This is a genomic window from Ruminiclostridium herbifermentans, from assembly GCF_005473905.2.
Lineage (GTDB): Bacteria > Bacillota > Clostridia > Acetivibrionales > DSM-1351 > Ruminiclostridium > Ruminiclostridium herbifermentans.
This window is the reverse complement of sequence record NZ_CP061336.1, coordinates 3,907,026-4,368,398: the sequence shown is the minus strand read 5'-3', so window position 1 is coordinate 4,368,398 and position 461,373 is coordinate 3,907,026. Positions and strand designations below refer to the sequence as shown.

The 461,373-nt window shown below is 35.9% G+C and carries 373 protein-coding genes, 18 pseudogenes, 3 riboswitches and 1 other annotated feature (2 of these 395 running past the window's edge); of the genes and pseudogenes, 319 read left to right on the top strand and 72 right to left on the bottom strand.

The genetic code is table 11. The features are described 5' to 3' along the window. The 22 genes from EHE19_RS17695 to argS form a co-directional block, all read left to right on the top strand. Positions 1-731 carry the end of a non-reducing end alpha-L-arabinofuranosidase family hydrolase gene (locus tag EHE19_RS17695; protein WP_137697422.1) on the top strand. The gene continues 904 nt to the left of window position 1, outside the view, so 731 of the gene's 1,635 nt are visible here — the last part of the coding sequence; its start codon lies beyond the left edge, outside the window; its stop codon occupies positions 729-731. 510 nt (positions 732-1,241) lie between these two features. Then, positions 1,242-4,745: a glycosyl hydrolase family 95 catalytic domain-containing protein gene (locus EHE19_RS17690; protein WP_137697421.1), complete on the top strand. Its 3,504-nt coding sequence runs from the start codon at positions 1,242-1,244 to the stop codon at positions 4,743-4,745. 252 nt (positions 4,746-4,997) lie between these two features. Next, on the top strand, positions 4,998-6,497 hold the full coding sequence (locus tag EHE19_RS17685) for a carbohydrate-binding protein (protein ID WP_425314295.1): 1,500 nt from the start codon (positions 4,998-5,000) through the stop codon (positions 6,495-6,497). A 43-nt stretch (positions 6,498-6,540) separates the two neighbouring features. Next, positions 6,541-8,772 carry a sialate O-acetylesterase gene (locus EHE19_RS17680; RefSeq protein WP_137697420.1) on the top strand — a complete coding sequence of 744 codons (2,232 nt, stop codon included), beginning with the start codon at positions 6,541-6,543 and terminating at the stop codon, positions 8,770-8,772. A 414-nt stretch (positions 8,773-9,186) separates the two neighbouring features. Further along, positions 9,187-10,698 (top strand): carbohydrate-binding protein, encoded by a 1,512-nt coding sequence (locus EHE19_RS17675; protein ID WP_244648278.1) that lies wholly within the window; start codon positions 9,187-9,189, stop codon positions 10,696-10,698. A 44-nt stretch (positions 10,699-10,742) separates the two neighbouring features. Then, on the top strand, positions 10,743-10,922 hold the full coding sequence (locus EHE19_RS17670) for a hypothetical protein (RefSeq protein WP_244648277.1): 180 nt from the start codon (positions 10,743-10,745) through the stop codon (positions 10,920-10,922). Between the two features lie 146 nt (positions 10,923-11,068). Continuing rightward, the gene (locus tag EHE19_RS17665; RefSeq protein WP_137697419.1) at positions 11,069-14,695 is read left to right on the top strand and encodes a glycosyl hydrolase 115 family protein; all 3,627 of its coding nucleotides are present in this window, start codon (positions 11,069-11,071) and stop codon (positions 14,693-14,695) included. A gap of 246 nt (positions 14,696-14,941) precedes the next feature. Next, positions 14,942-15,844, top strand: coding sequence for a hypothetical protein (locus EHE19_RS17660; RefSeq protein WP_137697418.1), 903 nt, complete (start codon positions 14,942-14,944; stop codon positions 15,842-15,844). A gap of 307 nt (positions 15,845-16,151) precedes the next feature. Continuing rightward, complete coding sequence (locus EHE19_RS17655; protein ID WP_137697417.1) at positions 16,152-17,285, top strand: thioredoxin domain-containing protein; 1,134 nt, start codon at positions 16,152-16,154, stop codon at positions 17,283-17,285. A gap of 24 nt (positions 17,286-17,309) precedes the next feature. After that, positions 17,310-17,615, top strand: a complete 306-nt coding sequence (locus tag EHE19_RS17650; RefSeq protein WP_137697416.1) for a hypothetical protein — start codon at positions 17,310-17,312, stop codon at positions 17,613-17,615. 167 nt (positions 17,616-17,782) lie between these two features. After that, complete coding sequence (locus tag EHE19_RS17645) at positions 17,783-20,131, top strand: S-layer homology domain-containing protein (RefSeq protein ID WP_244648276.1); 2,349 nt, start codon at positions 17,783-17,785, stop codon at positions 20,129-20,131. Between the two features lie 32 nt (positions 20,132-20,163). Continuing rightward, positions 20,164-31,029, top strand: coding sequence for a BslA/BslB family hydrophobin (locus EHE19_RS17640; protein ID WP_137697415.1), 10,866 nt, complete (start codon positions 20,164-20,166; stop codon positions 31,027-31,029). 274 nt (positions 31,030-31,303) lie between these two features. After that, entirely contained in the window at positions 31,304-36,250 is a 4,947-nt protein-coding gene (locus EHE19_RS17635; protein WP_137697414.1) for an S-layer homology domain-containing protein, read from the top strand. A gap of 200 nt (positions 36,251-36,450) precedes the next feature. Next, positions 36,451-40,425, top strand: coding sequence for a fibronectin type III domain-containing protein (locus EHE19_RS17630; protein ID WP_137697413.1), 3,975 nt, complete (start codon positions 36,451-36,453; stop codon positions 40,423-40,425). 18 nt (positions 40,426-40,443) lie between these two features. Then, positions 40,444-41,298 carry an S-layer homology domain-containing protein gene (locus EHE19_RS17625; protein ID WP_137697412.1) on the top strand — a complete coding sequence of 285 codons (855 nt, stop codon included), beginning with the start codon at positions 40,444-40,446 and terminating at the stop codon, positions 41,296-41,298. A 435-nt stretch (positions 41,299-41,733) separates the two neighbouring features. After that, the gene (locus EHE19_RS17620; RefSeq protein WP_137697411.1) at positions 41,734-42,492 is read left to right on the top strand and encodes a YwmB family TATA-box binding protein; all 759 of its coding nucleotides are present in this window, start codon (positions 41,734-41,736) and stop codon (positions 42,490-42,492) included. 35 nt (positions 42,493-42,527) lie between these two features. Then, complete coding sequence (gene murA / locus EHE19_RS17615) at positions 42,528-43,793, top strand: UDP-N-acetylglucosamine 1-carboxyvinyltransferase (RefSeq protein WP_137697410.1); 1,266 nt, start codon at positions 42,528-42,530, stop codon at positions 43,791-43,793. A gap of 966 nt (positions 43,794-44,759) precedes the next feature. Next, positions 44,760-45,758 (top strand): stage II sporulation protein D, encoded by a 999-nt coding sequence (gene spoIID / locus EHE19_RS17610; protein ID WP_137697409.1) that lies wholly within the window; start codon positions 44,760-44,762, stop codon positions 45,756-45,758. 169 nt (positions 45,759-45,927) lie between these two features. Next, positions 45,928-46,782, top strand: a complete 855-nt coding sequence (locus EHE19_RS17605; protein ID WP_137697408.1) for a M23 family metallopeptidase — start codon at positions 45,928-45,930, stop codon at positions 46,780-46,782. A gap of 428 nt (positions 46,783-47,210) precedes the next feature. Continuing rightward, the gene (locus tag EHE19_RS17600; RefSeq protein WP_137697407.1) at positions 47,211-48,332 is read left to right on the top strand and encodes a D-alanine--D-alanine ligase; all 1,122 of its coding nucleotides are present in this window, start codon (positions 47,211-47,213) and stop codon (positions 48,330-48,332) included. 262 nt (positions 48,333-48,594) lie between these two features. Continuing rightward, the gene (locus EHE19_RS17595; RefSeq protein ID WP_137697406.1) at positions 48,595-49,062 is read left to right on the top strand and encodes a YwiB family protein; all 468 of its coding nucleotides are present in this window, start codon (positions 48,595-48,597) and stop codon (positions 49,060-49,062) included. Continuing rightward, complete coding sequence (gene argS / locus EHE19_RS17590; protein ID WP_137697405.1) at positions 49,025-50,722, top strand: arginine--tRNA ligase; 1,698 nt, start codon at positions 49,025-49,027, stop codon at positions 50,720-50,722. Before EHE19_RS17595 ends, argS begins: the two co-directional genes overlap by 38 nt. 86 nt (positions 50,723-50,808) lie before the next feature. Here the strand turns inward: argS and EHE19_RS17585 are convergent, their stop codons facing one another. From EHE19_RS17585 to EHE19_RS17575, 3 genes are all read right to left on the bottom strand, one after another. Beyond that, positions 50,809-52,503 (bottom strand): methyl-accepting chemotaxis protein, encoded by a 1,695-nt coding sequence (locus EHE19_RS17585; protein ID WP_137697404.1) that lies wholly within the window; start codon positions 52,501-52,503, stop codon positions 50,809-50,811. Positions 52,504-52,925: 422 nt separating this feature from the next. Continuing rightward, on the bottom strand, positions 52,926-54,644 hold the full coding sequence (locus tag EHE19_RS17580; RefSeq protein ID WP_137697403.1) for a glycosyl hydrolase family 28-related protein: 1,719 nt from the start codon (positions 54,642-54,644) through the stop codon (positions 52,926-52,928). A gap of 789 nt (positions 54,645-55,433) precedes the next feature. Then, entirely contained in the window at positions 55,434-56,168 is a 735-nt protein-coding gene (locus EHE19_RS17575; RefSeq protein WP_137697402.1) for an NAD-dependent protein deacylase, read from the bottom strand. A 1,008-nt stretch (positions 56,169-57,176) separates the two neighbouring features. Between EHE19_RS17575 and EHE19_RS17570 the strand changes: the two genes are divergently transcribed. From EHE19_RS17570 to tuf, 63 genes are all read left to right on the top strand, one after another. After that, positions 57,177-60,236, top strand: coding sequence for an S-layer homology domain-containing protein (locus tag EHE19_RS17570; RefSeq protein WP_137697401.1), 3,060 nt, complete (start codon positions 57,177-57,179; stop codon positions 60,234-60,236). 43 nt (positions 60,237-60,279) lie between these two features. Continuing rightward, a complete protein-coding gene (locus EHE19_RS17565; protein ID WP_137697400.1) occupies positions 60,280-61,872 on the top strand; it encodes an S-layer homology domain-containing protein in 1,593 nt (530 codons plus the stop codon). 161 nt (positions 61,873-62,033) lie between these two features. Next, on the top strand, positions 62,034-63,527 hold the full coding sequence (locus EHE19_RS17560; protein WP_137697399.1) for a S41 family peptidase: 1,494 nt from the start codon (positions 62,034-62,036) through the stop codon (positions 63,525-63,527). A 752-nt stretch (positions 63,528-64,279) separates the two neighbouring features. After that, positions 64,280-64,801: an antiterminator LoaP gene (loaP, locus tag EHE19_RS17555; RefSeq protein WP_137697398.1), complete on the top strand. Its 522-nt coding sequence runs from the start codon at positions 64,280-64,282 to the stop codon at positions 64,799-64,801. 508 nt (positions 64,802-65,309) lie between these two features. After that, complete coding sequence (locus EHE19_RS17550) at positions 65,310-65,984, top strand: YveK family protein (RefSeq protein ID WP_137697397.1); 675 nt, start codon at positions 65,310-65,312, stop codon at positions 65,982-65,984. A 12-nt stretch (positions 65,985-65,996) separates the two neighbouring features. Continuing rightward, positions 65,997-66,731, top strand: coding sequence for a CpsD/CapB family tyrosine-protein kinase (locus EHE19_RS17545; RefSeq protein WP_137697396.1), 735 nt, complete (start codon positions 65,997-65,999; stop codon positions 66,729-66,731). Between the two features lie 28 nt (positions 66,732-66,759). Further along, on the top strand, positions 66,760-68,103 hold the full coding sequence (locus EHE19_RS17540) for a UDP-glucose dehydrogenase family protein (RefSeq protein ID WP_137697395.1): 1,344 nt from the start codon (positions 66,760-66,762) through the stop codon (positions 68,101-68,103). 78 nt (positions 68,104-68,181) lie between these two features. Continuing rightward, positions 68,182-69,771, top strand: coding sequence for a glycoside hydrolase family protein (locus EHE19_RS17535; RefSeq protein WP_137697394.1), 1,590 nt, complete (start codon positions 68,182-68,184; stop codon positions 69,769-69,771). A 17-nt stretch (positions 69,772-69,788) separates the two neighbouring features. Next, positions 69,789-70,817: an acyltransferase family protein gene (locus tag EHE19_RS17530; RefSeq protein WP_137697393.1), complete on the top strand. Its 1,029-nt coding sequence runs from the start codon at positions 69,789-69,791 to the stop codon at positions 70,815-70,817. Then, positions 70,801-72,177 (top strand): O-antigen ligase family protein, encoded by a 1,377-nt coding sequence (locus EHE19_RS17525; protein ID WP_137697392.1) that lies wholly within the window; start codon positions 70,801-70,803, stop codon positions 72,175-72,177. The genes EHE19_RS17530 and EHE19_RS17525 overlap by 17 nt, the downstream gene beginning before the upstream one ends. A gap of 51 nt (positions 72,178-72,228) precedes the next feature. Further along, a complete protein-coding gene (locus EHE19_RS17520) occupies positions 72,229-73,245 on the top strand; it encodes an NAD-dependent epimerase (RefSeq protein ID WP_137697391.1) in 1,017 nt (338 codons plus the stop codon). Further along, entirely contained in the window at positions 73,239-74,534 is a 1,296-nt protein-coding gene (locus tag EHE19_RS17515; protein WP_137697390.1) for an oligosaccharide flippase family protein, read from the top strand. The genes EHE19_RS17520 and EHE19_RS17515 overlap by 7 nt, the downstream gene beginning before the upstream one ends. Positions 74,535-74,553: 19 nt before the next feature. After that, positions 74,554-75,741 carry a polysaccharide pyruvyl transferase family protein gene (locus EHE19_RS17510; RefSeq protein WP_137697389.1) on the top strand — a complete coding sequence of 396 codons (1,188 nt, stop codon included), beginning with the start codon at positions 74,554-74,556 and terminating at the stop codon, positions 75,739-75,741. Between the two features lie 74 nt (positions 75,742-75,815). Continuing rightward, positions 75,816-77,057: a glycosyltransferase family 4 protein gene (locus EHE19_RS17505; protein ID WP_137697388.1), complete on the top strand. Its 1,242-nt coding sequence runs from the start codon at positions 75,816-75,818 to the stop codon at positions 77,055-77,057. 750 nt (positions 77,058-77,807) lie between these two features. After that, a complete protein-coding gene (locus EHE19_RS17500; RefSeq protein WP_137697387.1) occupies positions 77,808-79,976 on the top strand; it encodes a hypothetical protein in 2,169 nt (722 codons plus the stop codon). A 77-nt stretch (positions 79,977-80,053) separates the two neighbouring features. Next, positions 80,054-81,103: a radical SAM protein gene (locus EHE19_RS17495; RefSeq protein ID WP_137697386.1), complete on the top strand. Its 1,050-nt coding sequence runs from the start codon at positions 80,054-80,056 to the stop codon at positions 81,101-81,103. Next, a complete protein-coding gene (locus tag EHE19_RS17490) occupies positions 81,063-82,235 on the top strand; it encodes a glycosyltransferase family 4 protein (RefSeq protein ID WP_137697385.1) in 1,173 nt (390 codons plus the stop codon). The genes EHE19_RS17495 and EHE19_RS17490 overlap by 41 nt, the downstream gene beginning before the upstream one ends. Continuing rightward, complete coding sequence (locus tag EHE19_RS17485) at positions 82,207-83,451, top strand: nucleotidyltransferase domain-containing protein (protein ID WP_137697384.1); 1,245 nt, start codon at positions 82,207-82,209, stop codon at positions 83,449-83,451. Before EHE19_RS17490 ends, EHE19_RS17485 begins: the two co-directional genes overlap by 29 nt. Positions 83,452-83,543: 92 nt before the next feature. Continuing rightward, positions 83,544-83,810: a PqqD family protein gene (locus tag EHE19_RS17480; RefSeq protein ID WP_137697383.1), complete on the top strand. Its 267-nt coding sequence runs from the start codon at positions 83,544-83,546 to the stop codon at positions 83,808-83,810. A gap of 461 nt (positions 83,811-84,271) precedes the next feature. Further along, a complete protein-coding gene (locus EHE19_RS17475; RefSeq protein WP_171003553.1) occupies positions 84,272-85,414 on the top strand; it encodes a radical SAM protein in 1,143 nt (380 codons plus the stop codon). A gap of 99 nt (positions 85,415-85,513) precedes the next feature. Next, complete coding sequence (locus tag EHE19_RS17470; RefSeq protein WP_171003552.1) at positions 85,514-85,660, top strand: hypothetical protein; 147 nt, start codon at positions 85,514-85,516, stop codon at positions 85,658-85,660. A 37-nt stretch (positions 85,661-85,697) separates the two neighbouring features. Continuing rightward, positions 85,698-85,829, top strand: coding sequence for a hypothetical protein (locus EHE19_RS20010; RefSeq protein ID WP_280513953.1), 132 nt, complete (start codon positions 85,698-85,700; stop codon positions 85,827-85,829). 471 nt (positions 85,830-86,300) lie between these two features. After that, positions 86,301-87,182, top strand: a complete 882-nt coding sequence (locus EHE19_RS17465) for a hypothetical protein (RefSeq protein ID WP_137697381.1) — start codon at positions 86,301-86,303, stop codon at positions 87,180-87,182. Beyond that, complete coding sequence (locus EHE19_RS17460) at positions 87,170-87,652, top strand: S24/S26 family peptidase (protein WP_137697380.1); 483 nt, start codon at positions 87,170-87,172, stop codon at positions 87,650-87,652. Before EHE19_RS17465 ends, EHE19_RS17460 begins: the two co-directional genes overlap by 13 nt. A gap of 49 nt (positions 87,653-87,701) precedes the next feature. Then, the gene (locus EHE19_RS17455; protein WP_137697379.1) at positions 87,702-89,429 is read left to right on the top strand and encodes an ABC transporter ATP-binding protein; all 1,728 of its coding nucleotides are present in this window, start codon (positions 87,702-87,704) and stop codon (positions 89,427-89,429) included. Positions 89,430-89,595: 166 nt separating this feature from the next. After that, positions 89,596-90,345 (top strand): tyrosine-protein phosphatase, encoded by a 750-nt coding sequence (locus EHE19_RS17450; RefSeq protein ID WP_137697378.1) that lies wholly within the window; start codon positions 89,596-89,598, stop codon positions 90,343-90,345. After that, positions 90,342-91,010, top strand: a complete 669-nt coding sequence (locus EHE19_RS17445; RefSeq protein ID WP_137697377.1) for a sugar transferase — start codon at positions 90,342-90,344, stop codon at positions 91,008-91,010. Before EHE19_RS17450 ends, EHE19_RS17445 begins: the two co-directional genes overlap by 4 nt. Before the next feature lie 513 nt (positions 91,011-91,523). After that, entirely contained in the window at positions 91,524-92,996 is a 1,473-nt protein-coding gene (locus EHE19_RS17440; RefSeq protein WP_137697376.1) for a GumC domain-containing protein, read from the top strand. Between the two features lie 237 nt (positions 92,997-93,233). Further along, entirely contained in the window at positions 93,234-94,367 is a 1,134-nt protein-coding gene (locus tag EHE19_RS17435) for a glycosyltransferase family 1 protein (RefSeq protein WP_244648275.1), read from the top strand. A 13-nt stretch (positions 94,368-94,380) separates the two neighbouring features. Beyond that, on the top strand, positions 94,381-95,352 hold the full coding sequence (locus EHE19_RS17430) for a glycosyltransferase family 2 protein (protein ID WP_137697375.1): 972 nt from the start codon (positions 94,381-94,383) through the stop codon (positions 95,350-95,352). Between the two features lie 21 nt (positions 95,353-95,373). Continuing rightward, positions 95,374-96,462 carry an EpsG family protein gene (locus tag EHE19_RS17425; RefSeq protein ID WP_137697374.1) on the top strand — a complete coding sequence of 363 codons (1,089 nt, stop codon included), beginning with the start codon at positions 95,374-95,376 and terminating at the stop codon, positions 96,460-96,462. Positions 96,463-96,822: 360 nt separating this feature from the next. After that, complete coding sequence (locus EHE19_RS17420) at positions 96,823-97,554, top strand: glycosyltransferase family 32 protein (protein ID WP_137697373.1); 732 nt, start codon at positions 96,823-96,825, stop codon at positions 97,552-97,554. A gap of 108 nt (positions 97,555-97,662) precedes the next feature. Further along, on the top strand, positions 97,663-99,981 hold the full coding sequence (locus tag EHE19_RS17415; RefSeq protein ID WP_137697372.1) for a polysaccharide pyruvyl transferase family protein: 2,319 nt from the start codon (positions 97,663-97,665) through the stop codon (positions 99,979-99,981). A 314-nt stretch (positions 99,982-100,295) separates the two neighbouring features. Next, positions 100,296-101,714: a lipopolysaccharide biosynthesis protein gene (locus EHE19_RS17410; protein ID WP_137697371.1), complete on the top strand. Its 1,419-nt coding sequence runs from the start codon at positions 100,296-100,298 to the stop codon at positions 101,712-101,714. Between the two features lie 199 nt (positions 101,715-101,913). After that, positions 101,914-103,269, top strand: a complete 1,356-nt coding sequence (locus EHE19_RS17405) for an undecaprenyl-phosphate glucose phosphotransferase (RefSeq protein ID WP_244648403.1) — start codon at positions 101,914-101,916, stop codon at positions 103,267-103,269. 140 nt (positions 103,270-103,409) lie between these two features. Next, positions 103,410-103,913, top strand: coding sequence for a VanZ family protein (locus EHE19_RS17400; RefSeq protein WP_137697369.1), 504 nt, complete (start codon positions 103,410-103,412; stop codon positions 103,911-103,913). Between the two features lie 333 nt (positions 103,914-104,246). Continuing rightward, entirely contained in the window at positions 104,247-105,854 is a 1,608-nt protein-coding gene (locus EHE19_RS17395; protein ID WP_137697368.1) for a CTP synthase, read from the top strand. 347 nt (positions 105,855-106,201) lie between these two features. Continuing rightward, positions 106,202-106,918 carry a stage II sporulation protein R gene (gene spoIIR, locus EHE19_RS17390; RefSeq protein WP_137697367.1) on the top strand — a complete coding sequence of 239 codons (717 nt, stop codon included), beginning with the start codon at positions 106,202-106,204 and terminating at the stop codon, positions 106,916-106,918. 829 nt (positions 106,919-107,747) lie between these two features. Then, positions 107,748-108,440 (top strand): MgtC/SapB family protein, encoded by a 693-nt coding sequence (locus EHE19_RS17385; RefSeq protein ID WP_137697366.1) that lies wholly within the window; start codon positions 107,748-107,750, stop codon positions 108,438-108,440. 190 nt (positions 108,441-108,630) lie between these two features. Further along, positions 108,631-111,357 carry a cation-translocating P-type ATPase gene (locus EHE19_RS17380; RefSeq protein WP_137697365.1) on the top strand — a complete coding sequence of 909 codons (2,727 nt, stop codon included), beginning with the start codon at positions 108,631-108,633 and terminating at the stop codon, positions 111,355-111,357. A 786-nt stretch (positions 111,358-112,143) separates the two neighbouring features. Then, the gene (locus EHE19_RS17375) at positions 112,144-113,091 is read left to right on the top strand and encodes an ABC transporter ATP-binding protein (protein ID WP_137697364.1); all 948 of its coding nucleotides are present in this window, start codon (positions 112,144-112,146) and stop codon (positions 113,089-113,091) included. Between the two features lie 2 nt (positions 113,092-113,093). After that, positions 113,094-113,801 (top strand): ABC transporter permease, encoded by a 708-nt coding sequence (locus tag EHE19_RS17370; RefSeq protein WP_137697363.1) that lies wholly within the window; start codon positions 113,094-113,096, stop codon positions 113,799-113,801. Positions 113,802-113,807: 6 nt separating this feature from the next. Then, entirely contained in the window at positions 113,808-115,220 is a 1,413-nt protein-coding gene (locus tag EHE19_RS17365; RefSeq protein ID WP_244648274.1) for a GldG family protein, read from the top strand. 3 nt (positions 115,221-115,223) lie between these two features. After that, positions 115,224-116,615 (top strand): DUF4340 domain-containing protein, encoded by a 1,392-nt coding sequence (locus tag EHE19_RS17360; protein ID WP_137697362.1) that lies wholly within the window; start codon positions 115,224-115,226, stop codon positions 116,613-116,615. Between the two features lie 149 nt (positions 116,616-116,764). Beyond that, positions 116,765-117,823, top strand: a complete 1,059-nt coding sequence (locus EHE19_RS17355; RefSeq protein ID WP_137697361.1) for a YkvI family membrane protein — start codon at positions 116,765-116,767, stop codon at positions 117,821-117,823. Between the two features lie 83 nt (positions 117,824-117,906). Continuing rightward, the gene (locus EHE19_RS17350) at positions 117,907-119,103 is read left to right on the top strand and encodes a DUF5711 family protein (RefSeq protein ID WP_137697360.1); all 1,197 of its coding nucleotides are present in this window, start codon (positions 117,907-117,909) and stop codon (positions 119,101-119,103) included. Positions 119,104-119,119: 16 nt separating this feature from the next. Continuing rightward, on the top strand, positions 119,120-119,845 hold the full coding sequence (locus tag EHE19_RS17345; RefSeq protein WP_137697359.1) for a CvpA family protein: 726 nt from the start codon (positions 119,120-119,122) through the stop codon (positions 119,843-119,845). 462 nt (positions 119,846-120,307) lie between these two features. Continuing rightward, positions 120,308-121,966 carry a dihydroxy-acid dehydratase gene (ilvD, locus tag EHE19_RS17340; protein ID WP_137697358.1) on the top strand — a complete coding sequence of 553 codons (1,659 nt, stop codon included), beginning with the start codon at positions 120,308-120,310 and terminating at the stop codon, positions 121,964-121,966. 436 nt (positions 121,967-122,402) lie between these two features. Further along, positions 122,403-124,082: a biosynthetic-type acetolactate synthase large subunit gene (ilvB, locus tag EHE19_RS17335; RefSeq protein WP_137697357.1), complete on the top strand. Its 1,680-nt coding sequence runs from the start codon at positions 122,403-122,405 to the stop codon at positions 124,080-124,082. 626 nt (positions 124,083-124,708) lie between these two features. Continuing rightward, entirely contained in the window at positions 124,709-124,858 is a 150-nt protein-coding gene (gene rpmG, locus EHE19_RS17330) for a 50S ribosomal protein L33 (protein WP_137697356.1), read from the top strand. Positions 124,859-124,963: 105 nt separating this feature from the next. After that, the gene (secE, locus tag EHE19_RS17325; protein WP_137697355.1) at positions 124,964-125,194 is read left to right on the top strand and encodes a preprotein translocase subunit SecE; all 231 of its coding nucleotides are present in this window, start codon (positions 124,964-124,966) and stop codon (positions 125,192-125,194) included. A gap of 70 nt (positions 125,195-125,264) precedes the next feature. Then, positions 125,265-125,786: a transcription termination/antitermination protein NusG gene (gene nusG / locus EHE19_RS17320; RefSeq protein ID WP_171003551.1), complete on the top strand. Its 522-nt coding sequence runs from the start codon at positions 125,265-125,267 to the stop codon at positions 125,784-125,786. 92 nt (positions 125,787-125,878) lie between these two features. Then, positions 125,879-126,307 carry a 50S ribosomal protein L11 gene (gene rplK / locus EHE19_RS17315; protein WP_137697353.1) on the top strand — a complete coding sequence of 143 codons (429 nt, stop codon included), beginning with the start codon at positions 125,879-125,881 and terminating at the stop codon, positions 126,305-126,307. A 107-nt stretch (positions 126,308-126,414) separates the two neighbouring features. Continuing rightward, positions 126,415-127,110: a 50S ribosomal protein L1 gene (rplA, locus tag EHE19_RS17310; protein WP_137697352.1), complete on the top strand. Its 696-nt coding sequence runs from the start codon at positions 126,415-126,417 to the stop codon at positions 127,108-127,110. An 81-nt stretch (positions 127,111-127,191) separates the two neighbouring features. Further along, positions 127,192-127,344 (top strand) — a sequence feature (ribosomal protein L10 leader region). Between the two features lie 23 nt (positions 127,345-127,367). Continuing rightward, positions 127,368-127,901 carry a 50S ribosomal protein L10 gene (rplJ, locus tag EHE19_RS17305; RefSeq protein WP_137697351.1) on the top strand — a complete coding sequence of 178 codons (534 nt, stop codon included), beginning with the start codon at positions 127,368-127,370 and terminating at the stop codon, positions 127,899-127,901. A 54-nt stretch (positions 127,902-127,955) separates the two neighbouring features. Then, a complete protein-coding gene (gene rplL / locus EHE19_RS17300; protein WP_137697350.1) occupies positions 127,956-128,339 on the top strand; it encodes a 50S ribosomal protein L7/L12 in 384 nt (127 codons plus the stop codon). 914 nt (positions 128,340-129,253) lie between these two features. Further along, positions 129,254-132,997, top strand: a complete 3,744-nt coding sequence (gene rpoB, locus EHE19_RS17295) for a DNA-directed RNA polymerase subunit beta (RefSeq protein ID WP_137697349.1) — start codon at positions 129,254-129,256, stop codon at positions 132,995-132,997. Positions 132,998-133,012: 15 nt separating this feature from the next. Beyond that, a complete protein-coding gene (gene rpoC, locus EHE19_RS17290; protein ID WP_137697348.1) occupies positions 133,013-136,510 on the top strand; it encodes a DNA-directed RNA polymerase subunit beta' in 3,498 nt (1,165 codons plus the stop codon). A 338-nt stretch (positions 136,511-136,848) separates the two neighbouring features. Then, the gene (locus EHE19_RS17285) at positions 136,849-137,091 is read left to right on the top strand and encodes a ribosomal L7Ae/L30e/S12e/Gadd45 family protein (protein WP_137697347.1); all 243 of its coding nucleotides are present in this window, start codon (positions 136,849-136,851) and stop codon (positions 137,089-137,091) included. Positions 137,092-137,193: 102 nt separating this feature from the next. Beyond that, the gene (rpsL, locus tag EHE19_RS17280) at positions 137,194-137,622 is read left to right on the top strand and encodes a 30S ribosomal protein S12 (protein WP_137697346.1); all 429 of its coding nucleotides are present in this window, start codon (positions 137,194-137,196) and stop codon (positions 137,620-137,622) included. 221 nt (positions 137,623-137,843) lie between these two features. Next, positions 137,844-138,314: a 30S ribosomal protein S7 gene (gene rpsG / locus EHE19_RS17275; protein WP_137697345.1), complete on the top strand. Its 471-nt coding sequence runs from the start codon at positions 137,844-137,846 to the stop codon at positions 138,312-138,314. 126 nt (positions 138,315-138,440) lie between these two features. Continuing rightward, positions 138,441-140,522 carry an elongation factor G gene (fusA, locus tag EHE19_RS17270; RefSeq protein WP_137697344.1) on the top strand — a complete coding sequence of 694 codons (2,082 nt, stop codon included), beginning with the start codon at positions 138,441-138,443 and terminating at the stop codon, positions 140,520-140,522. Positions 140,523-140,641: 119 nt separating this feature from the next. Further along, positions 140,642-141,844: an elongation factor Tu gene (gene tuf, locus EHE19_RS17265; protein WP_137697343.1), complete on the top strand. Its 1,203-nt coding sequence runs from the start codon at positions 140,642-140,644 to the stop codon at positions 141,842-141,844. A gap of 277 nt (positions 141,845-142,121) precedes the next feature. Here the strand turns inward: tuf and EHE19_RS17260 are convergent, their stop codons facing one another. Further along, positions 142,122-144,302 (bottom strand): methyl-accepting chemotaxis protein, encoded by a 2,181-nt coding sequence (locus EHE19_RS17260; RefSeq protein WP_137697342.1) that lies wholly within the window; start codon positions 144,300-144,302, stop codon positions 142,122-142,124. A 463-nt stretch (positions 144,303-144,765) separates the two neighbouring features. On the opposite strand from EHE19_RS17260, the gene EHE19_RS17255 reads away from it, so the two are divergent. From EHE19_RS17255 to proB, 11 genes and pseudogenes are all read left to right on the top strand, one after another. Beyond that, positions 144,766-145,953 (top strand): flavodoxin domain-containing protein, encoded by a 1,188-nt coding sequence (locus EHE19_RS17255; RefSeq protein WP_137697341.1) that lies wholly within the window; start codon positions 144,766-144,768, stop codon positions 145,951-145,953. Positions 145,954-146,481: 528 nt separating this feature from the next. Continuing rightward, positions 146,482-146,730 carry a dockerin type I repeat-containing protein gene (locus EHE19_RS19875; protein WP_244648273.1) on the top strand — a complete coding sequence of 83 codons (249 nt, stop codon included), beginning with the start codon at positions 146,482-146,484 and terminating at the stop codon, positions 146,728-146,730. Between the two features lie 12 nt (positions 146,731-146,742). Beyond that, positions 146,743-147,396, top strand: a complete 654-nt coding sequence (locus tag EHE19_RS17250) for an SGNH/GDSL hydrolase family protein (protein ID WP_244648272.1) — start codon at positions 146,743-146,745, stop codon at positions 147,394-147,396. A gap of 484 nt (positions 147,397-147,880) precedes the next feature. After that, positions 147,881-148,573, top strand: coding sequence for an iron-sulfur cluster assembly scaffold protein (locus EHE19_RS17245; protein ID WP_137697340.1), 693 nt, complete (start codon positions 147,881-147,883; stop codon positions 148,571-148,573). Positions 148,574-148,592: 19 nt separating this feature from the next. Next, positions 148,593-149,591: a GGGtGRT protein gene (locus EHE19_RS17240; RefSeq protein ID WP_137697339.1), complete on the top strand. Its 999-nt coding sequence runs from the start codon at positions 148,593-148,595 to the stop codon at positions 149,589-149,591. Positions 149,592-150,546: 955 nt separating this feature from the next. After that, a pseudogene (locus tag EHE19_RS17235) lies at positions 150,547-151,517 on the top strand (DMT family transporter). Next, the gene (locus tag EHE19_RS17230) at positions 151,504-152,541 is read left to right on the top strand and encodes a GntR family transcriptional regulator (protein ID WP_137697338.1); all 1,038 of its coding nucleotides are present in this window, start codon (positions 151,504-151,506) and stop codon (positions 152,539-152,541) included. Before EHE19_RS17235 ends, EHE19_RS17230 begins: the two are co-directional and overlap by 14 nt. A 426-nt stretch (positions 152,542-152,967) precedes the next feature. Continuing rightward, on the top strand, positions 152,968-154,587 hold the full coding sequence (locus tag EHE19_RS17225) for a xylulokinase (protein WP_137697337.1): 1,620 nt from the start codon (positions 152,968-152,970) through the stop codon (positions 154,585-154,587). An 18-nt stretch (positions 154,588-154,605) separates the two neighbouring features. After that, complete coding sequence (gene araA, locus EHE19_RS17220) at positions 154,606-156,081, top strand: L-arabinose isomerase (RefSeq protein WP_137697336.1); 1,476 nt, start codon at positions 154,606-154,608, stop codon at positions 156,079-156,081. Positions 156,082-156,190: 109 nt separating this feature from the next. Next, entirely contained in the window at positions 156,191-156,889 is a 699-nt protein-coding gene (gene araD, locus EHE19_RS17215; protein WP_137697335.1) for an L-ribulose-5-phosphate 4-epimerase, read from the top strand. Positions 156,890-157,129: 240 nt separating this feature from the next. Further along, positions 157,130-157,975, top strand: a complete 846-nt coding sequence (gene proB, locus EHE19_RS17210; RefSeq protein WP_137697334.1) for a glutamate 5-kinase — start codon at positions 157,130-157,132, stop codon at positions 157,973-157,975. An 89-nt stretch (positions 157,976-158,064) separates the two neighbouring features. Here the strand turns inward: proB and EHE19_RS17205 are convergent, their stop codons facing one another. From EHE19_RS17205 to EHE19_RS17190, 4 genes are all read right to left on the bottom strand, one after another. Then, positions 158,065-160,554 (bottom strand): transglycosylase domain-containing protein, encoded by a 2,490-nt coding sequence (locus EHE19_RS17205; RefSeq protein WP_137697333.1) that lies wholly within the window; start codon positions 160,552-160,554, stop codon positions 158,065-158,067. A gap of 547 nt (positions 160,555-161,101) precedes the next feature. Then, positions 161,102-161,533 carry a bactofilin family protein gene (locus tag EHE19_RS17200; RefSeq protein WP_137697332.1) on the bottom strand — a complete coding sequence of 144 codons (432 nt, stop codon included), beginning with the start codon at positions 161,531-161,533 and terminating at the stop codon, positions 161,102-161,104. A 77-nt stretch (positions 161,534-161,610) separates the two neighbouring features. After that, positions 161,611-162,561 (bottom strand): peptidoglycan DD-metalloendopeptidase family protein, encoded by a 951-nt coding sequence (locus EHE19_RS17195; RefSeq protein WP_137697331.1) that lies wholly within the window; start codon positions 162,559-162,561, stop codon positions 161,611-161,613. 746 nt (positions 162,562-163,307) lie between these two features. Further along, positions 163,308-163,667, bottom strand: a complete 360-nt coding sequence (locus tag EHE19_RS17190) for a phage holin family protein (protein WP_137697330.1) — start codon at positions 163,665-163,667, stop codon at positions 163,308-163,310. Between the two features lie 809 nt (positions 163,668-164,476). Here EHE19_RS17190 and EHE19_RS17185 point away from each other — a divergent pair. Next, positions 164,477-164,686, top strand: a complete 210-nt coding sequence (locus tag EHE19_RS17185) for a ferritin family protein (protein WP_137697329.1) — start codon at positions 164,477-164,479, stop codon at positions 164,684-164,686. Positions 164,687-165,165: 479 nt separating this feature from the next. Here EHE19_RS17185 and EHE19_RS17180 read toward each other — a convergent pair whose 3' ends face one another. Continuing rightward, positions 165,166-167,511, bottom strand: coding sequence for a beta-propeller domain-containing protein (locus EHE19_RS17180; protein WP_137697328.1), 2,346 nt, complete (start codon positions 167,509-167,511; stop codon positions 165,166-165,168). A gap of 483 nt (positions 167,512-167,994) precedes the next feature. Here EHE19_RS17180 and EHE19_RS20195 point away from each other — a divergent pair. The 4 genes and pseudogenes from EHE19_RS20195 to rlmD all read left to right on the top strand — a co-directional run. After that, positions 167,995-168,221 (top strand): annotated as a pseudogene (locus EHE19_RS20195) (helix-turn-helix domain-containing protein); the annotation flags it as partial. After that, positions 168,213-168,377, top strand: a pseudogene (locus EHE19_RS20190) (IS30-like element ISCth2 family transposase); the annotation flags it as partial. The pseudogenes EHE19_RS20195 and EHE19_RS20190, both read left to right, overlap by 9 nt. 290 nt (positions 168,378-168,667) lie before the next feature. Then, positions 168,668-169,294, top strand: a complete 627-nt coding sequence (locus EHE19_RS17170) for a flavodoxin family protein (RefSeq protein WP_137697327.1) — start codon at positions 168,668-168,670, stop codon at positions 169,292-169,294. Positions 169,295-170,775: 1,481 nt separating this feature from the next. Next, positions 170,776-172,152 (top strand): 23S rRNA (uracil(1939)-C(5))-methyltransferase RlmD, encoded by a 1,377-nt coding sequence (gene rlmD / locus EHE19_RS17165; RefSeq protein WP_137699293.1) that lies wholly within the window; start codon positions 170,776-170,778, stop codon positions 172,150-172,152. 549 nt (positions 172,153-172,701) lie between these two features. Here rlmD and tnpC read toward each other — a convergent pair. The 3 genes from tnpC to tnpA (EHE19_RS17150) all read right to left on the bottom strand — a co-directional run bounded on the left by tnpC (position 172,702) and on the right by tnpA (EHE19_RS17150) (position 175,108). Then, complete coding sequence (gene tnpC, locus EHE19_RS17160) at positions 172,702-174,354, bottom strand: IS66 family transposase (RefSeq protein ID WP_244648271.1); 1,653 nt, start codon at positions 174,352-174,354, stop codon at positions 172,702-172,704. A 68-nt stretch (positions 174,355-174,422) separates the two neighbouring features. Next, positions 174,423-174,779 (bottom strand): IS66 family insertion sequence element accessory protein TnpB, encoded by a 357-nt coding sequence (gene tnpB / locus EHE19_RS17155; RefSeq protein WP_137699174.1) that lies wholly within the window; start codon positions 174,777-174,779, stop codon positions 174,423-174,425. Next, positions 174,773-175,108 carry an IS66 family insertion sequence element accessory protein TnpA gene (gene tnpA / locus EHE19_RS17150; RefSeq protein WP_137699173.1) on the bottom strand — a complete coding sequence of 112 codons (336 nt, stop codon included), beginning with the start codon at positions 175,106-175,108 and terminating at the stop codon, positions 174,773-174,775. Before tnpA (EHE19_RS17150) ends, tnpB begins: the two co-directional genes overlap by 7 nt. Before the next feature lie 1,118 nt (positions 175,109-176,226). Here tnpA (EHE19_RS17150) and EHE19_RS17145 point away from each other — a divergent pair. From EHE19_RS17145 to avs2, 3 genes are all read left to right on the top strand, one after another. Continuing rightward, on the top strand, positions 176,227-178,830 hold the full coding sequence (locus tag EHE19_RS17145; RefSeq protein ID WP_137699172.1) for a DEAD/DEAH box helicase family protein: 2,604 nt from the start codon (positions 176,227-176,229) through the stop codon (positions 178,828-178,830). A 110-nt stretch (positions 178,831-178,940) separates the two neighbouring features. Beyond that, positions 178,941-180,542 carry a 5'-methylthioadenosine/S-adenosylhomocysteine nucleosidase family protein gene (locus EHE19_RS17140; RefSeq protein ID WP_137699171.1) on the top strand — a complete coding sequence of 534 codons (1,602 nt, stop codon included), beginning with the start codon at positions 178,941-178,943 and terminating at the stop codon, positions 180,540-180,542. 41 nt (positions 180,543-180,583) lie between these two features. After that, complete coding sequence (gene avs2, locus EHE19_RS17135; RefSeq protein ID WP_137699170.1) at positions 180,584-184,891, top strand: AVAST type 2 anti-phage system protein Avs2; 4,308 nt, start codon at positions 180,584-180,586, stop codon at positions 184,889-184,891. A 901-nt stretch (positions 184,892-185,792) separates the two neighbouring features. On the opposite strand, the gene EHE19_RS17130 is transcribed toward avs2, so the two are convergent. From EHE19_RS17130 to EHE19_RS17120, 3 genes are all read right to left on the bottom strand, one after another. Beyond that, on the bottom strand, positions 185,793-186,179 hold the full coding sequence (locus EHE19_RS17130) for a VOC family protein (RefSeq protein WP_137699169.1): 387 nt from the start codon (positions 186,177-186,179) through the stop codon (positions 185,793-185,795). A gap of 101 nt (positions 186,180-186,280) precedes the next feature. After that, positions 186,281-186,655: a hypothetical protein gene (locus tag EHE19_RS17125; RefSeq protein ID WP_137699168.1), complete on the bottom strand. Its 375-nt coding sequence runs from the start codon at positions 186,653-186,655 to the stop codon at positions 186,281-186,283. Between the two features lie 30 nt (positions 186,656-186,685). Then, entirely contained in the window at positions 186,686-187,546 is an 861-nt protein-coding gene (locus tag EHE19_RS17120; protein WP_137699167.1) for a DUF6076 domain-containing protein, read from the bottom strand. Positions 187,547-187,733: 187 nt separating this feature from the next. Here EHE19_RS17120 and EHE19_RS17115 point away from each other — a divergent pair, with 187 nt between their 5' ends. The 11 genes from EHE19_RS17115 (at position 187,734) to EHE19_RS17065 (ending at position 199,117) form a co-directional block, all read left to right on the top strand. After that, on the top strand, positions 187,734-187,910 hold the full coding sequence (locus tag EHE19_RS17115) for a hypothetical protein (RefSeq protein ID WP_171003667.1): 177 nt from the start codon (positions 187,734-187,736) through the stop codon (positions 187,908-187,910). Between the two features lie 160 nt (positions 187,911-188,070). Beyond that, on the top strand, positions 188,071-188,283 hold the full coding sequence (locus EHE19_RS17110) for a hypothetical protein (RefSeq protein ID WP_137699166.1): 213 nt from the start codon (positions 188,071-188,073) through the stop codon (positions 188,281-188,283). Between the two features lie 57 nt (positions 188,284-188,340). Further along, a complete protein-coding gene (locus EHE19_RS17105; RefSeq protein WP_137699165.1) occupies positions 188,341-191,058 on the top strand; it encodes a DUF927 domain-containing protein in 2,718 nt (905 codons plus the stop codon). Positions 191,059-191,156: 98 nt separating this feature from the next. Continuing rightward, a complete protein-coding gene (locus tag EHE19_RS17100; RefSeq protein WP_137699164.1) occupies positions 191,157-191,687 on the top strand; it encodes a sterile alpha motif-like domain-containing protein in 531 nt (176 codons plus the stop codon). Positions 191,688-191,840: 153 nt separating this feature from the next. Then, positions 191,841-193,031 carry a phage major capsid protein gene (locus EHE19_RS17095; protein WP_137699163.1) on the top strand — a complete coding sequence of 397 codons (1,191 nt, stop codon included), beginning with the start codon at positions 191,841-191,843 and terminating at the stop codon, positions 193,029-193,031. A gap of 177 nt (positions 193,032-193,208) precedes the next feature. Then, the gene (locus tag EHE19_RS17090) at positions 193,209-194,114 is read left to right on the top strand and encodes a virulence-related protein (RefSeq protein WP_171003666.1); all 906 of its coding nucleotides are present in this window, start codon (positions 193,209-193,211) and stop codon (positions 194,112-194,114) included. 143 nt (positions 194,115-194,257) lie between these two features. Next, positions 194,258-195,163, top strand: coding sequence for an amidoligase family protein (locus EHE19_RS17085; RefSeq protein WP_137699161.1), 906 nt, complete (start codon positions 194,258-194,260; stop codon positions 195,161-195,163). Between the two features lie 74 nt (positions 195,164-195,237). Next, positions 195,238-195,765 carry a gamma-glutamylcyclotransferase family protein gene (locus EHE19_RS17080; RefSeq protein WP_137699160.1) on the top strand — a complete coding sequence of 176 codons (528 nt, stop codon included), beginning with the start codon at positions 195,238-195,240 and terminating at the stop codon, positions 195,763-195,765. Between the two features lie 294 nt (positions 195,766-196,059). After that, positions 196,060-196,383 carry a hypothetical protein gene (locus EHE19_RS17075; protein WP_137699159.1) on the top strand — a complete coding sequence of 108 codons (324 nt, stop codon included), beginning with the start codon at positions 196,060-196,062 and terminating at the stop codon, positions 196,381-196,383. 171 nt (positions 196,384-196,554) lie between these two features. Then, complete coding sequence (locus EHE19_RS17070) at positions 196,555-197,769, top strand: recombinase family protein (RefSeq protein ID WP_190530392.1); 1,215 nt, start codon at positions 196,555-196,557, stop codon at positions 197,767-197,769. Next, complete coding sequence (locus EHE19_RS17065) at positions 197,705-199,117, top strand: recombinase family protein (protein WP_190530390.1); 1,413 nt, start codon at positions 197,705-197,707, stop codon at positions 199,115-199,117. The genes EHE19_RS17070 and EHE19_RS17065 overlap by 65 nt, the downstream gene beginning before the upstream one ends. Positions 199,118-199,464: 347 nt before the next feature. On the opposite strand, the gene EHE19_RS17060 is transcribed toward EHE19_RS17065, so the two are convergent. Further along, positions 199,465-200,022 (bottom strand): VanZ family protein, encoded by a 558-nt coding sequence (locus EHE19_RS17060; protein ID WP_137699257.1) that lies wholly within the window; start codon positions 200,020-200,022, stop codon positions 199,465-199,467. Positions 200,023-200,247: 225 nt separating this feature from the next. Between EHE19_RS17060 and EHE19_RS17055 the strand changes: the two genes are divergently transcribed. The 4 genes from EHE19_RS17055 (at position 200,248) to tnpA (EHE19_RS17040) (ending at position 202,746) form a co-directional block, all read left to right on the top strand. Beyond that, positions 200,248-200,406: a hypothetical protein gene (locus EHE19_RS17055; protein ID WP_190530388.1), complete on the top strand. Its 159-nt coding sequence runs from the start codon at positions 200,248-200,250 to the stop codon at positions 200,404-200,406. 68 nt (positions 200,407-200,474) lie between these two features. Then, a complete protein-coding gene (locus tag EHE19_RS17050; RefSeq protein WP_171003673.1) occupies positions 200,475-201,098 on the top strand; it encodes a matrixin family metalloprotease in 624 nt (207 codons plus the stop codon). Positions 201,099-201,114: 16 nt separating this feature from the next. Then, the gene (locus EHE19_RS17045) at positions 201,115-201,987 is read left to right on the top strand and encodes a hypothetical protein (protein ID WP_137699255.1); all 873 of its coding nucleotides are present in this window, start codon (positions 201,115-201,117) and stop codon (positions 201,985-201,987) included. Positions 201,988-202,290: 303 nt separating this feature from the next. Next, complete coding sequence (gene tnpA, locus EHE19_RS17040) at positions 202,291-202,746, top strand: IS200/IS605 family transposase (protein ID WP_137699254.1); 456 nt, start codon at positions 202,291-202,293, stop codon at positions 202,744-202,746. A gap of 270 nt (positions 202,747-203,016) precedes the next feature. Here tnpA (EHE19_RS17040) and EHE19_RS17035 read toward each other — a convergent pair whose 3' ends face one another. From EHE19_RS17035 to EHE19_RS17020, 3 genes and pseudogenes are all read right to left on the bottom strand, one after another. After that, positions 203,017-203,256 (bottom strand): hypothetical protein, encoded by a 240-nt coding sequence (locus EHE19_RS17035; protein ID WP_137699253.1) that lies wholly within the window; start codon positions 203,254-203,256, stop codon positions 203,017-203,019. Between the two features lie 25 nt (positions 203,257-203,281). Next, positions 203,282-204,418, bottom strand: a pseudogene (locus EHE19_RS17025) (IS91 family transposase). A 239-nt stretch (positions 204,419-204,657) separates the two neighbouring features. Then, positions 204,658-204,831: pseudogene (locus tag EHE19_RS17020) on the bottom strand (DDE-type integrase/transposase/recombinase); the annotation flags it as partial. Between the two features lie 226 nt (positions 204,832-205,057). Between EHE19_RS17020 and EHE19_RS17015 the strand changes: the two are divergent. The 5 genes from EHE19_RS17015 (at position 205,058) to EHE19_RS16995 (ending at position 210,765) form a co-directional block, all read left to right on the top strand. Beyond that, a complete protein-coding gene (locus EHE19_RS17015; protein WP_137699251.1) occupies positions 205,058-205,330 on the top strand; it encodes a hypothetical protein in 273 nt (90 codons plus the stop codon). A 606-nt stretch (positions 205,331-205,936) separates the two neighbouring features. Next, the gene (locus tag EHE19_RS17010) at positions 205,937-208,078 is read left to right on the top strand and encodes a hypothetical protein (RefSeq protein WP_137699250.1); all 2,142 of its coding nucleotides are present in this window, start codon (positions 205,937-205,939) and stop codon (positions 208,076-208,078) included. Between the two features lie 318 nt (positions 208,079-208,396). Continuing rightward, positions 208,397-208,924 (top strand): hypothetical protein, encoded by a 528-nt coding sequence (locus EHE19_RS17005; protein ID WP_137699249.1) that lies wholly within the window; start codon positions 208,397-208,399, stop codon positions 208,922-208,924. 1 nt (position 208,925) lies between these two features. Beyond that, positions 208,926-209,525 carry a DUF1281 family ferredoxin-like fold protein gene (locus EHE19_RS17000; RefSeq protein WP_137699248.1) on the top strand — a complete coding sequence of 200 codons (600 nt, stop codon included), beginning with the start codon at positions 208,926-208,928 and terminating at the stop codon, positions 209,523-209,525. Positions 209,526-209,829: 304 nt separating this feature from the next. Then, the gene (locus tag EHE19_RS16995; RefSeq protein ID WP_137699247.1) at positions 209,830-210,765 is read left to right on the top strand and encodes a DNA adenine methylase; all 936 of its coding nucleotides are present in this window, start codon (positions 209,830-209,832) and stop codon (positions 210,763-210,765) included. A gap of 51 nt (positions 210,766-210,816) precedes the next feature. On the opposite strand, the gene istB (EHE19_RS16990) is transcribed toward EHE19_RS16995, so the two are convergent. Both istB (EHE19_RS16990) and istA (EHE19_RS16985) read right to left on the bottom strand, forming a co-directional pair. Continuing rightward, positions 210,817-211,569 carry an IS21-like element helper ATPase IstB gene (gene istB, locus EHE19_RS16990; RefSeq protein ID WP_190530271.1) on the bottom strand — a complete coding sequence of 251 codons (753 nt, stop codon included), beginning with the start codon at positions 211,567-211,569 and terminating at the stop codon, positions 210,817-210,819. Further along, positions 211,562-212,854, bottom strand: coding sequence for an IS21 family transposase (gene istA, locus EHE19_RS16985; RefSeq protein WP_190530273.1), 1,293 nt, complete (start codon positions 212,852-212,854; stop codon positions 211,562-211,564). The genes istB (EHE19_RS16990) and istA (EHE19_RS16985) overlap by 8 nt, the downstream gene beginning before the upstream one ends. Positions 212,855-212,978: 124 nt before the next feature. On the opposite strand from istA (EHE19_RS16985), the gene EHE19_RS16980 reads away from it, so the two are divergent. From EHE19_RS16980 to EHE19_RS16930, 11 genes are all read left to right on the top strand, one after another. Continuing rightward, positions 212,979-214,193, top strand: coding sequence for a recombinase family protein (locus EHE19_RS16980; protein WP_244648270.1), 1,215 nt, complete (start codon positions 212,979-212,981; stop codon positions 214,191-214,193). Beyond that, a complete protein-coding gene (locus tag EHE19_RS16975) occupies positions 214,129-215,538 on the top strand; it encodes a recombinase family protein (RefSeq protein ID WP_244648269.1) in 1,410 nt (469 codons plus the stop codon). Before EHE19_RS16980 ends, EHE19_RS16975 begins: the two co-directional genes overlap by 65 nt. Positions 215,539-215,684: 146 nt before the next feature. After that, positions 215,685-216,125, top strand: coding sequence for a hypothetical protein (locus EHE19_RS16970; RefSeq protein WP_137698971.1), 441 nt, complete (start codon positions 215,685-215,687; stop codon positions 216,123-216,125). A gap of 97 nt (positions 216,126-216,222) precedes the next feature. Continuing rightward, complete coding sequence (locus EHE19_RS16965) at positions 216,223-217,836, top strand: recombinase family protein (RefSeq protein ID WP_137698972.1); 1,614 nt, start codon at positions 216,223-216,225, stop codon at positions 217,834-217,836. Then, on the top strand, positions 217,826-218,770 hold the full coding sequence (locus EHE19_RS16960) for a recombinase family protein (protein ID WP_171003647.1): 945 nt from the start codon (positions 217,826-217,828) through the stop codon (positions 218,768-218,770). The genes EHE19_RS16965 and EHE19_RS16960 overlap by 11 nt, the downstream gene beginning before the upstream one ends. Positions 218,771-219,117: 347 nt before the next feature. Further along, positions 219,118-219,813: a hypothetical protein gene (locus tag EHE19_RS16955; protein WP_137698974.1), complete on the top strand. Its 696-nt coding sequence runs from the start codon at positions 219,118-219,120 to the stop codon at positions 219,811-219,813. Positions 219,814-220,099: 286 nt separating this feature from the next. Beyond that, positions 220,100-221,314: a hypothetical protein gene (locus EHE19_RS16950; protein ID WP_137698975.1), complete on the top strand. Its 1,215-nt coding sequence runs from the start codon at positions 220,100-220,102 to the stop codon at positions 221,312-221,314. Positions 221,315-221,918: 604 nt separating this feature from the next. Next, positions 221,919-223,241: an ATP-binding protein gene (locus EHE19_RS16945; RefSeq protein ID WP_137698976.1), complete on the top strand. Its 1,323-nt coding sequence runs from the start codon at positions 221,919-221,921 to the stop codon at positions 223,239-223,241. Between the two features lie 193 nt (positions 223,242-223,434). Further along, entirely contained in the window at positions 223,435-224,343 is a 909-nt protein-coding gene (locus EHE19_RS16940; protein WP_137698977.1) for an LAPAL motif-containing putative phage structural protein, read from the top strand. 91 nt (positions 224,344-224,434) lie between these two features. Then, complete coding sequence (locus EHE19_RS16935; protein WP_137698978.1) at positions 224,435-227,119, top strand: DUF4116 domain-containing protein; 2,685 nt, start codon at positions 224,435-224,437, stop codon at positions 227,117-227,119. A 360-nt stretch (positions 227,120-227,479) separates the two neighbouring features. Further along, positions 227,480-228,517 carry a DUF3800 domain-containing protein gene (locus EHE19_RS16930; RefSeq protein ID WP_137698979.1) on the top strand — a complete coding sequence of 346 codons (1,038 nt, stop codon included), beginning with the start codon at positions 227,480-227,482 and terminating at the stop codon, positions 228,515-228,517. 287 nt (positions 228,518-228,804) lie between these two features. Here the strand turns inward: EHE19_RS16930 and EHE19_RS20185 are convergent. Continuing rightward, positions 228,805-229,026 (bottom strand): annotated as a pseudogene (locus EHE19_RS20185) (DDE-type integrase/transposase/recombinase); the annotation flags it as partial. 432 nt (positions 229,027-229,458) lie between these two features. Between EHE19_RS20185 and EHE19_RS16920 the strand changes: the two are divergent. After that, the gene (locus tag EHE19_RS16920) at positions 229,459-230,436 is read left to right on the top strand and encodes a DUF2971 domain-containing protein (protein ID WP_137698980.1); all 978 of its coding nucleotides are present in this window, start codon (positions 229,459-229,461) and stop codon (positions 230,434-230,436) included. Between the two features lie 376 nt (positions 230,437-230,812). Here the strand turns inward: EHE19_RS16920 and EHE19_RS16915 are convergent. Continuing rightward, positions 230,813-230,968, bottom strand: a pseudogene (locus EHE19_RS16915) (IS6 family transposase); the annotation flags it as partial. A gap of 329 nt (positions 230,969-231,297) precedes the next feature. After that, positions 231,298-231,873 carry a helix-turn-helix domain-containing protein gene (locus EHE19_RS16910; protein WP_137698981.1) on the bottom strand — a complete coding sequence of 192 codons (576 nt, stop codon included), beginning with the start codon at positions 231,871-231,873 and terminating at the stop codon, positions 231,298-231,300. 134 nt (positions 231,874-232,007) lie between these two features. Between EHE19_RS16910 and EHE19_RS16905 the strand changes: the two genes are divergently transcribed. After that, positions 232,008-232,220: a hypothetical protein gene (locus tag EHE19_RS16905; protein WP_137698982.1), complete on the top strand. Its 213-nt coding sequence runs from the start codon at positions 232,008-232,010 to the stop codon at positions 232,218-232,220. Between the two features lie 178 nt (positions 232,221-232,398). On the opposite strand, the pseudogene EHE19_RS16900 reads toward EHE19_RS16905, so the two are convergent. Beyond that, positions 232,399-232,485: pseudogene (locus EHE19_RS16900) on the bottom strand (IS6 family transposase); the annotation flags it as partial. 329 nt (positions 232,486-232,814) lie between these two features. Here EHE19_RS16900 and EHE19_RS16895 point away from each other — a divergent pair. The 18 genes from EHE19_RS16895 to EHE19_RS16800 all read left to right on the top strand — a co-directional run bounded on the left by EHE19_RS16895 (position 232,815) and on the right by EHE19_RS16800 (position 253,934). After that, positions 232,815-233,282 (top strand): DUF6548 family protein, encoded by a 468-nt coding sequence (locus tag EHE19_RS16895; RefSeq protein ID WP_137698983.1) that lies wholly within the window; start codon positions 232,815-232,817, stop codon positions 233,280-233,282. A gap of 49 nt (positions 233,283-233,331) precedes the next feature. Beyond that, a complete protein-coding gene (locus EHE19_RS16890; protein ID WP_137698984.1) occupies positions 233,332-233,988 on the top strand; it encodes an SMI1/KNR4 family protein in 657 nt (218 codons plus the stop codon). A gap of 283 nt (positions 233,989-234,271) precedes the next feature. Next, the gene (locus EHE19_RS16885) at positions 234,272-235,336 is read left to right on the top strand and encodes a recombinase family protein (protein WP_342343329.1); all 1,065 of its coding nucleotides are present in this window, start codon (positions 234,272-234,274) and stop codon (positions 235,334-235,336) included. Positions 235,337-235,485: 149 nt separating this feature from the next. Beyond that, positions 235,486-235,878, top strand: coding sequence for a resolvase (locus tag EHE19_RS16880; protein WP_137698985.1), 393 nt, complete (start codon positions 235,486-235,488; stop codon positions 235,876-235,878). An 801-nt stretch (positions 235,879-236,679) separates the two neighbouring features. Further along, positions 236,680-238,122, top strand: a complete 1,443-nt coding sequence (locus EHE19_RS16875) for a hypothetical protein (RefSeq protein ID WP_137698986.1) — start codon at positions 236,680-236,682, stop codon at positions 238,120-238,122. Positions 238,123-238,346: 224 nt separating this feature from the next. Then, positions 238,347-238,913: a hypothetical protein gene (locus tag EHE19_RS16870; RefSeq protein WP_137698987.1), complete on the top strand. Its 567-nt coding sequence runs from the start codon at positions 238,347-238,349 to the stop codon at positions 238,911-238,913. A 213-nt stretch (positions 238,914-239,126) separates the two neighbouring features. After that, positions 239,127-240,131, top strand: coding sequence for a caspase family protein (locus EHE19_RS16865; protein WP_137698988.1), 1,005 nt, complete (start codon positions 239,127-239,129; stop codon positions 240,129-240,131). Between the two features lie 731 nt (positions 240,132-240,862). Continuing rightward, positions 240,863-241,039 carry a hypothetical protein gene (locus EHE19_RS16855; protein ID WP_171003648.1) on the top strand — a complete coding sequence of 59 codons (177 nt, stop codon included), beginning with the start codon at positions 240,863-240,865 and terminating at the stop codon, positions 241,037-241,039. Between the two features lie 165 nt (positions 241,040-241,204). Then, a complete protein-coding gene (locus EHE19_RS16850; protein WP_137698989.1) occupies positions 241,205-241,675 on the top strand; it encodes a pyridoxamine 5'-phosphate oxidase family protein in 471 nt (156 codons plus the stop codon). Between the two features lie 457 nt (positions 241,676-242,132). After that, positions 242,133-242,876 (top strand): restriction endonuclease, encoded by a 744-nt coding sequence (locus EHE19_RS16845; protein WP_137698990.1) that lies wholly within the window; start codon positions 242,133-242,135, stop codon positions 242,874-242,876. Between the two features lie 156 nt (positions 242,877-243,032). Further along, positions 243,033-243,227: a hypothetical protein gene (locus tag EHE19_RS16840; protein ID WP_137698991.1), complete on the top strand. Its 195-nt coding sequence runs from the start codon at positions 243,033-243,035 to the stop codon at positions 243,225-243,227. A 203-nt stretch (positions 243,228-243,430) separates the two neighbouring features. Further along, positions 243,431-243,877, top strand: a complete 447-nt coding sequence (locus EHE19_RS16835; protein ID WP_137698992.1) for a hypothetical protein — start codon at positions 243,431-243,433, stop codon at positions 243,875-243,877. A 571-nt stretch (positions 243,878-244,448) separates the two neighbouring features. Next, positions 244,449-248,282, top strand: a complete 3,834-nt coding sequence (locus EHE19_RS16830) for an NACHT domain-containing protein (RefSeq protein ID WP_137698993.1) — start codon at positions 244,449-244,451, stop codon at positions 248,280-248,282. A gap of 883 nt (positions 248,283-249,165) precedes the next feature. Beyond that, positions 249,166-250,023, top strand: a complete 858-nt coding sequence (locus EHE19_RS16825) for a hypothetical protein (protein WP_137698994.1) — start codon at positions 249,166-249,168, stop codon at positions 250,021-250,023. A 49-nt stretch (positions 250,024-250,072) separates the two neighbouring features. Further along, complete coding sequence (locus EHE19_RS16820; protein ID WP_137698995.1) at positions 250,073-250,627, top strand: TIR domain-containing protein; 555 nt, start codon at positions 250,073-250,075, stop codon at positions 250,625-250,627. Between the two features lie 142 nt (positions 250,628-250,769). Continuing rightward, complete coding sequence (locus EHE19_RS16815) at positions 250,770-251,609, top strand: macro domain-containing protein (protein ID WP_137698996.1); 840 nt, start codon at positions 250,770-250,772, stop codon at positions 251,607-251,609. A 2-nt stretch (positions 251,610-251,611) separates the two neighbouring features. Then, positions 251,612-252,127: a TIR domain-containing protein gene (locus tag EHE19_RS16810; RefSeq protein WP_137698997.1), complete on the top strand. Its 516-nt coding sequence runs from the start codon at positions 251,612-251,614 to the stop codon at positions 252,125-252,127. Between the two features lie 535 nt (positions 252,128-252,662). Then, the gene (locus EHE19_RS16800) at positions 252,663-253,934 is read left to right on the top strand and encodes a hypothetical protein (protein WP_137698998.1); all 1,272 of its coding nucleotides are present in this window, start codon (positions 252,663-252,665) and stop codon (positions 253,932-253,934) included. Positions 253,935-253,989: 55 nt separating this feature from the next. Here EHE19_RS16800 and EHE19_RS16795 read toward each other — a convergent pair. The 7 genes and pseudogenes from EHE19_RS16795 to EHE19_RS16765 all read right to left on the bottom strand — a co-directional run. Further along, positions 253,990-255,560 (bottom strand): annotated as a pseudogene (locus EHE19_RS16795) (recombinase family protein). Beyond that, positions 255,550-255,978 (bottom strand): serine integrase family protein, encoded by a 429-nt coding sequence (locus EHE19_RS16790; RefSeq protein WP_137698999.1) that lies wholly within the window; start codon positions 255,976-255,978, stop codon positions 255,550-255,552. The pseudogene EHE19_RS16795 and the gene EHE19_RS16790 overlap by 11 nt, the downstream one beginning before the upstream one ends. Next, positions 255,979-257,541 carry a recombinase family protein gene (locus EHE19_RS16785; protein ID WP_137699000.1) on the bottom strand — a complete coding sequence of 521 codons (1,563 nt, stop codon included), beginning with the start codon at positions 257,539-257,541 and terminating at the stop codon, positions 255,979-255,981. A gap of 51 nt (positions 257,542-257,592) precedes the next feature. Further along, positions 257,593-257,811 carry an SHOCT domain-containing protein gene (locus EHE19_RS16780; RefSeq protein WP_137699001.1) on the bottom strand — a complete coding sequence of 73 codons (219 nt, stop codon included), beginning with the start codon at positions 257,809-257,811 and terminating at the stop codon, positions 257,593-257,595. 133 nt (positions 257,812-257,944) lie between these two features. After that, on the bottom strand, positions 257,945-258,658 hold the full coding sequence (locus EHE19_RS16775) for an N-acetylmuramoyl-L-alanine amidase (protein WP_137699002.1): 714 nt from the start codon (positions 258,656-258,658) through the stop codon (positions 257,945-257,947). Continuing rightward, entirely contained in the window at positions 258,655-259,068 is a 414-nt protein-coding gene (locus tag EHE19_RS16770; RefSeq protein WP_137699003.1) for a phage holin family protein, read from the bottom strand. The genes EHE19_RS16775 and EHE19_RS16770 overlap by 4 nt, the downstream gene beginning before the upstream one ends. An 80-nt stretch (positions 259,069-259,148) precedes the next feature. After that, positions 259,149-260,636 (bottom strand): annotated as a pseudogene (locus tag EHE19_RS16765) (glycosyl hydrolase family 18 protein); the annotation flags it as partial. Between the two features lie 89 nt (positions 260,637-260,725). Here EHE19_RS16765 and istA (EHE19_RS16760) point away from each other — a divergent pair. Both istA (EHE19_RS16760) and istB (EHE19_RS16755) read left to right on the top strand, forming a co-directional pair. Next, positions 260,726-262,018: an IS21 family transposase gene (istA, locus tag EHE19_RS16760; protein WP_190530366.1), complete on the top strand. Its 1,293-nt coding sequence runs from the start codon at positions 260,726-260,728 to the stop codon at positions 262,016-262,018. Continuing rightward, positions 262,011-262,763, top strand: coding sequence for an IS21-like element helper ATPase IstB (gene istB, locus EHE19_RS16755; RefSeq protein WP_190530324.1), 753 nt, complete (start codon positions 262,011-262,013; stop codon positions 262,761-262,763). Before istA (EHE19_RS16760) ends, istB (EHE19_RS16755) begins: the two co-directional genes overlap by 8 nt. A 52-nt stretch (positions 262,764-262,815) precedes the next feature. On the opposite strand, the pseudogene EHE19_RS16750 reads toward istB (EHE19_RS16755), so the two are convergent. From EHE19_RS16750 to istA (EHE19_RS16655), 19 genes and pseudogenes are all read right to left on the bottom strand, one after another. Beyond that, positions 262,816-263,805 (bottom strand): annotated as a pseudogene (locus EHE19_RS16750) (glycosyl hydrolase family 18 protein); the annotation flags it as partial. Next, entirely contained in the window at positions 263,802-264,371 is a 570-nt protein-coding gene (locus tag EHE19_RS16745) for a hypothetical protein (protein WP_483313992.1), read from the bottom strand. The pseudogene EHE19_RS16750 and the gene EHE19_RS16745, both read right to left, overlap by 4 nt. A 67-nt stretch (positions 264,372-264,438) precedes the next feature. After that, positions 264,439-265,155, bottom strand: a complete 717-nt coding sequence (locus tag EHE19_RS16740) for an MBL fold metallo-hydrolase (protein ID WP_137699225.1) — start codon at positions 265,153-265,155, stop codon at positions 264,439-264,441. A gap of 17 nt (positions 265,156-265,172) precedes the next feature. Next, positions 265,173-265,625, bottom strand: a complete 453-nt coding sequence (locus tag EHE19_RS16735; protein WP_137699226.1) for a hypothetical protein — start codon at positions 265,623-265,625, stop codon at positions 265,173-265,175. 321 nt (positions 265,626-265,946) lie between these two features. Next, positions 265,947-268,463 (bottom strand): phage tail spike protein, encoded by a 2,517-nt coding sequence (locus tag EHE19_RS16725; protein WP_137699228.1) that lies wholly within the window; start codon positions 268,461-268,463, stop codon positions 265,947-265,949. 4 nt (positions 268,464-268,467) lie between these two features. Next, a complete protein-coding gene (locus EHE19_RS16720) occupies positions 268,468-269,241 on the bottom strand; it encodes a distal tail protein Dit (RefSeq protein ID WP_137699229.1) in 774 nt (257 codons plus the stop codon). A gap of 12 nt (positions 269,242-269,253) precedes the next feature. Beyond that, complete coding sequence (locus tag EHE19_RS16715) at positions 269,254-271,722, bottom strand: phage tail protein (RefSeq protein WP_137699230.1); 2,469 nt, start codon at positions 271,720-271,722, stop codon at positions 269,254-269,256. 213 nt (positions 271,723-271,935) lie between these two features. Further along, a complete protein-coding gene (locus tag EHE19_RS16710) occupies positions 271,936-272,322 on the bottom strand; it encodes a hypothetical protein (protein WP_137699231.1) in 387 nt (128 codons plus the stop codon). Positions 272,323-272,325: 3 nt separating this feature from the next. Further along, complete coding sequence (locus tag EHE19_RS16705) at positions 272,326-272,925, bottom strand: major tail protein (protein WP_092639229.1); 600 nt, start codon at positions 272,923-272,925, stop codon at positions 272,326-272,328. Between the two features lies 1 nt (position 272,926). After that, entirely contained in the window at positions 272,927-273,271 is a 345-nt protein-coding gene (locus tag EHE19_RS16700) for a hypothetical protein (protein WP_137699232.1), read from the bottom strand. Next, complete coding sequence (locus EHE19_RS16695) at positions 273,268-273,699, bottom strand: HK97-gp10 family putative phage morphogenesis protein (protein WP_137699233.1); 432 nt, start codon at positions 273,697-273,699, stop codon at positions 273,268-273,270. Before EHE19_RS16695 ends, EHE19_RS16700 begins: the two co-directional genes overlap by 4 nt. Next, positions 273,692-274,018, bottom strand: a complete 327-nt coding sequence (locus EHE19_RS16690; protein ID WP_137699234.1) for a head-tail adaptor protein — start codon at positions 274,016-274,018, stop codon at positions 273,692-273,694. Before EHE19_RS16690 ends, EHE19_RS16695 begins: the two co-directional genes overlap by 8 nt. Positions 274,019-274,020: 2 nt before the next feature. Further along, positions 274,021-274,329: a head-tail connector protein gene (locus tag EHE19_RS16685; protein WP_137699235.1), complete on the bottom strand. Its 309-nt coding sequence runs from the start codon at positions 274,327-274,329 to the stop codon at positions 274,021-274,023. Between the two features lie 18 nt (positions 274,330-274,347). Further along, a complete protein-coding gene (locus tag EHE19_RS20180) occupies positions 274,348-274,971 on the bottom strand; it encodes a hypothetical protein (protein WP_425314294.1) in 624 nt (207 codons plus the stop codon). A gap of 12 nt (positions 274,972-274,983) precedes the next feature. Then, positions 274,984-276,192 carry a phage major capsid protein gene (locus EHE19_RS16675; protein ID WP_137699236.1) on the bottom strand — a complete coding sequence of 403 codons (1,209 nt, stop codon included), beginning with the start codon at positions 276,190-276,192 and terminating at the stop codon, positions 274,984-274,986. A 20-nt stretch (positions 276,193-276,212) separates the two neighbouring features. Next, positions 276,213-276,854: a head maturation protease, ClpP-related gene (locus EHE19_RS16670; protein ID WP_244648402.1), complete on the bottom strand. Its 642-nt coding sequence runs from the start codon at positions 276,852-276,854 to the stop codon at positions 276,213-276,215. Further along, positions 276,802-277,438, bottom strand: a pseudogene (locus EHE19_RS16665) (phage portal protein); the annotation flags it as partial. The gene EHE19_RS16670 and the pseudogene EHE19_RS16665, both read right to left, overlap by 53 nt. A 53-nt stretch (positions 277,439-277,491) precedes the next feature. Beyond that, on the bottom strand, positions 277,492-278,244 hold the full coding sequence (gene istB, locus EHE19_RS16660; RefSeq protein WP_190530271.1) for an IS21-like element helper ATPase IstB: 753 nt from the start codon (positions 278,242-278,244) through the stop codon (positions 277,492-277,494). Further along, complete coding sequence (gene istA, locus EHE19_RS16655) at positions 278,237-279,529, bottom strand: IS21 family transposase (RefSeq protein WP_190530273.1); 1,293 nt, start codon at positions 279,527-279,529, stop codon at positions 278,237-278,239. Before istA (EHE19_RS16655) ends, istB (EHE19_RS16660) begins: the two co-directional genes overlap by 8 nt. Before the next feature lie 208 nt (positions 279,530-279,737). Here istA (EHE19_RS16655) and EHE19_RS16650 point away from each other — a divergent pair, with 208 nt between their 5' ends. From EHE19_RS16650 to EHE19_RS16400, 51 genes and pseudogenes are all read left to right on the top strand, one after another. Next, positions 279,738-280,169 carry a DUF1492 domain-containing protein gene (locus EHE19_RS16650; protein ID WP_137699277.1) on the top strand — a complete coding sequence of 144 codons (432 nt, stop codon included), beginning with the start codon at positions 279,738-279,740 and terminating at the stop codon, positions 280,167-280,169. 104 nt (positions 280,170-280,273) lie between these two features. Then, on the top strand, positions 280,274-280,636 hold the full coding sequence (locus tag EHE19_RS16645; RefSeq protein ID WP_137699278.1) for an HNH endonuclease: 363 nt from the start codon (positions 280,274-280,276) through the stop codon (positions 280,634-280,636). 121 nt (positions 280,637-280,757) lie between these two features. Next, positions 280,758-281,309 carry a P27 family phage terminase small subunit gene (locus tag EHE19_RS16640; RefSeq protein ID WP_137699286.1) on the top strand — a complete coding sequence of 184 codons (552 nt, stop codon included), beginning with the start codon at positions 280,758-280,760 and terminating at the stop codon, positions 281,307-281,309. Between the two features lies 1 nt (position 281,310). After that, the gene (metK, locus tag EHE19_RS16635; RefSeq protein WP_137699279.1) at positions 281,311-282,474 is read left to right on the top strand and encodes a methionine adenosyltransferase; all 1,164 of its coding nucleotides are present in this window, start codon (positions 281,311-281,313) and stop codon (positions 282,472-282,474) included. Next, positions 282,464-283,708: a site-specific DNA-methyltransferase gene (locus EHE19_RS16630; protein WP_137699280.1), complete on the top strand. Its 1,245-nt coding sequence runs from the start codon at positions 282,464-282,466 to the stop codon at positions 283,706-283,708. Before metK ends, EHE19_RS16630 begins: the two co-directional genes overlap by 11 nt. A gap of 150 nt (positions 283,709-283,858) precedes the next feature. Beyond that, entirely contained in the window at positions 283,859-284,614 is a 756-nt protein-coding gene (locus EHE19_RS16625; RefSeq protein WP_137699281.1) for a virulence protein, read from the top strand. Continuing rightward, the gene (locus tag EHE19_RS16620) at positions 284,607-284,843 is read left to right on the top strand and encodes a DUF4314 domain-containing protein (RefSeq protein ID WP_137699282.1); all 237 of its coding nucleotides are present in this window, start codon (positions 284,607-284,609) and stop codon (positions 284,841-284,843) included. The genes EHE19_RS16625 and EHE19_RS16620 overlap by 8 nt, the downstream gene beginning before the upstream one ends. Next, positions 284,836-285,012: a DUF5049 domain-containing protein gene (locus tag EHE19_RS16615; RefSeq protein WP_137699283.1), complete on the top strand. Its 177-nt coding sequence runs from the start codon at positions 284,836-284,838 to the stop codon at positions 285,010-285,012. Before EHE19_RS16620 ends, EHE19_RS16615 begins: the two co-directional genes overlap by 8 nt. Before the next feature lie 115 nt (positions 285,013-285,127). Continuing rightward, positions 285,128-286,729 carry a terminase large subunit gene (locus EHE19_RS16610; protein WP_137699284.1) on the top strand — a complete coding sequence of 534 codons (1,602 nt, stop codon included), beginning with the start codon at positions 285,128-285,130 and terminating at the stop codon, positions 286,727-286,729. A 16-nt stretch (positions 286,730-286,745) separates the two neighbouring features. Continuing rightward, a pseudogene (locus tag EHE19_RS16605) lies at positions 286,746-287,495 on the top strand (phage portal protein); the annotation flags it as partial. A 72-nt stretch (positions 287,496-287,567) separates the two neighbouring features. Further along, the gene (gene istA, locus EHE19_RS16600) at positions 287,568-288,860 is read left to right on the top strand and encodes an IS21 family transposase (RefSeq protein WP_190530273.1); all 1,293 of its coding nucleotides are present in this window, start codon (positions 287,568-287,570) and stop codon (positions 288,858-288,860) included. Then, positions 288,853-289,605 (top strand): IS21-like element helper ATPase IstB, encoded by a 753-nt coding sequence (gene istB / locus EHE19_RS16595; RefSeq protein ID WP_190530271.1) that lies wholly within the window; start codon positions 288,853-288,855, stop codon positions 289,603-289,605. The genes istA (EHE19_RS16600) and istB (EHE19_RS16595) overlap by 8 nt, the downstream gene beginning before the upstream one ends. Before the next feature lie 183 nt (positions 289,606-289,788). After that, positions 289,789-291,003 (top strand): recombinase family protein, encoded by a 1,215-nt coding sequence (locus EHE19_RS16590; RefSeq protein ID WP_190530378.1) that lies wholly within the window; start codon positions 289,789-289,791, stop codon positions 291,001-291,003. Continuing rightward, positions 290,939-292,351 carry a recombinase family protein gene (locus EHE19_RS16585; RefSeq protein WP_190530376.1) on the top strand — a complete coding sequence of 471 codons (1,413 nt, stop codon included), beginning with the start codon at positions 290,939-290,941 and terminating at the stop codon, positions 292,349-292,351. The genes EHE19_RS16590 and EHE19_RS16585 overlap by 65 nt, the downstream gene beginning before the upstream one ends. A gap of 545 nt (positions 292,352-292,896) precedes the next feature. Then, positions 292,897-293,886, top strand: a complete 990-nt coding sequence (locus EHE19_RS16580) for a polyprenyl synthetase family protein (protein WP_137699157.1) — start codon at positions 292,897-292,899, stop codon at positions 293,884-293,886. Next, on the top strand, positions 293,883-295,505 hold the full coding sequence (locus EHE19_RS16575) for an SPL family radical SAM protein (RefSeq protein ID WP_137699156.1): 1,623 nt from the start codon (positions 293,883-293,885) through the stop codon (positions 295,503-295,505). Before EHE19_RS16580 ends, EHE19_RS16575 begins: the two co-directional genes overlap by 4 nt. Positions 295,506-295,507: 2 nt before the next feature. After that, complete coding sequence (locus EHE19_RS16570) at positions 295,508-296,128, top strand: class I SAM-dependent methyltransferase (protein WP_137699155.1); 621 nt, start codon at positions 295,508-295,510, stop codon at positions 296,126-296,128. Then, the gene (locus tag EHE19_RS16565) at positions 296,121-297,338 is read left to right on the top strand and encodes a hypothetical protein (RefSeq protein ID WP_137699154.1); all 1,218 of its coding nucleotides are present in this window, start codon (positions 296,121-296,123) and stop codon (positions 297,336-297,338) included. The genes EHE19_RS16570 and EHE19_RS16565 overlap by 8 nt, the downstream gene beginning before the upstream one ends. Further along, a complete protein-coding gene (locus EHE19_RS16560; RefSeq protein ID WP_137699153.1) occupies positions 297,335-298,558 on the top strand; it encodes a U32 family peptidase in 1,224 nt (407 codons plus the stop codon). Before EHE19_RS16565 ends, EHE19_RS16560 begins: the two co-directional genes overlap by 4 nt. Before the next feature lie 7 nt (positions 298,559-298,565). Then, on the top strand, positions 298,566-299,936 hold the full coding sequence (locus EHE19_RS16555) for a B12-binding domain-containing radical SAM protein (RefSeq protein ID WP_137699152.1): 1,371 nt from the start codon (positions 298,566-298,568) through the stop codon (positions 299,934-299,936). Between the two features lie 8 nt (positions 299,937-299,944). Next, on the top strand, positions 299,945-301,153 hold the full coding sequence (locus EHE19_RS16550) for a radical SAM protein (protein WP_171003665.1): 1,209 nt from the start codon (positions 299,945-299,947) through the stop codon (positions 301,151-301,153). A 23-nt stretch (positions 301,154-301,176) separates the two neighbouring features. After that, on the top strand, positions 301,177-302,112 hold the full coding sequence (locus tag EHE19_RS16545) for a UbiA family prenyltransferase (RefSeq protein ID WP_171003664.1): 936 nt from the start codon (positions 301,177-301,179) through the stop codon (positions 302,110-302,112). Beyond that, positions 302,109-303,398 (top strand): B12-binding domain-containing radical SAM protein, encoded by a 1,290-nt coding sequence (locus EHE19_RS16540; RefSeq protein WP_171003663.1) that lies wholly within the window; start codon positions 302,109-302,111, stop codon positions 303,396-303,398. Before EHE19_RS16545 ends, EHE19_RS16540 begins: the two co-directional genes overlap by 4 nt. After that, positions 303,373-306,906, top strand: coding sequence for an ABC transporter permease (locus EHE19_RS16535; RefSeq protein WP_137699148.1), 3,534 nt, complete (start codon positions 303,373-303,375; stop codon positions 306,904-306,906). Before EHE19_RS16540 ends, EHE19_RS16535 begins: the two co-directional genes overlap by 26 nt. 9 nt (positions 306,907-306,915) lie before the next feature. Next, positions 306,916-307,608, top strand: coding sequence for an ABC transporter ATP-binding protein (locus tag EHE19_RS16530; protein ID WP_137699147.1), 693 nt, complete (start codon positions 306,916-306,918; stop codon positions 307,606-307,608). After that, positions 307,589-308,599, top strand: coding sequence for a peptidase U32 family protein (locus EHE19_RS16525; RefSeq protein WP_137699146.1), 1,011 nt, complete (start codon positions 307,589-307,591; stop codon positions 308,597-308,599). Before EHE19_RS16530 ends, EHE19_RS16525 begins: the two co-directional genes overlap by 20 nt. Next, complete coding sequence (locus EHE19_RS16520; protein ID WP_137699145.1) at positions 308,574-309,410, top strand: hypothetical protein; 837 nt, start codon at positions 308,574-308,576, stop codon at positions 309,408-309,410. The genes EHE19_RS16525 and EHE19_RS16520 overlap by 26 nt, the downstream gene beginning before the upstream one ends. Before the next feature lie 16 nt (positions 309,411-309,426). After that, complete coding sequence (locus EHE19_RS16515; RefSeq protein ID WP_137699144.1) at positions 309,427-310,656, top strand: methyltransferase domain-containing protein; 1,230 nt, start codon at positions 309,427-309,429, stop codon at positions 310,654-310,656. Positions 310,657-310,676: 20 nt separating this feature from the next. Next, complete coding sequence (locus tag EHE19_RS16510; RefSeq protein ID WP_137699143.1) at positions 310,677-311,636, top strand: hypothetical protein; 960 nt, start codon at positions 310,677-310,679, stop codon at positions 311,634-311,636. Between the two features lie 37 nt (positions 311,637-311,673). Beyond that, positions 311,674-312,465 (top strand): acyl-CoA dehydratase activase, encoded by a 792-nt coding sequence (locus EHE19_RS16505; RefSeq protein ID WP_137699142.1) that lies wholly within the window; start codon positions 311,674-311,676, stop codon positions 312,463-312,465. 2 nt (positions 312,466-312,467) lie between these two features. Continuing rightward, the gene (locus EHE19_RS16500) at positions 312,468-313,472 is read left to right on the top strand and encodes a 2-hydroxyacyl-CoA dehydratase family protein (RefSeq protein ID WP_137699141.1); all 1,005 of its coding nucleotides are present in this window, start codon (positions 312,468-312,470) and stop codon (positions 313,470-313,472) included. A gap of 20 nt (positions 313,473-313,492) precedes the next feature. Next, complete coding sequence (locus tag EHE19_RS16495) at positions 313,493-314,650, top strand: 2-hydroxyacyl-CoA dehydratase subunit D (protein WP_137699140.1); 1,158 nt, start codon at positions 313,493-313,495, stop codon at positions 314,648-314,650. A gap of 10 nt (positions 314,651-314,660) precedes the next feature. After that, positions 314,661-316,622, top strand: coding sequence for a non-ribosomal peptide synthetase (locus tag EHE19_RS16490; RefSeq protein WP_171003662.1), 1,962 nt, complete (start codon positions 314,661-314,663; stop codon positions 316,620-316,622). A 988-nt stretch (positions 316,623-317,610) separates the two neighbouring features. Then, positions 317,611-318,903, top strand: a complete 1,293-nt coding sequence (gene istA / locus EHE19_RS16485; RefSeq protein ID WP_190530273.1) for an IS21 family transposase — start codon at positions 317,611-317,613, stop codon at positions 318,901-318,903. Further along, positions 318,896-319,648 carry an IS21-like element helper ATPase IstB gene (gene istB, locus EHE19_RS16480; RefSeq protein ID WP_190530271.1) on the top strand — a complete coding sequence of 251 codons (753 nt, stop codon included), beginning with the start codon at positions 318,896-318,898 and terminating at the stop codon, positions 319,646-319,648. The genes istA (EHE19_RS16485) and istB (EHE19_RS16480) overlap by 8 nt, the downstream gene beginning before the upstream one ends. A gap of 183 nt (positions 319,649-319,831) precedes the next feature. After that, positions 319,832-321,046 (top strand): recombinase family protein, encoded by a 1,215-nt coding sequence (locus EHE19_RS16475; RefSeq protein ID WP_190530374.1) that lies wholly within the window; start codon positions 319,832-319,834, stop codon positions 321,044-321,046. After that, entirely contained in the window at positions 320,982-322,385 is a 1,404-nt protein-coding gene (locus EHE19_RS16470) for a recombinase family protein (protein ID WP_190530372.1), read from the top strand. Before EHE19_RS16475 ends, EHE19_RS16470 begins: the two co-directional genes overlap by 65 nt. A 381-nt stretch (positions 322,386-322,766) precedes the next feature. Continuing rightward, the gene (locus tag EHE19_RS16465) at positions 322,767-323,102 is read left to right on the top strand and encodes a hypothetical protein (protein ID WP_137699192.1); all 336 of its coding nucleotides are present in this window, start codon (positions 322,767-322,769) and stop codon (positions 323,100-323,102) included. A 424-nt stretch (positions 323,103-323,526) separates the two neighbouring features. Beyond that, complete coding sequence (locus EHE19_RS16460) at positions 323,527-324,549, top strand: hypothetical protein (protein WP_137699191.1); 1,023 nt, start codon at positions 323,527-323,529, stop codon at positions 324,547-324,549. Then, on the top strand, positions 324,546-325,643 hold the full coding sequence (locus EHE19_RS16455) for a hypothetical protein (RefSeq protein ID WP_137699190.1): 1,098 nt from the start codon (positions 324,546-324,548) through the stop codon (positions 325,641-325,643). The genes EHE19_RS16460 and EHE19_RS16455 overlap by 4 nt, the downstream gene beginning before the upstream one ends. A gap of 5 nt (positions 325,644-325,648) precedes the next feature. Continuing rightward, the gene (locus tag EHE19_RS16450) at positions 325,649-326,323 is read left to right on the top strand and encodes an ABC transporter ATP-binding protein (protein ID WP_137699189.1); all 675 of its coding nucleotides are present in this window, start codon (positions 325,649-325,651) and stop codon (positions 326,321-326,323) included. 103 nt (positions 326,324-326,426) lie between these two features. Then, positions 326,427-327,884, top strand: a complete 1,458-nt coding sequence (ccpM, locus tag EHE19_RS16445) for a Cys-rich peptide radical SAM maturase CcpM (RefSeq protein WP_205314716.1) — start codon at positions 326,427-326,429, stop codon at positions 327,882-327,884. A 12-nt stretch (positions 327,885-327,896) separates the two neighbouring features. Next, positions 327,897-328,958, top strand: coding sequence for a TIGR04066 family peptide maturation system protein (locus EHE19_RS16440; protein ID WP_137699187.1), 1,062 nt, complete (start codon positions 327,897-327,899; stop codon positions 328,956-328,958). A 25-nt stretch (positions 328,959-328,983) separates the two neighbouring features. Next, entirely contained in the window at positions 328,984-329,223 is a 240-nt protein-coding gene (locus EHE19_RS16435) for a hypothetical protein (protein WP_137699186.1), read from the top strand. 56 nt (positions 329,224-329,279) lie between these two features. Next, positions 329,280-329,462 carry a hypothetical protein gene (locus tag EHE19_RS16430; RefSeq protein WP_137699185.1) on the top strand — a complete coding sequence of 61 codons (183 nt, stop codon included), beginning with the start codon at positions 329,280-329,282 and terminating at the stop codon, positions 329,460-329,462. A gap of 93 nt (positions 329,463-329,555) precedes the next feature. Then, a complete protein-coding gene (locus EHE19_RS16425) occupies positions 329,556-331,406 on the top strand; it encodes an FtsX-like permease family protein (RefSeq protein ID WP_171003669.1) in 1,851 nt (616 codons plus the stop codon). A gap of 32 nt (positions 331,407-331,438) precedes the next feature. Further along, positions 331,439-332,557, top strand: coding sequence for a S8 family serine peptidase (locus EHE19_RS16420; protein WP_137699183.1), 1,119 nt, complete (start codon positions 331,439-331,441; stop codon positions 332,555-332,557). A 56-nt stretch (positions 332,558-332,613) separates the two neighbouring features. Then, positions 332,614-334,263 (top strand): ABC transporter ATP-binding protein, encoded by a 1,650-nt coding sequence (locus EHE19_RS16415; protein WP_137699182.1) that lies wholly within the window; start codon positions 332,614-332,616, stop codon positions 334,261-334,263. 50 nt (positions 334,264-334,313) lie between these two features. Beyond that, positions 334,314-335,534, top strand: coding sequence for an ABC transporter permease (locus tag EHE19_RS16410; RefSeq protein ID WP_137699181.1), 1,221 nt, complete (start codon positions 334,314-334,316; stop codon positions 335,532-335,534). A 126-nt stretch (positions 335,535-335,660) separates the two neighbouring features. Beyond that, complete coding sequence (locus tag EHE19_RS16405; RefSeq protein WP_137699180.1) at positions 335,661-336,365, top strand: ABC transporter ATP-binding protein; 705 nt, start codon at positions 335,661-335,663, stop codon at positions 336,363-336,365. Positions 336,366-337,089: 724 nt separating this feature from the next. Beyond that, positions 337,090-338,340 carry a DNA cytosine methyltransferase gene (locus EHE19_RS16400; RefSeq protein ID WP_015926229.1) on the top strand — a complete coding sequence of 417 codons (1,251 nt, stop codon included), beginning with the start codon at positions 337,090-337,092 and terminating at the stop codon, positions 338,338-338,340. A gap of 54 nt (positions 338,341-338,394) precedes the next feature. Here EHE19_RS16400 and EHE19_RS16395 read toward each other — a convergent pair whose 3' ends face one another. Together EHE19_RS16395 and EHE19_RS16390 are read right to left on the bottom strand one after the other, a co-directional pair. After that, on the bottom strand, positions 338,395-339,594 hold the full coding sequence (locus tag EHE19_RS16395; RefSeq protein WP_137699179.1) for an MspI family type II restriction endonuclease: 1,200 nt from the start codon (positions 339,592-339,594) through the stop codon (positions 338,395-338,397). Between the two features lie 56 nt (positions 339,595-339,650). Then, positions 339,651-339,854: a helix-turn-helix domain-containing protein gene (locus EHE19_RS16390; protein WP_012103012.1), complete on the bottom strand. Its 204-nt coding sequence runs from the start codon at positions 339,852-339,854 to the stop codon at positions 339,651-339,653. Positions 339,855-340,055: 201 nt separating this feature from the next. Between EHE19_RS16390 and EHE19_RS19860 the strand changes: the two genes are divergently transcribed. From EHE19_RS19860 to EHE19_RS16370, 5 genes and pseudogenes are all read left to right on the top strand, one after another. Continuing rightward, a complete protein-coding gene (locus tag EHE19_RS19860; protein ID WP_244648268.1) occupies positions 340,056-341,222 on the top strand; it encodes an ImmA/IrrE family metallo-endopeptidase in 1,167 nt (388 codons plus the stop codon). A gap of 69 nt (positions 341,223-341,291) precedes the next feature. Continuing rightward, entirely contained in the window at positions 341,292-341,924 is a 633-nt protein-coding gene (locus tag EHE19_RS19855; RefSeq protein ID WP_244648267.1) for a helix-turn-helix domain-containing protein, read from the top strand. Positions 341,925-342,396: 472 nt separating this feature from the next. Then, the gene (locus EHE19_RS16380) at positions 342,397-342,930 is read left to right on the top strand and encodes an ECF-type sigma factor (protein WP_244648266.1); all 534 of its coding nucleotides are present in this window, start codon (positions 342,397-342,399) and stop codon (positions 342,928-342,930) included. Between the two features lie 240 nt (positions 342,931-343,170). Continuing rightward, on the top strand, positions 343,171-343,494 hold the full coding sequence (locus tag EHE19_RS16375; RefSeq protein WP_137699177.1) for an rRNA biogenesis protein rrp5: 324 nt from the start codon (positions 343,171-343,173) through the stop codon (positions 343,492-343,494). Next, a pseudogene (locus EHE19_RS16370) lies at positions 343,487-344,413 on the top strand (DUF2800 domain-containing protein); the annotation flags it as partial. The gene EHE19_RS16375 and the pseudogene EHE19_RS16370, both read left to right, overlap by 8 nt. A gap of 52 nt (positions 344,414-344,465) precedes the next feature. Here the strand turns inward: EHE19_RS16370 and istB (EHE19_RS16365) are convergent. Both istB (EHE19_RS16365) and istA (EHE19_RS16360) read right to left on the bottom strand, forming a co-directional pair. Next, on the bottom strand, positions 344,466-345,218 hold the full coding sequence (gene istB, locus EHE19_RS16365; protein WP_190530324.1) for an IS21-like element helper ATPase IstB: 753 nt from the start codon (positions 345,216-345,218) through the stop codon (positions 344,466-344,468). Continuing rightward, the gene (istA, locus tag EHE19_RS16360) at positions 345,211-346,503 is read right to left on the bottom strand and encodes an IS21 family transposase (RefSeq protein ID WP_190530366.1); all 1,293 of its coding nucleotides are present in this window, start codon (positions 346,501-346,503) and stop codon (positions 345,211-345,213) included. The genes istB (EHE19_RS16365) and istA (EHE19_RS16360) overlap by 8 nt, the downstream gene beginning before the upstream one ends. Positions 346,504-346,614: 111 nt before the next feature. Here istA (EHE19_RS16360) and EHE19_RS16355 point away from each other — a divergent pair, with 111 nt between their 5' ends. From EHE19_RS16355 to EHE19_RS16280, 17 genes and pseudogenes are all read left to right on the top strand, one after another. Next, on the top strand, positions 346,615-346,965 hold the full coding sequence (locus EHE19_RS16355; protein WP_190530364.1) for a hypothetical protein: 351 nt from the start codon (positions 346,615-346,617) through the stop codon (positions 346,963-346,965). Then, the gene (locus EHE19_RS16350; protein ID WP_137699202.1) at positions 346,962-347,969 is read left to right on the top strand and encodes a recombinase family protein; all 1,008 of its coding nucleotides are present in this window, start codon (positions 346,962-346,964) and stop codon (positions 347,967-347,969) included. The genes EHE19_RS16355 and EHE19_RS16350 overlap by 4 nt, the downstream gene beginning before the upstream one ends. Further along, positions 347,875-349,539 (top strand): recombinase family protein, encoded by a 1,665-nt coding sequence (locus EHE19_RS16345; RefSeq protein ID WP_342343350.1) that lies wholly within the window; start codon positions 347,875-347,877, stop codon positions 349,537-349,539. The genes EHE19_RS16350 and EHE19_RS16345 overlap by 95 nt, the downstream gene beginning before the upstream one ends. A gap of 231 nt (positions 349,540-349,770) precedes the next feature. Next, positions 349,771-350,082: a resolvase gene (locus EHE19_RS16340; RefSeq protein WP_244648265.1), complete on the top strand. Its 312-nt coding sequence runs from the start codon at positions 349,771-349,773 to the stop codon at positions 350,080-350,082. A gap of 1,074 nt (positions 350,083-351,156) precedes the next feature. Further along, complete coding sequence (locus EHE19_RS16335) at positions 351,157-352,425, top strand: B12-binding domain-containing radical SAM protein (protein WP_137699200.1); 1,269 nt, start codon at positions 351,157-351,159, stop codon at positions 352,423-352,425. 71 nt (positions 352,426-352,496) lie between these two features. Beyond that, positions 352,497-352,625 (top strand): hypothetical protein, encoded by a 129-nt coding sequence (locus EHE19_RS20005; protein ID WP_280513952.1) that lies wholly within the window; start codon positions 352,497-352,499, stop codon positions 352,623-352,625. A 294-nt stretch (positions 352,626-352,919) separates the two neighbouring features. Further along, positions 352,920-354,368 carry a radical SAM/SPASM domain-containing protein gene (locus tag EHE19_RS16330; protein WP_137699199.1) on the top strand — a complete coding sequence of 483 codons (1,449 nt, stop codon included), beginning with the start codon at positions 352,920-352,922 and terminating at the stop codon, positions 354,366-354,368. A 40-nt stretch (positions 354,369-354,408) separates the two neighbouring features. Next, positions 354,409-355,650 (top strand): S8 family peptidase, encoded by a 1,242-nt coding sequence (locus EHE19_RS16325; RefSeq protein ID WP_137699198.1) that lies wholly within the window; start codon positions 354,409-354,411, stop codon positions 355,648-355,650. A 167-nt stretch (positions 355,651-355,817) separates the two neighbouring features. After that, positions 355,818-356,678: pseudogene (locus EHE19_RS16320) on the top strand (ABC transporter ATP-binding protein); the annotation flags it as partial. Continuing rightward, positions 356,671-357,396, top strand: a complete 726-nt coding sequence (locus tag EHE19_RS16315; protein ID WP_137699196.1) for an ABC-2 transporter permease — start codon at positions 356,671-356,673, stop codon at positions 357,394-357,396. The pseudogene EHE19_RS16320 and the gene EHE19_RS16315, both read left to right, overlap by 8 nt. A 12-nt stretch (positions 357,397-357,408) precedes the next feature. Continuing rightward, positions 357,409-358,116 carry a hypothetical protein gene (locus EHE19_RS16310; RefSeq protein ID WP_137699195.1) on the top strand — a complete coding sequence of 236 codons (708 nt, stop codon included), beginning with the start codon at positions 357,409-357,411 and terminating at the stop codon, positions 358,114-358,116. A gap of 84 nt (positions 358,117-358,200) precedes the next feature. Next, entirely contained in the window at positions 358,201-359,865 is a 1,665-nt protein-coding gene (locus tag EHE19_RS16305) for an ABC transporter ATP-binding protein (RefSeq protein ID WP_137699194.1), read from the top strand. A 477-nt stretch (positions 359,866-360,342) separates the two neighbouring features. After that, positions 360,343-360,525 carry a hypothetical protein gene (locus tag EHE19_RS19630; RefSeq protein WP_103080928.1) on the top strand — a complete coding sequence of 61 codons (183 nt, stop codon included), beginning with the start codon at positions 360,343-360,345 and terminating at the stop codon, positions 360,523-360,525. Positions 360,526-360,831: 306 nt separating this feature from the next. Then, positions 360,832-362,391, top strand: a complete 1,560-nt coding sequence (locus EHE19_RS16300; RefSeq protein WP_244648264.1) for an ATP-binding protein — start codon at positions 360,832-360,834, stop codon at positions 362,389-362,391. A gap of 423 nt (positions 362,392-362,814) precedes the next feature. Then, complete coding sequence (locus EHE19_RS16290) at positions 362,815-365,298, top strand: HD domain-containing protein (protein ID WP_103080930.1); 2,484 nt, start codon at positions 362,815-362,817, stop codon at positions 365,296-365,298. Positions 365,299-365,446: 148 nt separating this feature from the next. Then, positions 365,447-366,271, top strand: a complete 825-nt coding sequence (locus EHE19_RS16285; RefSeq protein WP_103080931.1) for a ParA family protein — start codon at positions 365,447-365,449, stop codon at positions 366,269-366,271. Next, positions 366,222-366,860 (top strand): annotated as a pseudogene (locus tag EHE19_RS16280) (ParB/RepB/Spo0J family partition protein); the annotation flags it as partial. The gene EHE19_RS16285 and the pseudogene EHE19_RS16280, both read left to right, overlap by 50 nt. Before the next feature lie 50 nt (positions 366,861-366,910). Here EHE19_RS16280 and istB (EHE19_RS16275) read toward each other — a convergent pair. Next, positions 366,911-367,663, bottom strand: coding sequence for an IS21-like element helper ATPase IstB (istB, locus tag EHE19_RS16275; RefSeq protein ID WP_190530324.1), 753 nt, complete (start codon positions 367,661-367,663; stop codon positions 366,911-366,913). Beyond that, positions 367,656-368,948: an IS21 family transposase gene (gene istA, locus EHE19_RS16270; RefSeq protein WP_190530322.1), complete on the bottom strand. Its 1,293-nt coding sequence runs from the start codon at positions 368,946-368,948 to the stop codon at positions 367,656-367,658. Before istA (EHE19_RS16270) ends, istB (EHE19_RS16275) begins: the two co-directional genes overlap by 8 nt. A 179-nt stretch (positions 368,949-369,127) precedes the next feature. Between istA (EHE19_RS16270) and EHE19_RS16265 the strand changes: the two genes are divergently transcribed. From EHE19_RS16265 to EHE19_RS15915, 69 genes and pseudogenes are all read left to right on the top strand, one after another. Further along, a complete protein-coding gene (locus EHE19_RS16265; protein ID WP_244648263.1) occupies positions 369,128-369,343 on the top strand; it encodes a hypothetical protein in 216 nt (71 codons plus the stop codon). Positions 369,344-369,414: 71 nt separating this feature from the next. Next, positions 369,415-369,588, top strand: coding sequence for a hypothetical protein (locus tag EHE19_RS16260; RefSeq protein ID WP_170045781.1), 174 nt, complete (start codon positions 369,415-369,417; stop codon positions 369,586-369,588). A 175-nt stretch (positions 369,589-369,763) separates the two neighbouring features. Beyond that, a complete protein-coding gene (locus tag EHE19_RS16255; RefSeq protein WP_161496465.1) occupies positions 369,764-369,925 on the top strand; it encodes a hypothetical protein in 162 nt (53 codons plus the stop codon). 42 nt (positions 369,926-369,967) lie between these two features. Continuing rightward, on the top strand, positions 369,968-370,678 hold the full coding sequence (cpaB, locus tag EHE19_RS16250; protein ID WP_137699239.1) for a Flp pilus assembly protein CpaB: 711 nt from the start codon (positions 369,968-369,970) through the stop codon (positions 370,676-370,678). Continuing rightward, positions 370,668-371,405, top strand: coding sequence for a CpaE/TadZ family protein (locus EHE19_RS16245; protein ID WP_137699240.1), 738 nt, complete (start codon positions 370,668-370,670; stop codon positions 371,403-371,405). Before cpaB ends, EHE19_RS16245 begins: the two co-directional genes overlap by 11 nt. Then, entirely contained in the window at positions 371,402-372,787 is a 1,386-nt protein-coding gene (locus EHE19_RS16240; protein WP_137699241.1) for an ATPase, T2SS/T4P/T4SS family, read from the top strand. The genes EHE19_RS16245 and EHE19_RS16240 overlap by 4 nt, the downstream gene beginning before the upstream one ends. After that, on the top strand, positions 372,787-373,701 hold the full coding sequence (locus EHE19_RS16235; protein WP_137699242.1) for a hypothetical protein: 915 nt from the start codon (positions 372,787-372,789) through the stop codon (positions 373,699-373,701). Before EHE19_RS16240 ends, EHE19_RS16235 begins: the two co-directional genes overlap by 1 nt. Before the next feature lie 12 nt (positions 373,702-373,713). Further along, positions 373,714-374,619: a hypothetical protein gene (locus EHE19_RS19845; RefSeq protein WP_244648262.1), complete on the top strand. Its 906-nt coding sequence runs from the start codon at positions 373,714-373,716 to the stop codon at positions 374,617-374,619. Between the two features lies 1 nt (position 374,620). Continuing rightward, a complete protein-coding gene (locus tag EHE19_RS16225; RefSeq protein ID WP_244648261.1) occupies positions 374,621-374,923 on the top strand; it encodes a hypothetical protein in 303 nt (100 codons plus the stop codon). A 99-nt stretch (positions 374,924-375,022) separates the two neighbouring features. After that, positions 375,023-375,232 carry a hypothetical protein gene (locus EHE19_RS16220; protein WP_103080938.1) on the top strand — a complete coding sequence of 70 codons (210 nt, stop codon included), beginning with the start codon at positions 375,023-375,025 and terminating at the stop codon, positions 375,230-375,232. Positions 375,233-375,319: 87 nt separating this feature from the next. Beyond that, positions 375,320-375,529: a hypothetical protein gene (locus EHE19_RS16215; protein ID WP_069194759.1), complete on the top strand. Its 210-nt coding sequence runs from the start codon at positions 375,320-375,322 to the stop codon at positions 375,527-375,529. 46 nt (positions 375,530-375,575) lie between these two features. After that, positions 375,576-376,058, top strand: coding sequence for a DUF4320 family protein (locus EHE19_RS16210; RefSeq protein ID WP_103080939.1), 483 nt, complete (start codon positions 375,576-375,578; stop codon positions 376,056-376,058). Between the two features lie 23 nt (positions 376,059-376,081). Continuing rightward, a complete protein-coding gene (locus EHE19_RS16205; RefSeq protein WP_242973870.1) occupies positions 376,082-376,564 on the top strand; it encodes a hypothetical protein in 483 nt (160 codons plus the stop codon). Beyond that, positions 376,564-379,812, top strand: a complete 3,249-nt coding sequence (locus EHE19_RS16200; RefSeq protein WP_171003671.1) for a DUF8195 domain-containing protein — start codon at positions 376,564-376,566, stop codon at positions 379,810-379,812. The genes EHE19_RS16205 and EHE19_RS16200 overlap by 1 nt, the downstream gene beginning before the upstream one ends. Then, positions 379,790-380,224, top strand: coding sequence for a prepilin peptidase (locus EHE19_RS16195; protein ID WP_342343328.1), 435 nt, complete (start codon positions 379,790-379,792; stop codon positions 380,222-380,224). Before EHE19_RS16200 ends, EHE19_RS16195 begins: the two co-directional genes overlap by 23 nt. A 203-nt stretch (positions 380,225-380,427) precedes the next feature. After that, entirely contained in the window at positions 380,428-381,033 is a 606-nt protein-coding gene (locus tag EHE19_RS16190) for a hypothetical protein (protein ID WP_137699243.1), read from the top strand. 12 nt (positions 381,034-381,045) lie between these two features. Then, positions 381,046-381,342, top strand: coding sequence for a hypothetical protein (locus EHE19_RS16185; RefSeq protein WP_103080943.1), 297 nt, complete (start codon positions 381,046-381,048; stop codon positions 381,340-381,342). Between the two features lie 13 nt (positions 381,343-381,355). Further along, positions 381,356-383,500: a hypothetical protein gene (locus EHE19_RS20175; RefSeq protein WP_425314293.1), complete on the top strand. Its 2,145-nt coding sequence runs from the start codon at positions 381,356-381,358 to the stop codon at positions 383,498-383,500. A gap of 82 nt (positions 383,501-383,582) precedes the next feature. Then, the gene (istA, locus tag EHE19_RS16170) at positions 383,583-384,875 is read left to right on the top strand and encodes an IS21 family transposase (protein WP_190530273.1); all 1,293 of its coding nucleotides are present in this window, start codon (positions 383,583-383,585) and stop codon (positions 384,873-384,875) included. After that, positions 384,868-385,620, top strand: a complete 753-nt coding sequence (gene istB, locus EHE19_RS16165) for an IS21-like element helper ATPase IstB (protein WP_190530271.1) — start codon at positions 384,868-384,870, stop codon at positions 385,618-385,620. The genes istA (EHE19_RS16170) and istB (EHE19_RS16165) overlap by 8 nt, the downstream gene beginning before the upstream one ends. A 264-nt stretch (positions 385,621-385,884) precedes the next feature. Beyond that, on the top strand, positions 385,885-386,292 hold the full coding sequence (locus tag EHE19_RS16155) for a DUF6075 family protein (protein WP_137698970.1): 408 nt from the start codon (positions 385,885-385,887) through the stop codon (positions 386,290-386,292). Between the two features lie 47 nt (positions 386,293-386,339). Beyond that, positions 386,340-387,986: a hypothetical protein gene (locus EHE19_RS16150; protein ID WP_137698969.1), complete on the top strand. Its 1,647-nt coding sequence runs from the start codon at positions 386,340-386,342 to the stop codon at positions 387,984-387,986. A 100-nt stretch (positions 387,987-388,086) separates the two neighbouring features. Further along, on the top strand, positions 388,087-388,323 hold the full coding sequence (locus tag EHE19_RS16145) for a hypothetical protein (RefSeq protein WP_137698968.1): 237 nt from the start codon (positions 388,087-388,089) through the stop codon (positions 388,321-388,323). 1 nt (position 388,324) lies between these two features. Then, positions 388,325-389,029, top strand: coding sequence for a JAB domain-containing protein (locus tag EHE19_RS16140; RefSeq protein ID WP_024832156.1), 705 nt, complete (start codon positions 388,325-388,327; stop codon positions 389,027-389,029). A 350-nt stretch (positions 389,030-389,379) separates the two neighbouring features. Continuing rightward, a riboswitch (cobalamin riboswitch) is annotated at positions 389,380-389,577 on the top strand. Positions 389,578-389,707: 130 nt separating this feature from the next. After that, complete coding sequence (locus EHE19_RS16135; RefSeq protein ID WP_024832155.1) at positions 389,708-390,448, top strand: energy-coupling factor ABC transporter permease; 741 nt, start codon at positions 389,708-389,710, stop codon at positions 390,446-390,448. A 2-nt stretch (positions 390,449-390,450) separates the two neighbouring features. After that, positions 390,451-390,777: an energy-coupling factor ABC transporter substrate-binding protein gene (locus tag EHE19_RS16130; protein WP_014256596.1), complete on the top strand. Its 327-nt coding sequence runs from the start codon at positions 390,451-390,453 to the stop codon at positions 390,775-390,777. After that, positions 390,774-391,550, top strand: coding sequence for a cobalt ECF transporter T component CbiQ (gene cbiQ / locus EHE19_RS16125; protein ID WP_024832153.1), 777 nt, complete (start codon positions 390,774-390,776; stop codon positions 391,548-391,550). The genes EHE19_RS16130 and cbiQ overlap by 4 nt, the downstream gene beginning before the upstream one ends. A gap of 12 nt (positions 391,551-391,562) precedes the next feature. Continuing rightward, positions 391,563-392,417: an ATP-binding cassette domain-containing protein gene (locus EHE19_RS16120; RefSeq protein WP_014256594.1), complete on the top strand. Its 855-nt coding sequence runs from the start codon at positions 391,563-391,565 to the stop codon at positions 392,415-392,417. A 152-nt stretch (positions 392,418-392,569) separates the two neighbouring features. Next, entirely contained in the window at positions 392,570-393,703 is a 1,134-nt protein-coding gene (gene cbiD / locus EHE19_RS16115) for a cobalt-precorrin-5B (C(1))-methyltransferase CbiD (protein WP_014256593.1), read from the top strand. Further along, on the top strand, positions 393,700-394,380 hold the full coding sequence (cobI, locus tag EHE19_RS16110; protein ID WP_014256592.1) for a precorrin-2 C(20)-methyltransferase: 681 nt from the start codon (positions 393,700-393,702) through the stop codon (positions 394,378-394,380). Before cbiD ends, cobI begins: the two co-directional genes overlap by 4 nt. A gap of 2 nt (positions 394,381-394,382) precedes the next feature. Continuing rightward, complete coding sequence (gene cobM / locus EHE19_RS16105) at positions 394,383-395,141, top strand: precorrin-4 C(11)-methyltransferase (protein WP_014256591.1); 759 nt, start codon at positions 394,383-394,385, stop codon at positions 395,139-395,141. Continuing rightward, entirely contained in the window at positions 395,138-396,175 is a 1,038-nt protein-coding gene (locus EHE19_RS16100) for a cobalt-precorrin 5A hydrolase (RefSeq protein ID WP_024832151.1), read from the top strand. The genes cobM and EHE19_RS16100 overlap by 4 nt, the downstream gene beginning before the upstream one ends. Next, positions 396,172-397,176: a glutamyl-tRNA reductase gene (gene hemA / locus EHE19_RS16095; protein WP_137698967.1), complete on the top strand. Its 1,005-nt coding sequence runs from the start codon at positions 396,172-396,174 to the stop codon at positions 397,174-397,176. Before EHE19_RS16100 ends, hemA begins: the two co-directional genes overlap by 4 nt. A gap of 26 nt (positions 397,177-397,202) precedes the next feature. After that, on the top strand, positions 397,203-397,928 hold the full coding sequence (gene cobJ / locus EHE19_RS16090; protein ID WP_014256588.1) for a precorrin-3B C(17)-methyltransferase: 726 nt from the start codon (positions 397,203-397,205) through the stop codon (positions 397,926-397,928). A 29-nt stretch (positions 397,929-397,957) separates the two neighbouring features. Next, positions 397,958-399,187 carry a precorrin-6A reductase gene (cobK, locus tag EHE19_RS16085; protein ID WP_024832149.1) on the top strand — a complete coding sequence of 410 codons (1,230 nt, stop codon included), beginning with the start codon at positions 397,958-397,960 and terminating at the stop codon, positions 399,185-399,187. Beyond that, positions 399,184-400,056, top strand: a complete 873-nt coding sequence (gene hemC / locus EHE19_RS16080; protein ID WP_137698966.1) for a hydroxymethylbilane synthase — start codon at positions 399,184-399,186, stop codon at positions 400,054-400,056. The genes cobK and hemC overlap by 4 nt, the downstream gene beginning before the upstream one ends. 4 nt (positions 400,057-400,060) lie before the next feature. Next, complete coding sequence (gene cobA, locus EHE19_RS16075; protein WP_137698965.1) at positions 400,061-401,590, top strand: uroporphyrinogen-III C-methyltransferase; 1,530 nt, start codon at positions 400,061-400,063, stop codon at positions 401,588-401,590. Beyond that, entirely contained in the window at positions 401,556-402,536 is a 981-nt protein-coding gene (hemB, locus tag EHE19_RS16070; RefSeq protein ID WP_014256584.1) for a porphobilinogen synthase, read from the top strand. The genes cobA and hemB overlap by 35 nt, the downstream gene beginning before the upstream one ends. After that, positions 402,533-403,831: a glutamate-1-semialdehyde 2,1-aminomutase gene (hemL, locus tag EHE19_RS16065; protein ID WP_014256583.1), complete on the top strand. Its 1,299-nt coding sequence runs from the start codon at positions 402,533-402,535 to the stop codon at positions 403,829-403,831. Before hemB ends, hemL begins: the two co-directional genes overlap by 4 nt. After that, positions 403,828-404,190 carry a sirohydrochlorin chelatase gene (locus tag EHE19_RS16060; RefSeq protein WP_137698964.1) on the top strand — a complete coding sequence of 121 codons (363 nt, stop codon included), beginning with the start codon at positions 403,828-403,830 and terminating at the stop codon, positions 404,188-404,190. The genes hemL and EHE19_RS16060 overlap by 4 nt, the downstream gene beginning before the upstream one ends. Then, positions 404,187-405,386 carry a bifunctional cobalt-precorrin-7 (C(5))-methyltransferase/cobalt-precorrin-6B (C(15))-methyltransferase gene (locus tag EHE19_RS16055; protein WP_024832145.1) on the top strand — a complete coding sequence of 400 codons (1,200 nt, stop codon included), beginning with the start codon at positions 404,187-404,189 and terminating at the stop codon, positions 405,384-405,386. Before EHE19_RS16060 ends, EHE19_RS16055 begins: the two co-directional genes overlap by 4 nt. Then, on the top strand, positions 405,376-406,719 hold the full coding sequence (locus EHE19_RS16050) for a cobyrinic acid a,c-diamide synthase CobB (protein WP_137698963.1): 1,344 nt from the start codon (positions 405,376-405,378) through the stop codon (positions 406,717-406,719). Before EHE19_RS16055 ends, EHE19_RS16050 begins: the two co-directional genes overlap by 11 nt. Beyond that, positions 406,716-407,669: an adenosylcobinamide-phosphate synthase CbiB gene (cbiB, locus tag EHE19_RS16045; RefSeq protein ID WP_014256579.1), complete on the top strand. Its 954-nt coding sequence runs from the start codon at positions 406,716-406,718 to the stop codon at positions 407,667-407,669. Before EHE19_RS16050 ends, cbiB begins: the two co-directional genes overlap by 4 nt. After that, positions 407,657-408,721, top strand: a complete 1,065-nt coding sequence (cobD, locus tag EHE19_RS16040; RefSeq protein WP_137698962.1) for a threonine-phosphate decarboxylase CobD — start codon at positions 407,657-407,659, stop codon at positions 408,719-408,721. Before cbiB ends, cobD begins: the two co-directional genes overlap by 13 nt. Further along, positions 408,714-410,216: a cobyric acid synthase gene (locus EHE19_RS16035; protein ID WP_024832141.1), complete on the top strand. Its 1,503-nt coding sequence runs from the start codon at positions 408,714-408,716 to the stop codon at positions 410,214-410,216. Before cobD ends, EHE19_RS16035 begins: the two co-directional genes overlap by 8 nt. Then, entirely contained in the window at positions 410,213-410,737 is a 525-nt protein-coding gene (locus tag EHE19_RS16030; RefSeq protein WP_014256576.1) for a cob(I)yrinic acid a,c-diamide adenosyltransferase, read from the top strand. Before EHE19_RS16035 ends, EHE19_RS16030 begins: the two co-directional genes overlap by 4 nt. After that, complete coding sequence (locus EHE19_RS16025) at positions 410,737-411,366, top strand: precorrin-8X methylmutase (protein ID WP_014256575.1); 630 nt, start codon at positions 410,737-410,739, stop codon at positions 411,364-411,366. Before EHE19_RS16030 ends, EHE19_RS16025 begins: the two co-directional genes overlap by 1 nt. A 265-nt stretch (positions 411,367-411,631) precedes the next feature. Beyond that, positions 411,632-412,648: an ABC transporter substrate-binding protein gene (locus EHE19_RS16020; RefSeq protein ID WP_137698961.1), complete on the top strand. Its 1,017-nt coding sequence runs from the start codon at positions 411,632-411,634 to the stop codon at positions 412,646-412,648. Between the two features lie 37 nt (positions 412,649-412,685). Then, the gene (locus tag EHE19_RS16015; protein WP_014256573.1) at positions 412,686-413,690 is read left to right on the top strand and encodes a FecCD family ABC transporter permease; all 1,005 of its coding nucleotides are present in this window, start codon (positions 412,686-412,688) and stop codon (positions 413,688-413,690) included. Further along, on the top strand, positions 413,687-414,442 hold the full coding sequence (locus EHE19_RS16010; RefSeq protein ID WP_027622061.1) for an ABC transporter ATP-binding protein: 756 nt from the start codon (positions 413,687-413,689) through the stop codon (positions 414,440-414,442). The genes EHE19_RS16015 and EHE19_RS16010 overlap by 4 nt, the downstream gene beginning before the upstream one ends. A 44-nt stretch (positions 414,443-414,486) precedes the next feature. Further along, positions 414,487-415,356 carry an amidohydrolase family protein gene (locus EHE19_RS16005; protein WP_014256572.1) on the top strand — a complete coding sequence of 290 codons (870 nt, stop codon included), beginning with the start codon at positions 414,487-414,489 and terminating at the stop codon, positions 415,354-415,356. A gap of 62 nt (positions 415,357-415,418) precedes the next feature. Beyond that, positions 415,419-415,838: pseudogene (locus tag EHE19_RS16000) on the top strand (DUF3842 family protein). 1 nt (position 415,839) lies between these two features. Next, positions 415,840-416,028: a CooT family nickel-binding protein gene (locus EHE19_RS15995; protein WP_014256570.1), complete on the top strand. Its 189-nt coding sequence runs from the start codon at positions 415,840-415,842 to the stop codon at positions 416,026-416,028. Between the two features lie 369 nt (positions 416,029-416,397). After that, positions 416,398-416,484, top strand: a riboswitch (cyclic di-GMP riboswitch). Between the two features lie 153 nt (positions 416,485-416,637). Beyond that, positions 416,638-417,384: a LytR/AlgR family response regulator transcription factor gene (locus EHE19_RS15990; protein ID WP_244648259.1), complete on the top strand. Its 747-nt coding sequence runs from the start codon at positions 416,638-416,640 to the stop codon at positions 417,382-417,384. A gap of 12 nt (positions 417,385-417,396) precedes the next feature. Then, positions 417,397-418,755 (top strand): sensor histidine kinase, encoded by a 1,359-nt coding sequence (locus EHE19_RS15985; protein ID WP_137698959.1) that lies wholly within the window; start codon positions 417,397-417,399, stop codon positions 418,753-418,755. Positions 418,756-419,171: 416 nt separating this feature from the next. Next, entirely contained in the window at positions 419,172-419,450 is a 279-nt protein-coding gene (locus EHE19_RS15980; RefSeq protein ID WP_137698958.1) for a DUF5320 domain-containing protein, read from the top strand. A gap of 65 nt (positions 419,451-419,515) precedes the next feature. After that, positions 419,516-419,890: a DUF134 domain-containing protein gene (locus EHE19_RS15975; protein WP_137698957.1), complete on the top strand. Its 375-nt coding sequence runs from the start codon at positions 419,516-419,518 to the stop codon at positions 419,888-419,890. Beyond that, on the top strand, positions 419,890-420,270 hold the full coding sequence (locus EHE19_RS15970) for an iron-sulfur cluster assembly scaffold protein (RefSeq protein WP_483314008.1): 381 nt from the start codon (positions 419,890-419,892) through the stop codon (positions 420,268-420,270). The genes EHE19_RS15975 and EHE19_RS15970 overlap by 1 nt, the downstream gene beginning before the upstream one ends. Further along, on the top strand, positions 420,267-420,803 hold the full coding sequence (locus EHE19_RS15965; RefSeq protein WP_137698955.1) for an ECF transporter S component: 537 nt from the start codon (positions 420,267-420,269) through the stop codon (positions 420,801-420,803). The genes EHE19_RS15970 and EHE19_RS15965 overlap by 4 nt, the downstream gene beginning before the upstream one ends. A gap of 1 nt (position 420,804) precedes the next feature. Continuing rightward, the gene (locus tag EHE19_RS15960) at positions 420,805-421,974 is read left to right on the top strand and encodes a uridine kinase family protein (protein WP_137698954.1); all 1,170 of its coding nucleotides are present in this window, start codon (positions 420,805-420,807) and stop codon (positions 421,972-421,974) included. Continuing rightward, positions 421,949-422,317, top strand: coding sequence for a NifB/NifX family molybdenum-iron cluster-binding protein (locus tag EHE19_RS15955; protein WP_014256562.1), 369 nt, complete (start codon positions 421,949-421,951; stop codon positions 422,315-422,317). Before EHE19_RS15960 ends, EHE19_RS15955 begins: the two co-directional genes overlap by 26 nt. A gap of 1 nt (position 422,318) precedes the next feature. Further along, a complete protein-coding gene (locus EHE19_RS15950; protein WP_137698953.1) occupies positions 422,319-423,179 on the top strand; it encodes a nucleotide-binding protein in 861 nt (286 codons plus the stop codon). Then, entirely contained in the window at positions 423,157-424,041 is an 885-nt protein-coding gene (locus EHE19_RS15945; protein WP_137698952.1) for an ATP-binding protein, read from the top strand. The genes EHE19_RS15950 and EHE19_RS15945 overlap by 23 nt, the downstream gene beginning before the upstream one ends. Then, positions 424,038-424,862 (top strand): MBL fold metallo-hydrolase, encoded by an 825-nt coding sequence (locus EHE19_RS15940; protein WP_137698951.1) that lies wholly within the window; start codon positions 424,038-424,040, stop codon positions 424,860-424,862. The genes EHE19_RS15945 and EHE19_RS15940 overlap by 4 nt, the downstream gene beginning before the upstream one ends. A gap of 18 nt (positions 424,863-424,880) precedes the next feature. Beyond that, positions 424,881-425,729 carry an Mrp/NBP35 family ATP-binding protein gene (locus EHE19_RS15935; RefSeq protein ID WP_137698950.1) on the top strand — a complete coding sequence of 283 codons (849 nt, stop codon included), beginning with the start codon at positions 424,881-424,883 and terminating at the stop codon, positions 425,727-425,729. After that, a pseudogene (locus EHE19_RS15930) lies at positions 425,726-426,142 on the top strand (C-GCAxxG-C-C family protein); the annotation flags it as partial. The gene EHE19_RS15935 and the pseudogene EHE19_RS15930, both read left to right, overlap by 4 nt. Before the next feature lie 48 nt (positions 426,143-426,190). Then, the gene (locus EHE19_RS15925) at positions 426,191-426,550 is read left to right on the top strand and encodes a NifB/NifX family molybdenum-iron cluster-binding protein (protein WP_027622891.1); all 360 of its coding nucleotides are present in this window, start codon (positions 426,191-426,193) and stop codon (positions 426,548-426,550) included. Positions 426,551-426,635: 85 nt separating this feature from the next. Next, a complete protein-coding gene (locus tag EHE19_RS15920) occupies positions 426,636-427,601 on the top strand; it encodes an ABC transporter ATP-binding protein (RefSeq protein ID WP_137698949.1) in 966 nt (321 codons plus the stop codon). Between the two features lies 1 nt (position 427,602). Further along, positions 427,603-428,337: an ABC transporter permease gene (locus tag EHE19_RS15915; RefSeq protein WP_014256555.1), complete on the top strand. Its 735-nt coding sequence runs from the start codon at positions 427,603-427,605 to the stop codon at positions 428,335-428,337. Positions 428,338-428,788: 451 nt separating this feature from the next. Here the strand turns inward: EHE19_RS15915 and EHE19_RS15910 are convergent, their stop codons facing one another. From EHE19_RS15910 to EHE19_RS15900, 3 genes are read right to left on the bottom strand one after another with little or no spacing between them, the layout of a single operon-like run. After that, entirely contained in the window at positions 428,789-429,325 is a 537-nt protein-coding gene (locus EHE19_RS15910; protein ID WP_137698948.1) for a hypothetical protein, read from the bottom strand. Between the two features lie 10 nt (positions 429,326-429,335). Continuing rightward, positions 429,336-429,899, bottom strand: a complete 564-nt coding sequence (locus EHE19_RS15905; protein ID WP_014256553.1) for a chromate transporter — start codon at positions 429,897-429,899, stop codon at positions 429,336-429,338. After that, positions 429,896-430,477: a chromate transporter gene (locus EHE19_RS15900; RefSeq protein ID WP_027622055.1), complete on the bottom strand. Its 582-nt coding sequence runs from the start codon at positions 430,475-430,477 to the stop codon at positions 429,896-429,898. The genes EHE19_RS15905 and EHE19_RS15900 overlap by 4 nt, the downstream gene beginning before the upstream one ends. A gap of 103 nt (positions 430,478-430,580) precedes the next feature. On the opposite strand from EHE19_RS15900, the gene EHE19_RS15895 reads away from it, so the two are divergent. Continuing rightward, a complete protein-coding gene (locus tag EHE19_RS15895; protein ID WP_137698947.1) occupies positions 430,581-431,447 on the top strand; it encodes a LysR family transcriptional regulator in 867 nt (288 codons plus the stop codon). Between the two features lie 42 nt (positions 431,448-431,489). On the opposite strand, the gene lgt is transcribed toward EHE19_RS15895, so the two are convergent. Continuing rightward, positions 431,490-432,296 carry a prolipoprotein diacylglyceryl transferase gene (gene lgt, locus EHE19_RS15890; RefSeq protein WP_137698946.1) on the bottom strand — a complete coding sequence of 269 codons (807 nt, stop codon included), beginning with the start codon at positions 432,294-432,296 and terminating at the stop codon, positions 431,490-431,492. Positions 432,297-432,878: 582 nt separating this feature from the next. Between lgt and EHE19_RS15885 the strand changes: the two genes are divergently transcribed. Together EHE19_RS15885 and EHE19_RS20000 are read left to right on the top strand one after the other, a co-directional pair. Then, the gene (locus EHE19_RS15885) at positions 432,879-433,520 is read left to right on the top strand and encodes an accessory gene regulator ArgB-like protein (RefSeq protein ID WP_137698945.1); all 642 of its coding nucleotides are present in this window, start codon (positions 432,879-432,881) and stop codon (positions 433,518-433,520) included. After that, positions 433,514-433,648: a cyclic lactone autoinducer peptide gene (locus tag EHE19_RS20000; protein ID WP_083225165.1), complete on the top strand. Its 135-nt coding sequence runs from the start codon at positions 433,514-433,516 to the stop codon at positions 433,646-433,648. The genes EHE19_RS15885 and EHE19_RS20000 overlap by 7 nt, the downstream gene beginning before the upstream one ends. A gap of 98 nt (positions 433,649-433,746) precedes the next feature. Continuing rightward, positions 433,747-433,836: riboswitch (cyclic di-GMP riboswitch) on the top strand. 191 nt (positions 433,837-434,027) lie between these two features. Here EHE19_RS20000 and EHE19_RS15875 read toward each other — a convergent pair. Further along, positions 434,028-434,351, bottom strand: coding sequence for a helix-turn-helix domain-containing protein (locus EHE19_RS15875; RefSeq protein ID WP_244648401.1), 324 nt, complete (start codon positions 434,349-434,351; stop codon positions 434,028-434,030). A 162-nt stretch (positions 434,352-434,513) separates the two neighbouring features. On the opposite strand from EHE19_RS15875, the gene istA (EHE19_RS15870) reads away from it, so the two are divergent. From istA (EHE19_RS15870) to EHE19_RS15850, 5 genes are all read left to right on the top strand, one after another. After that, on the top strand, positions 434,514-435,806 hold the full coding sequence (gene istA / locus EHE19_RS15870) for an IS21 family transposase (protein ID WP_190530273.1): 1,293 nt from the start codon (positions 434,514-434,516) through the stop codon (positions 435,804-435,806). Then, positions 435,799-436,551 (top strand): IS21-like element helper ATPase IstB, encoded by a 753-nt coding sequence (gene istB, locus EHE19_RS15865; protein WP_190530271.1) that lies wholly within the window; start codon positions 435,799-435,801, stop codon positions 436,549-436,551. Before istA (EHE19_RS15870) ends, istB (EHE19_RS15865) begins: the two co-directional genes overlap by 8 nt. A gap of 543 nt (positions 436,552-437,094) precedes the next feature. Then, on the top strand, positions 437,095-437,517 hold the full coding sequence (locus EHE19_RS15860) for a sigma factor-like helix-turn-helix DNA-binding protein (protein WP_137699137.1): 423 nt from the start codon (positions 437,095-437,097) through the stop codon (positions 437,515-437,517). 544 nt (positions 437,518-438,061) lie between these two features. Further along, positions 438,062-438,208, top strand: coding sequence for an SHOCT domain-containing protein (locus EHE19_RS15855; RefSeq protein ID WP_014256545.1), 147 nt, complete (start codon positions 438,062-438,064; stop codon positions 438,206-438,208). Positions 438,209-438,283: 75 nt separating this feature from the next. Beyond that, complete coding sequence (locus EHE19_RS15850; protein WP_137699136.1) at positions 438,284-439,990, top strand: recombinase family protein; 1,707 nt, start codon at positions 438,284-438,286, stop codon at positions 439,988-439,990. 244 nt (positions 439,991-440,234) lie between these two features. Here EHE19_RS15850 and EHE19_RS15845 read toward each other — a convergent pair whose 3' ends face one another. Genes EHE19_RS15845 through EHE19_RS15800 form a run of 10 tightly spaced genes read right to left on the bottom strand, consistent with a single transcriptional unit; the run spans position 440,235 to position 451,864 of the window. After that, a complete protein-coding gene (locus tag EHE19_RS15845; RefSeq protein WP_137699135.1) occupies positions 440,235-441,134 on the bottom strand; it encodes a GIY-YIG nuclease family protein in 900 nt (299 codons plus the stop codon). 27 nt (positions 441,135-441,161) lie between these two features. Further along, positions 441,162-444,134 carry a type I restriction endonuclease subunit R gene (locus tag EHE19_RS15840; RefSeq protein WP_137699134.1) on the bottom strand — a complete coding sequence of 991 codons (2,973 nt, stop codon included), beginning with the start codon at positions 444,132-444,134 and terminating at the stop codon, positions 441,162-441,164. A gap of 20 nt (positions 444,135-444,154) precedes the next feature. Then, on the bottom strand, positions 444,155-444,940 hold the full coding sequence (locus EHE19_RS15835; protein ID WP_198963675.1) for a hypothetical protein: 786 nt from the start codon (positions 444,938-444,940) through the stop codon (positions 444,155-444,157). Then, positions 444,927-445,421 (bottom strand): TFIIB-type zinc ribbon-containing protein, encoded by a 495-nt coding sequence (locus EHE19_RS15830; RefSeq protein WP_244648258.1) that lies wholly within the window; start codon positions 445,419-445,421, stop codon positions 444,927-444,929. The genes EHE19_RS15835 and EHE19_RS15830 overlap by 14 nt, the downstream gene beginning before the upstream one ends. Next, positions 445,390-446,772, bottom strand: a complete 1,383-nt coding sequence (locus EHE19_RS15825; protein WP_137699132.1) for a restriction endonuclease subunit S — start codon at positions 446,770-446,772, stop codon at positions 445,390-445,392. Before EHE19_RS15825 ends, EHE19_RS15830 begins: the two co-directional genes overlap by 32 nt. A gap of 4 nt (positions 446,773-446,776) precedes the next feature. After that, complete coding sequence (locus EHE19_RS15820; protein WP_425314292.1) at positions 446,777-448,648, bottom strand: type I restriction-modification system subunit M; 1,872 nt, start codon at positions 448,646-448,648, stop codon at positions 446,777-446,779. Next, entirely contained in the window at positions 448,645-448,857 is a 213-nt protein-coding gene (locus EHE19_RS15815; protein ID WP_058085662.1) for a helix-turn-helix domain-containing protein, read from the bottom strand. The genes EHE19_RS15820 and EHE19_RS15815 overlap by 4 nt, the downstream gene beginning before the upstream one ends. Next, positions 448,857-450,509, bottom strand: a complete 1,653-nt coding sequence (locus EHE19_RS15810) for a DUF2326 domain-containing protein (protein ID WP_058085661.1) — start codon at positions 450,507-450,509, stop codon at positions 448,857-448,859. The genes EHE19_RS15815 and EHE19_RS15810 overlap by 1 nt, the downstream gene beginning before the upstream one ends. Further along, the gene (locus EHE19_RS15805) at positions 450,499-450,726 is read right to left on the bottom strand and encodes an ABC-three component system middle component 7 (RefSeq protein WP_058085660.1); all 228 of its coding nucleotides are present in this window, start codon (positions 450,724-450,726) and stop codon (positions 450,499-450,501) included. Before EHE19_RS15805 ends, EHE19_RS15810 begins: the two co-directional genes overlap by 11 nt. Then, positions 450,710-451,864: an ABC-three component system protein gene (locus EHE19_RS15800; RefSeq protein ID WP_058085659.1), complete on the bottom strand. Its 1,155-nt coding sequence runs from the start codon at positions 451,862-451,864 to the stop codon at positions 450,710-450,712. The genes EHE19_RS15805 and EHE19_RS15800 overlap by 17 nt, the downstream gene beginning before the upstream one ends. A gap of 250 nt (positions 451,865-452,114) precedes the next feature. Here EHE19_RS15800 and EHE19_RS15795 point away from each other — a divergent pair, with 250 nt between their 5' ends. From EHE19_RS15795 to EHE19_RS15740, 12 genes are all read left to right on the top strand, one after another. Further along, positions 452,115-452,264, top strand: coding sequence for a hypothetical protein (locus EHE19_RS15795; protein WP_165475739.1), 150 nt, complete (start codon positions 452,115-452,117; stop codon positions 452,262-452,264). A gap of 70 nt (positions 452,265-452,334) precedes the next feature. Then, positions 452,335-452,928, top strand: a complete 594-nt coding sequence (locus tag EHE19_RS15790) for an RNA polymerase sigma factor (protein ID WP_231307032.1) — start codon at positions 452,335-452,337, stop codon at positions 452,926-452,928. A 117-nt stretch (positions 452,929-453,045) separates the two neighbouring features. Further along, a complete protein-coding gene (locus EHE19_RS15785; protein ID WP_137699131.1) occupies positions 453,046-453,255 on the top strand; it encodes a hypothetical protein in 210 nt (69 codons plus the stop codon). After that, positions 453,248-453,565 (top strand): rRNA biogenesis protein rrp5, encoded by a 318-nt coding sequence (locus EHE19_RS15780; protein WP_137699130.1) that lies wholly within the window; start codon positions 453,248-453,250, stop codon positions 453,563-453,565. Before EHE19_RS15785 ends, EHE19_RS15780 begins: the two co-directional genes overlap by 8 nt. Further along, positions 453,562-454,689, top strand: a complete 1,128-nt coding sequence (locus EHE19_RS15775) for a DUF2800 domain-containing protein (protein ID WP_137699129.1) — start codon at positions 453,562-453,564, stop codon at positions 454,687-454,689. The genes EHE19_RS15780 and EHE19_RS15775 overlap by 4 nt, the downstream gene beginning before the upstream one ends. 5 nt (positions 454,690-454,694) lie before the next feature. Then, a complete protein-coding gene (locus EHE19_RS15770; protein WP_137699128.1) occupies positions 454,695-455,255 on the top strand; it encodes a DUF2815 family protein in 561 nt (186 codons plus the stop codon). Continuing rightward, entirely contained in the window at positions 455,252-457,186 is a 1,935-nt protein-coding gene (locus EHE19_RS15765; RefSeq protein WP_137699127.1) for a DNA polymerase, read from the top strand. Before EHE19_RS15770 ends, EHE19_RS15765 begins: the two co-directional genes overlap by 4 nt. Before the next feature lie 47 nt (positions 457,187-457,233). Beyond that, entirely contained in the window at positions 457,234-458,064 is an 831-nt protein-coding gene (locus EHE19_RS15760) for a phage antirepressor (protein WP_244648257.1), read from the top strand. 3 nt (positions 458,065-458,067) lie between these two features. Then, positions 458,068-458,487: a DUF7768 domain-containing protein gene (locus EHE19_RS15755; protein WP_009052904.1), complete on the top strand. Its 420-nt coding sequence runs from the start codon at positions 458,068-458,070 to the stop codon at positions 458,485-458,487. Beyond that, a complete protein-coding gene (locus EHE19_RS15750; RefSeq protein ID WP_137699126.1) occupies positions 458,484-460,829 on the top strand; it encodes a virulence-associated E family protein in 2,346 nt (781 codons plus the stop codon). Before EHE19_RS15755 ends, EHE19_RS15750 begins: the two co-directional genes overlap by 4 nt. Before the next feature lie 257 nt (positions 460,830-461,086). Beyond that, the gene (locus EHE19_RS15745) at positions 461,087-461,368 is read left to right on the top strand and encodes a VRR-NUC domain-containing protein (protein ID WP_009052903.1); all 282 of its coding nucleotides are present in this window, start codon (positions 461,087-461,089) and stop codon (positions 461,366-461,368) included. Continuing rightward, a protein-coding gene (locus EHE19_RS15740) for a DEAD/DEAH box helicase (protein WP_137699125.1) crosses the window boundary here: on the top strand, positions 461,349-461,373 show its start. The gene runs 1,325 nt beyond the window's last position; the window shows 25 of its 1,350 coding nt (coding positions 1-25); the start codon lies at positions 461,349-461,351; its stop codon lies beyond the right edge, outside the window. The genes EHE19_RS15745 and EHE19_RS15740 overlap by 20 nt, the downstream gene beginning before the upstream one ends.

Here is a 461,373-nt window from a genome sequence, read left to right as displayed (position 1 = left end):
TCCAGGGTACTACAAATATGAATGCTGAGTACCAGAAAATTATATGGGATTTAGGTCTTATCAGAAATTATAATGGTACTGGCCCAGATTCAAATGTTAATGATGATCCTATTGAAATTACTCCAAAATCAGCATTTGAAAGGATAGAGGCAGAAAAATATGATGATCAATCAGGAGTTGAGATTGAGGACAATCCTGATGGAACTGGTAGGAATATCGGGTATATCCAAAACGGAGATTATACAGTTTACAAAAAAGTTGATTTTGGCAGCGGTGCTTCAAGTTTCCAAGCAAGTGCAGGAAGTAATTCAGTTGGTGGAAATATAGAGATTCGTCTGGATAGTTTGAATGGAAAATTAATAGGAACATGTGCTGTTCCAAATACAGGCGGATGGAAAGCATGGACAAATGTATCCTGTAATGTTAGCGAAGTTACAGGAGAGCATGACGTATATCTGAAATTTACAGGCGGCAGCGATTATTTGTTAAATTTGGACTGGTTCAAATTTGATGCAAAAGCAATTTCCGAAGGTAAATTAGGCGATGTCAATGGTGATAATTCCATAGATTCATTAGACTTAATGCTTATAAAGAAGCATCTGCTTGGTGATGCACTTGAAAATACTGCATTGGCTGATTTAGATGGCAGCGGTGCTGTAGATGCAATTGATTTTGCATTAATGAAACAGTATTTACTAGGTGTAATATCTGAGTTCCCCGGAAAAGCATAAATAATCAGCCTTCGAATATAGAAATCTATTGATGCGATAGAATTATTAATGGTTTGTTGCCAAAATAATTGCATGAATCAGTAATGATTCATGCAATTATTGTATACCCAACTTTCAGATGAAAAGCTAAGGTATTATCAAGATTAACAATGACCTATTGTGCAGCAAGCTAATTAACTTCTCATTTTTACTTCTCATTTGATGATGCTGCTACACTTTATATTACTTGTCTTTAAGAGGTGCATTCAATTTCGAAGTTTTAGTAAAAAAATCTAAAATATTGAAAGAAAAAAATGGGATTTTAGAGCGGGGATAGCTGTTTTTTGGTATAATATAACTAAAATGAGAACAGCATATGTAGTTAGAAAATTATAGGGAGCTCTGGAATCCTATTTTATTCCTGAGTAATATGTTTTTAATATATGAATTGATATATAGTCGAGTATGAATTTACAGGGGAATAAAAATTTATTATCTTGATGGTTAATAATCAAGAAAGGAAGGCTACATATGAGAGTTGTTAAAAGGGTATTAAAAAAGGTTGGTGTATTAACCTTAGTAGGGGCGATGTTGTTGAACAGTAATTTTTATTTAAACAATTCTAAGATTGCTTCTGCTGCAGACCAGAATGCAGCAGCTGGGTATACGGACAATGACCTGATACTATGGTACAACAGTATGTCTGGTACGAATTTCTCGGGTAATGCCTATGATAACAACGAGTCCTTTTATAAGGCGCTGCCATTAGGAAATGGCCGTATAGGTGCAATGGTATATGGAAATTATCCTGATGAGAGGATTGATTTAAACGAGGCTACCTTTTGGAGCAGCGGACCAAGCAACAATAATAAAGCAGGAGCTGCAAATTCTTTAAAAACAGCTCAAGATCAACTATTCGCTGGAAACTATAAGGCTGGAACTGCAACTGTTTTGAGTATGATTGGCGGTGGACAGGCAAGATATCAGTCTGTGGGTAACTTAAAGCTTGCATTCGGACACAGCTCAGTATCAAATTATTCAAGGCAGTTGGACATGAATGCAGGAGTTGTTTCAAGTGATTATACATATAATGGCAAGAATTATCATCGTGAAACCTTTGTAAGCTATCCGGATCAGGTAATGGTAACAAGAATTACTTGTAATTCAGCTGGTTCAGTATCCTTTACAGCTAGTTATGAATGTTCGCTTACTGGTCAATATACATTATCTACTTCCGGTTCGGATACATTAGTAATGAATGGACATGCTGATTCCGACAACGGTGTTTCCTATGCGGTATGGTTTTCAACACGTTCGAAAATTATAAATACAAATGGTTCTGTATCGGCTAACAATAACCAAATAACCGTAAAAAATGCCGATTCAGTAGTTATTCTAACTTCTGTACGTACAAATTTCGTAGATTACAAAACATGTAACGGAGATGAAAAGGGAAAAGCAACTGCTGATATCACAAAGGCTTCTTCTAAAGATTATACTACACTTTATAACAACCATGTTGCAGACTATCAGAATTTATTCCATAGGGTGGATGTAGACCTAGGCGGTGATGGCAGTCAGAACAGTAAACCTATGCCACAGCGTATAGCTGAATTTGGCAGTAATAATGACCCCAAATTGGCCAAAGTGCTTTTCCAATACGGGCGATACTTAATGATTAGTGCTTCCCGTGACTCTCAGCCAATGAATTTGCAGGGTATATGGAATAAATTCCGTAACCCGGCATGGGGATGTAAGATGACTACTAATATCAACTACCAGATGAACTACTGGCCGGCCCTAACTACCAATTTGGCTGAATGTTTTGAGCCATTTGTAGAAAAGGCAAAGGCACTTCAGGCTCCTGGTAATGAAACTGCACGTGTTCACTATAATATATCAAATGGATGGGTATTACATCATAATACCGACTTATGGAACAGAACAGCACCTATTGACGGTGAATGGGGATTCTGGCCAACAGGTGGCGCATGGATTTCCAACATGCTTTATGATGCATATAATTTTAACCAAGATATTGAATATTTAAAGGAAATATATCCAGTAATCAAAGGCTCAGCTGATTTCCTGCAGACGCTGATGAAGCCAAAAACTATTAATGGACAAGAATATCAGGTGATTTGTCCTAGTACATCTCCTGAACTTACACCACCTAGCACAAGTGGTGGACAGGGTGCGTGGAACAGCTACGGAGTAACTATGGACAACGGTATAAGCCGTGAACTTTTCAAGGATGTAATTATGGCTTCTGAGATATTGAATGTTGATGAAAGTTTTAGAAATAATCTTCAAGCAAAGCTTTCAAAAATCAAGCCTGATACAATCGGCAGCTGGGGACAGCTTCAGGAATGGGCTTATGACTGGGATAGTCCAAATGAGAAAAACAGACATATTTCTCATTTGTATAACCTATTCCCAGGATTTGAAATAAGTAAACGAAATACGCCTACCATTGCTAATGCAGCTATAAAATCTCTTAATGCAAGAGGCGATGACGGAACTGGCTGGTCTGAAGCATGGAAACTGAACTGCTGGGCAAGACTGGAAGATGGTGCACATGCCTACAATTTAGTTAAACTACTGATTACGCCTGTAAACAAGGGCGGACGATTATATGATAACTTATGGGATGCTCATCCGCCGTTCCAAATAGATGGAAACTTTGGATTTACTTCAGGAGTAGCAGAAATGTTGCTGCAGAGTCATAATAACGAGATTCAGCTTTTACCAGCATTACCTAGCCAATGGTCTACAGGTCATGCAAATGGACTTTGTGCCCGTGGTAACTTTACTATTACTCAAATGAACTGGAGTAACGGTTCTTTAAAGAATGTAGTTATAAAGTCAAACTCTGGTAACGTATGTAATGTACGTTATGGAAATAAAACTATAAGCTTTCCAACCAAAGCAGGAGAGAGCTATCAGCTAAATGGAGCTTTACAGCTTATGGCTACTAATCCTACCATGGTGAATGTTGCATTAAATAAGACTGCTACTGCTTCTGGCAGTGAAATTGGTGAAGATGCATCATATGCAGTTGATGGTTCTACTACTACTAAATGGTGCCATGTAAACGGTATGAGCGGTGAGTGGCTAAAGGTTGACCTTGGCGATACATATGATATCAGCCGTTGGGTTGTGAAGCATGCAGGAGTAGCTGAAGCAATTAAATACAATACCAGAGATTTTAAACTGCAAAAGAGTATGGATGGGAATGTTTGGACTGATGTTGATGTAGTCTGTGGAAATGTTCAAAACATAACAGACAGAAATGTTCCTACATTTAGTGCGCGATATGTACGTCTATATGTCAATACTGCCACTCAGGATAATTCTGGTGGTGCTAGGATTTATGAGTTTGAACTCTGGAGCGATGTAGGAGAAGCTACGCCTCCTGGACCAATATCAGCTTTCTCAAAAATAGAAGCTGAAGATTATTACGAACAATCAGGAACTCAGACTGAAGCAAATAATGATGGTAATGGGCAGAATATTGGCTATATAGAAAACGGAGATTATCTAGTATTCACTGATATAGATTTTGGCAGTGGCGCTGTAAGCTTTGAGGCTAGTGCAGCTAGTGCAACCAACGGCGGAAACATAGAACTTCGTTTGGACAGCCTTGCAGGAACATTAATAGGGACCTGCGCTGTTTCAGGTACTGGGGGATGGAAGAATTGGACTACTGTGACTTGCGATGTCAGCGATGTGACAGGAAAACATGACTTATATCTAAAATTCACCGGAGGAAGCGGATACCTTATGAATTTGGACTGGTTTAAATTTGTACCTAAACCAGGTCATGTAGGTAAATTAGGAGATATAAATGCTGATGAATCAATTGATGCAATAGATTTAATGTTGATAAAGAAGCACCTGCTTGGTGAGACAATTGAAAATGTTGAATTGGCTGATTTAGATGGCAGCGGTACTGTAGATGCAATTGATTTTGCGCTGATGAAGCAGTATTTACTTGGAATTATTACTGCATTTCCTGGTGATAGTGTGAAATAAAATCTATGAAATAAGAACTAATTGAGAGAAAACATTAGAATTAATTTGGCGTGGGGAAATATCAATTTATCATTAAGAAACTATGAGGTTTAAAATGTTGGGGGAAAGTTATTCATAAAAGAATTATTTCCCAGAAACTAGCTGATATGTTTTGACAACGTGTATGCTAGTAATATCAAATTATGTTAGAAAAGTTTGTCAATGAAAATTGACATGCAAAAAATAAAAAATAAAAAGAGAGGGGAAAAAGTAATGAAACTAAGAAGTTTAGTGAAAGGAACAATTAAGAAAGTGATGCCAGCATTATTAGGTCTCGCTTTACTTGCTGCAGTAGCACCTGTATATGAGGCAGAAGCAGCAGGACTACCAGCTACGCCGCCGTCAGGATATGACCAAGTAAAGAATGTTCCACATGGTCAGGTTAGTTACATTAACTATCAATCCAAGGCGACAAATAGTACTAGGAGGGCTAGAATTTACCTTCCACCAGGATATTCAACAAACAATAAATACAGTGTAATGTATTTATTGCACGGTATCGGTGGAAATGAAGATGAGTGGTACCAAAACGGAGCACCTCATGTAATCCTTGATAATTTAATTGCTGAGGGCAAAATTCAACCATTTATATGTGTATTGCCAAATGGAAATGCGACAGGAAATGGTGTTTCAGATGGTTGGTCAAACTTTACAAGAGATTTGATTGATTCTCTTGTACCATATATCGAAGCAAACTATTCAGTTTATACTGATGCTGAACATAGGACAGTGTGTGGTCTCTCAATGGGTGGAGGACAATCCTTCAACATTGGATTGACAAATTTGGATATATTCCCATACGTTGGAGCATTTTCAGCAGCACCTAACACTATGCAAACTAATCAGTTATTCCCTAATAATGGGGCAGCAGCTAAGCAGAAATTGAAATTCTTATTCATTTCATGTGGTACAAATGATAACCTTATAGGTAATGGTGACAGAGTAGCTAGTTTCTGCGATTCTCAAGGTATTCCTTATACATATTACCGTATTCAGGGCGGAGGACATGATTGGGATGTATGGAAGAAGAGTTTGTGGAATTATGCACAGATGGTATGTGAAAAAGGATTTACAAATTATGGTCCAATAACACCTCCAGATCCTATATCAGCATTTGATAAAATAGAAGCTGAGAAATATAGTTCACAATCAGGAGTTGAAATTGAAGCTAATCCTGAAGGAGACGGTTATAATATAGGTTATATCCAAAACGGAGATTATACAGTTTACAAGAGAGTTGATTTCGGCAGTGGAGCTTCAAAGTTCTACGCTAGAGCAGGAAGTGATTCAAATGGGGGAAATATAGAAATTCGTTTGGATAGCTTGACAGGAACATTAATAGGAACTTGTGTTGTTCCTAATACTGGCGGATGGAAAGCATGGACTGAGGTATCCTGTGATGTAAGCGGAGTTACTGGAGAGCATGATGTATATCTGAAGTTTACAGGAACAAGTGATTACCTACTTAATTTGGATTGGTTTAAATTTAGTAAAGGTTCCACAATAGTAGGTAAATTAGGTGATATAAATTCTGATAATTCAATAGATTCATTAGATTTAATGCTAATTAAAAAGCAGCTTTTAGGAATAGAAGATATTCAAAACAAGACATTAGCAGATTTAGATGCAAGTGGTGAAATTGATGCAATTGATTTCGCACTTATGAAACAATATCTGCTTGGAATGATAGATGTTTTCCCTGGGGCAAAATAAATAGAATGACAATTATTATGTAAAAGAGAAAGGGGAAAGAGAAATGAAACTAAGAAGTTTAGTGAAAGGAACAATTAAGAAAGTAATGCCAGCATTATTAGGTTTTGCATTACTGACAACAACAACACCTGTAAGTCAGGTTGAGGCGGCAGGACTTCCAGCTACGCCACCTTCAGGATATGACCAAGTTAAGAACGTTCCACATGGTCAAGTTAGCTATATTAACTATCAATCTAAGGCGACAAACAGTACTAGAAGGGCTAGAATTTACCTTCCACCAGGATATTCAACAAACAATAAATACAGTGTAATGTATCTATTGCACGGTATTGGTGGTAATGAAGATGAATGGTACCAAAACGGAGCACCTAATGTAATTCTTGATAACTTAATTGCTGAGGGTAAAATTCAACCATTTATATGTGTATTGCCAAATGGAAATGCAACAGGAAATGGTGTATCAGATGGTTGGTCAAACTTCACAAGAGATTTGATTGATTCTCTAGTTCCATATGTTGAAGCAAACTATTCAGTATATACTGACGCTGAACATAGGACAGTGTGTGGTCTCTCAATGGGTGGAGGACAATCCTTCAACATTGGATTGACAAATTTGGATACATTCCCATACGTTGGAGCATTTTCGGCAGCACCTAACACTATGCAAACTAACCAGTTATTCCCTAACAATGGGGCGGCAGCTAAGCAGAAATTGAAATTCTTATTCATTTCATGTGGTACAAATGATAACCTTATAGGTAATGGTGATAGAGTAGCTAGTTTCTGCGATTCTCAAGGTATTCCTTATACATATTACCGCATTCAGGGCGGAGGACATGATTGGGATGTATGGAAGAAGAGTTTGTGGAATTATGCACAGATGGTATGTGAAAAAGGATTCACAAATTATGGTCCAGTTACACCTCCTGAACCAATTTCAGCATTTGAAAAAATAGAAGCAGAGAAATATAGTTCACAATCAGGAGTTGAGATTGAAGCTAATCCCGAAGGAGACGGTCAGAATATAGGTTATATCCAAAACGGAGATTATACAGTTTACAAAAATGTTGATTTCGGCAGTGGTGCTACAAAATTCATAGCAAGAGCTGGAAGTGACTCAAATGGCGGAAATATAGAAATTCGTTTGGATAGTCTGACAGGAACATTAATAGGAACTTGTGTTGTTCCTAATACTGGCGGATGGAAAACATGGACTGAGGTATCCTGTGATGTAAGCGGAGTTACTGGAGAGCATGACTTATATCTGAAGTTTACAGGAACAAGTGATTACCTGCTTAATTTGGATTGGTTTAAATTTACTAAAGGTTCTACAGTAGCAGGTAAATTAGGTGATATAAATTCTGATAATTCAATCGATGCAATAGACCTAATGCTAATTAAAAAGCAGCTTTTAGGAATAGAAGATATTGAGGACAAGGCATTGGCTGATTTAGATGCAAGTGGTGCAATTGACGCAATTGATTTTGCACTTATGAAACAATATTTACTTGGAATGATAACTGCTTTCCCTGGAGAAAGTGTACAGCCACCACCACCTCCTCCACAAGAAAAGAAGTTTCATTGCTTCCTACTGTTAGGTCAATCAAATATGGCAGGATACGCTAAGGCAGAAGCATCTGATAAAGTGGAAGACCCACGCGTGCTTGTTTTAGGTTATGATAATAATCCTGCATTAGGTAGAGTAACAGATCAGTGGGATGTTGCATGTCCACCTCTTCATCCAGCTTGGCTTGATGCGGTAGGTCCTGGAGACTGGTTTGGTAAGACTATGATACAAAAAGTACCTGAAGGAGACACTATAGGATTAATACCATGTGCCATTAGTGGTGAAAAGATAGAGACATTTATGAAAAATGGTGGCTCAAAGTACAACTGGATTGTTAACCGTGCTAAGATTGCACAGCAAAGTGGCGGAATTATTGAAGGAATAATTTTCCATCAAGGTGAATCAAATAGTGGCGATTCAAGTTGGCCTGGAAAAGTTAAAACATTGGTTGAAGACCTAAGAAAAGATCTAAACTTAGGAAACGTTCCATTTATAGCTGGAGAACTGCTTTATAGCGGTCCATGTGCAGGTCACAATACATTGGTTAATCAGTTGCCTAATTTAATCACAAACTGTTCAGTAGTTTCTGCAAATGGTCTAGTTGTAGATCCTTCTGATACACAATACCGTTTACACTTTAGCCATGATTCAACAGTTACTCTCGGTAAGAGATATGCTGAAAAAATGATTCAAATGCTTGGCTGGTAAGATTGGCTAATAAGATTAAATGGTAAGATTAAATAGTAAAAAATGAGTATTGCTTAGATAATCTCATTGAAATGTAACAATACTAGGGTAAGTCTTTGTGCTAATGTTTACCATAAGATATGCTTATACCCCAGTTAAGTATCGTAATATTTAACTGGGGTATAAAGCAAACTTTTACCTTTAACATATGAATAGCAAAACCTTAAAATACAATATATGGAAGGTTAAGTGATTAAGATAGGGAGATTGACATTAAAAAAGATTAAGTCTTTTTTTTTACCTCAGATAATACATACTGGGCATTATTTTGAAATTGCCCAATTCAAATTAAGGTAGACAGCTAAGCGAATTATGATAATAAGTAAACTCTTTTTTAGATTCATTAAAATAAATAAGTGAAAAGGAGATGAGCAAATGGGGATAAAAGTTTTATTAAATAAAATGGATAAAAAAATAATACCTGCATTTTTAAGTTTTGCCTTATTATGTGCAATGCCAGTGGGTCAGGTTAAAGCAGAGACACTTCCGGTTCTGCCACCATCAGGATTTGACCAAGTCCAGAGCAATGTTCAACGTGGTCAGGTCAGCACTTTTACATATTTCTCAAAAGCAACAAACAGCAATAGAAATGCAAGAATATATCTCCCACCAGGATATTCAACAAATAATAAATACAGCGTTTTGTATTTGTTACATGGTTATGGAGGAAACGAGAATGACTGGTATAGCGGTGGAGGCTCAGCTAATGTAATTTTAGATAATCTTCTTGCTCAAGATAAAATCAAGCCATTTATTGTTGTAATACCTAATGCAAATGCAACAGGAGCAGGAATATCAGATGGATATTTAAATTTCAAAGCTGATTTGCTTAACAGCCTAATACCCTATGTTGAATCAAAATATTCTGTTTACACAGACAGAGAACACAGAGCTATTGCAGGATTATCTTTGGGTGGTGCACAATCAATAAATTTTGGACTAACTAATTTAGATGTATTTGGATATGTAGGAGGATTCTCACCAGGAGGACCTGCTTCAATAACTAATACTAATTTTTTCCCAGATCCTTCAACAACTAAGAGGTTAAATAAGCTTTTATTTATTTGTATTGGAACAAATGATAGTATGGGATTTAGTGAAAGTGTAGTTAATTCTTGTAAACAATATGGTATTCCGCACACATATTTCCTTATCCCTGGAAGAGGTCACGACTGGACAGTATGGAAACCAAGCTTATGGAATTTTGCACAAATGGCGTGTGCTAGTGGATTTACAGATTACGGTCCAGTTACACCTCCAGAACCTATATCAGCATTTGAAAAAATAGAAGCAGAGAAATATACTTTCCAATCAGGAGTTGAGATTGAAGCTAATCCTGAAGGAGACGGTCAGAATATAGGTTATATCCAAAACGGAGACTATACAGTTTACCAAAAAGTTGATTTCGGCAGTGGTGCTGCAAAATTCATAGCAAGAGCTGGAAGTGATTCAAATGGCGGAAATATAGAAATTCGTTTGGATAGTCTGACAGGAACACTAATAGGAACTTGTGCCGTACCTAATACAGGCGGATGGAAAGCATGGACTGAAGTATCCTGTGATGTCAGCAAAGTTACTGGAGAGCATGATTTATATCTGAAATTTACAGGAAGCGAAAGTTACTTATTAAACTTAGATTGGTTCCAGTTTGTAAAGGAAGCTGAATCTTCAACTATTGTCGGTGATCTAAATGGCGATAAGAGTATTGATGCAACAGACTATGCTCTATTGAAAATGTATCTTCTTGGCTCAATAGATAAATTCCCAGTAGAAGATGGTATTAAAGCCGCAGATTTAAATGGTGACGGTACTATCGATGCGTTGGATTTTGCAACATTTAAACAGTATCTATTAGGAAGTATTACAGAGTTGCCTTATGCAAAATAAAATAGAGAAGGCAGTATAAAAACAGAAAAGTAATTGATTTTAGATTGAATTTACCATCCGATTATACTAGAGAGAATCTTGATGATAACTGGATGGTAAATTCAACACATGATGCTAATAGATATTTGGGGGCTGCTCTTAAGCATTTCACAAGTGGTATAAAGGCTTTAGCAGATTATGCGCATGCTAGGGGCTTTAAGCTTAATATATATGTAGGATGCTGAACTATGGATATGTAAAATTGTATTATTTGGTATTATAGCTACTTTTCCTAAACGAAAAAAATAATACCTATACATACAATCATTCTAAAATATTCTAGTGATAACAATACTAATATGATTTGTGATTAAGAGAGGAAGAGGAATACATGAATATGTTCAAAAATATGTTCAAAAAAATAGCAGTTTTTATGTTAATAATTTCTTTATTAACAATGTCATTTGGAAGTGCTACTATAGTTGCAGCTGAGTCAAAAGATGTACAGCTTGTGTATGGCGGAAAGGCTGCTGATATATATATAGATTCCAAAGGAACGGATTATGATGGCTTGAGTCTTGTTGCAAAATCCTTTGCAAATGATGTGAGTTTGGTTACCGGAATTACACCGTCAATTGTTACAGATAAAACAAAGCTGAAAGGTACGGCAGTGATAGCTGGATCTGTGGGAAACAATGATATTATTGATTCTCTTGTTAGCGCGGGCAAACTTGATGTATCTTCAATTAAAGGAAAGTGGGAGACATACAAGATACAAGTAGTTGATAATCCAGTTGCAGAAGTTAGCAAGGCTATTGTAGTAGCAGGAAGTGATAAGAGAGGTACGATTTATGGAGTATATCATATATCAGAGTTAATAGGTGTGAGTCCATGGGTTTACTGGGGAGATGTTATTCCAGCAAAAAAGACTGATTTGACTTTTTCAGCAAGTGAACTTAACTTCACTTCTAAGGAGCCGTCTGTTAAGTACAGAGGGGTATTCCTAAATGATGAGGCTCCTTCTCTGACATCCTGGTGTGCAAATAGTTTTAATGGTCTTAACGAAGATTTTTACGATAAAATATTTGAAGTTATCTTAAGATTAAAAGGAAATTATTTGTGGCCGGCAATGTGGGGTAATTGCTTCAGTATGGAAGGAAAAACCGATAAGCTGGCAAATGCAAAACATGCCGATGCATATGGTATCGTAATGGGAACTTCACACCATGAGCCTATGTGCCGTGCGGGAGCAGAATGGCAGAAAGTTTATTCTCAGTATGGGTCAAGCAATAAGTGGGATTGGACTACAAACAAAGCTGCAATAACGAAATTCTGGAGAGATGGAATTAAGAGAAATGGAGAGTTTGAAAATGTTATTACAATTGGTATGCGAGGAGAAAACGATACAGCTCTCATTCCTAACGGAACCATGCAGCAGAATGTTGATACATTAAAGGATGTTATTACAGTTCAAAAACAAATATTAAAAGAGTTCGGTCTTGAAAATGTTCCAAAAGTTCTCGTAGTGTATAAGGAAGTATTGGATTATTGGTATGGCAATAGCAGTGTTTCTGGGCTTAAGGACTGGAGCGGTTTGAGTGATGTAACAGTTATGCTTGCCGAAGACAATAACGGAAACGTACGTACTCTTCCAGAGGAAAACGAAAGGAATCGTGCTGCAGGATGGGGAATGTACTACCACTTTGATTATCATGGCGGGCCTAAATCCTATGAGTGGGTAAATACTGTTCCTCTTGAAAAGACATGGGAACAGATGTCAATGGCTTATGATTACGGTTGCAGAAATATATGGATTGTTAACGTAGGTGACTTTAAACCTATGGAACTTCCTATATCATATTTCTTGGACTTGGCTTATGACTTTGAGAAATATGGAACAAATGGTATCAATAAGACAGAGGAATATACAAGAAACTGGGTAAGGCAGCAATTTGGCAGTTTCTCAACTACAGAAACCATTAATACTATAGCTGATGTACTATCAGCTTATACTAGATTAAACCAGATTAATAAGCCAGAGGGAACTACTGCCTCCACATTCAGTATTTCAAGCTACAATGAGGCGTTAAGAGAATTGGCAAAAGCAAATAATATAATAGCTAATGCCCAAAAATGTTATGACCTGATGCCGACTCCTTACAAGGACGCATATTACCAGCTTGTATACTATCCAGCTGTAGCATCGGCAAATGTGAGAAGAATGTGGATTTATACAGCATTAAATAAAAAGTATAATGGCTTTAGTACAAAAAGTGTCCTTGCCAATCACTATGCTACATTGACAGAACAAGCAATCCAGCTTGATAAGGATTTGCAGAATTTTTACAACAATACTATGTCAAAAGGCAAGTGGAAAGGTATGATGAGTTCACCACATGTAGGTTATAGATCATGGGATTCAAATGGCTGGGCATATCCGACTGTTTCCAGAATGACTCCTGCAAGCGGCAGCTCAAAGATGATAGTAGATGTTGAGGGAAGCACTACTGGATATACTTCAGGAACTGCAAGTCTTCAAGCTTTTACAAATATTGGCGATGAAAGCTATGGTATTACAATAAGCAACGGAGGAGATAAGAGCTTTAATTACAATATAACTACAGATGCAGCATGGATTAAGCTGGATAATACACAGGGAACTGTTTCAATAGGTAAAACTATAGGTGTTTCAGTAGATTGGAGCAAAGTTTCATCTTCCTCTAGCGGAGTTATCACTATTACAGGTGCAGGCCAAACCGTTAAAGTAAATGTAAGGGCAGAAGTAATTAACACAAGTGGGCTATCCGAAAAAACATTTGTTGAAACCCATAACGTAATATCAATAGAAGCAGAGCATACATCTAATCGTGTTGCAAAATCAGGGCAGGAGTGGAAAACCATTGATAATTACGGGCGTACATTGTCTTCTGTTAAAGCGTATCCAGACGACATTTCCCATACAAGCTACACCACTGCACCTTATTTGGAATATAAAATATACAACAATAGCAGTGCAAATTATACATTAACAACATATTCAGCACCATCTAATAATTTATCTAAAAACAGCAGACTAAAATTTGCGGTATCCATTGACGGTGCAAATCCAATTGTAGTTGATACATTACCACAAGGATTCCAGGCAGGTGTAAATTCAAATGGGCCTTGGACCAACGATGTCTCAAGAAATGCCCATATAACAACAACTACAGTTAATTTGACAAAAGGTACACATACCATGCGTATCTATGGTCTGGATGCAGGCTTGGTATTACAAAAGTTTGTGTTGTCCAATGGAGCACTTGCGAGTTCTTATTATGGTCCTGAAGAAAGCTACTATGTTGGAAAGATTGGTTCCACTCATCCATTTGTTAAGGATGCGGATGCTGATAAGATAAGTGATACAAATAAAGATGCTTTTTCGAAGATTCGCGCTGAAAATTTTGACAGCCAATCTGGAATACGGACTGAAAACTGTTATGAAGGCGGGCAGAGCGTTGGATATGTTGAGAATGGAGATTATGTAGTCTATAAGAACGTTGATTTTGGTGAAGGGGCGGAAAGTTTCCTAGCTAGAGCATCTAGTGCCACTAACGGAGGTAAAATCGAAATCAGGCTTGATAGTATAAGCGGTCCTTTGATAGGAACCTGCTCAGTTGGAAGTACGGGCGGCTGGCAGTATTGTGAGGACTTTGAGTGCAAAGTTTCCGAAGTTAGCGGAAAGCATGATTTATACCTGAAATTTACTGGAGATAGTGGATATTTATTAAATCTAAACTGGTTTACATTTACAAAGAACAGTGAACCTGTAATTTTAGGTGATATAAACTCTGATGCATCAATAGATGCAATAGATTTAATGCTCATAAAGAAGCACCTTTTGGGGGTGGAAGAAATTGAAAATAAGAAACTGGCAGATTTGGATGCCAGTGGAGATATTGATGCAATTGACTTTGCGCTGATGAAACAGTACTTACTTGGTATTATTACTACTTTTCCTGGACAAGGTGCAAAATAGTAAGTTATACCTAGATAGGTAATGTGGCCAAAAGCTAAATGTAAGAATTTGTTTCCAGCCATGCAGTTCTATATATTGAGTATTGCATGGCTGGAATTTGTTTAGTCTGCATTAATCTTTCAATACTAAGATAAGATGGATTCAATTACTAATTTATGCTATAATTATTTTAATGACAAGATTATACAAATAACATTATAAAGAGAAAATTTTCTGCAATTGAATTTACATAGGTGGTGGTTGAGAATGAAGAAATATGTTTTTCCTGTAGTGATTGCTATAATTGTTTTGATAGTAATTTCTACAGTTTGCTTTTTTTATCTAAACAATAGGTACAATAATCTGGAACTTTTATCGGAGGAAATAATACCTTCTAGAATTAAATTATATAATGCTTCGGGTGAAGTAAGTAGTATAAGTGATATAAAGAGTAACCATAAAGTTGTGTTTTACCTTGAGAGTATGAATGAAGATTGTATACACAGACTGGATTGTATATCCAAAATGATTGATTTACTCAGCTTTGAAGGCATGAGTTATATGTTGATTTGGGAAGACCAGATACCTTTGAAACAGATTAATGAAGCAGGTATTGATGAAAGTTATAACTATTCACTGAATGGTAAAGCTTCATTGAGTGAATGGAAGCCTACTGCTTTTCTTACAGATGATAACAACAAAATTATAATGGTTACAGGCTTCAGTTATGTAACAATGATAAATGAAGTTATTAAGATGAGCAATAAAAATGATTTGTCTGCTAAGGCTGTAGATAAGATATTAAAGAATGCATTACAGTCCGAAATGTCTATTCTTGAGAATAATAAAAAAACTTTGATGATGTTTATGTCATCAGGTTGCAGGTCCTGCAAAGAAACTGAAGAGATAATAAAAAATAATACCGAATTATTGCATGAAAAGATGAATGTGGTTACAGTACGGCCAGATTTTGATATAAGACAGGACTTCGACAAGTATTTTGAAGTTGATCCAGAACAGTTATATTTTTATATATTTGTAAATTCTCAAGGAATAGAGGAGTCCAATCGAAAATACCCAATATTTTATATAGTAAATAGCGACTATTCTGTTGAAAAGCTGTTTACAGACGCCAATGAATTAGTTAAATATGTATCTGAATTAAAGTGAGGCTAGAAAATAATTCACTGCTAAAAGTTGTGAATATAGCTATGGTATTTTGAAGGTGAAATTACATTTTGCCTTATTGAAATGCTAATTGAAATGCTAATTGAAACGCTAATAATGTAATGAAATATTTCTACAATCGAAAAAATTTATTTTGAATCTAGGTATTATAATGAGGCTAGAAAATGCCCCTACTGCTATAAGTGGGCGGTACGGTTTTGATTTTCAGGTGGGTGAGAATATCTTCTGCCTCGTTTATGGATTTGAAGGTAGGTTGGCGAAATAATTAATTTTGGATGGGGATAATTTAATGAAAAGGTTTTTATTTTTCCTTTTAATATTTCTTTTTGTAACATGGACAAATATTTGCAGTGTTTGGGCAGAAAGTGATAATAAAGTTGTAGTATACTTTTACAGCCCTACCTGCGCTTCATGTGACAGTGTATCGGATTTCCTTGAAGATTTAAGTGAGACTCATAAAAACTTTGAAATAAAGAGATATGATATATCTAATTTGAAAAATAAAAGCCTAATGGACAAATATAGTGAGGCTTACGGGGTTTCTGCTGAAGACGAGGGAATTGTTCCTATTGTTTTCATTGGTGATATGTATTTTTCAGATGTTGAATTATTACGAAATAATTTTGAAAAGGAAATAATTAAACCTGGAGTCAAGACCCTTGAGATTGATAGTTCTGATGAAAACCACGAAAAAGATATAATAAGATTTGAAGGCTTTAAGACTGCAAGCGTCTTTTTAGCAGGACTTGTTAATGGAATAAATCCTTGCTCTATGTCTATGTTGCTTTTTTTTCTTTCACTTTTGACAGTAAAAAAAGCACGAATATTAAAAATAGCATTATCGTTTATTTCAGGTAAATTTTTAGCTTTTTTTTTGCTGGGTACTATACTTTTTAAGTTTTTGTCATTGTTTAATTTTAGTTTATTGAGTATTTTAACTAAGATATTGCTTGCAGTGGTGCTGCTGTTTTTGATTGTTATGAGCATTCAGGATTATTTTGCAGCAAAAGCAGAACGATATGATAAGATATTTTTACAGCTTCCTGTGAGGTTAAGAAAGTTCAATCATAATATTATAAAAAAAGCAACAGATTTTTCAAATGTAAAGTTAACATTGGTTATAAGCTTTTTTCTTGGAATTATACTTTCTTTTGGAGAATTTCTATGTACTGGGCAAATATACCTTGCAACAATAATTACAATATTTCAAACTAATTCGGTATTAAGTGCTCGGGCGTTACTCTACCTTATAATATACAATTTAGGCGTAATTTTACCGCTTATGGCGCTGTCACTAATAATTTATAAGGGTAAGGAGATGTTTGAGGTTTCGGAGGCCATTAGGGAACGACTTCATATCATAAAGTTGATTAATGCAATAATATTTCTTGTGTTCGGTATTATTATATTTTTATTTTTTTAATTGGGATATGGGGGTATAGATGATATGCATCCTAAAAAAATAACTTTTCTTGATACAAATGGGGGGATTAAGCTAGAATGTAAATTTAACTCACTGCCATTAAGAGATGAGAAAATAATTGAAAAAAGCGTAGAACTGTTTAATGACCATGAGCCATGTATTATTCATAAATCCTTTGCAATGAAGAAGTTATTGTTTGAAATTGATGAGTATTTTAGCAAAGTTCTTCCCAGTGGCAAGGGACAAATAATATGGGAGAATGTTCCCCAAAATATTAGAGAACTATTGTGCATAAATGATGATGTAATAAAAATCCAACTAGATTTGTAACATAAGAATATTTATAGAACCTACCTATTATAGAGTAGCTTATAGTGTAGCCCGCAATAATGACTCTATAAATATAACAATAACATTACAAATTCATTACCAGCTTAAATTAACGAAGTTATTTGCCGATATTTAAACTATATAGTATATATCGGAGGTAAACAACTTTGAAGATAAATAATATAACTAATAAGAAAAAACTACATAACTATATTTCACAGCTTGCATTTACTCTAGCAATAGCTGTTTTTATGCAAATTTTTATGGTTTCTGGCATAGCAAGTGCCGCCGATACATCAGATTTATCAGTAATAATATATAGTACTACGTCAATATCCCTCAACTGGGATGACAATTTAACCGGAGAAAAGTATTATGTAGTTGAAAGGAAAATTGATTCCGGTTCATTTCATACATTAAGTTCACCACCTCCAAACAGCAAGTCTGTATTTGACTCTACTGTATCGCCTGGGCATACATATACCTATAGAGTATGGGTAAGAAATTCAGAGGATAAATATTATCTTTATACTCCAGAATTGGCATTTAGAACAGATGAAATAGCAAAACCAAATTCTCTTACTGTAACACCTATATCCTACAATCAGATTGATATAACCTGGGGATATGCTGACAATAAAGCCTATAATACAATTATTGAAAGAAGAACGGAAAATTCGAATGATTGGACTAAACTGGCCACTATTGGAATAGGGCAAAATACTTATAGTGATAAATCTATTTCATCAGGTGTAAAGTATTATTATAGAGTTAGAGCTTGCTCAAATACTACTGAGAATATAAAATCTCCAGCTTTTCCTGAGGAAGGTAAAACAGTATATTCTTTTTTATACAAGCCTACTGAGTTTGAAGGCTTAGCCCTTTCGGGATATCGTATAAAACTTAGCTGGAAGGATAACTCATCAGAAACTGCATTTATTATTGAAAGGAAGTCTCCAAAAACAGGAACATTTAAAGAAATTGCGGTAATTCCACAAAACGATACTTCTTATATAGATACTGATTCTGAATTAGAAGCAGATGTTACATATCAATATAGAATAAGGGCTGTTTCGGGTACCACAAGTTCTGAATACTCCGACATAATTAGTGTAACTAATACATATTTGAAAGCACCAGGAACGCTTTCCTCTTCGTGCACAGACGGCAAAAACATACAATTAGCATGGGATGATTTGACAGATAATGAAACAGGTTTTGAAATATGGCGTAAAACGGGTTCAAATCCTGTTTGGGAGTTATATGAAACAATGGGTAGAAATGCTACCTCTTTTGTAGATCAGAACATATCACTGGAAGACACATTTACATATAAAGTCAGAGCAAAGATTAACGACAACAATGTATACTCAGCTTTTACAAATGAAACAACAGTTTGGTCTACTACTATTTCAGCACCAGCAGATTTAACTTATGAAGTTGTTGGTAAAACTGAAATAAAGCTGACATGGAAGGATACAAGTATGTCAGAAGCAGGGTACAGAGTTGAAAGGAAGCAGGGTTTATCTGGAGAATGGTATACTATTGCTTATTTAGGCGCAGATACTATTTCATACAATGATAAATGGATTAATAATACTGACGTTTATTTTTATAGAATTAAAGTATATGACAGATCAAATTCCATTAATTACAGTAATGAAATAACGGTTTCCTTAAAAACACCAGAAGCTCCGACAAATTTACAGGCTATCCCAATTTCATCAAGTGAGATAAAACTTACTTGGGAGGATAATTCTTTTAATGAAACAGGTTTCTTAATTGAAGCAATGCAGTTTTCTTCATTTAGAGAAGTTGGAAGAGTTAGTGCAAACACAACTACTTTTATACATCAGAATTTAGTGGCGGGTAAATCAATTACTTATCGTGTAAGTGCTCTTAGTGGTTCTAACCAAAGCAGTACATCAAAAGAGGTTGTGGCTGCTACAAAAGAAAAGATTACATATTCTGATGTGTCAAATATTAAATGGGCTGTGACAGCTATAGAAAATTTGGCTAGCAGAGGTGTGTTTGATACTAAAGCCAATACAAAATTTTATCCATCACAGAATATAACCATAGGAGAATTTTGTTCTATGATTATAAGAAGTATGGATTTGGATATGGTATCAGCAGGCAGATATGCAGATGTCACAGCAAAGCATAAGTACTATAAGGAAATAATGGCAGCAGCTAAGCTTGGAATTATATCACCTGACAATAACAACAAATTGTATCCTGACAAGGCAATTACCAGAGAACAGGCAGGGATAATGCTTTTAATGGCAATGAAAGCAAAAGGAACTCCATTACCTGATGAGGATGGGGGATTATTAAAGCAATTTGCTGATTATAGGTCAATATCTAAAACTACAGCTGATAAAATAGCTGATGTATGTGGAGCAGGTATTTTATCTGGACGAATTGTTAACGGACAAACTTATTTACAACTTAGTGGTATGGTAACTAGAGCGGAAGCTTCGGTTATGGTATATAAAGCTATAAACCTGTATTGATATTGCTTAAATTTGAAGTGGGGGAGAGATTAATGAGAAAATTATTAAGACTCATTGCGACTATGCTGGTAATAGCAATTATGCTATTAACTCCTTTTTCTACTCTGACAGTAATGGGAGCAAGCGGTGTATCTGCAGAAGATAGTGCGCTATTAAAAAAGTGGAGTCAATTAGGATTGATAGAAAAGGGAGTAAGTACTAATGAACTGTACAAGCCTATACAAAAGATTGACTTTATAGGTTTTGTCAATAAGGTGCTTAAACCAACAAAGCAGGCAGATATAAACTTTATTGATGTTCCTAAGAGTTCATGGTATGGAAAAGAAATAGCTAAGGCTGTGGCTGCTGGTTATGTGGTTCACAAGGAGAAAAACAATTTCTATCCATTTTCAAATATTACAAGGGTTGAAGCTTCTGTTATGGTAGCTAAGGTGTTCGGATTAGAACTTAATGACCAAAAGCTGCTGAAAAAGATTACAGATGCCGAAAAGCTTGATGAAGAACAATTGCAGTATTTTGGTGCTGTTGTCGAAAAAGGATATTTATCAGAGATATCTAGTGGAAGATACGCGCCTTTAGGTGTTTTAAAGCTTATTGATGCTATGAAAATGCTTGACAAGTGTATTGGTCTTGTCGTTACACAATCAGGTACAGTAAATAAAAATGTTACAGGAAATATGTTGATTAATACAAATCCAGTAACATTAAAGGGTATGGAGATTTCAGGCGACCTAATTATCGGTGAAGGTGTTGCCGATGGAAACGTTAGCTTAGAAAATGTAACTGTAAAAGGTAAGATGGTAATTAGAGGCGGCGGGCCAAACAGTGTTATTATTAAAAGTTCTGCAATAGCAGGTGATGTAATTGTAGAAAAATATGCTGGAAATGTACGCGTTGTTGCTCAGGGAACTACAACTATTGAAAATACATATTTAAGATCTGGCGGACAGCTTTTAGAATCAAATTTAACTACTGGTAAAGGTTTTGTTAATGTTTTTGCAGAACAAGCTGTAGCTGTGAATCAGATAGCAAACCTTGAAGGTTCTTTTGACAGTATTCAAATGACCAAAAGTAATATAAATGTAAGATTAGCAGGAAAGGCAGATAAGGTTAACATTCTAGAAAATACAATTTCAGGCTTTACACTTGTAAGTGGAAGCGCTGAAACAATTACCACTAAAGCTAGTAAAGGTACAATAAAACTTCTAAGTGGTACAGTTAATAATTTAAAAATAGAACAAAATGCAACAGGCAATAGAATTGATTTAGATGGAGTAGCAAAAGTCAATAAACTAGATATTGCTGAAACTACTGTTGTTAATTTTACAAAAGGTAACGTAGAAACTCTTATTATAGAGCCAACAGCAGAAGAGTCATATATAGATTTGAAAGGTAATGCCTATATTAAGAACATTATTGCTAATGCGGCATCTACTATAACAGGTAAAGGTATTATTGATAATTTGTATGTTTATGCTGATGGTGTTAAGGTTGAGATAACACCTAGCAGCGTATATATTGCTAATGGGGTAGTTTCCGATGTTAATGGAACAATCATTGATCCTACTAAGCCTAATATTGCTTTCAGTGTGCCAGAACAAGTAAGCATACAAGTAGGAGGTACAGCTAATATAGCCCCAAGCAGTACAAGCCCAAGCGGAACAAAGCTTACATATATATCCTCTGATAACAATATAGCAACTGTCAGTGACAGTGGTGTTATCACAGCAGTAAGTATAGGTACAACAAAGGTATATGTTACAGGACAGTATACACATTATAATCCAAAAACTGCGACAGTTAATGTAACAGTTACATCTGATAATGTTACTGTACCAGGTACTCTTGAAATAAATCCAGAAAGCGGAGAAGCAGGAACCAAGGCAGACTTTGAACTTACATATACAGCAGGTGACAATATGTCTAACGGAACAGTTGTTATCAAGCTGCCTAATGGATTCTCAGCGTATGTAAGTGATACTGTAAGTATAAATGGTGGATCTGAAATAAATCTCTTATCATCTCAGATACCGAATTTACAAACTCTGTCATTTACTAACTTGAACCTTACAAAGGGAGATAAGATTATTGTTTACATGAGAAATAGAGTGGTTCCAGCTGGCGGACATTACGAGTTTACAACTGTTACAGACGCCGATGCTACAGGACCGAAGATGCCAATTTCAGGACAGGAAAATGCTACATTTATCTCAGATAGTCTGAGAGTCCTGATTGAAAATACAAATTACTCAACTCCTGAATATGGTTCACAAGGTGGTACTACAAGGATAACTAAGTTGTCATTTGCAGGATTTACTGGAGCAACTAAGTGGTTGATAAAAGTACAAGATAATGCATTTACAGTACCAAGCTTTGAGGATGTATTACCAGCAGATGAGTACATCGAATACACTGCAGGACAGGATATCAGTGTTATTGCAGGACAACACTTAATGCTTGCAGCAGTTGATGATTCAAATGAGGTTAAGGCATACAAGGATATAACAATAACAAGTGCTATGATTACACCATATAGTGCTGAAAATCTCGTACTTGGAACTAATTACAGCACTCCAACGAGTGGAATAAGGGCAAAAACAGTTAGAATAACTGATTTAGACTTATCTAATATTGCAGGTGCTACGAAGTGGATGTATAGAGTTCAGGATACAGCCACATCAAATGCATATGTAGATTCCAAGTTTGAGGACGCAATGGAATATACAGCAGGTGATGACATCATGGTAACTGCTAATCAGCACATTCTACTTGCTGCAGTTGATAACAGCGGAAATGTGAAAGCTTATACTGACATTAAGGTTACAGCTAATATGATAAGTCTACCAGCTGGCAGCCTAGAACAAGATAGCAATTTCTCAGCGCCAGAATTTGGTGATACTGTTGGAACTGTAGAAATTAAGATTTTAGATAAGGCTGATACACCTGATTTTGCTGGAATTAATAAGTGGATGTATGTGGTTCTTGGAAATCAAGCAGTTATACCTGCTAAGGGTGTTTCTACAACTGATTTTGAAAGATATACAGAGGGTAAGACATTTGTTGAATATACTGCTAAAGATGATATTACTGTTTCAGCAGGAAACCATCTATTGCTTGTAGGTGTGCAGGCAGATGGTACATCAAATAAGATTTTAGCATATGTTGATTTGACAATAGAGGCTAGTCAGATACGTCAAGCAGATGCTATAGAGATACCTGATATTAACTTTGCTCCACCTGTGATGGGCTCAAAAGCAGGAACTACGATGTTCCCTGATTTGAACTTTAATACTTCAGCTAGCGGAACAACTATTCCGACAGATGCAGTTAAGTTTATGATAAAGGTTCAAGATGAAGCTTTAACAGCTCCATTACAAATTAATAGCATATTATCAGGAGCAATCAACTGTGTAATAAATCAAGATATAGCGATAAATGCTGGACAACACATAATATTACTTGCAACAGATGCAAGCGGCAGGATTAAGGCATACAAGGATATAGTCGTAAGTCAGGCACAGATTAGACCATCCGATGCGTTGAAGCTGTTAACTCCTAACGACTATTCCCTGCCTCAAGCAGGAACGGCAGTAGGTACTACAAAGATTGTATTATCTGCAAATGGTATTCCTGGGTTTGTTAAATGGATTTATGTAGTAGGAGATTCAGCCTTTGCTATTCCATACAAAGGAATGGTTATACCAGGTACAGACTATGTATCAGGCGGAAATATAAATGTATCTGTAGGACAGCATATCTTAATATTAGCTGTTGATGGTGATGGTAAGATATTGGCATATACAGATGAATTAATAAGTGCTGCACAGATTAAACAGCCACAAGCTGGAACACTTAAGTCTAGCAGTGAGGTTGGGGCTGGTGAGAGCTACAACTACTCAGAGCCAGAACCTGGACAGACTGGTGGTACAACTAGAATAACTACCTTGAATACTCTAGGTATTCAGGGGGCAACAAAATGGCTTTACAAGGTTGTTGACAGCACTGCAGTAGTTGATGTGCCAGATTATAACAGCGTTATATCTGGATTGCTTCCTTATATAGTAGGCGACAGTATAACTATTTCAGATGGACAACGACTAATTCTATATGTAGCAGATAATGCCAGCAGAATTAAAGCCTATAAGGATATACCTATTTCTTTAGCGCAGATAAGAACGCCTTCTGCAGCAATACTGGCAGCTAATACAAACTACTCAAATCCTGCGCCAGGAACTGCTGAAGGAATGACAATGATATCTTCCTTGTCATTCGCAGGACTTACAGGTGTAGATGGCAGCTGGAGCTTTATGTATGTTGTTGGTGATAAAATGTTCAATGCACCAGCTAAAGATTCAGATGCAAGCAGCATAAGTGGTGTTGCTCCATTGACAACTACTACTCAGATTTTAGCGAAACCAGGTCAGTACATTCTGTTGCTTGCTGTAGATGGCAGTGGGAATATAAAGGCATATGCAAACATATATGTTTATGCATCAGCAATTCGTCCATTTAATGCAGATGTTATTCCTTCTACCAGTTACAATCTGACTAAGGGTAAATCGGAAGGCACAACAAGTTTTGATAAGCTTGATTTGATAGGTATAATAGATGCCAAAAATTGGATGATAAAAGTGCAAGAAGGACCTTTTGAAGTTCCAGCTAAGGATGTTGCACTTTCTGGATCCACAATGTACACTCTCAACAGTGATATAAACATAAAGACAGGCTGGCATATATTGCTGCTGGCAACAGATACGTTGAATAGAGTAAAGGCATATGCAGACATAACAGTTACAAAGGATAAGATTCAGTCACCATATGCAAACTTATTAACAGAAAACACTAACTATACAATTCCTGAACCAGGTAGTGCTGCTGGAACTACAACTCTGATGTTAAGTGACACCGGTATTGAAAAAGCAGCAGGTGAAACTGTAGTCTGGAAGTATAAGGTAGGTACTCAAGCTTTAAGTATTCCATTGCTAGAACAGGATTCTTCAAGTTTAGCAGAATGGACAACTTATGCAAGCGGTGGAGACATCCCAGTTAGTGCAGGAAATTACTTGCTGATAGTTGCTACAATTAACGATAAAATAATGGCTTATAAGTTGTTTACATTGTCTGCTACACAGATTAAGCCTGTAGATGCACCACTGCTTAATAGCAGCAACTATTCTGGACCTACTCCAGGTAGTAAGCCAGGGACTACAAAGCTTAGTGATTTAAAACTAATCGGAGTAGCAGGTGCAACCAAATGGCAAATCAAGGTGGTAGATACAGCAACTACACAAACATTAGATAGCGTATTTACTACACCCATTAACTATACAAGCGGCGATGATATAGCAGTAAAAGCAAATCAATATGTAGTTTTAGCTGCTGTAGATGCAAACGGAAAGGTAAAGGCATATAAAAATATATTAATTACATCGGGAGACATCAATCCTCCTTTGGCAAATAAGCTAGTATCAGGGCTTAATTATACGACACCTAAATATGGAACTGTTACTGGTACAACCTCTATATATGTATCTCCAGAGGGAATTAATGGCTGTGATGACTTTGTTGTAAAGGTTTCTAATACTGCGACTGATATAATTGATGGTCAAAGTATTACTGTAGTTACTGGAACTGGAAGCACATACAGTGATTATAGAATATACACATCAGGTACTGATATAGCTGTAAGTGCAGGCCAGTATGTAACGCTGATTGCTATTGATACTGATAACGGCGATAAGGCATTAGCATATGAAAATATTAAGATATCAGAAGCTAATATAAGGCCAGGAAATGCAGTATTGCTCCAAAATCCGCAGAACTATACTACATTGCAGCCAGGGTCTGGCGTAGGTACTACGAAGTTTACAGATCTGACCTTTGTAGGTGTGGCAGGTGCAACTAAATGGATAGTTAAGGTGACAGACAATAATATAGCAGTCCCAATGATTAATTCATCAGTTGAGGGAGCATTAGGTTATGATGCTAATAAGGATATTTCAGTAAAAGAGGGACAATATGTTACTCTCTATGCAGTTGATGATACAGGAAGAATTAAAGGATATGTTTGTTTACCAGTGTTAGCTAATAATGTAAGAGGAGTTGCTCCACTGTTAATTTTGGATACAAACTATTCTCTACCTGAACCAGGCTCACAACTGAATAAAACAAAAATATCTGCATTAAGCTTGCCAGCAGGTGCAACTTCTTGGAAGTATTCAGTTCAAGACAGCTCACCGACTACTATTTTAAAAGATCAAGTTCTATCAGGATATTTGCCTTATTCACAGGGTGATGATATTCAGGCAACTGAAGGACAGCATTTAGTACTTATTGCAGTTGACAACAATGGCGGTGTTAAGGCGTATGCAGATATATTACTTACAGCAAGCAATTTAAGAAATGTTGAAATAACATTAGCAGGTACAGCTGTTACTCTTCCAACAGGAGAAGAAAACATTGTAGCTGGAGGAAGAACTATAATAATCAAGCTTGCTTATGGAGTATGGCAGGATGATGTACTTTCAAATACTACTAAGAGAAATGCTTTGTTTGACAGTTTTGCAGCATCGGGAACTGAACAGGCTCAATGGGGTAAGGTTTTAACTATTCTCAAAAATGAGGGTACAGCTGCAGCGGTTATGAATGCAGCTAAAGATACTATTACTATTACCTTAAGTGAAGCTACCTCTTATAACATAACGGATACACAGTTTATTTCACTTACTATTAAGCCGGAAGCAGGGTTGATTAAAGGTGCTACTAAAGCAGTGACATCACTAAACAATATCAAAATTGCTGCTGATGTTATTGCACAAATCAGCGGAACAGCTGTTCCAAGCTTAGGTGAAGGCGATATAGTTGCAGGCAATAAAGAAATTATCATCATGCTTACAAATGGAAAATTTGCACTTGATGTAGCTTCTGATGCAGATAAGAGAAATGCTATATTTGACGGCTTGACAACCTCAAGTAGTGATCCAACTATGTGGAATAAAGTTATTACTGCATTAAAGGCTGCTGGAGAGGCTGCAATAATTAGAAATTCCAGCAGTAAGATAACAATAAAATTACCTGCTGTTGCTGGTTACGACATCACTATGAATGAAATAATAAGTATTGTTGTTCCATACAAGACTGCAGGAGGCGATGAAATATTAGTTGATGCAATTAAGGATGCAGCAGTAGCTTCAAAAATAACTATAGCATCAAACTCAACAGCTGTTTTATCGGGTACACTGATTACAACTCCTGTGTCTGAAGTTGATATTTTGACAGGTGGTAAAACGCTTACAATAATATTATCAGATGGACAATGGGTAACAGATATTAAGACAAATGAATCAAAACGAAATGCATTATTCTCAGGGCTTGCAGCATCAACAGATACAACATCTTGGGCTAAGGTTGTTGCAGCGCTGAAAGCAGCTGGACAGACAGCAATTGAAAGAACAGATAACTATACTGTAACAATTACGTTACCAGCAGTTGCGGGATATAATATAGCAGCTAATCAATATGTTACTATGACTATTCCAGCTGCTTGTATGATAGGTGGTATAGCAAACTTAACTCTAAGTGATACAATATCTATAGGAGTTGTTGCAACAGCTACATTGTCAGGTACAGCAATAGCATCAACTTTTGATGAAACGGCTGTAAGAGCTGGCGGTAAGACCATAATAATTACTCTAAATGGTGCAACCTGGGCAAACGACATAAACGACCCAGCTGTGAAGAATGCACTGTTTGATGGGTTTACAGCGGATGTAGAAGCCAGTGAATGGGCTAAGGTAGTTGCAATACTAAAGGGCAGCAGTATAGCTAAAACTTCTGCAACTGTAATAACTATAACTATGCCTGCAGTACCTGACTACGATATATCTTCGTTAAAGCAGATTATAAGTGTTAAGATACCTACGGCAGCTGTAATTGGAACAATATTTGATGTTCAATCTACGAATACTATGACTATCAACTATACAGCACCTACAGCTGCAAAAGTGGTTGAAGTACGTGGAGCATCAAATGGCTACAAGTTAGGAGATGTTATTCAGATTAAAGTTATATTTGACACTGCAGTAGATGTTACGGGAACTCCTACATTGACTCTTGAAACAGGAGCTATTGATGGAACTGCTTACTATAAGAGCGGTTCTGGAACGAAAGAACTATTATTTGAATACACAGTAAAAGCTGGTGATATTAATAAGGACCTTGATTATGTTGCTACAAATTCCCTCACGGTATTAGGTGCTTCAATTGTAAATAGTGGCACTAATGTAAACGCTGTTACTACATTACCTAAGCCTGGGGCATCAAGTATAGGTTCATTAAGCTATACATCAAACATATTAGTTGATGCAGTTCCACCTAAGTTAGCTACAGGCTATCCTAAAGCAGGGACAAAAACAGAGCAGACAGCTAATGTAATTGTGAAGTTTGATAAGGTTTCAAACGTATATTATGTAACAGTACTAGATGATATCACCAATTCTGTTCCAACTGCAGAGCAGGTAATGAATGGACTAGATGCAGCAGGAACAGCTGTAGCAACAGGTATGCTGGGAATAGCTAATGTAACTGAAAATATTGAAGGAACACTTACTATAACTAATTTATCAGCGTATACAGACTACACAGTATATATGGTTGCAGTTGATAGCTTAGGTAATATAGGAGCAGTAACGGCATTTAACTTTAAGACAGCCGATACAACAGCACCTGTGTTTATTACAGGATATCCGCAGCAAGAACTTCCAACATCAGATAACTTGATTAGCATACTAATCAAGGCAAATGAGGATGGAAATGCATATTTGATAGCATTGCCAGCTGGGTCTACGCAACCTACAAGTGCGCAGGTAAAGGCATTTAGGAATGCAAACGATGTGACAGTAGCTGCTAACCTAAGAGCAACAGCAGCTATTACTAAGGATATTGAAGCAAAACTAACAATAACAGGATTAACGGTTTCAACACATTATGATATATATGTTGTATGTGTGGATGCTTCAGGAAATATTATTAATACACCAGCTATGGTTGCGGCTGAAACTTCAAAGCTTAATATGGATAACGTAGTTGTGGATCTTGCACAGAGTGCTATATTAAATACTACAACACAGATGGAATACAGCTTTGACTCAATTATATGGAAGCCATGTACAGCAACAAAAACTAGTATTACATATGATGATAATGCCCAGATGATTGCAGTTTATATGAGAGAAGCTGCAAATACATCAAATATGAGAACACCTATTATATTAACAAGGGCAGATGACAGCATTATTAATACTTCATTAATAGACTATGATATTGCTGCTGGTAAGATTATAAATAATTCAACTATTGACATGCAGTATAGGATTAATGGTAGTCCATGGAATAAGATTAATGCTTCTTCTACAGTGACGAATGTAGTATTTGAACAGGGTAATTTGGACGTAAGAATTGCAGCCACTTCACCTACTGCTACTACTGATTCAGAACTGCCATCGGCTCCAAAGACAGTTGTTAACATACCAGTGCCGATGCCAGCACCGGGACTTATATACAATGATACTACTAATACAATCAGTGGTTTGTTAATTACTCATGAATATAGTATCAATGGCGGTCCATGGATAAATGGTCTTGTTGAGGGCGATTTTGCAGGAACTAAAAAGGTTCTCATTAGAGAAAAGGCTACAAAACTAAAGCTTGCAAGTGCAGCACAGGTAATTCAATTTACAGCATGTGCACTAAAAGTAGTTGCTTCACCTGCAGCAGCTGATGATACTCTTAATAAGAATTTTGTAACAATAGAATTTGAAGAAAATACAAATAAACCAGCATTGTCAGTAGCATATTTGAAGGATAATTTCCAAGTAGGCACATGGGATGCTAGTGGTAATAGGCTTACAACAAGCGATTGGGGTTCAGATATTGATTCTGTTAGTTGGAATACAGCAGGAAATATAATTACTATTATCTACAATTCCATGGCAGATTCAACTCTGAAGATTGGTGATGAGGTGAGACTATTATCAACAGCAGGAATAAAGAATGCTGCTAATACTTCGGCAAATTATACTTCAACAGGAAAATTGACAGGCAGCTTCCATACAGTACCTGTAATAGAAAGCATTAAAGCAGTAAATACAAATAATGACATTGGATTCTCTAATGGTGAGCGATTGGTAATAACCTTTGATCAGCCTACAAATAGTCCAGCGATAACTGCTGCTGATATTGCAAACTACCTAATACTTACTGATTCCACTGGAAAGATTGCTAAGTCTTGGGGATCAAATATATTAGTAGAGTGGATTGACTATTCTGATCCTGTTAACACTGATGCTGACCCTACGAATAATGTAGCAAGTGACAGAGTACTAACTATAACCTTTAATGATATAACTCAGACAGGAGTTACAGTTGGAGATAAAATTGCCGTTAGTCCTACATGGGGCTTGACTGATGCTGATGGTACTACTGATGTTTGTAACTCAAGTGCAATTATTGGCGGAAGCTTCACATCAGTGCCAAAAGTAATAAGTGTTGTTATGGCAAATGGAGGCACGGCAAGTAAGGTTGATGCAGGGGATACAATAAAGATTACTTTTGACCAGGCTACAAATGCTCCTGAAATATTGGCAAGTAATCTTATTAAGAACTTTACCCTTGTTGCCTCAGATGGAAAGACAGTTCACAGTTGGGGAGTACAGCCTGCAGCGAATATTACCTGGAGCGCTGACAAAAAGACATTAACAATCAAACTAACAAATATGACTGGTATTACTGTAAAGACTGGTGATAAGATTACAATACTGGCAGCAGCAGGTATTAAGTCTGCAGATGGTGGAACAGCTTCATGTGAAGTAAGTGGTATTACAATTACAGGAAGCTATTAAGAAAAACTTGCATTGATTAATGTGAGAAGTACTGCGATTAAGAACTAATAATTGAATAAGTAAAATATAAAAAATGCCCAATTTCACTTTGTGAGGTTGGGTATTTTTTATCCTACTTTCTTTACGATTTCTTTACAACTTTCCCGCAACTGTAAGTAAATAATGTTATAATGACGATATAAAATTAGCATAAAAATTGTTTCTTTAATATTTTATATGCGAAGGTTTTTGTCAACAAAATTGACTTTAGTAATTATACAATCGGGGGTATTTTATGAAGACTAAATTAAGACTAATATCTGCAGTTTTGATTTTAAGTATGATTTTCCCAATTTTTACGGGAATAATTCAGCCAGTATTTGCGGCTGATGTTGCGATAAAGGTTTACATAGATAGCTATAGCAAAAGTACAGGAGTTGTAAATATTCATTGGGATGCAGTTCCAAATGTGACTAGCGGTACTATTGAATATCATGTTCCAAGTGCTGTGGGTTATGATACTATCTCACTGCCTATTGATATAACCAAAAATTCGGCTTCAATACCTGGAATGCAAGCTGATATTATATATGACTTTAAAGTTTCACTGGTTAACAGCAGTGCACAAACATTTGTTGGAAGGTTGTATTTTTTACCTCAAGTTTCATTTTATGCTGAGCAGGTTGAGCAGCAGGCTGTAACAATACCTGGTGGTGGTGTAGAAACAGGTGATTATCCATCAATCAAGCTAAAATGGAATATTCCTCGAGTTTTTAATAATGCGACAAATACTATTCAATACGCTAACGAAAGTGCAGTGCTTTCACAAATAGATGGAAGTATTAGATATTTGAATTTCAGTGTAAACATTACAGGAGAATCATCGCTAGCAAATGTAATTTTGTCCATGGGTGATAACGGTTTATATACAGCTACTGTCTCAGGTGAAACACAAAATACAGTTTACTCTGATGTAAAATGGGATAGTTCCACTGGTCAGTGTTCATTTTATTTATTAGGTGTTAAAGATAAATTAACTATTATTCCTTCAAGAGATGACATCCTTATAAATGCAGTAAATCCGCAAACAGGATTGTCTACACTGCCACAGGCTATTGCTGTAGCAGGAGATAATCAATATGTTTTAGCTCATCAGGAAATACTTCCTGGTACAATTTATAAAATGAGCATGAACACATTATTTGTTGATAGTGATAAGAATTATGTAGGAGCTGTTGCGGACGGTTTGGCTGAAAATCCACTTTTAGGCTCCACAGACTATACATATACTCCAATAAGATTTCAATTGACTAAAGATACTTTTGACACCGTGTATGTACGTATATATCGTATTAATCAGGGTGGCGTTAATATGCCTAAACTTTATTATGAGGTTCAGACAAGCAATGTACCATCATCACAGGATACTAGCTGGACTAGAAGAAAAAAGCTGGATGACTCCTATTTTGATGGAGAATATGCAATAACAGGTATAGATGGTATCAACTCAAAAAACACTATTTATTACAGAGTAGTTGTAAAGTCTGACAGTGTTGCAGATAGAATACAATCTTTAAATCTAGCATATAAAATGCAGGATGATACTGCAAGACCTCCTGTACCAAAGAATATAAGAGTAATAGGTGTGGATTTGGCTATGCCAACTGCTGCCAGCGGTATTACTGATAATTCTTCTGATGTTACAATATCATGGGACAAACCAAGCAATTGGGATCAAATAAAGGGAAATCTTGCAAATGATATATATTTTCACTTCATGTTAAATATAGATGCGGAAGACCTTAATATAGTACCAACACCGTACTTGGAGGCTAACGGGAAAAACTATGGTATGTTTCCTGTTAAGTATAGACTGGTGAAATATATAAGTGCTAATTCACCTAATATCGATGATTCAGGAGACAAGTTGGTATATAAATTTAAAGGATTTGATCTGTTTAAAGGAGAAGATGAGAATGGTAATCCAATAACTATTCCAAATAATGAAAACTATCCTACATATTTTCTTCCAAACAAAACATATTATTTGCAAATGTATACAACAAAGGCTGTCAATAGAGGGGCTGCTTACGATAGCACTATAATGTCCGAGAAATCTTTAGTAACCAGCTTTACAACACTTACAACATCAGGCAGAGATGTTCCTATTCCAAGTACTCTTGAATGGGTTAATACTACTGTAAAACCTAGCAGTGTTACTGACCCTGCAGAAGCGACAGTGCAAATTAGATTTAACGACTTAGATATAGATTGGAGTAATTATACTACTAAGCATAGTGATAATGATGAAGTTATTTATGACTTATACATGAGTTACAGAACAGATCCAAGTTCATTTAAATTGATTGGAACAACCGATACAACAAGTGTTTTAGAGGATGTTGCCTTTACAAAGCAAAAATTAGGCAGTACAACTTGGGTATATGCTACAATCAATAAGTTTACTGCAAGTAATAGTGTTGCTTCCTTTGGATATTCATTAGCACCTAATACTACATATTATTTTATGGTAAAAGTAAGGCTAAAAATGGTAAATGAGCAGGAGGAAAGACAGTCAATACAAACAGTATTGCTGCCTATTACTACTCCTAGAGCAGGAGAACTTAAACCAGATGATACTGCTGAAAGACCATTGGCTCCAACAGATTTTTCTATTGCAACAGATGTTGATGGCAATCCAATGATTACTGGGCAAACTGTAACATTTGAGTGGACTGTTAATGAGAATGCAGCGCAATACAATCTTATAGCAACTTCAAAGAAAGTAGAGGCTGATACCTCAGACACTGATAGCAGTATTTTACTTGATTCCATATATCAAAGTTTTATTAAATCATTTGGAAACAAGGATAATAATATAGATAATAATGAATCAAAATTAACATTAAATCCTAATGTTGATCCTTTGCCAGCAAATTTTGAATATAACAGTGTAACAAAAAAATGCAGATATACTATAGACACATGGCTATATCCAAACAAAATTTATTACTTTACTATTAGAGCTGAAATTGTAAGTGCTTCAGGTACAAAAAGTAGTGTATGGGTATCAATTCCAGTAACTACATCACTAATTGAAAGCCCTTCAAATCTGCAAGTTGTAAACGACTGTGAATTAGCTTTCTATTGGTTTGATACTACTCCTGGAATGACAACTGACAATTATTCCATACTGCTGAAGAAATCCAATGAAAGCAATTATATCACACTTCCTAAGGCAGACTATAAAATAGTTAAGGACGAAAGTGTGTATTATGGTAGATTGTTTGAACTTAAGCCAGATACAACCTATGATATAAAGATCATAAGAATGACTAACAATGAAAACATTAGTAATCTCAGACTAAAAACAAGAAATGACTATTATGAAATAGACTTAAAATGGCAAGGCAATGCAATAGACGCATACTCTGGCTATGAGATTGCCATTAAAACTGCTGATGACAGCAATTATGCTGTATTGGATAACGATGTTGATTTAGAGAAGTATGTTGATATATCAACACATACTTATCCATATTATATTGAAAAACAGAACAGCCAGTTAAATACTAACTACTATACATATAATGCAAGAATAAAACTAGTTCCCACTATATTACCTGATGGGTCTGTGGAGCATTTACCTTTAAAACCTAATACAAGGTATTATATAAAGGTCAGAGCAGTTAAAACTGATTCCTCAAACTTATCAGCAGTTACACCTTCAAAATATGTGGGGCCTGTGGAGACTAGAACAGAGTTTAATCAAGATGACTATGACAAGGAAGATAAAAATACAAATGTAACTGCTAAATTCCTAGATTTGATTGAAAAGCTTGAACAGGAGCCTTACTGGGAAATTGGCTCCGGTAATGGAGTAACAAATAAAATATATGTTAGAGATGATAAAGTCAAGGACTTACTTGAACAGGCGGGTAGATTTACTTGTACAATAGATATATCTAATAGTCCAAGCTATATATATAAGGATGAGATTTATTTAGCAAAGGATATTCTAGATGCTATTAAGAGCAATGATAAAAGTGTGATAATTAAATGTAAGGATGTTGAATACACAATACGACCAGGTACCTTTGATACTGATAATATGAAGGAGTTTAAGAGTGCACTAGAGGGTGATGAAAAGACTAAAAGTGATGATGCTAAAGATGTATTCTTAAAACTCAATAATACTCAGAGCACAAGTGCTCAGCCAAGTATACCTGCAAATACTGCAATTGCATCGAAAATGAATGTCTTGTCTGCTCAGGCTGTTGCAAGCACAATGACAAATGATGCGATAAATGAACTAATCAAGAATCAACTGTATAATGATAAGACAGGGCTTGTTCAAAAAAAGGTGGATATCATAAAGAATCCAAATAATACCAAGACTCAAGGAAACGTTAAAGATTCAGAAGTTATGGAATATTTGAATAAACTCTATGATGAAGTAAAGAGTGAATTGTCATATTACTTAGAAGATACATTAGAAGGTGTGGGTTACAAAGAGGGTGTGCTTACTAAGACTTATAATATTTCAAAATTCAGTTCGCCATTAGGTGTAAGGATGCCTTATAAATCTGAATCAATTACAAATCCATATGTAGTGTATGGTAATTCTGCAAGCTGGCAGAAGCTGACACAGAATTTAAAACACGATGGTGGTTACTTAAGCTACTTTGTAAATAGCCCAGGAAAATATGTGGTTCTTTCTTTAAAGGATGTTTCGGCTACTGTTTCAAATGATAGTGCTGCTAAGCCTTATATAGCAAAGCTTGCAGCAAATTATGACTTGGCTGCTGTGTTCCCAGGAATAGAAACTTCCTTTAATTCAGAATTAAAAATAACTGTTAAAGAGAGTATTTTGTTGTATGAATTAATTGTAGAAACAACAGTTGATAAGCAAACTGATATTAAGACTAAAGCGAAAACATATGGAATTGATAAATTGATAAACATCACAAATGTTAATAGAAATATTACAAGGCAAGAGGCTGCTGCTATTATAATTAAGCTGTATTGTCTCAGGACAGGTGCCGATTACAATAAGCTAAAAGCTTCGTATAATAAAGCAATTAAGGATGACAAGGATATAGCTGAAAGATATGCAATTCCGGTTTATTTGAGTTTAAAAATGGGGTTGATGACTCTCGATTCCAGCAGCAGATTTTATCCTGCACAAGAAATTAACAGGGGACAGTTTGCAACAGTACTTCAGAAGATGCTGGAATTATAACGAGTCAAAAAAGTATCTCACTTCTGAAAGAGATTGCTACTACTTTGGTTTTTTGGGAAGTGAGAGATAACCTGACTCGTTGAAATACCTCTGATGTAATGAAATACGAATAAGTGGTAGATACTGCTTAGATATTTAAGCAGTGAGGGTATAACACTACTCGTTGAAATATGTAATCTACTTTAAGGAGAGTATGCATAATGAAAACAAACAGAATACTAGCAACAATAATGTTAGTAATATTTTTTATAACAACATATGGTACAAATTTAGCTTTAGGGGCTGAGCTTCCAGATCAACCTGCACCTAGTGGACTAGCTATTACTGCTTTGTATCCAAATGTTGAAAAGCCTATTGGCTATAGTTCTTCTGATGGAGGTGCGTCGGGCTTTTATGCTGATATTGGCTGGGCAGGGATTGATAATCCCCAAGGGATAACTGTTACAGGTAAGTATGTAAACATATATCTGCAAGAGTCACCAAAGGGCTATAGGTCCGCAAGGCCAGTATTCTTAAAGGAAAAGGATTTGCCTGCAGGTACAACCCCCATAAGAATGAGAAACTTAAATTCAGGTACAGTTTATACTGCAAATGCTAAAGCATATTATACATATATAGATGCACTTACTGATAATACAATGAAGTCTCCTGAGTCGGCTAGTTCAAATACCGTCAAATTTTTAACTGATATCAATGTACAATGTGAAACCACTGGTACCAACAAATTCAAAATAACATGGGATGATGTTTGGAATGATGGTAAGCGAATTAATTATAAGCTATATGTATCAGAAAATGCTGATTTTACAAATACTTTGCCAATACATATAACTAAGAATGAAATTGGACTAAATGGACCAGTTTTTGTAAATGAGTCAGAAGGAAAGCTAACATATGAACATAAAGTAAATGATGCAGGAAGAGTTTATTATGTAAAAATAGTACCTGATCTTACTGATTCAGAAATAATAAGAACACAAGACCCTACAACTGTTTTAGTTAGTACATATATTTTAGCAAAAACAACAAAGATGGCTATAACTGATGCTGGAGTTATATGGAAGTTAGATTGGAGCCCTGTTGTAACAGGTATCTCCACTTCAGATGTTAAGGTATCTTATCAGATTGACAAATTTATAGGAAATGTTCCTATACCTATGCTTATAGAAGAAAGTACATCAACCTTTATTACAGTGCCGCTAGGTGAAGAAGTAAGCTATTACTTAATAAGAGCAACTGTAACTAAAGATGGACATAATTTGTATCCTGACAGTGTTAGTATTGTATCTGATAAAATAACTCTTCAGGATGAAAAGGTGTCATCAACACCAGCCATGCCTGAGATAGTATCTGAATTCGTGGATTCGGCTGGTAATGTAATAATTTCATATGCGGACATTCTTAATGTAGATAATACAGTTAAAATAAAAGGTGAACTTGGTACAAATACAGCTACAGTGCTTTGGAGAGTACCCAAAAAAGCAGATGGAACTATTGATATGGATGTTTTGTACGATATTTGGTTAATAGAAGATCCTAACACAATAGATGAGCCAAAAACAGATACACTCATTCAGTCATCCTTTACACCAGGAGAAACAAATTATGTAATGGATGCTGCTGATAATAATAAAGTTATTGGTTATAAGTATAAGCTTGAAGGACTAACTGCAAATCACACTTACTATTTCAAAATAGTGGCAAAGAAATATTTTGCTGAAAAGATTGACGATGTTATTCAGAATGTAGAACATGCATCAGCTCCAGCATTGAAGGTTATTATTACTTTGCCGGGCGGAGCAATTGACACTCCTTTGATTCCATCAAATCCTCCTCTTCAAATAAGGAAGAAGATTGATGGAGTTAGCGACATGATTACAGATAAAAGTGTAACTATTCAATTAAAAAATAGATGGTATGAAATTTTTGATACGGTTACAGGGGAGTGGTCATATGATGATCAGAAGTCAAGAGCCGATAAAACATCATTAAATGATACACCTCCGTATAATCCAGTGACAACACCACCTGATAATATAACATACAGAAAGGTGTCCTATGGTGATGGAGTTACATTATCTGTAGGCTGTCAGGAATATTATGAGGGTATAGATATTACAACAATTGACAACTATGCACTTGAAGGTGTTTCAACAGCCCCAAATGATGAAAGGGAGGATGCAACCTTAAATGCTCCTGATAATATTCCTTCCGATACTGTTCCACCAATATACTCCAAGCACAATATAGTAATACCTGTAAATGATTTGAAACCAAATACAACATATATTCTATGGGTAAGAGCCGTAAGAGATGGAGAGCCAGATTTGATTTCAGATACTTCAAATCCTATAATATTTACTACATTGCCATCTCCAACACAGATAGTTGAAAAGCCAATAGTACCTAACTTTAACTATACGTATGCTTCTGATACATACATAGATTTAGGATGGGAATTGGTGGATGGAAACACTTATTATATCAAATATGGAACGGTGGACAACCCTGAAAAAGCTGGTCCTGTAATTACAGTCACTACAGAACAAATAAAAAATTCAGGTGTTGATTATATACGAATTCCTGGACTAAAACCAGATACATTATATTATTTTTGGATTCAGGCAGAAGCCTTCAGCCAAGATATGACAGAAAGCAAGAAGTCAGAGTGGAGTGATTCGCTTCCAGTAAAAACTTTAAAGGATATTCCTCCTACTACACCAAGGGGATTTGGAACAAGTGATAAAACTAAAAATAGTATTACCTTTGAATGGATACAGGAGGATAACCTTGAATACATTCTGGAGGTTGCAAGTGGAATAGACTATAATGATGTGAAGCAATACAAAGTTGGAGCAGTATCTGAGTACAAGGTAGATGGACTAAAATCCAATTTCAGATATTTTGCTAGATTATATGCATATGACCCTGCTAAAGACTTAATATCTCAGCCAACTCAGAGCATAAGTGTTAGAACCTTAAGAAGCAGTGATGATTATGATTCTGACCAGGATGTGGATAATGTTATAGGTGGTGAATTTATTGATAAGGCACCAAAGGTTGTTGGCGGAACATGGACTGTAAAGATAGTAGGAGTTAATGCCGACAGACTCATTCAGGTTATGAATACTGACAACAAGCTCGATTACATTGTAGATGTATCAGAGCCGCCTTCAAAAGCAGACTATATTGCTATTTATGTGTCAAAAAAGGTATTTGATAAGCTTGAACAGTTAAAGGAGAATATTTCATTTAAAACATCAACAGTAACCTATGACTTAAAAGCAGGGATACTAGCAAATGTTATTACTGAGAATACGCTGTCAGAGCAGGTTTATATATTCAATATAACATTGCAGCCTAGTAAGCCAGCATCAAAGGCAAATGAATTACTTCTCAAAAAACAATTAGCAAAAATGGAAGTTACACTTGATACTGGCAATGGTATCATTGAAATATCGGAGTTTAACACACCGTTAGTGGTGAATTATCCATATACTATTATGAATGATTATGTAGAAGGAAAGACAGCAGGATATGTGTTTAATCCAAAGATACAGAACTGGGAGAAACAGACTTCCTGGAATAAATATGATCCTGACAATCAATCTGGAGTAATTAGTTTTAATTCTAAGACATCAGGAATATTTGCAGTAGCTGATAAGACCACTAGCATTTTTGATGACATATACGGTCATGAATATGAATCTTCTATAATAAACGTAGCTTATCTTCACAAGCTAAAAAGTGTTTCAGGCAGAATGTTTGAGCCTGATGAAGAAGCAACTTTGGGTGATGCAGTAAAATTGATTTTTGACACTTTGGAATACCAGTATGGCAGTGAATATATGGAATCGGCTGTTAAGGCTGGTTTTATAAAGGGAGGCAAATATGCAGGAACAGTATGCTCAAGACAAGAGGCTGCAGCAATGGTAACTGTTCTATATGAAATAAAGACTGGTGAAAAGGTTAAGGCTGAGGATGATATAACTTCAAGCTATAGTGACTACAACAAAATTGACAAGAATTTGTTGGATAAGGTTACTTTTGCAGTTGAAAATGGTTTTATACCAAATTCCTCATCAAGTAAGCTAAATCCAACAGGTGCAGTAACAAGAGGAGAACTCATGTACATGATAGAAAAAGCATTGGCGCTTGCTGGTGAAATTGAGTAGAACCAAATGGAGGAACCAATGAAAAAGCATTCAAAAAAATACATTACAATTTTAATAATATCACTGCTGCTTTCAGCTTTTTCAAGTCAAGGTGTTTTGGCAAATGGTGTGAGAGTAACAACTGAGCATATTAACGCTAAATACAAAATTACTCTCACCAGCCAAGAAAAGGGCAAAGGAGTTAAAATAATTGCATTTAGTCCTTCTAATGGCAAAACTATAAATGTTACATATGCCTTTGACAGTAAAGCAGCTGCTTCGGCTTCATTTGATATTAACGAAGCAATGGTTATTGCTCCCTTTAGAGTTATAACTACAAATACAGATGATTTAAACTATAGACCCTTCACGGACATACTAAACACAGAGGCTGACAGTTATATACGTCATCTGCATGATATAGGAGTGACTAATGGATTCTCAGATGGAACCTTCAAACCGCAAAATACTTTAACAAGAGCAGAAGCAGCGGTAATGCTAGCCACAGCTCTAAATTTAAAGTTGGATAGCAATGCAGATTTGAGCAAAAAATTTAAAGATGCTGATAAACATTGGGCTAAAAACTACATTGCTGCTGTAAGCGAGAAGGGCATAATGAGCGGATTTGATGATAAAACCTTTAGACCAAACAATAAAATAACTGTTGCAGAGGTTTGCACAATAATAAGTAAGTCATTTAAATTCAAAACAACATCAAAGGGTGTATACACGAAACTCAAGAAAAATCAGTGGTATTCAGCATATGTCCAAAATATTTTTAATTTGCAAATTTTAACACCAGAGGACAGCATATATAAAAACTTTAATGAGACCAGCAATATTTCAAGAGGCAATTTTGCAATAATGCTCAGCAGGGCGCTTTCAACATATTGAAAATTATAAAAAATGTTTAAACAACTAAATAACTCGGCTTTCCATTAATAAGTTTATAAACATACAATAAACTAGGAAATTGAGGAAATAAAAAAACAACTTCAGATTACACGAGGTTGTTTTTTTATTAAAATTATTTAAATTTTCAGTTAAAAATGAGTAATTTTGATGATTTATATTATCAATTTTTGGATTTTTTGGCGTGTAATCTTGATATACCGCATTTAGCTAAGTTATTAACTTTTTTTATCAATTTTATCATGTATACTACGTTTTTAATAAGGTAATAATCATAGTATCAGCTAAAAAAAGTTTTTAACATAATTAATTTTGGAGTTTCAAAATTTTTATCAATGCGGAGATAGCTTTAAAAAAATAGCCTACCTCCTCGAAGTTTAAACAATAATTATATGCCTGAGTGGCGTGGAGGGTAGTATGAAAAAAATAAACTTTATTCTTATTTTTATTGGACTTATACTTGTTTCTGTTATTGCTGGAACTATATATTACATAGGAATACAAAAAGAAACAAATGAACAAGATGTATCAATTATAGATGTATTTAACTCATCTGGTGCAAAGATGATTGTAAATGAAATGTATTTTTTTTCTAGAGCAACTGATGACTATAAAGATTTAGATGCTTTATCAAAAGTATGTGAAGATGTATTTAATGCCATAGAAATTAAGAATTTTTCAACCAATTCAACTAGTACGGACAATTTGCTGAAAAAAGAGATATTAGGCTCTACTAAAGATGGGGTAAAAGTATCAGCTATGGCAAGTATTGTAGGGAATAATTCCGATGCAGGAGATAAATATATAACTATAGATGCAACTGGAACAGAAAAAGTAAATGCTTTATTTCTTAGGGAAAAAGTAGAAGATATATTTAATAAGCATGGATTAGATGTAACAGTAAATTCATGTATAACCGGAACTTACGATGGAAATGTTGAGGATACTCAGCTAGAAAAGATTTGTAGAAATATATTAAATGAAAGTGATGCGGAAAAGGTAGATAGTAAAAGATTTGAAAATGTAATTAGTGTTTCGGCTTTTTCACCAGTAATGAAAGATAAGTTAAGCATTAACGGAAAAAATGTAAACTTGAGTATAGCTATCAGATATAACAAACAGGAAGACAAAACCTATTTGTGGGTGGCTACGCCTATAGTGAATACTGAGTATTAAAGCAATAAAAATCTAAAATGAAAGGAAGAGCTCATTTGGCTAAATATATTATCAGCGAAGGTGTGCCTTTAAAGGGTAGAATTAAAGTAGATGGAGCAAAGAATTCAGTTCTTCCAATAATAGCGGCATCTCTGTTAGGAGAAACAAAAAGTATTATTGAAGAGGTACCAGATTTAAATGATGTAAAAATAATGTGTGATTTAATAAAATCACTAGGAGCTGAGGTTGAACCTCTAGGAAAAAAATCTATTGCATTTCATCTTAGAGATATAACTAATTCAACAGCTCCATATGAGCTCGTAAATAAGTTAAGAGCTTCATTTCTTGTAATGGGTCCGATGCTAGCTAAAACAGGTTTTGTAAGAGTTGCTTTACCTGGAGGATGTGCTATAGGCTCAAGACCAGTTGATTTACATTTAAAAGGTTTTACAGCACTTGGAGCAGAAATTACTCAAGGACATGGTTATGTAGAGGCTCGGAAAACTACAAAAAAGCTTATTGGAAATAAGATATATTTAGACTTTCCAAGTGTCGGGGCAACTGAAAATATTATGATGGCTGCTGTTTTAGCGGAAGGCCAGACTAGTATTGAGAATGCTGCTATTGAGCCGGAAATTGTTGATTTAGCAAGCTATTTAAATGAGATGGGAGCATGTATTAGAGGTGCAGGCACAGATACAATTCGAATCGAGGGTGTTGAAAAACTATATGGATGCACTCATACTGTAATTCCTGATAGAATAGAAGCAGGAACATATATGGCCGCTGCTACTATTACACATGGAGAAGTAATAATTGATAATGTTGTACCTGATCACTTGAAGCCAATAATTGCTAAACTCAAAGAAATAGGTGCTGAGATTGAAGAGGACACATCATCTGTATCTGTAAAAGGGAATTGTGATTTAAAAGCAATAGATCTTAAAACACTTCCTTACCCAGGCTTTCCTACAGACATGCAGGCGCAAATGACGGCATTACTTAGTTGCACTTCAGGCACTAGTATTGTAACAGAAACAATTTTTGAAAACAGATTTATGCACGTTAGTGAATTGAAAAGAATGGGTGCTAATATTAAGATTGATGGCAGAACGGCTGTAATAGAAGGTAAGAAATATTTGACAGGAGCAAGTGTAAAAGCAACAGACTTGCGTGCAGGAGCAGCACTTGTTCTAGCTGGATTAGCTGCTGAAGGTGCAACAGAGATTAGTGAAATTCAACATATTGACAGAGGCTATTGTGCGCTGGACGTGAAACTAAGATCTTTAGGAGCTAAGATTGAAAGAGTGGAAGATAATTAATAAACCAGCAATATTTAAACAAACAGTATTAACTCATAAAAAAACTCCCTAATGAATATACATTAAAAAAGATATTTGTTAGGGGGTTTTTTAATATTCAGAGTGATTGTAATATTAATAAATTAGTTCAACTTTCCCACCACAAAAATCTATCGGTGTTTAAGCTTACCAATGGCTTATTGACGAAATAATTGCTTGAATTAGTAATGGTTTATCTTCAGTATTTTAGCCGCCCATCAATATTCACCATCCATGGTTCATTGAGTGTGACGGCAAAAATACATAGAGCTTGCTGAATAATTAAACATAAATGAATACCACCTTTTATAGTTCATTAATTTCAAATACTCTTATTAATACAGCAAGCTTTACTCACCAACTAATTCATGCAATTATTTCTAATCCAACTTTCCATTGATAAGTTTAACACCTACGATTTTTCAATTGAGGAAGTTGAATAAATTAACTGAAACTCGGCATTAAAAAATATATTTGAGTTTGAATTATATAAATAATTCATGCCGTTATTCTGATCTACTTCCTAATGAAAGGTCGTCGAGTCAAACATTTGGTTTAATAATGGCTTATTGTGCAAGTAAACTTATCTTATGAAATTTTTACTTTTCATTTGATAATGCTGTCACACCTAATAATATTAATATTTAAGCAATATGTTTAACTTCGACGTTTGAATTATTAACTCAAACTTTGTTTACTCTCAGTTTTTTGGGGCTGCACAACGAATAGAGTCTTCATAATTTGAATTTTCAATCGTGAAAGTTGAGTAAATAATATTTTTCTATTCTAAATTCCACAAAAGAATTTTCATAAAATATTTAAAAATTAATTATGAAATACAAAAACTCCCGAAAAGTTAATGGCTATTGACAAGAAAATTTCTTGATAACCATTAAAGAAATTATTTCGTCTGTAAAGTTTTATTTGAATAACAAAAGGGAGGCTGGAATGAAGAAACTTATCGGCTATGTTTTTTTGATGCTCATAATTGTTGTAGTTATACCTTTAGTTATAGTAAAAAATATTGATGTGGTAACAGCTCCAGAGGAAACTATCATTGAAAAGGAAGGCATTACAATTAATGTATACATGAATGATCAAAAGAAAGTAGTTGCAATGAAACTAGAGGAGTATTTGATAGGAGTATTAGCAGCTGAAATGCCAGCATCATTTGAAATAGAAGCTTTGAAGGCGCAAGCAATTGCTGCTAGAACTTACGCTTTAGGACGAGCAACGAGGCTTTATGGCTCAAATATAGATAAAGCCCATAACGGAGCGGATGTGTGCATCGACCCAGGACATTGTCAGGCATGGATTAGTAAAAACACTGCAATGGATAGGTGGGGATTTCTTGCTTCCTTCAGATATTGGAATAAAATTTGTAAGGCTGTAAGTGATACTCAAGGAAAGGTTTTGGAATATAACAATGTACTTATAAATCCATTATTTCATTCAAATAGTGGTGGACACACTGAAAATGTAGAAGATGTATGGGCGGGTACTGCAGAACCCTATCTAAGAGGAGTAGAAAGCATTGGTGAGGATACATTCAAAGAATATAAAAGTGAGGTTATATTAGAACCGCAGCAAATGATTAAGATACTGAAAGAATATAGCCCTAAAATAGAATTAAATCAGGAAGATATATTGTCAAATATAAAAATACATAAATACTCTTCAGGGAATAGAGTAATCGATATGGAAATTGGAAATATTAATATGAAAGGTACAGAATTTAGAAAATTATTTCAGTTAAAATCAACAAATATGAAATTTGCTCAGCTACCAGATGGTAAGATTTCGATAACAACAATTGGTTATGGTCATGGAGTTGGTATGAGCCAATGTGGTGCTAATTATCTTGCTAAGAGTGGAACTAGCTGTGAAGATATTTTAAAACACTATTATAAAGGAGTTGAAATAAACGATTTTACTATGCTGGAGTAGATTAGTTATTAATTTATTTAATTTTTAACTCAAAACAGCATGAGACAAATGAATAAAACCAAATATATTTAGACTTAAAATTTAGAAAAAAGATAAAACAATTCCACCTTCATTATGTATATTGTTGGTATTAAAGGAAACAATATTTAATGGAGGTGGAATATATATTATGAAGAAACTTATTCCAGACGAAAAAAATTGGAAAAACAAACTGACTAAATTCTTTAATAATAAAGGATTCTATATAGTTTTAGCAGTTTGTATATTAATTGTGGCAGCAACGGCAATATATGTAGCAACGCAGAATATGAACTCACCTGATACCAGTCTGAATGACCCCGCACAGCTCATTCCTGGTGAAGCAAATTTAGAAGATGAATCAGGAGAACAGGCAAAAGCTGTTGCTGGTAGTGTTAGTAATACTGATATAGCAAATCAGTCGACAGTTGCAGAGCAATCAACACCTGCAAACGCAACTGCAAGTGCTCCTGAAAAGGATAATGAAAAAGCTAATGACAAAGCAAATGAGGAGACATCTCCAAAGGCTAAAAGTGACAATGCCGCTGTAAAGTCTACTCTAAAATTTGACAGACCTGTTGATGGTGCTATAATGAAAGACTTTACTAGGGATGTAACCACTTTTTCTGAATCTAAAACTTTAGGCGACATAAGGGCACATAAAGGACTTGATTTCAAGGTTGAAAAGCTTACAAAAGTAAGAGCAGTCGCAGATGGGACAATAAGTCTAGTAGAGGATAATGCAAATGGTATTACTGTTGAAATATCCCACGGGACAGATGGCTTGGTTACTAAGTATGCTGGTCTATCGAGGCAAGGCCTAGAGGACATATGCTGTGGCTTAAAGGTTAAAGCTAATGAAATAATTGGACTTGTGGGAGATCCTATTCAGAGTGAATGTGAGGATGGTGCGCATCTCCATTTTGAAGTTTTGAAGAATGGTAAATCAGTTGACCCTGTACCATACTTAAGATCAACCTCAGAAAAAACTGATAAAGAGAAATAATACAAATAAATTAACTCAACTTAGTGGTTTTTAAAGATTTGTAAAGCGGTGATATTAAGCTGGGAAGGTAAGGAATAACTGTTTGTTTAATGTAATAGAATTATGGTAAGAAAATGACAGAGTGATGTTATGAATACATGTTGAAACTTGATTTTGAATCATGTAAGATGGCAAAAAGTATCTTATCAATACTGCAAGTGATTTTGTGTAAATGCTTAATATTACTGCTTTACAATTTAAAATTTGAAAGTGGAAGTTGATAAAATTAATTAAGACATATTACAAGAATACCAGGGAATTTAGTTTACTAAATACTCTGGTATTCTTGTATAATTAGTACTTAAATAGTAAAATGTAAAATATAATTTAATGGATATTTAAATTTTTCAAAATTTTGTGCCTATAATGGACGTGGAGGTTGTTATACAATGTCAAAAAAAAGAGTGGCTGTTATATTTGGAGGTCAATCATCTGAGCATGAAGTATCTAGGGTATCAGCTCAGTCAGTTATAGAAAATATAGATAAGCAAAAGTATGATGTTGTTATGATTGGAATTACAAAGGAAGGACAGTGGCTTACATATGAAGGTGAAACAGATAAAATTGGCAGTGGAGAGTGGCAGGCAATTGCTCAACAAAAGCTTTTAGCACAAAAAGAAATGTCAACATCTTCATCTACGTTGGAAATTGTTCCGAATAATTCTGCTAAAAAAATAATTTGTGACAATAATAACAAAATAGACGTTGTTTTTCCGGTATTACATGGTTGCAATGGAGAAGATGGCACTATACAAGGACTTTTCGAACTTGCACAGATTCCATATGTTGGCTGTGGAGTGTTAGGATCTGCGTTGGGAATGGATAAAGCATATACAAAGATAATGTTTGAGAAGGAAGGTTTGCCTCAGGGAGACTATCTTGTATTTAGCAGAAAGCAGATATACAATGAGCAAGAGGATGTAGTTCGAAAGGTAGAAGAAAGACTTACCTATCCTTGTTTCGTAAAACCCTCTAATGCTGGCTCATCTGTTGGTGTAAATAAAGCTGGAAACAGAGAAGAACTGATAAATGCACTTATTATTGCAGCAAAGAATGATAGAAGAGTTCTTGTAGAAGAATTTATTGATGGCAGAGAAATTGAGTGTGCAGTATTAGGAAATGATAACCCAATTGCCTCTACAGTAGGAGAGGTTGTGCCGTGTAAGGAATTTTATGATTATGAAGCAAAATATCAAGCAGGTGATAGTTCCAAAGTAACGATACCTGCTGAAAATCTTGATTCAGAAACAGTTGAGAAAATCAGAGAGTATGCTGTTAGAGCATTTAAGTGCCTTGATTGTGCTGGCTTATCAAGAGTTGACTTTTTCGTACATAAAAAGACAGGACAGATTTATATAAATGAAATTAATACTCTGCCTGGATTTACAAAGATTAGTATGTATCCAAAGCTATGGGAGAAAAGTGGTATATCTTATCCTGAATTAATAGATAAGCTTATAGAATTAGCTTTTGAAAGGTTTAATGACTGTGAAAGAGAGTTTACTAATTAACTTAATTCTCCACATAAAAAAGTCTATTTATGATCAAGCTTAACAATGGTTGTTGTTATAAAATTGTTATATAATAAACAATATTTTTAAGAGATTATTTTATTTGATAAGTCACCGAATACATACTGTCTTGTAAGGAAATCTGAGTATAAAATTATACTAATGTAATAGCTTTTTTAAAAATATATTTAAAAAATTGGTATCAAATGTTATTATATTACTGATTCAAGATATAAAATACGAAGATTACAGGAGGAACCCTATGAGTAAAGATGTTATAATCAACGTGAAGGGTACTCAGATTGACACAAGCAGTGATACTAATACTCTTGAACTTATAACAGAGGGGAAGTACTATCAAAAAGGGAATAATTACTATATAACCTATAAAGAGAGTGAAGTGACAGGTATGCTTGGAACTACTACTACTTTAAAGGTTGGTGACGGTGTTGTTACACTGATGAGATTTGGGAAAGTTAATTCACAATTTGTTTTCCAAAAGGGACAAAAGCATGTATCTTCTTATGAAACAGAGTATGGGATTTTTACTATAGGTGTTTATGCTGAAAATGTGGATATAGATATTAATGATGTAGGTGGAGAAATAAGTGTTGGATATCAGATTGAAATTGATAATCAATGCGCTGGAAAAAATAATTTTTATATGCAAATAAGAGAGGCAGGATTGGCAAATGAAAAACATATCAGAGGAAATTCGCCAACAAATTAAAACTGTTGTGCGTAGTGCTATTAACCAAGCTATAAAAAGTGAGGAATTACCCTCATTAGAAATTAAGGATATCTTAATAGAGGTTCCAAGAGAAAAGGGACATGGTGATTTTTCAACAAATATTGCAATGCAAATAACTAAACTTGCAAAAAAAGCGCCTAGGCAAATAGCAGAAACAATAATTAAAAACATGGATTTAAAAGATACTTATATTGAGAAAGTGGATTGTGCTGGACCAGGGTTTATTAATTTTACATTAAAAACTAAGTATTTATACGATACATTAGAAATTATTGCTGAAGAAAAAGAGGATTATGGACACATAAATATAGGAAATGGCAAAAAAGTAATGGTTGAATATGTAAGTGCCAATCCAACAGGTCCCCTTCATATGGGTAATGCCAGAGGAGGAGCTCTAGGTGACTGTATTGCAAGCGTACTTGCTGCCGCTGGATATGATGTTACAAGAGAGTATCTAATAAATGATGCAGGTAATCAAATAGAAAAATTCGGAAAATCTCTTGAAGCTAGATATATTCAGTTAATTAAAGGTGAGGATGCTATCGAATTCCCTGAGGACGGATATCAAGGTGAAGACATTACTGAGCACATGAGGGAATTTATTAAAGTTAATGGGGATAAGTATATAGATGTTGATTCCGAGGAAAGGAAGAAGGTATTTGTTGAATATGCTCTGCCTAGAAACTTAGAGGCAATTAAAGAAGGTCTTGAAAGTTATGGAGTTAAGTTTGATGTATGGTTTTCGGAACAGACTTTGCATAAGAGCAATGAAGTAGCTGAGACGTTGCAGCTTCTTAAGGACAGAGGCTGTACAGTAGAACATGATGGGGCATTGTGGCTTAAAGGCTCTGTAATTGGAAGTGACAAGGATGAGGTTTTAGTTAGAAATAATGGAGTACCTACGTACTTTGCAGCAGATATTGCTTATCACAGAAACAAGTTTGAAACTAGAGGCTTTGATTGGGTAATAAACCTATGGGGAGCAGATCACCATGGACATGTGGCACGAATGAAGGCATCAATGGCTGCTCTTGGTATTAATCCGGACAAGCTTGATGTAGTGTTATTCCAATTGGTACGTTTATATAGAAATGGTGAAGTTGCAAGAATGTCAAAGAGAACAGGAAAGTCAATTTCATTGATGGATTTGGTTGAAGAAGTAGGTCGAGATGCAGTAAGATTTTTCTTTAATGCAAAAGCGTCAGGAAGCCATTTGGACTTTGACCTTGATTTGGCAGCAAAGCAATCCAGTGAAAATCCTGTTTTCTATGTGCAATATGCTCATGCGAGAATTTGCAGTATGCTCAAACTCATAGCTAGTGAGGGAGTAACTGTTCCAGATATAAAAGATGTAAATCTTGAACTGCTCAAGGAAGAAGAGGAACGTGAATTAATTAAAAAGCTATCTGAGTATCCAGATGAGGTTAGAATATCAGCTGAAACTCTTGAACCAAGCAGATTGACAAGATATGTACAGGATGTGGCTTCTTGCTTCCACAGCTTCTATAATGCATGTACAGTTAGAGGCAAGGATGAGAGTCTAATGAAGGCTAGACTTATATTGGTTGACTCTACAAGAACAGTAATTAAAAATGTATTGGATTTATTGAGCATTAGTGCTCCTGAGAGAATGGAATAAAAGTTATTTATATAAAAACTCAAACATCACATGAAGTTAATTTGTGCGATGTTTGAGTTTTTAATGGCATTTTACTGATTTTTATTCTATATTTTAAATTTCAAAACATAATTTTTAAGATTGTCTGAAGACTTCTTTGAGTTCTCAGATAGCCTGAGAACCTCAGAACTTTCATTAATTATATCTGAAGCACGTGTCGCTATGTTTGATGCACCTTCAGCACTTTCGTTTGCTGAAATAGTAACTTCATTTATTGCCTTTACCATATTACTTATTGATAATAAGAGTTCCTCAGAAGTATAACGGAAATCCATAACTAAATTATCTATTCTCACTGCATCGTTACTATATTGCTCACTTGAATCAACCTGACTATTATAGTCATTGATTACTGTGTCTTCAATAAAGGCTAATATCTTTTGTGAACATGATACTAGGTTTTCAACTGCATCAAATACATTTTTGGTAACTCCTTGTATTTCACTGACTGTTTTCTTTGAATCTTCAGCCAGCTTTCTTATTTCGTCAGCAACTACAGCAAAGCCTCTGCCAGATTCTCCAGCACGTGACGCTTCAATAGCTGCGTTTAACGCTAATAGGTTGGTTTGTGAAGTGAGTAGCATAATAGCATCTGACAGATGATTAATTTGTTCAATAGATTTTGCCTGCTCAATAGCCGTTGTCAGTTCTAGATTAGTTGTCCTATAAATATTATAAGCATGGTCTTTTGATTCTTTAGCTGCTGTTTTTAATGTTATTGCTCGTGTACTAATATCCTTAGCGGCAAAAGAGGTTTCTTGTGCCTTTTTAGCGATATTTTCTACTGCTGCTTCAATTTCTGTTGAGGTTGCATTCATCTCTTGCATGGTTGATGCTGTTTGCTGCATACAGGCGGATAGCTGCTCTGTAGTAGCAGAGACATCTTCAATATTTCCATTCAAAGATGAAATGCTTTTGTTGGTCTGTTCTAAGGAATTATCAATATTAGTTGACTCTTTGATAATAGTCATAATAATATTTCTGATAGATTCCTGTACAGTATTTGTGGCTCTGGAAATTTGTCCTATCTCGCTTGTTTGTTTTTGAGCATCTTCAGAAATTTTACTACTAAAATCACCCTCTGAAAACTTATTTAAATGGGTATTTATTTCGATTATAAACTTTGACAGTCTACTACCAATAAGGTAGGCAATTAGTGCACCAATAATCAGTCCTACAAATATTACAAAACTAATTGTAACTACAATTCCCAGGATTTGATTGTCAACAGTAGTTTTTTCAATGCCAGAAAACCACATGCCTACTATTTCACCATTATCATTTTTTAGTGGGGTGTAAAATGTAAAAGCCTTTTTATCGGCTACTAATGCTTCACCATGATAGTCTTTGCCTTCCTTAAGTACAGTATTAATAACTGCATCGGATGCTTTTGTTCCTACTGCTCTCGTTCCATCACTCAACAGAACACTTGTTGAAACACGAGTATCCATCATAAATATTGTAGCTAAATATCCACTACTTTCAGTTATGGAATCAACTAATTCTGTAGAATCATTGATCTTTTGATTCCCTTTATAGAGAATATTGTCCTTGATATTCCATTCCCCAGGTACATTTCTATCGAAAAGTGCAAGAGAAAGTTCTGCATTGGATTGTATACTTTTTTGAAAATTTTTTGTAATAGCACTTGGTACTTTAATGTAGACAACGAGGGAAATAGCAAGTGCAAAAAGAAGCAAAATAGAGGTGTAAGATAAAACTAGCTTTAACTTGATTTTCATATAGTCCTCCTTTATGATGTGGCGTTTAATGTACAAATATGTTAAAATTATCTAATTATTTACATAGATTACATTAATATTATATAATATTACAAATAATACGTAAATTAACAAATTAGTAAGTTTTAAAAAATTTAAATACATGTATATTATCGGAATTTTATATGAATAGTTAATAACACAAATATTAGCAGACCTAAATGATGTGAACTAAAATGTTATAAATTAATCTGCTTATTAGTTGCTGAACGATAGTAACATTATGGTTATAATTTGCTTATTTGTTGAAGCGATAGGAGAGAATGAAAAATGCATAGAAATAAAAAACTCAACTTTTCCAGATATAAGTTTAGCACCAATAAGTGTAATTCTGAAAAATTGAGTTATTAATTTTAGTTGATAAATATAAAAACCAGTTCAAGCTATAAATTGACCTGCTGCCATTTATTTGCACCATTGCCTAAGGCTATCTTCTTCCAGCCTGTAACAGGAGATTCTGTAGAATCCCAGCATATATGTCCCACAGGTAAAGCATCTTGAATTTCGTTATCAATAATTCTCCCTGGATAGAAGGTATCAAACCCAAAATCATCTATTCTGTTACCTTGTGATAACGCTAGTATTACACGTCCATCTAGATATCTTCCATTACCAAATTTCATATTATTAAGCAAGGTTATTGTGCCTATAGAGAAATAAAAAGCAACTGAACTCGGATGGGTAGTGTTTATTATATTATCTGTGATAATATCTTTAGATGGTGCAGTTGCTATTTGAATTCCTATTGCTGAAGGATCATCAGGAAGATAGATTTTATTATTTTGGATGGTATAAGTACCTACTTTATTAATTAATATTCCTCTTAAGCAATTTTTGATAATATTATTGCTCAAAAAGGATGAATTTCTAATTGCTGAACCGCCTGAGTATGTATTTCCGTATAAATTATTATTAAATACATTTTTACAATCTGCAATATTTGCTTGGGAATATAGTCCGTTTACTTCATTTCCTTCTACGTCCCACATTTTATAAATGCCAAATTTAAACGGTTTTTCTCCAGTATTAGAAATAAGATTATTACATACCTTTATGTTTTCTGCAATTCCTAAATCATTTCCTAATATACCAACTGCAAGGGAATTGGTTATTTCTGTTTTAAACTTAATAATATTTGAAGATATTAATATGTTTTTAATTATATCTGTGTTTGAAACTGTACCACCTATAGTAATTACACCAGCTTCAATTTCTTCTATTTCGAAAATATTATTGCTAACAATAACATCTTCAACTCCTGCACCCTCTATTCCTGTGTTATAGGTCCTTCCAAATATGGCAAGCACCTTAGACTGAGCGGCAGTCGTACTTTTTAAGGTGAAAAATTTATTATTAGTTATATTTACTGATTTGACAATGCCATCTCTTCCGTATAGCCCCAAGGTTTCATCGCCGCTATTAATAATAAAATCATTATTATTAATGTTTATATTATAGGTTTTGTTAATTTCATTAGGCTTATCGGTAAGATTACAAATCCAAACACCACCGCCCTTATCAGTGCCAGTTAGATTAGTAAATGTGTTATTTTGAAGTGTCAGATTATAATTGCAGGAAAATACATATAATGCAAGGGAATCTACAGTTCCTGACATATCAAATTGGCATCCTTCAATAAATACACCATTTGTATTGGAGAGAAAAATTATTACTTTTAAATCAGCATTTGTAGTGGACTTGGCAAAAATTAAATCACGTATAGCAAAACTATCTGCTGTAGCTTGGTTATACGTGCGTTGATTATGTTCATTCCACATAGCTGGATGATAAACTTTATTTGGATTATTTGGTTTTGTACCAACGAAGGTATCGTCAAATATTAATTGACTGCTACCCTTGATGCCTAAAAGATTTACTTTATTTCTAAGTATAATATTGTTTTTTACCAAATAAGTTCCATTGGGAAAAAATACTGTGCCTCCGCCAATAGAAGCTGTATGATCTATAGCGTTTTGAATGGAGGTAGAATCATCTATAATTCCGTTGCCAACTGCACCGAATTCTTTAACATTAGTAATTTTATCAGCGGACCTTATTCTATCAGATGAATGAAATGCCTTGGAAAATAAATTAATAGGCACTAATTACTCCTCCTTTATTGAGTTTTATTTGCCTGGAATTACTTCAATCCTTATAGATTAAATATTATTTAACTCAACATTTCATTGATAAACTCTCACACCTCCAATTCAACTGTGAAAGTTGAGTCGCGTAAATTTAAAACCTAATATAGAATACAGGCTATTACATCCTATGTGCTTTTTGATAAATTCGTGCAAAAAATATACAATGAATATGCTATGTTTCCAAATTAAAAATTTGTTTAGGATATAAATTTTGGATATAAATTTCGCATATACTTTGTATGCTGGGATTAAAATAGTCTCGTAGTTTGCTGTAAAAATAATACCTGATTGCTTTTTTGCCAGCAAAAGAGCATATTTTCAATAAATTAAGTTTTGATTGGGCAGCAAAAGATGATATTTAAAATGAGTAAAGTATTGATTGGCAGCTAAAGACTAGGAAAGAGGCCTTTACTGATTAGAATTGATATAATAGATAAACTATAGTAGAATTTTATGTAAATAAAACTATATGGATGGTGCTTTGAATGAAAACTGATATTACACAAGAACAGTGGACAAAAATAAAGGAGCAAGGCAAATTTAAATATTTATTGTTTCATTGGATAATAACGGTCTCTATACCATTGGGGATTTTTATCCCAATATTGAGAGTTCTGATAAATGGGAATTTTACATATAGACAGTTTATATCAAATATCATAGTTAGTATTACGTTATTTTGTGCTGTTTCAATTGTCTTTGGATTGAGAAAATGGAAGAAATATAGCAAAATGTTTAATTGATTTACAGCATATTAACAGCAGTACTTAAAACCTTTCCAATAGAATCGTGAATTACTAAATCAGCTTTTGAGTCATATTGGGTAGTGCTTTTGTTTATTAAAATAAGATTTTCGCCTCCAAAATAATTTATAAGTCCAGCTGCAGGATAAACTACTAATGATGTTCCTCCAACTATAAGGACATCAGCGTTTTTAATAGCATTTACTGCGCCATTTACAATATTATCGTCCAGTGGTTCTTCATATAATACAACATCAGGCTTAATTATGCCTCCACAATGGGAACATAGAGGAACTATATCATCAGAATTAATAATAGCATCTAAATCATAAAAAGCATGGCAGCCAATGCAATAGTTCCTATGCACAGAACCATGTAGTTCAAAAACATTTTTACTTCCTCCAAGCTGATGCAAACCATCAATATTCTGAGTTATAACGGCTTTTAATTTACTCATGCTCTCAAGCCTAGCTAATGCAATATGACCAGCATTGGGTTTTGCATCCTTAAAAATCATTTTCTCTTTATAAAATCTATAAAAATCATTGGTATGAGAGACAAAAAAACTGTGTGAAAGCATTGTTTCGGCTGGATACTCGTAACCAGTGGAGGTTTTATAAAGTCCATTCTGTGAACGAAAATCAGCAATACCAGATTCTGTGCTCATTCCAGCGCCACCGAAAAATACAATGTTATCACTGGATTCTAAGACTTTGGACAATTTCTCAACACTCATGAAAAACATCTCCTTGATTAATTTTAATTAGTTAGCTTTATTATTTTTCTAACTCAAAAATCTGTTGATGTTCAAGCTTATCAATGGTTTGTTGCCAAAACAAATCGAAAGTATAGTTTACTTACATGGTGCGATTTCGAGTCTCAAAAAACGCAAGCTTTTTTCACGCAACTAATTCATGCAAATATTTCTAATCCAACTTTCCATTGATAAGTTTAATACCTGCGATTTTTAAATGGGAAAGTTAAATTAATTACTAGACAACAAGCCATTGGTAAACTTGAGCAAGGCTCAACTTATAATAATTATCACATACTTTTTATGGAAATAAAAGGAGTGGGGGTGTTCTGCTTAAGACTTTGATTTTGATAAGTTAATTGTAATATAATAAGAGAAATATATAATTTAAGTAATTTAATAAATGCTGTAGAAAAAAGAGGGCTAATTTTTCTTTACAATGAAAGATGAAGTTTTATGTGTAGAACATATTAATTAATATAAAAATTTATTGAAGATAGAATATCATAATTTCGAACATAGGCTATATAAACATTTCCAGTATTTGTATCTATTAAGCATATACATATTACTATAGAAATAGTATATAATTTGTAACATAGTAGAAGACTTTTATAGAAAATAATTGATATTTTTCAAATGTTATATATTAAATAAGCGCAATTTATACAAAATCTAGACAGATAGGAGTTTAAGATATAAAAATTGACTCGAAAACGAATATACTATAAAACTTCTCATTTTGTAATGAAACTTTAACACAAAAATCTATAAAATAAGCCGATAATATAAACAAGAAAAGTATAACGAGGCAAGTACATATCCCCAGCTTCTATAAGCAGTGGGAACCGCTTTGATTTTAAAATGTTTTGAAATCTCCAGCCTCGCTTACGCGCCGCTGATACTAATAAAATTTTCTATAGTCAAAAAATTTTATTTTAAAGCTTGGTGCGATAAAAAATTACTATATTAATAATAGGGGCTAAATATATGACTTTTTTAAAATTTTTCAAACAAAAAATTAAATATTCAGACCAAAATATAAGCAACAAAAAAAATTCTCAAAGGCTGTCAAAAACTATTGCAGTAGTGCTCAGTTCAGTACTGATTTTTCAGACAGGTTTAGTGAGTGCTGCTGTAGCAGATGAACAGGTATCAAATGCTTATAATGCTTCAAAAAATGGTCAAGCAGTTATTAGTAATTTGAAATATACAGATATCAGCAAAGCTGGCTATGACCTTAAGGATGCTATATACCAAAATGGTGCTCTTGGAATATTCCCATCATTAGGGAGCACGGTATTTAACCCTAATGGCTCTATTTCAAAGGAAATGGCACTTTATCTGGTGTATATGGCAGCAAACAGAGCTCAGGATATTACAACACAAGGACAGACACTAAATGATTCCAGACCTGCTGCACAGAAAAAGACCAGCCTTCAGTCAGTTCTATATGATGGAAGTCTCCAGTTAGCAGCAAATGAGGGATTGATTAGCTTACAAGATTTGGCCGATGCAATGCAAACAGATCAGACAAGCTTGGAGGCTTCAGCTTTTAAAAGAAGCTCAGCTGTAACGAGACAGGAGTTTGCTACATGGCTTGCAAAGGCGCTGATGCTGTTACCTGTATATAACCAACAGGAATTGTTCAACAGCTTTGCAGACTGGAAAAGTGCAAAGGCAGAAAATGTACCCTACATAGAAGCTATACTTGAAAATAATATTATGAGTGGCGACGGCAGAGGAAACTTTAATCCAAATCAGGCCGTTACACGGTCACAGGTTGCTAGAATCTTAAAGAACGCTGAGCATGTGATTTTACCACTTCGCAATATGGAAAAGAGAACAGCAACAATTGAAGAAAAACGTTCAACAAAAGATACCTCAAAGGGATATCAAATAGATTATAATACATACTATGTCCGTAATTCAGACGGACTTCTTGATACAATAACAGTAGAAGCTCAGTATCAAAAACCTACAACAACCTCAAATGAACTTACGGGAAGTGCCCAGGTTTCCTCCCGTACAGAAATACCAGTGTACAAAAACGGAAATATTACTAATTCTAATAGCTTGGCAGTAGGAGACAGAATTGAATATATTGCTGGCATTGAGGACATGACAGTGCAGTATGCACGTGTGCTTTCCAGCAACAAGGAGATTGGCTATAAGGCAGCTATTGTAAACAGTGTAAATAGTAATGGCAGAACAATTAATATTACACCTCTTAAGCAAGAAATTGAATATCCAAACCAAGATGTTGCAGATCCAAAACCACAGACATATGCTGATGGAAGCATTGTATATGAAAATAAATCATACTCAAACGGTGTCATAAATGCGCTGACTAAGGCAAAGGTTGAGGTTTCAGACATAAAACCCGGAAGCATTGTTATTATAGGTTTAAAGCAGGATATGATAGTTGAAATAACTCCTATAACTGTTAAAAAGGAACGTGAGCAGGGCTTGGTCGCAGGAATAGTCGAGGAAAATAATCCTCAGCTTGGATACATAACACTTTACAATGAAGATGGAACTGGTAAGACTCCATTAGAGACATCTACACTTAGAACCTTTAATTATGCTGATCCAAATGCTGTAGAGGTCTTTAAGAATCATGTGCCAGCAGAATTAAGTGATATTGAGCCGGGAGATACGGTGTTCATTAGGATAGATGATAGCGGTGCTATTTCTTCCATCAGTGGAGTCCCTAACTACTCAATATACTATGGAAAGATAATAAACAAGAAGATTAACACAATTACAGTTGAAACAGAAAAGGGAAAACAGCTGATTTATAGTACAAACGGTGTAAATGTAATTAAGGAAGGAAAGCTTACAAAGCTAAGCCAATTACAAAATGGTGATAAGGTAAAGCTTATAGTTAACGTTGCTCCAAATGTTACTGTGCTAAAAGAAATAGTAATTGAAGGCGGGGACAAGCTGGTAGCAAATGTCTATAAGGGAACATTTGAAGGCTATGATGATTTATCAGACAAAATTGTGCTTAGTAATCCATGGACTCTCTATAAGGGTCAATGGATAAAGAACACAACAGATCCTTTTATGACAATAAATGTAGGCAGCAATTTTAAGGCTTATTTCGACGGAAGTGAAAGAACTATTTCAACATTAAATACATATTTGAATGGAAATACAGTCTATGTAGTCAGCGAAAAGGATTACGGCAATGGCGAAAATGGTGTTGCAGCAAGCTTTATTGATAATTCAGACAAAGAAGTTGCATACAATGACAAGGTATATAATACTACAAGTTCCAATAGTTTTACACTTGAAAAATCCTTAGATAATATTGCTATAAATAATGGAACAATTGTTGTTAAGAATGGCAGGCTGGTACAGGGTGGCAGTGTGGCACCTAATGACTATGCATATGTTATGGCTAACAGGGACGCTGAAACAGGAAAGCTAATAGCTGGAATTGTTTCAATAGAGGACAGACCAGGAGCTGAGGCTATCCAATTATATAGAGGAAGAATTCGCAGTATTAATGAGTACAAGAGTGTCACTTTACAATCCTATGCAAGGCTTGAAGGTACAAACTGGAACTATGCAAATACTCCAATAACCTTTAATTTATCGGCAGACACTAGAATTACTGATACAGATGGTATAATAGGGCAGGGTGACTTTAGCATCTATAATGATGATGGCACTTTCTATGATAGAACTATATACATATTAAGTGATGGTGTAAACGCAGTTGAAATAAGCACTGCACCTTACGGTAATTTCAATATAACAGGTGTTGTGGCAAGCATGTCAGGAGAGACAATAGGTGAGGATGGAAGTATTCTTAAACAAGCTGATGCAATAGCATTACGTAATTGTAAATATTATGACGCAACCAAGCATTTATGGGTTGAAATGAAGGACAGTAATTTCAAGCTTTTGACAAATTCTTTAATAATAAAGAATAATAAGAGAATAAATCCTTCTGAAATTAAAAAAGGTGATAAAATACGAGTCCTAAAGAAAGATAATACCACAACTGGAGATGCGTATATAGTTATAGTTGAAGAATAGAAAGATTGTAGTAAAAAATCATATAAAGTGGGGGTTGACTATTTTGCAAAATTTATTAAAACGAATTAAGGTAAAAAAATACATATGCTTAGGTTTAGCAGTTACAATGCTATTATCTCTGACTGCACCGGATATGACATTTGCAAAGCAAGGAGATAGCGGATATGACGGCGGTATATCATCGGGGGAAGTGCCCACTGCAACTACTTCCACTACTACCTCCAGCAAAGTTGAGTATGATTATCAGGAACCATGTTTTTTGAGCGGTGTGCCTATAATCCTTAGCGGAACTGTGACAATATCAAAGAAGCTTAAAGATGATACAAAGACTAATACCCAGACATTAACTTCAACGTATACATATTCTTTAGCTAATGGAGATAATAAGCTAACTCGTACACTTGTATATGTTACAACAATTACACCGAAGTCAAATGGTCAGAAGACAGAATCAACTACATTGTCCAAAGCCACAGAAACAGTGACTTTAGGCGGTGATAGATACATAATATCAGGTACAAATGACTATGTGCTGTCTAAATCCAATCTTATTGATATGAAGCCTGCAGTCAATTATTATAATGGCACACTGAGAAGCAAGAAAACATATCATATTGGAAATGCAAGAAGTACAGATACTGTTGTTGTAGAGACATCTGGAAATTATTCTGGCTATGACGAATACTGGAGCTCAGCTGAGGCGCAAAAACTAGAACAGACTATTTCCTATCGTAAGCCGGGAAAGACAGTTGGAAGTATTGGCAAGGTAAGCATAGATATATCCACTACAACCAAAAAAGAACTGAAGTATGATGAAAGTATTGCTGAACAAACAAGTGTTGAGGGTGGTTATATACAAACACAAAAAAATGAGAATATTTTGAAATATACTGCAAAATTAAGTGAACTTGATAAAAATAAGGTTCCTACTACTAAGGTTAACACTTATACAAACAGCTTAAAGCTTGAGAGTTTTCCAACACAAATAAGCTTAATTTCTCCAAACTTAAAACAAATAAGCGGACATCCTTCAGAAGAAAGTATTTCTCTTATGTTTGGATTAGAGGCATTTAAGGAGAATGAAGCAGCAAGCTTTGATCCACAGGAATACATGAGCAGAGCTGAGTTTATAGATGCTTTTATAAATGTTGCAAAGGAAGTTCCTGTTGACCCAGTATTTGTTACTAAAAAGAAAACAACAACAAATAAAAAGAATGTAGAAGTTAAATCCTTATTTACAGATGTATCCACAAACCATACTTTTTTCCAGGCTATAAATGAAGCTGCAGAAAGAGGAATAGTTTATGGTAATGGAAAAAGCCAATTTAGACCTAGCGATTTAATAACTATGCAAGAAGCGGTTACAATGATGATAAATTCGTTGGGGCTAAATGGCCTAGCTCCAAATCCTGCACCAGTAACAAGCTTTACTGATAATGACAGTATTTCATCATTTGCTAGACCCTCAATGTATGTTGCAGAGAGACTAGGTTTGATTGAAGAGGACTCCAAGGGTTATATTTATCCAAAGTCTAAGGTAACAAAGGCAAAAGCTGCGGAAATGATGAAGGCATATATAGAGTATATGAACAATGACATTAGAAGTGAATATATGGACAAGATATTGAGCTATTAAATTATATAAAATTATTGGGGCTTGAAGGCAAAGAGCAAGTATTGTAGCCGACACAGCCCCATTTAGTTTCTAGTTATTTGCTTTAATAGAATATGGGGAGGTGACTGTCCATTCTATTTCTTGTATATTGTTAATATATAAAAGGTTTATGGACAAATATTATGATAAACTTAAAAAAAATTACAGCATTAGCGCTGTCTATAGCAATGGCCTTTACAGTGGTTAGTTCTGCTGCATTTGCTGTTGAAATACTGCCTCAGAAACAAGAAACGAGATATAACGATGATTATTTAGAAAGTGTCAGGAAACTGATAAAGCAGAAATATAGTGGTAGCATAACTGATGAGGATTTAAATAAACCAACTGTCGAGGAGATTTTTGACACTTTAGATAATTATTCAATCTTTTATAGTCAGAGGGAATTTGATGAGTTTATGAATTCTCTTGGCGGTGAAGTTCATGGCGTGGGAATATCCGTCGAACAAATTGGCGATTATGTGACCGTTATCAATGTAATTGAAAAATCTCCAGCACAGAAAGCTGGAATTCTAAATGGAGATAAAATAGCTAAGGTAGATGGAATATCTGTAGTTAAATCAAAGCTTGATGATGTTGTTGCTAGAATTACAGGTGAAGTTGATACAAAAGTAAAGCTTAGTATATTGCGACAGAATGTAAGCGGAGAGATTACATTTGAACTAAAAAGAGCAAAGCTTGATATTCCAAGTGTCAGTTATGAAATAAGAGGGGATATTGGATATATCTTGCTAGATATGTTTTCTGCAAATGCCTATAGTGGAATCAAAGAAGCTCTTAGTTATTTTGATAGTAAAAAAGTGACAAAAGTTGTGTTGGATTTGAGAAATAATCCTGGTGGACTTTTAGATCAGGCCGTTGCAGTTGGGAAACTTTTTGTACCAAAAGGTTTGATTACAAAGCTGGATTATAAGGACGATAAGCTTAAAGATGAGGAATTCTATTCAGATTTGAAAACTATTAAATACAAGCTTGCTATTTTAGTAAATGAAAAGTCTGCAAGTGCTTCAGAAATATTGACAGGAGCAATTAAAGATACCAATGCAGGAGTTATTCTTGGAAACAAGACTTATGGAAAGGCTAAAGTACAGAGTGTTGTACCAATTTTAACACCTGAAGCCTTTGAAAGGTTAAATAAAGGAAGCGCCGAAAAAACAGTAGACGCATTTGCTTTTCCATATGCACTAGATAGTGACCTGCTAGGCTGGGCTAAAATGACTATGGGTATGTATTACACGCCAAAGGGCGAATGTATTGACCAAAAGGGCATTGAACCGCATATTTATGTTAAGGAAGGCAGTATAAGTGCAGATAATATTAGGGTAAATGAAATAAAGCCCCTTAATGTAGCAATTAAGCCCGTGCTTAATACAAAATGTAACGATGTATTTAGTGCAGAGTGCATTTTAAAGCTTTTGAAATATGATGTGGATAATCCCGATAATATTCTAGATAAAAAGACAGTTGTAGCTATTACAAAGTTCCAAATAGATAATAAGGTTTATGGATATGGAGTATTGGACTATTGTACACAGAACCTTTTAAATGAAAAGCTGGATAAATTAAAGGAAACGCAGGATGCTGTTTATGTAAAAGCAGTTGAGGTATTAAAAAATTAAAAAGTCACCATTTTACATAGCTCTTGGATGTGGGAGAACATCAAGGCTGTGCTGTCGAAAATAGAAGTAAATAATTCAAAGAGTAAAAGACAATATATTTTAATTGTTTTTTGCTCTTTTTTGTTTTTTGAAAAATTGGTTGTGAAATTAATAACAGAATTTATATTTAATTATTATGGATTATAATTCAAATAAATTGCATAGACATTTCTAAGTATTTGAATTAGATATTGAATCACATAAGTTAATCAAAGGCAGGATTAATGCATGTTTGGTGTCTTTAAAAAGTTCACTTTTACGAGCTTGTTCTAAATTTTGAAAGTGCATCTCTAATTTATATTTCCATTAAAAGGTTTTTTAATTTTGTAATTTATTAATTTCTTTATATCAAATAGTTACAGCTAACTACTGAATTTATAATAAATTTTTATATCTTTAAAAATATAAATGTTGAAGAATTTTATTATTGTGTGGGAAATGGCGAAAGCATTAAATTTACAAATGAAAGATTCGGTGTATAATTTCAAATTGCAAGCGATTTTCCAGTGTCTAACCGTAAGTGCTTTTGAAAACATAGGTAGAGTATGTTGCCAAAGAGGAGGTATACGTCTACAAAGCAGAGGTTTTTCACTGTTAATTACGCAATGCTATTTATACAATGATTTTTACACAAAAGATGAGAAGGTGGTTAATAGGCTTTACAAAGCAAAATCTTAATAAAAATAAAAATTTAACCACCGTTGGGGTTAAAAATGGATACAAAAGATGAAAGAAAATGGTATGCAGTATTTGTTACCACGGGTGAAGAGGACAAGGTTAAGGAAAGAATTCACTTTAGAATGTATGATGAGTTAAAGGCACTTGTACCAAAGAGAAGAATGAGAGAAAGAAAAGAAGGTAAGTGGCAAGAGAGGATTAGACCTCTTTTTCCAGGATATGTTCTGCTAAATGGTCAAATAAATAACAGAACATATAACTTAATTAGCGACATTCCAGGTGTAATCAGGCTTCTCAAGGATACTAACGGGCCACAAGAAATTCATGAAAACGAAATATGGGTTTTACTCAGATTAATGGCTGAAAATGAAGTCATTGGATCCTCAAAGCTGTATGTTCAGGATGAAAAAATTAAGGTTATAGAAGGACCGCTTATGGGTTTAGAGGGTTACATAAAAGCAGTGAATAAGAGAAAAGGAAGAGTAAAAGTATTTCTAAGTCTTATGGGAGAACCACGAATAGTGGAACTATGTATAACAATGGTTCAGCCAGCATAATATTTCTAATGCTTAGTTTAACTGTTTCGGCGTTAAGCAAGCAGACGAATGTCATATAGGGTTTAAATCTTAGACTATGGGATTAAGAAGATATTAAATTAATCATACAGGATAAATTTAAATAGGATTTAAACCAGTCAGAGAATTGGAATAAGCATTTTATTCCAAATGGTGAAGCTTTGCCTTTTTACAGAAAAATATTGCAAAAAGCAATATTCACAAAGCCTTTTGGCGCGGGAATCCTATCAAAAGTTTTTCTAAAAGCTTTAGAAAACAAGAATTGGTTTATTTAACTTCAAAAGTTGAATAATTAATATCTAAACTTCGCAGCTATATATAATATAAAATGTCTGTTTTACGATGTGGATTTTAACTCGAGAGTGGAGCATTTAAGCACCTGCTAAACTTTCAAGTTATTTTTCTAAGAAAACATTGACTATTCTGCTGCACAAATAGAGTTCTATGTGCAAAAACTTGAGTTAATAAAAAGAGTAAAGGAGAAATATAAATGGAAATACGTAGATTTTTAAATTCTGTACAGAGAATGTTTTGGTTAATTATATTATTTGGAGTAATTGGAGCAGGTATTCCTGCATATTTAAATATTGTTAAAGCCACTCCAATGTATAAAGCAGAAACAACTATATATGCAATGAGTAAAAATAGTACGGCTGATGGCGGAAAAGGACTTAATTATCAAGATGTTTCTATAAGCAGGCAGTTGGTTTTTGATTACCAATATGTTTTAACTAGCCAAAAGGTTATTTCTTTAGCAAACAAGCTGCTTGAAGAATATAAATTATCACAGGAACAATTGATAAGTATGATAAATATAACGCCCAAAGATGAATCAAGTGTTATTGCAATAAGTGCTGTTTCAAATGATGCTAAAAAATCTGCCGATGTTTCAAATGCAGTAACTGAAGCATTTATTTCTCAATTAAGTGAAATGACAAACAGCAATATTATTGGTGTTCTTAATGAAGCTGAAATTCCCAAAGCACCAATTGATAATGGGGCAACTAAGAAAACAATAATGGGCTTCTTTGTAGCTGAAATAATTGCCTTTTTCATTATTTACATTAGAGAACTATTTGACATGAAACTTAGGTATATTGATGATATTGAAGACGTACTAAAAATAAAAGTGATAGGAGCAATTCCTAAATACAGTATTAGATAGAGGAGGTTTGCAATGGCAAACATAAGATTTCATTCATGCTTACAAGAAAATCAGGCAGTACGAGATGCATATTCAATGCTATCAGGAAATATTCATTTGGGAAAAGAAAATAAAGATTCGAAGAGCATTGTTATTACAAGCTCTGAGCCTAAAGCGGGAAAGACTTCAATAGCAGTAAACCTTGCAATAACATTAGCTATTTGGGGAAAAAAAACTATACTGGTTGATGCAGACATGAGAAAAGAAACTACTTACGTGTCAATACCAAAATGGGTAAGTAATTTAGGACTGGCTCAATATCTAAGCGGTCATGCTGAGTATGAGGAAATAATATGCTATACAAACATAGAAGGGTTTAAGTATTTGCCCAATGGAGGTGTTGCGCTAAACCCAATTGGAAATTTATGCTCAGAAAGGTTTAATACTCTGCTTGAAAGGCTAAAGGAAGAATTTGAATACATAATATTTGATTCTCCTTCCCTTGATACAATATCTGATGCAGTTATAATTTCTACAAAGGTGGATTCTGCTATCTTGGTTGCAAAAATAGGAAAATCAAATCTTAAGGCAATTAAGAGATCAAAAGAAAAATTGGAAAAGGTAAATGCAAATATATTAGGTGTTGTAATAAATGATGTTAGTAAAAAGCATTATAAGCAATATTTGAGTTCATATAAATATTTGTATAATGCTAGATGCAAAAATGAAAAGAATGAAAAGCCTAGTAAAAATGCTGTATTGGCGTAATGAATTTATACATCAAGGAGGAGCTGTAATGAAAATAACTATAACTGGAACTGGATACGTAGGTATAGTCACGGGAGTTTGTTTAGCTGAGATAGGACATACAGTGACTTGCTATGACATTGACAAAACCAGAATAAAGAAGCTGCAAGACCGTATAATGCCAATATTTGAGCCTGGGCTAGAAGAAATGGTCATTAATAACAGTGAAAGGCTTAGCTTCATCAGTGATTATAAAGAGGCTTACCGTGACAGTGAGGTAGTATTTATTTGTGTAGGAACTCCAGAAAAAAAGGATGGTTCAGCTAACTTAAAATATGTTTATGATGCTGTTCAGCAAGTTGTTGAATGTGTAAAAAGTGATTGCACAATAGTTATTAAATCTACTGTGCCTGTTGGAACAGGTGATAATTTAGACAGGGTTATTAATCAAAAAAATGATACAAAGCGTTTTGAAATTGTAAATAATCCTGAATTTTTATCACAGGGAACAGCAATTAACGATACAATGAATGCTTCTCGTATAGTTTTGGGAGTCAATTCAGCAAAAGCAGAAAGGATTCTTAGAAATGTATATGATGGGTTTAGGCAAAAATACGTAGTTACAGACAGAAGAAGTGCTGAAATGATTAAGTACGCTTCAAATGATTTTTTAGCCCTAAAAATTTCCTATATTAATGAGATTGCAAACCTATGTGATTTTATTGGTGCAAATGTTGAGGATGTGGCATTAGGAATGGGGTATGACCCTAGAATAGGAAACCGATTTTTAAAAGCAGGTATTGGATATGGCGGCTCATGTTTCCCAAAGGACACTAAGGCATTACACTGGTTGGCAAATTTTAATGATTGTGAGCTTAAAACAATAAAAGCTGCTATTGATGTAAATGAGAATCAGAAGATAAAGCTAATTAAAAAAGCTAGAAAATATTATGACAGCTTTCGTGGGTTAACAGTTGCAATATTAGGGTTAACCTTTAAACCAGGAACTGATGATCTTCGAGAGGCGCCTTCCCTTCAAAACATTCCTATTCTTTTAGAGGATGGAGCAAGAGTTAAAGTATTTGATCCAATAGGAATGGATAATTTTAAGAAAATATATCCTTCTGAAATTGAATACTGCAACTGTATTGAAGAAACCCTTGAAGATGCAGATATTTGCTTTATTCTTACTGAATGGCCTGAAATAGTCACTATGGATGTATCAAAATTTCCATTTTATATGAGAAATCCTATTGTGCTTGATGGCAGAAATTGTTTTAGCCTAGAAGCAGTTGAAGGTAAGAATTTTATTTATGAATCAATTGGCAGAAGAGTAGTTGGCCAAAGTACACAAATTAAAGAAAGTATATTGAAAAGTGAGAAGGCTGGCTAAAGTTAAGTACTATCCGTTGCTGATGATATGGGACGAAGGCTTTTTTACTGTTATTGACTATAGCAATCTCAGGAAGGAATGTACTATAAAATGCACCACAAGTTAAATACGAAAAGAACTGCTTTGGTTGTACCCATCTTTATGCTTTTAGTGGCCTTGTTAATTTTAACAAAATTTATTCAGGTATCTACTAATATAAATAGTAACGAAATAGGTAATGCAAATTTTTATAATCCTAAAGACCAAAAATATTATTCTGATAAGAATTTCAAGTATGAAGCAAATGACAATACTGAATACATAATTAAAAAGTTTAGTGAGGATGGTAAAGTATATATTCCAAAGGGAAATTATCTTTGTAAAAGCCCAATACGTATCAAGGGCAAAAATGTAGTATTGTATGGACCTGAAGGAGCATGCAAAATTATATTTGATAGCAGAGCTGATAAATTCATTGAAAAAGGAAAACAAAAGTCCTACATAATAAATGATGGCTACAGCCTTAGCTTTAATAATGAATCGGCTCAAAATATAAGCATAAACGGCATTGAGTTTGAAGTAAAGCAAAGTGAAAATACCCCTTATAACTATTTATTAACACTTGCTAATGTAAAAGGGGGCGTAATTCAAAATTGCAAATTTATTTCTGATAAAAGCAGCGAAAATATGGTGACTTTAGTTAATTTGCTAAGCTGCTGCAAGAATATTAAAATAGTCGATTGTTCCTTCAAAAACATGACAGGTGCAAGTACAGGCGGCTGTATTTGGGTCAGAAACCTTACCACAAAACAAAAATTAAAAGAGAATGTAACAGAAAACATATCAATTGCCAGATGCAGATTTGTCCAAAACTCAGGAGATGAAATTGTTGCTGTATATTCAAGTGTAGGACATGTTAGGAAAGTATCTGTTAAAGACTCAGTATTTGAGGATTATTCAGATATAAATGCTAAAGTTTTGTCAGCTTTTCCAAGCGATAATAAGGATGATGGCACAGTCGAAGAAGTGCAATTTGACAATAACAGGATTTACTCAGAAAGAGTTAAATATTTTATTATTACTGTAGGCGGACCTAATAGAAGTAATAGAGTTTCTAATGTTTCCATTTCTAATAATGAAATCACAGTAGGTGAGAATTCAGATAATAAATGTATTTTAATATATGTCAATGATATTAATACCAATAGTAGTGACATAAAGGTATATAACAACACTATTTTGGTAGATAGCCTTGTAAACTCTACTGGAATTTATAATGCTAGCTTTTCAACAAATAATAAGATAATTGGAAAGCTGGGAAGGGGAATTGTATTTGGGAAATGCTATGAAAATATTATCGATGGGGCTTTAAGAGGAATAGTTTCTTCTGAAATAGCTAATCAGAATGAAATATATGATAGCAAGATAGGCATATCCTGCAAGGATCAAAAAAGCATAATTAGTGATAATAAAATAATATTAGCCCAAGAGAACGGCTTATGCGGAATTGAAATACAAAAAAGTCAGGAAAATGTTGATATAGTCTGTTCGGATAATGAAATAATAACAAAAACTGAAGAACAAAATGGATTTATAATTCACAGTGGAAATGTCAGATTAATTGATAATTTAATATCCGGACCAGGAAAGGACATATACAAAAGTGATGAAGCAGTAATATTAAAATAGCGTTTTGGGAGGAAGTAATGCAGCACAACGAAGATTTAGACTTTCTAAAAGGAATAGGAATAGTTCTAGTTGTTTTAGGACATTGCTTTACAACAGCACTTGAGACAAAATATTATTCCATTAGGATTCTAAAGGATTTTATTTATACTTTTCATATGCCATTGTTTTTTATTGTATCCGGTTACCTTCAAGGCTTGAGACCGTACAGCATTAATAAACTCAAAAATTTTAGTACTCATCAAATAAGGAAATTATTTTTGCCGTATATAGCTTGGTCAATTGTTTTATACATATTTTATTACTTTTTAAACAGTATTAACATAATCACAATACAAGAGAATATAAGACTCAATCCAATTTATTTGATTTATGACATACTTGCATATAATATCCGAACTGGAAATGTATTATGGTTTGTTTATATTTTATGTATCATTTCAATTGTATCATATATATTTCATAATTTAATTACCAAAAAAGGCTTCAATATAGCTTTTCTAGTAGCTGTGCTTTTTTTGGGAGTTATAGCAAATATATATTTACGAGATGAGTTGTTTGTATTAAAAAGATTTTTAGTTATGTGGATTTATTATGAAGTTGGCGTTTATATAGGAATATTTATAAAGGATATAAATATTAAGGCCAATACAACAGTTAATATAATTTTAATGGCGTTATATCCATTTATATTTATTTTTTATTTAAAAAGCAACAGCATATTTACATATGGACTGAAGGTGATTTGTGCGTTACTGGCAGTATTTATTCTATATAACTTATCAAAATATAACAATTGCCGGACATATAGGATTTTCAACTACTTAGGTAAAAGAACCTCTTATATATATTATTTACATAATCCATATATTGTTTTAGTAACGGTTACTGGGCTAAACCAATTTACTAAACTAAATATAGCAGCTGCAATAGCTATTGCATTTATACTTGGGATAATAATACCTTTGATTATAGGCAATTTGATATTATCGCGAATCAAAATGACAAAATTTATTCTATTAGGAGAACGATATGAAAAGCAATATTAGTTTTAACAACATTATTTTAATAGTAATATTTCTCTCTCCATTTTCGAATATATTGGTATACAAAACTAATATAGCCGATTTCAGGCTGATTCAAGTACTTTGGCTAATGGTGTTTTGCGTATTTATGATAAAGAAAGCTGAAAATAAAGAACTGCTTATTTCATCGCCAAATAGGTTAAGCTTGAATAAAGGCTCAAAGCTGACTTTTATATTATACATATTTGCAATTAGTATTTCGGGATTATTATCTGTCAATACAAACAGATCTATAAAAGAACTGATACAGTATATATATTTGTTCATATTGATGTATTCAATATATTGTAAAGCTAAAGACCATGATTTTATGAATAAAATAATAAATAGCATTATTTGTTCTAATGTGTTTCTTGTTACTATATGTGTTGTAAGTTATATAACAGGTAAGGTTATTATTCCATCTTTTACTATTTTATCGAATGGAATGATATATGTTAACAATAATTTATTCAGCACAAACACCCTAATGGAATCAGGGAAAGAGATAGTCAGACTAAATGGAATATTAGGTCTTAATGCAACACTTATTGCAAATCTAATACTAATACAATCTTTATTGGTTAATTATATGATAAGACAAGTGACTGGCAATAAGAGAGTATTGTTATGTTTATTGCTGGTAGCTAATTTATTTACAATGATAGTTACATACTCAAGAGCAGGTCTATTGATATTTATTACTTTGCATTTGATATCTGCAATGAGTAAGAATCATATTAGAAATGTTGCGATTCTGGCAGCGGCAGTTTTTGTAGGCTATATGTTTTTGAGTATGTTCCCAGAAGTAAAAGAGAGAATATTGGAAACCTTTAATACTGAGGAACGTTCTTCAAAATATCATTTTGCAATCTGGCTAATTGCTATAAAGACAGGGTTTAACAACATAATAACGGGAATTGGACTGGGTAATATGGCCTTTAGCTATGATGATTTTTGGTATGAATTTAGCAGGTTTGGTATTGAAAAAATAAATAGTGTAAATGTCCATAATTTTATACTTCAAATATGGGCTGAACAAGGGGCAATAGGTTTAATTGTAAACAGCATTTTATATTTCAGTCCTATTTTACTCTATATAAAATTTAAACTCTTATATAAGCAAAAAATTAATAGAACAATATACGAATTTATTTTTCTTTCATATATATCAACATTAATTTATAACCTAACAAATAATAATTTTTATATTGAAGCCTTTTGGATTTTGGCTGGTGTAGTTTATGCAATAAAGGACTTCCATCTGAGAACAGAAAAAATTGATGTTGTTGAAACTGACCTCTCGTTAGCTTATGGGAAAAAAGCCTTAATCCAGCAAAAATAGAACCATTAATCTTAATAGATTAAATTAAAACAACATAAATGGGGGATTTATATGAAAAAAGTGCTTGTTACAGGAAGCTCAGGTTTTATTGGAATGCATCTGTCAAAAAGACTGCTATCAGAAGGATACAAAGTTGTGGGAATAGACAATCTTAATGACTACTATTCTGTTAATTTAAAGAGGTATAGGACAGAATTGCTAAAATCCAATTACAATTATTCGATGAATATATGCAATTTAGAAGACTATAGTGCCATAGAAAAGGTTTTTAAGGCCAACCAGTTTGAATGTGTTATAAATCTTGCGGCTCAAGCAGGGGTAAGATACAGCATTGAGAATCCAAGAGCATATATAGATTCTAACATTGTAGGTTTTCTGAATATATTGGAATGCTGCAGGCACTATGAAATTCCACATTTAATATATGCGTCGTCAAGTTCTGTATATGGGGCTAATGAGAAAGTACCTTTCAGCATTCATGACAATGTTGATCATCCAATGAGCCTATATGCAGCAACTAAGAAGTCAAATGAACTGATGGCTCATGCATATTCAAGTCTTTATAATCTGCCAGTTACAGGACTTCGCTTTTTTACAGTATACGGACCTTATGGCAGACCTGATATGGCATATTTTTTGTTTGCCAAAGCTATAAAGAGCGGGAAACCAATTAAGATATTCAATTATGGAAAGATGCAGAGGGATTTCACATATATTGATGATATAGTTGAAGGGATTGTCAGACTTATCAAAAAGGAACCTCCAAAGCCTAATGACAGTTGGAATAGGCAAACTGCAGACCCTGCTTCAAGCTATGCTCCTTACAGACTATTCAATATCGGGAATAATAGGCCTGTTGAACTGGAATATATGATTTCTCTTATGGAAAAATACATGGATAAAGAGGCACAACGAGAATATCTGCCTATGCAGCAAGGAGATGTACCTATTACATATGCTGATGTAGATGATTTAATGGATTACATAGGCTTTAAACCAAAGGTATCTATAGAAGATGGGCTTCAAAGCTTTGTTGAATGGTTTAAGGAGTATGAGAAAATATGCTAAAAAATATGCTGAAAAATATATTGAAGAATCAGTATTTTTACTCTGTTTCAAGTAAAGTTATAATAGCAGCCTTAGGTGTACTGAATATGGTATTTATAAATAGGCTCTTAGGACCTACTTTAAGAGGAGAATACGCATATATACTGAATATAGTAAATCTAGTTATGATGTTTTTGAATTTGGGAATATACCAATCATATCCTTTTTTTAAAAGAAAGGATATTCCGCTAATACAAACTAAGTATATAAATAACGTATTTTTTCAGTTAATAGTATACCTAATAGTATCCTTTGTGCTTTGTATTTTGTTTAAGGAGAAGCAGCAGCTTATTATCATATTTACTCTAATTCCTTTTATGGTTATAAATAAACAGGTTAATTTCATTGTAATGGTGGAAGATATAAATTTAAGAAACAGAATAAATATCTATATAGAACTAGTTTATTCTTTGGGCTTATTTATTGTCTTCTGCACAGGCTGGCAAAATATTTATATGATTTTAAGCTTAATTTATTTAAAATCAGCACTGCAAGTTATCTTTGTTCTCATTCTATTCAACATAAAAATTAATCTGAGATTAATTGACCTAAAGCTACTTGGACAATCAATAGGTGTTGGCTTTTTTTCAATGCTTTCACTTTTAATGATTACATTAAATTATAAAGTTGATATATTGATTTTAAAACTATTTACTGACTATAAGCAGATTGGATTGTATAGCGTAGGGGCGGTGCTGGCTGAACAGGGGTGGCTAATATCCGATGCATTTAAGGAGGTTCTGTTTTCAAAGAATGCCAGAAATGATGATATAGAGGATATTTGCATGTGCATAAAAATAAATGTTGTCTTGACTGTATTAATGTTTATTGGAATTGCTCTGTTTGGAAAACCAATGCTGTTAATATTATTCGGTAAAGAGTTTGTGGAGGCATATTCAGTTACAATTGTATTGTTTTCTGGAATATTAGGAATGGTTCTGTTTAAGATGGTTTATCCATTGTTTATTGCAACAGGCAGACAAAAAATTAGTTTAGCAGTGCTATCTGCATCAACCATAACAAATGTAATTTTCAACTTTATTTTAGTTCCCCATTTCGGAATACTAGGCTCAGCAGCTTCGTCTGTTATTTCATACAATACATGTGGCTTACTGTTTATGGGCATTTTCTGCAAGAAGTATAATTTGAATTTAATAGACACAATTCTACCTTCTATACAGGATTTAAGATATGTGAAACAAAAAACCTTGACCAAATTTAGAAAGAATCAGCAAGAATATAACTATTAGATAAGGTGGTATACACATTATGACTAAAGTAGGTATACTAACATTTCACAGAAGTATAAACTATGGGTCTTTTCTGCAAAGCTATAGCTTGGCAAATGCCCTAAAAAGCAGTACTGATTTTGATGTGGAAATAATAGATTACAATATGACGAATGTAGAACTATATAGTCTCTTGAGTTGCTTTTCCTATAATATTTCACAGACTTATAAGAATGTATGCAGATATTTTAAGTTCAAGAGATTATTATATAAAAGCCTTCCTATAAGTAAAGACAGAATAATTACCAACAGACTTAATATAATAGAACAGCAGCTAAGAGACAAATATGATGTAATAGTTGTTGGCAGTGATGAGGTATGGAAAATTAACAAGCTAAGGGGTTTTCCAAATATATATTGGCTCAGCGAGAAGCTGAAGTGCATCAAGGTAAGCTATGCTGCATCAGCAAATAGAACTCGCTTTGACAGATTGAGTAATGAACAGAAGAAGTATATAAAAGACTCCTTAAACCAATTTGCATATATAGGTGTTAGGGATGAAAACACCCTAAAACAGCTGAAAAATATTGATGCAAAGCTTTTAATAAGAAGAAATTGTGATCCAGCCTTCCTTTTTGAAATTGAGAATGCAAAAGGTGTTGAAGCTAAACTTGGTCAAAAGCTTAGCAAAAAATATAAGCTTGATTTGGCCAAGCCCATTATTGCAGTAATGTGTACCGATGAATGGGTCTGTAAAAATATATATGAAAAATACAGCAAGGACTATCAAATAGTATCTCTATATACAAATACAAAATACTGTAATGCATATTTATATGACTTAGACCCCTTTGAATGGGCCCATGTGTTTAGGTTTATTAGTCTAAGTGTAACAAATTTTTTTCACTGTACTGTGTTTTCGATTATTAATAAGACTCCTTTTATTTCAATCGATGTTGAAGAAGTATCGGTATTGTATGAAAGTAAAATTAAGGATTTACTCAAAAGAGCCGATTTGATGGAGAATTATTTTAATCTTAAGCATCCATCTTTCCAATGGGATAAAGTTTTTGAGCAAATTGAACACAATATTAATTCTAATGACACCTCTAAGATGGAAGAGTTTGTTTCAAGTGAAAAGAAATATTTTAATGAGTTTGTTAAGGAATTAAGAAATTTGTCCAATAAAAGCCTTATAGAATTGGAGACTAAAGTTGAAAAAAATTAAAGATATAAAAGGGGGGTACTGAGCCCACGACATTTCTGTGATTATTATCTTTTGAGAAATGCTGGGTGTTTTATATGAGTAAAATATTGTTGGTAAATTATAGGTATTTTGTTTCGGGCGGGCCAGAAAAATACATGTTTAACATTAAAAATGTATTTGAACAAAAAGGCCACAAGGTCATTCCTTTTTCTGTTAAGAATAATAAAAATGTTGAAACAGAATATAAGAAGTATTTTGTCAAGCCTATAGGCGGAGAAAATGTAGTCTATTTTAATGAGTATAAAAAGACTCCTCAAACAGTTTTAACAATGCTCAGCAGAAGCTTTTATTCCCCAGAGGTTAAAAGAGCATTAGAATATGAGATTGACATGGAGAAGCCCGATACTGTATATATTCTGCACCATGTTAACAAATTGTCACCAAGCGTAATAAGAGCAGCTAAAAATTCAGGAAAAAAAGTGGTGGTCAGGCTTTCAGACTTCTTTTTAATGTGTCCTAGATTTGATTTTTTACGAAATGGTGATATATGTGAGAATTGTCTGAAAGGCTCCTTAATTAGTGCGGTACAACACAATTGTGTTCAGAATTCAAAGGCTGCTTCGCTAATTAGAGTTATGTCTATGAAATTTCACAGGCTAATCAAAATATATGATTTAGTTGACTATTTTGTAACTCCTTCTTCATTTTTACGATCAAAACTAATTGAATTTGGCTTTGATGAAAAAAAGGTAATTCATATTCCAACTTTTATAGATTCTTCAAAAATTGAAGCTAAATACACCCATGATAACTACATTTTATATCTGGGACGGCTAAATAAAGAAAAGGGTGTTGAGTATGCTATAAAAGCAATGAAATATGTTGATGACAGAACACTGGTTTTAAAGGTGGCAGGCCAAGCCAGTGATGGTGAGTTAGAAAATATTAAAAAAATAATAGTAACAAATAATTTACATAATGTTAAGCTGTTAGGCTTCAAGACAGGAGAAGAACTGGAAACTCTGATAAACAATGCAAAATTCATTGTAGTTCCGTCAATTTGGTACGATAATATGCCAAATGTTTTGCTGGAAGCATTCGCCCATGGAAAGCCTGCTATTGCATCAAACTTTGGCAGTTTGCCGGAGGTAGTAGAGGATGGGGTGAATGGGTTGTTATTCGAACCAAAAAATGAGTTAGACTTGGCTCAAAAAATTGATTTGCTTAATTCAAATAATCAATTAATACAGGAATATGGCAGAAATGCAAGGAGCAAGGCTGAAAAATATTATAATAGTGAATTGCATTATGAAAAATTAAGCAGAATTCTACTCTAAGAATTGCGAAAATAAGTATCACACCTTCAAATAAACTGCTTGAATAGTACTCCCGTGCAGTATATATCTATTGCTTGCTCACGAAATTGATGCTGAAATAATTACGGTGAAGAACAAGCACTTCCGCCGACCGTATTACACAAAGGCATCCTGTCTCGATGTAATACTCACAGCTACATCCTGTAGCAGTGTCGACTACACTACTTGCTCTTCACCTACTATTTCTAGCATCAATATCTAACCGAGCGTCGCAACTAGATATATACTACACTCGCGTACTATTCTTGCATTAAGATATCGGTAACAAGCTAGTGTTGTTTTGCAGCTTAAAAATGCGAAGTTAGCATTTGTGCATACATGGTGCTCTTCGCATCGCAAAAAACTGCAAGCAGTTTTTTGTGAATGTAGCAATATGTTGAAAGAACTTTGTGTATTTTCAGCCAGAACGACTAAAAATGGCTTTTGATAATATGTTTAAAATGGAGGTCAACATGAGAAAAATGCGAAGCCAGCATTTAGTGCATACATGGTGCTCTTCGCATAGAAAAAGCTGCAAGCAGCTTTTTGTGGTATTGAGTAATCAAGTAATTACTATACACTTTTCAAATAATATTGTGCATAGCTGGTGGTACTAGCGGAAGGGGAGGCTAATGCGAAGCTAGCATATAGTGCATACATGATGCACTTCGCATCGTTCAGCCACAAAGAGTGAAAGTGGCTGTTGATAATATGTTTAGAATGGAGGTCAACATGAGAAGAAAAATAATATGCATATGTCTTACAGTTTTTATTTTGTGCAATTTATGTTCGGGTTCTAGCATAATTGCTAAAGAGGAATTACTTATTGAAAATTCCGCTTGCGTAACATTGAACAATAATTGCAGAGTGTTTCAAACAAATATTTCTAAGAGCGGGAATTGCAGGCTTGAAATAAGAAATAACAAAAAGCCTGTTACAATAACGTCCTGTGGCAAAAACATATATAACGGCAGCTATCAAAATGGCTATATTCGAAGTGATACTAAAGAAGAACTTAAAAGTACAAACAGTAAAAAATATAAAACTACTAAGTGGATACGGGTATATCCTGGTCAGACACTTACAATTAGCGGAAGTGGCGTTAATAGAAATGTATGGCAGTTTAAAAGCGCTGATAGTAAGAATTACAGCATTAAAAATTCACCAACAGTAAAAATTCCATATGGAGTAGCATGGGCAAGAGTTTTCTTTGGGGTTGAAGCAAGCGGTAATGTTCAAATTGAATATGGAGATATTGCTACATCCTATGAAAAGTATACAGAAAGTAAAATAAGTATTCCTGTAATAAAGGATGCCATAGGATTAGCTCAGGACTCTAGCCTAAATTGGTATATATTAGACACTAAAAAGAACTATAAAAGTATTGGAACACTAAAGAGTTATAATGGATTAACCACTTTTACAGTATCGGGTGATGATATTGGAAATGTAAAAATTTATTACCCCAAGAAAGTAGCGACTAAAGAGGATGGCGTATATGGTGTTAGGTGGAGTCTTACAGAGTTAAATGAGAAATGTGAGCGATTGGGAGCTTCTGTAGGGCTTACCGCAGCAGCAGTGGAAGGCAATCTGCCAGTTGCCAATGACTTTGATTATATTTATCCATGGTCTGAAATAAAGCTGTGTAATATTGATTCTAAAGAAAAAATTACATATCAGGGTGAAAAGGGATTTGCATATGATGGCTCCAATGGAAATGTATTTGTTGAACTGCCAAAATGGTACGTAAAAAGATATCAAGATGCGACCCATGAATATTTGTATATTTCAAAAACTCAGAAGGAAGGCTTTGAAGTGGAGCCGGCATTTCTAGAGGGAGATCAAGTTTTAGACAAGATATATATTGCAGCATATGATGGTTTTGTGACAGAGGATAACAAGCTGGTGAGTTGGTCAGGAAAATATCCTACAACCAATTTAAATCTAACCACCTACCGTGACTATGCAAGAAATAACGGAAGCATGAGATATGGAGTGCTTGATATAAGATGCATATTTGCACTGCAGCATTTATATCTTGTTGAGTTTGCTAATAAAAACAGCAGCAAAACAATAGGTATGGGATTACAAAAAATGCAGTATCCCTTTATTAAGTATGCTGCAATTTCTGAAAAGAACAGCAATAGGATTATATTAGCTAAAAATGCTAGCTTTAAGGTTGGTCAGTCCTGCTCAATTTCAGAAAAGGGTAATTACTATATGGATCATAGAACAATAACAGCTATTGAAAGCTATGATGATAAAAATATAGCAATTTACTTTTCGGGTGAGCCTTATGATGTCAATGCTTCAACTACATATATTTACAATACACCAATGGCAAGCGGTATGTGTGATACAATGGCGTCACCAAGCGGCTATGCACTAGGTGCTCTTAATGGAAATGGCCATACAAGTGTGAGATATAGGTTCGTTGAAAACCCATGGGGGAATATTTGGAACATAATAGATGGAGTGTTTGTGAAAAGTTTTGTTCCATATGTTTGTTACGATATGACAAAGTATGTGAGTGCAGGTTCAGAGGATTATTTGCCTTTAAACTATACTGTGCCTGAGCAAATGGAAAATGAGAATAGAGAAAGTTATGTTAACCAAATGATAAAAAATCTTGGATATGATGAAAGATATCCGTCAATAGCATTTCCAGTTGAAATTTCAAACGGAGCTAACAAAGACAACAGCTTTGCAGACTCCTGGTATTGTATAAATTCATCAAAACCAAGAGATATCAGGTGGAAGGGTGCATGGGATTTAGGAACAGGTATAGCCGATAGAGCAGGTTTATTTATGCTGAGAGCATGGTTTGATATTGATCATACTTATTGGCATGATGGCGCGAGACTCATGTACAAACCAATTAAATTAGACTCTAGCAAATAAAATAAATAATTAGGAGATAGCAGAACAAATGCTTAACCTAGAACAAAACAAATGATAAATAGAAAGGGAGAATCAACATGAGAAGAACATTATATGGCTCTATTATTATTACATACCGTTGTAATGCTAGATGTAATATGTGTGATTGTTTTAGAGATCCCAGCAAGCCCGATGAAGAGATGTCTTTGGACTTAATAAAAAAGCTTCCTAAGATGGCATTCACTAATATAACTGGTGGTGAGCCTTTTATCCGTAAAGATATAAACGAGATTGTCAGAGAACTTTACAAAAAGACAAACCGAATTGTAATCTCTACGAACGGTTACTTCACAGATAGGATATTAGCTTTGTGCGAAGAATTTCCGCAGGTTGGTATAAGGATTAGCATTGAGGGGCTGCAGGAGGCAAATGATAAAATAAGAGGAATTCCTGATGGCTTCAATAGAGGCTACACTACATTGAGAAAGCTGGTAGCAGCCGGCCATAAGGATGTGGGTTTCGGCTGTACCGTTCAAGAAATGAATGCTGATGATTTAATTCCTCTTTACAAACTGGCTGATGAATTAAATATGGAATTTGCCACTGCTACACTGCATAATTCCTTCTATTTCAGAAAAACAAATAATAAAATTAATGATAAGCTTAAAGTCTCAAGGGCATTTGAAGAATTGATAAATCAGCTTCTCAAGTCTAAATCTCCAAAGAAATGGTTCAGAGCATATTTCAATCATGGATTAATTAACTATTTATACGGCAATAAACGCTACTTGCCATGTGAAATGGGCAGCAATGGTTTTTTTGTTGATCCATTTGGACATGTTTTGCCTTGCAATGGCAGTACTACTAAAATGTCTATGGGAAATTTAAATGAGAAAAGTTGGGACGAAATATGGAATTCCAAAAAGGCTGACGAGGTTAGAAAAAAAGTAAAGTCATGTAAAAAGAATTGTTGGATGATAGGCAGTGCAGCACCTGCAATGAAACAAAGAATATGGATTCCAGCATTTTGGGTTATAAAGCATAAACTAAAGGGAGGCTACAGCCTATGTGAAAATAAATTCATAGACATGAAGGAGTATACAAAATATGAAAATAGCGATGATAGGGCAGAAAGGTATTCCGTCTAGAGCTGGTGGAATAGAAATCCATGTTGAAGAAATCTCAAAAAGGCTTGTTTATCTAGGCTATGAAGTGGAAGTGTACTGCAGAAGGGGCTACTGTGATAAGGAGTTCTCTGACAATAAGTATCAAGGAATTACTGTTAAATATACACCCTATATTAAATCAAAACATTTGGATTCTATAACGCATACTTTTACTTCCACAATTAGAGCACTCTTTTCCAACTGTGATATATTTCATTATCATGCATTAGGCCCTTCCACAATGGCTTTTATTCCAAGGTTATTTGGTAAAAAGGTTGTTTGTACCGTGCATGGACTTGATTGGCAGCGCGGTAAATGGGGTAAATTTGCATCGAAATATTTGAAGTTTGGAGAGTATGCTACAGCAAAATTTTCACATAAAACAATTAATGTTTCTAAAAACCTAGTTAAATACTATAGGGAGAAATACAATCTGGAAACCAGCTATATTCCTAACGGAGTTGAAAGACCTGACTTAGTGAAGCCCTTAATAATAAAGGAAAAATATAATTTAGGAAAAGACGACTACATATTATTTTTGGCAAGGCTTGTACCTGAAAAGGGAATACATTACCTAATTGATGCCTTTAATAGAATTAAGACAGAAAAAAAGTTGGTAATAGCAGGAGGAGCAAGTCATAGCGAGGGATATGAAAGTGAATTAAGGAAAATGGCAAAAGAAAATAAGAATATTATTTTCACTGGATTTGTAAAGGAACTTGAATTAGCGGAGCTATATAGCAACGCTTATTTTTATGTTCTTCCTTCTGATATAGAGGGCTTACCCATAAGCCTGCTAGAAGCAATGAGTTACGGAAATTGCTGCCTAGTTAGTGATATAGCAGAAAACACAGATGTTATTGGAAGCATCGGCTACAGCTTTAAGAAAGCAAATGTTGATGACCTGGAGAAAAAACTCAACATGTTACTTGAAAATAAAAGCAAGGTTTTAAAAGTAAGAGACCTTGCTGCTCAATACATCCTTAATAAGTACAATTGGGATCAGATTTCTATTAATACAAAACACATATATATGGAAATTATGGGCACAAAGAAAAAAATAACAGATAAGTGGAGGTTGGGAAATGACGGCAAAAGACACACTATTAATTGAGATACTTTGTGCTGCAATTTACAATAGAGAATTTCAAATAGATAAATGTAAGGCAGCTGCTGTTAATTGGGATGAAATCTATAAAGAAGCCCGCGCCCATCAAGTTCATACCTTGGTATTTCCAATTATAAAAGACATAGATTCAAAAGTAGGGCTTGATGAAAAGTTGATGGCTGTATGGAATATATCTGTAATGTCCTGTGGAATTCAGATGATTTGCGGTGAAGTATGGCTTGGAGAGGTTATTGAAACACTAGATGCTCTGGGAATTGAAACCATTGTGCTTAAAGGAATGGCAATAAATAAGTGCTATCCAAAGCCAGAACTGAGAACTATGGGAGATGCAGATATTCTAGTACACGAAGAGGATATAGAAAAAGCTACTGAAGTATTAGAAAATCTAGGATATGTTTCATCCAAAGACAAGAAAACTAAGCATATTGAGTTTTTCAAGAAAAACGCTATATCAATTGAATTGCACAGATTGTTAATAGATTATGACTTTATGCAGAACAAAGAAAGCTTTCATGATGAAATATGGGAGAATACTACATCCATAAATTTAGGTTCTATAAAAGCAAATATTTTGTCATGGGAAATGCAGATTTTACATATATGTATTCATATGGCTTCACATATATCTTATGGAGGAATAGGACTTAGGCAATTATGTGATTTGGTTATGGTGGTTGAAAGAAAAAGAAATGAAATTAATTGGAATATTGTACAAGAAAGGTCAATAAAATATGGCATTGACAATTTTATATGTGCAATATTTATGGTTTGTAATCGGTTATTTAATATGGAAATTCCTGCAGAATTGATATTTAGAAACGCAGACGAAGAAAAATTAGATAGGCTAATAAATGATATTCTTGCTGGGGGAAATTTAGGCAATAACGATATTCATAGAACTTCTGCAAATGTACTTATTACCAATTCAAATAATGCAGAAGAGTTGAATTACAAAAATAAACTTTCTAGGGCTAGACGAATTCTCTTTCCTAATCGAAATATTTTGGCTAAGAGAAAAAAGTATCTATATGTTCGAAAGAGTCCAATATTCTTACCTTTTGCATGGATTCATAGAATTGTATATGGATTTAAAAGAAAAGATTTTAACTTTAATGATAAGAAAGCCATTTTTAATGATAAAGAACTAAATATAATGGCAAAAGAGAGGAATAATCTCTTGGAATGGTTAGGGTTGAGATAAAAGGTTTAAGGCTTTTATTAACGGGTTTAGATGGAGGAAGAAATAGTCATTAATTTATTAAAAAATCATATATTTTGTGGAGGATTATTATTATGCAGATTAAAAGTGGATTTATGCTTAGAGAAATAGCAGGGCAGTCAGTAGTAGTTCCTTTAGGGGCAAGAGTTGTTGAGTTTAATGGGATTATGACTCTGAGTGAGAGCGGAGCACTGTTGTGGAGAGAACTTGAAAAGAATTCATCTGTAGATGAAATGGTTGAGGTGCTGATTTCGGAGTATGACATAGACAGAGAGACTGCTAGACGTGATGTGGAGAAGTTTATAAAGAGCATGGTGGAAACCAGTATTATTGAGCAATGACAAGCTCGAAAACAAAGCTTGTGCAAAATGTGAAGCTAGCATTTAGTGCATACATGTTGCACTTCGCATATCAAAAAGCTGCAAGCAGTTATTTGTGGGTATAGCAATAGTTTCTTCAAGCATGGTGCATTTTCGAGTTACAAAGGTTCTGTTGAAAGTAATGTTTTCTGTATATCGATGACTTGTTTAAAGAATAGTACGCGAGTGTAGTATATATCTAGTTGCGACGCTCGGTTAGAAATTGATGCTAGAAATAGTAGATGAAGAACAAGTATTATAGCCGACACAGCGGAAGTAACGTGCTGTGAGTATTACATCGAGACAGGATGTTAAGTGTAATACGGTCGGCGGAAATACTTGTTCTGAATCGTAACTATTTCAGAATCAATTTGGTGAGCAAGCAATAGATATATACTGCACGGGAGTACTATTTATGCGGTTTTAATAGAATGGAGGTCATTATGAGTCTCAATTGGAAAGAGTTTAATAAAAGGTTGGCAGCAAATGCCCTAGAGAATGGGATACCTATATCAGGCGCATTTGAACTTACCTCACGATGTAATTTTAAATGCAAGATGTGTTACGTGGCATGTCCTGCAAATGATATAAATGCAATATCAATGGAACGCTCGGCAGATGAGTGGATTGAAATGGGAAAGCAAGCGCGGGACGCGGGGCTTTTGTATCTGATTTTAACAGGTGGAGAGGTTTTCATAAGACCTGATTTTCAGAAGATTTATGAAGCATTGTGCAATATGGGGCTTAATTTGACTATTTACACAAATGCAAGCTTAATAACCCCAGAAAAGGCTCGATGGATTGGTTCCATGCCGCCATCTAAACTGAGTGTAACAGTTTATGGTGCATCTCCTGAAACATATGAGAGAATCACAGGCAGTGCTGATGGTTTTAATAGAACCATACAGGCATTAGATAATCTAAAGGCTCAAAATATAAACCTTGAAATTAAAACAACAGTAGTAGAGGGCAATTATAGAGATTATGAGCAGATATATAAAATTGCACATACATATTGTGACAACTTAGGTATTGTTAATTATATTTCACCGAGAAGAGAGGGCTGTGGCTCTGATCCGATGGGAAACAGGCTTTCCTCAATTGATATTGTGAATTATGAAAGATATATAACTGAATATGGTGAAAAAATGAGGCAGAAAGATAAAAATGTAGAATTAAAAATTGGTCAGGATGAAATGGAACAAAATAATTTATTCTCTGACAAGGTTAATAAAATGCTGGAGGAGTCAGCATTTAAATGCCAAGCTGGTAAAACGGGTTTTTGGATAACATGGGATGGTAGATTACTGCCTTGTGGACTGCTGAATGAACCTGTTGCTAAGCCCTTTGAAATAGGGTTTGTTAATGCATGGCAGCAGGTAAGAGAAGGTTGTATGAGGGTTCCAAAATGTCAAGAATGCATGGAATGTGATGTTCGAAGTGAATGTATGGTTTGTCCAGGAAGACTGATGACAGAAACAGGCTGCTTTACAAAACCTGCAAGCTATCTTTGCGAGTCGGCAAGATATAGAGCATCCTTAAAGAAGCAGAGAGTTCAAGCAGAACCTGTGAAAATAGCTACATGAGGATGATTTTTGACAAAATTGTGTTGTGCTACGGGTCGAACAGCGGCATAGCTGCTGATAAAATAAAAAAATTTATTAATTTACCGGAGGTGAAAAGAAGTGAAAAAATACGTTGTTCCAAAGATGGAATTAGTTAATTTAAGAGTTGAGGAAAGGATGGCAGGAAGCATATGTAATGGTGCTTGCGTCGAGGATGTTGTATACAATGACGTAACATACTATGCTTTTGCAGGCCAAGCAAATTAATTTGAACAAAAGTACAATACTAAGAGAGGTGAAAAAAATGAGAACATATGTAAAACCTGAAGTGAAAGTTATTAATTTGAGAGTTGAAGAAAGAATTTCAGGCAGTTGTATAGTAGTAGGCTCTTGCCCTGGAGATAATGGGGAATTGTTGGTTACAAATGTTATCTAGTAAATAGTTTTTTACAAACTTAAATTGAAACTTAATTAGATTGAAACTTAATTTGATTGAACTTAAATCGAAGCTTAATCCCAAAATGAGTTCATTACTACATTTGTTTGATTTATAAGAGATTGGAGAATTTTGTTGTATATCGGTACCATTTTATTTACAGATAGTAATGGAACTTAGTATTAATAATGGGGCTGCTATACTGTTATATTACTTACGATAGTTCAGGATATTAACCTGTATGTGATACTGTGGGGTATTGTACTTTATAGCTGCTCCATATAATACTACTTATGATTGAAATATACCACATTAATTTATTAAATGTGTATCAATTCAAGCATATTTTATAAGGTGTTTTAGAGAATGCCTGAAAGCTTGTCTTGAGAAACATAAGTGAAAATAGATTCCTGCTAAGCTTATAGCTATAGCAAACAAAGTTTTAATGATATTAACATGAGGAGTGATAAAATGTTTGCTTATAATGTAGCAGGCACAAATATACATGTTGAAACGTGTAACAATTATTTAACTAATAGGATGAAGGCTTTTGAATGCAATGAGAGTGAGAAGCCTGATATTTTAGTTGAAATTGCTCAATGCTCGCATATTGCAAAACCTGAAGGACGCTTATTGATTTCAGAAAGTATAAAGTGGCTTAGAAAAGAAGATAAAAACGGTGGATTTCATATATATAGTACAGATAAGGAAGAAAAGCAAGTTTTATCCCACATAGAAACAAATAAAGAGTGGAGCAGTGCAAATATAAGATTTTTAAGGCACGATATAGATGATAAGAAATCTGAATTAATAAAAATATGGCCTGATGTACATACCTTTATGCTTATGGGAATAATATTCAGAAACAATCTTTTACATAAAGGCGGAATAGTTATGCATGCATCATCCATAGCTTGGAATGGTAAAGGCTTACTGTTTACTGCTCCTTCAGGAACTGGCAAGTCGACTCATGTAGGGCTTTGGGAGAAATATTTAGGGGATGCGGTAAAGGTTGTTAATGATGATACTCCAGCAATTAGATTTGTAAATAATGAGCTGATGTTGTGCGGTACACCTTGGAGCGGCTCTTCCGATAAATTCGAAAATATTGAAGTGCCTTTAATGGCAATAGTTGTACTAGAGCAAGCACCACAGAATAGTATCAGAAGGCTTGAAATTTTTGAGGCACTTCCGAAGGTAATGCCAAGGTGCTTTTTGCCTTATTTTGATGAAGAATTGATGAGGAAGGCATATGATGTACTTGAAAATATAATAAACAGAATACCTATTTATCTTTTGAAGTGCAGACCTGATAAAGAGGCAATGGAGTTGGTATATGAATGTGTGAAGTAAAGAAGATAAAGTCTGCCGAAATGTTTCCTGTAATTAAAGAAATTTTAGATGGTGGAGGCAGAGCATGGATAACTGTGACAGGTATGAGCATGTATCCTTTTCTGCGTGAGGATGAGGACTCTGTTGAACTTTCATCTGCAAGCATTGATACAATTAAAAGGGGAGATATTGTTTTAATTAAAAGGGTTACTGGTGAATACATATTACACAGAGTTCTGAGAACAGAAAAAGATAGTTTTTATATTATAGGTGATGCGCAACAGTGGGTGGAAGGGCCTCTAGCACCAGAACAGCTTGTTGCGGTAGTGACGGCTGTAAAGAGGAATAAGCACCAATTCACCTGTCAGAGCAAATTTTGGGTATTACTTGTTAAAATATGGATTAATGTAATTCCGTTAAGGCATTTATTTCTTAAAGGAATAAGATTTTTTGCAAAAGCAAAAAAAGTAATTATACATGCTCAGGCATAGTAATTATCTAAAAGAAATACCAATGCAAAAAAACATTGCAGGAGGAAATATGAAAATCGCAATGGAGTTTAAAAGGGCATATGAATACATCAAATGGATTTTAGGCAATGCCAAAGGATTTAGAAAAAGTATAGCCTTTATAATTATACTTGATGCTGCTACTGCTCTAGTAGGTGTGGCAGTGGCAATCCTTTCAAAAAATCTTATTGATTGTGCTGTTGATGGTACTATTGGTAAAGCAGTAGTTTTCGCAAGTATGTTTGGAACTCTTGTATTTGCTAATTTAGGAATAAAAGCCTTTTCATCAGTTTTATCAGTAAAGACATATGAATTGATGTCAAATAGCATCAGAAAGCGGATTTTTTCCCGTATCAGCATTTCAGAATGGCTATATGTAACTAAGTATCACAGCGGTGATGTTCTGACAAGACTTACTAGTGATGTGGGCAATGTGACAACGGGTGTTGTTAATACATTACCTAGCATTATCCATTTATGTGTTCAGCTGACTGCGGCATTTGGAACACTTTTGTACTATGAGCCTATGCTGGCAGTTTTAGCCTTTATATTAGGCCCTTTTACTGTTTTGCTGAGCAGAATATGGGGGAGAAAGCTAAAGCAATTAAATGTAAAGGTTCAGGAATCAGAAAGTGCTTACAGAGCATTTATTCAAGAGTCCATAGAGAATATGCTTATTGTTAAAACCTTTCAGCTTGAAAAAAGAAATATTGATATAATATCAGACCTTCATGGTACTAGACTAAAATGGGTTATGAAGAAAAATGTTACCAGTGTAGTGGCTAGTACTACTTTGGGATTAGGCTATTGGATAGGGTATTTACTAGCATTTTGCTGGGGTACGTTAAAGCTGAGCAGGGGAACTACATCATTTGGTACACTTACTGCGTTTTTACAGCTTGTTTCTCAGGTACAGGGACCCTTTATTGGGTTAGCAAGCACTATACCTCAATTAATTTCTGCCATTGCTTCATCAGAAAGACTGATGGAACTAGAAGCTTTGCCAGTTGAACAATTTTCAAAGGAACTGCCTGCAGAAGCAGTGACAGGTATAAGCTTTAAGGATATATATTTTTCTTACGAGGATAAAAAGCCAATCCTAGAAAATTTGACGGTAAATATTAAACCAGGTGAAGTTGTGGGTATCATTGGTTCATCAGGTGAAGGCAAAACAACTTTAATAAGGCTCCTATTAGCATTGGTAAAACCTGATGAAGGCATTGTGTCATTTGTTTCTAAAGAGGGTAAAGAATTTTTGGCTTCGGCAGAAACCAGAGATTGGATATCATACGTGCCTCAAGGAAATACTCTTTTTAGCGGAACAATAGAAGAAAATATCAGAGCAGGATATTCAGCGGCATCAATGGAAGAAATCCAAGCTGCTGCAAGGGCAGCATGTGCTATGGATTTTATAGATGAATTGGCTGACGGAATGAAGTCTAAAGTTGGTGAACGAGGAGTTGGGCTTTCAGAGGGGCAAGCACAGAGAATATCAATTGCAAGAGCCTTGCTAAGGAAATCACCCATACTTATTTTGGATGAGGCAACTTCATCTTTGGATATAGCTTCAGAAATGCATGTCTTAAAAAGCATACATGAACTTAAGCCAGCGAGGACATGTATTGTAATTACCCATAGACCAACAGCTCTTAAGATATGCTCACGTGTTTTGAAATTAGAGAATGGAAGACTTATTGAAAAAATTCTTGATGATGCTGAGTATGATGAAATATATCATGGAAGCAGTGAGAGTGCATAATTATTTAAGTACATTATATTCTTAGAAATTTAATCCTGTATTGAATATTTAGTTTAAGCTAAATTTCTAAACTATATACTATTTTGCTTTTAAAATAAATAAACATATAAGTAACATTTTTAAAATAATTTTAAATTGAAATACTTAGTGGAAGGATATGATAGTTATGATAGATATACATAGTCATATTATATATGGGGTAGATGATGGCCCTTCCAATATAACACAATCCCTTAATATGATTAAGGAGGCTGAGAGACTTGGAATAGGGGTGATTGTTGCATCTCCCCATTATCAGGAATCAGTTTATGATGCAGAACGTGTAGAGGAAAACTATCAGGAATTACTATATCGGGCAAGTGATTATAATGTAAAAATAAATATGGGGTACGAGGTTTTTGCAAACCCAGTTAATCAATCATTGATTAAAAATCGCAGAAAACTTAGTTTAAGTAAATCAGGAATTATATTGTTTGAATTTCCATATAATGCTACACCCCAGAATTGTATTGAGATGGTTTGCAAATTCAGATTACAAAAAATCATACCTGTTATAGCCCACATAGAAAGAAATAGGGTATTTATGAACAAGTTTGAGTACTTTGTGGCATTTATAAAGGCAGGATGTTATATACAGCTTGATTGTGCAAGCATAGTTGGAATATATGGTTCTAAAATAAAAGAATTTTCAAAAAAACTGCTGCAGATGAAGTTTGTAGATGTGGTTGCCTCGAATGCACATTGTGCAGATGATTATGCCAATTGGTATGCTCAAGCATTTAAAAATGTTTCAAACTGGATAGGAAAGGAAGAGGCTAGCGTACTTTTCCATGACAATGCTAAAAATATTATTGAAAGTGGAAATAGTGATGATTTAGCTTATAGGAATATTTTGAGATGGGAGAGGCTGGTATGAAGGACATAGAATATACTGCTGATTACGTAGTTGGGCAGAGAGCAATGTATGGAAATGTATCCTTATTATATTTGTTTGGTAAAAGAGTTTTTGATATAATAGCTTCTCTAACGGCCATTATAATTTTGCTGCCATTATTTTTGGTGGTAATTATTCTTATAAAAATAGACTCACCTGGAGGGGTATTCTTTAGTCAGAAGAGAAATGGCTTTAGAGGCAAATGCTTTAATATGTATAAGTTTAGGTCTATGGTTATTGATGCAGAGGATAAGTTTAAGGAACTTGAAGATAAAAATGAAGTAAGCGGAAACATGTTTAAAATCAAAAATGACCCGAGGATTACAAGAGTTGGCAAAATCCTAAGAAAAACCAGTATTGACGAATTACCTCAACTATTTAATGTTATAAAAGGTGACATGAGTATTGTCGGGCCAAGACCTCCTATAGGAAGAGAGGTACAAAAATATGATAGCTGGCATAATTTGAGGTTGTCTGTGAAGCCTGGTATTACTGGATTATGGCAGGTAAGCGGCAGAAATGACATAGGATTTGAAGACATGTGCAGACTTGATCTTAAATACATACGTGAAAGAGGATTCTTATATGATTTAAAAATAATTATAAAAACAATCCCAGTTATTTTTGGAGACAGCAGGGCGTTTTGAAGGTATTATTAGAGTATAGTAAATTATATAACATAAATATTGTTAAGTGGAAATTATGTAAACTATTTACAATATTATTTCTGAGTATAAAGAATTAACCTAAGAATAAATTACTAAATTAAAGAAGGGTACAAATATAGTGAAAGAACTATAAGTAGTTCTGTTGCTATATTTGTACCCTTTTTTTTTGTGAATTAAGATATCCAAAAATACAAAAAAACATCAAATATACCATAATATAATTGAAGTTTACATTATTTTATGATAAAGTTACTAGTGTTTTAATATATATTATTAGCTTGTTAGTCCACCACCGTTTCCATATTACTTTATTATGTTGAGAATCAGTGAAACTACAGATAAGGATAAAATTCACTATGGATAAAATTTACATGTTTTAATATTAGTTTGGATTATTCTTTTTGATAAAGAAATTTTAATCCATATTATGTAAATTTTATTATGAAATATATTAGTACCACTAGTGATAATAGGTATATGAGGTGAAATTATATGGAAGTTTTAAATAAAGAAAAGGTCGAGATAGTTCTAAGCCACGATAAAATTGGTAATAGAGGTATAGATATAAGTCTGAGAGATATTATTGACATACTGATAAAGGCAAAATGGATTACAGCTATATCTGTTATTGCAGGAATATTATTAGCCTTTGCAGTTGGTATGTACATGCAATATATGCAACCATATAAGGGTTCTGTTAATATGATTGTGACGTTTAATTTTAATGGTATAGAAAAAGGCCTTGACCCATATGGAAATGACTTTGATATCAGCAAGGTAAAATCCCCTGCTGTATTAAGCAAGGTAGTAGAGAATCTTAACTTATCAAACCATGGCATTTCTGAGGATAACATTAGAACAAATTTTAAAATTATACCTATTATTCCAGGAAACATAACCGAGAAAATTAAGTCTCTCCAAGAATCAAAGGCTCAGAACATAGGAGATGGACAAGACTATACATATTATCCAAATACATATTTATTTACTTTATATCTTCCTAGATCATTTTCTATAAGTTCTTATGAGGCAAGAGAAATACTTGATGAGATTTTTAAGCAATACAAGAAGTATTTTTTTATTAGTTATTATAGTGGTCCATTATTGACAGAAGAGATAGGGCCTATTGACTACAGTATATATGATTATCCGCAGCAGATAGAAATTCTCCAAAATCAAATTACTACATTAAAGAATTATCTGAAAATAAAAAATAGTGAGATAGGAGCAAATGGCTTCAGATCAAAAAAATATGGGTTTACATTTAGCGATATTATAGAATCAATTACAGTATTGGAAAAGGTTGATTTACAAAAGATAGGAGCTTCTATTGATTCATATAATCTTACAAAAGATAAGGAAGCCCTTATAAAACTATATGAATATAGGATACAAGAAAGTGAACTGACTTCAAAGAAAAAAAATGATGAAGCAAATATATACGCAAACTCTATTAATAAATACCAAAAAGATAAAAATATCCTTGTAATACCTAGTAGTGGAACAATGTCGGATATTAATTCTGTAGAAAAAAATCAGACTAGTAAATATTATGATGATTTAATAGAAAAATATATTTTGGCGGAAACACAAGCCAAAGAAGCTGTTAATAATGCTGATTATTACAGAAAGCAGATAAATAAGCTAAACCGTGATACTGTGAAGATATCCCAAAAGAAAGAAGCTGAAAAAGAAGTAAAATCAATGCTTGATGAGGTCAGAACAAAGTTTAGAGAATATATTGAAATTTCTAGTGAAACAGTTCAAGAGTTCTATAATTCAGAATTGTTTAAAAGAGCCATGACAATACTCTCACCTGCAGAGTATTCTAGTACAAAATCAAGTTTGAAATTATATTTAGCAATAGGAGCACTAGCAGGCTTGATTTTTGGATTGCTTTTTGCATTCTTAAAGGAATATATGAAAAGGTCAGAAAAGAAGAACGATGATATAGTATTAGAATAACGGGATTTTTTAAAAAATTAACATAGACATTAATAGTCCTTTCAAGCTGAAAGAAATGGCATATAAAAAGACAATTACTAAGACAACTAGGTCCATGACAGCATTTTAAGAGTTCAAAGATACTGGCATGGACAAATTTTTATTATTTTGTATTTAAAGAATGTGGTATCACATTTTTAAATAGCCACCAACTGTGGCGAACGTGACGCAGTCCGCAAATTATTTAGGAGTGATACGTTGACATTGAAAAAATATATAAAAAATGATGAACCAATTAGAATAGTGCAGATAGTTGGAAAGATGAACAATGGTGGGGTGGAGACGGTAGTTATGAACTATTACCGTAATATAGACAGAAGCAAAGTTCAATTTGATTTCATCATTGACGCAGATTCAAAGCATCCTCCTGTTGAAGAGATAGAACAGTTAGGAGGCAGAGCATATATTGTTGCACCCTATAAAAATATGATGAAGTATATATTTCAAATATATAGAGTAGTAAAAAATAACAACTATAAAATTGTACATTCTCATTTAAATACTATGAGCGTTTTTCCGCTTTTAGCTGCTTTTTTGGCAGGGGCTAGTATTAGGATAGCCCATAATCACAGTACTGCAGTTAAGGGGGAACCCAAAACACTATTAAAGAATTTGCTAAAGCCATTTGCTAAAATTTTCGCAACACATTATTTTACGTGTTCAGAGCATGCTGGAAGATGGCTGTTTGGTGATGAGTGCTTTGAAAAAGGAATTGTAAAAGTAGTAAATAATGCAATAGATTTAGATAAATTTAAGTTTAATGAAAGTACGAGAACCATAATTAGAGCAGAGTTAGGCATTGAGGATAAATTTGTTATAGGACATGTGGGCAGAGTAGTTTATCCTAAGAATCATGATTTTATAATTGATATATTTGAGCAAATTTATCTGAGGAATAAGAACGCAAGACTGCTGTTAGTTGGAGAAGGAAATTTAAAAGAAAATATATTAAAAAAAATAAAAACTCTTAAGCTTGAAAATGCAATTGTATTTTTGGGAGTAATAGATGATGTGGCACCAATATATCAAGCAATGGATGCATTTGTTTTGCCTTCCTTGTATGAGGGTTTTGGTATGGTTGGAATTGAAGCGCAGGCAGCAGGAATTAAGCTGTTCTGTTCAGAAGCTGTGCCTGAAGAGATTAAGGTTAGTGACTTGGTTGAATTTATTTCTCTTGAAAAGCCAGCTGCATACTGGGCACAAAGAATTCTAAAACACATTGATATTGAGTATGAAAGACTTAAATACAATGAGCAGGTAGGAAGAGCAGGATATAATATTCAGACAGAAGCAGAAAAGCTATTGAACTACTATTATACTATTTTATTATAAGGTGATTAATTTAATGGAACCATTGATAAGTATTATAGTGCCAATATTTAATGTTGAAAGATACATACACAAATGCATAAATAGTATTGTTAATCAAACTTATAAAAATCTGGAAATTATCTTAGTGAATGATGGCTCTGAAGATAATTGCGGTACTATTTGTGATGAATATGCTGAAATAGACAGCAGAATTAAAGTCATTCATAAGGAAAACGGCGGACTTTCTGATGCTAGAAATGTTGCTATAGATATAATAACAGGGGATTATGTTACTTTTATAGACAGTGATGATTTCGTAGAAGCTGATTATGTGGAGTATTTAGTAAAGCTTATTCAAAAATATTCTGCTGATGTATCTATATGTAATATAAATAAAACCTTTGAAGATAAATATAAGAAAGAAGACAGTATTGAAGATATTCAATACATATACACCCAGCAAGAAGCTATTATGCAAATGTTGTACCAAAAATTATTTGATGTATCTGCATGTGCAAAATTATATAAAACAGAGTTGTTTAATAGTATAAGATATCCTAAGGGCAAGTATTATGAAGATCTTGCAACTACTTATTTAGTATTTGATAAATGTACTAAAATTGTTTATGGCAGCTTGCAAAAATACAATTATATAGTAAGGGAGAACAGCATTTCTACTTCTCAATTTTCAATAAAAAGAATGGAATTAATTGATATAGCGGAGGAAATGCTGAATTTCATATCAGCTAAGTACCCTAATATAAAGAAAGCAGCAATTTCAAAATTTATAAGTAGCAATTTTCAAGTTTTCTTGCAGACACCAAATGAGAAAAGTTTGTTTGCAGAGGAAAAAAGAAGAATAATTAATAATATAAAAAAATATAGAAAAACTGTTTTGTTTGATGGTAAAAGCAGAAGCAAAAATAGATTTGCAGTGATTCTTTCCTATGGTGGAATGCCATTGCTTAGGCTTGTATGGAACAGGTTCTGCACTGGAAGAATGTAGTGGAAATTAAGGGGATAAAAAATGCTGGTATACATAATTGCAACATTGCTGTCTATTTTATTTGCACACTTAATTATAAGAACTGAGTATTTTAACATTTCGGATTTAGCCTTTAGTGTACAATATCAAAAAAATATACGGAATACTTTTTATATGATTCTTTCCTTTTTGCCATTGTTTGTTGTTGGGGCTATAAGATGGGATGTAGGTACTGATTTTGAAAAAGTATATGAGTACGGTTTTAACTTAATAATAGCTGATGGTGAGCAGCCCCGGTGGGAATTAGGATTTACTTATTTGATAAAGCTAATAGCTTTATTTACTGATGAATGCCAGTGGATGTTTGCTGGTACTGCATTTGTCTTTTGCTTCTTTGTGTATAAGGCTATATTTAATAGCAGCAAAAATGTATGTCAAAGTATTTTTTTGCTATTGATTACTACATTATATTTTTTCTCTCTAAATGGCATTAGACAAGGTATTGCAGTGGCTATTTTTCTTTATTCAATTAAATACATTAAAGATAAAAAACTTTTTAAATATATTTTGGTAATTTTATTTGCTGCTAGCTTTCACACCATAGCATTAATTTTTTTACCTTTGTACTTTATTTGTAATATAAAAATATCTCCTAAGATAGGAGTTATCGTTATTGTTGTTTCGGCTATTAGTACGCCTTTTGTGGGAAGTCTATTCAAATTTATTATGTCGCAGACAAGATATGTAACATATTTCGGCAGCGTGTATGATGTACCAGATACGCCGTATGTCCATATTTTAATAAATACAGTAATTACAACTATTGGTTATTTGTGTTATAGTAAGAATTCAGAGAATTTTAGTTATAGAATATACATGAACATACAATTGGTTGCATCAGTTTTTACTATTTTTTCTGGGTCAATTTTGATAGCTGAAAGAATAATTTTATGCTTTGAGGCAGCTCAAATATTGTTTATTCCAGAGATTTTATATTCTGAGGACAATGCTATTATAAAAACTATTATCATGGCTACAGTGTATGCAATGTTTATTTTTATATTTTTTTATGGAACGGTTAAGCTGGGGTGGTATACTGTTTTGCCGTATAGGACATTTTTGAGTAGATAACAGCTCGAAATCAAAGTTTATGCAAACATGGTGCGATTTCGAGCCATAAAAACCACATATGGTTTTACCAAAAAAGGTGTATAAAGAAGTACAAGCAGCTCGAAATCAAAGTTTATGCAAACATGGTGCGATTTTGAGCCATAAAAACCACATATGGTTTTTACCCAAAAAGGCGTATGAAGCAGTACAAACAGCTCGAAAACTTCAGTTAAAATGCTGAGAATGAACAATTGCTAGTTCCTAGAAACCTTACTAATTTAAGCAATTATTTCGGCAACAAACCATTGATAAGTTTGAACACCGATAGAATTTTTAAGTGGGAAAGTGGAGTTCATAAGAAAACTAGATGTGGAGGTTTAGATGTCAAATATACCTAAAGTTATTCATTATTGTTGGTTTGGAGGGAATCCAATACCTAGAGGTGTAGAAAAGTGCATATATAGCTGGAAGAAGTATTGCCCTTCATACAAAATTGTTGAATGGAATGAAAAGAATTTTGATTATACATGTAATCAATATGTATATGAAGCTTATCAAGCTAAAAAATGGGCTTTTGTATCGGACTATGTACGGCTTTATGCAATGAAGGAGCAGGGCGGAATATATATGGATACCGATGTAGAATTGCTTAAAAGCTTAGACCCATTGCTAGAACATAATGCATTCTCGGGATTTGAAGATAAAGAGTCCATACAAACAGCTATTATGGGTGCTGCTTTAAATAATAGTTGGATAAATATGCTGTTAAAAAGCTATGAAAACAGGCACTTTATACAAGCAGATGGCAGCTTTGATTTAACTACAAATGTTTCTATTATTACAAAATTAACTAAAGAGTTTTATAACATTGAACTGGATAATTCAATGCAAATAACCTCTGATGGTACGGCATTTTATCATAATGAGTATTTTTCACCTAAAAATTTTGAGACTGGGATAACGACAATTACTCAGAACACCTATTGTATTCATCATTTTGATGCATCATGGCTCACTAGGGGAAAAAAAATAAAGCATTTTTGTACAAGCAAGCTAAAGATGCTTTTTGGAGAAGAAAGGGTAAATGAGTTAAAGGCTTTTTTGAAAAAATAAATGCAGAAGCTTTTTTACATTTTGTGTTTTAATCATTGAGAGTAGTTAAATTAGAAGGATTTGAATTAACAGGATTCAAATTAATAGAAGTTAAATTAAAGGATTAAAATGAGTTTAAATAAAATTGCTTTAATGACTTGGTTTCATTACAATAATTTTGGCACTGTATTACAAGTGTACGCACTGAGCGAAACTTTAAAGAGAATGGGGTTTGACCCAAGTGTTATTAATTATATACCTATTGATAAGCGTATTTGGACAATAAAGGATATGCTTAAAAATCCTATGCTTTTTCTTAATAAGGTTATTCATACAGTTAATAGAGCGGTGAAATCCTATGGTGATGTTGATACTGAAAGAAGTAAATTATTTGATTCTTTTCGTAAAGAGAATATTAAATTTACACATAGCTGTGACACTGCTTCAAAACTCCATGCGTTAAATAACCAGTTTGACACATTTATTTGCGGAAGTGACCAGATATGGACTCCTACTGCTTATAATTCTAAATATTTTTTAGATTTTGTAAATAATGATTGGAAAAAAGTTTCATATGCTCCCAGTATGGGTGTGTCATCAATTAATGATGATGATATAAAAGAGAATATGAGAAAGCAGCTTAAGAGTTTTAAATACATATCAGTACGTGAAAAAGAAGGAAGGGAAATAATTCGTAGTTTAACGGGACAAGATGCGAAGGTGGTACTTGATCCAACCCTACTGCTCAGCAAGAAAGACTGGAAAGAAATTAAGGATTCAAAGTTTGACCTAAAGCTAATCAATAAACCCTATTTGCTTTGTTATTTTTTAGGAAGTGCTAAAAAGCCTTGGAAAAGTGTGGAGAGAATTGCTGAAAAATTGGGATTAGAAATAGTGGTAATACCTGTCCATCCTAAAGATTATAAGAGAAGTTTTAAGGTTCTAAATGGAGTAGGCCCTCTAGAATTTTTGGATTTGTTTGAAAATGCCCATTTTGTTTGTACAGACTCTTTTCATGGAACGGTTTTTTCTATAATTAACGAGAAGCCATTTGTAGTATATAAGAGATTTTCAGATAAGAATAAAACTTCTCAGAATTCTAGAATATACAATATTCTTAGTCTATTTGGACTAGAGAGCAAACTATATTGCGGGAATGATAAAGTCTCTGTGCAAAATGCAATGAATATAAACTATGAAGCTGTTAACAAATTACTTGAGGAAAAGCGTGAATGTTCAAAAAGGTTTCTAAGTAACTCTATAAAGAACAGTATAAATTCTGATACTGTTTCCAACATAAAAATAACTAATACTTGTTGTGGTTGTGGGGTTTGCAAGGCTGTTTGTCCACAATCTGCAATTTCTATAGCAGTTAACAATAATGGTTTCTTGCAGGCTAATATAAATGAAGATAAATGTAATAGATGCAGGAAATGCGTAACTGTATGCCCTTTTAACGGAAAGAACGCTGCTCCTATAGGTAAGGATAAGGATAAATTATTTATGGGGCGTTCAAAATATAATTTTACATTAAACAGTTCTTCATCAGGAGGAGTGGCTCATGAACTGGCAAGGTATTGCTGTAAAAGTGGATATGACGTTATAGGCTGTGTTTATGATAAAGAAAATAAGATAGCAAAGCACACATGTGTTCTGGCAGGCCATGTAGCTAAAATTAATACTTTTCAGGGCTCAAAGTATATACAGAGCCATTTTGAAAGTAGCATAAATCAAATATTAAATTCAAAAAAAGCAATCATTTTTGGCACTCCCTGTCAAGTTGCCGGAATTGATAACTTATTAAGAAATAAAGGGACAAGGGATAATTATGTCCTCGTTGACCTTATTTGTCATGGAGTACCATCTGATATTTTATGGAAGAAATATCTTGATGAACTAAGTTTGCAATACAATTTTGGAAAAACGCCGGACGTTGAATTCAGATATAAACCAAAGGGTTGGCAAAAACGTCATATAAAAATTTCTGACGGAGATAAAGCATATATCAAAGAAGAATCAAAGGACTTGTTTTTTAGATTTTTTAAAATTGGGAATTGCCTTGCAGATTGCTGCTATGAGTGTAATTTTAGGACATCTAGCTGTTCGGATATTAGACTTGGGGATTATTGGGGGAAGAAATATAGAAATGACAAGAAGGGAGCTTCTATGGTGTTGTCATTAACTCAAAAGGGTGAAATTTTATTAAATAGTTTACATAACTACAACAAGGCAGAACTAATACAAAACCGGCTCAGTGATTATTGGACTATACAGATGCCAAAGAATGCTAATAAGCCAATTTTTTATGAACGGCTGCTTTCTGATTTAAAAAATGACAAAGCTTCATTAAAGGTGCTTGCAAAAAAATATTGCAGGCAGTATGAGCAAGCTAAAAAATTACACAAAATAGCTGGAAAATTTAAAAAAAATCAATTAAAAAATAGTTAACGAAAATAACGAACAAAACATTTAATGAAAAAAGTTAAAAAACTGTTAGGCAAGAGGACATATATACCGAAAACTGAAATGATGTCTGCACTAACACACTACTATAGTGGATATTGGATGTGGAAATGAGGTTAAAATTCTGAACTCTAGAATTTTAGTTCTGGCAATTACTAGTGCTTGCTATTATGGTCAATAAATCAATGGTTATTCTATACTATGATAGATTCTGTAAGAAGTTTGAGTAAGAAATTTCAAAGGAGGTGCTTAGTCCATGTCATTTTACAATTTTGTAGAATGTAAATGTGGATATAGCTATGAGTAGTGTGAATAGAATGGTAAAAACAACAGCTATATATTTTGTAGGCAATTTTGCATCAAAGCTATTAACATTTATTCTGCTTCCAATATATGCAGCTTATTTAAGCACTGATTCATTTGGAACGGTAGATTTAATAATAAGTACGCTACCCTTGATTGCGCCTGTTTTCACGCTGCAATCAACAGAGAGCGTTTTTAGATTTATATGTGGTGAAGAAAATGAGCAAAAGATTAAAGTAAGCATTACTAATGCATTGGCAATTATTAACTTTGGAATGATAGTATTTTCAGTTTTATATATACCTATAATAACCATCAATAAGTATAGTAATTCTATTTTATTGTACTTATATTTTATATTAACCTATATCGGCATTTTTTCACAGCAAGTAGCAAGAGGTATTAAAAAAAATAAGGAATATGCCATAGCAGGAGTACTAACAACTATAATTCAAGCAGTATTAAATATTATATTAATAGTTAGCTTTAAAATGCAGGCAGAGTCATTATTGATTTCTGCTAGTGCAGCTTCGTTTGTGATTACAATTTATCTTGTTTATAAATCAAATATGTGGGAATATATTGATTTTAAGTTTATAAACAGGTTGGAAATAATAAGTCAGCTAAAATATGGTATTCCTCTGATTCCTAATCAAATATGCTGGTGGGCTAATAGTGCATTTTGCAAATATGTGCTTGTATATTTTTGGGGTTCAGGTGATAATGGCGTCTTTGCTTTTGCAAGCAAGTTTCCAAACTTTATAATGGCAGTAAATTCAATATTTCTGCTTGCCTTTGTGGAAAATCTTATAATAGAGTATAAGTCCCCTGAATGTAATGAATTTTTTTCAAAATGGTTTAAGCTTTTCTGCATTTCTCAAATATTACTAGTTGCAATGCTCTTACCTGTAACAAAAATATATAATATTTTAACTATTTCATCAACTTACAGTACAGCAGCTTTGTATATTCCTATATTATATGTAAGTTCACTATTTAGTTCATTTTCTGCAATGCTTGGAAGCATATACACAGCTTCTATGAAAACAGTATATGCCTTTTCAACTACGCTGGTATCTGCATGCACAAATGTTATTTTTGGACTATTACTTATCCCCCAATTTGGGATTTTAGGTGTATGTGTGGCGAATGTGATTTCGTCAGTAGTTTTTCTGTTGGTTAGGGTTATGACAATAAGAAAAATAATGATAATTAAATATAATTTGATGGAAATATATCCAACAATAATAATATTGATATGCACATTGGTTTGGTATTACTTATGTAGCTTATATCTTCAAATGGTACCAATTATATTAATTACAGCATTCGTATTTATTAAATATAAAAATGAATTAAACTTAGTGTTGGATTTGCGTAGACAAAAGATGAAAAATTCAAATTACAGAAAATAATTAACTAATTATGTAAAATATTCGTATGTATTTTAGAAATTAACATGATTAGCAATTGTATTTTTTGCAATATAATTGTATACTTTGTAAGTATAATAAGAAATACATAATTTTATATCAAATTGATTATTTTTTGTAGGGCAGGTGCTAAAATTTGAATAATAATAGGTTTAAATTTTTTGTTAAATCTATTTTATTAATGGATGGTTTGCTAACAGCTTGTTCTTTTTATATAGCATATTACATAAGAAATATCTTTTTTGGAAGTTTATATGGACACTTATCTCCCTTTACTAGATACACTTGGATAGTATTAATGGCAGCAATTATAATTCCGATAGTTATGACAGTTTTTAAATCATATGAGAAAATGTTAGAAGATAAATATAGATTGTTAATTACCAGAATTATATTGTCTATATTTACTAGCGTAATAGGTATATCGGCAATTTTGTTTCTATCGGGTGATAAGTCTCTAAGTAGATTGTTTTTGGGGATATTTGGATGTACAGAAGTAATTGTAATTCTATTAGAGAGGACAGTATTAAGAGTTCTGATTTACTTCTATGCAAAAAACAGTGTACATAAAAGAAATATATTGATAATTGGATGCGATAAGGTTGGTAAGTTATATTACGAAAGAATCAAGGAGCAAAAACATTTAGACATTAATATTATAGGATTTTTAGCTTTAAATGAGTTGCAAAAAGCTGCAGATGACAATAAGAACATTATTGGCACAATAGATGAATTGGGAACCATAGCAAAACAACATAATGTTATGGAAGTTATTGTTGCTCTTTCTGCTACAGAGTATGGACATTTAAAAGATGTAATTTCATTGTGTGATAGAGAAGGGCTAAGGGTTAGTATTTTGCCTGCTTATTATGAATTGCTCAAGGTAAATATGAGGGTTGAGAATATGCTCGGCATTCCCATTATAAATGTACGGGATGTTCCGCTGGATTCTGTAGGAAATAGAGTGTTAAAAAGAACATTTGATATTATTGTTTCACTTTTGGCAATAATACTATTATCGCCTGTGTATATTATAGTTGGATTAGGGGTAAAGCTTACATCACCGGGGCCAATACTTTTTAAACAGGAGAGAGTTGGTGCTGGGAATAAGCCATTTATGATGTTAAAGTTTCGTTCTATGTGTGTTCAGAAGGAAGAGGAAGAGAAGACAAAGTGGACTACGCCTAATGATGCCAGAGTTACTAGATTTGGTGCATTCATTAGAAGAACAAGCTTAGATGAATTGCCTCAGTTTTTTAACGTATTAAAGGGTGACATGAGTATAATAGGACCAAGACCTGAAAGGCCTTATTGGGTAGAAAAGTTCAAGGAAGAAGTTCCAGAATACATGCTCAGACACTATATAAAGACTGGAATTACAGGTTGGGCACAGGTTAATGGTCTTCGTGGTGATACTTCCATAGAAGAAAGAATTAATTGTGATAATTTTTATATTCGTAACTGGAGCATATGGATGGATATAAAAATAGTATTTATGACAATAATGGAAACACTCATAAAGAAAAATGCATATTAGCTATTAGTAAAAAAGGCATGTTATTATTACAGAGCCTTTTTTATCTGCTAATCAGATAAGCCAAATTAACCGAAATAAATTATAATGTGTTACATATTGTTTTTTCAAAGGCGAATGAGTAACAAAAGGTGGATATTTTTATGAAAAGAAAGATGCTAATCATAATATTAATTATTTTTGCAGTAGCATGGTTAGGCGTTATATTTTTTATGTCATCCCAAACTGCTGCGGAGTCTGACCAAATTAGTAAAAGGGTAACTAAAGCTGCTGTTATTATTGGCGAAAAAGCAGGCGTCATAGAGTACGGTGCCAGTAATTCAGAGGAGATATTGAAGGAGTACAATATTAGTGTGCGGAAATTTGCTCATGTGGCAATGTATTTTTTGCTAGCATCTTTAATTTTTATAGCATTGTGGCAGCTTAGGGTAAAAAAGCTGTTATCGGTAATAATTAGTTTCCTAATATGTATTTATATAGCACTTGTAGACGAAATTAACCAGATGAATTTTGCTGGAAGAAATTCGGGTGTAATAAGTGAAGGGATTAATGATATTTATAAAGATTTTGTTGGAATTATAACGGCTATACTTATATTATTTATAATCAGGATAATTAATGAGATTAGAAGCAAAAAAGTACAATAAACTTTCCTATTTCACAATAAAGATATTGACCTTTGCAATATCAAAATATAAAATATTAAAAGTATGAGTTAAACAGAAATATTACCATATAATAATTTTAATAACGAGGCGAGAAAATGTACACCACTTATATAAGTGGAAGGGTACCGCTAGAACTTTAAGGCAGAAAGAATTTATTCTGCCTCGTTGAAACGCCGTTGATGCTAATGAAATATTTCTGATGTGGAATTTTTGATAATTTTTGATATGGAAAAATTTTATTTTGAATCTAGGCGTTATAATACATTTCTATATATTATATTCAAGAAGGAAAATGTCGAGAGGAGCATAACAATGTCAGTAAAGTATATCTTCGTAACTGGTGGTGTGGTTTCCGGATTAGGAAAAGGAATTACAGCAGCATCATTAGGAAGGCTTTTAAAAGCAAGAGGAGTACATGTAACTATTCAAAAATTTGATCCATATATAAATGTAGATCCGGGCACTATGAGTCCTTACCAGCATGGAGAGGTTTATGTAACAGAAGATGGAGCAGAAACAGATCTGGATTTAGGACATTACGAAAGGTTTATTGATGAGAACCTTAGTAAGAATAGTAATATCACAACAGGTAAAGTTTATTGGTCCATTATAAATAAAGAGAGAAAAGGTGATTTTCTTGGAGGAACTGTTCAGGTAATTCCTCATATCACTAATGAAATTAAAGACAGAGTATATAGAGTTGGAAAGTCAGAGAGAACTGACGTTGTTATAACAGAAATAGGAGGAACTGTTGGTGACATAGAAAGTCTTCCGTTTCTTGAAGCTATCAGGCAAGTATCTACAGATGTCGGAAGAGAAAATGTTATGTATATTCATGTAACGCTTGTTCCATATCTTGGAAAGTCTGAAGAGCTTAAAACAAAGCCTACACAGCACAGTGTTAAGGAACTTAGAAGTATAGGGATACAACCTGATGTTATAGTTTGCAGAACAGAGAAATTTATATCTCAGGATATGAAGGACAAGATTAGTTTATTCTGTAATGTACCTGAGGGCGCAGTTGTTCAAAACCTTGACGCAGAGGTTCTTTATGAAGTTCCATTGATGCTTGAAAAAGAAGGCCTTGCAAAAATAGTTTGTAAAAGATTAGGTTTAGAGTGTAAAGAACCTGATCTAACAGAATGGGAAGAAATGGTGAGAAGGCAAAAAAATCCAAAGAGTTCTGTAACCATTGCTTTGGTTGGTAAATATGTTGAGTTGCATGATGCATATTTGAGTGTTGCAGAGTCCTTACGCCATGGTGGAATCGGAAATGATGTTGAGGTTGACATCAAATGGGTAAACTCTGAAGAAGTTGAGAATGCTGATATTGGGGAATATTTGAAGGATGTTGATGGAATAATTGTGCCAGGCGGTTTTGGAGATAGAGGAATTGAAGGTAAGATTTCTGCCATTACATATGCCAGAGAGAATAAAATTCCATTCTTCGGAATTTGTCTTGGCATGCAAATGGCCGTAGTTGAGTTCGCAAGAAATGTTGCAGGGCTCCATGATGCAAACAGTTCAGAGTTTGGGGAAACTCCATATCCAGTAATTGATTTAATGCCGGATCAGCGTGACATTGACGAGATGGGCGGTACAATGAGATTGGGTGTTTATCCTTGTAAGCTTAATGAAGATACAAAGATTTATCAAATTTATAATGATGAACTAATATATGAAAGACACAGACACAGGTATGAGTTTAACAATGAGTATCGTGAGATTCTTTCTAATAGTGGCATGGTTTTATCAGGTCTTTCTCCAAGTGGAAAACTTGTTGAAACTATTGAACTAAAAGATCATCCTTGGTTTATTGGCGTTCAGTTCCATCCAGAATTTAAATCAAGGCCAAATAAGCCACATCCTTTGTTTAGGGATTTTATCAGAGCTGCTTATGATAAAAAACAGAATGCATAGATTTTTATTAAAAATTTAATAAACTTATTTAACTTTTCATTTGATAGTTTGAACATCTACAACTCTTATTTGAGAAAGTTGTGTAGTTAAATATAAACAAGACGAGCGGGAATTACTGCTCGTTTTATTTTTTGGAAATTTTCAGAATTAATTCATAACTTGTATAATTGCTAGAACTTTTGACAATAATTATTCATGAAACCTTTTTTGTTAATATTTTTATCTGTCTGAACAATATTGAGGGCTTAGCCTAACGAGCAATGTGGTTATTTAAAATAGAACTCTACATTTAATTACAGATAATAATAAATAAGTACAGAACAGTGGGGAAATTGGAGGGGAATTTCATGAGTAAGGTGGTATTATTTTTAAAATCAAATCAATTAAGCAAGAAAATAGAAAATATAGTAAAATTGGCTGTCATAGTATTAATTTTGTCGGTACTTGCTGCATGGATTGTATCTAATATTTATGCAGAAGATGTGAATGCGGGACTTTCGCAGAATCTTATAAGACTTCATGTAATAGCTAATAGTGATTCAGATGCAGACCAAGCTTTAAAGCTACAAGTCCGTGATGCCATAATTGAATATATGAAGGGAAAATTGGCTAATTCAAAGGACATTGATGAAACTAAAACTATTATTAACAATAATTTAAGAAATATAGAAAAAATATCACAGGAAGTAATTGCAAAGAATAATTTCTCCTATAGTGTAAATGCAGCAATGGGAAATTATGATTTTCCTACTAAGGTATATGGAGATATATCCTTACCAGCTGGCAGGTATGAAGCCCTTAGGGTTGTTATAGGTGAAGGGGCTGGAGCTAATTGGTGGTGTGTACTTTTTCCGCCTTTGTGCTTTATTGATGCAACTCATGGTACAATACCTGACTCAGTAAAGAATGACTTAAAAAGTTCTCTTTCTCCTGAGGAGTTTAGGCTTATCACTACTGCAGAGAATGATGATGACATACCTATAAAAATTAGATTTAAGGTTGTTGAATTACTGCAGGGTTCAAAAATAAAAGTTACAGGTGCTATTAATAGAATGTTCAGATAGGATACAAAAATAGGTTTTAAAGGGAGTAACTTAAACTTTGCAAATAAAAATATTTTGATGCGTTATGATTATAAATGCTATGTTGTTCAGCAAATCAAATTATATAATTAATTGAATAAAATTTTATATTGCTGCTACAACTGATATATTATGCTTTAAGCAGTATTATTCTACTTCTAAGTTTGAGTAAGAAAAAACATTTGCATATATTAAAAAAATAAGCCCTTATAGGGCTAACTCAAGCCACCCGTTTTCGGGTGGTCTTGACTATTTAAGGGGTTGTTGCAAAAAACATTTTATGAATGCTGATGTCTTATTGCAAAAAATAGTACGCGAGTGTAATATGTATCTAATTGCGAAGCTTGGTTAGAAATTGACGCTAGAAATAGTAGGTGAAGAACAAGTATTGTAGCCGACACAGCTACATGACGTAGCTGTGAGTATTAACCCGAGACAGGATGCCTTGTTAATACGGTCGGCGGAAGTGCTTGCTCTTCACCGTATTTATTTCAGCGTCAATTTTATGAGTGAGCAATAGATATATATTGCACGGGAGTACTATTTAAGGAAATACTGCTGATTATGTTATTATTGTTTTGTAAAAACCTCTTTGCCATACTCATAGCACTTTTTGGTTAGAGTTGGTATAATAGGGTAAAATATAAGTACTGATTTACTGGTGCTATCATACAAATTTATATAAGAGGTTTACTTCTAAGATAACTGAATTGTAATGGTGTAAGCTTTAGTAATTAGCCTGCATACTCAGTTTTAACGAATTAGAATAACCAGTTAAATTATACATAAAAATAGACTTGGAGGTGCTAAAATGTGGCTAGTCAATGCATTTATCGGTCAGGCAGAATTCTATTTATCAATTATTATAAGGCTTCTTGAAGCTTGCCTCCTTGGGGGAATTATCGGATTTGAGAGAGAACACCTGCATAGGCCGGCAGGTTTTCGAACACATATACTTGTATGTGTAGGGTCTGCGTTAGTAATGATTACCTCCGAGTTTATTTTTAATAAATTTTCAGCTAATGTAAATGCAGATCCTGCAAGGCTAGGTGCTCAAGTTATCAGTGGAATAGGATTTTTAGGTGCAGGCACTATAATTAAAGAAGGTATAAATGTAAAAGGACTGACAACTGCTGCTAGTCTTTGGGCTGTTTCATGTGTAGGAATAGCAGTAGGCATTGGCTTTTACTCGGGAGCCTTTATTGCAACCATTATAATTTTTCTGACTTTGGTGGTAATCAGAAAGGTTCAAATGAGAAGGACTTCTAAAAAAAATATCAGATTATGTATTCATACTTTGATAAAAAGAGGAGAAGTACGAGAACTTTCCCAGCTTATTGAAGAACTTGGAGTGACAGTAACAGACACTGAATTCGTAAGCAGTGAGAGAGATGGAGAAATGATTTTACGATACAAAATTCAAATACCTAATGACATTCCTACGGTAGAGGTGATTGAGGCAGTTCTGTGTCATAATACAGTGAGACGTGTATATGAAGAGTAAAAAAAATAAAGTTTTCGAGGAATGTTTATTATTTTCATATTCTAAAGTTCAATAGAATAAAAACAGAGAATAAAAATTAAACAATAATCTTGTACTATTTCGGTGTTTTGATGAATAGAAATATTTTTAGAATACACGAAAGGTAAAAATCTTTTTAGACTCCTAATATAAGATTTTTATAGGTGACAAGATGAGCGTAGCAGAATCTAGATTAAACTTTGCAAATTCAAAAAACTTACTAACTGAAGGGCTTACTGACAATGAAGCAAAGAAAAAGCTTCAGAAGTATGGCTTTAATATTATATCCGAAAGAAAAAAAATATCTCCGCTTAAAATTCTCTTTCAGCAATTTACAGATGTAATGATTATTATTCTCATAATAGCAACTATTATATCTGGATTTATGGGTGATATGACAGAGGCAATCACAATAATAGCAATAGTAATAGTAAATGCTGTTTTGGGATTTGCTCAAGAATTTAAAACAGAGAGAACAATGGAGGCATTAAAATCCTTGGCAGCACCATCTGCAAAGGTTATCAGAAATGAACAGCAGGTTAATATTCCGGCAGAAGAAATCGTTCCGGGGGATGTTCTTGTAATTGAGACTGGAGACAGAATTGCCGCAGATGCTGCAATTCTTGAATGTAATAGTTTATACGTTGATGAATCACTTCTTACGGGGGAATCTGTTCCCGTAGAAAAGCATGCACTAAAAATAAAAGATTCTTTAATTAATTCCTATGATAAGAAATCCTCTGTATACATGGGCACAGTTGTAACAGGTGGAAGAGCTAAGGCGGTAGTTTATGCAACAGGGATGAAGACTGAAATGGGGAATATCGCTGATATGATTCAAAACATAGAAGATGATGAAACCCCACTTCAAAAAAGGCTATCCCATCTGGGAAAATATATTGCAATTGGATGCTTAGCAATTTGTACTATTGTTTCTATAACAGGAATTTTAAGAGGTGAGCAGCTTTTAACCATGCTTTTAGCAGGGATTAGCTTAGCTGTAGCGGCTATTCCAGAAGGGTTACCTGCCATAGTTACCATTGCTCTTGCGTTAGGTGTACAGAGAATGCTAAAGAGAAATGCATTAATTCGTAAGCTTCCTGCAGTTGAAACACTAGGCTGTGCAAGTATTATATGTTCTGACAAAACAGGAACATTGACAGAAAACAAGATGACAGTCAGGAAAATATATGCAGCTGGATGTGAACTAGATGTAACTGGCAGCGGTTATAGCACTGAGGGCAGCTTTATGGCTGGCAAAAAGCAAACTGATCCACTTAGAATGGAAGGTATAAAGCTGGCTCTTGAAATTGGGGCTTTGTGCAATAATTCTGTCTGTACCACTGAAAACAATAATAATATGGCAGTTGGAAAGCTAAAAGCCTTATTTTCTAAACAATCAAATCTGAAAATAACAGGAGACCCAACTGAAGCTGCGTTGACTATTGCTGCTATGAAGGCAGGAATTACTCGAAGCCGCTTAAATAGCAGTTATCACAGAATAGATGAGTTGCCTTTTGATGCTGACAGAAAGTGTATGTCGGTAGTTTGTAAAAATTCTAGTGGCGAAATATTTGTATTTACAAAGGGTGCTCCTGATATGATTATTGATAAATGTAACAGAGTCATGTCTTCAAGAGGAATTACTAAGCTAGACGATATAGCAAAGAGAAGTATTACGAGAATAAATGATACAATGGCAAGTAACGCACTCAGAGTAATGGGCTTGGCTTATAAAAAGCTAGAGACAGGTACATACAGAGCAGAAGCTAAAAATTTAGAAAAGGACCTTATTTTTGTCGGATTAATGGGAATGATTGATCCGCCTAGAAGAGAAGCTGTAGTAGCAGTACAAAAATGTAAATTGGCTGGAATAAAGCCGATAATGATTACAGGAGACCATAAGCTTACAGCTGCTGCCATTGCAAAAGAATTAAATATTTACTGTGATGGAGATGAAGTCTTGACAGGAGCAGACCTGGATAAGATGACTGATGGACAGCTTGCAAAAGTAGCTAAAACGGTTTCGGTTTATGCAAGAGTATCGCCGAAGCATAAGCTTATGATTGTTAGAGTGCTTAAGTCTCTAGGTCATATTGTAGCAATGACAGGTGACGGAGTAAATGATGCACCTGCAGTAAAAGAGGCTGACATAGGTGTTTCAATGGGCGTAACCGGTACTGATGTTACAAAAGAAGCTTCGTCAATGGTGCTTTTAGACGATAATTTTGCTACTTTAGTAGCAGCCGTTGAAGAAGGACGTGTAATATATAATAATATTCGAAAGTTTATTAGATATATGCTTGCTTGTAATCTTGGAGAAGTGCTGACAATGTTTTTAGGCATATTGTTGATGTTACCAATACCTCTATTGCCAATTCAAATCCTTTGGGTTAATCTTGCCACAGATGGATTGCCTGCAATTGCTTTGGGATTAGATCCTCCAGAAAAGGATATTATGATGCAAAGACCAAGAGGGGCAAATGACAATATTTTTTCTCATGGTTTATTGAGATTGATAGTTACAAGGGGAATATTTATTGGACTAAGCACATTAGGTGTATTTATGAGTATTTTCTACATCTTAGGCGATGTAGAAACAGCACGAACCAGTGCCTTTATGACCTTGGTTATAACCCAGCTAATACATGTATTTGAGTGTAAGTCGGAAACAAGAAATATATTTGAAAATTCTTTATTTAATAATATACCATTAGTGTTAGCGGTTTTGTGTTCAATAATTATGGTATTGGCGGTTGTTTATGTTCCAGTGTTACAAGGAATTTTTGATACTGTGGCATTAGGAATAAGTGAGTGGTTTATAATTATTGGTGTTTCACTGATAGTTCCTATTCTATCAAGTATGTTTAAAAGAAATAGGAGGGGTTTGGATCAATAGAGGGTATCGCTTTGAAATATAATCAACAGTAAACTGCTTAAATAGTACGACGTAGCAATATATATTGTTTGCTCACGAAATTGACGCTGAAATAATTGCGGTGAAGAACAGCACTTCCGCCGACCGTATTGAACAAAGGCATCCTGTCTCGGATCAATACTCACAGTTACTTCCTGTAACTGTGTCAGCTACAATACTTGTTCTTCACCTATTATTTCTAGCATCAATTTCTAACCGAGCTTCGCAATTAGATATATATTACACTCGCGTACTATTTCTTTCATTAAGATACCGATATACAGAAAATGTTGTTTTGCACCAGAACCTTCAGCAAAAAACTTGGAATTTGCTTAGCAACTATAAATAATACATGAATACTGATTTTGTGGTTTAATCAATACAAAAATTTATATATTCCGTATGCAAGCCTTTTTCATACAACTAATTCATTTAACTATTTCTAACCCAACTTTCCATTGAAAAGTTTTGACACATATAGACTCAGTTAATTATATTATTAGGCCCAATGGCTACTAGAAGGTACAGTTTGAACAGAAGCGTTTGCATACACTTGAAAACACAGTAAAAAGAATATATAATCAATTAATGGCTAAACTATAACTTGAATGTTAAATTAGCCATTTTTCATTTAATTAAACATTTTTTCATATAAAATTTTACATTCCGTTCATAGTTTATTAAAAATAATTGTGGATAATATGTAAGTGTATCAGTAGAAGAAATGTTTTTTGAAAATATGTACGTAACAATTTAGGGGGGAATATAATGATCGAGATTCAGAATTTGACCAAAAGTTACGGTCAGATAAAGGCTGTAGACGATATAAGTTTTACAGTTGAAAAAGGTGAAGTGCTTGGCTTTCTTGGTCCTAATGGTGCTGGAAAATCAACTACTATGAATATCATTACTGGCTTCATTCCTTCTACCGAGGGTACGGTAAAAGTATGTGGGTATGATATTATGGAAAGTCCAGAAGAAGTAAAAAAGAGAATTGGATACCTGCCAGAATTACCGCCATTATATATGGATATGACTGTTATTGAGTATCTTAACTTTGTGGCTGAATTGAAACTTGTTAGTAAGAAACAGAAAAATAGTCAAATTTCAGACGTTATGGAGCTTGTCAAATTAGGTGATGTACGTGGAAGATTAATAAAAAATCTGTCAAAAGGTTACAAGCAGAGAGTTGGACTAGCTCAGTCCCTTCTAGGTGCGCCAGAGGTTTTAATTCTAGATGAACCTACTGTTGGATTGGACCCTATGCAAATAATTGAAATTCGTAAATTAATCAAGGCACTTGGCAAGCAGCATACTATAATACTCAGTTCTCATATTTTGCCTGAAGTAAGTGCTGTTTGTGAACGAGTTGTAATTATTAATAAAGGTAAGATCGCTGCAATTGACACTCCTGAAAATCTTTCAAAGGGAATGGGAACAGTAAGTAAAATATCAGTATCAATTGCTGGACCAAAGAGTTCAATAGTGAGCAGTATTGAAGAAATTTATGGAATTAAATATGTAGAACCTCATATTCAAAAAGATAATGATGTTATTGAATATATTATAGAATCTGATAAAGAGACGGATATTAGACGACCTCTATTTTTTGCTATGGCAAAAGCTGGATATCCTATAATTGAATTAAAATCCTTGGATCTTTCACTTGAAGAGATATTCTTACAATTAACCACGCAAGAAAAGGAGGTTATATAATTATGTTAGCCGTGTTTAAAAAGGAGTTTAGGGCTTACTTTACTTCGCCAATAGCGTATGTAATGATTAGCTTGTTTTTGCTATTATCATCAATTGTATTTTATATCAATTTAGCTTCGCCTACTGCGGAGTATAATTACTTAAATCTATCTTATATGTCACTTTTTTTAATACTTATAATTCCTATATTGACAATGAAAATACTTGCAGATGAAAGAAAAAGTGGTACTGAAGTGCTCTTAAGAACATCACCAACTAGTTTAACAAAGATTATTATTGGAAAGTACTTAGCTGCTTTTTCTGTTTTTATGGTTATGACTGTAATAACATTTGTTTATCCTGTATTACTTAAAATATTTGGAAACCCTGACATACCTGAAATAGTTGGTGGATACGTAGGTTATATACTTCTTGGAGCTTCATTTATAGCTTTTGGTTTGTTTTCATCATCTTTAACTGAAAGTCAGATTGTGGCTGCAATAATCAGTGTAGTGGGTCTTTTGATTATGTGGCTGCTGCAAGGAATAGCTCCTAATCTTGGTGGAATTTGGGCAGATATTCTAAACTGGTTCTCATTGTATTCTAGAACAGAAGATTTATTTGCAGGAATACTTTCACTTAAGGCAATAGTATATTATTTAAGTTTTTCAGCAGTATTTGTATTCTTAGCAATTAGAGTAATAGAAAAAAGAAGATGGAGCAAGGGGTGATAAAAAGTGGGGAAATTTAAAATTAACAAGAAATCTCTTAAGTATGGTTCAAATTCCATATTATTAGTAGTTATCGTTTTAGCTTTGGCTGTAATAATTAACCTGCTTGTTGGTTTAGGTGATTTTAGATGGGATTTGACTTCATCAAATTTATATAGTCTTAGCGAAGATAGCAAAAAAATATTAAATGCAGTTAAAAAAGAAGTAACAATTTATGGTTTGTTTGATGATGGACATATACCAGCTGGATCACAATACAAAGAATTAATTAATCTTTTAGATGAATACAAAGATTACGGAATAAAGGTTACTTATGTTGATCCTGATAAGGATCCTGGAACACTTACATTTCTTGACAAGGATAAAACAAAAGGTATTGCAAAGGGAGATTTTGTTGTAAAGAGCGGCAACAAGGTTAAAAGACTTATTGCAAGTGAACTTTATGGCGAAAATTCAATGTACGGCAGAGTTTACAAAGCTGAACCTCTTATAACAGGTGCTATCAAGTTTGTAACTGCAGATTCTACTCCTATTGCTTATTTTGTTGAAGGACATAGTGAATATTCTCTTACATCAAATTTAACACAGCTACGAGCAGATATTGAAAACAATAATTTTGAGGCTAAATCACTTTCACTTATGACTGTAGAAAAAATCCCAGATGATTGTAAATTGCTAATATTTGCATCACCAAAGGTGGATTTATCTGAATCTGAAAAAATTGTATTGAAAACATATTTAGAAGCTGGTGGTAGGGCAGTTTTCCTATTTGACCCTATTGAATCAGATAAAAAGATGACTAATTTTGAAGAAATTCTCGCCACATACAATGTTGCTTTGAATTATGACAAGGTAAGAGATACTACTAATTGCTTACCAGGAGATGAATATTCACTTATAGCAGCATTAACATCAAATAAAATCAACTCTAGCTTCAATTCTTATGGTGAATTCCAGGTGCTTATGCCTGATTCAAGAAGCTTAAGTGTATTACAAGTAGCTAAGGAATGGCTTACTACTACATCTTTGATTACAACTAGTTATGATGCAGAATCAGTTAAAATTACAGATCAGGATGCTATCGAAAAAGGTCCTTTTCCTTTAGCTATTGCGTCTGAAATATCTGGTGGTAGTAAGATTTTAGTTTTTGGTAATGGAACATTTTTGACAGATGCTGCTTTAATGAGCCGATATGCGTCGTATTTTTCAAATGGTAAAGTATACTTTACAAGTACATTAGTTAACTGGTTGTCAGACAAAACAGATGAAACAACAATATCACCAAAAATTGTTTCAACAAAAAGCTTGTCAACTACTAAGAGCCAGGCAAAGATTATTTCCATTATATTAATTGGTGTTGTTCCAGTTATTATTTTGGTAATTGGATTGGTTGTTTGGACTAGAAGGAGGCACTTATAAAATATGAAGTTATATAGGAATGCTGTTATACTTATTGTAATTTTAGGACTACTGATTGGAGCATACTTTTATATCAGTAGCAGACAAACAGCCAATTCAGATCCATTAGATGAAAGCATCATTGATGATACAATCTATGTAATGAAATCTGAAAGAGAACAGATTACATCAATAACTTTTAATAATGATAATGGTACTTTTACAATAACAAAGAAGGATGATAAATGGTCAATAGACCCTTCATATGATTTTGAAGTAGATAATTTAAATGCAGATGGTGCTGTTACAGATATGTCTTCTATTGTTGCTAATAAGGTCATAGAAGAAAATGTTACTGACTTATCCAAGTATGGATTGGACAAGCCTATAACAGTAAAGGTTGGACTTTCTGATGGAAGTTCAAAAGAACTTCTGGTTGGTTCATATACTCTTACAGAGGATGGCAGATACTGCAAAATGAGCGGGGAGTCAAAAGTTTATTTGGTTGGTACGTACTATACCAGTAAATTTGAACCTACTTACGGGTATTTTGTGAAGAAAGATATACTACCTGTTGATGCTACGACACTAAAAACTTTCTCATATGAGAAAAATGGACAAGTGCAGTATGCAGTTGATATTGTTTCAGAAACTGAAATGAATATTGTAGAGCCAATTAAGGAAGTAGCAGATACTTCTGATGTATCTAAAATGCTGCAAGCAGTTACTCAACTAACTATAAACGATGTTGTTGATAATAATCCTACTGACCTTAACAAATATGGATTAGATAAACCTGCATATGTGCTTAAATTTGGAGATGCTACTACAACAAAAAATATTCTGTTTGGTAATTATGTTGAAAAGGGTACTATTAGATATGCAAAATATGCAGAAAAGAATAGCATTTTTACTATTGATACTTCTCCATTGACATTCCTTGATACTAAGCTGGAGGATATTATATATTCCTTTATATATTTGCCTAATATAAAGGATGTAAATAAGGTTGAACTGCTTATTGATGGTAAAAAACTAGTATGTGATATAACTACTGGGGAAGATTCTTCAGATGACAAGTTTAAGGTAAATGGAACTGATGCAAATATGAAGAACGAAAAAGGAGATTCCTTGTTCAGAAATATGTATCAGGGTATGATTGGTATTACAATGCAAAAATATGAAGTTGATGCAAAACCATCGGGTACACCTGAAATTTCCATTAAATATCACATGAAAGATTCAAAAATAGTTACAGTAGATTTGATTTCAAAGGATAGTAACTACTATTATGCAGTTAAAGATGGTGTTTATACAAATAAAGTTGTTCAAAAGTCAAGGCTAAATGAAAAAGATGGACTTAGAACAACCTATAATGAATTAATGGAAGCTTTAAAGGAGTCTGAAAAGCAATAAAGCGGTCGTTTGTTTGGTGATTTATTAAAGACTCGTCAAAACTAAATAATATGTAATGTGATAAGCAACTCTCACATAGAATTATATTAAGGGACAACTAAGTAATTGTTGTACCAGTACTAAAAAATCTATGTTGGGAGTTGCTTTTTTTGATAAAGGGAGAAATAAGTAATATATTTAAGGTTGCTTTTCTTTATATGGCAACAGTAATAGGTGCTGGTTTTGCATCAGGTCAGGAAATAATTCAGTTTTTTTCAAAGTACTATAATGGTGGTTTTTACGGCGCATTATTGACAGGAGTTCTATTTTCAATTATTGGATATGCAATTTTAGATAGGGTTTATTCAGAGAGGATTAAATCTTATGATGAGTTTTTATTTCCCATGATGGGATACTTCTTAGGAAGAATTATGGAATTTATAGTAATGCTGTTTATGTCATGCGTATTGAGTGTTATGGTAGCTGGACTTGGAAGTATATTAATGGAACTAACAGGGATAGAATATAGATATTGTGTTGTAATAAGTGCTATTGTGTGTTTGCTGGCTATTATGACAAATATAAAAGGGATAGTGGCTGTCAGTTCCTTTCTTTCACCCTTTTTAGTTGTAGGTATTTTATTCGTAGGAATTTACATGATAGTAACTAAGGACACATCTGTGTTTAGCCTTTCAAATAAGGTGGTTAGAGTGACTAACAATTGGGTATTTTCATCCCTTCTGTATGTCAGCTACAACACAATTTTATCAACTGTAATGCTAACTAGTGTATTACCCTACCTGAAGACAAAGAGGGTCAGCACATGGGGTGGAATACTTGGTGGAGGTATGCTTTGCTTGACAGTACTGATTTTAAACTTTGCATTGTACTTTTTCTATCCTAAATCAATTACTTCTGAAATGCCAGTATTGAGTATACTACAAAATAATAATCAATTATTGGGAAATATTTATAGTGTTATTTTAATATTGGCAATGTATACATCTGCTATTACATCAGGATATTGCTTATCTGAACGTATTGCAGCAAAAATGAATATAAATTACAGGATTGTTGCAGTAGTAATGTGTGCTCTTGTAATACCAATGTCATCTATGGGGTTCTCAAGCTTGATAGCAACTCTTTATCCGGTATTTGGCTACTTAGGTTTGTTTCTGGTTTTTGTAATTTTACTGCAGTTTATAAAATGTAAGCTAACTAAAGCTTAGGCTATATTAAATGGCTGACATGGACATAATTATCTGCATATGCTAAAATTTTAATACACAAATGAAAAATGAGGTGTATCAAGATGGATTCAGATTCAAATCCTAAAGCTTCTAATATAGAAAAACCAAGTATAGAAAAATCAAGTTCCTTTTTTGGTGTAATAGTGTCACTGCTGCTCATCTTTGCAATAACTCTTGTAGCAGTTGCTGTTTACCTAAAAAGTGCGGGCTATGATTTTTCTTCGTTTAAAATCAAAGATGCCATTACCTTTATAAAAAATAACAAGGCTAAAAGCATAGTTGCCTCAGAAATATCATTTTCTCAAGATGGAAGTGTTGATTGCAAACTATATAAAAATTATATAATAGTGTTATCAAAAGATGGAATTAAATGGTATAACACAAACGGTAAATTAATTCAAGAAAATGCATTTACCCTTACAAAACCTGTTATAAGATGCTCCGATAAATACATGGCTGTGGCTGATGTTTCAGGCAGGGATATTTATTTTTACAAAGATAAAACACTTTTGTGGTCAAAGAAGATGGATAATCAAATAATAAATGCAAATGTAAGTGATGATGGTTGTTGTACAGTTGTCACTCAATCTACAGAGTATAAATCTACAGTTCAAGTTTTTGATATAAATGGTGTGGATAAATACACAAAACTATGTGCAGAGGATATTGTTATTGATGCAAAGTCTATCCATAAAGGTCAAAATGTATTAATTAATAAGGTTGATACAAATGGAGTAAAGGCAGGTTCCATATTAGAATTTAACGATATATACGAGGAGAAACCATTTGCAACTATTGCTGTTACAGACAGTATACTTCCAATATTAATTTCTAGTGGCGAAAATGAAATAGCTGTGGGGCAAAATCTTATTTTATTTATGGACAAGCAAGGTAAAGAGGTTTGGAGAAAGAGTGCTGATTCATTATATTGTATTGCTCCAAATAGCAAAAAATATATAATAATTGCAGGAAATTTTAATAATGCTTCAGGAATAACAAAGCAGAAAATTTTGGTTCTAAATAGAAATGGTGAGGAAGTCTATAGTTTTGACCAACCAGAAAATATTGCTGGAATTCATATATATGGTGACAGAATAGCATTAAGAACTAAAAAAAGTGTTTACTTGTATACATTAGATGGAAAGAAGCTTGGCCAGTACTCATCTAAAAATGAGATAAAAGATGCTTATCTTGTTGGAAATAAAGATGCCATTGTTATATCAGGGGGAGTTATTTCATTTGTAAATATTGCAGTATAATTAGAAAGGGCTTAGTATGAATTGGACAGATATTGCTGTTTTTGCTATAATAGCCGCATTTATGGTTTATGGCTTGAAAAACGGGTTTTTATATTCTGTATTTAGACTGATATCGTATGTAATGTCAGTTATTTTTGCTATTAAATTTTATCCTATAATATCTAATATTCTTCAAAAAACAGTTTTATATGAAAATATTAAAAAAGCTGTGATAGATGGTATTACAAAACGTCAGATGGGCAATTCTACTGTACCTAATGAAGACTCTGCGCAAGCAATAATTGATGGTCTAAAGCTTCCTGGTTTTATAAAGGACTCAATTAATGAAAAGGTCTTAGGGCAGGACATTTTTGGATTTCAAAAAATAATAGATGCTATTGGTTCAGAAATAGCTATGTTAGTAGTAAATATTTTAAGTGTTATATTGATTTATCTAATAATAAGATTTGCTTTAATTTTTATAAGAGTAATAATAAAAACCATATCAAAGTTGCCTGTGTTTAAACAGCTTGATAAAACTGGAGGAATTGTTTTAGGTGCAATTGAAGGAATTCTTGTGGTATATGTATTATGTGCCGTTCTTATTCTATTCAGTGCTTTTCCAAAATTTGAACCAACGATTGAAAGTATAGAAGATTCTAAATTCGCTAATTACTTCTATCAGAATAATTTTATTGTAAGTTGGATTTCTCCCGAGGAAGAACTTAATTTATCAAGTCCAGATGTGGCAAAAAGCAATTAATTACCTTAATGTTTTTTATTTAGAACATATCTTCTTTTGAACGTTTTTTATCCATTTCCCCTTTATTTGTAGACATAATTTTAAGTAAATAGTACAATATTCTTACATGCTGGGAGTACATCCCAGCTGTTACTTTATAAAGATTTCTGTAATAATTCACAATATTATAGGGACCTATAATGCAGTAGCTTGCATATATGGAATTCTTATAGTTTTATAGATTACAAAATATTATTAATTCAACTTTCCTAGTTGAAATGCAGGTATTCAGCTTATCAAATGAAAAGTTAATTGGTTTAATTAAATTAAGTTGGTTTTATTGACAACTGCCATTAGCAAATTTAGGCGTGGATGGGTTTTTCATTCGAAAGTTAAGTTATTAATATTAGTATTATTAACAATAAAAATAAGCGAAGTAATGTTATATTATTTGAGTTTGATTTTGCTCAAGGAGGTAGTTATATGAAAAGTGATATCGTAAAAAAAGGCATTGAAAAGGCTCCACATAGATCACTATTTAAAGCAATGGGATATACAGACGAGGAACTTGAAAGACCTCTTATTGGTATTGCTAATGCAAAAAATGAGATAATTCCTGGACATATACACTTAGACAAAATTACTGAAGCTGTTAAAGCAGGTATAAGGATGGCCGGAGGAACGCCAATTGAGTTTGGAGCCATAGGTGTATGCGACGGAATAGCAATGGGGCATGTGGGAATGAAGTATTCATTAGCTACAAGAGAGCTTATTGCTGATTCCTGTGAAGCTATGGGAAGAGCTCACAGCTTTGATGGTATGGTGTTTATCCCTAACTGTGACAAAATAGTTCCCGGAATGCTTATGGCAGCGGCTAGAATTAATGTGCCAGCGATAGTTATTAGCGGCGGCCCAATGCTTTCGCTAAATAGAGATGGAAAACAGCTGGATTTAAATAGCGTTTTTGAAGCTGTAGGCGCATTTAAAGCAGGGAAAATTACTGAAGATGAGGTATGTGACTTAGAAAACAATGCTTGTCCAGGCTGTGGTTCTTGTTCTGGAATGTTTACTGCTAATTCTATGAATTGCCTTACAGAAGTGCTTGGAATGGGATTGACGGGTAATGGTACTATACCTGCTGTTTATGCTGAAAGAATTAGATTGGCAAAGCAAGCGGGTATGAAGATAATGGAACTGGTTGAAAAAGATATTAAGCCGTCAGACATATTGACAATAGAAGCATTTGAAAATGCACTAACAGTGGATATGGCTCTAGGGTGTTCAACAAACTCTGTATTGCATCTGCCTGCAATTGCAAATGAAGCAGGTATACAAATAGATTTAGATATTATAAATAAAATTAGTTCAAGAACACCAAATTTATGTAAACTCGCTCCTGCTGGAAGCTATCATATTCAGGACTTATATGCAGCAGGTGGAGTACAGGCTGTTATGAAGGAACTTTCATCCAAGGGATTATTGCATACAGACTTAATAACAGCTACTGGTAAGACAGTAAAGGAAAATATTCAAAATGCTAAAGTAAAAGACTACAATGTTATAAGAAGCGTTGACAACCCACATAGCGTTACAGGAGGCATAGCTGTACTCAAAGGAAATATTGCTCCGGATGGGGCAGTAGTTAAGAGATCTGCTGTAGCAGATTCTATGTTAGTACACAAAGGTCCTGCAAGAGTATTTGATAGTGAAGATGATGCTATTAAAGCTATATACAATGGAGAGATAGTAAAGGGCGATGTTGTTATAATTCGCTATGAGGGGCCAAAGGGAGGACCTGGCATGCGTGAGATGCTTGGGCCAACTTCTGCAATAGCAGGTATGGGACTGGATTGTGATGTGGCGCTTATTACAGATGGAAGATTTTCTGGGGCGTCAAGAGGTGCTTCAATAGGTCATGTATCTCCAGAAGCAATGGAAGGCGGGCCTATAGCATTTATAAAAGAAGGAGACATTGTAGATATTAATATTCCAGCAGGTACTTTAAATATTGAAGTCTCAGAAGAAGAATTAAGTAAACGAAAAGCAAGCTGGATAGCACCTGAGCCAAAGATAAAATCGGGCTATCTAGGAAGATATGCAAGAATGGTTACATCTGCAAGTACAGGAGCAGTATTGAAGTAATTCGAGTAATTTAAGTTACACTGCAATAATTGAGGATAGTGGGAAGTAACAACTAATATTATGACCTTTTGCTTTTTGCTATTTTAAATCGAGGTAAGAAAGTGTCCCCTACTTCAATAAGTTGAGGATACTACTTTGGTTTTCAGGTGTTGAGAATATTATTGTATCAATTAAACACAACTGAAATTAAAAAAGACTGAAATTAAAGAAGCTTTTCTGAAATTGAAAATTTCTATTTGAAATTGGGGGTATAACGAGGCAAGAAAAATGCTTCCCACTTCTATAAGTGAATGGGTAAGGAATTGAGTATTAGATAATAAGAATATCTTTGCCTCATTGAAACACCGCTGAATTTAATGAAGTTTTTTTAGCTTTTTATATTCTAAAAATTTCATTATGATTCAGGTGTTAAAAAATAAAGGGAGATGATGGGCCTATGATGTTATCAGGTGCTGATGTTATTATAGAATGTTTAAAAGAGCAAGGTGTTGATATAGTATTTGGCTATCCAGGGGGGCAGGCCTTAATTATATATGATGCTTTGTATAAGGCGAGAAATGAGATTACTCATATACTTACATCTCATGAACAAGGTGCATCACATGCAGCAGATGGATATGCACGAGCAACTGGCAAGGTTGGCGTTTGTATTGCAACTTCTGGCCCAGGAGCAACTAACTTAGTTACTGGAATTGCTACAGCATATATGGATTCTGTACCTATGGTTGCAATAACAGGGCAAGTTCCAACCAACTTACTAGGAAAGGACTCCTTCCAGGAAGTTGATATCACTGGGATAACCATGCCAATTACTAAACATAATTTCATTGTTAAGGATGTTACTCAACTGGCAGATACTATGCGCAAAGCATTTGCTATAGCAAGAGAAGGCAGACCTGGTCCGGTTTTAGTTGATGTATGTAAAGATGTTACTGCTGCAATGGTTGAATATACGCCTAAAAAGCCTGAAAAAACCGATTACGTTTCAAATAAATATCATGATATAAGCAATTCTGCAATTGAAGAAGCAATAAATGCAATTAATAATGCTGAAAGACCTGTTATTTTGTCTGGGGCAGGTGTAGGTATTGCTTCAGCAGAGGAATACGTACGCTCTATAGCAGAAATGGCTGATATTCCAGTTAGCACATCGTTAATGGGAATGGGGACATTTCCAGGAACGCATCAACTGTTCATGGGAATGGTTGGGATGCATGGAACAAAGACATCAAACTATGCATTTCATAATTCTGACTTAGTTATTGCTATAGGAAATAGATTTAGTGATCGAATTGTCAGTAAGGTTAGTAGTTTTGCACAAAAAGCAAAAATAATGCATATTGACATTGATGGTGCAGAAATAGGAAAAAACTTAAATGTAGATTATCCGCTCGTAGGAGATGTAAAGAAAATACTAAAAGCAATACAGGCGGGAATTATCAAAAAGAAAAATCCTGAATGGATAAATAGAATTAACAAATGGAAGGAAGAATATCCATTAAGATATACTTACTCAAAAGATATTATTCGTCCCCAATACATTGTAGAGAGGATATATGAATTAACAAAAGGAGAAGCACTTATTACTACTGAGGTTGGTCAACATCAGATGTGGGCAGCGCAATATTATAAGTATAGCAGATTTAGGCAATTTATATCTTCTGGCGGGCTTGGAACAATGGGTTATGGATTGGGAGCATGTATAGGTGCTCAATTGGCAAGACCCGATAAAAAGGTTATAAATATAGCAGGTGATGGCAGTTTTAGAATGAACTTAAATGAACTTGCTACCGCTGTTGAGTATAAACTACCTATTATAATAGCACTGTTTAATAATAGAGCACTAGGAATGGTTAGACAATGGCAGGAACTGTTTTTTGACAGCAGGTTTAGTCAGACTTCTATTGATAGGGGAACTGATTTCGCTGCATTAGCAAATGCTTTTGGTGCAAAGGGAATAAATGTAACATCCCCAGAACAAGTGGATAGTGCTATTATTTCTGCACTAGCAGAGACTAATACACCTGTATTGTTAAATTTTGCAATTGATAAGGATGACAAGGTATCACCAATAGTGCCGCCTGGTGCTGCTTTATGCGATGTGGTAGATTGCTAAGCAAGAATGTGCTGATGCAATATTGGGGGTTTAAAACAAGAAAAAATAAAGCATTAAACTGTTTAAATAGCACTCCCGTGCATTTAATATGGCTCATTCTAGATATTGATGCTGAAATAATTATGGTGCTAAGCAGGCATTTCCGATGACCGCATTACCAAGGCATATTGTCTTGATGTAATACTCACAGCTGCTTATTTCAGCTGTGCCGGTTACAATACTTGTTCCTCACCTGCTATTTCTAGCATCAATTTCTGACTGAGCTTATAAATTAGATATATACTGGTACTTAGTACTATTTTTTGCACTAAGATAACGGTGTATAGAGAATTTCTTTGCAAAAGAAAATCATGACAGTGTCTCTTGCCAAAATCAGTGAAAACTGAATAGGTTTTAAATTGAAGAATAGTATTACGTTTTTCTGAGAATAATTATTCTTTGAAACTAGCTTTATAAGAGAAGTATGTCTGAATTTATTATGTAATGTTTTGTTAAATTATTTCTTGACTTCTGATGGTATACATGTTATATTTATTATTGCTCGTGTGTAAGTCTTTTTTTTATGTCTAAAAAATTTATCAGGCTTACATAGGTAAATAGAAATGCAGCACTTGGAGGTGTTATAAATGAGAGTTAAGATTACGCTCGCATGTTCTGATTGTAAACAGAGAAATTATTCTAATTTAAAGAATAAGAAAAATGACCCAGATAGACTAGAAATGAAGAAGTACTGTAAATTCTGCCACAAGCATACTGTACACAAGGAAACAAAATAATTTTAAAAAAATTTTTGTGGAAATGTTTAGCATTGTGTATTGTGTCAACAATATTGTATGATAGCCAAATGATATTTAAAATATTATTATCGGGATGTGATTAAAATGGCTGAAAACGAGACAAAAAAAGTATCTTGGTTCAAAAAAACTGGACAAGGTATAGTAAAGTTATTCAAAGAGGTTAAGGTTGAATTAAAGAAAGTAATTTGGCCTAATAGAACTCAGCTAATAAACAATACTGGAACAGTGCTTCTATTTTGCTTCATTATAGGATGCATAATATGGGTTTCTGATCTAGCTTTTTTGCAATTATCTAAAATTGTATTTACAAAATAAATACAAAATAATGTAGTAATAGAACTAAAGGAAGGACATGGGGCTTGAAGTTGGGGGGCCTGATTTTGGTATGTCTGAAGAAGAGAGCAAGTGGTATGTAGTTCATACCTATTCGGGGTATGAAAATAAAGTAAAAGCAAATCTTGAGAAAATAGTTGAAAATAGGAATATGCAGGATTATATCATCGACATTGTTGTTCCTATGGAAGAACAGATTGAGATAAAAGACGGCAAAAAGAAGGCGACACTTAAAAAAGTGTTCCCTGGTTATGTGCTTGTCAAAATGATTATGTCAGATGAGTCTTGGTATATTGTCAGAAACACAAGAGGTGTCACAGGCTTTGTTGGACCTGGATCAAAACCGGTGCCTTTGTCAGATGAGGAAGTTAAGGCAATGGGTGTTGAAGAGTTTGCTCCAGAGGTTGATTATGAAGTTTATGATAACGTCAGGGTTATTTCTGGACCTTTGGAAAACTTTATCGGGATTGTTGAAGAAATCAATCTTGAAAAGAGAAAGGTTAGAGTTTCAGTTTCAATGTTTGGGAGAGAGACTCCTGTTGAGCTTGAACTTGTTCAGATTCAAAAGATTTAGGCCACAAGGCAGATAGAGTATCAATAACTGATATTTTATCTTTTTAATAAATTATTTTTAGTAATATAGTAAGAAATTGGGAGGTGGAAATAATGGCTAAGAAAATAGTTGGTTATGTTAAATTACAGGTTCCTGCAGGAAAAGCAACTCCAGCTCCACCAGTTGGACCAGCTTTAGGACCACATAGCGTAAATATTATGGGATTTTGTAAGGAATTCAATGAAAGAACTTCAAAAGAGGAACCTGGAACAATTATCCCAGTTGTAATGACTATCTATGCTGACAGATCCTTCTCATTTATCACAAAGACTCCTCCGGCAGCTGTTCTTCTAAAGAAAGCATGTAAAATTGAAAGCGGCTCTGGTAAGCCTAATAGGGATAAGGTTGCAAAGATAACAAGAGAAGAAGTACGTAAGATAGCTGAAAAGAAAATGGCTGATTTAAATGCAGCAAGTATTGAAGCAGCTACTAGCATGATTGCTGGTACAGCTCGCAGCATGGGAATTGTAGTAATTGACTAGTATTATTTGGAAAGTGTAAGATTCGCATACAGATGTGATGCGACGTTGAGTATGTGGGAGGAAACATAAGTTTCCGAAAATAATTAACCACTTAAGGAGTGTGACGTATGTTTAGAGGAAAGAAATATCAAGAGAGTGCTAAACTCGTTGATAGACAAAAGCTTCATGAGCCATTAGAAGCTCTTGAACTAGCTCAAAAAACTTCAAAAGCAAAGTTTGATGAGACTATCGAAGTTCATATAAGACTTGGTGTTGACTCCAGACATGCAGACCAACAGGTTAGAGGTGCAGTAGTGCTTCCTCACGGAACTGGTAAAACAGTTAGAGTGTTGGTATTTGCAAAGGGAGATAAAGCAAAAGAAGCTGAACAAGCTGGTGCTGATTATGTTGGTGCTGAAGAATTAGTAACCAAGATTCAGAATGAAAATTGGTTTGACTATGATGTTGTTGTTGCGACCCCAGATATGATGGGTGTTGTTGGTAGACTTGGTAAAGTATTAGGTCCTAAAGGACTCATGCCAAACCCAAAAGCAGGTACTGTATCAATGGATGTAGCTAAAGCTATAGCTGATATCAAAGCCGGTAAGATCGAATACAGACTTGATAAGACAAATATTATTCACTGTCCAATAGGAAAAGCTTCATTTAGTAAAGAGAAGCTATTGGATAACTTCCGTACATTGCTTGGAGCAGTTGTAAAAGCTAAACCTGCTGCTGCAAAAGGTCAATATTTGAAAAGTATTGTAGTAACTTCAACAATGGGACCTGGAATAAAAGTTAACCCTGTTAAGGTTACTGAATAATATATATTGAAATAGATTGTAGTAACTTAAAGATAGAAATTTTTACTTTACAATTTTATTGTTTAGTATTATTATATTCTATGTCAATTAAATAGTATGCCATAGACAGTAGGTGCACAGTATATCATATACTGATGCGTAATTTGATGATAATCACCCTACCGAGGTTGAATTAATAACGGTTAATCACCCTTTGTATGTCTATGTGCATGCAAAGGGTTTAATTTTTGCATTGAATTGAAAAGGAGGTGGATGTTTTGCCTAGTAATAAGATACTTGAACAGAAGAAGGAAATCGTTAGAGAGTTATCAGAGAAAGTAAAATCTGCACAATCGTTTATATTAGCTGATTATAGAGGATTAACTGTTGAGCAGGATACTGAAATGAGAAATGCTTTAAGGGCTGCCGGAGTTGAATACAGGGTAGTTAAAAATAGATTAACTAGTCTAGCAATGAAGGAAAATGGCTATGAGGAATTGGATAGCTTTTTAGAAGGACCAACGTCTATAGCTATGAGTACAAATGACGTTGTTGCGCCTGCTAAGGTTTTATCCGAATTTGCCAAGAAGTTTGAAGCACTCGAACTTAAAGTTGGTGTGGTTGAAGGTAAGGTTATTGATCTTAATGGTATTAAGGCACTTGCTGAATTGCCATCACGTGAGGTTCTTATCGCGAAGGTATTGGGAGGCTTCAATGCTCCTATATCTGGTTTCGCAAACGTATTAAATGCAAACTTAAGAGGTTTGGTTGTAGCATTAAATGCTATAGCTGAGCAGAAAGCAAACGCATAAGTAAATTAAAAGAATAAACTATTAAAATTAAAAAATATTTGGAGGTATTATACAATGGCTAGTGAAAAAGTTACAAAATTAATTGAGGATGTAAAGAATTTAACAGTATTAGAATTATCAGAATTAGTAAAGGCTCTTGAAGAAGAATTTGGAGTATCAGCAGCAGCTCCTGTAGCAGTTGCAGCAGCACCAGCAGCAGGTGGAGCAGCACCAGCAGCAGAAGAAAAGACTGAATTCAATGTAGTATTGAAGGATGCTGGAGCAGAAAAGATTAAGGTTATCAAAGTTGTTAGAGAAGTAACTGGTCTTGGCTTAAAAGAAGCTAAAGAACTCGTTGACGGAGCACCAAGCACTATTAAAGAAAATGTATCAAAGGACGAAGCTACTTCAATTGAAGCTAAGTTCAAGGAAGTTGGAGCAACAATTGAAATTAAATAATATCTAGAATAGATATAAAAAATATGACCCTATAAATGGGAGGAGATTTTCTAACAAAGGCGGAGGAAAGCATAATACTTGTTTTATTGTCAACTCTGACAGAAATTTGTTGGGGAAAACAGCCTCTTTAAAAGAGTGTTATATTATTGCTTATAAAAACAAAAGAGGCTACTCACAATCTTAGAGTAGTCTCTTTTATTAAGAGTAAAAGACAAAGTTATATGTAAGTTAAATATAAAATCAATTTAGAACATAAATAAAACTAAATTAATTAGTTTTTTCAAATGTTCAATATCAAAGTAAATGCTTACAATGTTGATGCTTTAGCTAGACAAATTACTTGCAGAATATTTGATATTATTTTTGAAATTTATTATACATAATATTAATTGATTTTATTACATAATATTAATTGATTTTATTACATATATGAATATTAGAGTATATTGATACAGAAGTCTTGAAAGAAAATAGCATATATGCTATAAATTTTTTTTATTTAATACATTTAATACATTTAGGTTAATTTATTTTTAGAATCAAGATACAAAACTAATGTTTAATATCCTAGTAAAATACAGGCATAAAAATACAATTAAAATTGTCAATAATAAATATAATATTATTGACAACCAATATGAACTATGATATCATTATAAACTGCATTAAAATTCTGTTGTCACGTCCAAAAATGGGAAATTAATTTGATTTGCTTACATAAATTATAGCATATGCGAATAATCAAGACAATAATTGTTAATAATATTTTAATGTGTCTGTATATAGCATTATTATATGTTTTTTTACGAAATATATACTTGGTTTGATTTACAATTTTACATAATACAATTCTAATTATGTGAGATTTTTAAATATTCCTAATAAAAGTCATAAGTTTATGAGGTGATATAAATATGGTACAACCCGTAAAATTGGGTAGAAACACAAGAATGAGTTTTTCTAAAATACGAGACGTACTAGAAATGCCAAACCTGATAGAAGTTCAGAAGAATTCATATCAATGGTTTTTGGATGATGGTCTAAGAGAGGTTTTCAGAGATATTTCTCCTATAACAGATTATACTGGAAACTTAATTTTGGATTTTGTAGATTACTCTCTTGATGATGAACCAAAGTATAGTGTCGAAGAGTGCAAGGAGAGAGACACTACATACTCTGCACCCTTAAAAGCAAAAGTTAGATTAATTAACAAGGAATCAGGAGAAGTTAAGGAGCAGGAAATCTTTATGGGAGATTTTCCTCTTATGACAGACACTGGTACCTTTATAATTAATGGTGCTGAGCGTGTAATTGTAAGTCAGCTTGTAAGATCCCCAGGTATTTACTATTCAATGAAGTTTGATAAAATTGGTAAGAAGTTATATTCTAATACTGTTATCCCAAATAGAGGAGCATGGTTAGAATATGAGACTGATTCTAATGATATCTTATCTGTAAGGATTGATAGAACTAGAAAGTTACCTCTAACAGTGTTATTAAGAGCTTTAGGTTATGGAACCGATTATGAAATAACACAATTATTAGGTGAAGATGAAAGAATTTTAGCTACTATTCAAAAAGATAATGCTAAAACTCATGAAGAAGGATTAATTGAAATATATAAGAGATTAAGACCAGGCGAACCGCCAACTGTTGACAGTGCAAAAAATCTTATCAATAGTCTATTTTTTGATGCGAAAAGATATGATCTTGCAAAGTTTGGTAGATTTAAATTTAATAAAAAATTAGCATTATCAAATCTAATCAACGGACAGGTTGCGGCTGAAAATATTATTTCACCTGAAACTGGCGAGGTTTTAGTAGCTGAAGGTGAGTTAATAGATAGAAAGAAAGCTGAAGAGGTTCAGAATTCAGGAGTTAATATTGTATATTTATTAATTGATGGCAAATCAATTAAGGTAATTGGAAATAATACTGTTGATATTCGTGAGTTTATTGATTTTGATGTTTCTGACATAGGAATTACCGAAAAAGTTCAATATACAGTATTAAAAGAAATACTTGAAAGCAATCTTGAAAAAGAACAGCTTAAAAAAGCACTTAAAGAAAGAATAAATGATTTGATTCCAAAACATATCACTACTTATGACATAATTTCTTCAATTAATTATATTATTAACCTTGATTATGGAATAGGTACTGTTGATGATATTGACCACTTAGGGAACAGAAGATTGCGTTCTGTAGGTGAGTTGCTGCAGAACCAATTCAGAATAGGCTTATCAAGAATGGAAAGAGTTGTAAGGGAAAGGATGACTATACAGGATATTGATGTAGTTACTCCACAAGCCCTTATTAATATAAGACCAGTTGCTGCAGCTATTAAGGAGTTTTTTGGAAGCAGCCAGTTGTCACAATTCATGGATCAGACTAATCCTCTAGCTGAGTTAACTCACAAGAGAAGACTTAGTGCGTTAGGACCTGGTGGTTTGAGTAGAGAAAGAGCGGGCTTTGAAGTTCGTGACGTTCACCATTCCCATTATGGTCGTATGTGTCCAATTGAGACTCCTGAAGGACCGAATATAGGTTTGATAGGTTCCTTGAGTACCTATGCCAGAGTCAACGAATATGGTTTTATTGAATCACCTTATAGAGTAGTTGATAAAGAAAAGGGTATAGTTACAGATGAAATAGTATACTTGACAGCGGATGTAGAAGATCCATTTATTGTAGCTCAAGCTACTGAGCCTTTAGATGAAAATGGAAGGTTTATTTCAAAGAAGATTGTAGCAAGATTTATGGACCAGATTTTGGAGGTTGAAAATACAAAGGTTGATTATATGGATGTATCTCCAAAACAAATGGTATCAGTAGCTACTGCTATGATTCCGTTCCTTGAAAATGATGATGCTAACCGTGCTCTTATGGGTTCGAACATGCAGCGTCAGGCTGTTCCGCTTATAAAAGCAGATTCTCCTATTGTTGGTACAGGTATTGAGTATAAAGCAGCAAGAGATTCTGGTGTATGTATCATTGCAAAGAACTCCGGAGTGGTAGACAAAGTATCTGCAAATGAAATAATTATAAAAACTGATACTGGTAAAAAAGATGTTTATAAGCTTCTCAAATATATGCGTTCTAACCAAGGTACTTGCTTAAATCAAAGACCTATTGTTAGAAAAGGTGAAATAGTTGAGAAGGGAGATATTATTGCAGACGGACCATCTACCGATAATGGTGAAATTGCATTAGGAAGAAATATCCTTATTGGGTTTATGACTTGGGAAGGTTATAACTACGAGGATGCGATTCTTATAAATGAAAAACTTGTTAGAGAAGATGTTTATACTTCAATCCATATAGAGGAATACGAGGCAGAAGCTAGAGACACTAAGCTTGGACCTGAGGAAATAACAAGAGATATTCCAAATGTTGGAGAAGAAGCACTTAAGGATCTTGACGATAGAGGAATAATTAGAATAGGTGCAGAAGTTCGTTCTGGAGATATTCTTGTGGGTAAGGTTACTCCTAAGGGTGAGACAGAACTTACTGCTGAAGAAAGATTACTAAGAGCTATCTTTGGTGAAAAAGCTAGAGAGGTTCGTGATACTTCACTTAGAGTTCCTCATGGTGAATCAGGTATTATTGTTGATGTTAAGGTGTTCACTAGAGAAAATGGAGATGAACTACCACCAGGAGTAAATCAACTTGTTAGAGCATATATCGCTCAAAAGAGAAAGATCTCTGTTGGAGATAAAATGGCTGGTAGACATGGTAATAAGGGTGTTATTTCCAGAATACTTCCTGAAGAGGATATGCCATTCTTACCTGATGGTACTCCTTTAGAGATAGTACTAAATCCACTAGGCGTTCCTTCACGTATGAATATTGGACAGGTGCTGGAAGTGCATTTAGGATTTGCCGCAAAGGCATTGGGCTGGAAGATTGCCACTCCAGTTTTTGATGGTGCAACTGAGGAAGACATTAGAAATACATTAATACAAGCAGGAAAAGACCCTGATGGTAAGACCATTCTTTATGATGGAAGAACTGGTATGCCATTTGATAATAGAGTTACAGTTGGGTATATGTATTACTTGAAACTTGCCCATCTTGTTGATGATAAGATTCATGCTAGATCTACTGGTCCATATTCATTAGTAACTCAGCAGCCTTTAGGAGGTAAAGCTCAGTTTGGTGGACAGAGATTTGGAGAAATGGAAGTTTGGGCTTTGGAGGCATATGGAGCTTCATATACACTGCAAGAAATTCTGACAGTAAAATCAGATGATGTTGTTGGTAGAGTTAAGACATATGAGTCTATTGTAAAAGGTGAAAACATACCTGAACCTGGAATTCCTGAATCATTTAAGGTTCTTATTAAAGAACTTCAGAGTTTGGCGCTTGATGTTAAGGTTTACTCAGAAGAGGAAGGCGAAATTACGATTAAAGAGTATGTTGATGATGATATTGAAGAGTTGAATGTTAACATTGAGGGAAGAGAAGATGAAGCGGCTTTGACAAATGATTTTGATGATGAGCTGAAAGATGATATTCTTATTGATGATGATTTAGATATTGATGATATAGATGATATTGGAAGCATCAGTACAGGAGACAATCTTGAAGAAGAACTCACAGATGAATTGTTTGCTGACGAAGATCTTGATGATGATTTCGACGATGAGGATTTTTAGGGAGGGAGATAAGCTATGTTTGAACTAAACAATTTTGATTCTATAAAAATAGGATTGGCTTCTCCGGAAAAGATTAGAGAATGGTCAAAAGGCGAAGTAAAAAAGCCCGAAACAATAAATTATAGAACATTAAAACCAGAAAGAGATGGTTTGTTCTGCGAAAGAATTTTTGGACCTCAAAAGGATTGGGAGTGCCATTGCGGTAAATATAAAAGAATCAGATATAAAGGTATTGTTTGTGATAGATGTGGGGTTGAGGTTACTCGTTCAAAGGTAAGAAGAGAGAGAATGGGTCATATAGAACTTGCTGCACCAGTTTCTCATATTTGGTATTTTAAAGGAATACCAAGCAGAATGGGCTTGCTTTTGGATATGTCACCTAGATCTCTAGAAAAGATTTTGTATTTTGCATCCTATGTTGTAATTGATCCTGGTCAGACACCACTATCTAAAAAGCAAGTATTAACAGAAAAAGAATATAGAGATAGTGTTGAGAAATTTGGACTCAGTTTTAGAGCTAGTATGGGTGCTGAAGCTATAAAAGAACTTCTTTTGGAGATTGATTTAGAAGCACTTTCAAAGGAATTGAGAAGTGATTTAGCTGATTCAACAGGTCAAAAGAGAATCAGAGCTGTAAAAAGGCTAGAGGTTGTAGAAGCTTTCAGACTTTCAGGAAATCGTCCTGAATGGATGATTCTTGATGTTGTTCCTGTCATTCCTCCTGAATTAAGACCTATGGTACAGCTTGATGGAGGAAGATTTGCAACATCAGATTTAAATGACCTGTATAGAAGGGTTATTAATAGAAATAACAGATTAAAAAGACTCCTAGATTTAGGAGCGCCTGATATCATAGTCAGAAATGAGAAGCGTATGCTTCAAGAGGCTGTTGATGCTTTGATTGATAATGGCAGAAGAGGACGTCCAGTAACAGGACCTGGTAACAGACCTCTTAAATCATTATCTGATATGCTTAAGGGTAAGCAGGGACGTTTCCGCCAGAACTTATTGGGTAAGCGTGTTGACTACTCTGGACGTTCTGTTATCGTTGTTGGCCCTGACCTAAAGATTTTCCAGTGTGGTTTGCCTAAGGAAATGGCACTTGAATTATTTAAACCATTTGTTATGAAAAAGTTAGTTAACGATGGTTTAGCACACAATATCAAGAGTGCAAAGAGAATGGTTGAAAGAGTTAGAAATGAAGTCTGGGACGTATTGGAAGATGTTATAAAAGACCATCCAGTATTGCTGAACCGTGCCCCAACACTTCACAGGCTTGGTATACAAGCATTTGAACCTGTTTTAGTTGAAGGTAGAGCATTAAAACTGCATCCTTTAGTATGTTCGGCATATAATGCTGACTTCGATGGTGACCAGATGGCTGTTCACGTGCCTCTATCAGCAGAAGCACAATCAGAGGCAAGATTCTTGATGCTTTCAGCAAATAACTTGCTTGCACCAAAGGATGGTAAGCCAATTACTGTTCCTACGCAGGATATGGTTTTAGGTAGCTATTATTTGACAATTGAAAAGCCTGGCGAACCAGGAGAAGGTAAAGTATTCTGTGCCATGGATGAAGTTCTTATGGCTTATGATGCAGGTGAATTAGGACTCCATGCTCAGATAAAGGTTAGAGTTGAAAAAGAGATAAACGGAGTTAAGCAGAAGAAATTAATCACATGTACTGCTGGAAGACTTATATTTAATGAAGCAATCCCTCAGGATTTAGGATTTGTTGATAGAACTGATATAAATAAAGCTTTTGACCTAGAGGTTGACTTTATCGTTGGTAAGAAAGAACTTGGTAAGATAATTGATAAATGTATAAGAGTTCATGGAACTACAACAACTGCAATTATTCTTGATAGAATAAAGGCATTGGGCTTCAAATATTCAACAAAAGGTGCTATTACTATCAGTGTATCTGATATGGTTGTACCTGCGGTTAAGAAGCAGTATCTAGAAGAGACAGAAGCAACAATTGACAATATAGTTAAACAGTTCAAGAGAGGACTTATATCAGATGATGAACGCTACAATTCTGTTATAGCTACTTGGACAGAAACAGGTGAAAACATCACTAGAGCTCTTATAGATAACTTGGATAGATTTAATCCTGTGTTCATGATGTCACAGTCTGGAGCGAGAGGTAATATCAATCAGATTAAGCAGCTTGCTGGTATGAGAGGTTTGATGGCTGATACATCTGGTAAGACAATAGAAATACCTATTAAATCAAACTTCCGTGAAGGACTTAATGTATTGGAATTCTTTATTTCTACTCACGGAGCTAGAAAAGGTTTGGCTGATACAGCGCTTAGAACTGCTGACTCTGGTTACTTGACAAGACGTTTGGTTGACGTAAGTCAGGATGTTATTGTAAGAGAGTTGGATTGTGGTACTAATAAAGGTATTGAGATATCCGATGTTAAGAGTGGAAGCGAAGTAATAGAACCATTGGCTGAGAGACTCATAGGAAGATATACTATTGAAGATGTTTATGACCCTAATACAAACGAATTGATTGTAACTAAAGATGAGGCTATTACTGAACGTATTGCTGATAGAATTATTAAAGCTGGATATAAGAAAATGAAGATCCGTTCAGTACTTACATGTGAATCTAAAGTTGGTGTTTGTGCTAAATGCTATGGTGCAAATCTTGCAACAGGTGAGGCTGTTAATGTGGGTGAAGCAGTTGGTATTATTGCTGCACAGTCAATCGGTGAACCTGGTACACAGTTGACAATGAGAACCTTCCACACTGGTGGTGTTGCCGGTGATGATATTACACAAGGTTTGCCTCGTGTAGAGGAGTTGTTTGAGGCAAGAAAGCCAAAGGGATTAGCTATAATTACTGAAATATCTGGTAAAGTTAAATTATCTGATACTAAGAAAAAGAGAGAAGTAATTGTAACTGCTGAAGATGGAGAAACTAAGTCATACTTGATACCATATGGTTCAAGAATTAAAGTATATGACGATGACATTGTTGAAGCTGGTGATGAGTTGACAGAGGGTTCAGTAAATCCTCATGACATTCTTAAGATTAAGGGCCTCAGAGGAGTTCAGGCATACTTATTGCAAGAGGTTCAAAGAGTTTATAGAATGCAGGGTGTTGACATCAATGACAAGCACATCGAAGTTATAGTAAGGCAAATGATGAGAAAGGTTAAGATTGAAGATGCAGGTGATACAAGCCTATTGCCAGGCGGTTTAGTGGATATGCTAGAGTTTGATAGTGAGAATGAAAAGGCTATCCAAGCTGGCTTAAGACCTGCTACTGGAGAACGCACTTTGTTAGGTATAACAAAGGCTTCACTTGCTACAGATTCATTCTTGTCTGCCGCTTCATTCCAGGAGACAACAAGGGTTCTAACTGAAGCAGCAATTAAGGGTAAGGTTGATCCTTTGGTTGGATTAAAAGAAAATGTTATTATTGGTAAACTTATTCCTGCAGGTACTGGTATGAGCAGATACAAAGATATTAGTATTAGTCAGGTTATTGAATAATTTTAGGATCAAATATATAAATATTTATGAAACGACCATAGCAATATGGTCGTTTTATGAATATTAGAGTTTATACATATAAAACATCTCTAATATGCTTACTATGAGAATTATGAGAATAATGTAAAATGATTTAAACACTCAGTATGCTTGACAAAAGCTGTAATTGAGTGATAAAATAATTCAGTGCGCAGAATTTATGTTTTTTTTGTGTGCATATTTTCATGTATAATTTCAAATTAATAATGAAATATCTTTGTTATTTTAACTGGAGATTAGCAGCTCTAGTTTTATTAAATAACAGAGTATGTAGTAAATTTTAAATTGGAGGAAGCAAATTGTTGGATGATCTTAAACACTATAAGAAAGTAGTTGGTGTAAAACAGTCAACAAAGGCAATAGAAAATGGCATTGTAGCCAAAGTTTTTATTGCTAAGGATTGCGAACAAAGAGTAGTAAGAGGTATTATTGAACTCTGTGAAAAACAGTCCTTACCTATAACATATGTTGACTCCATGAAACAGTTAGGAAAGGCATGTGGTATTGAGGTTGAAGCTGCTGTTGCATGTATTCTGAAATAAACCACATAATATGATTAATTGCTATATTTATTTATTTCGATACAGGATGTATTGGAGTAAGTACTATATATATAATATTTACCTTTGGAAGGAGGTGTACTAATGCCAACATTTAATCAGCTGGTTAGAAAGGGCAGAGAGGTTATTGAAAAGAAATCAACTGCTCCAGCTCTCCAGAAAGGATTTAACTCAAAGAAGAAAAAGGTAACAGATATTAGCAGCCCTCAAAAGAGAGGTGTTTGTACTGTTGTAAAGACTTCAACACCAAAGAAACCAAACTCAGCGTTACGTAAAGTAGCAAGGGTTCGTCTCACAAATGGATTTGAAGTAACTGCATATATTCCTGGAATAGGTCATAACCTACAGGAGCATAGCGTTGTTCTTATCAGAGGTGGAAGAGTTAAAGACCTGCCTGGTGTAAGGTACCATATAGTTAGAGGTACTCTTGACACTGCCGGAGTTGCCAAGAGAATGCAAGGCCGTTCAAAATACGGTGCAAAGCGTCCAAAGGCAGGTGCAGGAAGTAAGTAAAAACACAGCGTGCTGACAATTTAAAATGTTAGGTGCTTAGTACGTGATTATATATATTTTGTAAAAGTGAAGATAGGTTTTAAGATTAGTTTTATAGTCTGTTAACACTAGAAAGGTATATTTATGTACTTGCGCTGACGACGGTTTAAACCACGAGTACCTGTGATACGTTGAGTGGGGATTACCCATGAATAATGTTATCATAAAAGGAGGGAAGTAAAGTGCCAAGAAAAGGTCATATTTCAAAAAGAGACGTTTTGCCAGATCCTATGTATGGAAGCAAAATAGTAACAAAGCTAATAAACAATGTTATGTATGATGGTAAGAAAGGTATATCACAGAAGATATGCTATGATGCTTTTGAAATAGTAAAGCAAAAGACTGGTAGAGATCCTCTGGAAGTATTTGAAGAGGCAATGGCAAACATTATGCCAGTACTTGAAGTTAAAGCTAGAAGAGTTGGTGGAGCAACATATCAAGTTCCAATGGAAGTTAGACCAGATAGAAGACAAGCTTTAGGATTAAGATGGCTTGTTGGTTACGCTCGTAAAAGAGGAGAGCGTACTATGAAGGAAAGACTTGCTGGTGAAATGTTAGATGCTATCAACAGTACTGGTGGAGCTTTCAAGAAGAAAGAAGATACACACAAGATGGCTGAAGCTAACAGAGCATTCGCTCACTATCGTTGGTAAACGATGGTTTTTGATAGATTGTAAGATAGAACTTCCTATATTTAATAGGATTTTCTAATATTTTTTAAATATAAAATTAGATAAATTGATTATATATCAATTGGACTATCGTGAAAGGAGGGTACTATGCCCAGGCAATTTGACTTACAACACACAAGAAACATTGGTATAATGGCTCATATTGATGCTGGTAAAACAACAACTACTGAGCGTATACTGTTTTATACAGGTAGGACTCATAAAATCGGCGAAACTCATGAAGGTTCGGCTACTATGGACTGGATGGAGCAGGAGCAGGAGAGAGGTATAACAATTACTTCTGCTGCTACTACTGCACAGTGGAAAGGTAACAGAATAAATATTATTGATACGCCGGGGCACGTTGACTTCACTGTAGAGGTTGAAAGATCTCTTCGTGTGCTCGATGGTTCAGTAACAGTTTTCTGTGCTAAAGGTGGAGTTGAACCCCAGTCTGAAACAGTTTGGAGACAGGCTGATAAGTATGGAGTTCCACGTATGGCATATGTAAATAAAATGGATATTATGGGAGCTGACTTTTACAATGTACTTTCTATGATGAAAGAAAGATTACAGTGTAATGCAGTACCAATACAATTACCAATTGGAAGTGAAGATACATTTACAGGAATGGTAGATTTAGTTACTATGACTGCAGTTGTATTCAAGGATGATTTAGGGAAAGTAGTTGAAGAACAACCTATTCCTGAAGACATGAAGGATATTGTAAAAAAATATCGTGATTTATTATTAGAATCAGTTGCTGAACAAGATGAAGAAATAATGATGAAATACCTTGAGGGTGAGGAAATCACTGTTGAGGAAATAAAGAAGTGCATCAGAATTGCAACTATAAAATTAAAGATGGTTCCTGTAGTTTGTGGTTCTTCATACAGGAATAAGGGTGTACAGCAAATGCTAGATGCAGTTGTTGATTTTATGCCATCACCTGTTGATATTCCAGCTATTAAGGGTATATCAATAGATGGCGAGACTGAAATGGAAAGAGAAGCTGATGATAATGCTCCATTCTCAGCACTTGCATTTAAGATTATGACTGACCCATATGTTGGTAAGCTCTGCTTCTTCAGAGTATATTCTGGAACACTAAATTCAGGTTCTTATGTTCTTAATTCAACAAAGAATAAGAGAGAAAGAATCGGTAGAATTCTTCAAATGCATGCAAATCATAGAGAAGAAATAGATATTGTTTATTCAGGAGATATTGCTGCTGCTGTTGGATTAAAAGATACAACAACAGGTGATACTTTATGTGAAGAAAACAATCCTGTTATTCTTGAATCTATGGAATTCCCAGAGCCTGTTATAGAGGTTGCTATTGAACCTAAGACAAAGGCAGACCAAGAAAAAATGGGTATTGCGTTGCAGAAGCTAGCGGAAGAGGATCCAACATTTAAAGTTCATACCGATGCAGAGACAGGACAAACTATTATCGGAGGTATGGGTGAACTTCACTTGGATATTATCGTTGATAGAATGAGAAGAGAATTCAAGGTTGAAGCAAATGTTGGTAATCCACAGGTTTCATATAAAGAAACTATTCGCAAAGCTGTTAAATCTGAAATGAAGTATGCTAGACAGTCTGGTGGTAAAGGTCAATACGGTCATTGTGTTATCGAAATTGAACCAAGAGAACCAGGTTCTGGTTACGAATTTGTTAATAAGATTGTTGGTGGTGCTATTCCTAAGGAATACATTCCTGCAATTGACGCTGGTATACAAGAGGCTATGAAAGCTGGTGTACTTGGTGGATATAATGTAGTTGATATTAAAATAACTCTTGTTGATGGTTCATATCATGAAGTTGACTCTTCTGAAATGGCGTTTAAGATTGCTGGTTCAATGGCATTTAAGGATGGATGTAAAAAAGCAAATCCTGTTCTCCTAGAACCAATAATGAAGGTTGATGTTAGCGTTCCTGAAGAATATATGGGAGACGTTATGGGTGGAATCAACGCAAGAAGAGGACGTATTGAAGGTATGGAAGCACGTAATGGTGTGCAGAATATTAGAGCATTAGTACCACTATCTGAAATGTTTGGATATGCTACGTCACTTCGTTCTTCAACACAAGGTAGAGGTAATTTCTCAATGGAGACTAGTCACTTTGAAGAAGTTCCTAAGAGCATTCAAGAGAAGGTTCTAGCTGGTAGAAGTACTAATGAGTAAAACTCATCTTTGAGTGAGTAAGTGTTAATTGCAGGAGCAAAAGCTCTTGTTTAAGGACAAAATATAAACAAAATCTACTAAATAGCGCAATGCGCTTTAATGAAAGGATGGATTTTAAAATGGGTAAGGCTAAATTTGAAAGATCAAAACCACACGTTAATATTGGAACAATTGGTCACGTTGACCATGGTAAGACTTCTTTAACTGCTGCTATAACTAAAGTATTAGGAATGTTGGGAAGAGCTGAAGTAAAAGATTACGGCTCAATTGACTCAGCTCCAGAAGAAAGAGAAAGAGGTATCACAATCAATACTGCTCACGTTGAGTATGAAACTGAAACTAGACACTACGCTCACGTTGACTGCCCAGGCCATGCCGACTATGTTAAGAACATGATCACTGGTGCTGCTCAGATGGACGGTGCTATATTAGTTGTTTCTGCTGCTGATGGTCCAATGCCTCAGACTAGAGAACACATTCTTCTATCAGGACAGGTTGGTGTTCCTTATATAGTAGTATTCTTAAACAAATGCGATATGGTTGATGATGAAGAACTTATCGAATTAGTTGAAATGGAAGTTAGAGAATTATTAAGTTCATACGACTTCCCAGGTGATGATACTCCAATAATAAGAGGATCAGCTCTTGTAGCATTAGAATCAAATTCAACAGATCCTCACGCTCCAGAATATGCTCCAATCTTGAAGCTTATGGATGAAGTTGACAAATATATCCCAACTCCAGAGAGAGCAGTTGACAAGCCATTCTTAATGCCTGTCGAGGACGTATTCTCAATCACAGGTCGTGGTACTGTTGCTACTGGTAGAGTTGAAAGTGGTGTTGTTAAGGTTGGAGATGAAGTTGAAATCGTTGGTTTGATGGACGAATCAAGAAAAACAGTTGTAACTGGTGTTGAAATGTTTAGAAAGCTTCTTGATCAAGCACAAGCTGGTGATAACATCGGTGCTCTATTAAGAGGTATTCAGAGAAATGAAATCGAAAGAGGACAGGTTCTTGCTAAGGTTGGATCAATCAAACCTCACACATACTATGAAGGACAGGTTTACGTTTTAACTCAAGCAGAAGGTGGAAGACATAAGCCATTCTTCAATGGTTACAGACCACAGTTCTATTTCAGAACTACTGACGTTACAGGTGTTATCGAGATTCCAGAAGGAACTGAAATGGTTATGCCTGGTGACCACATCACTATGAAGGTTAAGTTAATCACTCCTATCGCTATGGCTGAAGGACTTAAGTTCGCTATTCGTGAAGGTGGAAGAACAGTTGGTGCTGGTAACGTTTCAAAGATTATTGAATAATAATTAATGAAATATAATAAAAGGGAATCGATGAAAATCGGTTCCTTTTTGTATGCGTGCCGAATGAATAATTGGATGCAGTAATAATTCTATGTCAATAGATATGGTATAGACAGTAAACTGAATTTCTCGTTCTATGTCAATAGTTGGGGTAGAGCAGTAAACTGAAATAAGCTAATAAAGCTAAGCATAAAGAGGAGGGAAGGCCTTTAATATGCTTAGCTTTATTAGTAATTAGGTTAGTTTAGATAGTTTAGTTATTTATTTCAGAGAAGAGTTATATCTTAAATATTGATATAGCTTTTTCTAAATCATCAGACATTGCTTGTAAAGTGTTAGCATACTCGGCTAATTCTTTAGAAGCATTCATCTGAGTAAGTGTACTTTCAAATATTTCGCCGCTTGTAACAGCCGACTGTTCAGCAACAGCTGATATGCTTTGCATAGATTCAAGAACATTTTCTTTTGAATTCATTATGCTTGATACAGACTGTGACATTCTATCCATACTTTCAATAATTTTATCCATTGATGTAAATATAGTCTTAAAGGTATGATCTGCTTCATTAACGGTCTGTAATTGCTCTTGAATTAGTAAGCTAGAACTTGTTGCTTCTGCCACAGCTTGCTCAGTTTTCAACTGAGCCTTAGATATAATTTCACTGATATTTACTGAAGCTGATTTTGAATGATCAGCAAGTTTCTTAACCTCAGATGCAACGATTGCAAAACCTTTACCAGCTTCGCCTGCTCTTGCAGCTTCAATAGAAGCATTTAAAGAAAGTAAATTTGTTTGTTCAGATATACCAACTATAACTTTTACAATTTTTTGAATTTCTTTCATACTAGAACTTAATTCAGTAATGTTCTTAACTATTCTATCTGAAGCAGAATTAGTTTGATGTGATTTAATATTTAGAGCATTAACTACCTCAGAAGCACCTTCACTTAATGCTTTGGTATGTCCTACAACTTCGGCTACTTCTTTCATATTGTCGCCCACAACATTAATTTCATTAGATAGTATACTCATTGTTTCAACGCCATCGTTAATATCATTAGCTTGCTCATTTGCACCTTCAGCGATTTGCTTGATTGTAATAGAAACCTGCTGAGAAAGATTATTACTTTCGCTTGATGAAATTGCAATCTTATTTGAAAAGTCGAGAATCTTCTGAGCAGATTGTTTAACTTTCTCAACTAGAGCATTTATATTAATCAGCATGGAGTTGAAGTTCCTGCTAATATCTGATAATTCATCATTACCATTATCTGTAATAGAAATTGTTAAGTCACCATCTTTTGCCTTTTTCATATAATGTACGAGATTAACAGATGGTATTGATATACTCTTTGAAATTAACAATGATATTAAAACAGCAATTAATATGCATATAATACCAAATATGATTATGTTAGTTCTTAAATCATCAGCTGTACTATTTAAATAATAAAATGGAATAACTGAAACTATATACCAGCCGTTTATTTTTAGTGAAGAAAATGTTATTAAACAGTTTTCTTCATTACATATGGACTCAAAATTACCAGTTGAAGTATTTAACTCAGTAATCTTCTTAGCAATAGCTTTTGATATATCGTTTGATTCAAATACTGGGAAATTAGCACTTCTCGAAGAAATAACTACTCCATCTTTAGCTACAATAAATATATCAAAAGGTTCGCCAGTAACTTTATCTACACCTATATCTAAGTCCTTATAGCTGCCAGTAAATAAACTCTCATCAGGTATTTGAGTTATAACTCCTAAGTAATCACCAGTTATAATAGAAAATATAGATTTACTTAAACCAACTACTTTTTGGCCATTTGAAGAGTACTGAACCCACTTAGTAGTTTTTTCATCATGAGTTGAATCTAAAATTTCTTTATTATGTTCTAGAATGGATGAATTACCTAATATAGTCTCATAATCTTTTGTAGCATACAAACCGAATGTTTTAATAGCATCATTATTAGAAATACTTGACTGAAAGGCATCAATTATTTTTTGCTTTTCATCGAAACGAACATCTTCATTACCATTTGCATATAATTCCAAAGAACCCTGTAAGGAATTATTAATAGCGAGATCAGAAGCAAAATCCTCAAAATTTTTAATGTTGTTTGCAAGAATAGTACTAGTTTGATTTAAAACTTGTTGAGAATAGCTTTTTACATTATCATTAATTGCCGTAGATGATTTATTATATGTATATACTGATGTAAATACCAATAAAAGAAGAATTATAAGGACAAATGACAAAATAAGCCTTGTTTGAATTCTAATTTTTCTTAAGAAACTGTACAAGGGAGAAGTAGTTGCTTTATTGGTTTTAGCAGTATTTAATTTATTTCTTTTGAATAATCCACTAACATTTTTTATTTTTATGGCTTTTGACGATTTTTTTCTAAATGGCTTTTTAATAATCGATATGATACTTTGTATAAATTTCATGATAATTCCTCCCTCCTAATAAACCCTGTAAAAATGGGTACAACACAAATCTACATATAAGCTAATATGAGCAAAACACAATTTAAATATATCCATTACTATGTTAATTGAAGTAAAGTATCTATTGATTGATTAATTAAGCATAAATCTCAGATGTAAAGACAATAAAATACATACTTGTATTTTTGAAGGAATACCTTTAAATTATACTTTAAACAATATTAATATTCTTCATTCTAAAGCTAATTCCTCTATATATATTTAAATTACGCATAAATGTCTCACAAAAGACAATAAAATACACATTCGAATATATAAATTGAATTTAAATGGTTATAATAATGTTTTGTGTGGTAAAATAATACTAGATATAAATAATACTTGGATGTTTATTATACAATAAAAGGGGTATAAAAAAAAGTACTAATTTACTTAATATGCTGATTGAGAGGATGGTAATTTTATGCTAGAGATTAAAAAAAATATATACTGGTGTGGCATTAGGGATTGGGGACTTGGAGTTTTCCATGGACATGAGCTTTCAACACATAGAGCTTCTTCTTATAACTCATATTTGATTAAGGATAAAAAGACTGTTCTTGTTGATACAGTATGGGATCCATATAAAGAGAAGTTTATTGAAGATTTAGAAAGAAATGTTGGACTAACAAATATAGATGCTATTGTAATTAATCACGTTGAACCTGATCATGGCGGCAGCTTAGGGCTAATTATGGAAAAAATACCAAATACCCCTATGTATTGTACTAAGAATGGTGCTGAAATAATAAAAAGATATTTCGGTAAGGAATGGAATTTTAACATTGTAAAAACTGGTGATGTATTAGATTTGGGAGAATACAAGCTGAATTTTGTTGATATGCAGATGATTCATTGGCCTGATAGCATGTTGGAATATGTTGATGGTGCAAAGCTTTTGCTATCAAATGATGCGTTTGGACAGCATTATTGTGGTAAAAGTATTTTTAATGATGAGAATGACCAGTGTGAAATAAGTCAAGAAGCAATTAAATATTATGCAAATATATTAGGGCCTTTTAAACCTCTAATTACAAAGAAAATAGAACAAATATTGGCAATGAATTTAGATGTAGATATGATTGCTCCAAGTCATGGTATTATATGGAGGACAAATCCTGCACAAATAATTGAAAATTATCTTGAGTGGTCTAAACCAGATTATAACGAAGGATATGCAGTAATTATCTACGATACAATGTACCATGCAACAAGGGATATGGCTGAAGCCATTGCAAAGGGATTAGAGGAAGGTGGAGTTAAATACAAATTATTTAATGCTGCTACAAAGGATAGAAGTGATTTGAATGTAGAGATATTCAAATCAAATGCAGTTATTCTTGGTAGTTGTACTGTTAATAATTCTGTTTTAAGAGCAACAGCTTCCTTGCTTGATGAGATAAAGGGCTTAAAGGTTAAAAATAAGCTGGCATTTGCTTTTGGAGCTTATGGATGGAGTGGTGAGGCTCATAAAATAATTAGCCAGAAGCTTAGTGAAGCAGGGTTGACATTATGTGGAGAACCTATTGGTGTTAGATATAAGGCGTCTCCTGAAGAAATTGAAAAATGTATTGAGGCAGGAAGAAATATTGCTAAACAACTAAAGGCTTAATATAAAGCAAATACAAATTGTTTTTCGATAATATACTAAAACACAAACAAGCCTTTGGTATTATTAATGAATCTAATTTTCATTCGAAAGTTGGATTAACGTATTTTTCTTTGTACGAAATTAAATATGCTAAAAAAATAAGAGACTTTATCAGTGTGATGAAGTCTCTTTATTTATGGGTCATTGATTATTTCTACCACATCTGATATTAATAGGTTTTGAGCAGAATATATTGCTGCAATACTAAGTAACATAGGGTTATTTGAAAATTATTTGTTGTATTTTAAAAGTACTGATATAATTTTACTAGTAGACTTACAAATAATGGATGATTAATAATAAATACTAAACGATATATGAAGGATATTTAAAAAAGTATTAAGCTTATCTTTTGTGTAAATGTTAATAATTGAAAGTAAAAAAATAATTATAGAAGGGAGGTTAATCATACACAAAAGATAGATTAATATACTTATTGGTAATATTGAAAAGGGGGATAAAAAGATATTTGGAAAAAAGGCTTTGGTAATGTTTTTGGTATTATGTATTTGCTTAAGTGTATGTTCTATATGTAATTTAGGTAATCAAGCTATTGCGGCATCACAAATTGGACTTATTGGGGATTTAAATGGAGATGGTGCCATTGATGCACTTGATTATTCCTTAACAAAGCAACTTCTTCTAGGTTTAATTACTGATTTACCTGTAGAGGATGATTTGTATGCTGCTGATGTTGATGGTGATGGAAGTGTAACTGCATTGGACTTATCATTATAAAAGCAGTATTTATTGGGTCTCATAACAAAATTTCCTAAACATACTATTCCTAAAACAGTTACTCCTAGCGCTATTATGCCTTTAGGAGATTCAATAACGGATGGCTTTAATGTAGCTGGCGGTTATCGAATTAAATTATGGAATACTATTGAAAGTAATGGGCAGAAAGTTGATTTTGTAGGCTCAATGTCAAATGGACCAGCAGAACTTCCAGACAAGAATCATGAAGGACATTCAGGATGGCGTATTGATCAGATTGATGCAAAAATCAATGAATGGATGACTACATATAAGCCTGAGATTGTTTTGTTACATATCGGTACAAATGATATAGCTCAAAGTTATAGTGTAGCAAGTGCTCCTGACAGACTAAGCGCATTAATAGATAAAATATGTGCAAAGCTGCCTGCTAATGGTAAAGTATATGTTTCATCAATCATTCCATTAGCCATGGGAAATATGAATTCTCAAGTAGTAAACTATAACAATAAGATACATGGTATTGTTAAATCAAAGGCAGATGCAGGAAAACCTGTTTATTTCGTTGAGATGTATAGTAAAATTACTACTAGCGATTTAGCTGACGGTGTTCATTGCAATAGAACTGGTTATGAGAAAATGGCTGATGTTTGGTATGAAGCAATCAAAAATGATTTGCCTAAATAAGCTTTTAACTAGGTATAATTAAGTATAATATTGTAACTAAAAAGTTTTCACTGTGAAATAAAATTTCGGCTATAATTAACTTTAAGTAAAGATAGTATATTTTTTAACAAAATACTTCTTACAATAAAATAATTATGATATAATAAATGCTGGTATTTTAAGATGCTTTATCTTCAAATATCAGCTTTTGTTTATACTAAAGTCAATTTTGAATAGAGTTTTGATTTAACTAGGAAGCAAACTTTGCGCTAATATAGTTCGCTTCTAGCTACAAGACTCCATAGGTGTAGGATTATGGTACAGTTGTTAGCTTGAATACCATCTCGCACTACAGTATATGCATACTATTGGAAATTGACGTTTGGGTATAACATTAGTACATAATTGTGAATTCTCAGCTTATCGGTAGTTTGCTTTACTCATGTTTTGCTGATATCTGCTAGGCTGAATAAATTTAAAATAGCTATTGAAGGAGGAAGTTAAAATGAATTACTCACATGAAGTTGAAAATATGTGTGTTGTAAAAAAAGGTCCAAATCATGGTCCTGCTCCAATACCTGAAGAAGGTAAATGGGTTAAAGTTAAAGAAGTTAAAGATATTTCTGGTTTGTCACATGGTGTGGGCTGGTGTGCACCACAGCAGGGAACTTGTAAGCTAACTCTAAATGTTAAAAATGGTATTATAGAGGAATCTTTAGTTGAGACAATAGGATGCTCAGGTATGACTCACTCAGCTGCTATGGCTGCTGAAATATTACCAGGCAAGACTTTACTTGAAGCTTTAAATACAGACTTAGTTTGTGATGCTATTAACGTTGCTATGAGAGAGATATTCCTCCAGATAGTATACGGAAGAACACAGTCTGCTTTTTCAGAAGATGGTCTTGTAATAGGTGCTGGACTTGAAGACTTAGGTAAAGGATTACGTTCACAGGTTGGAACAATGTTCTCAACTAAGGCAAAGGGTGTTAGATATCTAGAAATGGCTGAAGGTTATGTTCTCAGTATCGGACTTGATGCAGATGGTGAAGTTATTGGATATAAGTTTGTACACCTTGGAAAGATGATGGAAGCTATTAAAAAGGGTGTTGATCCAAAAGAAGCTTACGAAAAGAATATCGGTACATATGGAAGATATGCTGACGCAGTAAAAACAATAGATCCAAGAGAAGAATAATAAGAGAGAGGTGATACTAGTGGTTAATTTCGAAGGTTATGGAAGAAGAATTGATACAATAAATAAGTGTTTAGCTGAATACGGCTTTAGCAGCTTAGAGGAAGTTAAAGAACTATGTACATCAAAGGGTATAGATGTTGAAGGTATTGTTAAAGGAGTACAACCAATAGCATTTGAAAATGCAGTATGGGCTTATACATTAGGATGCGGTATTGCACTTAAGAAGGGAATAAAAACTGCAGCAGAAGCAGCAGAAGCTATAGGACTTGGCTTACAAGCTTTCTGTATTCCTGGATCAGTTGCTGATTCAAGAAAAGTTGGTATAGGACATGGAAATCTTGCAGCAATGTTATTAAGAGAAGAAACTAAATGTTTCGCTTTCCTTGCAGGACATGAATCATTTGCTGCTGCTGAAGGTGCTATAGGTATAGCAAGAACAGCTAACAAGGTTAGAAAAGAACCTTTAAAGGTTATATTAAACGGACTTGGTAAAGATGCTGCATTAATTATTTCAAGAATTAATGGCTTTACATATGTTGAAACTGATTATGATTTTGCAACTGACACTTTAAAGATTGTTAGATCAAAAGCATACTCAGACGGAGAAAAGTCTAAAGTTAAATGCTATGGAGCTAATGATGTTCTTGAAGGCGTTGCAATAATGAAGCAAGAAAGTGTTGACGTTTCTATCACAGGTAACTCAACTAACCCAACAAGATTCCAGCACTTAGTTGCAGGTACATATAAGAAATGGGCTATTGAAAATGGTAAGAAATACTTCTCTGTTGCTTCTGGTGGAGGAACAGGAAGAACATTGCATCCAGATAATGTTGCTGCTGGTCCTGCTTCATACGGTTTAACAGATTCAATGGGTAGAATGCACGGAGATGCTCAGTTCGCTGGTTCATCTTCAGTTCCTGCTCACGTTGAAATGATGGGTCTTATCGGAGCTGGTAACAACCCAATGGTAGGTATGACAGTTGCCATTGCAGTTGCTATTGAAGAAAATTCAAAGTAAGAGAGTTCTGAGGATTTTTATAATACTAATTCAACCTTCCGGCAAAAAATGAACACTTTCAATTTTAGCTGGGAAAATTGAATAAAAATTTAATTTAGGGGGATTTCTCAAGTCGCGAGTCGGTTGAGAAGTCCTCTTTTATTATCTAGAGGACTTGTGCAAGACTCATAACAAATAAAGATTAATCAAAAAAATTGTAAATAAAGTATAATTTGATTGTTCTATCTTGAAAATATTTTTATGAATGAGTTTTGGTGAGATTAATTATTTATTTTGATTATAACATCTTGGTTAAATCTTGGTTAAATCTTGGTTAGCGGAAGTGTGTTTATGAGAAGAGTAAAGCAGTGTAGTCAATAAAATAGACATTATTATGTATTGAATATTCGAAGAGATCGGCATATAAGTGGTTACTTACAAAAAATATATAACACACGTTATTTGATGGTTTTTGATAAAGACGTGTGTTATTTTTTACACTTTTCCCTTGAAAGATTTTTTTACTTATCATAGTTAACTTAATAGTGTATTTGATAAAAATAATGAAAAATTATGATGCTATAAAGTAGATTCTGCATTATACTATTAAATATAAATATTTAGGGAAGAAGACTACTATTATATGAGGACTGAAAGTAAATGTAATCCATTAAAATGTTTGAATTGCATTTTAGCAAATATGATTGTACTGAAATAGTAAATACTTTTTAGTGAGAATAGCATACTCAATATTCAAAATATAAAAAAGTGTAACTTTGTTTATACTATATATACTGATAGATAAGGTGTATGGTAGTAATCCTAAAATTATATTAAAAAAAACAGGCTGAAATATAAGAGAAACATATTTGAGTTTCTAGATGTTAATAGCACTTTAGAAACTTTTTTATAGAGAGTGTACTTTAGGATATTAATTATTATAATTTTATTAAAAGACTATTTAAAGGTAAAAAATATGTTAAAAACAAGTAAAAATAAAAGCTATTTTACAAATAGAAAAGTTATTATATTATTAGCAATATTTTGCTGCTTTCTGTGGGGGAGTGCGTTTCCGGCTGTAAAAAGCGGTTACATACTTTTTAATATTCCTCAGAATGATATACCCTCTAAAATGCTGTTTGCTGGTTATAGGTTCTTTTTAGCGGGAGTTATTGTACTTATTATATCTAAATGTTTTGGAAGGAAACTGTTTGAATTAAACAAAAATAATGTAGGACAGCTAGTACTTTTGGGAATAACTCAAACATCTTTTCAGATATATTTTTCTACATTGGATTGGCGTATACAACAGGTGTAAAAGGAGCTATCATTAGTTCAACATCTACTTTTTTTAGCATAATAATTGCCCATTTTCTTTATAAGAATGATAGGTTAAGTAAAATCAAAATCCTTGGATGTCTATTAGGGTTTATAGGTGTTATAATTGTAAATATTGATACAAGCATATTAGATTTTAAATTTTCCCTTAAGGGTGAGGGATTTTTACTAATTTCGGCATTTATAGCATCAGCTGCTGCTATTTATGGAAAAAGAATCACACAAATTCTTGACTCAATGGTTGTAACAGGCTATCAACTTGCAATTGGAGGAGTGGTATTAATACTGATAGGAGTTTTAAATCATGGTGCAGTTTTAGAGTTTAATGTAAAATCTGCATTGCTGCTTCTTTATTTAGCTATTCTTTCTTCAATTGCTTTTTTGCTTTGGACAATTTTATTAAAATATAACAAGGTAGGGGAAATAACAATATTTAGTTTTTTCATACCAGTATTCGGGTCCATTTTATCAGCTGTTTTCCTTAATGAGAATATTTTGAAGCTTAAAAATATTTTTGCTTTAATACTTGTTAGTTTAGGCGTTTGGATGATTAATGCTAAAACAAATAGCAGACATAATTTGAAAGGTGAAATAAATGAGCAATCATAAATATACCGAGCTTGCGAATAAGCTTCGTGAAGCAATAAAAACAGGCGTTTACATTGAGGGTCAGAAGCTGCCAAGTGAAAATCAATTGGCTATAAAAACAGGCTACAGCAGGCAAACAGTACGTCAGGCAATAAGTGTCCTGGAAAAAGAAGGGCTCACAAGCCGGATACAAGGAAGCGGCACATATGTTAAAGGTGTGAGACTACACAGAGAGCCTACTCATAATATCGCTGTTGTGACAACATATATTGGAGAATATATTTTTCCTGCAATTTTAAAAGGCATTGATCAGGTGCTTGCGGAAAATGGATATACTTCTATGCTTTCTGCCACTCGTAATCGTGTAGACAATGAACGTAAAGTGCTGATGGATTTACTCAATAAACCAATAGATGGTTTGATTGTAGAAGGCACTAAGACTGCTTTGCCAAATCCTAATATTGACTTATATGAACAGTTTGGGAGACTTGGAATTCCAGTAGTATTTATAAATGGCTATTACCCAAAGCTAAAAAATATCATATATGTAGTTGCTGATGACAGATGTGGCGGAAAAATGGCATGTGAAATTCTTTTGAAAAAAGGTCATAAGCGTATTGCAGGAATATTTAAAAGCGATGATATTCAGGGACACCGCCGATATGCAGGATATGCTGAGGCATTATTTAAAGCAGAACTGTCGGTAGATGATGATAATGTTATGTGGTATACTACTGAAAATCGGGATAGCATTATTGCAGGTACTATTTTGCAAGTTCTTTCGGGTTGCACAGCAGTTGTGTGCTATAATGACGAGGTGGCATATCAAGTTTTAAAAGAACTTCAGCAACAAAAATCTGAAATTATACAGTCTATTGAAATAGTTAGCTTTGATAACAGCATAATAGCAAAGTTTTCATCAACACCATATATATCATTGTCGAATCCTAAAGAAAAAATTGGGTACCTTGCTGCATCTAAAATGATTAATATTCTGAAAAATGAAAAGGAAAGGTCTGTAGTACTGCCTTGGAGTATAGAATAATATATAATAAATAAAAAAAATTTTGTAATTGTTTTGCGAAATATATAATAATTTTTGAGAAATTTCTTCTTGTACCGCATATATTAATGCGGTATTATATTAGAGTAAGTTGTACGTACAACTTACTCTAATATAAGTAATTATTTAAATTAACAATAGAATAATAGTTGGAAAATAAAGTTTATGTCAACATGATATATTTTGGATTTTGTAAATTACAAGTGATTATAACTTATGACATTCTTTGAGAATAGCAAATATAGTGAACATGGTAAGTGAAAACTATAGGTTGCTTTAACTATTTAGTTATTGAAGAATAAAGAATTAAGTTAAAGATTTAAGTAATACTGTTTGCATTGTAAAAGCATAGGCTTTACATATATTGTTAACCATAATTTTGTGTCCAATTTGGGCGTGGAGGTAAACATGAAAGCAGAACTAAAATTGGTTAGAGACGAAGTTATTCAAAAAATTAAAGACGGAAAAACAGTTTTAGGTATTGAATTGGGGTCTACACGTATAAAGGCAGTATTAACGGATGACAAACATGTACCTATAGCTTCTGGTAGCTATGAATGGGAAAATCATTTAGAGGATAATATTTGGACATATCGTCTAGATGATGTATGGACAGGTATTCAAAAAAGTTATCAAAGGTTGGCTGAAGAAGTAAAGGAAAAGTATGATGCACCGCTAGAACAACTTAGTGCCATTGGTTTTTCAGCTATGATGCACGGTTATCTGCCATTTGATAAAGACGGAAACCAATTAGTACCGTTCCGCACCTGGCGTAATACCATTACTGAAAAGGCTGCTGAGGAATTAACAAAACGCTTTAGATTTAATATCCCGCAGCGTTGGAGTATTGCACATCTTTATCAAGCAATACTTAATGAAGAGAAACATGTAAAGGATATTCATTTTTTAACAACTCTTGCTGGTTACGTGCATTGGAAATTAACTGGTCAAAAGGTGCTTGGTGTTGGAGATGCATCAGGTATGTTCCCAATTGACAGTAGTACCTGCAATTACAATGAAAAAATGCTTCAGCAGTTTGACGAACTTGTTGGTAGTAAAAATTTGTCGTTAAGTATTAGAGATATTTTACCAAAGGTACTGATGGCAGGTGAATTTGCTGGATCTCTGACAGAAGAGGGGGCAAAGCTTTTGGATGTAACTGGACAATTGAAGCCAGGTATTCCTTTGTGCCCACCAGAGGGTGACGCTGGAACGGGGATGACAGCTACAAATAGTGTGGCTGAACATACAGGAAATGTGTCTGCTGGAACTTCTATTTTTGCTATGATTGTGTTGGAAAAAGAGTTATCACAGGTTTATCCTGAAATTGATATTGTAACTACACCAAGCGGCAAAACGGTGGCTATGGTTCATTGCAATAACTGTACTTCAGATCTTGATGCTTGGATAGGGCTTCTATCGGAATTTGCCACTGTTTTAGGAAGTGATATAAGTAAGCCGCTTCTATATGATACTTTGTACGGTAAAGCACTTGAAGGTGATGCAGATTGTGGACAACTACTGGCTTATAATTATTTGTCTGGAGAGCCTATTACAAATATGAAGGAAGGGCGTCCATTATTTGTACGTGTACCGGATAGCAAATTTACGCTTGCCAATTTTATGCGTGTTCATTTGTATTCAACACTTGCTACATTAAAGTTGGGGATGGATATGCTATTTGAAAAGGAGCATGTCTACCTTGAACAGCTTATGGGACATGGCGGTTTGTTTAAAACAAAAGAAGTAGGACAAAAGCTGATGGCAGATGCCATTAATGTTCCTGTTGCAGTGCTGGATACAGCAGGCGAGGGCGGTGCATGGGGTATTGCACTGTTAGCAGCTTATATGAAATATAAAGAACAGGATGAAAAGCTGGAAGATTATTTGGCAAAGAGGGTATTTGCAGATAAATCAGGTAGTTGCATAAAGCCCGATGCCAAAAATGTTCAGGACTTTAATTTATTTATGAAACGCTATTCTGAAGGGCTTACAGTTGAGAGAGCTGCTGTTGCTTCAATAAAATAAAAAAAGGAGTGTATCAATATGGCAATGAAAGATTATGAATTTTGGTTTGTGGTAGGCAGTCAGTTTTTGTATGGAAACGAAGTTTTGGATACAGTGGCTTCTCGTGCTGCCGAAATGGCTGAGAAAATGAATGCTTCTGGAATTTTACCCTGCAAAATCGTGTATAAGATTACGGCTAAAACTCCTGAAGAAATATATAGTGTAGTAAAGGATGCTAATTATCAGGATCAATGTGCTGGTGTAATTGTGTGGATGCATACCTTTAGTCCATCTAAAATGTGGATTAATGGTTTAAAGGAACTTCAAAAGCCTTATTGTCATTTTGCTACTCAGTACAATAGGGAAATTCCAAATGAAGAAATAGATATGGATTTTATGAATCTTAATCAGGCAGCGCATGGTGACAGAGAGCATGGCTTTATTAGTGCACGTCTTCGCATGAAACGCAAGGTTATTGCTGGTTATTGGCAAGATGCTGATGTACTTGAAAGACTAGGAGATTGGATGCGAGCAGCCATAGGTGTTGCATTCAGCAAGACACTAAAGGTTATGAGATTCGGCGATAACATGCGTAATGTAGCTGTTACTGAGGGTGACAAGGTTGAAGTGCAGACAAAGCTTGGGTGGCAGGTTAATACTTGGCCTGTTGGTACGCTAGTAGAGTACATAAATAATGTTACAGACCAAGAAGTAGATGAGTTAATGGCTGAATATACAGAAAAATATGAGATTAATACTGACAAACTCAGTAGTATTCGCTATCAGGCGAAAGAGGAAATTGCTATTAAAAAGCTTTTGGATAGAGAAGGCTGTAAAGCATTCAGCAATACATTTGAGGACTTGTATGGTATGGAGCAGCTTCCAGGTCTAGCTAGTCAGCGATTAATGGAACAAGGATATGGATATGGCGGTGAAGGTGACTGGAAAGTAGCTGCAATGACTGCCATAGTAAAAGCAATGGCTGAAGGGAAAACTGGCGGAACTACTTTTATGGAAGACTATACATATGACTTGACAAAGGGTAATGAATACAGCTTGGGAGCACATATGCTAGAGGTTTGCCCAACTATTTCAGCAGGTAAACCCAAAATTGAAGTGCACCCACTTGGTATTGGAGGTAAAGCTGATCCTGCTCGACTTGTCTTTGAAGGAAAAGCTGGAAAAGCTATTGTAATAAGTCTTATAGATATGGGTGGCAGATTGCGCCTAATTTGTCAAGATATTGAGTGCGTGAAGCCTATATATGAAATGCCAAATCTGCCAGTTGCTCGTGTAATGTGGCGTGCTTTGCCAAACCTGCTTGTTGGAGCTGAGGCATGGATTGTTGCAGGAGGTGCTCACCATACAGTGCTGACATATGATGTAACTGCAGAGCAGATGAGAGATTGGGCACGTATGATGGACATTGAGTTTGTACATATTACAAAAGATACTGATATTGAAAAACTAGAACAAGAACTATTTCTTGCTGATCTTGCTTGGAAGTTGAAATAGAAGAGTTAAATTCAAACCCAAACTATGATGTGATATTATGGGTTTTAGCTGCTGGCAATTGGCATTTAATATTTTTATTATCAAATCCAATGGCAAGGAGGGGAAATTTTTGCTAGAAACATTAAAAGAAGAAGTTCTAGAAGCTAACTTATTATTGCCGAAACATGGGCTTGTTACTTTCACATGGGGAAATGTATCGGGTATTGATCGACAAAAGGGGCTGGTTGTTATAAAGCCTTCAGGTGTAGAATACTCCGATATGAAAGCCCAAGACATGGTTGTTATAGATTTGGCTACAGGCAAGCAGGTTGAAGGGTCTATGAAGCCTTCGTCAGACACAGCTACACATTTGGTGCTGTATCGTGCATTTCCTAATATAGGTGGTATTGTACATACACATAGCAGATGGGCTACAGTGTATGCACAGGCAGGTATGGGAATTCCTGCACTAGGAACAACACATGGAGATTATTTCTATGGTGAGATTCCATGCACACGGAAGATGACGGTGGAGGAAATAAATGGAGAGCCTGGGCACTATGAACTTGAAACAGGTAATGTTATTTTAGAAACATTTAAGGATAAAAGTGCTGATGATATTCCAGCTGTTGTTGTGCACAGCCATGGTCCATTTACTTGGGGTAAGAATGCGAAAAACGCAGTCCACAATGCTGTAGTGCTTGAGGAAATAGCATTTATGGCATGGCATAACCAAATGATGAACCCGCATATTAAGCCAATGCAGCAAGAATTACTAGACAAGCATTATCTGCGTAAGCATGGTTCAAATGCATATTACGGACAGTAGAAATAAGATTGTTACTATTTAGTATAAAAATATTAATGGCAATTTTTACTTGTCAATGCATAAAGATATTCAATTATATATAGAAAAAATGTATAAATAAGTATATAATATTTTTTATTGTATACTTATTTTTTACATATTTTTTAGGATGAATGTAATAACTTTTGAGTATATAAAAATTAACCCGATGTATGAAGATTATAATTAGCATATAGTACATTGCTTTAAATGGAGGTTAAAATGGACTTTGAAAGAGAACATTTAAAAGATTCACAGAGAATAGTCATTAAGGTAGGGACGTCAACATTAACTTACGATACAGGCAAAATAAACTTTACCCGTATAGATAAGTTGGCTAGAATAATTTCGGATTTATCAAATCAGGGTAAAGAAGTTATACTTGTTACATCTGGTGCTATTGGTGTAGGCGTAGATAAGTTAAAATTGCCCGAAAGGCCCAAAACAATACGTGAAAAGCAGGCCGTTGCTGCTGTTGGACAATGTGAACTTATGCATATGTACAGCAAATTCTTTTCTGAATATGGGCATATTGTCGCACAGATATTGCTGACTAGAGATATAATGAGTGATGACCATTGCCGTGAGAATGTAGTAAATACATTTGAAACATTGCTAAAGAAGGGTATAATACCTATCGTAAATGAAAATGATTCTGTATCTATAGTTGAATTGAAGGCAGGTCAAAAAGATACTTTCAGTGAGAATGACACTTTGTCAGCTCTTGTTTCTAAGCTTATAGCTGCAGATTTATTAATTATATTATCTGATATCGATGGCTTTTTTGACTCGGATCCAAGGAAAAATCCTGATTCCAAAATGCTTTCTATTATTAAAGAAATTACTCCCGATATCGAACTTTGTGCAGAAGGTGCTGGTACAAAGAGAGGAACAGGAGGAATGGTCACAAAGCTTAAGGCAGCAAAAATTGCTACAAGATCAGGAGTAAATGTAGTCTTAACAAATGGAAGTAATCCCGAAGTTATTATGGATATAATTAATGGCGAGAATCTAGGTACAATTTTTGTTGGAAAAGCTAAGAAAGAAGACGTAAAAGTTAAGAAATAAAGCGTAAAATAAAAGTGCGCAGAGAATGTTAGATTTTATTCTTTCACTCTCTGTGCACTTTTTATTTCATTACTGTAATATTCAATGATTTATGGAATAACATCTAAGTCCTCATTCAGAAAAAAAGGAGTATCTAGAATTGGGCCCTGACCAAATTGCGGAAGTGGAGCATTAGGTCCTTTTGTAGAGTTAGATGGAGGCCCTATAATACTAGATGAACTGTGTATAGTACAGTACTCACCTTGAGGGAGTTCATATATCCAATCCTTAATCTTTGACACTAAAGATGGGTCTTTAGGAAGGTAAGGAACTGGTCTTTGAATAAATACTCTTTCTTGTACTGCCGAAGCAGGACAATGTTCGTTTGCTAACAATGGTCTGCCGTATATGTCTTTGCTAGTAGTATCCACTCTTGCTAACACATGGACATCACAGGTATCTTTGGGTTCTGTACCTTTTACAAAATACTCAGTTCTGATTGCATTTCCTCTAGGATCATGGCTGCAATGCTCACCTGGTAATTTACCTGAATATATGCAGACAGATTTCTTTACAAGTCCCTCAGGTTGCTGGAAGTCTTTAACCTCTAAGTCAGCATGTATCCTATTCATTACTTTATTCCATAATAGAAGGGATTGATTATACTCAGAACTTTTTAATGACTTTGGGTTATTGTATCCATACCATGTAGCACCTACATAATATGGAGAGTATCCAACAAACCATTTGTCGTAATTATCGTTAGTTGTACCTGTTTTTCCTGCTGTTGGTATAACTTTTCCGGCTGAGTTTTTAACAGTTCCTAGACCGCCTGTAGCAGCTGTACCAGATGTTACAACATCTCTCATCATATTAGTCATAAGGAAGGCTGTCGTTTCTTTATATACAATGTTCTTTTTCTGTTCTTTAGTTTTATCAAGTATTATATTGCCACTTTCGTCAGTAACCTTTGTGTATGCTATTGGTTCAAAATATACACCGTTGTTAACAAAGGGAACATATGCAGAAGCCATAATTAATGGATTAACACCCTCATTAAGACCACCAAGAGCCATAGAAACATATTTTTCTTTAGATCTATCAATATTTACCTTCTTTAGGTATTCAACTGATTTTTCAGCACCTAAATAATCCATAAAAACTTTTGCTGCTACAACATTTATGGAACTTCTAATACCACTTCTTATTGTAGAAAGACCTCTAAAGCTAGATTCGGAGTTTTTAGGATATGGTGTAGTTGGGTTCTGCGGGTCAAGATAAATTGGGACATCATCTACAACAGTTGCAGGTGTTATTAAGCCCAAGTCTATCGACGGACCATAAACAGCTATTGGCTTAAAGCTTGAACCGGGCTGTCTTTTCATTGAGGTAGCTCTGTTAAGAGTGAAATTACCCTTTTTATATCCATATGCCCCATACATACCACGAATATATCCTGTATTAGGATCTAAGACAAGCATTGCACCTTGAGCCTGCATATCAGGATTACTTATCTTTTTGTTTACAGGAAAATTTTCTATATTCGTAAACTCTTCATTCATTATTTTTTGAATTTTAGAGTCCTGGGTTGTATATATTTTCAAGCCGCTATTGTAAATCTTTATATTAGCAGCATCACTAGAAATATTGTACTTTTCCATTAAGTCCTTTTGAACCTGAGTCAGAACATAGTCAACAAAATAACTCTGAACATTATTAACAGAAACATTCTCATCTGTTTTGTTTTCGTAAATTTTCAGTTCTTCAGCAATAGCCTCATCATACTCATTTTGAGTAATTTTACCTTGATCCAGCATTGCTCGTAAAATAATCTCTTGACGTTCTTTGTTTCTTTTTTTATTATTTTCACCCAAAGTAGGATCATAATATCCAGGAGATTTTGTTACACCAGCAATACTTGCACATTCAGCAAGTGACAAGTCCTTTACATCCTTATTAAAGAACTTTTTTGCTGCAGCTTGTACACCATAGCAGCCTGAACCTGTAGTAATACGGTTCATGTAATTATCAAGAATTTGATCCTTTGAGAGATTTCTTTCAAGCTGAATAGCTTGCCAAGCTTCCTGGACTTTTCTTTTTATTGTAGTATCTTCGTTGCCAGTAATATTTTTAACTAATTGTTGAGTGATGGTACTACCGCCAAAGGAAGCATCTCCTAAATTAATAATATAACTAATAGCCGCTTTTATAAATCTTTTGCTGTCAACGCCTCCATGATTATAAAAGTTCTTATCTTCAATTGCGATAAATGCATTTCTCAAATTATCTGGAATTTCTGAATGAACTACTACAACTCTGTTCTCACTGCCTTTAATCTGAGCTATTTCAGCACCTTCTGAATCATATATAAAAGAAGTAAGTTTAGTTAATTCAAGTTGATTTGGTGTAATTGCATCAGCGCTTTTTAAATAACCAAGACAAGCACCTGCTAATATACCAGCAAAAGTGCAGCCAATTGATATAAAGATAACAACTACTGTTTTCAAAACAGCGAGAGCAAATTGTGAATACACGCTTTTTTTCTTTGTTTTCTTTTTTTGCTCACTTTTGCCTGAAGCAGTATTTCCGTTAGATTTCATACTTAACCTCCATAAACCAAAATCACAAAATATATGTTGAGTATCTCCTTTAGCGAATTAGTGAATTTAGGAAATAAATAAATATTTGTCTAAGACATTATATCACAAATATTTGTCACGTGTATAATTTTTACTAAAAGTCAATTAGGGAGCATGTTTCTTAATGTTTATTGTTGGATGTACATAGAGTTATACAGTAAATAAGTTATTGTTAATGTACGGCTTTAACAGCTAGATGTAACAGGTTTTTTATTAGGTATATTTACATTTTGACAACAGAGGTTAAATATTCATTAAATATTCATTAAATATTCATAGGGAAGTAAATATTTCTCTATTTCCCGAAGAGGTATAATTTGCACTGTTATCATATATGCTTTGAGGTTCGTTACTATAATTTTTCAAAAAAATACTCCATTTCATTTACATTTGATATGGAGCATTTCAATATAGCTATTAATATAAATTTCTAACTTAAACTTCGCAGTTGGATATACTGCTTTAATCCTAAAAATATAATGTATGATAGCATTATCAAATAAAATAATTACATTTCTGTTTGTCCTTCGTCAATAACAGAACTTTTCTTATAATCCTTCTTTTTACCCATTAATAGTGATTTTGAAGTTTGGGTTTCAAGCATTTTACAATTTCCCTCAAATATACTGCCTTCGTCACAAATAAAGGATTTTACTTGGATATCTCCCAACAATTTTGCGGTAGATAAAAGTTTAAGCAATCCTGAAGAAGATACATCTCCATCAATGCTTCCTGCAACATGTATATTTGATGCTGTGACATTACCTTTAATACTAGCAGCTTCACCTATAAAAAGGTCACCTTGAACAGAAATATTTCCTGTTATTTTTCCGTCTATTCTGATAATTCCTTTAGAATTAATATCTCCTATTAATTCTGTATTTGAACCAATTAAGGTATCAAAGGTTGCTTTTTCAAAATCCGTCTGTCTATTAAACAATGTCTTTCCTCCCTTGAAGTATATTAAATTATTTAATATTAATCATAACTAACAAAATATTTATATAAAATTATTATTTATTTAGATGAAGTAAAATCAAGATACTCAGTTGGATCAACAGGAGTATTATTAATTCTAATTTCAAAATGCAGGTGAGGTCCTGTGCTTAAGCCTGTACTACCAACTAAGGCTATTTTTTGGCCTTTTTTTATAGTATCACCTTTTTTTACTAGCAATTTTGAAGAGTGGGCATATAATGTACGATATCCATTTCCATGATCTATTATAACATGGTTACCATATCCACTTGAATATCCTGAGAATTCTACGATACCTGCAGCAGATGCCAATATTGGATCACCAGTAGAAGAGTCTATATCAACACCGTCATGTTCTTTATTTACTTTTTTAATGGGGTGGTTCCTCATTCCAAATGGAGAACTTATTTTTCCTGAAGCAGGAATCAATGTAGGAATAGCGTTAACTACCTTTTCAAGTTTTTCTTTTGAATTTTTAAGTTCATTAATCAACTGTTCATCTGAATTAAAATCTTTATTTAATTGCTCTACAATACCATTTAGTTCAATTAAGTCTAAGCCAGCTTGGCCCGTGACTTTGCTTTTGTCAGCAGAACCCCTATTAGACTTAGAGATATAATCATCAGCTATTTGCTTATACATGGCAGTAAACTCATTAATTTTTTGTTTATTAGCTGCTTCATTTGATTGCAGGGTTTTTATTTGATTATTGCTAGCTGCCAACAGCTTATTTTGCTCAATGAGTGAAAGGGATAAGGTCTCTATCTGCTGCTGTAAGTCTTTTTTGCTCAATTCCTTAGCTTGTACACTGCTCTGTGAAAAATTAATCATATATACTGAAAATGAAATCGAAAGAACTAAAAGCAATGTAGCTAACAGTTTTGCAAATGGTGCCTTAATTGAATACTTTTTAACACTATCATTACTATTTGGTATTATAACTATTGAGTAGGTCTTATTGAGTTTTTTGATAATACTTGAAAGATTCATTAGCATATACCACCGTTCTTATTTACAGTTTTGATTATATTAGTATACAAAGTTATGCTGTTTATCTCTACCTTTTATGGAAATAAATCCATTGTATTTTAACCAACAGTTTGGGATTTTATGAATTATACATATATAAGTTTTAATTAGAAATTTATATCCCAAACCAAAACATAAGCTTTAAGTCAATAACAATTAAGAAACTATTTGGTATTATAGAAAAAATAAGAAAAATATTATAATAAAAAATTTCAATAAAAATACCACTTTCTTTATAACATTATTGAAATAATGTTGCAATACTTTTATAAAATTTAAAATTTTAATTTTCTTTATTTTATAAATATTCTAGCTATAATCAAACTAAAATAATGATTTTCAGTGGCGTGGCATAAAATATTGAAGATTAGCTTCTGAATAATTATCATGTAAAATTAAAATTATAAAAAAAATAATTGGAAAATAAAGGTTTAATTACATATATATGTGGAATAATTATAGTAACGGCAAACTGATTCAATTAATACACTGAGATTCGTCCCTTTACAAGGGACATTTTTTTTTGATATTTTATAGAAAATAAAAAATGAATCATTGGTATATAGAAATTATTTTTAACTTATATTTATTTTTTAATAACAAAGGAGCCATTACAAAACTAATTTAGTTTTGCAATAACTCCTTCCTAGACTAAATAAAATTAATACTTTTAATTAATATTTCTGTTAATGGTTCCTTAAAGCAAATTACATTGCTCTTCCAGGAATAATTGCATCTACGATACCATAAACTACAGCACCGATTAAAGCGCCAAGTAGAGTTATATTGTATCCTGGGACAAAAAACTTAATAGCGTATATAATAACCGCAGCTAGTAAAAAGCCAGAAATTCCTCTTCCAAATGGAGCAGCATTAATTCCTGAAATCATATTAACTAGCAAATCTAAAACAGCAAGAACAACTGCGGCGATTGCTAGTGAAACCCATGATGAAATTGAAAAGCCAGGCGTAAAATATGCTGTTATGGCTAAAACGACTGCTCCAACAACTAAACGCAATATAAATTGCACAACACTAGATCGTTCCTTATGCTCAACTTTTTCCATAGTAAATTATCCTTTCTTCTTAGAGATATTATAACTACAGTATATTTTTTCTCCTTATGTATAATAATATTCTGATAAGTTTTGGAAGACTTAATAATTTGAAAGTTTAGCTAGTGATTACATGGTGCATGTTCGAGTCTCAAAATCACAGGCATTATTTTCTAATGTATGTGATATTTACTTATATGATTTTTTTGAGTTTATCAAAAGTTTTAAGTACTTTTCTATGATTTTTCTATATTCATTTTCCATGGCTTATAGTGTGCTAAAACTGACATTGTGTCCAACTAATTCATTCAATTATTTCACTCTAATCCAACTTTCCATTGATAAGTTTAACACCTACGATTTATTAAACTGGGAAAGTTGAATTAAAGATATGTTTTGAGTTCATTAAAAGCATTTAGATACTTTTCCATTTTTATTGTGTACATGGAATATAGTAAGTTAAAACTGACATTGTGTCGGTTATTCAGTAAAATCACTTTAAGTACTGTATTAAACTTATTTTAATTGCAATGTAAAAATTTATTATGCAATTTTATCTTTTCAGAAATTAGATATATATATGCATTAGTACAATGAAAAGTGCAAACAATATAGTTATAAAGGTCATAAAAATTTAGACATAAAAATTAAGAAAGGAGAGAACTACGTAAAATTTTTAAAAAGTCAATTAACACTAAAAATATTAATATTGTCATTATACTTTGTATTTAAATATGGTTAGTATAAGAATTTTTTTACTAACTTATGCCGTCAAAAACTTGAACTTTATTGACTTTATAAATTTGCGTAGCGATATTATTATGAATGAGAATGAAATAGAAATTACAACTTATGATAGGCTGCTTAGAGCGTGGGAAAATTCAATGGAACTAGTTAGAGATTATGAAATGTATTCTAAAAGGGTAGAAGATGAAAAGGTTAAGAATGTATTTAAGGAATTTGCTGAAGATGAAGGAATGCATGCATCTAAGCTGCGAAATATGATTTTGGACTATAAAAAACGAGTTTAGATAAGGTATACAAATTTTGGTGAGTTGTATTCTGATTACTAATATGTCATTATTCTAAAAATATCAGGTCGAATTTAAGAATGGTTTACTGCCAAGGTAATTGCATGAAATAGTACTAAGTAGTATTATATATCTAATTGCCTAGCTCGTTTAGAAATTGATGCTAGAAATAGTAGGTGAAGAACAAGTATTGCAGCCGACACAGCGGAAGTAAAGTAACTGTGAGTATTAACCCGAGACAGGATGCCTTGGTAATACGGTCTGCTGAAGTGCTTGTTCTGCACCGCAACTATTTTAGCGTCAATTTTGTGAGCGAGTAATAGATATATATTACTACGTTGTACTGTTTAAGCAGTTTACTGTTAATAAATATTTCTTGTTTTACAGCACCCTTTAGTAGATATACTTGCTCGACTAATTCTTAAAATTATTTCTGGATATTAGGCAAGGCAAAATAATATAATCAAAGCTTTTAGCATTTACTTTAGCATAAGTGTATCAATTTTTTCTAATGTTTTATAATCATATGAAGAAACAATTCCATCCTGAATATAATAGATCTTGTCACCAATATATAAGTTTCGACGGCCATTTGGTATATAATTTCCATAGACTTCAGGCTGAATGTACTCCAAAATACCTTTTAAATTAATATTGTTGTTATCTAAATTAATAACCGCAGCGCCTTGGCTCCAATTGTTTGAAGTATCTGTAATATATACATCAAATACTACATTATTGTTAGTTTTATCAAACATGACAGCTTTATGATTATATAAGGCTTCGGAATAGCTGCCAGAGTCGCCAAGCACGTAGTTTGATATTTCCGTAGGCTTACCCATATCTGATACATCAAATAAGGATAGCTTTAAACCTCCTTGTCTTGTACCTACTACAATTTCCTTGCCTGTGGAATCTTTTTTGTATATTTCATAGGTATCCTGACCAATTCCCAGAATCAGGTTGTCTCCAACTGGGTGCAAATAATTGCTGAAGCCTGGTATTTTTAGTTCTCCTGTTACTTTAGGACTTTTCGGGTCAGATAAATCAAAAACAAACAGAGGATCAATTGTTCTATAGGTTACGATATATCCCTTATCTCCCATAAAACGTACAGAATATATCTGCTCACCTTTTGCTAAGCCTGTTACTGAGCCGCAAATATTAAGAGAATTATCCAGTATAAATAGGTTGTTCTCACTATTCCAGGTTGTAGCTATTCTGAAATATCCGTTGTGCTCGTCCATAGAAAATTGATTTAATACATAACCATTTACATTACCTGAGCCAGCATACCCTATTTTCATTCCATCTATATTAAATTTGGTAATTGTTGAGTTACCATTATAGTTATTACCTACTAAATAAATGGATGAAGTATTCATATACATAATATGTCCGGAGGCTGTAATGGCTTCAACCTGAGTTTTCTCATTGTTACTTATATTAATGGCAGATATAACTAAATAACCATATGATTTTTCATCAGGTAATAGCATTATGTCGCTAATGGATAAAGCTTCGTGCTTATCGCTTACAACTGTATCTCTCATATAAGGCAATATTATATCGTTATATATACGAGAGTTTGTTACAAGGTACACTATATCACTATTTTTTCGGCTGGATTGATAGCTGCCTTCCATTTCATGACCTTTAATAAATTTTGGATTTTGATGGTCAGAAGTATCGTAAACATCAACAAAACTGTAGTTTTTATATCTATAAGGAATATATAGCTTGGCATCAGGAGCAATATCTGTAGTTGCTATAAATTCATTTTCAATAGCAGGACTTGCTTTAGTTTTTTGTTCTGGTATAGTACTATTTTGAGTTTCATACCTGTTGCCAATTAACACAAGACGGTTTTCATCAATGTATATTTCAGCTACTGTTTTATTTTGCGGCAGTTTAATAATTGCTGATTCTTTTAAGGTTCCATTACTGTCAGTACTGACAATACGGACTGCATTGTTTCCAGCAATATAGATATACTTTCCATCTGTTTTAACAATATCAGCCTCGTCAATGCCTTGTACCTGTGTATTTGTAGTAGAATAATCAGATGAAGAATTTGCGGTATCCGATAGAGGTGAATTGCTAACAGATGCATCTGCAGCAGCTTTTGAAACCTCTAATTCCGCAGCTTCAGAAAAGGCTATAAATATATTGTCTAGCCTAATGTCAGACTGAGACATGACGGCTTTTATTTGATCAAGAGAGGTTGCTTTAACGGCAGCTCCTATTTTTTGCTTAATACTGTCTGCAAGTTTTTTATTTTCTTTTAGATTAATTTCAGTATTACCTATAGCAATTATTTTGTTATAGTATGAAACCTTACGACCTAATATGTCTTCACATATTACTTTTAGAGGTACCATTGTACGCTGGTTTAAGATAGAAGTTTTTGTATCTAGCAAAACTTCATTTTCTGATGATTTATCTTTAATAATATATTTTTTTTCTCCTATTGGAAATATGTATTGCTTGCCGTTATAATTTATTATTGCTTTTCTTTGTTCTGCGTTGTAGCTGACATCGGCTTTAAAATATTCTGACAGTGCACGTAATGGGACTAATGTACGATTGTCAATAACTGTGGCTGCTACGTCGAGATTTTCAGGGTCCAATGGTGATATTTTATCCTGTGAAAGTATGAGTGGACTCCCTACATAAAGATAGATATCACTGCTTTCATAACTTTCTGCAGCTGGGTTATCTTGATTTGGTAAAGATAATGTGTGACCTGATGAAGGAGACATAATGCTAAATAAAATTGAGAGGGTTAGAGCTAAAATGCTGCTAGATTTAAGTTTTTTTTTCATTCTAAGTTCATCCTTTCTATGTTTTTATTAACTTGACGAGTTACGCTAATTATCTAATAAAATTATAGTACTAGTTAAATTATACTTTTATTAAACTTACCTAAAGGTTATATATATACTGTAAATTAGTGTGTTTAGCTGTAGTAAACACTCACAAATATTGCATTTTATTGACTTGTTTATGATGTAAAAAAATCATTTGTAACAATTAATTACTGACTTTACTTAACATTATAATAGTTATTAATTATATTTCTTCATTAATATTATGTATACTATTAATCCTAGCAAATATATTGAATTTTGTAGTTAATACAATACGTGTATTATCTTAGACGATAATAGCTTTAATTTGTTCCGTTTAATTATAAATTTGCTGATACTTTTCATAATGATAAATATTGTGTATTCTTAATATATAATCTTAATATTAATTAGAAAGTTGTAAAATTAAATGCCGTAAGACAATAGAATAGAAAACTCATGGTGTTCCATTGTAAAATGTTTAACGACCAAGAAAAACATAAGCAAAGGAGCATCATGAGTTATATATGGATAATAGCTCAGAATTACGAAAGAATAAACACCTAAATGAAAAAGAAAGATACGCTATAGAACTATACCTTAAAGAAAAGTATTCAGTAATTGAAATATCAAAGCGATTAGGTAGGCATATAAGAACTATTGAAAGAGAAATAGCCAGAGGTACAAACGAGAATATTAATAAGCTAATAAGAAGATTTATACCGAAAGGAACAGATATAGCAAAAGTGAGTAAAGCCAAGATAAAAAACATAGAAAGATGGATTAACGAATACCCGAGGAGAATGTTTGGTTTTAAGTCTGCAAAGGAAATGGCTACATAAATATTAAATGTTATATATTTAGAAGTACTATAAATAACAATGGAATTACCAAAATTTTTAACGGCATTTAATATTGCAATTTATATCTTAATAATTGAGGGATAGTATTGACAAATCACTATATTTTTAATAAATTCTGTAGAATATAAATAATTTTCGTACATAATAATTCTATTGGTGCGGTAGACTTATCAATGGTTTGTTACCAAAATAATTGTAATAATTAGTATTTGATAGAACTAATAAGGGGTTAAATTAATTTTATTTAGATAGAAAAGGAGTGTAGGATTATGAAGGTTATTGCTATTAATGGAAGTCCGCGTAAAAACGGAAATACCAGCTACGCGCTGAAGGTTATGACAGATGAGTTGGAGCAGCAGGGAATTGAGGTTGAAACTATTCAAGTAGGACATCTTGATATTCATGGCTGCATAGGCTGTGGGTACTGCCACACTTCAGAAGAGAATCAATGCGTTTTCAAAGACGACATTGTTAACGAGACTGCGAAGAAAATGCGTGAAGCTGATGGATTTATATTGTCTTCTCCAACCTATTATGCAGGAATAGCGGGAACTATGAAAGCATTTCTGGACAGAGTGTTTTTTACAAGTTCGAGTTATTTTAAATACAAGGTAGCAACATCTATTTCAGTAGTAAGACGTGCAGGTGGTGTAGATGCAGTACATCAGCTAAATAACTATCTCAATTTAGCACAAACAGTCATTCCACCTTCTCAATACTGGACAATAGCATATGGAAGGGAAGAAGGAGAGGTTCTTCAGGATGAGGAAGGAATTCAAACTCTTCGCAAAAATGCTAGGGCTATGGCGTGGCTGCTTAAGACAATAGAACTAGGCAAGGATAAAATTCCTTACCCAGTAGAAGAAAAACGTGCCATGACTAATTTTATAAGATAATAAGTTGATTTTGTAAGCAGTTGAGTTTGTATAACTGGTAGTATAAGGGAATATAAGTCGATCGCTATATGCTGAATAAGATGAAAATGTTCTAACTATATAGATATTGTTTTCAGGCTTATAGCGATAATGACTTTATAATTAATTAATATTAAATTGTTTTTGTGGCTAACTGGAAATGACCTAATAAAACTAAAAATTAACTGTTAATGGTTATCTAAAAATTGCCAGTAGATATAAATATTAAATGAATAAAAATAGCATTACAGAATAATTAATGTAGTCATGCATAATGATGGCTATATTTATAAAAATGAATGAAGATTGCATCACAAACCATTTTATTCAGTTAGGCATAATGGTGAATATAATTATTAAATGAATATAAACTGCATTACAAGTTAATTAATGCAGTCGCGCATAATGATGTCTATATTTATAAAATGAATGAAGATTGCATTACAAGCTATTTTTTCAGTTAGGCATAATGGTGGATATAATTATTGAATGAATATAAACTGCATTACAAGTTAATTAATGCAGTCGTGCATAATGATGGCTATATTTATAAAATGAATGAAGATTGCATTACAAGCTATTTTATTCAGTTAGGCATAATGGTGAATATAATTATTAAATGAATATAAACTGCATTACAAGTTAATTAATGCAGTCGCTCATAATGATGGCTATATATATAAAAATGAATAAAGATTGTATTACAAGCTATTTTTTCAGTTAGGCATAATGGTGGATATAATTATTGAATGAATATAAACTGCATTACAAGTTAATTAATGCAGTCGCGCATAATGATGGCTATATTTATAAAATGAATGAAGATTGCATTACAAGCTATTTTATTCAGTTAGGCATAATGGTGAATATAATTATTAAATGAATGAAGATTGCATTACAAGCTATTTTATTCAGTTAGGCATAATGGTGAATATAATTATTAAATGAATATAAACTGCATTACAAGTTAATTAATGCAGTCGCTCATAATGATGGCTATTTATATAAAATGAATAAAGATTGTATTACAAGCTATTTTATTCAGTTAGGCATAATGGTGGATATAATTATTAAATGAATATAAACTGCATTACAAGTTAATTAATGCAGTCGCGCATAATGATGGCTATATTTATAAAAATGAATGAAGATTGCATTACAAGCTATTTTATTCAGTTAGGCATAATGGTGAATATAATTATTAAATGAATATAAACTGCATTACAAGTTAATTAATGCAGTCGCGCATAATGATGGCTATATTTATAAAATGAATGAAGATTGCATTACAAGCTATTTTTTCAGTTAGGCATAATGGTGGATATGGTTAATAAATATAAATGCTTAAATAACTATATGATGGATAAGGATTTATAGATAATAAAAATAATACAGGGGGAACAAGTCCATGCAGGTGAAAATACTAGATAAATTAACCTGATAATATACATGGATTAATTATAATGAAGCAATTATCTCAAAAAACACTATCAAAGAATAAAATATATACAATTGAAATAACAGGACTCACTCATGAAGGCCAAGGAGTAGGCAAGCTTGACGGGTTTGTTGTGTTTGTGAATGGCACTCTTATCGGTGAAATAGTTGATATAAAAATTATAAAGCAGACAAAGAGTTATGCAGTGGGGAGTGTTGTAAGGATTCAAAAGTCTTCTGATAAGAGGATTGAGCCTTTTTGTCCAGCTTTTGACAAGTGCGGTGGATGCTCAATTCAGCATATGTCCTATGATGCACAGCTAGAATTCAAGACAGATAATGTTCGTCAGAATCTTAGGAGAATTGGCGGACTTGATAATGTACAAGTAAACAATACTATTGGAATGGAACACCCCTTTCAATATAGAAATAAGGTTCAGTATCCTGTTGGAACCTGTGGTTCTGACGTAGTAGTAGGATTTTACGAAAAGGGTTCTCATAATATTGTTGAAAGTAAGGAGTGCAATATTCAGCCACCAGAAAGTAATGAAATCAGAGATATTGTTCGTGATTTCTTCAAAACAAATGGAATTACTATTTATAATGAAAAGACGGGCAAGGGTTTTTTACGCCATGTTATGGTCAGAAAGGGCTTTAAAACTAATGAACTAATGGTTGTACTGGTGGTAAACGGCAAGAAAGTGCCTAAAGCAGACCAATTGGTGAAGCTTTTGTGTGATAGATATGAAAACATTAAGAGTATTATGGTTAATGTAAATACTAGAAACACAAATATCATTTTGGGTGATAAGAATACCTGTATTTACGGACAGGGTTATATTTCAGACTATATTGGAAAATACAAGTTTAATATTTCACCTCTGTCCTTCTTTCAAGTCAATCCTGTTCAAACAGAGGTTCTGTACAATAAGGCATTAGAATATGCAGGACTTACAGGCAATGAAACTGTCTTTGATCTTTATTGCGGTATTGGTACCATTTCGCTATTCCTTTCTGAGAAAGCGAAAAAAGTCATTGGGGTAGAAGTTGTACCCGATGCAATTGCCGATGCTAAAAGAAATGCCCAATTAAACGGCATAGAGAATGTTGAATTCTTGGTGGGTGAGGCAGAAACTGTAATCCCCAAGCTGTATGAAGAGGGTGCTAGGGCTGATGTGGTTGTGGTTGACCCACCAAGAAAGGGTTGTGAAGAGAGTCTGCTGAAGACACTTGTTGACATGCAACCCCAGCGCATCGTATACGTAAGCTGTAACCCATCCACGCTGGCACGAGACGTGAAGTTTTTGCATGAGAATGGATTTGAAGTAAAGCACGTGCAGCCAGTGGACATGTTCCCGTGGAGTGGGCACGTTGAGTCAGTCGTGCTGATAGAACGGAAGTAGCTTGATATCAAAGGTTCGGGGCTATATGCCCCTTTTTTGTTGTGTGTTTTATGTTTCCGTGGACACACTTTTTTGATGATTTTTGGCGTAGGGGGGTCGTATAAATACGCAAATAGGAAAGGGATTTTGCGTATTTGTTTATTGAAAACAGTGAAAACGACTCTTCGCCCTCACTACACAAGTACCCATACTTTGATACAAAGTATGGGTACTTGTGTTTATGTCTGAAAACGTGGAGAGTGCTTACTACAAGGGAATTCGGGGGGGTGGATATTCTTGACTATCAATTAATGTGAGAAAAATCGTAAGCGTCAAAAATCTTCCACCTTGCCAAACGAAAATTAAAGCATTTTTAAGAAAACAAGATATTTCACTTTTAAAAATTTCATAAAAAATTTGACCTTTTTAACAAATGCTAATTTAACGTAATCATTGAAAATGGTCTTAAATGGCTCTTGACTCATAAATATAGCCAACAAAATGATTGTTTTGTGTAATTTGGCTATATAGATTAAAATCCCCATCCAATTTTGTTGGATAGGGATAGGTCTATTTTTTATTTAATTTACAGCCTTCGGGTATATGCTCTGACCATGGTAGTAGCCTATCAATCTCGTCAAGGCTGTTGGTATCAATATTTGGTAAGGCTTCAAGTAAGTATTTTAGATATTCGAAGGGCTTAAGGTTATTCTCCTTGGCGGTCTCAATTATACTGAAAATTACTGCACTTGCAGTAGCTCCGTTCTGTGTATTGCAAAATAAGAAGTTTTTACGTAACACTGCAAAACTTTTCATACTCCGTTCGCTGTTGTTATTGTCTATATATAATCTGCCATCTTTAAGATACCCAGCTAGGTTATCCATATGATTAATACAGTAGTTAATGGCCTGTCCAATAGTGCTTTTAGGGGTTACTCTTGGACGCTGGTATTTGAGCCACTCGTAGAACTTATCTAGTATAGGCTTACTTTTCTCAAGTCGCTTTTCATATCTTTCTTCTGGACTTACATTATGCAATACTTTTTCAATTTTATAGAGTTCCTCAAAAAATTTTAGACCTTCCTTGGCTACGCAATTTTTATCAGCGGCTTCTTTTGGCAATGACTTTAAAGCCTCATCAAACTTACGACGGGCATGAGCATTACAAAATATATTAATAACTCCATCAAGTCCATCATATGATTGATATGCATCAGTACAAAGGTACCCTTTAAAGTCACCTAAAAATCTTTTAGCATGCTTCCTTGCTCTGGTGGTCTGATACTCAAGCAATGCCATTGGTGGACCGTCTCTACCAGTGCGGTATAACCACATATATGAAGTGGTCTCAGCTGCTCGTCCAGGCTCATTAAGTACCTGAACAGTTGTTTCGTCAGCACAAATTATATCGTACTCTAATAGCTTTTGCCTCATACGGTCATATACTATTGTGAGCCATCTGTTTGATGCTGAAATCAGCCAATTCGCCATAGTCTGCCTTGAAATATCCACATCAAGCTGCTTCCAACTCTGCTCTTGACGATTTAACGGGATACCATACATATATTTTTGAACCATAGTATATGCAATAGTATCTGCTGATGCAATGCTACCTGGGAGAGCTCTTTTTGGCATAGATGCAGTAACTACATTTGTTTTAATGCCTGTTTTTTCACAGTTACGGCAGCTGTAAACATACCTTACATGCTCAACAACTGATACCTGTGGAGGGATTATCTTTAATTCTTTTGTTATCTCTTTACTCATTTCGTGCAGAGCTTCACCACAGGTATTACATACTCGTTCATCTTCAGACAGCTTGTATTCAATAGTCTCACAAGGAAGTTCCTTTAGCATTTCCTCTTTATGCCCCTTTTGCTTCTTTTTACGAGTATATGAAATATCTTCGATAGTTGGCTCTGGAGGCTGAGGTTTAACATCGCTTAATGCTTCAGCTTCATTAAAAAGCGTCATTTGTTCTGAACGAGCAGTCTTTTCACTGGAGCTCCCATAAAGCCTATGCTGGTTAAGACGAAAATGCTCTTCAAACCAGTTAAGCTTAGTAGTTAATTCTGCGTTCTTATTTTCAAGATTTGTATTCTTGTTTTCGAGATTTGCATTTTGATTTTCAAGGTTTGTATTCTTATTTTCAAGGGCTACAATTTTCTCTTGTAAAGCCTGTATTTGTTGTATTTCAGTTAATTTATTATTTGTATTTTCCATAGCATTATTATATCAAATTTTAATGCTTTGCTCAATAAAAATGTAACAAAAAAACTACTTGAAAACCTCTAAATTACTGCCTTTGCAGATACTATTTTATGTGCACTTTTTTGCTCTATTGATAATCCGTCTAAAAGCCAGTTTAATTGTCTAGAATTAATGGACAGTGTTGTCCCGTTGTTTGTGTTAGGCCATTGAAATTTACCTCTCTCTAGTCTGCGATAGTATAGCCAGAATCCATTATGCTCCCACCTAAGAATTTTAAGCTTGTCACGATTTCTATTGCAGAACACAAATAGACAAGACGAGAAGGGGTCAAGTGAAAAGCATAATTGAACCATTGCTGCTAAACCATCTATTGATTTGCGCATATCTGTACTACCACAGGCTAGGAAAATGTTATTACCGGGGATTGTGTTCAACATATTGACCTTAATGTATCAACAACTTGAACTAAGAGACTTGAATTAAAACCATCTTGCACTTCTATTGTAGCGCATCCAATTTTAATGTTCAATGTACTTGGTGAATTCACTCCAAATTCCTGTGGCGTTTGTGATTTTAGTGCAACCCATTCTTGAATAGTCTCCTGATTTAGCAACCCATTATGTTTTAATTTTCTGACCCAACTGCTAAGCTGTTTTGCATCTAAATCATTTTTTCTACTAAATTCAGCCTGTGTTAATTTGCTATTATTAAATTCGTTTACAATAGAGATCCACTTACTTCTTCGTGTATCCTGTTTTGTATTCATAAGTTCAATCTACCTCCATAAAATTCTATGAGTAGATTATCTCATGAAGTTATAGGTATTTAAATGTGGGTGGGATTTGACGGTTACTTTGATACAAAGTATGGGTACTTGTGTTTATGTCTGAAAACGTGGAGAGTGCTTACTACAAGGGAATTCGGGGGGGTGGATATTCTTGACTATCAATTAATGTGAGAAAAATCTGTGTAAAAAAGTATATTTATTTTCAATGGGGCATACAGAAACTGGGTTCAGTGCCTGTGCAAGGGTGTGTATTTTATGTTAACTCGGTGTGCCGTTTGGCGTAAAAGAAAAAGAGTGCTGAGTCAGTTGGTTTAATAGAACGTAAGCACATAGAGCAATAGTATTAGTGGATTTGATGATATTAAAGTGTGTTTATGGACGGAACTTATAAATTTCCAGTTCGTGAAGCAAATTAGCTTAACATGGTTTTAAGTGCATATCACCTTTGACATTTAAACTTAATGCCTGGATTTTCTTATAAAAACAATAATTTAACATGGTTTATAAAAAAATATATAAATACAAAATTATACAAAAATATATGGAGGAAAATGGAATGATTTATCGAATATACATTAATGACAGAAATATTAGGAGTCGTTGAATATATAATAAAATCTAAGGATTAATAGAGATTTGATATATAAGAATAGCTTACCGTAGGTAATAGTATGGGCATAAATAGTGAGGTTGAAGAACTGAGAAAAGTGTATAAGAAACATTGCTAAAAAACACCTTAAGCCGGCTATGATTCAAATAATGAACAATCATATAAGTAAGTATGAATATTGGGATGCTGTAGCTTTTATTAAAGACTAATCTTTATTATCAGATTTTCAATTACAGGAAGAGATATATTGGGAGATTAAAGAATACGTTAATGTTAATATAGATGATAAACTTAACAATTATAAAGGCCTTGCAAATATAAATTTTAAATTGCTGTTAACTATGATTTACTTATAAAAGAATATATAAATAATCCCAAATTTATTCCACAAGTCGCCTAACAGATAACAAATATATAAAACTATATAATAAATATTTAATTTAGGAATGTAGACTTCTAACATTTAGATTAATATGGGGTGAACAACATGAGTGAGTTTAAAATAAGAAAACGAGAAACTGCCAATTTTAATACACCGCAGGAAATGTATGATGATTATAAAAATAGAAAGATAGAGGGTATTCATGATTATCAATCAAAAATGATAGATTTATATTTGGGAGTTTACCAAACTGAAAAAGATATAGCAATTGAGCTCCCAACAGGAACAGGGAAAACATTGGTAGGATTGCTAATTGGGGAGTTTAGAAGACGAAAATTCAAGGAAAAAGTAGTCTATCTTTGCCCCACAAAGCAATTAGTTAACCAGACTGTTGAATATTCAAAAAAAGTTTATGGGATAAAGGCAGTTGGATTTACAGGTAGCGCAAAGAATTACAATCCTAATGATAAGTTAATGTATCAAACTGCTCAAAGCATTGCTATTACAAATTATAGTAGCTTATTTAATACAAACTCATTTTTTGGCGATGCAGACATACTAATTTTTGATGATGCTCATTCAGGAGAGAGTTACATATCTTCAAATTGGACTGTTTTAGTAAACCGTTTTGAAAATGAAGATTTATATTATTGTCTTGCAGAAAGTATCCAGCCCTTAATTGAAGACTCAACATATTCTAGATTGTTGGCAAGTGATGCAACACTAGACGATATGACATGGTTTGACAAAATTCCAAATATTAAATTAGTCAATAATCATTCTCTTATTAAAAAACCAATTGATGAGTATTTAAAAGCAAATGATAAAAATAAGTTGAAGTATCCTTGGTTTAATATTAAGAATAATTTACATGCATGTAATGTTTTTTTAAGTTGGAAAGAGATTGTCATTAGAACTTATATACCACCGACTATGAGCTATGCACCATTTATCAATGCAAAACAGCGTATTTACATGTCTGCTACGCTTGGAAAAAGTGGGGAGTTAGAAAGGGCGTTTGGAGTACCAAGTATTAAGAAATTACCAATGGTAAAAGATTGGGAAAACAAAACTATTGGTAGAAAATTCTTCATGTTTCCTTTTGCTTCATTTAAGGAAGAACAAACTGGGGAGATTATTAAAAAAGTAACTGAACTAACTCCTAGGGTATTAATGATTGTAAATGATAATGATACCCAGGAGGATATGAAAAGTTTCCTTGAAGAGAATACAAATGTAGAAGTTTTTACTGGAAAAGATATTGAAGAGTCAAAGGAAGCGTTTATAAAGAGTAACAATGGTTTTACAATTCTAGCAAATCGTTTTGATGGTATTGATTTTCCTAACGAAGAGTGTAGGATGTTAATTTTATTTGATCTACCTAATGCAACTCATATACAGGAAAAATTTTTGATATCAAGAATGGCTGCTATGACACTATTTGAAGAAAGAATTAAGACTAGGATTGTGCAAGCCCTTGGAAGATGTACAAGAAGTCATACGGATTATGCAGCGGTTTGCATTTTTGGTGATGATTTAATGAATTCATTACTTTCACCCAATAAGCTAGTTCAATTTAATGCAGAATTACAAGCTGAACTCGTTTTTGGACAAGAGAATTCAACAGAAAAAAGTAGTATTGATGAATATTTGAAGTTACTAAACATCTTCTTAAACGATAGGGATAAATGGGAAGATGCAGAGGAATATATTTTAGAAATTAGAGATGAAAAAATTGAAGCAAGTGTTGATATAAATAATACATCGTATGCTTCATTAATGAGCTCATCGAAAAATGAAGTTTTAGCACAGTATTCAATTTGGAAAGAAGATTATCATGAAGCTTTAAAGCATATAGACACTATCATTTATAAATTGAACGATGAGGCATTAAAAGGTTATAGAGGATTTTGGTCATATATTGGAGGATTCTGCGCTTATTCTATATATAAAAATGGCGATAGTACATATGAATCAGTATATAAAGATTATTTAAATAAAGCTGCTAATACAACAATTTCTGTGAATTGGTTTAACAAGATAAAAACGGAAGAAGACTCAAAAAAAGAATCTACAAATGGGATGGAGTATGTTATTGAGAACATAGAAAAAATGTTACTTGTATCAAAGAAAAAAGGAATGAACAAATTTTTCGAGGAACTAGATAGTGTGCTTAAATTACTTGAGAGTGAAGATGGGGAAGAGTTTGAAAGAGGACATGAATTATTAGGAAAATGGTTAGGGTATAGTACATTTAATCCTAAAGGCGATGCGGAGCCTGATCCTATATGGATTATTCATGCAAAGTTATGTATAGTATCTGAAGATAAGATTTATGAGAAAGATGACAAGGCCATTCCGGTCAAACATGTTAAACAAGCAATGGGGCATCTTAATTGGGTAAATGAAAATGTTAAAAAGCTTTCTCTCTTAACTAATCCAAAAGTTATTACCGTATTTGTTTCAAATAGTACAAAAATTGAGCCATCTGCTTCGATACATGGCAAGGATATATATTATATTTCGAGAGATCAGTTGTTAAAATGGGCACAGGATAGTTTTAATGTACTTAAAGAGATTAGACGTAGTTTTGATTCAGTGGGAGATGTATTATGGAGAGAAAAAGCAATAAAAGCTTTTGCAAATAAAAAAATTACTCCACGTGACTTTGTACATTTAATTACATCGAAAAAATTATCGGATATTTAGTTTTTCAGGATAGTAGTGATTTATATTAGTATAATTGTTTGGATGATATTTGTATAGAATACCAAATTTCATTTGACTATACTTTATTAAAATTGAGAGGAAAGAATTACATGTACATTAATACCGCAATTATTGAAAAACTTGAATACAATGGAACGCTAAAAAGCGTTGAACTTAAAACTTCACAGAAAATTGGAGACTTAGTAGTAGCTTTTGCTGATGAGTATGAAGAGCCACGTAGCGGACCATTCCATTTTAGAAATGTAAAATATGAAAGAGAATATAATAAAAAAATGGAGGAAGCAAAATCAAGAAGGCTTGGTGCAGGCTTTTTTAGAAAAGACGGAGATGAATATGTCTTTAGAACACAGTGGCAAGGCATACCTACTAAGAGACAAGAACTATCATATTATGCATTAATGTTGCCTGAATATGCTATACCGACGTTAATTAGTATATCTGATCCCTTATCAAATGATATTCAATATAGACGTTCTATTAAAAGAGATGATTCGAATAATTGCTTTATTGTCTACATAGAATGTACATCTAAAATAGGTGTGTTTAATTTTAATCTTGAATGTGAATTTACTATTGATCAAAAAAGGTTTTACAATTACGAATATTATGATGAAAAGACCGAAAAGCATTACGGATACTTTGATTTGCCCGAAAGTTACAATAAATCTATTATTATTAAGGATTTATCTTCAACTAACAAGAGAATTGGTAATTATAAAACTACAGATTTAATGGGGGAAGAACTAGTGAACAGTAAAATTGAGTATATTTCTTCAAATGAGCTTAATGACATAAAGGATAGTGTGAAAATTGTTATCATGACTGCCACAGACATTGAAAAAGAAGTAGTATTTAATTATTTGAAACCACTTCCAGAGTGTCAATCATTGAAAGTTAATACCAGTAAGCAAACATATACAATAGGTACTTTTGGAGAATACCCTATTGTTCACGTTCAGACAAATATGGGATCAACCTCACCAGATGGAGCAATACTAACAACAAAAGACGTGTTGGACTATTGGAAACCAAAAGTTCTAATTATGCCAGGAATTGCTTTTGGTAAAGATAGTAACAAACAAAAGATAGGTGATGTTTTGATATCTGAATATATTATACAATATGATAGTTCGAAAATAATAAAAGGTCATGAAATCCCTAGGGGTGCAATTGTAAGGAGTGGACTAACACTTTTTGATCGCTTTAGAAATTGTGTAGGGTGGGAGTATAAATTAGAGGATGGATCAAAAGCCGAAAAGCGTACAGGCAAAATGCTTTCGGGATCAAAACTAGTTGATGATAAAGTATTCAAGAAACATTTGCTTAAACTTTTTCCTGAAGCAATAGGTGGTGAGATGGAAGGGTCAGGTATATATGCCGCATCTTTTCACGAGAGCTTCGATCAATGGATTCTTGTAAAAGGTATTTGTGATTGGGCTGAGAATAAAGAATCAGAAGATAAAGATAGGAATCAGAGAATTGCAGCTGAAGCAGCAGTTTCTCTATGCCTTAGTGTAATGTCAAATCCATATGCTTTTGAGTATTTAGAAGTGAAGCAAACTAAAGATATGACCTTAAAAAAAGTAAAAAAAGCAAACAATAAATCTTCCCATAATAAGAATACAACCATTATTAATGGTCCAATTTACGGACCTATAAATACTGGAAGTGGGGACTTGTATAATAAATAGAATTTATAATTTGCTTATTGTTACGAGTGGGGTGAGTTTTTATGACGGAAAAAAAAGAAGACATAATTAATAAAACAGAGTTTAATGGTACAGTTAATGGCCCGATTAATACTAGTAGCGCACCGCAAATTAATAATTTTTATAATTATGAGTTAAAGAGTTTTGATATGGATTGGGCAAAAAAAAACATAGACACAGCTCTTGTGGAAGCAGGTTCAAGGTATGCTCCCCAATATGAAGGTGTTGAGGATCTTAATATCAAAGTGCCTATTGCAGAGTTATTTGATGGCATAGGGCTAACTCGCAAATTTTGGGATGAGTTTAAGAAAATCTATGGAGATCTAAGAAGAGAGTACTATAATAATATAGGTAAAATTAATAGCTTTTTTAATAATACATATAGTGATTCAAATAAAGCATTAGAAAATATAGCGTCTGATTTGGGCTTTGAGAAGGAATTTTTCTTTGATTATTTTAATGAAAAGATTAGTTTTAGAGATAGCATAAAAAGCCTAAGGACATATAATATAGATTCGTTTTATAAAAAGGAAGCAGAATTATGTGGCATATGGATTAAACTGAATTTAAGTAATTATATAAAGAGAATACTTGATTTCCTTAATTATATAATATATAAAGACTTAAGAGAAAATACACTTAAAAAAGTTTCTGATTTAATTTCTGATATTGATTATACAATGGGATGTTTATTAGAGGTATATAGTTCAGACTTGAAACAAATTGATTATGAAATAAGACAGTTAAGAAAGAAATTAAGTACAGTGGATAACTTTATAGTATCGCCAAAAGTAAGATTAGCACTTAGACCCTATATGGTGTTGGTAGGGGATGCATTAGTTGGTAAAACACATTTGCTATGTGATATTGCTAAGGAAAGATTACATGACAATCTGCCAACAGTTATAATATTGGGACAGCATCTTATTGGAAATGAACCGCCTTGGAATCAAATAATTAAAGAACTAGGTTTAAATTGTAGCCAAGAGGAATTTATTAAAGAACTAGACTCTTGGGCTGGAAGATCATCATCAAGATTAATAATCATGATCGATGCATTAAATGAAGGAAATGGAAAAGCGATTTGGTATGAAAAGTTAGCAGGATTTTTAGAGAATCTGAAAGAATATCCTAATATAGGTTTAGTTGTAAGCGTTAGAACATCTGAACTTAATGACACTATTCGTCATGATATAATTGAAAATTATTTTATCCAGATTACACACCCAGGATTTCTAGGTGTCGAATATCAAGCACTTTTAACTTATTGTAAAGCATTTGGTCTCTCTATGCCTAAGATACCTGTAATTAGCCCTTCTTTTTTGAATCCCGGGTTTTTATATATTCTTTGTAAAGGTCTAAAAAATAAGAAGCAAAGAAATATACCAATGGGGTCAAAAGGTTTAATTTTTGTTTTTGAAAATTTTATTGATTCGGTACATGAAAGAATCCATGTGAGAAATTATTTAAATTATGATAAGTATACTAATTTAGTCAATAGTTCTCTAAACGCTATTGCGAAAAAAATGATTGAAAATGATACTACTTGGATTAAATATGAAGAAGCAAAAACAATTGTTAATGCTTTTTTGCCTGGACGTGATCACGAAAAAAGTTTGTTTAATGCTTTAATATCTGAAGGGTTAATAAATCGAGATAGATATATGGTAGATGATAAAGAAATATATGGAATTAGATTTTCATACCAAAAATTTGAAAATTATTTATTCTCAAGATACTTGCTTGATACTCATTTGGACAAACAAAATCTACAAAAATCATTCTCTCAAGAAGAAAAGTTAGGATCTATTTTAACAAATAGAAAATATTGGTCAAATAATTTATTAATTATTGAAGCATTATTCATAATGATTCCTGAAAAAGTAAATGTAGAAGTCTTTGACTTGCTACCTGAATTAAGTGAGTATGAAATAATGTGTGAAAAATTTATTGATAGTTTGCTGTGGCGTAATGCAAATACAATAAGCAAAAATACGTTAAAATATATTAATGAAAACATTGTACATCAAGATAGATTAATGAAAAGATTTCTTAACGTTTTGCTCACACTAGCATCTGATATTGATCATCCTTATAACGCAGACTTTCTGCATAATAATTTAATAAAACGTAGTCTTGCAGAGAGAGATGCATTTTGGACAACATTTATTCATTATGAGTATGGAAAAAAGGATTCAATAGACCGTTTAATTGATTGGGCTTGGACACTTGAAGATAAGGGTAATATTGATGATAAGGCTATGGAATTATGTGCAACAGCGATATCGTGGTTCTTATCCTCAAGTAATAGATTCTTACGAGATAGAGCGACGAAAGCATTGGTAGCTCTTTTATCTTATAGAATAAACGTAATTAGTGAGTTGATTTATAAGTTTTTGAATGTAAATGATCCCTATATTTTGGAAAGATTACTTGCCGTTGCATATGGCTGTGTACTTAGGAGTACTGACAATAAAAATATAAAGATACTTGCATTAAATATTTATGAATGGATATTTAAAAATGGAAAACCTCCAATTAATATCTTTCTAAGAGATTACGCAAGAGGAGTAATTGAATTTGCTGTTTATAAGGGCTTACAGTTAAATATTGATTTTGAAAAAATTGTTCCACCATATAATAGTAAATGGGTATCGCATATTCCTTCTAAAAAAGAGCTTCAAGAATATGAAAACTGGGATGATACATTGTCTGAAGAAAAAAAGCAAATTAGATATCTATATCACTCAATCATGGGTCAATCAGACTTCGCAAGATATGTTATAGGAACTAATTCGGGTACTTTTGATTGGACTTCTAGAAGACTTAATAGGAGAAAAATAGCAACTACAGAAGAAAGATATGAAAAGTATATAAACTCACTAACTAAAAAACAAAAAGATGCATGGGATGTATATATTAAATCGAGAAATGTATGGGATGTATATAAATCAAGAATTATAATTAATATATATTCTGGTAATGAAGAATCAAAGCAGCTTAGTGCAGAGGAAGTAGATACAACTCAAATTGATAGAATGAAAAAGGATGCTGAAAAGGCCTTTTTAGATACTATTAAGGAAAATAAAACTCAAATATTTTTTAAACATATATTACCTTATCTGAATAATCCCAAGGGTACTGAATCTAATAAGGATAGATTTGATATATCTTTAGTTCAAAGGTACATTTTTAAAAGGGTTCTAGAATTAGGTTGGAAGGCAGAATTATTTGGAGATTTTGATAACAGAGTTAGTAGGTATTCTTCTAGGGGAAGAGAGGCCAATAAACCAGAACGGATAGGGAAAAAGTACCAATGGATTGCGTATCACGAAATTTTAGCACTTATAGCAGATAATTTTGAATTTTTAGGGGATAAATGGAATGATAAAGTAGAGAAATATGAAGGAACGTGGCAACTCAATTATGTTAGAGATATAGATCCATCTTGTGTTTTATTGAAAACTAATGAATCTACCGCTAATAAGGATACTTGGTGGCTTCAATATCAATACAATAGTTGGAATTTAGAGATAAATAATTTAGAGTGGTTAAAAAAGTCTTCGGATTTACCGACGCTCGATACCTTTTTTGATGTTGAAGATCCTAATGATTTATCTAGGTGGTTGGTTCTTGAAGGCTTTTATAAATGGATAGAGGATATTCCATCAGATGAGGATACATATGAAAATTCGCGTCGAGAGCTATGGTATATGCTAAAAAGTTATATTGTAAAGAAAGAGGATGCTGATAAAGTATATAATTGGGCAATGCAACAAAACTTTGCGGGGCGTTGGATGCCAGAATCTCATGAACAGTCAGGAATATTTTTAGGTGAATATTTTTGGTCACAAGCGTTTCAATACCATAATGTGCCTTATTATATGAATGAAGGATGGACAAGGGGGAAGGGTGATAAGATACCTGCAGAGGTACTGGTAACAACGGATAAGTACCTTAAAGAAAGTAACACTTTTGACTGCTCAGTTGATGAGGGGATAAGGATAACGCTTCCGTGTAATTGGATTGTTGAGAACATGAATCTAGTATGGACAGGCAAAGAAGGCTGCTATTCTGATAAAAAGGGTAATTTGGTAGTAACTGACCCTTCTATTTATACTAAAGGACCGGGTGTATTGCTTATAAAAAAAGATTTGTTTTTAAACTTTTTAGAGAGAAATGGTTATGAAGTTATTTGGACTGTACTCGGTGAAAAAAATATGATAGGAGGTCAACGAGATGAGAGGGAAGGGAGTTTGGAAATAAGTGGAGTATACAGAATATTAGATGATAAGGTTACTGGTAAAACAACTACACTATTTTCAAAGTAATCAAAAATACAACTGCTCAAAATTGAGCAAGAATACTAATAAATTGAAGCAAAACAGACATAAAAAATTATTTTTAAAATAATAAGCAAAAAGCCACAGCCCCTTACACACCAGAGGTTCTGGCTTTTTTGCACCCATAAACTCTTTCAACCTTTACGCAAAAAATAAAAACTGTGTAGCCCTTGTCAAACAAGGGCTATAATGCCTTTTTAGGAATTTTAGAACTACCCCCCTTATCAAATTCTGCGAAATTTCGTGTGAAGCTGGGCAACGGTCATCAGAGAGCTGATTGTAGAGATTTTACCTCCCCTAGGGGGTATAAACTGAAAAATGAGAAGCAGAAATATTTTATCATTACCAGTAAATCAGTTTTTTTATACTTTGTGTATATGTTTTTTTGGTAATGAGGAATAAATTCTTTTAACCACTAACTGATTCAAGGACTAAAATCTAAAAATAAAAATATTTTTTAAGATTATACTGGTAACAGTGGTAATGAAACGGTAATGAAAAAATAAATCAATATATATGTCAAAGTATTGATAATACTATATTATATCTATATAAGTATATATATCATTACCAGTATTACCATAGTTACCATACATATATATACTATATATAAACTACCTTATATATAAAGGTATAAGGGTATACTTATATATATAGTAATGGTGTGTATGTAAAAAAAACGGTAATACTGGTAATGGCCTAAGATAAAAACACTAGAATCCTCTCTGGAATTGGCTTTCAGACAGGGGAGCATCTTCAACGATATTACCACATGTTTCTAACTTCACTAAACACACTGAAAGTTCAATTTCTAGCTTTTAGTAATATCTAAGCTAGGTTGAGTTTGATACTTATATTGACTGTCTTCATATTATGCTCATTTTGTTCGTTAAATAGAAACCCACCAACACACACCATATTTGTCAATAACGGTTGCACAACACTTACTCCATGGGAGTTCATGGATGGGATTAATGATAATCCCACCATTGCTCAAAATATTAAAGGCATTATAAACAGCTTCCTCGCTTCCCATCTCAAAAACATTAAAAGTCATTGTTTCCCATTTCATTTTATGAACTATGCTTATGTCACAGGGATTTGCTGCTTCAGCTAATGCTAAAAAGCCTTCGCCATTTACGGATAATTCACAGTGTTCATAGGCAGTTTCGGTATCATTTTTTATTTCCAATGTAATTTCTGCACCAAAAGCCTTGCAATACAGCTCGGCAGCTTCAAAACTATTTTGCACATAAACTTGAGTATAATTTTTCATGTCTGGCCTCCTCATTATATAAATACTCTGAATATCAGAACCTAGTTTAGCGTTTCAAAAGATTATTATATCAGACTTTAAGCACGTTCAGTAAAAACAGTTTACTCTACGCCGTAGGGTTCTAACCCCATCTCCTCCCAAGTAATTCCGTAGGGAGCACCGCCAGATGTGTAGCCAGCAATATAATAAAAAGTTTTATTTGAATCGTGAAACTGTTCTTCAAGTTTCTTAAGCTTTTTAGAAGTGGCTTTTTGCTCCTTCAGTTTTCTTGTGTTTTCTTCGGCTTGCTTCAGCTGTGAGATATATGTGTCTGAAATCTCAATGCCTAGAAGCTTGAGTTCATTTGCTGCACATATCAAAGACACACCATATTTCTTACGGTAGCCTTGTACAATATTTTTACCTGTGTATGTTGGAATCCAGTGCATAGCAGATTGCAGCCTTGAATCCTTCTTCATGGTTTTTCTTGATGACATTCTTGTCTCTCCTCATAAAATATCAGAATCCTATTGTCTTTTATTACTCTCATTTAGCCACTGTATAAATTCTTCCGAGGTTCTTTGACCATTTTTAATATCAGTTTTCCAACGGGCAACATCAGCTTTCCAAGTTTCAAAGTTTTCTTTATAAAATGCAATATCAGGATTCCGTATAACACGCATTTGCTTCGCCTGATATATTTTTCGCCTAAGCTTTTCAGCATCATCCATTTTCAATTTATTCTCAAAGGTTCGCTGAGAGCCATCCTCTTTACAGGTCTTGTATGGATTGTGGGGACTGAGTCTGTCACAGTATATTGCATCGGAACGCAGAAGAGGAACAAAATATTTATTGCAGTTATTACATTTTTTAATTACAAGGTCTTGCCTCAAAATATGATATAAAGAAGCCACACAAACGTCCTCGATGCTGTTACAGGTATAAACACTTGTGATGGCGTTTTTGCTTTTGTCAGATTTGGCGAAGCCTCTAATAGCTGCCTCCAAAGGCGATAGATTTTCCGTTGTCACTAGATCCTCAACTGGTGTTTCTGTATCTATGTAGAATTGCAGATAATGCTCTGGAATTGAAAGCCCTTGCATATGGAGAAAGAAAAGAAAGTTGTCCAAGGTATAAAGAGATGTATCCTTTATGCACAGTTCAAGGAATTCTCGCATCTTAGCATAAAAATAAGAATCCTGCGTTATCCGATCTAGCATATCGTCAACTAATCTAATGTAAATGTGTTCAGATTTTTTAAGCTCTTCTTTTATAGAAAAGAAATCAGCAAAGGACATCCCTAGAGAATAGACTTCGTTTATACCTTTATAAGGATTACTAATTCTCTCTGTAAGCTTGATATCATCGAACTCTATTGTAAATGCCATAAAAATACCGCCTTTTTGCGTAATGTTATCAATCAATGATGAAACAACGATGCTCTGTAATGTTATCAAAAATGAGCAAATGTTATCAATGATAAGTAAACTGTATTGACTGATAACATTGTTATCAATTATAATTAGTACATAGTAATTATATAACTGGAAAAACATATTAGCAAGGAGGAAAACAATGAAAAACAAAGATTTGAGAGATGCATTCAGGATAGAAAACGTTAAGCAGTGGGAGGTAGCTGAGGCAATTGGTATTTCAGAAATGACTTTTGTAAAATGGCTAAGAAAAGAATTACCAGAAGAAAAGAAAGCACTTGTTAGAGAAGCCATCAAAAAAGTCATAGAGAGCAGATAGTCATAAATTTTTAAAACCTACAACTAAATAGCAGGACGTTAAGGTGAACGGCAAAATACGTGAAACCCAATCAGTAGAATTCTGGTGAAGCCGATGCAATATTATTTGAAGAAATTAATGTTACTTTATTTGAAGAAATTAAACGGAGGAGTTGAAGCACATGTCAGGAAACGCAAGCAGAAAGCATAAGCAATATATGTTAATGCTAAAACGCAGAAAGCTATTTGGAAATATCTCACCAAGAGATGAATTCGGAAAATTAGATCTCGTCCTCTATGGTGCATCACAGGGAAGAATCATAACAAGCAAAAGCACGTATGACCAAGGCAGGATGATTGTAAAAACTAAGAAAAGAAATTTGAAAGCAGTTTAAATAGAAGACATATTTGTTTAAAGATAAAAGGATTTTTTATAGAAAGGGTGTGAGAAATTGAATCAACGAGCGGAACTTGCAGTGAGCTACGGTAAAAAGAATTTTAGAGTTGTACCATTGCATGGCATTAACCAAAAGGGCTATTGTACTTGCAGCAGAGGAGTTAAATGTACCAATAGTGGCAAGCACCCTATACTTTCTAGATGGGAAGCTAAAGCAACAACAAATGAAGATAAAATATTAACCGAGTTTAATAACTATCCTTATGCTAATATCGGATTTGCAACAGGAAACGGGATATTTGCTTTGGACATTGATAAACGTCATGGCGGATATGAAAGCTTAAAAGAACATGGAGAACTAAAGGAAACTGTAAGTGCAAAAACTGGAGGTGGAGGAAGCCATCATTATTACAAGATTCCAGAAGGTATTAAGATACCAAATAAAGTAGCAATATTACCTGGAGTAGATATCCGCTCAGATGGTGGATTAGTTGTTGCACCGGGAAGCATACATATAAGCGGGGCACAGTATGAATGGATGCCGGGTTGCTCTCCTTTTGAAATGGAAATAGCCGAGCCTGATGGTTGGCTTATTGATTTAATTATCAATGAAAACAAGACTAAAGGAACAGCTAATGAAATACAAGAAAGTATAGAAGAAGGTTCAAGAAATGTTGTTATGACTAGCATTGCAGGTACGCTAAGAAGAAGGGGATTAAGCTTTGAAGCAATATTGGCTGCACTAAGTGTTGAAAATGAAAACCGCTGTAATCCTCCGCTCGAATACCAAGAACTTCAAAATATAGCCAAAAGCATAAGCAGATATAAGCCGGAAGATCCGATTACAGTGGATACTTGGAATGAGGAAGGTAAGAAAAGCCTACATAATACAATATTAGAGCTTGATGATTATTCAAAGGTTTATGAAACGGAAATATTATCCCAGCTTACTCTTGCAAAGAAAAACGACCCAGTTACATATGCCGCTATTAAAGCAAAGTTAAAGGGCAAGGTTAACTTAAATGACCTTGAAAGAGCCATTAAGCATCAGGACAAAGCAATGAAAAACAATAATACAGAGTTTGGACAAGCTCTTGAGCTAGATGGTCTTGAATTAGAAGGGATTGAGTTACATAATTATGTAGTTCCAAAGGGTTGGCAGATAAGCCAAGTGAATGGAATAACACATCATATATATAACGGAGATGGAAGTGAGCGTGAAGTTACGGTAAGCTTTGTCCCAATAATTATCAGCAGACGCTTTCGTAATTTGGACACAGGCTTTGAAAAGGTGGAGCTTTCTTTTAACCGTGATGGAAAATGGAAAAAAGTATTATCACCCCGTTCGGTAGTATTTAACCGAAACAGCATATTAAGGCTTGCCGATAATGGATTTCCCGTTACCTCAAATAATGCAGGGGACTTGATTGCTTATCTGGCAGATTTTGAGCAGGCTAATGATACAAACATCCCAGTTGTTAATTCAGTTTCTAGATTGGGCTGGATAAGAAGCGGAGAATTCTTTCCAATCAGTAAGAATGAAAACTTGGAGTTTGAAACAGATAGCAAGGAAGCATCAGCTATTATGACCGGATTAACAGCTTCAGGAGATGAAAATAAATGGCTTAGTGTTGCTAGGGTAGCAAGAAAAAATTCTATTGCTAGGTTTTTGATTGCAGCCAGCTTTGCATCTGTACTTTTAGAACCACTTCGAAAGCGTGTGTTTTTCATTCATTTATGGCATAACAGCAGAAGTGGTAAAACTGCTACACTAAAACTTGCTATAGCAGCGTGGGGCAATCCTCATACATTAATTGGTTCATTCAATAGTACAATTGTTGGACTGGAAAGAAGAGCAGCAGCTCTTAGAAATCTGCCCTTTGCAATTGATGAATTGCAGGTGCTAAACACTAAGAAAATGACAGCAGACAGCATTATCTATATGCTATCTCAGGGGCAGGGAAGAACCAGAGGTAGCAGAGATGGAGGCTTGCAGGACACACTGAATTGGAGAAATATTATTCTTACCACTGGAGAAGAAGCAATGCTTGGAAGCAGTATGCAGGATGGAGCAAACTCCAGAACTCTTGAACTATATGCAAAGCCTGTAGAAGATATTGTGTTGGCATCAAAAATGCATGAGGTTTCAGAACAGAATTATGGACATGCAGGGAAGGTATTTATTGAAAGGCTATGTGGAGAATTAAGCCTAAAGCCATCATATCTCAATGAAATATATGAATTAATAAAAGGCAAGCTTAAAGAAAAGCATCTGGAAAGTATTCACCTTGATGAGGTTGCAGTAGTTTGCCTTGGCGACTTTCTATCCTCTATGTATGTATTTGGTGAAGATGAAGCTACTGCGATGAATGATGCTATAGAAGCTGCACTTTTCGTACTTGAAAACAATCGTCAGCTTACGCAAGCAGATAATATTGAAAGGGCATGGGAGATGTTTTCAGGATGGCTGATTGCCAATAGTACGAGATTTGGTATTGATGCTCCGACACCACAATATGGTAGGCTTGATGAAAAGGGAAACTATTTGGTTATTCCGTCTTATGCTCATAAAGCATTGGAGGATGCAGGATTCTCACCCAAGAAGGTATTCCGAGGGTTTGCAGAGAGAGGATATATAGAAAGCCAAGTTGACTCAGATGGTGTGAAACGATTCCAGCTTGGAAGAAACATCATGGGAAAGACATGTCGGGTATATGTGGTTAAAGTACCAGAGCACAACGACGAAACTATCGAGCCGTTATTATTCAAATAAACATTCTATATAAGAAAGAACAACAATCATATACATAAATTTTAGTGAAAAATAAGTATCAGAAATTATAAAAAAATAAATAACGAGGAGAGAACAAAATGAATACATATAGAAATATTATAGACATTGATACAGAAGACTTAAATCATCCAAATTGTTATAAAAATATGGGACTTCAAGAAAAACAAAACCTTGATGAATGGATTAAGTCAAAATTTGAACCTTCAAAAAGAATCTATCGGAACAGAAGCAGCTATGGTTTAAAGCATGACTTTGATAGAGACACTGGTATTTACGTGACTAATGGAGAATTTAAAGGTGCTATGCTTGCAGCAGGTTTTGCTCCTGCAAATGAAAAAGAGCTAAACTGGCATTTTAAGATAAAAGAGAAGGAGCCAGATAGTTTCTATGGATGGTGTATCAAGCGATATAAACACAGAGATTCTCCACTTGGAGATTTAGCAAGAGACATGGAGGATGATCGCAGATTTCCAAAAGCATCAACTGATAAAAAAGAGATAGAAGCATATATGATAGATAGACATGGATGCTATGGAGCATTAAAAGCATTTGAGAAAGCTTGGAGGTATTATGAGAATTTTAAAATTACAGATGGCAAATCGATATAAACCATTAAAAATGAAAACTAAACTAAAGTAGTATAGTTTAAATCCATTAGGACTTCAAATATGAGGTTCTTTTTTAATCCTCATTATAAGGATAACAACCAAAAAAGTAATAAACGGTATAGCCGTTTAAATAAAAAAAGTGGAGGAATTTATATGAATCAAATTATGGAATTACGTGAAAAACGCAACAAAGCATGGGAAGCAGCAAAGGGATTTCTCGACAGTAAGCAGAGTGAAGATGGAATAGTATCAGCAGAGGACACTGCAACCTATGAGAAGATGGAGATGGAAGTAGTGAGTCTTGGAAATGAAATTAAGAGACTTGAGCGACAGTGTAAACTAGATGCGGAACTGTCAAAGCCAACTAGTAATTATGCGTTCAACAAGCCTAATCAAACACATGCAAGGCAAAACAGAGCATCAGATAACTACAAAAAAGCCTTCTGGAATATGATGCGAGGAAAGCTGAACAGTGAGGTTCAAAACACACTTACAATAGGAACAGATACGCAGGGTGGCTATCTTGTACCCGATGAGTTCGAAAACACATTGCTTCAGGCATTGGAGGAAGAAAATGTATTCAGACGTATTGCAAGTGTTATTAAGACATCAAGCGGAGATATGAGAATACCTATGATAGCTGCACATGGCACAGCTTCTTGGGCAGATGAGGGTGCTGCCATCACAGAATCAGATGAAGCGTTTAGTAAAATATATATCGGTGCTCACAAGCTTGCGACTATGTTAAAGGTAAGTGAGGAGTTACTAGGCGATTCTGGATTTGATATACCAAAATATATTGCAGGAGAGTTTGCAAGAAGAATTGGTAAGGCGGAAGAAGCTGCTTTTATATCTGGTGATGGAAACTCTAAGCCAAGCGGAATTCTCATCGAAACAGGTGGTGCGGAGATTGGTGTGACAGCAGCAAGTGCGACAACAATCACAGCGGATGAGATTATAGACTTATACTATAGTTTAAGATTACCCTACCGAAAAAATGCAGTATTCATAATGAATGATGCAACCGTAAAGGCAATCAGAAAGCTCAAGGATGGAAGCGGTGAATATATTTGGCATCCATCACTGGCGGCAGGTCAGCCAGATACAATTTTAGGTAGACCTGTAGAAACAACTGAATTCATGCCACAAATTGCTTCCGCCTCAAAGGTTATTGCCTTTGGAGATTTCAGCTATTATTGGGTGGCGGATAGGCAGGCAAAAAGCTTCCAAAGATTAAATGAGCTATTTGCAAGAAATGGGCAGGTTGGGTTCAAGGCATTTGAGCGTGTAGATGGAAAACTAATGTTACCTGAAGCAATTAAAGTGCTTAAAATGAAACAGTAAACCTAAGACGCTTACATATGTTAACTATAAAAGGCTCCTTGTAGAAATAAGCCATCTACAGGGAGCTATATTTTTTCTATAACGATAGCCTTTGCCTAAAGGGTAAATTAACTTGACTTCTATTAAATGTAGAGACATATATGTAATAACAAAAAAACGATATTACAGGAGGTCACTATGGACAGAAAGCAGATAATTAAAGCCTTGGAAGAACACGCAGGAGTAAAGGCAAAATATATGGGAGTTCCAAGCTTTGCATATCAAATATTAATAGAAGGAAGGTTCTACATAATTGATAGACTTGGAAAGATTACATTAGATGATGTAGAGGTTCAGCTTGATGCACTGATTAATGGAACAAATGAAGAAAAAGAAGTAGTAGTACAAGAGCTATCACAAGTACAAGCACGAGAGCAAGCACAAGAGCAAGCACCAGAGCAAGCACAAGGACAAGCACAAAAGCAAGCACAAGAGAAAGTGCAAGAACTAGCACAAAAACGAGCGCAGGATAACGAAGCCCTTGACTTTGAAATCACAATTCCGTTGAATGGGCATACGGGTGCAACTCTAAGAAATATGCTTAACATGCTTTACAGCAAACAACCTGTTATAAAGAAGGCATTTGAAATTGAAGCTGATATTTTACAAGCTGATTTTATTGCGGACTTAAACAAAGCCAGCATACAGACAATTGATGAATTCAAGAATGAAATAGCCGAAAAACAGCAATCTGGTTTCAATGGAATTGAATTTGATTTTACTAACAATACTATAACCTTCAAGTTTTTTAGACATCTACAGGAGCCAGATAGACTTGAAGCATATACACATTTTGCTTCACTTCTCAGCCAAAGTGCAAGGAGCTTAAAACATGCATCACCGAAGCCTACAACTACAGATAATTTCAAATTTACGATGAGAGTTTGGTTAATTAGGCTTGGCTTTGTAGGAAATCAATACAAAAGGGCAAGAAAACTGCTTCTTCAAAATTTGGAGGGTAATTCGGCATATAGAAAATTAGAAAGATTATCAGAAAATAATGAAGTGATGATTATAAATGCAGAACCAAACGATATAAAGTAACTAAAAACTGCTGTAAAATGCACAAAAAACCGCTGTGTTATTTGTTGATAATATGCTCTTAATTAACTGGATATAAGGCTCTTTCAGAGCTAATATATACACTAACAAAAGGAAAATATTTACTTTAAAAGGAGCAAACTACGATGAAAACACAGAGATTCGGAATTGAAATTGAAATAACAGGGATAACAAGGGCAAAGGCGGCTCAGATTGCAGTAGAATTTTTCGGAGTGGGAGCAAGGCTTGAACACAAAGGTGGCACTTACGATGAGTACAGAGTTATAACACAAGACGGCAGGAGTTGGAAATTTGTAAGCGATGCGAGCATTCTGCCTCACAAAAAAGAATACGGTCGGATTGTTACAGCGGATCGGGATTACAGCGTGGAGCTAGTAAGCCCGATTTTAACCTACGAGGACATTGAAACACTTCAAGAGCTGGTAAGACAGCTAAGACACGCAGGAGCACTTAGCGACAGCAAATACCAATGCGGAATACACATTCACGTAGATGCAAAAAAACACACGCCGCTAAGCTTGAAAAACCTAATCAACCTCATGGCAAGCAAGGAGGATTTACTATATAAAAGCTTAGAGATAGACCCTGCAAGATTAAGGTACTGCAAAAAGGTAAACGAAAACCTAATAACAACGATAAACAAGAAAAAGCCTAAGACCTTGGAAGCTTTGGCAGACATTTGGTACTCAGGTTTTGGTCAGGAAAACAGAAGCAGACATTATCACAATAGCAGATACCATGGGCTTAACCTTCACAGCGTTTTTGATAAGGGAACGGTTGAATTCAGACTTTTTAACGGGACAACCCATGCAGGAAAGATTAAGGCATACATACAGTTCTGCCTTGCGGTAAGCCATCAGGCAATCAGCCAAAAGTCTGCAAGTGCAAGAAGAACCTATACCGATAACGAAAAGTACACCTTCCGCTGCTGGATGCTTAGGCTTGGACTTATCGGTGAGGAGTTTGAAACCTGCAGGCATCACTTCCTTGCAAGTCTTAGCGGGAACTCGGCTTGGCGTAATGCCGCATGAAGGTAAGCATTGGCTTGTGGGGGCGGACAAGGCTCTCACAGCCCCAATCAAAAACGAAGAGGAGCACTTATACTATGAAAAATGAAACTAAAATATATGGGGCTTATGGTTCAAACATGAACCTTAATCAAATGAGCCATAGATGTCCTAATGCCAAGGTTATAGGAATAGGAAAATTAAGAAGCTACAGATTGACCTTCAGAGGTATAAACAATGGTGTTGCAAATATTGAAAAAAGACAGGGAAGCACTGTCCCCATAGTTTTGTGGGAGATAACTTCGGAATGCGAGAAAGCACTTGATTTATTTGAAGCCTATCCGAAGCTTTATGTTAAAGAAGAAGTCGAAGTTACAACAAAGGATGGTACTATTAAAGCAATGGTATATGTAATGTCAAAACAATATGAACAGCTATCGGCAGAGCCATCAAGCCATTACATAAATACAATATGGCAGGGGTATCTGGACAACAAGTTACCGTTAATAAAATTGAGAGAGGCGATTGCTGAAAACAGAAATGAAACTGACACTTTGAGGTTTAAAAATAATAAATATTATGCAATGCCTTATCTTTTATCAGATATAAATAAAAAATGTAAATAGTTATAAAGAATTCTTTATAACTTGTAAGACAGGATTTTCAGAGTTAATATGTATAACATCTAAGGAAATTTAATAAGGACGCCATGTCTTCAGGGTGTTCGAGCACCCTAAAGACAATGCAGGTAATCTAGGTACCTACACCGACAGCATATGCTGCCACAGCGACTCTGTGTATATTATATCTTTTTGTACTTACATTTACAATAATACAACAGGTGCAGTGTGGGGTTATATCAATCCTGCAGTGCACCTTTTTAAGTTTCTTTCAAATAAATTTTGAGAGGAGTATACATTATGTGCGAACAATCCGAAAAAAGCTTTAAGGATGCCTTCAACAATTTTATTGGCACAAGGGCATCCGAGGATTTGGCTGAGTTGTACTTAAGTAATAATAAATATATCCAGTTGGGCTTGGATATAGAATCATGCAGTGAAGAAATTCTATCTGTTGTTCCAAAAGAGAAGCAGAAGGAGCTTGGCAGGTTACTAGACAAATATATCGGTATCAATGGTCTTATGGGAGCTTTGGTAAATGAAATTCTTTACACGCAAGGCTTAAAGGATGGGATAAAGCTTGGGTGTATCCTTGAAATAAGCAAAGGGGCATTTAAGCTATGAGTAACAGGACAGTAAAAGAATAATAAGTAAAATATATAACATAAGAGGTTTGGGCGAATGTGTCCAGCCTCTTTTTATGTTGGATGTTTCTTGAAGCTAATTCTATTAACTTGACTTTATTCCCTAGAAGAGTGATGTATAGTACTAAATTGATAGAAGGGAGCAAATTAAGTGCGTGTAATAAAAATAGAGCCTGCTGCAAAAGCTGAACAACAGAAAAAGAGGGTCTGTGCTTATGCGAGGGTATCCACCGATGGCTACAAGCAGGGTGAATCCTTGGAAAACCAAGTAACCTACTATAATAACTTAATCTCATCAAATACTGAGTACGAATTTGTAGGAATATTTGCAGACAAAGGAATAACTGGAACAAAAGATGATAGACCTGAGTTTCAACGAATGCTAAAGCTTTGTAGAGAAGGAAAAATAGACTTAATCATAACAAAATCCATATCAAGGTTTGCAAGAAATACAGTGGTAGTACTAAAATATGTAAGGGAATTAAAAGAAATAGGTGTTGAGGTAAAATTTGAAAAAGAAAATATATCGACATTATCTGGGGACTGTGAGCTGATGCTTACCGTCCTCTCTTCATTTGCGGAGGAAGAAAGCAGAAGTGTAAGTGAAAATATAAAGTGGAGGTATCACAAAAAGTTCGAAAAAGGTGAACTGGTTATAAACGCTAATAGGTTTCTTGGATACGATAAGGACGAATATGGAGATTTAATAATAAACCCTAAAGAGGCTGAGATTGTAAAAAGAATATATGGAGAGTACTTAGAAGGTAATGGGATATTTAAAATAGTAAAAATGCTTAATTCAGAGGGTATTCCAACAGTTACAGGCTCAAAATGGAATGAAGCAACTGTTAGGACTATTCTAAGAAATGAAAAGTATAAAGGGGATGTAATGCTTCAAAAAACCTATACTCCAAGCTACTTAACTAAGCTAAGGAAAATAAACAGAGGTCAGGTTGATAGCTATTACATAGAAGATAACCATTCACCAATAGTTACAAAGGAAGCATGGGAGAGAGTGCAGCTTGAAATGCAAAAACGTGCTGAAGCAAAAGGAAACTCAATAGGCTCAATAAAATGCCTTAACCGCTATCCACTGTCAGGAATTCTTTTCTGCAGTAAGTGCGGTTCACCATTGAGACGTAGAACATGGAACAGTAAACACTCCTGTAAAAAGATAGTATGGCAATGCAGTAACTATGTTAAAAATGGTAAAGATGCCTGTGAAGGAACAGTAATTGATGATGAGATTATAGGCAGTCTTAATATAACGGAACCAACGATTGTGAAGGAGGAAATCCAAAATGGCAAGAAGCATTACAGTTATTCCAGCAAGGGCAAACAGAACAAATACGGCACAGAATGCTGAACCGCAAAAAAAGAGAATGGCGGCTTACTGCCGTGTATCAACAGACCAATTAGAACAGCTATCAAGCTATGAGGCACAGGTACAATATTATACTACATATATATGTAATCATCCTGACTATAAATTCGCGGGGATATTTGCCGACGAAGGCATCACAGGAACTAGCACAAAAAAGCGTGAGCAGTTTAATAAAATGATAGAGGACTGCAAGGCAGGTAAAATTGATGTAATAATAACCAAGTCTATATCAAGGTTTGCGAGGAACACTTTAGATTGTTTAAACTATGTTAGAATGCTGAAGGAACTTGGCATAGAGGTAATATTTGAAAAAGAGAATTTACGGACTTTGGATTCTAAGGGTGAAATTTTATTGACTGTTTTGTCTTCATTGGCGCAGGAAGAATCAAATTCCTTGAGTCAATCGAGCACATGGGGCATCAGAAGGCGGTTTGAACAGGGTAAAGTTATAGTCAATCATACAAAATTTATGGGGTATGACAAAGACGAAAATGGCAATCTCATTATAAATGAAAATCAGGCAAAAGTGGTAAGAAGAATATATGCAGATTATCTTAATGGTAAAGGCACTAACAGAATCGCACACGAGCTTGAAAATGAAGATGTTCAAAACTGGAATGGAAAAGTAAAATGGTATGAGGGCAGTATCAGGAAAATGTTAAGCAACGAGAAATATAAGGGAGATGCTTTGCTTCAAAAGACATATACCACTGATTTCCTCACAAAGAAAAGAGTTGAGAATGACGGAGCAGTTCCGCAATATTATGTGGAGGAAAGCCATCCTGCAATTATTGACAAGGATACATGGGAAGCAGTACAGCTTGAAATGGAGAGAAGAAAAGCCTTTGCAGAAAAATATAACATTAAAAAGCTGGACTATGTTACTAATGATAACCCGTTTGCAGGCAGAGTTATCTGTGACTGCTGTGGCAGTACTTTTGGAAGAAAGGTGTGGAACTCAACAGATGAAAGATTAAAAAGAACTATCTGGCAGTGTAACAACAAATACAAGGTTAAAGGAAAAATAGGGTGTGGGAATAGGCATATTAATGAAGAGGTTTTATATCAGGCATTTGTTAATGCTTTTAATGCAATTGTGGAGAATAAGGATTACTTTATGAAAAAGTGGAAGGAGCACTTACAAAGTGATAACCCACTTCAAAAGTATAGAGCAAAGCAGTTTATAAATATTATAAAAGACGCAGAGTCATTAGAAAAATTTGATATAGAATTGTATTTTAGCATAATCGAAAAGTTGACAGTGTTTGAGGAAGAAAAGATAATTGTTACTTTGCTTGACGGTACTGAGATTGAATGTGAAATTGATTAAAGTATAATGAGACCACTAAAAAAGTGTCAATATAATGTACTACTATAGGTAAAAGCAATTTTTTATAATGCTTGAGATATTCTTCCAATTCTATTCAACTCATTTTATTCTTTACTACATGCTCTTGTACTCACTGTCATAATTAAAATCTCCTACTAACAATTGATGTATTGTCCAGAGGAGATTTTACAAAAATATTATTCAGTTCTGTCAAGTCAAGATATTTTCTAACAGATAACAGATTCAAACTAAAAAGAACTAAAGATTCATTGACATTATGGCTGGATATATGTTTTTTATGTGTATTTACATCAATCAACCCTAAGTATCTAGTGTGTTTTTAGATACTATAATATTTTCTTTAATCTCGTATTACCATGTTTTATAGTTTTATCTATGAAAAGTAATATAAAACATGACATTTCATAACCAATAAATGAACCAATAGTGTTCATAATGACATCATCTATCTGTACATACCTACCAGTAAATGATTGCAAGAATTCAATAATAATTGAAAAAATCATCCCTAATAATAGTCCATAGAACCATTTTTCTCTAAGTTTTTTAATAGCTAATGCAGCTGAAAACCCAAAAGGAATAAATAATATCAGGTTTAGCACTGTTGCTCTTGTCAATCCTTCTTCAAATAAATTAAAGCTAAAGTTAACATTACCAGCAAATATTGAAGTAACACCAAAGTTTCCAAAAATAATACCAGTAATTTTTAAAATTATAACTATAATTAAAATAAAACAGTATTCAAATATAGTATTTAATATTTCAATTTTAAATCTTTTTTGAAGTAAAACCTTAATAAAAAAATAAACAATAAAACCAACTATTACCATAGAAATAATTTTTAATAAAGTAGATAGTTGTATTTGATAATCCATTATAATCATTATAGCTATGTTCCTCTCTCTCTCTCTCTCTGTTCTCATGCGGCTTTAGCTAGGGGGTTATTACTAGATTCTGTGACATTTAGCAACCTATTTTCCATAATTATACTGTATATGCTATCACAGAAATAATTTTTGCACCAGAACCAACTTTTAGTACTTAAAATTTGGTGCATATTTCAATAATACTTTGCTAATTGGAGAGAAATCAAATCGAAAAATCGAAAAATGTACAACGTTCAATATCTTGAATTAAAACAAGATATTATGAAAAACAGAATGATTCGTTCCAAATGTGAGGTGTCGAATTTTTCTATTGATACAAGCTGCTATGATTATCTAGAAATAGATAATAAAGTAGAAAGTGGTGTCCCAGCTTTAGATTGACAATCGATTTCTCATTATGATACTATATTAGAGGAATTTAACAAATCATACGATTTATGGAGGTTTTTATGAAAGGTAAAAAAAGTATTATAGCTTCACTTATTTTGGCAATTAGTATAATTATAGGTACAACTGCTTACGCTGCAAATTTGGGTACTTTATCATACTGGTATTCCAATGGCTCCGATATAGCACGATGGTCATCTCCACCAACTACTTGGTCTCTCGACTCTAATGGTTTTGAATCATCGGATTTTCTTCACTATGTTAATCACGCAAGAGGACAGTGGAGAGATGCAGGGATATCAATAAATAGTACTACGGATTATAATGAATCAAACTTTACAATACGTGGAGGTACTTATGATATTATGCATAATTACGAACCATCTGTTACTACAACAATCACAGGAACATCGCTTTTAAGTCTTTATGAAGAAGGAACGTGGACTTATGGGTCGAATAGTAAAAGAGGGTTAACGGTTGATAATGTACGATGTTATATTATATATCAACCGGGCGGTACTAGTCCTACTGAAGCCAAATACGAAAAGACGGTAACACATGAAATGGGACATGGTTTAGGTTGGTGTAATCATTCAACGTCAAGTTCAGATGTAATGTACGGATCTTCTTCGAGTGTTAATACATTAACATCAAGAGATAAAAACCATTTAACACAAATTTATTAATGGAGGGATTAAATCTATGAATTTTACAAAAAGAAAATCTTTTACTATTATTCTAGTACTATGTATACTTTTTGTTGGAAGTTTACTATTGTATAATTTTAACTTTAAATCCGTAACTACCAATAAGTCAGATAATAAATCAATTGTAATCAGTAATACAGAAAATAGTGTTCAGTTTAATAGTGCTAATGACCTAATTAAATATGCAGATAATGTTATTGTTGGGTCAATTGTTGAAGATAATGAATTTAGCAAAACGACAAGGGAATACACCTTTTTAGTGGAAGAAGAATTAAAAGGCTCTGCTAATTCTTCAAAAATAAAGGTTTATGAAACTAATAATACACTAAATTTAGGTAAAAAATACATACTTTTTCTAGAATCAAGTGAAAGTACGTACTTTCCAGAAACGTCTTATACGTCACTAGATAAAGATGCTATAATTGAAGTTGATGGACAAAAATTGGTTTGTAAAAAAAATGAACTACTTGAGGATTATAAAAGCACAAATGATTTTGTACAAAAAGTGAAGACTTCGCCAAGTTTAAGGTTTATAAGAGAAAAATCAAAAGATATAGATACATTATCCACAAAAGAGGATGTTGATGTTTTTACTAAATCAGATTGTGTTTATCATATTATACCTACAACGATAACATATGAAAACAAATATATTAAATCTGTAAAAGTTGAAATTCTTAAATCCTACAAGGGAGAATTTAATGAGAATTGGGAAATAATACTCCCTTCCGATATTGAGATTGGGAATGAATATATCGTCTTTCTAAAGAAAGAAGGTAATACTTTGACTCAAACTACAAAAAACAAGAGTGTCATACGTAAAAATGATACTAATTGGAGTGATTTCATAAATAAATACGAAAAGTAAGTAATTTTAAGTTATTGACTATAGATATATTTACTATTTGAATTAAAATCCTTAGGTATAATTTCCAATTGCATTAAGTTAAGAGGGAATCAAGAAGCTACTACATAATGTAGTAGCTTCTTTTTCATTTATGGGCTTTAGACTGTTGAGCATAAGGTGAGTTTCTCGGTAGAGAAATGAGCCATGCGAAACAATCAACCACCCGCTATGCGGGTGCGCGACAGAAGTTATACAAAAAAATCACCTTTCCGTTAAAATAGAGTTGTTCAAGCTACTATATTAACGAGAGGAAAGGTGATTTAAATGGCAAATAAAGAAAATAGTTTAGCACATACCAAATGGATGTGTAAGTATCACATAGTATTCACTCCAAAGTATAGACGAAAAGTAATATATAATCAATACAAACAAAGCATACGAGAAATATTGATACGATTATGCAAGTACAAGGGAGTAGAAATACTTGAAGGGCATCTAATGCCAGATCATATACACATGTTAGTGAGTATACCACCAAAGCTAGCAGTTTCGACGTTTATGGGATATCTTAAGGGAAAAAGTGCATTGATGATATTCGATAAGCATGCAAACTTAAAGTATAAGTTTGGAAATAGGCATTTTTGGGCAGAGGGCTTTTATGTGAGTACAGTAGGGCTTAATGAAGCAACTATTAGAAAGTACATCAAAGAGCAGGAAAAGCACGATATTATGGTGGATAAACTAAGCGTAAAAGAATATGAAGACCCCTTCAAGGGGTAGCAAGTAGTACGTTTGTCCCTTCAGGGGCGGCAAAGGTGGCAAGGGCATTAGTAGCTTGAACGAAGTGAAAGCCAGCGTCTTTAGGCGCTGGCCGGTAACAAGCCCTTATAGGGCTAACACAAGCCACCCGTTTTACGGGTGGTCATGACTTTTTTTTATTAGGAAATTGCTACTTTTTGAATTAAAAAGTTAATGTAGAATTTTAATTGAGAAAATGTTTGATGGTATACTAAAATAAGCCTTCACTCGAATGAGATAGAGGAGAAAGAATTAGTCTTTATTAAATTGGTATTTAATACCCCTTATGCCAGTATAGGAAACTGGAGTCATTGTTCCATCACATTTTTGACAAAAGGGTTGAGGTGGAACGGATTCTTTTAAACCATTAAAAATATTATCTTCCTCTAATTGTTCTACAATAAACCGAGGAACCCATAAGGTATATTTGCACTTTGTGCAAATGAATTCTACTAAATCATCTTTTTTTGAAAAACCTTCAAGGATATTCATAAAAACACCGCCTAAAATATTTGTTTTAAGGAAAGTGATGTTCTAAAAGTTTCATTTCGTTGTTGCAACATGGACAATTGAGAGGATTGTGATTAAAATCCGAAATAATAGATAACTGCCAACGATTCATCATTTGTTGAATCTTCAACTGTTGCTTATTGAACATCATAATCATTTTACCATGAGACTTATGCTTTTTGGAATATATACCGTAATATCGAATCATTCTGAATTCAGTATCTGGGATATGAATAATTAATTTTTTGATGAAATCGAAAGCAGAAACAGTTTCTTCAACTCTTTAGTTATCCTCATGGCGTTGGTAATAAAAAGTTATATTTTCACCATCATAATTTATAATTCTGGATTGAGCCATAACAGGGCGACCAGTATAGCGGACAACATATTGAATACCTTTTTTAATATTGGGACTTTTATTTGGTTTCGCGCGTACATAGAAGCCACTTTGGGTTTTTGAGTAAATTTTGTTTTTCAGGAGTCTGAAATTATCTTTACCAAGAGCATCTTCAAGCAAACTGAGCAATATAGTCTGAAAACGTTTTCTTAAAGCAGTATAGTCAAGGTGGCGAACCTGTCTGAATATTTCAATATTACCGAGACCTCCTTCAGAGCACAAGGCATGAATATGGGGATTCCATTTCATATCTCTGCCAAAGGTATGAAGAACGCATATAATGCCATGTTTAAAGTCTTGAGATTTATTTAAATCATGGAAGTAAGATAAAATAGTCTGACTTGCGGCAGCAAAAAGAAGATTTAAAAGAGTCCTATCTTTACGAAAAAAGACTCTTAATTCTTCTGGGATTGTGAAAACAAGATGTCGATGCCTACAGTTAATACATTTAGCGGCAATAGCAGTAGAACGTGCTTTAGCGTATTTAATTCCACAGGAATTACAAAAACGGGATTTACAAGTATGGAAAACTTTCTTTAGTGTTAAACAATTCTCACAGAAGAAAGTAGTAAAACCCAAGGCTGGTGTCTGGCATTTTAAGACTTTATTCACGTTATGATAGACTGCTTGGCGGATGGTTAAGTGAGCATGAGCAATCAAAAAGGGTTGCCAGTGATCAGCAAAAATTTGCTTGATTGTATATTTAGGTTTTGTTTTAAGGTTTTTAATCTCTTTATTTTCTAACATATCTAAATTATATCAAAAAACGCAGTTAATTTCGACCGAAGGGAGATGTGGCGAAGCCACTTTGTTCTAATTCGCTGTGGATGTAGGTTCTGTTGCAAATTTTACTTAAACAGGAATATTTTTTTTGTAATATACGAAATGACTTTTATTTCACAATTATTTTATGAAATACCAAAAAGCTGGTTAATCAATATACTTCATAAGTCAATTACAGTTAAAATTAGACCTACAATTTAACCTCAAATAATTGACTTTGTTATATTTGATGTGCCAGCTTGCCCTTTATGTATCATGTGAAGGGTTTCAACTCCAGCAATAATCGAACAGGCGGAGCTGAAATTCTTAAAACCAAGCATAGAGTTGGTGACTCGCTTGATGTGCCTGTGATCCTGTTCGATTATGTTGTTTAGATATTAACAGTTCGATGCTCTACTTTACAGGATAAATTACCACAATATTGTTATTCAATAATAGCAACTTCTATGGCGGTATATTTATAGATTTGATTTCATAAAGCATTTACTCCTTACCAATAATAGGATATGATTTTAACATAGGTGTTGTAGAAGAGTCAAAAGTTTTTGCAACAGAACCCAAATCAGAATTTGTAGAACTTAGTGAAAAAATCAGGAGGACAATATGTATACTTTAGAGCAAACACGAAAAATCAAGATAATAATAATTGTCTTTATAGTTATATTTTTTATACTTGCTGTGTGGGGATATTTAAGGGGTGGTCATGAACTTATTAGTTATGGATTTATGAACGAGCCGCTAGCTTCAATCGTAATGGTTGCATCATTTTTCAGCTCGATAATTCTAATTTTAGTTGGCTTGGCGATAAATGCTCTACAAAAAGATATTGAAATAGAGCTAAAGATAATAGACAATCAATTTTTAAACAAAAAATAAGTAAGTTTATAAATTCCAATTTCTAAGTGATGCTAAAAGACTTAATGACCTCTTTTCCTTTATTTTACAAGAGTTTGAGTCTGGTAGGTGCTCCATTCCGACCCCCGGGGTCGTTTTACCATAAGATTTTGCGTATTTCTATCATTTCGCTGCCTCAACACACGTTGAGTGCATAGTTCAGATAAAACGCGCCGAAACCCGCATGGGATAAGGCTTTGGGGGGATTTAGAAAGACAGTTTTTAAGAGGTAAAAACGATGATAAAAACTCGGTTATTTTTAAGAATAAGCGGGTTTTTATTTTTATAAGATAAACAACCAGAAAAGCATTAATTGCCTGACTGGATTTTCTTTGATAAATATGGGGGTATAGCTCGCCAGGAAAAGCGCAAATGGCATTCTGAAAAATTAGTCAAATAAAAGTCTTTCAACAAGTTTTCCAGAATTTATGATATAATTATGTCTATTAGGGGAAGCTTGATAACTATTTTAATTATGGAACTATAAAAAATGTAGAAGATTCTAATGTAATTGTAATGTGAAGTTCATTTGCACGAACTAAATCCCGATATATATACCTGCTTAAGAAGGTTTAATTAAAGGAGAGGATGAGTCTGCTGAAAAATTTACCTAAAAGCTTTTTGGTCCGGATAATTTTGACTAATGGTGACCATGCTCATATTCGAACTTACTTTGGTATTAAAGATGAGACATCAATCGAAGATCGGCTAAAATCTTTTTCTAAAGTGAAACTTATTGAGTATATTGATAATGTAGGAGGATCTTTGAAAAGTAATGCAGAGGCCGGGATAGAGCTTTTTCCGCTTAAATCTGCTCCTACTCTATATATTATAAATGTTACATCAAATATAAATTATTCTTCCATACAACAAATATCCAACACATTAGCGGATAGAGGGCGAAGCGAAGCACTATTTTTTGAGAATGATCGTGTTATAAGATGTGTTTACCTGAGAAGGGAGTTAAGTCGTATTAGCTTATCTCCCACTGTCTATGAACTTGTAATAGGTTATGAAAAAAGAATAGAAACAACAGAATGGGATCCGGAAAGCTCTGATTATGGAGAAACAAAACTTGTATATAGTTTGGAGAATGCATTATTATGGTTCTCAGAGGAAAAAAAGCGTTATGCAATAGCTGCATGCAGTGATTTCTCAGCAGTTGCTCCAATTATTAAATATCTAAGCAGCAAGTTTCAGATAGATGCTAGCCTTCCGGATTTAACTGAGGATATGTTGTTTAATATTGCTGAAGGTGGACAAATAAAAAATGCTACCTTTTCAAATGCATTAGGGCACCGAGATAATCTTATTGATGCTTGTACAATAACTATTTACGATGAGGACTTATCAAACAGACAAATATACCAAGAAATGAGAGGACAAGAAAACCGAGAGCAAAGAGCAGGATTTTATTCTAGTCATCCTGATTTGTTGAGAGCAGGAATTGGAATTACTCGTAGATATGGAAGAGTCTGGACACCGGCTCATTTGAACAGGGATGAATTACTGAAGCTTTCATTGGGAATTGTGTCAAAGCTAGATAGGCAACTTGAAATTGCATCTAGAGATCATTTGAAAGATTTTATTGTATATTACTCAAACTCACCTGTAATTATTGGCTCAACTTCATTGGTAGGACAAGCAAGGTCTGTTTTCGATTCCATTATATACTATGTTATTTCTGCTGGAAGATCAAATCAAAAAAGAGTTCGAGTTCCTGATGATATTTTAAAGGACTTAATTATTTATAGAGATAAGTTAAAATTAGGAACATCCATAATGTACGAGTGTGAAAACTGTGGGACAAGAAATATTAAATGTAGTAACTGTAATAAAAACATAGATGTATCGGTTGAAAATAACGAAATTGTTTTTAAGTGCCCTGATTGTAACTTCGAATTGGATGCAGAAGCGCATATATGTGAGTGTGGTAATCACTGTCCTGTATTTGACCCCATTTCACAAATTCTATTTTATCCTCAGGTTGAGCTATTAGAGTCAATTGATAAATATATCTCAAATTTGCATCCATCAGTAGAAAACCCAAAACTGTTTGTTATTGTTGGGCATGAGGTTCGTATTCTAAACACTCGTACTAATGACAGAGCGAGAAGAGTCTCATTGGAAGAATTAAGTTTTTGGCGTACAAGAGCTCATTTACATACCTACAACCCGCTATCACAAAATAGATTAATAAGAATTTTGGGCCGTTTACGAGAAAAATGCCCAATTAACAACTATCACCCAAACGGGCAGGAGTGCGAAAGATGTCTGCAGAGTTTGCCCACTACAAGGCAGTTAGAGGAAGGAAATGTTTGCTTGCTAAGGGCATTTGGAATTCCTATAGATATAGATTTTGATGGTATACATCATGGTCATGAAGTCGCTGACATTGTATATACAGATCAAATTAATGGAAGGAATGTGAGAATCGGCATCCATGCAAAGAGTAAAGCTAATAGTTACCCAAGAAATGGTCTTGGAAGATCTGAGAATAAAATTAAGGGACTATATGCACAGCTTTATTATACTTTATATCAAATATCACATGGACAACAACAATTTGATATTTTAGGCATCAGTATTCCTAACAGAATATCTGCTGATGTACTTAATTCAATGGAATCAATACTCTTAAGATTCGGTGTTTCTTTTATAGCTATAGATCGTGACTGCTGGGTTAAAATAATAGGGCTTGTTAAAGAGAAACTTCAGTTTAATAACTAAAGGAATATTCGTGAAAACGATACTCAAGAGGTAACATAAGGTAAGGTAAAACTAGTTTTAGAAATTTTCATAATAAATCTTAAGGGGCAAGGAATATAGCAAATTATTATAGTGGCGGGTGTCAAAAAGCGAATGAAATAAATCTGATCGGGTATTCATAGGTTGTCTGATAGCGTAGCTTCATTATATATATACAGCTTAAACCAAATAAGGAATCTCCTATTAGCAAATTAGCGGTGGCATTTTAGAAATAAGATGCTGCCGCTTTTTTTATGCCCTTTTTAGGGCGAAAAATCACAAACGATTGGAGGAAATCAAATGTCAAACATCAAGCAAACCCTTAAGTTTTTCAGTCCCCTGTCGATTATAGCGTACTCTTCTCATGAATACGGCGGATGCGGTGCGGATGATCTGCCTGAAGTATTGTCTCCATCGGAGGCGGTGTATTACATGGATGAAATACTTGCCGCTATCAAAAAAGAAAAGCTGCCCAGCGAAGGTGACCGTGGCCTGATGGTATATTTCTACGACGACCAGGCGCTGTCTGAAAAAATCTACAGCCTCCACCCGACAGTTGAAGAATGGAACGGTAAGCTGTGGGGCGTAATGGTAGCAGAGGCTTATGGCGAGCTGACCGAAGCGGAAACAGCCAAGCTGCTTGACTTTGCCGTTGGTCAAATGTCTGATGGCTGGGGCGAGGGGTTTGAGCAGCGTCCCATTAAAACATGTGACGGTGAAATCTTCGTCAGTTTCTGGAACAGTGAGGACTTTTTTATCAAGCCGGAACAGGAGCTGAAGCAGGGAGCTGAACAAAACTTCAACGAACAGACGATGGGAGGAATGTAACATGCCCAATCATATCACAAACATACTTACCGCATATGGTGATAAGGAAAAAGTCAGGGCAATGTTTGAAGCCATTAAAAATGATGAGATTGGAACGGGAAGCATTGACTTCAATAAAATTACACCGATGCCGGAACACATCTACAGGGGGGATCTGGGCAGAGAGGAAATAGAAAAGTACGGCGCTGAAAACTGCTGGTATGACTGGAGCATAAAAAACTGGGGAACGAAATGGAACAGCTATGGCTATGACGAACATACCGCAGAAAATTTTGATGGCAGCACGGTAAAATTTTTAACCGCATGGAGCAGCGTTAGCGATCTAATGAAAAAGCTGTCCTCTATGTTTCCCGATATCCGTTTTGACTACAAATGGGCGGACGAGGACTTTGGGCATAACACCGGCAAGGCAGAGTATAAAAACGGCAAAACCTTAAGCTGTTATATACCGGCGGGTGGTTCTGCCGAAGCCCTCGAAATGGCGGCAAGCATACTTGATATAGATCTTGCCGAAGCAGGATATATCTACAATGAAAGCACCGGCGAATATGAATATACGGAAGATGAGCCGGATGAAATTCCTAAGATTGGCGGTGTGTAGAAATGCATGCCACTATTTTTTTATGAAAGGCAAACGAGCATGAGGCGCTACCTTACGAGGCAGCGTCTTTTTTTGTTGCCGGAAAGGAGCTGAACTATGAACACAGACACGAAAACACAGGAGAAAAAAACCGGCAGCGATCCTGCGCCACCAAGAAAAATTCACACCGTACCCTTGCCAAAAGACACCGAGCGCTGCAAAGGCTGTCCCTATCCTGGTGTCGGCTTTATCTGCTGGAGTACAGACGGGAGCTGTATGCGGACCGATATGGACAGGATCAGCAGGCCAAGGAGGTGATGACTGATTGAACAGCATTATCAGCTGGGTCGGCGGCAAAAAGGCCCTGCGCGAACTTATTTATCAGCGGATGCCCAAAGATTATGGAAGATACATTGAGGTCTTTGGTGGCGGCGGTTGGGTACTCTTCGGCAGGAAACCGGATGCAAGCATGGAGGTCTATAATGACTACAACGCCGACCTTGCCAACCTGTTCCGCTGCGTCAAGGAGCGTCCTCTTGCCCTGCTTAAGGAGTTGAACTTCCTGCCCATAAACGGCAGGGACGAATTCAACGTCCTCAAAAAATATCTTGAAAAGGAGGAATTCACCAATGAATACTTAAACGAGGAACTGGAACTGGCGGAGAACTGCCTGTCCCCGCCGCAGTTTGAGGAAATCAAAGCGATTCTCATTGAAAACGCGACCATGTCGGACGTAAAACGCGCCGCCGCCTTCTTCAAGCTGATCCGCTACAGCTACGGCAGCGGCTGCACCTCATATAGCTGCCAGCCCTTTGATATCCGGAAAACCTTTCACCTAATATGGTCGGGAAGCCGCAGGCTTAAGGATACGGTCATCGAGAATAAAGACTTTGAGGCGTTGATCCTTCAATACGACAGGGACAACGCCTTTTTTTATTGCGACCCGCCGTACTACCAGACCGAGGGACATTACGAGGTGGAATTTAAAAAGGAGGATCATGTGCGACTGCGGGATACGCTGAAACAATGTAAGGGCAAATGGCTGGTATCATATAACGACTGCGAATATATCCGAGAGCTGTATAAGGGCTACTACATCGAAGCCGTTACCCGCATTAATAACCTCGCCCAGCGATATGAGGGAGGCTGTGAATACCCGGAGGTGCTCATTTCCAACTACGACACCGCGGAGCGGCTGCGGAATGCCCCAATGCAAATAGGGCTGTTTGATTTGGCAGACGGCTTTTACAACACGGAATAGTATAAACTGTCAAGGAAAAATGTATAAAAAGTATTAAATAATTATGTACAACTATTCTCCTTGCTTCATATGATCCTTTAATCTGTATGACTTTCCAGATATAGATATTACATGTGCATGGTGCAATACCCTGTCAAGTATTGCATTGGCTACAACTGCGTCATAGAATACACCATCCCATTCGTTGAAATTCATGTTTGTTGTAAGAATGGTACTTTTTCTCTCATATCTCATATCTATAAGCTGAAAAAACATATTAGAATCTTCTTTATCAATGGGTAAGTAGCCAAGTTCATCAATGATAAGTAGTCTGTAATGGCAGAAGTGTCTGAGTCTTACATCAAGTCTGTTTTCCAGTTTTGCTTTCTTTAGTTGCTGCAATAAATCATGACATTTGATAAAATATGTGCTAGTACGTTTCTTTGCTGCAGCTATTCCTATTGATGTTGCCAGATGAGTCTTTCCAACACCACTTGGACCAAGAAATACTATATTCTCATTTCTTTCAAGAAAACCAAGCGTGCAAAGTTCTTGTATTTCTTGCTGATTTACTGACGGCTGAAAATTGAAATCATAATCTTTCAATTCCTTTACAAAAGGAAATGCTGCTGCTTTAATCATAGATCTAGATGCTTTGGCCTCCTTAAAATCAACTTCGTAATTACTAAGTCTCAGTAGTCCTTCTGTAAACGAAAGATTGTTGGATGTCACAAAATTAGATATTTCATCAAGATGAATTACCATTTGCCCAAGACCAAGAATTTCCATGTTCCGGCATAGCTGGTTGTATGTACTGTTATTCATAACTATATACTTCTCCTATAACCTGTAAGTTTTCTTTTGCCCGCTCATTTATATTTTCTTCCTTAAATGCATGCGATTTTCTTGCTATAGCAGTATAGTGTTCTGTAAAATAATTTAGTTTCTTTTTACTAAGGGTATGGATAGTTATTAATTCCATGTTATAATAAACATGTATGTAACCATCATACACTTGTAAAGTAAGAGTTTTTCCAATGTATTCTGGTGGTACAGAATACTGGCATTCATTATGGTTGAACATGCTGGATGAATTTACTTTTACTTTATGTGGAGTTATTTGATAAGGCTTTCTTATGGTATCGGCTGGTAAGCTTCCTAAGAAAGCTTTTTCCTTGTTGAAATACATTAATGGAATACGACCTGTACCTTGATTTACCTGCATGTTTACTCTGTTATTTATTCGTGTGACCAACTCATTAAGTTCCTTGTAATCAAGTTTTCCATTGTAGGCTCTTATCTCATCAAGTAGTTTCATTGGTGCTTCTACTTTGGCTTTTGTTCTTGGTCTTCCTGCAATACAAGGGTGCACCTTAAAACCATAATCATCCGCAAACTGCTTAAATTTTATATTTATTTTCCCTTCTGTATACTCTGTTCTTGGCTCATCCATAACTGTTTTCATATTATCGGTGACAATCTCACTTGGAACACCTCCAAACGTGTTAAACGCATCATCAAGGAATGAAAATAATATGTCCTGTGTTTTTGATAGAGATACCCTGTATACTCTAAAACGTGAGTATGACAGCAATAATACAAATATGTTTACTTCTATTATTTCACCTGTTGAAAGAGTAAATCGTATAGACTCTTTCCAGTCTAGTTGTGCTTGTTGACCCATTCCTGTTTCATAACGTATGGTTACGTTATTTGCGTTTGAAGGTCTGCTTTTTTTGAAATATGAGTCTAGTTCAGGATATTTTCTTAGATAGTAGCAGAAATTCACATAAGACCCTTCATAAGAATGATTGTCTACTAGGTATTGCCATAAAACTCTTCTGTAATAAAATATCTGCTGGCTGTTATCAGATAGAAGCTCTGCAATAATGTCATAGTAAGCAGTGATACAATTCACGCATTCTCTGGATTTGGCCTTATGAAAGCCATTAATGTATTTATCAACTGTACGCCTATCGACATCAAGTTCCCTTGCGATCTGGCTTTTATTAACTTTCAATGTTGTATCCTCCATAAATGGTTTTAACTTATAAAGATCCTTGACAGTTTGAATATTTAAATCTGTTATGATACTACTTTTGATAATCATTAGGGTACCTCCTTTTGTACCCTGTAATCATACCATTTGTACATTTTTATTTAATATTATTTGTACATTATTAATTATAACTTTATACATTTTCATTATACATATATTAAAAGGGGCAAAAACAATGCGTGTAAGTATAATACAGCCGACAGTCAAGGCTGAAAAAAGAAAAAAACGAGTTTGTGCTTATGCAAGGGTATCCACCGATGGTTACAAGCAGGGTGAATCATTGGAAAATCAAGTAACCTACTATGAAAAGATAATCTCGTCAAATCCCGAATATGAATTTGCAGGAATATTTGCAGACAGAGGAATAACCGGAACAAAAGATGATAGACCCGAGTTTCAACGAATGCTAAAGTTATGTAGAGAAGGGAAAATAGACTTAATCATAACAAAATCAATATCAAGGTTTGCAAGAAATAGTGCGGTAATACTGAAATATGTAAGAGAATTAAAAGATATAGGTATTGAGGTAAGATTTGAAAAAGAAAATATATCAACATTATCCGGGGACAGTGAGCTGATGCTTACTGTCCTCTCTTCATTTGCAGAGGAAGAAAGCAGAAGTGTCAGTGAGAACATAAAGTGGCGGTATCACAAAAAGTTCGAAAAAGGTGAACTAGTTATAAACGCTAATAGGTTTCTTGGATACGATAAGGACGAATATGGAGATTTAATAATAAATTCTAAAGAGGCTGAGATTGTAAAAAGAATATATAAAGAGTACTTAAAAGGTAACGGAATATTTAAAATAGTAAAAATGCTTAATTCAGAAGGGATTCCAACAGTTACTGGCTCAAAATGGAATGAAGCAACGGTTAGGACTATTCTTAGAAATGAAAAGTATAAAGGGGATGTAATGCTTCAAAAAACCTATACTCCAAGCTACCTAACTAAACTAAGGAAGATAAACAGAGGTCAGGTTGACAGCTATTACATAGAAGATAACCATTCACCAATAGTTACAAAGGAGGCATGGGATAAGGTACAGCTTGAGATGCAGAAACGTGCCGAGTTAAAAGGAAACACCAAAGGCTCAATAAAATGTCTTAACCGCTATCCACTGTCAGGGATGCTTTTCTGCAGCAAGTGCGGTTCTCCATTGAGACGTAGAACATGGAACAGTAAATATTCCTGCAAAAAGATAGTTTGGCAATGCAGCAGCTATGTTAAAAATGGTAAAGATGCCTGCGAAGGAACAGTGATTGATGATGAGATTATCAGTAGGCTAAATATAACTGAATCAACGGTTGTGAAGGAGGAAATACAAAATGGCAAGAAGCATTACAGTTATACCAGCAAGGGCAAACAGAACGGATATGGCACAGAATGCTGAACCACGGAAGAAGAGAATGGCGGCTTACTGCCGTGTATCAACAGACCAATTAGAACAGCTATCAAGCTATGAGGCGCAGGTACAATATTATACTACATATATATGTAACCACCCTGACTATAAATTCGCGGGGATTTATGCCGACGAGGGTATCACAGGGACTAGCACAAAAAAGCGTGAGCAGTTTAACAGAATGATTAACGACTGCAAAGCGGGAAAAATTGATGTGATAATAACCAAATCTATATCAAGATTCGCACGCAACACTTTAGATTGCTTGAACTATGTTAGAATGCTGAAGGAACTTGGAATAGAGGTAATATTTGAGAAGGAGAACATACGTACTTTAGATTCAAAGGGTGAGGTGCTGTTAAGCATACTTTCCAGCCTTGCACAGGAGGAAAGTTTTTCTATAAGTAAAAACAGCACATGGGGCATCAGAAGGCGGTTTGAGCAGGGTAAGGTCATAGTCAATCATACCAAATTTATGGGGTATGACAAAGACGAAAATGGAAACCTTGTAATAAACGAAAAACAAGCAAAAGTAGTTAGAAAAATATTTACCGATTACCTTGGCGGAAAAGGCCCGAACGGGATAGCGCAGGAGCTTGAAAAGGATGGAGCACTGAACTGGAATGGGAAAGCAAAATGGTATGAGGGCAGTATCAGGAAAATGCTGAGTAACGAGAAGTATAAAGGCGAAGCACTACTTCAAAAAACGTATACAACTGATTTTCTCACCAAGAAAAGAGTTGAGAATAACGGAGCAGTTCCGCAATATTATGTGGAAGAAAGCCATCCTGCAATTGTTGATAAGGATACATGGGAGGCAGTTCAATTTGAAATGAAACGGCGGAAGATATTTGCAAAAAAGCATGGACTTCAAAAGTATGACTATACTAATAACAACAACCCGTTTGCAGGAAAAGTTATATGTGGCTACTGCGACAGTACATTTGGCAGGAAGGTGTGGAATTCAAATGATGAAAGATTAAAAAGAACTATCTGGCAGTGTAACAATAAATACAAGGTTAAAGGGAAAATAGGGTGCGGGAACAGGCATATTGATGATGGGATCTTATATGAGGCATTTGTTTATGCATTTAATGACATTGTCAAAAATATAGATTACTATATGACAAAATGGCAAAAGCAGATTTACAGCAAGGACATTTTGGAGAGAGTTACGGCTACAAGATTTATTGAGATTTTTAAAGAAGCTCAGACTTCAGAACGGTTTGATGCTGGATTGTATTTTAAACTAGTGGAGAAGGTTATTATTTATGAGGATGGAGTGAGTATGGGGTTATTGGATGGGACGGAGGTACGATATGGAATCGTTTAAAAAATAGTGTGTAGATATCGTTCTTTCCTTCTTTTATTAACACTGTTAATTACATACCAATGTTGTTAAATTTAAAATATTATGGTATTATCTAAAAGATAAATATTTGTAAAGATTTGGCTTATACAATTTGGAGGTATATTACTGTGAAGAAAAAATTATTATGGGTTATAATACCAATAGTTTTGATTATAGGTATTATTATTACATATTTTGAGGTTCAGTATCCAAGGACGACTTTTGAAAAACTATTGGGGACTGAAGAGTATAATATCACGAAGGTTTTAGTAAAAAGTCCTGTTACTGGTGCAAGAGTTGAAACGGAAAACAAAGAGAAGATTATGGAACTCATTAATTTGTTTAATAATAGAACCTATAGAAAAGAATTTAAACAAAGGCTTGGAGTTGGATATATTTATGCTAGTGATTTTTTTTCAGGAGATAAAATTGTTTTGTCAGTAATTGGAACTGGCAATAGTGTACATATTTATAATGAAACAAGGACTATAGATTCTTATTATAATGTGAGCAAAGAAATAACTGTTAATTCGTTTGATAACTGGGTTAAAAAGCGCCTTAAAAAATGAGAGAATATTTAATTACCAAAGCATCATTAAATATCATACTTGAATTAACAAAATTAGTACGGTAACATGTCACTACCAAAAATTAGGGGGGATCGTAGTGAAAAAGATTACCGTTATTGAACCCAATCTTAGTGAACAAAATCAGGAGGCTTTGGGAAAAATACGTGTTTGTGCATATTGTAGGGTAAGCTCAATGCACATGGAACAACAAAATTCATTTGAATCGCAGGTCAGCTATTATACCAAATTTATTAACAACAACCCAGAGTGGGAGTTTATAGGCATATATGCGGATTATGGGATTACCGGAACAAAAAAAGAAAAAAGACCTGAATTTATGAGACTTATTTCTGACTGTGAAAACAGGTTGGTAGATATGGTTATAACCAAGTCCATTTCTCGTTTTGCCAGAAATACTGCTGACTGCTTGGAAACTGTGAGAAAATTAAAGACATTAGGTGTTTGTGTATATTTTGAAAAAGAAAATATTAATAGTATGTCACAAGAGAGTGAATTAATTCTATCAATTTTAAGTTCATTGGCGCAATCTGAATCCTCCGAATTATCAGCTAATATCCGCTGGGCCAATCAGAAAAGGTACAAGCAGGGTAAATACCAAATATCATGCCGAAAGTTTATTGGATATGATTTTGATAAGGATAAAGGCCTTGTCATTAATAAAGCAGAAGCTGAAATAGTTAAAAGAATATTTTCAGAATATCTTGGAGGTAAAGGAACTAACAATATCGCAAAAGGGTTAAATAAAGACAATATAAAAACTGTTACAGGAATAAAGTGGTGCGGGTCTGGTATTAGCAGAATGCTGAAAAATGAAAAATACATGGGTGATGTTCTGCTGCAAAAGACTATTACTGCAGATAGCATTACTTTCTCTAGAAAAAGAAATAAAGGTGAACTGCCACAGTACTATATAAAGAATGATCATGAACCTATAATATCAAGAGAAGACTTCAAACGGGTTCAAGAGTTAAATGAAAAAAGGAAGAAAGAAAAAGGTGTAGATGAAAATGTAATCAAAAGGATGGGCAATCGATATCCTTTAAGCGGAAAGATAATCTGCGGAAATTGTGGTAAAACCTTTAAAAGGTCGATATTGAATTCAAACAAAAAGTATCGTGGTGTAGCATATAAATGCCAATCCAATATATATGAACAAACAGGACAATGCTATGCAAGTGCTGTTAGAGAAAAAAGAGTATACGAAGCTTTTGTAAAGCTTTATAACAAGCTGTATTCAAATTGGAAAACACTACTTACACCATATATGATGCATTTAAAATCACTTGTACTGCTTAGGGTGGATCAGGCAGAAATTCAAAAAATAAATAATCAAATAAATGAGCTGATAAGAGAGAAACATAGGTATTACTGTCCACCGGAAGCAGAGTATTTAAAGCCTGTTCTTTTAAGCCAAAAGATAAACTCGTTCAATGCAGAAATGAAAGAATTAGAGACAAAAAAACAGGCTTTAGCAGTATCGCTTATTGAAAAAGATATTTCATTATCAGAAACGGAGAAATTTATAGCATTTAATAAAAAGCAGCAAGGCTTGCTGGATGAGTTTGATGAAGATTGTTTTAGTATGCTGGTTGATAAAATTATAGCAAAGCCAAACAACTGCATACGCTTTTGCTTGAAAAATGGAATGGAGCTTGATGAATACATTGGAGGTGATGATAATGCTGTGTAGGAGATTTCCATTCGGATATACAAAGGGAGATGACGGACTGCCGGAAATTGATGCCGAAAAGGGAGCCTATGTTAAGAAAATATTTGAAATGGCTATGGAAGGAGTATCTCAAAATAGCATTGCTGAAATCTTGAAAAAAGAAGGTATCAGGTCACCACTGAATAAGGTTAATTGGCCGAAAGGCACAGTTGGCTCTATTTTAGAGAATAAGAAATATATTGGAGATGAGAACTTTCCCGCTATAGTATCAAAAGAAATGTTTGAGAAAGTGGGTCAAATTTGTAATGAACGAAAAAGGTATTATAATGCTTTAAATAAATATAACAATAAGAGCAATGCACAGTATCCCTTCAGTGGAAAAATCATATGCGGATTATGCGGGAGTACATTCATAAGAGCAGGGAGAAACATGAAATGTACACCGAAGAGATATGTATGGGTATGCCACAGATATGTTGAAAACGGTAGAGTTAATTGCAGTAGTGGCAAAATGGATGAATTAACTGCGGAAACCAAGTTTGTAGAAGCGCTGTGGGAAGTAAAAAAACATTTCGATAAGTACGTGGGAAATCTAGAGAATCCTTTCAAATTAGCAACAAATCAAACTATCTCGCAATTAGATACAAAAATTCAGAAATTGATTAATCAGCTCGAGAGCTTACCCAAAGACCAATCCGATTCAATGATAATTGAAGAAAATATCCGAAAGCTTCTAAAGCAAAGAACTGAGGAAGTATGGAAAATTGCAGGTATTGATGACTTTGAACATAAGAACACAAAATTAAAAAATGAGCTGATGAAACTAAAAAAGAAGCCGCAGGAATTTGATGGTGAAATATTCAGAAAAGTAATAGACCACGTAACGTTTTTGAGTAAAGACAGAATAGTGTTTCATTTTATAAATGGGATAGAGATTGAAAAGGATATGAAATGATGTTTGCTTTATAGTAGAGATGTTGAATTTAGAATTTGATAGATTTAATATACAGAAGATTAACCGGTTGGGGTATTGTTTTTGCCCTGACCGGTATTTTTTTGTGATTTTATTCTGCATTAATGATTATATTAATTGAAAAATAGAAATTCTAAGAAAAATCAAAAAGGAAAAGTTATAACTATGTTACCATTTGCAGGAAAATAAATATATATGTAGAATAATTTCTTATAAGTAATAATAATGGGAATGCGGTAAGAGGTTATTATATAAAGGTATTAAAGATATTTGATTTTGGTATTATGTGATAACTTAAGTTTAAATGCAATATTTGGAAAGGGTAGACTATGGATAAACCTTGGATAGATGGGCCTAAGGAATTACTTATGCATGCGGCAGAACATTTAAATAATAATGGCGACTTCGACAGACGAATAGCATTAATCTCGATAGATAATGCTGTTGAGTTAACTATTAAAACTTATTTATCTCTTCCTAAAAGGATAAGGAAAACGGAGGGGCCTAGCAGAAAAGAATTACAAGAAGCAGAGAACTCATTTCCAACATACTTAGATTTACTTGAAAAGTATGATGCAAAAAAAGTATCTGATATTAATATAGATGATATTGAATGGTATCATAGGCTAAGAAATCAATTGTACCATGCTGGTAATGGTATGACAATTGAAGTGTCAAAAGTCGAGGCTTATTTTGAAATAGCTCGAGGATTATTTGATAGCATATTTAACGTAAATATACTAAATGATTTTAAATTCGCATATACGACCAATATTGGCAAATTCATGGAAATATGGACTGGATTTGAGAAAAAATTAAGGTCAAGGTTGCCACCTAAAGGTGAGAAGTACGCTTACTACTGGAAACGAGATTTTCTAGCAAGCATTGATTCCAGATTAGTACCTGTTTTTAATGAAGTTATGGATTTTAGAGATAATGTTGTGCATGGTCAACTAGAGGCAACTACAAAAGATTATAAAGAAATAATTGATAAAATAGAATACATCAATAGCGCCTTATATTAAGGTCGAATACAATAAAAAATATACTTTCTATGGATAGACTGAGTATTATTAATATTGTGCTATTTTTAGGCTAATAATGAAATTTGATGTGCAAATTCCAAATTAATATTTAACTTAGTGAGTTAAGTATGAATCAATCAGTCTATGTCGGAGTAGAGGATGATTTTCATAGACTATTTGAAGTTGAAGATAGGGATGTTAATTATACAGAAGAATAGATTAGTAGATGCACGCGAAGAGATGGGATGTTGAATAAGTCATAAGGACAAGTAGGTGAAAATATAAAATGGCTTCTGTTATGCAAATCTGGCCAGATGATTACCAAAGTTTATGGGATATTAAATATCATGATTATGTTATAGAAGTTAAATGGAGTAAGATTCCATTTGAAGATTACAAAAGGCTAGCACAGGAATATGCTCAGTGTGGACATTTGATATTTGAAAATGTAATTGAAAGCGGCCATAACAACGTAAAATCAGATATGTGGTTTTTTTGTGGCATATTTCTATTGCGGCAAAGCATGGAACTTGGGCTAAAAGCATTGATTTGTAGAGTATGCAATAGGAAGAATGAAATTCAGAAAAATTTCAAAGATTGTTGTCATGATTTATGGAAGCTTTTTTTGCGTTATAGCGAGAAAGGCGAGAACTATATTTCATCTGATGAAAAGCAATGGTTGATACATTACTTGGCATCAATTGAAGAGGTTGATGAAAAGTCCGACATGTTTAGATTTCCTTTTGAAGATGCGTTTTTAGCACAATATAGAGACAAATTTCTAAATAACATATCAGTGGCAAATAACATGGAGCAAGCTTATCACTTAATTAAAAAATGTATTAATTGTGGGACATATGATCATGATTTCCAGTTTGAAGCCGAATGGTCGCCTGAATTTTTAATTTTAGCAAGTCATGGTATTGGTAATTGCTATTTGTGTGAACCAGTTTCAGATCATGGATTTCATACTAAAATTACGGGCTATATTCAAGCAGCAGACTTTATTTTTTCCAATTGTGAAAAAAATCACTTGGGAGAAAGGCTCTATCCACTAATTTTTCTGCTTAGGAACGCAATAGAATTATGTTTAAAGAGACTTTTTTATGCTAGTGTAGATAATGGTGTCACCAGGCATGTTTTTTTATCAAAACGAAGAAGCCATTTACTCAAAAAGGATTTATGGAAAAATGTGCGCCCAATGATACAACATTATGCTTCCGAAAGTGATGCGGATTTGAAGATTATAGATATTGTTGAGGATCAGATTTTAGAATTGGATGCCCTTGACAAAAATGGAGATTGTTTTAGATACCCCACTACATATAGCTTAGAATATCGTTGCAACGACAGAGAATTTGATGTAAAAAATGTATACGAATATATGAGCGCTGTAATTAATTTTTTAGAAGGCTGTGATTCAATGTTAGATGTAATTTCTGACTTTGAATCAGAAATGCGTTCATATTATAGTGATTGTTACGATTATTATGATTATTAAATCCCCAAAAAGCATCCTTATGCAAAAATAATTTCTGTGATAGATACAGTATAATTATGAAAAATAGGCTGCTAAATGTAACGGAATCTATTAGGTGGAAGCACCTTGAACCATAAATAATATTGTTGTGTGTTCGTTGGTTTAAAATATTGACTTAGTTATAGAATGTTTGTTGAAATGATGAAAACGGAAACATGGTTAAAAAAGCCGAACTGACCAAGTTCCTGAAAAAGACACCAATGTATGTATCTATTGCAGAAGGAGACCGACCGTAACAGCACCGGCAATGAGTGCCCTAGAAGGCATGATTTTTAAGTACTTATTTATAGATAATAACACATATCTAACAGTATTCAGTTCCCATATTTCATATTCCAATTAGGCTAGCACATAATTAGGAGGACTTACCTGCGAAGTATAGCTGACATACATCGCATGACTAAATAAAGGTGTAATAGTTTTCGAAGTGAACCAGAGAACCAGAGAGTACTGATGTCCTGAAAAAATACCTACATCCATATGAAGGATTATAGAAACATTTGTAGAATTTTACATATATAAGTTGCCAGGAGCAAGATATAAAACGACTACCATAGGTGTAAAAATGAATTTATGTGATGAAAGAACTGTTATAGTTGATCTGATTGAAAATTATGAAGAAGGAGATTATCTAGACTTTAAACGAGAGCCTTATGCCGGTGATAGTTTGATTGATTTCTTGAAAGATGTAGTAGCCTTTGCCAATGCCGATTGCACAAGAGACAGATATATTATCTTTGGGGTCGAGGATAAGACAAAAAAGAAGATAGGTATAAACCCAAATGCTTTACTAGACTCTGCCAGTTATCAGAAACTGTTATCAGAAAAGGTAGAACCTGAAATAGCTATTGAAATTGGTAGTATCGAATACCAGGAGTTAATATTCGGATTTATTAAGATACCGGCTTCAAATAAAGACAGACCCTATATATTTAAGGAAGAATATCAGAAAAAAGGTAAAAAAATAGATAAAGGGTTACTACTTATTAGAAGAGGCAGCTATAATACTACGATGAACAGGAGTGACCTTGATAAAATATACTCCGGTGGTAAATTTGAAGTTTCCTTTTACGGGGGTCTTTTATTTGTGGCACCTATACAAATCGAAAACCAGTCTAAAATAGATAATGAGCTTACACTCGGTCAAATTCATGTTCTGGTAAGAAATTTTACTGAGAGACCTGTAACAATTGATTGGGGAATACTAGAAATACTCGATTCACAGGGTAACCTCATATGTGATAATAGGGTAATGGGTATAGGGAGTTATCAAGGTGCTGATTTATGTGCCTATTTTAATCTGAACGATGAAAAGATACTACCATTGTTAACTGATTTCAATTCTACTCATTGTATAATTTTGAACCTTGATGATGATGGAACTGCGGATGATAACTATACACTAAAATTAACTCTTAAAGATTTGAGTGGAAATACTCATACAGCAATGCTTGAAAATTGCTTCATTAAGGCAAGGGGACCAGTATTACATAAAATACAACGAAAATATATTAATATGCGTTCGTACTTAAAGGTTAACTTTAAAGCGTTATTGAAAGCTATTAATCATAAAGACTATATGGTTATCGAAAAGATCATGCAATCATCTGATGTTGACTTTAAACTTGTGAAGGCTGATCATATTGCGAATAAAGAGGCCTTTCCTGAAACTCACTATATATATGAGTTAGTAAAGCTAGCAGTTGAAAAGAATGATGAAAAACTTCTTAACTACTTTAAGAAAATTGGTCTAGATGAAAGAATTATCCAAAAGGCTCAAGGGGTGGTACTTGATAATAAGCTTCCTAACAAAGACTTTAAGTATTGGGATGATATTCTCAAAAAGGAATATGAAGAGTTTATTGAAAGCAGAAGGTTTGATGAATAAAGCCAAATATACTCTATATGCCTATTAGGCTAATAACTGACAGCTCAAGTAAAGGAATGCTTTAGCGATAATGAGCAGTTCAAGCTATTAGTAAATACTAAAAATTATTATGCCTGAACAGCTTGTGCTATATAAAAAATCTACCCGTTGGTGCGCACAGTAGGCAGTCAAAGAAAGGTACTTGGTGAAATCTATGAATAATAAAGCAAATGAGACTGACACTTTTAATCTTCGTATAGATGGTGAATATCAAATTCAAGCTGAACTGTTGTCAAATATTCTATATGATATATCAAAATTGACTGAAATCATTGCAGATGAAGAAGGATCTAGAAATGGATATAAACTAAATGTAACTGCTTTTGAAAAAGGTAGTTTTGAAATAGTATTTAATCTGCAAAATATAATAAGCGGAATAGGTGTTTCAGCAAATATAATCACTTGTCTTGTTGGCGTATTTGAATTGAAAAAACACTTAAAAGGGAAAAAGCCAAGACGAATTTCTGAATTTGATGATAATACAATAAAAGTAGAAAACAATTATGGAAATACTATCATTGTTCCAAAATCAAGTGGGGTTGTAATTAATAATTACATGGCCGATTATCATGTTTCTAACATGTCTAATAATATAAAAATACATGATCAACAAGGTGGATTTATTATATCATCAAATGATGAATCATTAAGCTGTTCTTCCGAAGATGTTGAAGATTTATCAGTTAAGATTTTTAATACTGGAAATACAATAGATGAAGATAACTTATCTGAATGTAAAATTAGAGAATTACCAAAAAGAGAAATAAGAAAATTAGAATCGGCACAGCCTTACATTAACGTGTTTAATGCAGAGCTTATAATTAAAAAGCCCGATATTTTGGGAGATACTGCTTGGGAATTTTTATTAGGCAATAAAAATATCAAAGCAAAAATTCTTGATGAAGAATGGCTATCCAGATTTCGTGAGAATGCTTTTGTTTTAAAACCTGGCTGTTATATTTCTGCTTCTGTCCAAGCCTCATATAAAAAAGACTTCTATGGAAATCCAACTGGCAGAGCAACATATAAGGTAATTAAAGTCTATGGAAATATAAAAAACTAGAATAGAAAAACTACTCTTCTGCTCCAATATGAAAGCGGCTCACATTAAATTTTAGGAACAGGAGCAAGTGCGTGATTGGAGTGAGTATTAGATGAATATTACTATGGAAAAACTGAAAAAAGATGGCCTTCTATTGAAACAGATACCTAAAGATAAACAAACACCAAAAAAGTGTAAAGAGGCTATCAGTCAAAATCCCAAGGCATTGCAATATGCGTCCAGAAAATGTATTGATGCAGAAATTTGTTTGACTGCGGTTGAGAAGGATGCAAATGCATTTCGATATGTTCCAAAACAGTTTGTTACCAAGGAAATGTGTTTGCTGGCTGTTCAGTCTAATGCAGATTTACTTAATAAAGTTCCTTCTGAATTGTTAACGCTGGATATATGTTTACTTGCAGTAACAAATAAACTAGATACTTTGGCATATGTTCCTCAAGAAATAAGGTACGAGATATTGAATGAAGAAACCCCATCAGAACTTCTTGAGAGTATAGTTGAACATAATATTGACTGGCTAACTTATATGCCTGCATGCAAAAATGGTATAGATATTTGTATGGCATATATTAAGAAAGACTTCTCTGTCTCTAAGTACATGCCTGTAGCAATAAAGAAGAATCAAAAGATTTTAGATTATCAGAAATCTCAAGGGAAAATAAGTCTTCTTAGTAAATCGTACAATTCGGAAACTGGTTTATTTATAGCAAAAATAAAGGTGATTTATGAAAGAATACCATCCTTTTTGTGTGATAGCAGAATAAGAGAGTATTCGTATACTGTAATGGCGGAGTTTCAGAACTTTGATGAATTTTACAATTTTGTAGATGGCAATCTATGTGATGCTGAATTACGTACATGTAAATTCGAAGGCATCGACCTAAAGAAATACAACATAGAAGGAGCAGTTATTCATCAAGACGTTTTGGCAGAACAAGGACTGTTTGATGGAATATATTTTGAAGGACTGAAGAAAAGAATAGAGTTCACGGACTTATCTGAAGTGGAGAAAAACGAAATCTGTCTTCTGACTGGATTCAATTATCCAAAGCCTGTTGATGAGGATGGATATGGAAGATTTGATAACAACTACATACCATTTTTCTATGTGAGTGATATTCATCTGTGCCATAGAGTTTTACATAAGTTTAAACTAAGAGCATCAAAGGAAGAAGTTAAATGGTATGTTAAGTCTTTGGCGAAAAAAATGCTGGCATCGGTGGGAACATTTCCTAATGACAGTTACTTACTAATTGCTGGAGATACTGCTTCGGATTTTGAATTAGCAAAAATATTTTATGAGGAATTGGTGGGATTATGGAATCCCCAAAAGATTGTAGTCATACATGGAAATCATGAACTTTGGGATCCATGGGATGAAATTGAAAATAACATTCAGGTTTATCGTGAATACTTTAAAGGCTTGGGAATCACATTCCTCCATAATGACTTGCTTTTGATAAAAAATCGACATCGGCATTCTATACTTAGTGAAGATGAAATCCATGATCTTAAAATAGGACAATTAAGGAAACAGGCAAAGAAGTGTTCTGCAGCAATACTTGGAGGTATTGGATTTAGCGCTTTAAATAGTAAATATAATGCTATAAATATGCGTTATGGAAAGACTTTTGAAGAATCAACATCTGCGGAAGAGGCACTGGAAAAAGATATTTTTGAAACTCGTAGATTTGATAATATATACCGTAAATTGCTTCAGGCGCTTCCGGAAAATAAAGTTATAGTTCTTACACATATGCAGAAGTGGGACTGGAATGGAGACTCATATAATCCGAATTGGATTTACGTAAACGGGCATAACCACCGTAATTACTTTGATATTAGCGGTAATAAGGTGGTTTATGCAGACAATCAAATTGGTTATAAAACAGAAACAGTAGGACTAAAATACTTCTATATTAATAATGAATATGACATATTTGCATATTTTAAAGATGGCATTCATCCAATTATAAAGAGTCAATATATGGATTTTAATATGGGTAAGCTGGTGCAGATGTCTTTTGGAAAAGAAGATGGACAGATTTACATGATAAAGAAGAATGGAAAGTACATGTTCTTTATCCATTGCTTATATTCCAAGCAGTCCAAAAATAAATGTCTTTATCTTTTGGATGGAGGTAAACTGCGCAAATTGTCACGAGATAGACCAGAGGATTTACAATATTATTATGATACTCTTGATATCTATATAGAAAATGTTCATCAACTGCTAGACAAATACACAGGTGGGCAGAAAAAAATTTCAGAGTTTGTAAAAAGACTTGGAGGATCTGGAAAGATTCATGGTTGTATAGTAGATGTAGATAAACCTGGAAATTTTGAAGCATATTCTTATTGCCACTTGTTTGTTAATCCAACAGATGGAAAGGTTACACCTTACTTTGCTTATGATGTGGCATCTAGAAGAGTTTACAAGGATTTCAAGGCTTTATTAGAATCAGAGGAATCTTGTAAATTGTTGCAAGGTAATTATACAAGACTTGAAAAGGAAAAGAACTTAAATATGCCTGCATTAGAGTACTCTAGTCAGTCGGAAGAATGGGGAGATGAAAGTTCAATGTATGACGAAGGTAGCTATCTGTATAAGATTTCAAGAATAATTAAAAGCCTACAGTATGTTGCTGAAAAAAGCATTGTTCGAATATGGAATGAGGAACTACTAAATTATGATTTTGTCAATCGTATCAAAGAGGCAAACAGAATTGAGGACATGATTGACAATTCATTCATTGTAGAAATTGGCGGTGAGTAAACATTGATATGTTCCACGGACTGGCATTTTTGAAAAACTACCTTAAAATCAATTACAACAGACAAGTATGGGGCTATAGATTCAGATGCGTTCTGACTTTTATTTCTGATTCAAGTGCTTCCACTTAAATAGATTCTGTGACATTTTGTAACCTCTTTCCTCTATATGCTATCACAGAATTTATTTTTGCACCAGAACCGATTTTGAAAGTGCTCACAAATATCAGAAACGTAAAACGTAAAATTTGATATTGTAGCTGAATATTCTAAGCATATTTTGGTATTAAATTAGACAACATATTGAGTTATGATTTATTTATCATATATTTAATTATCAATTTTTGGAAGTGGGTGATATTAATTGCTACTTATTTTAGATGAGAGCGGTAGAACTGGTACTCAAAAATATGATCTCTGTTGGAATTTTTCAAAGCAACCTTATTTTTTATTATGCGGAGTTTTAATCCCCGAAAATAAAGTAGAAGTAATTGAAAATAAAATAAACGAACTACATGCACGTTATAAAATACAGGGTGAGTTCAAATCGACAAAAGAAACTGTTAAAAAGAACATTAATGAATTAACAGAAGAATTTTGGAATATTATTTACTCAAATGAATGCAAAATGCTAATTGAGGTTGTCAATAAAAAATTTTGTATTGCAATGCACATTGTTAATTACTGCATTATTCCTTATTATGACTTCCCTGAAGAACAGTATTATTCTTATGATGCAGGAGTATTACGAAGAAGCTTTGCAAATTATATATATGATAAAATTAGCGATAATCTTTTTGGCGATTTTGTTGAAATGTTTGATAGTGATAAAAAAGATTTAGATAAACTTAAAAGTCTTTGTTGCAGGTTAATTGATGAAGCTGACAATACAGATATTAAAGAGTATGTTGAAGATACTCTTGACTCAGTTAATAACTATAGTGAGTTGGGATTATCACTAAGACACCTTTTCCCTTTGGTAGACTATTACAAAAGTGGAGAATCTGCTGTTGCAGTATGTCCACATATTGATTCTTTTAATAACATATTATCTAGAACGGAGTCGATTAGTTTATCAAATGTAATTCACGACAAAATCAATGAATTAAGTGTAGCATTACAACAAGCAGCTGTACAACAAAATAGAGAAATCGAATTTGGAGACTCAAAAAAGGATGCATTGTTGCAACTTGCTGATTTTTGGGCTGGAACCACACGGGAAGCTGTAGAAAAAGTATTGTTAAATGGTGAAACAGGAAATAATATAATTTATGATATTATCCAGCATGATTTAAATTTCGTAAGTAGCTTTAATGAACAGGTAAAATTATTTCCAAATAATGATATGTTGTTATTATGGAAGAATTACTATGAAGATCTTTTCTTTTGTCGCAATTCCTAAAAAGGGTTTTGTTGCAAATAATACTTGAACAGGAATGATTTTTGTAATAGACGAGATGACTTTTATTTCACTAATACTTTATGCAATACCAAAAAGCTGGTTAATCAATATAACTTCATCTGTTATATTTGCCCTTTATGTATCATGTGAAGGATTTCAACTCCAGCAATAATTGAACAGGCAGAGTTGAAGTTTTAAAACCAAGCATAGAGTTGGTGACTTGCTTGATGTGCCTGTGATCCTGCTCGATTATAATGTCTAGGTGTTTGACCATGAGATGCTCTGCTTTACAAGATATTACCACAATATTGTTCTTCAATAATAGCAAATTTTGTGGCAGCATATTTATCAGTTGTGATAAATCTTGGGATGGAGTTATTAGGAGAGGAAAGAGCTCTTTTTAGAAACTTTTTGGTCGATTTTTTATCACAGTTCATAGACAACCAAAAATCTATAGTATTTCTAGAGGAGTCCACAGCACGATAAAGATACATATATTTACCACGGTTTTTTAAATAAGTTTAATCTAGATGCCATGAATCATTGCTAGATTTCAGGTGCCTTATAATATTTTTACTCATAATAGGCGAATATTGAGAACCCAGCGATAGATGGTGGAAGGATGTATACTTAGACCTCGTTCTTGCATTATTCAGATAAATCTCGAAATTAGAGACTGTATATTTCAAATACCAACGAACACAAAAAATAATGATGCTCGATTGTAGTGTTTCCATCTAAATAGATTTGATTTCATAAGGCATTTACTCCTTACCAATAATAGGATATGGTTTTAACATAGGTGTTGCAGAAGATTCAAAAGTTTTTGCAATAGAACCCTTAAGGGTGTAGAATAGTGTATAATCATATTTATGAAATATATTATAGAAAGAAAAGATATAGAATGAATTTTCTTATGATTCGTTCTATAAGGTAAAGCTATGATAAATTCTCTGTCAAAAAAAGTTATTCAACAAATAGAACAAGAGGTACAATTAGAAACTAATAATGAAGAGATCCATAATGTATATCATTTCACTAGCGTGAGTGCATTGCATTCAATTATTGAAAATAATAGTATTAGACTAACTGATTGTACATTTATGAATGATAGATATGAGTACATTGAATGTTTAAAAATGGTGATATCAACTGCAAAAGAAATGTTAAAAGAGCGAGAACCTAATACGAAATATAATGAAATTCTTATAGAAATGCAAGAATATTACAACGAACGAGTAAAAGAATATATTTCAAATCTTAATGATGGTTGGTATCGTTCATTTTATATTTTATCGATGAGTACCATAAGTGACTCTATACCAATGTGGAATTATTATTCAAATAGTTCGGGAATATGCATTGAATTCGACAAAGCAGAATTATATGATATGTTTAGTAAGAAAGTAGACCTAAGTAACAATCCTAAGGCAATGCGTGAAGTTAATATTCGGCAATTCAGATGTCTATATGATGAATCATCGAAAAAAAAGCTAATAAGAAAGATGATAGAAATATCGTTACCTGAAATTGCTGAGAGCTATAGTGTTGATGAACAGAAGAAACGGTCTGGCTTATATGTCTATTTTTCAAATACAATTCGTAATTTTTCACATATTTTTAAAAGAGCTGAATTTATTTACGAGAACGAGTATCGATTTGTAATTGATTTCTGTAAGAATACTAATCCAAAAGAAAAATTAGAACATATTGATAAAGGTTTCTATTCCACACCGGATACTATTAGATCATGCATAACAGTTAAATTTGATAAAAATTTACCTATAAGAGCTATTTACATTTCTCCTACTAATATAAATGAAACGGTGGTAAGAGGTATTAAACTGTTATTAGAATATTATGGTTATGATGATATTAAAATCGAAAAAAAGCAGATGAGTTTGCGAGCGAACTATTAGAATTAAGTATTTAGTTTACATAGTTGGATAGCTTTAGTCAACGAATTTACGTTCAAAAAACAAAATTCATTGGATATACCGGCAAAGCAAGGATATACTATGGCTGGTTCTGTTGCAAATAACGTTGGGAACTGAGTGGATTTTTGTAATAAGGCAAAATGACTTTTATTTCACTAATATTTTATGCAATACCAAAAAGCTGGTTAATCAATATAACTTCATCTGTTTTATTTGATGTGCCAGCTTGTCCTTTATATATCATGTGAAGGGTGGCAATAATAGAACAGGCGGAGCTGAAATGCGATGCTCTACTTTACAAGATAAGTTACCAAAATATTGTTCTTCAAATTACTCAGAATAGGCGAATACTGAAGAACCAAGCGATAGATGGTGTAAGGATGTCACTTAGGCCTCTTTCTTGCATTATTTCAGCTAAATCTCGAAATGAGAGACTGTATTTCAAATACCAACGAACACACAAAATAATGATGCTCGATTCGTAGTGTTTCCATTTAAATAGATTTGATTTTATAAAGCATTTACTCCTTACAAATAATAGGATATGATTTTGACATAGGTGTTGTAGAAGAGTCAAAAATTTTGCAACAGAACCCTTTTTTACGCGATACAATGGCTCCGCTGATAACACAAGAAACTAATAGTTATAAACTACTCAGAAGAGATATTTTTGGCATATAGCACCGAGGCACCCTACGTTTGATTTTGTAGAGTGCCTTGCTCATTTTCGGACATTATTCATCCACATCCATAATCAATCCGGACTTGAATTCCACGATGCCATTCGTTGTGGAAATGCGTATAAGATCAGTTTATAATGACAGAGGCATTTTGCCTATTGGATTATAATTCAAGTAAATTGAATAATTTTTTATATGTTTCACTGGACAATACATCACAAGACATTTCATACAAATCTTCATTGGATAAAAATACATCATCCGGTTTGGCGTGTGGCGAAAAATATTTAATAATAACCATTTGGATGACTAAATCGATTTCCATTTCGAAACCGTGCTGAGTTGCCTCAGAAAGTGAGTTGAATTGTTCATAAGAAACGCCATGCAGTATAAGCAATTCTTGAAAATGGTGGGAAAGATTTATTTTTTGTGCAACTTTTTTATAGGGATGGTTTTCGGTTTTGCAGTACTCAGAGTTCTTTTTCATACTGGGTAAAACATTCAAGCCTTGTCCTGTAAGCCAATAAGGGTTGACATTTAGCTGTTCACCAATCTTGTCGAGAATTTCTGGATTGATATATCCATCATGACGAGCACGACTGATTGTTCTTCTTGTTACGCCAATATAATAGTCTTTTTTGTCATCCGTAAGTTTGTTGATGCTTAGTTTTCTTTTTTTCAACGCCTCGTCTAAAATATTACAGTCAATAGGTACCTTTTCTATTTTTTTGCGACCCATAATTATCTCCTTTTAGTTGGGACATATATTGATTATTTGTCAACTATTAAATTTTAAAAATACTGCTATAATACATAGTATAAAGTGTTGTTTTAGAAAAATAAAGATGAGACATAAATATAAGGAGATTTTTTATGGATTGCGAAAAGAAGCTACACGAGAGGGAAGAGATGACAATAGCAGATACTTGGGCGATAGGTTTTTCGAAGGATGAAACAGTGGGGTTGCTTAAAATGATCATTCCTGCAGCAACTGTCTTGTTGATTGCTGCTGGTGCGTATAAGAATAACTATACGGCATCAGGGAAGTTTTTTGGATTAGAGTTCAATCTATGTCCACATAAATGACTCACAGGAACTATAGAAAATCTAACCTATTTATATATCAAAAATATAAAACAATGGTCATAGTTATTTTATGCAATACCAAAAAGCTGGTTAATCAATATAACTCATCTGTTATATTTGATGTGCCAGCTCGCCCTTTATGTATCGTGTGAAGGGTTTCAACTCCAGCAATAATCTAACAGGCGGAGCTGAAATTCTTAAAACCAAGCATAGAATTGGTGACTCGTTTGATGTGCCTGTGATCCTGTTCGATTATATTGTTTAGAGGTATTTGACCATGCGATGCTTTACTTTACAAGATAAATTACCACAATATTGTTCTTCTATAATAGCAACTTCTGTGGCGGTATATTTATAGATTTGATTTCATAAAGCATTTACTCATTACCAATAATAGGATATGATTTTAACATAGGTGTTGTAGAAGAGTCAAAAGTTTTTGCAACAGAACAAGATACAATAGTGGAAACAATTCAAGGCACATTGAGACGTGATTAGAACGTAGGAGATTAATCATTTTAAAATATGTTTATTAAGTTTCAATTTGGTGCCGAGTTTATCTTGTAAATACAAATTTTTTTAGGGAGGATGGATATGTCATTTTTTCAGCAGTATAAAAGACTTGACAATCTTTGCAAAGATTTGTTTCACAGCGACAAAGGAATTTCTACATATATAGAAAACATGGAAAAGTGTGGCTATAATGCATGGAGAATTGTCGGGTTTGATACGGATTTGCAGATGCTAAAGAGATACCGCCATATTAGAAACTTAATTGCACATGAAGATGATGCGAATGAATCAGATTATTGTGATAAATCGGATGAAGAATGGATTATTTATTTTCATGAGCGAATTATTCGTTGCGATGATCCACTAGCGTTGTATCGAAAAACCATTTATGCCCCAGCCGAAATCTCAAAAGCGGAAAAAGAGACCAATAAGCCTTCAACCCCAATTCCAATATATAAAGATAACCCTAATTCGTCGATAATTCCTCATGCCGTTGCTTTCGGATTTCTGATTGCAATTGTTGTGCTTTTTTGTATGTTTACCAAATGATGTAAGTGGAGGAACGCTCCCTTAAATTAATCACTTGGAGGATTTGAAAATGGAACAAGATAGAATTGTTGAGCTAATTAAAAATGCTGGAACTGATGCTTTCTTTGTCGGTGGTGCGAATGATGACCAAGTTGTTGAAATAGAAAAACAACTTAATATTCAACTGCCTAATAGCTATAAGTGGTTTTTGAAAAATTATGGTCATGGCAGTCTTAGTGGAGTTTTTATAATAGGCGTTGGTAAAGATAAATCACTGGTTTGTGTGAAAGAGACTGAAAGAAGAAGGGATTTAGGCTTGCCTAATAAATTTTTGGTAATCGAAAACTGTGATGAGTGGCAGTTCTGTCTTGATACTGGAAATATGAAAGATGGCGAATGCCCTATAGTGGAATGGGAAAAAGGAGTAACAGGAAAAAGGATATTTCAAAATTTCTACAAGTATATTATACAAAGATTTAGTGAATCGTTAGAAAATATGGGGAGATTCGATTTTTTAAAAGAATATATATTTGAGGACCCAAAGGACAAGGATATATGGAATAACAAAAATGTATTTTTTCGATTAAACCATAATGATATTCATGACTATGAAAGTAAGCTGGGGAGAAAATTTCCTCGTGAGCTTAAAGACTTCTTTGTAGAGGTTGGATATGGTTTTCTAAGATGTGATGTTAATGATTACATAAATAGAATTGACCTCAAGTAATTGACTTTAATAAACATAGCAAAATTAGTTTCAGCCATGTTTCTAAAATCCAGTTTCTATGCGGCTTTGGAGAGGGGGTCGTTTCCGACCCCCTAAAGCGACCCCCTTTTTAAATCAGAATAATTTCGCGTATTTCTATCATTTCCCTGCCTCAACACAGGAGGAAAGCAGGAACATCAGTGAAAATACACGCTGGGGATTAACAAGACGGTTTGAAAACGGAATCATATCCGTCAATCATACAAAATTTTTAGGGTATACCAAAGACAAAGATGGAAACCTTGTGATAGTGCCGGAAGAAGCTGTTATAGTGAAACGGATTTTTAGAGAATATCTGGAGGGCAAAAGCATAATTCAGATAGCCAAGGGACTAGAAGCAGACAGAATCAAAACAGTAACAGGGCTGGAGCACTGGCATCCTGGAACAATCGATGGAATGCTCTCCAATGAAAAATTCTGCGGAGATGCCTGTATGCAAAAAACCTACACTATAGATTTTCTGACAAAGAAGAAAGTAAAAAATGAAGGATATGCTCCGCAATACTATATTGAAGATAACCATGAGGCAATTATACCGAAGGAGTTATTCCATCAAGTACAGGTGGAGAAAGCAAGGCGGGCAAGCCTTAATAAAGCTGCAGTAACTAGAAAATCAAATAAAGCGAAAAAAGAAAAGAGCAAATACAGCTCCAAATATGTACTAACCGAACTTCTGGTGTGTGCAGAATGCGGTCATGCTTACCGCAGGCAGACCTGGTCAAAATATGGACAAAAAACAGCGGTATGGCGATGCGAGGATAGGCTGAAAAGCGGAACAAGCTCCAAATGCAAAAACTCCCCAACCTTGAAGGAAGAGCAACTCCACGATGCAATAATGAAAGCCATCAACAAAGTAGTAGAAAACAACGGAGACTTTATCAAAACATTTCGTGAGAATGTTATCCGGGTAATAGGAAACTACAGCACCGGGGGAATTACAACCGAATATGATGCCCAAATCGAGGAACTGCAAAAGCAGATGCTGAAGCTCATCGAAGACAATGCAAAACAAGGAGCTGTAAGCGATGATTTTGACAATGCCTACAAACACATATCAGATCAGATAAACGAACTAAAAAAGGCAAAAATACAGCATGTACAAGCACAGAAAAAGGCAGAGAACTACCAACAAAGAGTAGAGGCACTGGACAAAGCCATAACCACGGTAAACCCACAAGTGCGAGACTTCGACCAAGAGCTTGTGAAAAGGCTGATTAACTCAATCAGAGTCTCCAAAGGAATGAAAATAGAAATACAGTTTCACTCTGGGATTGTTATGACGGAGGAAGTGGAGTGCTATGAGGATTAAAACGGAAGGCGCAATACGTAATTTTAGTAGGAATAACCATTACCGTAACTGCCAGTACAGCAGCTGCGGTTTTTCTATGTTTAGCAACAACACTTTGTGATAGCAGCAACTGTTTTAATATCATTATAAATAGGAAGTGGAGAAAGAAGATGACAACAGAAGAATTATATGAATTACAGGAAGATGGAAATCTAGGATATGCCTGTGTATATAAAAAAGGCGATAATGGAATGCATACTGATTATATGTTTCCAATGACTGCAGAGAACATTGCAAACTTTATTGGAAATAATGCTTATACTGCAGATAAGATTATCATGACAGATATGTGTGACAGGCTGATTTGTGAATCTATATATGGTGGGTTTATAATGACCTGTCCGAATCAGAAACTGTGCAGAGACATTATTCCTCACTTAGCACCCATACAGCAGGGAGAGAAAGAACCAAAGGACTTCCCCATTGCAACCAAAGAGGAAATGGAGGCATTATGGCATTCAGAAGAAGAGGCAGTAATGCAGGCTGAATTTAGGATGTTGTAATTTGTAAACTTACTCTTATTTAAGCCTCTTATTTAAGGGTATTGTTAATTCTATTCAATTGAGGTACAACTTATGGCTTTAATGATGAATAATGAAAATTATGAGTGTTCAAGAAAAACAAAAGTTTTACTTTTTGTAAAATGGAATAGAATATTTCGCTGCGATAGATTGCAACTTGGAACCTTTTCTAAATTCTATTAAAATGGATAGTATATGGTGTTCCGCTTGAAAAGACACCAACAGAATAGCAGGGATGCAAGAAATAGTAGAACCACGCGGAGCTATTACCGAATTACGCTATGAGTGTGAAATTAATTAAAGTATATAAGTAAATGAAAAAGAGATAACTTGAAGTAGCATTATTTCACTTTGAGTTGCCCTTTTTCTAAGCAAAAACATTTATAAATATTAGTAAAAATAGCTCAAAAAGTAAGTGAACGGGTACTATTACCTATAGATGGATATAGTTTTAACGTATTATAAGAAGTGAAAAATTATCTGCAGCAGAACAAAAGCAAACTCTACGTCTTAAACTTATAGGGGAAGGAGAAATTGGTGAATATAATCAAAATAAAACTAGATTAGTGAAAATATGTAAATAAATGAAAAAACATTTGGGTTGACTAAAAAATTTACTATTGTTATCATAAATGTAATTTGCATGCAAACAATATCAAAATAAGTAAAATATAATTCTATTATAGTAAACTTTCTGAACTGGAATTACTATATAGTAAGAACCAAGGGTGCATTCTAGATAGTACCATAAATTATATATTACATAAAACTATGGAGGTTTATATGAAAAAAATTAGTATGCTAGTTATGATTGCAATTTTAGCATCTACGTTATTAGCAACTTCTTCAATACCAGCATTGGCTGAAGATGTTGAGTTTAGCACGGTTCAGGATAATAGCGATATCAGCCAAACAATTACAGAAAAAGGTATAGCTCTTTCTGTCGAAGACTTTAACAAGGCAATGACTGGTCCAGAATCTGAAAGACAGCCAAAGGAAAGTTGTAGCAGTTATAAGACTGTAGATTTACAAATCAAGAATCTAAATTTAAATGGTAGTACGATTTCTTTTGATGCAAATGCAAAATATTCAGGTGAAAAGAGTGATATTTCAGCATCTGGTAGTCTTTATGCAGGTTTTAAAGCCCAAAATGGTATGAACAGTATTGTTGGAAATCTTGAAGATTTAACTGGAAACTTTAAAATATTACTTTTTGAAATATTTAATGATAGTTCAAAAGATAATCTATTAGTAAAAAATGAAATAAATGAAAAGCCTCATTTGAAAATGTATCTATTAGATTCTAATAAAGATATTCTTTTTTTTGAAATAGAGCTTCCTAAGGTATTAGAACAACTAAATGCTAATGCATTTTCTGAAGGGGATTCTAAAAATGATTTATATTGGTTTACAGAGCTTGCTAAGCCTACAGAAATAAAAAATATTTCTACAGACAAAGAGATAATGCAAAAGCTTGGAATACCAACAACTAAAAAAAGAGCACTAGGTGGTTATTCAACTTGGGCAAATCCAACTACATACTATAAAGCTTTCTATGTAGGAAATGATTATACGCAGTGTTATTCACTACCATATCTTGAGTATAAGCATGTTAATGTAGCTTCACAAGATTCAACATGGACAGCTGCTTTTAAGGTTGCAGAGCATACACAGGTTGGTAATTATACTTATTATGGAAATAATGTTTTTTCTTATAGAAATCTTCAAATTAACTTTGGATGTGGAGACAAGTCAACCTTTGTTCGCACTTTCCAAGAAGGAAGAATGTATGATTATACTTCGTATATAAAAGGAATTAAAAGCTTATATGATACAATAACTGCATCGTTAGGTAAAAAAGTAGTATCAACTTTACCGTATGGTTCGACTTTGAATACGATACTTGGCTATTTTAATACGTTAACATCTCAATCAGGAGAAGTTACACTCGGAGGTGGGGCAGTATCTCTATCCGATAGAAAAACTGTTGCCGTTGGTCAGAAATTAGCTAAATATGAGTTTGAAGAGTGTACAGATCATGGTGGACAAATCCTCAACGGAGATTATTATATTTATCAAGCTCTCCTTCAGTACGAAAGTACTTCTGGTACATCGGTGAGTACAGTAGGTGCTCTTCAGTTAAAATTTGACGTGTACGACAAGTCTGTACCTTCGACAACATCAGTTTCACAGAATTTCCAACTCAATTATACAGCAATTCCTTAGTTCTGATAGCACAGAGTAGAATATAGTTTTCTGCTCTGTGCTATTATTTATAATAATAGAAATATATCAAAATATAGTAATTTTAAAATCACATAATATATTAGGTCTAAATCTGCTTGATAGTAATTGTTAATGAATTGTAACTTGAATAACATTAGCTATTATAGTAAAATATATACAATAAATTGCATTCAAAATGTTTGAGGATATGGGGGATATTAACAATGGTAAAACTCAGCAGCAAAAAATCGACTATTATTTGTGTAGTAATGGCTATATTTCTTTTAATATCAATAATAAATAGTGTTTATTTAAATATGCAGAACCAAAAATTAAAAAAAGAAGATGTACGACAAATGTACGCTGAATGGTATGAAGTACGTCGCCTGTCTGAGGTTGTAGATAAATACATTAATAGCGGTGGTAATGATGGAAAGAAATATGCATTATTTGTAAATCATATATGTTATCATTTTGGTTCAGCAGTAAGTGTAAGTGAATTAAAGGTTAATATGCATAATTTGCTGACTTTATCATATGATCCTCTGTTTTCTAATTTAGCAAATGTAGAAGAAACTTTAAATAGAGAAAAAGCGACAGAGTTATTGAAAAGTATGAATAGCGACTTATTAACTATAAGCAAAAATATTATGGAAATAAATGAAGAGGAAAAAGAAGAGCTTCTAGACCGATCATCATCAAAGTATAATGACGTGAATGCTAGAGTAAAGGATTTATCTAATAAATATAATAAGTTAGTTGATGATTACTTCAGAACTTATACAAAATAAAATAAGTTTATTATATTAATCATTAGTTGGTTTAAGTATTAAGTAAAATAAAACAAATTTTATAAGAGATTTATAAATATCGTTGTATACTTGTGCAACTATGAAAAAGTAATAAGAAGAGATAGTATGTGCGCTGTGCTGTATTGTTTACATAATTACTAAGTTAATTAATGCTTGAATTGCTAATGAATAAAAATTGTTTCGGAGGTAAAAATGAAAATAAAGTCACGGCTTGCACTTTTACTATGCGGTATGATGCAAATAATTTTATTTTTTTCTTTAACAGTAAATATATTTGCAGAAGAATCAATTTGCCCTATAAAAGGTGAGGCTCTTTTAATAGGCTTAACGAGTATTGACCCAATGGAATATGGAACTGATGGCACAGATGGATGCTGGGGGTGCGAAAATGATGTGGATTTGATGAATAATATTCTTTCATCAAATGGCTTTAATGTCTCACAACTCTTAACTCAAAGCGCAACTCATGATAATATTTTGAGTCGTATCAATCAAATTAAAGGCACTCTTTATGCGGGAGATACGTTTGTAATCTATTTTTCAGGACATGGTGAACAAGTAGCTGACAGCAATGGTGATGAAACAGATGGTCTAGATGAAACGCTAGTTGCATATGATAAGGAAATTATAGATGATGAATTAGATACGATATGGAGAACTTTCCCTATTGGGGTGAAAATAGTTATGATTAGTGACAGTTGTCATTCGGGTACGGCATATAAATCTACAATGAATCAACGTGCATTAGTTGATACAAGTACGATGGATGCTTCCTTGATACATATCAGTGGTTGCCGAGATAATCAGTTTTCAAATGGTGATTGGGATAATGGAATATTTACAAAAGCACTTGGAGACGTATGGGATAACGGCAGTTTTAATGGAAACTATCAAACTTTATGTGAACAAATAAATTCAAGAATAAATGATTCTGAACAAATATCAGAGTATCATGAATATGGTAATGTTCTTGATAATTATAGATGTGAAAAACCATTTACTATTAATAAGACTCCAGTTCAAGTCTCATCATTCAATGATTTAAAAGAAGGCGATCAAATTCTTTTTAAATGTCTAGGCGATATTTCTGGAAATAGATGGCTTGATGGGCGTACTGCTGATTCTACAGTAGGTCTATCTTCGCAAACAGGAGGAAAATACACTGGCTCACATTGGAGCATTTATAAATTCCAATAAATAATAAAAATTTTATTCAACAATTTATAAAAGAACTGAACACTTTTTCTATCAATATGCATAAGCCAAATATAAAGCAACCAATTATAAACTTATCCTCTACTTGAAGCTAATATTCAACTGGAGGATTTTTATATAACTAACTTTTAATCTGCCTATTCTATAAATCCATAAAAGAATTAAAACTAATAACTTTTGGTTCTGGTGCAAAATGAATTCTGTGATCTTATAACAGTAAAATTTTGAGAAAGAGGAAACTAAATTGTCACAGAATCTATACAAGTGGAAGCACTTTTTCTGGTGATGAGGATATTGATTCTGATGTATTTGCACCAGAACCTAAGACATTAAGTATAAATATTAATAAATTAAAAGAGAGCATTAAGTATGAAAAATTTTTATTTCATTATTCTTTTAATCTCCATTTACATTATGACTATAGTTAGTGGGTGCTATAGTGATTCACGTCAGGACAGGGAAGCTAAAAATAGTGGTCAAGTTAGTGAAAAGGTTAATGAAGATATGAGAAGAAATATGATGATGACTTAAAGATTATTGAAAAGTGTGGAGCAACTTATTATTCAGAATATGCATTTGGGGTAAATGGAAACAGAGCTAAAGGTAAAATTGGAGGATACTATGGTGCGTTTGAAATTTGGAATTTAAATGTAAAAGAGGATGGGAAAATTACCATAAACAACAATTGCAAATTCAATGGAGGAAAATTTAAGGTGGTTCTAGTTACTCTTGATAAAAAGTTAGAAAAATTATTTGAGTATTCTGAAAGTGGTGAAGCTCAGAAAGAGGTTATTACAATATATGTAAACAGAGGTGAAAACAAAATAATAAAGGTTGGTTATGATGCAGATGTAGACATTGATATTTCGCTTGATGCTGATAGACTGTAGGACAATGCTTTTGTAACCGTCAAATAGTTTTGCATTTTGAAATTTTACTAAGGTATTAATTTGTAATATAGCATCTAAAGGATAGATACTTGCCATGTAATAATTAAACCCATATAATTAGATAATGTTTAGTGATAATTTTATTTTTATGGGTGAAGGACTAATATGAAACTTAATTTAGATACTATTATTGGGATATTAGAAAAAGAAAAAATTCTATATTTGGCAACAACAAATAATCAATTTCCGGATAATTCTGCTGTATGTTTTGCATATGATCAAAATTTGCATCTTTATTTTGGAAGTTATTCGGATACTTTAAAGTGCATTAACATTAAAAAAAATCCTTATGTAGCAATATGTGTTGGAACTTTACAAATTCAGGGGCTTGTTAGAATGATTCAATATGGCAGTGAAGAATATAAAAATAAAAGAGAATTTTATGATAAGCGTTTTCCTAAGTATAAATCAGTATTTGAAAAGATTTGTAATGAATTATATGAAATAAGCCCTCTTGTAATTTGGAACTATAACACATCTTTAGGGGAGATGAATAGGGATGAACTAGTATTTGATGAAGAATATTATCAAGCAATATCACCATATAAATTTCATAAATATAATGAGAGATCATAAGCTAAGCTAAAATATCACTAGTTTCTAATGAAATTGTACCGAATAAAGCCTTCAATACAAACTTGGTTTTTGAAGGTTTTATTGCTTACAATTTAATTAGGATTGTACAGCATAATGCTAGTGCCAAATTACCATATAAACGATAGTGGTAGGCAGTAAGGGGTGAATCTTCACGACATCATTTTTGTATACTCAAGGCGACGTTAAGGTGGTAACACAGCATATGAAGGAGTGAAACGACTGAAGAAGATGGTGTACCACCCATGCAAGGCTTGCCCAAGATGAGGAGTAAAGCGAGTTAGATTAGTCGCAAGCTACTGCTTGAAACTATAATTCTGATGACGAAATGTGGTTCGGAGGGCAATGAATCTTTTATATTAGAGTAACTCAGGCTCCTTATGGAGGTCACACAGTGAAACATTTTTTAAAGCTAGTTTTATGTAATGGAGGTTGATTTATGAGTGACAAGGGTAAAGAATTTGAAGAACTTGTCCATTATGTATACGCAAGTCTACTAAAGATGGAAGAGAGAAATGCAATTATAAGTAAAAATGTAATAATTAGAGGAAATGATAATACAAATAATGAATTTGATGTTTATTATGAATTTAAAAAAGTAGGCATACCACATAGAGTGGCTATTGAATGCAAAAACCATAGCCGTCCTATAGAGAGGATGTATATTCACAATTTCGCAGGAAAGCTTGAGTCTGTAGCTCCCATGCAGGGAGTAATGATTTCAGTATCGGGTTATCAGGAAGGAGCTTATGAGATTGCTAAAAAGAAGGGTATAATCCTTTTAGAAGAAAAGGATTTGCCACGCTTTAATGAAATTTTAGCTGAGCAATTTAAATTTGTATTTCTGCCTGATGAGAATGCTTCTGGAGAACCTTTCTGGACACTTATGGAAATAGAAAATGGTGAGAACAATGGAAACTATGTGTGTATGCCTTCAAACGCTGAATATGATTTTATCATCCCATTATTTATTAGTAAAAAAGTTGCAGAAACTTTTAAACAGAAATACTATGGCAACAGAGAATGTGCTGTTAGAGGCATAAGGAGAGAACAGCTTTTCGGGCTTGTTGAATTTACAAAAATCCACAATATCATATTTTGGCTTGTATTATCACAACCTGAAGAAGATGGATTCGATTATTTTATCTTGACTACTGAAAAACTAAGGAAGAATTACCTATAGTGAAACAAAGGACAAGTGTAGGTTAAATATATATTTCGACGGAAAATATCTTGAATAAACTAGGGTATTTAGATAATCAGCTTTTCCTAATGAATGAAGACAATAGAGATTCATGTGATTGAAATTACTAAATGGTTAAAAATGAGTAAGTAGTGAATGCATATACTTGTTTTGAGATTTTATATTAGCCTAAATCAGGCTCCTTATGGAAGTCATACAGTGACGGCTAAGGGTGTTATAAGATATTCTACGGTAAACAGGTACAATACTACATTAAACTATGACTTTGCATGGATAGATGATCATTGGGCTGTAACTTCTGGCCACATATTTGAGTATTACATATGGTAATGATACTTGGTATACAACTGCTATAAAAGTTAATAAATAAAAATTATAACACTTTGAATTAACTAGAGAATACAATTGAGATATTCTAGTGAGTTCAACTATGAATTCTTGATTTTTGTAACTACTCAAATTATTTAATAGAAATTACATTAGAGATTGTAATATAGTAATATATTTATTTTAGATAGATATCGGAGGGGACTATGAAATCAAAAATTAAAATTCTACCAATGATATTGGCTATAGTTTGTATTTGCAGTTCATGTGGTAATGGCAAAAATAACATACAAATTACAAATGGTAGTGCTTTTTTAATTGAACAAAATACATTTAAATTGTATCTTACAATTGCAAATAAAGCAGAACAAACCTCAGAGCTGTTTAAAGTTAAAATAAAAATAAATAATCCAATATTATCGACTGCACTTGGATTTTATGAAAAGGACTTAACAGAATCTGATAGATCTAAATCTCCATTTGTGGTTGAATCATATAAAGAAATTACTATAGATCAATCTTTTCCTTTAAATCAGGACATTGATGATTCTTTAATAGGTGATAATGTTGATAATAGTGATAATATTCCTTCAGTTCAAGTAGAGATTATTGCTGATGATTTTACTAATACTTTTCCGTTAGATAAGTTTTAACCTAAATAAAGTATGTGTTGAAATTAATAAGTAGAAATTAGCATTGGCTAACACGAGTTATTTGTTTTAGAAATAAGACAACCCCGTCTATAGGGGTAAAACATAATAATATGGTTTGGGTTGCTTTTGCATATACAAAGACAACAGGGATCCATAATATTGTTGGTGATGACGTAAATAAATTCGAATAAACAAACTCTTGTTGTTCTTGATGTGGCTGTTAATGTTAATAGAGAGTACACAGATGAAGACCTTTAATGTTTTTTTAAGAATACAAATATACTTAATAGTGTTAAAACGGGTACTAGGAAAGTAACCATAGTTATGAAGTATTAGTTAAAGCAACTTTCTAAAGTATGTTAACAATATTTTAAGCAAACATAAGTATCACATTTTAATGTATAAAGGATAACAATTATAGACTTATTCAATATAATATAATACTTTATAATTTTGCTTTTAAATATGAGAGAAACGTTTGGAATTTCCATCATTCAAAAGGGATATTAGACGTACAAGTATTTAATATGAATTTTATTACATAGAACAAAATAAGTGAAGAGGTATGTAAATGATATACAACTGGCAAAGGAAGTGGAAATTAATTGGAAATGAAGATAAATTAGAAGAATCATTTCATAATATAAACAAATATAGATGTTTAATACTACTCGGTGAACCAGGTAGTGGTAAATCTACGGAATTGGAAAAAATGTATAATGATTCTAATTTATCAATTTTTGTTGATTTAAGAGGTGTAAATTCTTCAGCAGATCTTAAGGTTAAAATTCTAGTTGATAACAAAGATTTAGACAGCCTAAGTGAATTTTATATCTATTTAGATGCTTTTGATGAAGCAGTTTTAAATTATAAAGATATTGGAGATTCGTTACTAAAATTACTAAAAAACTTTGGCGTGAACCTAAAAAAAGTCTTTCTTAGAATAACATGCCGTACAGGGATATGGCTAGATTATCTTGAAGATGAGTTTTCAAAATTGTGGTGTAAAGATGAAGTGAAAAAATATATGCTTTGCGCACTTTCAGATGATGATATTAAGAACTCACTTGATGCAGAAAAAATTGAGTACGAAAAGTTTTATGAAGAAGCGATTAACAAAAATGTATATTCTCTTATGAAAATACCGGTAACAATGAAGTTCTTAATTGATGAATATAAAGTCGATCAAAGTTTCTCTAATTCAAAGAAAAATTTGTATGAAAACGGATGTATAAAACTTATCGAGGAGCCAAATAAAAGTAAACGTCAAAAACTTGAGCTTGTTGATGAATATGATTTTAATGATAGATTTTATACTGCAAAAGTAATTGCAGCATTAACTATTTTATGTGGTACAAAATATATTAGTCATAATATGGTCAAAGGCTATGAAAATTTAATTTCTAGTGAAATAAGTGATTTATTTTCAATTTATAAGAAAAACATTAATTCTGTCTTGAAGACGGCGATATTTAAATCTGGAAATTATGGCTATGAATGGACTCATCTTTCTTATGCAGAGTTCTTGGCTGCTAACTTCATTAATGAATCATTTGATTTTGAAAAGATAATTGCACTTATTAAACACAATTATTCCGAAGAGAAAAAAACGATACCTCAATTACATGCATTAGTCGGTTGGTTAATCTCGATTAACGATAAGGTGTTTGACTGGGTTTTTAATAATGATTTTGACATTATACTTTTGGGCGAATTATCTTCAATTGATAATAAAAAGAAAGCTAATATAGTAGAAAGATTTATTACTTCTGATAATAATTGTGGTACTAGATATTTCAAGTATTCTATTATTGAACAATTACAATGTGAGGAGACAGAAAAAGTAATAAAGAGATTCCTTTTGGGCGGTTATTACACATCTACATATAAAAATTACAAGGTAATCCAGTTCTCTCAAACACTTAAAATTAAGTATTCATTTGATGAGTTGCTTATGGGGATGGCTCATGGAGATAATAATATTTCAAGCTATTTTTGTAATAAGTATTTAGAATATGGCAACGATGAACTACTAACTAGATTAGCAAATATTTTGAATGATAGGATTCAAAAGGAAAGAAAACTGAACCTTATGCCAAGCCTTAGATTTAAGATATATGAAATGTTATATCCAAAATATATTTCATTACAAGAAAAGTTAGACTTAATGTGTAAACTGCTTGACGAAGATAATTTTTATTTTGAATCAACGTTTAAAGAATCGGCATCAAAGTATAGCAAAGACGAGATTCATGAAGCAATAGAATACTGCGAGAAAGTTGAGTTAAGTCCAAAATCAAAAAGAACCGAAGCTGTCGTGTGTCATATTATATTTACAGCCTTGTTATTCAATAATGATATTCAAGAGCAAATAAAAGTATTAATAATTAAGTATTTAGAATGTTATAAGAGCTTCATTTGTTTACCAGAAGATAGTCAAGTACGCAGAAGACTATTGAAATTTATAATTGAATTAAAATATGATTTTAAGAAGGTTGAATTAAATGATTTATATAGTAATATCCTAAAAGAAGATGATATTGATTGGATACGCGACCAATCTGAAAAAGGAGAATCATATTATGACGAAATAAGTACAATATATCAAAAAAAGTATAGTAAGGAAGAAAATGTCATTAAATTAATTGAAAATCCTGTAAAGTTAAAAGAAATTATTAAGGAATCTCAAAATGATAAGAACTACAACGTATGGATGAATTTTATTAAACTTGTTTTTATTGATGAAGTCGATATTTTTGAAAAATTACTTTCATGCTGGGAAGATGATTATATTACAGAAAGAATAGAAAAACTATTAGGAAATGAAGACATAATGTCGGATATTATTACCCTATCTGTTGATTATTTAGAAAACTATAATGTGTTGTCAAGCTATAAAAGACACAATATATCGTTGGAATATGATGTATCACTGATTTGCTACTATATTTTGAGTGTTTCCAAGTCAGATTCTAAAATAGTTGATCTGATTAAGGTTTATCGGAAATGGATGTGTGCAATTCTATTTGAGAATAAATTTACAAATATACATAAAGAACTATTTTGTAAATTTATCACGATTGATAAAAAGTACGTACTAAACTGGTTATTTAAGCAAGAAATATTAGATAGTGAAGATTTTGATGTAAAATATTCACTTATACTTATTATCAGAAATTGCTTAGATGAGTTTATTGAGAATGAAATATTAAAAAATTTCAACAAATATAAGAGCAATGAGTTTTTGTGCTATGTTCTTCTTGTGAACTTACTAATAAATAATAGCAAGAAGGCAAAGGCGTTTGTTGAAGAGTATATATTAAAGTTCGATAACAGCTTGAATTCATATGATACCGAGTATAAGTCGGTTGTTGCAGCTTATATTTTTGGCCAAATGAATTTTGATTGGAAATTGGTTTGGAAAAAAATACCTAATAATGAAATCAAGTATGATATCCTGTTGTATATCGCTCAGAAAGCTTCTAGCCATGGGTTTTATGATAGTAATAATATTAATAATTTTACAAATAATAATTTGATTTCAGAAAATCAATATGCAAAGTTCTATATTTGGATCGATGTAAACGCAAATAAAACAAGTAAGAGAGATCCATTAAATTCGTATATTAACCGAATAAAAGAATCAATCTTGTATAATTTGAAGAAAAGAAATTCTAAAGAGTCAAGAGAAGCAATTAAATATATATGGAAAAGTTGTTACAATGAATATATAGTTCAAGATTTGTGGAAAGAAATTGAGTACGAATACTTAAAGGAACGATGGATTCCATTAAAAATTAACGAGATTAGTGCAATGTATCACAACAAGCAAAAGACACTAATTAGGAATGGAGCTGACTTGTTAAATGAAATTACAAATTCATTAGAACGATTCAACAAGCGTATGAATGGGAGTAAATCAATAAAGCATCTGTTATGGAATGAGTCTAATTCTACTTTTACACATAAAAATGAACATGCTTTATCAAATTTGATTGCGTTTCATCTTGAGTATGACTTGAAAGAGACAGGTGTATTTGTTGACAGAGAAGTAGAAATAAGACCCAAACAGGGAACGGATGGAAGTGAAAAACCTGACATCGTTGTACAGATGAAATCAGGTTTAAATATTCACAAAAATGTAATCATATATATTGAAGTGAAAGGTTCGTGGCATGCAGAAGTTTCTACTTCAATGGAATCACAACTAATTAACAAGTACATGAAAAATAAATCTAAATATGGTATTTATGTAGTTGGGTGGTATGGAGAGAAAGCATCATCGATTAAAAACAATGAGTATTCTGAAATAGTGGATGAATTTAAGTCACAGGCAAAAGAATTAACTGACAAGTATAAAGTTATGGTTAATACTTCGGTAATAGATGTCTCCATTAATACTTAATTCGTTGGCAAATAATTATCCTTGCACTAAGAGTAATGGGATTGATGTTGACTAGATTTGATAAATAGATTATAAAGAGGGAGACCTGCTATGAAAAATTTAAAAATGTAAAAATTATTCGTTTGCGTAGAGTGCAATGTTGGTTTTTGATGGCTCAGACCCGTACTGATTTTCGGTCGGGTCTTGGATGAATTCTAGTTATGAAATGAGTTTATAGAAATCAAAGAAAATTAAATCCGGATTAATTATGGAAAAAGACTTTATCAAGACAATTGAATAATTGTTCAGAATAAAGCTCTCAAACCACAACATGTTTGAAAGTTTTATTGCGCACAATTTTTACTTACTGGTAAAGTTGTAGCAGCACTTCAAAGTGCCTGACAGAAATGATATACTTCTAATCATAAAGAGCGGAGGTTAAGATTCGAAAAAGCGGATCATTATAACCTGTTTTTAGAGAAAAATACCCCTCCGCCAAGGAACAAATAGGTCTTCACGACATCATTTTTGTCTACTCAAGGCACGTTGAGAGTGTCGTATTGATTACAAAGCTGTAAGTGTTTATTTAAGCGGATTTCAGGAATTATAACCAAGTTGTCTACTCGACCTAAAGGACTAGAGTACGTACACGGAAACATGTCGAAGGGGTATTTTTGGGGTGAAATTTGAGCTCAAAAATTAGCAGGGTTGAGTTGACAGATTATATAACGGATTTTTTTTCATAGGGGTTGAGAAGACAGGATGGATGTAAAGGAAAGAACAAATTGGTCCATTTTGTTTGAAATCATTTCCATTTTTTTATATAATAGATTTGAATAAATGGACAATAGACAAGATTCTACTAGAGTATTAATAGGAAATATGTGGTTAGTGAGGTTAAGATATGAAATTCAAAGGAAAGATAATTTCTTATTTAAAAAATAATTGGTGGTACTTGATCCTTCTATCACTAAGTACTATATATATAACATATTACAGAGATGATATTTATCAACTAGAAAAACTTAATGCGAAAAATCTAATTTTCATTGTTTGGCTTGTTCTATTATTATTCCCTTTGTTTTCTGAAATGGAGTTGTTTGGATTAAGGCTAAAAAGAGAAATAGATAAAGCAAAAGCCGAAGTTAAAGAAAATCTAAATGATCTTCGTATGCAAATTATGGAATTAAGAATTTCTTATTCAAATGCTAATACAATAAATTTTGGAAGTGATTTTCTTCCTAATGAGCATAAACTCAAAAAATTGATTGAAGAGTTTATAACCAAATCAAATTCCAAATCTGATAATTATGGTGAAACTAGCACTATATCTGATATTGAAGAATCAAAAGGTGTGCCGAGTGACATTGATTTTGAAGTTACTGAGGAATCTATCTACTTATTCAAAGTTAGATTAATGCTTGAAAAAATATTGGCTGATTTATGTGAAAAAACAAATTATAACAGTAATAAATCAATACATGAAATGGTGAGACATCTCTATCGTTGTGAATTAATAAATTGTAAAATAGTAGATTTAATAAATCAAATTATAAAAATCGCAAACAGAGGTGTCCATGGTGAAATAGTGAGTAGCGAGTATATTGACTTTATAAAGAAAGTATTACCAGAACTTCAAAAGCAGCTTAATGAAGCCAATACACAACTACATTACTGTAATTGCCCAAGGTGTAAGTATTCCGGTTATTCTCGTTTCGAGAATGTTTGTCCTAAATGCGGTTTTACAAGTGATGAATTTTAATTTGAATATAAATAAAGCTTTTGGCGCGGAATAAGGAGGAAAATTGATAATGGCAAACAGAACTGGGACATATATCGCTTTTGATGGATTAGGTGAAACCGACCCTACCAAGTCTGACTTCAGATACTATGCTACTATTCAGGCCTGGTGTGCAAACAGTAACATTGAATTTAACATCACGAATAGCCACGAAAAAACATATGCTGTCCGTGACTCAAGTTTAAAAGCCACACTATATGCTCGAATTCAGGAAAGACTAAGGGCATCAAAAAATATGCTTGTTATTCTCACAGAGGATACGCGTTATACTGGAAGCGTGCTTTCTTACGAAATCGAGCAAGCAATTGATAACTACAAAATTCCACTGATAATAGCATATCCTGGATATTCAGCAATACTTAATGTTGACGCTTTAAATGATCTATGGCCAAAGGCTCTCGCCGATCGAATAAATAAATCTGGGACGGAAGCGATACATATTGCTTTCAAAAAGGATTGTATTTTGGACGCAATTACGCAGTTTCATGTCAATGGAAAACATTTAAGCAACGGTAAAAATTATTACAGCAAAGATGCTTATATACAATGGGGTTTAATAAAGTGAGGAGTAAAAATGATATATAGTGATAAAAAACATATTTTTGAAACAAAACTGTTTCTCAATACATCAGAATTTAACTTTAAAGTCGATACTATGTATAGAGAGATTAAAAAGATGAGGCTGTTGAAAAAGGGGTGTTAATGTTATGAGAGGAATAAGGCAAATAATATCAATGCTTCCCAAAATCCTGACAGACAGCCTCAAACTCGCATTTACGATACTTGGTGGAATAGGAATTGTTGTAGGTTTCACATCGTTCTCGCTCGACTGTATAGGCAAACTGCCTGCCCAGATTGGAGCAGTTACACTTGTGTATGTTGTACTTGTTATTGGAACGATATATATAAAGCGTAAACTTACAAAAAATCAGGTAACGTTAAATATTCGTGGTATGAAGGTTATTGTAAAAGAGGGAGATATATTCTCTGCTAATGGCTGGAAGCTTATCCCATTTAATGAGTACTTTGATACTCAGGTTGACGATATAATTATTGCACATAATTCTCTTAACGGGAAATACATAGACTCTCTTTCCGATGATGAAAAGGAAGCGCTTAAACTAGCTATTGCTACTGATAACAGAAGTCCTTTGAAGAGATATGAGTCAGCCGATGGTGCAAAGACAAGATATGAGCTGGGTACAATCAAGGTTTTTCAAGATGTTATGATGTTGGCTTTAACACATTTTAATGAGCAAAACGAGGCACATACAAACCGTGCTGAATATGAAAATACTCTTCGAAAGATGTGGAAAGAAATTAATCGCACATATCAAGGCAAACCAATAAATATTCCGCTTATCGGCGGTGGACTTACTCGACTCGACGATATGACTGACAAGCCAAATGAGCAACTGCTTAGATGTATTCTTTGTACTCTTCGGACGAGTAACGTCACTTTTGATGAAAATGTTCAAATATCTATAATTCTTACGAAAAAGGCGTTAGAAACAATAAATCTTTATGAACTGAAAGGAGAAAAATAATCATGGCTTACAGAACAAAGACGTATATTGCGGCAGACTGGGACGGAGATAAAAATGCTGTTGATAAACTATGTGAATGGAATGATGGTGAGAAATGGAGTTTATCATTTACTGATGCTCATGATCTCACTCAGGCACGGGATGATAGTTTGAACTGTAGCATCAAGGCATCCCTTGCAATAAGAATGGATGCTTCTAAAACATTTGTCTTGATTGTTGGGAGTAACACCAAAAGCCGAAGATCAGGTGAATGCACATATTGTTCGAACTTCGACAACGGTAAGTGCAAAACAGGGCATACAGTAAGTAATGATAGTTTCATCGAATATGAGTGCAAAAAGGCGGTTCGAGATAGAGAAAATATCAAAATTGTAATCCTATATAATGCGGCAACTGTTGATAAAAGCAAGTGCCCAGATATCATTAAAGCTTATGGTACGCACGCTCCAATGCAGAAAATGAAAGACGGCAAGCATTATTGGGATTATCAATCTGTCAAGAATGCAATGGGGTTATAGTGCAGACAGTGGTAACTCAAAATTACCAGTGAATTGATCCTAACAACGGATTAAAGAAGAATAGTACCGTAGACATGTTCCCGCGAACGGCGATTTTTCAAAAATTGCTGAAAAACGAATTGACATGTTCCCACGTACAGATGGTTTTTAAAACGGCCCGTAGACATCAATTCCATAAACTCGACCCACGTTGAGAGTTGCGTATTGATAACAAGGGATGAAAAGTGGTGTCGCTGAAAAGGCTGTAGATATGGGATTTATAGATTTTAAGTGCAAAAATATGGACTTGAAAATAAGCACATTTTTCAGTTCTGGGAAACAAGTCCAAGAGATCAATTTTGAGTGTGATAGAATAGAATAGATGTCGGTGCTTGCTGACAGAACAGAATAGATGTCAGGGGTTAATGACAGAACAGAATAGATGTTTTTCAAAAAATGCAGGGTTGTGAGAGCAGGTTGGATGTTGACTAAAGGATAGCGAAAATTCGCGAAATTTACAACCTCTTATATAGACAGAGGATAGGAGGATTTCCTTATGGAATATGTTGTTATTGGTATCATTGTTGTTATTGCCGTTGTTCTTGGTGGTGTATTATGGTGGAAGGGCATGAAAAACAAAAAACTACTTGAAGCAAACGTAATCCTAAAGCAAGAATCAAAATTGAATAGTTCTAAACTAAGTGAAGATGATATGAATCGCTTAATGATTCAGCTTGAACAATTGCCGTTAGAAGCCATATCTGATGAAAGAAACCTCATGGAAATTACGGATAGTAAGATTCTAGCTCGTGTTAACAATCTTGTTCCAGCGTTGTTTCAAGGAGGAAATGCCGCGGCGAACGCTGTTCAAGCCAGTGGCAAAGTGTTGTATCAAGCCGTTATACCAGCCGGAGCCAAGCTCGCTAAATCTCAAGATATGGCTGGAGCAGTTCGTGGTATTTACCATGGTGCTGAAGGCGTAAGTGGCCATGCTAATCTTGTGGCTGTAAATAATACTGCGAATGTTGCAGCTAATGCAGCAGCTGCTGCAATGGGTGTTGCATCAATGGTCGTGGGTCAGTATTATATGACACAAATCAACGCTGAGCTTAGTGAGATTAGTGAAGGTATTACAAAAATTTCAGATTTCCAAGATAATGAATATAAGAGTAAGGTGTTTGCTTTGGTAGCACAAATTCAAAAAGCAGCAAAATTCCAAGTGAATATTCTGGATAATGATGAACTTAGAATAAGCGAGATTGCTAATCTGAATAACTGGGAGCAAGAATGTATTCAGTTATTAGGACAGGCTAACCTTACAATAGCAGGTTTTTCAAAGAAAAATGATCTAGATTATGACGAATATGAGAAGGAACTCGGGGAAGCTCAGAATTGGTTCATATATCAAAAGACTTTGATGGAAGTTATGTCCAAAATAGCAGAGTTGAAACATACATTACATCTTGGAGCGGTGTCCAGAGAACAGTGCGGCGCCTTGCTTCCTATATATTCAAAACAGGTGCAGGATGCATTGAATCAATTATGCTCATGGCATCAAGTCCAGGTTGAGAAGTTCAAAATAAATGTAGAGGAGAGTAACAGAAAGCGAACGGGATTTGATAGCTTTATTCACACGATTCCGGGTTGGATAAATGAAAAAAATAGATACCGTTCCGTTTCGGAGAACACAGTGAAAAAGATAGTTGATCAGACCAATAGATATGATATTCCCCAAAAAACAGATATGATAGATCTATTCCAAGAGGATGTTAAGATCATTGCTAAAGAAGGTAAGATATATTACCTTCCACAAGAAGCAGCTCAATAAACAAAATATGCCCTGACAGCCACAAAGGTCGACAGTGCATATTTTCTTTTCTGACCTATTCTTCCACATCCACCGTTAAATCGGACTTAAATTCCACGGTAAATTTATCCTCGTAAATGGTTACTTTTTCAATCAGCCGCCGGACCAGCTGCTCATCATATTTAGTGATAGTTGCGGGCTGTTCCTGGAGGAAGGTGCTCATATCGGCTATACGCTTCTTGAGTTCATCCCTGTTTGCGTTTTCAACCATCAAGCTTCGTTTCTGGTCACGCAGGCGGTGAATCTCTTCACCAACTTTCTCATAATCAGCATTGGAACTGGCCAGTTTAAGAAGTTCTGTTTGTAGCTCTTCCAGCTTATTATCTATGTCAGCTAAGGTCTGGTCGTTTTCTTTGGTTAAGACGGTGGCGATGTTATTCCGGAGCGTGGAGAGGAAAGTATCCTTACCGCTCAGCGTATTGTTTATGGCGGTTACCAGCACTTCCTCTATGGTGCTTTCTAATACCGTCCGAGCATCGCAGAATAAGCCAGTGTTTTCCAGTCTGCTGACGCACCGCCAGACGATAGACTTTTTGCCTCGGTTATTCCAATGCACCCTGCGAAAAACCTCGCCGCAGTTGCCGCAAATGACTATCTGAGCGAAGACGTGGTTGCTGCTGAAGGTTCTGGTCTTTCCGTTCGGACTTGTGTGTACAATACGGCGGCGGATAAGCTCTTCCTGCACCTGCATGAAAATTTCACGCGGGATAATGGGCTCATGGTTATTTTCTACATAGTATTGAGGAACAATGCCGTTGTTCTTAACGCGTTTCTTTGTAAGAAAGTCAACGGTATAAGTTTTCTGCAAAAGAGCATCCCCAATATATTTTTCGTTTCGCAGGATGTGGTTTATATTGCTGGTATGCCATCTTTCATTGCCTGCTCCGTTTAAAATTCCATCAGCTTCTAATCCACGGGCTATCTTTAGCATACTAGCGCCTTCAAGGTATTCTCGGTAGATGCGTTTTCAATTTCAGCTTCCTCGGGAACAATCACTAGATGTTTGTTTTCATCCTTGGTATAACCGAGAAACCGGGCGCAGTTGATTTGGATTTCACCCTGTTGGTAACGATACTGCAGACCCAGTTTCACATTCTGACTTAAGGACTGACTTTCTTGCTGTGCAAGTGAGGCCATAATTGTTAGCAGAACTTCACCCTTGGAATCCATGGTATTAATGTTTTCTTTCTCAAAGAAGACGGGAATGTTTTTTTCCTTTAGCTGACGGATGTATTTCAAGCAATCCAACGTGTTTCGGGCAAAACGGCTGATGGACTTTGTAATGATCATATCGATATTACCGGCCATACACTCGTCAATCATGCGGTTGAATTCTTCACGTTTCTTAGTATTGGTACCGGAGATACCGTCATCCGCAAAAATGCCTGCAAATTCCCAATCTGGGTGATTACTTATGTAGGTCGTATAATGTTCAATCTGTGTTTCATAACTGGTAGACTGCTCGTCACTATCTGTAGAAACTCGACAGTAAGCTGCTACACGGAGCTTTGGCTTTTCTTCACCTTTTTTCTTTCTACCCATTAAGTTTCGTGCTGGAATTACGGTTACATTCTTATTAACTTCCATCCTTTTGTACCTCCATTTCTATCAAACTGTAGACGTATTCGGCCTGCTGAAAAGGATCATCAAATTGCTGCACGACTTCGTTTATATAGAATTCGGTGGGGAAGACAATCTCTGCTTTTTCTTTTGGTTTACGAATGCGGCCAAGCTTCTCAGCCCGCCTGGTGCGTTCCTCCTCTGCGGCAGCAAAGGTCTCATTATCGATAATCACAGGATAATATTCATTACCGAGATAACAGGTGTTTCTAAGCATCCTGCCAATACCAGAATGATAGGATTTAATGCCAGCTTTTTTTGCAGCGTTTACTAACGAATCGCCAGAAAGATAATACTGAAACAGTTTTTTTACTTTCTCAGCAGCTTCACTATCAATTATGGCTTTTCCATTTTCAATTCGATAGCCAAATGGCGTGTGGCTCATTTATCTCACCAGCCTTTCCCTTAATGTAATGCCACATTTTAGTTTAAATCCGATTTCTGTTCGGGAATATACGATAATCCGTTCTACAAAGCACTTAAAAATCTCACTGTTAAAACTGTCCAACATATTTGCCTTTGTAGTAAAATGCAGGAGTTCATTGACTTCATTTAGGTGCTGTGTATCACAGTTCAAAAAGAGGGATAAAGATTCTTTTTGACGACGCAGTCGTTCAGCCTCCTGTAACAGTTCATTATTGCTCTTATTGTAAACGGCAGGCTCCAGGTAGCCTTTTGTCATAAGACCTACCAGTACCTTCCGTTGTTCTGCGTTTTCTTCGAGCTTTTTATCAAGGTCATTCAATTTTGATATGTTGTCTTCGGAGCTGATACTGCGAAGGCCCATCAGTAGAGGCTTCAAGACAATTTGATGGCCGAAGATGAGCTTATTCATCATAGTAACAAATGCATGCTCAAAACTGGATTCGGGAATGTACTTCATTGAGCACTTCTTGGTGTCCGTAATATGATTGCCACAGCACCATGCGATATTATGTTTGCCGGTAGAGTGAATACGGCGCTTGAATTTTCCGCCGCAATTCTCGCAAATGATTATGCCTGAAAACGGATATCGATTCTGATACTTACCCTGATACTTTTCCACGCCTTTTTCTTTGCCTCGTTGTTCAATGATATCTTGTGCGGCATTAAACTCTTCATGGCTGATAATTGCATCATGATGATTTTTAATGAGATACTGGTCTTTTTCACCGTAATTGTAGTGGCGATTGAAGTGCATATCGGTGTAGGTCTTTTGAAAAATAGCATCGCCTGTGTATTTTTCATTACCGACTATTCCACGAATTGTTGTCGCCGTCCAACGGCCACCTTTCTTGGATGGAACGTCGCGGCGATTTAGCTCATCCGCAATTTTTCCGGTACCTTTTCCGGATAAAATTTCAGAGAAGATAAAACGCACTATTTCCGCCTGTGGTTCGTTTATAACCAGTTTTCCATCAGCTGTATCGTAGCCATATGGTGGATAGGAAATCTTGAAGGTCCCATTTTGAAACCTGCGCTTAACTGACCATTTGCTGTTTTCCGCAATGGATACCGACTCACTCTCAGCCAGTCCACTCAGGATTGACAGCATGAGTTCGCTTTCCATTGACCCAGTGTTGATATTTTCTTTCTCGAAGTAAATAAAAACACCGAGGTCAAGTAGCTTCCTGACTAGTTCCAAGCAGTCTGTTGTGTTTCGTGCAAAACGACTTATCGATTTTGTAACGATGAAGTCGATTTTCTTGTTCTCGCAATCGGCAATCATGCGAAGTAGCTCTGGCCGCTTTTCTTTTTTTGTACCGGTGATACCCTCGTCGTAGTAAAGACCGGCGAACTCCCACTCAGGATTTGCTTTAATGTAGGTTTCATAATGCTTTATTTGGGTGTCTAGACTTTCGAGTTGTTTATCGCTGTCTGTAGACACGCGGCAGTAAGCCGCAACTCGTAGCTTGGACTTCTCAGTTACATCAGCTGTGTTTTGACCTATTTTCGTAACCTTTTTCAAATTCTCACCTCCTTGGTCAGTGTGACATATTACCTCTAAAGCTCAGTTATATCAATGCTTTTCGGGCATAATCTGTGCCAGCGCAGGAGAGAAAGATTTTCGATTTAATAAGGTTATCTTGTTGAATTCCGACAAGGAAATAAGTCCAGATTGAAGCATGGAATCGAGCATCCGCTGTGCTCGTATATAATCAACTTCGCGCTGCAATTGCTCTTGTGTAACAGGCTTCTTTTCATATTTAATTTCTGGTATTGAGCCAATAGCAGTCATGTATTTGTCCTCCAGTCTGAGAACTCTTGTCCTCACTACCCACTGGAAAAAATGAAGCCCTTCGTACAAAAAAGAGCAAAAAAATAATGCCTACCAGAGAAATATTCTCCAGTAGGCATCATTACGTATATGTTTACTCGCTGTACTTGACGAAGGCATCCGTAAAGCCAGCAGCTTTAAGCTTGGTAAGCATAGCATCTGCGTTTGCCTTAACGGAGTACGCACCTACCTGCACACGGTAGTATTTTTTCGGAGCAGTCGGTGTGACGGGAGCGGGCGTTACTGCTGCTGCAAGCCCAGCCTTAACATCAGCACGGAAAGTATCCATGCTCTTGCCGTGCTTTGGGAACCAATTTTTAGGATCGCCATGATTTGAAGCGATACCTTTCTGATACCCCTCGTAATGTCCGATTATATCTTTCTCTGTCAGCCCATACTGTTTGCAAAGGTAGACGCAAAGTTCCAAGGCTTCCTTGTGTACGGCAGAAAAATACGAGGCATCGGTCAACCCGTCCTCGCAGATTTCAAAGCCGATGTGTGTATCGTTAGCAGAACCTCCGGCATGCCAGCCTCGGTGGTTCCAGGGCAGAGTCTGATAGGTTGCGATACTGCCATCTGCTAGTTTGCCAATAAAGGCATGTACACAGACCTGCCGCCCATCCGGCTTATCCTGATTCCAATGGTTGTTATATTGGTTCTTGCCCAACAGGCCGTCATCTGGACCAACATAGCGCTTGAGGTTTGGATTATTTGCCCCTGTTGAATGCACCATGATGCCCTTAGGAGTGATAGTTCGGCCCGCTTTGTAGCAAGCATTGTTGGTCAAAATGAGTTTATGAAGGTTCATTTCGTTTCGCCGTCCTTTCCATGAAGCTGTGCCAGCACATCTTTTAACTTTTCAGGCACAGGTAACCCAATAGCCGTGGCATTCTCAACAAAAGAAATACCCTCGTTAGCAATGTAGAAGAAGATAATCGCTGTACGAAGCGGTGCTCCCGTGCCGCCGAGCAGGTAAGTGTCAATGAGATGACCAATACCGACCACAAGGAATATCGCTACCTTCTTGGCGATACCCTGTGCTCCGATTCGGCTGGAAAGTTTCTTTTCCACAATTGCACGAAGCACACCAGTGATGTAGTCGACAACCACAAAGGTGATGAGTGCATAAAGGAAACCGTCCAATCCGCCTAAATACCAGCCAAGGGTTCCTCCAATGGCTGTAAACACAACCTGAATCCAATTCCAAATCTCTTTCATATTCGTTTTCCTCCTGTTTAATTGCATAAAAAACACCTGCTAAAATAAGCAGGCGCAAATGCCGATATGAATGGTCATTTTTAACTCTGTTTCGGGAGTGCCTCCCACAGCCGTAAGTCTTCCTGACCGAGTGACCATAAGGCAAACCCACGCAAACCCCATCGGTATGCCGCTTCATTTGCCCAGTAGACGATCGAATCTACATCTTGGTAGTAGACGATACCAAAACCATCCCCATCGCCGAGGAATATCCTCGAGCACCAGACGTTGATATCGCGCGGTGTGAATTTTGCAGTATAGTCAGCGTTGCAGGGAATGTATAGCATCGCTGAATGTACGAAGTCGTAGTCCATCGAGATATCCTCACTTCGGGTAGAGGATTCCTCCACGTCTGAAGACAGCGTGAATACCTCGAATTCACTGTCCCATGTCACGTTACTCCGGGCGATCCTGCCGTAAGTTTCGGTAGTACAGTTTGGCATCGTCACATCAAAGGCTTCATACGGTTCGTAAGTCCAGGCATCGCCTAAACGCAGAAGTTCACACTTGATTTCATTGTCCGACCGAATGCCACAATAACCGCTTGTCGGTGATACCGTTGCCGTGAAGCGGAGGGTGTTGCTGTTGCCGGAATAGACCCTCACGCGGTTGCCGCGTTTCCTCATTTCGATGAGATACATATTGGGGTTTGTTCGGATGTCGGAGGCGGGTGTTTTAGAGTAAGCTGAACCATAACTGCCGAGCAAAACAGATCCTTGATAGAGTTCCACTTGCTGCGTGTCAATGTTGATACAACAGAGGATGTTGCCAATAAACACCCCAGCACGCCCGCTTCCGTTATGAGGGAAAGCAAGCCGAGCTCGAAGATGAACATCAGAGAAACTGTCATATCTCCAGGCAAGCTGGCCACTACCTTCCAGCTGTGAGTAAACCCTGCCGGTTGCATATTCATCGCTTCGCCAGACTGCCCAATTGCCTGAAAGCGTAGTCCAGTAAGTGCTTTGCAGTGTGATGGGGTCCCGGAAGTCCTCATACCACACTAAAGCCGAGTCGGGTTTTCTTCGAAGAATCTCGGTGGTCAGCTTGAAGCCTTTGTCCGGAACAGCCATACTCCCGTTCACGTCCTTGAAACTGCGCGGTGAGAGTTCAAAGGTAGCTGAACCCGCTGAGGGCCGTTCTGAAAACGATGAGCAAAGACGAAAGCCATATAATTGTGCGCCAATCACACCTCCGTCAACGGTGATGGTGTGTTCTCCTGCCGACAAGCTGTGCCCTTTGGCAAGAGCCACCCAGAAGGTGCTTCTCCAATATGGCCACCATAGGCGGCTTTCGTAAAATCCGACCGAGGAACCGTCAAGTGAAATGTTGATACCGTTCTTATCCCAATACGGAAAGCAGATACGGACGGCAACATCATAAACTCCCGATTGCGGAACGGTAAAATCGTAGGTCGCTGTACCTGTTTCTGATGAGAGCGTAATCATTCCGTTGCCAATAACCACACCCTCTGTATAACTATCCGGCACACCGTCCCGGTCAATATAGATTGTGCCAAACTCTGCCTTTTGTGTATAAAGTTATAATTAATAATGTACAAATAATATTAAATAAAAATGTACAAATGGTATGATTACAGGGTACAAAAGGAGGTACCCTAATGATTATCAAAAGTAGTATCATAACAGATTTAAATATTCAAACTGTCAAGGATCTTTATAAGTTAAAACCATTTATGGAGGACACAACATTGAAGGTTAATAAAAGCCAGATCGCAAGGGAACTTGATGTCGATAGGCGTACAGTTGATAAATACATTAATGGCTTTCATAAGGCCAAATCCAGAGAATGCGTGAATTGTATCACTGCTTACTATGACATTATCGCAGAGCTTCTATCTGATAACAGCCAGCAGATATTTTATTACAGAAGAGTTTTATGGCAATACCTAGTAGACAATCATTCTTATGAAGGGTCTTATGTGAATTTCTGCTACTATCTAAGAAAATATCCTGAACTAGACTCATATTTCAAAAAAAGCAGACCTTCAAACGCAAATAACGTAACCATACGTTATGAAACAGGAATGGGTCAACAAGCACAACTAGACTGGAAAGAGTCTATACGATTTACTCTTTCAACAGGTGAAATAATAGAAGTAAACATATTTGTATTATTGCTGTCATACTCACGTTTTAGAGTATACAGGGTATCTCTATCAAAAACACAGGACATATTATTTTCATTCCTTGATGATGCGTTTAACACGTTTGGAGGTGTTCCAAGTGAGATTGTCACCGATAATATGAAAACAGTTATGGATGAGCCAAGAACAGAGTATACAGAAGGGAAAATAAATATAAAATTTAAGCAGTTTGCGGATGATTATGGTTTTAAGGTGCACCCTTGTATTGCAGGAAGACCAAGAACAAAAGCCAAAGTAGAAGCACCAATGAAACTACTTGATGAGATAAGAGCCTACAATGGAAAACTTGATTACAAGGAACTTAATGAGTTGGTCACACGAATAAATAACAGAGTAAACATGCAGGTAAATCAAGGTACAGGTCGTATTCCATTAATGTATTTCAACAAGGAAAAAGCTTTCTTAGGAAGCTTACCAGCCGATACCATAAGAAAGCCTTATCAAATAACTCCACATAAAGTAAAAGTAAATTCATCCAGCATGTTCAACCATAATGAATGCCAGTATTCTGTACCACCAGAATACATTGGAAAAACTCTTACTTTACAAGTGTATGATGGTTACATACATGTTTATTATAACATAGAATTAATAACTATCCATACCCTTAGTAAAAAGAAACTTAATTACCTTAATGAACACTATACTGCTATAGCAAGAAAATCGCATGCATTTAAGGAAGAAAATATAAATGAGCGGGCAAAAGAAAACTTACAGGTTATAGGAGAAGTATACAGTTATGAATAACAGTACATACAAACAGTTATGCAGGAATATGGAGATTCTTGGCCTTGGGCAAATGGTAATTCATCTTGATGAAATATCTAATTTTGTGACATCCAACAATCTTTCGTTTACAGAAGGACTACTGAGACTTAGTAATTACGAAGTTGATTTTAAGGAGGCCAAAGCATCTAGATCTATGATTAAAGCAGCAGCATTTCCTTTTGTAAAGGAATTGAAAGATTATGATTTCAATTTTCAGCCGTCAGTAAATCAGCAAGAAATACAAGAACTTTGCACGCTTGGTTTTCTTGAAAGAAATGAGAATATAGTATTTCTTGGTCCAAGTGGTGTTGGAAAGACTCATCTGGCAACATCAATAGGAATAGCTGCAGCAAAGAAACGTACTAGCACATATTTTATCAAATGTCATGATTTATTGCAGCAACTAAAGAAAGCAAAACTGGAAAACAGACTTGATGTAAGACTCAGACACTTCTGCCATTACAGACTACTTATCATTGATGAACTTGGCTACTTACCCATTGATAAAGAAGATTCTAATATGTTTTTTCAGCTTATAGATATGAGATATGAGAGAAAAAGTACCATTCTTACAACAAACATGAATTTCAACGAATGGGATGGTGTATTCTATGACGCAGTTGTAGCCAATGCAATACTTGACAGGGTATTGCACCATGCACATGTAATATCTATATCTGGAAAGTCATACAGATTAAAGGATCATATGAAGCAAGGAGAATAGTTGTACATAATTATTTAATACTTTTTATACATTTTTCCTTGACAGTTTATACCTTTTGTGTTTTCCCGTAGCAAGTTAAGTATCGTCGGCGGTTGTAGGTTTCCCCGATGATAGGGGCTTCTCGGCTGGTTGCATCGCCACCCTCAGCATAATCGTATACCTGAGGGAGCATATACGGTACCTGATCGTAATCGTCCCAGTAGGCAAGCCACGGTATCATCGGCTGCGGAGGAGCATTACCCGTGAAGTTATACCCGCCTTCCGCCCATATTTTAGCGGCATAGTAGGTAAGCGACACGCCACGATATGTCTTGCCGAGGTCGGCAGGGTTTGCATATATCTGCCACTCCCAACCGTAACCAGGCAAACCCATATAGATCTTTTGCGGTTTCATTACTCTGGCGGCATAATCATACACGCCGACAAGCCAGTCCCGTGGAGAGACAGGACCCGGCGCACTGCCAGCCCAAGCCATACCGTAGGACATAATCGCCGCCGTGTCACAGTACGCATCGAGATCAGCATAGACACACCAGTTCTCACCGCCGACAGAGCCTTGGACGCCAGTCATACCGGGCAAACAGATATTGACCAGTTTTGCGGGATTGTACGCTTTGACGGTTTGGTATATATCGCGAAAGAGGATATTTGCTGCGTCCTTGTTCTCATACCCACCGCCGCGCTCCAAGTCGATATCCACACCAGCGCACCACGGGTATTTCTGCATGATCCGCACTAACTCAGATAGAAACTTAGTCTTTGCACCATTTTCGTTATTCCGCAGAGCGGTGAATATAGAAGCTGTTCCGTGATTCATCACGGTAAGAAACCAACGCACTTTGGGCCATTTGTTGATGTATGGCATCATGCTGGATATCGGTGTACCTGTTTCGGTTATCGTTCCTGATATGTCCACCTCAAAGGTGAAAATGCCGACGGCTTCAAAACGGTCTCCGTAATTATTCAAGGCTTGGTGCATTCGGGTGTTGCCCATGAACGACCATACCATGCATTTCTTTCCCCTAAGATAATACCTGCTCATAAGCGCGGATCTCCTTCCATCATTTCTTTAAACTCAAAATATACCCTTGCAGATTTTCCTTTTTTAAGTTGGACTTGATGCTTATCGTCATGAACGGCTGTATACTGGTAAAATCCATTTTTCGGTGTGACATTGCCATTTTTAAGGCATCTACGCCGTGAAGCTAGCAAGGCAAATTCATCACCTGCGTTTGCTGAAGATAAAAATACAGCCTCGTGAGAACCTGCTCCCTGCGACAGCTTGATACTGCCCGCCTTCATTGCTTGATTAGGATAGATGTAACAATCAAGTCCTGTGGTAGTTCCACCGCTTGTATGCAAAACCAAGGTATCGCCAGATCGAACCACGGCATTGAAATATTTAGGTGGGTTCTCGACATTCTTTAGCATGGTGGTTGTGTGAGGTGTGTAGCCAGTAAGTCGAGAGCCTTCTTGTAGCTGAAGGTCAGTGAAATAAATATCACCAGTACAATCAGAAATGAGCGGACGGATGGTAACACTGACCACACGCATATCCTCACGGGTCTTTATGCTTTCGCTGAAGCGGATGAAGTTATTAATCTGCACTGGCATCACCTCCTAAAAGTGGGCAGAAAAAAAGACCACCGAAGTGATCTTTTGAGTAGCAGAAATATTATTCTATTGGAATCAGCTTGCGCTTATCCATAAAATGTCGATACTTTTGTAGTTTGCTCGGAGAAAACGGATTTCCATGTGATGGATAGATCTTCTTGGGGTTTAATGCAATCATTTTATCCCACGACTGCCCAAATTGCGTCACATCATCAATCCAAATGGTATGATAACCGAGACTAATTACAGCATTCATCGCCGCATCACCACAGAATAGTATATTGTTGCTTTTGTCATATAGTCCAATTGAATCGGCTGTATGGCCCGGCAGAAAAACTATTTTTAACGGAAGCCCCAACGACTCAAAGAATTGTTCTTCTTCACTATTTATAAGTATTGCCTTATCTCCAAGTTGAACGGAAGGGAAATTAAATTCTTTCTTTGCCTTCCCAAATGTAGAAGCGGCTAATCTATTGCTGTATCCTGCACCTGGTAATATCTTATTTTCGCCCGCTTCTAACACAGGGATGCCGACAGGATTGAGAATTACTTTTGCATCACATTCATTAAGAAGGCTACGAAGGAATCCGGCATGATCATCGTGTGCATGGGTTAGAAAAATATATTTCAATTCGGAAAGAGGTGCTATTTTTTGAAACTTCTTTATAAAGGCGAGTTGCCCTTCCGGATACCCTGTATCAATGGCAATAAATCCACAAGAGGTTTCTAATATGTAGTTCCGTAGAATGAAGTTTCCTATCTCGTAAATTTTTGTCATGCAAATCACCTCCACACTCAGTTATTTTTTCTCAAAATTTTTAGCCACTTTTTCTGCCGATGTCGATAGAACATCTTTGCCCAAGCTACGACAAATATCGTTTTCCAACCAGCGTCAATTTCTACCTCGTCAGTATATTTTACTGAACTCTTTGATGTTTCTTCCATCGTTATACGATGATTCCATACAGGAACAGTTTTATTGCTTTCGGTTGTATATATAGTGAGGGCATCTTTATCGAATACCATTATGTTGATGGTATGTATACCAAGCGAGAGAAATCCAAATAGCTTAAATCTAAATTTGAAAATCTTTCCTTCCTTCCATGTCATATCGCCATTCCCGAGTGGCGAAAATGTGGCATAGGGGTATGCTATATATTGTAGCGTTTTTACGTGTTGTATCTTGTCCCATATTTCATCTGCAGTAGAAGGAAACACTGAACCAATGCATATTGTTTTTGTACGCATTTTTTCACCACCTATCGTTTTTTTTCTTGTGAAACAGTATTCGTAAAATATTATTTTACCATACACTTATGAACAATTCCACCGAAACCACTTAAATTTCATCTAATTTTCACCCATCCAACACCCACTGAATCTCACAAACATGACCAACCCAGCCAGTAGCCACACTTCCTGCTTGCAACATGATATCCGTAAAATACACTTCACCAGCACAATCCGTAATGCAGAGCCGAATGGTGATGGCGCGAAGTTTGCCGTAACCTTTCGGCGAGGCATCCCTTGCGATATGTTGAAAATATGCCAAATCTCATCACCATCCTCTCAAAATAAATCAATAAATCTTGTTTCTGTAGTGCCATCCTCATATTCAAACACAACTTCAATACCAACATGCCCATTTGTTCCTTTTTTCAAGTTCTCCGAGCCAATCTGTGCTGAAATCGTGTAACTTCGCCTAGATGCAGGATAGACTGTCTGTGCAATGCTCTTTGTTCCTGATACTCCTGTTGCCTTAAAAGATGCAGTACCGCTTACACCATTTTCCACATCTACCTCAAAGCCTGAGTTCTGCCAATACGCAAAGCCATTGTCGGCACGAGAATTACGAAGATGATTGAACGGCACCATGTCCTTAACTTCCTGCTGAACTACAGAGGACTGGTCAAGCTGATCAGCAACCACATCGGTGGAAGAATCACCAAGTTCACGAAGTTTTGATGATAATTCAAGCACCGTTTTCCATGGTTCTTGCAGATTGTATTGCCTGCGGATGACACGGGTTTTAATCGTCATATCCAAATCTCTATCATCCACAGTTACAATATCGCCAAGCGCCCACTGCTCATGCTCATAGCCTGTTAATACAGATAAATCCATCGCTGAAAGCACATAGGACACACGAGGTTTTGCGTACTCCGCAAGGCGCATCTTGGCAAACTCCAGCATCTGATAGGGATTGGTGAAGTTGGAGCAGTCCAAAGTCGATACCCGCACCTCGCTTGAAAAGCTGAAGTCCTCCACGTAGTCCTTGCCACCATTGATTGCAGCGAACGTCATGCCGTCCTTACCGATAGCATAGAGCCTCGTGACAAGGGACCGGGTATCAACTACACGCTTAATCCCAGTCAGGTTTTTACGGTAGGCAAAGAGCGCTCCGCTATCTGTTCCGCTGAATGTCAGTAAATCCACCCGTCTGTCCCTGCTGTGGAATACCAAATCGCCGCCATGGATGTTCTGTACCATTCGTAGTATGGAGAGTGCATTTTTTTCTTGGCAGGTCCATGTTCTCAGTGTGGTTACAGTTACTGTACCGACTTCCCAGTCTGTACCCGCAAGTGCAAATGCCATCGGAACAGCGGGCAGGTCAGCATTGAATTCAACTGGTTGTTTCTCTGCAGAAAAGGTTAGGTCATAGAATGCCGCTTCCGCATAGACCGTTGTGAGTATGCTGTTGCCATCCAAGCCTTTTTCATCCGTCATTGTCCTAATACGATAAACATCCTCAGCAATCTGTACCTGTTTCTCGTTGTCGAGCATTATGCGCTTCGGGTCACTGTAAGGCAACTTGAATTCCAAGGTGTCCGCTCCGTTGATCTCGCCCGTAACTATGATGTCATAAGCATTCTCCAGAACCGTTTCCCACGCTCCGTTCTCATCCAAAATAACAGGGCGAGCAAACCCCAGTTTCTCATACGGAGATTTGGGGATATCATGAAGTGTTATATCGAGCAGCTTTGGTGTAACCGTTGTATCGCTGGTGGTGAGCGTTACCCTGTAGCGGATATATGAACGATTTGGTGAGGTCAGTTCGCCGTTTGTACCAACTGTCTGCCATGCCGACCAGTTCTGCAGATCATCTGAGGTTGATGTTTCTATCAGTGAAATGGACGTGACACCTGCGGTGTATTCGCTTGTTGCCGATACCCGACCGCTCCCGGCAAAGCTGCATTCGGTGGCAATAGTCGTCAGCTGGCCGCTTTCGGGGTAGAGATTACCAATTCCCTTACGTAGGGTGACAACCCCCGGCTCAGTTAACGCATCCACGTCACCCGAAGTGTCTCCTCCATTTGCGAGCATTGCTTGACGGAAGTAGTGAATCAAGTCATCAATAGTCAAGTTGCTGTCTGTTTCAAAGAACCACTCGTCCAAGCCACCTGCGTAGTAATACTGGTTTGCGTGCATTCCCATAACGATATCCGCTATACAGGATGAATTCAATGTACCAGTAAATGTTCGCAAAGGGGCTGTCCAAACTTCACCGTCAGCACGGTTACACAGAACTATCTGAGATGTTTTTTCCGTCACGTTTATGATTGCAGAGAGAAAATACCAACCACCATTGACCATGTTGAATCCAGGTGTTTCGGTTTGGTCAAGGATAAGCGTTCCTGCTGAATTATAGAGCATCATTCGCGGCCGCCCTTGATAGAGGGAGATATAAAAAATAGGCTGACCGGGTCCTTGCCTTGTATTGAAAAGCGGAATGTAGTTCTGCCCGACAGAATAGATGGTCGGATTTAACCAACCGCCGACGGCAATTTTCTCACCGAGATCAGAAAAGAACGTACCGTCGTTGGTGGCGACAAGGTGCGTTTTTTCTGTGGTCGGATTGTTGATGTTCATTCGGAAATACCGCCCAAATCTGCCGTTTGGTAAAGAAGCGGTTGTGCCGCTCCAACCGGAGACAGTAAAATGCCGTCCGTTGGCGGAAGAGTCTGCAAGGCGAGTATTACTATCCGGCGTGGATTCGTTGAAACGCCAGAGTGCTGATGTTTTTTCGGTTGCAGGAATCTCGCCCGTAAAGTCTGTTTGAGAAGTCAATATGGATTTTACCGCCATGTCCTCACCTCCAACGGCTCTTCGCCTGTATTTGCAGTTCTGTAAATGTCGCACCGATTGCCGTAATGGTTATGATGTTCGTTCCTTTGCGGAGAATTGGAAAATTCAACTCTTGAAGCAGAGGCAGACCATTACGGAGCGTTTCGCCAGTTCTGTCTACCACCTTGGCAGTAACTAATCCGCTGTCGATGACGAGGGTTTCTCCGGCAGCCAAAGGCCCGACAACACGAAGTTCTTCGTCATTTGTTTTCAACGACACATAGGTTGATGCCCCTGACGGAATGATGCCTTTCAAAAGGTAGACAGGCAATGAGTCTGTATTGCCTTTACTCCTCGTGACTGTATTTGCACCTTCCTGTGTTAGCGTAAAACTCTCGTCCGTCAAAGCGTAGGCATGTGGGTCGGGACAGACGAAGTTCAAATCAAATGCACCTGCCGAGCGAATAAGCCGTTCACAGTTCACGGCATCCTGCAGTCTCGCTGTGAAATAGCGATCGGGTACATCGTCAAACACAAGTTGTTTCAGCCCTTTTTTGGGATCTAACCACTCGGCAAGGCCGTCTAACACTCCAACCAGAGAAGCGAGATTGTGCATTGGAGCAATATTACAGCTCACAGTTATGACCCGCTCTGCGCTATCACTGCCAAAGTCTGCCACACCTGGCTTGCCGGGTATGGAAACAAAGGAATTACGCAAGGGTGGCGAAGCCTGCCAAGAGGTCAGACGAGCCTTGACGTTCATGCTTTGTGATGAAATTCCGTTGAAAATAAAGCCCATGCCAACACCTCCTTATGCCGGGCTAAACCGTCCCTGCGCCCGCGAGCCGGTCTGCATCAGGTTATAAAGTTCCTGTGATATTCTGCGGATGTCATCCTCACTACGAACAATCATCTGCTGTATGTTGATGAGCGAAGGCATACCTGATACCGCCAAGCCGCCATGACTTCCTGTCACATCGCCCATATTTATACCAGGCGTATCAAAAGAGGTGGGGATAGCGTTCTGCATATCTTCTGCGACTTCATCCATTGCCTGTTCGAAGCCCACACCGATACCTTGACCCATGTTCTCGCCAAGTCCGGCAAATAAGGTAGATGGAGAATGGATACCGAAGAAGTTTTTGATGCCGTCGACGATCCCTCCGAAGAAGCCGGAGATTTTACCCCAAATCCAATCGGCGACATTTGAAATACCCTGCCACAGACCCTTGATTAGGTCGCTGCCGACTTGCACGATTTTACCGATGTTACCGGTGAATCCTTTCACGATGGCGGTAATAATCTGGGGTATAGCTTTTACGATTTCCACGATGATGGTTGGCAGGTTCTTTATCAAGGACACGAAAAGCTGGATACCCGCCGCCACAAGCTGCGGAATACTCCCGATAATTGCCGTAATAAGGGACGATATGATTTGTGGTATCGCCGCCACGATAGCTGTAATAATCTGTGGTAGATTTTGAACCAACGATACTAACAGCTGAATCCCTGCATCAATAAGCTGTGGGATAGAGCCGAGGATCGCAGAAATCAATCCCTCTATGATTTGTGGGATTGCCGCCACAATTGCCGTGACGATTTCAGGCAAGGCATCTACTAAAGACACGAGAAGTTGAATTCCAGCATCAATAATTTGCGGAATAGCCCCAATGATAAAATCTACAATGCCGAGGATAATTGCTGGCAGAGCAGCGATCAATTGAGGTAGTGCATCCAGGATGCCCTGTGCTAATCCGAGAATCAGTTGAAGGGCGGCATCAAGTATCATAGGCAGGCTTTCAATTAAGCCTTGAACGATTGTGATCACAGCGTTCACTGCCGCCGGTATCAACTGTGGAAGTGCATCGGCGATGCCTGTAACGAGAGTGGCCACTAATTGAACCGCTGCATCAATAAGTAATGGAAGGTTATCAATCAGCGCACCTACAATGGTCATAACGGCATCCACGGCGGCGGGGATGAGTTCGGGCAAAAGCGTCAAAATCGTTGTCAGCACCTGTGTGAAAAGATCGACTACCGTAGAGAGCAGAGTCGGAAGCAAATCACCGATTGCCTGTAGTATCCCGTCGAGGGCAGGCGGCAATGCCCTTACTATATTCTCAATAACTGGAACAATGTTTTTCACGACGTTCTGGAACGCTTCGACCACATTACCAATCAAAAGTCCGACATCAGCATTGGCATTACCCAAACCTGCCATCAAGTTTCCTATAGCTGATTGCATCCCCGCCATAGAGCCAGCTATTGTTTCCGTGGCTTCCAAAGCAGTCGTTCCTGTGATTCCCATTTCGGTCTGAATGACATGGATCGCTTCCGTCAAATCGGAAAATGAAGAGAGGTCGTATTTAATGCCGGATATTTTTTCGGCATCAGCCAAGAGTCGCTCCATTTCAGATTTTGTGCCGCCATATCCCAGCTTCAGATTGTCGAGCATCGTATAGTTTTGCTTGGCAAAACCCTGATAGGCCGTCTGAATAGCTGACAGATCCGTCCCCATTTTATTGGCATTATCGGCCATATCAGTAATCGCCATGTCCGCAACCTGCGCCGCTTTTGCAGTATCACCGCCGAGGGACTGGATAAGACTTGCCGAAAAGCCCGTGACAGTTTCCATATATTCGTTGGCGGACATACCGGCGGTCTTGAAAGCATTTTCAGCATACTTCTGAACAGACTGTGACGCTTCACCAAAGAGTGTATCAACACCGCCGACCAGTTGTTCGTAGTCCGCATAGGCGGATATGACTTCTTTGCCAAGTTTAATGGCAGCGGCTCCGGCAGCCACAGCCACAGCGCCCATTGCTACACCAATACCTTTGAGGATGCCGCCCAGTTTCTCGAACTTTCCACCAGACTTTTCGGCGATGTCACCAGCGTCCTCAAGTTCCTCACCAAGGTCGTCGGCTTCTTCCGCGGATTCTTCTAATTCACGCTCCATGTTGTTAAGTTCTGCGTTGGCATTATTGAGGGCAATCTGCCAGTTTTGAGTGCGGCGATCATTTTCACCAAAGCTTTCGGATGCATTTCGAAGAGCGGCTTCAAGGGTGGAGATTTTCTCCTTCTGGGCATCGATTGCTTTATTAAGGACTTCGTTACGGGCAGCAGTAGCCGCTATGGATTTGTCCTGTTTGTCGAATTCGCTCGTTACCAATTTCATTTCGCTACCGAGCACTTTGAATGACTGGTTTATATCACGCAATGCGTTTTTAAATTCCTTTTCGCCCTCGACGCCTATTTTTAACCCAAAATTGTCAGCCACTTAAAACACCTCCCTCCGTAAAAAATCAGATGCCATCAGGGACGACATCTTCGATAAACAGTTCGCGCTTTGGCTTGACCATTCCAAGGAACTGGCGATGGCATTCCCATAGATCCAGCAATTGTCCAATTGGGGTAAGCCACGTTTCCTCTTCGGAGCGATTCAGATGAACCGTACCGTAATATAAAAGTCGGGTAAACAACTCATCGTCGCTTACCCGACCTCGGCGTTTTTTGACTCACTATCCTCGCTTTCGATGTTACGAGCCGTTCCTTTAAACATCGCCTCAGTAATTGCCGACTTATATACCGCCAGTTCAAGTGGCGAGGTGAGCAATTCCACTTCTTCCTCGGTCAGCAACTCTTTTCGTTTTTCCTTGTTGCGTAGGTTGTGAATGAGGATGGACTGGTTGGCAAGGAGTGTAATCAGCCAAATAATCTCATCCAGAGCCATCTCGAAGTTTTCTGCCCTCATTAACTTTTCTCCCAAGTTGTCCAGCCCGCCGTATCGTTTGGCGATTTCCTTTGTGGCGCGAGTGGACAAAATCAGCTCATATTCTTTGTCGCCGATTTTGATGACAGCGCTTCGTTCGTTATCCATGCATCAAACCTCCAAATCTGTTTCAAATTCAGGTTCGTATACTTCCGTATACCAATCACTGGTCACAACCGGCAGCACATCCACATCATCTTCGTTAACTTCCGCTTTCCATGGATGACGACCATTACCGTCCGGTTTATTACGACGGGAAACAGTACCTTCGATACTTGGTGTTGAAAAGGTGATACTATCACCCTTGGTGGCAAGATTGGTGGACGGAATGCCGAACTTGACGCGGTAAAGCCAGAAGTAGCGATACTTACCATTCGCTTTTTTTGCTCGAAATCCAATAGCGACAGGCTCGCCACCATCCTCTGAAGCAGAGATAAGAACACCGTTTTCATCTGTGGTCGCTCCCGTCAGTTTTGCGGCGACGGTTTTACCAATGTCGTCCACACCAAGGGTCAGTTTGCCGTTCTTGAATTCCTTGATAATTTCGGCGGCACCGTCGTCCGCCCAAAGTGTCGCTTCCGCAAGTTCGATTGATAGTTCAGCTGAGATTGCCTTTGCCAGCATTACCGGAGCGCCGTAGGTTTCGTAACCCGTTGTAGGTGCTTCGGTGATTGGTGCGTAGTAGAGTTTATCAAGCCCAATTGTAGCCATGTTAAAGTTCCTCCGTTTCGTATTCTTTCGCCACATCGATGGCGTAGTGGTGATAGCCGGTGTCATCCTCGTGTCCGATATACCGGCGGTCGGTAATAACAAAATCAGCCTGGAGGAGCATCCTCACAAGCTGATTTTTTCTTTGTAAATAGTTGTTTTTACTGAACAGCGAGATTCTGACTTCGCTTACATCCGCCAGCGGCTTATTATCTCCGTAAACGGCAAAGGTGTCAGTAAGCGGGGTCAGTACCAGGTATTCATCAGGAGGTACTCCGCTGAAGACGCCTGTTTCGACAGGGATATTTGCGGCTTCAAACAGTGTGTTCAGTTCAGATAATATGCTCATAGCTTCTCAATCTCACTTTCCAGCTTATTGGTCATAGCCTCGATGCAAGCACCTTTTGATCTGTTTTTGGCAGGTTTCAGAAAAGGCTTCGGAGGCTGGCCATGCTTTCCGTACTCGAGGATGTTGGCAAGTTTGGCATTGCTGCCGCCGTCAGAGCGCGGCTCTGCAAATCCTATTTTCACGTTGAAATTACCATCTCTGTCCTGCTTTGCCGGAGATACACCAAGCGCAGATTCAAGTTCTCCGGTGGAGCGGCTTTCAACCTTTGTGTTTTTACCGATTACAGAGGAAAGATTGCTTTTTACCTTGTCGTATACGACTTCGGCACCGGCTTCAAGAACCTTCGGTATGATCTCATCGGTTTTTTCTGCCAACCTTGACACTTTGAGCAGGAATTCCTCCGGCATCTTGAAATTGACCTTAGCCATCAACGTTCACCGCCAATACTTCAAGATACATTCCACGGCCCTTTACATTTTCAACCGAGTATATGTTGTAGCGTTTGCCTTCGCAGACGATAACATGGCGGTTGTGAAGAGCAAGTCCTGGAATCGTGCGGAGACGGAACAAGGCATTCACTTCATCTGACTGCGCCATGTTACGCCATTTTTCCGTAGAGTTTTTCTGCTCAAAATACGCCCTGACTGACGCAAGAACAGTATCGCCGTGAATAACAAAACCGTCAGCATCCTTCGTGGGTTCGGTTGAGATAATATCGATGAAGGTTTTCATTTTTCCAAAACTCATACTCACACCTTCCAATCCCGGTCAAGTTTAAGAAGAAGGTTGACCGTATTCCATACCTGCTGTCCAGCCTGCACATTGTCGGCAAAAAAGCCACCGGTGCTGCCGTCCCGGCTCTCATAAAAATGGGACGACAGCATAATGACAGCCTGCTCTGTGGTAGGCGGCATAGGATGGTTCTTGTAGAATTTCTCCGGAAGGTGCTGATAGCTTTCGGCATAGGATACGGCGGCGGTGATGTACATCTGCAGGAGTTCATCGTCCGCCGTATGCTCAAGAATAAGATTTGCCTTTACTTTTTCAAGCAGTGTCATACCGCCACAGTCCTTTCCTTATTCTTCAGTTTCCGGTTCCGCGATGACAACAGAGAATGCGGCAGTTGGATAACCGGATGCCCAGAGCGTGAACGACTTCGGCTGATTTACGATTTCGTCGCACTTCAGCCACATCACAATATCTCCGGCCTGCCCACCGACAGCAGCAGCCTCAGCTACATCGGCTGAGGTCAGCTGACTGCCGTTATACTTAACTGCCGTGATGGCAGGAAGTCCTGTTGTTATGAGGATGGCAACCCATTTGTGGGTTCCTTGCGCGGGATTCAAGCTTTCATACGCAATCAGCTCGTCAACCGGAACAGTGACTGTAATGACATTGTCCTCGATAGTGATAGATTCGACTTTGCCTTGATTGGCTGTCATATCTTCGCTCAGAGCAGTGGTGACATTAGCAGCTGAGACATTCCATGTATCGGGTTTCATCAGTCCTGCGTCTTTCAATTTCAAAAGCAGCGCGTTGAGGTCGTCCTTGAGTCCGGCAACATTTGTAGCAGTACTCGCGGCTTGATTCGGTGCAGAAGGAAGCCCCGTTACCGAGGCTCCCTCCTTAATTTCAAGCGTTCCGCCGATTACTGTTTTCTCGCCGCCCTGTTCGGTGTAGTTTTTCGTGTTATAACTCATACCGCACCTCCGTTAAGCCTTCTGCTGGAGCACCTTGATAGCCTCCGGCAGAATGAGTTTGCCGTCAACACGCTGGGTGGCAACAAAGCCTACCTGACCGGTTGCAGCGTAGAGCTCATTGAGTCTCTTAAACACACGTCCCTGGCGGTCGGCTACCCAGTAATAACTGAAATCGCCGAACACGATGCTCTTTGCGCCTGAGGCAATTGCGGGTACATATGCCGAGGTATACAGCGGACGGTTCAAAATGGTGTCAGGAGTGCCGGCCTGCAGAGAGGGCTGCCAGAGATACTGACCGTTGCCGTCCTTCAGCTTGCGGATCGCCTTTACGGTGGCGTCGTTCATGACGAACACTGCTTTGTTTCTATAAGGTGCTTTCAGCGAATAGAACAGGTCGAGCATTTCTTCAATCGTGATAGCCGCAGCACCCGCTGTGGTCACACCGACTTGAGCACCGCCGGTTGCAGCGAGGATGCCGGTCGGTTTACCGGAGCCGTCTCCCGTGAAAAAGGCTTCTTCTTCCTTGCTGCCGATACGCCTTGCGAACTCCCTCGAAATATAGGATTCAAGAGGAAATACACTGTCGTTCAGCAGTTCCTCGGAAACCTTGATCATTGTTCCAAGTTTGTAAGCGCCGATAGAAACCTGACCGAAGCTGTCGTCACTATCGAGGATAGCGCCTTCCTCATCGATCCAGGAGGCTGTACCCTTTGAAGCTACGACCGGAATCTTACGATCCCCTGAGGAAGTGGTAATGACCTTTGCCAGTCTACGGAAAATGTTCTCTTCATCAAGAGCCTCTACAAGTGTGCGTTCGAACTCGTCAGGGACAAGGTATCCGCCTTCAGAATCGGTGCCGATCTGCAGAGCATTTTTCACGATAGGATCAAGGCCCTCACCGGCGCGGGTACGCATTGCATTCCAGAATGCTTTTCTGTACTCATCAGATGCTCTGCCTGTTTTGGTTTCCACACCAAGAACGGTAGGCTTGCCGGTAAGGGGTGTGTTCAGGGGCTTTGAAAGCTCACGGTCAAGGGCTTCCTGCTTTTCAAGGCGGTCAATTTCTTTCCCGAGAGCGACTACGTCGGCTTCCATTTTCTCATAAGTAGCGGTGTCTTCAGGGGAAACCAGACCGTCAGTACCGCGCTTGGTATCGAGAAAAGCCTTAGCGGCTTCCCATGCCTTGGCGCGCTTTTCGCGCAGTTCAAGAATTTTGTTCATTGATATTACCTCCATAATATTTAGTGCGAAATTAAAGAGAGCCGCTTCTCAAGCGACTCAATAGGTGTGCCTTTGTTCTGTTTGGGTATCTTGGGTTTGACCTTGCTCAGCAGTGAGTTCGTTACCGCTCTGCGGCTGAAAGCATAGGTTACATCGTCCGATTGAACTCTCTTTTTATCATCCTCCAGAATGCCGTCGGCAAAGCCTAATTCAATTGCTTTGTTGGCATTTAGCCAGGTTTCAGCATCCATGAGGTGAGAGAGCTTCGCACGGGACTGTCCGGTTTTGATTTCATAGGCATTGATGATGCTTTCTTTGACTTCGTCCAGCATGGCGATGGCTTTCAGCATTTCTTCGCTGTCGCCGATTGCGATTGTAAGCGGGTTATGCACCATCATGAGGGCTGTTGGGGCCATCAACACCTCAGTTCCCGCCATTGCGATAACGCTTGCTGCCGACGCCGCAATACCATCGATTTTTACAGTGACTTTGCCTTTGTAATCCATGAGCATGGTATAGATCTGACTCGAAGCGATACAGTCGCCGCCGGGAGAGTTGATCCAAATAACAATGTCACCCTCACCGGCATCCAAATCAGCTTTGAAAGCCTTAGGGGTGACATCGTCGTCGAACCATGACTCTTCGGCAATTGTTCCGTCCAGATAGAGTGTTCTGATACCAGAATCTTCATCCCGCGCCCAGTTCCAGAATTTCTTCATTCGGTTGTTTCCTCCATTCCTTTTGAATTTGCGAACGCGCCTGCGTCCTGTAATTTGGTCATCGCACCGTTGATGAGGTAAAGATCGCCGCCAAGTTCAGCAGGGATGCGGTCGAGGTTTTCAAGTTCACGGATATCGTTCGCGCTCATCCATCCGTTTTGTCTTGCAGTCGCATAACCGCTCATGCGGCTTGCGTAGTCGCCGCGCAGAAGTCCGTCAACGTTGAACTTGATAAATACTGTAGGTTTTTCGCTGTCGGAAAGCAGGACGCGGCACATGGACTGTTCCCAGCGCACCACCCACGGGTCGAGCGTGTATTTCACAAACTCAAGGCTCTGCTGCTCGATGTTGCTGAAGGACGACTTTTCAAGATCGGCGAGCATATGCGGAGGCACTCTGAAAATACGGGCAATCTCATTGATCTGAAACTTCCGTGTTTCCAGGAACTGCGCCTGTTCCGGTGAAATCCCGATGGGCTGATACTTCATGCCTTCCTCGAGCACGGCCACCCTGTGTGAGTTGGCAGAGCTATAAACTGTCAAGGAAAAATGTATAAAAAGTATTAAATAATTATGTACAACTATTCTCCTTGCTTCATATGATCCTTTAATCTGTATGACTTTCCAGATATAGATATTACATGTGCATGGTGCAATACCCTGTCAAGTATTGCATTGGCTACAACTGCGTCATAGAATACACCATCCCATTCGTTGAAATTCATGTTTGTTGTAAGAATGGTACTTTTTCTCTCATATCTCATATCTATAAGCTGAAAAAACATATTAGAATCTTCTTTATCAATGGGTAAGTAGCCAAGTTCATCAATGATAAGTAGTCTGTAATGGCAGAAGTGTCTGAGTCTTACATCAAGTCTGTTTTCCAGTTTTGCTTTCTTTAGTTGCTGCAATAAATCATGACATTTGATAAAATATGTGCTAGTACGTTTCTTTGCTGCAGCTATTCCTATTGATGTTGCCAGATGAGTCTTTCCAACACCACTTGGACCAAGAAATACTATATTCTCATTTCTTTCAAGAAAACCAAGCGTGCAAAGTTCTTGTATTTCTTGCTGATTTACTGACGGCTGAAAATTGAAATCATAATCTTTCAATTCCTTTACAAAAGGAAATGCTGCTGCTTTAATCATAGATCTAGATGCTTTGGCCTCCTTAAAATCAACTTCGTAATTACTAAGTCTCAGTAGTCCTTCTGTAAACGAAAGATTGTTGGATGTCACAAAATTAGATATTTCATCAAGATGAATTACCATTTGCCCAAGACCAAGAATTTCCATGTTCCGGCATAGCTGGTTGTATGTACTGTTATTCATAACTATATACTTCTCCTATAACCTGTAAGTTTTCTTTTGCCCGCTCATTTATATTTTCTTCCTTAAATGCATGCGATTTTCTTGCTATAGCAGTATAGTGTTCTGTAAAATAATTTAGTTTCTTTTTACTAAGGGTATGGATAGTTATTAATTCCATGTTATAATAAACATGTATGTAACCATCATACACTTGTAAAGTAAGAGTTTTTCCAATGTATTCTGGTGGTACAGAATACTGGCATTCATTATGGTTGAACATGCTGGATGAATTTACTTTTACTTTATGTGGAGTTATTTGATAAGGCTTTCTTATGGTATCGGCTGGTAAGCTTCCTAAGAAAGCTTTTTCCTTGTTGAAATACATTAATGGAATACGACCTGTACCTTGATTTACCTGCATGTTTACTCTGTTATTTATTCGTGTGACCAACTCATTAAGTTCCTTGTAATCAAGTTTTCCATTGTAGGCTCTTATCTCATCAAGTAGTTTCATTGGTGCTTCTACTTTGGCTTTTGTTCTTGGTCTTCCTGCAATACAAGGGTGCACCTTAAAACCATAATCATCCGCAAACTGCTTAAATTTTATATTTATTTTCCCTTCTGTATACTCTGTTCTTGGCTCATCCATAACTGTTTTCATATTATCGGTGACAATCTCACTTGGAACACCTCCAAACGTGTTAAACGCATCATCAAGGAATGAAAATAATATGTCCTGTGTTTTTGATAGAGATACCCTGTATACTCTAAAACGTGAGTATGACAGCAATAATACAAATATGTTTACTTCTATTATTTCACCTGTTGAAAGAGTAAATCGTATAGACTCTTTCCAGTCTAGTTGTGCTTGTTGACCCATTCCTGTTTCATAACGTATGGTTACGTTATTTGCGTTTGAAGGTCTGCTTTTTTTGAAATATGAGTCTAGTTCAGGATATTTTCTTAGATAGTAGCAGAAATTCACATAAGACCCTTCATAAGAATGATTGTCTACTAGGTATTGCCATAAAACTCTTCTGTAATAAAATATCTGCTGGCTGTTATCAGATAGAAGCTCTGCGATAATGTCATAGTAAGCAGTGATACAATTCACGCATTCTCTGGATTTGGCCTTATGAAAGCCATTAATGTATTTATCAACTGTACGCCTATCGACATCAAGTTCCCTTGCGATCTGGCTTTTATTAACCTTCAATGTTGTGTCCTCCATAAATGGTTTTAACTTATAAAGATCCTTGACAGTTTGAATATTTAAATCTGTTATGATACTACTTTTGATAATCATTAGGGTACCTCCTTTTGTACCCTGTAATCATACCATTTGTACATTTTTATTTAATATTATTTGTACATTATTAATTATAACTTTATACATGAGGATAAGCGGGAGCTTGCCAGCATCGAGCGCTTCTTCCGTTCCAGCTGGTTTAGCACGTTGACAAGCATCAATCCAGAAATGCTGATCTCCAAACTGAGAAAGGAGAAGGTTCGCTATGAATACTAAGACATACCTTTCTCAAGCGCGTTATCTGGACATGCGTATCAAGTCAAAGCTCCAGCAGATAGAGTCCTTGAACGAACTGGCGACAAGCTGCTCCTCTGTCCTAACAGGCATGCCTCGCAATCCTAATATTGGTGGCTCCAAAATGGCGGATGCTGTGTACAAGATGATTGATTTACAGAATGAACTAAAGCGCGACATTGAAGCGTTGGTAGATTTGAAAAAGGAAATCATGAACACGATCCGACTGGTAACTGATGCCGAGCAGCAGACGCTCTTGGAAAAGCGATACCTTTGCTTTCTTTCATGGGAAAAGATCGCGGTCGAAATGCATTATAGTATCCAGCACATCTACCGAATGCACGACGAGGCTTTGAATGTCGTGGACACAATCCTGTCCATGAGAGTAAATGAGAGCGAATGAGAGTAGCCTCTCATGATAGTATTAAAATGGCAAAAGAATAAAGACAGGCCTTCGCAGGAGCAATTCCGTGAGGGCTTTCTTTTTACCCACAAGGAGGTGAACCGATGCCGTATAAACCCAAGCGTCCCTGTGCCTATCCCGGCTGCGGTCGGCTCGCTGTGCGTGAGCAATACTGTGCCGAGCATCAGAAGGTCATGGACAAACAGTACAACCAGTATGGGCGTGACCCCGCTTCCAACAAACGCTACGGTCGTAGCTGGAAACGAATCCGTGATCGCTACATCAAAGCACATCCACTCTGCGAAGAGTGTCAGAAGCAAGGAAGGCTGACGCCCGCAGAGGAAGTCCACCACATCCTTCCGCTTTCTCGTGGTGGCACCAACGTCGAGGACAATTTAATGTCGCTGTGTCATAGCTGCCATGCCCGCATCACCGTGAAAATGGGCGATCGCTGGCATGACAGATGACCCGGTGGGGGTATCAGAATCTCTACATTCTTTTCAAGCGGACAGCGGCGTGGGGCTTCGTGTTGAAAAACGCGCTTTCAAACAAGGGAATAGCCCCAGCCAGCAAAGTGAGGTGATATTTTTGGCAAAAGACGGTACCAACCGTGGAGGCGCTCGTATCGGCGCGGGCGCAAAAAAGAAACCATTAGCCGACAAAATCGCCGAGGGCAATCCCGGATGTAGAACACTGACGGTCATGGAGTTTTCAAACACTGCCGATCTGCATGGTCAGGCAATGCCAGAGCCCAATAAAATGCTCGAAGCTGTCCAAAAGGATGGCAAGACACTTGTTGCAGGTGAGATATATAAAAACACCTGGCAATGGTTGAATGAGCGTGGCTGTGCGATGCTCATTTCTCCGCAGCTTCTGGAGCGGTACGCCATGAGCGTAGCCCGATGGATTCAATGTGAAGAAGCGGTTACCGAATATGGCTTTCTGGCCAAGCATCCCACAACGGGTAATGCGATTCAAAGTCCGTATGTGGCAATGGGCCAGAACTATATGAACCAGACAAACCGTCTGTGGATGGAGATTTTCCAAATTGTAAAGGAAAACTGCACTGGTGAATACAGCGGCACAAACCCGCAGGATGATGTAATGGAGCGGCTTTTAACCGCCCGGAAAGGAAAATGATATGGTAAAATACTTAACTGCCGAGAGCGTCTGCAAAGGTCACCCGGATAAACTCTGCGACCTGATTGCTGACAGCATTCTCGATGCTTGTCTACGCAAAGATAAATCTTCACGTGTGGCCTGCGAGGTCATGGCTACAAAAGGCAAGATCATCGTAGCGGGCGAAATCACCTGCTCGAAGAAAGTGGATATCCGCTGGGTGGTCCGCAGAGTTCTGGAGGATGTCGGTTATAATCCTTGGAAGTTCGCGGTGTTTGTATTCGTCCACCAGCAAAGTAAGGATATCGCCGGTGGTGTGGATCGAGCACTGGAGTCTCGCTCCGGGGACACCTCTTGGTATTCCATGCTCGGCGCTGGCGACCAGGGCACTGTTTATGGTTATGCCACAGATGAAACGGTTGAAAAGCTACCGCTTCCGCTCGTATACGCTCATACCATTTGCCGGAAGCTTGATAGCACCATGAAAAATGGTGTCATCAAAGGGATCGGCCCTGATGGAAAAGCACAAGTTACCATCGAGTATGAGGATAACACACCTAAGCGTATCAAAACAATCGTAGTTTCCGTACAGCATCGCGCTGACAAGGATTTAGAGGTTCTCCGCAGCGAGATCATCTCTCAAGTGCTGTGGCCGGTATTCGAGAAGTTTCCATTTGATGATGACACCGAAATCCTCATCAATCCCTCCGGCCGTTTTGTCGAGGGTGGTCCTGCTGCTGATACAGGTTTAACCGGCCGAAAGATTATGGTCGATAGCTATGGGGGTCTTGCTGCTCATGGCGGCGGAGCGTTCTCCGGTAAAGATCCAACGAAGGTTGACCGCTCCGGTGCATACATGGCAAGAGCTGTCGCGAAGAACATTGTCTGGTGTGGTTATGCTAAACGCTGTCAAGTAGCTATCTCCTATGCAATCGGTAAGGCTGACCCCGTTGCAGTTGAGATTGAGACCTTCAGTACAGGTACGGTTTCTGATGAAGTACTCAGAAAAGCTGTCCTTGAGGTTTTTAACCTGCGTCCTGCTGCAATTATCGAAACACTGAGTTTACGTGATGCTATCTATGCCGATACAGCGACCTATGGCCATTTCAGTGGAACACTCTCTCGCTGGGAATGGCTGGACTGTTATAAAGAACTACAGGAGGCGGTAAAGAAATATGCTGATTGAGAAAAAGAATACCGCCGAGCTTCTGCCTGCGGAGTACAATCCACGAAAGGATTTAAAACCCGGCGACCCTGAATATGATAAGCTAAAGCGTTCAATTGAACAATTCGGATACGTCGAGCCGGTCATCTGGAATAAGGTGACCGGCCGTGTTGTAGGTGGGCACCAGCGTCTAAAGGTGCTCATCGACATGGGGATCACTGAGGTCGAGTGTGTGGTAGTCGAGATGGATGCCGAAAAGGAAAAAGCCCTCAACATCGCACTGAACAAGATATCCGGCGAATGGCATAAAGAAAAGCTGGCACTGCTCATTGCTGATCTGCAGGGTGCGGACTTCGATGTATCTCTCACAGGCTTCGACCCTGCTGAACTGGATGCTCTGTTCAAGGATAGTATTAAAGATGGCATCCATGACGATGATTTTGACGTGGAAACAGAGCTAAAGAAGCCGCCGATCACAAAGCTCGGTGACATATGGACGCTCGGTCGGCACAGGCTGGTCTGCGGCGACAGTACCAAGGCAGACACCTTTGATTTACTGATGGCTGGGGTCAAAGCTAATCTTGTCATTACCGACCCACCCTACAACGTCAACTACGAAGGTAATGCTGGGAAGATCAAGAACGATAACATGGCAAATGATGCCTTTTATAGCTTCCTGCTTTCTGCTTTTCAAAACACCGAAGCCGTCATGGCGGATGATGCAAGCATCTATGTTTTCCACGCCGACACCGAAGGGCTAAATTTCAGGAGAGCCTTTTCGGATGCCGGTTTTTATTTGTCCGATTGCTGCATCTGGAAAAAGCAATCGCTGGTACTGGGGCGCTCTCCATACCAATGGCAGCACGAGCCTGTGCTCTACGGCTGGAAGAAAAACGGAAAGCATCAGTGGTACACAGGCCGTAAGGAAACCACCATTTGGGAGTTCGATAAGCCCAAGAAGAATGGCGACCACCCGACAATGAAACCTATCCCGCTGCTGGCGTATCCCATTATGAACAGTTCAATGAGTAATACGCTGGTGCTCGACCCCTTCGGCGGCAGCGGCAGTACGCTCATCGCCTGCGAACAGAGCGATCGCTCCTGCTACACCATAGAGCTCGACGAAAAATTCTGTGACGTCATCGTAAAACGCTACATCGAGCAGGTCGGCTCGGTGGACAAGGTTTCTGTTCAGCGCGATGGGCTGTTGTATTCGTATGCGGAGGTGACTGCTGGGGAGGATTGCAATCCTTGATGATGACCTGATTTGGACACCACGATATGAAGTACAAATAAGCGTAGATTTTCCGACTCGATTTGGTACATATATTTCTCAAAAGCGACTTGCTATTATGTGCGTTTAGAGTGATGTATGTATGTACCAAAACGAAGGAGGTTTTGATTTATGGAGTTCAAATTTAATGTTACAGGTAGCGACCGCAAACGGCTGGTAGCGTCGATCACAGAAATTACCGAGTGCCAGGCAAAATACCAGGGCGCACCAAGCTTTGCTTACGCGGTGGACTACATCACCATCGACAAGAATGGCACAGTGAGCTTCGATGACCGCGTCGATAGCGACAAGATTGAGATGCTGATCGAGGCGCTGCTTGAAAAGGGCTTCGAGCTGGAAGCTCAGATGGAGGATGAAACCGAAGACGCTGGTGACTCGCTCATCCTTTCCTATCCACGTAAGGATATCAGCGATACAGCACTGGAAAACCTGCGCTTGCTGGTAGCAAGCAAGGAATCACTCATCAAGAAGGCGCTGGGCACGGACGCGCTGCCGATTGATGTCACAGACGAAGTAATTAGTTTCCCGTGGTTTGTGGGCCTACCACAGCCAGAGGAAATCAATGCCTACGCCCACTTCACCGGAAAGCTCATCGACATGGCGAAAACACAGAAGCGCGTCACCTCTAAGGAAAAGAATATCGACAACGAAAAGTACGCATTCCGCTGCTTCTTGCTACGTCTTGGTTTTATCGGTGACGAGTACAAAGCGGCAAGAAAGATACTGCTTCGCAATCTTTCCGGCAGCGGCGCGTTCAGGAGCGGCAATCCGAAGGTGAAGAAGCTGGTCGAGCGCATCGAAGCAGACACATGTCTCTACGACGATGTGATGAGCCTGCAGGACACGGAGGTGACTGAAAATGAATAACCACTTTCCTTCAAGAGAGCTCGTCGAGAACCTCCGAAAGCATTACCCAGTTGGATGCCGTGTGCAACTGGTTCGCATGGATGATCCGCAAGCGCCTCCGGTCGGCACAAAAGGCACAGTACGCGGCGTGGACGACATCGGCAGCATAATGGTTGCATGGGACAATGGCTGCGGCCTATCGGTTGCATACGGCGAGGACACATGCAAGGTGGTAAGCGAGGATGAGTGAAACGGTCAAAAAGCAAATTCTCGTTATCCGCGACACTGGCCTTACGAATATGTTCGACGTCCATATGGTGGAGCGTATCGCGAATGACATGGGCTTCTACGAGCTGGTTATATACCTCAAGGAACACCGCAAGGAATATGCGCATTTTATCCTAACCGGCGAAGTATAACTACTAAGTCCGGCATAAAATCTGGGAGCAGCCCTCAGCGGGGCTGTTTCTCGTACATGTAAATTTAAGGCACCGAATGGTGTCTATTTTTATGCAATGAAGGAGGCGATGGCGTATCAGACGACTTAAGAAATACTCTCCGACGCGTTTTAAAGCGGCGGATTCTACCTACGACAAGGCGGCCGCCGACTATGCTGTTGCTTTTATCGAAGCCCTCTCACATACCAAAGGCACGTGGGCCGGTAAACCTTTTGAGCTTATCGACTGGCAGGAACAGATTATTCGTGACATCTTTGGAACACTCAAACCCAATGGCTACCGACAATTTAACACCGCCTATGTGGAAATTCCGAAGAAGATGGGTAAATCTGAACTTGCCGCCGCTGTAGCACTCCTGCTCACTTGTGGCGACGGAGAAGAACGTGCCGAGGTCTACGGCTGTGCTGCTGATCGGAATCAGGCATCAATAGTATTCAATGTAGCGGCTGACATGGTGCGGATGTGTCCGGCCCTTGCAAAAAGGGTTAAAATTCTTGATTCCATGAAGCGGCTAATCTATCAGCCGACCGGGAGTATCTATCAGGTGCTGTCTGCCGACGTTGGCAACAAGCATGGGTTTAACACTCACGGTGTGGTGTTTGATGAGCTTCATACCCAGCCCAACCGAAAGTTATTTGATGTTATGACTAAGGGGAGCGGTGATGCGAGAATGCAGCCGTTATATTTTCTTATCACTACGGCTGGTGACAATCAAAACAGCATTTGCTGGGAGGTCCACCAGAAGGCACTGGATATTATCGATGGCCGTAAGACTGACCCAACCTTCTACCCCGTCATATACGGCGCTGCGCAGGAGGATGACTGGACTGATCCGAAGGTGTGGAAAAAAGCAAACCCCTCCCTTGGCATTACGGTGAGTATGGAAAAAGTAAAAGCTGCATTTGAATCAGCAAAACAGAATCCCGCCGAGGAGAATAGCTTTCGCCAGCTTCGCTTGAACCAGTGGGTCAAGCAGGCTGTACGCTGGATGCCGATGGACAAATGGGATGCCTGCTCTTTTGCAGTTGACCCGGAAGCCTTACGTGGGCGAGTTTGCTACGGTGGCCTTGACCTATCTTCTTCCACAGATATCACCGCTTTTGTGCTTGTTTTCCCACCAATAGACGAGGATGACAAGTATATCATACTTCCGTTCTTTTGGATACCGGAGGACAATATCGATTTACGAGTCAAACGCGACCATGTGAACTACGACCTGTGGTCGAAGCAGGGCTTCCTACAAACCACCGAAGGTAATGTCGTCCATTACGGGTACATTGAAAAATTTATTGAACAGCTCGGTGAGAAATACAACATTCGTGAAATAGCCTTTGACCGCTGGGGAGCTGTGCAGATGGTACAGAACCTTGAGGGTATGGGTTTTACAGTTGTTCCGTTCGGCCAGGGCTTCAAGGATATGTCCCCACCGACCAAGGAACTCATGAAGCTAACCTTAGAGCAGAAACTTGCTCACGGTGGTCACCCTGTTCTGCGCTGGATGATGGATAACATCTATATTCGCACTGATCCGGCGGGCAACATCAAAGCGGACAAAGAGAAATCTACCGAGAAAATCGATGGCGCAGTCGCCACCATTATGGCGCTTGACCGGGCAATACGATGCGGAAATGTTACGAGCGAAAGCGTGTATGACTCGCGCGGACTGCTCGTTTTTTAATTGGAGGTAAATGGCTATGAACATCTTTCAAGGAATATTCAAAGCACGTGATAAGCCTAAGGATGCCCTTGGCGGCGGACGCTACGACTTTTTCTTTGGGAGTACAAACTCAGGAAAGCCGGTCAACGAACATACTGCCATGCAGATGACTGCGGTTTATTCCTGCGTGAGAATACTTTCCGAAACACTGGCGGGTCTTCCGCTTCATGTATATAGGTACAATGACAGCGGAGGTAAAGAGAAATATCTGAAACACCCGTTATATAAGCTACTCCATGACGAGCCAAATCCGGAGATGACTTCATTTGCGTTCCGAGAAACGCTGATGAGTCATCTTTTATTATGGGGCAATGCCTATGCGCAGATTATACGTAATGCTAAGGGTGAGGTCATTTCCCTCTATCCGCTGGTGCCGAACAAGATGACAGTCGACCGTGATGCAAACGGCCGGCTTTTCTATTTATATCAGCGCAGCTTGGAGGACGTACCTTCACTCGGCAAAGACAACCAGGTTTATCTTGCCCCTGCCGATGTCCTGCATATTCCGGGCTTGGGCTTTGACGGTCTGGTTGGCTATTCACCCATTGCAATGGCAAAGAACGCGGTAGGCCTCGCCATCGCCACAGAGGAATACGGAGCTAAGTTCTTTGCTAATGGGGCTGCACCGGGCGGTGTGCTTGAACATCCCGGCACGATTAAGGACCCGCAGAAGGTCAAGGAATCCTGGAATGCCGCTTACCAAGGCTCTGCCTATAAAGTTATAATTAATAATGTACAAATAATATTAAATAAAAATGTACAAATGGTATGATTACAGGGTACAAAAGGAGGTACCCTAATGATTATCAAAAGTAGTATCATAACAGATTTAAATATTCAAACTGTCAAGGATCTTTATAAGTTAAAACCATTTATGGAGGACACAACATTGAAGGTTAATAAAAGCCAGATCGCAAGGGAACTTGATGTCGATAGGCGTACAGTTGATAAATACATTAATGGCTTTCATAAGGCCAAATCCAGAGAATGCGTGAATTGTATCACTGCTTACTATGACATTATCGCAGAGCTTCTATCTGATAACAGCCAGCAGATATTTTATTACAGAAGAGTTTTATGGCAATACCTAGTAGACAATCATTCTTATGAAGGGTCTTATGTGAATTTCTGCTACTATCTAAGAAAATATCCTGAACTAGACTCATATTTCAAAAAAAGCAGACCTTCAAACGCAAATAACGTAACCATACGTTATGAAACAGGAATGGGTCAACAAGCACAACTAGACTGGAAAGAGTCTATACGATTTACTCTTTCAACAGGTGAAATAATAGAAGTAAACATATTTGTATTATTGCTGTCATACTCACGTTTTAGAGTATACAGGGTATCTCTATCAAAAACACAGGACATATTATTTTCATTCCTTGATGATGCGTTTAACACGTTTGGAGGTGTTCCAAGTGAGATTGTCACCGATAATATGAAAACAGTTATGGATGAGCCAAGAACAGAGTATACAGAAGGGAAAATAAATATAAAATTTAAGCAGTTTGCGGATGATTATGGTTTTAAGGTGCACCCTTGTATTGCAGGAAGACCAAGAACAAAAGCCAAAGTAGAAGCACCAATGAAACTACTTGATGAGATAAGAGCCTACAATGGAAAACTTGATTACAAGGAACTTAATGAGTTGGTCACACGAATAAATAACAGAGTAAACATGCAGGTAAATCAAGGTACAGGTCGTATTCCATTAATGTATTTCAACAAGGAAAAAGCTTTCTTAGGAAGCTTACCAGCCGATACCATAAGAAAGCCTTATCAAATAACTCCACATAAAGTAAAAGTAAATTCATCCAGCATGTTCAACCATAATGAATGCCAGTATTCTGTACCACCAGAATACATTGGAAAAACTCTTACTTTACAAGTGTATGATGGTTACATACATGTTTATTATAACATGGAATTAATAACTATCCATACCCTTAGTAAAAAGAAACTAAATTATTTTACAGAACACTATACTGCTATAGCAAGAAAATCGCATGCATTTAAGGAAGAAAATATAAATGAGCGGGCAAAAGAAAACTTACAGGTTATAGGAGAAGTATATAGTTATGAATAACAGTACATACAACCAGCTATGCCGGAACATGGAAATTCTTGGTCTTGGGCAAATGGTAATTCATCTTGATGAAATATCTAATTTTGTGACATCCAACAATCTTTCGTTTACAGAAGGACTACTGAGACTTAGTAATTACGAAGTTGATTTTAAGGAGGCCAAAGCATCTAGATCTATGATTAAAGCAGCAGCATTTCCTTTTGTAAAGGAATTGAAAGATTATGATTTCAATTTTCAGCCGTCAGTAAATCAGCAAGAAATACAAGAACTTTGCACGCTTGGTTTTCTTGAAAGAAATGAGAATATAGTATTTCTTGGTCCAAGTGGTGTTGGAAAGACTCATCTGGCAACATCAATAGGAATAGCTGCAGCAAAGAAACGTACTAGCACATATTTTATCAAATGTCATGATTTATTGCAGCAACTAAAGAAAGCAAAACTGGAAAACAGACTTGATGTAAGACTCAGACACTTCTGCCATTACAGACTACTTATCATTGATGAACTTGGCTACTTACCCATTGATAAAGAAGATTCTAATATGTTTTTTCAGCTTATAGATATGAGATATGAGAGAAAAAGTACCATTCTTACAACAAACATGAATTTCAACGAATGGGATGGTGTATTCTATGACGCAGTTGTAGCCAATGCAATACTTGACAGGGTATTGCACCATGCACATGTAATATCTATATCTGGAAAGTCATACAGATTAAAGGATCATATGAAGCAAGGAGAATAGTTGTACATAATTATTTAATACTTTTTATACATTTTTCCTTGACAGTTTATACATAAGAGGTTTGGGCGAATGTGTCCAGCCTCTTTTTATGTTGGATGTTTCTTGAAGCTAATTCTATTAACTTGACTTTATTCCCTAGAAGAGTGATGTATAGTACTAAATTGATAGAAGGGAGCAAATTAAGTGCGTGTAATAAAAATAGAGCCTGCTGCAAAAGCTGAACAACAGAAAAAGAGGGTCTGTGCTTATGCGAGGGTATCCACCGATGGCTACAAGCAGGGTGAATCCTTGGAAAATCAAGTAACCTACTATGAAAAGTTAATCTCGTCAAATCCCGAATACGAATTTGCAGGAATATTTGCAGACAAAGGAATAACTGGAACAAAAGATGATAGACCCGAGTTTCAAAGAATGCTGGAGTTTTGCAGAGAAGGAAAAATAGACTTAATCATAACAAAATCAATATCAAGGTTTGCAAGAAATAGTGCGGTACTACTGAAATATGTAAGGGAATTAAAAGATATAGGTATTGAGGTAAGATTTGAAAAAGAAAATATAGCTACATTATCCGGGGACAGTGAGCTGATGCTTACCGTCCTCTCTTCATTTGCGGAGGAAGAAAGCAGAAGTGTCAGTGAGAATATAAAGTGGCGGTACCGTAAAAAGTTCGAAAAAGGTGAACTAGTTATAAACGCTAATAGGTTTCTTGGATACGATAAGGACGAATATGGAGATTTAATAATAAACCCCAAAGAGGCTGAAATTGTAAAACGTATTTACACAGAGTATCTGAACGGAAACGGTATGTTAAAAATATCAAAGCTGCTTAATTCAGAAGGAATACCGACAGTAACAGGTTCAAAATGGAATGAGGCAAGCATAAGGGATATTCTTAAAAATGAAAAGTACAAAGGGGATGTAATGCTTCAAAAAACCTATACTCCAAGCTATCTAACTAAGCTAAGGAAAATAAATAGAGGTCAGGTTGATAGCTATTACATAGAAGATAACCATTCACCAATAGTTACAAAGGAAGCATGGGAGAGAGTGCAGCTTGAAATGCAAAAACGTGCTGAAGCAAAAGGAAACTCAATAGGCTCAATAAAATGTCTTAATCGCTATCCACTGTCAGGAATTCTTTTCTGCAGCAAGTGCGGTTCTCCATTGAGACGTAGAACATGGAACAGTAAAAACTCCTGTAAAAAGATAGTATGGCAATGCAGTAACTATGTTAAAAATGGTAAAGATGCCTGTGAAGGAACAGTAATTAATGATGAGATTATAGGCAGTCTTAATATAACGGAACCAACGATTGTGAAGGAGGAAATCCAAAATGGCAAGAAGCATTACAGTTATACCAGCAAGGGCAAACAGAACAAATACGGCACAGAATGCTGAACCGCAGAAGAAGAGAATGGCGGCATACTGCAGGGTATCAACCGACCAAATAGAGCAGCTGTCCAGCTATGAGGCGCAGGTAAATTATTATACTACATATATATGTAACCACCCTGACTTTAAATTCGCAGGGATATATGCGGACGAGGGTATCACAGGGACTAACACAAAAAAGCGTGAGCAGTTTAACAGAATGATTAAAGACTGCAAAGCAGGAAAAATTGATGTGATAATAACCAAATCTATATCAAGATTCGCACGCAACACTTTAGATTGCTTGAACTATGTTAGAATGCTGAAGGAACTTGGAATAGAGGTAATATTTGAGAAGGAGAACATACGGACTTTAGATTCAAAGGGTGAGGTGCTGTTAAGCATACTTTCCAGCCTTGCACAGGAGGAAAGTTTTTCCATAAGTCGAAACAGCACATGGGGCATCAGAAGGCGGTTTGAGCAGGGTAAAGTCATAGTCAACCACACGAAATTTATGGGTTATGATAAGGATGAAAATGGCAACCTTGTTATAAATGAAAGGCAGGCTAAGGTGGTAAAGCGGATATATACCGATTATCTTGATGGAAAAGGTCCGAACAGGATAGCACGGGAACTTGAAAAAGGTGGAGTACTGAACTGGAATGGAAAAGCAAAATGGTATGAGGGCAGTATCAGGAAAATGTTAAGTAACGAAAAGTACAAAGGGGATGCTTTGTTGCAAAAGACATATACCGTTGATTTTCTTTCCAAAAAGAGAGTTATAAATAAAGGTGAAGTGCCAAAATATTATGTTGAAGAAAGCCATCCTGCAATTATTGATAATAATACATGGGAAGCCGTTCAGTTTGAAATGAAACGGCGAAAGATATTTGCAAAAAAGCATGGACTGCATAAGTATGACTATGCTACTGACAATAACCCGTTTGCAGGAAAAGTTATATGTGGTTACTGCGACAGTACATTTGGCAGAAAGGTCTGGAATTCTAATGATGAAAGATTAAAAAGAACTATCTGGCAGTGTAGCAACAAATACAAGATTAAAGGAAAAATAGGGTGTGGGAACAGGCATATTAATGATGGCATCTTATATGAGGCATTTGTTAATTCTTTTAATGCAATTTTGAAGAATAAGGATTACTTTATGAGTAAATGGAAGGAACATTTACAAAGTGATAACCCGCTTCAAAAGTATAGAGCAAAGCAGTTTATGAATATTATAAAAGACGCAGAGCCATTAGAAAAATTTGATGTGGAATTGTATTTTAAAATAATAGAAAAGTTGACAGTGTTTGAGGAAGAAAAGATAATTATGACTTTTCTTGATGGCACTGAGATTGAGTGTGAAATTGATTAAAGTATAGTAGTAAATAAAAAATAGGCAACTTAAGGTGGAATTATTCAACTTTAAGTTGCCTATTTTTTTATGAAAAAAAACATATTATAAATAATTAGTAAAAATACCTCATAAAGTAAGAGAGCGGTATGAAATAAGAACAATGTAAATACTTTTTAAGTATATTTGTAGTAATTAAGTTCATAAGGAGGGTTACATATGAGATAAAAAAAACCTATTTTCAGTCTACTATCCATTTTTATCCAAGCAATTTCATTAACAAGTGAAACATCACCTATTATAAGTCTCTCATCAATATTCAATTCAACTATATGCTTAGCAGCTAGAAAAAGGAAAATTAGAGGCTCTCAAATTATATATGGACAAAAAATTTTTTGCGATGAAGAACTGAAATCAATCATAAAATCAAAATTTATTTGACAATAAGTAGCAACTTTTATATTATATATTTAATTGTATAATATGTATAGAAAATAGGGAAAAAAGTAGAGAAATATATTAAAAATAAACAAATAAGCATTACTGTGGATTGTATGGGGGAATAAGTGAAAAGTTTTAATGTTATAAATAAAAAGGTTAAAGAAACCTATGAGAGTCAGGTTTTTGAAATTATTGCTAATGTGGATTTAAAGAAGTTTATGTCAATTCCAGAGTTTATGCAGGTAATAAAATATCCTGGGAAAATGATACGTTCTACTTTTACATATATTACAGCTAATTTAGCAGGAAAAGAGTACGACTCTAGACTAACTGAACTCACAATTATTATTGAGTTAATACAGGCTGCAAGCCTCATACACGATGATATAATTGACAATGGGGTATATAGAAGAGGGCGAAAAACTATTGTGAATGAGTATGGGCTGCCTTCAGCCTTGCTATTAGGAGACTGTTTAATATTTATTGTAATGAGATTAATAGGCGAGATTAAAACTGGAGAAGTTCAGAAAAAAGAAATATTAAATAGTATATCATCCTGTTTATTGCATATGTATGAAGGTCAAAAGTCGGAAAGTATTTTAGAGGGAAACTATACTATCAGTGAGTTGGAGTATTTTCATGTGATTAGTAATAAGACTTCTATATTTTATTCGATGGCTTGTGAATTAGGTACAATTATTGCTGGAGTCAGTGAAAATTATAGAGCTGCCGTAGTGTCTTATGGATATAATCTTGGTCTAGCATATCAGATACTGGATGATTTAAAGAGTGTCATTTATTTAAGAAATGAGGAAACTGATAAAACTTATCAGACTGATTTAGAAAGAAGACTTGTTACATTACCAACAATTGTAGCTTATAAAATAGGTGATGCCCATCAGAAGGAAATAATACAAAATTTTTATAGCGGAAAATCTTCAAATAAGGAATTGGTAATTGAAATAATTAGCCAAGATATAATTCTGTCCGAAGTAAAGGATAAAATCGTTTATTATATAAAAAAGGCAAAAGCGGATATAAAGGTTTTAAGAAATAATGAGTACAAAATAGCTTTACAAGAATACTGTGATTGTTTACTGGAGGAAGTTCAATGAATATTGATTTAATCGTGAAGGAAATTAAAAGAGAACCAGGAGTGAATATTTGTAAAAATCTTTTAAGAAAAGAAATGGATATTAATTCTGCATCCGATGATTTTAAGCAGGTATTGGATATTCTAAAATCAGAGGATGAATATGTAAGAGTATTTGCTGTTATGTATATGGCTCTGGTATATGAAAAATTAGAATCATGTAGAACAATTATTCACGAAAGGTTTGTAGAGCTTACCAATGATTTGAGTAAAAAATTTATAAGATATGGTTTGATCCCCAGTATTGAATCAATATTGGAAAAGGGTGATCTTGAACTAATCAAATATATAAAAAATAAATTAGCAGATCAGGAGTATCCAGTTTTAGCACGTATATATCTAGAAACATACAGTAAAGTATTGGCTAAAAAAGGTAAAAAGGAAGAAGTTGTTGATTTTTTAGATTCAATAATGGTTTTTATTGTTTCAAATAATTTGGATACTCAGCAGGGGGTAATTTCATCAATTAACAATCTTGGTAAGAAGAATATTATTTTACTGCAAAAATACTTCATGAATTGGATAGAAATCAAGAATATTAACACTTTCTATGTAATCAGAAAAGTATTCGAGCTAAAGATTGGAGATCTAATAGAAATTGAGTTTAAAAAAGCCTGTGAAGAAAAAATGAATAAGTATGAGATGGAAAGAATTCAATTAATCAGTGAGAAATTCAATGATGATAAGAGTAAAACAGAAGTTACTTATCAAGAGATTGTGGTTTCCACTATGCTGCATTTTATTAACTCTCCAATGCTACCATTTAACTGGGGGGCAAATCCCTATCGGGGATGCCTACATGCCTGTGAGTACTGTTATGGAAGAACCAGTCATGAATATTTGGGGCATACTAAAGATGAATTTGAACGAATTATTTATGTAAAAATTAATGCGGATAAAGCTTTAGAAAAGCAGATAATGGTTCCAAAATGGCGAGAAAGTAGAAATAAGTTAATTAACCTTGGCACTGTAACAGATCCATATCAAAAAATAGATGAACACTATGAAATTACACGAAAAATACTGGAGGTACTATATAAGCATAAAAATCCAGTAACAATAACAACAAAGTCTGATTTGGTTATGAGGGACATTGATATTTTAAAAAAGTTAGGTCCATTAACAGATGTAGTGTTTAGCATACCTTCTTTAGACCAATCATTCCTAGATAAAATAGAAAAGAGAGCTGCACCGATTGAGAATCGCTTAAAAGCAATTGAAAAGTTAAAGAAAGCAGGGATTACGGTGGGAGTACTTATGATTCCTATCTTCCCTTATATCACAGATAGTGAAAGTGAAATGGAACATCTGGTTAAGACGTTGGCTGATTATAAAGTCGATTATGTGATACCGGATATTCTCAATTTACGTGGAGATTGCAAATATAAGGTAAAGCAGTTTATAGGTGAATATTATCCGCAATTAACGGAAGATTATGAACGGTTATATGTGAGAGGAACTGATAACCTCTATGTTGATAAGGAGTATCAGAAGAGGATATTTGATTATCTTATGAAAGGCGTTTTAAAAAAATATGGTCTGAATGATTATTCAAAGATGATCAAAGGAAAGTGGTCGTAAATATGAAAAATAAAGAGTATGTCGATTGGGATTTTTTTTGGAAAAGGGTAAAAAAGCATCCCCTTTTTCTTAAATTCCTCTATTTTGTACATTTAAAAAAATACAAAAAGATATTAAAGAAAATTAATTTAAAAGCACCGGATGTTATGGAAATAGGTGCAGGTACTGGTGCGGCAGCTATACATATTCAGGATATATATGGGGGCAGTGTAACGCTTGTTGATAATAATGAAATCGCCTATGAAATGCATAAAAAGCTATTTCATAATAGAACAGGAAGTATAAAATACCTAAAAGAAGACTTTACAAAAATTGCCCAGAGACCGGAATACAATCTGGTAATGAGTGATGGTCTGCTTGAACATTTCAGTAAAAAGGAAGACATAATTGAATTGCATAAATCCTTTACCAAAGCAAATGGGTATATACTAATTTTTGCTCTTAATAATAATTTATTTACAAGATTTTTGGAATTAGGAGAGAAAAAAATGGGCTATTCGGATCCAGTTAACATGGATGAATGCATTCAGTTATGCAAGAAATCAGGTTTAGCAGTAGTGGGAACTGTTAAGTATTTTTTTGAATATGGAATCTTATGTAAGAGGGTAGGTAAAGATGGATAAAAAATGGGAATTGTGGTGGGAAAAAATACTTATTCGTATTCAAAACCAGGATAATCTCACACAGGAAGAAGTGAGAAAAGGATGGGGCTATTTATGGGGAGAATGGAAAAACATTGAGAAAGGGTTTGTAACCAAGAAGTTTTTACCTGAAAAGCTTAGAATGCTTATGTCTTTAAAATCAATTGACCCACTTACGGTTTTGATTGCACCGACTTTCTTAACAGGTATATTTGCAAAAGGAATCACAGTGGCGGAAATGAAAGGATTCATTCAGAGTTTTAAAGATAATGACTGGTTTAATGGATATCAGGATGCTAAGCCCTTCAGTCAAAATCTAATCTATACAAATGGATTTGGTGGCGATGAGATTAAAACAGTTAATGTCTCTACACCATCCATAATAATGGCCGCAGCCGCTGGAGCAAATGTATTAAAAATGGGGAGTCATTCCTATTTTGGAGCTTCAGGGGCTGGAAATTTCACAGATAATATTGGGTATAAAGCGATTACATTACCAGAATCTGTTGAAACAGCCTTAATAATTAGCCGAGCTGCTTATATTAATGGAGAATCAGCGGCGGATGAAAAAACTCAGGATATTGCAACTTTTATGTCAAAAGTACCATATGGTATGCACATCATGAAAGCATTATTTTATCCATTTCGATTTCATATACTCTGCTTTGATTTCTTTCAGGCTCCTTTCCAGCAACGGGGAATCAGTGTTCCGGATACTGAGTTGGTAGGAGAACTTGTTGCAGAACTTTGTACATATACGAAAAAAGGAATGATTGTCTATGGTACTGATGACAAAGGTCTGTCATTGGATGAAATATCAAATGTAGGTATGACTAAAATAACATTAATCGAAGAGAACAAGGTAAAGGATACCATTTATACAACACCTGAAGATTGGGGAGTAAAACACAGAAATGTGGAAGACATTACGTTAAGTGACAGTGATAATAGATTAAAAATCACTTTAGAATCTATGGTAGGAAAGCGAGAGGATGGATTTTCTGAATTGCTTGTCATCAATGCCGCTCAATATCTATTTTTAAATGGAATGGTGGATACTTTTAAAAAAGGAACTGATCTGATAAAACAATCAATTGCAAATGGCAGTGTGAGAGAGGAATTACTAAAGTTTGTAGAGTCAACAAACGGCAATTTGGCAATGCTTGAAAAGGAGTTGGCGAATATAAAATGAAAATTGCATTACCATGTTCTTGGGATTATAAATTCTTTGACTATCTTCCTGAAATACAAAAGGGAAAGAATAAAATACATGAGGTATATGGTTCGTTAAAATCTAGCTATTTGGGATCGGGACACTCCTCCGCTGCAATACGTGGGGAATGCCTAAAAAGAAAAGACGTTGAAAATTATGTAAAAAAAGTCCATGAAAGCGGTCTGGAGTTTAACTATACAATAAATGCCAGTTGTCTTGGAAATATGGAATTTGATCCACGATTTAAAGCTAAAATGTTGGATGAGTTAAACTGGATATGTTCGTTTAGTGATACAGTAACAGTCGCAGTGCCTTATCTAATTGAATTGGTAAAGAAAATAAGTAAAAATAAAGTCAAAATTGCATTATCGACTATTGTGGCTGTTGATAGCATCGGGAAGGTAAAAAGCTATGAAGAGCTCGGTGTTAACCGCATTGTATTAAACATCAATTTAAACCGTAAACCCAACATAATAAAAGATATTCGAAATCATACAAAGTTGGATCTTGAAATACTGGTAAATGACAGTTGTTTGAAGGATTGCCCTTATCGCTATTATCACTATAACTCTGGTTCACATGCTTCCGTACATAAAAAAGCTTTTTATATGGATTACTGTATTTACAATTGTTTAAACAAACGTTTAATAAGTATGGATGAAATACTAAAAAGCCCATGGTTAAGACCGGAAGATTGCAATTACTATGATGGTATTGTGGACTATATAAAAATTGGGGGTAGAGAGAAAAGTTTAGAATGGATTGTCCGGGCAGGTGAAGCTTACAGTGAAGAATCATTTGATGGAAATGTTCTTGATCTATTAACGATTATATCCCCGGAATCACATGAATTAGGCGAATTATTATTTAATAATAAACTCAATTTAACTTCTGATAAATTGGAGTTAGAAAAATTTTTTAACCGATTTTTTGAAAAAGGTTTTGAATGTGGAGACTGTTCAAAATGCAACTATTGTTCAAATCATTTTCATGATATCATCCATTACGACGAAACGATATTAGAGCAATATTGCTCTACCTTCGAATCAATAGGGAAGATGATGGAGGTAACTAAAAACCAGAGTTTTATCCAATATATATTGATAAAATACGCATTCAACCAATATGTTAAAAATACAAAAAAGTGGAAACTAATGAAAAAGTATTTACCATATTTTAAAGAAAAGATTGTGGGGTAGAATTAGTATGAGAGTAACCTTAGTCAACCCGAATTATGATGAACCCAGAGTATTAAAATTCATGGGACTACCCAGCATTCCAATTGGACTTGCTTATGTGGCTGCAACTTTAGAGCAAGCTGGACATGAAGTAAAAGTAGTCGATGCTTTTGGCTTTAAATATAACGTGGAAAAAACTGTAGAAGAGGCAATAAAGACAGATCCGGAATTCATAGGAATATCCTGTGTTACTTGTAACATTGATTACGGTAAGCAGATTGCTGAGAAATTGAGAGCACGTTTTCCGGTGGCAATTGGGGGGACGATGCCATCCTTGGAGCCGGATACATTGGTAGATTATGCAGATTATATCATGTATGGAGAAGGGGAAAAAACGTTTGTAGAACTATTGAGCGGTAAAGATCCCCAAGAGATAGATGGATTGATGTTTAAAAAGGATGGAAAAGTAATTAAGACCAATCCAAGGATACCCGAAGAAAATTTAGACAGCATACCTTTCCCAGCAAGACATTTATTTCCAATGCATAAATATAAGCTTTTTGGTCCAATGAGCATGGCCACTATGATGACTAGCAGAGGTTGCCCTATGACCTGTAATTATTGCTCGATCTCTCATCTTTTTCCTAGTTGGAGAGGAAGAAGTGCAAAGAATGTTGTAGATGAAATGGAATTTCTTATTGAACAATATAAGGTTAAAGGAATTTCATTTGTGGATGAAGATTTTTTGGTGGATTTACCTCGTGCCTTAGAAATATGCGATGAGATTGAGAACAGAAACTTGAAAGTCTGGTGGGGAATGCAGACAAGAGCAGACAGAGTACCAGATTTAGAAACAATGAAACGGTTTAATCGTGCAGGCTGTGAATGTTTACTATTTGGGATAGAGTCCGTTCAAGAAAAGACAATGAAAAACCTGAATAGAGATATTTCAAATGACTTATTTTTCAGAGCTGTAAAATTAGGACGCGATTCCAGAATGAGAGTAGCAGTATCATCCATACTAGGGTTTCCAGGGGAGACAATTGCAGATGCAAAAGCAACAGTGAGCTTTGTACTAAAGCTAGATCCTGATTATGTTTTTTTTGGAGTTCCTACGCCATTTCCAGGAACACGATTTTATGAATCCTGTGAGCAGAAAGGATTGATTAAGGAAAAGAACTTGCTACGGTATACCATTATGAGTCCAATTCTGGAAACTGAGGAAATTAAATTAGCGGATGGGAAAAAGCTTTTGAATTATGCTTATCGGAAATTCTATTTCAGACCAATTAAGATGCTACAGCGTGTGGCTTCGGAAGTAAAAAAGCTGGATAAAGAAACATTTAAAGGTTTTTTTAAATGGTCATTTGATGGTTTCTTTGACTCACAGAAATGGTAGGAGAGGGTATGAATACAGATTTCATTACATCAATCAATGATTTATCAAATCCTATACTAGGGTTAATTGAGGTGACACAAAAATGTAATCTTAATTGTCCAATATGCTTTAGAAGATTGAAAAATCAATCTGGATGCAGTATGTCCAAAGAACTAGAGTTTGGTGACATAATAGAACGGTTGGAAAGATTGAAAAAAGAAAGGCCAGATATCGATCCGACAATTGCGCTGACAGGAGGGGAACCCACTTTACGTGATGACCTTCCCGACTTAATAGCCAGAATTCATGAAATGGGCTTTAAGCGAACAGAAGTTATGACAAATGGAATAAGGCTTGCTGAGGATATTGATTATGTAAAGGATCTTAAAAAAGCAGGATTGAGTCAAATGGGGTTGCAGTTTGATGGGTTCAATAATAACGCATACCTGTTAATGAGGGGAAAAGAACTGGCTGAAACGAAAAGAAAAGCATTAGAAAACCTAAAATCTGTGAAACAGGCAACAATACTTGCAGCATGTATTATGCGTGGTGTTAACGATGGAGAAATCGGATCTATTATAGGTTATGCAGTAGAAAATAAAGACTTTATAGAACATGTTAATTTTCAATCTTTTATACGAAATAGTAACAACTCTGATAAATTTGATTTGGCTTATATTTATAATAAGGATGAGATTGTAAATAGCATTGAATGTCAGACGAAAAGGCATATTAGGAAGGAGCATTTCACATCTCCAGCTACTATTCTTCCAGTTCCAGAGTTTATAGAGGCGATTAGTAAAAAACCACAAAAGCAGTATTTTCCACTGTTTCATGAGCATTGTAATTTAACAACTTATGTATATGTTACAAAAAACAAAACTCTAATTCCGGTACAGGAGGCACTTAATATGGACTCCTTACTTAAGTATTTAGAGAAAATAACAAATGAATTGAATAATACCAATTCATTTGGCAAAAGGACTTTCTTAATGATGAAATTAACACTTAATATGTTTCAATTAATTAAAAAACGTATTTTTAGGAAAATGCTGTATTCATCAATATTAAAGAAAGAATTTGATCCCCTAGCAAATTTAAAGGAAATTCTAATGATTAGTTGTGAGAACTATATGGGGGATCATCAGTTTGACTATGAGAGGAATAAGAAGTGTGGTCTTTTTTTCCTGGAGGCTGAGGATTTGATTCGTCCATTTTGTCAACATGAACAATATTAATTTAAAATATGAGGAGGAGAGAGATGAAAACAATCAAAAGTTTTTTTATTTTAGTCAGGTGGGAGTACATGCCATCCGCAATTAATGAAACGGGAATTCCAGCATTATTAGCATTACTATTTATCCCAATTTCTTCACAGTATGTGTTCAATGTCATTATGAGTTTACTGATATGGTATGGTGCACATTTTATAGGTTCTCAAATTAATAATATAAGTGATTATAATGCGGACAAAAAATTTAAATCATATATTTCGGATTCAATCGATTACTTTGGTGTAAAAAAAGTAAAATGGATGATCATTATAGAGACATTGATTGTTTCGGTACTAACCATAGGAATGTTGGTAATTCGTAAGCAGCCAATGCTGGTAATTTTGTGGTTGTTAGGTCTGTTCTTTGCGTATGCTTATTCAATGAAACCATTTAATTTCAAGTCCCGGACAGTAATGAATCCGATTACCTTGGCATTAGTTTTATATTTAATTCCGATGTTATTTTCTTATTTATTAATAGCTGGTAGCTTTCATAAGCTGGCTGTTATCACTATTATTATTTTCAGTATTCAGATGGTTCCAATGTTCTTTATGGACGAGATAAGTGATTATGAAGAGGATAAGGAGGCAAATGTAATGAATCCATGTGTTACATTCGGCCGACGAAAAACAATTTTGATTGCTACCATAATAGGAATTGTTTCAAATGCAGCGATGTTGTTTTACTGGTTTTTTTACATATCGCATAATTCTTCTTTCAAAATGGTGTTTTTTATTACTGGATTGATATTTTATTCTTTTGTAATCTTTGATTTTATTCGAATTTATAGAATATCAGAACCAACATTATTGAAAGATGAAAATAAGTTAATGAAACTAAAGAAAAGTATTCATACTCCAGTATGGCTTATGGGGAATGGAGTAGCCACGTTATTATTGATATTTGAGAGATGGGTAAAATGAGATTATTGTTTATTGCACCACCAATAGGAAAAATGGCTAGCAAGTATTTGGCTCCACCTCTTGGAATCGGCATATTAGCTGGCTTAACTCCTAACCATTATGAAATAAAGTTTATAGATGGCAATATTGAACCAGTCGATATTTTAGAAGGGTGGGATATTGTTGCAATTACAGTATCCACACCAGCTGCACAGGCTGCATTTGAAATAGCAAAACAATATCGAAAAACTGGTGCCTTAATAGTAATAGGAGGAATGCATCCAACGGTTATGCCTGAAGAGTGCCTTACTTATGCAGATGTTATTTTCATTGGCGAAAGTGAAGTAACTTGGGGTGAGTTTCTTAAAGATTTTGAAGAGGGAAGTTATAAATCAGTTTATAAAGCTCAGACAGAAATGAATCCCTTGAAAATCCCGCGAATTCCAAGAGAAATTTTTAGTAAAAGGGGTTATTTGGTAACAAAAACAGTATTAATGAGCAGAGGATGTCCCAATTCATGCGAATTTTGTTTGGTTAAGAAAATATATGGATCTGCTTACAGAACAAGAGAAATTGCTAAAATAATTGAGGAAATCAGAAGTTTTCCGAAGGGTGGAATGCCGGTAATTGTATTTGTTGATGATAACATTGTGGGAAATAGAGAATTTGCAAAAGAATTTTTTAAGGCGCTTATTCCTCTAAGAATAAAATGGTTTAGTCAATGTTCCATTAGCATTGCAAATGATGATGAATTACTGGATTTGGCAAAAAAAAGTGGTTGTATTGGACTATTTATTGGATTTGAATCCATTGATGAAAATAACCTGATTTCCAATCGTAAAAATGTCAACAAGACATCTTCTTTTATTGAGCAAATTAATAAGATTAGAAAAAAGAAAATCATAGTTCATGGTGCATTTATTTTTGGTTTTGAAAATGATAATACCGAAATATTTGACAAAACGCTTGAATTTGCAAGAAAGGCAAAATTAGATGTGGCTAACTTTGGAATTTTGGTTCCATATCCAGGAACCCCCCTTTATGAAAAGTATAGTTTGGAAAATAGGATTTTCGACTATCAATGGAAGAACTACGACGCTGCTCATGTAGTCTTTACACCTCATAATATGAAACCTATGGAATTACAACAGGGGCAGTATTATGCGATGAAGAAATTTTATTCATGGAAGAATATTGTTCTGCGTATTTTAGCGAATCCTAGTTCTTTGAATATTATTTTAAATCTTTCGCAGATAAATGTAGTAAAGGAGTTGAAAAAGATTGTTCAAGAAAGTAGTTTCAATTAGTCTTATTATTATCTTTATACTATTACTTGCTAATCCTGTTACTGTGAACGCAGTTTCTGTTACAGAGGAACAGTTAGAAGACTCTATTGTAAAGGCCGGAAATTATTTGATGTCTCTTCAGACAGAACGGGGATTATGGCAGGCTGGAATTAGGATTAATCCTAGGGAAACCGCGTATTTTATGGTAACTGCTAAGTATTTACAGATAAAAGATATGGAAAAAGATTTACAAACATCAGCAACATGGCTTTTGGAGCATATCAATGAAGATGGAGGCTGGGGATTTTTTGATGAAGGTGGAAAGTCAGATGTTTCTATAACTGCTATAGTTAGATTAGCGTTGATTGTAAATGGTGTATATGATGGGTGTGAAGAGTTAAAAAGAAGTGCTGTCTTTGTTGAAAATAATGGCGGATTAAAAAACACAGATATCTTCTGTAAAACATTCTATTCACTTTTTGACCTTTACGAAGAACCTTGGGTAAGTCCGCAGTCAGAAATATTCTTCCCAGACCTGTCAATATTGTACTTAGATAATACCGATGAGCACAGTCCATATTCCAGTATGGCATGGGGACGAGAGGCTGGTATTGCCATGAGTGTAATCAAAGAGTATCAAAAAAGAGAAAATCTACATATCAAGGCACAAGAGTTAAATTTAGCTGAGCAATGGATGGTATCACACCAATTGGAAGATGGGTGCTGGTATACTCTTTTAGGTACTTGCCTTAATATGATTGCATTGTATGAAATAGACAGTGTAAAACATGCACCACGAATTAGTAAAGGCATGGCGTGGATTAACAGTAACAGAGATCCTGATGGGTATCAAAAAAGATTTGTATTAAGTGTATGGGATACATCGTTTGCTATTAGTGCTTTACGAAAATCAAATATAGATTCTTCGGCTGAGAGCCTGCTAAAGGCAGCAACTTGGATTATGAATGCTCAGACTCAAGGAGGGGGCTACAATTGGTCAAATGTCCCTTCAGGTGGCTGGTCATACAATGAATATAATATACTCTATCCTGACAACGATGATACCGCATTAGTCATCACAGCATTAAATGATTTGCGTTTTACATCGTATTCTACTGAATATAGGAAAAGAATGGCTATAGAAAAAGGGAAAGAATGGCTATTATATATGCAGAATGATGATGGAGGGTGGGGAACCTTTGAGAGGTTTGATGGCGATAAGGATTATAAAGACCCGACAGAGTCAACAGAGGATCCAAGCGTAGCCGATATTACAGGACATGTACTGACCGCGCTGGCTTCCTGTGGTTACACTGTAGATAATAAGGTTATTCAAAAGTGCATCGAATATATTAAGAAGGATCAAAATGATCAGGGAGCCTGGTATGGAAGATGGGGACTGTGTTACTTGTATGGCACGTCCTGTATCCTACAAGGTTTATCAGACATAGGATATGATATGACCGATGAATTCGTTGTAAAGGCGGCAGATTGGATTATTGCTCAGCAGAATAATGATGGCGGCTGGGGAGAACATTTTGCATGGTGGAGTGAAAAGAATGGAATTACTTTTACAGAGATGGGACCCAGTACTCCAGAACAGACTGCTTGGGCTATTATGGCATTAATGAAAGTAGATTCAGATAAATACATGAAGCAAATTGAACAGGGGGTACAGTATCTAATTCAAAATCAGGAGGAGTATGGAGGCTGGGAACATCCATATTATACCGTTCTTGGTCTGAATCCATATAAGAATCCTTATTATCCTCATTATTTTTCATTAGCAGCTCTTTCTGATTACGCAAAAATTAAGGGTATTGATATTAATACACCTGCTGAAAATGGAGAGATTAGAACGGATTGGGAAACTTATTTAATGATAGATAAATTCTCCTATGAAGATGTTGCTGAAGATGCAATGAGCTCAATAAAAAAAGGTGTTCTAAATATCGATTTTGAAGAAATTGGGATAAATAGATTTTTATTAGGTTTATATAATGATAGCAAAGATGAATTAGAGGATGTAATTGTAACAGTATATGATGAGAGTAATAATGATATTATAGTGACTTATGATTTTAATACTCTAAAAGGAGAAGAAAGAATATCTAAAAGCCTTTCTTTCTCAAGTGAAAAAGAAAATAAGAAAAATATAAAAATTGTATCCACATATACAGCGAGAGGAGAAGAGAGAAAAATAAGTGATAGTTATCAAGTTTCTTTAATCAAGGAAAGCAATGTCAATTTTTCCACTTCAACAATAATTATTATTGCTATTATAGTGCTGCTGTGTATTTGTTCGTTCGTAATATTCAAAAATACGAATAAGCAGTTGATTAAATTTGCTTTTAAGAATTTAGGAAGAAACAGAACCCGTACAATTCTGACTTTTATAGGAATTGTGATTGGAATCTCTGCCACTGCTGGTTCCATATCATTAGGACATGCGTTTGACCAAAAGTTAAGAAAGGACTTTGAAAGCTTTGGAGCAGGTAGAATTATTGTACTGCCAGAAAAGGTAGATATCAGTGTTTCTCCGCCAGCGCAGACATTTGAGAAATCAGCATCGCTACGTCTGGACGATGATGTGGTGGATGAACTTAAAAAAATTGAAAATGTTAAAAGTGTTTGCCCGGTTATGAATTATGAGACGACAGTTACTTTTAAGGGTGAGAGTACAAATTGCTTTATTCAGTTTGTGGAACTTGACACATTCAATCAGATGACACCATTAAAAATTGACAAAGGAAGTGTGTTGGAAAAGGGGGACGGCCTGACAGCAAATGTTGGATATGATATAAGTACAAAGGCTTTTTCCGACACAATAGAAGTTGGCGATACATTAAAAATTGGTAACCTCGAAGTCAATACAAAAGGAGTTTTTCAAGAGACAGATGGGATGTCAGGAAGAATAGAATCCATTGTGACACCAAATATTGTGATTTACCTTCCGCTGGAGATGGCCAATAAATTTGTGAGTAAAGATTATTATGATGTAATCGAAGTGAAGGTAATTGATAAAAATGAAACAAAAGCAACGGATGAAAAAATCAACAACATTTTGAAAGATAAATATCCAAATCGAATTTTTAGCACTGTATATACTGAAAAGCTACAAAGCACAGTTTCAGAAATACTCTATCAATTTGATCTAATTATATCATTCATAGGAGTCTTCTGCCTGCTGGTAAGCGGAATTGGTATTATGAATATGGTCATTGTAAATATAACGGAGCGACGTCAGGAAATAGGAATTATGATGGCGGTAGGAGCTCCATATAAGATAATTATAAAAACTTTAATTTTAGAGCTGGCATGCCTTGGGATTATGGGTGGGATTGCAGGCTTTGTCGGAGGCTTATTGGTGGTATTGATTACACAATATATTGCACAAATATTAACGGTACCTAATTTTGCCTTTATATTAAGTCTATCTCTTTTCTTAGGGCTAGCAATTGTTTTATTCTTTGGAGTAGTACCAATTAAAAAAACACTGAAAAAAGAACCAATTGAGGTGTTGAGATGAGGTGGATAGATGATTATTAAAGCACGAAACCTATCAAAAGTTTATAATCAGAATTCAGAAGCTGAATTTTTTGGTATCAAGGATGTATCATTAGAAATTGAGAAAGGCGAATTAATTGCCATTGTTGGTCCCAGTGGAGCGGGTAAAACAACTTTATTTAACATGTTGGGAACCCTAGATACCCCTACCTTTGGGCAATTAGAAATTAAGGACAAGAATATTTTGAGTATGGATTATAACGAAAAATCAAAACTTCGTAATGAAGTGATAGGGTTTATATTTCAACAGTTTCGCTTAATACCTACCTTATCTGCCTTAGATAATGCATTGCTACCTCTTCTTGTTAGTGAATCAGGAATTGATTTACCTAAAAAAGAGAAAGTGATTCAATTGTTTTATAAGTATGGATTGAAAAATCAGTTAAACAAATACCCCAGCCAATTATCCGGGGGAGAGCAGCAAAGAGTAGCGATTATCAGGGCTTTGGTTAATGAACCTGATATTATTTTGGCGGATGAACCAACTGGGAGTTTGGATAGCAAGATGTCAGCGTTTGTATTTGATACCTTACAACGGATTCATGAGGAAGATGGTAAGACTGTCATTTATATTACACATAATATGAATCTGGTTAAAAAGGCCAGTAGGATTATTAAAATTGAAGATGGGAGTGTGATTTTAGATGAAACATGTGGGTATTAATGCCCCAGCAAGTTCATTCGAGGCAGCCAGGAAGACAATTGATGCTGGAGCGGATGAAATTTATTGTGGCGTGCGCTTAAAAGGAATTAAGCATGTTACTTTTAATGGCAGACCAAGCTATGGTAGCCTTGTAGACTTTGCTGAGTTAGCAAAAGTTACAGAATATGCCCATGCCAGAGATAGTAAGGTAAACTTTTTGCTTAATCTACCATTTATGGCTGATATTTTGGAGTTTCTAGCAAAACCGCATATAAGACAGGCGGTAAAGGCAGAGGTAGATAGTTTTGTAGTATCTGACTTAGGTTTGATTTTATTATTAGAACAGATGAAAGTGAAGACGCCAATACATATCGGAAGTTTTGCTACAGTCAGAAATCAGAAAGCTATTAGCTTTTATTCACAGTTCAATGTAACAAGAGTTGTTGCTCCGCCAGATACCACATTAAAAGAATTATCTTGCTTGACAAATAATCCATACAATATAGAAATAGAAGCGTTTATTCATGGTCAGGGGTGCTCAAACGTTAATGGGAATTGTTATTTGTCCCATTCTTATAAAGCACAAAGTGTTGAATTCCCGGATGATCCACTATGGAAATTGGATAACGACAAGTCATTTGTTTCAATTGGTATTCGTAATCCCTGTATGTTCACTTTTCAAATGGAGGATTGGAAAAGTGGTGAAAAAATGAATCACAACTGTTTGAATTGCTTTCCGTTCTGTTCATTATGTTATCTGCCTGATCTTTTAAAAACGAATGTTTCTGTCTTAAAAATTGAAGGTAGATGCCAGCCAGTAGAATATCAAGAGCGGGTTCCAAGGGAGTATGCAGCTCTAATTAAGCTTTTGGAAAGTAAAGATATAAAAGGCTATGAGAAGTATTTAGAAAATCTAAAGCGGACTACTCCGGAACTTCAAGGGGTCTGTCAGCTGAAGAAATGTTTTTATGAAAGAGGGGGTATAGATGAATCAGTTAGCACAGTGTATTGATTGTTATGATCTAAAGGATATTGAGAGCATTCAAATTCCACAAGAAACTTCTGAAATACGATTTGGGGATGAATTTTGTTTCAAAAAGTGCTTATCGGATGAACAGTTGGATGCAGCGAAAAAATTAACTCAAAAGTATGGAAAAAGATTATCTTTCATATATCCGCGACTGAATGATTATGAAATAAATTTGGTAAAGGAGCAGTTATGTAAGATAAATGCATATGATTTGCCGGTTTATATCATTGCGAATGATTTTGGTATCAGCCAAATCAAAAAATCACTATCTTTAAAGAACTTAAGGGTAATATTAGGCCGGCAGACCATCTCAGTACCAATGAGAGCCAGGCCTGCCATGCCTTCAGTCATGGGGAAGGATAATATAATTTCAAATTTTGCAGATAAGAAATTATTTCATTTATCAAATTTGAATTACAAATTAACTCTAAAATTTTTAAAAAGTAATGATATTTATGGAGTTGAATTCGATTATATCCCTGAGACATTTCCACTAATCAGGAAATTACAAAAAGAGGGTATGCGAATTTATATCCATAAAAGTAATGTAATGGTCGCATTGACCAGAAATTGTCACGCGAAAAGGATCATTTGCAAAGAGGGTACTAGCTGTGGACTAATTTGTAAGAATAAGAAATACCATTTGTATCACGAAGTAACAGAAGAACTATTTTTGGATGGAAATGCAATATTAGCAGCAATACCATTTAAGGAGGAAGATATTCAAGAATTAAATAATGAGAATTTTAGTTTAATTGATAGTCATAATTGGATAAAAGAATACATCAAGTAATTCTGGAGGAAATTTAATGAAAAGAATACATCTTTTATTATATAAATATCGGGTATTAATGGGTGTTATCCCAGTGGCTATAGGACTTTTGTATTTTGTTTTAGATGAGAACAAAAGGTTTAGTAAGCCAATGCTGGGAATAGGTACAGCGGTCATGTTTATCGGTATAACTTTAAGGATATGGACAGCTATGTATAACTGGGAAAATATCAATTCTGTTGAACCTATAGCAACTAATGGTATTATTACAAATGGACCTTACCGATATTGCAGAAACCCAATGTATTTTAGTGCAATTATCCTTACTCTTGGGTTTAGTTTGATTTTTGGTTCGTGGCAGGTTGTACTTATCGCTGTTTTACCGACTATAGCAGTACATTTGCATCAAATCTATGTAGAAGAGAAATACTTGATGACTATATGTAATGAATTTTACGATACATATAAAAAAAGGGTGCCGAGACTATTCCCATATCGTGGCAAAGTTCTTGCAATTCCAGTCCAGGGCAAAGCCAATTGGAAGCGTGGTCTGCAGAGGGATGCTGGACCAATCTTCGGAGGAATTGTATTTGTGTTTTTAATCGTCATTTTAATACCTTTTTTAAAGTATGATTACCTATTTCTTGGAGTTGCCGTTGTAGTCACTGTTATTTTAAACTTTATCATTGTGGGAAAAATAAAATCAGATGCAGATAAGGTTAAAATAATACCATCAACGGCTCCGCCGCATGTATTACTGCAGCCCTTACGATATATATTGTTTTCAACCCAAAAGTATATTGATTGTTTAAATATAGATAAGGAAATTGAAAATCATGTAGTTTTGGATTTAGGCTGTGGACCAGGATATTATTCTTTACCTTTGGCAGAGAATATTAATGGAACTGTGATTGCTATGGATATCAGAGAAAAAATGCTTCAGATAACTAAAAGTAGAGCTGAAAAGAAGAATTTGAATAATATCAGATATCTAAAGGGAGATTGTAGTAGGATTGATTTATCAGATAATTCTGTTGATCTGATCTGCATTAACCTAGTTCTTGGCGAGATTGTTAATTTGGATGAAAGCATAAATGAAATAGCAAGAATATTGAAACCTCTGGGGCGAATCAGTATAATGGAATCTATCTTTGATGATCACTATATGAATGTGCAGGAAGTAAAGGAACTACTTAAGAAGAAAGGTTTTTCTTTCGAGTTGGTAGAGAAGAAAAAGACTTATTACATTCTTGAGGCTTACAAATAAAATTTTAGAAGGAGATAGCTATGAAATTAAAGTATGATTGTATGGAGTATTTAAAGAGGCAGAATGAACCATGGGTAGAATATGGTATCAGTAAATTTCTTGAACAGGATGAGAATGTTGCAAAGGAAAAGAAAAAGCGGTTACTAGAATGTGATGAAGTAAAAAAGACCGTAGAAATTGTTGAACAGTGGCCAGAGCCACCATTGGTCAGACATAATGACGTAAATCATCCTATTCACAAAGCACACCTTTTACTAGAAATGGGATTGGATCGTTCAGATAAGGTGCTTCAGGATCTGGCAAATAAAATCTTTGAAAACCAAAATGAAGAGGGTGTGTTCCTATCCTTATTACATGTTCCAGAATCGTATGGAGGTGCAAAAGAGCCGCATATGGACTGGTTAATGTGTGATTTTCCTCTGCTAATCCATTTTCTAATAGCATTAGGATATAAAGAGGATGAACGGGTAAAGAAAGGGATTCAATTTTTGATTTCAAAAGCAGAGGATAATGGATGGAGATGTTCTGGCTCTGTCAATAAATTCCGTGGCCCGGGGAGAAAAACAGATTATTGCCCAGTGGGATCACTGTGGTCTTTACAAGTTTTTTCATTGTTATCAGAATATCACAATGAAGAATTTGTGAAAAATGCTATTGATTCAATTTGTAATCATTGGATAAATACAAAGGAACGAAAGATATATATGTTTGGAATGGGAACCGATTTTAAAAAGTTGAAATACCCTAATCACTGGTATGATATCATTCATGTTGTTCAAGTATTAAGTAAATTTGAATATGCAAAGCAACAGGCGGCTTACAATGAAATGTTAAATATAATATTGGAAAAACAAAACGAGGATGGCTCTTTTATCCCGGAATCACAATATACAGGTTATAAAGGCTGGGATTTCGGACAAAAAAAGATGTCATCGCCTACATTAACCTTAGCTATAGCTAGATTAGTAGCACATATCTAAATACAGTTTAGTAGATTGTATATTTGAGGAGGATTATATGTTTGCAGGAATTGATATTGGCTCCAGTTCTACCAATGTTGTTTTTATTAATAGTGAAAAAGAAATAATATGTTATGAGATAATTCCAACAAGTCCGAATCATAAAGAATCCGCCCAAAAAGCAGTAAGCTCATTATGTGAAAAGAACAATCTTTCGGAGTCTGATATAACTTATCTTGTGAGTACCGGATATGGAAGAAAAAATGTGAATGAAACCGATAAAAATGTCACTGAAATATCATGTCATGCCAAGGGTGCAATACACTTCTATCCACAAGCACGAACAATTTTAGATATTGGTGGACAAGACAGCAAGGTAATAAAAGTGAATGAACATGGAAGAGTTGAAGACTTCATAATGAATGAAAAGTGTGCTGCTGGTACCGGAAGGTTTCTTGAGGCCATGGCAAGAATTCTTGATGTTCGTATTGACCAGATGGGGGAACTGTCAGCACACGCTACGAAAGAGGTTAAGCTAAGCAGTGTCTGTACAGTATTTGCAGAGTCTGAAGTTATATCTAAGATAGCTGAGGAAAATACTATCGAAGACATTATTGATGGGATTCATAATTCTGTATGTTGCAGAACCATTGCACTGTTAGAAAAAGCAAAGATAGATCATATTGTTGTTATGACTGGTGGAGTAGCCAAAAATAAAGGTTTGGTTTATAAACTAGAAAAACAAATTGGTCAAAAGGTCTATGTGCCTCCAGAGCCTCAAATAGTCGGTGCGCTTGGAGCCGCTCTTATTGCCTTAGAAGAATATGGGGAAAAAGGGGAGATTTATTAAAAGTGAGACAACGTGATATAAATATGGGTTATTTATGCGGGAATAATTTACCCTATGAAATATTCCGCACATGCGGTATAAAACTCACAAAAATAAATTGCAATGGTCAGGTGTCAAGTAATTCCAAAATTCATTTTCCTACATACATGTGCTCATATGCAATGAATTGTTTAGAATTATTTATAGAAGATAGTGACCATGATGGATATATTCTTGAGAATAGGTGTCATGCAATGATAGCTTTGTATGAGTATTTACGCGAGTATATGCCACATAAGAAACTATTTATGTTTAATACAGCAAAAACCAGTTCCAGACATGCTTCGAAAAATTACTGCAATGAGATATCCAGACTAATAAAATTTTTGGAGGTAGAATTTAATATATCAGTTACTCATCAAGTATTGGAATTTAATAGAATTAATTTAGTAAATGATCTTAAGCAAAAAAGGAAAATGATTGATCATATTGTAAAGAACTCAATCTCATTGGCTTTATCAGACATTGAAGTTCTTGAGATGCAAACATCAGAGCCTTTTGAGTTAGATGTGGAATTGAAAAAAATTGTTGAGCGAAAGCCAATAAATGGACAGGGTGCCGAAATTCTATTATGTGGGATGCACATTACCCCTTTGGATATTATTGATGTGATTAATGAGTTCGGAGGTAAAGTAGTTTTATATGATAATTTCGAGAACAATGAATTAGATAACACCAATTTTAGTAATCGGTCTGAAATGTCAGATTTTAATCAACAGGAAAATCTGACGTGTAATTGGAATCCAGGATGGCTACAGTCATTTGAAAATAAACTTGCCAGATATAGTATTAAAGGCATTATATTTTCGACTATTAAGTTCTGCCCAACTCAGTCATATGGAGTGATACTTCTAGCTAATTTGGCAAAGAAAAGAAACATACCATTCTTAGTATTAAATGATTCTTTTTCAAGCAATTGTTCGGCGCAGGTTCGTACAAGAATTCAAGCCTTTCTAGAGTGCTTATAATGAGGTGGGAGAGATATTAGATGGATATTAATGAACAATATTACGAAGATTTTTATTTCAGCTTAATTAAATTTCAATATAGGTTTTATCGTGATATGGCCAAGAACCAAGGAAAAATTATTTTTAAGGATATAGGATTTCCGCAAGAATTAATTTTAGGCGCAGGGCTTATGCCGGTCATTGTAGAGTCAATGATTGGATTGCTTCCCCCAACACTATTAAATGAAAAAGGGTTTGATAAGGCAAATAGTATATTTTATGATACGGGGAGTTGTAGTTTTCATCGCTTAGCTCTGTCGGCCATTCACAATAACTTGGTCGAATTGCCAAATGCCTTTATAGGTTTAAATGCATGTCAGGAAGTAGTTAATGATTTTTTTGTTATATCCAATGAGCATCAAATACCTTTTTATGCTGTTGACTTACCATATGAAAGAACAGAGGATGCAGTATTGTATGTTGAGAAACAATATGAAGAGACATTTGAAAAGCTATGTAAACTCTCATCCGAAGGCGTGAAATATTCGAAATTAATAGAAACTATTAAACTTTCCAATGCAGCGTCAAACTATTTTAGAAAGGCTAATAGTATCAGAAAAGAATATCCAGGATTGATTTATGGTGGTCCAATGCTCAAATTTGTCAATCTTGTCATGATGTTTGGGACAGAAGGTGCTTTACAGGTGGCCCGTGAATATTATGAAACATGTAGTAGGTATGCTCAATCTGGAGAGAGAAAGGTAAATTTAAAATGTAAAATTCTGTGGTGCAACATGGGGATCAACTATGATGATAAATTTTATGAATACATTGAAAAAGAGCTAGGAGCAATGATCGTAATAGAGGAATTCAATATATTGCCAGAGGTAGAAATATCCACGGATAATCCTTTTTTAGGACTAGCTAAAAGAACGCTAAATACTTCCTTTATAAGCGATGCGAGATTGCGGGCTGAGAACTTAGTGAAATTAGCTAATGATTATGATGTGGATGGTGTTGTATTTTTTTCTCATATGAATTGCAGGTTCTTTAATTCAAAATTTAATATTTTAAAGAAATATTTAAATGAAAAGGGTATTCCTATAATAGAACTGAGTGGAGACTGTATAGATAAACGGAGCTATAATAGGGCGCAACTAATAACCAGGCTGGAGGCCTTTGTGGAAATGATTTCTTAGGAGGATGAATATGTTTAAGAGTTTAATTGATATGCTAAACACCAATAAGTCAGATGATGTGGGAATTACTTTTATTTTAAATGAGAATAGTGAAAAATTTGTATCTTATAATAATTTGTTTGAAAAGGCTGCATGTTCGCTACATGTACTGCAAAGCAAAGGGATAAAGCCAGGAGATAAAGTGATACTCCAAATTGAAGATTTGGAAAAATATATTTATTCATTGTGGGCATGTATTTTAGGGGGGATTATCCCGGTTCCGTTGTCAGTTGGAATTACTGATGAACAAATTGCAAGATTATTTAGGGTTTATAATTTATTAGAACAGCCATATGTACTGACTACAGATGGTGTTTTTAAGACTATTAAAAGATTTGAAGAAAATGTAGTTTATGGGATGGATTGCAAATTTGATCATGGGCAAGTTATACTTTATGATGAAATTGATCAAGGGATTCAAAAGGGGATTATATACGATGCTGGCTTGGATGATATTGCTCTTATTATGTTTTCATCCGGATCAACCGGCGAACCTAAAGGTGTGAAAACGACACATAGAAATATTTTAGTGACAAATGAAGATTTAATCGAGAAATTCAATGTTGATTCAAGTGATGTTTCATTACATTGGATGCCATTAACCCATATGGTTGGAATCGTTTTCTGCCATCTATTTCCGATAATGACATCAACACCGCAATACTTAATGGACAAAATGGTGTACATTAGATCACCAAAGATTTGGCTTAATAAAATATGCGAACACAGAGCGACTATATTATTAACTGCCAATTTTGGTATGAAATATTTAATGTCAAAGGTTGATAAGAATGAAAATAATGGTTGGGATCTATCGCATATCAAGGTAATTACAATTGGAGGCGAACTATTGTCCTCTTCGTTGTTTGATTCGTTCCTTTTATTTTTTAAAGATTATGGGATTAAGAAATGTATGATTAGTCCGGTATATGGAGTGACAGAGGCAATGGTTGTGGCCTGTGTATCCCAAGAAAAAGTAATTAATTCGTATTGTTTGGACAGAGGTAGCCTGTCTATTGGTTCAGATATAAAAGAAAATCTGCAGGAAGGAATTACCTTCGTTGGACTTGGTACTCCACCCAAACGTTGCAAAGTAAGAATCTGTGATAACGAAGATAATATTTTAGCGGAGGGAAAAGTAGGTCATATTCAGGTTAGTGGCCCTAATGTTACCCCCGGGTATTATCTGCCTGTAAATGATGCATTTTCTGCGGATGACTGGTATAAAACTGGAGATGTCGGATTTATTCAAAATGAGGAGGTTATCATTACAGGGCGTGCAAAGGAAATGATAATCGTGAATATGGTCAATTACTATCTGTTTGATATTGAGTCAGTGATAGAAAAGGTAGATCATTCACTGGTTGGAAACATAGCAGCCTGCGGTATTATAAATAAAGATACATTAGAGGATGATGTTATATTATTTATCCAGAATGAAGGCAATGAACAGCAAAGATTGAGTGAATTGATATCAGGAATTAAGTATTCAGTTAAATCTAAGATAGGACTGGATATTAAATATGTAATTCCTTTAAAAGAGTTACCAAGAACAGGAGTTGGCAAGGTTGGTCGTATAGTTTTAAAGAATAGATATTTAAACGGGGAATTTAATGAAATTATTGCCAAAACAAATTTAATATCAACAGATAAAAAAAATGAATCGGATGAACAGTATAATGGAATTGATGTCAGTGAAAAATTAATAGAAATTATTAAGTCGGTACTGAAGATTGAAAATGTCATGTTATCAGATAATATCTTTGAACTGGATGTACAATCACTGACGGCTATGCAGATTGCTGTGGAAATTGAAGACTATTTCGGTATTCTTTTTGAACTCAGGGGTTTATACGAAAATCCATCAGTTGGGGATATATCAAATAAAATTAAAGAATTATTAGTGGAAAAATCAACTGCAAATGGGATTTAAGAAAAGTACTCTTAAATATTAGCTAAGAAGTTGACTGAGCAACGTAAGTTGGCAAGCCAACATTGCTTATGTTAATAATGAGATATTATTAAGAGGAGAGTGTGATATCTCCTCTTATACTATTTTATGAATTTAATGAACAGCGATGGCAGATATATGGATCATTTCATGGAAATGGGGTTTTAATATATCTTCAGGAGAGGGTGTCAAAGTGGGGATGTAAAAAGGGTTCTGGTGCAAAAATAAATTCTGTGGTAATACTTTACAACAACTCACATATTCTTACTCAAGTATTTACTTTTTTAGAAGCTTCGAAACTTTGAAACATTGATTTAAGCACACTTCGCCATCGTGTAACAAGTGAAAAGTTAATAGAAGGTATAGATAATAAAATAATCGGTAAGGTTTGGCTGATTCTCAAAAGTGCAATAGCTAATATTACTTATAAACATAGCAAGACAGAATTTAAGTTTGCAGCTAGGTTTCTCTATCGTTGTTTTTATGTGGCTTTGGAGAGGGGGTCGTTTTCGACCCCCTAAAGCGACCCCCTTTTAAATCAAAATAATTTTGCGTATTTCTATCATTTCCCTGTCTCAACACACGTTGAGTCAGTCGTGTCGATAGAACGGAAGTAGCTTGATATCAAAGGTTCGGGGCGATAAGCCCCTTTTTTGTTGTGTGTTTTATGTTTCCGTAGACACACTTTTTTGATGGTTTTTGGTGTAGGGGGGTCGCACTTTTACGCAAAATGGTACTCGATACGCAAATAGGAAAGGGATTTTGCGTATTTGTTTATTGAAAACAGTGAAAACGACTCTTCGCCCTCACTACACAAGTACCCATACTTTGATACAAAGTATGGGTACTTGTGTTTATGTCTGAAAACGTGGAGAGTGCTTACTATAAAGTTATAATTAATAATGTACAAATAATATTAAATAAAAATGTACAAATGGTATGATTACAGGGTACAAAAGGAGGTACCCTAATGATTATCAAAAGTAGTATCATAACAGATTTAAATATTCAAACTGTCAAGGATCTTTATAAGTTAAAACCATTTATGGAGGACACAACATTGAAGGTTAATAAAAGCCAGATCGCAAGGGAACTTGATGTCGATAGGCGTACAGTTGATAAATACATTAATGGCTTTCATAAGGCCAAATCCAGAGAATGCGTGAATTGTATCACTGCTTACTATGACATTATCGCAGAGCTTCTATCTGATAACAGCCAGCAGATATTTTATTACAGAAGAGTTTTATGGCAATACCTAGTAGACAATCATTCTTATGAAGGGTCTTATGTGAATTTCTGCTACTATCTAAGAAAATATCCTGAACTAGACTCATATTTCAAAAAAAGCAGACCTTCAAACGCAAATAACGTAACCATACGTTATGAAACAGGAATGGGTCAACAAGCACAACTAGACTGGAAAGAGTCTATACGATTTACTCTTTCAACAGGTGAAATAATAGAAGTAAACATATTTGTATTATTGCTGTCATACTCACGTTTTAGAGTATACAGGGTATCTCTATCAAAAACACAGGACATATTATTTTCATTCCTTGATGATGCGTTTAACACGTTTGGAGGTGTTCCAAGTGAGATTGTCACCGATAATATGAAAACAGTTATGGATGAGCCAAGAACAGAGTATACAGAAGGGAAAATAAATATAAAATTTAAGCAGTTTGCGGATGATTATGGTTTTAAGGTGCACCCTTGTATTGCAGGAAGACCAAGAACAAAAGCCAAAGTAGAAGCACCAATGAAACTACTTGATGAGATAAGAGCCTACAATGGAAAACTTGATTACAAGGAACTTAATGAGTTGGTCACACGAATAAATAACAGAGTAAACATGCAGGTAAATCAAGGTACAGGTCGTATTCCATTAATGTATTTCAACAAGGAAAAAGCTTTCTTAGGAAGCTTACCAGCCGATACCATAAGAAAGCCTTATCAAATAACTCCACATAAAGTAAAAGTAAATTCATCCAGCATGTTCAACCATAATGAATGCCAGTATTCTGTACCACCAGAATACATTGGAAAAACTCTTACTTTACAAGTGTATGATGGTTACATACATGTTTATTATAACATGGAATTAATAACTATCCATACCCTTAGTAAAAAGAAACTAAATTATTTTACAGAACACTATACTGCTATAGCAAGAAAATCGCATGCATTTAAGGAAGAAAATATAAATGAGCGGGCAAAAGAAAACTTACAGGTTATAGGAGAAGTATATAGTTATGAATAACAGTACATACAACCAGCTATGCCGGAACATGGAAATTCTTGGTCTTGGGCAAATGGTAATTCATCTTGATGAAATATCTAATTTTGTGACATCCAACAATCTTTCGTTTACAGAAGGACTACTGAGACTTAGTAATTACGAAGTTGATTTTAAGGAGGCCAAAGCATCTAGATCTATGATTAAAGCAGCAGCATTTCCTTTTGTAAAGGAATTGAAAGATTATGATTTCAATTTTCAGCCGTCAGTAAATCAGCAAGAAATACAAGAACTTTGCACGCTTGGTTTTCTTGAAAGAAATGAGAATATAGTATTTCTTGGTCCAAGTGGTGTTGGAAAGACTCATCTGGCAACATCAATAGGAATAGCTGCAGCAAAGAAACGTACTAGCACATATTTTATCAAATGTCATGATTTATTGCAGCAACTAAAGAAAGCAAAACTGGAAAACAGACTTGATGTAAGACTCAGACACTTCTGCCATTACAGACTACTTATCATTGATGAACTTGGCTACTTACCCATTGATAAAGAAGATTCTAATATGTTTTTTCAGCTTATAGATATGAGATATGAGAGAAAAAGTACCATTCTTACAACAAACATGAATTTCAACGAATGGGATGGTGTATTCTATGACGCAGTTGTAGCCAATGCAATACTTGACAGGGTATTGCACCATGCACATGTAATATCTATATCTGGAAAGTCATACAGATTAAAGGATCATATGAAGCAAGGAGAATAGTTGTACATAATTATTTAATACTTTTTATACATTTTTCCTTGACAGTTTATACATAAGAGGTTTGGGCGAATGTGTCCAGCCTCTTTTTATGTTGGATGTTTCTTGAAGCTAATTCTATTAACTTGACTTTATTCCCTAGAAGAGTGATGTATAGTACTAAATTGATAGAAGGGAGCAAATTAAGTGCGTGTAATAAAAATAGAGCCTGCTGCAAAAGCTGAACAACAGAAAAAGAGGGTCTGTGCTTATGCGAGGGTATCCACCGATGGCTACAAGCAGGGTGAATCCTTGGAAAACCAAGTAACCTACTATAATAACTTAATCTCATCAAATACTGAGTACGAATTTGTAGGAATATTTGCAGACAAAGGAATAACTGGAACAAAAGATGATAGACCTGAGTTTCAACGAATGCTAAAGCTTTGTAGAGAAGGAAAAATAGACTTAATCATAACAAAATCCATATCAAGGTTTGCAAGAAATACAGTGGTAGTACTAAAATATGTAAGGGAATTAAAAGAAATAGGTGTTGAGGTAAAATTTGAAAAAGAAAATATATCGACATTATCTGGGGACTGTGAGCTGATGCTTACCGTCCTCTCTTCATTTGCGGAGGAAGAAAGCAGAAGTGTAAGTGAAAATATAAAGTGGAGGTATCACAAAAAGTTCGAAAAAGGTGAACTGGTTATAAACGCTAATAGGTTTCTTGGATACGATAAGGACGAATATGGAGATTTAATAATAAACCCCAAAGAGGCTGAGGTTGTAAAAAGAATATATAAGAAGTATTTAGAAGGTAATGGGATATTTAAAATAGTAAAACTGCTTAATTCAGAGGATATTCCAACAGTTACAGGCTCAAAATGGAATGAAGCAACTGTTAGGACTATTCTAAGAAATGAAAAGTATAAAGGGGATGTAATGCTTCAAAAAACCTATACTCCAAGCTACTTAACTAAGCTAAGGAAAATAAACAGAGGTCAGGTTGATAGCTATTACATAGAAGATAACCATTCACCAATAGTTACAAAGGAAGAATGGGAGAGAGTGCAGCTTGAAATGCAAAAACGTGCTGAAGCAAAAGGAAACTCAATAGGCTCAATAAAATGCCTTAACCGTTATCCACTTTCAGGAGTTCTTTTCTGCAGCAAATGCGGTTCACCATTGAGACGTAGAACATGGAACAGTAAACACTCCTGTAAAAAGATAGTATGGCAATGCAGCAACTATGTTAAAAATGGTAAAGATGCCTGTGACGGAACAGTAATCGATGATGAGATTATAGGCAGTCTTAATATAACGGAACCAACCATTGTGAAGGAGGAAATCCAAAATGGCAAGAAGCATTACAGTTATACCAGCAAGGGCAAACAGAACAAATACGGCACAGAATGCTGAACCGCAAAAAAAGAGAATGGCGGCTTACTGCCGTGTATCAACAGACCAATTAGAACAGCTATCAAGCTATGAGGCACAGGTACAATATTATACTACATATATATGTAACCATTCTGACTATCAATTTGCTGGTATCTATGCCGATGAGGGTATCACAGGAACTAACACAAAAAAGCGTGAGCAGTTTAACAGGATGATTAACGACTGCAAAGCAGGAAAAATTGATGTGATTATAACTAAATCAATATCGAGGTTTGCGAGGAACACTTTAGATTGCTTGAACTATGTAAGAGTACTCAAGGAGCTTGGCGTAGAGGTTATTTTTGAGAAGGAAAATATACGGACATTGGATTCAAAAGGGGAGGTACTAATTTCCATTTTAGCCAGTTTAGCACAGGAGGAAAGTTTTTCCATAAGTCGAAACAGCACATGGGGCATTAGAAGGCGGTTTGAACAGGGTAAAGTTATAGTCAATCATACAAAATTTATGGGGTATGATAAAGACGAAAATGGCAACCTTGTAATAGACGAAAAACAAGCAAAAGTAGTTAGAAGAATATTTACCGATTATCTTGATGGAAAAGGCCCGAACAGGATAGCGCGGGAGCTTGAGAGGGACGGAGTATTCAATTGGAATGGAAAAGCAAAATGGTATGAGGGCAGTATAAGGAAAATGCTGAGCAATGAGAAATTTAAAGGAGATGCTTTGCTTCAAAAGACATATACCGTTGATTTTCTTTCTAAGAAAAGGGTTGAGAACAAAGGTGAAATACCACAGTATTATGTTGAAGAAAGCCATCCTGCAATTATTGACAATGATACATGGGAAGCCGTTCAGTTTGAAATGGAGAGACGGCTGATATTTGCAAAAAAGCATGGACTTCAAAAATATGACTATGCTAATAACAATAACCCGTTTGCAGGGAGAGTTATATGTGGATGCTGCGACAGTACATTTGGCAGGAAGGTGTGGAACTCGACAGATGAAAGATTAAAAAGAACCATTTGGCAGTGTAACAATAAATACAAGGTAAAAGGAACAATAGGGTGCGGAAACAGGCATATTAATGATGGAATCTTATATGAGGCATTTGTTTATGCGTTTAATGAGATAGTCAAAAATATAGATTTCTATATGGCAAAGTGGCAAAAGAAGATTGACAGCAAAGACATTTTGGAGAGAGTTACTGCCAAGAGGTTTATTGGGATTTTTAAAGAGGCTCAGTCTATAGAACAGATTGATGCAGGATTGTATTTTAAACTGGTTGAGAAGGTTGTGGTTTATGAGGATAGGGTGAGTGTGGGGTTGTTGGATGGGAGTGAGATTAGTTTTGAATAGAGATATCAAATTTTAGATTTTATATAATATTAGTTTATACCGTCAATTGGGAAAGAGTATCTTCCGGTTGACGGTTTTTTTTAGTTACACACGTGGTCTAAATCCACCGTCTTAAGACGGTATGATGGGATATCTTATGCACAACTGGAAGTTAGTTTTCATTTTACACCTTTTCACATTTAATTTACAATAATAATCATAAAGTGTAAGAATTTTATATTAATGGTTGACTTTGTAATATAAAAAGGCATATAATGGTAAAGCAATGACAGTGTTTAGTGGAGATAAAACAAGTTTTGTAATGTAAAAAAGTTATTAAATGATTTTAACACATAGATATACTATTAAAAAAATAAAATACTTACTGGAGGAAGAAAATTTATGAAACGTTTTTTAAAAGGTTTTTCTGTTTTAGTAATTTTAGCAACTCTTCTCACAACAATTGCATATGCAGCAGTAGTGTATGAATCCGGCAACAATTTAGTAACAAATACCGAAAGATGGCAGTATATATATGATGGCTATGGTCAGTGCCAAGGAACATCATATAAAAATGTCTACATAAGATATTCTAATGGTGCAAGTGGAGATACTGGCCGCTTATATTCACAAAATACTTATGACTATACTATTGCTACTGTTTCTTATACATATACGGATACATTAAATCCGTTTGCGCCTAAAGTGCAATTTAATTATGGTTTTACAGCAAAGTAGATATGTAAATTTATGATAGTACATTAAAATTTGTAAACTCAAGTATATCTATGCGTTAAATATATTGCTTCTGTTTGATAATAATTACATGAATTTTCTTGACATACAGGATCATGAGTCCAGTTGGCTGTAAAGCCTATCCATCGTATGAGATAATTCATATCACTTTCACGTTACTATTATATACAGATTGCAATTGTCAAGTGCTTGCTGTGGAAACAGTGAATGCGTACTTGGTAATTTCAATCTGAACAAGTATTTTTCTGAGATAAAAGAGTAAGAGGTACTTGAATTTTTCACTTTTATCTCAATAATCACTGGGTACATTGTTAGTAGAATCAGTTATTTGCATAGACTGATAATCTATATAATCAAAAAGTTTGTAAAAATTGACATAAAAAAATAATAAAAGAAGGCAGAATAAATGCGAAAACTAAAATCAACGTTCTTTATTTTTAATTTCATAATAACAATAGTTTTTGTCACTTGCTTTACATATACAAAAATACAATTAAATAACATCACAACTCCACCATATAAACTTAGTACTAACACGATTTGTATTACTATTAATGAAAATGTGCAAAAAACTTCAAGAACCTCTTTGCCTCAAGTACTTGAGGAATTACAAGTTGTGCTTAATGATAATAAAGTGCTTTTGATTTCTGAAAATATTAATAGTTATGGCCTAGGTGTATTTGATCCCAATGGTTATTATGAAACATATAAACTAATCAGTGGTAATCAATTCAATCATAATTCAAAGGGGGTATTAGTGAGGGACAAATCCTATACTTACAAATCAGTGAAGAATAACGAAATAGTAAGTAATAATGGGAAAATCATACCAGTAATTGGTGTCTATGACAATTCATATCCGCTATTTGATATTAATAAGGAATATATTTATAATTTTTTTGATGATCCAGCATTAAGTGGCTACTGCTATTTAGATCATCCTAACAAAGTAAAATTGGAAAATATATTAAGGAATGAAATAATTCCATTATTGAATGATGGTGGTTATGACGTTGGAGTGGATAAGACATATACTACATCATTAACTTCAATAATTAGTAAATTAATCACAAATTCCGTATATGTAATTTCATTATTAATAATTCTTTTCTTATATATTAATTTATTTATTAATTATAATAATAATTTATCAAAATTAAAAAAGGTAATTAATGTACACATGGTGCTCGGAGGTACAAGACTTCTCCTAACACGTTATATCACAAAATATTATATTAGTAGTATTATTGTTGGAAGTATTTGCGGTGGTTTGTTTTATGCGATTGTATTTAATAGGAGTAAGCTGACATTATCACTTGTCACTATTTTTTTATGCATATTAATTAATATAATTATTAGCTATATTTTATCTATAATTGTAGTCTATAATAAATGTGTATTTATAGGAAGAGACGGTAAAAGATTATGAAAACAGCAGCTAAACTAGCAATGAAAGATGTGAAAAAAAATTTAACTAATATCATTTTTTTTGTTTTTCAACTGACATTTTGTATTATCTTTTTTGTTGTTGTAATGTCAGGCATTGTAAATCAATTCTTCTATCAGAAAACATATGATAAAGTAATGAACTCCAAAATTACAGGATTTAATATATATTATTCTGATAATGTCGATTCTGATGGTGAGTTGAATCAAAAGGATGAAACAGTTATAAGAGATATGTTTAAGGATAATAGAGCGTACTCTTTTGTCGATGGTATTCGTACCGAAAAATTGAAAGGTGTCCCTATAATAATCGGAGTAGGAGCTTTTGGTAGGGCTTATGGTTATCCTTCAAGCTCAGAAATTACTGCTTTTAAAGGTTCTAATATAAAAAATATTGAAGTAGGTGAGAATTTCAGTATTGGTAATACAAATGTTGTAATAAAAGAAGAATTGCCTTTTGGAGCATCATTTTTTAGAAAAGCATATCTAAATAAATTAGATGATTGTATCTTAGTGATAATGCCATACTCTAAGTTTGAAACACTATTTACTGGGGATGATCTGAATTTCTATAAAATGCTTATAAGAACAAATTTAAATCTTATTGATGCAAGCGATTCAGAAGTTGAGGACATCACTAATGCTATTAATAATACCAAGCAAAACAAGGTAATACCAATTAGTTACAATAACTATTTAACTGAACAATATAACGAAAAGAAAAATAATATTTATTTCTATACAATAATTATTATTAGTGCATTTATCTTTATTAGTTACGGGGTTTTCAAAAATCTGTTAAATTTAGTTGATAAAAATATTACAGAGTATACTGTGAATATATTATTTGGGGCTACTATTAAAGATATATTTATAAGAAATTTCTTTTATGTAATGATAATTATTGGCCCATCAATACTAATTTCATTTTTCTTTATCAATGCGGTTAGAATTATAGGTAAAACTGATATTTTGTTGCAGATAGCGGTTATTATATTAATTAGTATCTTAGTATCACTTGTTCCGCACAGCAGAATTAGTAGAAATTACCTATTAAATAATTTAAGAAGGGATTAATAATTATGTCGTTAATAGAAATCAAATCGCTTAAAAAAAGTTTTAATGATGGAAAAGAGAATAAAATTAACGTTATAAGAGGCATAGATTTAAGAATAGAGAAGGGAGAAAAAATCGCTATAGTAGGAGACTCTGGGTGTGGTAAAACTACGTTTATTAACCTCATCGGACTTATACTTAATTCGGACTCTGGAGAGATTATCATAAATGGGAGAAATGTATTAGAACTCTCATCAAAAGATAAGGCCAATTTAAGAAATGCTTTTTTTGGATATGTTGTACAAGATTTTGCACTGGTTGAGGAGGATACTACTTATCAAAACTTGGAGATTCCGCTTCTATATTCAAAAAAAAGATATAGTAAACGAGAAAAAGACAAACTAATAAGTGATACACTAAATAAAGTAGGATTAAGCGAAAAAATTAATGAAAAAGTTAAATTTTTATCAGGTGGTCAAAGACAGAGAGTAGCCATAGCTAGAGCTATTATCAATAATCCTAGCGTGATCTTAGCAGATGAACCAACAGGAGCTCTTGATGGAGACACAAGTGAAAAAATCTTTTCATTATTAAATGATTTGGTTATTGATGGAAAATCTTTAATCCTTGTTACTCACAACGAAAAGTTAGCTAATTACTGTGATAAAAAGTATAAAATTGAAACGGGAGTTTTTAAGTAGCTTGATGATTAGCCTTCGTCTTGCGAATAAGCATTAGGGAAAAATCAAAAGTTACAGTATAGTACTGAATCACGATATTAAGTAGAAAGGAAGATATGGTGTTTTGCTTCTAAAAACATCATACAAGGATATTATGAACGTTGAAGCCCCGTATATTAAGTTGTTTAAGAATTCTTTAGGATATTATTTATTTGATGTAAATACTGTTAAGGTACTGAAGATACCGGAATATTTATACTTGGATTTGTATCATAATCCTTATGATACCCGGGATTGGAACAAGGCTTCCCTTGATTATATGACTAGCTTGAAAAAAGATGGCTATTTGAGCAATCATCGAGTGAAGGAATCAGAACATCCGCTTACGGAATTTCTAGATGATTTAATTAATCATAAATTATCACATATCACCTTGCAGGTAACACAAAATTGTAATCTCAGATGTGAGTATTGTATATATTCAGGTGAGTATAAAAACAGAGTACATAGCGATGAACGTATGAATTGTAATACCATGAGAGACGCTGTAGATTATCTGATCAAATGTTCCAGTGATGCAGACAGAATGGCAATTAGTTTTTATGGTGGCGAACCTTTATTGGAATTTACTTTAATTCAGGAATGTGTAGAATACGCTTTGAAGAAAGCAGAGGGAAGAAAAGTCATTTTTAATTTCACAACCAATGGTACTTTATTAACAAAGGAAAAGCTGGAGTTTCTGGTTCACAATGACTTTAGAATTACAATAAGCCTGGATGGACCGGAGTTTATTCATGATAAACATAGGAAATTGGCTTATACATCAAAGGGGTCCTTTGATAAAATCATTGAGAATCTGGAATATATTTATGATACCTATCCTGAATTTTATCAAAGCAATATTCAGTTTAATACAGTAATAGATCCTTTGAATCGTTTTACTATCATAAATGATTTCATACGTAACAACAAGCTTTTAAGTCAATCGATGTTTTCCTCTACGCTAATTGATGGTACCTATGCGATCAAGGATATATCTCATGATGATCAATTTGATGAAGAATTTCGCTATGAGGTATTTAAAACATTTTTATGGAAAACGGGATGGCTTTCAAGGGAAGACACTTCTCCATTGTTAGTATCTTATTATGGAACCTTAAAAAAGATGGCCAAAATGATAGAAACCATGAAAAGTGATAGAATTCCAGAAAAATTTCATCGAGGAGGGCCATGTGTACCAGGAATACAACGTCTCTTCGTTACAGCGACAGGGGAGTTGTATCCATGCGAAAGGGTCAGTGAATCTTCGTCGGTAGCCAGATTGGGGGATATAGACAGCGGAATCAGCCTTGCGCGAGCAGAAAAAATCCTCAATGTTGAGAAGGAGACCTCTGAAATGTGCAGAGATTGTTGGGCTTATTATTTTTGTACTGCATGCATTGCAAAAATGGATGACGGATCTCAGATTTCAACAACGAAACTGAGCGAACAATGTAATGCGATGAGGAGCACGGTGGAAAGAGAATTATCAGATTACGTTGTGATGAAAGAGTTAGGATACCAATGGGAATTAGACGCGTGAGAGGTGAAGTTCATGGAAAATGTATTAGTATATCCGTATAATAAATCATATCAACCGTATGTATGGAACGGAGAAATAGATGGAAATAAGATAATAAAATCCTTGGTATCTCCCAGCGGATGGGGGATTGAAGGAAAGGAAGTCCAAAGCTTAACAGGGAAGTATGTGGTAAGCAGTAATTTTTCATATGAACTGAAAGGTTGCTCTACGGTTTGGTTTGTGGAAGATGATGCTCTGCCTTTACCGGAAGACCTATTGATCAGTAAAGTACAAGAAGCTGTAGAGAATGGAAAGGACATTCTTTATACGAGATATAAGGACAAGCAATTATATGATAAGGTTATGACTATGTTACAGAGCACTAATAAACAACCAATACTCAGAGAAGAGGAAAAAAGTCAGGTAAAATTGGACGACTTTTGCTATAGTATTAAGGTTCCGATTATAGCAATTTTAGGATTAGAAGAAGGAGTTCAAAAATTTGATGTGCAGGTTGCATTGTGGAGAAAATTGAAGGAGCTGGGGTATGAAGTAGAGGCAATCTCAACTAGGCTGGACAGTGAAGTAATTGGTATGAACTCCATACCACAATTTATGTTTGAAACCGGGATGAGCGAGACTCAAAAGATCATTCAATACAATCATTATGTGAAGCAGATTGAACTGACCAAAAAGCCAGATATAATAATTCTTGGAGTGCCGGGAAGCGTAATGCCCTTTGATTCAGTAAATCACAATAATTTTGGTATCATGTCATACTTGATATCCATGGCTGTACCTGTAGACTATGCTATTTTATGTGCTCCCTTTTACACCAACTCTGATTTTGATTTTACAGATATAAATAGGGATATTTATCATAAGTTTGGCTTTGAAGTGGCTTTTTGCCATATTGCTCCTATCACACTAGATCTCCGGAGTATATTTGAAGATAGTAAAAGGCGGTTTTTTACACTGAAGGAGGATTATATTCAACAAGAACTAAGGAAACATGAAAAAGATGATGTTGGGTATGTTCTGACGCCAAACAATATTGAAAAATTAGCACATCGTGTATTGGAAGTATTATCCTAGGGCAAGGGAGGGTCTGAAGACTTCGATGGAAAAGGTAGAATTGGTGAACGAGATTTTTAAGAAAAGAATCAATATAGATTTTGAGGAAAACAAGGAATTACAAAGGGAAAAGTTATTGGGGAATAAAATCGGGTGCCCGGTTAGAGAACTGGTCTTGATTTTATATGATTTAGAGCAATGCTTTGGTGCTGAGCGATGGAGGGATAGCATTATAAATAATCGTTTTGATACCTATGAAAATATCATTGCTACGCTTAATACTTAGCTAATTACCAGTATATCTTACTGGCTAATTAAATAAATAAGATGGGGGATTAAATTGTGAAAAAACAACTCAAAAAAAGAACGAAGAACACTCAAAGATCACTGGAGCTATATGCAGCCTGTGCCTGCCTTTGCAGTGCTTGTTCCGGATGTGGAAGTGTACCGTCAAGTGACTTTGTAAATGTTATGAACAATCGAACATGGAACAACAACAATTCGGATAATTCGAGCAAAAATTGATTTATAAACATATGTAGATGGCAGATTTATCTGCCATCTACATATGTTTATAAATTTATATATATGAACGAAGAACAATTGAGGTGCAGGAAAATGATTAAGAACAGTATGAAACAGATACTACGAATGCCAGTGAAGAGTTTCTCTTTTTTAGTTCTGATGGTACTCGCTGCTTTTTTACTTACACTGGGTTGTATTTTGTATATTATGAATAACGCAACCATAACTAAGTATGAAGACAGCTTTATTACCATAGGAACCGTTGAGCAAAAAGCGTTTTCTGTGAAGCGTGGGACAGAATGGAATGCTGAGCTAAAGGATTATAGTGTGTTTCAGAAAGCAGAATATTCCTCGCTACTTCCATCTTCTATCCTTTCCTTTCCAGGAGCGAATTATATTCACGAACCAAAGAAACGTTCTTATTACGGCTCTTATGCACCAGACTATATTTTATGGAACACATCGTCGCCACAGAATTTTCCTGTTGTGATAGCAGAAATTTCACCCATAGAGGACTGCATACCGGATGAGGCAGTTAAGGTTATCGTAAAAAAGGTTCTTTTTGGGGATTCTGCGTTAGAAGGGTCCTCCCTTTGGTTCTGTAATCATTATACTAAAAATCCAAAGCCTCTTAAGAAGGGGAATAGCTATGCTGTTGTTTTATTGACCAATTATTGGGCGCATGGAAAGCATTTTGAGGCAGAAGCGAAGCCGGAGAAACGGAGTGTAGAATATGTTCCCATAGAGTTGGTGTCTAAACAATACGATAGGAATGGAAAACGAATGAAGGATACCTTAGAGGGAAATTCTGAAGAAGCCTCTCCTTATTATGAGATAGTAAATGGCTTTTATGAGACAGAGATTGGAAAAAGAGTTCTGAACCTGATCGAAGGCTATGCCATGCTTAGAGCTACACAGCCTGTTACAGGGACCAATGCAACCATGCTCTTAATGTCCTTCTACCTTGGTGATTCCTATATCAGCCAAGGTAGGGATATCTCAGAGGAGGAATATAACCAAGGGGATCAGGTATGCTTGGTATCAAAAGAGTTTGCTGAGAATAATAAGCTTACGCTTGGCGATGAGGTTAACCTGCAGCTTTATTTTACCAACAGTAAGATTTCTTCGGGAACGCATAATATGGAACAATGGCTTCCTATTACAGTCAAGGGAGAGGTGCTCTCTGTATTTGAAGAAAGCAGGTATACCATTGTCGGCATCTATGATACTTTTTCCGGAGCCAATGATGAGCGGTTTCGTTTGGCTCTCGATGAGGTAATTGTTCCACTGGCTTCCATTAAAAATCAAAATAGCTGTAATATCATGGAATACGGTCCAATGAAAGGTTCAACCACCTCCTTTCAAATTCCCAATGGAAGTATTGATGCATATATGGCCAATTGGGAAAAATACGGGACGGACGAGTTAGAAATTATTTTCTATGATAGGGGTTATACCCAATTAAAGAACGGTCTGGAAAACATTAAGCAAGTATCTCTATTACTACTGGTTGTGGGAATGATTATGGTACTTTTTCTTTTATTATTCTTCAGCCATTTGTTTATTACCAATCAGAAGGAACGGATTGCGATAGAACGTTGTCTGGGGGTAGAAAAGAAACAATGCAGAAGCTCTTTGCTTTCTGGAATTTTAATTCTGCTGATTGCCGGGAGTATCCTGGGTTGTTGTTTGGGAGGAGTGCTGTCTCAGCATATATCAGCCGATACCATGGACCGGGTATATTATGATACCACTTACAGTAATGTGATAGCAACAGAAACGAAGGGTACTAGCGACAAAGTAGCCAATGATTTTTTGGTAGTTATGATTGTAGTTTTCTCCACTGGAGCAGGTATTGCACTAATGGGAGTACTGATTTCGGTGAGAAAGATTAATCGAATTTTGAATTTGGAGCCTATGAAGCTACTGAGTGAAAAAAATTAGAATGATTTGCTTTCAGTTTAGAGGATGATATAATGCTAAGAGTTGCAGTAATTGACAATGGAATCAGTGAAAAGTACATCAAAGGGAAGATTTCGCATTATAAAATTGAAAAAAAAGCAGTAGTGATAGAGAAGGGAAATCCTACTGAGTCATTAACCCATGGAACAATCTGTGCGTATATCATTTCCAAGCTTTTGGAACGGGTTGAACTGATCGATATTAACGTCTTCGGAACGAGGTATGGTTCTTCAGAAGATGTGATATTGGCGTTGGAGTGGTGTCTTACCCATGCGGTAACTGTTATTAATATGAGCTTTGGAACAGTGGATTATAGAGAATACTCTAAAATGGAGGGGATAATTCACAAGCTTTCGATGGAGAATAGGTACCTTGTAGCAGCCTTTAACAACTTTTTCATTAAATCCTATCCTGCTTCCGTGGAAAGGGTTTTTGGGGTGCGCGCCGATAAAGGAAATTTGCGAAGGAATGGAGATTATTCGTTTGCACCAAATCGAGGGCTACAAAAGGAAAACACTCTGGTAGCACATTGGGATTTACAGGAGTATCAGGAGGACTTGGGACAAAACGAATTTCCGCATCGCTCCAATAGTTTTTCAGCACCGGTAATCACGGCCTTCATAGCCCGTTGTCTAGGAGAGTATCCTGGGATAAAATTTAATGGAGTTATAAAGTATTTGGAGCAAAATGCAGTCAATGAGCCCTGTGAAGCATATTCAATAGATCGCATATTCACAAAATTGAATTTTTCGATTGAGATACCGGTCATCGCCTTTGTGAGTGAGGATATCGAATGTACACGAAATCTTCAGCAATTATTAGATCAGGAAGGATATGAAGCTGTCTTGGTTACCGATGGAGAGGAAAAGATAAAAGGGATACCGTTGAATATCTATTGTGATATAGAAGAAGAACTAACAAAGGAGATTATTGCATCCATTGCTCACATATATCAAGCAGATATTTTGATTATGAGCCTGTGCGAGCATCGGTTTCATCCAAAGAATCAGGATTTCATTGATATTATTGTTCGGAGGGAGATAGAAAGGTATCGTGTGGAGTTTAGGCATAATTCCTGCTATTGTGATACGATTTGGGAACTAAGTGAGATGGTTCAACAATATTTTCAATAGATAAAATCCGGAGGAATAAATTTATTTCGTCAGTGTAACAGTGAAATGGAGTTTATATGAATCGAAAGATAGTAAGGATTTTTATAGAAGCTGTTCTACGATATAAAGGCAGAATAATATCCATTATGATTACATTCATCATAGCATCACTATTTACCTTTCTTAACCCGATTATAATAAGAAATATTATGGATCAAGGAATGGCAAAGAAGGATTTTAGATATATTTATATGCAGTCAATCTTATTATTGCTAGTATATGTTGGGCAGCAGTTGATCAATCTCTTTCAGGCAAAATTAAGTACTGAAGTGAAAAACCGATTTATCAATGATTTGATGGGAAAGAGTTTTGCAAAGCTTATGAAGCTAAAACTAGAGTATTTTAATAAAAATAATAGTGCGGAAATTGTTAACAGGCTATACCACGATGCAGATAGGACAGGGCAGATTGTAGACCGCAATATCATCAGTATTGTTAGCTATGCAATAGGTATGATAAGTGGTAGCATCGGTCTTATCCTATTAAATTGGAAGTTATCAATATTGGTGTTTCTATTTGTGCCGGTAAAGTTTATGATTGTGTATTTCATGTCACTTAGAAATGAGCAATTAGAAAGAGAAGTTATAGTTAAGTCGTCGGAGTTTAGTGCATGGTTCGGGAATATCGTGAATGGCATCAGAGAAGTGAAGCTATGGAATTTATATCATGCCAAAGGAGAAGAATACAGTAGTCAGCAGCAGAAAATTTTGGGGATTAACAAAAAAAGAGAAATGGTAAATACCTATAATCTCTGTGGAGACAGCTTGGTAAATGCAGTTTTAACGGTGCTTACATATATTGGAGGAGGTTGGTTAGTAAGTAAAGGACGTTTATCGATGGGAGAAGTGGTAGCATTTCTGGTTTATAGTATATCTTTGACGGGGCCAATTACTTCGATTATTAATTTAAGATACTTTGTTTCAGGAATTAAGCCATCAATAGAAAGAATGTTGAATTTTTTTGAACTGGACGAGGAACCTAGTGGACAGGATATCATTGCAAATTGCGATTTTAAAGAGCTTATATTAGAAGATGTTACTTACGCTTACGGAGAAAATAAAGTAATCGATAATTTAAACGTAAAAATAGAGCGGGGAGATAAAATTGCCATCGTTGGTAAAAATGGTGTTGGAAAAACCACACTCATCCAATTATTATTGGGATTCATACAGCCGATTGACGGAACTATCTACATCAACGGGAAAAATATCAGAGACCTTCAATTAAATAACTACAGACAATTATTTAGCTTGGTGAGCCAGAATGTGTATTTATTTAAAGATAGTTTGTTGTGTAATCTTGATTTGAAAAGGGATTGTGACATGGAAGAGATCAAGTCCGTGTGTAATAGAAATGGAATTGATCCTATCATCCATAAACTCCGCTATGATTACGATTCTCTGATTGAGGAGAATGGTGCAAATCTATCCGGAGGAGAGCGACAAAAACTGGCTTTGGTCAGAGCAATAATAAAAAAGGGAGAAATACTTATTTTAGATGAACCTACCTCGAATTATGATGCTGTATCAGCAGATACTTTCATGGATAGGGTTGTGAAAGAATATCAAGATAAAACGATAATCATAATAACACATGACAATAGAGTATTAAATAAAGTTGATAAAATATACAACTTGGAACAAGGGAAGCTAACTGCTGTTTCATAGTCTGTCTAGATAATGTGACAAAATCCTTGTTCAGAAGGAAGGAGGTATACATGTTTTACCTACATACGGTACGATGTAATATCAAGAAAAATAGAATAAAAGGCATCCTTACCATTAGTATATGTATTATTGTACTACTGATGCTGAATTTGTATCTGACTAATTTGGGTAGTAGTAAACAGCAGCTAAAAGAATTGGCGGCTGTCAATTCAGTGTATTGTAGGATTACGAACCTCAATGGAACCATTGAGACAGGACTGGAGATTAAAGAGGATATAGTTGATAAGATACAATCTAGCAGTCAGGTAAAGGATGCGACATTTACGGTTCGATTACTGGCAGGAGAGGGAGAGTTTCCTCTGGAGGACTGGAAAGAGCACTTAACCTTATTCATCACAGGTATCAATAGGATTTCTGCCATTAGTGGACTCTCAGAGGATAAGATACATTGGAAAGGGAAAGCAGAAGAAAAATTCTTTTCCTCCTCTGTACAAGGCTGTCTGGTTAGCGAGTCTACAATGGAAAAATATCAATGGAACCTCGGGGATACTATTTCCCTTAATCTGTATTACCAGTATTATGATGAAAGAAATCAACTCCATTATAAACCATTGGAACTGATGCCTATAGAAATTCTTGGGACATTAGATCCCTTTATTTCGACGACAGAGCAAGTGCCGTCGGATATCCTAATTCCATTTGATACGATAAGAGAATGCTTTTCTAGGAAAAAGTCTCCATTTTATGCAGATTCCTGCTTTTTTTATGTGAATGATCCACTACAACTAAATAAATTTAAGGAGGAAATGAAGTCCATAGGATTATTGCAGAAGTCACCCACAGCCGATTATAATTATCAAGGGATCTCCCTTACTGTACGGGACAGTACCTTTCGAGCCTTAGGTAATCAATTGCTTCAAAGCATAGATACCCTACAAAGCTTTTTACCTCTTATCGGGATTACGATTATTTGCATTGGATATATTGCCAGTTTTCTATTGATCAACACTAGGCAAAGGGAGTTTGCTCTTATGAGAGCCATAGGAGTCGGGAGGGGTATGTGCTTTCGATTGTTTTTGTTGGAACAGCTTCTGTTAATTCTTGTTGGAGAAATCCTTGGCGGAGGGATAACTTTTCTACTCTTTCGAAGTAGCGTGACAGTGGCGATTTCAGGAAGCATCTTTTTCATTAGCTATCTCTTAGGTTGTATGTTTGCCTTATGGAGGATGGGAAGAACCAGCGTAATCAATGCACTCTTTAGTATGGATTAGATTAAGAGGAGAATAAGAATTAGTCAAATCCAATAGAATAGTTACTGAGCAAAATGTGGTGCCAAAGGATTGAACAATGAACCTTTTCAATGAAAAATTCTCAGGTAACACGGAATGGAGATTAAGATGAAAATAATACAGGCAGAAGGTGTTAGCTATTATTATCAGACAAAGTATCAGAAAATAGAGGCATTAAAGGATATTACCTGTTTCTTTGAGACAGGAAAAATGTATGCTATCGTGGGAGAATCCGGTAGCGGAAAAAGTACCTTTCTATCCCTCATTGCAGGTCTGGATCTACCGACCTCTGGTTCTATTACCATAGACGGAAAGGAAATCCGAACCATAAACCGGGATCACTACCGTAGAGACCTGGTGACAGTTGTTTATCAGGCGTTCCATTTATTCCCGCTTTTGACTGCATTGGAAAATGTAATGTTTCCCATGACTTTAAAAGGAATGTCGGTGAAGCAGGCAAGATCACGGGCAAAGGAGTTAGTCAAAAAGGTAGGGCTAGGTGAAAAAACAGAGGAGCAGTTTCCACAGATGATGAGTGGAGGAGAGCAACAACGAGTGGCGATCGCCAGAGCCATGGCATCATATGGAAAAATCTTATTGGCAGATGAGCCTACAGGGAATCTGGATACGCAAAATGAAGAAAATATTGTAAGCCTCTTAAAGAAGATGGCTCATGAGGAACAGTATGCAGTTATTGTTGTGACACATAATCCAGGGGTTGCACAGGAAGCGGATGTAATTCTGCGGATGAAGGATGGATCAATGATTGAAATACGGGAAAATGATGAGAAAAAGATGAGATCAAGAGGATAGTGTTTAACAGGGGAAGAGTAGAAACCAAACAATTGAATAAATGGGGTTCTGGTGCAAAAATAATTTCTGTGATAGCATATACAGTATAATTATGGGAAAGGGGTTACTAAATGTAACAGAATCTATTTAAGTGGAATCACTTTGAATCAGAAATAATATTGTTGTGTGTTCGTTGGTGTTTAATCATCTTTCCTTTATTTTATGCAGCTATAGGGGGTCGTTTTGGTAAAAAAATGAAATAATTTTGCGTAATTATATTATCCAATAATCTCAAGGCATGTTGAGTGTGTTGTCTTGATGTCAAGGGTTGAGAAATAAGTCTAAAAAAAACTGATAAATAAAGGGTTTCCGAGGTTAGAGGGTTTTACTGCCTGATGTCTGGCAGCACCTTCTAACCTCGGGAATCCTTATTTTTATTTATTGAGGAAACAGGTCGACTGTATAAAAGTGCGTGGGGTTGTGTTGACAGATTAGATAACTTCGTGGGGTGTGGAGATAGGATGGATGTGGCTTTCTTGAGAAGTTGTTTAAATTCTAATATCGAGGTGATGTTATGTTAAATAGAATGTTAAAAGCAAGTGCAAGGTATATTTTTACGAAAAATAAAAAAGTAAGCACTACGTATCAATATTGAAATATACGGACAAAAATGAAAAAAGGGGTTGATAATTCAAATTAATAGTGCTATAATTTCCGTATAATATTAAGATAAAAGGTGATTGCAATGCGTGGTGGAAATCGACTCGGTGCAGGAAGGAAGGTTATTCCTGAGTCAGAAAAAAAGAAAAGAAAAAGCGTGTATATTACAGATAAACTTTACACTAGAATTATGGATACTGACATCGAAAATTGCAATAATTTCAGTCAAAAATGTATGGCATTGATTGAATTAGCAATGGAAAATCTAAATAAGAACAATCAAGAGCATAGTGTGAAAAGGAACAATATATTGATGGTGAGAGAACCCAAATCTACATACAACAAAACGAATAATAATTTTGAAAAACAAAACAGTGGAATAAAATTGACATTTATTGATTTATTCGCTGGTATTGGAGGAATTAGATTAGGATTTGAAGACAAATATACGAAATGTGTATTTAGTTCTGAATGGGATAAATATGCAGCTCAAACGTATGAAGCTAATTATGGTGAGAAGCCTCATGGTGATATTACAAAAATCAACGAAAATGATATTCCAGATCACGATGTTTTATTGGCTGGATTTCCTTGTCAGCCGTTTAGCAATATAGGCAAGCGTGAAGGTTTTGCTCATGAAACGCAAGGAACATTATTTTTCGATGTTCTTAGGATCCTAAAGAAAAAGCAACCTAAGATGTTTTTATTAGAAAATGTAAAAGGGCTTTTAACAAATGATAATGGGAATACATTTCGAGTCATTTTAGACAATCTTAAGAGTCTAGGATATTCCGTTTTTTATGAAGTTATGGATGCACAAAATTTTGGGCTTCCACAAAGACGTGAACGTATTGTAATTGTGGGATTTCATCCTGATTTAGGCATTAATGATTTTTCATTTCCTAAAGGTAATCCTGACAATAAGGTTCCAATTAATGCTATTTTAGAGCATAATCCTACAGGGTATTCAATTTCCAAGCGTTTGCAAGAAAGTTACTTATTTAAAAAGGATGATGGGAAGCCACAGATTGTTGATTTTGATAGCACTATACAAGTTAACACTTTAGTAGCTAGTTATCACAAAATTCAGCGTCTTACAGGAACATTTGTAAAAGACGGAGAAACAGGGCTTCGATTATTCAGCGAATTAGAACTGAAACGTTTGATGGGTTTCCCTGATGATTTTAAAGTTCCTGTGTCAAGAACACAAATGTATAGGCAGTTTGGAAATTCTGTTGCTGTTCCCATGATTAAAGCTGTTGCTAAAGCAATGAAAGAGCGACTTTTGTTGGCTGAAATGCAGGATATTGAAAAAATAAAAACTATAGCTTTATAACTAATATAGAGACTAATATCAGCAAGTATAGTTTGCTAGTATTAGTCTTTTGCTTTAATTGTTTGAAAAACCTTTAATCTGTATTTTTTGACCACGCTTTTTGCTTGGATAAGTCCATTTAAAAGGAGTTCCAAATTGTCCTTTTCCACTATATTCTTCGATGTAATGTTTAATATAATCATCACGATTCCAAACAGCAAATTTATTTGTAAATATAATTAAATCTACCATTTGTATCTTGTCATTGACTAAAGAGCTATGTAAACCAAAAATGAAGAATTCAATAAGTTCTCTATTATACAATTTTAAGTTTTCCTCTAAAATTTTATCTGAGTTAGGATGCTCTGCAATTAATTTTTTTTTGCTACCGACTTTTTCAAAATGTATAAGTGCTTGCGATAGTGGGTCGCTTTCTGATAATTTTAATGCAGAAATCAAATCCGAAACACTACCTTCATGTATAGTGACAGTTTTTTCACGAGTGTTTTTTATACTGATATTCCTAATTAATTCTTTTGTATTTGTTTTGATTGTAACTGATACATCTGTTTTCGGTTTTCCCCTATTGGATAATAGAGGAATATCATTTGTAGCGGTAACTTCAAGTATCTTATCAAAGCCTTCCTTTAGATCAATTTTTTCAAGGATCTCTTTGTATATCTTGTATGTTGATGATTTGACGGTTTGTTGAGCGTTTTGATAATCATTCCATAATGCTTTATTTTTCAAATCATTAAGCAGGTTAACAATACTGGTTTCAGCATCATTACCAAGCACATTAGCACGTAAGCCCTGCGCTATGTTTTGGGATGCCTTTTCTACAATTTTTTGTCGCAATTCATTAACGGTTAAAACATCAGTTAAAAAGGAAGTATATGTTGTTCCGTTTATTTTTACGGAGTAGTTTCTTTTCTTTTTCATTTCAGCTGAAGATATAGAATCTGGAACAACAACATAAATATTTTTTACTTTCTCATCGATAAGCCTGATGTTTTGTGCAAAAAATTCTGTACCGTATATACGTTCCCTTATAGAGTTAGTTGATTTTATTAACCATTGTTCATTATCAAAGTCAGTAAATTGAACAAGAAAATCCATTTTAAATTGCTTTTCTTGATTTGGGTAACCTATAGAGTACCCTTCTTTAATTTCTATATTAATCCCTAATTCATTTTTAAGATTATTTAGCATTTCTGATACAAGAATTTTGGCTTGTTTACCAGATTCATTTTTGATTTGATTGTCTTTATTCATAGTTATAACTTTTCCCCCATCTACAAATCCCCTATTTAGTGTTTTGGTGAAAGATACTATTTTCTAACAATTTCCATAATATCAGCAATATCACAGTCAAGAGCCTTACATACTTTTATTAAAATGTCAGTATTAACATTTTCATTTTTACCAAGCTTAGCCATTGAGGCTGTACTAATGCCGGCTGCTTCCCTCAGATCCTTTTTCTTCATGTCTCTATCAATAAGAAGTTTCCATAGTTTTTTATAACTTATGGACATATTATCACCTCGCCTTAGTACCTAGACCAAGTTAATAAATAAAGTTTATCAAAAAATTAGCGAAACAACAATTAAAATTCACAAACACAAAATAAATATCGAGATGACCATAATATATGCTATAATTTACCTATGAACTAATGTTTGAATAGTAAAAATCCTTAAAGATATTAATTTCATATGGGGCGAGGAGGGAGTGCCTTGGCGGGTAATCGTTCTTTTAAAGATTATGTGGCTGATAGATTCTATAATGAGATATTTTCTGCCATACAAACCTATGCAACGGATAATTGTGAAGATTTAGACTTACGGTTATACAGGGTTCGAAACATCGGCGGAATAGAATTGTCAGATGTAGAAGTTAAGTTTGTGTCAGTTAATGACTTACCGGACATGAAAATAGAATTTGATGTTGCTGTTGAAGCTGAATTCGAAGTCCGTGAATCAAATCATCGTTATGATGAATCAGAAAATTGTCGGCAATGGTTTATGCTGGAATGCTCAGGAGATTTGGATTGCAATTTGGATGATTTTTCAATCTCTAGTATAACTGAGTATACTAGCAAAAATAAGCAACCGAAACCTATGTCAGACTCCCTTGTCCCTATCATTCATAAGGAACAACTAGAATCTGTTGCCACAGACTTCCTTAGAAGACATTACCCTGAAGCATTAAAAAACCCAATGGCAGTTGAGCCACAGGTGTTGGCAGAAAAAATGGGCCTTACAGTAGAAATGAGAGAGATTACAAAGGATTTCTCTGTTTTTGGGCAGATATACTTTCACGACTGTGATGCAGAGTTTTATGATGAAGATAGCGATGAAATGGTACAGACCCATGTGAGTGGCCGTACAATAATCGTGGATCCTAAAGCTTACTTCCTTCGTAACCTGGGATCAGTCAATAATACTATTGTGCATGAGTGTGTTCATTGGGATCAACATAGAAAAGCATTTGAATTGGAACGGTTATATAATAGTAGTGCCACACGAATCAAGTGTCAGGTAGTTGGGGGTATAAAAGACAATACCAGAGATGCAACTGACTGGATGGAATGGCAGGCGAATGCCCTCGCTCCAAAGATACAAATGCCACTTGCCATGTTTAAAACCCAAGCGTTCAAATTTATTAAGCAATTCAGTTCAGAACTGGGAACATCTGAACTTATAGATGTAATGGAACCAGTTATTGACGCCTTAGCAACGTTCTTCAGCGTATCTCGGGCAGCAGCTAAAATCCGAATGATTGATGCTGGATATGAGGAAGCAATCGGAACTTTTACTTATATAGATGGTCGCTACGTCAAGCCGCATAGATTTAAGAAGGGTGTGCTTGAAAGAAATCAGACCTTTTCTATAGGTGCATAGGATGCTGCTATCCAAAGCATAACCAATCCAGAAATGTCCGCTTTAGTTAGGGATGGAAGTTATATATATGTGGATTCCCACTTTGTGCTAAATCATCCGAAATATTTAACACAAGATATATTCGGACAAACGGTACTTACAGACTACGCACGAACCCATATGGAAGAGTGCTGCTTGGTTTTCGAGTTATCAGTCAAATCTGGGTGTAGGGAAAGATACTATACTGAATGTTTCCTCAACCGTGATAAGACATCAAATATAGATTTTGATATAAAGTATTGTAATGGTTTTGAGTATGCGGCTCCAGAAAAGAAGGCCCAATTACTAGCCGAAACAATAGCGGAAGAAATGCGAATCTATAATGAATTGCCAAATAGCTATACCAGCTCTCTCAAAATAGTACGTGAGTGGAAAAAAGTAACTTATAAAGAATTAGCAGAGAAAATATTGGTCAACGAGCGTACCATAAGACGAATCGTTAATGGTGAGGAACCGGGATCTATTAATTCCATAGTATTGATTTGCCTTGGACTTCATCTACCGCCAAATATTAGCAGTCATATAATTCGCAACTCACCATTTTCATTGAACTTCAATAACAATAGTCATATTTGGTATAACTTTGCATTGACTCACCTATATGCAAAATCGATGGATGAGATTAGAACGTTTTTACAGGAACATGGCGCAGAGCCATTATAAAATTCAATAATATTTTTGAAAAAGCGGACACAGGATGTCCGCTTTTTAGTTATTAACTAAGTAAGCCATACATGAATCCTTTTAAGGGTTTGTGTATGGCTTTTTTTATTGTTGTTTTTAGGTGTTTTTGTTGGGAAAAGCGTCATTTTGAGCCTGAAATTAACGGGCATGAGGTGTCCGCCAAGGCTGTCCAATTCTCACCTACAATAATGATAGATGAAGGAAAGGTCCTTCGTAGTTAGCAAGAATTAGACCATTCCTCGTCTACAAAAAAATATCAAATGCCTGATTTGCAATAAGGGCAAAGGATACATATTGCTACGTTTCAGTCCGTTTAGGATTGTTATACGTTGCAATAGAAGTACCTTACCTTGTTGCGCTCATTTTCAGGACAAAGGGTCTGTGTACTTCGAGGCACAGACCTATTTTTGTATCCTTTGCCGCCAATGCAGTCCGGCGGAAAGGATGCAAAATGAAAATTAGAATTCAGCACGAAAACAAATCTATCTATCTAGAGGTACCAGACGAGGACTTCACCTTAATGATTGATACAGATTACGAGGACAGGCTATCCTGTGCCGAAGATAAGGAAACCGTGACTCGCCGTTTGCCACAGGAGATTATGGACGAGCGTTTTAACAAGCCCGAGTACAATAACTGGCATAAATTTGATAGACACAGAGGGATGCCAAAGAAACCATTCCGCAAAGATGATGAATCCGAGGATGCAACGGATCATATGGACTATTTCCCTGATAACACCGATGAAGTGACTCGGGAGAAACAAGAAGAGTATGAATATCTCTGTGAAATTATCCGCAAGACCCTCAAGGAAAAACAAGCAGAGTTACTGATTGCTATATTCCTAGATGGTGTTTCTGTAACAGAGTATGCAGAGCGTGAGGGTGTTAGTAAAAGTGCCATTTCACATCGTTTAGATACAGCTAAGAAGAATTTCAAAAAAGTTTTTCCAGAATCCTCAACTTTCCCCTCTTGCCACGGCTAATAGGTAGAGGGCAGCATATAAACGCTCTCGGGAAAGAGGTGAAGAACATGAAACACAACTTGAAAATCAGTGTTTCAAAAACTCCACAGACTGGCGGGATTGTAACTTGCCGTAATGTCACCATAAGGGAGCGTTTCCTTCGTTTCTTACTAGGTGATAAGCAGAAACTGACTATCCTTGTTCCGGGTGACACCGTACAGGAACTCGCCATCAGTGAGATTAAGGAGGGAGGATTAAACCATGAGCAAAATCAAACTACTTCTTGATGTGGTTTCTGATATGCGCTCTTTGGCAGACAGCATACAAGCGGTTGCTGATGCGATGGCGAGCAATGAACCTGTCGAAGCAAAAGAACCGACTACAACTGTAAAAGAGCCTGAATTAAAGAAAAAGGAAATCACTCTAGAGGAAGTAAGAGCAAAACTCGCTGAAAAGAGTCAAGTCGGTCTTACTGCCCAAGTGAGGGAAATTATCCAAAAATACGGTGGCTCTAAATTAAGCGAAGTTGACCCGAAACATTATGCAGATATATTGAAAGATGCGGAGGTACTAGGTAATGAGTGATCACGCAGTACTTTCCGCATCGGGGTCCCATAGGTGGCTTAATTGCCTTCCTTCTGCAAGATTGGAACTGGAATTTGAAAATAGTGAATCCAATGCAGCCGCTGAAGGTACCGCCGCTCATGCTCTCTGTGAACATAAACTTAAAAAAGCACTTCACATGAGAAGTAAACGGCCAGTCTCGGTGTATAACTCTGATGAAATGGAAGAACACAGCGATGCCTATGTGGAATTTGTAATGGAGCAGCTGGAACTGGCAAGGCAAAGCTGTACGGACCCGTTAATACTTATTGAACAACGTCTTGATTTTTCTTGCTATGTACCCCAGGGGTTCGGAACTGGTGATTGCATCATTATTGGCGATAAAAAGCTTCATATTATCGATTTTAAGTATGGCATGGGTGTGTTAGTAGATGCAGTGGAAAACCCGCAGATGAAATTGTATGCCCTTGGTGCTTTAGAAATCTACGATAGCTTGTACGATATCGAGGAGGTTTCCATGACCATCTTCCAACCCCGCAGGGAAAATGTCAGCACATGGACAATCCCGGTAAAGGAATTAAAGGACTGGGCAGAAAATGAACTGAAACCAAAGGCGAAAAAGGCCTATGACGGTGAAGGTGAATATCTGACCGGTGAGTGGTGTACTTTCTGCCGAGCGGCTGTTAAATGCCGTGCAAGAGCAGAAGAAAAGCTGAAATTAGCACAGATGGAATTTAAACTGCCACCCCTGCTTACGGATTCTGAAATTGAGGAAGTTCTCTCTAAATTGTCCGATCTTACAAAGTGGGCAAATGAAATCATTGCTTATGCCACGGATGCTGCTGTTAATCACGGGAAAGAGTGGCACGGTTTTAAGGTAGTCGAGGGCAGGTCTATCCGTAAATATAAGGACGAAGAGGCTGTGGCTGAAGTAGCCAAGGTATAAACTGTCAAGGAAAAATGTATAAAAAGTATTAAATAATTATGTACAACTATTCTCCTTGCTTCATATGATCCTTTAATCTGTATGACTTTCCAGATATAGATATTACATGTGCATGGTGCAATACCCTGTCAAGTATTGCATTGGCTACAACTGCGTCATAGAATACACCATCCCATTCGTTGAAATTCATGTTTGTTGTAAGAATGGTACTTTTTCTCTCATATCTCATATCTATAAGCTGAAAAAACATATTAGAATCTTCTTTATCAATGGGTAAGTAGCCAAGTTCATCAATGATAAGTAGTCTGTAATGGCAGAAGTGTCTGAGTCTTACATCAAGTCTGTTTTCCAGTTTTGCTTTCTTTAGTTGCTGCAATAAATCATGACATTTGATAAAATATGTGCTAGTACGTTTCTTTGCTGCAGCTATTCCTATTGATGTTGCCAGATGAGTCTTTCCAACACCACTTGGACCAAGAAATACTATATTCTCATTTCTTTCAAGAAAACCAAGCGTGCAAAGTTCTTGTATTTCTTGCTGATTTACTGACGGCTGAAAATTGAAATCATAATCTTTCAATTCCTTTACAAAAGGAAATGCTGCTGCTTTAATCATAGATCTAGATGCTTTGGCCTCCTTAAAATCAACTTCGTAATTACTAAGTCTCAGTAGTCCTTCTGTAAACGAAAGATTGTTGGATGTCACAAAATTAGATATTTCATCAAGATGAATTACCATTTGCCCAAGGCCAAGAATCTCCATATTCCTGCATAACTGTTTGTATGTACTGTTATTCATAACTGTATACTTCTCCTATAACCTGTAAGTTTTCTTTTGCCCGCTCATTTATATTTTCTTCCTTAAATGCATGCGATTTTCTTGCTATAGCAGTATAGTGTTCATTAAGGTAATTAAGTTTCTTTTTACTAAGGGTATGGATAGTTATTAATTCTATGTTATAATAAACATGTATGTAACCATCATACACTTGTAAAGTAAGAGTTTTTCCAATGTATTCTGGTGGTACAGAATACTGGCATTCATTATGGTTGAACATGCTGGATGAATTTACTTTTACTTTATGTGGAGTTATTTGATAAGGCTTTCTTATGGTATCGGCTGGTAAGCTTCCTAAGAAAGCTTTTTCCTTGTTGAAATACATTAATGGAATACGACCTGTACCTTGATTTACCTGCATGTTTACTCTGTTATTTATTCGTGTGACCAACTCATTAAGTTCCTTGTAATCAAGTTTTCCATTGTAGGCTCTTATCTCATCAAGTAGTTTCATTGGTGCTTCTACTTTGGCTTTTGTTCTTGGTCTTCCTGCAATACAAGGGTGCACCTTAAAACCATAATCATCCGCAAACTGCTTAAATTTTATATTTATTTTCCCTTCTGTATACTCTGTTCTTGGCTCATCCATAACTGTTTTCATATTATCGGTGACAATCTCACTTGGAACACCTCCAAACGTGTTAAACGCATCATCAAGGAATGAAAATAATATGTCCTGTGTTTTTGATAGAGATACCCTGTATACTCTAAAACGTGAGTATGACAGCAATAATACAAATATGTTTACTTCTATTATTTCACCTGTTGAAAGAGTAAATCGTATAGACTCTTTCCAGTCTAGTTGTGCTTGTTGACCCATTCCTGTTTCATAACGTATGGTTACGTTATTTGCGTTTGAAGGTCTGCTTTTTTTGAAATATGAGTCTAGTTCAGGATATTTTCTTAGATAGTAGCAGAAATTCACATAAGACCCTTCATAAGAATGATTGTCTACTAGGTATTGCCATAAAACTCTTCTGTAATAAAATATCTGCTGGCTGTTATCAGATAGAAGCTCTGCGATAATGTCATAGTAAGCAGTGATACAATTCACGCATTCTCTGGATTTGGCCTTATGAAAGCCATTAATGTATTTATCAACTGTACGCCTATCGACATCAAGTTCCCTTGCGATCTGGCTTTTATTAACCTTCAATGTTGTGTCCTCCATAAATGGTTTTAACTTATAAAGATCCTTGACAGTTTGAATATTTAAATCTGTTATGATACTACTTTTGATAATCATTAGGGTACCTCCTTTTGTACCCTGTAATCATACCATTTGTACATTTTTATTTAATATTATTTGTACATTATTAATTATAACTTTATAATCGAAAACTTAAATAACCGAATCATGGAATTGACGGAGCAGAGCCATATCCTTAGTCAAGTAGTACAAAAGGGATATTTGGACTCTGCTGTTTTTATACAGAAGCAAAATGCGCTTAATGTTGAAATCGAGGAAATAAAGAAAAAGCGTAACAGTCTCCTTGATAACAACGGATTTGAAACAGAAATAGCAGGAACCGAACGACTTCTGGAGATTATAAAATATAATCCTGAAATAATGGATGCATATGATGAGAATCTATTTTTACATACAGTAAGCAAGGTACTCATCGGGAACAGCGGAGAAATAACCTTCCGGCTGATTAATAACCTGGAATTAACCGAGTATGCGGATAAGGGTGGTGGCAAAGCATGATGCAGAGGCATATGCCGATGGGCTACAAAATGGTAAACGGCAATATAGAAATACAGGAAGAACAAGCTGAAATTATTAAAAGAATATTTATGGATTACATCAATGGAAAATCAATGATTGCCATTGCAAAAGAGCTGACTGCAATGAATGTTCTCAATGCCAATAAAAAGCCAAATTGGAATCATGGATCAGTCGGAAAAATACTGCAAAATGTCAAATACCAAGGAGATAACCTTTATCCCAAACTCATAGAAAAAGATATATTTACAAAGACACAGCAGAGAAGGACAGCCAAAGAGGCTGAGCTTGGAAGAACACAGCAGATTTATGCCATGCGAAACCAGACAGTTTTCAGTGGTAAAATCAGATGTGGAGAATGCGGTGAACCTTATAGAAAATATATCGAACATGCAGGAAAGCCATCAGAGAAAATAAAGTGGAAATGTAAAAAATATATTTTTCAAAATGAGGTTTGTTGCAAAAATCAATTTTATACTGATAGCCAACTAATGGACATATTTATAGCTGCCACAAATGAGCTAATAAAGAAGAAGTGGCTACTGGAAAAGGTACCTAAGAAGAAGCCACTGAAAATGACCCTTGAACTCAGGCAGACAGAAAACCGAATAAAAGAACTGGAACAAGAACAACTCTTTTCCTCACTTGAGCTTGCAGAACTGGTTTTCAAGCGGGCAGAGCTTATATATAAAGACTTAAAGATAGATGATCATAAAAGCAATACTGAGAAAATAAAAGAAGCATTAGCCGGTATAGAAAAAATAACCGAATTCGATGAAGAACTGTTTGAAGCCATTATCAAACAAATTACCGTATACCAAGATACCAAAGTAGATGTGGAATATATAAACGGAACAATTATATCAAGGAGTATAGAAAACAGTGGAAAGGATGAAAAGCATGGCAGTGACGAAAAAGACAGTAGCAATAATACCGCCTCAAATAAAATACGACAGGCATGTAAGAGTAGAGCAGAAAAAGCTTAGGGTAGCAGCCTACTGCAGAGTCAGTACCCTGCTTGAACAGCAGGAAGGCAGCTATGAAGCACAGGTGGAATATTATACAGAAAAAATAAACAGCAATCCCAATTGGAAATGTGCCGGAATATTTGCCGATGATGGCAAGAGCGCAACCCAGACAAAAAAGCGTGATGATTTCAATGCAATGATAGAAGCCTGCATGGCCGGAAAGGTAGATCTGTTACTGACAAAGTCAGTCAGCAGATTTGCCAGAAATACAGTAGATGCCCTTCAATACATCCGAAAGCTGAAAGAAAAGAATATCCCCGTAATATTCGAAAAAGAGGGAGTAAATACAATGGAAAGCGGCGGTGAGCTGCTTATCACAATCCTGAGCAGTCAAGCACAGGAGGAAAGCAGGAACATTAGTGAAAACACGAGGTGGGGATTAACAAGACGGTTTGAAAACGGAATCATATCCGTCAATCATACAAAATTTTTAGGGTATACCAAAGACAAAGATGGAAACCTTGTAATAGTTCCAGAAGAAGCCGTTATAGTGAAACGAATTTTCAGAGAATATCTTGAGGGCAAAAGCATAATCCAGATAGCCAAGGGACTAGAAGCAGACAGAATCAAAACAGTAACAGGACTGGAATACTGGCACCCTGGAACAATAGATAAAATGCTCTCCAATGAGAAATTTTGCGGAGATGCCTGTATGCAAAAAACCTACACCATAGACTTTCTTACAAAGAAAAAAGTAAAAAATGATGGGTATGCTCCGCAATACTATATAGAAGATAACCATGAGGCAATTATACCGAAGGAGTTATTCCATCAAGTACAGGTGGAGAAAGCAAGGAGGGCAAGCCTTAATAAAGCCGCAGTAACCAGAAAAGCAAACAAAGTGAAAAAAGAAAAAAGCAAATACAGCTCCAAATATGTACTGACCGAACTTCTGGTATGTGCAGAATGCGGTCATGCTTATCGCAGGCAGACTTGGTCAAAATACGGACAGAAAACAGCAGTATGGCGGTGCGAAGATAGGCTGAAAAGTGGAACAAGCTCCAAATGCAAAAACTCCCCAACCTTGAAGGAAGAGCAGCTCCATGATGCAATAATGAAAGCAATCAACAAAGTAGTAGAAAACAACGGAGACTTTATTGGAACATTTCGTGAGAATGTTATCCGGGTGATAGGAAACTATAGCACTCAAGGGATAGCAACCGAATATGATGACCAAATCGAGGAATTGCAAAAGCAGATGCTGAAGCTCATCGAAGATAACGCAAAACAAGGAGCTGTAAGCGATGATTTTGACAATGCCTATAAACACATATCAGAGCAGATAAACGAACTAAAAAAGGCAAAAATACAGCATGTACAAGCACAGAAAAAGGCAGAGAACTACCAACAGAGAGTGGAGGCACTGGACAAAGCCATAACCACGGTAAACCCACAAGTGCGAGACTTCGACCAAGAGCTTGTGAAAAGGCTGATTAGCTCAATTAAAGTCTCCAAAGGAATGAAAATAGAAATACAGTTTCACTCAGGGATTGTAATGACGGAGGAAGTAGAGTGCTATGAGGATTAAAACTAAAGGCGCAATATGTAAAATTTAATATGAATCACCATTACCGTAACTGCCAGTACAGCAGCTACGGTTTTTCTCTGTTTAGCAGCAAACACTTTTGCTTACAGAAACTGTTTTTAAATCATTATGAATAGAAATTGGAGTGAGAAGATGACAACAGAAGAATTATATGAATTACAGCAAGAAGGAAATCTAGGATATGCCTGTGTATATAAAAAAGAAGATAATTGAATGCACACTGATTATATGTTTCCAATGACTGCAGAGAACATTGCAAACTTTATCGGAAAGAATGCTTATACTGCAGATAAGATTATTATGACAGATATGTGTGACAGGCTGATTTGTGAATCTATATATGGTGGGTTTATAATGACCTGTCCGAATCAGAAACTGTGCAGAGATATTATTTCTCATTTATTGCCTATACAGCAGGGAGAGAAAGAACCAAAGGACTTCCCCATTGCAACCAGAGAAGAAATGGAGGCATTATGGCATTCAGAAGAAGATGCAGTAATGCAGGCTGAGTTTCGGATGTTGTAATTGTAAAAGCTCAATTGGTTGAGGGCGTTGTTAATTTCATTCAATTGAGGAACGTTAACAATTTCATCATTACTTTCAAGATTGATAATTAAAATACTGTTTGGGAAAATCAAATAGTTTACTTTTTGGTAAAAGAAAGCTTATATGTCATAATATTAATATTATGCTTATTGTAACTGCAGAGGTTGAGGTTTTATATATGTAACTGACAGAACGTGAATAATAAATTGAGAAGTTTGATAGGAAATGGGAATCTTGGATAGCCGATGTTTATAAAAAAGGTTTTCAAGGAATGCTCACTGACTATATTTTTCCAGTGACAGCATAGAACATTGACACTACCAAGAGTAAAAGGCGAGTAATAATAAATTGGATTAATAGTTGCAAAATAGAAAAATTCTAATCAAGCTTTCTGATAAAGGTTTGCTTTACTTCGTGTGACAGTTCTGTATCTTGCGAATACTCAAACTGAGATGGGATTTATGGTTATGTCATTCTTTTCTTAATCAACGGGTTTCAGTGTCCATATAAAGCCTATATGCTTTCTGATTTCACTGAAATTATAACATAAAATCATCCTTGAATTGTAAGTTTTTGATTTCGTTCATCTGGCTTTGACTTACATACTATAATACTTTGCTTGATTTTCAGTGGGCATTATGTATACAAACAAAAACACATCGACATAAAATACATATTTCCACAGAAATTCTTATATTTTTAGTAACAATAATTGAAAAAAATATTAAATTTTGCAACATAACTAAAGTATAAGCCGATTATGGGAAAATACTAGAAATTGACAATTGTATGTAATACATATAAACTTATGCATAATGACATAAATAATACATTTAATACAGTTTGTGTAAATAAATAGTATTAGGTATTAGTATTTTAGTCTAATATAACGCTATCAGTCGTAAATTCTAGAAAACAAATGCTTTGCTTTTTGGGAAACGGCATAATAAAAAAGTATAGTATTAATTATAATTTGCTATTGATAAATGGTTTAAATGTGTATGCCAAGGGGGAATTTTTACGAAAGACATAATTTTTATTAATCCACCATCTTTGGATATAAAAAATCGATTTATACAGTCTTCATTATATGCAACACCGCCTTTGGGCTTGGGATATTTAGCATCAGTACTCAGACAAAATGGGTATGAGGTATCCATAATAGATATGGGACCCGAGAATCTGACATTTGATGATATAATCCAGACAATAAAAGATGAAAACTGCCCTGTTGTAGGTATAAGCTCCTTTATAGCAAGCCATGTAAATGGTATGAAGTTGGCAAAGGAAATTAAAGAATCTTTACCAGAAATAACAGTAGTTGTCGGAGGACCACAGGCTTCTTTTATTGCAAGGGATGTAATAATGCAAGGGTATGTTGATATAGTATGTAGATTTGAAAGTGAAATAACATTTTTGGAATTGATGGATGCAATTCATCAGCATAAAGATTTACAGAATATATTGGGTATAACTTATGCTGACCACGGTAACATTATTGAAAATTCTCAAAGACCGCTTATTGATGATTTAGATTCAATACCTTTTCCGGCATGGGATTTGTACAAGTTAGACAACTATAATAAGCCGGGTATTGTTATAACTGGAAGAGGGTGTCCATATCAGTGTATATTTTGTGCGGCTAACGCACTTTCAGGTACCAAATACAGACGTAGGACAGTCAATAATATTATAAGTGAAATTAAATTACTCTATTTTAGGTATGGCATAAAAGAAATACTTTTTGCAGATGACACATTTACTGCTGACAAACAACATTGTATTGATTTATGTAAAAATATAACGTCAGAAAATTTGAAAATTTCTTGGATCGCTCAGGCAAGAGCAAATACAGTAGATGAAGAAATAGCAATGGAAATGGCAAAAGCAGGTTGTACATATGTTCAGATAGGTGCAGAGTCTGGAGATGATGGTGTACTAAAAGCCATAAAGAAAAATATAACAACTGAGGATATTGAAAGGGCTATAAAAATATTCAATAAGTATGGTATCTCTGTTGTTTGTTCATTTATTATTGGATATCCTTATGATACAAAAGAAACTATTGAAAAAACGATAGAGTTTGCGATTAAAATCCATAAAATGAATTCAAGTCTTGTAAAGTGTAAATTTTCAATACTTACACCACTTCCAGGTACTTTTTTATATGAAAACAGAGATTCTTTGAATATCAATATTTTAACTGATAATTGGGAGGAGTACACCTTCTCCAATTCAATTATGGAAACAAAAAATCTTAGTTCAAAGGATATACAGGAGTTTTATTCAAATGCAATATTAAGATATTTATGCTGTCTATAACTGATCACGAGGTCGAACAGTGGCTAAAGTCACTGATACAATAATAATAATAAAAGACAGGAGGGATTGACATGTTTGAACCAGAGTACATGGAAGTAGAAGCATCATGTTCTGATTGTTTAAATTGTGCTGTTTGCGTTACATTTCCAGGACTTGACGCTGAGCTAGCAGGAACATTAATGTTGGCTCAACTAGGTTAATGCTATCTAAATTGTTACGACAACATACTACATAGCTAAACTTATGGGGCTTGTTGTAACAAAAACTTTAGTGTTGAAGTTGACACTTGTTAGCCTGTAGGGTTTATATTGCTACGGCAAACATGCTACTTAAATATAAATTGTATAGTTTGCCGTAACATAAGACCCTATGCAACTCAAACCATATTAAAATTAATGATATAGTACCTGCCTTGGCAAACTGACGAAGAAAACTACTAAAAACAAAGAAAATTGTCAAGTACTCAATATATTCATCAGAGGAGTGTTCAATATATGAAAAACGAAATTAACTACAAGGAATATTATGAAGAAATAAAAAATCAGTATCCAGTAATTAATGAAGGAGTCAGGTTACATTTTTGGCCAGATAAAACTTGTGTAAGTGCAAGAGCTCCGGATCATAAATCAAAGATACGTCTATATAACAGTAGCACAATAACTGTTAACTCTAATGCTATAAAACTGTTGGAATTGTGTGATGGAATAAGGACGACTCAGCAAATAGTTGATAATATTAGAAATATGGATGGAATTAATGATAATTCACTTGAGGAGAAGATAACTAAATTTTTATATAATGCAAGTAACGAGTACTCGCATATATCATTTCTTCCAGCTAGAGCTAAAGAGAGAGTTGATTTGGTAAGTACAGGCAGTAAGGAACACTATTTTCCAACTCATTTTGTACTTGAGCCAACTAATAGTTGTAATCTTAAGTGTAAACATTGTTACAGATTAAACGGACAATATGAAAAACAGGAACTTTCATTAGACGAAATTAAAGATGTTATTGACCAGATGAACAACTTGGGTGCATTTGTAGTTGAAGTTACAGGTGGGGAATGTACTTTACATAAAAATTTTACGGAAATTATTGAATATGCATATCCTAGAATGAATGTTCTTGGTGTGCTTACTAATGGAATGAATATTAATGAGGAGATGGTTGAAAAACTAAATCCATACAAAGATAAGCTATTATGGAGTATTAGCTTGGATAGTTGTGATGAGCAATACCATGACAGTTTCAGAGGAATAAAAGGAGCTTTTAATAAAACGTGTGAGGGGATTCGGCTATTGGCTAAGAATGATCATTGTGTGAGGGTGTCAATGTCAATAACATCAGACAATATTGACCATATAAAAGATACTATAGACTTTGCCCATAATGATCTTAAAGTATTAACCTTTGGGTATAGTTCTATCTTACCCTTTGGAAGAGGTGCCGACCTTAACAATATAGGATTTTCATATGAAGAAATTCTAAAGATAATAGATGTTAGGAAATACGCAGAAAAATATCCTGGTTTTGTAAATTTTTACGAAGAAGGCAAATTAAAAAATACTTTAGAACATTCTAAAAACTGCGGAGTTGGCTGGAGAAGCATAGTTATCGGTCCGAATGGCAATGTCAGACCTTGTGTTATGATTGATGAAGAAATGATTAATTTTGGCAACATCAGAGATGAAAGAATAGAAGATATAGTGAAGAAGGAAATAGTAAAGAAATTGCGTAATATCGAAATGCCTACGGAGAAATCATGTGATTCATGTACAAGGGTAAGTTACTGTAAAGGGTGTATCCATCGAGCAATGGGAGCTAACATGGAGAGATTAGATAAGGGAGAAAATCAGTGCGCTTGGGCAGAGAAGAACAATGTTTTAGATTATATTAAAAATATCCATACGAATTCATGTGCTAATAAATCTTGTGGGTTATAATTGTATTAAGAATTGTTATATGGAAGGAAATTAGTGATAAATGATTAATGATTTTAGTTCTTGGCCATATGATTATTTGAATGTAAAAGAAGCATGGATGAAAGTAAATAAAAATAATCTTAAAAACTTAAAAATGGCATATATTGATACAGGTTATGATAGTGAAAAAGCACTAAGCAAAGGTGCAAATGTTGAAATTGTTAATTTATGCGATAATGATATATGTATGGATTCTTTAGGGCATGGAACAGCTTTCGCAAATATCTTTATAAAATATGCATATCTAGACGATACTGTGGGTCCTAAAATTATTTCAATCAAGTCAAGCAATAATGCGCAAGTACTTGTAAGTAAAGTAGAAGAGGGAATCTCCAGAGCTTTGGAAATGAATGTTGATATACTGGCAATTAATTTGTGCAATACATGTTTTAATTCACGGATCGCTCATCAACTATATAAAGCAGCAAAATCCGGAATTATAACTGTAGTTCCTTCTGGAAACTTGATAACAAATGAATACACTTTTCCGGCCTCATTAAATACAGTAATTGCATGCACTTCTGTAGAACCTAGCGGTAATATTTCAGATTTTGCCAATATTAATGAATATATTGATGTCGGCTGTCCAGAAGAAAATTTATTTAAAAATATCTCTGGAATAGACTATAATCAAATGCAGCAATTATTAAATAAGATGAATAATAATGATTCAAGTAAAGCAAAAAAGGAAAGCGCCTTTTTCAATGGTAATTTTTTTGGAACTTCATTCTCGACACCCATTTTAACAGCTTTAATAACTTTAATGAAGTCTGTTAATCCAAAATTGAATATATTCATGGTAAAAAATATTCTGAAGAGTTTATCAAATGAAGAAACAATATTATCTGATGGAAAATCGATGAAGATTAAAAAAGTTAATTTTTTAGAAGCTATTGATTCAGCTATAAACTTCCATTCAAGTGTTTCTGATTATTATGATGAGCAGTATTTTTTTCAAGTAACATATAAAAAGGATTCAGAAGAGTATGTTGTTATTGCTGAAGTGTATAATCTTGAGGGAAAAAAAGTGGATATAATAAATAAGGAGTTTGAACTGATTGTTTTTCCATATAACAGGCAGAATACCAAAGAAGGTGTCAATATTGTTAAGAAGTTAAATATATTATCTAAAGATGGAATAATTAAATGGAATTTTAATCACTTACAACAAGGAAAATATTTTTTGAGAATAAAAGACAAAGACAATATTATATTAGAATCACTGAGTGTTATTAAAAAGTAAAAAGGTGGTTTATAATGTAATTATTGACTTACATAACAGAATAAACTATAATATAGTAAAATATTGGTTTCTATAAATGTATGGAAGGAATATACGGTGTGAAAGAGGTAATTAGGGTAGATGAAGTATCTAAAACGATAAACGATAAACTTATTTTAGATAATGTAAATTTAACTATATATAGTGGAGAAGCATTGGGTATTTTAGGGCCAAACGGAGCAGGCAAAACCACGTTGCTTAGAATTATACTTGGTTTATATAAACCTTCTGGTGGCTCTGTATTTATCCATGGAAATCCGTTAAATTCATTAGGTAATGAAGTAAGAAAGAAAATAGGTGTTGTACTTGATATAAATGGTCTTTATCCTAGACTTACTGCTTATTCAAACTTAGAATTTTATGCCCGTATTTACAGAATAAATAACATAGAAGATAAAATTGACCAAATGATCGAGTATGTAGGGCTAAAGGATCGAAAGCATTCACGGGTATCAGAATTTTCTCTAGGTATGTCAAGAAGGCTTGCAATAGCACGTGCTATTATTCATGATCCTGATATTGTTATACTTGATGAGCCTACAAATGGTCTAGATCCGGAGGGAACCTTACTGGTAAGAAATTTGCTAATAAACTTAAAAGAAGTGGGAAAAACTGTAATAATAAATTCCCACAATCTTTCTGAAGTTGAAAAGGTATGTGATAGGGTTGCAATACTAAATAAGGGAGCATTAGCACTTGTAGATACAGTAGAAAATGTTATTCACAGAAATGGATATCTAATTATTGAAATTCAGGAAAAGAATCTTTTAGATAAATTAATAGCCAAATTATCATCTTCCCAGTATATAGAATCAACCCAAAAGACAGAAACTGGGCTACGAATAAATTTGAAGAATCCAGAGTATAAAAACGAGGTAATAACAGTATTAAAAGAAACTGGAATTAGTTATAATTTACTAAACATAAACAACGACTCATTAGAAACGGTGTTTTTTGAACTAACTAAAGAGGGAGTAAAATATGAGTGAAGTCCTTGCAATTATGAAAAAAGATACACTAGATATGTTTAGAAAGGGACGAATATTTTTAATTTTATTATTCTCAACTGCTTTTTCGACATTTCTTCTTCGGCTTTTATCGGATGGTAGTCCAATTTTGAGCATAGGAAAGAAACAAGTTATGATTGATACACTTATAACCGTTTTCTTACTTGCACTCACTTTTATTGTTATATCAATTTTTTGTGAAGTACTTTTTCTGGAAGAGAGAGTCAGCGGAAGCTATGAAGTACTTTTTACAACCCCGCTAAACATAGGACAAATCATTACTGGAAAAGCACTAGCCAGTTTTGTCTTTTCTTATGTTATGGCTATATCAGCGGTTACTGGAATGTTGATTTCCTTATACATATACAAGTCATTATTTTTAATTCCGTCCATAATGGGCTTTGTAGGAGTCTTTGTTTCTATACCGTTTTTTTCTTTTTCTTTTGTTCGATTATATGGGACACTCATGTTCAGTATAAAAAACGTTCAAAATTTATATGTGTTTAGATATATTTTTATTTTTGGGGGGATTTATGGTATAACAAAAAGTATACCGATAATACTTAAATACACAAGTCCTAATTATTTGGTTATTGGAATTAATGTTACTTTATTAATTACTGGCGCAATAATTCTGATTACAACGAATATCTTAATTTCTAAAATAAGCAATGAGGAAATCTTAATGAGGTGTCGGTAGGAGAAAAAGTATATGTATCTTAAAAAACTGATTATGCTGAAACAATTAAATGAATCAATCTTTATGGATAAAAGGAATGCCAGCCTGCAAATTGCTTTGATATTGCTTTTGAGTGCTATATTACCAATAATTTCTAATAATTCGTTAGGCGAACTACCAGTGAATTTAGTCATTCTCAGAGTTTCAATGTATTCAATGGTTTTAACAATTTTTTCTTTTGCCTTAAAAACATTCTTTATAGAACGGGTACAGGGAACACTAGTACCTTTATTATCAACACCTATAAAGATGACCGATATAATATTTGGGAAATCATTTTTTTTAGTAATTACAGCTACTTTGCTCAGTTTAGTGGATCAAGCTATTGCAATTGCCTACATCTATATTATAAATCAAAGTGTTACTGATATAAAATGGCTTTTATTACAGGTTATTATCCAGACATTATTTGTTATACCCTTTTTTACTGGTATATTATCTAATATCATAGGAGTGATGACAATGACTGCAAAGAACAACAGAACGGCAAGTTTAAGTTCACTTTTGCCATCTTTAGCTGTTTTTATATTATTTGCTTTTACTACAAATAAAGAGATTCACATTTTATATTTACAAGTAATAATTGTAGTATCTTGCATAATTCTTAATATTGCGGTTTTCTTTTATCTTAAATATAGATTTAACTCAGAACGAGTTCTGTACGAGAGATTTTCAAAATAGAACCATAGAATATAAAGTAAGTTTCTTCTTTTTTAGTGTAACTTAGTTTAACGCTATACATAACATCGAAAGGATTTGATTTTAGTGGGAAAATGGAAAAGTCTATTAAAACTTTGTCCGTTTTTAAAAAATTATCGGTTGATTCTTTTATTCGGAATTCTTGGGGTTACATTTAGTTCTTTAATTTCATCTCCGATACCATATTTGACAGGTAATTTACTTGACGAGGCTTTATTGGGAAATAAGAGTTATGTTAATTTATATATATACTCTGGTATTATATTTGCACTTTATTTGTTAGATTATGTTGTGTCATTAGCTTCAAAAAAACTTTTCGTTAAAATAAATAATTCTGTTGTTAATAATATGCGGTACTCAGTAATGGATAAGGTTATGGATTTACCTATGAGCTATCTCTCAAGTACAGAGAAAGGTTATGTTCAAGAAAGAATTTCTGAATGCTCTTCAATTGGTAGCATCTTTTCCCCTACAGTTGTCAATATGTTTCTAAGCATTATAAGTGCATTGTTTGCAACCATCACTATGTTTGTCATAAATTATAAACTTGCGATTATGGTTGTTACTCTAGCACCATTTTTTTTCATTTCTGCAAAGGTTTCTACAAAACAATTTACAAAAAACACTAGAGATATGATGGAGTCTAATGCGGTTTTGAATGCTGAGTGTTTTGAAATAATGAACGGTATTGAGGATATAAAAGTATTGAATGGAAAGAAGCAACATATTTCTAAATTCAATGCTAAAATTACCGAGCTGGTTTATAGAAGTGTAAAACAAAATAAGTCAATGATTCTAGTAGTTGAAAATATTAGACTGATTAATAATGTAGGAATTCTTTTGATTCTGTTGATTTCTGGTCTATTGATAATAAATGGGCAGTTTACAGTAGGACTTTATACCTCGTTTTCTCTATATAGTGCCAAAGTATTTGCATGTACACAGAGTATTGCAATGTTTGGCACAAGTATAAAGCCAGCTTGCCTTAGTATTGAACGACTATATGAACTTTTAGATATGAAGGATGAGAATTATGAAAAAAGTAGCAGCCTAGATTCTATTACATCTATTGAATTTAATCAGGTAGGTTTCCGTTATAAAAATAACTTGCCAGATGTGTTTAGCAAAATTAATTTTAAATTAGTTAAAGGTGACAAAGTATTATTGAAAGGTGAGAATGGTTCTGGTAAAACAACTCTGGTTAAGCTATTACTTGGACTATATCAGCCAACATCAGGAGTTATACTTTTAAATGATCAAGATTCAACAAAGATAAACCCTAAAAGCTTGAGAGAGAGAGTTGGGGTCGTTTCGCAAAATATTTTTTTATTCCGAGGGACAGTTCTCAGTAATATTTTATATGGACATGAAGATAAAAGTTTACAGGATATACAAAATCTAATTGAAAGCTTAGGATTACAGGACTATATCAATAGACTGTCTAAAGGACTTGATACAGAAATTAATCAAAACACTTCAGGTGTATCCGGAGGACAAGCTCAGATCATTGCTTTTCTTCGTGCGCTCCTTTCAAAAAAGGATATTATTATTCTTGATGAACCGATATCAAATGTTGATATCGAAACTAGTAATCTTATCATTGGGATTTTAAAAGAGAAAGAATTTGATGGTATTTTAATTATAATCTCACATCAAACCAATGGAATGGAATTCCTAAATAAAATCATTGAGATAAAAAATATTGAGGGTATCCCAGAATTAAGTTTGTAAATATTCTTGTGATAATATTACAGTAGCAGAAAAGAAAAAACTAAATTTTCACAGGGCATAACCAACAATCGAGAGCAATTACAGCAAATAATTGTTAAACTACTGATTTTACTTACTGAACTGATAGTAATAGCTGTAATCTGATGTTTTCTTTCTTATTATACCAGAATAGAAAGGTTTGTATTCTAATACATAATTGATTGATTGACAAGTGATTTAATTTATACAATTGTTCAGAATAAAGCTCTCGAACCACAACATGTTTGAAAGTTTTATTGCGCACAATTTTTACTTACTGGTAAAGTTGTAGCAGCACTTCAAAGTGTCTGACAGAAATGATATACTTCTAATCATAAAGAGCGGAGGTTAAGATTCGAAAAGCGGATCATTATAACCTAATTTTAGGGAATAATACCCCTCCGCCAAGGAACCAATAGGTCTTTACGACATCATTTTTGTCTACTCAAGGCATGTGGAGTGCGTAATAGGAATGCAAAGGAAAGATACTTAGAAATCCTGAGTTTTCAGCACTTTGTGAAATTCACTACGTTTACAACGGATGGTGATGATTTCAGAAATAAGGTTTTGAAAAATAAAATTGATGTTTCTGTAGTGCTAGACCTCGAGTGTGTAGACATGTTTATGCAGTGGATTGAGTAGAGTGTTTAGACATGGTATATATTACGCAGTGTGGGGTAATTTGAGAATGGGTAATAATGAAGAGAATGTCGGCTGGACGGCGTTCTCTTTTTTATCGATAAAATTTGTAATATCAGTAAGCAGAAAACAGTATTAAAAACCAGTAGAAAAATAATATTTACTTAGAATAAGATTGTATTTACTTTACTTGAATTGACAATTATTTTTGAATTAACAGAATTTTCTACAAACTAATTGTGTTTATTTTCCTTTTCTAATATACTAATGATATGGAAAACTATTCCTCTGAAAGATGAAAAGAATTTAATGAGAGGAGAGATTTTATTGAAGATTAAAACAGTTAAACTAAAAAATTTTAGAAGTTACAAAGATGAAGTGTCTATAGATTTCTGTGACTTAACTGCTTTTGTAGGAAAGAATGATATTGGGAAATCAAGTATTTTAGAAGCACTGGATATTTTTTTTAATGAAGGCAAAGGGGTTGTCAAGATAGATAAAGATGATATTAATAAACAAGCCGTTTCAGAAGGTGATTCCGAAATATGCATTACTGTTTGTTTTGAAGAGCTTCCGACTAATATCATTATTGACGCTACCAATGAAACAACACTACATGATGAGTATTTAGTTAATTCAAGCAATCAGCTTGAGATTATTAAAAAATACCCCAATGCTGGTAAGGAAAAGGTATATGTAAGGGCATATCACCCGACCAATCCACAATGTAAAGATTTACTTCAAAAAACTGATACAGAGCTTAGGACAATCATTGATCAGCAGCAAATACAGTGCCTTGATAGAAACAGAAAAGCTGTTATGCGAGCAGCCATTTGGAATCATCACAATCAAGATTTGCAATTAGCTGAAATAGAACTTGATGTTACAAAAGGCGATACAAAATCCATTTGGGAGAAACTTCAAAGCTATTTGCCAGTTTACACTTTGTTTCAGTCAGATAGGAAAAATAGCGATGGTGATAGCGAGGTACAGGATCCACTTAAGGAAGCAGTTAAGCAAATCTTGAACAACGACGTGTTAAGACAAACACTCAGTGAAATTGCTTGTGAAGTAGAAACTAAGCTTAAAGAAGTGTCTGACAGAACGCTTGAAAAGTTACGAGAGATGAACCCTGATGTAGCTAATAGTTTGAACCCTGTAATCCCATCTGTTGAAAGCCTTAAGTGGGGAGATGTCTTTAAAAACGTTTCTATTTCAGGTGATGAGGGGATTCCAATTAATAAAAGGGGAAGTGGTGTCAAACGGCTAATTCTTCTAAATTTCTTCAGAGCGGAAGCAGAACGGAGAAAAGAAGATAGAAATAGTACAAGCATTATTTATGCGATTGAGGAACCAGAGACATCACAACACACTGAACACCAAAAAGCATTGATCAGAGCTTTCTTAACGCTTGCAGAATCTCCTAACACACAAGTAATTATAACGACCCATAGTGCAAGCTTAGTAAAGGAACTAAATTTTGAGAACCTACGCTTAATCTCAGCTAATTGCGGATCGAAAACAGTTGAAACTGTTTTACCAGGTCAATTACCTTATCCCTCCCTAAATGAAGTAAATTTTCTGGCATTTTCTGAAGTTACGGAAGAATATCATAATGAGCTTTATGGCTTTATTGAGGCCGAAGGGCAACTAGAAGCCTATAAAGCAGGAAAACCTACAATGAGGTATATAAAGATTCTCCGAAACGGTAGTACAAAAGAAGAGCAGATAATTCTGACCGAATATATTAGACACCAGATCCATCACCCTGAAAATAAACATAATCCTCGATATACCTTTGAACAGCTAAGAGATTCTATATGCCTTATGAGAGAATTTATTCAAACATTGCAATGCAGTATAGGTTAGAACAAGAGTTTGATAATGTTATGGGAGTGTTGATTGTATCTGACATTTCCTTTTTTATATTCTATAGCAGTTATAATGTCTTTTATTATTCGCAAAAGCGATATATAATTAGCTTGTGCCAAATAATTCCTATGGGGGAGAATGTAGTAATTGAATATATTACAGTTAAAGAAGCATCGGTAAACTGGGGGGTTACTGTACGCCATGTCAGGTATTATGTGCACAAAATAAAATTCAAGGAGTTATTCGCTTTGGAAGTAGTTGGGCAATACCTAAAGATTTAAGAAAGCCCCAAGATAGTAGATATAAAAAGATTAAAAACAATGATATTTAATTTCGTATATGCACGTGTATTAAAGTAAAAATGAACGTATATGAGTAAGAGTATCGCTATTCTGGATATACACAAGAAAGGAAAATCTTATGACTAAGACAATTAAAGATACGAAAGCATATTCTTTACTTTTAAGTAGGAATAGCTCTTTTTTAGATAAAGTCATTAAAATATACGATTACGCAGTAAATTTCTTACCCAAGATCAATCGTGTCTTTTCAAACTATACTGGACATGATATTTTACATTCTCTAAATGTAGCAGACTATATGTATGATTTATGTGACTATCCGGATCAACTTAGCGATTTGGAACTAGTCGTTATGCTTTATTCAGCGTTACTCCATGATATTGGAATGGTTGTTAGTGAACAAGAAATTGATTACATCAAAAAAGAGCAGGGAGACATCACAGAAAGAAAATACTCATTAGTTCTACAGAAATATAGGGATGAAACTGTAGCGTTACAGGAATGTATCCGTCCTATTCATGGTATGAGATCATATAATCACATTATGAAGATGGATAACGAATGTTTCATTGTGCCAGGCTATACTAACATTTCTTTTAAAGATGATGTAGCAAAAATATGTGCAGCACACAATGAAAACTTTGAGTGGATCACAAGTAATCTATCTCTTGACCAAATGAAAGGCAATTGGACGTTGAATTCTCAATATATTGCTTTACTCCTCAGAATAGCTGATTATTTGGATATAGATGAAGAAAGAGCGCCTCTTTATTTATATCAATATTTGAGTCCAAAGGATTATGGTGATTTAGAATGGAAGCAGCATTTTGTTATTGAGAATAAAGACAAGATCGCTGTTAATCCAAAAACCGGAAGAAAAAACATAGAATTTTATGGCGAGAGTTCAAATCCCAGTATACATAGAAAGCTCCTTAAGTATTTTGATTCAATAAATGATGAATTAAAAAGAGCTGTTGATTACTCGGAAACCTTTCGAGATAAAAGGTATCTTTTATCCATAAGCACGATGGTACATAACAAGATAAGGACAAAGGGATTTAACTTTTCTGATTTCAAGCTCTCTCTTGATTATAAAGCCGTTACAAGTTTGCTAATGGGTGAAAATATCTATGGAGATAAAAAATATGGATTACGGGAATTAATTCAAAACTCCATAGACGCTTGTATGGTTATGCAAGAGGAGGCAAACAACAAAGATGAATTTAAGTACAGTCCATACCAACCTTTTATCAATATCATTTTAGATCAGGATAGAAAACAAGTAATTATATTTGATAATGGCCGAGGAATGTCAGTTGATATTTTGAAAAAGTATTTCTTAAATGTAGGCGTTTCTTATTATGTTTCAGATGATTACTTGTTTAAAGGAAATAAATATACGCCTATTGGAAATTATGGAATAGGGTTTTTAGCATGCTTTATGCTGTCAGATAAAGTAAATGTTATTACAAAATATTATGGTGAAAATAGAGCTAACAAAATTGAATTTGAAAAAAGTAGTGAATATATTTGCTTGACGTATGAAGATGTACCACGTTCGCAGGGAACGGAAATAATTCTTGATTATGATCAATTTATTTCCGTCTTTGGGAATAGTCAAGATAATGTAGAAGTTTTTATAAAGAAAAATTTTATTGATTGCCAAATTCCCATAAGTTTAATAAGCTCAAAAGACGGGAAAACAACTCCTAAAGTTATAGAACTTCAGCAATTTGGCTCAATATATCCTGAAAGCATAAGACTAGATAAGTATTTTGATGGAATTCAAGTGGCTTTAAACTTCAATTATAAAGGCATTACATACTGGAAAAATTTCTCTGATATATATGCTGATGAAAGTTTTATATATCATGAAGCCAGAAATGAGATCTTGCCAGAGCAAGATGTAAGCTCTCCTGTCTTATTAAAAGAATATATCAAAGATGGTACAATTAAGTTTTTACGTCTACCTATAATAGCGTCATCTGAAGAAGATGATTTCGAAAAAGCATATGACGTTTTAGAAGACTTTGATGCCGCTTTGGGTAAAATCAATTATGAAAATGCAAACATTATAGCAGCCAATACAGCATTATATAACGATTCTGTGCTAATCGACAATGGCTATGATCGTATCGTTGGGAATTACACTTTATCAGACTTTAGAAGGCAGGTTGGACATTCCAGTAACGCTCCAACATATACTTTTTTAGAAGAAAAGAAGGTTATTCACGGTACTGGCGATAAAATTCTTCCTTACAATACGGATATCGGATTTAAGGGTATGTACTGGTTTAATTATACGGACTTTATATACATTAAGAATGTTTTAATTTCAGGCGCTAGGATCAAAATTCCCTTTCTGGTTGAAGGAATAGAATTAAAGGGGCTAGTTGTAAATGTTACAAATAAGAAAATAATTCCTAATGTGTCAAGAAACAATATTAGTGAGCAGCAAGGCAAAGAACTTTCATATGCGATAGGGAAAGCAATGCATATGTGGATTTATGAAAACGGAAATTTAGATATCGAGGAAAAGGAGCTGTTAAAAAAATTTATTTTTACGTGCTACCCAGAGGATAATAGTTTGCTTAAAAAATGATGCTTATATTTTTATTATGAATAACTCTATCATTTAATGTAATGAAAAGAGGATGCAGCTTTTGTCTGTATTCTTTTTTTCATATATATGCCGTTTGTTTTATTTCAAATAAAGCAAGCGGCTTTTTGCGTGAAAGGAGGAGTTTTAAGTGTCAAAAGTAATCGCCCTTGCTAATCAGAAGGGTGGCACAGGCAAAACGACCACAACAGTTAATCTTGGCATCGGTCTTGCTGCACAAGGTAAGAAGGTGCTCCTGGTAGACGCTGACGCGCAGGGTAATCTGACGGATTCACTGGGTTACCAGGAACCAGACAATCTGCCCGTTTCATTGGCCACTATCCTTACTAAAATCATGATGGAGGAACCGTACAACGCAGATGAAGGCATCCTTCATCATGCGGAAGGTGTGGATCTTATGCCGGGCAATATAGAACTGTCTGCCATTGAGGTTTCACTGGTTAACACCATGAGTCGTGAAACGGTACTGCGTACATATATCAATACGGTAAAAGACAAATATGATTATGTGCTGATTGATTGTATGCCGAGTTTGGGTATGTTGACAATCAATGCTCTTGCCGCTGCAGACAGCGTGATTATTCCGGTACAGGCTCATTACCTGCCAGCCAAAGGAATGACACAGTTACTGCAGACTATTGCCAGGGTAAGGCGGCAAATCAATCCTAAACTGACCATCGACGGTGTTCTACTCACAATGGTAGATAATCGTACCAACTTTGCAAAGGACATTTCCTTTATTTTACGACGGGACTACGGCGACAAGCTACGAGTATTCCAAACGGAAATTCCCTTATCAATCCGGGCTGCTGAAACAAGTGCCGAGGGGAAAAGCATTTATATGCATGATCCACATGGTATTGCTGCTAAAGCCTATCAGGCCTTTACAAAGGAGGTGCAGGACATTGGCAAAGAGCAACCCAAGAGACAGCATAAAACTGACATCAGTAGATGACCTGTTTTCCACGGAGGAAAGCCGCGTAGATAGTCAACGTGAAAAGGTACTGGATATTCCTCTGTCAGAAATCAGTGATTTTCCTAATCATCCTTTTAAGGTAAAGGCAGATGAAGCTATGCTGGAGATGGCTGATAGCGTAAAGCAATATGGCGTTTTGGTTCCCGGTCTTGTGCGGCCAAAAGCAGACGGCGGCTATGAAATGGTAGCCGGACACCGGCGCAAAAAGGCAAGTGAGCTTGCAGGCCGTGAAACCATGCCATGTATTGTCCGGAATCTGGATGATGATGAGGCGACAATTATCATGGTTGACAGCAATCTGCAAAGGGAAAACATTCTTCCGAGCGAAAAAGCTTTTGCATATAAGATGAAGCTGGAAGCTATGAACAGGCAGGGTCAGCGGACGGATTTAACTTGTTCCCAAATTGGGAACAAGTTAGACAGAAAGAGATCAAGTGAAGTTTTGGCTGAGCAAATAGGTGAAAGTAAAAATCAGATCTTCCGGTATATCCGACTGACTTACCTGCTTCCCTCCATTCTTGAAATGGTGGACGATAAACGAATAGCATTTAACCCAGCGGTTGAAATTATAAACTGTCAAGGAAAAATGTATAAAAAGTATTAAATAATTATGTACAACTATTCTCCTTGCTTCATATGATCCTTTAATCTGTATGACTTTCCAGATATAGATATTACATGTGCATGGTGCAATACCCTGTCAAGTATTGCATTGGCTACAACTGCGTCATAGAATACACCATCCCATTCGTTGAAATTCATGTTTGTTGTAAGAATGGTACTTTTTCTCTCATATCTCATATCTATAAGCTGAAAAAACATATTAGAATCTTCTTTATCAATGGGTAAGTAGCCAAGTTCATCAATGATAAGTAGTCTGTAATGGCAGAAGTGTCTGAGTCTTACATCAAGTCTGTTTTCCAGTTTTGCTTTCTTTAGTTGCTGCAATAAATCATGACATTTGATAAAATATGTGCTAGTACGTTTCTTTGCTGCAGCTATTCCTATTGATGTTGCCAGATGAGTCTTTCCAACACCACTTGGACCAAGAAATACTATATTCTCATTTCTTTCAAGAAAACCAAGCGTGCAAAGTTCTTGTATTTCTTGCTGATTTACTGACGGCTGAAAATTGAAATCATAATCTTTCAATTCCTTTACAAAAGGAAATGCTGCTGCTTTAATCATAGATCTAGATGCTTTGGCCTCCTTAAAATCAACTTCGTAATTACTAAGTCTCAGTAGTCCTTCTGTAAACGAAAGATTGTTGGATGTCACAAAATTAGATATTTCATCAAGATGAATTACCATTTGCCCAAGGCCAAGAATCTCCATATTCCTGCATAACTGTTTGTATGTACTGTTATTCATAACTGTATACTTCTCCTATAACCTGTAAGTTTTCTTTTGCCCGCTCATTTATATTTTCTTCCTTAAATGCATGCGATTTTCTTGCTATAGCAGTATAGTGTTCATTAAGGTAATTAAGTTTCTTTTTACTAAGGGTATGGATAGTTATTAATTCTATGTTATAATAAACATGTATGTAACCATCATACACTTGTAAAGTAAGAGTTTTTCCAACGTATTCTGGTGGTACAGAATACTGGCATCCATTATGGTTGAACATGCTGGATGAATTAACTTTTACTTTATGTGGAGTTATTTGATAAGGCTTTCTTATGGTATAGGCTGGTAAGCTTCCTAAGAAAGCTTTTTCCTTGTTGAAATACATTAATGGAATACGACCTGTACCTTGATTTACCTGCATGTTTACTCTGTTATTTATTCGTGTGACCAACTCATTAAGTTCCTTGTAATCAAGTTTTCCATTGTAGGCTCTTATCTCATCAAGTAGTTTCATTGGTGCTTCTACTTTGGCTTTTGTTCTTGGTCTTCCTGCAATACAAGGGTGCACCTTAAAACCATAATCATCCGCAAACTGCTTAAATTTTATATTTATTTTCCCTTCTGTATACTCTGTTCTTGGCTCATCCATAACTGTTTTCATATTATCGGTGACAATCACACTTGGAACACCTCCAAACGTGTTAAACGCATCATCAAGGAATGAAAATAATATATCCTGTGTTTTTGATAGAGATACCCTGTACACTCTAAAACGTGAATATGACAGCAATAATACAAATATGTTTACTTCTATTATTTCACCTGTTGAAAGAGTAAATCGTATAGACTCTTTCCAGTCTAGTTGTGCTTGTTGACCCATTCCTGTTTCATAACGTATGGTTACGTTATTTGCGTTTGAAGGTCTGCTTTTTTTGAAATATGAGTCTAGTTCAGGATATTTTCTTAGATAGTAGCAGAAATTCACATAAGACCCTTCATAAGAATGATTGTCTACTAGGTATTGCCATAAAACTCTTCTGTAATAAAATATCTGCTGGCTGTTATCAGATAGAAGCTCTGCAATAATGTCATAGTAAGCAGTGATACAATTCACGCATTCTCTGGATTTGGCCTTATGAAAGCCATTAATGTATTTATCAACTGTACGCCTATCGACATCAAGTTCCCTTGCGATCTGGCTTTTATTAACTTTCAATGTTGTATCCTCCATAAATGGTTTTAACTTATAAAGATCCTTGACAGTTTGAATATTTAAATCTGTTATGATACTACTTTTGATAATCATTAGGGTACCTCCTTTTGTACCCTGTAATCATACCATTTGTACATTTTTATTTAATATTATTTGTACATTATTAATTATAACTTTATAAAATCTCTTACCTGTCCGAAAATGAACAGCAAGACCTATATAAGACCATGCAATCAGAGGACTGTACTCCATCACTCTCACAAGCGCAGAGAATGAAGAGACTAAGCCAGGACGGCAGACTGAATATTGATGTCATATTTTCCATCCTTACTGAGGAAAAGCCTAACCAAAAAGAAAAGTTCCACATTCAGCGTGAGCGTATAGACCGATTTTTCCCTAAAAACTTTACCGAAAAGCAAAAGGAAGATTTGATTGTCCAATTACTTGAGAGCTGGTACAAAAAAAGGCAAAGGGAACAGGAAAGATAAAAATAGGACGCGGCCATTATGCAAACAAGGGAGGCCGTTTTTTTATGCCCTTTTTGAAAGGAGGGACTTTTATGTTCTTTACAGAAGGGCAGTTACGGGAATATGAGCGCATGATGCAGCAAAAACCGGGATATAACCGAAGAGTCATCAAAACGATGAAAGAACGGGATTGCAGGAACTGTAAGTATTTTGATGAGTCCTGTAATAAGTGCAGCAAGGATAAGTGCGATATATTTGATGATTAAGTACCAAACATTTTACACCAAGGGGGTAGTGTGCCTTTTTGATAAAAGCCGGTTTGGCGTTTGCTTTGCAGCTTCCCCCTCCCCACACCCCTCCCCCAATAAATTACCAGCCGAAAAAGAAATATCTATGTCTTTCGGCAGGTAATATATCAAATACATACAGGAAGGAGCCTTTATGAAACAAACGAAAAAGAAAAAGCCCAGGGTATTCCGTACCCTGATTTGGTGCATCCATAGCAACGCAAAAATGAATAAAAATATCGATGATGAAAAGCCGGATGGGAAAAAACAGGAAGCAGAAACAGCAACCTACTCTCTTTTTCGGCAGGTAAAATAATATATTACCCTAAAAAACTAATGAAAGGAGGAACGGAGCAATTTGAAACTACTGAAAAACCGTATATTTTTAAGTATCATCTGCATTACCATTGCAGCGGTAATTTCCTTTGTGCTTTTACCGCGTTTTTATGAAGATAAAAGCGTAACGGTCATGGTACTGCGGGCAGCAGGAGATATCAAGGCCGGAACAGAGATTACCGATAAACACCTGGCTACTGTAGAAGTAGGAGAATATGGTCTGCCGGAAGGTATTATCAACGATAAAGACTCAATCTTAGGAAAGATTACACTAACTGATATTGCAAAAGGAGATTATTTCTTTTCACAAAAACTCGGCGTATTCCTGGTAAATGAGCTATTTGATCGTATTGCAAAAAATAATCAGAGGCTGGTAACTGTAAGCGTACCAAGCGTTGCAGCTGGACTTTCCTCTCATCTGCAAAGCGGCGATATAGTAACGGTAGCCGTATTTTTGGAGCAGGCCTCCGACGGTGAGGATTCTTCCCCACAGGTTATCCTCTATCCCGAGCTGAAAGGACTGGAGGTTTACAGCGTGGAAAACGCCCGCACACAGGATACTGCAGAGGTACGAAAGCAGCAATCTGAGAGTCAGTCATCTACCGGAGATCCGGTTCCAAAGGCTATAACACTAATTGTTACAGAAGCGCAGGCTGAAAGACTTATCGAGGCCGAATATACAGGGAAACTGCACATGATCCTTGAGAAACGGGGTGTTGGCCATGAGCGGTAAAACCTATACTGTTTGGGGAGGTAATAATTGCGGTAAAACAACTTTCGCAGTAAACCTGGCCTGTGCACTTTCTAAACGTGATATGCTGGTAGGACTCATTTCCTCAAATTTGACATATGGAGATCTGCAAGTCTTTTTCGGCCAGAATGTTCCTCCTGAGAAAGGCCTTTTTAAAGCATTGAAAGATGATAACCCAAACATTGGAGATAAGTTTAGCCATTACGAGGGGAGTAAAAACCTGTTTTTTCTATCAGTGCCTACCTGCTATACCGGGCTTCTCTGTGATACCGTAACCCTTCAGGAAACTGAACGCATGATGAAAGCCGCAACGATGGTATTTGATATTCTCATCGTGGATGGTGCCCCTGAGTTGACCAACCCGATATCCGGAGTAGGCCTCTGGCTGGCTGAAAGAATATTTACCCTGCATAAGCCCTCAATAGCTGCCCAAATGTGGTACAGGAGTGTTTCCGATTTTACCCGGGAGCTGCATATTGCAGACAAGCAGACTCATATTCTTGTGTCTCCTAATGGTGAATTTGATGATAAACCCTATCGAAGTATGATGAAAGTGCCTTTTGCCTATGAGCTGCCATATATCAAACGGGCAGGAGAACTTGAGAATGCCGGGACACCGCTGTATTCCTATCATGATCGGTTCTGCAAACGTTATAGCAAGGTACTGGAGAAAATCGCATCCTCGATTTGTGGAGGTGAAAAGAGGTGAACCAAGGGTTTTCAGTAAATGACCTGATTTACCGGGCTAACAAACTGCGTTCTGACAGTGGTGAGAGTATGCAGGCCCAAGATTACAGCGAAATTCTTGATAAACTGCAGCGTATAATAGCGAAGAATCATTCATCGGAGCTTGCCCAGGTGTTGTACTCGGAGGAAGCCGAGGAAAAGCTTAAAGACCTAATCATGCGCTATTTAAACAGTGAGCAGCTGGTTGCAAAGGATAAAGGCAACATTTCTGAATTGGTAGACGCGATATATTATGACATGGCGGGTATGGGACTGTTATCACCATATCTTCAGGATACTGACACGGAGGAAATAAACGTCAACGGTTATGGCGGCATTTGGGTACTGTATAAGGATAGAAAGGTGCGGCTCAATGAAACCTTTGGTACACCCGAAGCCTGCTCCAATATTGTAAGAAAGATGAGCCGATTTGGGAATGTCATTCTCGATGGCTCAAAACCTATTGGAGACAGTTTCATTGCACGAGGTGTTCGAATGTCGGGCGCTATTTCGCCCTGCGTTGACCCGGATGCGGGTGCTATTGCCTCCATCAGGAAACAAAAGCCCTCTTTCATTACAAGGGAAAATCTGATTGAGTGGGATACGGCCACAGCAGAGGAACTGGACTTTCTGACCCTATGTGTTAATAACGGCGTATCAGTTGCAATAGCTGGAGCAACCGGCAGCGGGAAAACCGCTGATATGGGATACATACTAAGCTGCGTACCTCCGGATAAACGCATTGTCACAATAGAGGACACCCGTGAACTGTCACTGGCAAAGTTTGATGAAAACGGTGTAATGATAAATGATGTCATACATCTTTTAACCAAGGAAGAACCTAATCCTATTTCCATGCTGGATTTATTGAAACTATCACTAAGGCTGCATCCTGAAATCCTTGTACCTGCAGAGATGCGTGGAAAAGAAGCATTGACCGTGCAGGAAGCCGGACGGACAGGGCACACCATTGTCAGTACCCTCCATGCCAACAGTGCACGGACGGCATATGACAGAATCCTTACCATGTGCCTTGAGGCAGGAACATCCTTATCAGAAGAAAGACTTCTGAAAAACATTGTTGAAGCTTTTCCCATTATGCTTTTCAAAATGCAGCTTCCGGACAAATCCCGCAAATATATGGAAATCTTTGAGGCTACAGGGGTAGAGAATGGTGAGGTAACAGGAAGTACCTTATATAAATATGTTATTGACCATTATGAACGGGATAAAGACGGTAAGATTATTAAGGCTGTGGGCACCCATAAGCGTTTAGGTTGCATTTCGCCGGAACTTGCAGAAAAACTGCTGATAGGCGGTGTCCCTCAAGAAGAGCTTCTTCGCTTTACGAAAGGGGGAGCATGATGAATCTGATTTATCTATCTTATGTCCTTGTTTTCACACTCATCAGCCTTTCCCTGTTTCTCTTGCTTAATTTGAACCCGTTTACTAAAGAGCAGAATCTGCTGAAAAAACGTCGTATGGATCTGGTGGGGGCAAAGCTTAAAGTAACGGAGAGAATCTCAATACGTTTTGAAACCCTGTTTCGTCAGACTCGGTGCACTACGAGAAAATTTGTCATTATGATCCTTATATCAGTAGCAGGTGGCTTTGCTGCAGGAACCCTATTATTTGGTAATACCAGCCTGGCGGCGGTAATGGCGGCCTGTATGTTCCCTGCCCCGTATTTTTATCTGACAGTGAGAAGCTCTGGAGCAGCAAGGGAAGAAATCGAAGGGCTGGAAAACACCATGTCAATCATCACCAATGCTTATGCCGGAAATAATGACATTATTAAGGCAGTGGAAACCTATGTGGAGGAAAAGAATCGGTATATTCCAACACATTTAAGAATTCCTACACCTTTTGATGAGTTTGTGTCGGAAATCCGGTTCATCAATCCCAATGTGGAGCATGGACTTTACCGTTTGGCAGCCAAAGTTAAAAACCGGTACTTTAACGAGTGGGTAAAAACCCTCATCCTTTGCCATCATGACCGAAGACTGAAATTTGCTTTGTTTCCCATTATTAAGGCCATGAACGATGCAAAATCCATGCAGATTGAAAGCGACAGTATGATGGTAAAAGTATGGCGTGACTATCTTATGACGGCAGGACTCATGTTTTCTGTGATCCCTATGATGCGCTTTTCCAATGCCGAATGGTTTTCACTACTCACAAGGACTTCTATCGGTAAATTCCTAATAATTCTAATGCTCTTAACGGCTCTCGCTACAGCCTTTTATGTGATGAAAGCTACTAAACCGTCAAACAGATAAGGAGGTTTTCCTTTGTTTTATCAGTTTATTATATTTGTCCTGCTGACTTCGGCAGGCTTTTTAATATGCAGGCAGCTTCTTAAAATCCCGAAGCTGAGTATGAAAAAGAACATCAAAATCTTGCAGGCTGAAAAGGAAAAATCAAGCCAGCAGCTAGTAAACCGGATAATTATGCCTTTAGCAAAGCCATTTGCAAGGTTCATCCCGATTGACCCGGTAAAGGAAGCAAGAATGGCATCTACACTGAGGCGCGGAGGGCTTGAACTGACTCCGAAAGAATATTACGCAAGAGCTATTTTATGTGCTCTTTTTACATTACCCCTTGCCTTGCTCCTTTTTTCCATTGGAGCGTCCAACCTTGCTCCTATAGTTCTAATCTTTGCGGTAGTGGTGTACTTCCACTTCATGACAGACCTTAAAGACAAGATGAAGGAAAAGAAAAACCGGATCGAAATAGAGCTTCCGGGTTTTATCCGTTCCATCCTGTATAAGCTAGATGACATTAAGGATGATAGTAAAAGGGCAGTTGTACAGGTAGATTTGATCCAGATATTCGAAGATTACCTGAAGGTAGCCAGTGATGTATTCCACTATGACATCTCTGTTTTAGTCATGGAGATGAAAGCAAAGGATATTGAAACAGCACTCCGGAATTTCAATGAACGCATTGGAATGACAGAAGTATCTTTTTTAGTGAATGCCCTCATAGGACTGTACCGGGGCGAGCATCAGGAAGAAGCTCTGGCATACCTTGCAAGAGATATGGACATTAAAGCCAGAGAAGCACTCAGGAAAAAACTTAATAAGCTGCCGCGAAGGGTCAAGATTGCATCCATACCCCTTGTGGCGGTGACGCTTGCCTGCCTGCTCTATGTTATAGGCTCCCACATGATTAGATCAATGGGGGGCCTTTTATAATGTGAAAAAGGGAATCACCCTTTTCAAAATACAATTTCAGGAGGTATTACCCGTGAGAAACACTACAACTGCAAACTCTATTACGCAAGAAAGGAGGGCAAATCCTGTGAGGAAACGCATTGCAAGTGCTATATCGAATGCCAGAAATGTTCTGGCAAACAAGTCTGGTGACCAGATGACCGGCTGGCTTATTGTTGTGCTGGTTGTTGTGGTAGTAGGCGCAGTGTTTATGACGTTGTACCAGGGCTCTATCACCACTATCTGGAACAGCATTGTAGACAAAATCACCGGCCTTTTAAGTTAATCGCAGCTAAAAGGCAGCAGTACAGGGGGAGCATATCCAGTATGGCTTCCCTTTTTTCTCTTAATCAAAATCTAATCAAAATTAACGGAGGTATTTACTATGTTTTTAACAGTGAAAAACAAAATACGAAATGCAGGACTTAAATGCAGGAATGTTTTGGCAAACAAATCCGGCGACCAGATGACCGGCTGGCTCATCGTAGTCCTGATCGTTGTGGTGGTTGGTGCAATCTTCCTGACTTTGTATAAAGATTCAATATCTACAATCTGGAACAGCATTGTCACCAAGATTACCAGCCTTTTGAACTAATGGACTCGCGGCCAAGGCTCATGACATTCGGGGAGCTCTGCTCCCCCCTAAATTAAAACTAAGTTTAGAATAATGGAGGGATTAATTATGATGACTGCTTTGAAAAACAAAATGAGAATAGCAACTTTAAAGGGCAAAAACATATTGGCAAATAAGTCCGGCGACCAGATGACCGGTTGGCTTATTGTGGTCTTGATTGTCGTAGTAGTAGGTGCGGTGTTTATGACACTGTATCAAGGTTCCATAACACAGATCTGGAACAGTATCGTCAGCAAAATCACCGGTTTACTGAACTGATGAAAATATTAAAGGTAAACCTGCAGATGCGGGAGGTGCAACGCATATGAACAGCAGGCACCAAAGCACGGGGGAGAGAAATTCTCCCCTTTTGCTTTTTCAAAAACTTTTTCATGACAGAAAAGGCAGCAGCTATTTTGACCTGATGATTAAAACACTAGTAGTGATTACACTCATGGTTACGGTGTTGAGCTTTTTGAGTATCTTCACTACATACCTGAACTTGAACCATATATGCCGGCGCGTTGTACGGGTAGTTGAACTGGAGGGCCAGGTATCAGATAAAGCCTATGGCGTTTTCTACCGGCTTAAGCAGCAGACCGGCCTCTCACCGGAGATGACCGTCGAGGATGTGAATTACCATGACGGTCAGAAAATACAGTTAAGGGATACCTTCACGATCACGATGACATACAACCATCCATTTACTATTTTTACACCATCCTTTGCACCTCCAGTTAAGATTATGATTCCTATGAAGGTAAGCATTACCGGCATGTCGGAAAAATATTGGAAGCTCTCCGACTGAGATTGCCGGGAAGGAGGATGGACGTGAACAACTATAAATACATTTTGCAAAATCGTAAAGGCGATGTTTTTATTTTCATCGTGATTCTTGTCTTTTTCATCCTGACGCTTTCAGCTATCCTGATTGAGTATTTCCGTATCGAAAGCCTGTACCAGCAGGTGGAATATGTCCTTCAAAGGGGTGTGAACACCTCAGTGGAATATGCCATGCTGGACGAATACCGCAGGGACGGTCATGCCAGGATGGACAGCGCCCTTGCGGAAGAAAGATTATATGAGTACCTGCATGAAAGCATGAAACTTGATGCGGATTTAAGCAAATATATCGGCGAAGAATGGGTTTACGAGCTTGAAATAAAGCACATTAATGCTACAGACATTCCGCCCCGGCTGACGCTGGAGGGGGCACTGAAGACCCGCAGTATCTTCAGTTTTCTGACCGGCGATGTGAGGCTTCCCTTTAGAATATCCAGCGTTAATACAAGAATTGAGGAAGGAGGTTCTTAATGAAAATAAAGTTATTTTATACCGTATCGCTTGTTTTTATATTTTGCCTGCTCCTTTCGGGCAAAGCATTTGCTTCAGTAAACAGTGACATTGAAATCAATATTACCTCTCCAATAGACAGCTTGCAAAGCGAAAGCGGTATGGTAGCCATAGAGCATTTTCCGGAGGAAATCTCAATTCAAGTAACGGCAAAAACCGGAACAATTACAGATATTCAACTGGAATATGGTGGACAGAGCATAAAGATAACACCGAAATATATTTTAACTGTTGAGAATAAGGAGTCATGCGGCCCGTATACAATAACAGCAAAAACAGATCAGGGTGCAGTCCTCACCATCACAGCTAATGTTATTTTTCAAGTGAAAGCTGTCTACGACATCTGGTATCGCACCATCGGAATGAATGTCAGAGAAATATATGATGGAGAGATGCTTATAAAATCTTTTCCAGAGCCGCAGCGAATTGATCTTGTGAATGCAAATACCGTTGCAGACTATGAAAAGGAACGGATTGCCGGGTGGATCGGTAAGTGTGACGGGAGGACTTATACACTAAAAGGCAGCAATGTTGTGGAGATTCACAATTTCAGTTCCGGCAAAATATATGGAACCTATGATACCAATACGCAATTTGAAACACTGACCACCAGTTACGGCTGGACACCTAAAAGTCTGACAGCCTTTGAAACCATGAGAAATACAGCACTATCCTACCAGGCTCCTGTTAAAGTTGACATAGAGGCTACCTGGTGCGATGTGAACAAACAGAAGGTTTACGGTAAGCTCACCGCTCAGGACAAGGGAGTGCCGGAGCTGCTCTATCCCTATCAGACTACTTCTGTCACTTTCGCCAAGGATGATGTGCTGCTGTCCCGTAATTTTCAATACATGGGGCTCGAATGGGATTATACGCCGGAGAGTGATGAATATTCTGACGGAGAAAATAAAACGCAGACCAGTATCACGCAGAATATTCATTACAGGATTCCAGCAGCAGACTTCTATTTTAAGTTCAAAGCATGTGACGGCAACGACCTATCGGTTGTCATTCGTGCCCCTGTTACAGTGAAACGTGGCGACAGCTATTCATTTACTATAATCTACATGAACAGCGGAACGAGTGCAGCTTATGATGTACCTTTGAAAGGCACGATAGATGAAGTTCTGATTGAAGGAATACCTGAGATGAAGGACTTTTCACCCAATTCAAGTGTAACTTATGATGTTAAACGTACGGCTGATACTGATGCCGATGAAATTCACTTGTGGGCAAACATTGGTGTGCCTGAAGGCTTTATAGACGGAAATCTTAACAACAACACGGCTACAGCAGTTATACGGATAGTTAACCCCAAACCGGATGAAACGCCTGATAATTCTGATGATCCAGATGATCCTGACGACCCGGATAATCCCGATGACCCGAATAATCCTGATAATCCGGATAACCCGGACGAACCAGATGATCCACCAGGTTTACGTGATCTTTGCGATCTGTCTGCGTGTATCCTTGCACCGCCTACGGTATATGAACATGAGAATTACAGCTATACCGTAAGTTTTACCAATAACACTGATGTAGAACTAAAAGCTGCACACTTAAAGGGAAAAAATAACGAGATTGCATTGACGCAAATCCCTGAATTAGCAAATTTCAAGCCCCGGGAGACAAAAGCTTTTACTGTTACAGGTAATGCTGGAAATGCAGGTGAGGTTTATGGCCTGTGGGCTAATGTGGAGGCACCGGAAGGCTTTAGGGATGAAAATATTATCAACAATACTGCTATTTCAAGCATTAAAGTTGTTAAGCAACCTGATGATGATCCGGACGACCCTGACAATCCTGACGAACCGGATGATCCAGATAAACCCGACGAACCAGATGAGCCTCATAATCCGGATGACCCCGAAAAACCGGATGACCCCAATAATCCTAATGAGCCAAAAGATCCTGACAATCCTGGCAATCCGGATGACCCTGACAAACCGGAAAACCCTAATGACCCTGAGATACCTACCATAGTAAACCTATGCGATGTGTGGGTAAATTTGTCATCTCCCCCGACTGTATATGAGCATGAGGAATACAGCTTTACCGTATATTTCGCCAACTCTACCGATAAGGATTTGTACGATGTTGAGCTAAATGTCACCATTAACGGTAAGAAGATTCCTGATGTGCCCGGTACATCTAATTTCAAAGCATTTGAAAAGAAATCCTTTCTAGTCACAAAAACAGCTGGAGATAAAAGAGAGCGTATTCGTTTATCTGCTAAGGTGTCCGCACCTGCAGGCTACAAGGACAGCAATACCGGCAACAATCAGGTTTCGGCGGAAATCATGGTACTGGAACGTCCTTACGATCTGGATGTACAGAGAATTACACCCGATGAGTATAAGGAAAACCAGTCTGTCATAACCACTGTTAAAGTATCCAACAAAGGCAGCCTGGACTTTACACCGGGACAAAATGTTACTGTACTGTTTCAAATACCTGAATTGTCTTTGTCAAAGCGAATTGATGCGATAGTAATTGAAAGGGATACCTGGAATGTTGTATCCATCCGCTGGGACACTCCTAATGTGCAGGCTGACAAAAATGTTACCTTGATTGCGATTATTAATCCTGAGCAGTCGTTGAGAAATGAAAGCACTGCTGAAAACAATACTTATACTCAAAAGGCTGTGATAAGGAATATATCCTATGGAGAACCGGAGGAAAGCCGGTCATTGCCTAATCCGCCGAAAAGAAGTGAACAGCCCAGGGTGACATGGTGGGAGCAGCGGTATGAGGGTGGAAAGTTTGTATGGAGGCAATTCTATGCTGAGTTGAAGGTAAACGCTGTGCTGGAATATGATACAAAAGCTAAAGGTTTTCTCAAGTCAGGCTATGGATACTCAATCCGTGTTACAGCCTATGTTGACACCAATTATGACAGGCCGGAGCTGATTACTGCTCCACAGACTGCAGAAGTCTATCTGCCGGAATATCGCTATGAAACCGCTATCCCTTTAATAAAGGAAAACGGTCAATTTATCTTTAAGGAAAATCCCGCATCTCCCTTCCGTTACAGGAAACATTACATACCGCTGTGGTTCCCGGATAACAGGGACTATATAGTACAGCTTCTTGTTACCGATGTGCATACTCCCGGAGGTACGCTGTCCCGCTGGATTACCGGAGGGGAACTAAAAATTCACGTAGTGGACAGTATGTATTCCGATGATGTCACTACTGGAAACTGATATAATAATACTTCTTTTTGCTGTCCCTCTACTATGGGCAGCAGTAATGGATTATATGAAGCGAATTATTCCCGACTGGACATGGATAGCCATTCTCCTGCTCGGCGTAATGTCCGCTTTTATTTTGCCACATCCCACACTACTGCAGCGAATTGCGGGGTTTTTGCTGCCAGGCATCTGCCTGTTATCTCTTGCCATGAAATATGGTGGCGTGGGCGGTGGTGATATCAAGCTTACGGCTGCAATTGGTTTTAGCTTTGGCTTATATGGACTTACTTCCATTCTCTTTTTTGCCTTGCTACCGGCCTTGCTTTATTCAAAGCTAACACGGCAGAAAAGTGTTCCGTTGGCAGTATTTTTATGTACCGGCTTTTTTATTCATGCCGGTATTGCTTTGATTACCGGAAGATAATGTGAAAGCACAAATCTATTAGGACAAGGAGGTGCTTTGATGGAGCTAAAAACGATACTTGCCATCGTGCTTTGCCTGGTGATTGCAGGTGGTGCAGTATACCTGTATATCAGGCAAAGAAAGAAATAACGGTATGGCTGTAAAAGGGACTTGAAAACTAAAGTCCCTTTACTGCTGCCGGTTAGATTGGAGTGATTATAGGAATGGATGAAAAACGCATGGTGGATACCTACGAGATAAAGCACGCCATCCACATTGGAGATAAAGAAATCCTTTTCGGTGTAGATGAAAGAAAATCTGATTGCCCATATATGGTATGCAACTGCAGCTGGGATAACCCTTTAGGGATTGAACATTACTTTAATGCGATGGAAAGTGCGGACTACCTTGAAATGATGACCGAATTTACCAGTCGTATAACAGCACAACTGGAAGAAGTCATAGCAGAGCGAACCAAAATCACTGTTCCCATGCAGCCTTTTAAGCTAGAGCATTGTTTTCCTATTGACAGTATGCAAAACCTTGAAAACAAAGTGGTGATTATTCGTCCTGAACGCTTACGTCCTGAATATCGAACTGCTGACAAGCAACTTGTGTTGGTCACGGGCGGTTTTGGCGCTCATGCTAATTCAAGAGGACGGGCGGTTTATACTGCAAACCTATATTCCGGAAAGGAGTCACGCTGGAATCGAGAGGATATTTTGGGTGTTCTCAGACCGGAATATATGCCAGATTGGGCAAAGGAACGGTTGGCACAGATACAATCTAAGAGGCAATTAAAGCAGAAAAAGCAAGAGGTAGAGCGATAGGAGGTTTAAAGTATGGATAAGGAAGTCAATGCCGGTTATGTAATTACTGATCGGCTGACCGTTGGGAATTCGGAGTTTGTCATTGGTCAAAACGAAAATGCTCCTGCCAAGTTTGTGACATGGAAATGTACAAAGGGCGAAAAGAATTACTATTGGGGGCATTACTGTAAGGATCGCCTGACTGCCCTTGAAGATTTATGCAACCGTGCTCTCGATGAGATCCATTATTTAAAAAGTTATAAACAGGAAAAAGAGAATATAGAAAAAACGGCGCAGAAGGTTGAAAAGAAATGTGAACCGGTGCGATAAGGAGGGATGAAAGTTGGCAACAAAGCTGCAGCTGATTACAGAGCTTTCTCAAAATACGGCAAAAGATATTGTCAAAACACCTGGCAACTGGACATCCTTTCTGAAAACTGCTGCATGGAACTATAAATATCCGTTTCAAGATCAATTGCTTATTTTTGCCCAGCGTCCTGATGCAACAGCCTGTGCTCCCATAGAAATATGGAATGAGAAGTTCGGCAGATGGGTAAACCGCGGTGCGAAAGGCATTGCCCTCATCAACGACAGCGGAAGTCGTTTAACCCTTCGCCATGTGTTTGATGTATCGGATACTAACAGCCGGTATAACCGTCCGGTTGTCCTTTGGTCATTAAGGGATGAATATTCTGAAGATGTGACAGAAACGCTGGAAAATGCTTTTGGTGATCTTAAGGACAAAAGTAATATCCCCGCAGCACTTATTTCAACAGCTTTCAACGCTGTCGAAGATAATTACCCAGATTATCTCTCTGATCTTATGTACAGCAGGGAAAACAGCTTTCTCGAAGAACTGGATGATCTTAATGTTGAAGCCATCTTTAAAAATGCACTTAGAAATTCTGTAGCATATTTGCTTTTAATCCGCTGCGGCTATCCTGCCGATGAATTTTTCAACTTTGATGATTTTCAGGGCATTGTTAATTTCAATACCCTTGAAACAATATCCAGTTTAGGTGCTGCAACAAGCGATATTTCAGAAATGATTTTAAAGGAAATCAGCGCAACAGTAAAAAATATTCAGAGAGCAGAAAGAAATCAAAACCGTACATTTGCAAAAAGCCAGGATATACGACAGAATAAAAGTGAAGATAACATGATTGAAAGGAAGGATGATCATGGAGTTGACATACACGATGCAGGGCGATTATCTGGTACCGGATCTGACGCTGCCGGAGGAAGAGACGCACATCGGCAAATATGGGATGTTGCGCAGGACATACCTGAAAAATCACAGGAAAGGAACATACGCCAGTCTGATGATGTCAGGGAAATTGAACAGCCATCTGCTGGAAATCGATCGGATAGCGAAGGAACGAATAGAGATGATCACGACGGAACTTCTGGAGAACAATCCGGCACCGGACAAAGCGATAGACCCGATGGGCTGGGCGGGACACATGAACAACCTGCGGCACTCAGCGGAAGAGTCGGTACTGGCGGAACTGGTTTACAGCTAAACCTTTTCCCTACAGTAGAACAGCAAATTGAAGCCATAGAACAGGCGGAGGGCAAAAAAACCTCCGCTTTTTCTGTTTCACAGGAAGAAATAGATCATTTGCTTTGCAGCGGTACAGGTTTTCAGGATGGAAAGTATCGTGTATACCTGCACTATCAGGAACCGCACAGTACAAAAGAAACTATTGATTTTCTTAAGCATGAATATGGAATTGGCGGCGGCACACATATTTTCACCGATGGAACCAGAGGAAACCAATGGCATGACGGAAAAGGGATCTCCCTTAGCAAAAGCGGCAGCTTTATAACAAACCCTGAAATAAGACTATCATGGAATCAGGTTGCAAAACGACTTGGTGAGCTGATCGCTGCGGACAGGTATTTAAACAGCAAGGAAAAGGAGCGCCTTCCTGTAGTACAGCAGGAAATTGAAGAACAGCGTCGGAGACTTGCTGAGGAAGCGTATGCGCGGCAAATCCTGAACCGGGAACCTACACCTACTCAAACTGAGTTAAACGTCTCTAAAGATACGGCTAATTATGTCTTCCACCTTGGAGATACGGTGTACATAGGTGCGGAGGAATATGAGATCTTATCATTTAACAATAATTCGGTAGAGCTTCGTGATGCAGACTGTCCCCTGTTCACTAAACAATTTCAGCGTGAAACCTTTGAGGAAATGCTTAGAGATAACCCTCTGAATGATCATCTTCTTATGCAGGAGGGAATAACGGAGCAGCCGACAGTACTTAAAGATGAAAAACTGTCTCCTCGCGACATCTACCAGACATACCTACCCGAAATCATCAACAAGATACGAAACGATGAGATTTACCCCTACCTGCGGGACAGGGATGCCGAACCGGACAGTGCAAAATTGGAGCTTGATACTGCAATCGATCGCATTGTTCACTCTATGAAAGAGACACATCCGGATTTTTACGAAGCTTACATCAACCTGCTATAAAGTTATAATTAATAATGTACAAATAATATTAAATAAAAATGTACAAATGGTATGATTACAGGGTACAAAAGGAGGTACCCTAATGATTATCAAAAGTAGTATCATAACAGATTTAAATATTCAAACTGTCAAGGATCTTTATAAGTTAAAACCATTTATGGAGGACACAACATTGAAGGTTAATAAAAGCCAGATCGCAAGGGAACTTGATGTCGATAGGCGTACAGTTGATAAATACATTAATGGCTTTCATAAGGCCAAATCCAGAGAATGCGTGAATTGTATCACTGCTTACTATGACATTATCGCAGAGCTTCTATCTGATAACAGCCAGCAGATATTTTATTACAGAAGAGTTTTATGGCAATACCTAGTAGACAATCATTCTTATGAAGGGTCTTATGTGAATTTCTGCTACTATCTAAGAAAATATCCTGAACTAGACTCATATTTCAAAAAAAGCAGACCTTCAAACGCAAATAACGTAACCATACGTTATGAAACAGGAATGGGTCAACAAGCACAACTAGACTGGAAAGAGTCTATACGATTTACTCTTTCAACAGGTGAAATAATAGAAGTAAACATATTTGTATTATTGCTGTCATACTCACGTTTTAGAGTATACAGGGTATCTCTATCAAAAACACAGGACATATTATTTTCATTCCTTGATGATGCGTTTAACACGTTTGGAGGTGTTCCAAGTGAGATTGTCACCGATAATATGAAAACAGTTATGGATGAGCCAAGAACAGAGTATACAGAAGGGAAAATAAATATAAAATTTAAGCAGTTTGCGGATGATTATGGTTTTAAGGTGCACCCTTGTATTGCAGGAAGACCAAGAACAAAAGCCAAAGTAGAAGCACCAATGAAACTACTTGATGAGATAAGAGCCTACAATGGAAAACTTGATTACAAGGAACTTAATGAGTTGGTCACACGAATAAATAACAGAGTAAACATGCAGGTAAATCAAGGTACAGGTCGTATTCCATTAATGTATTTCAACAAGGAAAAAGCTTTCTTAGGAAGCTTACCAGCCGATACCATAAGAAAGCCTTATCAAATAACTCCACATAAAGTAAAAGTAAATTCATCCAGCATGTTCAACCATAATGAATGCCAGTATTCTGTACCACCAGAATACATTGGAAAAACTCTTACTTTACAAGTGTATGATGGTTACATACATGTTTATTATAACATGGAATTAATAACTATCCATACCCTTAGTAAAAAGAAACTAAATTATTTTACAGAACACTATACTGCTATAGCAAGAAAATCGCATGCATTTAAGGAAGAAAATATAAATGAGCGGGCAAAAGAAAACTTACAGGTTATAGGAGAAGTATATAGTTATGAATAACAGTACATACAACCAGCTATGCCGGAACATGGAAATTCTTGGTCTTGGGCAAATGGTAATTCATCTTGATGAAATATCTAATTTTGTGACATCCAACAATCTTTCGTTTACAGAAGGACTACTGAGACTTAGTAATTACGAAGTTGATTTTAAGGAGGCCAAAGCATCTAGATCTATGATTAAAGCAGCAGCATTTCCTTTTGTAAAGGAATTGAAAGATTATGATTTCAATTTTCAGCCGTCAGTAAATCAGCAAGAAATACAAGAACTTTGCACGCTTGGTTTTCTTGAAAGAAATGAGAATATAGTATTTCTTGGTCCAAGTGGTGTTGGAAAGACTCATCTGGCAACATCAATAGGAATAGCTGCAGCAAAGAAACGTACTAGCACATATTTTATCAAATGTCATGATTTATTGCAGCAACTAAAGAAAGCAAAACTGGAAAACAGACTTGATGTAAGACTCAGACACTTCTGCCATTACAGACTACTTATCATTGATGAACTTGGCTACTTACCCATTGATAAAGAAGATTCTAATATGTTTTTTCAGCTTATAGATATGAGATATGAGAGAAAAAGTACCATTCTTACAACAAACATGAATTTCAACGAATGGGATGGTGTATTCTATGACGCAGTTGTAGCCAATGCAATACTTGACAGGGTATTGCACCATGCACATGTAATATCTATATCTGGAAAGTCATACAGATTAAAGGATCATATGAAGCAAGGAGAATAGTTGTACATAATTATTTAATACTTTTTATACATTTTTCCTTGACAGTTTATACATGGAGCTTGCGAAGCTCCTAAACATTTCAGACCTTCAGCTTTCCTACATCACCAACGTGGATGCCGGTAATGGACTTATCAAGGTGGGTAGCTCTCTTGTTCCCTTTACCGACCAGTTTCCACGCAACACAAAGCTCTACCGCCTGATGACCACAAAGCCTGGCGAGCAGGCGTAATTTTAATAGATGATAAATCCAAGGAGGGGAATTTGATGGAGCATATCCGATTTGTCAGTAAGGAACATGAAACTTTTTATTACAACATGCTCAAAGCAGCGCGCAACAGCGATGTATTCCGCAAGGCGTTTTTCTATACCATGGGTATCAGTGCAGAAACTAGAAACCATATTACTGCTCTCTTTGACTTTGAGGAAAGCCTTATAAAGCCGGAGGGACTTTCGGCCCCATGGCAGACCGGAAGTACAAAGCGTTTATGCCGGCTTGCATTTAACCTGTGGAACGGCTGGACGGAGGAAGGCAAAGAACAATATTCTGCGCCGTATTACTTATTCGACTGCAGCTTTGCTCCATACTTTTTTGAAGCAATCAGACTTCGCTATCCTGAGTACTGCAGGAGTTTGGAGCGTTCTGTATTGGACCCTGCCGGGAAAGAACGATAATACTTGCAATATAAATCGAATGCTAACCATGGGAGGGGGTGTGTGTATTGAAGGAGATCAAAACAAAACAGACCAAGAAGGATATTAAGGTACTGGACAAGACAACGGATGTAACCAGGAGAGCAAAGAATGCTTATATTCGCACCAAAGAGCGGTCTGAACAGCTTGGGCAAAATGATGACAGTAACTATGTGGATTATGCCGAAAATATTGTCAGTGATGGTACAAAAAACATTACCCGTAAAGGTGAACATATAGCGAAAACATACGGCAAGAAAGTAATAGAAAAAATCAAAAACCGTAAGGCGCAGGATAATGATTCCACTTGGTCTGATACCCATAATACCGATAATGTTCACCAGTCGTCACAGTGCGAAGCAAAGGAATTAGTTCAAAGAAATGCTGACCGAACAGAAGCACATCAAACCACGAAACAAAATTACGCTCCGGCTAAAGTTAAGGATGAAGCAAAGCAGAAAAATACTCAATTTATATCGAACAAGGCTATTAAACAAAATTCTTCTCAAATGAGGCCAAAAGAAATTGCAAATAGAAAATTTACTCTATCAAAACCAGATGAAGCAAGAAAACGCTGGTTTGTTCAAAGCAGAGTGAATCCACAATTAACTAAGTCCAGTTCAATCCCGGAGGCAAGAAGAACTTTCCGGACGCAGGCAAGACAAACGTCCGGGCATATAACTACACACTCCCCTCAACATCCAGTATCCAAGCCGACCGGAAACGCTTTAAGACGAAATACATATTTTTATAGTAAAACTGGCCACACCGTTAAGCAATCTGCTAAAACCAGCATAAAGACAATAAAGGAAGGCTCTAAAGGTACAGTCAAGACAGTAAAAAAATCGGTTAAAACTGCTAAACGTACTGCTAAAACTGCCATTAAAACATCACAGGCAGCAGCTAAAACTGCTGTTAAAACTGCACAGGCTACCCAGAGGGCGGTACAGGCAGCAAGGGCAGCAGCGAGAGCTGCGGCTTTTACGGCAAAGATGACAGTAAAAGCAATGATAGCTGCCATCAAAGCAATTATTTTAGCTGTGGAAGGAACGATTGCTCTCATTGCTGCAGGTGGATGGGTAGTGCTCGTTATCGTTCTTGTAATATGTCTTGCAGGGTTTTTATTAGGATCAGTTTTTGGAGTATTCTTTTCCAATGAAAGCCCAGGTGAAAATATGCCGACCATGACAGAGGTAGTACAACAGCTTAATGAGGAATATTATTCAAGAATCGAACAAATACAGGCTGAAAACCCTCATGATACGCTTGAGTTGTCCTCCAATAGCGGGAGCAGTACTACCGTTAACAACTGGAGAGAAATATTGCCTGTTTATGCTGTCAAGACTGCTGCTGATCCCGATAATGGTATGGATGTCGCCACTCTTGATGATATAAAAGTGGGCATCTTGCGCGGGATCTTCTGGGATATGAACCAAATTAACTATTGGATAGAAACGATTGAGCATGAGGAAACCGTTACTAGCAAAGATGAGGACGGCAACGAGGTTGAAGAGACTATTACTACTACGGAAACAATCCTGCATATAGAATTAGCCTCAAAAACCCATGTTGATATGATTGCCGAATACCACTTCAATTCTGAACAGATTGAACTGTTGAATGAGTTAATGCAGGATGAATATCAGCAGTTATTTATGCAGCTTATTGAAGGTTAAGCATATGTAACTTTATACACGATTCCGGTCTCCAGAGGGAGAACACCAAAAGGAAGATATAATTCGTAAAACTAAATCAAATGAAAGGCGGGATAACTCCATGAATTTAAAAGAAACAAGGAATATGGAATATTCAAAGTGTGTGAATCTATTGGCTAAACTAATTGACCTGGATGATAACACAAAAGAAAAAATCTTCAAATGCTTTCAGTGCATGGGGATAAAAAACTTTTTTATAAATCTGGAATCAGTTGATTTACCTCTTGAGACTTGTGAGAAGCTGAAAAGTATAAAGTCCGTCATTGAGGTGTTTGATGAAGAAGGGGGGCAAGCATAGCATGAAACAGGAAATGCAACACACCGAAAAATTCTTAAAAGGACTGACAAGTTTAACAGGACTCCCCTATAAAAAGCTTCAACAGTACGTGAAAACAAACAACCCTTTCAATATCCTGGAACATCCTCACATCATGGAGCCGAATGAAAAACAGCTGGAAAAAATCGGACTTCTCAATGAATTTATTGCATCTTATAATATTTTGAAAGTCTATGAGAAGGATGATAAGATTATACTCAATTCATCAACCGCATCAGGTCAGTACTTTTTAGCCCTTTTAGGAGGGATGAAGGATAAAGAAAGGTTTATGGTTTCTTTTTTGGACAGTGGCAATAACATAATCGAAACCAAAATCATGTCTGAAGGGAGTATCGGACAGGCACCAGTTTATCCGCGAGAAATATTAAAATATGCTCTTGCCTGCGATTGTAACGCAATAATTTTAGCCCATAACCATCCCGGAGGCTCCCAAAATTTCTCTATGGAAGATAAAACATTGACACAGAGAATAGTTGATATTTTTCATCCGCTTGGGATTAAGGTTTTGGATCATATTATTGTTGCCGATACAATTTATACTTCTATGGCAGAGAAAGGAGAACTTCCCAAAGAGAGCAGAAGTATTGCAAATTATGGGGTGATTGAATTAGGTGCATCTACTGCAAAGGAAAAGCTGAATAGGGTTCAGCATACACACTCACGTTAGAACTGGATTTTAAAGATTAGATTTGTAATCTTAAAGGTGTTTTCAAGTACACCCAAAGTGTTTTAAAGCACATGCTTGTGAGAAAAAGTAAAGATAATAAATGTTTCTTTCATATGGGGCATATTGTGAGTTTAATTATTCTGCTGCAAAGGCGGATATAATTGGTGTGACAAAAGCACTCGCCAAGGAGCTTACACCTTCAAATATACAGGTAATTGCATAGCTCCTGGTATTACCTTGAACAAATCAAATCATCTATAACTGAAAGCAATTACAGAACTGGACAAAATTATCTTATAAAACATGAAATAATCCATTGAAATAATCTGAATAATGATATAATATATTAATAATTTAATATAAAATCAGGTGCTGGTTATGCATTACTAGAAAATGTGTGAATCAGTGAAAAGGGAAGACGGGTGAAAATCCCGCGCGGTCACGCCGCTGTAAAAGTGGAGTTCTCCATAGATACCACTGGGAAACTGGGAAGGTTTGGAGAATGATGATGCTTGAGCCAGAAGACCTGCCTGCATTTTTAACACCATTTACTCTACGAGCGATAGGGGGTGTTGTGTATGTCTGCACAGTATTATTCCGGGTATGCATGACCTCTTGACTATTTATGTTGAGAGGTTTTTTGTTTGTAAAATAATATTTGTATGAGGAGTGAGTATTATGTCCAAAAAATTACAATTGGCTTTGGGTCTTGGACTTATGGTAATACTGATGCCAACAATGGCTTCAGCTATGCATATCATGGAAGGATTCTTACCTCCGGTCTGGGCAATCTCATGGGGAGTATTGTGCGTACCATTTATAGTTATAGGACTATTTTCAATAAATAAAACTGTACGAGAAAATCCGCGATTAAAAATATATCTTGCAATGGCAGGTGCATTTGCATTTGTACTTTCCGCACTCAAAATACCTTCTGTTACAGGAAGCTGTTCACATCCAACAGGATTGGGATTGGGAACTATCCTTTTTGGCCCAACAGCTATGTCAGTACTGGGTCTGATAGTGCTTTTGTTTCAGGCTATACTTTTAGCTCATGGCGGACTAACAACGCTTGGCGCAAATACCTTTTCAATGGCAGTTGTAGGACCTATTGTTGCATTTGCAACGTACAAGCTGGTAAAGAAAGCGAAAGGACCTCAATGGCTGGCAGTGTTTTTAGCGGCAGCACTGGGTGATCTGTTGACGTATATGGTGACATCAGTGCAGCTTGCACTAGCTTTTCCAGCTGAAGTAGGTGGTTTTGCTGCATCACTGGCTAAGTTTATGGGTATTTTTGCAGTGACACAGATTCCTCTTGCAATCAGTGAAGGTATACTTACAGTATTAATATTTAATGCAATAGCTGCTTATGGCAAAGATGAATTGAAGAGCTTAAATCTATTACAAAAGGGGGCTTAATCATGCAAACTGAAGCGATAAGGCAAACAAAAAAAAATAATCTTTCTGTTAACCTGCTGTTGATTCTTATTATTATAGCTTTAGCAATTATTCCGTTGTTTATTGCTAAAGATGCTGAGTTTGGTGGAGCAGATGGGCAAGCGGAGGAGGCAATAGCAGAAATAAATGCAGATTATGAACCTTGGTTCTCACCCATTTTTGAACCGAAAAGCGGAGAGATTGAGAGCTTGCTTTTTGCATTGCAAGCTGCTATCGGCGCCGGCATAATCGGGTATGGATTAGGTTATTTGAAAGGCCGCAGAAAGAAAGAAGATGAGAAGAGCGCATGATTTCTATAGATAAATATGCTTACAGCTCAAAGCTTAAACATACAGACCCCTTGCAAAAGGTTACATTTGCCTTGCTGACGCTGGCTGTATGTCTATGGGCAGATAACTTGATAATATCGGTTGCAGTGATTTTTATTATGGGGGGCATGACCGTCTCAAGAGGTGGGACTCCCCTCCGTTTTTTTATAAAACTACTGTTATTGCCTGTTTCTTTTTTGATAATAGGGGTGTCTACCGTTGCAGTGAATATATCCGAGCAACCAGAAAGCCTGCTGGCAGCAATTCCTGTTGCAGGAACATGGATAGGTGTCTCAAATGAAGGGCTGCAAGAGGCGATTAAGCTGTTTTTCAAAGCACTGGGAGCTGTCTCATGCCTTTATTTTCTGTCCCTTAGTACCCCTATGGTGGATTTGCTGGCGGCACTACGGAGACTTCGGATGCCAAAGCTTTTAGTGGAGCTTATGGGGCTTGTATACAGGTTTATATTTGTATTGCTGGAAACTGCAGATACCATCTATAATGCACAGAATTGCCGTATGGGCTATTCAAGCCTGACTGCCGGATATCGCTCTTTAGGCTCATTGATTTCCATGCTCTTCATAAAATCATACAAGCGTTCGGATGAACTATACACTGCACTGGAGGCAAGAGGATACGAGGGAGAGCTCAATGTACTTGAAGAAACCTATGAAAAGCATTGGAAAGGATATGTCCTGGCAGTAACCATCAACGTCATACTTGTTTTATCTTCAATAGCTTTAAAGCAAGTATAGGAGGAGTTATTCATGATAGAGAACATCCTGGAGGTAAAGGACCTTCATTACACATATACTGATGGAACACATGCTTTAAAGGGAGTGACACTTGATATAAAGCAAGGAATGACAACTGCCGTACTGGGTGGAAATGGAGCGGGAAAATCAACACTGTTTCTTTCTCTAAACGGAACACTCAAACCAACGGCCGGTAAGGTGCTGTTTAAGGGACTTCAGCTGGACTATTCCCGAAAGGGCCTTAGAGACCTTCGCAAATCTGTGGGTATTGTGTTTCAAGACCCGGATAGCCAGTTGTTTTCGGCAAGTGTACTTCAGGATATCTCCTTTGGTCCAATAAATATGAAGCTGCCTGAAGAAGAAGTCCGCAAGAGAGTAAATGCTGCAATGGACAGGATTGGTATATCACACCTTAAGGATAAGCCAACCCACTGTCTCAGTTTCGGACAGAAAAAGCGTGTAGCCATTGCCGGAGTACTGGCTATGGAGCCCGAAGTGCTGGTGCTTGATGAGCCTACGGCAGGACTTGATCCCATGGGAGTTAGTGAAATTATGAAACTTCTTCGGAAAATACAAAAGGATTTAGGATTATCTGTGGTTATTTCAACCCATGATATTGACATAGTACCGCTTTACTGTGATTATGCCTATGTGATGGATCAGGGCAGGATTGTGCTGGAAGGTACTCCTAAAGAAGTATTCGCTCATAGGGATGAAATAAGGAGTGTAAACTTAAGACTTCCACGAATCGGACATTTGATGGAGATACTAAAGGAAAAGGATGACTTTGAATTTTCGGAGAATGCCAATACCATATCCGAAGCGAGAAAAGCTCTTAATGACTGGAAGAAAAGAAAAACTACCTAAAAAGGAAATCGCGTTGATACAGTACTATATAATTTGCGCCAAGAAACCACTAATTTCAATGAGCAAAATATCGATGCTTCTACGGTTTTTGTGAAATTGAAATAGTGAGTTTCCCGCATAATTTATATAAAGGCATAAGTGTGGGTGGAATAATGAATGATTATATAATAAAGTCTGGTAAAAAGCTAAGAAAAGGGTTTACAACCGGAAGCTGTGCGGCAGCTGCCGCAAAAGCCTGCGCAATTATGCTCTTTGAAAAGATAGAGATTCCGGAGGTTTCTTTAACTTTTCCCGGAGGGGAAGAAATAATTCTTAAGCCGGAAGATATCATTCTCAATGAAGCTTCCGCAAGCTGTTGCATCATAAAGGATGCGGGGGATGACCCTGATGTAACAAACGGAATAAGGATCTATGCCAGGGTTGAAAAGGCAAAAGCCGGTATTTCCATTGACGGAGGGATAGGTGTCGGAAGAGTAACCTCTGCGGGTTTGCCCTGCAAAATAGGAGAGGCGGCTATCAATCCCGGACCAAGAAAGATGATTTTTAATGCGTTGGAAGAGGTTGCCCGTCTATACAAATACGATGGCGGATTTCATGTGGAAATATTTGTTCCCCAGGGAGTGGAAATTGCAAAGAAAACCTTCAATGAAAGGCTTGGGATTGTCGAAGGCATATCCATCCTGGGAACTACAGGCATTGTGGAGCCCATGAGTGAAGCTGCATTGATAGATACAATCAAGCTGGAAATGTCTATCAGAAAGCAAAACGGTCAAAACGTGCTATTCATTTCTCCCGGAAATTATGGAGTTGGTTATGCCAGAGAGCATTTGGGCATTGATGTTGACAGCGCTGTAAAAATTTCAAATTATATTGGTGAAGCTCTTGATTATGCGATATATTTGGGCTTTAAAAAAATCCTGCTTGTCGGACATATAGGGAAATTGGTCAAGTTAGCTGCCGGTGTTATGAATACACATTCGAAAATTGCTGACTGCAGAAATGAAATATTTGCCGCTCACAGTGCATTAGCCGGTGCAGGAAAAGAAACGGTCGAAAAAATCATGAATGCAAAAACAACAGATGAAATTCACAATATCCTGTTGCAGAACAATATATCCAAAATGGTGTATGAAAGCATATTGGGAAAAATAGTATATCATTTAAATTATCGTGTGATGAATAAGGCAAGGATTGAAGTTCTTGTATTTTCAAATGAAAATGGCGTGTTAATGCAGACAGATAATGTGTTGGACTTTATCAATGAGCTAAAGGAGGTTGGGCATTGAAAGGAACTTTATACGGAGTTGGTGTTGGACCGGGAGATAAGAAGCTTCTTACTCTATTGGCGGTTGAGACTTTACATAAGGCAGATATTATTGCAGTACCTGATACCGGAGGCGAGAAAACAGCTCTGAATATTGTGGGTGAGTATATCTCCGGCAAAAAGATAATGTACTGCAGTATGCCTATGACAAGGGATACAGCAATACTGCGGGAGAGTCATAAAGCTTGTGTAGAGCTGATTTGTGCAGAGCTCGAAAAAGGCTTGAACCTGGCATTTATAACGCTCGGTGATCCTACAATTTATTCTACATATATGTATGTGCACAGGTTGGTTGTTGAAAAAGGATATTCTGCTGAAATTGTTAACGGGATTCCCTCGTTTTGCGCGGCTGCTGCCAAACTGGGCATTTCATTGTGTAATGGGAAGGAAGCATTGCATATTGTTCCTGCATCCTATGAAGGTGCGGATGAACTCTTACGTTTGAACGGAAGCAAGGTGCTTATGAAAAGCGGAAAGGGTATTTTAAACATAAAGCAGAAGCTGGAGAAGCATAATTTGCTTGACAATTCCAAAATGGTAGAATGCTGCTTTATGGAAAATGAGAAAATATATAACAGTCTTAGGGACTTAAATGAAGATAGCAGTTATTTTTCGATTATTATAGTTAAAGGAGAATAAAAATGGTCTATTTTATCGGAGCAGGACCGGGCGCGGTTGATTTGATAACAGTGAGGGGACAGGAGCTTTTGAAAAAAGCTGATGTTGTCATATATGCAGGGTCTTTGGTTAACCCGGAGCTCCTTAAGTGTACAAAGCCTGAGTGCAAGATTTACAACAGCGCTTCTATGACACTTGATGAAATTATAGATGTTTTCGTTAGAGAATATTCACCTGATAAGATACTGGTAAGGCTGCATACAGGCGATCCAAGTATTTATGGAGCAATCAAGGAGCAGATGAAGTTGTTGGACAAGCATAAAATTCCTTATAACGTTGTGCCCGGAGTCAGTTCATTTTGCGGTGCGGCAGCGGTGTTAAATGCTGAATATACACTGCCTGGTGTGAGTCAGACTGTTATTCTTTCAAGGATGGAGGGAAGAACGCCCGTACCTCCGGATGAGGATATAGAAAAGCTTGCATCTCATAAGGCTTCCATGGTTTTGTTCCTTACGACCTCAATGCTTGAGAAGCTTAGTGAGAAGCTTGTAAAAGGCGGATACAAATCCGATACGCCTGCTGCTATTGTCTATAAGGCTACATGGCCGGAGCAGAAGATTGTCCGTACCACAATTGCAGAGCTTCATAAAAGTGCAAAGGAAAACAATATTACCAAAACGGCCTTGATACTTGTAGGGGATTTTCTTTCTTGTGAGCACGAGCTTTCAAAGCTTTATGATGCAAGCTTTACCCATGAATTCAGGAAGGCGAAAGAACAATGAGGATAACCTTGATTTCCTTTACCCAAAAGAGCTCACTCTTATGTAAGCGCCTGGTTGATTATCTTAAAGAAGAGGGACATTCTATCGTTGCATATTCAAAGTATGGAGGCGGCGAGCTGCTTCAGATGGAAGACAATCTTAGCGCACTTACAGGAAAAGCCTTTGAGGACAGCAATTCAATAATATTTATTGGAGCTGCCGGTATAGCCGTAAGAGCAATTGCGCCATTCCTTAAAAATAAGGCATCCGACCCGGCGGTCATTGTGATAAATGAAACAGGAGAATATGTGATTCCCATATTGTCAGGGCATTTGGGCGGTGCAAACAGCCTGGCCCATAAATTGGCGTCTTTTTTGGGAGGAAGGGCAATTATTACTACTGCTACAGATATTAACGGCGTTTTTTCGGTTGATGTGTGGACAAAGGAAAACGGTCTTCATATTTTGAACATAGAAAACATAAAGCATATTTCTGCCGCATTGCTGAATGGTCAAAAAATTGGTTTTCGCTGTGATTTTCCGGTGGAAGGTGAATTACCGGAATTCTTTACAAAGGATACAACTGATTACGGAATATATATATATGATCACAAAAAGCAAAATGCGGACAAGCAGCCTTTTAAAAATACATTATTTTTGTGCCCTAAGCTATTTGCTGTGGGAGTGGGATGCCGGAAAGGAATTCCGGAAGAGATATTGGAAGAAGTATTTCTTGAAACACTGGCGGCAGAGAACATACCAAAGAATCTTGTTTACTGTGTTGCAACCATTGATATAAAAAAAGAAGAAGAGGCAATTATACGGCTTTGTGACAAATTCAGATACTGTCTTAAGCTTTATACCAATAAAGAGCTTATGGAGGCTAAAGGGAGCTTTTCATCATCGGGGTTTGTAAGGGCTGTTACAGGTGTGGATAATGTCTGTGAAAGAGCGGCCATACTGGCCAGCAATCATGGGAAATTGATAATGGGAAAAAGAGCTAGAGATGGAGTCACTGTTGCTATCGCAGAAAGGGCATGGAGGTGTAGCTTTTGAATATAATCATGGCTGGAGTTGATTATCGCAGCGCAAGCCTGGAATTAAGAGAAAAGGTTGGGTTCAACAAAAATCAAATAAGAGATATTCTAGCCAAAATAAATAAGGAGGCTTGTGTTTCCGGAGTGGTTTTGATTTCAACCTGCAACCGCACAGAGGCGTACATTTCATTAAGCCATTGCGAAGAAGCGGATCCGGTTGAAATATTCTGCAATGCTGCCAATCTTGATGATGATATGAAGAAGTGTTTTTATGTTAAAAAGGGTGAAGATTTGGCGGTTTATCTTTTTGAGCTTGCCTGTGGAATTCACTCAATGATATTTGGAGAAGACCAGATATTGACGCAGGTTAAAGAAGCAATGCTGATTGCTATTGATGAGGGAGCAAGCGATGCGGCATTGAACACACTTTTCAGGTACGCCATAACCTGTGCCAAAAAGGTAAAGACTCAGCTGGTGCTCAATGCCGTTTCGCCTTCGGTAGCCGGGCAGTCGGTACAACTGGTAAGTGAATATATTGAAAAAAAAGCAGGTTGCAAAGCGTTGGTTATCGGTAACGGAGTAGTTGGAAGAAAAGTTTGTGAGGAACTGATTGCAAAGGGATGTGAGGTCCACATAACTACCAGAACCCACAACAACAAAAGCATAATTGTTCCTACAGGCTGTAAAGTTATTCCGTATCACGACAGGGAGTCATTGATACCATATGTGGATATTTTAATAAGCGCAACATCAAGTCCCCATCAGACTGTTACTATCGATATGATTGACAGATGTGCAAATAAGCCCAAATACATTATTGATCTTGCAGTACCCAGGGACATAGACCCTGAGGTCGGGAAGATAAACGGTATACTGTACTACAATATTGACAGCCTTGGGGAAACCGCACGGAAGGACAATTCTAAGGAAATATCAGCCATGAAGAGTTTGATAGCAGAGCATATTGAGAATTTTAACAAATGGTATGCCCAAAGAAAACGACTTATGGCGGTAAAATAATAAAAATAAATGGGTGGGGTAGAGTCATGATTAGTATTATTGGCATAGGGCCGGGAGAGAAAGCACAGATAACACCGCTTGCGATAGAGGCACTAAAAAACAGCGAGGTAGTTGCCGGATACACTTTATATATAGATATAATCAAAGATTTGATTGAGGGCAAGGAAATAATAGCAACCCCCATGATGCAGGAGGTAGAAAGGTGCAGGATGGCTGCGCTGGCTGCAAAAGGAAACAAAAATGTAGCTATGGTTTCAAGCGGAGACGCAGGGATTTACGGGATGGCGGCCCTGATGATTGAAATATGTGAGGAGCTTGGAATCCGTGAAGAGATCAGGGTCATAGCAGGAATTACTGCAGCAAGCTCTGCGGCAGCGGTTCTTGGAGCACCTTTAACACACGATTTTGCGGTAATATCCTTAAGCAACCTTCTTACAAAATGGGAGGACATTGAAAAGAGATTGGATCTGGCCTCGCAGGCCGGGTTTGTAATAGTGATTTACAATCCATCCAGCAAAAAGAGAGCGGATTTTCTTAAAAAAGCCTGTGAAATCGTGATGAGAAATATAAGCGGGGATACAATGTGCGGATATGTAAGAAATATAGGGCGAGAGGGACAAACTCACAAGATATTGCCGCTTAAAGAATTAAAAGACGAGGTGGTGGACATGTTTACCACAGTAATAATCGGAAATTCCACTACCAGGGTCATAAACGGGAAACTGGTAACTCCTAGGGGATACAGAATATAATTTCTGCATTGGATTGAAGGTAGAATAAGATGAAAAAAGTGATTGTATTTGCAGGAACAAATGAAGGAAGAAAGTTAAGTACTTTTTTAGCCGAAAACGGTGTTGAGGTTACAGCAGCTGTAGCCACCGGATACGGTTCACTGGTGATGCCTGACATGCCTTTTTTGTCGGTAAAGGAGGGAAGGCTTTCCCTTGAAGAGATTACAGAACTTATAAAAAGCTATGACTATATTGTGGACGCAACACACCCTTATGCCAAAATCATTTCGGAGAATGTAAAGGAGGCTGCGAAAAGATGCGGCAAGGCTGTGATGAGGCTGGTAAGGCCTTCATTGGAATATGAAAATGTCCTAGAGTTTTCAAGCATAGAAGCAGCATGTGCCTATCTTAACGGTACAGAGGGAAATATTTTTGTGACAACCGGAAGTAAGGAGTTGCTGCCATATTCAAAAATCGAAAATTACAGAGAAAGAGTTTTTGTCAGAGTACTGCCAACGGCTGAGGCAATAAAGGCATGTTCGGATGCAGGCTTTAGCGCGACGAATATAATTTGCATGCAGGGACCCTTCAGTGAGAATATGAATTTGGCGACCATGGAACAAATCAATGCTAAGTTTTTGGTAACAAAGGAAACCGGGAAAAGCGGAGGCTTTCAGGAGAAGATTGATGCAGCAAGAAAGCTGGGGACAAAGGTTATATTGATAGGAAGGCCTTGTAAAGAAGAAGGCATGACGCTGGAGGAAATGTTTATATATTTTCAAAAGGAATTTGGAATTACGCAAGAAGAATCCTTGTCCCATTTTCCAATGTTTATTAGCCTGAAAAACAAAAAGGTTGTTGTCATCGGAGGGGGAAGGATTGCCACAAGAAGAGTCCAGGTTCTTATACGCTATGGCGCGGAGTTGGTTGTGATTGCTGCCTGCCAGTCGGAAAGTATAAAGCTTTTAGCCGGCGAAAACAAGCTTACACTAATTGAAAGAAATTACCTGCCGGGTGACCTGAATGGCGCTTTCATGGCAATTGCTGCAACGGACGACAGGGATGTGAATGAAAAGGTCTGCAATGACGCACGGAAAGAGGGGATTCCAGTAAATGTATGTGACAGAAAAGAGCTGTGCGATTTTTACTTCCCTGCTATATTTGAAAACGGGGAGGTTACAGGCGGACTGATTTCAAAGGACGGCAGCAACCATAAAGCGGCAAAGGAAACGGCTGCAAGAATAAGGGAATTCTTAAAGAACCGGAGGGAGCAAACATGAAAACAGTGAGAGTTGGCAGCAGGGACAGTGGACTTGCAGTCATACAGGCTCAGATGGTCATAGATGCCATAAAAAAATACGACAGTAATATAGAAGTTGAATTAGTCACCATGAAAACAACAGGGGACAGAATTTTAGACAAAACCTTTGATAAAATCGGTGGCAAGGGATTGTTTGTTAAGGAATTGGACGAAGCGCTGCGAAACGGAGGTGTGGATATAACTGTACACAGTTACAAGGATATGCCCATGGAAATTAATTCTGAATTACCCGTGGTGGCCTTGTCGGAACGGGAAGACGAGAGGGATGTTCTCATCCTTCCTGCAAATCAAGGTGATAAAAGCAAGCCGCTAGGGTGCTCCAGCAAAAGAAGGATGCTGCAGCTTAAAGCTCTTGGCTTTGACAATATCGAGCCACTCAGAGGGAATGTTATCACCAGGCTAAAAAAGCTGGATGACGGAGAATACTGTGGAATTATTCTGGCTGCCGCCGGGATTAAGAGGCTTGGACTGGAAAACAGGATCAGCAGGTATTTTACAACGGAAGAAATAATGCCTGCGGCCTGTCAGGGAATCATTGCCGTTCAGACCAGGAAAGGTGAAGATACACGCTATCTCGCTAATTTCCATAGTGAAAGGTCAAAAATAGTTTCCGATGCCGAACGTGCCTTTGTTGCCGCTTTGGATGGAGGCTGCTCATCGCCGGTTGCAGCTTATGCATATTTCGAAAACGATAAATTAGTGCTAAGAGGGCTCTATGTGAACGAAGAAAAAAATATAGCAATAAAAGGTATAGAGTATGGCAGGGCTGAAGATGCAGTCAAAATGGGTATTTCGCTTGCAAAGAGGCTCAAGGGGGAGGCGTGCTGACTTCATGAAAAAGGGCTTTGTGGTTTTGGTAGGGGCAGGTCCGGGCGACAGGGGGCTTTTAACCCTTAAAGGAATGGAATATATAAAAAATGCTGAGGTTGTTGTTTATGACAGGCTTGTTTCAGATGATATTCTGGAGCTGATACCGGACAATGCAAAAAAAATAGATGTGGGTAAGGAAAGCGGCAGGCATCCGGTGCCTCAGGAAGAAATCAACAGAATTCTTGTGGATGAAGCCTTAGCGGGAAAACTGGTAATAAGGTTAAAGGGTGGAGATCCCTTTGTATTCGGACGCGGCGGAGAAGAGCTGGAGCTTCTGGAGCTAAACGGGATTCCTTTCGAGGTGGTTCCGGGTATTACCTCAGCGATTTCTGCGCCTGCATTTGCAGGGATTCCCATAACCCACAGGGATTATTGCAGCAGCTTTCACGTCATAACGGGACATCAAAAGAAGGGCGAAGAGCTGTCGGTTAACTTCAAAGCACTTGTACAGTCAGGAGGCACATTAGTCTTTCTAATGGGGATTTCTTCTCTGCGACAAATACTTGATGGACTTTTGGCAGAAGGTATGGATAAGCATATGCCGGCTGCAATTATTGAAAATGGAACAAGAGCCGGTCAGAGAAAAATTCTGGGCACAATTGAAAACCTTTATGAAAAGGCTGTAGAGAAAAGCGTCAAATCTCCTGCCGTTATTGTGGTAGGAAAGGTTTGTGGTCTGAGTGACAGATTTGACTGGTTTTCAAAAAGAGAGCTCATGGGTGTGAAAATCATTGTAACAAGACCTAAGGACTCTGCCGGTACATTGACCGCCAAGCTTAAGGAACTGGGTGCAGATGTTATAGAATATCCATGCATTGAGATAAAGGAAATTGAAAATAACAGCCGGTTGGAAAGAGTAGTAAGCAACATCAAAGAGTACTCATGGATTGTTTTTACAAGTAAAAACGGAGTTAATATCCTGTTTGAATATTTGAAGAGGCAAAACAAGGACATTAGAATTCTGGCCGGTCAAAAATTTGCCGCAATCGGGAGTCAGACTGCTGAAACGCTTGCCGGCTACGGAATTATAGCAGACTACATACCTGAGATTTTTGACGGAAAGCATCTGGCGGAAGGGCTTTGTAAAATAGCGGGTGCTGATGAAAAAATACTTCTTTTGAGAGCTTTAAAGGGTAGTGCTGAAATAACGGCTGTTCTAAAAGAAAATGAAAGAGCATTTGAAGATGTTCCGGTATATGATACCTTATATGTCAATAAGGGAAGCCGGGACATAGAGGCTCTAATAAATGGTAATCCAGGCATTTATGTGACATTTACGAGCGCATCGACTGTTGAAGGCTTTGTCGGATCAATACAAGGAATTGACTTAGGCAAGATAACGGGAATATGTATTGGCAGCCAAACTTCAAAAGCTGCTGAAAAATATGGAATCAAGCACTATATATCGGATGAGGCAACCATTGATTCAATGATAAGTAAAATTACGGAGGTGCAATATGAACGCAATACGGCCACGAAGACTGAGAAATGATAAAAACATAAGGGATTTGGCAAGAGAAACAAGGATTTCATCCAAAGCATTAATACTTCCATTGTTCATAAAGGAAGGGAACGGAATTATCGAGCCCATAGAATCTTTAGAGGGACATAACTATTACAGCCCCGATACCGTACAGGCAGGGATAGAAGATATTCTTAATGCCAACGTTAAATCGGTTTTGCTTTTCGGTATTCCCGATAAAAAAGATGATGAAGGGAGCGGAGCTTATAGCGAAGACGGAGTCGTACAAAAAGCCGTAAGGAAAATCAAGGAAAGGTATCCGGAAATAACTGTAATAACAGATGTCTGTATGTGCGAATATACGGCAAACGGACACTGCGGCATAGTGAAGGACGGCAAGGTCATAAATGACCTGACGCTTCCCTACATTGCTAAAATCGCTCTTTCCCATGTTGAAGCCGGGGCTGATATTGTCGCTCCGTCAGACATGATGGACAACAGGGTTGCAGAAATAAGGAAAACCCTTGAGGGCAAAGGCTTTCATGATACTCCAATCATGTCGTATTCAGTAAAATATGCTTCGTCGTTTTACGGACCGTTCAGAGATGTGGCCAAATCTGCTCCAGCCTTTGGGGACAGAAAGACATACCAGATGGATTATCACAACAGGCGTGAAGCTTTAAAGGAAGCCATGCTGGATATTCAGGAGGGTGCGGATATTTTGATGGTAAAGCCGGCCATGGCTTATCTTGACATTATAAGAGAGCTTAAGGATAAAACACAAAACCCCATTTGCGCATACAGCGTAAGCGGTGAGTACGCAATGATAAAAAGCGCTGCCAAGTTGGGCCTTGTTAATGAATATGCTGTTATGTGCGAAAGTGCCGTCAGTATGTTCAGAGCAGGTGCGGACATGCTTATAACGTACTATGCAAAGGAATTATCAAAAGCAATTGAGAAGGGAGATATCGGATGATGAGCAGCAGTTTGATTGACAGAGCCAGGAGTGTAATGCCGGGCGGGGTGAATAGTCCTGTGAGATCTTACAGGGCAGTTGGAGGAGAACCTGTTTTTATAAAAAGAGCGAACGGCTCCAAAATTTATGATGTAGAGGATAGAGAATATATTGATTATGTCTGTTCATGGGGGCCCATGATTCTGGGACATAACAATAAAAAGATAGCAGAAAGCGTCAAAAAGGCTGTCGATTACGGGTTGAGCTTTGGCGCACCGACGGAGAAAGAAGTAATAATGGCTGAGCTTATTACTTCCATGGTTCCGGGAATTGATATGATAAGGATGGTAAACAGCGGAACAGAAGCTGTCATGAGTGCCTTACGGCTTGCCCGTGCCTTTACTGAAAAAAGTAAAATAATAAAATTTGATGGCTGCTACCATGGACACTGCGACAGTATGCTAGTTAAGGCGGGATCGGGGGCTTTGACTCTTTCACATCCCGACAGTCTTGGTGTAACTGGTGAATTTGCAAGAAATACTCTGATTGCAGATTATAATGATATAGAGAGTGTGAGACGACTCTTTGCAGAAAACAAGGGAGAAATTGCTGCTGTCATCCTTGAACCTGTGGCGGCCAATATGGGTGTAGTTCCTCCACGGGATAATTTTCTTGCCGGACTCAGAGCTCTATGTGATGAAAACGGAGCGCTTCTGATTTTTGATGAGGTCATTACAGGATTTAGGCTTTGCCCGGGAGGAGCACAGGAATATTTTGATGTCAGAGCGGATATTGTCACCTTCGGCAAAATTATCGGAGGAGGTATGCCTGTTGGGGCATATGGGGGAAGAAAAGAGATTATGGAGCTTGTATCACCCCTTGGGGGAGTTTATCAGGCGGGTACCCTTTCTGGAAATCCCATAGCGATGGCAGCAGGAATAGCACAGTTGACGGAACTTAAGGAAAACAAGGATATATATTTGCGAATAGACAGAATGGCAGAGTCACTGGAAAAAGGATTTAAGAGGATGGCAAAAGAGCTGGAGCTGACTCTCACTGTGAACAGGGTCGGATCCCTGTTATGCGTATTTTTTACAAAGGAAGCTGTAACTGATTTTAAAACTGCTAAAAGCAGCAATACAAAGCTTTATGCAAAATTTTTCAAGCATATGTTGGATAACGGTATACATATGGCGCCTGCACAATTTGAAGCCATGTTTGTGAGTGATGCGCATACAGAGGAAGACATAGAAAAAACATTGGAAAAAGCAGAAAAATCCTTGAGAGAAATGAAAAACGGAGGAGATTTTGCATGAGAGGAATACTGATACTGGCCCATGGAAGCAGGGAGAAGTCAACAGAGCAGACTTTACAGCAGGTTGTAAATTATCTTGGAGAAATATTCAGTGAGGAAATTATTGAAACTGCATACCTGCAGTTTTCAAACATGGATCTTCATACCGGGCTTGAAAAGCTGAGAGCAAAAGGTGTTGATAACATAATTGTCATACCTTATTTCCTGTTTGAAGGTGTACACATAAAAGAAGATATTCCGAAGGAAATTGACAAATACCTTAAAGAAAATAAGGATGTAAAAATTACAATGGGAAAGACGCTGGGAGCGGATAAAAGATTGGCGGAAATATTAGCCGACAGGATAAGGGATGCATTATGAAAAAGCAAATATTCATAATCGGATGCGGCCCCGGGGCGCCGGAGGAAATCACAGGACATGGTGCGAAGCTGCTGGAAATCTGCCATGAGGTCTATGCATTTGACAGAATCGGAGATTTGTACAAAGACTTCAAAGAGGGTATTATTAAATGTTCATATCAGGACATCGAAGAGAAAATAAGAAGCTCAAAAGCTCAAAAAATGGCTGTTCTTGTTTCCGGAGATGTGGGATTTTTCAGTATGGCAAAAAGGCTGGATGAAAAATTCAGAATTGATTTTGATGTGTTCTTTACATGCGGAATCAGCAGTCTTCAATATCTTTGCAGTAAAATCAAGCTAAGCTATGAGGATGTCAGAGCTGTGAGCCTCCATGGAAGAGAAGGTAATCTTCCGGGGAGTATCGCATATAACCGGTACACTTTTGTTCTGACCGGCGGGGCTAACAACGCTTCGAAAATATTAAAGGATCTTAAGCAAAATGGCTTGTCAGGGATAAAAGTTACAGCCGGGGAGCTGCTTTCAATGCCGGGTGAAAGAATTTTATGCGGAACGGTGGAGGAGCTTTCTGAGATTTCCTTTGACAGCCTTACGGTTCTTTTGTTTGAGAATGAGAATTGTGTAAACAGGGATATGCCCCTTTTTGACAAGGAGCTTTCAAGGAATGAAACTCCAATGACGAAGCAGGAAGTGCGCTGGGTTGCAGTAAACATGATGAAGATAGAAGCACGGGATGTTTTGTTTGACATAGGGGCGGGCAGCGGCTCGGTAGCTATAGAAATGGCTAGAAAAGCCCACGAAGGATTGGTTTTCGCTATAGAGAAAAAAGACAATGCATTTGAGCTTCTCTGTAAAAACAAGTCCGATCTCGGCGCGTTAAATGTAATACCCGTCTTTGGAGAGGCATTGGAGGAAATAAGGAAGCTGCCTGTCCCGGACAAGGTGTTTATCGGAGGAAGCGGAGGCAATCTGGATAAATTGGTTAAAAGCCTGTATAGGGCAAATGAAGATGTAAAAATTTTGATTACGGCAATAACCCTTGAGACTTTAACTGAGGCCCTTGAGGCATTCAAAGAGATAAATTTTGAAACAGATATTGTTTGTCTGAATTGTTCAAAAAGCAAAAAGGCCGGAAGCTACAATATGATGATAGCAAACAATCCTATTTACATAATCTATGGTGAAAAGAATGATAAATAAAAAAATCAACAGAATCATGATAGCTGGAACAAACAGCGGCTGCGGAAAAACAACAGTGACCTGTGCAATACTAAAAGCGTTAAAGAACAGAGGGCTCAAGGTAGCTGCCTTTAAATGCGGCCCTGACTATATTGACCCTATGTTTCACAGCGAAATAATTGAGACAAACTCAAGGAATATTGATTTATTTTTATGCGGAGAAAGGCAGGCAAGATACCTTTTTGCCAAAAACAGCGAGAATACTGATGTTTCGGTCGTGGAAGGCGTTATGGGCTTTTACGATGGGGTGGGTGGAAATACCGGTGAAAACTCTTCATGGGATATATCAAACAAGCTTGGAATTCCTGCAGTTTTGGTAGTTAACTGCAAGGGAGCTTCGGTCTCCGTTGCCGCTATGATAAAGGGTTATCTGGATTTTGATAAAAACAGGATTGAAGCTGTAGTTTTAAATAATGTTTCAAAGCACATGTATAAAATGTACAAAGAAACTATTGAAAACCGTCTTGGAATAAGAGTGGCAGGTTATATGCCTTTTGAACCCGAGGCAGTCATTGGGAGCCGTCATTTGGGGCTGGTTACCGCAAAAGAAATAGGTTCGCTGAAGCAAAAGACGGAATTACTTGCTGCTATAGCAGAAGAGACTATAGATTTGGACCTGCTTCTTGATATTGCAAATAATGCGGAACATTTTGACTATGAGAAAATTGAAGTTGAGCAAATATCAGATGTAAGAATTGCAGTTGCTAAGGACAGGGCATTTTGCTTTTATTATCAGGACAGCCTTGAGCTTCTCGAAAAAATGGGTGCAAAGCTGATATATTTTTCACCTACTGAGGACATTAGGCTGACGGAGGATGTTGACGGCTTGATATTAGGAGGCGGATATCCGGAGCTTTATCTTGAAAAGCTCAGCAAAAATGCCGGAATGATAAACAGCATAAGAGCTGCATGGCGTGAGGGAATGCCGATTTATGCCGAATGCGGCGGCTTTATGTACCTGGGAAAAAGTATTAATTCCTATGCAATGACCCACATAATTGAACCGAGCTTTGAGATGACGGAGAAACTTCAGAATTTCGGGTATGTTACATTGACTGCAAAGGACAACACCATGCTTTTGGAGCATGGAGAGTCCGCCACTGCCCACGAATTTCATTATTCTAAAAATGATTCTGATTCCGGTAGCCTTACAGCCAGAAAAGCAAGCGGGAAAACGTGGGAAACCGGATATTGCAAGGAGAACGTATTCGCTCTTTACCCTCACATTCATTTTTGGGGGAACATTCAAATGGCAGCCAGATTTATTAAAAAATGTGAGGAGTACAAAAAATGAGATATCTGTTTGTTATTGGTATTGCTTTCATACTTGATTTGATATTCGGAGATCCATACTGGCTACTTCATCCCGTGTGTATAATTGGAAAGGCAATCAGTGCTTTGGAGAAAATGTTAAGAAAAATCGTAAAAAACGAGCTTTTTGCAGGGACAGTTCTCGTGCTGGTTATATCGGGATTAGCTTTTTTTGTTCCATTTTTGATACTGTATCTGGCAAATACTTTGAATTACTATCTGGCTATGGGGATTGAAATTTACTTCTGCTACCAGATTTTTGCCGTAAAATCCCTGAAAAAAGAGAGTATGAAGGTTTATTACCCTCTCAAGGAAGGCAATTATCCGGAAGCTAGAAAATACTTATCCTACATTGTCGGAAGGGATACGCAGAATTTGGATGCTAAGGGTATCACAAAAGCCACAGTCGAAACGATAGCCGAGAACACCACTGACGGTGTCGTAGCTCCGCTTTTTTATATGGCAATAGGAGGCGCGCCCCTTGCTTTTTTATACAAGGCGATTAACACAATGGACTCCATGATAGGCTACAGAAATGAAAAGTATGAAAAATTCGGAAAGGTTGCTGCAAGGCTTGATGACATTGCAAACTTCATACCGGCAAGGATAACTGCACTGCTTATGATTGCGGCAAGCGCATTGAACGGCCTGGACTATAAAAATGCTTTTAGAATGTTTCTAAGAGATAGGAAAAACCATAAAAGCCCAAATTCTGCACAAACCGAGTCGGTATGCGCCGGAGCTTTGAATGTACAGCTGGCGGGCAATGCCTATTATTTCGGACAGCTTGTCCATAAGCCGACTATTGGTGATAATAATCGGGAAATTGTAGCTCAGGATATAGTTCTCACAAACAAATTGATGTATACGACTTCTGTTTTAGCAGTGATTGCTGCCATGATTGTAAGGGGGTGTATCTGGTGGATGATATAGCAATGCACGGCGGCGATATCTATTCATATATGGAGATGAATGGAGCAAAACCGCTTGATTATTCGGCTAATATAAACCCTCTGGGTTTGCCTGACAATGTTAAAAAGGCGTTGGCTCAGAGTATTGAAAGCTATAGTGCCTATCCGGATACTAATTGCCGTAAGCTGAAGGAAGCTGTAAGTGCCTATGAAAAATTTGAAGCGGACTGCATACTGTTCGGAAACGGCGCGGCAGATATAATCTACAGAATATGCTATGCCTTAAGACCGAAGACTGCTCTCCTCACAGCGCCAACCTTTTCCGAATACGGACAGGCCCTTGAGAACACCGGCTGTAAAATCGAGTATTTTGGATTAAGCCCTGAATATGGCTTTACTGTGGGAACCGGCATATTGGAGCAAGTGTCAGGTAAGGATATTGTTTTCATTTGTAACCCAAACAACCCGACGGGAAATTTGGCAGACAGGAGCTTAATATACAAGCTTGCAGAAAAATGCCGAAAGGAAAACTGTATTTTGGTCATTGACGAATGCTTCATGGATTTTGTCGCTGAAAAGAAGAGCTATAGCTTTATAGAGTATCTTGAGGATTTTGACAATGTGATAATTGTAAAGGCTTTTACGAAAATATTCGCGATGGCGGGGCTCAGGCTCGGGTATTGCTTATGCAGCAATAAAGAAATACTGTTGAAGATTGAAAAAGCCGGGCAGCCGTGGAGCGTGTCGACACCTGCTCAAGTAGCAGGGATCGCCGCAATTGGAGATAAGGATTATCTAATAAGGACTGCCAGGATCATAGATGAAGAAAGAGGCTATTTGTCAAAAAACTTAAGCAGCTTTGGCTTCACGGTTTTTGAAAGCCATACTAACTTTATTTTATTTAAAGCAGAACAGACGGATTTGTATGACAGGCTTTATAAAAAGGGCGTACTGATAAGGAAATGCGCCAACTTCAAAGGACTTGACGATACATATTACAGAATAGCTGTCAGATGCCGTGAAGACAATGAAAAGCTGATTAATGCAATAAGCGAGGTAATAAAAAATGGCTAAGGCAATCATGATACAGGGGACAACTTCTAATGCAGGCAAAAGCCTTATAACTGCAGGACTTTGCAGGATTTTTTCACAGGACGGCTATAGGGTGGCGCCTTTCAAGTCACAGAATATGGCACTGAATTCCTATATAACTGAGGACGGGCTTGAAATGGGCAGAGCTCAGGTTGTACAGGCCGAAGCCGCATATAAGAAGCCGGATGTCAGGATGAATCCCATCCTCTTGAAGCCCACAAGCGACAAAGGTTCACAGGTCATTGTCAATGGCGAGGTTGTGGGCAATATGAAAGCTATGGATTACTATAAAAACAAAACAAGATATATACCGGAAATTATGAAAAGCTATAGCTCCCTTGCCGCTGAAAATGACATTATAGTGATTGAAGGTGCAGGGAGCCCGGCAGAAATAAACTTAAAAGAAAATGACATAGTCAATATGGGCATGGCAAAGATGGCAAATTCCCCTGTGCTGATTGTTGGAGATATTGACAGAGGCGGTGTGTTTGCTTCACTTTACGGAACTTACATGCTACTGAATGAAACTGAAAAGAAGTATATTAAAGGGAACATCATCAATAAGTTCAGAGGCGATATCAAGATCCTGGAGCCGGGGCTTAAAATGCTGGAAGACCTTATACCTGTTCCAACAGTCGGTGTAGTTCCATACATGACTATGAGAATAGATGATGAGGACAGCCTTTCTGAAGTATTTGAAAATAGCAGTGTGTTGGTGGACATTGATATTGCTGTCATAAAACTTCCCCGAATCTCAAATTTTACGGACTTTAATGCTTTTGAATTGATTTTGGGAGCCAAGGTTAGATATATTTCGAGTGCAAAGGAATTTAAGTGTCCGGATTTGCTGATTCTACCGGGAACAAAAAATACAATTGACGATTTAAAATGGATGAGAGAGTGCGGTATTGAGGCTGAAATATTAAAATATGCAAGCAGGGGGAATCCTGTATTCGGTATTTGCGGCGGATATCAGATGCTCTGCAAAAGCCTTAAGGACCCTTACAATGTGGAAGGCGGCGGCGAAATAAAGGGCTTGGGACTCATTGATGCCCATACCGTATTTGAAAAGGAAAAGACAAGAACCAGAGTAAGCGGCATTTTTAAATGCGCTGGTGGTATTTTTTCAGAGCTCAATGGAAAAAGCTTCGAGGGCTATGAAATACATATGGGTATAACAAAGGCTGAAGGCTTTTTGTCGATGCTGAAAAGCATGGACGGCGGTGAGAAAACCGACGGGCTTTGCCAGGGGAATGTTTATGGCAGCTATGTCCATGGAATTTTTGACAGCGAAGAGGTTTTAAAGACCATTATAAAAGCTTTGTACAACAAAAAAGGTCTTGAATACAATGAAACCTTAAGCTGTGACGTTAAAGCGCATAAAGAGCGGGAATATGACAAATTGGCAGATGAGCTCCGCAAATCTCTCGATATGAAGTATATTTATAAAATTATTGATGAAGGTGTTACTCTATGAACGGGTTGATTCATATTTATTGCGGCGACGGGAAAGGGAAAACGACAGCAGCGTTGGGACTTGCATTGCGTGCCTGCGGCAGCGGCTATAAGGTAATTCTGGCTCAGTTTTTAAAGTCATGGAATACAAGTGAATTGAACATTTTGGATAAAGTGGAAAATGTATTAATTTTAAGAAGTAAAAAACCGGGCAAATTTACTTGGCAATTAAACGATGAGGAGAAAGCGGCACTTAAAATAGAAAATAACAGAATCTTTGAAAAAGCTATTGAAGTTATATCATGTGATAAAAAAATCCTTATCATATTCGACGAGCTTATTGGAGCAATAGAAAAAAACCTTATTGACAAAGAAGCAGTAGTGGACTTTCTGAAGACCAAACCGCTCCATGCCGAAGTAGTTCTTACAGGGAGAAATCCTGATGGGGAATTGCTTGGTTTGGCCGATTATATCTCTGAAATTAAAAAAATCAGGCATCCATTTGATAGTGGTGTTAAAGCACGAGAGGGGATTGAATATTGATGAAATTGTATAGACCCGATGAAATTGAAAAGAGAAGCTTTGAAATAATAACTCAGGAAATTGGAGATATTGAACTGGACGCGAAGGTTGCGCCTATTGTTAAGAGAGTAATTCATACTACTGCGGATTTTGATTATCTTCATAATCTTTGCTTTTCCGAAAATGTAATAAATATTGCGCTTGAAGCCATTAAGAAAGGGGTTGACATTGTAACAGACACCAAAATGGCTTTATCCGGTATCAACAAGGCTGCTTTGGCAAAAGCCGGCGGCAAGGCATATTGCTATATGGCAGATGAAGATGTTGCAAGAAAGGCGAAAGAGCAAAATTCAACCCGTGCGAGTGTATCTATGGAAAAGGCGGCAGAATTGGACAAGCCTCTTATTTTTGCTATAGGCAATGCGCCCACAGCCCTTATCAAGCTGGATGAATTGATAAAAAGCAATAAAATAAAACCTGTTTTAATTATTGGTGTACCAGTAGGCTTTGTGAATGTCGTCGAGTCAAAGGAGCTTATTATGAAAAGCGGTGTTCCTTATATCGTTGCAAGAGGGCGAAAAGGCGGCAGTAATGTGGCGGCGGCAATTGTAAATGCTCTCTTGTATATGGCATATCCACGTGAAAGCTAAAGTGTTAGGAGGAACTATGCAATGAAATAGACAAAACAGCTATTATTGGTGCATCAAAAGAAAGAACTAATTAAAAATCTATTAGTAAATATTGACTTTCAATTTATGGCATAGTAAAATACCAAAAGATAATGTCACGTAGGCATTATTAGGGTACAAAAGAAAAATTTATTATTTGAAATAATAGCGGTCACGAAGACTGTTTCTTAGTGAAACTTTTTTTGTTGACCGCTTTTTATTTATATTAATTTTTGGAGGAAAGAACATGAAAAAAATTATTGCACTATTTACCATGATTTGTATTATGGCTATACTTGCAGTAGGTTGCCAGAAAGCAGAAGTAAAACAAAACGAAGAAACTAAAAGCACAACAGTGAAGATTATCGACTCCAGAGGAAAAGAAGTTGAAGTAAACTATCCGGCTAAGAAAATCGTATGTCTGCTAAACAGTGGTTTGAATGACCTTTATATGCTTGGTGCGAAAGACCAGGTTATCGCAATAGACAAATGGACATATGATACAAAGGATGTTTTTGAACTTACTGCGCAGATTGATGAAAGGGTAAAGAACAAGTCACTCCCCGCTATTGACAAAAACATTGAAGAAATCGTTGGGATGAACCCGGATGTGGTAGTCATGTGGGCCGGTCAGGAGGATGATATTAAAACTCTGGAGGACAAAGGGGTTAAGGTAGTAGGAATACAAGTGGATAACTTTGAGCAGGTCTACACAAAGATGGAGATACTGGGCAAAATCTCAGGCAAAGAAAACAGAGCGGCAGAGATTATTGACTACACAAAAAAAGAACTTCAAAATATTAAAAATAAGATTAAAGCTATTGATGAATCAGAGAAGCCGTCATCCCTATTTGTATGGGGACCTTCAAAGCTAGACATCGCCGGAAGCAACAGCACCGGTGACAGTATTATAAAAATGAGTGGAGCGAAAAATTCTGCTGCCGATATAAATGAGGAACATATTGTTGCAAAAATGGAGCAGGTTGTTAACTGGAATCCTGACTTCATCATTTTGTGGAATATCAAGGATTTGGATCCCGATGACTACTTCAAAGATGCACAGTGGAGCAATATAAATGCCATAAAAAACAAAGCAGTTGTTGAGCTGCCCCATCCATTCTATTGCGATCTTTGGACGGTTAAAAATATATATTCGGTTAACATCATAGCAAAAACCCTTTACCCTGATTTGTTCAAGGATGCAGACATTGAGAAAACAAAAGCGGATATGCTGAAAAAGTTATATAACATCGATTTTAAATAGAGTAAGATAAATAGAGCAAGGGATTAAGGAAATATTTATGAAAAAAGACATAGAGAAATTAATATATTTCTTACCAATACCGGTTTTTTTAATTACTTTGTGCATTGGTTCCTATCACATACCAATTGCCAAGGTGATAGATTTAATGCTTTATAAAATAAGCGGATATACATTCTTTCATAGTGTAATTGACACAAACAGCCTGAATGTATTATTAGAGATAAGGTTACCAAGGGTTATTCTTTCAATGCTTGTTGGAGCAAGTCTTTCGGTTTCGGGGACCTCCTTCCAGGCTGTATTGAAGAATCCCATTGTTGAGCCATATACCCTTGGCTTATCATCAGGGGCAGCTTTTGGAGCTGCCCTTGCGTTGTCATTTCTTAATATTCCGGTACAGATCAGTGCATTCATTTTCGCCATCATGGGTGTTGCCATCTGCTATATGGCTGCTATGAAAGACGGGGATACATCTGTGGTATCATTGGTTTTATCGGGAGTTGTAATATCAGCTTTATTTACTGCATTATTATCAATACTGCAAATAATGATTGATCCGTTAAAACTTCAGGGATTAGTATACTGGATAATGGGAAGCCTTCATACATCAAGCTGGGAGAAAGTTGCCTCAGTACTTCCATATATGGTTATTGGATTCTTGTTAACATATGTTTTCAGATGGAAACTGAATATACTGGCATTGGGTGGCAGGGATTCGGTGATATTGGGGGTAAACCCTAAAAAATATAAGATGCTTTACATACTTGCTGCTACATTGCTGGCGGCTGCAGCGGTATCAGTTTCCGGAATTATCAGTTTGGTTGGTTTAATGATACCACGTGTGTTAAGAATTCTTTTTGGACCTGATAACCGTAAATTAATACCATTGTCTTTTTGTCTGGGAGCATCTTATTTGGCAATTGTAGATTGCTTTTCAAGGAATCTTTTCTCATTTGAAATTCCTATAGGGATATTTACAACTATACTTGGTGCGCCATATTTTATTGTCCTTATTAGAAGGAGCAAGGCAGGTGTGTGGCAATGATAAGATTTGAAGGAGTGACAATAGCATATCAAAAGCAAACAGTACTTGAAAATGTTAATCTTGAAATTGAGAAAGGTATAATTACAACCTTTTTGGGGCCCAACGGCAGCGGCAAAACCTCACTGATATCCTCCATCAATGGAACTATAAAACCTGTGTGCGGTAAAATATATATCGATGACAAGGATATTTCAAAACTAAAGACCAAAAAACTTGCCGGAATAGTTGCAACAGTTCCACAATTATATAATACCAACTTTAATTTCACTGTTTTAGAGATGATTTTATTAGGTAGGTCTCCGCATATTGGCTATGTTCCGGGGAAAGATGATATAGATAAAGCGGATGAGGCAATCGAGAAGATAGGTATTGAGTATTTAAGGGATAAAGAATTCAACAGGTTAAGTGGCGGGGAGAGGCAGCTGGTGATGATTGCACGAGCCATTGCTCAGGATACCGAAGTAATACTGCTTGATGAACCTACCTCTTACCTTGATTTAAAAAATCAGCTTAAAGTATTGAATGTTGTAAAGCAAATTAACTCATCGCAAAAAGTTACATGTATAATGACCTTGCATGATCCCAACCATGCGCTCATGTATTCCGACAAGATTGTTATGTTCAAAAACGGAACTTTAGAAACCGGTACAATTGAAGATATGATTAATGCCAGGAATATATATGAGGTATATGGAGTAAAAGCCGATATAGTAAAAGTGAATAATAAAAAATTTGTGATACCCGATTATTAACTGGATGATATAGCATAAAAAGAATAGCAGAGGTGGAAAAAATAATGAGAGTTTTCGAATCCCATATCCACTTTCCCATTGATATGTATGAAGCTGAATTTACCGAAAAGATAAATGATGTGACTTTGCGGTTAACAGATAATTTAGTAGAAAACATGATCAAATCAAATGTGGTTAAAGCTGCATTGTTGGGGGGACGAGGAAAAGTAAATGAAATGGTGAAAGAGGCAATCCATAGATATCCGGAAATTTTTGTTGGATTAGCTTATATTGATATAGACAAAGATGGCCCAGCGATTTTGAACTACTATAAGGAATCAGGATTTAAGGGAGTTAAAATTATTTGTCCTAATTATAATTATGATGAAGAAAGGTATTATCCATTTTATCAGTTGGCTCAAGAATTAGGGCTTGTGGCTTTGTTTCATACAGGGGTCATTGGAAATGCTGTAGATTACCTTGTAGAGTCTCCTTTTGATAAAAAACTTATTGAAATTTCAAGGGATTTTGAGACAAAAATAAAACGATTTAATACATCTTCGCGTTTCATGCTGCCAATTTATTTGGATAATATTGCATTGAAATTCCCGGAATTGAAGATTATAGGTGCTCATCTAGGTTATGGCATGTATGAGTTATCCTGTGCAATAGCCCGTTTTAGAAGAAATGTGTTTTTTGATCTTTCGGGCGGAGATGTTGTGAGGAGGCACATCACGGAGAAAAGACTGATTGGAAAAGAGATTTCTTCTTATAAAATTCTGTATGCCTCCGACGGTTTACCTGATAAATTATATGATGATATAAGTATATGGGAAGAAGAACTTTATAAAATGGGGCTTAGTGAAAAAGAAATAGATAATATTATGTACTTGAATGCAGCCAGAATTTATGGAGTTGAAGAGCCGGAAGGATGATGTTATCCTATAGGTAACAATCTGCTGTCTTAAAAAGGTAGTGTTTTGATAGGGGGATGCAAGTGAGAATAGCTGTAATAGATGGTCAAGGCGGAGGTATCGGAAAATCAATTGTTGAGAAATTAAGGAAGGAATTGATGGAAGATATTGAAATTGTTGCTCTGGGAACAAACTCGCTTGCCACATCTTTTATGATGAAGGCTGGTGCAAATGAGGGAGCTACAGGAGAAAACGCAATTGTTTATAATTCTAGTAAGGTCGATATAATAATCGGGGCTATAGGAATTATTGCGGCAAATTCAATGTTAGGGGAATTGACTCCAACAATGGCTAAAGCAATTGCTGAAAGTCCAGCTAAAAAAGTGCTTCTTCCATTAAATCGATGAAATATCGAAGTTGTAGGTGTTGATAAGAGTGAGCCTTTGCCGCATCTTATTGATAAGGTGGTTCAAAGTATTAAAGAAAGCATGAAGAGGTGCTAATATGTGTGAAGCAAATGTTTATTTAATTGATGAGAAAGGTGAAGAAAAGCTGTTTCTTGAATCTGTTGACAAGATACTCCCAGAAGAAGAGAACTTGATATTGGAAAATATATTTGGACAAAGGAAGATAGTAAAAGCAAGGATTAAGGAAATGGAACTGGTAAATCATAGAATTGTTTTGCAAAGATGATTTACATGAGGCCATTTACGATAAAAAGACAAAATGCATGTGTATGTAAAATAATTCTTTGCTACAGTAAGAAGGGCAGAGTAAATACAAGAAATCTATGGGTTTGAAGTATCAGCCTAGATGGTAAGCAATATCACTGATAAAATGTTACCTGATATAGGAGAGTAGCATAAGGCCAATGGATGAGATTTATCCGATAGTATTTATTACGCTATTCATTCTCAATTGAATTTTACAAAAAAAGTGAAATTCTAATTACTGGCAGTGAAATTTGAAGGGCAATAATATTAACCAATAAAAATAAAGTGAGCAAGCTTTGACAAATTTCAACATGGCTAATGATGTATAATAATTACATAGTTCGAAAAAAATCGATAAAGGCAAACTTGTTGAAAGACAAGGACGCAAAGCCTCGGGTCTAAAGCGGTTTACCGCTATGATGGCCGGGTTGCCGGGACTAAGCTGCTTTAGGCTCATTGGTGTTTTACAGCATCAGTGAGCCTTTATGTATACAATCTGTATTACTTATAGTAACGACTTCGAGCCATTATGACTATGATTTGCCGGAAAAGTGTTTGCAAGTTTGCCAAGAAATCCTGAAAGGAAGTGGTGAGTTTGTTGCCGGTTAAAGTTGTAATGGCTGATGATGAACCTGGAGTAATGTTATTACTCTGCTCGATTCTTAGTAAGCTTGAAGGGGCTCTGGTTGTTGGAACAGCAGAGAATGCTAAGGATACCATAAAACTTACAATGGAGCAGAACCCAGATTTAGCTTTCCTTGATATTGAGCTTCCTGATATGAAAGGAATAGAGTTAGCTGAAAAGCTAAGAGATATTAAACCGGACATGGCAATAGTCTTTATAACCGCGCATCAGGAATATTCTCTCGATGCATTCAAACTATATGCTTCCGATTACATATTAAAGCCAATTGATGAAGAAAGAGTAAAATCTACTTTCCTGCGCATCTATAAGATGCTGGAGATATCAAAAAAGAGTAATACTTCTTCATATACGAAGCCTAGCAGAATTTCAATAAACCTGGGTGATGAACGAATCTTTATAAAGCTGAATGAAATTTTTTATATAGAAAGGTCCGGACGTCACACACTTATTTCTTGTACCAATGGAAAATTTAAAACCCGGCAAACCCTGCAAGAACTGGAGAAGTACTTAGGGAAGATGTTTTTCCGCTCTCATAAATCTTTTATTATAAACACCGATCGGATTGAAAAGATAGTCTCTTTTCCCAATTCATCGTATTGTGAGGTAAAATTCAATAATTGTGAAGACAAGGCTTTACTTAGCCGTGACCGTATATCTGAGCTTATGAAGTATTCAGATTATAATGTTTAAGGGGGTATTGTGATGGATGTTATGCCGTTAATCCCCTTTTTAGGTGTGTCTGTTCCTGAAAGCCTGGTTTTGTATTATATGGTACTGGCATTAACGAAGAAAAAGGAGTCACCGTTTGTAGTAATAATCCTTTCCCTGCTGACTTCGATATTCTCATTCAGTATTCGGACAATGCCGGTACGATTTGGTATCCATACCATATCACAAGTAGTACTCATGACTATATTTTTGAACCTCTTTTTCCGATTGCCCTGGCATACTTCAGCAGTTGTAATGGTGCTTTCAAGTGTGTTTTTGGGATTGGCGGAGGGAATCTCAGTTCCTCTTCTGGCTTGGGTTTTTAAATTAAAACTTGAACAAATCATCTCTGATCCTTTGCTAAGAATACTTTTTACTTTGCCACACTTAGTTTTACTTTCAGTATTAGCGTATATCATTGGCAAACGAGGATGGCGCTTACCGTTAATATCAGAAAAATTGGGAATAAAAAATGAGTCTGACAAAAGAACAACAAAGCAATCCATTAGGCAAAATTGTCTTTTGACATTATGCCTGGTACAAGCTTTAATGCTTGTTTTATTAAATCTTAGTTTTCATGCTTACAACACAGGTGTTTATCCCAGTTTTACACTTAAAACCCTAATAGAAGTTGGTAGCATTGTTTTATTGGTCTCTGTTTTAGCAACTATTTTTGTATCCGGATATCTGTTAAAAGTCATAGAACACGATGCAAAACTGGAAACAGAAATTCATTATGCCAGAGAAAGACACAATTTACATTTACGTTTGCAGGTTGAGCGTCATGATTTTTACAACCATCTTACTGCTATTTATGGATATATAAAGGCTTGTCATTTCGACCAGGCAGAAACCTATATCGCAAATCTGTATCATACTGTCAGCAGTATAGGAAGCCTCCTGAAAATTGAACCTCCGGATTTAGCGGCTATTATAAGTACAAAATATGAGGAAGCAAAGATTAATGGAATTAAATTCTTTTGGTATGTAAAAATACATGACGGTTCACTTCCGCTTTCGTCGGAGGATCTCACTCATTTAACAGGTAACCTTCTGGATAATGCTTTAGATGCAGTAAAATCGAATGGCTCCCCGCGAATAGACCTAGTCCTAATATGCAACAAGCTAGGTTTGGAATTAAAGGTATCCAATAACGGCAGCCCCATCCCTCAAAATGTAAGGCAAAATATTTTTGTTGCTGGATATACAACTAAAAGCATTAAACAGCATAGTGGTCTTGGCCTATATATAATTAAGCAGATTATAGATCGTTATGACGGTCAATTAGAGTTAAGAGAACCTGATGATTATTCTGGAGTTGAGTTCGTGATTTATATCCCGTGGAATAAGTAATTATAATAAGTATTATGTGCTAATTGTATGAATGAATAGTAAAACCAAAATGGACAGATTACAGGGAACTGAAAATATGCAATTAAACAAAAAGAAACATCAATCTTGAAGGATTTAAAAGATGTTTTTTTCAATATTACCATGAATACCAGATGCTAAATTGTTGGCTTGTTGTACAGATAACTAAGGAAAAGATATTATGTTAAGAATAAATTTGATTTTAATTTTACAACATCACTTCCCTTAGAGCAGACATGGTTAATAGGTTATGTCTGTCGTTTGAAGGCAACCACTCTTTAAATGTGGGATTGGCCCTTTTTTAATAAAATCGAAAATAGTTATTGACATATGCCGAAAACGGGGTATAATATAAAATATAATTGACATATGTCATAAACTATCTGGAGGTGAACAGAATGCCTGGAAGAGATGGAACTGGCCCAATAGGTGCTGGCCCAATGACCGGAAGAGGTTTAGGATTTTGTACAGGTGCCGATGCAGCAAGATATGGCACTGGCCGCGGTCTCGGATTAGGTCTGGGACTTGCTTGCAGACGTGGTTTTGGAAGGTGGTTCAGCAGGGATTTTGCAATTGATGAGGCAATTCCAAAAACACAAAAAGAATTACTGCAGAACCAAAAGGCTATATTAGAAAAGCGTCTGGAAGCTATTGATAAGCAATTAGAGAACCTATAACGGTCATCAGAGGTAACCGGAGGACGCTCCGGTTATATCTGTTTTGGAAATGAGGTGATAAGATTATGCCAAGACCAATGAAATGGAGAAAAGTATGCTGCTTACCGGAAAGAAACAGGTTTGGGCCTCTTGATACAAGTTTGGATGAAAAAAATATTATAAAAATGACGGTTGACGAGTATGAAACGATAAGACTTATTGACTTAGAGGGATTCACACAGGAGGAATGCGCAAAACAAATGAATGTCGCTCGAACTACTGTCCAAGGTATTTATGTCGAGGCAAGAAAGAAACTGGCCGAGTCGCTGGTGAATGGCAAGGTTCTTTTGATTGAAGGCGGTGAATACCGTCTTTGCGATGGATTAGGTAACGGATGCGGACGAGGCTGTCGCAGGCACCGGCATGGTTGGCGCTTTATAGGTAGTGATAGAGGTGACTGATATTGTATTCTGAAAAAGTAATAGAACATTTTATGTGTCCTCAAAATGCTTATAGTATGCCGGATGCCGATGCAGAAGGAAGCTTTGGTGATCCTACATGCGGAGATTATCTTACAATTTATATTAAAGTAAAAGACAATCGTATAAGTGAAATAAGCTATCTTGTGTTTGGTTGCGCTGCGGCAATTGCAACATCCAGTATGACGACGGTATTAGCTAAGGGTAAAACCCTAGATGAAGCATTGGAAATTTCAGAAGAAGATATCATTCATGCATTAGACGGACTTCCTGATAACAAGGTTCATTGCTCAAATTTAGGCGTTAGCGCATTGCGTAATGCAATCTATAACTATTTAAATAGAATGGAGTGGAGTTATTGAATAAATTGTCAACTAAACGATTAGTATTATCAGGACTGTTTCTTGCACTTGGACTTTTAATTCCATTTCTAACAGCACAGATTCCAAGTCTAGGCAGTAGGTTATTACTAATGCATATTCCTGTTTTGCTTTGTGGTTTTATTTGCGGATGGCCATATGGCTTGATCATTGGCCTTGTTTTGCCTGTTTTCAGAAGCATGCTGTTTGGAATGCCGCCGATGTTTCCAACTGCTGTAGCTATGGCTTTCGAGCTGGCTGCATATGGTCTCATGACAGGTCTTCTGTACAAATTACTCCCTAAAAAGAATGTTTCCATATATGCGTCTTTGATTTTATCAATGGTTTGTGGAAGAATCGTCTGGGGAATTGTTAGCTTCTTCCTGTATGGACTGAACGAAACTGCATTTACATGGGAGATTTTTATGGCTGGTGCGTTCCTCAATGCAATTCCAGGCATAGTGATTCAAATTATTATTATCCCTGTTGCTGTTATTGCTCTGTCAAAAGCAAAGCATATAGAAAGTGTGAGCTAGAATGAATATAAAAGCCTTATTACTCAAGCAGTATGATTTGTATCCCAAGATGCAAATTCAGGACATTGTTAAGCTTATATATCAGAATGAATTTGCCGGCGGACACCTAATCGAAAATGAGGACGATATTTTACGCAAATTGCAGGAGGAGTTATGTTCTTTAAAGCATTCCTGTATGGACAAAAGGATACCCTGTGATGCCTTTGAGGATATTGGCAATAATCTTTGCAGGCTGCATTTAGCAGCTTTGAAGTATTATGATATCAGCCTTAATACTGTAAATAAGCTCTTTATAAGTACAGCCAACTCGATCAAAGGAAGCATTCAGAGCTTTGAAGAAAAACTGGATGTGCTTAGACAATGTTGTAAGGAAGGACTGCTTCCTTATTCTTTGGAAGAGTTGGAAGCTTATTTGTGTTCCTATAAGAAAAAAGGCTATCCGCCAGTTAGTCACAGTGAGATATTCAGGGCTGCTTATTCACCTGCGTACCGTATTGTAAGGTCAGAATACCATGATTTTTTTGAGGTATTTTGCAGGATCGATTCCTTGATGAAATCAAAAGATAGGGTCACTGTTGCCATTGATGGAAACAGTGGTGCCGGGAAAAGTACACTGGCATCACTTATAGGCAATGTATATGAGTGCAACATATTTCACATGGATGATTTCTTCCTGACACCTGAACTAAAAACAGAAGAGCGCTTAAGGGAGGTCGGTGGAAATGTAGATTATGTCCGGTTCAAACACGAAGTGATTGATAAGATAAATAGTGGCCGTGAATTTCAATATCATAAATACGACTGCAAGCAAAGAATCCTTGTAGGGCCGATACCGGTAAGTCCTCAAAAACTTAATATTATAGAGGGTTCTTATAGCTTGCATCCGACTTTAGTAGGAAACTATGATTTAAAGATATTTTTATGTATTGATGAAAAAGAACAAATTTCTCGAATTCTAAAAAGAAATGGAGCTGCCATGTTAAAAAGTTTTCTTTGCGAATGGATACCTTTGGAAAATCGATATTTTAAAGAATTGAACATTAAAGGGCTAAGTGATCTGGTTTTTAGTTCGGTCGTAGTCCCGGATTCGGTTAGCGCATTGCGCAATGTAATTAATAATAATTTAAAAAGAATGGAGGATTCTTATGAAAATAGCAATTCCAGTAGATGAGAAAAGTTTGGAGTCGAATGTATGTGTATCCTTTGGACGGGCTCCCTATTATCTCATTTATGATACTGAAACCAAGGAAAGTGTATTTCTTGATAACAGTGCAGCAGCAAGTACAGGCGGAGCAGGAATTAAGGCAGCACAAACAATAGTGGATAATAAAGTGAACGCTTTACTTACTCCCCGATGTGGCGAAAATGCAGCTAATGTGCTCAAATCCGCTGATATTAAAATATATAAAACAGCGGGTATTTCCGCTAAAAAAAATATTGATGACTTCATCAGTGGAAAGCTATCCTTACTCGATGAAATTCATCCTGGTTTTCATGGCCATGGAGGGAACTAAAATGAGGATAGCTGTGCTAAGTGGCAAGGGCGGCACAGGAAAAACACTGGTGTCGGTTAATTTAGCTGCGGCTGCAAAAATATCAACGTATATTGACTGTGATGTTGAAGAACCCAATGGCCACCTGTTTTTTAAGCCCGAAAACATTCAGGAAGAAGAAGTACATGTACGAATTCCAAAGGTGGATGGCAAGCTATGCAATGGATGTCGAAAGTGTGTTGACTTTTGCAAGTTTAATGCCCTTGCCTATATAAAAGATAAACTGATTATATTTGAAGATATATGTCACTCTTGTGGAGGTTGTATCTTGCTTTGCCCTGAGAAAGCGTTAACAGAGAAAGAAAAGGTTATTGGCAAGATCCAAAAAGGAGCTTCGGACCAGGTAACTGTATATACAGGAATATTGAACACCGGTGAACCTTCGGGTATACCAATTATAAAAAAGTTGCTTAATGAGAACAAACCTGAAAGGAACAAGACGATATTTATCGACTGCCCTCCCGGAAGTGCCTGTATAGTCATGGAAAGTATTAAGGATGCAGACTACTGTATATTAGTAGCTGAGCCTACATTGTTCGGCGTTCATAACCTTAACATGGTATATGAACTGGTGAAGTTATTTAACAAGCCGTTCGGAGTTGTTCTTAACAAGTGCCTTGATGGTGAAAATCCGTCGGAGCAATTCTGCATAGAAAAGAACATAAAAATTATAGGTCGAATCCCATTTGACAGTGAACTCGGTATGCTAAATTCAAATGCAGAAATCGCTGTAAGGAAAAGTGAAAGATACCGGACGATTTTTTCTTCTTTGCTGGAGACTGTGAAAAAGGAGGTGCATCATGAAACAACTTCTAATTCTTAGTGGTAAAGGCGGTACTGGGAAAACTACAATCGCCAGTGCTTTTATCAAGCTTTCAAAGGCTAAGGCTTATGCAGACTGTGATGTAGATGCACCTAACCTGCACCTTATAACAAAACAAAGCTCCCAGCCAAAGAAAACAGATTATTATGGCTTGCCGAAAGCAGAGATAGATACAGATTTGTGCATAGAGTGCGGACAGTGCATGCAAAACTGCCGATTTGATGCTATTTCAGCAGACGAGAAATACAAGGTAGATCCTTTTGCCTGTGAAGGCTGCGGAGTTTGTGAGCTTGTTTGTCCGGTTGGAGCTGTATCTTTAAAACCGGCTGTAGCCGGAGAGTTGATGTTATATGCAGATAAGGAAGAAGTGTTTTCTACAGCTCAGTTAAAAATGGGCAGCGGCACCTCCGGAATGTTGGTTACAGAGGTAAAGAAACAAATGAAGTCAGCAGCCGATGGTGTGGAGTTCGCAATTATTGATGGCTCTCCCGGTATAGGGTGTCCGGTTATAGCATCTTTGAGTGGTGTAGATATGGTGTTAATTGTGGCCGAACCCTCCATATCCGGCATTAGTGATATGGAGCGGATTATAAATACAGCGGCGAAATTTGGCGTAAAGACGGTGGTATGTATCAATAAATTTGACACAAATATGCAAAACACAGAAAAGATAGAAAGATTCTGTATAGATCATGAGATTAACCTTGTGGGTAGAATAGCATTTGATTCAGACGCCGTAAAAGCGATTAATAACGGGCAGACAATTGTTGATATAGACTGTAACTCAGGTGCAGCAGTGAAAGCAGTTTATAACAAGACAATGGAACTGCTGCTTGAAAAAGGTGGTGGGCTGAGGTCATGATTATCAAAACATTAGTTGAGAATACAGCGCTATCGAAAGGCTTCGGTAGCGAACACGGACTTAGCCTTTATATAGAAACAAATAGTCGCAAAATTCTTTTTGATGTTGGCGCTGGTGAGTTATTCCTTGAAAATGCAAAGAAGCTGAATGTAGATATTTCTGATGTGGATTATCACATTATCTCACATGGGCATTATGACCATGGTGGCGGCCTAAAAGCATTTTTACGTGAAAACACAAAAGCCGAGGTATTCCTACACCGATTGGCATTTGAAAAATACTATGCTTTGAGTTCAAATGATGAACTGGAGTATATTGGCCTGGATGAAGAACTGTTACAAAACAGGCGAATTGTACTTACATCAGACCGCTTCTTTATCAATAAGGGGATTCAAGTGTTCTCAAATATAACTCAAAAGGAACCTCTTCCAATTTCAAATAACGGATTGCTTATGGAACAGTACGGACAAACATTACAGGATGCCTTTGCTCACGAGCAGAACCTCATAATAAAGGAAGATGGAAAGATGCTTTTAGTAACAGGGTGTGCCCATAATGGTATTGTAAATATTCTTGAACACTTCCATGATTTAAAAGGACGCATGCCTAATTATGTGGTAGGTGGATTTCATCTTTCCAGCCGTTCATCGGGAAACAATGTGAACCCTGAGATGATAGATAAAATAAGCAAGTACTTGATGAATACAAATGCAAAATTTTATACCTGTCATTGCACAGGTATAGAACCATATAACAGGCTTAAAGCTGCCATGGGCGATAGTATTGATTATCTCTCAGCAGGTAGTGAAATAGCAATCTAAAACAAAGGAGTTAAGATTATGAGCGAAAATTGCAATCAAAGCTGTAGCAGTTGTTCGGAGGACTGTGCAGAAAGAAAGGAAAAGAAAAATGATTTCTCCGAGAAAGCACATGAAATGAGCAGCATTAAAAAGGTTATTGGTGTTGTCAGCGGTAAAGGAGGGGTTGGTAAGTCGCTGGTAACCTCCATGCTTGCAGTTACCATGAATAGAATGGGTTATCATACCGCTATTCTGGACGCAGACGTTACCGGACCTTCAATTCCTAAGGCATTTGGTATCAGAGAAAAAGCCACAGGCAGTGATTTTGGTTTATTCCCGGTTAAAAGTAAGACGGGTGTTGATATCATGTCTGTCAATTTGCTTTTAGAGAATGATACCGATCCTGTTGTATGGAGAGGGCCTATAATCGGTAATACGGTTAAGCAGTTCTGGACGGATGTTATCTGGAGCGATGTGGATTTTATGTTCATTGATATGCCGCCAGGCACCGGCGATGTTCCTCTTACCGTATTTCAATCCATTGCTATTGATGGGATTATAGTAGTAACCTCACCTCAGGAACTGGTATCAATGATTGTATCAAAAGCAGTCAAGATGGCTGAACTGATGAATATCCCTATCATTGGCTTAGTAGAAAACATGTCCTATTTTAAATGTCCGGATTGCGGTAAGGAGCACAAAATTTTCGGCGACAGCCATATTGATGAAATTGCCGAAAAGCACAAATTAAAAGTGCTTGCTAAGATTCCTATCAACCCCAAAATCTCTGCCGCCTGCGATAAGGGCATGATAGAACTTTTTGACGGTGATTGGCTTGAGCAGGTTACAAAAATATTGGAGGAAAGCATTGAGGAAGATAATAAATGAGTGCACATTCAGATTTGGCAAGAGAATTGTTTAAACAAGGCTACAATTGCTCTCAATCTGTTTTTGCTGCCTTTTGTGATGAAACAGGACTAGATATTAATACGGCGTTAAAAATAGCATCTTCTTTTGGAGGCGGTATGGGCAGACTGCGGGAAGTATGCGGAGCAGTGACAGGAATGTTTATGGTTGTCGGCATGAAATATGGTTACAAAGATGCATCTGACAAAAGAGCAAAAACGGAACATTACAGGCTCATTCAGGATTTGGCGAAGCAATTTGAAAAAGAAAACGGTTCTATTATATGCAGGGAGCTTTTAGGTATTTCAAAAAAGCATGATAATCCTATACCCGAGGCCAGAAATGAAAATTATTATAAAAATCGTCCTTGTGCAGAACTTGTTGAGCAAGCTGCAAGGATACTTGATGGATATATTATAAGTAAAAGAATGGGGGAGAAAACCATGATGAAAATTGCAGTAGCGAGTGAGAATGATATGGTAACGGAGCACTTTGGACATTGCGCCAACTTTAATATTTTTGAAGTTAAAGACAATCAAATAGTTAAATTTGAGTCTATACCTAATCCAGGGCATAGGCCCGGCTTCCTTCCTAACTTCCTAAATGATATGGGAGTTAATGTAATTATATCAGGAGGCATGGGCAGTGGTGCCATTGATATCTTTAATGAAAAAGGCATAGAGGTAATTGTCGGGGCAAGCGGTAATGCCAAAGCAGCGGTAGAAGCGTACCTGCAAGGTACTCTAAAATCTACTGGTTCTGTTTGCCATGAACATCAGCATCATGATGAATGTGGAGAATAAAACCGGACTTTGAATTGTTATTTTTCTTACTCGAAATGTTCCGGCACAGTTTCTGTCGGAACATTTCATTATAGGAGGGTTGCCTGTGGGATTAGTTGATGTAAAAAATTTAAACAAATCTTATGGTGATATCAAAGCTGTTAATGATTTATCTTTCCAAATAGATCAGGGAGAGATTTTTGGATTTTTAGGTCCAAATGGTGCTGGAAAGACATCTACAATCAATATGATGATTGGTTTATCCAGGCCTACTAGCGGACATATTATGATTGATGGAATTGATGCGATAAAAGACATAAAAAAAGTGCAGAAAATTATTGGAATTATTCCTGATGAAAATAATTTATATGATGAAATGAATGGCTTCGATAATCTCTGCTTATGTGCTTCGTTATATGGGATACGTAGAAAAGAACGTGAAAAAAGGGCAATGGAATTGCTGGAACTATTTGATTTAACTAAAGCAGCGAAACGCCCTTTGAAAACTTATTCAAAAGGAATGAAACGAAAACTTACAATAGCAGCCGGAATTATACATAATCCTAAAATATTATTTTTGGATGAACCAACAACAGGCATAGATGTTGAAAGTGCAAGGCAAATTAGAGAGCTTATACTGAACTTAAAAAAACAAGGCAAAACAATTTTTATTACCACCCATTATATCGAAGAGGCTGAACGAATCTGTGACAGGATTGCTTTTATTGTGAATGGTAAGATTGTAAAGGTTGGTACGGTAACTGAACTGATGGAAAACGTAGAACATGAGCATAAAATTAAGATGCAGCTTGACAGTAGCATAAAATACGTGAAAGAAGAACTGGAAAATAAATTTGTAAATTGCACAGTAGAGATTCCAGATGAAAATTCTTGTTTAATTATTTCTAAAGAACGAATAGCTTTATCCCCTATCCTTCAACTGCTGGATAACAAGGGAATTTCCGTTTACGAAGCAAAAGAAATAAAGCCGTCATTAGAAGATGTTTTTGTTAAACTAACAGGAATTGAAGCTTCAAAACTAAAAAAGGAAAAAGAGAAGGTGGGAAAATAGAATGGATACTTTAGTTGCGTTTTGGAATATCTTAAGAAAAGACATTGAAAATTACTATTTAAAACCACCAAACATAAGTTGGGGGATTATATTTCCGCTTTCTTGGGCTCTTATGCTTTTCATGCGTTCACAACAGGCTGTAGAGATCATAGAAATCCTTCCGGGTCTTATGGCAATGAGTGTTTTATTTGGTACAACATCAATGCTGGCGGTGACCATTACTTTTGAAAGAAAGGGACGCTCTTTTGATAGGCTGCTGCTTGCTCCTATAAGTTTGAAAGTAATGGTACTTGCAAAAATTATCGGATCTGTGTTGTTTGGAATGTTTAATGCATTTGTTCCGATAATTTTTGGTGCATTTCTCTCGGATTTATCAGGTGTTAACTGGGGATTTGTTTTTATTGGAGTATTATTCATTGCATTTAGCTCAACATTGGTAGGTCTTGTTATTGCGGTTTCTGCAAAGGAAATATTTGAAGCACAAACTTACTCAAACTTTTTTCGCTTTCCAATGATATTTTTATGTGGGCTTTTTTTTCCTGTTTCAACCTTGCCAATATTTTTGCGTCCACTTTCATATGCACTACCGTTGACTTATGGAGTAGATATTTTACATATTGCTTTGGTAAAAAGTGGGATGATGAGTGTTTGGTTAGATATCTTGATCCTTAGTGTTTTTTCTGTGCTACTGTTTTACATAAGCATGAGAAATATACAACGAAAATGGATATTATAATATTTTCCCTTTAACGGTTATTTATACTTATTATTGAGGCACTTCTCGGATTTATACTTTCCAAAAGCATCTGCCGTCTTACAAGAGACGGCAGATGCTTAAGGTACAGAGTAAATGACAATACTAAAGTGATAGTGGAAGTGTATCTGCAAGGTTCCCTAAAACCCACAGGTCCGTTTGTTGTGAACACTAGCATAGTGATGAAAGTGGAAAATTGTCTCTTTCACTTAGCTTTTCAAAGACATTGTAGACGAAATTCTGGTCTATAATAAGCTAAACGGTTATATAGTATTATGATGCAACCGTTCAATTAGTAAATGGTTAATTTTACGATATATAGGAATAGCTGATAAACATTATATGAAATTTTTACTTTCATATTTAGAAGATAAATAAATCAAGTAAATCGCAAATTATATGTAACTATAGCAGTAAAAAGGCAAAAAGATTTTCAAACAAAAATCATGTCATCTTCATGCATCATATATTCTATGAGTACATAGATTCCTGCCCATAACGTAACTTCGTATTGTCCGATATATTCAAGATATTTTGGTTTAAAAGTAAAAAATGGAGTTACTTTACCTAATTGAACACCATCCTGAGAAATTGTCACGCCATTATTCTTCTGCCTTTCAACAACCAAAAGGCCGTAAATAGTTTCGACATCCATTCTATCTACGAGAGGCGGACGTAAGGTTAACCTTTGTAGCATTGTCCGGTCTGGGTTAATTGCAAAATGTAAATTTGCAGTTGCTATAGCTTTCTCATCTTTATAAATTACATATTTTCTTGATTCCTCATAGTTCCAAGTTCCCTTTTTTGCTGGTAGATTCACGATATCTGTTGTGTAAATGAGATTTCCTTTTCCATCATAGATTTTTTTAGATGCACCAATAAATTTCTTCTTGCTTATTTTTGCTACAGCTGTACCACTTTTATCTATTAATTGCCAAAAAAACAACCCTTTTCGTATTCGTAGTTTCATTTTGACCCTCCTATATCATCAAATAAATTGCTCCACCGACAATGCCTGATCCGAGCATGACATAAATAGGATTCGGTTTCCATTTCCGCAAAATAAATATAGCCATAGTAAATAATAAAACAGAAACCAAATTTATTGTTAGAGGATTTGTTGAAAACCCGTCTTCTCCCCAAACAGTCAACGTAAATATTGACAACCCTGCTGATGCAATCAGCGCTACAATGGTGGGCCTTAAACCAGACAAAACTCCTTGCACTAAGGTCAATTCTTTGAATTTAAAATAAATCCATGCCAGGAGTGAAACGATAATACAGGATGGAAAGATACATCCAACGGTAGCAATAATCGCCCCTGGTATACCTGCAATTCTAATTCCCACAAAAGTGGCTGAATTGATGGCGATAGGTCCGGGTGTCATTTCTGCAATGGTAATGAGATCGGTAAATTCCGTTAATGTCAGCCAGTGGTGTAAATTAACTACTTGATTTTGAATCAGCGGTATTGCAGCCATTCCACCTCCAATGCTAAACATACCGATTTGAAAAAAGCTCCAAAAAAGTTTTAAGAGTATCATTGAGAGTCACCGCCCTTTTGGACTTTTTTCATTTGAATCAGAATCTTTGCCGCTCCCATACACCCACACACTAAAACAATATATATAACGTTAATCCTAAAGAAAAATGTGGCAATAAATGCACCCACCATAATAATCATAGATACTATGTCCTTCTGCTTCAAGACATTACTTCCAAGATTCAAAACCACATCCGCAATTACAGCAGCAACGCCAGCTTGCATCCCTTTCAGAACCGCATTTACAACAATGTTATCGCGAAATGCAGTGTAAAAAATGGAGATAACAGAAAGAGTTATAAACGGCGGTAAAACTGTGCCTAAAATTGTTACCAGGGCACCCAATATTCCAGCAACACGATACCCCAGCAGTATCGCTGCGTTAACTGCAACTGCTCCTGGTGAGGATTGTGCAATTGCTGTTAAATTTAGCATTTCATCATCCTCAATCCATTGTAAATCATCTACAAATTTCTTTTTCATCAATGGTATAATGACATATCCTCCTCCAAAGGTAAAAGCGCTTAAATAAAAGGTAGAAATAAACAATTTTATATAAATGTTTTTTTTATTCTTCAAATCATTAGCCCCCTTTATTTTATTTTATAACTTGAAAAAGTATATATAAAATAGTATTATTTTATAAAGTTTATAAGATTTTTATTATAATAAGGTGATTCCAATGACATTAAGGCATCTGAAAATATTTGTCACTGTATGTGAAACCGGCAGTGCAACTGCAGCCGGAGAGAAGTTACATATTGCGCAACCTTCTATTAGTCTTGCGATATCAGAGCTTGAAGATTATTATGGGATAAAACTATTTGATCGCATTGCAAAAAGACTCCATATCACAGAAGTTGGAAAGAGCTTTCTTCAATATGCAGCACATTTTGTGGGACTTTTTGAGGATATGGAAAAGGAAATCAAAAACTTTGATGTAACGGGAATTATCCGTATTGGAGCAAGCATTACCATCGGAAATTATTTATTACCGGGCTATATAACTCAGTTTAAGCAAATACATCCTCAGATGTATGTTAAGGTAATCATAGATAATTCAGAAAAAATCCAACAATATATTTTGTCCAATCAGATTGATATTGGGTTGATAGAAGGTGTTGTCCATAGCTCTTATATTATAGAGCATAAATTCCGCGATGATGAATTGGTAATGGTCTGTGGGAACGATCACCCCTTTGCTAATCAAAAAAATATTGAGATTTCAAAGCTTCAAGGTGAAAGTTTTATTTTAAGAGAAGCAGGAAGCGCTGGGCGCGAAATCTTTGACAGTACAATGACCTCCCATGGAATAGAAATTTTACCAGCTTGGGAGAGTACAAGTACTCAAGCAATTGTAAGGGCGGTGCAGGCAAATTTAGGTATTTCCGTGCTGCCTTATTTACTGGTAAAGGACTCTCTTGATCGCAAAGATATCAGTCAGTTTCAGATAAACGGGATACGTTTTCAGAGAAGTTTTTCTGTCATTTACCATCAGAATAAATATCTAACAGAGAGTGCAAAAGACTTTATTGCACTATGCAAATAAAAGGATACCTCCTTCAGTGCTAAAACTGGGAGCGGTATCTTTTTATTTAATCATATATTTACCTGTATACACTGATGATTCTTTTAAGAGCTTTTTCTGGAGCACAATCATAATAATTCCCGTAATAATCAGAACCAATGATACTGCTTGCGATATTCTAAGCCCCGGAAATAGATAAAGGCTATCTGTACGCAACCCCTCAATCCAAAAACGGCCTAAGCCATATCCGATAAAATAAGTTGCTAAAAGCTGACCACTAAACTTTGTTCTTTTGCGAAAATAAACCAGTATGGCAAAAACGCATAAGTTCCACATGCTTTCATAGAAAAATGTGGCTTGGTGCCATTCTCCCAACTGCTCTATAAATACAGCGTAGGGGAAGAATTGAAGATCCGGGTTTGTAACGATATTGCCGAAGGCCTCCTGGTTCACAAAATTACCCCATCGACCAATTGCCTGTCCAAGAATTAAGCTAGGCACAACCATATCAACAAACCGGAAAAAAGGGAAGTGGCTGCGTTTTGAAAAAATAATCGCAGCTATGATTCCACCGATAACTCCTCCATATATAGCAAGACCACCTTCCCAAATAGCAATCACCTTTGTAAAGTTGCCGCTATACTGTTTCCATTCAAATGCAACATAATAAATTCTTGCGCAGATGATTGCGATAGGGAGTGCTAAAAAGAGAAAATCAAAGATAATATCACTTTTTAGGTTCTGTCGTTTTGCTTCACGGCAGGCAATCAAAAGACCAAGTAGAATCCCGAACCCAATAATAACGCCGTACCATGCAATATTTAGTCCATTAATGCCAAATAGGTTTTCTATATAATATTTATCTATCATAAATCCACCTTTCTAAAGTGTTTACAATGAATATAATTTTGAGTTAAATCAAGTTTTTTCTACTGCCACTACTACAGTGCATGAAGGTTATTTTATTGTATTATTTTATCACAGTGAGGTATTTACTTAAACCATAAAAATGTAGCATTAAATTATATTAACAAATATGAAAAGAATAAAACGAGAAAGACCTTTAGCAGGGATAAAATAGAAAAATCCTACAATGGAAACCACTATGAACAATATAACACGTTAAATGATGCATTGTAATGTTTTGAGTATATCTGTAATCAGTCATTATATTATAGGATTACTAAGCCAAATGAATTTTGAAAAATTACTATCGGGATTATACCGTAAGAATTTTTGCTGTAATAATAATGTCTTTATTAAATATTAAAAATATTTTCAACGTGAAATCTCATTAATATTCTCAGTTCCTATAAAAGGTATTTTACTTTTGGGAAATACAACCGATTCAAACAACAATTCATACGAGTTAAGACGTTATTTCAACAGGTTGCGCAATTACCCTAGGAAATATATGGAATAGGTGATACTATAGAGCCAGAGGTGATATAGATGAATGAAATTTCAATTCATAAAATTGGACAAGCATTAGGAGCATATGTGGCAAAAAAAGTTTCCAGAGCAGATCATACAGAGGTTCTATCTTTCGGTGCAGAAATTTTGGTAGGCAGCATTATTAAATTGAGTATTCTTTTTTCCTTTGCTTTTATCATGGATATTACTGTTGAAATTGCGATATTGCTTATCGTAACTGGCATCATTCGCACCTTATCAGGTGGGGCACATTGTTCAGCATACTATAGGTGTTTAGCAACAAGTGTTTTCATATTTACAGTATTGGGATATTCCATCAAAGTAAATTACACATTTATCCGGCAGTTACATCCTGCTATTTTACTTGGCATTCTCGTATTAACATTTAGTTTATATTGGATCTATCCTCCACAGGCTCCTTCCAATAAACCTTTTAAGGACAAGAAAATAGAATTAGCCTTCCACTGGTACACATTACTAACAGTTGTGATTTTATCTATAACTGCTATTGCCTTGGGGTCTAATAGCCTGCCTGCCTGGGTTATATCAATTGCACTGCTTTGGCAAGCTTTTACATTAACACCTGTGGGACATAGATTTATTGGCTTATGCGATTTCCTGCTTACTTTAAATAAGAAGGGAGGCGAATTAGAATGTTAAAATTTATTAGCAAATCTCTATTTCAAGGATTGGCAGCAGTGTTCGCTGTAGTGGCCATGACAAATATTGGAACAACGAGCATGTTTCTTATGTACCAGCCGGAGCCACCAAAGAACTTAAAAAAGTAGAAAAAACTCAAAGGCAACCGGCCATGGTAGTAGTATATAAAATATAACGGTAGTAAATTGAAAAGAAATTGAAGCCTTTATGGAATAAATTAAATAATGAGCGTTAATAGCAAACTTGTCGAAAGTCAAGGACGCAAAGCCAAAGGGTCTAAGGTGCTTAGTAACACTATGATAGCCTGGTTGCCGCATTTACTGTGTGTACTAAACCTGCCCGCTTTTCGTCTGGCAGGTTTTTCCCTTTTATTTTACTTGTTACGTATTGAGTTTTTAGATTTGATATCGTGTATTTGAATGTAGATAAGTAGGCCGGTGCAAAGGTTGTCGAGCTACCAATGTCTTCAAAATTGCAGTAACGGAAAACAAAAAAGGGTATCAGGCATCATTTAGTTTCCAATAAAGCTTTAACTGTTGCTGACAGAACCTTGAGATCGCGTTCATCACACTGGTAAAGCAAGCGAGTAATTTGATCTATCTCATTATTGGTATGTTTACCTTCAGGATAGAAAATTGCGTCAGCTGATATGCCTAATTCACGGATGAGACGAAAAAGAACACTATAGCTTGGCTTTTTATTTTCGTTTTCTATGGACATCAAATATCGGGGCGATATGTTTATTCTTTCTGCTAATTGTTCACGGGTAAGGTTATTGCTTTTTCTTGCAGCTTTAAGAATTTCACCTAAACTATCTAAATCGTTGTGCATCACTGGTTCACCTCCGATAACAGTTTACAGTTCCTGTTTAGGGGGTTAAACGATACATGAGAGCTAAAAAAATAATATAAAGTTATAATTAATAATGTACAAATAATATTAAATAAAAATGTACAAATGGTATGATTACAGGGTACAAAAGGAGGTACCCTAATGATTATCAAAAGTAGTATCATAACAGATTTAAATATTCAAACTGTCAAGGATCTTTATAAGTTAAAACCATTTATGGAGGACACAACATTGAAGGTTAATAAAAGCCAGATCGCAAGGGAACTTGATGTCGATAGGCGTACAGTTGATAAATACATTAATGGCTTTCATAAGGCCAAATCCAGAGAATGCGTGAATTGTATCACTGCTTACTATGACATTATCGCAGAGCTTCTATCTGATAACAGCCAGCAGATATTTTATTACAGAAGAGTTTTATGGCAATACCTAGTAGACAATCATTCTTATGAAGGGTCTTATGTGAATTTCTGCTACTATCTAAGAAAATATCCTGAACTAGACTCATATTTCAAAAAAAGCAGACCTTCAAACGCAAATAACGTAACCATACGTTATGAAACAGGAATGGGTCAACAAGCACAACTAGACTGGAAAGAGTCTATACGATTTACTCTTTCAACAGGTGAAATAATAGAAGTAAACATATTTGTATTATTGCTGTCATACTCACGTTTTAGAGTATACAGGGTATCTCTATCAAAAACACAGGACATATTATTTTCATTCCTTGATGATGCGTTTAACACGTTTGGAGGTGTTCCAAGTGAGATTGTCACCGATAATATGAAAACAGTTATGGATGAGCCAAGAACAGAGTATACAGAAGGGAAAATAAATATAAAATTTAAGCAGTTTGCGGATGATTATGGTTTTAAGGTGCACCCTTGTATTGCAGGAAGACCAAGAACAAAAGCCAAAGTAGAAGCACCAATGAAACTACTTGATGAGATAAGAGCCTACAATGGAAAACTTGATTACAAGGAACTTAATGAGTTGGTCACACGAATAAATAACAGAGTAAACATGCAGGTAAATCAAGGTACAGGTCGTATTCCATTAATGTATTTCAACAAGGAAAAAGCTTTCTTAGGAAGCTTACCAGCCGATACCATAAGAAAGCCTTATCAAATAACTCCACATAAAGTAAAAGTAAATTCATCCAGCATGTTCAACCATAATGAATGCCAGTATTCTGTACCACCAGAATACATTGGAAAAACTCTTACTTTACAAGTGTATGATGGTTACATACATGTTTATTATAACATGGAATTAATAACTATCCATACCCTTAGTAAAAAGAAACTAAATTATTTTACAGAACACTATACTGCTATAGCAAGAAAATCGCATGCATTTAAGGAAGAAAATATAAATGAGCGGGCAAAAGAAAACTTACAGGTTATAGGAGAAGTATATAGTTATGAATAACAGTACATACAACCAGCTATGCCGGAACATGGAAATTCTTGGTCTTGGGCAAATGGTAATTCATCTTGATGAAATATCTAATTTTGTGACATCCAACAATCTTTCGTTTACAGAAGGACTACTGAGACTTAGTAATTACGAAGTTGATTTTAAGGAGGCCAAAGCATCTAGATCTATGATTAAAGCAGCAGCATTTCCTTTTGTAAAGGAATTGAAAGATTATGATTTCAATTTTCAGCCGTCAGTAAATCAGCAAGAAATACAAGAACTTTGCACGCTTGGTTTTCTTGAAAGAAATGAGAATATAGTATTTCTTGGTCCAAGTGGTGTTGGAAAGACTCATCTGGCAACATCAATAGGAATAGCTGCAGCAAAGAAACGTACTAGCACATATTTTATCAAATGTCATGATTTATTGCAGCAACTAAAGAAAGCAAAACTGGAAAACAGACTTGATGTAAGACTCAGACACTTCTGCCATTACAGACTACTTATCATTGATGAACTTGGCTACTTACCCATTGATAAAGAAGATTCTAATATGTTTTTTCAGCTTATAGATATGAGATATGAGAGAAAAAGTACCATTCTTACAACAAACATGAATTTCAACGAATGGGATGGTGTATTCTATGACGCAGTTGTAGCCAATGCAATACTTGACAGGGTATTGCACCATGCACATGTAATATCTATATCTGGAAAGTCATACAGATTAAAGGATCATATGAAGCAAGGAGAATAGTTGTACATAATTATTTAATACTTTTTATACATTTTTCCTTGACAGTTTATAAATAAGAACTAATAGAGCGTACCATCAAATAACTCCATATTAGATATGGTTTACATTAAGTTATTAAGATAGACGATACCCGCCAAATAAAAAAAAGCGTGAGTTTGGCGGGGTTTTCGCATGTCTAAAGAATCCCCCTTCAGGCTTACGGGTTTGGAGGGTTTAATAATGTTTATCCAGCATAATACGAGGGGTCATCATCCGCTAATATATAGCGGTCGGGTTTGATAAAGCCGACATCATTTTTTGTCTCACAGCTAATCTCCAATTGTTAAAAAAAGCTCATTTTTATCACAGGGCAAATGTGGGCATCAAGTAGAACTAACAGAGCGTAATATTAGGAAACACAATAGCGCAGTTTTAGAAAAAGCTTATTTGTATTATATCCAAGTAGGCTTTTTTTGTCGAAAAAAGGAGAATTGTATCGGGTGCCGTTCTCCTCCGCCTCTGTTTTGGTTTTTAACTCAAAAAAATCAAAACGGAGGTTCATATATGAAAAAGATCAATTTAAGGGATTTATACCCGTTTTATAAATCTGACTTTTTTATTGAAATTGCAGATGAAGTTGTAGAACTGATCAAACAGATTGAGCGAAAAGAACATGCAGATTACGAGCGCATCCGGGTAAACAAGGCCTACTATTCTCTTGACGCTGATTATGGAATAGAAAGAGATATTGTTCTGCTTGTATTTTCACCGGAAGAAATCTATGAACGAAAACTGAGCAAACAGGAAATATATGCTGCTATCAACAGCCTGCCGGAAAAACAGGCAAAGCGTATCTATGCGCATTTTTTTCTTGGCATGAGCAAAGCAGAAATAGCCAGGATTGAGGGTGTTAACAAATGTCAAGTATCCCGTTCAATTGAAAAAGCATTAAAGAATATTGAAAAGTTTTTAAAAAAATTTCTGTAAGGGGTGCAACTTTTGGCCAAAAAATCTGCTGATTAGTAGAGGGACATATACTACCCCCTCAAGTGTTCTTTGATAATTGAATAAGTGTTTATCCGGTACTTTCCCCGTATGTCCTGAGAAGGAAAGCCAGATTGCAGGTACGCCAGGACCACCTGCCGGTATAACGCCAGTTCCGACCGAAGGATCAATTCCGTTTATGGACTGGATGAAGGTAAGGTGTGAGCGAAGAATACTTATGCAATAAAAAGTGTTGGTTACGCTTTTGGCGATAACGCATACGGAGGCATAATGATACTTGCGCATAGTCGAGGTTAAGTCCCAGAGTGCGCCCCGGTCGCTGACGGGGAGGTGTGATTCCTATGAGGACGGTCAACCGCTGTCTGCCGGATATAACATAAATATATAAAAACCAAAACAGTAACGCAGGATAGGATTGCGCCTGTTAATGAAAGCATGTGTATATATGCTGTTCAAACTATGGCGCATTTCCTACTGCGAATCTGAAAATTAGAAGTATTTGTGATTGCTGATAAGGAGGGTCTTTATGAAGGGTAAATTGATTCGATACAGTATGCAGATTGCCATGTTGGGACAATTGTTGTCTTTGGCTCTGATAACTGAGAAAGAATTTTCTCTGATTAAAAATAAACTTATGCAGGATTACGGTGTAGTTTCAGACCTGACTTCTTAATTTGCACATTTGGCATATAGGTAGTTGTTCATTATACTGGTTTCGTAATAATCATTTTGCGAAGGAGGACTTTTAATGCATGAAGTTGAAGTAATAAAAGCGAACAGAAGAATATCTGACCGTACTGCAGGAAAAGTAGCGGATATTTTGCGTGTAGCTCCTTATGCAAGAGTTAGTACGGATTCAGAGGAACAATTAAACAGCTATAAATCACAGGTTATGTATTACACAGACTTAGTGAAAAAGCGTAAGGATTGGGTATTGGTTGACATCTATGCTGATGAAGCGATAACAGGTACCCAGGTTACAAAACGTGAAAATTTCCAGCGTATGATTAACGATTGCATGGATGGTAAAATTGATATGATCATAACAAAATCCATATCAAGGTTTGCCAGAAATACCTTGGATACCTTGAAATATGTCCGGATGTTGAAGGAAAGAAATATAGCTGTATTTTTTGAAGATGAAAATATCAATACATTGACAATGGATGGAGAACTGCTGCTTGTCATATTAAGCTCAGTGGCGCAACAGGAAGTAGAAAACATATCGGCCAATGTGAAAAAAGGCTTGAAAATGAAAATGAAGCGAGGAGAACTGGTTGGCTTCCAGAGCTGCCTGGGGTATGATTATAATCCTAATGACAAGAGTATATCAATAAATGAAGCGGAAGCTGATATTGTCAGATACATATTTAATCGGTATATTGATGGTGCGGGTGCTTATGTCATAGCAAAAGAGTTAACCAGTCTTGGTTATAAAACCAAAAACGGTAACACAGAATGGCATGATACAGCAGTATTAGGAATTATTAAAAATGAAAAATACAAAGGTGATGTTTTGCAGGGTAAGACTTTTACCGTTGATCCAATTTCCAAGAGAAGACTAGACAATTATGGTGAGGAAGACCAATTCTATATAAAGAACCATCATGAGCCAATAATAAGTGAAGAAATCTTTGAAAAGGCTCAAGCAATCTTAGACAGGAGAGGTGCAAAACGTCGCGGAGTAGAAAAGGGAAAACGTGAAAAATACAGTAGGCAATATGCTTTTAGCAGCAAGCTGGAGTGTGCCTTTTGCGGAAGTAATTTATCGCGCCGGAACTGGCATAGTGGTAGTGATCATGAAAAGGTTATCTGGCAATGCGTAACTGCTACAAAAAAAGGCAAGAAATATTGTCCGCCAAGCAAAGCCATTGAAGAAAAAATTCTTGAGGGTGCATTTGTTGAATCATATAAACTGCTATGCCATAATAATTCAGATGTTCTGGATGAACTTATAGAAAGGATGGAAAGTGTTCTTAGCAAAAATGATTTTCAAAAACAATTAGTAAGAGTAGAAAATGAAATTCATGCTATTGAGCAGAAACGTAATAGGTTGATTGATATGCGTTTAGAGGAAACGATTGATAAAGCCACTTATGAGAAAAAATACAGTGAATTGGAATCAATTTTAGAAGGATTATTAACAGAAAGGGAACAGCTGGAGCAATCCTCCAAGGAAGAAATTAACCTTGAAAAACGGATTGCACATTTTCGTAAGGTACTAGAAAACAATGAAATTTTAAAGGACTTTGACCGTTGTGTGTTTGAAAGTATTGTAGAAAAGGTTATTATCGGAGAGATTGACGAGAATGGAAATGCTAATCCCTACAAGCTAACCTTTGTATATAAGACCGGATATTCTAATGCAGTGCAGAGTAAAATGCATAAGCAGATTAAAAAAAAGAAAAATGATAATGGAAATTTGCCTTCCTATTCCTCACCCAACACACGTTGAGACGGTTGTATTGATGTCAAGGGTTGAGAAATAGATGGCTGAAAGTGCCCATAAATAAAGGGTTTCCAGACATTGAACTTTTCTTTTGGCTGCTTAGCCTGAAGTGACAATGTCAGGAAACCCTTATTTTTATTGTTTGCGGGAACATATCGACCGCCCTGAAAGTGATAGGGCTGAGTTGACAGATTAGATAACGGGCATTTTTCATAGGGGTTGAGGAGACAGGATAGATGTAAACTTCTGTTTAATTTTCCTCACTGTTTTCTATTTCTTTCAATGATACCCCGTCTTTCGTTTTCCATTCTACCAGTCCATTTACATGGCCCCCGATGACAAAAGCAGCAGCATATGATGGACTACGGAATAAGATATTTTCTTGAAGAATTCCATTTTCATCTATTTTGGCTCTTTGCCTACGTTCTTTAATACCTGGCGGAATACTCTCAGAATCTATAGTTTCAATATGACTACCTTGTAAGACAACAAAGCCTTCGTTTGTACGCTTACAGCTTGCCTCAATTACTTGTCCGCTCTTACGACTTTTTCGTTTCATAAAGAGAAGCAATTCTTCTTCAGGAACCTCCTCAGTGATAGCTGCTTGAGGTTTATCTGTTAGAGGTTCAAATAATTTGTGCCCAAGAGCGCCCATTATAATCTTAGCGTAATCAATGAACTCTTCAAGTTCACTTTCTTTTTCCTCAGTTATATTTCCGGGAGAAGGATCATTTCCGTTTTTCACGACATACCGATTTGCCTCAATTGCAAGCCTACAAAATCGGTTCTCAAGGTAACTAATCTCTGTAGGACCAAATGAATTATTGGATGTAGTAAATATAACAGCCTCTGTCCAATAATCTTTATCAGGATTTCGCTTATGTTCTATCAACCGACATAGAAGACCCTCACCATTTTTTCGTACTCCAGCTTGACCAATATACACTATATTGTCATCTGTTTGATCGGAAGTGCCAAATAGGAAGTAAACACCACTCTGTGATAAATCTTCGCGTCCCTTGCATTTATCTAGTTCTGTGCGTGGTATTTTGTATGCTACGCCTGTCCAATTAGCCAGTGTGCATTTGATTCTACCATTTGGTGTACCGTCCATTAAAAATAGATTTATACTTTTTCCACGTGTAGCCATAATACTTTACCTCCGCTGCATAATAGCTTATTTGTTATTCGAATCATTGGAAGGAGTTTCAAATGGCTTTCCTTCAGGGTTGTATGTTAAATTGAAAACGAGATCCGACAGCCATTTCTTAAACGAAGGATTATCATTAAACTGCTTAAATAACTCCATGTTGTCGGCCATTATACTAAATATAACAGACTGAAGGGCGCGTTCACTTTCCATACGTGCATTTTGCTTGTCAGAATTTTTCATTGCATTAATATAGCGCTCATCTTTTGTGACCATTCCCGGTATTTCAAGAATTTGACGGCGAACATTATCAGCATCGTTCCAGTCTATATTGCCGAACAAATCATTAAATGATGAAAGAATGCTAGAAAGCAAATCCATTTCTGGCTCTACTATGCCGCCTACACGACCAGCAGGTACAGGGCCAATCTCAGCGTCAGTATCTTCTAATACAAGAGACATAGAATCGCGAGCTTCCACTCGGTAACTATCTAAATCAATTGAATCTAGTATTCCTTGAGATAAATCATCTTCTTTAGGAGAAGGGAGTTTAGGTACCAATAAGTTTAGGAATATTGATAGCTTTTCCCATTCTGCATTACCGTAAGGAAGAATAGCTCCAAGGAAGCCGTATGTTCGAACAAATGATTTTGCTGCACTTTTGAATTCAATTTTTCCTTCATCATCAAGTTCTTTGTAAATAGCAGTACATGCATCGAGGATAGGATCTAACCTATCACGATCTGCACCATTTAAGTACAGTTCAACAAGCGAATCAACATGTTCATTTTCGTATACTTGATGAGCTTCCATAATTGCTATGAGATCATAAAGCTTGTTCGGATCAGTCTCATTAGACAGAATAGTGGTCCGATAATATTTTGAAAATGCTGCTTCAATGGTCTCTGTCTTATTCGCAAAATCCAGTACAAAGGTATCATGTTTCTGAGGATGAGAGCGGTTCAGTCGAGATAGAGTCTGAACCGCCTTTATATCAGACAGCATTTTATCTACGTACATAGTATGGAGTAGTGGTTCATCATAACCCGTTTGGAACATATCAGCCACTATAAGAAATCGATATGGATCCTTGCGGAACACCTTCTCGATTGTATTATCTGGGAAGCCATTAATGGCCGCAGAGGTTAAAGCTTTACCCCCATATTCTTTTTCTCCGGAAAAAGCAATAATAGGTTTATAAGGACTACGCCTGTCAGCAAGGCATTTATTAATTGCATAATAGTATTCGATGCAGCGTTCTATACTGCTTGTAACCACCATAGCTCTAGCTTTTCCGCCGATTTTCCCTTTTGAAATAACCTGATCATGAAAGTGGTTCACCATAATTTCTGCTTTTTGTGATATGGCAAACTTATTACTTTCTACAAATTGACGGAGTTTCTTTTGTGCTTTTTTCTTGTCAAATAAAGGATCATCTTCAATGGTTTTAGCAAGCCTATAGTAACTGTCTACTGGGGTATAGTATTCGAGTACATCTAAAATAAAACCTTCTTGTATTGCTTGTTTCATCGTATATACATGAAACGGACGATGTTTGATTTCATCACCGTCTTGGTATGGGATACCAAACATTTCAAGTGTTTTGTTTTTAGGAGTAGCAGTAAATGCAAAATAGCTGGCGTTCTTTAGCATTTTGCGTCCTTCCATAAGACGGTTGATTTTATCTTCGAAGTCTTCCTCTTCTCCAGTAACTTCACCAGATAATACAATATTCATCTTAGCGGACATATTTCCGCTTTGTGATGAATGAGCCTCGTCAATAATTATGGCGAAAGAGCGTCCTTTGTGTTCTGAGCCAATACTATCAAGAATAATAGGAAATTTGTGGACAGTAGTTATTATAATTTTCTTACCACCATTTATTGCTTTCCTTAAATCATCAGAGTGTTCTGCCCATGCTACAGTATTAGAAACTTGCATAAACTGTTTTATCGTATCCCGAATTTGTTTATCAAGTATTACACGATCTGTAACAACGACTACAGAGTCAATGATGGCTTTTCCATCCTTTTCTAGCCCTACGAGTTGATGGGCTAACCATGCAATAGAATTTGATTTTCCACTACCAGCACTATGTTGAATTAAGTATCTTTGGCCGACACCATTATGACGTACATCTGCAAGGAGACTTTCAACAGCAGACAGTTGATGGTAACGAGGGAAAATTTGTGTATATGTTTTCTTTTTTGTTTCCTGGTCTACTTTTTCAACAACTTGAGCGTAATTTTCGATTATATGTGCAAGCATATATTTCTCAAGGATTTCCTTCCATAAATAATCTGTCATTATTCCAGAAGGATTTGGAGGGTTGCCGGCCCCATCATTGTACCCTTTGTCAAATGGCAAGAACCAGGAAGCTTTACCATCAAGCTTAGTACAGAACTTGACTCTTGCATCATCTACTGCAAAATGAACCATGCAGCGTTTAAATTGGAAAAGCAGTTCCTTCGGATCACGATCCGTTTTATATTGGTAAACAGCATCATCAACATTTTGCTTTGTAAGTTGATTCTTAAGCTCGCATGTTATAACTGGCAAGCCATTGATAAAAATGCACAAATCAAGGGCAAGACGAGTCGCATCTTTTGAATACTGCAGTTGTCGTGTAACACTGAAAATATTCTGCTCAAATAGAGCTTTTGCTTTTATGTTTCTCTCACTTGGTGTTAGATAAAACATAACCAGGTCAGCAGGATAAACCTTAATACCATTACGAAGTACATCAATAATTCCGCGTTTTGCTATTTCACCACGCAATCGGTTTAGAAACTGAGCCTTTTTTAAGTCGCTTTTAAATACACCGAGTTTCTCCATTTCATCTGGCTGCGTCGCTGAAAGAAAACGAAATAGGCGTGTTTCATCAATAGCATAGTCACGGTTATAGTCAGCATTGCTGCCTTGTTCATAACCATTTTGATTTACAAGCCAATCTACAATCAAAGATTCCAGACCACTTTCTCGTGTATTAGTAGCAGTCATTTATTCCACCTCCGTTCTTGTTATAACAATGGATTAATAAATTGAATTAGCGCCGTAATTGCCGCAGCAAACTCAGCGGTTCCTTTTAGCATTTTCAATCCGGAAACTGCAGTTTTTATAAAACCTTTTCTAGGGTTTTCAGATTTTATTTCTTCTTCTATAACTTCTAAATTGCTATTCAAAATTTCAGCATCTTCGTTTGATAAACCATCAGCAGTTTTTCTCACTGCTTGTATCAACTTTTCAAGTTGGGTAGTATCAATGCCCACTGTATTGGTTGCTGAAATGGAAGCATTGTCGTTGGCAATATTGACTTGTCCATTTTGTACTGTAATTGAATAAATAATTTTTTCATCAACTCCCATATCAATTCCTATCTTGGTTAAGTATCTTTCTATATGGTGAATTAATACCATAACAACTCGGTCGTTGAATCCTTTGATTTTGTCTTGATATTTTTTTGAAGACGAATATCCAAAGGCAACGCCTAGATGTATTTCGATGTTATTTTCAGCAATATAGTTTAAGATTGCAAAGACATTTCGAATCTCTTCTTCATCTGTATCTCCAAGAGAAAAAATACATCTTCCGTAAGAACGACTAACTTCGTCAAACTCTTGTTTCAAGTCTTGATCACAAACTCCACAAGCTATAATGTAATCAATAATAATAGGTGTATTTTTAATAAATGCAATAAATTTTGATAGCACATTTGTATAGTCGTTGAAATCAGCTTGTAGAAGACGACTAGAAATACTGTTGAAATCATACATGATTTTTCTTAAGTCTGCTCTATTCAACTTCATAATTTTTCACCCCACAAAACGGGCAGTAGCACCCGGTCATACTTAGAATAGGCTTTACTTTGGCAGTGCGCTTGCAACACGGAAATGATACGATTTCTAGAGCTTCAATGCCAGAACGAACTGGATTTTCAGGCTCATGCTTGGGACGTTTTCCAGCCTTAAAAGTAACAGGTCCTTTCCTAAATTGACGCTCCATTTTTTTAAATTCTTCGTGGATCATGTCCATCGCCTTGTTTTGCGCCATTGCCATAGCCAACTCTAATACATCCTCTGTAATGTAGTCTTCTCCTACAAGGCCACAACTTGGACAAAAAAGTTCAAGTACGCCATCGTCCTCAATATCAGAAGGAGTAGCTTTGAAGAAAGTACCACAGTTGGGGCATTGCAAAAGTATATATCCATCGTTATCTGCTGGTATAGATATTTCCATATGAAAATCGTCGCTCATGTTATTCCACCTCCATTTCTCCGTCTTCTTCATCTAAGACGAGATTATCATCAATTTCATCGTCGATAGTTTCATCAGAGTCGGCTTCATATTCAGGTATTTCGATATCACGTAAATCGACTTTTCCCGTTACCACATCGGAAATAAGGCGGGTACGATATTCCTCTAAACGAGTAACTTGGTGTTTGATTGATAAAATTCCTTTATCTAATAGAGTTGTTTTTGATTTAATTTCATTATAAAGCTGTAGTTGTTCTTCTATTGTTGAGGGGAGAGCAACTTTTAAGCTTAATAACTTTTTATCGTTTATTGCAGGATAAGAAACACCTATTGAATTTTTTATTACCTCATTAACAAAGTAATCGGAGCTCAATGCATAAGATAATATTTCTGGCAATACTGTTTCTTTGATAGGTGATAGAACAGAAAAGCCAGTGGAAACAATACAATGCTCTATATCATGATCAATAAAACACATAGAACGAAGATAAGTTCTAACTGTTGAAATAATAGTATCTCCATACTTTACAATTCTTCTTGCTCGTGAAGGAGCTTCATCAAATCTATAATGTACGGGTTCTTGTTTAACATAGCCAAAACCGACAGAACTAATATCTAAATAATCAAATTCAAAATCTGCTTCAGTTGACGAGTTAAGTGATTGTAAATTGCTTTTAGCCCAATATTTTAAGGGTTTAACACTCCACGAGGATGGAATACTCCCTAGCCCGGAAATTCCACTTTCCTTCAACTTAGCGTGGGAATCTAGCCCCTTTGTAAGTGCGTTATTGATAATAACCTGCTTCTGTTCATTTAATAATGCAATCTGCTTTTTCTTTGCTCGAATTAGTTTATTGATTTTAGCAAGCTTCCAGTCAAGAAAACGCACGATCTGGTCTTGTTCCTCAATGCTTGGAACTGGCAGATATATAGATTTCATTTCTGTATATCTAGTTGTCCACAGGTCAGCAACAATTCCTCGACCATTTCTGTAAAACTCTTCGATAAAATAATGGCTTTTAAGCAGATAATGCATATATCGACCATTAACAAAAGAGCGTGGCTTTAACACTATGTTAATTAGTGAAACAGAACCATCATAATTGGATATGCCGCTGGAACCTCTTCTATCCGAACGACTATTTATTACAAAATCTCCTTTTCTAACAAGTTTACGATTATCACCATTATTTGTTTTTGCAACAGTAGCAATTTGAGGGACAACCCCAGCTTTACTTACAGAAAGAGGTGAATAATCCTTATCTGATACTTTTTCACTTCTTTCCACAAAAAGTTCACGTATTTTATGAGATTCCCAGTGGTCTGGGATACTATTAAGCCATAGAGCAGGTGTTTCTTTATATTTCGCATAGGGTTTCAACATTCTCTCAACCCCCTATAATCTCAGCAAGTAATCCGTCTGTCTCTTCTTCGAGTGAACGAATATCTGCTGTTATTTCTTCTAGTGTTCTTAGCTGAATCGGTTTATAGAAATATTTTGTAAAACTAATTTCATAACCGATCTTTGTTTTTTTCTCATCAATCCATGCATCAGGAGCAAAGGGTTTTACTTCTTTTTCAAAGAAAGCTTCGATGCCACCTTCATAGGTAAAAGGTATTTGTTCTGTATCTGTTAGCTCTTTATTGACAACAGGTTTTCCTTTTTTATCTTTTTGAATAGTGCCATCTTCGTTGTATGCAGGGCGAAGAACAGTTACTTTCCAATAACCAAACTCGTTGTTATCAAAAATTTTGCTATACTCATTTTCCTCAAAAGCCATATATAAATCCAAAATCTGGCGCCTAATCTCAGAAGTGAACTCACAGTTCTTTTTCCCAAGGTTTTTACGAAGAGGCGACTTTAAAGAAGTAGCATCTATAAGTTGAATCTTACCCTTTCTGTGTTCAGCTTTATTGTTAGAAAGAATCCAAATAAAAGTGCCAATTCCTGTGTTATAGAACATATTTTCTGGTAGCGCAATAATCGCTTCTACAAGGTCGTTCTCTATCATATAGCGTCGGGCATTACTTTCACCTTGTCCGGCATCACCTGTAAATAAGGAGGAACCATTATGCACTTCTGCGATACGGCTACCTAACTCGGTAGTTTTCTTCATTTTTGCAACATTGTTGAGTAGGAAAAGTAACTGTCCGTCACTTGTTCTTGGAATCATACTGAAATTAGGATCATCAGCAAAGTTGGTCACAAAACGACTGTCCATAATATCTTTCTTGCCACCGAGCTTATCCGCATCAACTTTCCATGATTTACCATACGGTGGATTACTTAGCATGAAGTCGAACTGGTAGGTAGGAAATTGGTCGTTAGAGAGGGTGGAACCAAACCCAATATGGTCCGCCTGATCTCCTTGGCCTTGTAATAATAAATCAGACTTAGCTATAGCATACGTTTCTGGATTTATTTCCTGGCCAAAAAGATGAATAGATACTTTCTTGCCAGCTTTTTCAGCAAGCTCCATCAGGCGGTCTTGGGCTACGGTAAGCATACCACCTGTGCCGCAAGCCCCATCATAGCATGAGTAAGTTGCATCCTTAATTTTATCCGCTACTGGTACAAAAATAAGATCAGCCATTAATTCGACAACATCACGAGGGGTAAAGTGTTCTCCGGCCTCTTCATTGTTTTCTTCATTAAAGCGGCGAATAAGTTCTTCAAATATTACCCCCATGGTATGGTTATCAAGACCAGGCAGACGAATTTCCTTCTTTTCATCATCTTTATAAACCGGGTTGGGACTTAAATTGATTGTAGGTGATACAAATTTTTCGATAACAGCACCAAGTATATCTGCATCGATCATAGTGTCTATCTGGTTGCGGAATTTGAATTTATCTAATATCTCTTGAACATTAGGAGAGAAACCATCCAAATACGCTATAAAATCTGCCTTTAAAGTTTGTTTCTTTGCTCTAGAGGTTAAATCACGCAAGCAAAAAGGTGAACTGTTGCAAAATGACTGTCCAGCTGTATTGCATAGTGCAGCAGTCTGATTGGTGATACCTGCCTCGTCTAGTTTCTTTTTCATTTCAAGAACAGCAGGTTTAGTTTCCTCTAATACAGCATCTAATCTGCGGATTACTGTCATAGGCAGGATTACATCTCTATATTTACCTCGTACATATACGTCTCGCAGACAATCGTCGGCTATTCCCCAAATAAAGTTTACTATTGAATTATAGGTTTGGTTATCCATATAAAACGCTTCCTTTCCATATTTTCTTTGTTGTTGAATGTTCATTTCTTCTCTTCGTGAATTAACTCCATAATATCTGTTATATCACAATCAAGTGCTTTACAGATTTTGACTAATACATCTGTAGTGATGTTTTCGCCTTTACCTAGTTTTGCAATAGAGGCAGAACTAACACCGCTCAGTTTTTTTAGATCTTGCTTATTCATATTTTTGTCAATTAGCAGCTTCCATAGTTTGTTATAACTTATATACATTATAAGCCTCCTTGGGTCGCATCTTTTTTGTTCCAAGAGCGACCAAATAATTCATCGCCGCCTTCATTAAGATGCAATACGGCTGTTTTGTTAAGTATAGACCTTGTTTTTTCAGAGTAAGCACCATCTTTATCAAGAGAGATGAAAATCTGTTTTTTACTTTGCATATACAACTCCATTATCTTGTCAATCGGAGCATCACCTATGTTTTTAAAAATTAGAGAATCGTGAGCAATAGCAGGTAGTGGAGTTAATTTAAGAATGCTCAAGTCAAAAATAATAAGGCTTTTAAATGAAGTCCCCGTACCGGTATCGTCAGGAGTGTAAAATTCATATCTCTTTCCATTATCTAAATCAATAACAGGAGCCTTACGGGTTTCATCATAAATAAAATCATTGAAACGGACCATCTGCTCATTAATTTCGCTCTCTATAAAACGCAGTTCTTTTTCTTGGGCTATTCTAAGATTTTCAGAGGCTATTTTTACCTCCTCCTTTAGATTAGTTGAATTAATATAGGCACTATTTTGTGCTTCCAGCATATTGATTTTTCGTTCTATTTCTGAATAATTTTCTAAAAAACGTTTTGAAAGATTCGCAGGAATACCAAGTTTCCGTAAATCATCTTCAAGTCTAGATATTTCTATTTCAGTAGACTCAATTAATACCCGCAATCTTTCCGCCTCTTCAGTCATTTCGTCGCTTAATATTTGCTGCATCTTACCATGAAATCTGTTAATATCTTTAATTTTTCTTATATCCGCCTCTGGAAAGAATTGCGCTAATTCAACTATATCGCTTTCAGATATAACGCGTTCGCCACTCAAGTTTTTTGTTACAACTTTAAGTTGAGATAATAGTCTGCTTCTCTGCCTCTTAATAGAGGTTATTTCAGCTTTTATGGCTGACGCTTCTTCCGCATGGACTAGATCATCATGTGATAAATCTTTGTCTATTTGTTCTGTGAGATTAACTAAAGCTTCCCGTAATCTTGCAATTTCCTTTTCATTTTCTTTATACTGACGTTTTGTTGTAATTGAGAAGGGCAAAAGCTCAAATTTCCTTGCCTTTTTAAATGTTGCAAACTTATCTTTCTTCATTGACTCAACCGTTTTATATTCTTGAATTCTATCAAAAACATTAAAAAGTTTTTCTAAAGCAGTGATTGCCTTTTCAGCTGGTTCTGAGCTGGTTGAGTGGAGAGGCTTTTTCTCAGAATGATTATCTTTACCGTAAATTCTGAAATAGCGCCCGACAACATCTCTAAAAGTAACATGAGGAAGATTAATATTGTATTTTGAAAATAGAAAATCTTTAAACTCCTGAAGTGGTATAGTTTTTTGAATATTATAGTTTTTATCGCAAACAGAAACCTCCTCACTGTTAACAATATCTCTACAAAAATAATAGTGTTGATTATCAAACTTAAAAGCAAATTTAATAAAGTGGTTTTTCAGTTTGTGTGCAGCATCTGAATACTTGTAAGTATCGCCTCCAAAAACATAATCTATGATTAGAAGGAACGTAGATTTACCAATAGAATTATCTGCTGATTGGCCGCCGAGCACAGTATTAAGTCCTTCATGGAAAATGATAGGTTTTCGGGGCTTTCCATAGGACATAAATTCATCACAATGTATTTCAACTAACATATATCAACACCTCTCGATCTTCGTCGTATTCAATCTTCTGTAATGCATAAAGAGAATCGAGGATTTCTATATATTCGCCCACATCAGATATCAGAGGCCGCATCTTCATGTAAAGAGTTATTACTGATTGTGGAGAAATTGACAGTTCTTTAAGGACAAAAGGGAATTTAGACAATATACTTTCGTTATATGTGAAAATTTTATTCGGCAATAACATCGAACACCTCGCACTTCTGTACGAAATATGAAATAATCACTTCGCACGGTTCTTTACTTTCATTTGTGTTTTTAGCAAGCCAATCAACTAATTTATAATAGATATCAGATTGTGATAAACCCTGATCACGTAGATTCCAGTAATTTAATTTCACTTGCATGGAGAATGGCTCAAACCGTAATTGACCTTCTTTACTCAACTGTTGAAATAAATTCTCAACATAAAGATAGTAGATATTAACACTGCTTTGAATTTTGATAAAAAGAGGGACATTGTCTCTCTTAATCTTTCTTTTTACTTCAACTGGATCGTAGTTTAAAGGAATCAATTCTGTGAATGGAGTGGTGCTTATTTTTCTTAAAACTCTATTTACGCCCTCTTCTATCTTTGAATCAGCCAAAGCTTCAATAGCATTAGCTTCTAGCATAAGATGTCTTTTAATATCTGCCATGCGTTTAATATCATCTTGACTTGGAGATAACAAATACTTATTTTTACATTTTGGACACAAAGCAATAAGGTTTTCATAGCTATCAGGTTTCAATTTTGGATCGATTTGAGCAATTTCGTAATTAGCTGCTGTCTTACCATTGTTGCTCGTAACATACAGAGGTTGATAGCAATTATCGTTGGGGCAAATACCATTTGACTCTAAAATTAGACGTAGACCAAACTCGTTTTTTAGCACGTCAACACTTATTAATTGGCCACTTTTACTTGATGTAGAAGTGGCTTTTTTGCTTTTTCCTGATGTTGCACTTTCAATAAGAATATCTTTGAAAATCTTAGCGCACTTTTCAGGCGTATTGAACGCATTAATGTCTGGAAAATACTCCGAAAGTTTACTACCTAAGGAGCTTTGAGCGTCTTCATTTGCCGAATTAATATAGTTCTCAAACTTATCTATATCTATGTATTTATTAATTTTTTTGGCCATAGATGAAATAGGCCTAGTGCCATTAAAATAGCTTTTTAGAGCTGAACTTGTAACGTCATGAATAGGGTTGTAATCTCCATCCATATCATCTGGAAAAGTAGTGATATTAGAGAACAACTCTTTAGTAAATTCTGCAGTATTTGCCCCAGAACCTAATATGGGCATCAGGATTTGTGCGAATTCGCTAAATGTCAATATCAATAGAAATTACCTCCTTCATGCTTTGTATCCGGTTGTATCCATCTGTACCCATCTGTTAGAGATGGTTTTTTTATTTTTACTACAATTGTTTCAAAGGAAGTTGACACTGTACAGTCCATCTGTAATGTACACAACTTTTTGCAATTATATCACGTATTTTCGCAAATTTCAATTTTATATTTGCGAACGCATCAATATACTGCGCGAATAAAAACAAATTATCTTTATTAAGTGAAACGGAGGTGAGGGCATGGAAGTGATTAAGAATGGTAATGGTAAGACAGTTTGTCGAGCAGATGCTTCAAATAAAATAGTTGAAATTGTTCAGAGAGGGTTTAAGACAGTTATTCAGTTCATGGAAGATGGCACCATGAAAGTTATTAACTCTGAGGCAATTTAAGAATTGTGATCAAGCAATTATACGAAATAATCCGCAGAGCCGCTAGACGGACAGGATGAACACTTTGAAAGTGTTTCCTGCCCGTCTTTTTTTCTGCTCTGCGGATAAAAGAAAACCGGCTCCTGCGGATTTTTCAAAGCCAAATTTTGAAAACCAAAGGAGTCAAATTATGAAAAGAGCGTACAAAACAAGTAAAAAGAAGAGAACTAACTACATTTATTACACTGCTGAAGGAACAAAGATTGTGATTACCCCAGGTGAAGATGGAGTCACCGAAGCTGATATCGAGCTTTTACATACTATGGATGATGACGAAGTGGACGAGCAGCGCCGGTACGATTATCGAGTGACAACACATCTGGATGCTTATCATGATGGCGAAGAGGAAGCAGCAAATGACCGCAATAAGTATCTTGCAGATGATACTGCGAATCCAGAACAGCTAATTATACAAGCAGAAGATGAGGCTGAACATCAAGATATGCTGGACAAGTTAACCAAGGCAATGGAGTGTCTTTTACCACAACAAAAAGAACTCTTCAAAAAAGTATACCTTGAAAAACGATCCAACACTGATATTGCAACAGAAGAAGGTGTTACAGAAGCGGCTATTCGTGGTCGCCTTAAGAAGCTTCAAGAAAGACTTAGAAAAATTCTATCCTAATTGGGTTCGCAAGAACCCTTTATAAAAAAATCTTTTCTGAAAAGGGGGTTCGAAAGAACTCTCTTTTTCGCTTATCGGTGAGGGGCAGATAAATCGCCCCCAGAAAGGAGATGGAATATGAACCTTAAACACAAAGTCACAATCAATGTGGCAAGGCCCGGTGGCGAAAGAAGCTCAGTAATTCAAAGCAGTCGGAAGACAATCCGAGCGAGAATGCTTGATTTCCTATTTGGAAAGAAAGCCAGTTTGTTAGTAATTACTCCAGGTGACTCAGTTGAGACGGTAGAAATAAAGGAAATCAAGGAAGGAGGTGTGGGTCATGAGTAAGATTAAGCTCCTTCTCGATGTGGTGTCAGATCTTAGAGCTCTGGCAGATAGTGTTCAGGCTGTAGCTGATGCAATAGCAAGTAATGGGCCTCATGAGATTACAAAGCCAGAGCAACCAAAGCCTGAAAAACAATCTGAAGAAAAGCAGCTCACCTTAGAAGAAGTAAGGGCGGTACTTGCGGAAAAAAGCCATGACGGATTTACAGCTGAAGTAAGAGCACTTCTAGAAAAGTATGGTGCATCAAAACTCAGCCAGATTGATCCAAGTAAGTATGCTGCAATTCTTGCTGATGCGGAGGAGTTGAAATGAGTAAACATGCAATTCTCTCCGCGTCAGGAGCTCATCGCTGGATGAACTGTACACCATCGGCAAGGCTAGAACTGGAGTTTGATGACAACAGTGGTGAGGCTGCAGCTGAAGGCACAGCAGCTCATGCGTTAAGTGAGCACAAGCTCCGCAAAGCGCTTAAGATGAGATCAAAAAAGCCGGTTTCTCCATATGACTCAGATGAGATGGACAATTATACTGATGGTTACGTGGAGTTTGTGCTTGAAGTGATTGAGCAAGCCAAGCAGGCCTGTAGTGATCCCCTGATCTTGATAGAACATCGGCTTGATTTTTCAAAGTATGTGCCTGATGGCTTTGGGACCGGGGATTGTGTAATTATAGCTGATGGAACTCTTCATATTATTGATTTTAAGTATGGTCAGGGTGTCTTAGTCAGCGCAGAGGACAATCCTCAAATGAAACTATATGCCCTTGGTGCACTGGATCTCTTTGATGGTATTTATGACATCGAGATGGTTTCAATGACAATCTATCAGCCCCGTCGAGAAAATGTCAGCACGTCCATAGTCTCAAAAGAAAGCTTGTATCAGTGGGCTGAAGAAGTTTTGAAGCCTAAAGCTGAACTGGCCTTCGCTGGTGACGGAAACTACTGCCCTGGAGAATGGTGTCAATTTTGTCGAGCAGCAGTGAAATGTAGAGCAAGAGCAGAAGCAAAAATGAAACTGGCTACATTTGAGTTTGCACTACCGCCACTTTTATCAGATGAAGAAATTGCTGACATTCTATCTTCTATCGGTGATCTCACCAGCTGGGCAAATGAGATTATAGCCTATGCCACAGATGCAGCAGTTAATCATGGAAAGAAGTGGCCCGGCTTTAAAGTAGTCGAAGGCCGTTCCAACCGTAAATATAAAGATGAAGAAGCGGTCGCAGAAGCAGCAAAAAATGCAGGTTATCGCGACATATACAAGCAAAGTCTCATCACTATTACTGAAATGGAGAAATTGATGGGCAAGACAAAATTTAATGAAGTCCTTGGTGGACTAATTATGAAGCCACCAGGCAAACCGACGCTAGTACCAGTTTCCGACAAGCGTCCTGAAATGAACACATCATCAGCAAAAAATGATTTTATGGAGGTATAAAAATTATGTCAAAAACAGCAAAAAGAACAAATCCAACAAAAGTAGTTACAGGAGTTGTCAGACTTTCTTATGCTAATGTGTGGGAACCTAAATCCATCAATGGCGGTGCTGAAAAATACAGTGTGAGCCTGATTATCCCTAAGAGCGATACTAAAACCTTAAGTGCTATCAACGAAGCAGTTAATGCTGCTATTGAGGAAGGCAAAGGTAAATTTGGTGGCAAGCTTCCCAATAAAGCAGTTCTCAAGCTCCCTCTGCGTGATGGCGACATTGATCGTCCGGATGATGAGGCTTATGCCAACAGCTATTTTATAAATGCAAACAGCAATACTGCTCCACAAATTGTAGACAGAAACGTCAATCCAATCCTTGATCGTTCAGAAGTGTACTCCGGTGTCTATGCAAGAGTGAGTATCAACTTCTACGCCTTTAACTCCAATGGAAATAAGGGTATAGCGTGTGGTCTTGGAAACATTCAAAAAATCCGCGATGGTGAGCCTCTGGGCGGTAGAACCAATGCAGCTGATGACTTTTCCACTGACGTGGATGACGACTTTTTATCATGAGAACCCTCAGCATAGATATAGAAACATATAGTAGCGTAGACCTCGCCAAAAGCGGGGTCTATCGTTACGCTGAAGCACCGGATTTTGAAATCCTACTTTTTGGCTACAGTGTGGATGGTGGTCCTGTACAGGTAGTTGATTTGGCATGTGGTGAAAAGATCCCACAAGAAATCCAGAATGCAGTTCTAGATAGCCAGATTATAAAGTGGGCATTTAATGCTCAATTTGAACGAATCTGCTTGTCTCGTTATTTCGGTGTCTGGCTTGAGCCTGCTTCATGGCGTTGTACGATGGTATGGTCTGCCTACCTAGGACTTCCTCTATCTCTGGAAGGGGCAGCAATCGTAACAGGAGCAGATAAGAAAAAGCTGACTGAGGGTAAGGAGCTCATCCGATATTTCTCTGTTCCATGCAAAGCGACTCAGTCTAATGGAGGTCGAACTCGCAATCTACCGGAGCATTCTTTTGAAAAATGGGAGAGTTTCAAAGCATATAATCTACGAGACGTTGAAGTTGAACTTTCTATACAGGAAAAGCTTCAGAAATTTCCTATGCCTGAAGAGGAATGGAATAACTATATTCTAGATCAGCAAATCAATGATCGGGGTATTCAGTTAGATTTGGAATTGGTAAAAAAAGCGATTCAATGTGATGAAAAAGTAAGAGAAGAGCTAACAAGCAGACTAAAAGAACTAACTGATCTTGATAATCCTAATTCAGTTGTTCAAATGAAGTCCTGGCTATCGGAAAAGGGTCTGGAAACAGACAGTCTTGATAAGGCATCAGTTAAGGCACTATTAAAGGAAGCTCCAGAACATCTGAGTGAAGTACTGGAACTGAGACAGTTACTAGCCAAATCCAGTGTAAAGAAATACACCGCAATGGAAAATGCCGTATGCACTGACGGAAGAGCTCGGGGACTACTACAATTCTACGGTGCTAATCGAACCGGTAGATTTGCAGGAAGGCTTATACAAGTTCAAAATCTCCCTCAGAACCATTTGTCGGATCTGGAACAGGCACGTCGATTGGTTAGAGGTGGCCATTTTGATGCCTTGGAAATATTGTATGACTCTATTCCGGGAGTTTTGTCTGAATTAATTCGAACCGCTTTTGTGCCAAAGAAAGGATATAAGTTTATCGTTGCTGACTTTAGTGCAATAGAGGCTAGAGTTATTGCTTGGCTTGCAGGCGAGACATGGAGAAATGAGGTATTCGCTACCCATGGCAAGATTTACGAAGCATCCGCTTCCCAGATGTTTAGGGTCCCCTTGGAAGAAGTCACAAAAGGTAGTCCACTCAGACAAAAAGGAAAAATTGCGGAGTTGGCCTTGGGGTATGGTGGATCAGTTGGTGCGTTAAAAGCAATGGGAGCACTTGATATGGGTCTTACCGAAGAAGAATTAAAACCTTTGGTCTATGCATGGCGAAATGCGAATCCAAACATTGTTAGGCTTTGGTGGGATGTCGATAGAGCAGTTAAAAAAGCTGTAAAAGAAAGATGCGGAACAGAAACTCATCGTATCCGATTTGAATATCGTAGTGGAATGCTGTTGATATGGCTGCCATCCGGGAGACAGCTTACCTATGTCAAACCAAGGATGGGGATTAACAGATTCGGCAGTGAAGCAGTGACGTATGAAGGCGTTGGTGCCACAAAGAAGTGGGAGCGTATTGAAAGCTATGGTCCGAAGTTTGTTGAGAACATCGTGCAGGCCATTTCAAGAGATCTTCTTTGCCATTCCATGCGAAATCTGGATGAAGCAGGACTAAATATTGTCATGCATGTCCATGATGAGGCAGTTTTAGAGGTTCCTTTAGAAATATGCGTACAAGACGTCTGTGTTCTTATGGGTCAGGTACCGCCTTGGGCGCATGGGCTTCTACTTCGTGCTGATGGATTTGAATGTGATTTTTATAAAAAAGATTAATTTGAGGGGGTTCGAAGCCTCCTCTTTTTTTGCTTATAGCTGAGGGCATGTTTTATTGCTCTACTACTATAAGCAGGAGGTTCAATATGAACAAATTAACTATATTCAACTATGAAGGCAACACAGTAAGAACAGTAATGAAGGATGGAAATCCTTGGTGGGTTCTAAAAGATGTATGTTCAGTATTAGAGATTGGAAACAGTCGTGATGTTATGGCTCGTTTGGACAGTGATGAAAAGGGAGTCGATATTATCGACACCCCTGGAGGAAAACAGGAAGTATCTATTATCAATGAAAGTGGTCTTTATAGCGTGATATTGGTTTCACGTAAGCCAGAAGCTAAAAAGTTCAAGCGCTGGGTAACCCATGAGGTGCTTCCTTCAATCAGAAGGCATGGACTTTATGCTACAGATGAGTTACTTGCTAATCCAGACTTTTTGATTCAGGCACTACAGGAGCTTAAAGCGGAAAGAGCTAAAAATGTTGAGTTAACTACTACCATTAGCATTCAAGAACAGCAAATTGCAGAAATGAAACCTAAAGCAAGTTATTACGATGTGGTACTTAACTGTAAGGATGCGGTGTCTATTACAACAATAGCCAAGGACTATGGAAAATCAGGGCGCTGGTTTAATGAGTATCTGCATAATTTAGGTGTTCAATTCCGTCAAGGGAAGATTTGGCTTCTATATCAAAAGTACGCTCAACATGGATATACGACGACAAAAACCCATACTTACCTTGGAAATGATGGGACGATGCATTCAAAGGTTCATACTTACTGGACTCAGAAAGGACGCTTGTTCATTTATGAGCTTCTTAAGGATCATGGCATTTTACCATTGATTGAACAAGAGTCCGAATTCGAGGAGATGTAACTTATGGATAGATATAACGCTGAAGGCTATCCAGATCCAACTGCAGCAGAAGCCTTGGAAAATATCATGCGTGAAGAAAAAGCAAAAAACTATAAACCTTGCGTTTTTATTTGTTCTCCTTTTGCTGGAGACATAGAAAAAAATCTGAATAAAGCTAGAGAATACCTGAAGTTTGCAGTGAAGCAAGGAACCATTCCTTTTGCTCCTCATCTGCTATACCCTCAAGTGCTAGATGATGGCGATCCTGAACAAAGAAAACTAGGACTATACTTTGGCATGGTATGGCTTAGAAAGTGTGATGAGCTGTGGGTATTTGGTCGCTATATCTCAAAAGGGATGCAAGCAGAGATAAATAAAGCATCGAAGCATCGTATACCTATCCGGTATTTTTCTGAAAACTGCGAGGAGGTGCAGAAGCTATGAAGATAGCGGTTGGTAACAGCCGAATGGATAAAAAGTGGAAGAACAATGATATCACATGGGAGGACTTTATCTCACGAGTTAAATCTACCATACGAACAACAGAAACGGTATCTGAATTTCGGAAAATGAGTCGCGCTCAACAGGACTCAATAAAAGATGTAGGAGGATTTGTGGGAGGAGCCCTTCGTGAAGGAAAACGCAGAAATGGTTATGTCCTCTCCCGTTCCCTTCTGACTTTAGATATGGATTATGCCAAACCAGAGGTTTGGGAGCAAATTGAAGCGTTACATGATTTCAAATGCTGCATCTATTCTACCCATAAACATACACCAGATGCACCAAGATTAAGACTTATTATTCCACTTAAAAGAGAAGTAACAGAGGATGAATACCCAGCCCTTGGTCGGATGGTTGCAAAGGAGATTGGGATTGATTTATTCGATGACACCACTTATGAACCTTCAAGACTAATGTATTGGCCTTCTACACCGTCAGATGGAGAATTTGTGTTTAAAGAGAAAGACGGTGAACTATTGGACCCAGATATCTATCTTTCAAAATATGTAGATTGGCGGGATACTTCCATGTGGCCTGTATCTTCAAGACAGTCGGAGGTCGTGCAAAGGAAAATTACTAAACAAGCAGATCCATTAATTAAAGAAGGGGTTATAGGAGCATTTTGCAGAGCCTATACCATTGAAGAAGCCATCGAAGAATTTCTACCTGATGTATATGAACCTAGTAATATGAATGGAAGATTTGATTATATTCCAGCAGATTCTTCAGCGGGTTTGGTAATCTATGATGGTAAATTTGCTTATAGCCATCATGCTACTGATCCAGCATGTGGAATGCTGCTAAACGCATTTGATTTGGTCCGAGTGCATAAGTTTCGGGAACTAGATGAAAAGGTGACAGAAAATGCACCGCCAAGTAAACTACCTTCATTTAGAGCCATGACAGATTTGGCATTAGAGGATGAACGGGTAAAAGAGCAGTTTGCTGAAGAACGAAAGGCTCAGGTTGAAAAAGAGTTTATTGATGAAGATTGGGAAAAGCAGCTGGAGATTGATAAGACAGGAACGGTTAAGAATACTCTTAGAAATTTGATTTTGATACTTGAAAATGATCCCAACCTAAAAAGCATAGTGTTTAATCAGCTATCTGATAGTCTCGAAATTAAAGGTGATGTTCCTTGGCCGCATCCATCGAAGTTCTGGAGAGATGCAGATGATGCACAGCTAATCAGCTACATTGACACCCACTACGGAACCTTTTCTGCAAGAAACTATGATGTAGCGGTAGCGAAGGTCGCTGACGATAGATCTTATCATCCGATTCGGGAATTTATTGAGGCTCTTCCTGAGTGGGATAAGGTAGCTAGAGTAGATACCTTGCTAATCGATTATCTAGGTGCATCAGATAATCCATATGTTCGAGCTGTGACAAGAAAAACTTTATGTGCAGCGATTTCTCGTGTACTGACTCCAGGCATCAAGTTTGATTCCATGTTGGTTTTAAATGGCCCGCAGGGAGTTGGAAAAAGTACTCTTATAGCCAAGTTAGGTGGAGACTGGTTTTCTGATAGTTTGAGCTTGTCAGATACCAAGGATAAGACCGCAGCAGAAAAGTTACAAGGTTACTGGATTTTAGAAATTGGAGAGCTGGCTGGACTAAAAAAAGCAGAAGTAGAAACACTTAGAAGCTTCTTATCTCGCCAGAATGATATTTATCGAGCTAGCTTTGGCAAGAGAGCTACTCCTCACTTAAGACAATGTGTCTTTTTTGGCACCACTAATGCTGAAAAAGGCTATTTACGGGATACCACAGGAAACCGTCGTTTTTGGCCGGTAAAGACCCCGGGAAATGGCACAAAAAAATCTTGGCAGCTAAAGCAGGATGAAATTCTGCAGATATGGGCCGAGGCTCTTACCTATGTAAAGGCTGGAGAGAAATTATACCTTGATGCTAGCCTTGAAAAGCTTGCAAAAGAAGAACAGCGAGAAGCTATGGAGTCCGATGAGCGAGAAGGTTTGGTTAGAGAGTACCTTGATATGCTTTTACCTGAGGATTGGGACACCATGGATCTATATGAACGTCGAGCCTATATCAACGGGACTGAGTTTGGTGAAAGCCAAAGGGTTGGTGTTTGGAAACGAAAATCTGTTTCTAATATGGAAATTTGGTGTGAATGCTTTGGAAAGGATCGAGCCAACCTTCGAAGAGTAGATGGTAATGAAATATCAGCTATTATGGCGAGTATTGGAGGATGGACAGGTCTCGTTAAAAAAGAACGTATCCCGCTTTATGGACCACAGTGGGTTTATGTTCCAAAAGAGTAATTCAGTTTGGAACACATGGAACAATTTTTTCTATGGAACAGATTTCAGCTGTTCCGGTGGAACAAAAACGGTCTTTTGGTACATCTCATCGGAACAGGCGGCAGCCCCTAGTAAGGTAGGCTACTTTATAACCCCTGTTCCATTGTTCCAATAATTATTATTAAAAATAATCCTAAAGACAAAAAGAAGAAATTACCTGCAGACGCGTATATACGCGCGTATAGAGACTTTTTGGATTTAGGGAACATGGAGGATATATGAGAGAAAAAAAGATTGAACAGCAACTGGTAAAAGAAGTGAAAGATATAGGTGGTATTGCACTTAAAATTGCATCACCAGGTTTTGATGGAATGCCAGACAGATTGATTCTTTTACCTAATAGAAAGCTAGCTTTTGTAGAGGTTAAAGCACCTGGTAAAACCTTAAGACCCCTACAAGAAAAGCGAAAAAGACAGTTAGAGGCACTTGGTTTTTTGGTATTCTGCCTGGACCATATAGATCAGATTGGAGGGATACTTCATGAAATACAAGCCTCATGAGTATC

Coding starts and splice junctions, on each gene's coding strand:
- EHE19_RS17690 (WP_137697421.1), top strand. CDS start 1,242: ATGAGAGTTGTTAAAAGGGTATTAAAAAAGGTTGGTGTATTAACCTTA.
- EHE19_RS17685 (WP_425314295.1), top strand. CDS start 4,998: ATGAAACTAAGAAGTTTAGTGAAAGGAACAATTAAGAAAGTGATGCCA.
- EHE19_RS17680 (WP_137697420.1), top strand. CDS start 6,541: ATGAAACTAAGAAGTTTAGTGAAAGGAACAATTAAGAAAGTAATGCCA.
- EHE19_RS17675 (WP_244648278.1), top strand. CDS start 9,187: ATGGGGATAAAAGTTTTATTAAATAAAATGGATAAAAAAATAATACCT.
- EHE19_RS17665 (WP_137697419.1), top strand. CDS start 11,069: ATGAATATGTTCAAAAATATGTTCAAAAAAATAGCAGTTTTTATGTTA.
- EHE19_RS17660 (WP_137697418.1), top strand. CDS start 14,942: ATGAAGAAATATGTTTTTCCTGTAGTGATTGCTATAATTGTTTTGATA.
- EHE19_RS17655 (WP_137697417.1), top strand. CDS start 16,152: ATGAAAAGGTTTTTATTTTTCCTTTTAATATTTCTTTTTGTAACATGG.
- EHE19_RS17650 (WP_137697416.1), top strand. CDS start 17,310: ATGCATCCTAAAAAAATAACTTTTCTTGATACAAATGGGGGGATTAAG.
- EHE19_RS17640 (WP_137697415.1), top strand. CDS start 20,164: ATGAGAAAATTATTAAGACTCATTGCGACTATGCTGGTAATAGCAATT.
- EHE19_RS17635 (WP_137697414.1), top strand. CDS start 31,304: ATGAAGACTAAATTAAGACTAATATCTGCAGTTTTGATTTTAAGTATG.
- EHE19_RS17630 (WP_137697413.1), top strand. CDS start 36,451: ATGAAAACAAACAGAATACTAGCAACAATAATGTTAGTAATATTTTTT.
- EHE19_RS17625 (WP_137697412.1), top strand. CDS start 40,444: ATGAAAAAGCATTCAAAAAAATACATTACAATTTTAATAATATCACTG.
- EHE19_RS17620 (WP_137697411.1), top strand. CDS start 41,734: ATGAAAAAAATAAACTTTATTCTTATTTTTATTGGACTTATACTTGTT.
- spoIID (WP_137697409.1), top strand. CDS start 44,760: ATGAAGAAACTTATCGGCTATGTTTTTTTGATGCTCATAATTGTTGTA.
- EHE19_RS17605 (WP_137697408.1), top strand. CDS start 45,928: ATGAAGAAACTTATTCCAGACGAAAAAAATTGGAAAAACAAACTGACT.
- EHE19_RS17600 (WP_137697407.1), top strand. CDS start 47,211: ATGTCAAAAAAAAGAGTGGCTGTTATATTTGGAGGTCAATCATCTGAG.
- EHE19_RS17595 (WP_137697406.1), top strand. CDS start 48,595: ATGAGTAAAGATGTTATAATCAACGTGAAGGGTACTCAGATTGACACA.
- argS (WP_137697405.1), top strand. CDS start 49,025: ATGAAAAACATATCAGAGGAAATTCGCCAACAAATTAAAACTGTTGTG.
- EHE19_RS17585 (WP_137697404.1), bottom strand. CDS start 52,503: ATGAAAATCAAGTTAAAGCTAGTTTTATCTTACACCTCTATTTTGCTT.
- EHE19_RS17575 (WP_137697402.1), bottom strand. CDS start 56,168: ATGAGTGTTGAGAAATTGTCCAAAGTCTTAGAATCCAGTGATAACATT.
- EHE19_RS17570 (WP_137697401.1), top strand. CDS start 57,177: ATGACTTTTTTAAAATTTTTCAAACAAAAAATTAAATATTCAGACCAA.
- EHE19_RS17560 (WP_137697399.1), top strand. CDS start 62,034: ATGATAAACTTAAAAAAAATTACAGCATTAGCGCTGTCTATAGCAATG.
- loaP (WP_137697398.1), top strand. CDS start 64,280: ATGGATACAAAAGATGAAAGAAAATGGTATGCAGTATTTGTTACCACG.
- EHE19_RS17550 (WP_137697397.1), top strand. CDS start 65,310: ATGGAAATACGTAGATTTTTAAATTCTGTACAGAGAATGTTTTGGTTA.
- EHE19_RS17545 (WP_137697396.1), top strand. CDS start 65,997: ATGGCAAACATAAGATTTCATTCATGCTTACAAGAAAATCAGGCAGTA.
- EHE19_RS17540 (WP_137697395.1), top strand. CDS start 66,760: ATGAAAATAACTATAACTGGAACTGGATACGTAGGTATAGTCACGGGA.
- EHE19_RS17535 (WP_137697394.1), top strand. CDS start 68,182: ATGTACTATAAAATGCACCACAAGTTAAATACGAAAAGAACTGCTTTG.
- EHE19_RS17530 (WP_137697393.1), top strand. CDS start 69,789: ATGCAGCACAACGAAGATTTAGACTTTCTAAAAGGAATAGGAATAGTT.
- EHE19_RS17525 (WP_137697392.1), top strand. CDS start 70,801: ATGAAAAGCAATATTAGTTTTAACAACATTATTTTAATAGTAATATTT.
- EHE19_RS17520 (WP_137697391.1), top strand. CDS start 72,229: ATGAAAAAAGTGCTTGTTACAGGAAGCTCAGGTTTTATTGGAATGCAT.
- EHE19_RS17515 (WP_137697390.1), top strand. CDS start 73,239: ATGCTAAAAAATATGCTGAAAAATATATTGAAGAATCAGTATTTTTAC.
- EHE19_RS17510 (WP_137697389.1), top strand. CDS start 74,554: ATGACTAAAGTAGGTATACTAACATTTCACAGAAGTATAAACTATGGG.
- EHE19_RS17505 (WP_137697388.1), top strand. CDS start 75,816: ATGAGTAAAATATTGTTGGTAAATTATAGGTATTTTGTTTCGGGCGGG.
- EHE19_RS17500 (WP_137697387.1), top strand. CDS start 77,808: ATGAGAAGAAAAATAATATGCATATGTCTTACAGTTTTTATTTTGTGC.
- EHE19_RS17495 (WP_137697386.1), top strand. CDS start 80,054: ATGAGAAGAACATTATATGGCTCTATTATTATTACATACCGTTGTAAT.
- EHE19_RS17490 (WP_137697385.1), top strand. CDS start 81,063: ATGAAAATAGCGATGATAGGGCAGAAAGGTATTCCGTCTAGAGCTGGT.
- EHE19_RS17485 (WP_137697384.1), top strand. CDS start 82,207: ATGACGGCAAAAGACACACTATTAATTGAGATACTTTGTGCTGCAATT.
- EHE19_RS17480 (WP_137697383.1), top strand. CDS start 83,544: ATGCAGATTAAAAGTGGATTTATGCTTAGAGAAATAGCAGGGCAGTCA.
- EHE19_RS17475 (WP_171003553.1), top strand. CDS start 84,272: ATGAGTCTCAATTGGAAAGAGTTTAATAAAAGGTTGGCAGCAAATGCC.
- EHE19_RS20010 (WP_280513953.1), top strand. CDS start 85,698: ATGAGAACATATGTAAAACCTGAAGTGAAAGTTATTAATTTGAGAGTT.
- EHE19_RS17465 (WP_137697381.1), top strand. CDS start 86,301: ATGTTTGCTTATAATGTAGCAGGCACAAATATACATGTTGAAACGTGT.
- EHE19_RS17460 (WP_137697380.1), top strand. CDS start 87,170: ATGTGTGAAGTAAAGAAGATAAAGTCTGCCGAAATGTTTCCTGTAATT.
- EHE19_RS17455 (WP_137697379.1), top strand. CDS start 87,702: ATGAAAATCGCAATGGAGTTTAAAAGGGCATATGAATACATCAAATGG.
- EHE19_RS17450 (WP_137697378.1), top strand. CDS start 89,596: ATGATAGATATACATAGTCATATTATATATGGGGTAGATGATGGCCCT.
- EHE19_RS17445 (WP_137697377.1), top strand. CDS start 90,342: ATGAAGGACATAGAATATACTGCTGATTACGTAGTTGGGCAGAGAGCA.
- EHE19_RS17440 (WP_137697376.1), top strand. CDS start 91,524: ATGGAAGTTTTAAATAAAGAAAAGGTCGAGATAGTTCTAAGCCACGAT.
- EHE19_RS17430 (WP_137697375.1), top strand. CDS start 94,381: ATGGAACCATTGATAAGTATTATAGTGCCAATATTTAATGTTGAAAGA.
- EHE19_RS17425 (WP_137697374.1), top strand. CDS start 95,374: ATGCTGGTATACATAATTGCAACATTGCTGTCTATTTTATTTGCACAC.
- EHE19_RS17420 (WP_137697373.1), top strand. CDS start 96,823: ATGTCAAATATACCTAAAGTTATTCATTATTGTTGGTTTGGAGGGAAT.
- EHE19_RS17415 (WP_137697372.1), top strand. CDS start 97,663: ATGAGTTTAAATAAAATTGCTTTAATGACTTGGTTTCATTACAATAAT.
- EHE19_RS17410 (WP_137697371.1), top strand. CDS start 100,296: ATGAGTAGTGTGAATAGAATGGTAAAAACAACAGCTATATATTTTGTA.
- EHE19_RS17405 (WP_244648403.1), top strand. CDS start 101,914: ATGGATGGTTTGCTAACAGCTTGTTCTTTTTATATAGCATATTACATA.
- EHE19_RS17400 (WP_137697369.1), top strand. CDS start 103,410: ATGAAAAGAAAGATGCTAATCATAATATTAATTATTTTTGCAGTAGCA.
- EHE19_RS17395 (WP_137697368.1), top strand. CDS start 104,247: ATGTCAGTAAAGTATATCTTCGTAACTGGTGGTGTGGTTTCCGGATTA.
- spoIIR (WP_137697367.1), top strand. CDS start 106,202: ATGAGTAAGGTGGTATTATTTTTAAAATCAAATCAATTAAGCAAGAAA.
- EHE19_RS17385 (WP_137697366.1), top strand. CDS start 107,748: ATGTGGCTAGTCAATGCATTTATCGGTCAGGCAGAATTCTATTTATCA.
- EHE19_RS17380 (WP_137697365.1), top strand. CDS start 108,631: ATGAGCGTAGCAGAATCTAGATTAAACTTTGCAAATTCAAAAAACTTA.
- EHE19_RS17375 (WP_137697364.1), top strand. CDS start 112,144: ATGATCGAGATTCAGAATTTGACCAAAAGTTACGGTCAGATAAAGGCT.
- EHE19_RS17370 (WP_137697363.1), top strand. CDS start 113,094: ATGTTAGCCGTGTTTAAAAAGGAGTTTAGGGCTTACTTTACTTCGCCA.
- EHE19_RS17360 (WP_137697362.1), top strand. CDS start 115,224: ATGAAGTTATATAGGAATGCTGTTATACTTATTGTAATTTTAGGACTA.
- EHE19_RS17350 (WP_137697360.1), top strand. CDS start 117,907: ATGGATTCAGATTCAAATCCTAAAGCTTCTAATATAGAAAAACCAAGT.
- EHE19_RS17345 (WP_137697359.1), top strand. CDS start 119,120: ATGAATTGGACAGATATTGCTGTTTTTGCTATAATAGCCGCATTTATG.
- ilvD (WP_137697358.1), top strand. CDS start 120,308: ATGAAAAGTGATATCGTAAAAAAAGGCATTGAAAAGGCTCCACATAGA.
- ilvB (WP_137697357.1), top strand. CDS start 122,403: ATGATGTTATCAGGTGCTGATGTTATTATAGAATGTTTAAAAGAGCAA.
- rpmG (WP_137697356.1), top strand. CDS start 124,709: ATGAGAGTTAAGATTACGCTCGCATGTTCTGATTGTAAACAGAGAAAT.
- secE (WP_137697355.1), top strand. CDS start 124,964: ATGGCTGAAAACGAGACAAAAAAAGTATCTTGGTTCAAAAAAACTGGA.
- nusG (WP_171003551.1), top strand. CDS start 125,265: ATGTCTGAAGAAGAGAGCAAGTGGTATGTAGTTCATACCTATTCGGGG.
- rplK (WP_137697353.1), top strand. CDS start 125,879: ATGGCTAAGAAAATAGTTGGTTATGTTAAATTACAGGTTCCTGCAGGA.
- rplA (WP_137697352.1), top strand. CDS start 126,415: ATGTTTAGAGGAAAGAAATATCAAGAGAGTGCTAAACTCGTTGATAGA.
- rplL (WP_137697350.1), top strand. CDS start 127,956: ATGGCTAGTGAAAAAGTTACAAAATTAATTGAGGATGTAAAGAATTTA.
- rpoB (WP_137697349.1), top strand. CDS start 129,254: ATGGTACAACCCGTAAAATTGGGTAGAAACACAAGAATGAGTTTTTCT.
- rpoC (WP_137697348.1), top strand. CDS start 133,013: ATGTTTGAACTAAACAATTTTGATTCTATAAAAATAGGATTGGCTTCT.
- rpsL (WP_137697346.1), top strand. CDS start 137,194: ATGCCAACATTTAATCAGCTGGTTAGAAAGGGCAGAGAGGTTATTGAA.
- fusA (WP_137697344.1), top strand. CDS start 138,441: ATGCCCAGGCAATTTGACTTACAACACACAAGAAACATTGGTATAATG.
- tuf (WP_137697343.1), top strand. CDS start 140,642: ATGGGTAAGGCTAAATTTGAAAGATCAAAACCACACGTTAATATTGGA.
- EHE19_RS17260 (WP_137697342.1), bottom strand. CDS start 144,302: ATGAAATTTATACAAAGTATCATATCGATTATTAAAAAGCCATTTAGA.
- EHE19_RS17255 (WP_137697341.1), top strand. CDS start 144,766: ATGCTAGAGATTAAAAAAAATATATACTGGTGTGGCATTAGGGATTGG.
- EHE19_RS19875 (WP_244648273.1), top strand. CDS start 146,482: ATGTTTTTGGTATTATGTATTTGCTTAAGTGTATGTTCTATATGTAAT.
- EHE19_RS17245 (WP_137697340.1), top strand. CDS start 147,881: ATGAATTACTCACATGAAGTTGAAAATATGTGTGTTGTAAAAAAAGGT.
- EHE19_RS17230 (WP_137697338.1), top strand. CDS start 151,504: ATGAGCAATCATAAATATACCGAGCTTGCGAATAAGCTTCGTGAAGCA.
- EHE19_RS17225 (WP_137697337.1), top strand. CDS start 152,968: ATGAAAGCAGAACTAAAATTGGTTAGAGACGAAGTTATTCAAAAAATT.
- araA (WP_137697336.1), top strand. CDS start 154,606: ATGGCAATGAAAGATTATGAATTTTGGTTTGTGGTAGGCAGTCAGTTT.
- proB (WP_137697334.1), top strand. CDS start 157,130: ATGGACTTTGAAAGAGAACATTTAAAAGATTCACAGAGAATAGTCATT.
- EHE19_RS17205 (WP_137697333.1), bottom strand. CDS start 160,554: ATGAAATCTAACGGAAATACTGCTTCAGGCAAAAGTGAGCAAAAAAAG.
- EHE19_RS17195 (WP_137697331.1), bottom strand. CDS start 162,561: ATGAATCTTTCAAGTATTATCAAAAAACTCAATAAGACCTACTCAATA.
- EHE19_RS17190 (WP_137697330.1), bottom strand. CDS start 163,667: ATGGAAAAAGTTGAGCATAAGGAACGATCTAGTGTTGTGCAATTTATA.
- EHE19_RS17185 (WP_137697329.1), top strand. CDS start 164,477: ATGAATGAGAATGAAATAGAAATTACAACTTATGATAGGCTGCTTAGA.
- EHE19_RS17180 (WP_137697328.1), bottom strand. CDS start 167,511: ATGAAAAAAAAACTTAAATCTAGCAGCATTTTAGCTCTAACCCTCTCA.
- EHE19_RS17170 (WP_137697327.1), top strand. CDS start 168,668: ATGAAGGTTATTGCTATTAATGGAAGTCCGCGTAAAAACGGAAATACC.
- rlmD (WP_137699293.1), top strand. CDS start 170,776: ATGAAGCAATTATCTCAAAAAACACTATCAAAGAATAAAATATATACA.
- tnpC (WP_244648271.1), bottom strand. CDS start 174,354: ATGGAAAATACAAATAATAAATTAACTGAAATACAACAAATACAGGCT.
- tnpB (WP_137699174.1), bottom strand. CDS start 174,779: ATGTTGAACACAATCCCCGGTAATAACATTTTCCTAGCCTGTGGTAGT.
- tnpA (WP_137699173.1), bottom strand. CDS start 175,108: ATGAATACAAAACAGGATACACGAAGAAGTAAGTGGATCTCTATTGTA.
- EHE19_RS17145 (WP_137699172.1), top strand. CDS start 176,227: ATGAGTGAGTTTAAAATAAGAAAACGAGAAACTGCCAATTTTAATACA.
- EHE19_RS17140 (WP_137699171.1), top strand. CDS start 178,941: ATGTACATTAATACCGCAATTATTGAAAAACTTGAATACAATGGAACG.
- avs2 (WP_137699170.1), top strand. CDS start 180,584: ATGACGGAAAAAAAAGAAGACATAATTAATAAAACAGAGTTTAATGGT.
- EHE19_RS17130 (WP_137699169.1), bottom strand. CDS start 186,179: ATGAAAAATTATACTCAAGTTTATGTGCAAAATAGTTTTGAAGCTGCC.
- EHE19_RS17125 (WP_137699168.1), bottom strand. CDS start 186,655: ATGTCATCAAGAAAAACCATGAAGAAGGATTCAAGGCTGCAATCTGCT.
- EHE19_RS17120 (WP_137699167.1), bottom strand. CDS start 187,546: ATGGCATTTACAATAGAGTTCGATGATATCAAGCTTACAGAGAGAATT.
- EHE19_RS17115 (WP_171003667.1), top strand. CDS start 187,734: ATGAAAAACAAAGATTTGAGAGATGCATTCAGGATAGAAAACGTTAAG.
- EHE19_RS17110 (WP_137699166.1), top strand. CDS start 188,071: ATGTCAGGAAACGCAAGCAGAAAGCATAAGCAATATATGTTAATGCTA.
- EHE19_RS17100 (WP_137699164.1), top strand. CDS start 191,157: ATGAATACATATAGAAATATTATAGACATTGATACAGAAGACTTAAAT.
- EHE19_RS17095 (WP_137699163.1), top strand. CDS start 191,841: ATGAATCAAATTATGGAATTACGTGAAAAACGCAACAAAGCATGGGAA.
- EHE19_RS17090 (WP_171003666.1), top strand. CDS start 193,209: ATGGACAGAAAGCAGATAATTAAAGCCTTGGAAGAACACGCAGGAGTA.
- EHE19_RS17085 (WP_137699161.1), top strand. CDS start 194,258: ATGAAAACACAGAGATTCGGAATTGAAATTGAAATAACAGGGATAACA.
- EHE19_RS17080 (WP_137699160.1), top strand. CDS start 195,238: ATGAAAAATGAAACTAAAATATATGGGGCTTATGGTTCAAACATGAAC.
- EHE19_RS17075 (WP_137699159.1), top strand. CDS start 196,060: ATGTGCGAACAATCCGAAAAAAGCTTTAAGGATGCCTTCAACAATTTT.
- EHE19_RS17065 (WP_190530390.1), top strand. CDS start 197,705: ATGGCAAGAAGCATTACAGTTATTCCAGCAAGGGCAAACAGAACAAAT.
- EHE19_RS17060 (WP_137699257.1), bottom strand. CDS start 200,022: ATGATTATAATGGATTATCAAATACAACTATCTACTTTATTAAAAATT.
- EHE19_RS17055 (WP_190530388.1), top strand. CDS start 200,248: ATGTACAACGTTCAATATCTTGAATTAAAACAAGATATTATGAAAAAC.
- EHE19_RS17050 (WP_171003673.1), top strand. CDS start 200,475: ATGAAAGGTAAAAAAAGTATTATAGCTTCACTTATTTTGGCAATTAGT.
- EHE19_RS17045 (WP_137699255.1), top strand. CDS start 201,115: ATGAATTTTACAAAAAGAAAATCTTTTACTATTATTCTAGTACTATGT.
- tnpA (WP_137699254.1), top strand. CDS start 202,291: ATGGCAAATAAAGAAAATAGTTTAGCACATACCAAATGGATGTGTAAG.
- EHE19_RS17035 (WP_137699253.1), bottom strand. CDS start 203,256: ATGAATATCCTTGAAGGTTTTTCAAAAAAAGATGATTTAGTAGAATTC.
- EHE19_RS17015 (WP_137699251.1), top strand. CDS start 205,058: ATGTATACTTTAGAGCAAACACGAAAAATCAAGATAATAATAATTGTC.
- EHE19_RS17010 (WP_137699250.1), top strand. CDS start 205,937: ATGAGTCTGCTGAAAAATTTACCTAAAAGCTTTTTGGTCCGGATAATT.
- EHE19_RS17005 (WP_137699249.1), top strand. CDS start 208,397: ATGTCAAACATCAAGCAAACCCTTAAGTTTTTCAGTCCCCTGTCGATT.
- EHE19_RS17000 (WP_137699248.1), top strand. CDS start 208,926: ATGCCCAATCATATCACAAACATACTTACCGCATATGGTGATAAGGAA.
- istB (WP_190530271.1), bottom strand. CDS start 211,569: ATGAATAACAGTACATACAACCAGCTATGCCGGAACATGGAAATTCTT.
- istA (WP_190530273.1), bottom strand. CDS start 212,854: ATGATTATCAAAAGTAGTATCATAACAGATTTAAATATTCAAACTGTC.
- EHE19_RS16980 (WP_244648270.1), top strand. CDS start 212,979: ATGCGTGTAAGTATAATACAGCCGACAGTCAAGGCTGAAAAAAGAAAA.
- EHE19_RS16975 (WP_244648269.1), top strand. CDS start 214,129: ATGGCAAGAAGCATTACAGTTATACCAGCAAGGGCAAACAGAACGGAT.
- EHE19_RS16960 (WP_171003647.1), top strand. CDS start 217,826: ATGCTGTGTAGGAGATTTCCATTCGGATATACAAAGGGAGATGACGGA.
- EHE19_RS16955 (WP_137698974.1), top strand. CDS start 219,118: ATGGATAAACCTTGGATAGATGGGCCTAAGGAATTACTTATGCATGCG.
- EHE19_RS16950 (WP_137698975.1), top strand. CDS start 220,100: ATGGCTTCTGTTATGCAAATCTGGCCAGATGATTACCAAAGTTTATGG.
- EHE19_RS16945 (WP_137698976.1), top strand. CDS start 221,919: ATGAATTTATGTGATGAAAGAACTGTTATAGTTGATCTGATTGAAAAT.
- EHE19_RS16940 (WP_137698977.1), top strand. CDS start 223,435: ATGAATAATAAAGCAAATGAGACTGACACTTTTAATCTTCGTATAGAT.
- EHE19_RS16935 (WP_137698978.1), top strand. CDS start 224,435: ATGAATATTACTATGGAAAAACTGAAAAAAGATGGCCTTCTATTGAAA.
- EHE19_RS16920 (WP_137698980.1), top strand. CDS start 229,459: ATGATAAATTCTCTGTCAAAAAAAGTTATTCAACAAATAGAACAAGAG.
- EHE19_RS16910 (WP_137698981.1), bottom strand. CDS start 231,873: ATGGGTCGCAAAAAAATAGAAAAGGTACCTATTGACTGTAATATTTTA.
- EHE19_RS16905 (WP_137698982.1), top strand. CDS start 232,008: ATGGATTGCGAAAAGAAGCTACACGAGAGGGAAGAGATGACAATAGCA.
- EHE19_RS16895 (WP_137698983.1), top strand. CDS start 232,815: ATGTCATTTTTTCAGCAGTATAAAAGACTTGACAATCTTTGCAAAGAT.
- EHE19_RS16890 (WP_137698984.1), top strand. CDS start 233,332: ATGGAACAAGATAGAATTGTTGAGCTAATTAAAAATGCTGGAACTGAT.
- EHE19_RS16880 (WP_137698985.1), top strand. CDS start 235,486: ATGACAACAGAAGAATTATATGAATTACAGGAAGATGGAAATCTAGGA.
- EHE19_RS16875 (WP_137698986.1), top strand. CDS start 236,680: ATGAAAAAAATTAGTATGCTAGTTATGATTGCAATTTTAGCATCTACG.
- EHE19_RS16870 (WP_137698987.1), top strand. CDS start 238,347: ATGGTAAAACTCAGCAGCAAAAAATCGACTATTATTTGTGTAGTAATG.
- EHE19_RS16865 (WP_137698988.1), top strand. CDS start 239,127: ATGAAAATAAAGTCACGGCTTGCACTTTTACTATGCGGTATGATGCAA.
- EHE19_RS16850 (WP_137698989.1), top strand. CDS start 241,205: ATGAAACTTAATTTAGATACTATTATTGGGATATTAGAAAAAGAAAAA.
- EHE19_RS16845 (WP_137698990.1), top strand. CDS start 242,133: ATGAGTGACAAGGGTAAAGAATTTGAAGAACTTGTCCATTATGTATAC.
- EHE19_RS16840 (WP_137698991.1), top strand. CDS start 243,033: ATGCATATACTTGTTTTGAGATTTTATATTAGCCTAAATCAGGCTCCT.
- EHE19_RS16835 (WP_137698992.1), top strand. CDS start 243,431: ATGAAATCAAAAATTAAAATTCTACCAATGATATTGGCTATAGTTTGT.
- EHE19_RS16830 (WP_137698993.1), top strand. CDS start 244,449: ATGATATACAACTGGCAAAGGAAGTGGAAATTAATTGGAAATGAAGAT.
- EHE19_RS16825 (WP_137698994.1), top strand. CDS start 249,166: ATGAAATTCAAAGGAAAGATAATTTCTTATTTAAAAAATAATTGGTGG.
- EHE19_RS16820 (WP_137698995.1), top strand. CDS start 250,073: ATGGCAAACAGAACTGGGACATATATCGCTTTTGATGGATTAGGTGAA.
- EHE19_RS16815 (WP_137698996.1), top strand. CDS start 250,770: ATGAGAGGAATAAGGCAAATAATATCAATGCTTCCCAAAATCCTGACA.
- EHE19_RS16810 (WP_137698997.1), top strand. CDS start 251,612: ATGGCTTACAGAACAAAGACGTATATTGCGGCAGACTGGGACGGAGAT.
- EHE19_RS16800 (WP_137698998.1), top strand. CDS start 252,663: ATGGAATATGTTGTTATTGGTATCATTGTTGTTATTGCCGTTGTTCTT.
- EHE19_RS16790 (WP_137698999.1), bottom strand. CDS start 255,978: ATGAGCCACACGCCATTTGGCTATCGAATTGAAAATGGAAAAGCCATA.
- EHE19_RS16780 (WP_137699001.1), bottom strand. CDS start 257,811: ATGACTGCTATTGGCTCAATACCAGAAATTAAATATGAAAAGAAGCCT.
- EHE19_RS16775 (WP_137699002.1), bottom strand. CDS start 258,658: ATGAACCTTCATAAACTCATTTTGACCAACAATGCTTGCTACAAAGCG.
- EHE19_RS16770 (WP_137699003.1), bottom strand. CDS start 259,068: ATGAAAGAGATTTGGAATTGGATTCAGGTTGTGTTTACAGCCATTGGA.
- istA (WP_190530366.1), top strand. CDS start 260,726: ATGATTATCAAAAGTAGTATCATAACAGATTTAAATATTCAAACTGTC.
- istB (WP_190530324.1), top strand. CDS start 262,011: ATGAATAACAGTACATACAAACAGTTATGCAGGAATATGGAGATTCTT.
- EHE19_RS16740 (WP_137699225.1), bottom strand. CDS start 265,155: ATGACAAAAATTTACGAGATAGGAAACTTCATTCTACGGAACTACATA.
- EHE19_RS16735 (WP_137699226.1), bottom strand. CDS start 265,625: ATGCGTACAAAAACAATATGCATTGGTTCAGTGTTTCCTTCTACTGCA.
- EHE19_RS16725 (WP_137699228.1), bottom strand. CDS start 268,463: ATGGCGGTAAAATCCATATTGACTTCTCAAACAGACTTTACGGGCGAG.
- EHE19_RS16720 (WP_137699229.1), bottom strand. CDS start 269,241: ATGGGCTTTATTTTCAACGGAATTTCATCACAAAGCATGAACGTCAAG.
- EHE19_RS16710 (WP_137699231.1), bottom strand. CDS start 272,322: ATGGATAACGAACGAAGCGCTGTCATCAAAATCGGCGACAAAGAATAT.
- EHE19_RS16705 (WP_092639229.1), bottom strand. CDS start 272,925: ATGGCTACAATTGGGCTTGATAAACTCTACTACGCACCAATCACCGAA.
- EHE19_RS16700 (WP_137699232.1), bottom strand. CDS start 273,271: ATGAGCATATTATCTGAACTGAACACACTGTTTGAAGCCGCAAATATC.
- EHE19_RS16695 (WP_137699233.1), bottom strand. CDS start 273,699: ATGGCTAAGGTCAATTTCAAGATGCCGGAGGAATTCCTGCTCAAAGTG.
- EHE19_RS16690 (WP_137699234.1), bottom strand. CDS start 274,018: ATGAGTTTTGGAAAAATGAAAACCTTCATCGATATTATCTCAACCGAA.
- EHE19_RS16685 (WP_137699235.1), bottom strand. CDS start 274,329: ATGACACTGCTTGAAAAAGTAAAGGCAAATCTTATTCTTGAGCATACG.
- EHE19_RS20180 (WP_425314294.1), bottom strand. CDS start 274,971: ATGAGTTATAACACGAAAAACTACACCGAACAGGGCGGCGAGAAAACA.
- EHE19_RS16675 (WP_137699236.1), bottom strand. CDS start 276,192: ATGAACAAAATTCTTGAACTGCGCGAAAAGCGCGCCAAGGCATGGGAA.
- istB (WP_190530271.1), bottom strand. CDS start 278,244: ATGAATAACAGTACATACAACCAGCTATGCCGGAACATGGAAATTCTT.
- istA (WP_190530273.1), bottom strand. CDS start 279,529: ATGATTATCAAAAGTAGTATCATAACAGATTTAAATATTCAAACTGTC.
- EHE19_RS16650 (WP_137699277.1), top strand. CDS start 279,738: ATGAATACTAAGACATACCTTTCTCAAGCGCGTTATCTGGACATGCGT.
- EHE19_RS16645 (WP_137699278.1), top strand. CDS start 280,274: ATGCCGTATAAACCCAAGCGTCCCTGTGCCTATCCCGGCTGCGGTCGG.
- metK (WP_137699279.1), top strand. CDS start 281,311: ATGGTAAAATACTTAACTGCCGAGAGCGTCTGCAAAGGTCACCCGGAT.
- EHE19_RS16630 (WP_137699280.1), top strand. CDS start 282,464: ATGCTGATTGAGAAAAAGAATACCGCCGAGCTTCTGCCTGCGGAGTAC.
- EHE19_RS16625 (WP_137699281.1), top strand. CDS start 283,859: ATGGAGTTCAAATTTAATGTTACAGGTAGCGACCGCAAACGGCTGGTA.
- EHE19_RS16620 (WP_137699282.1), top strand. CDS start 284,607: ATGAATAACCACTTTCCTTCAAGAGAGCTCGTCGAGAACCTCCGAAAG.
- EHE19_RS16615 (WP_137699283.1), top strand. CDS start 284,836: ATGAGTGAAACGGTCAAAAAGCAAATTCTCGTTATCCGCGACACTGGC.
- istA (WP_190530273.1), top strand. CDS start 287,568: ATGATTATCAAAAGTAGTATCATAACAGATTTAAATATTCAAACTGTC.
- istB (WP_190530271.1), top strand. CDS start 288,853: ATGAATAACAGTACATACAACCAGCTATGCCGGAACATGGAAATTCTT.
- EHE19_RS16585 (WP_190530376.1), top strand. CDS start 290,939: ATGGCAAGAAGCATTACAGTTATACCAGCAAGGGCAAACAGAACAAAT.
- EHE19_RS16575 (WP_137699156.1), top strand. CDS start 293,883: ATGAATATTGATTTAATCGTGAAGGAAATTAAAAGAGAACCAGGAGTG.
- EHE19_RS16570 (WP_137699155.1), top strand. CDS start 295,508: ATGAAAAATAAAGAGTATGTCGATTGGGATTTTTTTTGGAAAAGGGTA.
- EHE19_RS16565 (WP_137699154.1), top strand. CDS start 296,121: ATGGATAAAAAATGGGAATTGTGGTGGGAAAAAATACTTATTCGTATT.
- EHE19_RS16560 (WP_137699153.1), top strand. CDS start 297,335: ATGAAAATTGCATTACCATGTTCTTGGGATTATAAATTCTTTGACTAT.
- EHE19_RS16555 (WP_137699152.1), top strand. CDS start 298,566: ATGAGAGTAACCTTAGTCAACCCGAATTATGATGAACCCAGAGTATTA.
- EHE19_RS16550 (WP_171003665.1), top strand. CDS start 299,945: ATGAATACAGATTTCATTACATCAATCAATGATTTATCAAATCCTATA.
- EHE19_RS16545 (WP_171003664.1), top strand. CDS start 301,177: ATGAAAACAATCAAAAGTTTTTTTATTTTAGTCAGGTGGGAGTACATG.
- EHE19_RS16540 (WP_171003663.1), top strand. CDS start 302,109: ATGAGATTATTGTTTATTGCACCACCAATAGGAAAAATGGCTAGCAAG.
- EHE19_RS16530 (WP_137699147.1), top strand. CDS start 306,916: ATGATTATTAAAGCACGAAACCTATCAAAAGTTTATAATCAGAATTCA.
- EHE19_RS16525 (WP_137699146.1), top strand. CDS start 307,589: ATGAAACATGTGGGTATTAATGCCCCAGCAAGTTCATTCGAGGCAGCC.
- EHE19_RS16520 (WP_137699145.1), top strand. CDS start 308,574: ATGAATCAGTTAGCACAGTGTATTGATTGTTATGATCTAAAGGATATT.
- EHE19_RS16515 (WP_137699144.1), top strand. CDS start 309,427: ATGAAAAGAATACATCTTTTATTATATAAATATCGGGTATTAATGGGT.
- EHE19_RS16510 (WP_137699143.1), top strand. CDS start 310,677: ATGAAATTAAAGTATGATTGTATGGAGTATTTAAAGAGGCAGAATGAA.
- EHE19_RS16505 (WP_137699142.1), top strand. CDS start 311,674: ATGTTTGCAGGAATTGATATTGGCTCCAGTTCTACCAATGTTGTTTTT.
- EHE19_RS16495 (WP_137699140.1), top strand. CDS start 313,493: ATGGATATTAATGAACAATATTACGAAGATTTTTATTTCAGCTTAATT.
- EHE19_RS16490 (WP_171003662.1), top strand. CDS start 314,661: ATGTTTAAGAGTTTAATTGATATGCTAAACACCAATAAGTCAGATGAT.
- istA (WP_190530273.1), top strand. CDS start 317,611: ATGATTATCAAAAGTAGTATCATAACAGATTTAAATATTCAAACTGTC.
- istB (WP_190530271.1), top strand. CDS start 318,896: ATGAATAACAGTACATACAACCAGCTATGCCGGAACATGGAAATTCTT.
- EHE19_RS16470 (WP_190530372.1), top strand. CDS start 320,982: ATGGCAAGAAGCATTACAGTTATACCAGCAAGGGCAAACAGAACAAAT.
- EHE19_RS16465 (WP_137699192.1), top strand. CDS start 322,767: ATGAAACGTTTTTTAAAAGGTTTTTCTGTTTTAGTAATTTTAGCAACT.
- EHE19_RS16460 (WP_137699191.1), top strand. CDS start 323,527: ATGCGAAAACTAAAATCAACGTTCTTTATTTTTAATTTCATAATAACA.
- EHE19_RS16455 (WP_137699190.1), top strand. CDS start 324,546: ATGAAAACAGCAGCTAAACTAGCAATGAAAGATGTGAAAAAAAATTTA.
- EHE19_RS16450 (WP_137699189.1), top strand. CDS start 325,649: ATGTCGTTAATAGAAATCAAATCGCTTAAAAAAAGTTTTAATGATGGA.
- EHE19_RS16440 (WP_137699187.1), top strand. CDS start 327,897: ATGGAAAATGTATTAGTATATCCGTATAATAAATCATATCAACCGTAT.
- EHE19_RS16435 (WP_137699186.1), top strand. CDS start 328,984: ATGGAAAAGGTAGAATTGGTGAACGAGATTTTTAAGAAAAGAATCAAT.
- EHE19_RS16425 (WP_171003669.1), top strand. CDS start 329,556: ATGATTAAGAACAGTATGAAACAGATACTACGAATGCCAGTGAAGAGT.
- EHE19_RS16420 (WP_137699183.1), top strand. CDS start 331,439: ATGCTAAGAGTTGCAGTAATTGACAATGGAATCAGTGAAAAGTACATC.
- EHE19_RS16415 (WP_137699182.1), top strand. CDS start 332,614: ATGAATCGAAAGATAGTAAGGATTTTTATAGAAGCTGTTCTACGATAT.
- EHE19_RS16410 (WP_137699181.1), top strand. CDS start 334,314: ATGTTTTACCTACATACGGTACGATGTAATATCAAGAAAAATAGAATA.
- EHE19_RS16405 (WP_137699180.1), top strand. CDS start 335,661: ATGAAAATAATACAGGCAGAAGGTGTTAGCTATTATTATCAGACAAAG.
- EHE19_RS16400 (WP_015926229.1), top strand. CDS start 337,090: ATGCGTGGTGGAAATCGACTCGGTGCAGGAAGGAAGGTTATTCCTGAG.
- EHE19_RS16395 (WP_137699179.1), bottom strand. CDS start 339,594: ATGAATAAAGACAATCAAATCAAAAATGAATCTGGTAAACAAGCCAAA.
- EHE19_RS16390 (WP_012103012.1), bottom strand. CDS start 339,854: ATGTCCATAAGTTATAAAAAACTATGGAAACTTCTTATTGATAGAGAC.
- EHE19_RS16380 (WP_244648266.1), top strand. CDS start 342,397: ATGAAAATTAGAATTCAGCACGAAAACAAATCTATCTATCTAGAGGTA.
- EHE19_RS16375 (WP_137699177.1), top strand. CDS start 343,171: ATGAGCAAAATCAAACTACTTCTTGATGTGGTTTCTGATATGCGCTCT.
- istB (WP_190530324.1), bottom strand. CDS start 345,218: ATGAATAACAGTACATACAAACAGTTATGCAGGAATATGGAGATTCTT.
- istA (WP_190530366.1), bottom strand. CDS start 346,503: ATGATTATCAAAAGTAGTATCATAACAGATTTAAATATTCAAACTGTC.
- EHE19_RS16355 (WP_190530364.1), top strand. CDS start 346,615: ATGGAATTGACGGAGCAGAGCCATATCCTTAGTCAAGTAGTACAAAAG.
- EHE19_RS16350 (WP_137699202.1), top strand. CDS start 346,962: ATGATGCAGAGGCATATGCCGATGGGCTACAAAATGGTAAACGGCAAT.
- EHE19_RS16345 (WP_342343350.1), top strand. CDS start 347,875: ATGAAAAGCATGGCAGTGACGAAAAAGACAGTAGCAATAATACCGCCT.
- EHE19_RS16340 (WP_244648265.1), top strand. CDS start 349,771: ATGCACACTGATTATATGTTTCCAATGACTGCAGAGAACATTGCAAAC.
- EHE19_RS20005 (WP_280513952.1), top strand. CDS start 352,497: ATGTTTGAACCAGAGTACATGGAAGTAGAAGCATCATGTTCTGATTGT.
- EHE19_RS16330 (WP_137699199.1), top strand. CDS start 352,920: ATGAAAAACGAAATTAACTACAAGGAATATTATGAAGAAATAAAAAAT.
- EHE19_RS16325 (WP_137699198.1), top strand. CDS start 354,409: ATGATTAATGATTTTAGTTCTTGGCCATATGATTATTTGAATGTAAAA.
- EHE19_RS16315 (WP_137699196.1), top strand. CDS start 356,671: ATGAGTGAAGTCCTTGCAATTATGAAAAAAGATACACTAGATATGTTT.
- EHE19_RS16310 (WP_137699195.1), top strand. CDS start 357,409: ATGTATCTTAAAAAACTGATTATGCTGAAACAATTAAATGAATCAATC.
- EHE19_RS16300 (WP_244648264.1), top strand. CDS start 360,832: ATGAGAGGAGAGATTTTATTGAAGATTAAAACAGTTAAACTAAAAAAT.
- EHE19_RS16290 (WP_103080930.1), top strand. CDS start 362,815: ATGACTAAGACAATTAAAGATACGAAAGCATATTCTTTACTTTTAAGT.
- istB (WP_190530324.1), bottom strand. CDS start 367,663: ATGAATAACAGTACATACAAACAGTTATGCAGGAATATGGAGATTCTT.
- istA (WP_190530322.1), bottom strand. CDS start 368,948: ATGATTATCAAAAGTAGTATCATAACAGATTTAAATATTCAAACTGTC.
- EHE19_RS16265 (WP_244648263.1), top strand. CDS start 369,128: ATGAAGAGACTAAGCCAGGACGGCAGACTGAATATTGATGTCATATTT.
- EHE19_RS16260 (WP_170045781.1), top strand. CDS start 369,415: ATGTTCTTTACAGAAGGGCAGTTACGGGAATATGAGCGCATGATGCAG.
- EHE19_RS16255 (WP_161496465.1), top strand. CDS start 369,764: ATGAAACAAACGAAAAAGAAAAAGCCCAGGGTATTCCGTACCCTGATT.
- EHE19_RS16245 (WP_137699240.1), top strand. CDS start 370,668: ATGAGCGGTAAAACCTATACTGTTTGGGGAGGTAATAATTGCGGTAAA.
- EHE19_RS16235 (WP_137699242.1), top strand. CDS start 372,787: ATGAATCTGATTTATCTATCTTATGTCCTTGTTTTCACACTCATCAGC.
- EHE19_RS16220 (WP_103080938.1), top strand. CDS start 375,023: ATGTTTTTAACAGTGAAAAACAAAATACGAAATGCAGGACTTAAATGC.
- EHE19_RS16215 (WP_069194759.1), top strand. CDS start 375,320: ATGATGACTGCTTTGAAAAACAAAATGAGAATAGCAACTTTAAAGGGC.
- EHE19_RS16210 (WP_103080939.1), top strand. CDS start 375,576: ATGAACAGCAGGCACCAAAGCACGGGGGAGAGAAATTCTCCCCTTTTG.
- EHE19_RS16200 (WP_171003671.1), top strand. CDS start 376,564: ATGAAAATAAAGTTATTTTATACCGTATCGCTTGTTTTTATATTTTGC.
- EHE19_RS16195 (WP_342343328.1), top strand. CDS start 379,790: ATGATGTCACTACTGGAAACTGATATAATAATACTTCTTTTTGCTGTC.
- EHE19_RS16190 (WP_137699243.1), top strand. CDS start 380,428: ATGGATGAAAAACGCATGGTGGATACCTACGAGATAAAGCACGCCATC.
- EHE19_RS16185 (WP_103080943.1), top strand. CDS start 381,046: ATGGATAAGGAAGTCAATGCCGGTTATGTAATTACTGATCGGCTGACC.
- istA (WP_190530273.1), top strand. CDS start 383,583: ATGATTATCAAAAGTAGTATCATAACAGATTTAAATATTCAAACTGTC.
- istB (WP_190530271.1), top strand. CDS start 384,868: ATGAATAACAGTACATACAACCAGCTATGCCGGAACATGGAAATTCTT.
- EHE19_RS16155 (WP_137698970.1), top strand. CDS start 385,885: ATGGAGCATATCCGATTTGTCAGTAAGGAACATGAAACTTTTTATTAC.
- EHE19_RS16145 (WP_137698968.1), top strand. CDS start 388,087: ATGAATTTAAAAGAAACAAGGAATATGGAATATTCAAAGTGTGTGAAT.
- EHE19_RS16140 (WP_024832156.1), top strand. CDS start 388,325: ATGAAACAGGAAATGCAACACACCGAAAAATTCTTAAAAGGACTGACA.
- EHE19_RS16135 (WP_024832155.1), top strand. CDS start 389,708: ATGTCCAAAAAATTACAATTGGCTTTGGGTCTTGGACTTATGGTAATA.
- EHE19_RS16130 (WP_014256596.1), top strand. CDS start 390,451: ATGCAAACTGAAGCGATAAGGCAAACAAAAAAAAATAATCTTTCTGTT.
- cbiQ (WP_024832153.1), top strand. CDS start 390,774: ATGATTTCTATAGATAAATATGCTTACAGCTCAAAGCTTAAACATACA.
- EHE19_RS16120 (WP_014256594.1), top strand. CDS start 391,563: ATGATAGAGAACATCCTGGAGGTAAAGGACCTTCATTACACATATACT.
- cbiD (WP_014256593.1), top strand. CDS start 392,570: ATGAATGATTATATAATAAAGTCTGGTAAAAAGCTAAGAAAAGGGTTT.
- cobM (WP_014256591.1), top strand. CDS start 394,383: ATGGTCTATTTTATCGGAGCAGGACCGGGCGCGGTTGATTTGATAACA.
- EHE19_RS16100 (WP_024832151.1), top strand. CDS start 395,138: ATGAGGATAACCTTGATTTCCTTTACCCAAAAGAGCTCACTCTTATGT.
- cobJ (WP_014256588.1), top strand. CDS start 397,203: ATGATTAGTATTATTGGCATAGGGCCGGGAGAGAAAGCACAGATAACA.
- cobK (WP_024832149.1), top strand. CDS start 397,958: ATGAAAAAAGTGATTGTATTTGCAGGAACAAATGAAGGAAGAAAGTTA.
- hemC (WP_137698966.1), top strand. CDS start 399,184: ATGAAAACAGTGAGAGTTGGCAGCAGGGACAGTGGACTTGCAGTCATA.
- cobA (WP_137698965.1), top strand. CDS start 400,061: ATGAAAAAGGGCTTTGTGGTTTTGGTAGGGGCAGGTCCGGGCGACAGG.
- hemB (WP_014256584.1), top strand. CDS start 401,556: ATGAACGCAATACGGCCACGAAGACTGAGAAATGATAAAAACATAAGG.
- hemL (WP_014256583.1), top strand. CDS start 402,533: ATGATGAGCAGCAGTTTGATTGACAGAGCCAGGAGTGTAATGCCGGGC.
- EHE19_RS16060 (WP_137698964.1), top strand. CDS start 403,828: ATGAGAGGAATACTGATACTGGCCCATGGAAGCAGGGAGAAGTCAACA.
- EHE19_RS16055 (WP_024832145.1), top strand. CDS start 404,187: ATGAAAAAGCAAATATTCATAATCGGATGCGGCCCCGGGGCGCCGGAG.
- EHE19_RS16050 (WP_137698963.1), top strand. CDS start 405,376: ATGATAAATAAAAAAATCAACAGAATCATGATAGCTGGAACAAACAGC.
- cbiB (WP_014256579.1), top strand. CDS start 406,716: ATGAGATATCTGTTTGTTATTGGTATTGCTTTCATACTTGATTTGATA.
- EHE19_RS16035 (WP_024832141.1), top strand. CDS start 408,714: ATGGCTAAGGCAATCATGATACAGGGGACAACTTCTAATGCAGGCAAA.
- EHE19_RS16030 (WP_014256576.1), top strand. CDS start 410,213: ATGAACGGGTTGATTCATATTTATTGCGGCGACGGGAAAGGGAAAACG.
- EHE19_RS16025 (WP_014256575.1), top strand. CDS start 410,737: ATGAAATTGTATAGACCCGATGAAATTGAAAAGAGAAGCTTTGAAATA.
- EHE19_RS16020 (WP_137698961.1), top strand. CDS start 411,632: ATGAAAAAAATTATTGCACTATTTACCATGATTTGTATTATGGCTATA.
- EHE19_RS16015 (WP_014256573.1), top strand. CDS start 412,686: ATGAAAAAAGACATAGAGAAATTAATATATTTCTTACCAATACCGGTT.
- EHE19_RS16010 (WP_027622061.1), top strand. CDS start 413,687: ATGATAAGATTTGAAGGAGTGACAATAGCATATCAAAAGCAAACAGTA.
- EHE19_RS16005 (WP_014256572.1), top strand. CDS start 414,487: ATGAGAGTTTTCGAATCCCATATCCACTTTCCCATTGATATGTATGAA.
- EHE19_RS15995 (WP_014256570.1), top strand. CDS start 415,840: ATGTGTGAAGCAAATGTTTATTTAATTGATGAGAAAGGTGAAGAAAAG.
- EHE19_RS15985 (WP_137698959.1), top strand. CDS start 417,397: ATGGATGTTATGCCGTTAATCCCCTTTTTAGGTGTGTCTGTTCCTGAA.
- EHE19_RS15980 (WP_137698958.1), top strand. CDS start 419,172: ATGCCTGGAAGAGATGGAACTGGCCCAATAGGTGCTGGCCCAATGACC.
- EHE19_RS15975 (WP_137698957.1), top strand. CDS start 419,516: ATGCCAAGACCAATGAAATGGAGAAAAGTATGCTGCTTACCGGAAAGA.
- EHE19_RS15960 (WP_137698954.1), top strand. CDS start 420,805: ATGAATATAAAAGCCTTATTACTCAAGCAGTATGATTTGTATCCCAAG.
- EHE19_RS15955 (WP_014256562.1), top strand. CDS start 421,949: ATGAAAATAGCAATTCCAGTAGATGAGAAAAGTTTGGAGTCGAATGTA.
- EHE19_RS15950 (WP_137698953.1), top strand. CDS start 422,319: ATGAGGATAGCTGTGCTAAGTGGCAAGGGCGGCACAGGAAAAACACTG.
- EHE19_RS15945 (WP_137698952.1), top strand. CDS start 423,157: ATGAAACAACTTCTAATTCTTAGTGGTAAAGGCGGTACTGGGAAAACT.
- EHE19_RS15940 (WP_137698951.1), top strand. CDS start 424,038: ATGATTATCAAAACATTAGTTGAGAATACAGCGCTATCGAAAGGCTTC.
- EHE19_RS15935 (WP_137698950.1), top strand. CDS start 424,881: ATGAGCGAAAATTGCAATCAAAGCTGTAGCAGTTGTTCGGAGGACTGT.
- EHE19_RS15925 (WP_027622891.1), top strand. CDS start 426,191: ATGATGAAAATTGCAGTAGCGAGTGAGAATGATATGGTAACGGAGCAC.
- EHE19_RS15915 (WP_014256555.1), top strand. CDS start 427,603: ATGGATACTTTAGTTGCGTTTTGGAATATCTTAAGAAAAGACATTGAA.
- EHE19_RS15910 (WP_137698948.1), bottom strand. CDS start 429,325: ATGAAACTACGAATACGAAAAGGGTTGTTTTTTTGGCAATTAATAGAT.
- EHE19_RS15905 (WP_014256553.1), bottom strand. CDS start 429,899: ATGATACTCTTAAAACTTTTTTGGAGCTTTTTTCAAATCGGTATGTTT.
- EHE19_RS15895 (WP_137698947.1), top strand. CDS start 430,581: ATGACATTAAGGCATCTGAAAATATTTGTCACTGTATGTGAAACCGGC.
- lgt (WP_137698946.1), bottom strand. CDS start 432,296: ATGATAGATAAATATTATATAGAAAACCTATTTGGCATTAATGGACTA.
- EHE19_RS15885 (WP_137698945.1), top strand. CDS start 432,879: ATGAATGAAATTTCAATTCATAAAATTGGACAAGCATTAGGAGCATAT.
- EHE19_RS20000 (WP_083225165.1), top strand. CDS start 433,514: ATGTTAAAATTTATTAGCAAATCTCTATTTCAAGGATTGGCAGCAGTG.
- EHE19_RS15875 (WP_244648401.1), bottom strand. CDS start 434,351: ATGCACAACGATTTAGATAGTTTAGGTGAAATTCTTAAAGCTGCAAGA.
- istA (WP_190530273.1), top strand. CDS start 434,514: ATGATTATCAAAAGTAGTATCATAACAGATTTAAATATTCAAACTGTC.
- istB (WP_190530271.1), top strand. CDS start 435,799: ATGAATAACAGTACATACAACCAGCTATGCCGGAACATGGAAATTCTT.
- EHE19_RS15860 (WP_137699137.1), top strand. CDS start 437,095: ATGAAAAAGATCAATTTAAGGGATTTATACCCGTTTTATAAATCTGAC.
- EHE19_RS15855 (WP_014256545.1), top strand. CDS start 438,062: ATGAAGGGTAAATTGATTCGATACAGTATGCAGATTGCCATGTTGGGA.
- EHE19_RS15850 (WP_137699136.1), top strand. CDS start 438,284: ATGCATGAAGTTGAAGTAATAAAAGCGAACAGAAGAATATCTGACCGT.
- EHE19_RS15845 (WP_137699135.1), bottom strand. CDS start 441,134: ATGGCTACACGTGGAAAAAGTATAAATCTATTTTTAATGGACGGTACA.
- EHE19_RS15840 (WP_137699134.1), bottom strand. CDS start 444,134: ATGACTGCTACTAATACACGAGAAAGTGGTCTGGAATCTTTGATTGTA.
- EHE19_RS15835 (WP_198963675.1), bottom strand. CDS start 444,940: ATGAAGTTGAATAGAGCAGACTTAAGAAAAATCATGTATGATTTCAAC.
- EHE19_RS15830 (WP_244648258.1), bottom strand. CDS start 445,421: ATGAAGAAGACGGAGAAATGGAGGTGGAATAACATGAGCGACGATTTT.
- EHE19_RS15825 (WP_137699132.1), bottom strand. CDS start 446,772: ATGTTGAAACCCTATGCGAAATATAAAGAAACACCTGCTCTATGGCTT.
- EHE19_RS15820 (WP_425314292.1), bottom strand. CDS start 448,648: ATGAACATTCAACAACAAAGAAAATATGGAAAGGAAGCGTTTTATATG.
- EHE19_RS15815 (WP_058085662.1), bottom strand. CDS start 448,857: ATGTATATAAGTTATAACAAACTATGGAAGCTGCTAATTGACAAAAAT.
- EHE19_RS15810 (WP_058085661.1), bottom strand. CDS start 450,509: ATGTTAGTTGAAATACATTGTGATGAATTTATGTCCTATGGAAAGCCC.
- EHE19_RS15805 (WP_058085660.1), bottom strand. CDS start 450,726: ATGTTATTGCCGAATAAAATTTTCACATATAACGAAAGTATATTGTCT.
- EHE19_RS15795 (WP_165475739.1), top strand. CDS start 452,115: ATGGAAGTGATTAAGAATGGTAATGGTAAGACAGTTTGTCGAGCAGAT.
- EHE19_RS15785 (WP_137699131.1), top strand. CDS start 453,046: ATGAACCTTAAACACAAAGTCACAATCAATGTGGCAAGGCCCGGTGGC.
- EHE19_RS15780 (WP_137699130.1), top strand. CDS start 453,248: ATGAGTAAGATTAAGCTCCTTCTCGATGTGGTGTCAGATCTTAGAGCT.
- EHE19_RS15775 (WP_137699129.1), top strand. CDS start 453,562: ATGAGTAAACATGCAATTCTCTCCGCGTCAGGAGCTCATCGCTGGATG.
- EHE19_RS15770 (WP_137699128.1), top strand. CDS start 454,695: ATGTCAAAAACAGCAAAAAGAACAAATCCAACAAAAGTAGTTACAGGA.
- EHE19_RS15765 (WP_137699127.1), top strand. CDS start 455,252: ATGAGAACCCTCAGCATAGATATAGAAACATATAGTAGCGTAGACCTC.
- EHE19_RS15760 (WP_244648257.1), top strand. CDS start 457,234: ATGTTTTATTGCTCTACTACTATAAGCAGGAGGTTCAATATGAACAAA.
- EHE19_RS15755 (WP_009052904.1), top strand. CDS start 458,068: ATGGATAGATATAACGCTGAAGGCTATCCAGATCCAACTGCAGCAGAA.
- EHE19_RS15750 (WP_137699126.1), top strand. CDS start 458,484: ATGAAGATAGCGGTTGGTAACAGCCGAATGGATAAAAAGTGGAAGAAC.
- EHE19_RS15745 (WP_009052903.1), top strand. CDS start 461,087: ATGAGAGAAAAAAAGATTGAACAGCAACTGGTAAAAGAAGTGAAAGAT.